Genomic DNA, 324,177 nt, shown 5'->3' with positions numbered 1-324,177 from the left:
ACCGCCCCGGCAATCCGGCGCCCCAGCGCAGTCGTCCATCGAGAACACCTCGGACGCTATGCATTCCGGAAATTGGGAGACGCGCCAATCCGACGACAGATCGCCGCCGGTACAAGCAGCTTCCCCGAGATCACGTCCCAGCGACCGCCACGAGCCGGAGCCACAAAGCACACGGGCGCGGTAAGCGAGTCCCGGTCCCACGGGACTACCAAGGCCTTGGGGTGGCCTATCGCAGAGCCGTAGCGAGTTCGAGCTGGCTCGCCAGCCGCGATGATGGAGGGGGCATAGCCACGCGGGCCAGAGCCCAATGCCGGCGGGGTCCGATGCTCGCCGCCTTGGCCTGTCCGGCGGGTTGGGAAGGGAATGGCAGTCTGTCATGGAGCCCGGCTGTCGCGCCTTGCCTCTCGCAGCACGGACGCCGGGCCGTCTCTCTCGCGATCAAGGCAGGTTCCAGCGACACCGGCCTCGCCCCAATGGAACCCGCTTACGTCGTAGGACAGCGCCCGGACGCTCTGTCAGAGCGGGCGCCATGCGGCGCCGTTGGCGCAGCGCTCCATCAAACTTCGCAGAGGCGCAGATAGATCGAGATCTGTGGAGGTCGACTCACGTCACTTTACGTACACGCAGAAACCTCAGACGCAGAACGCCCCAGGCGACGCTTTCCATCAGGAGAAGCAGGCCCAAGGTCCCAAGGACGCTCTCAGCGCACCGGCTGGGTCTCGGTCTTGTCTTCAGGGATCGTCGTGCGGGTGATCAGGGGTAGCTGAAACAGCGTGAAGATGAAGGTCAGCGGCATGATGCCGAAAACCTTGAAGTTCACCCAGAGATCCGTCGCCGCCTTGGGATCGGCGAGATAGGCGTCGGCGCCCTTCCAGATGACGATGTTGAGTACCGCCAGTGCCAGGAAGAACAGGCCCCAGCGGAAGGTCAGCTTGCGCCAGCCCTCATCCGTCAGTTTGAAGACGGAATCGAAGACATAACCGAGCAGCGAGCGGCCGAAGGCGAGGCCGCCAAGCAGGACGAGGCCGAACAGCGTGTTGACGATGGTCGGCTTCAGCTTGATGAAGGTGTCGTCATGCAGCCACAGCGTCAGCCCGCCGAAGACCACGACGACGACGCCTGTGACCAGCGGCATGATCGGCAGTTTTCGCGTCATGGCGTAGGAGACGGCGAGCGCCGCCAGCGTCGCAACCATGAACAGTCCCGTCGCCCAATAGATGTCTGCCCGGGCATTGGCGAAGAAGAACACGCCGAGTGGTCCGAGTTCGAGCGCCAGCTTCAGGAGCGGATTGAGCTCCTTGCGGGCGGGATCGTTGGGGGCGCGTTCGATTTCGAGGGTCATGGTCGGCTTTCGGTGGTGGACGCCTTCAGATAGGGCGATATTCGCGGCTGATCTATGGCGCAGGTCACGCCGCGATACCCGCGATCGCCCGCGCGAATTCGTCAGCCGAGAATGGTTCGAGGTCGTCAACGCCCTCGCCGACGCCGATAAAGTGGATTGGCAGGCCGTATTTTGCCGCGATGGCGACGAGAATGCCGCCGCGCGCCGTGCCGTCCAGCTTGGTCATGACCAGGCCGGTGACGCCCGCGACGCGTCCAAAGATCTCGACTTGTTGAAGGGCGTTCTGGCCGGTCGTCGCGTCCAGCGTCAGGAGAACGCTGTGCGGGGCTGTCGGATCCTGCTTCTTGATCACGCGGATGATCTTTTCGAGTTCCGCCATCAGTTCGGTGCGGTTCTGCAGCCGGCCTGCGGTGTCGATCAGGAGAACGTCGGTACCGGCGGCCTGCGCATCCCGAAGCGCATCGAAGGCGAGGCCCGAGGCGTCGGCGCCGATGGCGCGGGCGACGATGGCCGAGCCGGTGCGCTGGGCCCAGATCTTCAGCTGCTCGACCGCCGCGGCGCGAAACGTGTCGCCGGCGGCGAGCATGACCGAGCGACCCTCGGCGCGCAGTTTTGCGGAGAGCTTTCCGATGGTCGTCGTCTTTCCGGTGCCGTTGACGCCGACGACGAGGATGACATGCGGCTTGCGGGCGGGATCGATCACCAGGGGCTTCGCCACCGGGAAAAGAACCTTTCGCACTTCGTCGGCAAGGACCGTGCGCACTTCGTCACCGTCGATCTCCTTGTCAAAGCGGCCCTTTTTCAGGGCCGCCGTGATCGCGGCGGCGGTGGTCAGGCCAAGATCGGCCTGAATCAGGACGTCCTCGAATTCGTCGAGGGTCTCGTTGTCCAGCTTGCGTTTGGTGAAGACGGAGACGATGCCGTCCGAGAGCGCGCTCGATGAACGCGACAGGCCCGCGCGCAGGCGCTGGAACCAGTTCTGCTTCGGCGCGGGTTCCGGGGCAGGGGCCGGTGCGGCCGGCGCGCTGAAAAAGCCGGTGACGCGCGGCGCAGGCGCCGGAGCCGGTTCTGCGACAGCGACAGGCTCGGGCGTCGCGACAGCAGGCGCGGCCGGCGGCTCGAAGGCTTGGGGCTCGCTGGGCTCCGGCTCGCGGGCGGTCTCGACCTCGATCGCCTCGAGGATCTCGGTGGGAGCCGGCTCGATCGCGGCAGCGGCGGCGATCGCTTCCGCATCCGGTTCTACGGCGCGGACGGGCGTGGGCGAGACGATCTCGGGCTCTGGCGCCAGTTCCGGCTCCGCCGGCTTGCCGCCGCCGAAAAAGCGGCGGAACAGGCCCTTCTTTTCTTCTGCCATGGTTCAGGCGGCCTCTGCGAGTGGGGTGGCAAGGAGGCCCGATGCCGTCCGTCCCGTGATATGGGCCGAAACAAGCGTTCCGGCAGCGATGTCCGGCATGGTGACCGGCGTAAAATGTTCCGTGCGGCCGACGCCGCCCTTTTCCATCAGCACGCGGCGCCGGGCGCCGATCTCGCGGTCGAGATGGGCGGCGAGCGTTGCCTGGCCCTTCTCGCGCAATCTGGCGGCGCGGGCTTTGATGGTCGGATGGTCGAGCTGCGGCATCCGGGCGGCCGGCGTGCCGGGGCGGGGCGAGAACGGGAAGACATGCAGATGCGTCAGCCCGCATTCGTCGACCAGGGCGAGCGAGTTTTCAAACATCGCCTCGGTCTCGGTCGGGAAGCCGGCGATGATATCCGCGCCGAAGACGACATCGGGGCGGAGCTTACGCACGGCCTCGCAAAAACGGATCGCGTCGGCGCGGCCATGCCGGCGCTTCATGCGCTTCAAGATCATGTCGTCGCCATGCTGCAGCGACAGATGGAAATGCGGCATCAGCCGTTCGTCCTCGCCGATCGCCCGCATCAAGGCGTCGTCGACCTCGATCGTGTCGATCGAGGAAAGGCGAAGGCGGGGAAGGTCGGGGACCAGCTTCAATATGGTGGCGACCAGCTTGCCGAGCGTCGGCTTGCCGGGCAGGTCGCTGCCATAGGCCGTCATGTCGACGCCCGTCAGCACGATCTCGGCATTGCCCATCTCGACCAGCTGGCGGATCTGCTCGACGACGGCGCCCATCGGCACCGAGCGCGAGGGACCGCGGCCATAGGGAATGATGCAGAAGGTGCAGCGATGATCGCAGCCATTCTGCACCTGCACGAAGGTGCGGGTATGGCCATCCATGCCGGCGACGAGATGGCCCGCCGTCTCGCGCACATCCATGATGTCGGCGACCCTGACCCGTTCATGCTCGGCGATGGCGAGCCCGAGCGGCCGGTAGGCGGCGGCGGTGAGCTTTTCCTCATTGCCGAGGACGAGATCGACTTCCGGCATGGCGGCGAAGGTGGCGGCTTCCGTCTGCGCGGCGCAGCCAGAGACGACGATCTTGAGGTCCGGCTGTTCGCGGCGGGTCCGGCGGATCGTCTGTCGTGCCTGGCGAACGGCTTCCGCCGTGACGGCGCAGGTGTTGATGATCACCGCGTCGGTCAGGCCCGCTTCCGCTGCCCTCGTCCGCATCACCTCGGTTTCGAGCGTGTTGAGCCGGCAGCCGAAGGTGATGGTCTCGATGGTCATGCGCGGCGGGCGACCGTATCCGCCGCGACCTCGATGCGGATTTCGTCGCCGAGCGTGATGACACCCTCATGCTCGAATTCGGCGGCGCCGGTCATGAGAATATGGTTGTCGGCGCGCCACTCGATGTTGAGCACGCCGCCCGGCAGGCGGACATCGATGACGCGGCCGGTCTTGCCGAGGCGGGCAGCCGAGACGGCCGTTGCGCAGGCGGCGGAGCCGCAGGCGAGCGTCAGACCGGCCCCGCGCTCCCACACGCGCAGCGTGATCGAATGGTCGGATGTCACTTCGGCGATTGAGATATTGGCGCGCTCGGGGAAGATCGGGTCGCGCTCGAGAATCGGGCCGATGCGCCCGAGATCGATCGCGGCGACGTCCTCGACCCAGTAGATCGCATGCGGATTGCCGATATTGGCGACCGCCGGGCACGACAGGATCGGCGCGCCGACCGGGCCGAAGCTCAGATCGATAGCTGTCGTGTCCTCGAACGGCTTGGCAAGCGGAATCTCGGCCCAGCCGAAGCGCGGCTCGCCCATGTCGACCGTGATGGTGTCGGCATCCTTCGCCACCACGTCGAGCAGGCCGGCCGAGGTTTCGAGCTTGAAGGTCTCGCGGCCGCTCTCGCGCATCAGCACGAGGGCGACGCAGCGCGTGCCGTTGCCGCAGGCGCCCGACAGCGAGCCGTCGGTATTGAAGATTGTCATGAAGGCGTCGGTGCCGGCCGTCTTCGGCGGCTCGATCACCATCAACTGGTCGAAGGCCGTGCGCGGGTCGGCCGCGATCGCGCGCGCCGAGGCGGCATCGAGGCGTGTTTCCGCACCGCGCATGTCGAGCACGGTGATCTGGTTGCCGATGCCATTCATCTTGGCGAAGGGGGCGTTCATGACGTTCCGATCAGCACGCTTCCGGACCCGGTCCGGAGCCTTGAGTTTGTCGGGCATATATGGCGGAAAGATCAGAGAAATTCCATACTGGAGCGGGGCGCTCCGCCGTTTTGGCGACGCGGGACGGCAACAATCGCCTTGTCGGCTCGCCACGATCGCCGCCTGAGCCGGCGAGGTGGAAAAAAGCGCGCGCAAAACAGGGGCGCAGCGGCGCAAACTGGCAAGGCGGGCGCGGAATTGGTCCGGCGCGGCTTGCAGCCTGTCATCGGGGCTGCTTCACTGCGCCTCCCGCTTCGAGGACCCTGCTTCGCCTCGTGAATGCGCGAACGGTTATGTGGCCCATCGGGATGGGTCGAGTTCGTGCTTCTCTTCTGTCGATGGACATCTGTATGTCGCTTGATATCGCTACCCGCGTCTACAATCACGGCTTCCGGATCGATCCCATCGTCCGCACGCTGCTCGATACGGACTTCTACAAGTTTCTGATGCTGCAGCTCATTCGCGAGAAATCGCGCGATGTCCGGGCGACGTTCGGGCTGATCAACCGGACCAAGACGGTGCGGCTGGCCGACGTCATCGACGAACAGGAACTGCGCGACCAGCTCGACCATGCGCGCACCCTGCGCTTTCAGAAGAACGAGCTGATCTGGCTCGCCGGCAATACCTTCTATGGCGTGAAGCAGATCTTCAAGCCGGAGTTCCTCGATTGGCTCGAGGGCTTCCAGCTGCCGGAATATGAGCTTCGCCGGACCGATGACGGCCAGTATGAATTGCGCTTCGACGGGCTCTGGAGCGAGACGACGCTTTGGGAAGTGCCGGCGCTGGCCATCGTCAGCGAGCTGCGCGCCCGCGCCGCCATGAAGGGCATGAGCCGCTTCGAGCTCGACGTGCTCTACGCCAAGGCTAAGGCCAAGCTCTGGGGCAAGATCGAGCGTCTCCGCATCCTGGCCCAGGAAGGCCCGCTGAAGGTATCCGACTTCGGCACACGCCGCCGCCATGGCTATCTCTGGCAGAAATGGTGCGTCGAGGCGCTGCAGGAGGGGCTTGGCGACAATTTTGTCGGCACGTCCAACGTCAAGATGGCGATGGCCGCCGGCCTGGAGGCGATCGGCACCAACGCGCACGAACTGCCGATGGTGTACGCCGCCCTGGCGGAAACCGACGAACAGCTTCGCAACGCGCCCTATGACGTGCTGCGCGACTGGCAGGAGATGTATGACGGCAATCTGCTGGTCATGCTGCCAGATACCTATGGCACGACGCAGTTCCTGCGCAACGCGCCGGACTGGATCTTGAACTGGAAGGGCCTCCGGCCGGACTCGAAGCCGCCGATCGAGGGCGCCGAGGAAGCCATCGCCTGGTGGCAACTGCATGGCTCCGACCCGCGTGAAAAGCTGATCGTGCTGTCGGACGGCATGGACATCGACACGATCGAGGAAGCGGCGCGCCATTTCCGCAACCGGGTCAATCTTTCGATCGGCTGGGGCACCAACGTCACCAATGATTTCCGTCACTGCGCCCCGGACGGCAAGGACGACCGGCTGCAGGCGATCTCACTGGTCTGCAAGGTGGTCTCGGCCAATGGTCGCCCGGCGGTCAAGCTTTCCGACAATGCCAACAAGGCGACCGGCCCGGCCGAGGAAATCGCCCGCTACCGTCGCGTCTTCGGCCACCAGGACCTGATGGCCCAGCCGTTGCTGGTTTGAGGAGCGGTAGGAAGACCCTCACCCCAACCCTCTCCCGCAAGCGGTAGAGGGGGCAGATCGCGCCCCAGCCTCGCCGTCGACACTGCCTCGGCGGTAATGCCCTCGCCCGCTTGCGGGAGAGGGTTGGGTGAGGGGCTTGCTTGAAATTGTGCGCCTCAGGCGACCGGCGTTCCCAACAAATGCGGGCTCTGGAAATCGAGTCGCTGCAGGCCGCGGCGGACCTCGGGATCACGCATGAACAGGTTCCAGATCAGGCCGCTGCGATAATTCTCGATCATCACGATCTGCGGTCCCTGGTCGATCGCGAGATGGGTTTTCGCCACCCAGTCGGCACTCTCGCTGAAGGCGTCGAAGAAGCCGTATTCGCCCCAGAGCCGGTCGCCCATGTCGTCATGGAAGTGGCGTAGCGCCCGCATGGCGATGTCGGGCGCATAGGGCAGGCTGGAGATCGCCGCCGTCGGCGCGATGACGCCCCGGTCATTGTCGGGCGCATGCGCGGAATAGCCGGTCGGGTTGTCGCTTGCCGACAGCCCCCAACAGTCTGGCCCATAACCCTTGAATCCGCCGGGGTTGGCGACGCAATAGGCGTAGTTGAGACGGGTATGGGCGAGGTTCTGCGCCCAGTAGTCGGCATAGCGATCGGTCAGCCCGCGCGGGTCGAGGCCGAGAAACGAATAATGCGCGAAGAAAAGCGGTCCGCCCCCATCCGGCCCGAGCGGCAGGTCGACGCCATATTGCGGCCGCCGGTTGAGGAAGGTCCGGCTCTGGGCGAAGCCATTGTGATAGGCGAGCGGCGGGATGGCGTATTGTTCCGCACCCGCGGCCAGCACGAACAGGATGAGGCACTCGTTCCAGCCGAGGATCTCGTGGTTCATCGCCCAGCCATGGTTCGGGCTCCAGTGCCAGTAGAGACCGTCGCGGCCGTCGCGGGTGAACCAGCTCCATTCGACTGCCCGCCGCATGCCTTCGATCCGGCCGCGCAGCCAGGGCTCCTTGCCGTCGGCACGGTCGAAATACACCTGCGCGGCGATCAGGCCCTGGATCCAGAACGCGGTCTCGACCAGATCGGCGCCGTCATCCTTGCGGGCGTAGCGCACCACCTTACCGGTCGTGCCGTTCATGAAATGCGGATAGGCGCCGTGGAAGCTGTCGGCCTGCTCGAGGAAGCCGATCATCTTGTGCAGCCGATCCACGGCCTCGGCGCGCGAAATCCAGCCGCGCTCGACGGCGATGACGATCGCCATCACGCCAAACCCGGAGCCGCCGAGGGTGATCACCTCGTCATTGCCCTGCGTGCGGTCACGGGCCAGGCCGCTGACCGGGTGGCCGAACTCCCAGAAATAGCGAAAGCTCTGGCGCTGGACGCGCTCCAGCAGCGCGTCGTCGTCCAGCCTCTCCCTGGCCGGGGCATGGGCTGCCGCGGATTTAATCGGCTTGCCGGGCGTTGCTCGGTTCGGGCTGTGCGGCTTGTTCATCCGGGGTCGCTCGGGTCGGGGGAAGGGTGGGTTCGGGCGTGGCGGTGACGGGGCGCTTCGCGCCGACGCCAACGGGGGCATCCACCAGGTTGATGGTGCGGGTGTAGAAATCGCTGGTCGTTGCCCGGCCGGATACGGTGACCACGGCCGATTTCGCGAGATCCTCGTTGATGATCGAGGTGAAGATGCCGCGCTGTTCGTCGTCGAGCCCGTCGACGGTCTGCTCGGTGAAGATCCATTGCGGCTTCAGCAGCAACAGGCGGGCGAAGGTCAGCCGTTCCTCGTCATCATAGGAAATCTCCTTGGCCCAGCGCGCCTTGCGGTCCAGCGATCCGGTAAGGCGGCTCAGTCCGACCCGCTGCATCGCCTTGATCAAATCCTCGTCCTTGAAGCCAGAAGCGGCGGAGGGATAGGTGAGGGCGGCGCGCAGCGATCCGTCGGGCACATAGGGCCGCTCCGGCATGAACATCACCTTGGCGCGCGGCGGCAGGCTGATCTTGCCCGAGCCCCAGGGCCAGAGCCCCGCCAGCGCCGAGAACAGCGCGCCATGGGCCGAGCCGGTGCGATCGATGATCAGCACCCGGTCGCCCGGTTCGATCGTGACGTCGGCCTCGTCGAGCGCCGCCCGCTCGCCGGTCCAGTCGACCGCAACCTTCTCGAGCTCCAGATTGCCGAGCGGTTCGTGGTCATAGACGATGCGCTCGCCACTGGAGCGCGGCTGTTCCAGGGTGACCAGAGCCTGGCGGAAGCTCATGACGCGGGCGAGCGTCGCGCGCCAATCGGCAATCAGGCTGAAATTATCGACGAACCAGCGCAGGCTGTTCTGCACCTGGTTGAAGGCGCCGACCACCATCATCAGCTCACCGAAGGAGAGCGTTCCGCCGAAATAGGCCGGCGCGGCGATGACGATCGGCGCGACCAGGCCGATCCAGCCATAGCCGGCGGTGACCCAGGTCAGGCGGGCGAGCGCATTGACGAAGCGGCGGGTGATGTCGATGACGCGGGCCAATTCGTCGTCGAGACGCTGTTTTTCGTCCGGCTCGCCGGCATTGAGCACGATGCCGTTGGCATTTTCGTTGACCTGCACCATGGCGAAGCGCAGGTCCGCCTCGCGGGCATAGCGCTCGACGCCGATGCCGATCAGGGGACGGCCGATGCGCCAGCTCACCCATGAGCCGGTGGCGGCGAAGATCAGCGCGCACCAGACCATGTAGCCGGGAATCGTGAAGCTGTATCCGCCGAGATGGAGCACGACGCCGCTCGACAGCACCCAGAGCACGCCGACGAAGCTGAACAGCAGCAGCGTCGACTGGAAAAGCCCGATGCCGAGCCCGGCCGAGAGTTCGGCCAGATGCTTGGCGTCCTCATGCACGCGCTGGTCCGGATTGACGCCGATCTCGCCGGCATCCCCGAGCATGACCAGGCGGCGCGAGGTCAGCCATTCGGCAATCAGGTCGCGCGTCAGCCATTGCCGCGACTGCAGCGTGATCATCTGCGCGAGCCAGGTCTGCGCGACGTTCAGCACCAGCAGCACGCCGGCGATGCCGAAGAACACCATCAGGTAATAGAGGAAGGACGAGAAATTGCGCGTCTCGATCGCGTTGTAGAACGGGCTGTTCCAGGCGTTGAGCACCACCTGCATGCCGGCGGTGGCGATGATGACCGTGACGATGCCCACGGTCAGCAGCACGAAATCGCGCCGTCCGGACGAGTTCCAGAGCGCGGAAACGAAAGCCTTGAATTGCAGGACCAGTTCCGCGATCTCGTCCGTCACGCCATCGCTGGCACTAGGACTGGTGTCATGGGGTCTTTCCGTCATTGCCTCGACTATCCGGCTTCGGCGCAGGCGAGCATACCGCCCGTCAGGACGAAATCGCGCATCATTCTGCCCGGTGTCGCGGCGAATGCCGCTTTCCCGGTCAAACTGTTGCAGAAGGACATCAAATCAACCCGGTGCGACGGGACGCCCCGCCGCACGGCATCTCGCGCCCGCTCCGGCGAGGCGCTAGGATTTCGTCACAACGGAATCCGGATGATGCAGGCCCGGATCGACAAGACGGTTCGGGAGGACCCATGAGCCCCTTCATTCTGGCGATCGACCAGGGCACCACCTCGACGCGCGCCATCGTCTTCGATGGCAGCTATCATGTGCGCGGCGTCGGCCAGCAGGAATTTCCGCAGCATTTTCCGCGCTCCGGCTGGGTCGAGCATGATCCGGAGGATATCTGGCGCACCGTGCTCGAGACGATGCGCTTCGCGCTGGCCCATGCCAGCGTGTCGCTTTCGGATATCGCCGCCATCGGCATTACCAACCAGCGCGAGACGACGATCCTCTGGGATCGCGAGACGGGCAGGCCGATCCACAACGCCATCGTCTGGCAGGATCGGCGCACGGCCGATCGCTGCAACGCCCTGAAGGCCGAGGGGGCCGAGCCCGGCCTGACCGAAAAGACCGGCCTGCTGCTCGATCCGTATTTCTCCGGCACCAAGATCGCCTGGATTCTCGACCAGGTGCCTGGCGCCCGTGCGCGGGCCGAGCGGGGCGAGCTGGCCTTTGGCACCGTCGACAGCTTCCTGCTCTGGCGGCTGACGGGCGGCCGCGTGCATGCGACCGACGCCACCAATGCCTCGCGCACGATGCTGTTCAACATCCGCACCGGCGAATGGGACGACGACTTGCTGGCCCTGCTGCGGGTGCCCAGGGCGATCCTGCCGGAGGTGAAGGATTCGGCGGCCGATTTCGGCGTCACCGACCCCTCCATCGTCGGCGCGGCGATCCGGATCGCCGGCATCGCCGGCGACCAGCATGCGGCGACGCTGGGCCAGGCCTGCTTCCAGCCCGGGATGATGAAATCGACCTATGGCACCGGATGCTTCGCGCTGCTCAATACCGGTTCGGATCTGGTGTTGTCGAAGAACCGGCTGCTGACGACCATCGCCTACCGGCTCGACGGCAAGACGACCTATGCGCTGGAGGGCTCGATCTTCGTGGCTGGGGCGGCGATCCAGTGGCTGCGGGACGGATTGGGCCTGCTCGACCGGTCCGACCAGGCGGGGCCGATGGCCGCGCAGGCGGACCCGCACCAGAACGTCTATCTGGTGCCGGCCTTCACCGGCCTCGGCGCACCCTGGTGGGATGCGGAGGCGCGGGGGGCTCTGTTCGGGCTGACGCGCGGCACGGGACCGAACGAGTTCGTCCGCGCGGCGCTCGAATCGGTCTGCTACCAGACCCGGGACCTGCTCGACGCGATGCGGCGCGACTGGGCGCGCGCCGGCGAGACTGTCCTGCGCGTCGATGGCGGCATGGTCGCGAGCGACTGGACGATGCAGCGGCTCGCCGACATCCTCGACGCGCCGGTCGACCGGCCGGTGGTGCTCGAGACGACGGCGCTGGGGGCGGCCTGGCTTGCCGGCCGGCAGGTCGGCGTCTGGCCCGCCGAGGAGGGCTTTGCCGCGAGCTGGCGGCTCAACCAGACATTCCTGCCCGATATGTCCGCCGAGCTCCGCGAGGCCCGGCTGGCGGGCTGGCGCGACGCGGTCTCGCGCACGCGCACAAGCGCGTGACGCGGCGCCGAACGGGTGATGACCATCACAGTCCCGTAAGGAAAAGGGCGTAAAATGGCCTCTTCCGTCAGGAGGTTGCCATGCCCCGTACGATCGGAATTGTCATCGCCATCCCGCTCATCATTGCCGCCGGCATGCTCGGCGCCCGGGCCGGAACATCGCCGCCGGCCAATCCGTCGGCGGGCGAATGCCGACGGGTCGACCGCTGCGTTCCGAGCCGCGAAGAGCTGGACGGGAAGGCTGTGCAGGATCGCAAGCTCAAGACCCGGCACGACACGGTGAAAAACTCGATCAACAATGTTCGCTGACCGGTAAACCGGTCGAGGGCTAGTCGATCTTGCCGAGATAGTCGGCCTTGCCGACCGCGATGCCCTTGTGGCGCAGGATGTCGTAGGCGGTCGTGACGTGGAAGAAGAAATTCGGCAGCGCGTGGCGAAGCAGGAAGGCCTTGCCGTCGAGCTGCACGGCGCCGTTCCGCATCGAGATCGTCCTGGACTCGCTGCCGTCGAGCGCCTCCGGCGGGATCGCCTTCAGGAATTCCACCGTGCGCTGGATCCGGGCCTTCAGCTCGGCGAAGCTCGTCTCCGTATCGGCGAAACTTGGATTGTCGAGGCCCGAAAGCCGCGCGCCTGCGCCCTTGGCCGTGTCGCTGGCGCGCTGGATCTGGCCGGCGAGCGGCAGCATGTCAGCGGCGAGCCGTGCGTCGACCAGGCTTTGCGGGTCGATGCCGTCGGCGGCGCTCTGCGCTACGGCCTTGTCGAGAATGGCCTCGAGATTTCCGAACGCCCGGATGAAGACCGGAATGGAGGCCTCATAGATCGATAGCGCCATGATGGTTCTCGGAGGTTGCGCGGGCTCGTTCCGGCACGCGGGTTGCGGAACCGGAAAATGGGCGCGCGTCGCCATCCGTTTCAAGAGGCAGGCGGAAAGATCGTGGGGGAGGCGTCGGCGGCGCGGCTCGTTCGAGCGGCCCGCGAAAAATATGCATAAAAAAGCGCCCGTCGGGGAGGAGGTCGACGGGCGCTTTAGTTGATGGTGCCGCACAAGGGAGGAGGTTTGTGGGCACCTAATCGCAGGGAACAAGGGAGGAGGTTTGTTCCCAGACGAACCGTGAAATTCTCAGTATCCGGCAGCCTGCTTGGCAAGTGCCTTGATGTCGTGGCGGCTGATGCCCAGATCAGCGAGCTCGCGATTGTCGAGGCGCGACAATTCGCTGCGGGTCTCGCGATACTTGAGCCAGGTCTTGTAAGAGTTCATGAGGTTCATAGCCATCATCCGATCCCTTTCCCTACCAACCGCTACTTCCCAGATCCGCGCCGGATTTCTCTGTCGCCGTTCTGATGATTGGAATTTAGTCCGGGTCTCGAAGGATGAGCACTGCGAAAAAAGTCATGCCAGCATTGCGCTGGATGCAGAGCAACATGACGGGGAACATCCTTGTTGCAGTGCAGCAATCGGCCTCCCGCTGGCGTAAACGGCAGGAATGCTGGCGTCGGGCGAGAACTCAGCGCGACAGGATTGCCAGGACCGCAACAATCGCGCAGGCCGCCCACAGGCCGGTGAGGCCGATCATGCCATAGACGACAGCGCCGAGAATCGCGCCCAGGCATAGCGAAGCCCACAGCAGCAGGCTTGCGACCCAGCCCCATTTGTCGCCTCCCTCCAGGGCGGCGGCGATGCGGTGGCCTACCTTGACCAGGGCGCCGGTCACATAGGTCAGGCCGATGCCCGGGCTGCCATTGCGCTGGAACACCGCGTTCTCAACGCCCATGGCCAGCGCCATCGCGATATTGCCCATGATGGCCAGCGATAGATTGTCCGAGACGGCGGCGAGCGCCAGCAAGCCGGCCTCGGTCCACAGGATCGCGGCGCGTCGGTCGCGCCGGCCGTCCTTGCCGACCCAAGCGCCCAGCGCCGCACCGGCGACGAACAGCACGATGATGCTGGCGACCTGGCCGGCCTTGTCCCAGTCGCCCATGGCGATGTCGACGCCGAGACGGGTGGTGTTGCCGCTCATGAAGGACACGAACACGCCGCCCAGATGGCGAAAGCCCATGGCGTCGACATAGCCGGCGATGCCGGCAAGGACATAGGCGAGCGCCTTCTGCCTGTGGGAATAGTCCATCATCTGCGTAGGCCGTCGTGGAATAGCGGGTTGGGGGTGCAAGCCAAGGAAGACGCAGAGGAATAGCGCGTCGCAGTTAAGAATTGTTAACCGTGTCTGCCTAAATTGCGGGTGATATTTGTTCGTTGTGCCGCGTTCGCCGGCTGGAGAGTTTGCCTTGTTCGTCGCCTGGATTCGCGTGGCGCTTGTTCCCTCCCTGCTGGCGCTCGGCAGCGCCTCCCTTCATGCCCAGGAATGGCGCGAGCCCTATCCGGAAGAGGCCCAACCGGAACGGTATTATTCCGAGCCGGCCTACCCGGAACCGGCCTATCGCGATCCGGCCTACCGGGAGCCCGGCTACGCACCCGATGAAGCGCCGCGTTACGTGGAGCCGGCCGCGCCTGTCTCGGCGCCCGCACCCGCCGCTTCCGCGCCGATCCGCCGGGCCACGGCGCCGCTCTCGGCCGATTTCATCGCGCAGGCCAATGAAGCCCCGATGGCCGGCATTCCGGCCAAGAGCGACAAGCCCGATCCGCAGGTGCTGAAGCTCCAGGTCCTGCTCGACCGCGTCCATGTCTCGCCCGGCGTTATCGACGGCCGCCAGGGTGGCAATCTCAACAAGGCGATCTCGGCGCTGCAGAGCATGCACAACATGCCGCCGAACGGCCGCCTCGGTCCCGAGATCTGGGACCTGCTGCAGGTGGCGGCCGACCGGCCGGTGCTGATGGATTACACGATCAGCGACAAGGACGTCGCCGGTCCCTTCGTGCCCGTCATGCCGAAGGACTATGCCGAGATGGCGGCCCTGCCGAAGCTCGCCTATCGCGATCCGGTCGAACTGTTGGGCGAGAAGTTCCACATGGACGAGAACTTCCTGCGCAATCTCAATCCGGATGCCGATTTCACCGTGGCCGGCACGATCATCACGGTGGTCGACGTCGGGCCGAATGCAAAGGCCAAGGTGGCGCATCTGGTGGCGGATGCGAGCACCCGGCAATTGCTCGGCTATAACGAGAACTGGGATGTCGTCGTCGCTTATCCGGCCACGATCGGCAGCGCCGACCTGCCGTCCCCGTCCGGCATCCATGCCGTCAAGGCGGTCGCGGAGAATCCGGAATACTGGTACCGCCCGAAGGTCAATTTCCAGCAGGGCAACAATGACAAGCCGCTGAAGCTCGCCTCCGGCCCCAACAATCCGGTCGGTACCGTGTGGATCGGCCTCGACAAGCCGACCTATGGCATCCACGGCTCGCCCGAGCCCAGCAAGATCGACAAGACCAACAGCCATGGCTGCCTGCGCCTGACCAATTGGGACGCGCAGGAACTGGTGAAGCTGGTCAAGCCCGGCGTCGATGTCGAATTCGTCGACCAGACGCCGACGGCGTCGGTCGCCCCCGCCCCCGCCCCCGCGCCTGTCCCGGTTGCTGTCGAGGCGGGTGGCGAGCAGGCGATGCCGCCGCCGCTGCAATAGGCGGCCGGGCGCGATCCGCGGGCCACACATCCACGCAAAATAGCGTCACGGCGCGGCACAGGCTTGCCGCGCCGTGCCTCGTCTTGGTAGCTATGCCGATCATTTCGACGAGGACACAGTATGAACCGCTTCGCACTTCCGCTGGCTCTGGCCGCCGTTTCGGTCGTCGCGGCCTTCTCCGCCGGCGAGAGCTTCGCCAAGTCCAAGACCGCCGCGCCGGCTCCGGTGCGCGATGCCTCCTGCAAGCAGTCTCGCTGGGAGATCAAGGGCGCGGGCGCCAAGACGATCGCCGAGGGCGGCCAAGACCGCGTTTGGCGCGTTTCCGTCGCCGGCGTTCCGGCCAAGGCTAACGTCGTGCTGGAATATACCCGCTCCAACGGCACCAAGGGCGAGGTCGGAATGCCGTCCGGTTATGCCACGCTGGTCGAGGGTTCCTCGGTGCGCATGGTGCTGTCGAGCCCGGGCATGAGCAGCGGCGTCGCCGTTGCCGGCACGATCAACGCACAGTGCAAGTAAGCCGGCATCATCCGCCACAGGCTTGAATGCTGTTGGCCGGCGCCCTGAAAAGGCGCCGGCTTTTCTTTGTCCCTATTTTTGGGAACGGCCCCGCTAGCCCTCGAGGAAATGCCCGACGGCATTGAGCGGCCGCACGCCGTCGCAGATGATCTTGATCATGGCGAGCATGGGCACGGCGAGGACGGCGCCCGGCACGCCCCACATCCAGAACCAGAAGATCAGCGAGATGATCACCAGGACGGGGTTGAGCGTGAATCGCCGGGCCAGCAGCATCGGCGTGATCGCCTCGCCCTCGACGAGGTGGATCAGCAGATAAAGGCCGGCCGGCAGCAGGGCTTGCACGAGCGGGTCGATGGTGAGCAGGCCCGCGAAAAGAAAGATGCCGACGCCGGCAAAGGGCCCCATGATCGGCACATAGTTGAGCAGGAAGGCGACCGTGCCCCACAAAATGGGGTCCCCGAGGCCGCAGGCCCACATCGCAAGCCCCGTCGCGACGCCGACCGCCGCGTTCATCAGGGTGATGGTCACGAGATAGGCCGAGACATTTTCCTCGATCTGCTGCGACAGGTCGACGACCCGCCGCTTGTCGCTGAAGCTCGGCACGATCTCCACCATCCGGCGCAGGAAGGTGTCGCCCGAGACCAGTAGGAAAAACAGGATCAGGATCGTCTCGAAGAAGCCGCTGGCAAAATGCTGCGTCCCCTTCATCAGCGTTTCGGCGAGCGTCGGACCCGGCGCGCCGCCCACGCCCGTCGCAACCCCATCAAACTGATGCAGGAATTTCTGCAGCGCGCCGATCGGCTGGCTCAGGAACTTGAGCCGTTCCTCCAGTCGATCCACGCCACCGGGCAGCTTTTCGCCCCAGGCCGTCGCCGGGCCGGACAAGGCCGCGCCCACGCCGACAATCGCGCCGAAGACGGTGAAGATCACGAGCAGGGCCGCAAGCGTTCTCGGCACACGCAGCCGTTCCAGAAGCCGCATCGCCGGCTGGAACAGAAGCTTGAGCACGATGGCCAGAACGATCGGCAGGATGATGTCGGAAGCGAAGTAGCAGACCGTCAGGACCGCCAGAACCAGAAGACACGCCTGGATCACCAGCTTCGGGTCCGCAGGCAGGGGCCCGTCTTCGCCCGCCAGCTGCGGCGGCTCGAGCGGAACGGTTTCCGTCGTCGGGATCTCGATTCTCAGGGGATCTGCCATCGGCGGAACTCGCTTTGCGAAATTTGGAGCCGTCGCTGGCATGAATCCAGCCGACATCACCGTGAAGGCCCGGTGTCAGCTCAAACCCGCTTCGCCTTTCGCCGTCCTCCCCGATCTCGTGCAATGCGCCCATCGGGCGCTGGTTGCATGGCGCCGCAAATATCGGCCCCCGTCCGGCAGAAACGGCTCTGTCAGTCCTGCGCCTTGCCGATCGAATCGGCCATCACGGCGCCGCGCTTGCCCAGCGGCTTAGGCCGGCCCACCGTCGAATCGCGCGCGGTCTGGTGCTCCATTTCGGCGTTTAACTCGGCGCCGAGCAGGATGACCGTCGCCGAAAGCCAGATCCACGTCATGAAGCCGATAATCGCGCCAAGGGCGCCATAGGCCCGGTCATAGCTGCCGAAGCTCGAGACGTACCAGGAGAAGCTGATCGAGGTCAGGATCCAAAGGCCCGCGGCAACCGTGCTGCCCCACGTGACCCAGCGCCATTTCGGCTGTTCGCGGCAAGGCCCGAAGCGATACAGTATCGCCAGCGCCGCCCAGACGAAGAAGCCGAGAATGGGCCAGCGCAGGATGTTGATCCAGACTTCGGAAGATCGCCCGATGTCGAGGAAGCGCAGCGCGATCGGCACGGCGATGATGAAGGCGATGGCGCCGATGCCGGCGGCGATCGCCAGCAGGGTGAAGATCAGCGATTCGACGTTGAGCGCGATGACGCTGCGCCGCTCGCGTTCGCCATAGGCGACGTTGAGACCGTCGATCGTCGCCTTGATGCCGGCATTCGCGCTCCAGATCGAGAACAGGAAGGAGAGGGCGAAGCTGAAGCTGAGGGCACCGCTGGAGGCGCGGATCGCGAGCGTGATCTGATCGGAGATCAGCTCGAAGGCGCCGGCTGGGAGCACGAAGGCGAGGCCAGAGAGATGGCTGTTAATGGTCGAATTATCCGCCACCAGGCCGTAGAGCGTCACCAGCGCGGAAAGGCCTGGAAAGATCGCCAGCAGGCAGAAAAAGGCCATGCTGCCGGCAACCGTCAGGACGCGATCCTCGAGCGAGCTTTCCCAGACGCGCCACAGGATGTCCTTCCATCCGCGCGCAGGAATATCCGCCGGTGCGTCCGCCAGTCGGCCACGGCCCGGTTCTGCCTCGTCGATGGCCTGCTCGATCGCCGGAGGGGGCGAGGCGCTGGTCAGCAACGGGGAAGGAGGGTTCGCGGTGGCCATCTGCTATGCCTGTGTCTTGTCGATCGTAACGACGGCGGCGAGGGCGAATCGCTTGCCGGAGGAAATTGCTTTCGCGGCTGCTTTGTCGATCATTCGCTGTCGAATGACCAGCCTTCCATCGAGATCGGGCCGCGCGGCTAGTTCCGCCCCCCAAAACTGGTGCCGAACTTCACATAGCCGCCGATCTTGATGCAGGCACCGGTGCCCGGCGAATAGGTGAATCCCTCGCCGAAGGCGTCGCATATTCTGGCGTAATGCGGGTCCGCGTCCGAAGGTTCCGCTTCCGGCTTTCGCGGCGGCAGAAGTCCTTCTGCCGGCGTGGGGGCGGAGGGCTTGCCGTCGAGCGAGGGCGGGGTGAGCGGCGGCCAGGCGTCGGCCAAGGCGTGCGAGGGAAGCTGCAACAGGCCGATCGCGAGGATCAGCCCGGCTCGGCGGCGCCAGATCTTGCGGTCAGGCAATGGCACGGCGGGGGTCTTCATGAATCGTGAAATCCGAGCCAGGGTTCCAGCGCCTCGAAGGTCATGTCCATCGGCCAGGTCGGGCTGAACGGCAAGGCGATATGCCCGTAGCGGATCGAAATCTGCTCTTCGGCCGCCTCCTCGCCCAACCGGGCGACGGCGGCGATGTAAAGGGCGGAGGCCAGGCTGGTCCGGTCGCTGCCATCGGTGCAGTGAATCAGGATCGGCTTTTGCGCGGTCTTGAAAAGGTCGATCAGCGCCGCGGCCTCGCCCTCCGTCAACTCCGCGCGCGAGGACATGCGGAAGTCCGCATGCGCCAGGCCGAGCCGGTTCGATTCGTCGATCTCCGCGCGATACCAGCTCGCCGATTCATTGGCGCCGCGCAGGTTGATCACCGTCTTGATGCCGAAGTTGCGGGCATAGCGCTCGAGCTGGGTCGGGGTCGGCTGGGCCGAGCGATAGAGTTCGCCGGCGATGACTGTGTGGAAATTGCCCGTCAGAAGGAGCGTCGCGATATAGATGCCGAGCACCACCGGCACGGCCAACACGGCGGCGCCGATCCACAGAATCCGCTTCTTGCTCATGTCTCGGCCGCTTCCTGCCTTGCCGCACAGCCCCCGCTGTATGGCGACAAATTAGCGGAAACGCCCGCATCGAGCCACAACGCTTGTGTCGCACCGTCAGGTCTGAACCTCCATGCCTCGCCGCCCGTCTCCCGAGGGAACCGGAGGGCGCTTTCCGACTTGGACCGCATGACCTCAAGAATCATCCTGCCCCTTCTCGCCGCCTGCCTGTTGGCCGCTTGCAGCCCTGCCGGCCCGGTCGGCAATGCCGCCGTGCCACAACCGGCCAAGAGCGTGGACGTCGAGCGCTATCTCGGCCGCTGGTTCGAGCTCGGCCGATATGAGAACGGCTTCGAGCGGGGCTGCGAAGCGGTGACTGCGGAATACAGCCTTCGGCCGGACGGCCTGGTAAAGGTGCTCAACACCTGCAACGCCGGTGGCGTCGACGGCAGGGAGCGGGTCGCAGTGGGCCGCGCCAAGATAGTGCCGGGAAGCGGCAACGCGAAGCTGCGGGTCTCGTTCTTCGGACCGTTCCTCGGCGACTACTGGATCTTGGATCACGCGCCGGATTATGCGTGGTCTATCGTCGGCGAACCCTCCGGCCGCTATCTCTGGATATTGACCCGTTCGCCGACACCGTCCGAGCCAGTTCGCAAGAAGCTGGAAAGCCGCGCCCGGTCGCTTGGCTATGACGTCACGATGCTGCGCTGGACTCACCACTGACTAGCGCGATCTAACCCTCGGCATCCGCCAGTTCGATCCATGCCGGTGCGTGGTCGCTCGTCTTGTCCCAGCCGCGAACGGGCTTATCCACGCCCGCGGCGCTGAGGCGATGGGCGACCGAAGGGGACAGCAGAAAGTGGTCCAGCCGCAGGCCCGCGTCCCGGCCCCAGGCGTTACGGAAATAGTCCCAGAAGGTGTAGAGCCGTTCATCGGGATGGAGCGTCCGCAACGCGTCGACCCAGCCTTCCTCCGTCAGGGCCTTGAAGGCCTCTCTCACCTCTGGGCGAAACAGCGCATCCCTGCGCCAGCGCTCCGGCTTGTACACGTCGAGATCAGTCGGAATGATGTTGTAATCGCCGGCGAGCACGACCGGGATATCGAGTTCGAGCAGTTCTTCCGCATAGGTCGTCAGGCGCTGGATCCAGCGCAGCTTGTAGTCGAACTTCGGCCCGGGGGCGGGATTGCCGTTTGGCAGATAGAGGCATCCGACCAGAATGCCCTCGATAGCCGCCTCGAGATATCGGGACTGGGCATCGTCGACATCGCCGGGAAGCCCGCGTCGCGTCACCAGGGGATCGCGGCCCTTGGCGAGGATCGCGACGCCGTTCCAGCTCTTCTGGCCCTGCCAGATCGCGCCATAGCCCGCCTTCTCGATCTCGCGCCGTGGAAACCGTTCGTCCGGCGCCTTCAGCTCCTGCAGGCAGGCGACGTCGGGCGACGCTTTTTCGAGCCAGCGAAGAAGCACCGGCAATCGTCCATTGACACCATTGATGTTGAAAGTCGCGATCTTCATCGAAGGGGCAGTCTCGCGCTGTTGGCGCCGCAGATCGCGGAGGTTTGCTAGGCAAGCTAATTGTCGAAGCGGCGTCGGAGCCATCCGCTCGAACACGTTGTTTGCGCGCGACCTCCCTAACGGCGGTCGGGAAAAGACGCCCCGCCTGTGTGGACGGCCAGTTCGTCAGCCACCGTCAGTCGTTGGCGGCTGTGTCGTCTTCGCTCGCCGGCTTGGTGTTGCGCTCTTCGCCGGGCAGGTCGCGCGCGGCATGCTCCCACTCTTCCGGGCCGTTGCCGACCTCGTCGCCACGGCTGCGGACATCGCGGCCCCCGACAAAGCCGTCCCGGTCGCGGTCCGGCGTATTTCCCGGCAGGGGACGCTGCAACAGGGAACCCGGTGTCGGTCCCTTGGGCTCGCCATAGACAGGAGGCTGGCCCTGGACGTGCGATTGAAGCTGCGCATGGCCCTCGGGCTCATTGCTGTCGGCAAGGTTCGGCTTTTCGGCGGTCATTTCGGCACTCCTCTTCCCCGTAACCAACGGCTGGATGCAGCAGATCGTTGCCTCCCACCCGCGAATGCGGTCCGGGCCTCGCAACCCTTTGGCGTCGGCTCCCGTTCTCGTCATGGCAATTGGATGCCATGGGAGGATGACGTGCCGTCGATCAAAGCTTTCTCACCCGCGAGCCTGGCGCTACTGGCAGCCCTGGCGGTGTCGGGTACCCCGCCTGCCTTTGCGGCGCCGCTCTCCAGCGCCACCCACATCCAGCTTACCGAGCGCCCGGAGGCGTGCCGGCTCGGCGAGTTCAGGCTGATGGATATCGGCTGCCAGAAGATGGAGCCGCAGCTGCCGATCCTGGAAGGCCAGCCCGATGCGCGGCGCCATCCCTATTATTTCCAGGGCGACGGCAAGGACCGGCTGCGCGGCCCGCTCTATGGCGAGGCCCGTCCCTAAGGCGCGACATGGGCCGGCTAGATCGGCGGCCCGCTTGTCAGCGCATTTCGACGTTGAACTGCTCGTCGAGCCAATCGAAGGCCCGGCGATTGAACAGCGACCGGTTCCGCATCTCGCAGTGACCGTCCGCGCCCTCGTTCGCCTGGAAGCGCATAAAAGTCTTGGGGCAGCGGAGCGCCGCGAAGAAGGTTTCCGCATCTGCTGCGGCTGGGTCGTTTTCCGCCTGGGTGATGAGCGTGGGGCAGCGGATCTGCTCGGCCCGGCCCGCCAGCGCGTAGAGCTCGGCGGAAGCGAGATAATCGCGCAGATTATCCACGCCGTGTACCCAATAGCCGCGCTGGATCACCTTCCAGTGCATGGACCGGTCGGCGCGTACCGCCTGCTCGGCGCGCTGCATCACGCTCTCGTCCAGTTTGCCGAGATCAGCGACGGCTTCCGGGGGAAGCTTGAACATGGCAGCGAAGGCGTGGCGGAAACCGTCCGCGATGCTCCACGTGCCGGGGTCGGCGATCAGCGCCGCGATGCGTCGCTCGACAGAAGCGGCGCGGGGCGCGAGGTGACCGCCCAGGCTGGTCCCGCTGAGGGCAATGCGCGAGGGATCGACCAGCGGATGCGCGAGGGCGAAATCCACCACCGCGCCGATCACGGCTTCCCAATCCGGCCGAAGCGGAATGCCGTGCTCATAGAGCATCTCGCCCTGGCCCGGCCCCTCGAACAGCAGGCTGTGATAACCGCGCCGGGACGCCGCGACGGCGGACAGGAAATACATGTCGATGGAGGTCGAGTCGTAGCCATTGTTGAGGATGATCAGTGGCCTCACCTCGGTTTCGTATCCTGCGGCCGGCATGAAATAGGCCGGCATCGCCTGCGATTCGAACGGGATCCGCTGCGGCCGGACCGGGTGGGGACCGAGCGCCAGTCCCCGGTTAAAGGCGGCGATCTGGCGGCGATAGGCATCGAGCAATCGCCGGTCGACCGGCGCGCCAAAGAGCGGGTGATACGAGGTCGCATAGAAGACGCTGGCGCGCAGATAGAGCTCACGTGCGCTGCTCTCATGGCCGCTTGCGAGGGTGGTCTCCGCCTCAGCTTCCAGCCGTTCCGCCGCGGCGATCCAGGCCGCGTGATAGGCATCGTCGTCGCCATTGCCGACTTCGGCGGCGACCGCCGCGATTTCCCCGAAATCCGCCCCGCCATACGGGATATAGGCCACCGGCCACGTCCCGAACTGGTCGTGCAACGGATCCGCAAACAAAGCCGCCATCCCGAACCTCCCCCTTAGGACGGATGGAGATTAAGCGGAGGCTTTCCGTTGCGGAAGAGGGGATGTGGGGCATGATGGCGGTATCACGGTAGTCGCCGAATATTCACCTCGATGAGGGGAGGAGCCGGTCCCGAAGATGAAGGAATGTCCGCTCCACGCAGAACCAGAGCACAGCGGCGACGGCCAAGCTTGCGATGAGATAGACGACAAAGCCGACGTTGCCCTGCAGATTGCCCTCTCCCACGATCAGCCGCATGACGTGGAAGACCGACTTGTGGGTGAGATAGAGGCTGTAGGACAGCGTTGCGACGAGAGCGACCCCCGGCACTGGCCAGCGGGCGATAACGTGTTCCAGATCGAGCATGGCGCAGAACAAAAGCGCGATGCCAACCGAGATCAGCGGGAAGCCCAATACGGCGCCGAGCTGTGCCTGAAACACCGGGAATATGCCCTGCCCGGCGAGGGGGCCGCGGTCCATGAAGCAAAGCAGCGCCGTGATCAGAAATATTAGGCCGAGCGGTATCGTGACCTTCGGCGGGAGATACTGCCTGCAGAGCTCGGGCTTGAAGAAGCGGGCCGCTGCGAGCACCGCCCCGAACAGCAGACCATCCAGGCGCGTATAGGTTGGGTAGTAGACGCCGCGAAGATAGGTGGCGAACGCAGCGCGGAACTCGCCTGCTTCCACGAGCGTGCCGACTTGCATATCCCAGATCGCGTAACGCAGCAGGATCCCGGCGAGGGTCAAGGTTCCCGCGAGTCCAAGGACCCATACTGTGCCGATGCGCTTGTACAACAGCAGCACCAGCAAAGGCAGGACGAGATAGAATTGCTCTTCGACGGCAAGCGTCCATGCCTGCGAAAACGCGTTGCCGTCCCTCGGATCGAACCCGAGATTGACCGTGAACGTCGCGAATTTCCAGACTGGCTGCATCGCCGGATTATCGCGAAGCACCGGAACGAGGATGTAGAGGCCGAGGACGACGAAGAAGGCCGGGAAAATGCGGAAAGCACGGCGCAGGTAGAAGGATTTGAAATCGACCGTGTCCGTCCGCGTCGCTTCCTTGAAGAGCTGCGTTGCGATCAGGTATCCGCTCAGCACGAAGAAAATATCGACGCCGAGCCAACCATATTCCCGAACGTTCACAAATATGCCCGGCGTGGCATTCAGAGGCAGATGGACGAGCATCACCAGCAGGATGGCCAGGGAGCGCAGAATATCGGGGCCGACCATCCGGCTGCGCGCTGCGGCGACGCTGCTTGGCGAGAATGAGGAAGCAATGCCTGCATGCGAATTGTTCGTGATGGCAAGCACAGTCATGCGCGCATTCCGGAATGTCTCATGGCAAAAAGTGGATGCCGATCAATCTACCGGTTTGCGGGGGTCAGGGAACGGTTCGAGATGGAAAGCGTCGGTTAACCTAAAAATTTCGTAAAATTTGAGCGACGTCCCTTAGGTGCCGCTGGCGCCTCACTTGACCAAGATCGTCCCCGATAAACCCGACGCCTTTTGCCCTCGCGTGGTGAAGGAGAAAAGCTTTCGCCAGCCCCAATCCGCTTGAGGCCGGGACGGTGGCAGGAAAATCGCTGGTCGATGCCGGTATCCCCATGGCCCCAAAAAGCCAAGGGCTGGCGCGTTTTACGGTTTGACCGCCACTTCGCGGCGACCGCGTCTGGGACCGCATATGCGCGGGCCTATTGCCCGGATTGGATCATCTGCCGAATTTTGACTGCCTTCTCGAAATGATCCAGCGCGTGGGTTTTGATCCACCATTCGGCAGCTTCCATGAGAAGCTCGGGGTCATCGTTCCTGTTCGTAAAGAACGCATAGAAGGACAGGCCAACCCCTTCGCCCTTCCGAGCGATCTTGTCTTCGCAGACGGAGATAGCCTTGGCTCTCAAGCTCGGTCGCATCGTGCTTCCCTTTGTCCGTGTCGGATTGTCTGCTTTCGCGCCAGGCGCGCGGTGGATCCAAGGCGCTGCCAGGTCCGGAGTCCCCGAGTGGAAGCTGACGCAACTGCTTGCTGCGACGAAGACCGCTCCAATATGAGGCAGGCTTCCACGGCAGGAGGAAGTAGGGATAGGGCGTCGATCCGACCAGTGCAGCGTAGGAACGGCAGCATGGCAGCAAACGGTGGCCGCAGGGGCGGATCCACACAGATCCAGTCCCGCTATCCTATGGTAGACACTGTGAATTTCAGGAGGATAGTGGTGCCGCTTACAGGATTCGAACCTGTGACCCCATCATTACGAATGATGTGCTCTACCAGCTGAGCTAAAGCGGCTTACCCGAGGGATTTGACCAGCGCCGCGAAGGGCTGCTGTAAAATCCACGGGGTTCATAGCTACATTCGATCCGGGTTTCAAGCCTTCCCGGCCGTTCTCCACTGCCTCACTGCAAACGAAGCCGATCCGCCGGTTCCGCGTCGGCGTCCTCAATGCCGGGATCGTCAGGAATCGGCGCCATCACAGTGGCTGCCGGGGCGACGGGACCACTACTCTTCACCGCAGAGGCGGAGGCGGGGGGAGTCTGGCGCACGGGCTCGGGCGCCGGAGCAGGACGCGGCGGCGTCGGAGCCGGCTCGGCCTTGACCGGCTCAGGCTTCGGCGCGGCGATCGTCACCGGCGCCTCGATCACGATTGGCTCCGGCGTTTCGTCCTCGATGGCGAGATCGATGGCCGGGCGCTGGTCGGCGGCCAGGGCCACGGTCGGCATGCGCCATTCGAAGGCGTCGAGCTTGCCGGAGATCGGCGAGACCGGCGCCCAGGCCGGGAAGACGTAGCCGTCGGCCGTCCATTGCGCATCGCGCGGCGCGCGCACGGCGCGGGAAAGCCACTCGCGGACATGACCGCGATGGCCGTCCGGGCCTTCCTCGATTTCCGCCATCAGCAGGCAGAAACGCTCGGTACGCTCCTGGTCGGGGATCGCCGCCAGTTCGCGGCGTGCGAGCGCCCAGTCGCGGGCGTCGATCGCGGCGCGCGCGACCGCCAGATGGCTTTCGATATGGCCGGGACGCAACGACGCAAGCTTTTCGGCCCGCTTCAGCCGGTCCTGCGCGGCGTCGCCGGGCCGGACATTGGAATAGGCTTCGGCCAGCTCGGGATGCGGCTCGAATTTCCAGCTCGTCTCGATGACGCGGACGGCGCGCTTGACGTCGCCCTGTCGTGCGAACAGACGGGCGGCGAGGGTCGCGGCGGGAACCAGGCCGGGAGCCAGCTTGACGGCCTCCTGGGCGGCGGCGCGCGCCTCCTCCGGATCGGAAGATTCGAGCTGCAGGCCGCGCGCGGTCAGGAGCACGGCGCGCAGGCGATGCGCCGCGCCGCGCTCGATCAGCTTGGCGTGCAGGTTGGAGCCTAGCGTCGACAGGGCCGCCGACCATTCGCCCTTGGCAGCCTGGTCCTCGAACAGGGCGTTACCCGCCCAGGCGAGGCTCGGCGACGCCTTGGCGGCTTCCTCGGCATAGTGGCGCGCCGCTTCCGGCTCGCCGCTGCGCTGCGCTTCGACATAAAGCCCGCGCAGGCCGAGCAGCCGCGTCTCCGGGTCGTTCAGCATGGTCTCGAAAGCGGCGCGGGCACCGGCGCCGTCGCCGGTCAGCTGCGCGGATTGCGCCGCCAGCAGAAGCGTCAGCGGCTCATCCTTCAGGATCTTCCGCGATTCCAGCGCGAAGCGCTTGGCGCGCTTCACGTCGCCGGCGCCGATCGCGATCATGCCGCGCGACAGCGCCCGGTAGCCGCGATCGCGCTTGCGGCCCGACAGCCAGCCGCCGAACAGTTTTGGCGCACGAAACACCGTGACGACGATCCAGATCAGGATCGCCAGCGCCACGAACAGGACGGCCAGGCTGACCGAAGCGACCATCAGGCTGGTCTTGTAGTCAAAGCCCTGCCAGGTGAGCACGATGTCGCCGGGTCGGTCGGCAAGCCACGCGAACCCCGCGGCAACCGCGAAGACGATGGCGACATAGACCAGGATGCGGATCATCGTCGCTCCGTCAGTTCGAAGACTTGGCGGCGCTGAGGCCGGCAAGAGCGGTATCGATGGTAATGCGCTGGCCGGCCTTCGCCGCCCAATCGGCAAGCGGCGCGCGGGCAATGGCGTCGAGACCGTCGCCTTCACGCAGCGCTTCGGCCAGATTGCCGTCCTTCACCGCAGCTTCCATGCGCGATACCACGGCGGTGGCTGAGGGGCCTGCCATCGGTCCCGATGGCTTGACGCTGACCAGCGAACCGGCCGAGGCCGTCAGACGATCGATCAGGCTGGCGCCGGGATCCACCTTGGCGGCGGCGATGCGGATCTGATCGGCGACAGCAGGGAAGGCGGCGATGAGGTCGGCCTTGGACGGCGCCCCGGTCGCGGCCAGCGGCTGCAGCGCGGCGATTTCCGTCTCTTCCGTGCCGAGGGCCGAGGCCGCGGCGAGTTCGTTGGCGAACGGGCCGGAGCCCGTCGCCGCCTGGCGCAGAGCGGTCACCGCGATGACGCGGGCGGCGGCTTCGGTCTTCGGGTCCGCCGGCGGATGGGCTTCCACGGCGTCGAGCCGCGTCGTCAGCGCGTCGAGGCGCGATTGCAGCGGCGTCAGGTCGACGGGCGGCGGCGCGGGGGCGGCCTCTGGCGCAACGGGGGCCGGGCGGGTTTCCAGCGCGGAAAGGCGGCTCTCGATCGGGCCGAGATCGACGCTCGGCGCCGTGGCTGTGGCCGCCGGCTGACTGGCGGTCGACTTCAGCTCGGCGATTTCCTTTTCCAGCCCGGCAAGCCGGGCCGGATCAATGCCGACTGCGGCTGGCCTGGATGCCGCTTCGCTAGTCGCTGCTTCGACGCGGTCGAGACGGGCGGAGACGGCCGCGAAACGCGCATCGAGGCTGGCGCTGCTGACTGGATCCGTGCCGGTCGAGGAGGAGAGCAGGGCGACGAGCAGGCCACCGATGACGCCGCCACCGAGGGCGGCGATTGCCGGGATCACGAAGCGTCCGGCGGCGGATTCGCGTGCCGCCGGGGCGGCGGGTTCGGGCGTGCCGACTTCGGGTTCATAGGCAGGCGGCGGCACGGGCGCGTCCGGCGCCGGCTCGACGACCGGGTCCGGCGTCGACACGGGATCGGTCTGCTCCGGCGAAGGCGGAGACGTCGCGCCGCTCGATTCGGCGGCGAGGTCGATCGTCACGGGAGGGCGCTTGCGCCGGGATCCGGATGGTTCGCCTGCCGGCTTGAAGGTGTCGTCGTCGCTCATCTCGCCTCGATCTCGTCGGTCGCCTACACCCAGTATAGGCCCATGCGTTAACGGACGCCTGAAGGGGATGTTCCCACGCTTTGGGGGATCAGCGCCAGCAGCGCGTCGTCGGTCGGTTCGGGGGCCGTGAAAATCCTGCCAAAGGTCACGGAAGACGCCACGTTCGGCGACAGCGTGTAGATCGACAGATGGTCGACCGGCGGCTGTGGATCAAGCGCGGCGACGTGGTGCGCGAAGGTTTTCGCCGTGCGCGGCGAATAGAGCAGCACGCCGTCGAGGCGGCCCTGGCGAAGATCCGCCACCACCGAATCGGGCAGGTTCGCCACCGGATCCATCCGGTAGACTTCGGCCAGCGCGATCGTGAAGCCCGCGGCGAGCAGCCGCTCCGGCCAGTGCCCGGCGCGATCCACCGCGGCGGGATAGAGCAGCGTTCCGGCCTTGGGATCGAGGCTGGCGATGGCGAGCGTGGCCAGGGCCTCGCCGTCGCCCTCGGCCGAGCGGACCTGCGTGTAGCCGGCCGCGCGGGCCGCCTCGGCCGTACGGTCGCCGACGGCAAGAACCGGGATGTCGAGCCAGTCGGCCGCGCCGGGCCAGCGCAGCATGCCGCGCAGGCCGTTGCCGCTGGTCAGAAGGATGGCAGAAGGGCGGAAGGTCGGGGCAGGGGGATCCAGGAAGGCCGTTTCGAGCAGCGGCGCCATCACCGGCTCGTGGCCCAGCGCCCGCAGCCGCTCGGCGGTGCGCGTCGCATCGGGCTCGGGCCGGGTGACGAGCAGCCGCATCGCTTAGCCCGTCATGAAGAAGGTCTTGCCGCCGCGGCCGATCAGTTCGTCCGCTGCCGCCGTGCCGATCCGTTCCGCGTCGGCGAGTGGCGCCGTCATGCGCGTTTCCTCGGATTGTCGGCCATCGGGCGAGAGGACGATGCCGCGAAACAGCAGGTCGTCGCCGGAAAGCGTCGCGAGGCCGCCGATCGGCGTGCGGCAGGAGCCGTCGAGTCGGGTCAGGAAAGCGCGTTCGGCGTGCAGCGCGATCTCGGTGGCGGGATCGTTGATGGCGGCGAGCAATTCGCGGACGCGGAGATCGCCCTCGCGGCCTTCGACCGCCACGGCGCCCTGGCCGACGGCGGGGAGGAAATCATCGAGCTCGATGATCGAGGTGGCGAGGTCGGCGCGGCCGAGCCGGCGCAGGCCGGCAAGCGCCAGCAGCGTGCCATGGGCGACACCGTTTTCGAGCTTGGAAAGACGGGTCTGCACATTGCCGCGGAATTCGACGACGACGAGATCGGGCCGCAGGCGCAGCGCCATGGCGCGGCGGCGCAGCGACGAGGTGCCCAGTACCGCTCCCTCCGGCAGGTCGCGGACCGAGGCTGCCACCGGCGACAGGAAGGCATCGCGCACGTCCTCGCGCGGCAGATAGGCGATCAGCGTCAGCCCTTCCGGCAGGAAGGTCGGCACGTCCTTGGACGAATGCACGGCGATGTCGATCGTGCCGGCGAACAGCGCTTCCTCGAGTTCCTTGGTGAAAAGGCCCTTGCCGCCGGCTTCCGAAAGCGAGCGATCCTGGATCCGGTCGCCCGAGGTCTTGATGACGACGATCTCCATCGAAGCTTCGTCGAGGCCGTGGGCGATGGCGAGCCTGGCCCGCGTCTCATGCGCCTGGGCAAGCGCCAGCGGGCTGCCGCGCGTACCGATGCGGAGGAGGGGCGTAGAAGCTTCGGATTGCACGGGGTCGGGTCCGGATGTTAGGGCCTGTCTCAACATGCCCCATGAGGGCAAAATTCGGCGCCAGTCTAGTCACGACGCGCCCATCTGCAAGCAAGCCGCCCGATACGCGGCGAAAGGCCCCGGTGTGAGTTTGTCCGTCCTGGTTCTGGGTATTGAGACGAGTTGCGATGAAACGGCGGCCTCCGTCGTTTCGCGCGACGCGAACGGGCATGGCGAAATCCTCTCCAACGTCATCCTCTCGCAGTTCGACGACCATGCCGCCTTTGGCGGCGTGGTGCCCGAGATCGCCGCGCGCGCCCATGTCGAGGCGCTGGACCACGTCGTGCAGGCGGCGATGGACGAGGCGGGCGTCGGTTTCGCCGATCTCGATGCGATCGCGGCCACCGCCGGTCCCGGCCTGATCGGCGGCGTGATCGTCGGCCTGACGACGGCCAAGGCGCTGGCGCTGGCGTCCGGCAAGCCGCTGGTGGCGGTCAATCATCTCGAAGGTCATGCGCTGACGGCGCGGCTGACCGATGGCATCGCCTTCCCCTATCTGCTGCTGCTGGTTTCGGGCGGCCATACGCAGATCCTGCTGGTGCGCGGCGTCGGCCAGTATGAGCGCTGGGGCACGACCATCGACGACGCGCTGGGCGAAGCCTTCGACAAGACGGCCAAGCTGCTCGGCCTGCCCTATCCGGGCGGACCGGCGGTCGAGCGGGCCGCCGCGCGCGGCAATCCCGATCGCTTCGCGCTGCCGCGGCCGATGTTCGGCCGGCCCGGCGCCGATTTCTCCTTCTCCGGCCTGAAGACCGCGCTGCGCATCGAGGCGGAGGCGATCGCGCCGCTGTCGGAGAGCGACGTCGACGACCTCTGCGCCGCCTTCCAGCGCACGGTGACGCTGGTGGTGCGCGATCGCATCGGCCATGCGCTCGATCGGTTCCGCTCCGAGTTCCCGGATCTTGCCGAGCCGACGCTGGTGGTGGCCGGTGGCGTCGCCGCCAACAAGGCGCTCCGGGCCGGGCTCGATGCCGAGCTTTCGGCCCGCGGGTTCCGCCTCGTGGCGCCGCCGCTGGTGCTCTGCACCGACAATGGCGCGATGATCGCCTGGGCCGGCGCGGAGAGGCTGGCGCTTGGCCTGCTCGACGATCTGGCGGCTCCTGCGCGTCCGCGCTGGCCGCTCGACCAACTGGCGGCACCGATGCTCGGCTCCGGCCACAAGGGAGCCAAGGCGTGAGCATCATCCGCAAGAGCAAGGTCGTCCTCTACGCGACCTGGCGCGGCAGGCTGCTGGTCTTCCGCGAGCCGGACTTTCCGGAATATGGCATCCAGGTTCCCGGCGGGACGATGGAACCCGGCGAAACGCCCGAACAGGCGGCGCGGCGGGAATTTCTGGAAGAGACCGGGCTGGTCGCGCCGGATGTGCTGACCCTGCTCGGCGAGCGCGACTATCATTATGCTCCGCCCGGCGGACCGGCGCGGCAGCATCGGCGCTGGTACTTCCACCTGCCGCTCGAAGGCGAGTTCGCCGAGAGCTGGGAACAGATGGAAATGCACCCGGATGCCGGCGGCCCGCCGATCCGCTTTGCGCTCTACTGGCTCGACCTGCCGCTGAACGATGCGCTGTTCGGCGAGCTCGATTCGTTCCTGGATCAGTTGCCCGCGCTGGAGATGGCCCCATGACGATCGACCATATCGCCGTCGTCGGCGCCGGAGCCTGGGGCACTGCGCTGGCGCTCGCCGCCCACCGCGCCGGCCGCACGGTAACCCTCTGGGGTCGCAACGTGGCCGACATGGCGGCGTCGCGCGAGAATGTCGCCCACCTGCCGGGCGTAAAGCTGCCGGCCTCGCTGCGGATCACCGACCAGATCGGCGATGTCCTGGCGGCCGATGCGATCCTGCTTGCGACGCCCGCGCAGACGGTGCGGGAGGTGGCGGCCCATCTGGAGGCGATCGCCGAGGACACGCCGGTCGTGCTTTGCGCCAAGGGCCTGGAACGCGGCACGGCCAAGCGGATGACCGAGGTGCTGGCCGAGGCATTGCCGCCCGCAGCGCCCGCCGTGCTGTCGGGGCCGAGCTTCGCCGTCGATGTCGCGCGCGGCCTGCCGACCGCCGTCACCATCGCCGCGATGGATCTGCGGCTCGCCATGGCGCTCTGCCATGCGCTCGGCTCCGCCAGCTTCCGCCCCTATGCCGAGACCGACATGCTGGGCGTTGAGATCGGCGGCGCGTTCAAGAACGTGCTGGCGATCGCCGCCGGCATCGTCGCCGGCCGCGAATTCGGCGCCAGCGCGAGTGCGGCCGTGATCGCGCGCGGCTTCGCCGAACTGCGCCGCCTGGGCGAGGCGCAGGGCGCGCTGCCGGAAACGCTGATGGGCCTGTCCGGCCTCGGCGATCTCGTGCTCACCTGTTCCTCGGTGCAATCGCGCAATTTCGCCTATGGCCATGCACTGGGCAGCGGCGCGACCCTGCCGCCGGCGCTTGCCGAGGGCGCCGCGACGGCGCCGGTGGCGCGCGATCTCGCCCGTCGGCTCGGCGTGCCGATGCCGATCACCGAGGCGGTCGCCGCCATCCTCGACGGCGCGCTCTCGATCGACGCGGCGGCGGAAGCGCTGATGCTGCGTCCCCTGAAGCGCGAGGCCGATTGATCCCTTGGGCCGTCGGCCCGGAGGTCTTTACCTGAGCGAGCGGGCCGCCTACCGTGCCGCCGCAATTCTTGGAGGTTTTCATGCATTTCGTTGCCATTCTGACCGATCGCGAGGACGGCCTGCCGGTTCGTCTCGAGAACCGCCCCGCTCACATCGAGTGGCTGAAGGAAACCGGCATGGCGATCGCCGGCCCGTTCCTCGACGACAAGGGCGACATGGTCGGCTCGCTGCTGATCCTCGAGGCCGAGGACGAGGCCGCCGCCCGCGCCGTCTTCGCAACCGACCCCTATGCCAAGGCCGGCCTGTTCAAGGAAACGGTCGTGCGTCCCTGGCGCTGGGCCGTCGGCAAGCCGGCCTGATCGGCCGACCCGACTTCCTTCTCGATCTCTACCGGAGCGTCCCATGGCCTATTGGCTCTTCAAGTCCGAACCCGACGTGTTTTCCTTCGATGATCTCGTGAAGAAGGGCGCGGCAGGCCAGGAATGGGACGGGGTCCGCAACTATCAGGCGCGCAACAACATGCGCGCCATGCAGCTTGGCGATCGCGGCTTCTTCTACCATTCCAATATCGGCAAGGAGATCGTCGGGATCGTCGAGGTGGCGAAGCTGGCCCATCCGGATTCGACCGATGACAGCGGCCGCTGGGAATGCGTCGACCTGCGCGCCATCCGTCCGATCCCCAAGCCTTATTCGCTGGAGACGGCCAAGGCCGAGCCACGGCTGGAGGGCATGGCGCTGGTCGGCAATTCGCGACTTTCGGTGCAGCCGGTGACGGAAGCCGAATGGAAGCTGATCTGCGAACTGGGCGGGCTCGACCCCGCCTCGATCTGAGCGGGCGATTGATCGACGATCCCGCGCGCTTCATCGTCGACCAGACCCGGCTGGCGCCGGTCGCCTTCGTTCCGGAAATCCAGCTTTATCAAGCAGATGAAGCCACCGCGCTTTGGCATCTGACCGAAGCGGCGCTGGACCGCGCCGACATGCCGCCTCCCTTCTGGGCCTTTGCCTGGGCCGGCGGACAGGGGCTGGCGCGCTATGTCCTGGATCATTCGGACGTGGTCAAAGGGAGGCGCGTGCTCGATTTTGCCTCCGGTTCCGGTCTGGTGGCTATCGCCGCCGCGAAGGCGGGTGCCGCTCATGTCGAGGCGATCGACATCGATACCTTCGCCGTTGCAGCAATTTCCCTGAACGCCGCAGCAAACGGCGCCGATATCAGCGTACGCCAGGCTGACATCATCGGCAGCGCGGGTGGGGATTTCGATGTGCTGCTGGCCGGCGACGTCTTCTATGACCCGGGCTTCGCGGCGCGGCTGCTGCCCTGGCTCGGGGCGCTCGCCATCCGCGGCGTCACGGTGATCGCCGGAGACCCGGATCGGACCTATCGTCCGCTCGCCCGCGTGCGCGATCTTGCCCGATACGACGTCCCGGTTCATCCCGCGCTCGAGGACGCCGCGGTGAAGCGGGTGCGGATACTGGGCTTCGACAACTGCGAAGGTTTCCAGACTGTCTTGCCGGGAGAGCCGGGATTCGCATAATGCCGCCGGCATTAAGGTGTGCTTCGCCGAAAGCGGAGCTGCCAGGGAGGAATCAAGATGCACGACAAGATCTATCCGGTCTCGGACGATTGGGCGAAGCGAGCACAGATCGACGAGCCGACCTATCGCGCCATGTATCAGCGCTCGGTCGAGGATCCGGATGGTTTCTGGGCCGAGCAGGCCAAGCGAATCGACTGGATCCAGCCATTCACCAAGGTGAAGAACACCTCGTTCGCGCCGGACAATGTCTCGATCAAGTGGTTCGAGGACGGTTCGCTCAACGTCTCGGCGAATTGCGTCGACCGGCACCTGGCGAAGCGCGCCGATCAGGTCGCGATCCTCTGGGAGGGGGACAATCCCTCGGAGAGCCGCTCGATCACCTATCGCGAGCTTTCCGACCAGGTCCAGGTCTTCGCCAATGTGCTGAAGGAGATGGGCGCCAAGAAGGGCGATCGCATCACCATCTACATGCCGATGATCCCGGAAACGGCCTTCGCCATGCTCGCCTGCACGCGCATCGGCGCCGTGCATTCGGTCGTGTTCGGCGGCTTCTCGCCCGATAGCCTCGCCGGCCGCATCCAGGATTGCGGCTCGAAGCTGGTGATCACGGCGGATGAGGGCCTGCGCGCCGGCAAGAAGATCCCGCTGAAGGCCAATGTCGACGCGGCGCTCGCCAAGCTCGGCGATGACGTGAAGACGCTTGTCGTGCAGCGCACCTTCGCCGACGTGGCCATGCAGAACGGCCGCGACGTGTTCTATGGCGATCTGGCCAAGACCGTGTCGCAGCATTGCGAACCAGAGGCGATGAACGCCGAGGACCCGCTGTTCATTCTCTATACGTCGGGCTCGACCGGCAAGCCGAAGGGTGTGCTGCACACCACCGGCGGCTATCTCGTCTATGCCTCGCTGACGCACAGCAAGGTGTTCGACTACCAGGATGGCGACATCTACTGGTGCACGGCCGATGTCGGCTGGGTCACCGGCCATTCCTACATCGTCTATGGCCCGCTTTCGAACGGCGCTACGACGCTGATGTTCGAGGGCGTGCCGAGTTATCCGACCAATTCCCGCTTCTGGGAAGTGATCGACAAGCACAAGGTCAACATCTTCTACACCGCGCCGACGGCGATCCGCGCGCTGATGCAGGCCGGCGACGAGCCGGTGAAGAAGACCTCGCGCGCCTCGCTGCGTCTGCTCGGTTCGGTCGGCGAGCCGATCAATCCGGAAGCGTGGGAGTGGTATCACCGCGTCGTCGGCGACGACCGCTGCCCGATCGTCGATACGTGGTGGCAGACCGAGACCGGCGGCATCCTGATCACCCCGCTGCCGGGTGCGATCGCCCAGAAGCCGGGCTCGGCGACGCTGCCCTTCTTCGGCGTGCAGCCGGCCATCGTCGATGGCGAGGGCAAGGTGCTCGAGGGCGTTGCCGAGGGCAACCTCATCATCACCGATTCCTGGCCCGGCCAGATGCGCACGGTCTATGGCGACCACGAGCGCTTCGTGCAGACCTATTTCTCGACCTACAAGAACGCCTACTTCACCGGTGACGGCTGCCGGCGCGATGCGGATGGCTATTACTGGATCACCGGCCGCGTCGACGACGTGCTGAACGTCTCCGGCCATCGCATGGGCACGGCCGAGGTCGAGAGCGCGCTGGTGGCGCATGAGCATGTCTCGGAAGCGGCCGTCGTCGGCTATCCGCACGACATCAAGGGCCAGGGCATCTATGCCTATGTCACGCTGATGGCGACGGTCGAGCCGTCCGATGCGCTGCGCAAGGAACTGGTTGCCTGGGTGCGGATGGAGATCGGTCCGATCGCCTCGCCTGACCTGATCCAGTTCGCGCCCGGCCTGCCGAAGACCCGTTCGGGCAAGATCATGCGCCGCATCCTGCGCAAGATCGCCGAGGGCGAGTTCGGCAATCTCGGCGACACCTCGACGCTGGCCGATCCGACCGTCGTCGACGACCTGGTCGCCAACCGCCAGAACAAGCGGTAGAAAATTGCAGAGGCCGGCTCAGTAGCCGGCCTCTCGCTGATGCCGGAAGGCAAGGATCAGCACACGGTCCGATGGAATGTCGTGGTGATAGAGCGCGACATAGCCGGCGCGGCCAAATGGAATTACCAACTCGCGCAGTTCCGGCGTGCCGGGAAAGGGCCTGCCTACCATCGGCGCGCCCGATAGGACCTGCAGATGGTCCCTTATCACTGATGCGGCGCGCTTAGCCGCATCAGGATCGCGCGCCAGAAGATGCTTACGGCAGCGCTCGATGCCGGCAAGCGCACCCGCTGTCAGGATTATTTGTGGCAAACCGGCGGAGGCGTTTCCGCATCCGTGCCCCAGCTATCGAGCCAAGCCTCAGTCTCTTCCAGAGTTACGTGCAGCCCGTCCTCGCGGAAAGCGGAGAGCGACGCCAACGCTTCTGTCCTGAAGGCCAGGCGTGCTTCCTCGCGATCGAGATATTCCACGATTGCGTCCTGCAGCATGACGTCCGGATTGAGATGACGTGATTCCGCCAGCGCCTTCAGGCGCGCCTCGGCATCCGGGTCCAGCTTGACTGACAATGGCATGGCATTCCAGATCCGCTGTGTGTGGAGGGAGGCTAGCACAGGAGAGTGCGCCCGTCCCGCCCTCAGAAATCGCTGGCGATGCCCTTGTTTTCCCAGTCGCCATAGCGGATCGGCTCCGGACCGGAGCGGCCGAGGATTTCGCGCGGGCGCTTCGTCGCCGCGTCGATTTCGGTCCGGCGGGCCTCCGCCTCGGCCAGCGCGCGGCGGGCGGCTTCGGTGAGCGGGCGCGGCGGGGTTGGGGTTTCGACTTCGTCGCTCATCAGGGCCTCGCACGTTGCATAAGGGGGCGGAAACGGCTTGCATTCCTGCGGATTCCAGCCAGGCCGCCGCTTGCAGGTCGACCTGCCTCCTCCCATCATATAGGTCGAAGCGGCGGGCCGCTGCAACGCAGCCGGCCCGCCAACCATCCTCGGAGTCATTCCCGGAGCCCTCGATGAACATCATGCGCACTGCCCTGCTGATCGCGGCCCTGACCGCCCTATTCATGGGCATCGGCTATCTGATCGGCGGATCCAGCGGCATGATGATCGCCTTCGTCATCGCCGCCGGCATGAACGTGTTCAGCTACTGGAACTCCGACAAGATGGTGCTGTCGATGTACGGCGCCCATGAGGTCGACGAACGCAGCGCGCCGGAGTATTACGGCATCGTCCGGCAGCTGGCGCAGCGCGCCAACCTGCCCATGCCGAAAGTCTATGTGATCGATTCTGCCCAGCCCAATGCCTTCGCCACCGGCCGCAATCCGCAGAATGCCGCCGTTGCCGCGTCGACCGGCCTGCTGCAGGCGCTTTCCCGCGACGAGATCGCCGGCGTGATGGCGCATGAACTGGCGCATGTGAAGAACCACGACACGCTGACCATGACCATCACGGCGACGCTGGCCGGCGCCATCTCGATGCTGGCCAACTTCGCCTTCCTGTTCAGCGGCAACCGCAACCGCGAGGGCGGCGGGATTGGCATGATTGGGACGATCGTCATGATGATCGTCGCGCCCATGGCCGCCATGCTGGTGCAGATGGCGGTCAGCCGGACGCGCGAATATGCGGCCGATCGGCTGGGAGCGGAGATCTGCGGTTCGCCGCGTTCGCTCGCGACAGCCCTTGCCAAGATCGCGCGCGGAGCGCACGAGATCCCCAACGAGACGGCCGAGGCCAATCCGGCTTCCGCGCATCTCTTCATCATCAATCCCCTATCCGGGCAGCGCATGGACAATCTCTTTTCTACTCATCCCGATACCGACAACCGGATCGCGGCGCTGATGGCGATGGAAGCCGAATCCGGCGGCCAGGCCGCGGGCTTCGGTCCGGGCGCGGGCGCTGGTCGTGGCGTCAACCTGCCGGGCGGCTTCCGCTCCAGCCGTCCCGCCTCGGGTCCGTCGCGCGGGCCGTGGGGCAATGGCTCCGGCGGTTCGCAGGGCCGGGGGCCGTGGGGTTGAGCAAGAAGACAACGCCGGCCGGTACCCGTCCGAACCGCAACGCGCCGCGAGCGCCCCGCCTCGCGCCGGGCGTCGCCGCCCGCCTTGCCGCGACCACCGCGCTGATGGCGGTGCTGGTCGATCATCGCCCGCTCGATAGCGCCATCGATGCCACGGACGGCCCGTTCGAAACGCTCGATCCGCGCGAGCGCGGCCTGGCGCGCGCCATTCTCGGCATTGCGCTGCGCCGTCGCGGCCAGATCGACGACGCGCTGGGCCGCTTCCTCGACAAGGCGCTGCCGCGCAAGTCCGGCCCGCTGCCGGCGATCCTGCATGTCGCCGCGGCGCAGATCCTGTTCATGGATGTGCCAGACCATGCCGCCGTCTCGATTGCCGTCGAGACCGCCGAGGCCGATCGCGACGCGCGCCATTTCAAGGGCTTGGTCAATGCGGTGCTGCGCCGCCTCACCGAGCAGCGGGACGCCATCCTCGCCTCGCAGGACGAGGTTCGCCTCAACGTGCCCGACTGGCTCTATGAGCGCTGGGTCAAGGACTATGGCGCCGAGACCACGCAGGCGATCGCTGCCGCCCATCTGCTGGAGCCGTCGCTCGACCTGTCGGTCAAGTCCGATCCCGAGGGCTGGGCCGAGAAACTCGGCGGCATCGTCCTGCCGACCGGCAGCGTACGCCTGATTGCGCACGGACCGATTGACGCACTGCCGGGCTTCGCCGAAGGCCAATGGTGGGTGCAGGACGCCGCCGCCGCGCTGCCGGCCAAGCTGCTCGGCAAGGTCGAGGGCCTCGACGTCGCCGATCTCTGCGCGGCCCCGGGCGGCAAGACGGCCCAGCTCGCCGCCGCCGGCGCCAAGGTGATGGCCGTCGACATCAATGAAGGCCGCTTGCAGCGGGTGCGCGAAAACCTGTCGCGGCTCAAGCTGCAGATCGGCACGATCGCCGCCGATGTCGAGACCTGGCAGCCTAACCGGCTGTTCGACGCCATCCTGCTCGACGCGCCGTGCTCGGCGACCGGCACGATCCGCCGCCACCCCGACGTCGCCGTGCTGAAGCGGCCGGGCGACATCAAGACGCTGGCCAATCTGCAGGCCTCCCTGCTGGCGCGCGCCACCTCGATGCTGGTCTCCGGCGGAACGCTGGTCTACTGCACCTGTTCGCTGGAGAAGGCCGAGGGCGAGGATCAGGTTGCGCTGGCCTTGGCCAGCCTACCGCTGGTTTTGGAGCCGATCCGGCCGGAAGAGGTGGGGGGTGTCGAGGCGATCTGTCGCGACGGCTTCCTGCGGACCCTGCCATCCGACCTGCCGAATGCCGAGCCGCGGCTTTCCGGGCTCGACGGCTTCTTCGCCGCCCGCTTCCGGCGCCTCTAGGCGCCGGGAAACGGTTTCAATTTGAGCGAATCCGCAATTAGATTGCTCGAATCGCTGGCCGACTGATTCGTTTCGGACCGTCGAAATTCGGGTCAGCACGACTTCAGCTGCAGATGAGGGAGCGAGAGAGTATGGCGTTCGGAGCAGGATCCGGTCGGGGTCGGCTCGTCCGCTTCGCACTCGCGTCCGCATGGCGACGAGCGCGTTACGCGTTCCACGCCAGCGCGCTCTATCGGTGGAAATATTCCGGCCAGGTGCCCGAGCGGCTGCTGATCGCGCCGACCGACCTGCGCACTGCCGACCCCACCATCGCCAATGATATCTATGCCGGCCGCTTCGTCTTCGCCGGCGAGGTGGTCGACGTTGCCGGCTTCTCGGTCTTCGAGATCGAGGCGCCGTCGCGCGCCTGGGCCGAGCGGCTGCACAGTTTCGGCTGGCTGCGCCATCTGCGCGCCTCCGACCTCGCCGTCTCGCGCTCCAATGCCCGCGCGCTGCTCGACGAATGGATCCGCTTCCACAAGAGCCATGATCCGATCGCGCGCGATCCCGACGTCATGGCGCGGCGGATCCTGTCCTGGCTGGCGCAGACGCCGCTGGTGCTTGAGGGCTGCGACCACGGCTTCTATCGCCGCTTCATGCGCTCTCTCACCAAGCAGGTCCGCCATCTGCGCCGGGTGGCGCGCGACGTGCGCCCCGGCCTGCCACGCCTGCGCGTGATGATGGCGCTGGCCGCCGCCGGCCTGTCGCTTTCCGACCAGCCGCGCCTAGTGCGCCAGGCGTCGCGCTGGCTCGACCAGGAACTGGCGCGGCAGATCCTGCCGGATGGCGGCCATGTCGGCCGCAATCCCGGCACGGTGCTCGAAATCCTCGTCGACCTGCTGCCGCTCCGCCAGGCCTTCACCGCCCGCGGCCAGCAGCCTTCGCCCGCCCTTCTCGGCGCCATCGACCGCATGATGCCGATGCTGCGCTTCTTCCGGCATGGCGACGGCTCCTTCGCCAAGTTCAACGGCATGGGCGAGACCCAGCTCGGCCTTCTCGCCACCGTCCTCGCCTATGACGACGCGCGCGGCGCGCCGGGCAAGAATGCGCCCTATGCCGGTTATCAGCGGCTCGATGCCGGCGACACGGTGATGCTGGTCGACACGGGGCCGGCGCCGCGCCCGGTGCTTTCGCTCGAGGCGCATGCCGGCTGCCTGTCCTTTGAGATGAGCTCCGGCCGCCAGCCGCTGATCGTCAATTGCGGCGTGCCGGGGCCGGGCGCCACGGCGCTGCGGCGGATGGCGCGCACCACGGCGGCGCATTCGACCGTGACGCTGAACGATTCCTCGTCCTGCCGCTTCCTCAACAGCGGTTATCTCGCCGCGAAGCTGGGCGAGGCGATCCTCTCCGGCCCGAACCGCGTCGAAGTCTCCCGCCAGGACAATCGCAGCGAGACGGTGCTGATCGCGGCGCATGACGGCTATGTCGCGCGCTTCGGCATCCGGCACGAGCGCAAGCTGGTGCTGTCCGCCTATGGCGACCGCATAGACGGCCTCGATTCGTTCACCACGCCCAGCGGCAACACCATCGCGCGCGGCGGCCGGGACGCCTTCGCGCTGCGCTTCCACCTGCATCCCGCCGTCGAGGCGACGCGCTTCAACAATGGCCGGGGCGTCTTCCTCGCCTTGCCGGATGGCTCGGCCTGGCAGTTCGAAACGCCGGATCTCGAAGTGCTGCTGGAGGAGAGCATTCGCCTCTCCGATATTCGCGGCAGTCGGCGCACCGACCAGATGGTCGTCTATGGCCGGGCGCTGCATCAGGCTTCGGTCGAATGGATCCTGCACCGCGTCGTCGAGCCCGGCGGACGGATGCGCAATCACGACGATCACGGAGACGATCTGCCGCTGGGTGCGTAAAGCGGCTGCATGGCGGGAAAAAACGTGGTATCGCGCGGGCCTTCAGCATTTGAACCCGCGAGGACTCCATGGCCGTACCGCCGTCAAAGGTCGCCCTTCCCGAACTCGTTCCGATGAAGCGCGCGCTCTTTTCGGTGTCGGACTCCACCGGCCTGCTCGACTTCGCCCGTGCGCTGCATGAGCGCGGCGTCGCCCTGGTCGCCACGGGTTCGACCTGCAAGGCGCTGATCGACGCCGGGCTGCCGGCCACCAATGTCGCCGATGTCATTGGTTTCCCCGAGATCCTCGGCGGCCGGGTCAAGACGCTGCATCCGAAGATCCATGGCGGCCTGCTCGGCATCCGCAACGATCCGCAGCACGCGGCCGAGATGGAAGAGCATGGCATCGAGGGCTTCGACCTCGTCGCCGTCAACCTCTACCCGTTCGAGAAGACCATCGCTTCGACCGAGGATTATGCCACCGCCGTCGAGAACATCGACATTGGCGGCCCGGCGATGACCCGCGCCGCCGCTAAGAACCACGGCTTCGTCTCGATCGTCGTCGACCCGGCCGACTATGCCTCGGTGCTGGAAGCGCTCGACGCGAATGGCGGCGCGACGCCGCTCGCCTTCCGCAAGCGCCTGGCCGCCAAGGCCTTTGCCCGCACGGCCGCCTATGACGCGGCGGTGTCGAACTGGTTCGCCCGCGTGCTTGAAGAGTCGGCGCCGGCCTGGCGCTCGTTCGGCGGGTCCTTGCGCGAAATCATGCGCTATGGCGAGAACCCGCACCAGCAGGCTGCCTTCTACACGACCGGCGAGGTTCGCCCCGGCGTCTCCACGGCGAAACAGCTGCAGGGCAAGCAGCTCTCCTACAACAACATCAACGACACGGACGCCGCCTTCGAACTGGTGGCCGAGTTCGACCCGGCCGAGACGGCGGCCGTCGCGATCATCAAGCACGCCAATCCCTGCGGTGTCGCGACCGGCGCGACCCTGGCCGAAGCCTATGACAAGGCGCTGCGCTGCGACCCGGTCTCGGCTTTTGGCGGCATCGTCGCGCTGAACCGGACGTTGGACGCGGATGCCGCGAAGAAGATCGTCGAGATCTTCACCGAGGTGATCATTGCCCCGGATGCCACTGACGAAGCCATCGCCATCGTCGCGGCCAAGAAGAACCTGCGCCTGCTGGTCACTGGCGGCCTGCCGGATGCGGCTGCCAAGGGCCTGACGGTCAAGACGGTGGCGGGCGGCCTGCTGGTGCAGGATCGTGACGCGGGACGCGTGCAGAAGGCGGATCTGAAGGTCGTCACCAAGCGGGTGCCGACCGAGGCCGAGCTCGACGACCTGCTCTTCGCCTTCCGCGTCGCCAAGCACGTCAAGTCGAACGCCATCGTCTATGTGAAGGATGGCGCCACGGTCGGCGTCGGCGCGGGGCAGATGAGCCGCGTGGACAGCTCGACCATCGCCGCCAAGAAGGCGGCCGATGCCGCCCGCACGGCCGGTCTGCCGGAGACGCTGGCCAAGGGGTCGGTCGTCGCCTCCGACGCGTTCTTCCCGTTCGCCGACGGCCTTCTGGCCGCGGCCGAAGCGGGCGCGACCGCGATCATCCAGCCCGGCGGTTCGATGCGCGACGACGAGGTGATCGCCGCCGCCGACGAGGCCGGCCTTGCCATGGTCTTCACCGGCATGCGCCACTTCCGCCACTGAGCGACTGGCCTTGTTTGCACGATGAAAACGCGGCCTTCGGGCCGCGTTTTTTGTTTTTCGATCGGGGACCGTGTCCGATCTCCAGATGGCATTTCTCAGACTCGACCATCATCCTGAGGTGCCCGGCAAAGCCGGGCCTCGAAGGAGGGTCCAGGGAATGCTCTTGATGGAGATTGCGGGCGCGTTTCGCCGAGCTGCGTCACCAAGACGGAGTGCCCGCTGGATCCTCCTTCGAGGCTCCGCTCACGCGAAGCACCTCAGGATGATGGTGGAGAATCCGAAAGCCGGATCAGGGGTCAGTCCATCCCCGCCCGAAGCGCCGCCGCGCCGGCGACCGGGCCGATCACGGCGCTCGCCATGGTCAGGGCCATGAGGACCAGCATCGGGTTCAGGACCGGCATGCCGGTGGTGGTGGCCGCCGTGATCGTGCTGACGCCGAAGATCAGCACGGGGATCGTGAAGGGCAGCACCAGGATCGCGACCAGCAAGCCGCCGCGGCGGAGCGCCGTGATCAGCGCCGCGCCGATCGTGCCGATGAAGATCAGCGCCGGCGTGCCGATCAGAAGCGTCAGCGTCACCAGCCCGATCGCCTGCGCGTCCATGCCGAGAATGAGACCGAACACCGGCGCGCCCAGGACGAGCGGCAGGCCGGTCGCCAGCCAGTGGCCGATCGCCTTGGCCAGCACGACCAGCTCCAGCGGCAGGCCGGAAAGCATGAACTGGTCGAGGCTGCCGTCGTCGCGGTCGTCCTGAAACAGCCGGTCGAGGCCAAGCAGGGTGGCGAGCAGCGCCGCGATCCAGAGCATGGCCGGCCCGATCCGGGCGAGCAGCCGCATGTCCGGCCCGACTCCGAAGGGCACCACGGCGACCACCGACAGGAAGAAGATCAGCCCGACAAAGGCGCCGCCGCCGGCGCCCAGCGACAGCCGCACCGTCCGTCCGATCAGTGCGAAAAAAAAGCCGGTCATGCGGCACCGAGCGCGAGCGTCGCGTGGCTTTCGACGGGCAGCGGACGATGTGTCGCGGCAAGAGCGAGTCCGCCTTCGGCCAGATGCTCCGCTAGCAAGCCACCGAAGATCGCCTCCGAGCGGCTGTCGAGCGCCGAGGTCGGCTCGTCGAGCAGCCAAATCGGGCGCTGCACGACCAGCAGGCGGGCGAGGCTGGCGCGCCGCTTCTGCCCGGCGGAGAGATAGCCAGCCGGCAGGTCGTCGAGGTGATCGAGCTCCACCTGTTCGAGCGCTTCGATCGCCGGCAGCCCGGCGCGGCCGGCAAACTTCGCCCACAGCGCCAGGTTGTCACGCACGCTGAGGCTCGGCTTCAAACCGTCCAGATGGCCGAAATAATGGACGCTTTCCGCGATCGGCGCGTCTTCCCTGGCGGGATCCTCGAAGCGGATCGTGCCCGCGGCCAGCGGCAGCAGGGAGGCCACGGCGCGCAACAGGGTCGACTTGCCGGATCCATTGGCGCCGGTGACCGCCAGCATCTCGCCGGCGCCGAGCGTGAACGAAACCTGCTCGAAAATGGTGCGGCCGCCGCGGCTTACGGCAATCGTATCGGCCGACAGGCGGGTTTGTCGACGATTCATGCGCCAATCCTGCCGGAAGGTGACGCTGGGTCTTCTTGCGTTTGAGCAGCTTTGAAAGATTCCAAGCGCGGCGACTTTCGTTGATCTGGCTTCTCCTTACGAAATTCATTATAAGGCCTGCAACCCGGCGCGCCGGTTGCGCCGCGGTCAAGACCTGCGTCACCACCCCAGGGATGGACCGCGTGCCGAGCCAAACTCCGCCGCCATCTTGGGTGCGCCTGACCGGGTCGGGCACGCTTCGTGCATCGACTTCGGCCATGCGTTTCCGCGACAGAAACGAGGACGATCCGTATCGTGAGCAACGAGCATCCCGACAGCTTTAAATCCCGCAAGACTCTTCAGGTCGGCGCGGAAAGCTATGTCTATTTCAGCCTGAAGGACGCGGAGCAGAACGGGCTTCCCGGCATCTCCACGCTGCCCTTTTCGCTGAAGGTTCTGCTCGAGAACCTGCTCCGCAACGAAGACGGCCGCACCGTCACCAAGAACGACATCCTCGCCGTCAAGGACTGGCTGGTGTCGCGCGGCAAGGACGAGCGCGAGATCGCCTATCGTCCGGCCCGTGTGCTGATGCAGGACTTTACCGGCGTTCCGGCCGTGGTCGACCTCGCCGCCATGCGCGACGCGATGGTCAATCTCGGCGGCGACCCGAAGCGCATCAACCCGCTGGTCCCGGTCGATCTGGTCATCGACCACTCGGTCATCGTCAACTTCTTCGGCAATGCCCAGGCGTTCGGCAAGAATGTCGAAGAGGAATACAAGCAGAACCAGGAGCGCTACCGCTTCCTGAAGTGGGGCCAGTCGGCCTTCGACAATTTCCGCGTCGTGCCCCCGGGCACCGGCATCTGCCACCAGGTCAATCTCGAATATCTGGCCCAGACCGTCTGGACCAAGACCGAGAACGGCCAGACCGTCGCCTATCCCGACACCTGCGTCGGCACCGACAGCCACACCACCATGGTGAACGGCCTCGGCGTGCTCGGCTGGGGCGTTGGCGGCATCGAGGCGGAAGCGGCCATGCTCGGCCAGCCGGTCTCCATGCTGATCCCGGAAGTCGTCGGCTTCAAGCTGACCGGCAAGCTGAACGAGGGCATCACCGCCACCGATCTCGTGCTGACCGTGACGCAGATGCTGCGCAAGAAGGGCGTCGTCGGCAAGTTCGTCGAGTTCTTCGGCCCCGGCCTGGATCACCTGTCCCTCGCCGACCGCGCCACCATCGGCAACATGGCGCCGGAATACGGCGCCACCTGCGGCTTCTTCCCGGTCGATGACGAGACGATCGCCTATCTCGACGAGACCGGCCGCAAGCCCGAGCGCATCGCGCTGGTCGAGGCCTATTCGAAGGCGCAGGGCATGTGGCGCGAGCCCGGCCTGGCCGATCCTGTCTTCACCGACGTGCTCGAACTCGACATCACCACCGTGCTGCCGTCGCTGGCCGGTCCGAAGCGCCCGCAGGACCGCGTGCTGCTCTCCGACGCCAAGACGGGCTTCCTGGCCTCGCTTGAAGGCGAGTTCAAGAAGCCGGGCGAAGCGGCCAAGCGCTTCGCCGTCGAGGGCACCGACTACACGGTCGGCCATGGCGACGTGACCATCGCCGCCATCACCTCCTGCACCAACACCTCGAATCCGAGCGTGCTGATCGCCGCCGGCCTGCTCGCCCGCAACGCGGTCGCCAAGGGCCTCCAGTCGAAGCCGTGGGTGAAGACCTCGCTCGCGCCGGGATCGCAGGTCGTGGAGGAATATCTCGCCTCCGCCGACCTTCAGAAGGACCTCGACGCGCTCGGCTTCAACCTGGTCGGTTTCGGCTGCACCACCTGCATCGGCAATTCGGGTCCGCTGCCGGAAAACATCTCGGCCGCCATCAACCAGGGCGACCTGGTCGCCGCCGCCGTGCTGTCGGGCAACCGCAACTTCGAAGGCCGCGTCAATCCGGACGTCAAGGCGAACTATCTCGCCTCGCCGCCGCTGGTCGTCGCCTACGCGCTGGCCGGTTCGCTGCAGATCGACCTGACAACCGAGCCGCTCGGCACGGGGTCGGACGGTCAGCCCGTCTATCTCAAGGACATCTGGCCCTCGAACCGCGAGATCGCCAAGTTCATCCGCGAGAACGTCACCAAGAAGATGTTCCAGACCAAGTATGCGGACGTCTTCAAGGGCGACGAGAACTGGCAGAAGATCTCGGTGCCGCAGGGCGAGACCTACGCCTGGGACAACCAGTCGACCTATGTGCAGAACCCGCCCTATTTCGTTGGCATGCAGCGCGAGCCCGAGCCGGTCACGGACATCCTCGGCGCCCGCGTCATGGGCCTGTTCCTCGATTCGATCACGACCGACCACATCTCGCCGGCCGGCTCGATCAAGGAAACCAGCCCGGCCGGATCCTACCTGCGCGACCATCAGGTCCGCCCAGCGGACTTCAACCAGTACGGCACGCGTCGCGGCAATCATGAAGTCATGATGCGCGGCACCTTCGCCAACATCCGCATCAAGAACCAGATGCTGGGCGGCAAGGAAGGCGGCTTCACCAAGCATTGGCCGGACGGCACCGAAATGCCGATCTACGATGCGGCGATGAAGTACAAGGCCGAGGGCGTTCCGCTGGTGGTGTTCGCCGGCAAGGAATATGGCACCGGCTCGTCGCGCGACTGGGCGGCCAAGGGCACCAAGCTGCTCGGCATCCGCGCCGTCATCGCCCAGTCCTTCGAGCGCATCCATCGCTCGAACCTGGTCGGCATGGGCATCGTGCCGCTGGTGTTCGAGGAAGGCACGTCGTGGCAGACGCTCGGCCTCAAGGGCGACGAGATCGTGACGATCAAGGGCATTGCCGGCGACCTGAAGCCGCGCCAGATGCTGGACGCGGAGATCACCTTCGCCGATGGCAGCCAGAAGGTCGTGCCGCTGCTTTGCCGAATCGATACGCTCGACGAACTCGACTACTTCGAGAATGGCGGCATCCTGCAATACGTGCTGCGGAACTTGGTCGCCTGAACCAATACCGTATCGCGCTTTTAGCGATTTCGTGATTCCCCGTGTGGCGGTTTTCTCAGCTGCCACACGGACTTGAGCCATGTGACCGAGGGATTTCAGACCGTTCCCTCACGAGCAGTCACCCTTAATTGAATGGCTTACGATCGATCCCCGAACTATTTTTGAATGGCACCCACCGCGGGTGGCAGATCTCGGCGATCAGGATAAGTTGCACGCATGTTCCATCCCAAAACCAGCTGGATCCTGGCGGCCTTGTGCCTGCTGGCGGTCCCGGCGCTTGCGGCTAAGGCCCAGGGGCCCACCAAGGTTTCGGCGGTGCTGGAACTGTTCACCAGCCAGGGATGCGCGTCATGCCCCCCGGCCGACGAGATGCTCGAGGACTTCGCCAAGCGCCAGGACATCGTCGCGCTGTCGCTGCCTGTCGATTACTGGGACTATCTCGGCTGGAAGGACACGCTTGCCAGCCACGAGTTCACCGACCGGCAGAAGGCCTATGCCAATGCCCGCGGCGACCGGCAGATCTATACCCCGCAGATGATCGTCAACGGCACTTCGCACGTGGTCGGCAGCGACCGGACGGCGATCGACGCGGCGCTCGAGACCAAGCCGCCGCTGGCCGTCCCCGTCAGCATGGACATGGTTGGCGACGCCATCCGGGTGAAGATCGGCGAGACCGCCGACAGCACCATCCCGCGCGAGCGCAAGGCTACAATCTGGCTGGCGCTTTACAAGCGGCAGGTCGCGGTGCCGATCCGCAAGGGCGAGAACCAGGACCGCACGCTGAGCTACTACAATGTCGTCACCCGCCTTCGACCGATCGCGATGTGGCGCGGCGAACCCGTCGATGTCGACCTGCCGATGAGCGAGTATCATCAGGCCAATGCCGATGGCTGCGCCATCCTGCTGCAGGCCGAAACCGCGAATGGCGAGCCGGGCGAAATCCTCGGCGCCGCATTTTCGGAAAAAGGCGCGGAGTGGTGAGGGGGCGGGCCCGCTAGGGCCCAGCGTTCGTCCATCTCCATGAAAAAAGCGCGGGACGTGCCCGCGCTTTTCTTTTGTCACGACATGCGTCGCCGTCAGGCGACCGTCTTTTCCATCAGTCCTGCCAGCGCCTTGGCGAAGGCGGCGGGCTCGTCCGGCGCTTCGCCGTCGAGGATGCGGGCCAGACCGAAGAGCAGCGGGGCCGCGGCGTCGACGCGCTCGGCCGCCGCTCCGCCCTCTGCCGCCTGGGCGGCGAGGCCGGCCACCAGCGGATGGGAGGGATTGAGCTCCAGGATCTGCGCCGAGCGGCCGCCGGCGCCGTCGCGGCTGGCCAGGATCTTCTCCAGCTGCCGGTCGGGCCCGAATTCGGGCGACACCAGGCAGGCGGGGCTCGTCGCCAGCCGATTCGATCCGCGCACCTCCACCACCTTGTCGCCCAGCGCCTGCTTGAGGCGGAGCGTCAGCGCGGCGAGCGCTGCCTCGGAGGCCGGCTTTTCGTCGCTCGTCTTGTCCTTGGCGGCTTCCGCTTCCAGCACCGGGATCAGGTCGAGAGTCGCCGCGCCTTGCGTCACCGACTGGAACGGCTTGCCGTCGAAGCCCAGCGCCGTGCGCACCCAGAAGGCATCGACTGCGTCGGCGAGGATCAGTACCTCGACGCCACGCTTGGCGAAGCCTTCGAGATGCGGCGAGGCCGCGATCGTCGCCGCGTCGTCGCCGAGCGCGTAGTAGATCGCCGTCTGGTTCGGGCGGAAGGCGGCGACGATGTCCGCCAGGCTGCGCCAGCTGTCGCCGCCCGTGGTCGTCTTGAAGCGGGCCAGCTTGAACAGCGCGTCGCGGCGGTCGGGGGCCTCGTAGAGCCCTTCCTTGAGCACGGCGCCAAAGGCTTCCCAGACCTTGACGAAGCGCTCGGGATCGTCAGTCGCGAGCTTGTCGAGATCGGCCAGGACGCGATTGGTGACGCCCTTGCCGATTGCCTCGATCACCGGGTTCTTCTGCAGCATCTCGCGCGACAGGTTGAGCGGCAGGTCTTCCGAATCGATGACGCCACGCACGAAGCGCAGCCAGGGCGGCAGGATCTCGGCCTCGTCGGTGATGAAGACGCGGCGGACATAGAGCTTCACCCGGCCCTGCCGCTCGGGCTCGAACAGGTCGAACGGCCGCGAGGACGGCACGAACAGCAGCACCGAATATTCCGTCCGCCCTTCGGCGCGGTAATGGATGGTGACGGCTGGCTCGTCGAAGCGGCCGCCGACATGGCCGTAGAATTCCTTGTATTCCTCTTCCGTCACGGCCGATTTCGGCTTGCGCCAGAGCGCGCTGCCGTCGGCCAGCGACTCCTCGGTGCCGTCGGCGAGCTTCAGCACGATCGGCACGGGCACATGGGCGGAGTAAGCCGTGACGATGCGCTCGATCGTGTCGGTCTCGGCGTAGCTGGCATTGTCGGGGTTGAGATGCAGCACGATGCGCGTGCCGCGCGCCGGCGCGTCGGCGAGATCCGCCGGCTCGATCTCATAGGCGCCCTTGCCGTCAGAGCTCCAGCGCCAGGCCTCGTCCGAGCCGGCCTTGCGTGAGACGACGGAAACCTTGTCGGCGACCATGAAGGCGGAATAGAAGCCGACGCCGAACTGGCCGATCAGCGCCGACCCCTTCGCGCCGTCACCGGCCTTTTCAAGGAAGGCGCGGGTGCCGGACTGGGCGATCGTGCCGAGATTGTCGATCAGCTCCTGCCGGTCCATGCCGATGCCATTGTCGGCGATGACCAGGCTCGGCGCTTCCTTGTCGGCCTCGATGACGATCTGGAAGGCATCGCCGCCCTCGATCAGCTTCGGATCGGACAGGGACAGCGTACGCAGCTTCTCGCAGGCGTCGGCGGCATTGGAGATGAGTTCGCGCAGGAAGACGTCGCGATTGGAATAGACCGAATGCACCATCATGTGCAGCAGGCGCGAGACCTCGGCCTCAAACGTGCGGGTCTCGGCGGCGGGCTTGTTTTCAGACACGCTTTTCTCTCCGGTATTGTCGGCGTCCCGGCGCGAGGTCGATGCCTGGGCGGCTGGCGCCATCGGGCGTCGTCGCTCACGCGGGCGGCGCTGATATCGCCGGTCGCCGGCCGAGTTTCAAGGCCGGAGGCCCCTGCCTGGCGTCCAGGCAAAGAAAAAGGCCGGCAGAGCCGACCTCAGGAACCTTTTGGGAGGGGAATGCAATTCGACGACTGACTAACTTCGAAGGTGGTCCGGCTCAACTGAGGACCCCGGGGGGCTGGGGGGCTGAGAAATTCCGAAGCCTTGGCCAAGCCGGACCGTTCGAAGCGATGGTGTGATATTGCCGGGCCAATGCGGCCGGTGCCGGGCCGAAAAAGGGCGGAATAAAGGAATTTTACACGCCTCCTTCACGGCTTCGTGAGGTTCGTCCGGGCCCGTAGGAAACGGCGAGTCGCGTCTTTCCTTGGTCCGGCGGACGAGCCGCGCCTTGCCAGCTTGGCCGAACGGAGCGATCATGACCGCTCGATGACAATGCGGCTCGCTGCAGGAGGCGCCATTGAGCGAAGGTGAAGACAAGGCGGGATCCGGTGGCAGCGCCACGCTGGTGTCGCTGATCCCACCGGAGACGGCGAAGTCCGTTCCCCTGATTGCTTTCAACCGACTCGAGCTGAACGAGATCCTGCGTGTCTATGGGCGCATGGTGGCGGCCGGCGAGTGGCGCGACTACGCGATCGATCATTTGCGCGACAAGGCGGTGTTCTCGATCTTCCGCCGTTCGTCCGAGATGCCGCTCTACAAGGTCGTCAAGGATCCGGAACTGCGCAACCGCCAGGGCGCATACGCCGTGATCGCCACCGGCGGCTACATCATGAAGCGCGGCCATGATCTGCGACAGGTTCTGGCGGTGCTGGACACTAAGCTCAAGGTCGTCCAGAGCTAGGGCAACCGCTTCGCGAAGGGTACGCCGCGCGAACGGGGCTAAGGCGTTTGTCTTTCGGGAAGCGCCGCCGCCTGTGGCTGCTGTCCATCAGTCGGCCGGAGGCTCGTCACTGCCGTCGCCGAGCGCACGCTGCATCAGCACGCTGTCCAGCCAGCGGCCATGCTTCCAGCCGACATTCTCGAAAATGCCGACCAGCCGGAATCCCTGCGCCGCATGCAGCCGGATCGAGGCCTGGTGGCTGGAATCGCCGATCACGCCGACCATCTGGCGGAATCCGGCCACGGTGGCCGCCGCGATCAGTTCCGTCAGCAGCCGCTTGCCGACGCCGAGCCCCTGCGCCTTGGGCTCCAGATAGATCGAGTCCTCGACCGTGAAGCGATAGCCCGGCCGCGGCCGATAGGGCCCCGCATAGGCGTAACCGAGGATTTCCCCGCCGCCTTCCGCCACCAGATAGGGGTGGTCGCCATCCACCAGGACCTCGTGCCGACGCCGCATCTCCGCTTCGTCCGGCGGGTCGAGTTCGAAGCTCGCCGTGCCGAACCGCACCCAGTGCGAGTAGATCCCGGTGATCGCTTTCAGATCGTTGACGCAGGCCGGGCGGATGTAGAGATCGTCGGGGAGGGGAGACATTGGCGAGGCACTCGAATGCTGCGAGCTCCAGCGCGGCCAGGACTTCGCCGCGCGCTCGCGAAAAAACACATAAAAAAGGGCGCAGCCTTGGCCGCGCCCTTAGATTGGGGTCTCGATCGCGCCTTAGCGGCGGTCGCCGAACAGGCGGAGCATCATCAGGAACAGGTTGATGAAGTCGAGATAGAGCGTCAGCGCGCCCATGATCGCCTTGCGGCCGGCAACCGTGCCATCGTCGCCGACATAGTACATTTCCTTGATCTTCTGCGTGTCATAGGCGGTGAGGCCCACGAAGATCAGCACGCCGAGGATCGAGATCGCGAAGCCAAGCGCCGACGATCCGATGAAAATGTTGACGATCGAAGCGATGATGATGCCGATCAGGCCCATGAACAGGAACGAGCCCATTCCGGTCAGATCGCGCTTCGTGGTGTAGCCGTACAGGCTCATCGCGCCGAAGGTGGCGGCGCTGATGAAGAACACCTGCGTGATCGACTGCGCCGTGTAGACGGCGAAGATCGAGGACAGCGAGACGCCCATCAGGGCCGAATAGCCCCAGAACACGGCCTGAGCCTTTGCCGTCGACATCTTGTGGATGCCGAAGGAGAGCCAGAACACGAGGCCCACGGGGGCCAGCATCAGCACCCACATGAGCGGGCCGGTGTAGATCGTCTTGCCGAGGCTAGTCAGCAGAAGGCCGTTCTGCATCTGCGCAACAGCCTGGGACGGGTCGCTGGTCACGGCAAGCTTGAAGATGCCGAGCGCGGCTGCGCCGGTGATCATCAGGCCGATCGCCATGTAGTTGTAGACCTGCAGCATATGGCTGCGCAGGCCCTGATCGATAACACCGGTTTCGGCACGCGCTGCGCCAAACGGTGAGACGCGATTGTCGAAATCTGCCATCGAAGTCCTCTCCGAAATAAAAAATCCGCGGCTGCGTCGCCGCGAAACCCCCGTTTCCGCCACCGAGCGTCCCAACCTCTTCGGTTCCGCCTGGCGGCAAGCCCTCGGGTTCCCATGCGATATGGGCACCCCGATCGATCCGTGCAAGAGATCCGGCACGGCCCAAGTGGAACAATCGTACGCGATGCGGACGGGTGCGACTACAGGTTTCTGAGTACCGGCGCCGCCTTCTGGCCGAGCAATCGCCACGTGCCGGCGAGGCCGAGGCCGATGGTGAGGGCCACGGCGATCAGGGCGGCGGCGAGCGCGGTCACAGGAAACACGGTGAAGGGCTGGCCCATCACCCCGGCGACGACGCCCCAGGCGGCGAGCGAGCCGGCCAGCACGGCAAAGACCGCCGTGGCCAGTCCCAGCAGGCCGTATTCCAGCCCGAAGGCCTTCAGCAATTGGCCGCGCGTCGCGCCGAGGGTCTTCAGGATCACCGCATCATAGAGCCGCTGCCGGTGACCGGCGGCAAGCGCCCCCGCCAGCACCAGCACCGACGCGGCCAGCGCGATCGACGAGGCGACGCGGATCGCCAGCATCAGCTGATCCAGGATCGAGGAGATGCGGTCGAGGGCCTCGCGGACCCGGATTGCCGTGACGGAGGGAAATTCCGTGCCGGCGTTGCGCATTAGCTTCGCCTCCGCCGCCGGATCGGCGACGCCGGGATGGGCAAGGGTCGCGAGCACGGAGTAGGGCGCGCCGGTGAAGGCCGAGGGCGAGAACACCAGGACGAAGTTGATCGCCAGGCTCTCCCATTCGACCTCGCGCAGATTGGCGATCGTCGCGGTGATCTCGCGTCCGAGCACGTTGACGGTGACAGTGTCGCCGGTCTTGAGGCCGAGGCCGCGCGCGACGCCGGCTTCCATCGAGACGAGCGGCGGGCCGGCATAATCGGCCGCCCACCATTCGCCTTCGGAGAGCCGCGAATTCTTCGGGATGGTGGCGGCAAAGGTCACGCCGCGATCGCCCTTCAGCACCCAGGCAACCTCGGGCGTCGGCGTCGCCTGGTCGGCCGGGGTCTTGTTCAGGGCGACGATGCGGCCGCGCAGCATCGGCACGCTCTCGACCGTCGCATCCGGGATCTCCTTCTTGAGAAAGTCCATGAAGGCCGGGGCCTCGGCATTCTGCACGTCGAGGAAGAAGAAGCTCGGCGCGCGGTCGGGCAGGGACTGCGTCAGCTGGCGATGCAGATTGCCGTCGATCAGCGCGATCGTCACCAGCACGGTGAGGCCGAGCCCGAGCGACAGCACGACCGAGCCGGTCAGCGCGCCGGGGCGGTGGATGTTGCCGACGGCGAGCCGCCATTCAGTCGAGGCCAACCGCGGCGCGCGGCGGGCGAGCGCCGTCACGGCCCAGGCGACGAGCCGCAGCAGCAGGAAGGAAGCCGCGACGCCGATGACGAAATAGAAGGCGATGCGGCGATCATAGGCGAGAAGGATGGCGAGCCCCGCCAGCACCGCCGCCGAGACGATGGCCGCGATCAGGAAGGCAAGGCGGGGCCGCATCTTGCCGAAGGCGGCGCCGTCGCGGAACAGCGCGGTCGGCGCGATGTCGCCCGCGCGGCCGAGCGGCACCAGCGCGAAGGTCAGCGCCGTCAAGAGGCCATAGAGCGCGGCATAGCCGAGCGCGGTCGGATAGAAGCCGGTTTCGGCGCCGACCGGCAGCACGTCGGCCAGGAATTGCAGCGCCACCACCGGGACCAGCGCGCCGATGGCGAGGCCGATGACCACGCCGAGCAGCGCGATCAGCAGAATCTGGATCAGATAGAGCCGGGTGACCAGGCCACCGGCCGCGCCGAGCGAGCGCAGCGTGGCGATCACCGGCCGCTTTAACTCCATGAAGGCGCCGACGGCATTGGCGACGCCGACGCCGCCGACGATCAGGGCGGCGAGGCCGACCAGCGTCAGATATTGCGCGAACTGGCTGATGTTGCGCTTGAGGCCGGGCGAGGCGTCGTCGCGGCTGCGCACCTGCCAGCCTGCCTTGGGCAGCGCCTTGTTCGCGGCTTTGACGAGGTCGACCACGGCGCTGTCGGGGGCGCCGTCCGGCATGCGCAGCCGGTAGGTCCATTGTACGAGGCTGCCCGGTTGGACGAGACCGGTGCTGTCGAGCGTGGGCTTGGAGATCAGCAGGCGCGGCCCGAAGCCGAGGCCGGTGGCGAGCTTGTCGGGTTCGTCGGCGATCTCGCCCGCGAGCGTCAGCCGGGCTGTGCCGACCTGCACGATATCGCCGATCTTGACGCCGAGGCGGGTGAACAACTCCGGATCCGCCAGCGCGCTGCCGGCATTCAGCGCCGCCGTCGCATCGACGGCCTCGCCGGCCTTGAGCGTGCCATAGAGCGGATAGGCGCTGTCGACGGCCTTGATCTCGATCAGCGTCTGGTCCGATCCGTCCGCCAGGCGCGCCATGCCGCGCAGCGAGCCGATCTCGGAAACCGTGCCGTGCTTTTCCAGGAAGCCGCGTTCTTCCGGCGACGCCTGCCGCTGCACCAGCGTGAAGGCGACGTCGCCGCCGAGGATCGCCTGGCCCTGGCGAGCCAGACCATCGGTCATGGCGCGCGATACCGAACCTACGGCCGCGATCGCCGCGACGCCGAGCGCGATGCAGGCCAGAAAGACGAGGAAACCGCTGAGGCCGCCGCGCAATTCGCGCAGCGCGAAACGAAGCGGCAGCGGCAAGGTGGAGGTCGTCATTCCGCCGCGCTCCGAACCGCGCCGGCATTGGCCTGGCGCGGATCGATGACGCCGGAATGGATGCGGATCATGCGGTCGCAGCGAGCTGCCAGTGCATTGTCATGCGTGACCAGCACCAGCGTGGTGCCGCGCTCGGCGCAGGTATTGAACAGGAGGTCCGCGATCTCGCGGCCGGTCGTCTCGTCGAGATTGCCGGTCGGCTCATCGGCGAACAGGATGGCCGGACGGGCGACCAAGGCGCGGGCGATCGCCACGCGCTGCTGCTCGCCGCCGGAAAGCGCGGACGGGTAGTGGTTCATGCGGTGGTCGAGCCCGACCAGCTTCAGTTCCTCGGCGGCGCGCTCGAAGGCGTCGCGGCGACCGGCCAGCTCCAGCGGCACGGCGACGTTTTCCAGCGCCGTCATGTTGGGGATCAGGTGGAAGGACTGGAAGATGATGCCGACATTCTGGCCGCGGAACCGCGCCAGCCCATCCTCGTTGAGGGCGGCGAGGTCGGTGCCGGCGACCCGCACGCTGCCCCGGTCGACGCGCTCCAGCCCGGCCATGGTCATCAGCAGCGTCGACTTGCCGGAACCGGAGGGGCCGACCAGCGCGGCGCTTTCGCCGGCCTCGATCGTCAGGGAGACGTTGCGGAGAATATGGACGCGCGCCGCTCCCGCTCCGAGCGCCAGTTCGACGGAAGAAAGCCGAATGACGGCATCGGAATGGTTCGGGACAGTATCAATCACGCGCGCAGACCCTATATCGTGCGACGGGCAGGCTCGTCGTACGGAGGAAGCCGAGAACGCCGGCGTCCTGCCGATCGCGGCGCGTTCGGCTCAATATGGTGGCAAAGTACCGATGAAAAAGACCCTGGCGCTGGCAATCTCGCTTCTCGCTCTCTTCATGAGCCCGGCCATGGCCGATCCGATCCGCCTCGTCGTGCTCGGCGACAGCCTTTCCGCCGGCTATGGGCTTGGCCCTGGCGAGGGCTTCACCGACCAGCTGCAGAAAGCGCTGACGGCGAAGGGACTTGATGTCGCAGTCGTCAATGCCGGCGTTTCCGGCGACACGGCCGGCGGCGGACTTGCCCGGCTCGACTGGTCGGTCGGCCCGGATGCAGAGGCGGTGATCGTCGAACTCGGCGCCAACGACATGCTGCGCGGCCTCGATCCGGCCGTGCCGCGGCAGGCGCTCGACACCATCCTGACCCGGCTCGGCGAGCGCAAGCTGCCGGTGCTGCTCGCCGGCATGCGCGCCGCGCCCAATCTGGGGCCGGACTACGCCCAGCGCTTCGACAGCCTCTATCCCGATCTGGCCGCCAAGCACGGCGCGATGCTATATCCGTTCTTCCTCGACGGGGTCGTCGCCGATCCCGGCCTGCTGCTGGAAGACGGGATGCATCCCAACGCCAGCGGCATCGCTGTCATCGTCGAGAAAATCCTTCCCGCCGTGGAGGATCTGGTCGCGCAAGCCAAGCGCTGACCGGTCTTCCGCACGCCCCGCCCTTCGCCTTCCTGCCCATCCGCATCCGGCCATCGCCCATCCGGCTTGCCGTGCCCAATCTCTCGGAGCTCTCGTCATGGAATATCGTTCGCTCGGACGCACCGATCTGCGCGTGTCCTCCATCTGCCTCGGCACCATGACCTGGGGCCAGCAGAACACCGAGGCCGAAGGCCACGAACAGATGGATTACGCCTTCGAGCAGGGCGTCAACTTCCTCGACACCGCCGAGCTCTACTCGATCCCGCCCAAGCCGGAGACGCAGGGCTCGACCGAGCGGATCATCGGCAACTGGATGAAGGCACGCGGCAATCGCGACAAGGTCATCCTGGCCTCCAAGGTGTGCGGCCGCAACGGCCTGACCTGGTTCCGAGACGGCGCCAAGCCGACGCTTTCGCGCGCGCATATCCGCGACGCGATCGAGAAGAGCCTGAAGCGCCTGCAGACCGACTATATCGATCTCTACCAGCTGCATTCGCCCGACCGGCACGTGACGCTGTGGGGCTCTAACCCAACCATCTACCGTCATCCCGAGCCGGCCCCCGACGAGGTGCCGATCGAGGAGACGCTCGGCGCGCTGCAGGAGCTGGTGCAGGAGGGCAAGGTGCGCCATGTCGGCCTGTCGAACGAGACCGCCTGGGGCACGACGCGTTTTGTCGCAGCCGCCGAAGCCGGCAAGGGCCCGCGCGTCGTCTCGATCCAGAACGCCTACAACCTGCTGAACCGCACCTTCGAGGTTAACCTCGCCGAGGTGGCTATGCGCGAGCAGGTCGGCCTGCTGGTCTATTCGCCGCTGGCGCAAGGCTATCTCACCGGCAAGTACCAAAAGGGCGCGCGCCCGGCCGGCGCCCGCACGACTCTGTTCAAGCGCGGCGATCGCTATGAAACGCCCGGCGCAGAAGAGGCGATCGACGCCTATCTCGCCATCGCGCGCGAGGCCGGCATGGATCCCGCGACGCTGGCCATCGCCTTCGCCACCACCCGCTGCTTCGTCACGTCGAACATCATCGGCGCTACGACAATGGAGCAACTCAAGGTGGATATCGCGGCGGCGGATGTCGCCATCAGCCCGGAACTGGAGGAGAAGATCGACGCGGTCCATCAGTGGCGCGGCAATCCCTGCCCTTGAGACAGGCGGCGGCTGCCCGGGGAAAGGGCTTTACAGCCGACCGGCAAACCGCGAACCTGATCTTCCGTCCCACCGATAGAGGAGGGCGATCATGCCGCGCCTGTTCACCGGTCTCGAGATCCCGGCCGACCTTGCCCAACGGCTTTCGCTCCTGCGCGGCGGCATTCCCGGCGCGCGCTGGATCGACGCGGAGAACTTCCACGTCACGCTTCGTTTCATCGGCGATATCGACGATCGAACCGCCGATGAAGTTGCCGACGCGCTGTCGCGGGTGCGGCGGCGCGAATTCGACCTGCAATTTTCCGCGCTCGATTCGTTCGGCACCGCCAAGCCGCATTCGGTCGTGGCGCGGATCGCGGCGTCTCGCGCGCTCAGCGAGTTGCAGGCCGAGCACGAGCGGATCCTGCAGCGGATCGGCCTGCCGCCCGAAGGGCGCAAATACACGCCGCATGTGACGCTGGCCCGACTGCGCAACACGCCGCATCGCGACGTCGCCGCCTATCTCGCCGTGCGTGGCGGCGGCCTTTTCGCGGCGGCGTTTCACGTGACACGTTTCGTGCTGTTCTCCTCCAAGGCGTCGACCGGCGGCGGACCCTATGTGATCGAGGAGAGCTATCCGCTGGCCGAGTTCGTGGAGGCGAGGCCATGATCCAGAAACTGGAAGCCGCCGAGCGCGCGGAGGCGCTGGCAAAACTTGAAGGCTGGAGTTCGGTCGAGGGCCGCGACGCCATCACCAAGGTCTTCAAATTCGGCGATTTCCAGGAGGCTTTCGCGTTCATGACGCGCTCGGCGCTCCTGGCCGAGCGGATGAACCACCATCCCGAATGGAGCAATGTCTACGGCACCGTCACGGTGACCCTGGCGACGCATGTCGTCGACGGCGTGACCGCGTTCGACATCCGGCTCGCCGAGGGCATGAACCGCTTCGCGGGGTAGGACCGCAAGACCCTCACCCCAACCCTCTCCCGCAAGCGGTAGAGGGGGCGCGTCGTGACTGGTCTGTCGGAAGAGCTGCTCCGTAGGAAAAGCCCTCGCCCGCTTGCGGGAGAGGGTGGGGTGAGGGCCTTACTTGGCCTTAGTACTCAGCCCCTCATTTCCACGGCAGATCGAGGCTTGCGGCGCCGCAGAGGTGACCCTGGATGCGGCTGACGCCCCAGGCGGCCAGCATCTCGGCCGTTTCCTCGTCCTGCACCCATTCGGCGACCGTCTCGATGCCCAGATCATGCGCCAACTCGACCAGGCGGCGGACGAAGATCTGGTCGTCGCGGCTCCGGGGCAGGGTGGCGATGAAGCTGCCGTCTATCTTGACGATGTCGACCTTGAGCGCGCGCAGATTGCGGAACGAGGTGAAGCCGGCGCCGAAATCGTCGATCGCCAGCCGGGCGCCGAGATCGTGGATCGTCGAGATGAAATAGGCGGTCTCGTCGAGGCTGCGGATCGCGCTGGTCTCGGTGATCTCGACGATCAGCCGCTTGCCGAGGTCGGGACGCTCGCCGAGCGTATCGGCAAAGCGCGACAGCCAGTCCGGCCCGGCTGCCGTCTCCGGCGAAACGTTCAGCGAGATATGCGCATCGGGATGGCGGACCAGCGTCTCCAGCACCCGGTCGAGCACGGCCAGATCGAACAGCCGCGACAGGCCGAGGCGCTCGGCAAGCGGCACCACATGGCCGGCCGAGACAATCGTGCCGTCCGGCTGGGCCAGCCGCAGCAGGGCCTCGTGGAACGCGACCTTGCGGGTTCGAATGTCGACGATCGGCTGGAAGGCCAGCCGCAGCCGCTGCTCCGACAGCGCGCCGATTAGTTGCTGCGACAGGGCGATGTTGGACTGGCGCTCCGCCTCGCGCTCGGCTGAGGGTGCGAAGGCGATGAAGCGGCCGCGGCCGGTGTCGCGGGCAAAGCCCAGGCTCTCCTGCACCCGCTCCATCGCCTCGTCGCGATTCTGCGCGTGGCGGGGAACCGAGACGCCGCCGACCGAGATCGTCACCGAAACGGCGCCGTCGGGCGTCGCGACCACGTCGTCGCGGATGGCGGAGAGGAAGCGCTCGGCCGCGAAGGGCATTTCGTGCTCGTCGCAGTTCATCAGGATGAGGCCGAGCTTATGGCCGGAGAAGCGGCCGATCGCGTCGCTGTCGCGCAGGCGACCCTTGATGCGCCGCGCCACGGCGGCCAGAACCCGGTCGCCGGCACGATAGCCATAGGCGTCGTTGATCAGGTGGAAATCATCAATCGCGATGACGAGGAAGGCCGCCGAGGTGCCATGGCGCTGCGAGCTGGCGATCGCCTCGTCCAGCAGGTCGAGCAGGTAGGAGCGGTTGTATAGCCCGGTGACGTCGTCATGGCGCGACAGGAAGGACAGGCGCTGCTCGCGCGCATGGCGTTCGTTGATGATGCGCAGCACGCCTTCGGCGCGCGCGGCGTTCTTGCGGTCGTCGGCATACCAGCGGCCGGTATCCTCGATCCACAGCGTCGGGCCGCTCGGTCCGGCCGGGCGCAGCGCGTATTCGAGCTGGTAGGGGACGCCGTCGCCCGTATCGATGCCGCTCAGCAGCGCCTCCTGGCGCGCGAACGGGCTGGGCTCCTCGACCAGTTCGGCAAAGGCCGTGCCGGTGCTCAGCGCATCGGCCGTGGCGAGGCCGAACAGGGCCGCGGCGTCGCCGCCCCATTCCATCCGGTCGTCGTCCAGCGTCCAGCGATAGACGACTTCGCCAACGGTCGAGAGGATGGCAGCCGTGCGACCCGGCCACTGTGTCGACACGTCGCCGTTCACCGCTTTACCCACTCCTGCCATTCCTTTGAACGAGACGCGATCCCTACGGAACAGATCCGATTCTCGCGGCATTTCCAGGCCCGCCGGAGCGGCCAAATGCCTTTCCGTTCCGTCGCGACAACAGCAGTAATTTACGCAAAAGAAAAGGGCCGGCGTGGTGCCGGCCCTTGAACTTTCAGTCAATGGCTAACGGGCCCAAGGGGCGTATCAAGCGCCCCGCAGGATTAGCCTTCGCTCTTCGGCGTCAGGATCTGACGGCCGCGATACATGCCGGTCTTGAGGTCAATGTGATGCGGGCGGCGGAGCTCGCCCGAATTCTTGTCCTCGGTGTAGACCGGCTGCGTCAGGGCGTCGTGCGAGCGGCGCATGTTGCGCTTCGACGGCGACGTCTTTCGCTTCGGAACTGCCATTTCATTCTTCCTTCGTCATATGCCGTCGAACCGGCGGCGCGCCGCCCGGCAAGGGCATAGCAGTACAATCTGAATGCGGCCTTATACAGAGATCGCCCAAGCTTGACCAGTCGGTGCCCGGCAAAAAGATTCAGCCGCAAAGTTCGCGAAAAGACTCGCTATTCTCAGGCCGACAGCACGTCGAGCTGCTTGAGAATGGCGGCGCCCATCTCCTTGGTGCCGACCTTGGTCGTGCCCTCGGTGTAGATGTCGCCCGTGCGCAGGCCCTGGCTCAGCACGCTGGAAATGGCGCGGTCGAGCAGGTCGGCTTCGGCGACCAGGCCGAAGGAATAGCGCAGCGCCATCGCGAAGGACGCGATCATGGCGATCGGGTTGGAGATGCCCTTGCCGGCGATGTCCGGCGCCGAGCCGTGCACGGGCTCGTACATCGACTTGCGGCGGCCGGTGGTCGCATCGGGCGCGCCGAGGGCGGCCGACGGCAGCATGCCGAGCGAGCCGGTCAGCATCGCCGCGACGTCGGACAGGATATCGCCAAACAGGTTGTCGCAGACGATGACGTCATACTGCTTCGGCCGGCGGACGAGCTGCATGGCGCAATTGTCGGCCAGCACATGCTCGAGCGCAACGTCGGCATATTCTTCCTTGCCGACCTTGGTGACGACCTGGTTCCAGAGCACGCCCGACTTCATGACGTTGCGCTTCTCGGCCGAGGCGACGCGGCTGGAGCGGGTCTTGGCGAGGTCGAAGGCGACGCGGGCGATGCGCTCGATCTCGGAGGTGGTGTAGAGCTGCGTATCGACGGCGCGCTTCTCGCCGTTCTCCAGCGTGACGATTTCCTTCGGCGAACCGAAATAGACGCCGCCGGTCAGTTCGCGCACGATCAGGATGTCGAGGCCCTCGACCAGCTCGCGCTTCAGCGACGAGGCATCGGCCAGTGCCGGGTAGCAGATCGCCGGACGCAGATTGGCGAACAGCTCCAGATCCTTGCGCAGGCGCAGCAGCGCCGCTTCCGGCCGCACGTCATAGGGGACGCTGTCCCACTTCGGGCCGCCGACCGCGCCGAAGATCACGGCGTCGGATTCCTGTGCCAGCTTCATCGTCGCTTCGGAGATCGCCTTGCCGTGCGCGTCATAGGCCGCGCCGCCCGCCAGGTCCTGCTCGCTCTCGAAGGACGCGACGCCGCGCTTGCCGAACCAGTCGATGACCGTCTTCACTTCGGCCATGATTTCGGTGCCGATACCGTCACCGGGAAGGAGAAGAAGCTTGTAGGTGGTCATGTCGCGGGTTCTCTTGTCGAGCGGGTCTGCGGGCGGGTGGATGCGCGGGCAGCGATAGCGGCGCGAAAGCCCCGATGCAAGCCGAACCGAGCATGCCGTGCGCGCGAGATCAGGCTTTCAGCGCCGTCACCTCGATCTCGACCTTCATCTCGGGCCGGATCAGGCCGGATACCGTCATCGTCGCGGCGGGGCGGATATTGCGGAAATGCGCGCCCACGACCAGGAAGACGGCATCGGCGAAGGCGGCGTCCGTCACATGATAATGCACGCGCACGACGTCGGTCATCGCGAAACCCGCCTGCTCCAGCGCGTCGGCGATGGTCGCCATGGCGTTTTCCGTCTGCTCGGCGACGCTGCTTGGCATGGTCATCGTGGCATAATCATAGCCCGTCGTTCCCGCGACGAAGCACCAGGGTCCCTGCACCACGGCGCGGGAGTAGCCGGCCGCCTTTTCAAACGGGGATCCGGTCGAGATGAGGCGGCGCTGCATGGGAGTCTCCTTTGGCTTCGGCCAGGATGCACGCTTGCGGTCTCCCGGATGGCGACCAGGCCGGCGAGCTGAGGCTTTCGTACGATTGTCAAAAAGGGGCATGATGGCAACCGGCCGGGGCGAGTCGCAAAAAAAGCGGCCCGGCTCACGCTGCGTCATGCAAAAGACCGTTTTGACCGCGTCGCACAATGGGGTTAGAACCAGTCCAAATTCACTACCCTAAATGCTTACGTTTACGTAAGCGGTTGAGGATGAACACGATGTCGAATGCCGAGGCGAAGAAGAGCCGACCGCTCTCTCCGCACCTTCAGGTCTATCGCTGGCCGATCACCATGACGGTGTCGATCCTGCAGCGCGTAACCGGGGGAGCGCTCTATTTCGGGACGCTGCTCCTCGCCTGGTGGGCGATCGCGGCGGCGGCGGGCCCGGGTCCCTTCTCCTGGGTCTCGTGGGTGTTCGGCTCCTGGATCGGACAGCTCGTGCTGTTCGGCTACAGCTGGGCCCTGATGCAGCACCTGCTCGGCGGCATCCGCCATTTCGTCTGGGATTTCGGCGCGGGCTTCTCGAAGTCGGCGCGCGACAATCTCGCCTGGGCCAATATTATCGGTTCCGCCGTGCTGACGATCCTGATCTGGGTCGTGGCGCTCGCCATCCGCTGAGGGGCAATTCCATGCGTACACCGCTCGGCCGCGTTCGCGGGCTCGGCTCGGCCAAGGAAGGCACGGGCCATTTCTGGCACCAGCGGCTCACCGGCGCCGCGCTTGCCGTCCTCGCCATCCTGTTCGTCATCCTGGTCATCGTGCTTGCCGGCAAGCCCTATCCGGAAGTCGTCGCGACCCTGGCCAACCCCTTCGTGGCGTTGTTGATGGTGCTGATGATCGGCACCGGCGTCTGGCACATGAAGCTCGGCATGCAGATCATCATCGAAGACTATCTGCATGGCGGCCTGAAGATCGTCGCGCTGGTCGCCAACATGTTCTTCGCGGTCGCCGTCGGTGTGGCGACCATCCTCGCCTTCCTCAAGATCAGCTTCGGAGGCTGAAGCCATGGCTGAAGCCAACGCCAGCGCGTCCATCAACGGCCGCGCCTACACCTTCATCGACCACACCTTCGACGTCGTTGTCGTCGGCGCTGGCGGCGCGGGCCTGCGCGCCACGTTGGGCGCCAGCGAGGCCGGTCTGAAGACCGCCTGCATTACCAAGGTGTTTCCAACCCGTTCCCACACCGTTGCTGCCCAGGGTGGCATTTCGGCCGCGCTCGGCAACATGGGCGAGGACGACTGGCGCTTCCACATGTACGACACCGTCAAGGGGTCGGACTGGCTGGGCGACCAGGACGCGATCGAATATCTCGTCCGCAACGCGCCGGCCGCCGTCTATGAGCTCGAGCATTTCGGCGTGCCGTTCTCGCGCACCGAAGAGGGCAAGATCTACCAGCGCCCATTCGGCGGCATGACGACGAATTTCGGCAAGGGCATCGCGCAGCGCACCTGCGCCGCCGCCGACCGCACCGGCCACGCCATCCTGCACACGCTCTATGGCCAGTCGCTGCGCCATTCGGCCGAGTTCTTCATCGAATACTTCGCCATCGACCTGATCATGGAAGAGGGTGAATGCCGCGGCGTCGTGGCGCTCTGCCTCGAGGACGGGACGCTGCATCGCTTCCGCTCGAGCAAGACGATCCTCGCCACGGGCGGCTATGGCCGCGCCTATTTCTCGGCCACCTCGGCCCATACCTGCACCGGCGATGGCGGCGGCATGGTGCTGCGCGCCGGCCTGCCTTTGCAGGACATGGAATTCGTGCAGTTCCACCCGACCGGCATCTATGGCGCGGGCTGCCTGATCACCGAGGGCGCGCGCGGCGAGGGTGGCTATCTCACCAATTCCGAGGGCGAGCGCTTCATGGAGCGCTATGCCCCCTCGGCCAAGGACCTGGCCTCGCGCGACGTCGTCTCGCGCGCCATGACCATGGAAATCCGCGAAGGCCGCGGCGTCGGCAAGGCGAAGGATCATATCCACCTTCACCTCGACCATCTCGATCCGGCGCTGCTGCATGAGCGGCTGCCCGGCATTTCCGAGAGCGCCAAGATCTTCGCCGGCGTCGACCTGACCAAGGAGCCGATCCCGGTCCTGCCGACGGTCCATTACAACATGGGCGGCATCCCGACGAACTATCACGGCGAAGTGCTGAACAAGGTCGGCGGCGACCCGGACACCATCGTTCCCGGCCTGATGGCCGTGGGCGAGGCCGCCTGCGTTTCCGTGCATGGCGCCAACCGTCTGGGCTCCAACTCGCTGACCGACCTGGTCGTGTTCGGCCGCGCGGCGGCGCTGCGCTGCATCGAGACGGTGCAGCCGAGCCAGCCGCAGAAGGAACTCGCCAAGAATGCCGGCGAGGATTCGATCGCCCGCCTCGATCGCCTGCGCTATGCCAATGGCTCGACCTCGACGGCCGAGATGCGGCTCAACATGCAGAAGGTCATGCAGTCGAACTGCGCCGTGTTCCGCACCGGCGAAGTGCTCGACGAGGGCCATGAGCTGATCCACCAGGTCTGGAAGGGTTCGGACGACATCAAGGTCACCGACCGCTCGCTGATCTGGAATTCCGACCTGGTCGAGACGCTCGAATTCGAGAACCTGATCGTTCAGGCCGTCGTCACCATGGACTCCGCGCAGAACCGCAAGGAATCGCGCGGCGCCCATGCCCGCGAGGACTATTCGAACCGCGACGACGTCAACTGGATGAAGCATTCGCTCGCCTTCATCGACGCCGACCAGAAGACGATCCGGCTCGACGACCGGCCGGTGCACACCTACACGATGTCGAACGACATCGCCTATATCGAGCCCAAGGCTCGCGTTTACTAAGGGCGGATGATGGCCGCCGCTCCGCTTCCCGCAGCCGGTTATTCGGGGCGTTCGCTCCCCGAGAAGCTCGGCTTCAAGGACGGCATGGCGGTGGCTTTCGTTGCCCTGCCGCCGGAGCTGGAAGCCCTGGCCGACAGCGCTGCGTTCGGCCAGGTCGTGCGGACGGAAGAGTGGTCCGCGCCGCTGGGGCCGGATCGATCGCTGGACGCCGTGCATGCGTTCGTGACGAGCCGCGCCGAGGTCGAGCGCGACCTGCCGCGGTTGCAGGATGCCATCCGGCGCGACGGCATGATCTGGGTGTCGTGGCCGAAGAAGGCCTCGAAGGTTGCCACCGACGTGACCGAGGATGTGGTGCGCGATGCAGCGCTCCGGCTCGATCTCGTCGACATCAAGGTCGCCGCGATCGACGCGACCTGGTCCGGTTTGAAACTCATGGTCCGCAAGGACCGTCGCTGAACGAATATTACGCCCGAGGACGCTCACTATGGTCCAGCTGACCCTCCCGAAGAACTCGAAGCTTACAGAAGGCAAGGTCTGGGACCGGCCGGCTGGGGCCAACAATGTCCGGGAGTTCCGCGTCTACCGCTGGAGCCCGGACGACGACAAGAACCCGCATGTCGACACCTATTTCATCGATCTCGATGATTGCGGTCCGATGGTTCTGGACGCGCTGATCAAGATCAAGAACGAGATCGATCCGACCCTGGCCTTCCGCCGCTCCTGCCGCGAGGGCATTTGCGGTTCCTGTGCGATGAATATCGACGGTTCCAACACGCTCGCCTGCACCAAGGGCATCGACGACGTGAAGGGCCCGGTCGCGATCTACCCGCTGCCGCATATGGAAGTGGTCAAGGATCTGGTTCCGGATCTGACGAATTTCTACGCCCAGCATCGCTCCATCGAGCCCTGGCTGAAGACGGCAACGCCCGAGCCGCAGAAGGAATGGCTGCAGAGCCATGCCGACCGCGAGAAGCTTGACGGGCTCTACGAGTGCATCCTGTGCGCCTGCTGCTCGACCTCGTGCCCGAGCTATTGGTGGAATGGCGACCGCTATCTCGGTCCGGCGGTTCTGCTGCAGGCCTATCGCTGGCTGATCGACAGCCGCGACGAGGCAACCGGCGAGCGCCTGGACAATCTGGAAGATCCCTTCCGCCTGTATCGCTGCCACACCATCATGAACTGCGCCCAGACCTGTCCGAAGGGTCTGAACCCGGCCAAGGCTATCGCGGAAATCAAGAAGATGATGGTCGAGCGCCGCGTCTGATCTCGATCGACCCGACTTTTTAGAAAGCGGCGCGGAACCATTCCGCGCCGTTTTCGTTTGCGTGGACCGATCGGGTTTTCGGAAGGAGACGATCATGACCATCAAGCAGGATCTCGAACCTACCTGGACGATCGAGGCGATCGACCGTCTGCGCGAACTCGCGGTAGAGCATGTCCCCGCCGATATCATCGCCACGGCGATGCACCGCCCGGAAGCGGAAATTCGCCAGAAGGCGGCCGAGCTCGGCCTGTCGCTCGAAATCGAGCCGATGACGCCCTAGGAGATTTCCCGTCATCCGGGGCAGGGCCGCGGGCTTGACGCCGCCCCGCCGTTCGGTTCCCCTGCCAGGCATCGATCTGGCAGGGATACGGGGGAATCATGAGCGTTCTGGATCATATCGGCATCACGGTCAGCGACCTCGGCCGTTCGATCGATTTCTACGAGGCGGCCATGGCGCCGCTCGGCGTCAGCGAGCAGATGCGCGTGCCCGGAGAATTGACCGGATATGGCGACGTGGTGGGCTATGGCGCCGAGGGTAAGCCGGAGATCTGGCTGAGTGGCGGCGCGCGCACCCAGCCGCATGTCCATATCGCGCTCGTGGCGGGCAGCCGCTCTGCGGTTGATGCATTCTATGCTGCCGCGATGGGCGCAGGCGGAACCGACAACGGACCGCCCGGCATCCGTGAGCATTACCATCCCAACTACTACGCCGCCTTCGTGCTCGATCCCGACGGCCACAACATCGAGGCCGTCTGTCATCGACCGGAATAGCAGACGTGCCACACGGGTCGCTTTCTTGGTTAACCGTGTCTTAACGAGGCTTGTCGTTGCAGGCGGAATGCCGTATTGCGCCAAGCACGATAGGCTGCGGAACTTCGAGTGATCCCCCATCATTCCTCTCGTCCCGATCGACTGGTTCGTGCGTTTCGCGCGGCGGTCTCCCGGTTTGGCGAGGGGCGACCCGTTTTTCCGCCTGCCTCAAAGCGGCTCGATTGTGCCAGTAGGTTCTTGCGGCACCGAGGATTTCGATGATGGAGAAGCTCATGTCCCGACGTCTCGCGCCGATCGGCCTGGTCGCCATGATGGCGGCCGCCTTGAGCGGTTGCGGCTCGTTCGGGGCCATCGGCCTCGGCCCGATGGAGCGTTCGGCCAAGCCGGTCGAAAGCGACACGCTGCCGCCGGTTGCCTCCGCTCCGGTGACCCGCAACACGCTGCCGCCGCCGCCGATGGATCCGAACGCGCAGACGGCCGCGCCGATGACGGATCAGGGCGGGCTGCCCGGTGCGACGCCGCTCGAGTCGGCGCCGACGGCTCCGCCGCCGGTTTCGACCGCTTCGGGCGGCGAGATCGGCCGCACGGATCTTCTGGGCGGCTGGACGCTGCAGTCGGGCGGCGAAAGCTGCCAGCTGTTCATGACGCTGACGAGCTGGACCGGCGGCTACCGTGCTTCGACGCGCGGCTGCCAGTCGCCGACCTTGAAGTCGATCTCGGCCTGGAGCCTTTCGGGCTCGCAGGTGGTGCTGGCCGGCGCCAATGGCGTTTCGGTCGCCAGCCTGAACTCGACCGGCAAGACCCAGTTCAACGGTCAGACCACGGGCGGCGCGGCAGTTTCCTTCCATCGCTGAACAAACCGGTCCTCGTCTATGAGGGCCGGGTAGGGGAATTTGGGTGAGCCAGGGCCTGCCGGTCGTTTCGCGCGTCGCCGACGCCTATCGCGAGCTCGTCGCCAAGGGCGAGCTGGAGGAAGACCCGGCGCAGCGCGCCCTCGTCGCCAAGTTCGATGCCCTCAACACCCGGCTTGCGGAGCGCCGTCTCGCCCGTAAGTCGAGCGCGCTCGGCTGGCTGTTCGGCAAGCGCGAGGCGGCGACCCCGGTCGTGCGCGGCCTCTACATCCATGGCGATGTCGGCCGCGGCAAGACCATGCTGATGGACCTGTTCTTCGAGCGCGCCGCGCCGCAGCGCAAGCGTCGGGCTCATTTCAACGACTTCATGGCCGACGTCCACGCCCGCGTCTTCCGCATGCGCGAGGCGATCAAGGCCGGGACGGTTTCCGGCGAGGATCCGATCCTGCCGGTGGCCGAGGAGATCGCGGCCGAGACGCAGCTTCTGTGCTTCGACGAGTTCACCGTCACCGACATAGCCGACGCCATGATCCTGGGCCGGCTGTTCACCCAGCTCTTCGCGCGCGGTGTCGTGCTGGTAGCCACCTCCAATGTCGATCCCGACGATCTCTATCGCGGCGGCCTCAACCGGAATCACTTCCTGCCCTTCATCGCCCTGCTCAAGGAGCGGGTCGAGGTGGTGCGGCTCGCGGCCCGCACCGATTACCGGCAGGAAAAGATCGGCAAGGCCCCGGTCTATCTCACCCCGCTTGGCCCGGAAGCCGACTCGGCGCTGGATGCTGCGTGGCGCCAGTTGACGCAAACGTCACATGGAGAGCCCTCGACCCTCGCTGTGTTGGGTAGGGACGTTGTGGTGCCCCAGGCCATGGATGGCGTGGCCCGATTCGATTTTGCCGATCTTTGCGGCAAGCCGCTTGGCGCGAGCGACTTCCTCGCCGTCGCGCATGCGTTTCATACCGTGCTGATCGATCACATTCCCGTCATGGACGATTCCAGGCGAAACGAAGCCAAGCGCTTCATCACCTTGATCGACGCACTCTATGACGGACATGTCCGCATCATCGTCTCGGCAGCGGCCGAACCGGACCATCTCTACCTTGCCGAAACCGGCACCGAGGCGTTCGAATTTGCCCGCACGGCGTCCCGCCTGACGGAAATGCGGTCCGAGGAATACCTGCTTCAAGTGCACCGCGGCTTCATTGTCGAGACATGACGCTAACGTAAACTGCTGCGATATTTGGCGGATTGCCGCCACGTAAGGCGCTCGACTGACTTGCACCCGTCACGCAATGGGGTTAGACCACGCGCGTTCCGGCAGACGCACATCTGCCACATGACGCTTAGGTAAACCTCCATCGGGAGACCTGTACATGGCTCGAGCCAAGATTGCTTTGATCGGTTCCGGTCAGATCGGCGGCACGCTCGCCCTTCTCGCTGGCATCAAGGAACTGGGCGATATCGTCCTCTTCGACATCGCCGACGGCGTTCCCCAGGGCAAGGCGCTCGATATCGCCGAGGCTGCTCCGGTTGAAGGTTTTGATGCCAATCTGTCGGGCGCATCCTCCTACGCCGCCATCCAGGATGCCGACGTCGTCATCGTCACCGCCGGCGTCCCGCGCAAGCCGGGCATGAGCCGCGACGATCTTCTCGGCATCAACCTCCAGGTCATGGAGCAGGTCGGTGCCGGACTGAAGAAGTACGCGCCGAACGCCTTCGTCATCTGCATCACCAACCCGCTCGACGCGATGGTGTGGGCGCTGCAGAAGTTCTCCGGCCTTCCGGCGAACAAGGTCGTCGGCATGGCCGGCGTGCTCGACTCGGCCCGCTTCCGCTATTTCCTCGCCGAGGAATTCAAGGTCTCCGTCGAAGACGTGACGGCCTTCGTTCTCGGCGGCCACGGCGACACCATGGTGCCGCTGACCCGCTATTCGACGGTTGCCGGCATCCCGCTCACCGACCTGGTCAAGCTTGGCTGGATCGAGAAGGCGCGCCTGGAAGAAATCGTCCAGCGCACCCGTGACGGTGGCGCCGAGGTCGTGAACCTGCTGAAGACCGGCTCGGCCTTCTATGCTCCGGCCGCCTCGGCGATCGTCATGGCCGAGAGCTACCTCAAGGACAAGAAGCGCGTCCTGCCGGCGGCAGCCCTGCTGGATGGCCAGTATGGCATCAAGGGCCGCTATATCGGCGTGCCGATCGTCATCGGCGCCAACGGCGTCGAGCGCATCATCGAGATCGAACTGAACAAGGCCGAGCAGGCGATGCTCGACAAGTCGGTCGCCTCGGTCGAGGGCCTCGTCGAGGCCTGCGTCAAGATTGCCCCGGCTCTCGGCGCCTGATCGCCCGAGACCCGCACCAAGACAACGATCCCCAAAGGCGGAACGTCATCGATGAATATTCATGAGTATCAGGCGAAGGCGGTGCTGAAGGAATTCGGCGCCCCCGTATCGCGCGGCATTGCCATCTTCTCCGCAGCCGAGGCGGAAGCCGCGGCCAAGGAACTCGGCGGTCCGCTTTGGGTCGTCAAGTCGCAGATCCATGCCGGCGGTCGCGGCAAGGGCAAGTTCAAGGAAGCCGCAGCCGGTGAAAAGGGCGGCGTCCGCCTCGCCAAGTCGATCGAAGAAGTGAAGGCGTTCGCCGAGCAGATGCTCGGCAACACGCTGGTCACGATCCAGACCGGCCCGGACGGCAAGCAGGTCAACCGCCTCTACATCGAGGACGGCTCGGACATCGAGAAGGAATTCTACCTCTCGATCCTCGTCGACCGCGAGACCTCGCGCATCTCCTTCGTCGTCTCGACCGAAGGCGGCATGGACATCGAGGAAGTCGCCCATTCGACGCCCGAGAAGATCCAGTCCTTCTCCGTCGATCCCGCGACCGGCATCATGCCGCACCACGGCCTCACCGTCGCCAAGGCGCTCGGCCTCAGCGGCCCGCTCGCCAAGCAGGCGAACGACGTGGTGACCAAGCTCTATACGGCCTTCGTCGCCAAGGACATGGAGATGCTCGAGGTCAATCCTCTGATCGTCACCACCGATGGCAACCTCAAGGTCCTCGACGCCAAGGTGTCGTTCGACTCCAACTCGCTCTACCGGCAGCCGGCCATGCTGGCGCTGCGCGACGAGACCGAGGAAGACGCCAAGGAGATCGAGGCGTCCAAGTATGACCTCGCCTATATCGCGCTCGACGGCTCGATCGGCTGCATGGTCAATGGCGCCGGCCTCGCCATGGCGACGCTCGACATCATCCAGCTCTACGGCGAAAGCCCGGCGAACTTCCTGGATGTCGGCGGCGGCGCCTCGGAAGAGAAGGTGACGGCAGCCTTCAAGATCATCACCTCCGATCCGAAGGTGAAGGGCATTCTCGTCAACATCTTCGGCGGCATCATGAAGTGCGACGTCATCGCGCGCGGCGTCATCGCCGCGGTGAAGACGGTCGGCCTCAAGGTTCCGCTGGTCGTGCGCCTCGAAGGCACCAATGTCGAACTCGGCAAGCAGATCATCCGCGAAAGCGGCCTGAACGTGATCCCGGCCGATGACCTCGACGATGCCGCGCAGAAGATCGTCAAGGCCGTGAAGGAAGCCGTCTGATGTCCATCCTGATCGACAAGAATACCAAGCTCATCACCCAGGGCTTCACCGGCAAGAACGGCACCTTCCATTCCGAGCAGGCGCTCGCCTATGGCACGCAGGTCGTTGGCGGAACGTCGCCCGGCAAGGGTGGCCAGACCCATCTCGGCCTGCCGGTGTTCGACACCGTCGCCGAAGCGAAGCATGCGACCGGCGCCGACGCCTCGGTCATCTACGTGCCGCCGCCGGGCGCCGCCGACGCGATCTGCGAGGCGATCGACGCCGAGATCCCGCTAATCGTCTGCATCACCGAAGGCATCCCGGTGCTCGACATGGTGCGCGTCAAGCGCTCGCTGTCCGGCTCCAAGTCGCGCCTGATCGGCCCGAACTGCCCCGGCATCGTCACCGCCGACGCCTCGAAGATCGGCATCATGCCGGCCAACATCTTCAAGAAGGGCTCGGTCGGCATCGTTTCGCGCTCCGGCACGCTGACCTATGAAGCTGTCTACCAGACGACCCAGGAAGGCCTCGGCCAGACCACGGCCGTCGGTATTGGCGGCGATCCGGTCAAGGGCACCGAGTTCATCGACATTTTGGAAATGTTCCTGGCCGATGATGAGACCACGTCGATCGTCATGATCGGCGAAATCGGCGGTTCGGCCGAGGAAGACGCAGCGCAGTTCCTGGCCGACGAGGCCAAGCGCGGCCGCAAGAAGCCGATGGTCGGCTTCATCGCCGGCCGCACGGCGCCTCCGGGACGTCGCATGGGCCATGCCGGTGCGATCATCTCTGGCGGCAAGGGCGGCGCGGAAGACAAGATCGCGGCGATGGAAGCCGCGGGTATCCGGGTGTCGCCGTCGCCGGCGCGCCTTGGAAAGACCTTGGTTGAGGTCTTGAAGGGCTAAGCGACAAGACCGACATTCCGAGTGCCGGAATGTCGGTTTTTCAACAAGAGCGCGGCGCGTGGCCGCGCGATCAAGGAGAGAGGGGCTTGGCGCTCCTCAGCCAGCACATGTCACGCGAGCAAGCCAACGCGGCCTTTGCGACCTCTTCCTTCCTCTATGGTGGCAACGCCACCTATATCGAGGATCTTTACGCGCGCTATCAGAACGATCCCGCTTCGGTCGATCCGGAGTGGCAGTCGTTCTTCTCGGCGCTGAAGGATGATCCGAAGGCTGTCGTGGCCGAGGCGCGCGGCGCGCCTTGGAAGCGCGCCGACTGGCCGCTCCATACCAATGGCGAGCTGGTCTCGGCCATGGACGGCAACTGGGGCCAGATCGAGAAGACGGTCACCGACAAGCTGAAGGCGAAGGCGGCGCAGGCCGCTGCTCCAGCAGCGAACGGCCAGACGGCCGCGGCCGCTCCGCTATCCGAAGCGGCGATCCAGCAGGCGGCGCGCGATTCCGTCCGCGCCATCATGATGATCCGCGCCTATCGCATGCGCGGCCATCTGCATGCCGATCTCGATCCGCTGCACATCGCGACCGCCGGCGACCATGAGGAGCTCCATCCCTCCTCCTATGGCTTCACCGAGGCCGACTACAGCCGCAAGATCTTCATCGACAACGTTCTCGGGCTCGAATTCGCCACCATCCCCGAGATGCTGGAGATCCTGAAGCGCACCTATTGCTCGACGCTCGGCGTCGAGTTCATGCACATCTCCGATCCCGTCGAGAAGGCTTGGATCCAGGAGCGCATCGAGGGGCCGGACAAGGCCATCACCTTCACGCCGGAAGGCAAGAAGGCGATCCTGAACAAGCTGATCGAGGCCGAGGGTTTCGAGAAGTTCCTCGACGTCAAGTTCACTGGCACCAAGCGCTTCGGCCTCGATGGCGCCGAGGGCCTGATCCCGGCGCTCGAGCAGATCATCAAGCGCGGCGGCACGCTCGGCGTGCACGAGATCGTCGTGGGCATGGCCCATCGCGGCCGCTTGAACGTGCTGACGCAGGTGATGGCCAAGCCGCACCGCGCGCTGTTCCACGAGTTCAAGGGCGGCTCCTACGCGCCCGACGACGTCGAGGGCTCGGGCGACGTGAAGTACCACCTGGGTGCTTCCTCCGACCGCGAATTCGACGGCAACAAGGTCCACCTGTCGCTGACCGCCAACCCGTCGCACCTCGAGATCGTCGATCCCGTCGTGCTGGGCAAGGCGCGCGCCAAGCAGGACCTGCACAAGGATTACGTCCGCACCGGCACGTTGCCGCTGTTGCTCCATGGCGATGCGGCCTTTGCCGGCCAGGGCGTGGTGGCCGAGTGCTTCGGCCTGTCGGGCCTGAAGGGACACCGCACCGGCGGTTCGATCCACTTCATCGTCAACAACCAGATCGGCTTCACGACGAATCCGCGTTTCTCGCGCTCGTCGCCCTATCCGTCCGACGTCGCAAAGATGATCGAGGCGCCGATCTTCCACGTGAACGGCGACGATCCGGAAGCGGTCGTCTTCGCCGCCAAGATCGCGATCGAGTTCCGGCAGAAGTTCCACAAGCCTGTCGTCATCGACATGTTCTGCTATCGCCGCTTCGGTCACAACGAAGGCGACGAGCCGGGCTTCACCCAGCCGCTGATGTACAAGAACATCCGCAGCCATCCGGCCATCGTCGAGATCTATTCGTCGAAGCTGATCGCCGAGGGCCTGGTCACCTCCGAGGAAGTCGAGGCGGCCAAGGCTGCCTGGCGTTCGCGGCTCGAGGTCGAGTTCGAGGCGGGCCAGTCCTACAAGCCGAACAAGGCCGATTGGCTCGACGGCGCGTGGGCGGGCCTCAAGGCCGCTGCCGCCGATGACGAGCCGCGCCGCGGCAAGACCGGCGTCGAGATCGACACGCTGAAGGCGCTCGGCGCGAAGCTGACCGACGTGCCGGCGGACTTTCATGTCCACCGTACCGTCCAGCGCTTCCTTGATAACCGCAAGAAGGCGATCGAGACCGGCGTCGGCATCGACTGGGCGACCGCCGAAGCGCTTGCCTTCGCGACGCTCGCCAATGACGGCAATCCGATCCGCCTGTCGGGCCAGGACGTCGAGCGCGGCACCTTCTCGCAGCGCCATTCCGTGCTCTACGACCAGGAGACCGAGGAGCGCTTCATCCCGCTCAACAATCTCCGCGAGGGTCAGGCGCGCTACGAGGTCATCAACTCGATGCTCTCGGAAGAAGCGGTGCTCGGCTTCGAGTACGGTTATTCGCTGTCGGAGCCGAATGCGCTGACGCTGTGGGAAGCCCAGTTCGGCGACTTCGCCAACGGCGCCCAGGTGGTGTTCGACCAGTTCATCTCGTCGGGTGAGCGCAAGTGGCTGCGCATGTCGGGCCTCGTCTGCCTGCTGCCGCATGGCTATGAAGGCCAGGGTCCGGAGCATTCCTCCGCCCGTCTCGAGCGCTTCCTGCAGATGTGCGCGGAAGACAACATGCAGGTCGCCAACGTCACGACGCCGGCGAACTACTATCATATCCTGCGCCGGCAGCTGAAGCGCGACATCCGCAAACCGCTGATCCTGATGACGCCGAAGTCGCTGCTGCGCCACAAGCGGGCCGTGTCGACGCTCGACCAGCTGGGTCCGGACTCGTCGTTCCACCGCTTGCTGTGGGACGATGCGGAATTCCTCAAGGACGAGCCGATCCAGCTGGTTCCGGACGAGCGCATCCGTCGCGTCGTCCTTACCGCCGGTAAGGTCTATTACGACCTCTATGAGGAGCGCGAGAAGCGCGGCATCAACGACGTCTATCTTCTGCGCGTCGAGCAGCTCTATCCGTTCCCGCTCAAGGCTCTCGTCCAGGAGCTCGGCCGCTTCAAGAACGCCGAGATCGTCTGGTGCCAGGAAGAGCCGAAGAACCAGGGTTCGTGGGCGCATGTCGAGCCCTATCTGGAATGGGTGCTCGGCCAGGTCGGCGGCAAGTCGAGCCGCGCTCGCTATGTCGGCCGTGCGGCTTCCGCGGCGACGGCCACGGGCCTGATGTCGAAGCATCTGGCCCAGCTGAACGCCTTCCTGGAAGACGCGCTCGCCTGACAAGACCCTGACAAGACGGCGGCGCCTCGCTGCGCCGCCGAAAACTTCGTATCATCCTGAACGTCCACCAAGTTCGAACGGTAAGAGACCCAAGCCATGGCAACCGAAATCCGCGTCCCGACCCTCGGCGAGTCCGTGACTGAGGCGACGATTGGGCGGTGGTTCAAGAAAGTCGGCGAGGCCGTTGCGGTCGACGAGCCGGTGGTCGAACTCGAGACCGACAAGGTCACCATCGAGGTTCCCTCGCCCGTCGCCGGCGTGATCGAGGCCGTGGCCGCCAAGGATGGCGACACGGTCGGCGTCGGCGCGCTGCTCGGCATGATCGCCGCCGCCGGTGCCGGCGCGGCCCCCGCGCCTGCCAAGACGGAAGCGCCGAAGGCCGCTCCGGCCGCCCCCGCCGCTTCCGCTCCGGCCCCGGCCAAGACCGCCGCTGTCGGCTCGAATGGCCCGGCCGTGTCCAAGCTTGCCGCCGAAAGCGGCGTCGATACCTCGGCCGTGGCTGGGACCGGCAAGGATGGCCGCGTCACCAAGGGCGACCTGCTCGGCGCCATCGCTGGCGGCGCCACCGCTCCGGCGCCGGCTGCCCCGGTCGCCGTGCGCGCGCCGGTTCCGGCCGATGACGCCGCCCGCGAAGAGCGGGTCCGCATGACCAAGCTGCGCCAGACCATCGCGCGCCGCCTCAAGGATGCGCAGAACACCGCCGCCATGCTGACGACCTTCAACGAGGTCGACATGGGCGCGGTGATGGCGCTTCGCGGCCAGTACAAGGACCTCTTCGAGAAGAAGCATGGCGTGAAGCTCGGCTTCATGAGCTTCTTCACCAAGGCCGTGATCCAGGCGCTGAAGGAAATCCCGGCTGTGAACGCCGAGATCGATGGCACCGACCTGATCTACAAGAATTACTACAATATCGGCATCGCCGTCGGCACCGATAAGGGCCTCGTCGTTCCGGTCCTGCGTGACGCCGACCAGCTGTCGCTCGCCGGCATCGAGAAGACGATCGCCGGCCTCGGCAAGCGCGCCCGCGACGGCCAGCTCAAGATCGACGAGATGCAGGGCGGCACCTTCACGATCACCAATGGCGGCATCTACGGTTCGCTGATGTCGACGCCGATCCTGAACGCGCCGCAGTCGGGCATTCTCGGCATGCACAAGATCCAGGAGCGGCCGATGGTCGTCGGCGGCAAGATCGAGATCCGCCCGATGATGTATTTGGCGCTCTCCTACGATCACCGCATCGTCGACGGCAAGGAAGCCGTGACGTTCCTGGTGCGCGTCAAGGAGAACCTCGAGGATCCGCAGCGCATGGTTCTCGATCTCTGATCGAGCGGACGGAACCGATATGGCTTTCGTCCCCCAACCTCAGGCAGTCCCGGCGCGCTCCCGCGTTTCGGGCTGCCTTCTGGTGGCGGGGGCGGAGACCCATGAAGACCGCGCGCCCATTACGGGCGCGCCTTTCCATCAAGCCGGCCGGAGCAGCGGATAGGCGCCTCGCGCACCCCGTCCTGCGTCCGGCCATTTGTTTTTGCGCTGAAAGCGCCGCTGGCTAACGCCAAAATCGTCCGGGAGACCCCATGTCCTACGATCTCATCGTCATCGGTTCCGGTCCGGGTGGCTATGTCTGCGCCATCAAGGCAGCGCAGCTCGGCCTGAAGGTCGCCGTCGTCGAGAAGCGCGCGACCTATGGCGGTACCTGCCTCAACATTGGCTGCATTCCGTCCAAGGCCCTGCTGCACGCTTCCGAGATGTTCGACGAAGTCGGCCATCTCGATGCGCTCGGCATCAAGGTCGCCAAGCCCAAGCTCGACCTGCCCGTCATGCTCGCGCACAAGAGCGCGACGGTGAAGTCGAACGTCGATGGCGTCGCCTACCTGTTCAAGAAGAACAAGATCGACGGCCATATCGGGACCGGCTCGATCGCAGCACCCGGCAAGGTCGTCGTGACCAAGGAAGACGGCACCTCCGAGACGCTGGAGACCAAGGCGATCGTCATCGCCACCGGCTCCGACTCCGCCCCGCTTCCCGGCGTCGCAATCGATGAGCAGCGGGTGGTCACCTCGACCGGCGCGCTGGAGCTGGACAAGGTTCCGGGCAAGCTGCTGGTCGTTGGCGCCGGCGTCATCGGCCTTGAGCTCGGCTCGGTCTGGCGTCGCCTCGGCGCGGAAGTGACCGTTGTCGAATATCTTGATCGCGTGCTTCCCGGCATGGACGGCGAAGTCGCCAAGCAGTTCCAGCGCCTGCTGGAGAAGCAGGGCTTCGCCTTCAAGCTTGGCACCAAGGTCACCGCCGTCGACACCAGCGGCAAGACGCTGAAGGTTACCGTTGAGCCGGCCAAGGCTGGCGAGGCCGCCGCCGAGACGCTGGAAGCCGATGTCGTGCTGGTCGCGATCGGCCGCCGTCCGTTCACGGAAGGCCTGGGCCTCGAAGGCGCCGGCGTCGAGCTGGACGAGCGCAAGCGCGTCAAGGTCGATGGCCACTACCAGACCAACGTCCCCGGCATCTACGCGATCGGCGACGTCATCGCCGGCCCGATGCTGGCCCACAAGGCCGAGGACGAAGGCGTCGCGGTTGCCGAGATCCTGGCCGGCCAGGCGGGCCACGTGAATTACGGCGCGATCCCGAGCGTCGTCTATACGAGCCCGGAAGTCGCGACCGTCGGGGCCACCGAGGAAGAACTGAAGGCGGCTGGCATCGCCTACAAGGTCGGCAAGTTCCCGTTCTCGGCCAATGGCCGCGCTCGCGCGATGCTGGCGACCGACGGCTTCGTCAAGATCCTGGCGGATGCGTCGACCGATCGTCTGCTCGGCGCGCATATCGTCGGCAAGGGCGCCGGCGAGATGATCCATGAGGCCGTGGTGCTGATGGAGTTCGCGGGCTCGGCCGAGGATCTCGGCCGCTCGACGCACGCCCATCCGACGATGTCGGAATCGGTCAAGGAAGCGGCGCTGGCCGCCTGGTTCAAGCCGATCCACATGTAGGATTCTCTGCCTGTCGCCGGGCATCGTCCGGTGATCTGGTAGACGACAAAAAGCCGGCGCCCCTCCTCGGAAGGGCGCCGGCTTTTTCGTTTTGTCGCGATGACGGAATGGCCAAGCAAGACCCTCACCCCACCCTCTCCCGCAAGCGGGCGAGGGCTTTTCGGCCAGCGCTCTTCCATGGCTCGGTGCCTCGACAAACACACGCGGGCCCCCTCGCCCGCTTGCGGGAGAGGGTAGGGGTGAGAGGGGCTACCTCCGCCCCCCCAGCCGCCCTACGTTAGCGGTTTCTGCCGGGTCTCGACATCAATCGCCGCCGTGGCGAGGGCGCCGAGCAAGAGGATCACGGAGAACAGGCCGAGCGCGACGTTGAACGAGTAGGCGACGACGGCGCCGACGACCGTGGGGGCGAGAAGGCCTCCCAGACGCGCCATGGCGCCCGCCAGGCCCATTCCGCTGGCGCGCAGCGAGGTGGGGTAAAGCTCCGGCGTAAAGGCGTAGAGCGCGCCCCAGGTACCCAGCAGCGCAAAGCTCATCAGCATCATCGCGGCGCCGATGGCGGTCGGATCGGTGAGGATGGCGTAGAGGAAGCAGCCAACGGCGGAGAGCAGCAGGAAGGCGATCAGGGTCGGCTTGCGGCCCCAGCGCTCGACGCCATAGGCGGCCAGCGCATAGCCGGGGATCTGGGCCAATGCTAGCAGCACGAGGAAGCCATAGCCGCGCAGGAAGCCGTAATGCTCGCCGGCCGAGACCAGCTTGCCCGGCAGCCAGACGAAGATGCCGTAATAGGAAATCGACACCAGCAGCCACGCCGCAAGGATCAGGTAGGAGCGGCGGGCATAGGGGCCGGAGAACAGGGCGGAGAGCGGCAGGCGGGCCTCCTGCTTGTCTACCAGCTGGCCGCCCAGCACCGGCTTGCCATTGGTCGTGGCGATCTGGTCCAGCACGGCCTTGGCTTCTGCCGGCTTGCCGGTTCGCAGCAGGTAGAAGGGCGATTCCGGCACCCAGAAGCGCAGAGCGACGCCAATCAGCGCCGGCAGCGCGGTGATGATGAAGATGAAGCGCCAGCCATCGACCATGCCCTGGGCCGCCGCATACCAGGCGGCGAGCGCCACGATCACGGTGCCAACCGCCCAGAAGCCTTCGAGGCCCACAAGCCAGCGGCCGCGCCGGTTGGCCGGCAGGAATTCCGCCATCATCGCATAATCGACCGGCAGCGTGCCGCCGACGGCGAGGCCGGTGATGAAGCGGAACACCAGCAGCATGGTGAAATCGGACGCGAAGGCCGAGGCGAGGCCGAACAAGGCGTCGAGCAGCACGGTGACGATCAGCAGGTTGCGGCGGCCGATGCGGTCGGCGAGGCGGCCGAAGAGGGCCGCGCCGATCAGCATGCCGACGAAGAAGATCGTGCCGGTCTGCAGCGCTACGGGCAGGGTCAGGCCGAAGGACTTGGCAATTGACGGCGCGGTGAAGCCGATCGACAGCACCTGCATGGCGTCGGCCGTCCAGACGAGGCCGAAGATCAGGAACAGGCGGCGCTGGAACGCCCCGGTTCCGGCGGCGTTCAACGCCTCGTCAATGGTTACGGTTCGCATCGTCTTCTTCCCCTATCCCGGCACCGCGAATCGGCGCCTCCCAGACGTTGCGTGCATCCGACATGCGTTCGATGAGACCAAATCAACATTGGTTTCATCCTGAAAGAACTATGCTGCAATGCGGCGAGTTTTCGTTCGCGGGCCTTGATCCGGTCGCCTCGACCCCTTAACCAGACCGGCCCTTCACGGAGTTCTCGATCATGGTAGCCTGCGGCCTCGACTTTGGCACGTCCAACACGACGCTCGGGGTTTCCACCGCCGACGGCCCGGCCCTGGTCGCGCTCGAAGGATCGAGCGTCACCATTCCCAGCGCGATCTTCTACACGCCGAACGGCGCGCCGCCGGCCGTTGGGCGCGCCGCCATTCGCGCCTATGTCGACGGCACCAATGGCCGCCTGATGCGCAGCCTGAAATCCGTGCTCGGCAGTTCGCTGATCCATGAATCGACGGCCATCGGTCGCGGCCGCGTCTCGTTCCGCGACGTGATTTCGCAATATGTCGGCGTCGTGAAGAGGCGGGCCGAGGAAGTCTCCGGCGCGGCGATCGATGCGGTCGTGCATGGCCGGCCTGTGCACTTCGTCGACAGCGACCCCGATGGCGACCGCAAGGCCGAGGAAGCGCTGGAGGCGATCGCCAAGGAAGTCGGCTTCAAGCACATCTCCTTCCAGTACGAACCGATCGCCGCCGCGCTCGACTACGAGCGGCAGGTCAATCACGAGGAAGTGGCGCTGATCGCCGATATTGGCGGCGGCACCTCGGATTTTTCGATCGTGCGCCTCGGTCCGGAGCGCCGGCACAAGGCCGACCGGATGGACGACATCCTGGCCAATGACGGCATCCGCATCGGCGGCACGAATTTCGACCACTATTTCTCGATCGGCACGGCGATGCCGCTGCTGGGCTTCGGCACGGGCATGAAGCGGGCCGGCCTGCCGGTTCCCGGCGGTTACTATCACGACCTTGCCACCTGGTCCTCGATCAACCGCCTCTATGAGCGCGGCGTCATGCAGCAATTGCATGAGGTGCGCCGCGAGGCGCAGCACCCTGAATTGATCGAACGGCTGATCCATGTCGTCGAGGAACATGGCGGCCACCGCCTCGCTATCGACGTCGAGGCGGCCAAGATCGCGCTGTCCGACGAGCCGCAGGTGCAGGTGCTGCTCGACTGGATCGAGCGCGGCCTCGCCATGACGGTCGATCGGGCCGTGCTGGTCGACAAGACGCGCGGCCTCGCCGACAGGATCGCGGCGCGGATCCAGGATTGCCTGCGCGATGCCGGCCTCGGCGCCGACGCGATCGACGCCGTGTTCCTGACCGGTGGCTCGACGCGGCTGGCGCATGTGCACGCCGCGATCCTCGGCACCGTGCCCCAGGCGCGCGTCGTCGACGGCGACACCTTCGGTTCGGTCGGCACCGGCCTCACCATCGAGGCGGCAACCCGCTACGGCGTCGTCGCCGCCTGATTTTTTGTGTCCGCGCCGCACCGTCTCCGGCGTCATCCTCGCGAAGGCGAGGATCCATACAGCTGGAGACGTATCGAGCCAACCTCCCGGCAGCGCGGCTGCATGGGTCCCCGCCTTCGCGGGGATGACGGCGCGTGTTGGAGATTTCCGGCGAGGGGCGGTCGTCGACGGGCATTTTACCCCGCGCCTGAAGGCGCCAGCATCACCAGCTTGATGTCGGGATGGCGCGCCAGCAGGAAAGTGATCTGCTCGTAGCGCAGGAAGCCGTCCTGCGGATGGGTGAAGGTGCGCAGGCCGCCCTCGCGGTCGACCACCGCATGCGCCTCCCAGGCTTCCGCGAAGAACGGGCTCGCTCGCGTCAGCTCCTCGACGAGGGCTCGCATTTCCGGGGCTTCCAGATGCCGGCTGTAATCGGCGCGGAATTCCGCCGCGATGCGTCGTGCCCGGCTGTCCCAGTCCTCGATCAGACTGCGGGCTGCCGGGGAGGTGAACAGGTAGCGCAGCAGGTTCATTTCACATGAAACACCGGCGGCGGGCGGCTTGCCGTCGAGCCAGCCGACAAAGAGATGCGCCGCCGCGGCGTTCCAGGCGATCGCCGTCCAGGACCGGTCGAGCACATAGGCCGGCGTTGGCAGCGCCAGCAGGGTGTCGGCGAGGCCCGGCGGCAGGGCATCGGCGCTGTTGTCTTCGCCCGCCTGCGGGTCGCGCCGGCCGCCCAGATCGAACAGATAGGCGCGCTCGGCCGGCGTCAGCCGCATCACCCGCGCCAGGCGCCCCAGTGCCGTCGCCGAGACCGAGATCTCCCGGCCCTGTTCGATCCAGCTCAGCCATGTCGAGCTGACGCCGGAGAGCTGCCCCAGCTCCTCGCGGCGCAGCCCCGGCGTGCGTCGCCGCGTGCCCGGATCGAGGCCGAACATGGCTGGCTGCAGCCGCTCGCGCTGGGCGCGGATGAATTCGCCGAGCTCGCGGCGTCGGACGGTATCGGTTTCCGGGATCATGTCACCGCTTATACCAGGATAAAACAGGATCTGGTACGGGTTTCCGCCGGCTGGCAAATCCTGCGGCGACGGCCGATGATCACCACCGACAAGATCGACCGCGCGGAAAACCAGCCATGACCCAATCGACCCAAGACGCCGCCGCCCCGCGACAGAGCCATGACGGCCTGGTCGTGCAGCAGTTCGGCTCCCAGGCTTCGGCCTATGTCTCCAGCATCGTCCACGCCCAGGGCGCCGACCTCCAGCAGATGGTCGAGATCGCGGCCCGCACGCCGGACGCCCGCGCCATCGACCTCGGCTGCGGCGGCGGCCATGTGGCCTATGGCGTCGCGCCGGTCGTCGCCTCGGTGGTGGCCTATGACCTGTCGGCCGGCATGCTGGAGGCCGTCGCGGCCGAGACGGCCAAGCGCGGCTTCCGCAACCTGACTATCCGGCAGGGCGCGGCGGAAAAGCTGCCCTTCGCTGACGGCGAATTCGATGTGGTGCTGTCGCGCTATTCGGCCCATCACTGGCAGAATGTCCGCCAGGGCATTCGCGAGGCGCGTCGCGTTGTGAAAAGCGGCGGCACGGCGGTGATCTCGGACGTCATCGCGCCGGAAGTGCCGGTCAGCGACACCTTCCTGCAGACCTTCGAAATGCTGCGCGATCCCTCGCATGTGCGCAATTATTCTGTGGCCGAATGGACGGAGATCGCGGCGCGGGCGGGCTTTGCCGTCGTCGGTGTGACGCGCCGCCGCCTGCCGCTCAATTTCGACGCCTGGGTTGGGCGGATGCGGACGCCGCAGGTTCAGGTCGCGGCGATTCGCGCTTTGCAGGCGGCGATGTCGGAGCCGGTGCGCCAGCATTTCGCGATCGAGCCCGACGGCTCGTTCACGATCGACCAGGCGGTGTTCGAACTCGTCGCGGTGTAGCCGCCAGAAGACCCTCACCCCATCCCTCTCCCGCAGGCGGGCGAGGGGCGGTCGAGCTTGTTGAGACTCACAGTCGATTAAGTTCGCCCGCCAGAAAGCCCTCTCCCGTCTGCGGGAGAGGGTGGGGTGAGGGTCTTGCTTTCGTCTCGCGGCTCAGGCCGGCCTGTTGTTGCCGGCGCGCGGATGCGCCTTCTCGAACACGTCGAGGAGGCGCTCCGTGTCGATCGCGGTATAGACCTGCGTCGTCGACAGGCTGGCGTGGCCCAGCAGTTCCTGGATGGCGCGGAGATCGCCGCCATTGGCGAGCAGATGCGTCGCGAAGGAGTGCCGCAGCGCATGCGGCGTGGCGCTTTCGGCGAGGCCGAGCGCGCCGCGAAGCTTTGCCATGGCAAGCTGGATGATGCGCGCCTTGAGCGGCCCGCCCCGGACGCCGAGGAACAGCGGTCCATCGGGCTTCGACTGAGACGGCGCCAGGCGGAGATATTCCGCGACCGCTTCGGCCACGACCGGCAGCACCGGCACCAGACGGATCTTGCCGCCCTTGCCGGTGACCCGTAGCGTCGCGGCGGGATCGAGCGGTGCGTCGGCGCGACGAATGCCGAGCGCCTCCGAGATACGCAGCCCCGAGCCGTAGCAGAGCGCCAGCACGGCGGCATTGCGGGCCGCCACCCATGGCTCCTCGTCGAGCTGTTCGTCCATCTCGACGACGCGCAAGGCCGAGGCGGCGGCGAGAGGCCGGGGCAGGGTCTTGGGCTGGCGCGGTGCACGCATCGCGCGGAAGGCGGCGCCATTGGCATGTCCCTCGCGCTCCAGGAAGCCGATGAACGAGCGGATGCCGGCCAGGCCGCGCGCCAGGGTTCGCGCTCCGGCACCGGACGAGCGCCGCGTCGCCATGAAACCGCGCAGGTCGGCCGTGCGGATGGCGGCGAAATCGGCGAGCGTCGGCGGATTGCCGATATGGCTGGTCAGGAACGAGAGAAACTGGTCGAGATCGCGCGAATAGGCTTCGAGCGTTTTTGGCGACAGGCGCCGTTCGCCGCGCAGGTGCTCGCCCCACGCTTCGATCTGCTCGAGCGTGTCGCGGGCGGCGATGACGAGGGGCGGTGCGGACATGGCTCCATTACCTGCGAAGAGGGTTTATGCCGGGTTAAGAGGCGCATTGCGGCGAACACGGCGCCTCTCATAGGGAGACGCGCAATACAATCCTCAACATGCTGAGGAGGCCCGGAGGGCCGTCTCGAAGCACGCAGAGCGGTGTCGGTACCGAGATTTGCCCTCAGGTGGTGCGTCCTTCGAGACGGCTTGCTGCGCAAGCCTCCTCAGGATGTTGGAAGTCGGGAGTCGGACCACATTTGTCTGGAGGTCCTCTCTTTGGGGGGAGGGTTGGGCGAGGGCCCTTTTGGGGGGCACCTCCCGCCTCGCCTAAAGCAGCAGCGGCTCGGAGAAATGGGTCACGGTCGGAAACGGATCGTAGAAGTCGTGCAGCAGCGCCTTCCAGTGCTGGTAGCGATCGGAACTGCGGAAACCGGGATCGTGATCGGTCAGGCTTTCCCAGCGGACCAGCAGGAGGTAGGTGCCGGGCGCCTCGATCGACGGCCGCACCTCCAGGCCCAGGAAGCCGGGGCTGGCGGCGATTAGCGGCGCTGCCTTGCTCATGGCGTCCTCGAAGGCGCTGGCTTGGCCTGGCTTCACCGTAAGAAGGGCATGTTCGAGGATCATGGTGCTCGCCTGATTGAGGGAAGGCTATTATCTGGGGCATGAAGGCGGCAACGTCGACTGCTTCGTCGCTCCGGGGATTTCGGATTGGAATTGGGCCGCACCGTGTCCGTCCTGCTGCCACTGGCGGTGGATGGACCCTACACCTACAAAGTGCCGGCCGGTATGGAGCTGTCGCCGGGCGATATCGTGCGCGTGCCGCTTGGCCCGCGCGAGATGATCGGCGCGGTCTGGGACGATCCCGTCGACCCCTCGGTCGGCCACAACCGGCTGCGCGCGATCCTGCATCACTATGATTCGCCGCCGCTCGACGAGACGCTGCGCCGGTTTGTCGACTGGGTCGCGAACTACACGCTGAGCCAGCGCGGCATGGTGCTTCGGATGGTGCTGCGCGCGCCCGATGCGCTGGAGCCGGAGCGCGCGGTCGCCGCGCTGCGCCTGGCCGGCAGAGAGCCCGACCGGATGACGGCGGCGCGCCAGCGCGTCCTCGACGCGCTCGCCGGCGGCGAGCCGATGCCCAAGACCGCGGTTGCCGGCTTTGCCGCCGTTTCCTCGAGCGTCGTCAATGGCTTGGTCGAGCAGGGCGTGCTCGAAGCGGTGATGCTGCCGCCGCCGCCCCTGACCCTGCCGCCGGAACCCGATTTTGCCCGGCCGACCTTCGATCCCGGCCAGGACGACGCGGCGAAGCTGCTGCGCGCCAGCGTCGACGAGGGGGCGTTTTCGGTCACGCTGATCGACGGCATCACCGGCTCGGGCAAGACGGAGGTCTATTTCGAGGCGCTGGCCGAAACGCTGCGCCTGGGCAAGCAGGCGCTGGTGCTGCTGCCGGAAATTGCCCTGACCGTCGATTTCCTCGACCGCTTCGCCCGGCGATTCGGCCATCGGCCGGCCGAGTGGCATTCCGAAATGCCGCCCCGGATGCGCGAACGGGTCTGGCGCGGCGTGGCCACGGGCGCGGTGCAGGCCGTCGTCGGCGCACGCTCGGCGTTGTTCCTGCCGTTCCAGAAGCTCGGCCTCGTCGTAGTCGATGAGGAGCACGATACCGCCTACAAGCAGGAAGAGGGCGTCATCTACAACGCCCGCGACATGGCGGTGGTGCGTGGGCATATAGGCGGCTTCCCGGTCGTGCTCGCCTCGGCGACGCCCTCGATCGAAAGCCGGGTCAATGCCGATCAGGGCCGCTATCGGCGCCTCGTGCTCTCGGCCCGCTATGCGGCCGCGAAACTGCCGGAAATTAAGCCGATCGACCTCCGCATCGACCCGCCGGAGCGCGGCCATTTCCTGGCGCCGTCGCTGATCCAGGCGATCGAGGAGACGATCGCCAACAAGGGCCAGGCGCTGCTGTTCCTCAACCGGCGCGGCTATGCCCCGCTGACGCTCTGCCGCAGCTGCGGCCATCGCTTCCAGTGTCCCAACTGCTCGACCTGGCTGGTCGATCACCGCTTTCGCGGCCAGCTCGTCTGCCACCATTGTGGCCATCACGAGCGCCGGCCCGACCAGTGTCCGGTCTGCGACGCCGAGGACAGCCTCGTCGCCTGCGGACCGGGCGTCGAGCGGGTGGCGGAGGAGGTGGCCACGCGCTTCCCCGATGCGCGGCGAATCGTGCTGTCGAGCGACCTGCTCGGTGGGGTGAAAAAGATGCGCGAGGAGTTCGACGCGATCCGCCGGGGCGCCGCCGACATCATCATCGGCACGCAGCTCGTCGCCAAGGGCCACAATTTTCCGCTGCTGGCTCTGGTCGGCGTCGTCGACGCCGACCTCGGGCTTGCCCATGGCGACCCCAGGGCGGCGGAGCGGACGTTCCAGCTGCTGGCGCAGGTGACGGGCCGCGCCGGTCGCGCCGGCGGCGAGAGCCGCGCGCTGCTGCAGACCTATGCGCCGGAGCACCCGGTGATCGCCGCGATCGCATCGGGCGACCGCGAGGCGTTCTATGCCCGCGAAATCGAGGCGCGGCGAATCGCCGTGCTGCCGCCCTTCGGACGGCTGGCCGGGATCATCATTTCGGCGGCCGATCGCGCCACATCCTATGGCTATGCGATGGCGCTGCGCCGGAGCGCGCCGGAGAGCGGGCCTGTCATGGTGCTCGGGCCCTCCGAGGCGCCGCTGGCGGTGCTGCGGGGGCGCCACCGCTTCCGCCTTCTCGTGCAGGCGCCCCGATCCGTCGACCTGCAGGCCTTCCTGCGCCAGTGGCTGGCTGAGGCGCCACCCGTGCGCGGCAGCCTCCGGGTCCAGGTCGATATCGATCCGCAGAGCTTCCTTTGACCGGCGCGGAGGGCGCTTGCCGGCCTTTCTCGTCGATTCCGGGGACGGGCCTTGTTGCGAGTCGCCGGATGCTGTGCTAACGAACGCGCGGCTTCGGGGAATGCCGTTTTTGACGGCTTCCATCCGTCGAAAAAATCTTCAATACGTTCAAGGCGTTGCGTGCAGCATCCGGACCAACCCGGAAGTGGGGGCGCGTCACAGAGCGAGGATCAGGTGGCAGAAGACAAAACTCTCGTATCAGGGGTCGCCGGGCGTTACGCGACGGCACTGTTTGATCTGGCCCTCGAGAGCGGCGCGGTTGACGCCGTCGATGCCGATCTGTCCCGTTTCACGGCCCTGCTGAGCGAGAGCGACGATCTCGTCCGCCTCGTCCAGAGCCCGGTATTCGCCGCGGACGACCAGCTTCGCGCTGTCTCGGCCGTTCTGGCGCGTGCCGAAATCGGCGGCCTGGTCGGCAACTTCGTCAAGGTCGCGGCGAGCAATCGCCGCCTGTTCGCCGTTCCCGGCATGATCGCTGGCTTCCGCCAGCTTCTCGCCAAGCATCGCGGCGAGGTCACCGCCGAGGTGACCAGCGCCGAGCCGCTTTCCGATCCGCAGACCGCGGCGCTGAAGGAAGCGCTCAAGGCGCAGATCGGCAAGGACGTCACGCTTTCTTCGAATGTCGATCCGGCATTGATCGGCGGCCTGGTCGTCAAGGTCGGTAGCCGCATGATCGATACGTCGCTTCGCACCAAACTCAATTCACTCAAGATCGCTATGAAAGAGGTCGGCTGATGGACATCCGCGCCGCTGAAATCTCCGCAATCCTCAAGGAGCAGATCAAGAATTTCGGCTCCGAGGCTCAGGTTTCCGAAGTCGGACAGGTTCTGTCGGTCGGTGACGGTATTGCCCGCGTCTACGGTCTGGACAATGTCCAGGCCGGCGAGATGGTCGAGTTCCCCGGTGGAACCCGCGGCATGGCCCTGAACCTCGAGACCGACAATGTCGGTATCGTGATCTTCGGCTCCGACCGTGACATCGCCGAAGGCGACACGGTCAAGCGTACCAACGCCATCGTGGACGTGCCGGTCGGCAAGGGTCTGCTCGGCCGCGTCGTCGACGCGCTCGGCAATCCGATCGACGGCAAGGGCCCGATCGAGTTCACCGAGCGTCGCCGCGTCGACGTCAAGGCGCCGGGCATCATCCCGCGCAAGTCGGTGCACGAGCCGATGCAGACCGGCCTCAAGGCGATCGACGCCATGATCCCGATCGGCCGCGGCCAGCGCGAGCTGATCATCGGCGATCGCCAGACCGGCAAGACCGCCGTGGCGCTCGACGCCATCCTGAACCAGAAGTCGATCAACGACAGCGGCGACGAGAGCAAGAAGCTCTATTGCGTCTATGTCGCCATCGGCCAGAAGCGTTCGACCGTCGCGCAGTTCGTGAAGGTGCTCGAGGAGCGCGGCGCGCTCGAATATTCGATCATCATCGCGGCAACCGCTTCGGACCCGGCTCCGATGCAGTACCTGGCCCCGATGGCCGGTTGCGCCATGGGCGAATTCTTCCGCGACAACGGCATGCACGCCCTGATCGTTTATGACGATCTGTCGAAGCAGGCCGTGGCGTACCGCCAGATGTCGCTGCTGCTGCGCCGTCCGCCGGGCCGCGAAGCCTATCCGGGCGACGTCTTCTACCTGCATTCCCGCCTGCTCGAGCGCGCGGCCAAGCTGAACGACGACAATGGCAATGGCTCGCTGACGGCTCTGCCGATCATCGAGACGCAGGCCAACGACGTGTCGGCCTACATCCCGACCAACGTGATCTCGATCACCGACGGCCAGATCTTCCTCGAGACCGACCTGTTCTACCAGGGCATCCGCCCGGCCGTGAACGTCGGCCTCTCGGTGTCGCGCGTCGGCTCCGCCGCCCAGATCAAGGCGATGAAGCAGGTTGCCGGCCCGATCAAGGGCGAGCTGTCGCAGTATCGTGAAATGGCTGCCTTCGCGCAGTTCGGCTCCGATCTCGACGCGACGACGCAGAAGCTGCTCAATCGCGGCGCCCGCCTGACCGAGCTCCTGAAGCAGCAGCAGTTCTCGCCGCTGAAGGTCGAGGAGCAGGTTGCGGTGATCTATGCCGGCGTGAACGGCTATCTCGATCGCATCGAAGTCAACCAGGTCGGCGCGTTCGAGGCAGGCCTGCTGGCTTCGCTTCGCAGCGAGCACAAGGCGCTTCTCGATGGCATCCGCGACAAGCGCGAGCTGAATGACGACTTCCGTGCGCAGCTCAAGGCCGCGCTGGACAGCTTCGCCAAGTCTTTCGCCTGAATCCAGGTCTGAACCGGGTCGCCTTGTGCGACCCGGATCTCAGTCCGACCGACAGGGACGCTCATGCCGAGCCTCAAGGAACTAAAGAATCGCATCGCCTCGGTGAAGGCGACGCAGAAGATCACCAAGGCGATGCAGATGGTCGCCGCGGCGAAGCTGCGTCGTGCCCAGGCTGCCGCGGAAGCTGCGCGTCCGTATGCGGAGCGCATGAACGCCGTGCTCGCCAACGTGGCGGCTGGCGTCAACACCGACGACGGTCCGAAGCTCCTGGCCGGCACCGGTTCCGATCAGACGCATCTTCTCGTCGTCTGCACGGCCGAGCGCGGCCTCTGCGGTGCGTTCAACTCGTCGATCGCCCGTCTCGCCCGCGATCACGCGCTGCGCCTGCAGCGCGACGGCAAGACGGTGAAGATCCTCTGCGTTGGCAAGAAGGGCTACGACATCCTTCGCCGCCAGTTCCAGACGGAAATCATCGAGCTGATCGAGCTTCGCACGGTCAAGCAGATCGGCTTCGTCAACGCCGACGCGATCGGCCGCAAGCTGCTGCAGCTCTATGAAGACGGCCAGTTCGACGTCGCGACGCTGTTCTACGCCAAGTTCCGCTCGGTGATTCAGCAGATCCCGACGGCGCAGCAGGTGATTCCGGCGCAGCTCCCGGCCGGCGATGCCGGCGCGGTCGCGCCGAACTACGAATATGAGCCGAACGAAGCAGGGATCCTCGAGGATCTGCTGCCGCGCAACATTTCGGTCCAGATTCTGGGTGCTCTCCTCGAAAACGTGGCGTCCGAGATGGGCGCCAAGATGTCGGCGATGGATAGCGCCACGCGCAACGCAGGCGAGATGATCAAGAAGTACACGCTCCGCTACAACCGGACGCGCCAGGCGATGATCACCAAGGAACTGATCGAGATCATTTCGGGCGCCGAGGCGCTCTGACCGGATTTTTGGAAGGTTGAACACCATGGCGAACACCAATCAGCAGGCCGGCTCCGGCCGCGTCACCCAGGTTATCGGCGCCGTCGTCGACGTGCAGTTCGATGGCCATCTGCCCGCGATCCTGAACGCGCTCGAAACCGACAATAACGGCAACCGCCTCGTACTGGAGGTCGCCCAGCATCTCGGCGAATCCACCGTGCGCTGCATCGCCATGGACGTGTCGGAAGGCCTCGTCCGCGGCCAGCGGGTCAAGGACCTCGGCGGCCCGATCATGGTTCCCGTCGGCGTCGGTACGCTCGGCCGCATCATGAACGTCATCGGCGAGCCGATCGACGAAGCCGGTCCGGTTGAGGCCGAAGGCCTGCGTCCGATCCATGCGCCCGCCCCGTCCTATTCGGAGCAGGCCACCTCGGCCGAGATCCTGGTCACCGGCATCAAGGTCGTCGACCTGCTGGCACCGTATTCCAAGGGCGGCAAGGTCGGCCTGTTCGGCGGCGCCGGCGTCGGCAAGACCGTTCTGATCCAGGAACTGATCAACAACGTCGCGAAGGTGCACGGCGGTTACTCCGTGTTCGCCGGCGTGGGCGAGCGTACCCGCGAGGGCAACGACCTCTACCACGAGTTCATCGACGCCAAGGTGAATGCCGATCCGCACAATCCCGATCCGGCCGTCAAGTCGAAGTGCGCGCTCGTGTTCGGCCAGATGAACGAGCCGCCGGGCGCCCGCGCCCGCGTCGCGCTGACCGGCCTGACCGTCGCCGAGAACTTCCGCGACCAGGGCCAGGACGTGCTGTTCTTCGTCGACAACATCTTCCGCTTCACCCAGGCGGGTTCGGAAGTGTCGGCTCTGCTCGGCCGTATCCCGTCGGCCGTGGGCTACCAGCCCACGCTGGCGACCGACATGGGCCAGCTCCAGGAACGCATCACCACCACGCATAAGGGCTCGATCACGTCCGTGCAGGCCATCTACGTGCCGGCCGACGACTTGACCGACCCGGCGCCGGCCACCTCCTTCGCCCACCTTGACGCCACGACCGTTCTGTCGCGCGCCATCTCGGAAAAGGGCATCTACCCGGCCGTGGATCCGCTCGACTCGACCTCGCGCATGCTGACCCCGGCGATCGTCGGCGAAGAGCATTACGCGGTCGCCCGTCAGGTCCAGCAGATCCTGCAGCGCTACAAGTCGCTCCAGGACATCATCGCGATCCTGGGCATGGACGAGCTTTCCGAAGAGGACAAGCTCACCGTCGCCCGCGCCCGCAAGATCGAGCGCTTCCTGTCGCAGCCCTTCGACGTCGCCGAGGCCTTCACGGGTTCGCCGGGCGTCCAGGTCAAGATCGAAGACACGATCAAGGGCTTCAAGGGCCTCTGCGAAGGCGCCTACGATCATCTCCCCGAGGCCGCCTTCTACATGGTCGGCACGATCGAGGAAGCGATTGCCAAGGCCAAGAAGCTCGCGGCAGCAGCCTGATCGTCTGACGAGAGAAAGAGCCCAACATGGCAGAACCGTTCCCGTTCGAACTCGTCTCACCCGAGCGGCTCCTGCTTTCGGAGTCGGTCGTGTCGGTCGTGGTCCCGGGCACTGATGGCGAGTTCACGGTCCTTAAGGACCATGCTCCCTTCATGGCGACCATCAAGCCGGGCTGCGTTGTCGTCACCCAGGTTGGCGGCGGTGTTCAGAAGTTCTTCGTGCGCGGCGGCTTCGCCGACGTGAACGGGGCCGGCCTGACCATCCTCGCCGAGCAGGCGATTCCGCTGGAAAGCCTTGATCCCGAAGCGTTCGCGCTCGAGATCCGCAATGCCGAGGAAGACGTCGCGGATGCCCGCGACGACGCCCAACGCACGGTGGCGCAGACCAAGCTGCAGCAGCTTCAGGATATCCGCGAAGCCCTCGGACACTGATCTTTCGCGGCTCCTGCCGCGAAATCGAGATACAGAAAAGCCCGCCATGGACCTTCCGGTCGATGGCGGGCTTTTTGCTGTTCGGGGCTGCCCGAGCGAGGCGACGGCCTGGAGGCCGCCGCCGGAATCGAGGCCTTACCGGCCGGGGTTGGCGATCGCCGCGATCAGGCCGCTGGCAATGCCGATCATCAGGTACTGGCCGTCATTCTCGACCCACTGGTAGCCGCGCGGCGGGGCCTTGAGGTGATGGCGCTTGTAGTCGACCCGGTTGCCACGCGCCTGGGACGGCACGCGCTGACCCTTCGACCACCGCTTGCGGTAGTCGTGCTTCTTCATCTGCGGCTGGCGATGCTGCTGCTCGTAGCCGCCATGGCCGCGGCCCTGGTCCCGGTCGCCGCGGTATTGCTGGGCAAAGGCGGCGGGCGTGGCGAACATCGACAGGGCGATGGTGGCGAGAAGAATCTTCTTCATCTGGGTCATCCTCTTTGTTGGTGACCCGGTTGTAGCCGCACCAGCCTGAACCCAGAATGAACGTCCGCCTTATCATCTGTTAAGCATACAGATATCCGTTCGGCCCGCCGGTTTCAGGGCGCCAGATGCCGGAACGCCGAGACGACCTGCTCGTAGACCTTGCGCTTGAACGGCACGATCAGCGACGGCAGGTGCTCGAGCGGCTCCCAGCGCCAGGAGATGAACTCCGCCTCGGCGCTGCCGTCGCCGGGCTCCAGCACGTTGATCTCGCTCTCGTCGCCCTCGAAGCGGAAGGCAAACCACTTCTGTCGTTGGCCGCGATACTTGCCCTTAAGCGCGATGCCGACCAGCTCCGGCGGCAGGTCGTAGTCGAACCAGCCTTCGGCCTCGGCGAGCAGCGAAACCGTCCGGATGCTCGTTTCCTCGAACAGCTCGCGGCGCGCGGCGGGGAGGGGATCCTCACCCTTGTCGATGCCGCCCTGCGGCAGCTGCCAGACGGGATCGCCGGGCGTCAGCTCGGCATTGGGCGAGCGTTCGCCGATGAACACCAGACCATCCTTGTTGAAGACGACGGTGCCGACGCAGGGACGGTAGGGCAGCGAGGTGGGATCGACGGGTTTCTTGCCGGACATGATGGACCATTCGGGATTTGCCCCTCGAAGCGACGGGGCGGGGATTGCGTTGGCGCGACGATAGCATGGCTCGAAGGGGTCGCACCTGACAGGGGCGCCTGTGCACAGGCCCGCTCAACCCCTTCTTCCAAGCGTGCGAAGGCGGGGAGCGGGCGCCTGGGGCGCTGCCGCGTTTCGCCGGCACTATGGGCCGCCTGTACGGTGCCGGCAGTCCCAGGCGTCCGCACGGGGCCTGAAGCGGCCTTGGCGTAGGTATCGAGGCCGTGGCGCGCCGCGCAAAGAAAAACGGCGCCCCGAGGGGCGCCGTTCTGGATCAGTTCGGCACGGCGGCCGCAGCGTTGGGCGGGAAGGCCGCATTCGCCTGCTTGCCGTCGAGCAGGCCGATCGCCTGCTGCAGCTGCTTGTCGTCCTTCGCCTCCGGCGGGACATAGGCCTGCGAGCCCGTGCCCTCGTCGCCGCCGCCCTCATTGGTGAGGTGGCCCTTGAGCGATGCCTCGCCCTTGGTGTCGGTGATCTTGTCCTTGAGCTCCGGAGGCAGGTCCTGCACGACCTGGATATCCGGATCGATGCCCTTGGCCTGGATCGACTTGCCCGACGGCGTGTAATAGCGCGCCGTGGTCAGGCGGATCGCGCCGTTGGAGCCGAGCGGGATGATCGTCTGCACCGAGCCCTTGCCGAAGGACCGCGTGCCGAGGATGGTGGCGCGCTTCTGGTCCTGCAGGGCGCCAGCGACGATTTCCGAAGCCGAGGCCGAACCGCCGTTGATCAGCACGATCACCGGCTTGCCGTCCGTCAGGTCGCCCGGATGGGCGTCGTAGCGCATGTTCTGGTCGGCATGGCGGCCGCGCGTCGAGACGATCTCGCCCTTTTCGAGGAAGGCGTCGCTGACATATTCGGCCTGGTCGAGCAGACCGCCCGGATTGTTGCGCAGATCGAGGATGTAGCCCTTGATCTTGTCCTTGCCGATATCCGCCTTGAGCTTGTCGATCGCGGCCTTGAGGCCGTCGAAGGTCTGCTCGTTGAAGGAGGAGATACGCAGGTAGCCGATGTCGCCTTCAGCGCGAGACTTGACCGACTGGACGCGGATCACGTCGCGGACGATCTTCACGTCGAAGGGCTTCTCGGTGCCCTTGCGCTGGATGGTCACGGTGATCGGCGTGTTGACCGCGCCGCGCATCTTGTCGACAGCCTGGTTCAGATTCATGTTCTGGATGGCTTCGCCGTCCAGCGCCACGATCAGGTCGCCGGCCAGGATGCCGGCCTTAGCTGCGGGCGTGTCGTCGATCGGCGACACGACCTTGACCACGCCGTCCTCCATGGTCACTTCGATGCCAAGCCCGCCGAACTCGCCGCGGGTCTGGACCTGCATGTCCTTGAAGTCTTTGGGGTTCATGTAGCTCGAATGGGGATCGAGCGAGGTCAGCATGCCATTGACCGCCGCCTCGATAAGCGAGCTGTCATCCGGCTGCTCGACATAGTCCGAGCGGATCCGCTCGAACACGTCGCCAAACAGATTGAGCTGCCGGTATGTATCCGAGACGGCGGCATGCGCGACGCCCGGAATCAGGCTCGGAACCTGGGTGAGCGTCACAGCGGCCGTTGCGCCGATGATGGTGCCGGCCAGGAGGAGCGAAGCGTTGCGTATCATCCGCCAACCTTTTCGTCTTTGGATCGGGCCCACCATGGGGCCGGGTCGATCGAGTTACCGTCTTTTCGAAATTCGACATAGAGCACGGGCTGCGTTGCGCCAATGCCTACGGTGCTGCTGCTTGCCAGCAACCGCGATCCCATCAGCGCCACAGGTTCCCCTGCGAGAACGAACTGTCCCAATTCGACGTCGATCCGTTCCATACCTGCCAGCAGAATATGATATCCGCCGCCGGCGTTGATGATCAAGAGTTGTCCGTAGGATCTGAACGGTCCTGCATAGACCACCCAGCCGTCGGACGGCGAGGAAACCCGTGCCGAGGCGCGGGTAGCGAGCGACAGGCCCTGGCTGGTACCGCCCAGCCCGTCCGGGTCGCCAAAGGTCTTCAGCTGCACGCCATTGACCGGCTTGGGCAGCAGGCCCTTGGTCGAGGCAAAGGCGACGGCCGGCGCGATGCGGTCGGCGGCGCCGAGGTTTTCCGGCCGGCGCGAGGCTCGACCATCGTCCATGGCGGCCTGATTGGCCGCTTCCGACTGCTTCGCGGCCTCGGCGGCCGCGGCGGCGGCGGAAATCTGGCCTTCGAGATCGGCGATCAGGCCCTTGAGACTGGTCGCGCTCTTGGCGAGCTGTTCCGACTTCGCCTGCTCCTCGGCGAGCTGCTGCTCCGAGCGGGCGCGCGCCTTGCGCTTGTCATCGACCAGATATTCGATGCGGGTGCGCTCTTCGGCGAGCGCGCTGGCGTCGGCGCGCATCCGGTCACGTTCGCGTGACTGTTCCGATTTGAGCGCTACGAGGTGCTGCAGGTCGGTCGCCAGCGCCTCGGCCTCGACGCGCAGTTCCGGCACGACGGAGCCGAGCAGCATGGCGCTGCGGACCGAGGCGAGCGCGTCCTCGGGGCGGACGACGATCGCCGGCGGCGGCTTGCGGCCCATGCGCTGCAGCGCGCCCAGCACGTTGGCGAGCACGCCGCGGCGGGCGCTCAGCGAGGCGTGGACGGTCTTCTCCTCGTCGAGCAGGCCGCCCATGCGCTGTTCGGCCTCGTCGATCTGGCGCTCGAGGCCGCGGGCCCGTTCGCCGGTTTCGATCAGGGACTTGTTCAGCGTCATGCGGTCCTGGTCGAGCTGGTCCATTTCGGAGCGCAGCGCCGCCTGGCGCTCGGCGGTGACCTCGATATCGTGAGTAATGGCGTCGAGTTCGGCGCGGCGGGCGGCGCGCTGCTGCTCGGTTTCGCTGATCCCACCCTGCGGTGCCGGCTGGGCCTGGGCCGTGGGCTGGGGCGAATCGACGGCATGCGAAGGCAGGGCGGTGCCGGCGGCCAGCGCCGCGACAAGGGCAGCCCGACTGATGACGGGACCCATCTGTCGAGGCAGCGAAGAGACCCGAATGCGAACCAAGTGCAGGCGCCCGACGGCTAAAGCTGAGTTAACAGCGACGAGATTTGGCAGCGAAGTGTTAACACCTCGTCAACCTCCAACTACCCGAGCGTAACCGCGGATTGCGGCCGAAGCGCGACGGGCCCCAGGCGATATAGGGCGGCCTATTCGCGGTGATAGGGGTGGCCGGAAAGGATCGTCATCGAGCGGTAGACCTGCTCGGCCAGCAGCAGGCGGACGATCTGGTGCGGCCAGGTCATGGCGCCGAAGGCGAGCTTGAGGTCGGCGCGCTTGCGGATGGCGTCGCCATGGCCGTCGGGACCGCCAATGGCGAAGACGAGGTCGCGGATGCCCTGGTCGCGCCAGTCGCCGACGCGCTTGGCGAAGGCGGGGCTGGACGGCGTCTCGCCGCGCTCGTCGAGCGCGACCAGAATGGCGCCGTCGGGGAGGGCGGAAAGCAGCGTCGCCGCTTCCTGGGCCATGCGCTCGTCGGGCCGCTGGGCGCGGCTCTCGACAAATTCGCGGACGGAGAGGGTCAGGCCGAGACTGCGCCCGGCCTGCGAGGCCCTGTCGATATAGCGCTCGATGAGCGCGCGGTCGGGGCCGGCTTTCAGCCGACCCACGGCGGCGATCATTATGCGCATCGAACGGCCTTAGCTGCCGGGCTGTTCCCGGGCAGGGGTCGGCGCCGAAAGCGACTCGTCCGCCGACCACATCTTTTCGAGATTGTAGAAGGAACGGACTTCGGGCCGGAAGATGTGGACGATGACATCGCCCGCATCCAGCAGCACCCAATCGCAATGGGGTACGCCTTCGACGCGTGCGACGCGTCCGCCGGCCAAAGTCAGGTCGCGGCTGATATGCTCCGCGATCGAGCTGACATGTCGCTGCGACCGGCCCGTGGCAACGACCATGAAGTCGGCCAAGGCGGATTTGCCGGCGATATCGATGGAAACAATATCCTCAGCCTTCGAATCTTCGAGGGTGGTGAGGATCGCTTTGAGAGCTTCGTCCGCCGCAATCTGCCGGCTAACGGCCACTCGGTGAGGCGCGCGCTGGATGGCGTCCTCAGGCTGCATTGCCGTCGTCAGTGGTCAGTCCTTTCGCCATTGGCGCGCTGGGCCTTCGATCTGGCCAGGAGCGGATGCGCTCCACGCGATGGAAATCGTGCAAAAAAGCACATAGGCACGACGCTGTGGCGCTTTCAAGACGCGGCGGCACTCTTATTGCGTTTGGCGCGCAGTTCCGTCGAAGAAAGCGCGATTCGGGGCCCGTGCAGGTAGATCCAGGCCGGAGTCCGGCGTGTCGGCAGCCGGGCCGCGTCGATTTCGCGGAGCCGGCGTCGGCGCAGCGCGAACGCGGCCGGGGCGGCGGTGGCGGTGAAGGTGCTGCCCGGCCGGTCATAGACTGCGATCGGCATCAGCCGGGAAATCCGGCGCCAGTCGCGCCAGCGATGGAACTGACGCAGATTGTCGCCGCCCATCAGCCACACCAGCTCAACGCCCGGCAGGCGCCGCGACAGGATCGCCAGCGTGTCGGCGGTGAAGCGGGTCTTCAGCGTCGCCTCGATGGCGGTGACGTGGATCTTCGGGTGGCGCGCCATGGCGCGCGCCGCCGAGACACGGCGGCCGAGCTGTTCCGGGGCATGGTCCTTGAGCGGATTGCCCGGGGTCACCAGCCACCAGACGGCGTCGAGCTTCAGCCGGCGCAGCGCCATAAGGCTGACGGTCAGGTGGCCCTGGTGCGGCGGATCGAACGAGCCGCCGAACAGGCCGATGCGCTGGCCGGGCGCCGCGAAAGGCAGCTTCAGGGCCGAACGCAGCGCCGGGTCCACCATCACGGTCTGGATCTCGGCCTCGCCGAGGCTCACGGCCGCGTCTGCCCGGTGCCGTTGACGCGGTACTTGAACGAGGTCAGCTGCTCGAGCCCGACAGGTCCGCGCGCATGCATCCGGCCGGTGGCAATGCCGATCTCGCCGCCAAAGCCGAACTCGCCGCCATCGGCGAACTGGGTCGAGGCATTGTGCACGACGATGGCGGAATCGACCTCGGCCAGGAAACGGGCCGCGACCGCCTCGTCCTCGGTGATGATGCCGTCGGTGTGGTGCGAGCTGTAGGTCTCGACATGGTCGATCGCTTCGTCGACGCCGTCGACGACCTTCACCGAGATGATCGCGTCGAGATATTCGGTCGACCAGTCCTGCTCGGTCGCAGGCGTCGCGGCCGGGAAGCGCGCGCAGACTTCTGCGTCGCCCCGGATGGCGCAGCCGGCCGCGACCAGGGCGTCGAGGATCGGCACCAGATGGGTGTCCAGGATGGCGCGGTCGATCAGCATCGTCTCGGTCGCCCCGCAGACGCCGGTGCGACGCATCTTGCCGTTGACCAGCAGCGTCTTCGCCATGCCGAGATCGGCCTTGGCGTGGACATAGACATGCACGATCGCCTCGAGATGGGCGAAGACGGGCACGCGCGCCTCTTCCTGCACGCGCGCGACCAGGCTCTTGCCACCACGCGGCACGATCACGTCGATCGCGCCGTCGAGGCCGGACAGCATGGCGCCGACGGCGGCGCGGTCGCGGGTCGGCACGATCTGGATGGCGTCGGCGGGCAGGCCGGCCGCGACCAGTCCCTCGACGAGGGCCGCATGGATGGCGGCGGAGGAATGGAACGAGTCCGAGCCGCCGCGCAAAATCACGACATTGCCGGCCTTGAGGCAGAGCGCGCCGGCGTCAGCGGTCACATTGGGACGGCTCTCATAGATGACGCCGATGACGCCGAGCGGCGTGCGGACGCGCTCGAGATGCAGGCCGTTCGGCCGGTCCCAGGCGGAAATCACGGTGCCGACGGGATCGGGCAGGGTGGCGATCTCGTCGATCGCGGCCGCGATGCCTTCGATGCGAGAAGGGGTCAGCGTCAGCCGGTCAAGGAAGGATGCCGCGGCGCCTTCCGTCTTCATCCCGGCGACATCGCGGCCATTGGCTTCGAGGATGATGTCGGCGCGGGCGCGGATGGCGGCGGCCATGGCCTTCAGCGCCGCGTTCTTGGCCTCGGTCGAGGCCAGCGCCATGCGCCGGGCGGCGGCGCGGGCGCGGCGGCCGATATCGAGCATCACGGCTTCGACCGTCTCGGCCTGGTTGCCGTTCGTCGTCTCGCGGAGGAGGGAGGTGGTCATGATGATCTTCCTATTCGCCGCGAAGCGCCATGTCGTCGCGATGGACCATGGCAGCCCGGCCGGCAAAGCCGAGAATCGTTTCGATTTCCTTGGTATTGCGGCCGGCGATGCGTTCGGCGTCGGCCGCGTCATAGGCGACCAGGCCGCGCGCGATCTCCTCGCCATTCGGCCCCTGCACGATGATCGCGTCGCCGCGCTGGAACCGGCCCTCGATGCGCCGGACGCCGGCCGGCAGCAGGCTCTTGCCCGAGCGCAGCGCCTTGACCGCGCCATCGTCGATCACCAGCACGCCCCGCGTCTCCAGATGGCCCGAGATCCACTTCTTTCGCGCGGTTACGGGGTTCAGTTCCGGCAGGAACCAGGTCGCCTTGGCGCCGTCCGAAACCCGCTTCAGCGGGTTCTGCGGCTTGCCGAGCGCGATCAGCATGGCGGCGCCGGCCACGGTGGCGATCTTGGCCGCCTCGACCTTGGTCTTCATGCCGCCGCGCGAAAATTCCGAGCCGGCGCCGCCGGCCATCGCCTCGATCTCGGCGGTGATGCGCTCGACCACGGGAATGAAAGTGGCGTTGGGATCGGATTGGGGCGGGGCGGTATAGAGCCCGTCAATATCGGAGAGCAGCACCAGCAGGTCCGCGCCCATCATCGAGGCGACGCGGGCGGCGAGGCGGTCATTGTCGCCATAGCGGATCTCGCTGGTGGCGACCGTGTCGTTCTCGTTGATGACGGGAATGGCGCCGAGCCTCAGCAGCGTGCCGATGGTCGAGCGGGCGTTCAGATAGCGCCGCCGTTCCTCGGTATCGCCCAGCGTCAGCAGGATCTGCCCGGCGGTGCGGCCATGGCGGCCGAGCATTTCGGAATAGGCCCGCGCCAGCGCGATCTGCCCGACGGCGGCGGCGGCCTGGCTTTCCTCCAGCTTCAGCGCGCCCTTGGGCAGGCCGAGAACGCCGCGCCCGAGCGCGATGGCGCCCGACGAGACGAGCAGGATCTCGCGGCCGCCGGCGGCGAGCTGCGCCACGTCGTCGACGAGGGCGGCCAGCCAGTCCTCGCGCAAACGGCCGGTGGCACGATCGACCAGCAGCGCCGAACCGATCTTGATGACGATGCGGCGGAAATTCTCCGGCTTGAGCTTCACCGCGATGTCGGCGGTCTGTTCCACGATCAGGCTCATGGTGTCTGTGCTCTTCGATCCGATGGGGCGATGCCCTGTTGCAAGGCTCAGGAGGAAGGCCGGCGGGCAGAGGTCCGCCGGCATGGTCTCATGAGCTTCACGGTCGCCAGGGTTCGCCCTTGGCGCTCGGATGCATGTTCGGGTCTTCCAGCTTGCCTTCGTCGATGATGCGGCCGATGGCGCGCAGCGCCCCTTCCATGCCGACACGGGTGGCGGCGGAGAGAACCAGCGGCGTATGTCCGCAGGCCTTGGCCAACTGTTTCTTGCGCTTCTCGAGCTCTTCCTCGGGAATGGCGTCGGCCTTGGACAGCGCCACCACTTCGAGCTTCTCAGCCAGCACGTCGCCATAGGCGTCGAGCTCGGCGCGGACGATGCGATAGGCTTCGGCCGGATCTTCCTGCGTGCCGTCGACGAGATGCAGCAGCACGCGGCAGCGCTCGACATGGCCGAGGAAACGGACGCCGAGGCCGACACCCTCATGCGCGCCTTCGATCAGGCCGGGAATATCGGCCATGACGAATTCGCGGCCGTCGCTGCGCACGACGCCGAGATTGGGATGCAGCGTGGTGAAGGGATAATCGGCGATCTTCGGCTTGGCCGCGGTGACGGCGGCCAGGAAGGTCGACTTGCCGGCATTGGGCAGGCCGACAAGGCCGGCATCGGCGATCAGTTTCAGCCGCAGCCAGATCCAGCGCTCCAGACCCTCGAGGCCGGGATTGGCGCGACGGGGCGCCTGGTTGGTCGAGGTCTTGAAATGGGCATTGCCGAAGCCGCCATTGCCGCCCCGGGCCAACTGCACGCGCTGGCCGACATGGGTCATGTCGGCGATCAGCGTTTCGCCATCCTCGTCATAGATCTGCGTGCCCACGGGCAGCTTCAGGGTGACGTCGTCGCCCTTGCCGCCGGCAAGGTTGCGGCCCATGCCATGCACGCCGACCTTGGCCTTGAAATGCTGCTGGTAGCGATAGTCGATCAGCGTGTTGAGACCATCGACGCACTCGGCCCAGACGTCGCCGCCCCGGCCGCCGTCGCCGCCATCCGGGCCGCCGAACTCGATGAACTTTTCCCGACGAAACGACACGCAGCCTGCGCCGCCGTCGCCGGAGCGGATGTAGACCTTGGCTTCGTCGAGAAATTTCATTTTTTCAACTCGTAGTGACGCGCGCGCGTCAGGGCTGTGTCGATATGCGCAAGATCGCGGCCAAGCGCAAGGTTATGCTGGATCGAGCGACCGACGATCTCGAAACCGAGCCGCTTCTGGATGGCGAGCGAGCGCTCATTGCCCTCGAACACGCCGGACTGGATCGTCGTGACGTCGGGATCGACAAAGGTGTCGTCGACCAGGGCCGCCACGGCCTCACTCATATAGCGCTTGCCCCAATGGGCCTGCGCCAGCCAATAGCCAAGCACCGGTTCCGGACCGGCGTCGCGCAGCGAGATCAATCCGATCATGCCATCGCGATCGATCGCGTAGACCTGCTCGGCGCTGACCGGGCGCTGCGACCGTTCCCAGGCGAGGAAGCGTTCGGCCTCGTCGTGGGTATAGGGATAGGGAACCCGCGCCAGCCATCGCGTGACCTCGAAATCGTCGAGGCCGGCGACAATGGCCGCGGCATCGCCGGGCCGCAGCGGGCGCAGCAGCAGGTTGGCGGTCTGGATCGTCTTCTCGGGCAGCATCGCTCGTATCGTCATCATCGCTCGCCCTCCTCCTGCAAGGGGCGGGGCCACAGGAAGGTCGCGGCACCGTCGCCATGGGTCGGGCGACCCCAGGCCTTCAGGCTCTGCCAGACCCGGCGTTCGAGCACGAAATGCTCGACCGGAACGGAACCGCGCGCTGACAGCGAGCGCACCATGCCGGTATCGCGGAACTGGAAGCCGCACTTTTCCGCCACGCGGCGGGCGGGGCCGTTCGTCACCCGCACCGCGCACCAGAGCCGCTCGACCCCGCCTGCGCCAAAGGCATGGTCGATCGTCGCGTGCGCGATCTCGGTGCCGAAACCCTGGCCCCAGAACCGCTCCGCCACCCAGAAGGACAGGTCATGACCGTCGGGACGCGTCGCGCTCGGCCGGTGGAAGCTGGCCCCGAGCAGGCTGCCATCGCCCTGCGACACCGCAATATGCGCGTGGCCGAAGGCCGAATTGCGGCCCTGCTGGATCCAGGCCTCCGCATCGGCGCGGCGATAGGGATGCGGCACGCTGACGAGGTTCATCGCCACGCGCGGGTTGTCGATCGCTGCGGCGAGAACCGCCGCATCTTCCGTCCTGGGCCGACGCAGCGCGAGCCGCGCGGTCAGGACGGTCCGTTCTTCGTCGTCGAGCGTGTCTTCCGAATCCTGGTCCCGCATTGGTGCCTCCCGGTCGGGCCAAAAGAAAAGGGGAGATGGTGTCCCATCTCCCCTGTCTTCTGACCGTCACGGTCGGCCGGGTCGATGCGACGCCGGCGTTCCCGAATGAAAGCCGGTTATTCTGCAGCCTCCAGCGCCGCCGGAGCGACGACGGATACGTAGGTGCGGCCATTGGCTTTACGACGGAAGGATACGAATCCCTCCTCGGTAGCGAAGATCGTGTGATCCTTGCCGAGGCCAACTCCGGTGCCCGGATGCCACTGCGTCCCGCGCTGGCGCAGGATGATGTTGCCCGAGATGACGGCTTCGCCGCCGAACTTCTTGACGCCGAGGCGTCGACCCGCGGAATCGCGACCGTTGCGCGAGGAACCGCCTGCCTTTTTGTGTGCCATGATCGAACTCCCGATCCGTTGTTAGGGGCGCGCTAGAAAGCGCGGCTCAGCGATCTTCGCCAGACTTCAGCTCTGCCTGGTCGATCTTGGCGCGCGGCGGCTTGCCGGCGAGAAGCTCAGAGGCCTGCTGGACCCACTCTTCGCGAACAACCCGGCCACGCAGGGCGAGCTCTTCATCATACTTGGCGATGTCGGCATCGGTCCAGGCAGCAATCTGCTCCCAGCTGGTGATGCCGGCGGCGCGCAGCTTCTTCTCGATGGTCGGGCCGATGCCCGAGATCAGCGAGAGGTTGGAGCTGTCGAGCCCGCCGCTGACGAGAGCGGCCGGAGCCGTGTCGGTCGCGGGTGCTGCAGCCTTGGCAACCTTGGCCTTGGGGGCCTTCTTGCCGGACGCCTTGGCGCCATTGGTCAGGATCTCGGTGATCCGGACAATGGTCAGGTGCTGGCGATGGCCGCGGCTGCGCTTCGAATTCTGACGGCGGCGCTTCTTGAAGACCAGGATCTTGCGCGTGCGCATCTGGTCGATGATCTCGGCCGAGACCGAGGCGCCTTCGACGAAGGGGGCACCGATGGTGACGCCGGCTTCGCCGCCGACGAGGAGAATCTCGCCGAAGGTAACCATATCGCCGGGCGCTCCTTCGAGCAGCTCGACTTCCAGTTCGTCATTGGCGGCAACCGAGTACTGCTTGCCACCCGTTTTGATGACTGCGAACATTGTTCTATCCAGTTGTTCAGCGTGACCTCGAAGGGTCCGCTTCTTCAGTCAGGGTTCATTGAAATGGAAATGGCGCAGCCGAAAGCCACGCCGCCATTCCGGGCGCACTTATAGGGACGAGCCCCCATCTGTCAAGCGAAACCGCCCGCCCCGGACTCCCAAAAGCCAGCCCCGCCAAGGCCTCGCGCCCCTGCGACGGCTACGGGGTTTGGGGGCGGGGGCGGGGTGAAGGCGTGCCAGGCCAATTGATACCTCGCGGTGTTGCGACGCGGGCTGCTGCAAGTTCAGTCGTCCATGCTGGTGGGCTTGGCAACAAGCGTTCGACTCCCTCCGCGACCGACGGCCGCCCCGCCGGACGCGTGTGCCCTCGTCGATGGGGGCGTGGACATGGGGCAGCTGCGCGGCTGTCGTGGTGCGTGAAAGCCGGCGACTTTGCGGGATTGGGGCTGGGTCACTCTGCACGCGTAATGGGCCGGGCAGATTTGCGGAGTCAGGGGCTGTCTTCAGCTCTCTCGCGTCCGATCCCCGGCTGGCCGCGTCTGCCGCCACAGCTTGGCTGCTTACAACGCGATATAACAGGATCGTTTGCCCTCCCGTTTGCAGGCGCCTCACCCGCCATCCGCCTGCCACCTGCTTCGAGATATTAAAGCCCAAGCTTAAGCTAGTGCGCCCGGCCGACTGTCCCTCGCTTCCTGCGACCAGCCTCTGCTACGCGCGCATGCTGCGTCTGCCGCCTTTCCCCGGCCTTTGCCGTCTGGCTAAGCCCCGGCGCCGAGTTTGATCCGGCCGCGATTGCCTCTCTCCGGCCGCGATTGCCGGCGTCGGTGTCGAAGCGGGGCGGGGGCCGGGTGCCGAGAGGGCAATGATCCACAAGGCGTTGGAAAGGTAGCGAAGGGGCTTGTCATCGTCCGAAGACCCATGTATCAGGCCAATCGCGCTGACAGCGCCACCGCGGAGAGGTGGCAGAGTGGTCGATTGCACCGCACTCGAAATGCGGCATACTCGCAAGGGTATCGGGAGTTCGAATCTCCCCCTCTCCGCCATTAGCTTTTTGCTCCCCCAAGAGCCTTTGTCGTCAATTACTTAGCTCCTATCTCTTCGGGAGTGCTCCCCCATACTGCTCCCCCAATTTTCCAGTTTGGCCAGCATGAGAGCTGAGATGGAATCTATCGGTGCCACGGCATTGATCGATGTTCGACGCGTTTAGGGGTGGAGAGCCGCATTTGCAGTGTTGGTTAGCCCACCTCACGCCCTGCGCTACAGAAGGATATCGGCAAATAAGTCGGCAATATCGATGTCTGAGTCATTGTGTTCCGGATCGTCGGTGTCATCAGTCTCGTCGGGCTCATCCTCGTTTCGAAACTCACCATAGTCGTCTCCGTAGTGCTCCAGCGCATTCTCCGGCGAATCCTGATCGTCGTCTGGACCACCATCGGGCCCCTCATCATGTTCGCCAAATACCTTCGGAGGGGCCGACCAATCAATTATGCTTCTACGTTGTTCGTGAAGCAGCCGCATGGCGGGGCCGTCTCCATCGGCAAGCCAACTATCGAGCCCTTTCCCCAAGTGAACTAGCTCCAAGGTCAGCGGCCAATCGGAGCCGGACAAGGGCTCGCCCTCAACAGCCTCTACAAGTTTCCCGCGCCACTGCCGGTCAACGAGCATGCCATTAGCCCCCATATGGGCTAGAAAAGCTTTTGTTAGGCTCCCGCAGCTTTCAACAAGCGGTTCTGAGATGCCTTTGACTACGCGGACGCCAAGCTCCTTGAGCAGCCAGAGCGCCCAAACTGCTTCGGAGTCATATCCAGAGGAGCCCCGCGATTTGGCCACTGATTGAGCGATATCGATCCAGAGAGCGGTATCTATGGGGTTCCCTATTCGTCTTCGCCAAGCAACAACCCTTGCGACATAGTCAAAAGAGTGCGGGAATTGTAGAGAGCATTGTGCAAGGAAATGCTCCAACGTAACCCAATCACGGGACCAGCCTTTGTACTCATCAATCTTCCGAACAGTTCGTCGGATGACGCCATCGTCGTTCTTCTCGGTCGCAATGCTGACGGCGCTGCTAAGTAGAGGCAGAATTCCACCGGGCCCGGCGAAGTTGCCGACTAGGTAGCGCTCTAGCTCCCGCTCGAACTCAACCGGCCAGTCGTCTCCAAATACGTATTTGGAAGAGACTATCTTCGTCTTGGACTCGTTGATGTCCAGCTCGTGATCGCGCAGCGCGGTGCGAAGATTTGAAAGATGGCGCTCGCATTCCTCTTGCGTATCGCCCCCAATCCAATAGTCGTCTACGTGTCGAAGGAATGTCGGTGGTTTGCTGCCGCTTCGCACTATAAATTGATCATCGACCGATGACATCAATATTTCGGAAATTATCTTTGAAGTGTCCGGACCTACCGCTATGCCAACTGTTTGTCTAGATTGAGATTGTCGTAATATGAAGTCAAGTTTATTGCCCCAAACACTCTGTGAGTTCTGCCTTGTATCAGCCTTTGCCTCCGCTTTTCCGTTGATTGCCCACGGAATACTGTGAGTATAAACGGAGGGAAAAAACCGCGAAACATCGGTTATCAGGCAGAGGTTAAATCTAGAGAACTTTCTTAGTCGATGCGAGGGCAGCTCTGCGTGGCTCGTTATTCTAACGTGGCGAGGGCCGTGGCGATAAAAGGCTGGCCTGGACAATGATCCCGTGGATCGACTTAGCAAGTTCTCCAGCTCGCCCCAATGTTTCTGAAAGAATAAGGCCTGATCCCTAACAAAGGCCGGGTGAGGTATGCGAAATAGGCGACGCTGTCCACCACGCTTGCTTGCATTGTAGACTGCCTGACCTCCGACCGAATCCCGTAAAACGCCATAGCTCGATCCCAGCGACGCAAAGCCATCCCAAATATCTCGTGAGGTGAAAACGGGTGGAAGGTTTTCCGGGAACAGACCCTTGGAAACAAATATACTTGGATCTGGCTGCATCTATTCCCCCCCTCGGCCGCCTCAGCACGGCCTCTCGCTATGCTTGCACAATCCAATTGTATTTGGCACTGGAAGGCGGCATTTAGGCCTCCTCCATCATCCGCTTCGCCAGCCGTGCGAGAGTGCTGCGAGACGCTCCCGTGGCCGCCACGATGCTATTCCAGCTTTGTCCGCCCTTGAGCATCTGCATGATGGCGGCGTTGCGTCCCTCGTCCTCAGGGCGGCCCTTATAGCGGCCTTCCTCTTTCGCCTTGGTGATGCCCTGCGCCTGCCGTCTGCGTCGGTCCTCGTAGTCTTTCCGGGCAATGGCAGCGAGCATATCGAGAAGCATCCCGTTGAGCGCGTCCAGCATGCGGGACGTGAAGTCGTCCTCCTTGGCCGTCGCCATGTCGTGGGAGGTCGGGAGGTCGAGAGCGACGATGCGGACCCGGCGTTGCCTGATCTCGTCCTTGAGGCGCTCCCAGTCGGCCGTGTTGAGGCGGCTCAAGCGGTCTACCTGCTCGATTAGGAGGATGTCTCCCGGCTGGCAGTCCGAGAGGAGGCGGAATAGCTCGGGGCGGGCCAGGGAGGCTCCGCTCTCATTCTCCAGGTAGGTGGCCGCGATCCTCAGCCCCCTCTCCTTGGCGAAGGCCTCCAGGTCCGCCTTTGCGCGGCTGGCATCTTGTTCCTTGGTGGAGGCGCGGAGATAGGCGCGGACGAACATGGCGAGACCCCATCAGTTCGATTTGGATGGTCTCATTATTGATGGTTCGCTTTGGGTTGTCAAAGAGTATTTATCGAACCAGCTCCACAAAGGTTCGCTAAAGGTATACCCATATGGACGGACCTCAGGCTGAGGCGGGCGGCGATGATAGAGGCAGGGCATGGGCGAGGGCGAGGCCGCTCGATGGGACCACGGAGGGGCCGGTGGCCGCGAGCTTGATGGGAGCCCCCACGGCCGAGACCCTGGGCCAAATCGGAGGGGGCCGTACGGGGGGAAGCTGACCCGCTGTCACGTATGTTGGACGTGTCGCGCGGCCGATACTTTTTCGCAATCCGGGAGCGGCGTTTCCAGTCCGTTCCGGGAGGTGGCCAAACGTTCCTGTTTGTTCGCGAATTGTTGCCACCGCACGTTGCGACCCTTGATGGCGGACACCAAACCTGCGCATAAGTAACCATGCGTAAGCTAGGGAGTGATTCTTCGAGTTTCCCCAACGGAGAAGCATTTGGCGACCCCAATCAAGCTGACTTTCGCAGAGCGCCCGGAGCATCTGGTCGCAGACTTTCTCGACCATCTACACAAGACCGGCTCGCCGCATACTTGGCGGCACATTTCCGGAGAGCCTCCACCAAGGGATGGGGTAGTAGTCCTCCACCCCTACTTTACAATTGCTGGCTTGGGTAGGGAGCGGGCACCCTGCCCACTATGCAGTCCGAACAGCCCGAAGTACCTCAGGGGCCACCTACTGTGGTCTACTTCCGCCGGGACTCTCCATGCGGTTGGTCACTGCTGTGGGCATCAGTACTTTAGCGGCGATCAATTCGGAGCAGCCCTCCGCGAGTCCGAACACATCCGGCAACGCCGGGAGTTGGAAGACAGCCTTCACCAAAGGTGGTCATCGGTGGCGGACCTTGTGCGGAGGGGCGAAGCATCCCGGCTTCAGTGTCGGAGCTACGATGCAGTCGTCAGGCGTATCCGTAGCGGCCTAACGGCCCGGGTTTGTCGAACGATCATGGCCATGATCTCTACGGGCGGCGGCTTCTTGCAGGTAGCCCAGGGGGTGGATGCGCTATCGGCGGGCGGTATCGGCGGCATTGTGACGCCGTTCGGCTCGGTCCCCTTGAGTGGCGGGCGCGTGCTGAAGGTTGGCCGCTCGGGCTCCCTGGAAGGCCGCGTAACCTCGGCACTCGTGCCGCTCGCCCAGCTTGAATGGCGAAATGAAGCGGAGGCAATTGGTTGGCTCTGCGATGCCGAGCTGGCCGACCTCGTTCGCCTCAATCGCTGGGTAGACGCCGCATGTGATGAGCTGGGGGCGGCCGAGGAGGCCCTCAACAGCCTTCGTGCTTTCCTGGAGGCCGAGAACCTCACGCTGCTGTCGAGTTGGTCTAAAGAGGTGCACGGCGAGGGTGCGCTGAGACTATTCCGCCACGGGGACGAGACCCTCACAATCTGGCGAGGAGCGGAGCGGGTCCAGAGTTTTCATCTGCCCCCGAACATTTGGGAGCCCTTCCCGGAGTAGCCGGCTTCGCGCAGTGAGCTACGTCCGGCCCAACGCGAGCACCAGAGCGAGGAACAGTCCGAAGAACGTGATGCCGATCATCAGGCCGACCCGCATGGTGGAGATGTGCAGGGCCACCCTGAGGTCATCCTTTGTCACGAGTTCCGGCATGGTGACTCCCGGCTGCCTAGCGCGTCACGTCGAGCAGATAGACGATGACGACGAAGGCCGCCATCATCAGCGCGAACCGGATGGTCAGCTTCTTGGCCTGCAAGTCTATCGCTTGGTGCAGGTCCGCGAGGGTGGCCTTCATGTCGTCCTTTGGGGTTGGGGCAGGCATAGCGTTGCTCCTCGGTGTCGGGCCTGACGTTGGCCCTTCGCTCATTGATCGCATCATCTTCCCTCGGCCCACAAGTTCCCTCGAAGTCTTCCCTCAGGCCCTACCTGACGCTTGGACATTGGGCGATGCGTCCTTGGCGGTGGAGACCTCTGGATGGGCGGGGGGGGTGCTTAGGGCGGGGCATGGGGTGGACGCGAAGAGGTTGCGGTAGGTTGGCCGGATGCGGATCGGATGGGGAGACTTGCGGGCGAGTGCGTAAGGGGACTGGGTGAGGTGGGGATTCATCCCTCCACCCTCTCCGGGCCATGAGCGGGGCTGGAAGCTTGTCCGGGAGGAGGTCAGTCACCTTGAGCATAAATGTCGGGTCTCCTCTCCCAGCCCTCATGTTGCCCTTGGGGCTTTCCTCATGGCGAGGTCGAAGATGAGAAGGAGAGACCGATCCTACTCTAGGCTCCTTTCTCCTACAGGGGAGACTTGAAGGGGCACTAGTGGCAAGTTAAGCCGCGAGGGCCGCTCTCGGCCGCCATATCGGCTTTTGCTTCACGGGCGACACCCACGCTTAGCAGCCGCGCGGAACCCGATAGTATAGCTTACTGGGCAATCTCCGGCCTGCTTCCTCACGCTGAGCCCGCCGATCATCCGCGCGTGGTAGCCACGCAAATTGGTTCACCAACAGCGGCATCGCATGAGTCAGCTTCCGATGGGACATAAGTGCCGCCGGTCGGTAGCTGACGCCAACACGGTCAATCCTGTCGTGGCGCCCCTGCTTAGGAGCGGATGAGCGACCTCGGGTGCCGCAAAAGTTTTTGTGCCACAGGCGAGCTTTTCTTGCGGCGAAGTGAGCGCCTTAGTGCCTCGCATGGCGCCAGTTATGAAGCTGCTTATATGACTTCGCTGTCGACAATGCTGCGGTAGACAGGTAGCCGTACTCGCTGGGAGGGGCAGTATGTCAAAGATCGTTGAAGACCTTCATCAATTTCAGCTTTATGTCCGATCGTTGCAAGGCGACGAAAAGGGCGAAGCCCAAGTTTTCTGCGACCGGCTTTTCAAGGCTTTCGGCCACGCCGGCTACAAGGAGGCCGGCGCGACTCTTGAGTTCCGCGTAAAGAAGAGGGGCCGGGGTACCTCGTTCGCCGACCTGATGTGGAAACCACGCGCTCTTATCGAGATGAAGAAGCGCGGTGAGAAGCTCAACCTTCACTACCGGCAGGCGTTCGAGTACTGGCTCAATGCGGTACCAAATCGACCCAGGTACGCAGTCCTGTGTAACTTTGACGAATTCTGGATCTACGACTTCGACCGACAGCTCGATGAGCCCGTCGACAAGGTCAGTGTCCACGACATCGATCATCGGTACACCGCGCTTAATTTCCTGCTGCCGCAGGAGAAGCCGCCGATCTTCAATAACGATCGCGAGAAAGTATCTCGCCAAGCTGCTAATCAGACCGCCGACTTATTCCAGAGCCTGATCAAGCGCCCCGGTAAGCCAATCGACCGCGAGGTTGCTCAGCGGTTCGTGCTGCAGCTCGTGGTTACTATGTTTGCCGAGGACATCGACCTCATCCCCTCCGGCACTGTGACGCAGATCGTTCGAGACTGCCAGGAGAAGGGCTGGTCGTCCTATGACCTGTTCAAGCAACTCTTCGCCCAAATGGACTCGAAGAAGCCGGCTTCTGCCGGGCGCTTTGTGGGTGTCCCCTATTTTAACGGTGGCCTTTTTGCCACGGTCGAACCTGTCGAGCTGACCAAGTATGAACTTGAGCTGCTTGGGGGCGATGGAACGCCGGATAACACTGGCATCGCCGGGAAGAACTGGTCACAGGTGAACCCTGCGATCTTTGGTACAATTTTCCAGTCGAGCATGGATTCGGAAGAACGCCATCAGCACGGGCGCCACTTCACTTCCGAGGCTGACATTCAGCGCATCGTCGGACCCACCATAGTCAAACCATGGGAAGAGAGGATCGACACAGCAAAGACTTTAAAGCATCTGGTCAACCTTCGTCGCGAACTCTCTGAGTTTAAGGTTCTGGATCCCTCATGCGGCAGCGGCAATTTTCTGTATGTCGCCTACCGAGAAATGGCCCGATTGGATGCTCGCATCATGATCCGGCTATCAGAGATCAGCCAAAAGGAGTTCCTTGAGCGTGCCAAGCGCCTCTGCGCGATTAGCCCAAGACAGTTCTATGGTATCGACAACGATCACTTCGGTGTTGAGCTCACAAAGGTCGTTCTACTTTTAGCAAAGAAGCTGTCATTTGACGAGGCAGTTGAGACCCTCAATGCGGAGACCAATGGGTTCAAAGGAAACCTCGAACTCGCCTTCTCAGAAGACGAGGTGCTGCCGCTCGACAATCTTGACACCAACATCATCGAAGGAGACGCTCTCTTCGTCGATTGGCCTGACACCCACGCAATCATCGGGAATCCACCTTATCAGAGCAAGAATAAGCTCCAGGAAGAGCTGGGACCAAAATACCTCAACAAGGTCAGAGAGCGTCATCCTGAGGTTGACGGACGTGCCGACTACTGCGTGTACTGGATACGGCTCGCTCACGATCATCTAGGCGAAGGCCAGCGTGCCGGCTTGGTAGGCACCAATACAATCAAGCAGAACTACTCCCGCGAGAGTGGGCTTGATCACGTTTTGGCGACCGGTGGCACCATCACGGAAGCCGTGTCCAGCATGATTTGGCCAGGGGCGGCAAACCTCAGTGTCTCTATCGTAAACTGGGTGAAAGGTGATGCCCCCGGGAAGAGGCGCCTCTACATCCAAGAGGGCAACAAGCTTGACGCTGGATGGCGCCACGAGGACTTGGACCGTATCCCCTCATCGTTGTCGTTCCGCATAGATGTGACCAAGGCCAAGACGATCCAGGCAAATGCGAAAAAGGGGACCAACTTTCAGGGGCAGACGCATGGCCATAAGGGCTTTCTTCTGAAGCCAGCCGAGGCAAGGCTGCTCTTCAATAAGGACCCGAAGTATCAGGAGGTGGTGAAGCCGTTCATCGTCGGTGATGACATGTTGGGCAAGAAGGACGCGAAACCCACACGCTACGTGATCGACTTTAGCGGTAAGGATTTGCTTGAGGCTCAGGGTTATCCCGATGTCTTCCATCGCATCCAGGCCACCGTCCTACCCCAACGCCAGAAGGCGGCGGCCAACGAATTGAAGAAGAACCAGGAGGCCCTTGCAACGAACCCGAAAGCAAAGGTCAATTGGCACCATCGAAACTTCCTCAATTACTGGTGGCGAATGTCCTATGTGCGCGAGGACATGGTCGCAGCCGTCAGCCCGTTGAAGCGCTACATCGGTTGCTCCCGAACTACTCTGCGACCTGTCTTTGAGTTCATCTCGTCAGAGATTAGCCCAAACGACGCGATCCAGGTCTTCCCGTTCGATGACGACTATTCGTTCGGCATCATGCAATCGACCCCGCACTGGAGCTGGTTCATTAACCGGTGCTCTACGCTTACGGAGCGTTTCCGCTACACGTCGAACACTGTGTGGGACAGCTTCCCTTGGCCTCAGGCCCCGACACTGGTGTCTGTCAAAGAGGTTGCGGAGGCTGGTCGCAACCTTCGTAAGGTTCGTCGCGAGCTGATGACAAAGCACAACCTATCTTTCCGCGAGCTATACCGTGGTCTCGAGCTGCCCGGTGAACATCCGCTGAAGATAGCGACTGAAAACTTGGACGTGGCCGTGCGCAAGGCATACGGAATGAGGAAGACCGCTGACGATCTCACGTTCCTCTTCGACCTAAATCAGGTGATTGCAGCGAAAGAAGCCGCCAGTGAGCCGATCTTGGGCCCGGGTCTGCCTTCATACATTAATGACCGCGATCATTTCGTCTCGAACGACGCAATTCTACCGTGAGATAATTGCAGGTGTGTCAGCACTTGCGCCACGACTTCCCAAAGCTGCCACTCCGCTCTCACCCCATATCGGTCATTTCGAAGTCCTCCAGCAGGCACTCCCCCTAAGACCGACGCTGGGCGCCCCCGCCGCTGTGGTGGAGCCCCCCGGATAGTACGTGATGAAATGCATCGCGGGAGATATGGGGCGGACGGTAGGGGTGGCGGGAGGTTAGTGGGACCGGGGGACTGGAACAGTGCATAGGGTGACCGGGGTGAGGTGGAGACTATCCTCCACCTCCTCTAGACCGTGAGGCGAGGCCAAAGGTCTTCCGGGAGGAGGTCAGTCACATTGAGCACTGAAGGAATGTCTCCGCTCGCCGCCTTACGTTGCCCTCTGGTCTCTCCTCCCAGCCTTGAGGGCGATGATGAGAAGGAGAGACCGATCCTACTCTAGGCTCCTTTCTCCTAGAGGGGAGACTTGAAGGGGCACTAGTGGCAAGTTAAGCCGCGAGGGCCGCTCTCGGCCGCCATATCGGCTTCTCCACAACACGCAGTGCAACGCCAAGACATTGAGCCGATACCGCCCGCATCACCTCTTGAGCAACCGCGCTGTCGGACTTCCTGACGTTGAGGCCGTCGAAGATTGGCAGCGCTGGGATTCCCCGGTCGGCTAGCTCCAGAAGCACCGCCGTCATAATGCTCGCCTCCAGGTGCATTAGCTCAATGCCTACGTCTCGCCCGAACATGTGGGCGATGGCGGGATGTCGGAGCGTCAGAGCTTCCACAAGCCGCCGTGCGGTCCAGCCCTCAGGCAAGGCCGCCTTAAGCTCTGGAGAAAGCCGCCGCATGTCACCCTTGCGGGATAGCATCGAGATCATCGCCAGCTTGGCCCCGTCCCGGTGTTCGCCCAGGCCGGGGATGTCGTAGGGGTCTCCATCCGGCAGTGCGCCCGTGGCGACGACGTAGGCGAGGCTAGGGAAAGCGGCCGAGAAATCGAGGTCCGCGATCCCTTCCCCGCCAACGGTGATGAGATACCGCTTGTCCTTCCTCAGTGTTTGCCAGAAGCCGCCGACAATCCGGCCGCTGAGCTTAAATTCATACGGGTCACTGGCCGACCGCAGGAGGAAGACCCGGCGCAGTGCCAACGGCCCTATCGGCTCCCCAGCGTAGGCTATCTCGGCCCCATTGAGGGTGGAGTTGATGCGCTCCATCTCGGCGCGAAGCCGTTCCGTTTCCTCGGTGTCGTCGTAGTGAACAAGCGTCTTGCCGATGGTCTGGTTGCGGTACTGCCGGCGACGCAGAGTCTCCCCGTTCTCATCCTCCCGTGCCCGTAGCCAGATGGTCTCCCCGCCTGCATCCCTGCCAATGTCCGCGAGTCGCACCCCATGTCGTTGCATCAAGGCGATGAACTCGGGCGTAGGCTCCACGGTTGTCGTGGCTTGCTTGAATACAAACGGGTGACGGACCAGCATCCCCGCGTCCGCAAGGGCCGCTACGGACCCGGCGAGTATGCCTTGAGGGTAGTCCTCGCGGTCGTAGCGTGTGGGCTTCGTCTTGGCCGTAGCGATTGCCAGGAGGCCGCCTTCCTCGCGGGATGGGCTCAAGGCCAGCTGAACGAGGTTGGCCGCGATGTTCCCCATGACGAAGCGGCGACGCTGGGCCGCGTCACGGCGGAGAGACCTCGTGCGTTTCCTAGCGTCGGGCGTGGTGACAAGCATGAGGTGGTCCACGAGCGCGACTAGCGGGGCTCCCTTCGTGGTGAGCCACGGGTCCAGGAAGATCGATGCGGGGGCGCCTTCATTGTTTACTCTCGGGCCCTTTCTATCCCTAGATTGTTCACTAAATGTCTCGTCAAAGTCCTCCATAGCTAGCCTCTCGCCGTGACCGTCCAGGAGCCTCCGCGAAGGGCGGCTGTGAAGGCCTGCATCCGTCTCAGTTCATCCACTGTGTCATCCCTTGGCGGCGCTGGCTTGGGGCGAGGCCGCTTGATGGACGGCCGTGCCCGCTCCCTGATGTGGTCGATGGTGTCGCCGCCGATCCCGAGCGAGGCCCGCTCTGCGAGCATCCTTCCAAGGTGCCTGAGATAGAGCCCCTCGCTTCGGGGATACCGTGAGGGTGCATCGGGGTAGTGCGTCCCGGCTGCTCCCCGGAGTCGCTTCGCCTGCTTACTGATCTGGACGGCTTCCCAGTCAGGGGCACCCCAAGGCCCTAGCTCGGCGTGGGCCGCCTGGATGGTGAGGACGATGAGTAGTAGGGTTTGCGCGGCCTTTCCGGCCTCATGGAGCCGCGCGAGTGTGTTCCTGGCCTTCGCCTCGGGTGTCATGCCGCGCTGGTGGTAGGCGTCTTTAGACTTGCCTTGCGAGGCCATGAGGCCTTCCAGCGAACGGACGGCCATCTGGACGGCCCTATCTTCCCGATGCTCCATGAACCACTCCCGCGCGGCTTTCCGAAAGGGCACTAGTTCTGCCTTGGAGTACGATTTGCGGTGTTCGTGGCCGTGGGTCCGTAGGTGTTCCTTGTGGCGTTTGCAGTAGGTCTCCGACAGGCCCTGCGAGGAGGAGCGTTGCGTCGGGCGCCGACATCCCGGGACCACGCAATGTTCTCGCGGGAAGCTCGGAGGACCATGGGCTCGGCGCTTAATGTCGGCCTTCTGGGTCAGCCTTCTGTTCCGTGATGTCATACGGTGCCGCCCTGCAAGAACGCGATGCCCCTCGGATAGGTGTCGGGCGTTGGGCTGTGCCTGGCCTTATGCTTGAGGGTCGCCGGCCGCGCGACGAGAAGGTCGGTCTCCTTGGCCTTGAAGAGGGACCACCTATCGGCCTTCTTCTTCGGGAGTGGCGTGAAGCTCCAGCGCCCTGCCTGATGGGCGGCCTGAAGCTCCTGCATGAGAGACCATAGGGCCAGATTGCGCTCGGCCAGCTTTCGGCCTGAAAGCCTGTTGGCGACATAGCCATTCGGCCCCCAGGAGAGCCCGAAATCCGCCATCGCTTCGACCTCAAGGAGGGAGGTAGCGGGTACAACGTTCAGCACGCGCCAGAGTGCATGGGAAATGATGGGAATGGGCTCGGGAGCATATCCAGCGCCCCAAAGCTGGCGGACGAACTGGCCGCCTACTACAAGGTTCACGCCATAGCTACAGGCTGGAATGCTGAAACCGCCCTTCAGCGGGGCGGGTTCGTGCCAGTGGGCAATGGTCGCGATAACCGGCTCCCCATTTTCTACATCTAGGGGGAAATCGTTGAAGTCGTTCATGGTGGTCTCCCATGGAAAAGGGCGGCTCGAAGGCCGCCCCAAGGGTTGATCTATGCGTGCTGTGTTGGTCGCTGCCGTCTATTGCGGCCGTAGCGCTGCCAGGAGGTCTTGCGCTCCCAGCTAGCCTCGGGCCCGGGCCTTGCGATTCTCGATGAGCGCCCCACGGGCCGCCCTCTGCCTGGCGTGCCTAGGTCTTGATGGCGAAGTGAGGCTTGTCCTTGAAGCGCTTCCAGTCGGCACCGATGTCGAGCTTGATGCCGAGTTCCTTGGCGGCCACCTTCATGGCCCTCACGATTTCAGCCTGCGAGGCTGCGTCGAAGTTGACCGCCCCGTCCGCGTCGATGGGCCAGAGGTCCACGGCGTTGCCGTCGAGGTGGTCGCTGTCATGGGTCTTGCTCCAGCCCCACTCCACGGCCTTCTTCTGGAGGGCCGCATCGCGCTTGCCGGACCCGATGACGAACTTGATGCCGCTGACCTTCTGGGCCCGCTTGATCACGTCCTGGAGGGACGGCTGGAGGGTCTTGAGGTTGACCTCGTGGTTGCCCACGGGGTCGCTGTTCCACTCCTGGAACTTGGCCACCTGTCCCGCTCGGCCCTCGCTGTCCACGTCGGGTATCTTGGCGTAGGCGGGAGGAGCGTTCGGAGAGCCTAGGGAGGCGGTGAGCTTGGCGGAGCTATGGCCCGGAGGACCACCCTGGAGCGCCCTGAGGACCTGCTTCGGGGTGACGGAGACCCGCTGGCCCTTGTAGGTGCCCCGTCCGGACGCCCTCGGGAGAGAGGCCCACTCGGCGGAGAGGCCATTGAGGAACTGGGCGTCGCTCATCTGGCCGGCCTGCCACTTAGACAGACCCCGCCGCTCCAGAAGGTGCATCGCCATACGGTCCTGCATCTTCTCGTCAAACACCTCGTTGCCCGTGAGGCCCATCTCTTTGCGGATGCTCCTCATGGTGGTGCGGACGATCTGGTAGCGGCCGAGCGCCGAGCTGTTCCACTTGTTGTTCTTGTGGCGCAGCATCTTGGACTGGAGGGCGTCCACCTGGTCGAGCGTCATGCCGACGAGGTTCACGTCTCCGCCCGTGTAGGCGCCGTAGCCTAGCGTCTCGTTGTAGCCGTTCCTGCGGTCGGTCCCCTCGGTGTGCCCGATGAGGCCGAGGATGCCGTCCATGGGGACACCGGCTCGCCGGAGGGACTCCACCTTGGGCGGATCGCTGAAGAGGTTGGTTAGCTTCTCGCGTGTCTCGGGGGAGACCTGGGAGGTGTCCGGCTGGATGGAGTTGGTGATGGTCGGGTCCACACCATCCTCACCGCCCATGATGGTCCGCATCTCCTCGTGGAAGAGCCTATTGGCCTCCTCCACGGAGACCCCATGCTTCTGCGAGAAGGCATCGACGGCTGACCTGACGGCGGGGCTCAGGGTCTCCAGCGCTGGGGGCGGCGTAGAGGTCTCATCACCCGTGGTAGTCGGGACGCCGAAGGCGCTAGTCCCGGGCTGCTGGGTACCCTGTGATTGACCACCGCCAAAGACGCTCTGCTTGGGACCGTCCGGCCCAGCCGCGAGGTTGTTCAGCATGGTGTTTCCCACCTGGAGGATGCCGTCCCACCAGTTTCCCTGGTCTTCGGCCACATAAGTGGGAAGGTCGTTGGCCGCTTCTTCGGCGGCTCGGGCCTCGGCCTGCCGTTCCGCCTCTTCGGCCGCCTCCCGTTCCTGTTGGGCCCGAGCGGCATCCGCCTCCGATTCGTAAATGTTGACGTGCTCCCCGGTATCGTCGGGCCGAAGGCGAGACCGAATGATGTTGGCCGCGTCCAGCGCCGCCTTCTCCTTCACCATCATGGGGGCCCCGGGATTGCGCCTCTCCCAGTCGAGGAGGAGTTGCCGGTAGTCGAAGAGGGCTTCCAGGGCTTCGCTGGAGAGCGGCATGTCCCCGCTGATGATGGCCTCTGTGTTGCTGATCGCGGTGGCGTTCGTCAGGAACTTAACGGTGTCCTTCGCGGTCGGTACCGTGAAGATGCCTCCGTCCTCGGTCGCTTTCTTGACGGCCTCCATCCGGTCCAGGGCCTTGAGGTAGGTCGTATGGCCCCGAATGATGCCCTTCTCACGGGCCTTGTTGATGTAGTCGAGGCCGGCGCCCGCATCGATGTCCGCCCAGACGCCCATGAGGGACTGGTCGTCTTCCTGCGTGGTACCTTCCTTATAGGCCTTCTTGGCGTCCTCGATGGTCTTCCGGATGTCACCGTCCCTGCGGCTGAGGTTCTTGATGAGTTCCTCGGGGACATCCTTCCCGGTGTAGATGAGGGAGAAGGCCTCCGCCTTCCACGCCTCCTGCTGCATCTTCTCCTGGCGTTCCCGCTCCTGGGCGACATCCGCCCCAGCCGCTCCCTGGGCCGCGAGGATGCGGTCCTGGGATTTGGTCATGGCGTCACGGACCTTGGGGTCCAGGTTGAGCGGGTGATCCCGCCCGGGCAGCTTGCGGTCGAGGAGCTTCAGGACTTCCATGTCGGAGGTCCGCTCGGCCTGGAGGAGGATGGAGTCCACCAGAAGCTGATCCACCGGGGCTTCCTGTTCGCCACGCTTGAGGGCCTCCTCGCGGATGACCATGGCCTGGTTCCAGAAGGCGTCCCAGTCGGTCGTCCCCGTGGCCCTGCCGTCGTCTACCGTCTCGGTGAGGGCATGGTTAATGGTGGCGCCTGTAGTGGCCTGGGCCTGAGCCCTGATGCGAGCCTCGCGCTCCTTCCCGAAAGTCCCGAGCCCGCCCATGGTGATGCGTTCAAGGTGTGGAGCGAGGCCGGTCAGGACATCCGCATCCTGCTCATCACCCACATTGTCGGACATCCACTGGCTGGCCCACGCGGAGAAGGCTGTCTCATCAGCGTCGTGCCGGCCCTCCCAGGTCTCGTAGTCCAGGGCGAACTTGTCGCCCAGGCGGAGACCCGCAAGGTTGCCCTGGGCCTTCTTGTAGGCGGACATGTAGATGGGCGAGGAGGATGCCGGGACGAGACCCTGGCGCACCGCTTCAGCCCAGCCCACCTGGTTGTTGCGGTTGAAGTCCACAATGGCCCGCGCGGCATCGGCCTCTTCCGTCTCGGCCTTCTTCTTGTTCATGTAGGACCCGAGGCCCGCATCAAACGCGGCGAGACCCTCAGCCAGGTCATTAAGGGAGGAGCGCCCCGGCTCTGCCGGCCGGACGTAGGTGTTGACCGGCGCGGCGATACCCTGGATGGCGGAAGGTCCGGAGACCTCCCGCACTTGTGGACGTGCCATCAGGTGCGACCTCCCTCAAGGGTGGCTCGGATTGATGGTGTCGGTGCTGGTCGCGTTGATGCGTCCATAGGTTCTCCATGGTGTGGATGATGGGTGGATGGCCGGCACCAGCGCGACGTGGCACCGTGCCGACGACAGTGTGCAATTGTGGAGAGTGGATGCAGTTCTCCGCCTCCCCGCATTCCCACGCGTCCTCCCGGGGCTCCTCCAGGGCTATTCCGCACTAGGTCACATCAGCTTCCCTGATTATGTGCCGTCGCTGTCCGCGTGGTTCCCCACTGTGCCCTTAGGGTATGTTGGGCGGTCCACCTTAGGGGATTGGTGGTAGGATATTCCTAGGGTGTCTTGGCCCTCCCTATGCACTCCTCGCCAAGCACCCAAGTGGAGTTAGGTCGCCGGTATATACTCAATAGTTACTCGATAGAGGAATTATAGATGCGTCCGCCATAGGTATTAAGTCGGGAGAGAAAATTGCTTACAGTCGCGATATGACGCCGAAGAACATTTGCGTCAATGCTATTTTTAGTGGCTGTGGCGGAACTGCTAGACGCGCCGGATTCAAAATCTCTGGCACAGTAAAGCAACTCAGGGGCATAGGTTTTGCTGTCGCGCCACAGTGGCGGAACCGGTGGCACAAAAAAATTTGGCCCCAAGCGTGAGCCGGGGCCTATTGGTGGGCAGCGGGTTGAAGGACCGAGCCGTTACTCCGCCTTCCTCAGGATCAAATCGAGCTGCCGTATTAGTCCGCGCCCTCGCGGCGTCAGGTGGAAGGTTTTCTTGCGCCGGTTCGGCCGGTACTCTCGGGTCTCGACCAAGCCGAGGCCCGGTTTCTCCTCCCGGTAGGACGCTCCGAGATATCGAAGGTGGACGCTAACGGTGGTGGGAGGAGTGCCGATCTTCACCGCCAAATCCTCCAGTGTCATGGGCTCGCGGGGATCGACTTGGTGGCCTTCCCATATGGCGACGCCAAGGAGCGTGTTGACGACGGCCGCCGGAATGTCGCGATGCTCCGCGAGGAGACGTCTATTGGCCTCGAAGAGCGCCCGGATGTGTCTGGTACTCATTTTACTTCGGTCCCTATGGAGCGCCGGAAGGAGCAGTCCAGTGTCGGACGCTCTCCCTCGGGATCGTGCTTGATGGGTGTGTCGTGGTGGAGTGCAAGTAGGCCCAGGCCTCACCCTCGGGGTGTGCCCTTTCCGACCTCGTAGTCCACTCGCCAAGCTTCCACCCACGGGGTCAGGTCGGCCCCCAAGGACCAGTCCATCAGGAACGCTCGAACCTCGAACTCCTCGATGTGTTCGATAGCGAAGGCGATGGCTTGCTTTGGCGACTTCAAGAGGTCCAGAATTTCGGTGTTTGCGGTGGTGGCGGAGACGGGCGGGAAGCGGTTGGAAGTGGTCGTGGTCATGGGAAATCTCCTCTCAGTTGTCTTGATTGCTAGCGCTTGGGGTTCTCGATGGGGCTATCCGTTTGGTGCCGGGGCGAGCGGGCGGTTGGAAGCTTGACGGCTTCCACCAAGGCACGCTTGGCGGCGTCGCCCGACTGTCCGGGGTAGTGCCGCATGGTCAGCCGCAGAATGTCCTTAGCCCCCTCATCATCGTGGCCGACAACATCCGCTATGGTCCAAGGGGTGAAGCCGGGATTGCCGCCTTCCAGCGCCTCTACCGCCTTGCGGATGAACCAGCGGCGGAACGAGTGGAAGTCCACATTGCTCTTGGCTTTACCGTTCGGCCGTTCGTCCACGCCGATCTTGCGGCGATACCGGGTGAAGGCTTTCGCCGCCGGGTCGGATCGGCTGTCGCGGGAGGCCGGTATGTCGGGCAGGCCGTCAATGAGGTGGGCGCTTTCTGACTTCCCCTCGCTGCGGCGAGCGACAAGGCCGGCCAGATCGGGATGGATCGGTATCGTGCGGGTAGCATTGGCCGTCTTGCCGTAATGGACCTGGAAGTTGCCGTCAGCGCAATCGGCCAAGCGGAGCTGGCAGATTTCTTCCAGGCGCATGCCGCTAAGGGCTGCGATGTGCATCAGGTCGGAAAGATAGAGGCTCGGCGGTGGGTGCATTAGGTCGGCCACTGGACCGTGTACAAGGCGGGCCGTCTCGTCATCCGTATAGGCCCGCTTGCCTCGGTCTGGCTCTGCATCGCGGTTCGGCCTCGGAGCGGCGGGGAGTTCCTGTCCCACCCAGGGACTGTCCTCAACATGACCCCGCAGTTTCAGCCACTTCCAGTACTCGCGAAGGAAGCCTAGGTAAGCAGTGGCCTTCTTTCGGTCGCGGCCGACGACAAGTGCTTGCTCGATAAACCGGCCCGCCGTCTTGCGGGTGACGCCTTCGAGGGTAACTGGCAGATGCTCGGTTCGCAGCCAGTCCCCGAGCCAGCGTAGGACGCGCTCAAAGTCGCCACGGGTCTTCAGTCGGTAGTCGGCCTTGAAGGTGAGGAAGGCGCTCGCATGGTGGTCCAGGGGCGTCGCTTGGCCACTCGCTAGGCCGTAAAATGCGGCTGCGGCCTCATGGCCTTCGGTCGCGGCGATCCGCTGGGCACGATCATGAAGCCAGTATTGCGTTCCCTCGTCGTCGGCATGCAGGCGCAGGTGCAAAGCCTCGGCCTCACGGGGATTGCTCGAAGCTGCGGCTCGGCGAGCCTGAGCTATTGCGCTTTTCATCCGAGTGACCACCGGCCATTTCAGCTCATTGGCATGCCTGAGGTCGGCAGTTCCAAGGGGCTGCTTGAAGCGTGTCCTGCCGAGGATGGACTGAAGATTTCGGGGAATGAAAACCACCACCCGCCATTGCTGCCCATGCCACTCTAGATACTGCTGCGAACTGGCCATGCCGGTGTCGTGCTCCCCCAAATTGCTCCCCCATAGAGCCGGGCAAAGTGGAGGAACGTCAAGGGGTACAAGGCGTCAGACAGGTTGTCGGAGAGCGTCTCCCCCTCTCCGCCATTAGCTTCATGATACCATTGTATTTTCAGACGTGGTCCGATGGGTCGAGCGGCTTTTGATGTTGGTCTGGTCATCGGGTGCAAGCGAGGGCCACGACCGAGGCACTCCGGCGTCAATCGTCCAGTTCTGTCGAAGGCTTCACCAGATGGATCCGGACGCGTTGGGTCGGACACCCAGCGCTGCTGGCGTCGTTGGTGCTGACGCAGTCCCGAGTCTGATCAACCGCTGGCAACGCGGATCGCAGCTAATTGGCTTTCGATAGACGACGACGGCCGCGCCGGAGCGTGATTCCTGGCGTCGTCTATGGATCCGTCCGTGACTTCGCAGCCCTGTTTTGTGTCGCCTCGAAGGCATCCAGGACATCATCCAGGGTCGCGCGGACATGCTTGCCGCTGATCTCCCGCGCGCGGGAGGGATCGCGGTCGCGGAAGGCGTCGAGTAACGCGTGATGCTCGGCCCGGACACGATCCGCATAAGCCTGGGTTCGCCCTCGCTTGTAGAGAAGGCTTTCGCTCAGGCCGTAATAGCGAGGGATGATGATTTCGGCCGCTTCGAGATTTCCGCCATGCATGTTGATGAAGCGGTGGAAGGCATAGTTGGCGGCGTCGATCCGAGGCCAGTCCAGCGCGTCCAGGGCCACATCATGCGCCGCCTGCAGCGCTTCGAGCTTGCGGAGCGATGACAGCGATGCCTCTTCGGCAAACTGGTAGGCGAGAAATGCCTCGAGCGCTTCGCCAATCTCATGCGAGTGGATCAACCGCTGTCGATCCAGCGCCCGCACGCGGACGCCACGGTTCGGGAATATCTCGACCAGGCCCTCTCCCTCGAGCTGCTGCAGCGCTTCGCGCACAGGCTGGACGCTGACGCCGTATTTTTCGGCGAGCGCGTTCAGTCGCAGCCAGCCGCCCAGCGGTATTTCGCCCGCGATGATCTCATTGCGCAGCAAGTTGGCCACGCGAACATAGTTGGTCTCGCCCACCGGCTTGGTCACGGCCCCAGATCCTGCTGTCAGAAGGATGCTACCCAATGACGGTTATCGTCGATCCCGTCAAATCATATATGATCTTGACAGAAGATATACGATTTGAAAGTCTGCCGGGGCATAAGGCGGCAGGAGGCCGACCGCGTGCCCGTCGGGGAGGAGCTCCGGTGGAACCAGACATTGGGGAAGAGACGCATGTTGAAAGCCCTTATCCGCGGCGCCGCCCTCGGGGCGGCGCTGGCCGCGTCGACACTGGTCGCCCAGGCGCAGACCGAGCTCGACTTTGCATCTTGGCAACTGGAAGAGCCGGGCAATTCCGATTGGTGGAAGGCAGCCATCAAGGCCTTCGAGGCCGAGAATCCCGATATCAAGATCAAGCAGAACTACATTCCGTTCGCGGACTATCTGACCCAACTGACCATCCGCTTTGCGTCCAATCGCCCGCCGGCGGTGATCCAGATTTCCGAGCAGAATTATGGCGCCTATGCCTCGCAGGGCTGGCTCGCGCCGCTCGATGCGCGGATCCAGGGCACCGATATCGCGACCGATTGGGCCAGCGCACAGGCCGACCTGAAATGGGATGGCGAGACGCGCGGCGTCCTGATCTCGAACAGCGCGCTGATGCTCTTCTACAACGAGGACTTGTTGCAGAAGGCCGGTGTCGCGGCTCCCAAAAGCTGGGATGAATTCAAAGCCGCTGTGGCCAAGCTGACGGACAAGCAAGCGGGCACATTCGGCCTGTCGGCTGTGACGACCGAACACCCGACGGCCGTCGAAGACCTGCACCGCTACGCGATGTGGGCAGGAACCAGCCTCATCAAGGACGGCAAATATAACCTGACGGCGCCCGAAGTCGTCGCGGCGCTCGACGCCTATCGGCAGACGGTCGGCCAGAATGCGCCGCTTGGCAACAATTCGGCGGTGGCGCGGCAGCTCTTCGTCGATGGTCGCACGGCGTTCCTGATTGATGGGCCGTGGGTTTGGTCCTGGCTTGAAAAGGCGACGCCGGAGATGCGTCCCAAGCTGAAGATGGTCCGCACTCCTTTCGACCCGCAGGAAGCACCGGGCGGTATCACCATCCATATCGCCGAAGGACTGGATGAAGGCACCGCGGATGCTGCCTGGAAGTTCGTTCAGTTCGTCACCAAACCGGAATGGCAGCGCGCCTATCTGAAGCAGACGGGTCAGCCCGCCGGCCGCAAGTCTCCCGTGCTCACCAGCGATGACATCGCAGCCGCTCCGCAGCTCGAGATCATCAGCGCCGCGGCCATGGCCAGTGAGCCCCTGTTCCCGACGGATCAGCGGATCCGCGGCAATTTCGCGGAATACTCGGCCATTCTGATGACGGCGGCGCTGAAGCTGCTTTCGACCCAGGAACCGACGGACGCGGTGCTGAAGGCGGCACAGGATCAGCTCCAGGCGGCGATTCCGCTCGACTAGCGAGCCCGATGGCGGACGGCTTGCCCGTCCGCCTCCTTCCACCGACAGGGTCGATACAATGGCAATGACGAGCATATCGGCAGCCGGAACGCGGCGTGCCGGCTGGCTGGATCTGAGCTTCGAGCGGCGACGTACATTGCTGTCGCTGGCGTTGCTGATGCCGGCCGTCGCGACAGTCCTGGTGCTGATCGTCTATCCGCTCTACCAGGTCTTCGAGATCTCGCTGCGCGAGGGCAAGGTGATGAACTTTGCCCGGATCAGCGCATTGCCGCTCGGCTTCGGCAATTACAGCCGCGTGCTGTCGGATCCGCAGTTCTGGCGCAGCACGTCGACTTCGGCGATCTATGTGGCGGGAAGCGTTGGCGCCGCCTTGTTGATCGGCTTGGCGACCGCGTTGCTTCTCAATCGACGCCTGCCAGGCACGCGTATCTTCCGGACCCTGATCCTGATCCCTTGGGCGGTGCCCGGTGTCGTCGTGTCGATTATGTTCCTCTGGATCATGGATGGCTCGTTCGGCGTCTTCAACGCCATGCTTCGCGACATCGGCCTGCTATCCGGCGACCATGCCTGGTTCGCCGATTCCCGCACGGCGCTTCTCGCGGTCATCGTGCCGACGATCTGGAAGACCTATCCGCTCATCACGCTGACGATCCTGGCGGCGCTGCAATCCATTCCGACGGAAATCTACGACGCGGCCGAAGTGGATGGCGCCAAGGCGGTGCAGAAATTCGTCCATGTGACCTGGCCGGGCATTCAAAGCGCCACGGCGCTGGTGGTGATGGTCAGTTGCCTCGGCGTGTTTCGCGACGTCGACATCATCTTCGCGACGACGGGCGGCGGGCCGGCGCACGCGACCGAGACGCTGGCGCTCTACGTATACAAGGAAGCCTTCCAGTATTTCCGGATGGGCGCGGCCACCGCTGTCGGCACGATGATGATCGCCTTCGCCCTTCTTCTCTCGATCCTGCTCGGCGCCCTGGCTCGCCGGTCGAAATATTGAGGCCCGCGATGAAGATTGGAACCGTGCTTTCCTGGATCGCGCTGCTGGGCTTTGCGCTCGTCACGCTGTTCCCATTCTACTGGATGGTGATGACCGCCATCATGCCGACGGATGCGATTCTGTCGCGCTCGCCGTCGCTGCTGCCGGATTTTTCCCGCATCCGTTTTGACGCCTTTGTCGGGATTTTCGCGCGCAGCGCGTTTCCGACCTGGATGATGAACAGCCTGATCGTCGGCGTGCTGACGACATTCTTCAGCGTCGTGGTCTCGACGCTCGCCGGCTATTCGCTGTCGCGCTATTCCGGGGTCGTGCAGCAGTCGCTCGGCGCCATGCTCCTGATCAGCAAGCTGATCCCCGCCAGCCTGATCCTGATCCCGCTTTTCATCATCTACAATCTCCTGGGGATCTTCGACACCTATCTCGGTCTGGTCCTCGCCAACATGACGATCAGCGTGCCGCTCGCCAGCTGGCTGATGAAAGGCTTCTTCGACCGGATCCCGCGCGAACTGGAACAGGCGGCGATGATTGACGGCGCCAGCCAGATGCAGGCGCTCCGACTGATCGTCCTGCCGCTGGCGAAGCCCGGCGTCGCGGCGGCGACCGTGTACGTCATGCTGAACAGCTGGTCGGAGTTCATCTTCGCGCGAACGCTGATCTCCTCGCCTGAGAGGCAGGTTCTGACTGTCGGCATGCAGTCTTTCGTCGGCGAACAGATGGTCGACTGGCAGTTGCTGATGGCCGCCGGCACCGTGTCCATCCTGCCCGCCATCATCCTCTTCGCCTTTCTCGAGCCCTTCCTGGTCAACGGCATGACCAAGGGCGCCCTGGCCGGCACCTGAACCTTCGCTCTGGAGTGAATATATTGAAACTGGATCGTGAATCCTTTCGCGGCATCTATGTCATCGTCGTCACGCCCTTCACCCCGGCGCTCGACATCGACGAGGATGCGCTGCGCTCGACCGTGAAGTTCTGCATTGACGCCGGCGTGCACGGTGTTGTCACCACCGCGAACGCCAGCGAAGTCGGCTATCTCTCCGAGACCGAGCGCCGGCTCGTGGCCGAGATCGTCGTGGACGAGGCGGCCGGCAAGACGGTGTCCGTTGTTGGCGTTTCGTCGGCGCACTACCGGATTTCCGCCGATCTCGCGCGCCATGCCCGCGATATCGGCGCGGGCGGCGTGATGGCGATGCCGCCGACCTTCCATGCCCCCACGCTGGACGAGATCCGCGAATTTTATCGCCAGGTCGCGGGTGCGACGGATCTGCCCTTCATCCTGCAGAATGCGATCGGTCCCGGCGCTACCGTGATGTCGCCGCGCCTGATGGCCGACATCATCGACGAGCTGCCGACGGTCCGCTTCATCAAGGAGGAGACCGCCTATCCGGCACAGATGACGGGTGACGTCATCGCCCTGGCCGGCGACAAGCTGCTCGGCGTCATGGGCGGCCGTGCCGGCAAGACGCTGATGGAAGAGATCCCGCATGGCATGTGCGGCACCATGCCGGCCTGCGAGATCGCGGATGTCCATGTCGCGCTCTGGAACGCGATCGAAGCGAAGGACAAGGCGCTGTCGCGCCACATCTTCCGCCATCTCCTGCCGTTGCTCGATTTCGAAGCGTCCTACGGCATCCCGCTCTGCAAGGAGGTGCTGCGCATGCGCGGCGTCATTCCGAGCGCCGCCTGGCGCCAGACCGGTTACCGCGCGCTCGATCGTCATGCGCTCAACGAAGCCAGCATCATCCTGGATGGGCTCAGCGACTTCCTGTTGCCGGCCTATCGCCACGAGGCTGCCGACCGTCGTTCCGCCTGATCTCCCACATCCGTTCACGAAGCAAAGGTAAGGACATGTCCCTGCAACAGACCGCCAAGGAAATCGGCCGAGTCGAAGACGCGGTGAACCGCTTCTCGAGCCCGTCCGAGCTGCGGATCACCGATATGCGGCTCGCTGTCGTCGCTTCCAACTACGACTATCCGATCCTGAGGATCGACACCAACCAGGGCGTCTACGGCCTTGGCGAGGTGCGGGATGCCGGTCACGCCGAGAACGCGCTCCAGTTCAAGAGCATGTTGATCGGGCAGAACCCCTGCAATGTCGACATGATCTTCAATGCCATGAAGCGCTACGGCAATTGGGGCCGCGAGGGCGGGGGCGTCTCCGGTATCGAGATTGCGCTTCTGGATCTCGTCGGCAAGGTCTATGGCGTACCGTGCTACCAGCTCCTTGGCGGCAAGTATCGCGATCGCGTTCGCCTCTATGGCGATACGCCGACGCCCGACAATCCGACGCCCGAGGATTTCGTCGAGGCCGTGCTGGGCCGTCGTGCCAAGGGCCTCAACTTCATCAAGTTCGACCTGCGGCCGAGCCTGTTCGAGGGCGCGGGCGGCGTACTGGTCGGCCATGACGCGAAATATGACTATGCCTATGAGCCGGGACAGTGGTTCAAGGCGCCGGGCGGCAATCGGGGCGCCAAGCTGACCCAGCGCAGCATCGACGTCGCCGTCGAGGTGGTCTCGGCGGTTCGGGCCGCGGTCGGCTCGGACACGCAGCTCTGCGTCGACCACTTTGGCGAAGGCTACCTGACCGCCGACGAAGTGATCCGGCTTGGCCGGGCGCTCGAGCCGTTCGATCTCGCCTGGATGGAGGATCCGGTCCCGTTCTTCGACACGCCCGGCCACAAGAAGGTTGCCGACGCGTTGCTGACGCCGATCGCGGCGGGCGAGAACCTTTATCTGCGCGAAGGATTCCGCGAGGCGATCCGCACCCGCGCCTATGACATCCTGCACCCCGACCTGCTTTCCTCCGGTGGCATGCTGGAGACGAAGCGGATCGCGGATGACGGCGAGCAGGAAGGCCTGCCGACGGCCTTGCATTGCGCCGGTTCGCCGATCGGCTTCATGGCCAACATCCACTGCGCCGCAGCCATTTCAAGCTTCGTCGCCTGCGAGCATCACGGTCTCGATCTGCCGTTCTGGCACGGCCTCGTGACCGGCATCGATCCCGACTATATGTCCGACGGCTATGTGAAGGTGCCGGAGAAGCCGGGCCTGGGCATCGACATCAATCTCGAGGCGATCCGCGAGAACCTGCGCACCGAGGACACGCTGTTCCTGCCGACGGACGCCTGGAACACGCCGAAGCTCGGCTTCTGGCGCCCCGACGACCGCTGGCCGGAATAGTCTCTGGTCCGAGGCGCACCACTTAGCTCCTATCCCCGGGAACGTGTCTTTCAGGCGTTCCCGGGAGTGCCGACTTCAGGGCTAGGCCGAACGAGCACTGCTTTGGCGTTAAGCGTGCGAATGACGTCTCCACCGAGCTGCTGCTTGTTCTTCATATCGCCCTTCGAATTGGACAGATCCATGCCGATCTTCGTTGCGATCGGCTTCAGCAGCGCTTTGATCGCCTCTGGCATAGCTCGCCATGACAATAGATCTGGATCATGCCCCAGGATGAGCCGCCGTCGCGTCAAAGCAGACGCCAGCGGGCGAGGTCGCTCGATAGGCTCTGCATGGCTGACCTATTGCGCGATGTACGCATAGGTGTGCCCCCGTTATTAAAAATGGTGAGCATATCGCGCAAATATTTCAAACTCTGTGAGCCCGTTTCGCCCGGTGTAGGCACGGAATTCGGGCTGCTAAGGACCGCGCGAGTTGAATCCGCCGTCGAGGCTGTTGACAGCAGGTTCTGACTGAATCAGTATGAGAACGTTCTCAGAGAACGTTCTCACTGACGATATGGACCTTGGGAGGGGCGCATGGTCAGAGACGGGCAAGCTGCGCTCGCGGTCCGCGCTGTTTCCAAATCCTATGGCGCCACCGTCGCGCTCGAAGGCGTCGACCTCGTTTTGCAGCCGGGCGAAGTGCATGCGCTGCTTGGCGAAAACGGCGCCGGCAAATCCACGCTCGTGAAGATCCTGAGCGGCGTCGTGCGCCCCGATGACGGTGCGATGACGCTGGCCGGCAGCGCCTTCCAGCCGCGCACCATTCTCGATTCCAGGAGCCACGGCGTCGCCACGGCGTTTCAGGAACTGAGCCTGCTGCCGAACCTGACGGTGGCCGAAAACCTGATGATGCCGCGCATGCCGCGGGGCAGGACCGGCCTCGCTTCCGCCTCGGCGGCCCGCCTAGCAGCATCCGAGATCCTCCGGCGCTACGATCTCGCGCGCATCGACGCGGATGAGACGGTCTCCGCGCTTTCGCTCGCCGATCGTCAGCGGCTCGAGATTGTCCGCGCCATGGAACACGCGACCAAGGTTCTGGTGCTAGATGAGCCGACGGCCGCCCTTTCCGAGGTCGAATGGCTGTTTGGGCTGGTTCGGCAAATCACCGCCCGCGGCGTGGCCGTCCTCTACATTTCGCACCGCCTTGCCGAGGTGCGCGCCCTTTGCAGCCGCGCGACCGTCCTGCGCAATGGCCGAAGCATCGCGACGGTGGATCTCGCCGGTGCTTCCGACGCCGACATTTTCGAGATGATGGTCGGCCGCGCCGTTCGCAACGACAAGACGCCGCGTCCCTTGCGCGATACCGCCGCGCCGGCGTCCGTTGCCGTCGCCGGGCTTGCGGGTGGGCAATTGAAGGATGTCAGCTTCACGCTTCGACAGGGCGAAGTGCTGGCGGTCGCGGCGCTGGAAGGGCAGGGGCAGCGCGACCTGTTCCGCATCCTCGCCGGTCTTGCCAGGCCTGCGGCCGGAAGCATCCACATTGATGGCAAGCCGACGGTGCTGCGAAATCCGCAGGGCGCGCTGAAGGCCGGCCGCGGCATCGCCTATGTTCCGGAAGAGCGAAAGACCGAGGGTATCCTGTCCAGTCTCACGGCGGCCGGAAACATCACCCTGCCGGTGGCCGGCCGTATATCGCGTGGCGGCCTCGTCTGGAGCGGGCTCGAGGCCAAGGCGGCCACTTCGGTCGCCGAGAGCGTCGATCTCGCGGCCCGCTACCTGTCGTTTCCGATCGCCGATCTTTCCGGCGGCAACCAGCAGAAGGCGCTGCTGGCGAGGACCCTGCTGACCGGCGCGCAGACGCTGCTGCTGTTTGATCCGACCCGCGGCGTCGACGTCGGCACGAAGCAGTCGATCTACGCCGCCATCCGCCGCTTCGCCGATGCCGGCGGTTCGGTGCTGTTCTATTCCTCCGAACTGCCCGAGGTCACCGATCTCGCCGATCGCTGCATGGTCCTCTATGGCGGCCGGATTTTAGCGGAGTTCCACGGCGAGGAGCTTGAGGAGCAGCGCCTGGTCGGGGCGCTGGTGGGTCATGCCACCGTGCCGAAGGGTGCGCCGCGCATGGCGGGTTTGGAGACGGGTTCATGAGTGCCAGCGCGGTGCAGCCGCTCGAGCGGAATGGCGGCGGACGCAAGTCTAGCTGGGTCAGGGCGCTCACCAGCGGGGCGGCCATCGTCACGCTGCTCTATGTCGTCCTCTACGCCCTTTACGCCATGTGGGAGCCGCGGGCGCTTTCGTCCTACACCTTCACCAATCTGATCAACAATGCCGCGCCGCTGGCGATCGCCGCCGCCGGCGAGACGCTGGTGGTTCTGAGCCGCGGCTTCGACCTCTCGGTCGCCGGTGTAGTGTCCCTGACCAATGTGTTCATGGCCGTCTGGCCGATGGAGGGACCCGGCGGGGCTTTGATCAGCCTGCTTGGCTGCTGCGCCATCGGCGCGGTCGTGGGGACGGTCAATGGCTGGCTGGTCGCGGTGCTGCGCCTGCAGACCATCGCGGCGACGCTCGGAACGATGATCGTCTGCCAGGGGCTGGCCCTGGTGATCCTCGACGCGCCCGGCGGCATGGTTGCCGACTGGGTTTCCTACGAACTGACGGGAACGCTGTTCGGTGTCGTGCCGATCGCCGGGCTGATCATCGCTGCGGTCGCGCTGCTCTGGCTCGTCTTCCTGCGCACCAATACCGGCATCGGCATCTATGCCGTCGGCGCGGACGAGCAGGCGGCCATGCTGTCCGGCGTGTCGGTGACGCGCGTTCGCTTCGCCGCCTTCGTCGGCGCGGGCATGCTCTATGGCGTCGCCGGCTTTATGCTGAGCGCGCAGACCGCGACCGGCAATCCGAACGCCGGCGCGCCCTTCCTGATGCTGGTCTTCGCGGCCGTGGCTCTGGGCGGCACCTCGCTCTCCGGCGGCCGCGGCGGGCTGATCGGCTCGATCGTCGGCGCCGGATGCCTGATGCTGTTGCAGAAGGTGCTGTTCTCCGGCGGCGTCTCGTCCTTCTACACCGGCATCTTCCAGGGCTTCGTCCTGATCCTCGCCATCCTGTTCGGCCGCTTCATGCCGCGCCTGTTCAACGCCGGAGCGAAGAAATGAGCGTATCGGAACCCAAGGGTGCCGCCTTCCAGGCTTCGGCGGATTTGCGTCGCGGCGGCGGCATGTCCAGAGAGACCACCAACGCCATCATCGTGTTCGGACTGAGCATCCTGCTCATCCTCGGCTCGCGCTTCGTCAGCCCCGCGCTCGGTTCCTGGAGCCAGGTGCTGACCGTGCTGATGCTTGCCTCGTTCCTGATCGTGCTCTCGTTCGGACAGGGGCTCGTGATCCTGGTCGGCGGCCTCGATCTCTCCATTCCCGCCGTGATTACGCTCGGCGGCGTGCTCGCCACCGGCTGGGCGGGCGGAGGCGGGGAGTGGTACGTGCTGCCGGCGATCCTGGCGATCTGCGGCCTCGTCGGCGCCTTCAACGGCTTCGGCGTCACCGTGCTCAAGATCCCGCCCTTCATCATGACGATGGCGACCTCGATCATCCTGGCTTCCGCCGCGCTCGGCTATACCAGCGGCACGCCGCGGGGCGCCTCGCCGGCCGCGATGACCGCGCTGATGAAGACGACCTGGATCGGCATTCCGGTCGTGGTCTATTTCGTCGTCCTGTTCGTGCTGGCCGGCTGGCTGCTGCAGAGCCGGACCGTATTTGGCCGCAAGCTCTACGCCATCGGCGCCAACGATCAGGCGGCGCGGGTGGCCGGCGTCGCCATCGGTCCCGTGACGACCCAGGCCTATGTCGTCAGCGCCATCTGCGCCGGTTTCGTCGGCATGATGCTGGTCGGCTATGCCAATGGCGCGACGCTCCGAATGGGCGACAATTATCTGCTCCCCAGCATCGCGGCCGTGGTGATCGGCGGCTCTTCGATCCTCGGCGGGCGCGGCAGTTTCATCGGCACGGTCGGCGGCGCTGTTCTGCTGACGACGCTGGGCACGGTGATCGCGGCGATCGGCCTGGAGCAAGGCTGGCGAACCGTGATCGAGGGCGGGATCATCGTCGCCGCCCTGTTCTTCATGCGCGAGGAGTTCTTCGCAAGGCTGCGACGGCCGAAGCGAAACTGACGGGAGGAGTCCGCTCCGGCCGATGCGAGAGGCTTGCCTGTTTGTGAGAACGTTCTCACCGCATCGTCGGGCGTTCCAGGGAAGGAAGAGGAGAGGAAACATGATGAATTGGAAGCGTATCAGCAGGGCCACCATGCTCTGCACGACGGCAGCGGTGGCGCTGGCCGGTCTCGTCGGCTCGGCCCATGCCGAAGACAAGAAATTCAAGATCTATCTGAGCCTCAGCTATAGCGGCAATGCGTGGCAGTCCGAGGCGGCGAACATCGTCAAGGCGCTGGCCGCCACGCCGCCCTATGACAAGCAGGTCGAACTGATCGAGGTCATCTCGGGCACCGATCCGCAGGCCCAGATCTCCGCCTATGAGAGCATGATCGAGGCCGGCGCCGATGGCATCGTCACCTTCCCGATCTCCTCGACGGCGCTCAATCGCGTCATCAAGCGCGGTTGCGAGCAGGGCGTGAAGTTCTTCACCTATGACGCAACGGTCACGGAACCCTGCGCCTACAATGTCAGCTACATCACGGCAGGGTTCGGCGAGAATTCCGCCCAGGCTCTGGTCAACGAGCTCGGCGGCAAGGGCAAGATCTTCCTGAGCCGCGGCGTGCCGGGCAACTCGGTCGACAAGCGTCACACTGACGGCGCGATGCACATCTTCAAGCAGTATCCGGGCATCGAGATCGCGGCCGAATATTATTCCTACTGGGACGACCGCACGACCCAGCAGGAGACGGCCAAGGCGCTCGCGGCCCATCCCGATGTCGATGGTATCTGGGCCCAGGCCGGCGAGTATGGCGCGATCCAGGCGCTGCAGGATGCCGGCACCAAGCTCGTGCCGATGACCGGCGAGAATTCGAACGGCCTGCGCCTGGCGCTCGCCAATCCGGACATGCAGGCCAAGGGCCTGAAGGGCGTCTCGGCCGGTTCGCCGCCGGCGCAGTCGGGCTATGCCTTCAAGCTGCTGATGGAAATCCTCACCGGCAAGCGCACGCTCGAGGCGACCAACATCGAGTACCCGCTGCCGTGGGTGCCGGCCGCTTCGGTCAAGCTCTGCGAAGGCGAGACGTTCGAGAACGGCTGCAACGCCTTCCCGGATGGCAAGGTGCCGTCTTCCTTCGTGACGGAAGTGTTCAACCCGGAACTGCTGCCCGAATTGTCCCTGCTCTCGGCGCTCGAAGGCAAGCCGACCCCGGGTGCCACGATCCAGCCGCTGCCGGCCGAGATCGTCAAGGCGCCGAACGAGCCCGGCATCAACTGCCAGAACTGCGAGCCGCCGGCGGATCTCTACAAGCTGACCAAGATCCAGCCGACCGTGAGCCCCTGAAGCAAACCGGTGGACGGCTTCGGCCGTCCACCATCCCTTTGACGAGACGAGGAACGAGAATGGCCAAGTATCTGAAGCGCGGTCAGGATCAGAGCACGGTCGCGGACAATGACGCGAAGGTCCGCGCGACGGTGGAAGGCATCCTGGCCGATATCGGCAAGCGCGGCGACGCGGCTGTCCGCGAGCTTTCGGAGCGCTTCGACTCCTGGTCGCCGGAGACCTTCCGGTTGAGCGACGCCGATATCGAGGCGGCGCTGTCCAAGGTCTCGAAGCAGGATCTCGACGACATTCGCTTCGCCCAGGCGCAAGTCCGAAACTTTGCCGAGAAGCAGCGCGCCTGCATTCTCGATCTGGAGGTCGAGACGCTTCCCGGCGTCGTGCTCGGCCACAAGAACATTCCGGTCAATGCCGTCGGCTGCTACGTGCCGGGCGGCCAATATCCGATGGTCGCCTCTGCGCATATGAGCGTGGTGACGGCCAAGGTGGCGGGCGTGAAGCGCATCGTCGCCTGCGCGCCGCCGTTCAAGGGTGGGCCGCATCCGGCGATCGTCGCGGCAATGCACCTCGCCGGCGCCGACGAAATCTATGTGCTCGGCGGCGTCCAGGCCGTGGGCGCCATGGCGCTCGGCACCGAGACGATCGCCCCGGTCGACATGATCGTCGGCCCTGGCAACGCCTTCGTCGCCGAAGCCAAGCGCCAGCTCTATGGCCGCATCGGCATCGATCTGTTCGCCGGCCCCACGGAAACGCTGGTGATCGCCGACGACAGCGTCGATGGCGAGATCTGTGCCACCGACCTGCTCGGCCAGGCCGAGCACGGCAAGAATTCGCCGGCGGTTCTCCTGACCAATTCGGAGAAACTCGCCCGCGATACGATGGCCGAGATCGAGCGCCAGCTGCAGACGCTGCCGACGGCGGCGCTGGCCGGCCAGTCCTGGGCCGACTATGGCGAGGTCATCGTCTGCGACAGCTACGAGGAGATGGTGGCGGAAGCCGATCGGATCGCCTCGGAGCATGTCCAGGTCATGACCCGCGATCCCGACTACTTCCTGGCCAACATGACCAATTTCGGCGCGCTGTTCCTGGGCTCGCGCACCAATGTCGCCTTTGGCGACAAGGTGATCGGAACCAATCACACCCTGCCGACCAAGAAAGCCGCTCGTTATACCGGCGGGCTTTGGGTGGGCAAGTTCCTCAAGACCTGTACCTATCAGAAGGTCCTGACGGACGAGGCCAGCGCGCTGGTCGGTGAAGTTTGTTCGCGCCTCTGCATGCTGGAAGGATTCCACGGTCACGCCGAACAGGCGAACATCCGCGTCCGTCGATTCGGGGGGCGTAACGCCGCCTGATCACCATGGACCGCGGAGGATTGATCATGGCCGACAAGGCGAGTGGACGGGAGCGCAAACCGCGCATCACCGTCAAGGATCTGGCGCGCGACCTCAACATGTCCGTGTCGACCGTCTCGCGGGCCTTTCATCCGCACGCGGTCATCGCGCAGCAGACGCGCGACGCCGTGCTGAAGCGGGCGCAGGAGATCGGCTACCGGCCGAACCCCTTCGCCCGCAGCCTGATCACCAAGAAGACGCGCATCGTCGGACTGGTGGTTTCGGACATCACCAATCCCTTCTATCCGGAGGTCGTCACCCGGATGACCGAGGACCTGCGCGCCTATGGCATGAACGTCATGCTGGTGGCGGCGCAGGCCCCGAAGGAGATCGATGACGCGGTCCGCCTGCTGCTCACCTATCAGCCGGATCTCGCCATCATCCTCGCCTCGCGCCTCTCGCCGGAGGTTCGCGACGAATGCGAGGCACAGGGTACGCCGGTCGTGTTCTTCAACCGCCTGTCGGAGGACGATCACTGCTTCGGCGTCAGCTGCGACAACCGCGTCGGCGGCGCCATGGTCGCCGACTTTCTGATTGATCGCGGCCATGAACGTCTAGCCTATATCGCGGCAAGGCCGGACGCCTCGACCAATGTCGAACGTCGCGCCGGATTCGTTCAGCGCGCCATCGAGCGCGGCCTGGAAGAACCGGTCTGCGTCGAAGCCGGGCTCTTCTCCTATGAAGCGGGCTATGGCGCGGCGGCCGCTTATGGAGCGCTGCCCGTCCGGCCGGACGGTGTCTTCTGCGCCAACGACATTCTCGCCATCGGCTTCATGGACGGCGTGCGCCGCGAACTGGGCCTCGCCATCCCAGAGGACCTTTCGGTCGTGGGCTTTGACGATGTCGCCATGGCCGCCTGGCCGTCGCACGGGCTGACGACGGTGCGCCAGCCCGTCGAGGCCATGCTGAAGAGCACGGTCGATATTGCCCGCAAGGTTTCCGCCCATGCCGCGACCGAGCCGTTCGTCCAGCGCATCGCGCCGACGGTGCTGGTCGAGCGCCAGTCCACGAGGGATCGCCATGCAGACTGACAAGGCCGGCCGGGCGCTGTTCGAACGCGCCGTGACGCTGCACCGGGAGGATTGCTCCGCCCTGGCCGAGCCCGCGCGTTTCACGGCCAGCGCCATCGCGGCGCCGTCCGACGAGGCGCTGGCCGATCAGGTCGTCGCCTACCGCATCGAGGCGGGCAAGGCGTATGAGGCATTTCGCCGGCTTATCGGCCAACTGGCCGGGCTGCTGATCCTGGTTCAGGCCAGCGGCCGGCGTGAAGTGCTGGACCTGCCGGATCTGCCGATCGCCGACGAACGCTGGCAGAAGGCCGGCGAAACGCTGGCGGCGCTGGATGCGCCGGGCGGCCTTGCCGCCCACAAGGCAAAGCTAGACGCGACCTTCGCGCATATCGGCGCCGGTCTCCGGCATTTCCGCCGCTTCGGCGAGATCGGCGGCGGCGAGACGGCGCTCGCCATCGCCTCGAATGAGATCAACGCGGCCTACCAAGCCCTGAGGAGCGCCTCCGACATGGAGGCGGGGCTTAGCATGGTCGATTTCAGCCAGGCCTGCTGTTCATGCATGGTCCAACCAACACTGCGCTAGGGAGGAAGATTTCATGGGCGATTATTCGATCTGGGTGCTCGAATACAGCTATGTCACCAACTATCACAAAAGCGGCGTTCTCTATGGCGCCCACAATCAGGGCTATGTGAAGCTTCCCTATTGCTATGCCCTGATCAAGGGCAATGGCCATACCGCCATGATCGACGTCGGCTATAACGACAAGGACTATGGCAAGGTGCTGGGAGACCGCTTCGGCGTCGAGAACTGGCGCTCGCCGCGCACCGTGCTCGGTGGCGTCGGCGTGACTCCGGAGGACGTGGATACCGTCTTCGTGACGCACGCCCATTTCGACCATTTCGGCAATGTCGAGGACTTCCCGAACGCCACCTTCTACATCCAGGAGCGCGAGATCGCGAAATGGGCCTGGGCGATGGCGCTGCCCGACCGGATGCGCTGGATGATGACCGCCGTCGATCCCGGCGACATCGTGCGCGGCCTCGATCTCGCCCGCCAGCGCCGCCTCGTCACCGTCGATGGCGCCCGGGCCAACGTGCTGCCGGGCGTCGACCTGCACGCCGCCTTCGACAGCCACACCTTCGGCTCGCAGTGGATCACCGTCCGCAATGACGGCGAGGAGAATTCGTCCGACACCTGGGTGCTCGCCGGCGACCTCGTCTATGTCTTCGACAACATCGAGGGACCGGGCGGCGCCGTCGACGTCAGCGATCCGATCTACGTGCCCGTCGGTCTCGCCACCGGCAGCCAGACCAATCTGGTCTTGGCGACAGAGGAGATGATGAAGCAGGTCGGTTACGAATCCCGCCGCGTTATCCCGATCCACGAGGAGCGCCTGCGTGATCGCTTCCCGTCGCGGATCACCGAAGACGGCCTGCGCATCACCGAGATCTGCCTCGCCGATGGCGAAACGTCGAAGGTAAGCTGATGCAGCCGATCCGCAACGTCGCCATTGTCGGCGCCGGCCTCGTCGGCTCGGGCTGGGCGATCGTCTTCGCCCGGTCCGGCGCGACGGTGCGCGTCTATGATGCCGAGGCGTCGATCCGCGCCTCGGTGCTGGACCGCATCCGCGACAGCCTCGCCGACATGCGCGAGGTCGGGCTGGTCGACGATGTCGACGCCATCGCCGGCCGCATCACCGTGGCCGACACTCTGGGGGACGCGGTATCGGACGCCGACTACATCCAGGAATCCGTGTTCGAGCGCGTCGACGTCAAGACGGCGATTTCGCTGGCGATTGACGCCGCGATGCGCCCGGACGCGATAGTCGGCAGTTCGTCCTCCGGCATCCCAGCCTCGGCCTTCACCGAAGGCTGCGTCCATCGCAGCCGCTTCCTCGTCAGCCATCCGGTCAATCCACCGCATCTGGTGCCGGTGGTCGAACTGGTGCCGGCGCCCTGGACCGATCCGGCGATCGTACCGTTCCTGCGCACCGAAATGGCGCGTTTCGGCCAGGTGCCGGTGGTCGTCAATCGCGAGATCGCCGGCTTCATCCTGAACCGGCTGCAGGGCGCCCTCCTGAACGAGGCCTGGGCGCTGTTCGAGGAAGGCTATGCCAGCGCCGCCGACATCGACGCCACCGTCGCGCATGGCCTCGGCCTGCGCTGGTCGTTCATGGGGCCGTTCGAGACGATCGATCTGAACGCACCGGGCGGCGTCGCCGATTATGCCCAGCGTCTTGGGCCTCTCTACCATTCGGTGGCGCAGGACCGCACGGAGCCGAAACCTTGGTCGGAGGGGCTGGTCGGCAAGGTTGCCGCCGAACGGCGCGAGGCATTGCCGGGCGAAAGTCTCGCAGATCGCCGCGCCTGGCGGGATGGCAGGCTGATGCGCCTGGTGGCACACAAGCAGGCGCAGAAGGATTGACATGAGCAGTCGGCCATCGATCGGCGCGCAGGCGCTTCAGGGCAAGGTCGCTCTCGTCACCGGCGGCGCGGGCGGCATCGGCGCGGCGATCGTCCAGGCGCTGGCCGCTTCCGGCGCGACCGTCCTTGTCGGCTACAACACGTCTGCCACGTCGGCCGAGGCGCTGGTGGCCTCGCTGCCGGGTGTGGGGCATCGCGCCATGCCGGCGCCGGTGACGGACACCCAGGCTATCGACCAACTGGCCGAGGATGTCGGGAGGCTCTTCGGCCGGCTCGACATCCTGGTGAACTGCGCCGGCACCACCCGCTTCGTCGCGCATGGCGATCTTGACGGGCTGGACGACGAACTGATCGACCGGGTGCTGGCGGTCAATGTTCGCGGCCCGATCGCGATGGTCCGCGCGTTCCGCCCATTGCTGGCGCAATCCGGCGACGGGCTGGTGGTGAACATCTCGTCCATCGCGGCCGTCACGGCGATGGGCAGCAACATCGCCTATTGCGCCTCCAAGGCGGCGGTCGACAACCTGACGAAGTCGCTGGCGCGCGCGCTGGCACCCCAAATCCGGGTCGTTTCGGTCTCGCCCGGGCTCGTCGACACCGAGTTCGTCAAGGGGTTAGACCCGGAATGGCGCGACCGGCAGGCGGCGCAAACGCCGCTTGCCCGTCTCTCCGCCCCGGAAGAGGTGGCGAACGCCGTGCTGGCGGTCGCAAGCCTCCTGACCTTCACGACGGGTTCGGTGATCCCGGTCGATGGCGGAAGGCCGCTAAGCTGACGATGAGCCCACAACCGCCTCGCGCCATCCATTGGCTCCGGCGAGCACGGCAGCGAGGCTTTCGACCGTGTCGCGCGTCGGCTTGTATTCGAGACCTACCAGGCCTTTGTAGCCATTCGCCTCCAGCCAGGCGACACGCGCTTGCCAGTCGAGATCGCCGGTGCCGGGTTCGTGGCGGCCCGGGGCGTCGGCGAGATGGGCATGCGCGACGCGGTCGACGCGGCCGGCCAGAACCTCGCTGATGTCCTCACCCATGACCGCCGAATGGTAGATGTCGTAGAGGATCTTGATCTCGGGTCTTCCGACCTCGTCGATGATATCGAGGCCTTCCTTGGTCGAAGGCAGGAAATAGCCGACATGGTCGACAAGCGTGTTCAGCGGCTCGACGGCGAGTACGATGCCGGTTCCGGCCAGGATATCGGCAGCCTTGGTGAGCGCATCGACAAGCGCCTGGCGTTGTTCGGCGCGGCTGCGGCCGGGAAGGTCCGCACCCGCCTGAACGATCAGCACCTTGGCGCCCAGGCGCTTGGCGACGCCGATCGAGCCGGGCAGGCCGGCGAGGAATACCTCATGCTGGGCCGGATCGGTCAGCGGCACCATCGGCTCCGCGCAGAAACCGGCGACCGGCAGGCCGGTTTCCTTCAAGGCCGCTTCGATGGCGTCGATGTCCTTGTTGCCGAAGAGCCAGAACTCCACGGCGGACAGGCCGGCCTCTTTGGCGAGGCGGATCCGGTCGGCGAAATCGGGCGCTTCGGCGGCGAAGAGCCATTCAAGACAGGCGGAATATTGCATGACGAAGTCTGGTCCTTCGGGATCAGGAACGATAATCGATGAGAACTTGCATGACCTCGGGCGAGCCCTGGTCCAGCAACTGGTAGCCGCGCGCGGCGTCCTGCAGGGGGACCCGATGCGTGACGAAGCCTTTCAGATCCTTCGAGTATACATCGAGGAATTCGCGTGCGATCTGCGCCCGGCGCGGCACCGACCAGAGCGGGCCGAGGAACGGATTGACCGACCCGACCTGCGACGAGACGATGCGCGGCCGGTTGTGGTGGAACTCGCCGGAAAGGCTCAGGCTCTCGAACGTGCCGCCATACCAGGACATGGCGACGACGAGGCCGTTGAAGCCGACCGTACGGATCGCCTCGTTGAGGGCAGGGGCGGCGCCCGATACTTCGATGACCGCGTCGGCGCCGCGGCCTTCGGTCAGCTCGCGCACCCGTTGCGCCACCTTGTCCTCGCCTGGCCGCAACACATGATCGGCACCGCCCTTTAGAGCGAGATCGCGCCGCAAATCGATGCCGTCGACGCCGATGATCGTGCGGGCGCCGCCTCGCTTCAGAAGGCGGGTAACGATCTGGCCGATGACGCCGAGGCCGGAGACGACGACGTCGGCGCCCAGCGGCAGATTGGCGTCGAGCACGCCGTTATAGGCCGTGTTGAGGTTGGAAAAGAAGACGCCGAGTTCCGCGTCGTCGAGATCACCGAGCGGGATCACCGCCTTGGCGCTCAGCACGGCGTGACGACCATGCGGGGCATAGGCATAGACGAGGTCGCCGAGCTTGACGCCCGTGGCCGCCGAACCCAGTTCGACGATCCTGCCGACCATGGCGTAGCCGTAGCGCGCCGGCCAGTTCCAGTCGGCACCGCCGTCGAGGAACAGCCGCGTCGCCGGGTCCATGTGCTGGCGCCACTGCGGCGCCAGTCCGCGAAAGACGTTCAGTTCCGTCCCGGCGCTGATGCCGGACACAAGTGCCTCGATGACGACATCCTCTGGACCGGCCGCCCGCAGCGGCTCGTCCTCGATCGTCAAGCTGCGGGGGCCGTTGAAATAGAGCGAACGCGTCATGGCGCCCATGGCATTACCCTTTCACGCCGCCGGCCAGAAGGCCGCCGACCAGTTGCTTGCGGAAGATCAGGAAGAGCAGGATGGCCGGCAGGGCGATGATGGTGCCGCCGGCCATGACCTGGCCCCAGGAGAAGGAATAGGGATCGAACAGCCCCTGCAGGGCGAGCGGCAGCGTCTTGACGTCGGCCTTCGAGATCAGCGCCAGCGCCATCAGATATTCGCCCCAGGAGAGGACGAAGGCGAAGGTGCCGACCGCGATGATGGCGGGCCGGATCAGCGGGATGACGATGCGCGTCAGCGCGCCGACCCGCGAGCAGCCGTCGATCATCGCCGCTTCCTCCAGTTCCTTCGGGATGGCGTCGATGTAGCCCTTGAGCATCCAGACCGCGATCGGCATGCCGAGCGCCAGATGGGTGAAGATCAGCGCCGTCAGCGTGTTGGTTAGCCCGAGCTGGCGCACGATGACGACCAGCGGCACCAGCACGGCGAGGCTCGGCAGCATCTGCGTGCCGAGGATCAGCAAGCCGAAGAAAGTGCGGCCGTGGAAGCGGAAACGGCTGAGCGCATAGGCCGCCGGCAGCGCCAGCGCCGTGGTGATGATCGCGACGACGATGCCGACGATCAGGCTGTTCTTGAGCGCGATCAGGAATGGCTTTTTGGCGAGGATCGCCTCGTAATGGACGAAGGTGAGCCGCTGCGGCCAAAGCCCGCCGCCGGTGATATCGGTCTCCGGCCGGACGGAGGCAACGAACACCCACAGGATGGGAACCAGCAGCAGGAACAGGACGACGAGCGTGACCGCATCGAGGCCGGCTTCGCGGAGCGGTGAAGTGCGGCGCATCAGTCGATCCTCCGGGCGCGAAGCGCGAACATCGAGGCGATGAACAGCAGGACGAGCATGACGATGCTGATCGCGGCGGCGTAGGCGGGCCGCAGATCGAGGAAGACCGCCTTGTACATGGCGATGCCGACGAGCGTGGTCGCATCCTGGGGGCCGCCCTTGGTCATGATCCAAGGCAGGTCGAACGAGTAGAAGGCGAGGATGCCGAGCACGAGGCCAACGGTGACAACGGTGTTCTGGATCGACGGCACGGTGACGTGCCAGAAGCGCGACCAGGCGCCGGCCCCGTCCACTTCAGCCGCCTCGTAGAGTTCGTCCGGGATGGACTTCAGCGCGGCCAGAAGTGCGATCACCAGGAAGGGCGTGCCCTTCCAGCCGGAGATGAAGATGATCGTCGCGAAGGCGAGGACGGGATCGTTGAGAACGGAGCTGTCGCCGGCGATGCCGATCAGGTGCAGGAAGGAGTGGATCGGGCCGACATCGCTGTCGAGCAGGAAGCGCCAGCCGAAGCCGAGCACGATGAAAGGCGTCACCCAGGGGAGCAGGATCAGCGCCGAGGCGGTGCGGGCGATGCCGGTTTCGCGGTTCAGGAGAAGCGCGATCGGCATGGCGAGCAGAAGTTCGACGAAGACGGTGCCGAGCGTCCAGATCCAGGTCCGTCCGAAGGATGCCCAGAGCTGGGTGTCCTGTAGCAACGCACGGTAGTTGACCAGACCGCCCCATTTGGGAAGAGGCTGCCGCAGCATGTACCAGTCCTGCAGCGACAGCCAGAAAGCGTAGCAGAGCGGAACGATGGCAATGGCAAAGGCCACGAAGACGGCCGGACCGATCATGCCATAGGGCAGCCAGCGATCCGGCAGGAGGGAGCGGCCAGGAGGGCGAGACGCCGCCCTGGCCACGGTCACGGATTCCTGGCGTGCTGCCATGGCCATGCTCTGTTCGAAGCCCTAGCGAGCCAAGACTTCGTTGATGGTGGTGCAGAGCTGCGCCGTCGCCTGGTCGGTCGTCTGCTGGCCGAGAGCAACGGCCTGCACCGCCTTCTGGATCGTGTCGACCTCAAGCTGTCCCATCTGCGGGATCGCCTCGCTCGGATACTGATAGGCGCGGGCGTCCTGCAACTGCTCGACGAACAGCGGATAGGGGAATGCCGTCCACGGCTCGCCCTTCGCCAGCGAGACGCTGCCGGGAATGAACCCGCCTTCGGTCGCGAGCGTCTTCAGTGCGTCGCCATGAGTCGCGTAGAGGATCCACTTGGCAGCGGCTTCCTTGTTCTCGGACGCATCCCAGAGCACCAGCGGCCAGCCACCGAGGAAGCCGGAGCGGTTCTCCGGGCCTGCCGGCACCTTGGCGATCGCGACCTGGCCGAGGAAGGCGGCCTTGTCGTTCTGCAAGTCCTTGTAGAGGCCGGCATCCGAGAGGATCATGGCGAACTTGCCATCGCGGAAGCCCTTGCGGAACGTGTCGCCGCTCATGCTTGGCGCGTCGGGATGGGTCGCCTTGTTCTTGTAGACGCTGACATAGGTATCGAGCGCCGACTTGAACTCCGGCGTGTCGAAGCCGCACTTGCCGTCTTCGCCGATCATGCGCGCGCCATAGCCCAGATAAGCGCTCATGAAGTTCTGCACGGTGAAATAGTCGAGGCTCATGGAGAGAGCCGCGCCATAGGTGCCGTCCTTGGTCAGCTTGGTCGCGTCGGCCGCGAAATCCGCCCAAGTCTGCGGCGGCTTCTCCGGGTCGAGGCCGGCATCCTTGAACAGGTCCTTGCGGTAGTAGAGCGCGCGCGTCTCGACATTGACCGGAGACGCCCACCACTTGCCGGCGAGGTTGTAGTAGCCCTTGTCGCCAGGCCAGACGTCGGCGGCGACGTTGGTGCCATGCTCCTTGTCATAGGCGGCAAAATATTCGTCGAGCGGGGCGAGGGCGCCGGCCGACTGGAACTGGGCGACGACGTTGTTGCCGAGCATGGAGACATCCGGCAGGCCGCCGGCCGAGAGCGCGCTGACGAGGCGCTGCTGCTGCTCGGACCAGGGCACGATCTCCATGTTGATCTTGATGTCGGGGTTGGCCTTCTCGAACGAGGCGATGGCGCCGTTCCAGGCGGCGATATCGGCGTCGCGGGTCGAGAACTGCCAGAAGTTGACGGTCGTTTCCGCCAAGGCGGGGGCCGTGAAGAAGCCGGCTGCGATGGTGGTCGCGGCCAATAGTGCGGTGATGCGCATGGTAACCCTCCCGAGTCATGGCTCTGCCGCGGGTGATGCGGCGGCCGGCGTTTCCTCAAAAGACTCTCTTTTAGCGATCCCGTCTTGCGCGGGATTGCCGGCACGCGTTTGACGCTCTGCCGCATGTGTTATCGATGACACATTGCCCAATCGATAGCATTGGCGAGACCGTTGTCAATCGCCGTTCGGTCAGAACTTTAGGTGCGGTGCGATACCGGCCGACCGGCGCACCACCAGCCGGGTGGGCAAAACCGTTGACATGACGACGCTCCGGCCCTCGATCGCGTCGAGTGCAGCGCGAAAGCCGAGCCGGCCGAGATCTTCCATCGGCTGGGCCACGGTGGTCAGTTGGGGCGCCAGGTTTGCCGCCAGCGTGTCATCGAAGCCGATGATCGAGATGTCCTCGGGCACGCGGAGGCCCTCTTCATAGATCCCCTGCAGCGCGCCGGCCGCAAGGATATCGCAGGTGGCGAAGATCGCCGTCGGGCGTTCGGGCAGCGCCAGCAGCGCCTTGATGTGGCGATAGCCTTCGATGCCGGAACCGCCATCCTCGATATGGTAGTAGCGTCCCAGCCGGATCAGGCTTTCGTCGATGGGGATCCCGGCCTGCCGCAGGCCCTCGCGATAGCCGGCAAGGCGCTCGTCCTCGACGCTGGTGAAATGCCGGTCGCCGCGGTTGATAAGTTCGGGGTGGCCGCCGATGAAGGCGATGCGTCGGTGGCCGAACTGGACCAGATGGGCGATCGCTTCCAGCGCGCCGGAGAGATTGTCGACCCGGATGGAAGGCGCTTCGATCGTTGCCGCGCGCTCTAGCTGGATGACAGGGATCGCGGCCTCCGTCAGCAACTGGACATTGTGGCGATCGATCGCGTTGGTGAACAGCACCGCGTCGACCCGACGCTCTATGAAACGCTCGACACCGAGGCGTTCGCGTTCGGCGCTGCCATTGTGGTTGAACAGGAAGGTCTTGTAGCCCTCGGCCAGCGCCTCTTCTTCCGCCCAATGCGCGACATTGACGAAGAAGGGGTTGGCGGTGATCGCGGTCAGCATGTGCCCGACCGTGAAGCTGCGCTGCTGGCGAAGCCCGCGAGCCACCGCGTTGGGCCGGTATCCGGTCGCCTTGATGGCTGCCTCGACCCGGCTGCGGGCGACCTCCGAGACATAGCCCTTGGCCTTCAGCACCCGGGCCACGGTCGCCGTCGATACACCGGCGCGTTGAGCGACTTCCAGCAGCGTCGAGGGCTTCATTGCCACACTCCATCCCCCGAATGGCTGTAGCGATTGAACAGCCCTGAGGCAAGGCGGGGCTGGCTTGCAACCGTGCCGCTTGGATTTTGGGTGGGTAGCGGTTACGGAAGAACGGGTCGGGGGCGCTTCTTCTCCCGCACTGAATCCACAAGGGTCGCCTCCCAGGGGACGGCGCCGGGGTGGCGATGGAGCCAACTTGATTTCGATCGCGGAGCGGATCCATTCCAAATACCCGCATATGACGGGGGCCCTGCAGAAATTCGCCGATTTCGTGCTCGCGGAACCGGTGAAGGTCGCGCGGATCAGCATCCATGAGGCGGTGAAGGATCTCGACGTTTCCGTCGCCTCGGCCAATCGGTTCGCGCGGGCGATCGGCTATTCCGGCTATGCCGAATTCCGCACCGAGCTGATCCGGAGCTTCGAGCCGGCCTTTGATCCGGTCAAGCGGCTGCAGGTTCAGGTATCGCGCAGCTCGACCAGCCTCGACGTGTTCAAGGCCTCGATGAACGAGGATATCGCGAATGTGCAGAACACGATGGACGCGCTCAGCGACGAGCGCGCCAACCAGGCGGTCGACGCGGTGCTGGCGGCCCGGAACATCATCGTCTTCGGCCTCGACAATGGTGCCAGCTGCGCGGCGATCCTGAGCAACGAGCTGCAGCGCCTGCGCCGCAACGTGACCTCGATCGCCAATTATGGCGGCGCCATCGGCGTCGCGCGACAGTTCACCGAGCTCGACCGAAACGATCTCGCGATCGCCATCGCCTTTCCAAACTACATCAAGGACGTGATCCAGCTCGCAAGCCTCGCCCGCGCCCGCGGCACCAAGGTGCTTGCCATCACGGACAGCCATCATTCGCCGCTGGCGCCGCTCGCCGACATCAACCTGTTCTGCCGCGCCGAGCGCCAGTTCGGCTCGATGTCGAACGCCAGCGCGATCACGCTGATCGAGGCGCTGGTCGCCGCCGTTGCCCACCGCACCAAGCGGGCCGTCGAGCTTGCCGAGCAGTATACGGCGCTCGAACTGCCCTGGCTCGAACGCCCCGGTCCGTAGGTCCGCCGGCGGATCCCGCGAGCCGCAAGCCTCTTCCTCTGCCATCGAACGAATGCCGCATGCCGTGGCCGGCCTCTGGCCGTGCGTGCGCGGCTGCCTACGCCGTACGGTCCGGTCGCCTTCGTGTGGCGTCGGCGCGTGCCACTGTGCGGGCGGACTGACGCGGGAATGATCAGTCCATCCTCATCTTGCTAGGCAACACAGCGCGGCACCTTGTTTTCGCTGGTGTTTTCGACCGGCGGCATGGCTACCATTTCAGCACTCGGCCTGATTGTACAAATTATAACGTCGTGACAGTCTTCATGTAACGCGATGTTCATAGCCGGATCGGAAATGGCCGTTCCCCGGCGACGGATCTCCCGCTCTCGAGCCTGGAATACGCCTTCGTCACACCCAGAGTATCTTTCGGAGCCCATCGATATGGATAGACGGACCTTCATCAAGGTTAGCGCCGCCGCCCTCGCGGCTCCGGCCCTGGTTACCTCCCGCGCCCTGGCCGACACGCCGAAGCTTGGAAAGATGGCCTACCAGCTTGGCTGGGTGAAAAACTTCCAGTTCGCCGGCGAGTACATCGCCGATGCGAACAAGTATTTCGAGCAGGAGGGGATCGCGGTCGATCTGCTGGCGGGCGGTCCGAGCGTCTCGGCGGAGCCGATCGTCATCTCCGGCAAGGCGCTGATCGGGCAGAACAGCACCGACAACACGGCCAATGCGGTCGCCAAGGGCGCGCCGCTCAAGATCATCGGCACCAATTACCAGAAGTCGCCGTCCTCGATCATCTCGCTGACCAAAACCGGGCTCAAGGCGCCCAAGGATCTGGTGGGCAAGACGGTCGGTATCCAGGCCAACAATCAGGTCGTCTGGAACGCCTTCCTGAAGATCAACGGCATCGATCCCGCCAGCGTCAACACCGTTCCCGCCCAGCATGATTTCACGCCGCTGGTCTCCGGGGAACTCGATGCCTTCTTCGGCTTTTCCAACGACGATGTCGTCCAGCTGCGCCAGAAGGGCCAGGACGTCAGCTACCTGCTGATGGCGGACTACGGCTACCCGATGTTCAACTGCAACTACCTCGTCACCGAGGCGACGCTGAAGGACAAGGAGAAGCGCGCCCAGGTCGTGGCCTTCATGCGCGGCGCGATCCGCGGCTGGCAGGAAGCGGTCAAGAATCCGGCGCTGTCGGCCCAGCTGACCGTCGATGTCTATGGCAAGGGCAACGGCCTCGACAAGGCGGCGCAGGAGAAATCCGCCGCCGCGACCAACGAGCTGATGGTCACCGCCGACACGCAGAAGCACGGCCTGTTCTGGATGACCGACAAGTCGGTCGACGAGACCATCGCCACGCTGGCAACGGCCGGCATCGTCGCCAAGAAGGACCTCTTCACCAACGAGATCCTCGAAGAGGCCTTCCAGGGCAAGACCACGCTCTGAGACGGTTTCGCCGGGCGGCTCACGCGCCTGCCGGGCCGCCCGGCGACCCAGGCCATCGCAGCAGCGGAGCCGCCTTCTGCATTCCCGACGTCCCAGGCTTCCATGTCCGGGACCGACGGCTTTCGTTCGACAGGAAATCCAGCATGACCCAGAATTACCAGAGCGCGGATGTCTGGTCCCGCACCAAGACGATCAACGGCTATCCGGTCGATGAAGTCCGGTCCGTCTTCCAGAAGTCGGTCCGTCGCGGCTGGCTCGAGGAAGCGATCCTGGCCGCGTTCGAACTGCATCAAAGCGGCCTCGAGACGGAAGAGCTGCTCTGGCGGCGGATCGAGATCATCGCCACGGAAGAAGTCGGCTTTGGCCTGGTGACGGCGCCCGCGATCATCGAGGCGCTCAACGCCCAGCGGCAGCGCTATTCCGATCGCACCGAGCGCTGGATCTATGCCGTTCAGGCGGTTCGGATCATCGTCACCAACAAGAAGGACCGCACCGCGCCGCAACTGGCGCAGTGGGCGATCGAAGTGACGTCGCGCGGCGAGCGCCAGTTCGAGATCCAGGATTTCATGGTCGATTATCACACCCGCCGCGGTGTCGAGCTCGGCCGTGGCCCCGAGCACTGGACGAGCGCCGGCGGCGGCGATCTCGAAAACATGCTCGAGGGGGTCGATACCAAATATCTCGACTATTTGAACGCGCTCCGCGCCAAGACGCCGGCCTGATTCTGGCATGGCGCGGCCTGCATCCTGCGCCGCGCCACCCGCAGGCCGAAACGGGATCCATCCGATGGAGCAGTCCAACGTGACGTTCGAGATGAAGCCGAGGGCGAACCCGTCGACGCGTCCAAACGGGGATGCCAGCGGCATCGTGCTCTATGGGCTCTCCAAGAGCTTTTCGCTGCAGGGGCGCATGGTGACGGCCCTGCATGACGCGGATCTGCGCACTCCGGCCGGGTCCTTCGTGTCCCTGCTCGGGCCGTCGGGCTGCGGCAAGTCGACGATCCTGCGGATCCTGGCGGATCTCGAAGTGCCCACCAATGGCAGCGCGCTGATTCATGGCAAGTCGCCCGGTGTATCGCGCGCCAACCACGAGATCGGCATCGCGTTCCAGGATGCCTCGCTGCTCGCCTGGCGTTCGGTCGAGGACAATATCCGCCTGCCGCTGGAGATCAGCGGCATGACGGGGCAGGACGCAGCGGTCCGCGACCTGATCGCGCTGGTCGGCCTCCAGGGCTTCGAGAAGGCGCGGCCGGCGCAGCTTTCCGGCGGCATGCGCCAGCGCGTCGCCATTGCCCGCGCGCTGGTCAACCAGCCGAAGGCGCTGCTGCTGGACGAGCCGTTTGGCGCGCTCGACGACATGATGCGCCAGCGGCTCAATCTCGGCCTGCAGCGGATCTGGATGGAGCGCCGCACGACCACCGTGCTGGTGACGCATTCGATTTCGGAGGCCGTTTTCCTGTCCGATACGGTGGCGGTCATGACCGCGCGCCCCGGACGCATCGTCGAGACGCTGGCGATCGACCTGCCGCGCCCGCGCACGCCGGAGATGATGCGCACGCCAGAATTCCACCGGCTTTGCGACGTTTTCAGCGAGTTGCTGTTCGGCGCTAAGGCCGACGACATGGAACCGGCCCTATGACCGCGGCGACTCTGGTTCAGCCCCTCGACCGGCTGCGCGCGTTGAACTGGGCCGGAATTCTGTATGCGACCGCAGGCCTTGCGGCCCTCGTGCTGCTCTGGCAGCTGGCGGTGCTCTTTATCTCCTCGGGCAATGGCACGATTCCGTCTCCGCTCCAGATCGCGCGGCAGATGCATTCCGACGGCTTCGCCTTCTATGCGGATGCGGCCTCCTACACGGTTTCGGCGGCGTTTCGCGGCTGGCTGTGGGGCAACAGTCTCGCGATCCTGCTGGCTCTCGTCGCCGTCGCCATTCCGTTTCTGGAACGGCCGATCCTGCAGCTCGGCATCGTCTCCTATTGCCTGCCGATCGTCGCGATCGGGCCGCTGATGATGATCCTGTTTTCCGGCGATACGCCCAAGGTGGTGCTGGCGGCGCTATCGGTGTTCTTCACCACGCTGATCGGCACGGTGACGGGCCTTCGCCATGTCGACCGCACCATGCTGGACCTGGTGCACGGCTTTGGCGGCGGCACCTGGCACAAGCTGTTCAAGGTCCGGCTAATCTCGGCCCTGCCGCACCTTTTCGCCGCGCTGCGCATTGCGGCCCCGGCGGCCATCCTCGGCGCGATCGTCGGCGAATATATGGGCGGCACGGAAACCGGGCTCGGTCTGATGCTGGTCAATTCGCAGCAGGCAATGGAGATTCCCCGGACCTGGGCGATCGCGGTTGTCGCCAGCGTGCTCGCGGCAATCGCCTATGCGGCGACCAGCCTGGTCGCCCGCCTGATGACGCCCTGGGCGCGGGAAGTCTCCACCGACATTGGCGGCCTGCATGCGAAGGCCGGCGGCCAGGGCGGCTGGGCGATGGCGATCGCCTCGGCGGTCGGTTCGCTCGGCCTCGTGCTTTTCGTCTGGTGGGCGATATTGCGCGGCTTTTCCGTGCCGCCCTTCTTCGGCAAGGGCCCGCTGGAGGTCTGGAACTATCTCGTCGACCCGCTGATGGGCGCGCAGAACCGCGCGCAGTTGATGCGGGAGGCGGTCGTCACGATCCGCGACAGCGCGGCCGGGCTTGTCGTCGGCACCGTGGCCGCCGTCCTGGTCGCGGTCGCTTTCAATCTCTGGGGCGGGGTCGAGCGCGCCTTCATGGGCGTGGCGATCGCGCTGCGCTCGATACCGCTCGTCGCGATGGCGCCGCTGGTGACCTTGGTGTTCGGCCGCAACATGCTGGCCGTCGTCATGATCGGCGCGATCGTCACCTTTTTTCCGACTCTGGTGAACATGACGCTGGCGCTGGCGCAGACGCCGGCCCGCTCGCGCGACCTGATGAAGGTCTTTGGCGCCTCGCGCTTCAAGACGCTGATGACGGTGCAGATTCCAAGCGCGTTGCCCGCGCTGTTCACCTCGCTGCGCACCGCTGCGCCGCTCGCCATCACGGGCGCCTTGCTGGCGGCCTGGCTCGCGACGGGCAAGGGGCTCGGCTATGGGATCGTCACCACGGCCGCCGTCTCGGATTACGAGGGGCTCTGGGCGCGCGTCGCGCTGACGACCGCCTTTTCCATTCTTCTCTATGCGTTGATCGGGCTGGTCGAACGCATCGTCCTCAAAGCCTACGCCAACTAGCCCGGCCCCCTTCGCCCCCGGCAAAGACCGTCGCCGCCAATCGCGGCGCGATGGCGCTCGCCTTGCTCGTGGCCGACGCCCTCCCGCTTCCACCCCCGGCCAGCCGTCCTTCGCGCCTGACCTTCCTCCCCCGATCGTTCCCCGGAGCCTGCCATGAAGACCACCCCCGTCACGCCCGAAGACCTCGTTGCCTCCATCATCGCGTTGCCGCCCATCGCCCGGAATTCGGATGGCGGCATTAACCTCGGTGAAAGCCGCAAGATCGTCGATTGGCTCGCCTCCGCCGGGGTCCGCTCGTTCATGTATGGCGGCATCGCCAACCTGTTCCATGCGAGGCTCAGCGAATATGGCGCGGTGCTCGACCTGATCGAGGCCGTGGCGCCGTCCGAAGACGCATGGATGGTGCCGGCGATCGGCGGCGACTATGGCAAGGCGATCGACCAGGTCGCTATGCTGCGCGAGCGCGATTTCCCGACCGCGATCCTGCTGCCGTTCTGGCTGGTGCAGCCGCAGGGCGTGGCGACCGGCATCCGCAAGCTGGCCGACGCGTACGGCAAGCCGCTGATGGTGTTCTTCAAGGCGCTCGATTATCTGACGCCGCAGGACGTCGCGGCGCTGCTGAAGGATGGTGCGCTTTGCGGGGTCGAGTATGGCATCGTCCCGGATGAAACCGGCCAGTCGCCGCATCTGACCGCGCTGCTCGACCTGGTCGGCTCGGCCGACCGCCTGATCGACGGCGCGGGCGAACTGACCATCGTCGAAAGCTCGAAATACGGCATCCAGGGCTACACCTCCGGCACGGGCCTGTTGGCGCCGCACATCTCCCAGGCTTTGCTGGAAGCCGTCAAACGGGGAGACCGCGCCGCGATCGACAGCCTCAGCCAGGTCTTCGTGGATTTCGACGCCGCGCGCGGCGCCTATTCGGCGATCCCCGTCGTGCATGACGCGATCCGCCTGGCGGGCATCGCCGATACCGGTCCGATCGGCCCGTTCTTCGAGACCGCCTCGGATCCGGCGATCGTCGCTGACATCACGCGCATCGCAAGGGAACTCATGCAGGCCAATGCGGACTTCAGGCTGAAGCAAGACGCATAGCGTCTCATCGCATCGGGGCGGGAGAGATCTTCCAGTCAGGTTGAAAAAAGGTCCGGGGGCTCGCGCCCCCGGGTCCGGTTCGATGAAGTCGCCGGGATCAGCCCTTGTTCGGCTCGATCTTCGCGGCGATGAACTTGAAGTTCGACCACCACCACCACGGGCCCTCATAGTAGTTCTCGGCGCTCGGGTAGTTCTTCCAGTAGGTCTCGTTCACCGGGACGAACTTCGAGGTGCCGAACATCTCGATCGAGGGCAGGCCCTTGACCAGATCCTTCAGCATCTCGGTGCCGAGCGGCACGATCTGCGGATCGTCGGCCGGGATCGAGCGCAGCGTGTCGATCTTGGCGCTGAGCGCATCGTCGACATAGCGGCCCTGGTTGGAAGAGGCCGCCGTGCCGTTCGGGCGGACATAATCCTTGTGCCAGCCTTCGAGACGGACGAACGGATCCGGCACGATGCCGCACGAGGCGCCCCAATAGGAGCCGACTTCATAATTGCCGGTGTTCTCGGCCGTGAAGAACGGGCCGTCCTGCATCTGCTGCACCTTGGCGTCGATGCCGAAGGCGACCCACTCATTGGCGGCGGCGAAGGCAAGGCGCTGCGATTGCACCTCGAAATCGGCCGGAGCCAGGATGTTGATCGTCCAGGGCTTGCCGTCCGGCATCAGCCACTTGTCGCCTTCCTTCTTGAAGCCTTGGGCTTCCAGCATCTTGGTCGCCTGTTCGGGATCGAACTTCCACCAGCCGACGCCGAGCAGGTCGCGGAGCTGGTCCGGATCGGTCGGGATCGCCTCGACGCTTTCCGAGCGCAGCTGCTCGCCAAGCCGGACGGCATAGTCGGCGTCGAAGGGCTTGTAGCCGTCGGCGAGCGCGAACTCCTTCAGCCAGGGCACCATCGGCTTGTGATAGGTGTCCATCAGCACCTTGGTCGGCGGCAGGGCCAGCGGCGAGGCGCGCAGCATGCCGGAGAAGGTGGCGATCGAGGCCTGCTGCAGGTTCATGGCAAGCGCCAGCGCCCAGCGGGTCTCCGCCTTGTCATAGGGCGGCTTCGACGTGTTGAAGTGGATGCCGCGCTCGCACGGATCGTCGAGGTTGGCATAGGGGAAGCCCTTGAACCACGCCTTCACCTTCGGATTCTGCTTCTGCAGGATATCGAGGCTTTCCGGCGAAATGTCCGTCAGGATGTCCATCTGGTTCTGCGCCATGGCGAGGACGCGCTTTTCCTCGGTGCCATAGGAGCGGAACAGGACATATTGCGCCTTCGGCTCGCCGACGATCTGGCCGACATCCGAGTTCTTCCAGTCCTCGCGCTTCTCCCACAGGAACCACGAGCCGTTCGGGTCGGAGCTCTTGTACTTGTAGGCGCTGATCGTGACCGGCGGGAAATTGGTGAAGGTGGCCGGGTCTTCCTTTTCCCAGATGTGCTTGGGTACGACGTGGAACGGGTTGCCATAGATCAGCGAGCCGAGAACCAGCGACAGGCGAGGCGTCGGCTTGGTCGTCTCGATCTCGATCGTGTTGTCGTCGACCTTCGTGAACTTCTTGATCGCGGCGTTGAAGGCCGCGCTGTAGGCGATCGCCGGGGTCTTGGCGATCATGTCGGCGGTGAAGACGACGTCATCGGCCGAGAACGGCTTTCCGTCGCTCCACGTCAGGCCCTCGCGCAGCTTGACGCGGAATTTGGTGTAATCCTTGTTCAGCGCCTCCGGCATCGCGGCGGCGAGATCGGGGATCTGCTTGCCCGAGGCGGTGTCGATATCCCACATCAGGGCCGAGGCCATCTGATGCATGCCCTGGTTGATCGTGACGCCCTGCTGGTAGGGGTTCATCGTTCCCGGGTTGGCGACGCGGGCGTTCAGCATGTCGACGATCAGCGTCTGGTCGCGCGGCGTGCCGACGTCGGTCATGTCCTGGGCAAAGGCGGGCGCCACGGTCAGCATGGTGCTGGCCATGAACAGGGCGGCGCCGAGGACGGCGATGCCCCGGCGGCGTGGAGTCCTGGAAGTCTCGGTCATGCGTTCCTCCTCGATGGTATGGTGCAGTCCGGCAGTCGGACGGCGGGTTCGACAGTGAGGCTCTCTGTTTCTGGCGGTCGGCCCCTTGGCAGCTGTCGGATCCGGCGTCGGTAGGTTGGTTCTCCTCAGGCCCGCGCGCGGCGCGGTTCGGCGTCGCGTTCGCGTGCATCGGCCTTGATCTGCTCGATCTCGGCCCAGCGCTCGCCAAGACGCGGAATGGCGCCCATCAGCTCGCGGGTATAGGCCTCGCGCGGATTGGCCAGGATGTCCTGCGGCACGCCGGCATCGACAATCCGACCCGTGTTCATGATCACGACGTGATCCGACAGATAATAAGCCGTCGAAAGATCGTGCGTGATGTAGACGAAGGAGACGCCTTTCTCCTCCTTGATCGTCTTGAACAGGTTGACGATGTTCATCCGAAGCGACGCATCGACCATCGAAACCGGCTCGTCGGCGACGATCAGGCGCGGGTTGGGGATCAGCGCCCGCGCGATCGAGATGCGCTGCAACTCGCCGCCGGAAAACTGGCGGATATATTTGCCGCGCACCCGGTCGAAGGAGAGCCCCACCGAGCGCAAGGCATCCTCCACGACATCGGCGCCGTCCGTGGTCTTCTCCGCCACCTTCAGGTTCCTGGCCGTGTTGATCAGGTAGCTGTCGAGCGGCAGGTAGGCGCTGAAGGCTTCGAACGGGTTCTGGAAGATCGGCTGCACAAGGCGCCGGAACTCGAAATCGTCGATCCGATCCTTGTGCTTGCCGGTGAGAGGCCGGCCGCCAAGACGGATCTCGCCGCTGGTCGGCTCGACCAGACGCAGGATCATGCGGGCCAGCGTCGTCTTGCCGGAACCGGATTCGCCGACGATGGAAAAGACCTGGGGCTGCGACGAAAGGGTTAGCGAGACGCCATCGACGGCGGCCAGCTGCTTGCCGCTGAACAGGCCGCCGGCGCGGTAGACCTTGCGCAGCGCGTCGATCTCGAGGACCGGCTTGTCGTGCGGGACGGGCGTGGGGGTCATGCGCGTTCCCTTCAGCGGAAATGACAGGCGGAGGCGTGGTTCGGCGCCTTATCGACCAGAGGCGGCGAGCTTTGGCGGCAGATCGCCTGCGCCTCGGGACAACGCGCCGCGAAACGGCATCCGTCCGGCGGCGAGGCCAGGCTGGGCGGCCGGCCCTCAAGGCCAACGCGCTCGCCCTTCTGGCCGACGCGTGGCAGCGCGCCGATCAGGGCCTCGGTGTAGGGATGGCGCGGATTCTCGAACACCTCCGACGTCGGCCCGACCTCGACGATCTTTCCGGCATAGGCGATCGCGATGCGGTCGGTGATCTGGTAGTGGACGCCGAGATCGTGCGAGACGAGCACAAGCGTGTTCTTCAGCCGTCGCTGGATCTCGACCAGCATCAGCAGGATGCGCTTCTGCACGACGACGTCGAGCGCGGTGGTCGGCTCGTCCGCGAGGATCAGGCGCGGCCGGACGAAGGCGGCGATCGCCACCAGCACGCGCTGGCGCATGCCGCCGGAAAGCTGGTGCGGATAGCTGTCGAGCACCGTTTCCGGCAGGCCGAAGCCGGCGAGAAACTCGACGATGCGCTGGCGCAGCTCGGCCTTGCTGCCCTTCTTCTCGCGTTTCGGCAGCGCGTCGACGATCTGGTTCTCGACCTTCATGATCGGGTTCAGCACGCTCATCGAGCCCTGCGGCACGTAGGACATCACGTCCCACCAGAGGTCCTGGAACTTGGCGGCCTCGCTGGTGGTGACGCGGCCGCTCTCCGGATCGGTGAAGCTGCCCTTGACCGTGCCGCCGGCCATCTTCAGGCCGCCGGAAAAGTCACCATAGAGCGTGCGCATCAGCGTGGACTTGCCGCAGCCGGATTCCCCTGCGATGCCGAGGATCTCGTTGTCCTGCACCGTCAGGGTCACGTCATCGACGGCGGCGACGAAGGCCTCGGGCGTGCCGTAGCCGGCGCGGACGTTCTTGAGCTCGATCATCAGCCGATCCTCCGGGCCGCGGAACGGATCGCCAGACCCGAAGAGATCAGGAACAGCGAGATGAACATCAGCACGATGGCGAGCACCGGGGCGCCGACCCAGAGATAGCGTTGCGCCAGCAGCGCCTGATATTTGAGCGCCCAGTAGATCATCGTGCCGATCGTCGCCTGCTGCGCGCTCGACAGACCGATGACGGCGAGACTCGTCTCGGTGGCGATGCCGACCAGCACCGTGTTGATGAAATTGGCCGCCGACCAGCCGGCAATATAGGGGAAGATGTGCCGGCCGAGGATCTTCAGCCGGGACTCGCCGGAGAACCAGGCGACGTTGATGAACTCCCGCTCGCGCATGGTCAGCGCCACGGCGCGCACCTGACGGCCGGGATAGGGCCAGTTGAACAATACCAGAGCGACGCCGACGATCGGCAGCGACAGCTGGCCGCCGAACAGGGCGGCGAGCAGGATCAGGATCGGCAGGCTAGGGATGCAGAGCAGCGCATCCATGAAGAAGGATAGCACCCGGTCGAGCCAGCCTCCGGAATAGCCCGCGGCGAGGCCGGCGAAAACGCCGATCAGCGTCGAGAAGAACGCGACCGTGAGGCCGAGGATCAGCGAATTCTGCAGCGCCCAGGTCAGCAGCCAGAAGATGTCCTGGCCGAGATTGGTGGTGCCCAGCAGATGATGCAGGCTCGGACCCTGGTTGCGGGGCGACTTGTACCAGGTCAGCGGATTGACCGGCGCGAACCAGGGCAGGATCAGGCCGAGGATGACGAAGATCAGAAGTAGCGACAGGCCGAGGCCGAGCCGGAAGGAGCCGATCTTGGGGAGCTTGAAGGAGCGCATGATCACCTCGCCCGGATGCGCGGATCGAGGAGCGGGTAGATCAGGTCGATGATCATGGTGGCGGTCGCGACCGCGATGATCGACAGGCTGATCGTGCCCATCAGAAGATTATAGTCGCCCTGGATCACGGCCATGTAGATCAGGTGGCCGAGGCCCGGATATTCGAACAGGATTTCCGTGACGATCGAACCGTTGAACATCAGGCCGATCTGCAGGGCGAGGAAGGTTATCTGCGGCAGGATCGCGTTGGGCAGAACGTAGCGCGTCAGGATACGCCCGTCGCCAAGTCCCTTCAGGCGGGCGTAGCGGACGAATTCTTCCTCGGCGAGCTGCGTCGTCTGCGCCTTGGAACTGATCACCCACCAGCCGAACACCACCAGCACGATCGAAAGCGCCGGCAGGATGGAGTTCCAGATCACGCTCTTGATGAAGGCGAAGCTCCAGGGTGCGCCATGCACCGAGGCCGTCAGCGGAAAGATCGGCCAGACATAGGAGAACAGGATCGAGAGAACGAGGGCCAGGATGTAATAGGGGATCGGATAGACGACGATCGCGAGCCCTTCCATGATCCGCGACGAGGCGCGATTGGGGCGCCATCCTGCCCAGAGCCCGACGAAATTGCCGAGAACCCAGGCGATCAGCGTTGAGGTCAACAGCAGCCCGAAGGTCCAGGGCAGCGCCTGCGCGATCAATTGGCTGACCGGCGTCGGGTACATCGCCAGCGACGGTCCGAAATCGCCGGTGAGCACGATGCGCTTGACGAAGTTCCAATACTGCGTGAGCAGCGATCCCTGCAGCCCGAAGGCGTCGGTCAGCGAAGCGCGGAGCGCATCGGACTGGGCGGCGTCCATATAGGCGCCCTGCGAACTGACCTTGGCCAGCATCGCCTCGACGGGATCGTTGGGTGCAAAGCGGGGAACGAAGAAGACCACGGTCAAGCCGAAGGCGATCACCAGTATGTAGGAGATCAGTCGGGTTGCGATCTGGCCGAGAAGTCTCATGGGCGGTAGTCCCGTCCTGTTGCATCGGGCTCAGGAGGTCGCTCGGGCGACTTCGCCCGGACGGCCTGGTCTTTCCGGAGTGTGGCGCCCCGGAAAGACTTGCTGGATGCGGCCGTTTCGGGCCGGGGAGGGCGGCAAAGAGACTTCGCCGCCATTCAGAAAGACCTGCCTCCGCGCCTCAGATGATCTCGAGGTAGTCCGCGTCCGGCAGGGGCGGGAAGGGCGCCGCGGGAATCGTCTGGTACCAGAACGCGACGGAGGCGATGTCATCCTGCAGCGGCAGATAGCGCCGGTTCTTCTTTTCGGTGCGCCAGCCGATCGCCTGGATCGTCACCTTGAGGTCCGTATCGAAGCGGATCGGATCCATGATGTGCCAGCGATACATGCCGAAACGGGTCTGCGACTGGTAGGTCCCGTCGGGCCTGAGCACCTGCGGCAGGCCGGCATAGGCGGTCGAATACTCGCGATAGGCGCTGGTCATGTTGGGATCAATGACGCCGCCGTCGAAATTATAGGCGCCGCAGAAGTAATCCTCGGTTCCCGTGCCGCAGATGGTCGGGAATTCCTTGTCCCCGTCCATGAAGAACTTGATCTCGCCTTCGCCCCACCAGCCGGCATTGTTGACGCCCCAGGCCATGTAGGTACCGACATAGTGGCCCTGACCCTTGACGCCATCGAGGATCGTGTAGTCCTCGCCAAACGGCAGCGGGTTAGTGCGGCGGAACTGGGCGTGGAAATAGGCGGCGTCCGCGGGGACGTCGGTCAGCGTGTAGTTGATCTGGTAGTAGAGGATCACCGGCTCGACGGGATCGCGGTTTTCCAGGGTAATCCTGGCCCGCTTGCGGAACGGCATCTCCCAGTAACAATTGAAGGCGCGGCCCGGATTGACGCAGACGGCGAGGGAGGAAACCTGCGCGAAGCGATTCCAGCCGCAGGCAAAGAAGTCGCCCAGCGGGGATTCGACCGAGGGCGTCTCCTGGTCGTCCCAATGAATACGCAGAATCAGGTTGCGCCAGCGGACATTCGAGACGACGCACCAGATCTGCTGGATCGCGCCGGGGCCCTCAACGTCGCCCATGACAAAGGTTTCGCCGGGCTGGATCTCGACCGAAGGCGAGACTTTCCAGCCGAGTCCGTCGCCATTCTTGCCGAGGCCGCGGGCGCAGCTGGCGCCCGTGCCCTCCAGCGCCATGCCGCCCTTGCCCTTCTCGCCGGTGAAATTCTCCGGGCTGATCGAGCGGGTTTTGGCCTTGGACAGCCGCGAAAGGTTCCCGAGATTCATCCCAAGACCGGAAAAGTCCTCTGACATTTTTCCTCCATGTCAGTGCGCGCGAGATAGGGCCGCCGAGACCATCAGATCTTCGGAGGTGACAAGCAATGGAACGTCTAGACAGATTTAGGGCGTTAGCTGACAAGGCCGTCCCGGCGCAGGACATGAATGTCCGGCGATCAAAGAGGCTGACAGCACTCTATGCTTGCTGCTTTGGTAGTGGCGTTACCTTGGCGTTTGGTTTCCAACCGGGAAGTCTGTTCTTATTATTTTGATCATATTGATCAATCGCTGTTGTTCAGCGGGTCTTATTATTGTGAGATGCTAGGATCCTAGTTTGGGGGTGTCAATGGCCATCGCAATGTCGAAGCGAAAAACTGCCGGAGCGGCCGAGCGGCTGCGGCGAGACGATCCGTTTCCCGCGGACGCGGCGATCGACCGCTCGCGCCCGATCGGCGAGCAGGTCTATGGGCTATTGCGGCGGGCGATCGCGCATTGGCGTCTGTTGCCCGGGGACCCCATTCCCGAGGCGCTGGTGACGGGGCGCTTCGATATTTCCCGGTCGCCGCTGCGCGAGGCATTTCGCCAGCTTGCCTCCGACGGGCTCGTGGTGATCCGCCCGCAGGCCGGCACCTATGTCTCGCCGGTGGACCGGCTGCGCTGGGAGGAGGGGCGGCTCATTCGCCGCGCGCTCGAGATCGAGGGCATCCGCCATGCTGCGCAGCATGTCACCCAGGCTAATCTGGACGAATTCGAGTTGTTGCTGCGCCAGCAGCGCCGGGCTGCCGAAGGGGAGCATTTCGCGGAACTGATCGATCTCGACGACCGATTTCATGCCGCAATCTGCAATCTGAGCGGCTTTCCCCGGCTCTGGCGGATGATCGACGGCGCCAAGGCGCAGATCGACCGCACGCGCTTCATGGCCCTGCCGGCGATGGGGCGAGCCGATGCAACGCTCGACGAGCATCAAGGGATCGTCGAGGCGCTCGCTGTCCGGGATCCCGAGTTGTCGGTCCAGCTTCTGGTCCGCCATCTCGACCGCTCCGACGAGGCGATGGCCCAGCTTTTCGCGGGGGAAGACTTCTTCTCGGGCCTGTCGCCCCGCGCTTGATGCCGAGCCGCCTTCACGCGCACCGCCCGCGGCGGCCCTAGAGGCCCTTCTCCTGGCGCCACCGGGCGTAGTCGGCCTGGGCCTTTTCGCTGGTGGGGGGGTAGAGGCCGATGATCGGCGCGCCGGCCTCGACCTGTTCGAGCACGAACACCTCGAACTGCTCCATGCCGGTGCACTCGTTGGCGATCTCATCGGCAAGGTGGGCGGGAATGACCATGACGCCGTCGCCATCGCCGACCAGCACGTCGCCGGGGAAGACCGCCGCGTCGCCGCAGGCGATCGGCACGTTGATGTCGAGCGCCTCGTGCAGCGTCAGGTTGGTCGGCGCGCTGGGGCGCTGGTGGTAGGCGGGCATGTCGAGCTGGGCGATGCCCTCGGCATCGCGAAATCCGCCATCGGTGACGACGCCGGCGCAGCCGCGCTTGGCCAGCCGCGTGATCAGGATCGAACCCGCCGACGCGGCGCGCGGATCCTTGCGGCTGTCCATCACCAGCACGTGGCCGGGCGGACAGGTTTCCATCGCCACGCGCTGTGGGTGATCTGGATTGCGGAAGACTTCCATCGGGTTGCGGTCTTCGCGCGCCGGGATGTAGCGCAGCGTGAAGGCCTGGCCGACCATGTTGCGGCCCTTCCAGCGGACGGGGCTGACGCCCTGGATGAACTGGTTGCGCAGGCCGCGCTTGTACAAGGCGCTGGCGACGGATGCGGTCGAGATCTTCGACAGCTTCGCCCGCGTCTCGTCGGAAAGGATGTAGGTGCTCATGTCGCTCACGATCTCTTCAAGGCGCTAGTAGATGACCGGCTCGTCGACGGGGCGGCCATACTCGGTGCGTAGGAAGTCGAAGTCGCAACCCTTGTCGGCCTGCTCGATATGCTTGGAGAACATCAGGCCATAGCCGCGTCCGTAGCGGGGCGGCGGCGCGACCCAGGCCGCGCGTCGCGTCGCGAGCTCCTCCTCGCTGACCAGCATGTCGAGCCGGCGCGCCGGAATGTCGAGCTCGACCATATCCCCGGTCTTCAACAGCGCAAGCGGGCCGCCGACATAGGATTCCGGCGCGACATGCAGGACGCAGGCGCCGAAGGACGTGCCCGACATGCGCGCATCCGAGAGGCGCACCATGTCGCGCAGGCCCAGCTTCAGCAGCGCCTTGGGCATCGGAATCATGCCCCATTCCGGCATGCCGGGCCCGCCCTGCGGCCCCGCATTGCGTAGCACCAGCACGGTGTCGGGCGTCATCGGATAATCCGGATCGTCAATGATCTTCTTCAGTTCCGGATAGCTGTCGGCCACCAGCGCCGGACCGACATGCCTGTGGAATTTCGGGTCGCAGGCGGCCGGCTTGATGACGGCCCCGTCCGGGCAGAGATTGCCCTTGAGCACGGCCAGCGAGCCCTCGTGATAGACCGGGTTGGAGAGCGGCCGGATCACGTCCTCATTGTAGATCTTCACGTCCTCCAGCCCCTCGACCAGCGGCCGGCCGGTCACGGTGATGGCCGAGGCATCGAGCTTGTCGCCCAATTGCTTCATCAGCGCGCGCAGGCCGCCGGCATAGAAGAAATCCTCCATCAGATATTGCGTGCCGGAGGGACGGATATTGGCGAGGACGGGCGTTGTGCGGCCGATCCGGTCGAGGTCGTCCAGCTCAAGCTGAATGCCGGCTCGCCGCGCCATGGCGATCAGATGGATGATGGCGTTGGTCGAGCAGCCGGTCGCCATGGCCACCGTGACGGCGTTTTCCACGGCGGCGGGGGTGATGATCTTTTCCGGCGTCAGGTCTTCCCACACCATCTCGACGGCGCGCCGGCCGCATTGGGTGGACATGCGCTGGTGATTGGCGTCGGCGGCGGGGATCGACGACGAACCCGGCAGCGACAGGCCCATCGCCTCGGCGATCGCGGTCATCGTGCTGGCGGTGCCCATGGTCATGCAGTGGCCGTAGGAGCGCGCGATGCCGGCCTCCATGCCCATCCATTCTTCCTTGGTGATGGTGCCGGCGCGCCGCTCGTCCCAATATTTGAACATGTCTGTGCCGGAACCGAGATACTTGCCGGCATAATTGCCGCGCAGCATGGGCCCGGCCGGCAGGAAGACGAAGGGCAGGCCGACCGAGATCGCGCCCATGACCAGGGCCGGCGTGGTCTTGTCGCAGCCGCCCATCAGCACCGCGCCGTCGATCGGATGCGAGCGCAGCAGCTCCTCCGTCTCCATCGCCAGCATGTTGCGATAGAGCATGGTGGTCGGCTTGACCCAGCTTTCCGAGAGCGACATGGCCGGCAGTTCGACCGGAAAGCCGCCCGCCTGAAGGATGCCGCGCTTCACCCATTCCACGCGGTCCTTGAAATGGGCGTGGCAGGGCTGCGCGTCCGACCAGGTGTTGATGATGGCGATGACCGGCTTTCCTTCCCAGTCGGCCGGGTCGTAGCCCATCTGCAGCGTGCGCGAACGGTGCCCCGATGACCGTTGGTCGTCCGGCGCGAACCAGCGCGAGGAACGGAGCTGGTCATAGGTCTTGCGGGTCATCGTCTGTGCCTCGTGGTGGAAAAGGGCATCGTGCGGAGGGGCATCGCCTGGATCGTCATCGTGCCGGCCATCGCCTCGCCGGGCGCAAGCCTCTTCATGGCGTTGGCGGTGCCGAGTTCGGGGCGGTTGATCACGTCGGGCGCGTGGCTCACCGGTTCCGCGCACAGGACAGCGCGGTCATCCGGGACGAAGACATGGAGATGGCGGAAGGCGCCCTCGGCTTCCAGCTCCAGGGCGAGGTCGTCCTCGGGCCGCTCCAGCCGCGCCTGGCGGGGCTCCCAGCCGTCCAAGAATCCGTCGAACCAGGGCAGCGTCCCGAGGGGGGCGGGGGAGGCGGGCTCAAAAGCCGGCACGGTCCGCGGCGGCAGGATCGGCAGGCCGCGTGCATCCCGCCCCAGCACACCGTGCGAGGCAAAGGCCAGCGTGGTGCGCGGCGATTTCGGAAACCAGGGGTGAAAGCCGATGCCGAATGGCATGGCGCGCGCGCCGTCATTGCGCACGGTGAGCGATAGACGAAGCCCCGCTTCGGAAAGAGTAATCTCCTGCCGCGCGTGATAGCGATACGGGTTGTCGGCGCGCTCGAAATCCTGTTCGAGCGTCAGCGTGGCGCTGTCCTGCGCCGTGACGCCCCAGGGGTTTTCACGCCCGAAGCCGTGGATCGCCATCGCTTCGGCCGGATGATTGACCGGCACCGCATAGTCGTGTCCTTCGAAGCGGAAGCGGCCATCCGCGATGCGGTTGGCAAACGGGACCATCGCGAAACATCCGGCCTTGAAGGGCGCCAGCGTTTCCGTCATCGGCTCCAGCACGGCGACCTTGCGGCCGTCGGGGAAGCGCCAGTTGGCCGACAGAATGGCGCCGCCCTGTGCGGGATCCACGGTCATGTCGTAGCTGTCGGCTGCCAGCGCGACGGTCATGGCTCGGCGTCGCCCTTCGTGTAGTCCTGGGCGGTGAAGCTGCCGCCCTGAAACCGCCGTGTCACGGCATCGCCCTCCTCGGGAAGGGGCGCGAAGCGCTCGGCGTCGTCCTGCGGCACATAGCCGATGCGCGCGGCGTCATCCTCGCCCCACCACGATTGCCGGTTGGCCGAGACGCCCCACACGATGGCGTGGCCCGGGCTCTCTGCCTCCAGCGCCGCGATCACAAGGCGCTCCAGATCGTCATGCGACAGCCAGGTCGACAGGTGGCGGGCCTCGGTCGGCTGCGGAATGCAGGTGCCGATACGCATGTGGACGCTCTCCAGCCCGTGCTTGTCGAACATCATGCGGGCGAGCAGTTCGCCATAGGCCTTAGAGAGACCGTAGTAGCCGTCCGGACGCATCGGGTCGCGGACGGACAGCTTCTCGCCCCGCTCGTAAAAGCCGATGGCGTGGTTGGAGCTGGCAAAGACGATGCGCTGGCGATCCTGCCGCGCGGCTTCGAACAGATGGATCAGGCCGAGTATGTTGGCGTCGAGGACGGGGCGGAACGGCTTTTCGACGCTGATGCCGCCCAGATGGACAATCTGGTGCGTGCCCTGCATCAGCTCCCGGACCGCAGCTTCGTCCCGCAGATCCGCCGGCACGAACGTCGAGCCTTCCGGAAGCGGATCGGGAAAGGCCGTGATATCCGACAGGCGCAAGGCGTAGCCCTTGCGCGCCAGGCGCGGGGCCAGCATACGGCCCAGCGTGCCGGAAGCGCCGGTGAGCAGGATCGTGCGTGTCATGTCATGGCTCCGTTCATCGAGGCGCGATTGCCGACCGGGCCCGTCACGATGTCCTCGTGGTCCGGCGGATCACCTCGGGATGATCGAGCACGAAATCGGACAATTCCAGCCCGAGGCCGGCGCCCTCGAAGGGATAGATTTCGCCGTTCTTGATGCGCGGCATCACCGTGACGAGATCGCGATACCACGAGGTGTAATAGGCGCGCACGGATTCTTGGTAGATCGCATTCGGCAGGTTCAGCGACAGGTGGATCGAGGCGGCGAAAACCACGGGGCCGGTGCAGTCATGCGGCGCAACCGGCCGCTGGAACGTCTCGGCCATGGTGCCGATCTTCTTCGCCTCGGACAGGCCGCCGCACCATGACACGTCGAGCATCACATAGTCCGTGGCGTCCGCCTTGAGCACATCGAGGAACTGCGATCGCGTTGCCAGCGTCTCGCTGGCGCAGACCGGAATGCCGGACTGGCGGGCATAGATCGCCAGGGATTGCGGGTTGACCATCTTGATCGGATCTTCGGCCCAGAACGGGTTGAACTCGCGCAGGCCCCGCGCGATCGCGAGCGCCGATGTCAGATCCCACATTGAATGCAGCTCGACCATGACTTCCATCTTGTCGCCGACTGCGTCGCGGATCTGGCGGAAGGGGAGGAGCGCCTTGTCGAGATCGGTGGCGTGGATGAAATTACCGCCATTGGCGACCGCGAACGGGTCGAACGGCCAGATCTTCATCGCGGTGATGCCTTCGGACAGCAGGCTCTCCGCCAGCGCGCCGGCATCCCTGTGGAAGGCCAACTGGTCCTCGTAGGGCCCTTCCTTCGCGTCGTCGCAATCGCCGATGTAACGCCGCGCGCCGCTCTTGTTGTAGGTGTAGCCGGCGCAAGTGTTGTAGGTGCGGATCGACGGCCGCGACAACCCGCCGAGCAGCTGGTGGATCGGCTGGTTCACCGCCTTGCCGAAGATATCCCACAGGGCCACGTCGATCGCCGATGCCGCGCGGATCTCGACGCCCGACGAACGGAAGCCGACATAGGGCGAAAGCAGCAGGCTGGAGATGCGGTCGATCTCCAGCGGGTTCTGGCCGATCAGCAGCGGCGCGATATCGCTGTGGATGTAGGCCGCCACCGCATTGGCACCGCGAAACGTCTCGCCCAGCCCGACAATGCCTTCATCGGTATGCACCTGCACCCAGAGGATGTTGTTGAGGTGCGGCAGCTGGATGGTTTCAATCGCTTGGATCTTCATGGAATTTTCCGGGGCATTGCGGGAGGGGCGGCCTGCGCCGCCCCCGGGACGTCAGTGGGGCGAGGCTTCCGACCGGCCGCGCGCGACGATCTGCGTCGGGTTCACGAAGCGAAGCGCGATCAGCAGCCAGACCAGCGAGGTCACCATGTAGATCACCGCCATCGCGTCGATCGACTGCACCGAGCGGACGCCCGCGGCGAAGACCGAGTAATAGAGCGCGACCACGAGGGTCTGGCTGGTCGGGCCCGCGGTTAGGAAGGTCAGCTCGAACATCGCGACGGTGCGGACCAGCACCAGCAGCATCGAGGCCAGCATGCCGGGAAGCAGCATGGGCAGCAGCACGTGACGGAAGAGCTGGAACGTGCCGGCGCCGAACACGCGCGCCGCCGCCTCTACCTTGGGATCGATCTGCTCGATGAACGGGATCATGACCAGGATGACGAAGGGCACGGTCGGCACGAGATTGGCCAGCACCACGCCCCAGAACGTGCCGCCGACGCCGGCCATGTAGAGCACGGTCGCGAGCGGAATGCCGAAGGTGATCGGCGGCACCAGCAGCGGCAGCAGGAAGATCAGCAGGACGAGCTTCTTGCCCGGAAAATCACGCCGCGCCATCGCATAGGCGGCCGTCACGCCGAGCAGGCCCGACAGGATCACCACCGTGAAGACGATCTGGAAGGTGACCAGCAGCACGTGATCGAGCTGGAACTCGGCCCAGGCCGCCGCATACCAGCGGATCGTGAAGGCATCCGGCAACCAGCTGCGCAGCCAGCGGGTGCCGAAGGACGAGACCACCACGGCCGCGATGACGGCGATGACGTTGAGGACGAACAGACCCGTGACGACCCAGACAACCGTGATCCAGAGCTTGGAAAGAAGAGAGGTATCGCGAACCATGGGTCAGCCTTTCCCGCCGGCGGTCGAGCCGCGGTAGAACATTGAGCGCACGCCAAGCAGGCCGGCCACGACGAGGAGCTGGACGGCGGCCATGATCATGGCGATCGCCGAAGCCTTGGAGGGGTTGTATTCCTCGAACGCGGCCTGCGCGGCGGCGATGGAAATGACCCGCGTCGGTCCGGACGGCGCGCCGAGCAGCACGGCCGACGGGAAGACCGAGAAGGCCTGCACGAAGGTGAGGCAGGCCGAGACCACGAGGCCCGGAATCAGCAGCGGCAACAGGACATAGCGGAAGCGCTGCCAGCTATTGGCGCCATGGGTGGCGGCGGCGCGCTCCAGCGCCGGGTCGACGCCGGAGATGTAGGAGAGCGTCAGCAGGAAGGTGAACGGGAAGACCGTGATCACCAGCGAGACGAAGACGCCCCAGTAATTGTTCGTCAGACGCAGCGGGCTGTCGATCAGACCGATGGTCATCAGCGTGCGGTTGAACCAGCCCTGCGCGCCCAGATAGTTCAGCAGGCCCTCGGCGACGAGCACCGTGCCGAGCGTGATCGGCAGCACGAGAATGGTGGTGAGCAGCCGCTGGCGCTGGAGCAGGCGCACGCGCATCGCGATCGGCACCGCCAGGATGCCGCTGAGGAGCGTCACCGGAACGGCGAGCCGCAGCGTCGCGCCGATCGTGTTGTAGAGATAGGGATCCGAGAAGAACTCGCGATAGTTGGCGAGGGCGTCGCCCTCGAGAGGATTGAACGACAGCACCAGTCCGTACAGGAACGGGTAGACGAAGATGCCGAGCACGAAGAGGAGGGCCGGCAGGATCATCAGCGTGACGCCGTCTATCCCCCGGTTGGCTAGCCGACGGCGCAGGCCCGGCCGGTCCGGCTCCGCGGTCACGCGCGGCGATGTCTGGATTGCCTCAACGCTCATGCTGCCCTCGCTGTCGCAAAGACCAGGGCGCGCAGGGCGTCGATCTCCAGGCTGATGCGGCTGCCGATATCGACCTTGCGCGGTCCGTGGAAGACGAGTTCCATGTCGGTGGCGGTGCGGGCGGTGCCGACATATTCGCGGCCGCGATATTCGATGGTCTCGACCGTCGCCTGAATGGCGTTTCCGCCGGAAGTGCCCTCGATCACGTCGTCGCCGCGGGCGGCGAGCACAGCGTCGTCGCCGGGCTTCAGGGCGTCCATGGCGCGGCCGGTGAGTTCGCGTCCCTCGGTCGAGATCGTGGCAACCCCGTTCGCGACGCCGACGACCTTGCCGACGACCTTGTTGCGGAAGCCCATGAACTCGGCCACGTCCAGATAGAGCGGGCTCTCGTAGAGCTCATGCGGCGTGCCGACCTGACGAATCGACCCGTCGCGCAGCACCACGATGCGATCGGCCAGCGACAGCGCCTCGTCCTGGTCGTGCGTGACGTAGATCGTGGTCGCGCCGAGCTGGTTGTGGATGCGGCGGATCTCGGCGCGCATTTCCAGGCGGAGCTTGGCGTCGAGATTGGACAGCGGCTCGTCCATCAGCACCAGAGGCGGCTCGATGACGATGGCGCGGGCGATGGCCACGCGCTGCTGCTGGCCGCCGGAGAGCTGGCCGGGAAGCTTGTCGGCTTGGCCCTGAAGGCGCACCAGGGCAAGGGCTGCCTGGGAGCGGGTTTCGATTTCGGCGCGCGGAAGGCCGCGCATCTTCAGGCCGAAGCCGACATTCTGCAGCACGGTCATATGGGGAAACAGCGCATAGTTCTGGAACACCATGCCGAAGCCGCGATCTTCCGGCTTGAGCTGGTCGATGCGCCGGTCGTCGATATAGATGCCGCCGCCGGTGGTGCCGAGCAGGCCGGCGATGCAGTTGAGCGCGGTCGACTTGCCGCAACCCGACGGGCCGAGCAGCGCGACGAACTCGCCCTTGCCGATCACGAGTTCGATCTGGTTCAGCGCATGGAAGCTCCCGAAAGCCCGGCTTACGCGGTCGAGACGCAGTTCATTGAAGGACATTGAGGCGAGCGACATGCCGTTATTCCGTCCGAAACAGGGATCCAGGGTGTTGCTGCCGCGGACCCGAAGGGCGCGCGGCAGCGACAATGCGGAGCGGTCGATCAACCGGCGGCGACATCCTCGTCCCAGCGACGGAAGGCCACCACCAGGGCATCGGGCTCGAGCGGCAGCTCGATCGGGTTGTTGGCGATCCAGTCCGCATATTCCGGACGGCCGAACTCGGCGATGATGTCCTGGCTGGCCTGCGGCGCCATGCTCAGCGGGACGTCCTTGACCGCCGGGCCCGGATAGAAATAGCCGGCGTCATAGGAATAGGCCTGCTGTTCCGGCTGAAGCGCGAACTTGATGAACTCCAGCAGGACCGCGACCTTCTCGGCCGGAACGCCCTTGGGGATCGCGAAATAATGCGCGTCGCAGACCCAGTGGAAGCCATCCAGCTTGCCGACGGCGGCTTCCTTCGGCACGACGCCGAGGGCGCGCGGGTTGATGTCCCAGCCGGTGGTTGTGACGGTCATGTCACGCGTGCCCTCGCCGAATTCCTTCATCAGCGCGCCGGTGCCGGCCGGGTAATATTCGATCTGCTTGTGCAGTTCCTTGAGGTAGGCCCAGGTCTTGTCCCAGCCCTTGGCCGGGTCCTTGGGATTGGAATCGCCCAGCAGATAGGGCAGGCCCATCAGGAAGGTGCGGCCGGGGCCGGAATTGGCGGGGCGCGCATAGATGAACTTGTTCGGGTTCTGCCGCGCCCAGTCCAGCAGTTCCTGCGCCGTCTTCGGCACGTTCGGCACGCGGTCGGGCATGTATTCGAGCAACGGGCCCGAGGGGTAGTAGGAGACGACGACGCCCTTGCCTTGTCCCTGCTGCTGCATGCGCCAGGCAGGGTCGAGATAGATGTCCTGCAGCTTGGGCAGGCCGTTCTCGGGCAGGGCGATGATGTCGGTCCAGATGTCGTCGGCAAGGCCGGCAGACAGGGCATCCGGGCCGATGATGACCATGTCGATATCGACGCGATTGGCGCGCTGCTGGGCGCGGATCTTGCCCGGCAGTTCCGGCGAGGGGGCCTTGTTGAAGGTGAAGCGCGACACGAGATTGCTGTTCTTCGACGCGAAATTGTCAAAGATCGGCTGTGTCAGGGCCAGATTGCCGGCAGCGTCGATGACGTTGAGGGCGACCGGCGCGCCTTGCGCAAACGCGCCCCGGGGCATGATGAGCCCGGCGCCGGCCGCGAGGCCCGCTCCGGCCATGAAGCGGCGACGTGAAACCTTGTTGAACATGACGTACTCCTCCCAGTGGTTGTCATGAACGCCGCGCGCCTCCTCCCAGATGACGCGCGGCGCTGGCGATCAGGCGAGCGCGGACTCCTTCCAGCTTTCCAGAATCCGGCCGAGCGCCTGGCGATCGGTTGTCTCGAGTTCCGGCAAGCCAGGCAGGCGCACCGCCCCGACCTCGGCACCGCGAAGGCGCAGAGCCTCCTTCACGACGGTGACGTTGGCACCGTTGTTGTATTTCGTGCGCATGTTCTCGAACGGCGCGATGCGATCGACATAGTCGCGCGCCGCCGCATAGTCGCCCGCCTCCAGCGCCCGCCAGACCGCGAGCGAAAGCGCCGGCGCGATGTTGACGAGGCCCGAGGTGAAGCCCTTGCCGCCCAGCGCGTAGAAGGGCAGCGCCCAGCTTTCCGCGAGACCGCAGATCCAGGTGGCATCGGAGCCCTGGGTGGCGCGCACGCATTCGGCGAAGCGCATGGTGTTGGTCGACGCAAACTTGACGCCCGCGACGGCCGGATGGCTGCCAAGGCGCACCATCTGGTCCAGCGGGATCAGGTCGGAGCGGACATAGGCGACGAGGGGCAGATCGACCGCTTCGGCAATGGCGATGAAGTAGTCGACCTGCGAATGCGGAGCGGCGAAGGGATCGAGCGGATGGTGGATCATGACGCCGTCGGCGCCGGCTGCCTTGGCAGCCTTCGCCACCGTGATCGCCTCGCGGACCGAGCGACCGGCCGCGGCGGTGACCGCCGAACGGCCGTCGACGGCTGCGACCGCAATGTCCTGCAGGCGGATGACCTCGTCCGTGGTCAGGCTGAAGAACTCGCCGGTATTGCCGCCCGTCACGATGTTATGGACGCCGGCCGCCGCGATGTCGGACACGATGCGGCCCGTCAGCTTCGGCTCGATTTCGCCACGGTCATCATAAGCGGTGACATGCACGCCGGATATGCCGTGCAGGACGCGGCGGTACGCCTCGAACTTCATTGTATTCCTCCCTGTAAGCCGATCAGAAGACCAGCTCGATATGCGTCTTCCCCGCGTCCATGATGTGCTGGCGCATCAGCCGCTCGGCCTCATCCTCGTTGCGGGCGACGATCGCCTCCATGATTGCTTCATGTTCATGGAACGATGCCCGACGAACATCCTCGCTCGACAGCACGGTGATGCGGGCGGCGTGGTCGTATGTGCGCTGCGCGTTCTGAAGCCGGCGGAGGTAATCGCAGCCGGACGCCTCGTGGATCGTGTCGTGGAACTGCTCGTTCAGCGCGATGAGCTGTTCGACGCTGCCCGTTTCCAGCACGGCGCGCATCTTGTCGACGACCGCGCGCAACCGGGCAAAGGCTGCGTCCGGGGCATGTTTGGCGGCCTGGCGCGCGATGATGCTTTCCAGTGCGGCGCGGGCGAGCGTCATTTCCTCGGCCTGCCGGGGCGAGAAGGTGACGTAGCTGCCGCGACGCGGTTCGGTCCGCACGAGACCTTCGGCCTCAAGCTGGCGCAGCGCTTCCTTCAGCGGGCTGGTGCTGGTCCCCAGATCGGCCGCGAGCTGGCGCTCGTTCAGCTTCGCGCCCGTCTTCAGGCGGCCGGAAATAATGGCCTGGCGGAGCTCGTCATGGATGTGCTCGCGCAAGCTGCGCATGCGGATCGGTTCAAGCACCCGCTCGCTGCGCTGTTCCCTGTCGTCCGCGACGTGACCATCCATTCCATCATCTCCCGAAGCCGGCGAGACTTTTGTAAATTCAAAAATCTGATACGTCAAACTCTGATGTATCAGATTTCACGATGGCTTAAATCGCTGACCGGACGGGGCGGGTGGGGAAGCTGGTGACCGGAGCGGGCTCTAGAAATGACTTGGCCGTCGTCCGGTGGGACGACGGCCATGCCGATCCGAAATTCGGGTTCGATTATTCCGGCCAGACGGATTGCAGCTTCTCGCCGGCCAGGATGCGGTCACGCGCAGCGGCCTCGTTGCGGCCCAGCGCGTCCGCTGCATCGGCGACGTCCCGCACGCGTTCCTTGGGGATGACCACGACGCCGTCAATGTCGCCGAAGATCACGTCGCCCGGACGCACGGTGGCACGGCCGATCTGGAGCGGGACCTGGGAGTGCCTGGGCTCCTTCTTGCCGGTGACGCCGACGGGGCTGGGCGCGCTGCCGAACAGCGGATAGCCGAGCGCCCGGACCTGGGCGAGGTCGCGGACCGTGCCGTAAACGACCGTGGCGGCGGCGCCGCGGGTCTTGGCACCCGAGCTCATCAATTCTCCCGAGCAGGAGCCGGGGGCGCAGGAGGCGTCGCAAACCAGGATGCCGCCTTCGGGCGTGTTGTCGATCGCGTTGTGATAGACGTCCTGCGGTTCGCCCTTGCGGTCGGAAACCTCGAACAGGACCGTCACGGCCGGGCCGCAGACGACCTGGCCGGGCTCCAAGGCACCCAGGAGCGAGATGCCGTCGAGATGCCCCCAGAGGCCCAGGCTCTCCATGCTGTCATGGACATCGCCGGAATACCACTTCTTGAGGCGCTCGATGGCGGCCCAGTCGGTGTCGGTATAGTCGAACTTAGTCATCGCTCTTGTCCTTGGCTGCTTTGGCTTTTTCGATCGCGACGCGGAGATAGGCGGCGCTATTGTCGATCTGGTCGCGCATCAGCGCCTTGGCGCCTTCGCCGTCGCGGCTTTCGATGCGGGCATAGATGTCGGCATGCTCGGCCCAGGCGGCCTCGAGCGATTTCGTCGGCACGCGGCTGGTGATCCGGATCACCTCGGTGATCAGGCCGTACAGATTGTCGTAGAAGACCGTCAGAATCTGGTTGCCGGCCGAATGGACCAGGGCCAGGTGGAAAGCAGCGTCCGCATCGACGAAGCCGGAGAAGTCGGCGGTGTCGCGCGCCGTGCGCATCGCCTCGAGGGCTGCGCCGACATCGGCGTTCATGGCGCCGCCGCCCAAGGTCAGCAGGTCCACGACTTCGGTCTCGATCATCCGGCGCACGGCCATCAGCTGCACGAGATATTCGGCGTCGGTGGAGAAGAGTTGGCGCACGGTGACCGTCAGCGTGCCGAGAAACTGCGTGACGTCATCGCGCACCACCGTGGTGCGTCCGCCATGGCGCCGCTTCACCAGCCCCTTTGTCTCCAGGATCTGCATCGCTTCGCGCACCGATCGAGTCGAGACGGCGTAGTCGCGCGCGATGTCGGCCTCCGAAGGAAGCGGTTCGCCGATGCCCAGCGCGCCTGAGAGGATCTTGGCTTCGAAATCGCCGGCGACGGAGAGGTGCAGCTTGTCTCGGCTGCGGGGAGCGACGGGCTTCATGGCGTGGAACTCCAGCCCACCGTCAGGCGAACGGGTCGAGTTCCTGCTGCGGCTTCAGGCCTCTTCATCGGTTGTCCCCTCTCGAATACGCCACCATAACGCTGCTTGACATCTACTTATGTCACAAGTCATATGTCAAGTGTTGGATCCATCGGGCGATGCATCGCCGGCCTTTCGGGCCGCTTTTGCACACCTGGCCGGTAGAGGAGTGCCGGTTCGGCAACGGAGACAGGCGTCGAGAGCGGAAAATCCGCCGGCGCGTTCAAGGGAGGAAATGCAATGATTGGGAACTTCATCCGCGGCGCGGTGGCCGCCGTGGCGCTGTCCGCTGCGCTCGCCGGAACGGCGATGGCGCAGACCACCGCCGACATTAGCGCCAAGGGGCGGATCGCCATCGGCGTGCTGACCGGCATCCCGCCCTATGACACGATCGATGCGAGCGGCAAGACCGACGGCTTCATCGTGGACCTGGCCCGCCAGGTCGCCGCGGCTCTCGAAGTCGAAGTCGAGATCGTGCCGGTCAACAACGCCTCGCGCGCCGCCGCCCTCGAATCCGGCCGCGTCGACATGCTGATCGCCCAGATGACGGCGACGCCCGCCCGCGCCAAGACCTTCCTGATGACCAACCCGTACGGCGCCTATGAAATGCGCTTCGTGGCGGGCAAGGATACCAAGATCACCTCGCTCGAGGATCTCGCCGGCAAGCGCATTTCGGTGCCGAAGGGCTCCACCCAGGACATCGCCGTCTCCGGCTATGGCATCAAGGGCCTGGAAGTCGTGCGCTTCGACGATGATGCGCTGGCCATGCAGGCGCTGATCTCGGGTCAGGTGGACGCAACCGCCGCCGTGGCCGCTGTGGCCAATGACGTCATCAAGAAGCAGAATCTGAGCAATCTCGAAGTGAAGTCGGATCTGCCGATCTTCACACTCTATTGGTCGATGGCCGTCCGCAAGGACGCGACCGAGCTGCACCAGTGGCTGAACAACTTCATCTACTACCAGGAAGTGACCGGCAATCTGGGCGCCCTGCACGAGAAGTGGATCGGCATCCCTATCCCCGGCGGCAAGCTTCCCACGTTCTGATCGCATCCCCACCCCGAAGGGGAAGGCTGGGCCGGCGACCGGATCGCCGGCCCAGCCAGGATCTGCCAGGGATCTCGGAGACTTCAATTGGCCTACGAAATGACCTTCGGGCCGGTGATGAGCCGGCTTCCCGAACTGCTGGATGGCGCCTTGGATACGCTGGTCCTGTCCGGCCAATCCATCGCGATCGGCCTCGCCATCGGCTTGAGCGTGGCGCTCGTCCGGGTGAACGGACCGCGCTGGGCCAATATCGCCGGCTCGATCTATGTCGAGGCGTTCCGCAACACGCCCCTGCTCGTGCAGCTCTTCCTGCTGTTCTTCGCGTTGCCCTTCGCCGGGCTGCGTCTCAGCGCCAATACGGCCGCCGTCATCGCGATTTCGCTCAATCTCGGCGCCTATTCGACGGAGATATTCCGGGCCGGGCTGCTGGCCATTCCCAAGACCCAGATCGAGGCCGGCCTGGCGCTCGGCATGTCGCGCTTCCAGGTGATGCGCTACGTCGTGATCGTGCCGGCCCTGCGCATCATCTATCCCGCGCTGACGGGCCAGCTCACCTTGACCCTGCTGGGCACCTCGCTCGTCTCGGCGATTTCGGCGACCGACCTGACCCTGGCCGGTTCGATGATCGAATCCCAGACCTTCCGGAGTCTTGAGACCTTCATCCTCGTGGCGATCCTCTACATCGCCATGACCTTTGCCTTCCGCCTGCTCTACTGGGCGATCGGGCTCTGGCTCTTCCGCCGCCGCGTCCATACCGGCGATGCCGCCGCCGGCATGATGCTCGTTCCTGGAAAGGCCGACCTATGATCCAGTCCTTTGGTTGGCAGAGCGTCCAGTTCCTCATGATGGGCCTGCTCTGGACGGTCGGCCTGTCGATCATGACCTTCATTTCCGGCGGCGTGCTGGGACTGATCTTCGCCGTGGGGCGCTCGCTGGGGCCGCGCTGGCTCCGGTTCATCATCGCCAGCTATATCCAGCTGGTGCAGGCGACCCCGCTGCTGATCCTGCTGTTCCTCTGCTTCTACGGGCTGAGCTTTCTCGGCCTCTACTTCCCGCCCTTCGCTGCGGCGGTGATCTCGCTCACCATCTATGCCACCGCGTTCCTCGCCGATATCTGGCGCGGCTGCATCGAATCCATCCCGCGGACGCAGTGGGAGGCGGCGGACGCCCTGGCCCTGAGCGGGCCGCAGAAGCTGCGCTACGTCATCCTGCCTCAGGCCCTGCGCATAGCGCTGGGACCGACGGTCGGGTTCATGGTGCAGATCGTCAAGAATACGTCCGTCACCGCGCTGATCGGCTTCGTCGAACTGACGAGGGCGGGGCAGTTGCTCAACAACGTGACCTTCCAGCCCTTCCACGTCTTCATGACCGTCGCTGCGATGTACTTCGTCGTGTGCTTCCCGCTGTCGTGGTGGAGCGAAAAGCTCAAGGAGAGAAAAAGTGCCGGCGCTGCGCATTGAAAACCTGAAGAAATCCTATGGCGCCATGCCGGTCCTCAAGGGCATCGATCTCAGCGTCGAACAGGGCGATGTGGTCGCCGTCATCGGGCGGTCGGGCTCCGGCAAAAGCACCATGCTGCGCTGCATCAACGGGCTTGAGCCTTTCGAGTCCGGCTCGATCGAGGTCGCGGGACACAAGGTGTCCGATGCGAAGCCGGCCTTGCGCGAACTGCGCAAGGAGGTCGGCATGGTGTTCCAGAGCTACAATTTGTTTCCGCATCTGAGTGTCGCCGACAACATCACCCTGGCGCCGCGCGTGGTCCGCAAGCTGCCGGCCAGCGCGATGGCGGGCCTGGTCGAGGACGTGCTCAGCCGGGTCGGCCTTTCCGACAAGGCACATGCCTATCCGGACCAGCTATCCGGCGGGCAGCAGCAGCGTGTCGCCATCGCCCGTTCGCTGGCCATGAAGCCCAAGGTCATGCTGTTCGACGAGGTCACCTCGGCGCTCGACCCCGAGCTGACCGGCGAGGTGCTCAAGACCATCGCCGAGCTCGCGAAGGCCGGCATGACCATGGTTCTCGTCACGCACGAGATGGGCTTCGCCCGCCGCGTCGCCACTCACACCGTGTTCATGAACGAAGGCCGGGTCTGGGAGCAGGGCCCTTCCGAACAGATCTTCACCAATCCGCAGACGCCCGAGCTCAAGAGCTTCATTGCGCCTGATTTGAAATAACCAACGCCGCCAGAGGAGCATCAATTGGCCGTACCTGAGAACCACACCCTCCTAGAGAAGATGAAGCGCGGCGAATCCGTCTTCGGCTCGACGTTCTATTCCGGTTCGACGACCCCGATCGAGATTGCTGGGAACTGGGGCCTCGACTTCGCCTTCATCGATGCCGAGCACACCCCGACCAATGTCGACCGCGACATGGAAAAGCTGGTGATGGCGTCGCTGCTGGCGGGCATCGCGCCGCTGGTCCGCGTTCGCGGCGTCAACCAGTGGGACATCCGCAAGTCGCTCGAAATGGGCGCGACGGGCGTGATCGTGCCCTATGTGAAGACGGCCGAAGAGGCTCGCGCCTGTGTCAGCGCCGCCAAGTTCATGCCGATCGGTCGCCGCGGCGGCGACGCCGGTTGCCGCGCGGCCAGCTATGCGGGCCCGGGCTTCCAGTGGTCCAAATATATGGAGCACGAGAACGCCACCAAGCTCGTCATCCCGATGGCCGAGAGCTTCGAGTTCTTCGACAACATCGACGAGATCCTGGAGGTCGAAGGCATCGACGTCGTCAATTTTGGCCCCGCCGATTACTCGATCTCGCGCCAGATCCCGATCGATTACTCGATGAAGAACGCCGAGGTCGACGAGAAGCTTTCCGAGCTGATCGAGAAGGCGCATGCGCGCGGCATCAAGGTGATGGCGCCCTGCATTCCCCCCGTCGCCGAGAGCGTCACGGCCCTGCAGAAGAAGGGCGTCGACATGATCATCATGGGGAATGACGTGATGTTCCTCAACCAGGGCTACCAGCGCGCGCGCGAAGCCATCGACAGCGCCGCCAAGGGCGCCTGAACCCGATTTTTGGAGTGGAATGAATGACGGATCTCTTCAGCGTCGAGGGCCGCGTCGCGGTCGTCACCGGCGGTCTCGGCCAGCTTGGCACGCAGTTTTCCAAGTCCCTGGCGGAAGCCGGCGCCAAGGTGGCGATCTTCTCGCGCCGGCCCTTCAGCCGCCAGCAGATCGAGGAAAAATTCCCCGGCGTCAGCGACAATATCAACGTCTATGAAGCCAGCGTGACCAGCAAGGAAGAGCTGGAGGCAGCGACCGAAGAGCTGATCGCCGACTGGGGCGTCCCGCATATCCTAGTCAACAATGCCGGGATCGATTCCAAGCCCAACGGCTCAGCCGAGCAGAACGCGCCTTTCGAGAACTATCCCCAGAAGTACTGGGACGAGATCATCGACACCAACTTGACCGGCGTCATGCTGACCAGCCAGGTCGTCGGCAGCCGCATGGCCGAGGCCGGCCGTGGCTCGATCATCAATGTCGGCTCGATCTATGGCCTGGTCTCGCCCAATCAGGCGCTCTATGCCTATCGCGAAAAGCGCGACGGCGTGCCGTTCATCAAGGCCATCTCCTACGCGGCCTCCAAGTCCGGCCTCGTCAACATGACGCGCTATCTCGGCACCTACTGGGCGCAGAAGAAGGTTCGCGTGAACCTGATCTCGTTCGGCGGCGTCAAAACGGCGAACTTCGACAAGGAGTTCATCGAGGCGTTCCTCGAGCGCGTGCCTATGAACCGCCAGGCCGAGATCGATGAGTATAATGGCGTCATCCGCTTCCTGGCGTCGGACGCCTCGTCCTACATGACGGGTTCGAACGTCACCGTGGATGGCGGCTTCACCGCCTGGTGAGCCAAGGCGTGCCCGGCAGCCTCTGCCGGGCACCGATCCTTCCGTGCGTGAGGCCTCCGGCTCATCGGGAGGAGGGCCCGGCAGCCGGGCGTGTGCATCACGCCGTTTGTCCAGGCGTCCAGAGTATTTCACCAAGCTGACGGGGCGGTTCAAGAACCTCAATTATGCCTCTCCCGAATCGCCGCATGCCGAGCGGTTTCTTCAGGAAATCGAGGCGCTCGAGGCCGCGGCGCCTATGTTCCGGGCGGCGTGACTAGGTGGGTCTCATTGCCTGAAGCGCGGTCGCAAGCTTCCGGACGGCGAGCTCGATCTCGTAGGGCGTGTAGGCGGCGAAGCCCATGAGGAAGCCGGCCTCGCCGCGGCCATCGGCATGCAGCGCCGACAGACCGAGCAGATCGATGCCGGCCCGCGCTGCCGCCTCGATCGCGGCGCGCTCCGGGAGCCCGCCGGTCAACCGGCAGGACATCTGCAGCCCGCCGGCGGGAACGCGCGGTTCGACGAAATCCGCCAGATGGCGGCGCACGAGGCTTTCCAGCAGGTCGAGGCGGTCGGCATAGACGCCGCGCATGCTGCGGACATGCGCGCCGAAATGCCCGCCCTCCATGAACCGCGCCAAAGTCCATTGCGCCATCGGCGCCGTATGGCCGTCCTGCAGGGTGCGCGCGACGGTCATCGGCCCGACGAGCTGGGGCGGCAGGACGAGATAGCCGATCCGCAGGCCCGGAAAGAGCGACTTGGTGAAGGTGCCGATATAGAGCGTCCGGTCATGCGGATCGAGGCCCTGCACGCAGGCGGTCGGCTTGCCGGCATAGTGGAACTCGCTGTCGTAATCATCCTCGATGATCCAGGCCTGGTGCCGGGCCGCCCATTCGATCAGGGCGAGGCGGCGTTCCAGCGCCAGGGTCGCCCCGGTCGGAAACTGGTGGGAGGGCGTGAGGAACACCGCCTTGGCGCGGCGCGGTTCGGCCAGGATCGGCTCGACCACAAGGCCTTGGCCGTCGACGGGGATATGCAGGCACTCCAGCCCCGCCGCGTCGAAGGCGCGACGCGCGCCGTAATAGACGGGATCCTCGATGAAGATCCCGTCGCCGGGATCAAGCAGCATGTTGGCGCAGAGCGACAGCGCCTGCTGTGAACTAGTCAGCACCAGCACCCGGTCCGCCGTGGCGCGCGCGCCTCGCTCCAGGTTCACATAGTCGGCGATGGCGCGGCGGAGCGGCGCGATGCCTTGCGGGTCGCCATGCAGCAGGGTTTGCGCGCCGACTTCCTTCCGGACCTGCCGCTCCAGGCGCTCCCAGAGCGCAAGCGGAAAAGTGCGCGTCTCCGGCACGCCCGGCGCGAAGGGCCGCGGCGTGAGCCGCTCGCGAACGCCGCCACCGCCGAACATGGCGGCGCCGCGCCGGCTGAGCTTCGGCGGCTGGTTGCGACGCTGTGGATCCCTGGGCGATTGGCGGCGGCCGGGCGTGAACGCGGTCATCTCGGCGACGAAGCTGCCGCTGCCCACGCGCCGGTCGATGAAGCCTTCCGCGTGAAGCTGGCCATAGGCGGCTTCGATCGTGTCGCGCGACACGCCGAGCGACGTGGCAAGCGCGCGGGAGGCGGGCAGAGGCTTGCCCGGTCCCAGCGCACCGTCGACGATCAGTTGCCGGATCGCCCGCTGGATCCGTGCATGCAGCGGCATGGCCGCATGGGCGGGCAGCGCCATCCATGCCTTCACCGATTCCAGTTGCGAATGCTTGAACAAATGGTCTGGTCCCATCGATAGAATTGGCGGGAGAGAACAGGCCATTCACCGGTTAGTTGTCAAGCCGACCCGCGGCCCGCGGGGCCCGTCCTTCCGGAGTTTCTCGACGACCATGCCATCCCAGCCAACTCCCCTTCGTCCCCACGATCTGGCGCATCCCATGATTGCCGGCCTGATCTCCGTCCTGGTCAATTATGGCGGCACCTTCATCCTCGTCTTCCAGGCCGCGAAGGTCGCGGGCCTCAGTCCGGGGCTGACGGCGTCCTGGGTCTGGTCGGTTTCCATCGGCGTCGGACTGACGGGACTGTTCCTGAGCTGGCGCTACCGCGAGCCGATCATCACGGCCTGGTCCACCCCGGCGGCGGCGTTTCTCGTCAGCGCGCTGGCGACGACGCCCTATGCGGAGGCGGTCGGCGCCTACATGATCTCGGCGGCGGCCTTCGTCGCGCTTGGCATGTCCGGCTATTTCGAGAAGGTGATCCGGCTGATCCCGCCCGGCATCGCCTCGGGCCTGCTGGCCGGCATCCTGCTGCCCTTCGGCATCGGTGCCTTTGGCGGGGCGAGCGTCGATCCGCTGCTAGTCGGCCTGCTGATCGTTGCCTATGTCGTGTTGAAGCGCTTCGCCGCCCGCTACGCGGTGGTCGGCATTCTGGTGATCGGGCTGGCCTTCCTGCTGGTGCAGGACCGGGTCGATCTCTCAGGCTTGACGCTGGAATTCGCGTCGCCTGTTTTCACCCTGCCGCAGTTCTCGCTGAACGCCCTGCTTTCGGTGGCGCTGCCGCTGTTCGTGATCACGCTGACCGGTCAATACATGCCCGGCATGCTGGTGCTGCGGAACGACGGCTTCAAGACGAGCGCCAATCCGATCGTCGCGGTCACCGGCCTCGGCTCGCTCCTCATGGCCCCGTTCGGCTCGCATGCCTTCAACATCGCGGCCATCACGGCGGCGATCGCCACCGGCAAGGACGCGCATGAGGATCCGTCGAAACGCTGGATCGCCGGCATCGCCGCAGGGTGCTTCTACGTTCTGGTCGGCGTGTTCGGCGTGACGCTGGCCGCCGTCTTCATGGCCTTCCCCGCGACCTTCATCACCACGCTCGCCGGTCTGGCGCTGCTCGGCACCATTGGTGGCAGCCTTGCGGGAGCGATGGCGGATCCGGGCTCGCGCGAGGCGGCGCTGATTACCTTTCTCGCCTCCGCCGCCAACATCCGGCTGCTTGGCATTGGCGGGGCGTTCTGGGGCCTGCTGATCGGCCTCGTCGCTACCCTCATCCTGAACGGAAGCTGGCCGCGCCCCGCTCGTACCGGGCCGGTCGGGAACGAGGGAGCCGCACCAAACGCCGCACGACGCGCCTGACTTTCCCATCGACTTCCGCGGCCTCGTGCCGGGGAGGGGCAGGCCGCTTGGGACATGTGGATGGCGTCGGTCGCAGGGGCGCGGGAACCGGATGCGTGCCCGGACGTTCGACAACCAGATCCCCGGCGCCGATGTTCGCCGAAGGCCAAGGATGCGCGAGCCGCTCTCCAGCGGTCTCGCGTGATCCCCCTCCCGCCCGGGGTGGATCTCCTTCCGCCTCCGCCCTCTATCGAAAGGAAGTGTTCGCATGACCCGACTTGCCACCGCCCTGGCCCTGGTGCTGACAGCCGGCGTCGCCCTCCCTTCCTATGCGCAGACCTCGCTCGACACCCGGCCGCCCCATGGCGCCGACCAGAAGCCCCAGTCGTCGGACCAGACCCGCGCTCCTCTGCCGGAAAAGCGGACCGAGCCCGCTGTCAGCGTGATCGCGGAGGACCTGCCGCAGCTCTGGTCGCTCGAAGTCCTGCCGGATGGCGGGATGCTCGTCACCGCCAAGGAAGGACGGATGTTCATCGTCGGCGCCGACGGTTCGGTGGGCGCGGATATCGCCGGTGTGCCGGAGGTGGATGCCGCGGGGCAGGGCGGGCTGCTCGACGTCGCCCTGGCGCCCGATTTCGACACCAGCCAGGAGATTTTCGTCTCCTTCTCCGAGCCGCGCGACGGTGGCAACGGCACCTCGGTGGCGCGCGCCAAGCTGGTGCAGGATGACAAGGGCGCTCGCCTCGAGGGTCTGACCGTCATCTTCCGCCAGACGCCTGCTTTCCGCGGTAACAACCATTTCGGCTCCCGCCTGGTGTTCGGTCCCAAGGGCGAGTTGTTTGTCACGGTGGGCGAACGCTCGAACGCCGCCGTCCGCGTGCAGGCGCAGGATATCGCCAGCGGCCTTGGAAAAGTCTTCCGCATCGACCGCAACGGCGCCGCGCTCCCCGACAATCCCTTCGTCCGCACGGAGGGCGCGCTGCCGGAGATCTGGAGCCTCGGCCACCGCAACATGCAGTCCGCCACGCTGGACGGTCAGGGGCGCCTCTGGACGGTCGAGCACGGGCCGCGCGGCGGCGACGAGCTGAACCGCCCGGAGGCCGGCAAGAATTACGGCTGGCCGGAAGTCACCTATGGCATCGATTATAGCGGCGCGCCGATCGGCGCGGGCAAGACAGCCGAGATCGGCACGGAACAGCCTGTCTATTACTGGGATCCCGTCATCGCCCCCTCTGGCATGGCCTATTACCACGGCGAGACCTTCCCGCATTGGCAGGGCACCTTCCTGGTCGGCGGGCTGGTCGCCCAGGCGGTCGTCGTCCTGCATATGGACAATGACCGCGTCGTCGCGGAGGAGCATGTGCCGGTGGGCGCCCGCGTTCGCGACGTGAAGGCCGCGCCGGACGGCTCCGTCCTCGTCGTCACCGAGACGCGGGGCGGCAGTTCTCGCATCCTCCGCCTCACCCAGCCCTCCTAGGCGAGCGAGGCGGAAATCGCCGCGGTGGCGCCAGGGGCGGGAAGCCGGAAAATCGCGCTTGCTGGCCAACCTTATCTTGCGACATCCTGACCGTATCGGAATTCGGTCACCCCGCGCGGAACCAATCCCGGGCGAGACTGTTCCATTGTCACTCGGAGACGAGGCTGACGAGCCCAGTCGCTGGGCAAGCGGCTACCTTGAGGAACTTGATCATGATGATTTCGCCCAGAATTCGCGCCGCCGCGGTTGCCGTCATCGCGGCCGGGGCCGTCAGCCTCTCCAGCGCCGCGCACGCCGACAGCGGCACGATCCGCTTCTCCGTCTACAAGGCGGCCTTCTTCGTCGGCGGCTCGGGCGGCGACGGTACGCTGACCTTCCATGGTCGCCGCTACCCGATCTCGATCGCCGGCATTTCGGGCGGCATCGCCTTTGGCGCGTCCAAGACCAATTTCCGCGGCACGGTCCGCAACATTCGCCGCGCCAGCGACGTGACCGGTGTCTACGGCGCAGCCGGCGGCGGCGGCGCGATCGGCCGCGGCGCGCAGGTCATCGTCATGACCAATGAAAAGGGCGCCCGGCTCGAGCTTTCGGGCAAGCAGGTCGGCCTGCAGGTCAACGCCGACCTGAGCGGCCTGGCCATCACCGTCAAGTAACGTTCAAGCATCGTCCCGTCGTCCCGGTCGTTCAGACAATGGCCGTGATGACGGGACGATGTATGCGAGGGCCGAACGGCTCCGTAGGCCGCCACGATCCTCACACGGTCGCGAGGGTCACCTCCGCCCCGGCGGTGGTCATCGCCGCGAGCTGGTGGTCGGAGGCGGTCGCGTCGGTGATCAGGCGCCAGTGTGCGGGCAGCGGCGCCCAGGCCGATTGTTCCGCGCGGCCGAGTTTCGTTGCGTCGGCGAGGATGATGGTTTCCCTCGCCTGCTCCATCATCCGGCTCTTGAGCGCCACCTGGTCGAGATGTGCTTCGCACAAGCCCCGGCCGGCGACGATGCCATCCGCGCTCAGAAACGCCTTGTCGGCGGTAAGCCGCCGCAGCGCCTCCATCGCCAGCGGGCCGACCGTGCCCATGCTGCTGGCGCGCAGCGTGCCGCCCAGCACGATCATTTCGATGTCGGGCTCGCCGACCAGCAAGGGCGGCAGGGCCAGGTTGTTGGTGATGATGCGCAGCCGTCGGCCGGCCAGCAGCGGACCAAGCGCGAGGACGGTGGATCCGGCGTCGAGGAGGAGGGTGTCGCCATCCTCGATAAATGCCAGTGCCGCCTGCGCGATGGCCCGCTTTTCCGCGCCGCGCTCGTCCAGTCTTTCGCCGAGCGTCGTTTCCCGGCCCCGGCCGAGCAGGATGGCGCCGCCATAGGTTCGGCGGACGGCATTGTCCGCGGCAAGGCGCTGCAGATCGCGCCGCACGGTCGATTCCGACACGGCGAAACGGCGCGCCAGATCCTCGACATCGACTTCGCCAAGCTGCAAGGCTTCGAGAAGGCGCGAGCGGCGTTCGGTGCTGCGCATGGGCGTGCTGTTCCCCCGGATGGTCGACTAGACGGCGACGGGGCGCGGCGCGAGTCCCACGGCCTGGCGCAACGCTTCGATCAGGCTGCGCTCGTCGGCGACGCCGGTGCCGGCGATGTCGAACGCCGTGCCGTGATCGACGGAAGTGCGGATGACGGGAAGTCCGACCGTGATGTTCACGCCGGATTCCAGCCCCAGCACCTTGATCGGGCCATGGCCCTGGTCGTGATACATGGCGACCACCATGTCGTAATCGCCGCGGCCGGCCAGGAAGAACAGGGTGTCGGCTGGCAGCGGGCCGCGGACGTCCCATCCCTTCGCCTGGCAGGCCTCGACCGCGGGCGTGATCTTCTCGGCCTCCTCGCCGCGGCCGAACAGCCCGTTTTCCCCTGCATGCGGATTGATGGCGCAGACGCCGATCTTCGGGTTGGCGATGCCGGCTTTCGTCAGCACCGCATGGCCTCGCGCAATGACCCGCCCGACAAGACCCGGCTCGATCTTCGCGATCGCGTCGATCAGCCCGATATGGGTCGTGACGTGGATCACGCGCAGCTTGGGCGAGACCAGCATCATCGACACTTCCGGCGTGCCGGTCAGTTCCGCGAGCAGCTCGGTATGACCGGGATATTTGTGCCCGGCCGCATGGAGCGCCTCCTTGCTGAGCGGCGCGGTGCAGATCGCCTGGGCGATGCCGGCGCTGGCGATCTCAACCGCCTTTTCGATGAAGCGGAAGGCGGCCTCGCCGGCAACCGGAGACACCTTGCCGAAGGGGAGATCCGCCGGCACCAGCTTGAGGTCGATGCATTGCACGGCCGGCGCGGCAAAATCCGCCTGCGCCGGATCGTCGAGCGAGGCGACCTCGAGGTCGATCCCGGCCAGCCGGCCCGCGAGCCGCAGGCGCTCGGCATCGCCGATCACCAGCGCGTTGCACAGCTGGCGGGTCGAATCCTGCGCGAGCGCCTTCATGATGATCTCTGGCCCGACGCCGGAGGGATCCCCCATGGTGATGGCGATGGTGGGCAGTGAACTCTGGGTCGGCGTCATGCTGGATTTCCTTGGGTGCGGATATCGCGAAGGCGTTGGGCGATGCGGCCGAGGCTGTCGTCGTCGCCAAAGGCGCCGGCTTTCGTGACCACGGGACAGGAGAGCGCGCCGAGGGCCTGGCCGAGGGCGACGCCGGGCTCGATCTCGTCGATCAGGCGGATGCCCAGGGCGCCGAAGCGGGAAAGCAAGGCTGCCGCCGTTTCGCCGCCGGTCGCTGCGAAGGCTCCCATGCGGGTGGCGGCAGGCGCGAGCGCGTCGGCCAACCCCTCGGCGAGGCTCGGCCCCAGCGCCATTTCGGGCCGGTCATTCATCTGGATTTCGACCAGGACATCCTGGCCGGTGTCGAGCCGGGCCGCGACCGCCTTGCCGATGGCGGCGCGTTCGGACGCATCGTGCAGTAGGGTTTCGGGCGAGACCGGCACATGCGCGACATGCCCGCTGGCGACGAGCTTGGCAGCACCCCGGCGCGACGCCAGCGCCAGCGAGCCGACCACCATGAGGAAGCCTTGCTCCGAGGCTTCGAAGCGGGGTGTGGAGACAAGGGTCGACGGCGTGAGCGCCGCCACGGCTGACGCGAGACCGGCGCTGCCGATCAGGAAGGCGCCCGGCGACATCGGCAGGCTTGCCGCCGCGATCCGGCGCAGGTCGTCCTCGGTTTCCGCATCGCAGATCGCCACGACATCACCCCGGCTGGCGAGGAGCGAGAAGGCGGCGCGCAGATCGCTCTCGCTCGCGCGGATGGTCGAAAGCGGCACGACCTCTGTGGCCAGGCCGGCCGAGGCAAGGACGTCAGCGAGATCGGCATTGGCGTAGCTGTGCTCGCGCTGCCAGACTTCGGCCTGTTCGAGCGGCTGACCGTTGACGAGGATGCGGCCGTGGCGCGTCGTGCGGCCAGTGGCCGGGAAGGCGGGGGCCAGCAGGCCGAAGACCCTGCCGAACCGCCGCTTCATATGGGCCATGGTGGCGGCGATCTCGGCGGCCGGCTGGCCTCGCAGGGTCGAATCGATCTTCTTGAAGAGGTCGCGCCCGGGCTCGGAGTGGGTCGCGAGCGCATGGTGCTGCCGCTCCGCCGCCGCCCCGGCAGTCAGCCCCCGGCTGTCGGTATTGTGCGAGATGATGGCCGTTCGCGGCGCGCCGGCCGCGGCCGGGCTCCAACTGACCACGCTGTCCAATCCCCGCCTGGCAAACGGAATGGCGCTGTCGGCCGCCCCGGTCAGATCATCGGCGAGGATCAGCCAGCGTGTCATCGGATGAATGCGCCCAAGAAGTCAGGGATCGTGGAGTGGCTCGACAAATGCCAGATCGGGTCCGCTGCGCGTTATGCGCAGAATTCGGATCGATCAAGGGCGCAGCAAACTACTAGAGTTCACTCTATGCGCGTTATGCGCAAAGCGAAAGAGCTCAGGTGGCCGAATTGCGCAGTCGGGCGCTGGAATGCGCGCGACGGTTCGTTGCCGGGGCGTTGCCCTCGCGTGTCGAGGGGGGCTGCTCGGTGGAGCGCGTCAGACGGAGGCGTCGGGCTGCCTTGGGAAGGAGCGCGGCGGACATGCGCCGGCGCGGCCTGGGCGAGGGCCAGTTGGGCGGAATTGATGCGTGGGGGGAGATGCCAGCCTCCCTTGGCCGCCGGGCGGAAGGCTGGCATCGCTGGAGAGAAGTCTATTCCAGATTGGTGTGCCGGGCCCGCATGGCTTCCGGCGTCGTCTGCAGGCGCTCGCGTAGCTTCAGGATCATGACCTCGAACAGCACGAACAGCGCGCCCTCATAAAGCGAGCCCATCGGCAGGATCGAGCTGCGGGCTTCGCCCTGGTCGTCGGCCATGGTCTGGGCCGGCAGGTGCAGGACGAGGTCGGCCATGGCCGGCGCCTTGCCGCCTGGCTGTGCGGTGATCACGGCCACGGTCGCACCGGCGCTGCGCGCCACGCCGATCAGCGCCAGGGCGGTCGAGATCTCTCCGGGCCCGACCGTGAGCAGGAAAAGGTCGTCGGGACCGACCGGCGGAGTCGTCATGTCGCCCTCGACCGCGACCGGCACGCCCATATGGTAGAGGCGCATGGCAAAGCCCATGATCTGCAGGCGCTCGCGGCCGCCGCCGAACACGACCGTGCTCTTCGCCTTGGCGATGGCCTCGATGAGTTCATCGACCTTCCCGTCATCCAATCGACTGAATACGGTGCCAAGTTCTTCGAGCGCCGCATGGTAGGGGCTATGGTCGACACGGGTCACGACGGTGGTTCCTGCTATGGAGTTTCGAATCCTTGCCAGTGAAGCACGGAGGTCGGGCGGACTGCAAAGGCCGTTAGCCCGATGTCTCACGATCTCCCCGCATCGAGCCGGGTGGCCGCGTTGCGGCTTGACCGGCTGTGAGGCAGCGCGCAAGTAGGGCCACCCTTGACCGGAAATCTGCGGAGAAGAACGATGTCCGATAAGACCGAAGCCGAACTCGACCCGGAGTTCGAGGATTTCGAAGGCGACCATTTCCAGGTGACGATCACCGTCGACGTGATCGCCAGCAACCGGACCGAGGCGGCCATGCTCGCCTATTGGTCGCTGAACGACGAACTGCCCGACACCTTCGAGGTGAAGGACGAGGCCGGCGTCTCCGAAGAGATCACGCTGACCGACGAACAGAAGGAAGAGGCGCTCTCCGACGAGCTCTCGCTGGACGTTCTCTAGCCAATATCAGGACCGTCCCCGGCGGCGCCAGCGCTGCCGGGGACGGGATTCCGGATCAGGCCGGCACCAGGCGCGACACCCAGGCCGATACCTCGTCGCCGCTGCTCAGGTCGGGCTGGATCAGACCGTCGATCATGAAGGTCGGCGAGACGTGGATGCCGTTCTGGCGGGCATATTTGCAGTGCCACTTGATCTCGCGGTCCAGCGTGCGGAGGGCGAACGCCTCCTGCAGCGCGACCCCGCTATAGGCTTCCAGCCGTTCGATGATCTGCTTCGGCGTGACGTCCATGTTGGGCCCGCCGGCATGATGCGTGAATTCGAATTCCTCGCGATGCGCGGCGACGGCGGCCATGACCTTCTTCGCCGTTTCCTTGCCGCCCGGTAGCGTAGACGCCGCCAGGATGCAGCGGATGACCACGCCGGAATAGAGATGCCAGGGCTGCGACTGCAGGCGGATGGCAATGGTGATCCGGTCTTCGCCGGCTTCGGCAAGAAGCCGGTCGAGCTTGTTGAAGGCCCTAACCGAATAGGGGCAGGTGGGTTCGAGAAAGACCTCGAACCGGCGCGGGCCGGTTCCCCACACCAAGGGATCGGCGTGCCAGGCAGTCTCCGTCATGGGTTTTCCTTCATGCGATGGCGATGGGATCGGCGCGGGTGCCCGCTCAAATGGCGAGCGTAGAGCGCCTTTCGGCTGGAACGCTCTCGCCGCCTGAGGCTTGTCCACATGTTTTGGGCGTGGTTTGGCCCGGACACGTCATGGGCTCGTTCGCGGGGGCGGCAAAGCAATGAAAACTGGTCGGATGGTCCCGCCAGCGCTACCACTTGTCCGTGGGTGAGCGTAAACACATAAATCACGCTCGATCCGACGCCCTCCGGCCGCTCGCAAGCAACTTTCAATGCTATACGGTCATCCCAGTTCAGCGTGCCAACGCTATCGCAAGAGGCCTTTTGTGTGTCCATGGCGCCAGCACTGATGCCCAAGATCCTCATCGTCGACGATAGCTCGACCAATCAGCGCATCTATTCGAAGCTGGCGCGTCAGCTGGAGACCGAGCTGGATATCCGCACATTCGGGAACCCGCGAAAGGCTCTCGAATGGCTGGCGGAGAATACCGCCGATCTGATCATCACCGATTACAAGATGCCGACCATGTCGGGCGCCGAGCTGACCGCCGCCGTCCGCGCCGATGTGCGCAACTGGGATGTGCCGATCATCGTCATCACCGCCTATAGCGACCAGCAGTTCCGGGTCGAGGCGCTGGAGGCGGGGGCGACGGATTTTCTCCTCAGCCCGGTCGACCATGTCGAATTCCTCGCCCGGGCCAAGAATCTCCTCAAGCTCCGGGCCCAGCAGCTCCTGATCTCGAAGCGGGCCGATTTGCTGGAGATCAGCCTGCACGCCAAGGAGCGGCTGCTGCGCGAAAGCCGCGAGGCGCTGGCCCAGGTTATCGATACCGTGCCGGCGATGATCAACGCCACGGACCGCGACGGCCGCTGCGTCTTCGTCAACGCGCATCAGGCGGCTTTTTTCGGCAAGGCGCCGGGCGAACTGGTGGGCAAGCCGATCGAGGCGCTTTTGGGCGAGGAGCGGGCTCATATCAGCCGCCGACTCGACCAGCTCGTGCTGAAGACGGGGCGCGCCATCTCCCCGCGCCAGGAGGAAGTGCTGGCGCCCGACGGCGAGCCGCGCATCTACCTGACCAGCAAGGCGCCGCTATATGACAGTTCCGGCGAGATCGCGAGTGTGCTCTCGACATCGATCGACATCACCGAACAGCGCCATGCCGAGCGGCGACTGTTGCACATCGCCAATCACGATTCGCTGACCGGATTGCCCAACCGGCTGATGCTGCGCGACCGATTGCGGCGCGAGCTCGCGCGCGGCCGGCGCGGCGACCAGAACTTCGCCCTGCATTTCATCGACCTGGACCGCTTCAAGGCGGTCAATGACGCGCATGGCCATCACCGTGGCGACGAGCTGCTGCAGAGGGTCGCGGAGGCGCTTTGCGCGCTGGTGGATGAGGGGCACACGGTCGCCCGCCTCGGCGGCGACGAATTCGCCATCCTGCAGCCCGACATTGACGGGCCGGAGGACGCCGGCCGGCTGGCCCAGTCGATCCTCGACCTGCTCAACAGCAAGGAGGACAGCCCGCTCGCACTCAATATCGGCGCCAGCATCGGCGTCACCCTCGCGCCGCTGGACGGGACCGATCCGGACGAACTGCTGAAAAATTCGGATCAGGCCATGTATCTGGCCAAGTCGCTGGGCGGCGACACCTGGCGGTTCTTCGCGGCTGACATGCGGCCGCGCGCCAGCCAGACGGCCCATCTCGAGACGGAACTGCGCGGTGCGCTGTCGCGCCGGGAATTCGTCCTGTTTTACCAGCCGCAGATCGACCTCCGCAGCGGCAAGGTCGTCGGCGCCGAAGCGCTGCTGCGCTGGCAGCATCCCGAGCGCGGGCTGCTGGCGCCCGGCTCCTTCCTCGGTCTTGCCGAGGAAACCGGCCTCATCCTACCGATCAATGAGTGGGTGCTGAACGAGGCCTGCCGCCAGGGGGCGGTCTGGGAAGCGGACGGGCTCGGCGATCTGCGCATCGCTGTCAACATGTCGCCGATCCAGTTCCGCCGCCAGGGCGTGGAAACCCTGGTCAAGGATGCGCTGCGCTCAAGCGGCATGCGACCGACCCTGCTGGAGCTGGAGCTGACGGAAGGCATCCTGCTCGGCCATGACGAGCATATCGTCAAGCAGATGCATGTGCTGCGGTCGCTCGGCGTCACGCTCTCCGTCGATGATTTCGGCACGGGCTATTCGTCGCTGAGCTATCTGCGCAGCTTTCCGCTGCACCGGCTGAAGATCGACCGGTCCTTCGTCCAGGATCTGGGCAGCGATCCGAGCGCGCTCGCCATCGTGCGGACCATCATCGATCTCGGGCATATCCTGCATCTGCAGGTGCTCGCCGAAGGCGTGGAGACCGAACCTCAGTTGCAGCTTTTGCGGCTCGAGGGATGCGACGAAGTACAGGGATACCATTTCAGCGGACCGATTCCGGCCGATGCTTTCGTCGCCTGGGTGATGCAGCATGGCCAGGCGGGCTCCGAACCCTCGCACGGGGCGACGGAGAATGAGCATGCGCGCGCCGGATAGACTCGTTCAGGCGCTCACCGCACCCCTTCGCTGGATGGCTGCGCGGCTGCGGGACCGGCCCGACAGCGAACATGAGATGAGCTACAACCGGCTCGTCTTCGCTACCATCATCGTCATCGTCCTGCTGGTGAATCGCAGCAGCGACGACATCGGCTATGCGCTCGATGTCATGGCGCTCTACATCCCGCTCGCCTTGGGCGTGCTGTGCCACATCCTGCTTTATCCCGGCGTGTCGCGCGCGCGGCGCTTCTTCGCGCTGGTGATGGATTGCGGCTTCCTCTCCTGGCAGCTGCATCTGGGCGGAGAAGTCGCGGCGCTGTTCTTTCCGATCTATCTCTGGGTCATCTTCGGCAATGGCTTCCGCTTCGGCCTGTCCGCGCTCGCGACCGCCATCCCTGTTGCGACCCTTTGTTTCGGCGTCGTGGTTCTAACCACCCCGTTCTGGGCGCAGCGCTGGCATCTTTCGGCCGGCCTGCTGGCCGGGCTGGTCATCCTGCCGGCCTATGCCGGCACGCTGATCCGCAAGCTGTCGCAGGCGACCCAGGCGGCCGAGGAGGCGAGCCAGGCGAAAAGCCTGTTCCTGGCCAGCGTCAGCCATGAACTGCGCACCCCGCTCACCGCCATTGTCGGCATGACGGGGCTGCTGCGGGCCAGCCCGCTCGTCGCCGAGCAGCGCGACATGGTCGAGACCGTCGATGTCGCGAGCCGCTCGCTGCAGTCGCTGATCAACAGCCTGCTCGACCTGTCGCGCATCGAGGCCGGCCGCATGCCGGTATCGAATGGCGAGATCGACCTGATCGCGCTGCTGGTCGATGCGCGCCGGCTTGTCGAGGCCCAGGTGCGCGAACGCGACCTGACCTTCGACATCTACGTCACGCCGCGTACGCCGCTGCGGCTGTTCGGCAGCCGCCAGCATTTGCACGAGATCCTGGTCAATCTGGTCGGCAACGCCGTGAAGTTCACCCGCGAGGGCGGCGTGACGATCGCGGTCGACGGCCAGCCTGAGGAAGATGGCCGTTTCCGGCTGATCATGGAGGTCACCGATACCGGCATCGGCATCGCGCCGAAGGACCAGGATCGGATCTTCGAGGATTTCACCCAGGCCAATGCCAGCATCATGAACCGGTTCGGCGGCACAGGCCTCGGCCTGGCGATCGCACGGCGGCTGGTGGAATTGCTGGGCGGGTCGATCTCGGTCGAAAGCGCCCTGGGCGAGGGGAGCACCTTCCGCTTCGACATCGTCGTGGCGACGCCGGTGGACGAGGGGCTCTCGGCGGAGGAGCCGTGGCGCGAGCGCGGCGTGGTGCTGGTCTGCCGCGACGCGACGCCCCTCAGCGACCTGATCGGCACACTTTCCGCGCTTGGCGTGACCCCGATCCTCGCCGATCCGCGCCAAGGTCCGGCAAGGATGTTTCCGCCCGAAGCGTCCAACGCCATCCGGCTGCTGTTCGAGCCGGACAGCAAGAATCTGCCCTTGCCCTATACCGGCGCGATGGGGTCCTCGAAGGGCGTGCTGATCCAGCCCTGGGTGCCGCCGGGACTGCCGCCGCTGGCGACCCGGCAGCGTTGCTCGAGCCTGCTGTCGGAGCGTCCGACGCCGACGGAACTGCGCCGCGCGCTGACGGTCGCCAGCCGGCTGAACGCGCCGGCGCCGGCGGAAGTCGTCGCCGCGACGCCGCGCCCGATCCGGCCGAGCCGTCCGCGCCGCATTCTTCTGGCGGACGACAACCGCATCAACCAGCGCGTCTTCTCGCGCATCCTCGAGGCGGCCGGTCACTCCGTCCTGCTGGCCGAGACCGGCGACCAGGCGCTCGACCTGCTGGAGGAAAAAGCGGATCAGATCGACATCGTGCTGATGGACTTCAACATGCCCGACACGGACGGGCTGGAAGCGACCAAGCTCTACCGGGTCATGGCGACCGGCGACCGGCGGTTGCCCATTGTCGGCCTGACCGCCGATGCGACCGCGATGAACGACAGCCGCTGGCGCGATGCCGGCATGGATGACTGCCTGATCAAGCCGGTCGAGCCCTCGGCGCTGCTGGCCGCCATTGACCGGATCACGAGTGACGAGCCGGACAAGTCCGCGCGTTCCGAACCCCGGCTTACCCTGGTTCGCAACGCCGTCCTGCCCAGCCTCGACGATCGGGCTGTCGAGCGCCTGCAGCGGCTCGGCAATGCGGAATTCGTGGTCGAGTTGATGGAGGATTATCTGGCGGATGCCGAGATCATGCTGGAAAGGCTGATCAAGAGCGCCAGCCGGGGCGATCTCGAAGCGTTCCGCAGCGACGATCATGCGCTGCAGAGCAGTTCGGCCAATATGGGAGCGTTGGCGCTCGGCGCCATCTGTGCGCCCTGGCGCAACCTGCGCGGCGACGAATTGCGGGCGGGCGCGGCGGAGTTCACCCGGCAGGCCAAGGCCGAACTCAGGCGCACGCAAAAGGCCATGCGCGCCTATTCGGCGCGCGAGGCGGGTCTGGGATAGCCGATGGGCGGCTGGCGATGCGCCCGCGGGCGCATCGCCAATCGGGCCTTATTCGGCAGCCACGAGAACGGGCATGTCTGGCTGCAGGCTTGCGAGACGGCGGTTCTGGGCCGAGCAGAGCCGATCCATCTTGCGCAGGTCGGCCTCGGTCAGGTTCAGCGCCGCTTCCGCCCAGATGTCGACCACGTCGATCAGCTCGGAGAGCGTGACGGGATTGACGCGCCGACGGGCCCGGTACAGGGCGTGATGGGCGTTGTGCTTGCGGTTGTGGCGCGCGATGTAGTCGAGCACCGCGGCCTGGCCCTGGCCGTCCTCGGCGAGCACATCCACCACGCCCATCTCATACAGTTCCTCGGCGGTGTGGATGCGGCCCGACAGGATCAGCGCTTCCGCCTTGTCCCGCGACATGCGCCGCGACAGGAAGCTGTAGGCGCCCATGCCGGGGAACATGTTGAACAGGATTTCCGGCAGGCCCATCTTGGCGCTGCGTTCGGCCACGATCAGGTCGAAGGAAAGGGCATGCTCGAAACCGCCGCCCAGCGCGTCGCCCTGGACCAGAGCCATCGTCACCACCGGGGCGTCGAACGCCACGGCGTTGCGGTGGATGGCTTCGACGGCGACATGGCCATAATGGCGCATCGCCTTCAGGTCGCGGCTGCGGATGCGCTGGGCGAAATGGCCGAGATCGCCGCCCAGATTGTAGATGCCCGGCACACCCGAGGCCATGACGAACCAGCCGAAGGGGGCCGCTTCCGGGCCGGCGAGGTTGGAGAAGGTCTGGGTGATCGCCTTCTGCATACGGCTGATGTCGCCCATCAGCTCATGCGTGTAGGAAGGCTTGCCCACCGGCTCCATGTAGCACCAGCAGGTTGCGTTCACCGTGTCGATATCGAGATGAAGGTTGTCATAGCCGATATCGTGGATCGCCCGGGCGGCTTCCGCCGCCGTCTGGATTGCCGAGCCGGCGTTCGGGTTGGCGAAGGCGATGGGTTCGTGGGTCATGCGAAGGGAAGTCATCGTCAGTCTCCTTTTGCGTAAATGTTTGGGCCGTCGCGGGGGAGGATGCCGCAAGACCGCCACCAATACATTACGCTCAAGAAGGCCGATGAGAGCAGATCCTAGCGTGCGTTCGTTGCTGAAGTTTACGTCAGGTCGTGCTGCATCCCTGAACGGCAGGGGTATGAAGCTTTCCGCGCGCTGACGGAAGAGCGTCCGATCTAGTCGGCGAGACGCATCGCGGCACGGCCGCTGGTGAGGTCGGCGACCAGCTGCCGCACGGCCTCGACATCGTCCTGCTGGATGGCGACAACGAGTTCGCCGCCCGTATCGGTGAAGCTCTGCGACGTCACGCGGGTGGTGGGCCATGCCGCCAGCCGGGCCTGCAGCAGCGCCAGGTCGCCGAAGCCGCACAGGATCGTCGCTTCCTGCGTCACGACCAGCGGCTGCTTCTCCGCCGCGCGCAGGCACGCCGCCGCCGTCCCGCCATAGGCGCGGATCAATCCGCCCCCGCCGAGCAGGATGCCGCCGAACCAGCGCGTCACCACGACGGCGACGCCGTCGAGAGACTGCCCCTCGATCGCCTGCAGGATCGGCTTGCCGGCCGTGCTGCTCGGTTCGCCATCGTCGCTGAAGCGGTACTGCTGCCCGATCTTCCAGGCCCAGCAATTATGGTTCGCCGCCGGGTCGGAATTCGCCGCGATGAACGCCTTCGCGTCCGCCTCGTCGGATACGGGGCCCGCCACCGCGAGCAAGCGGCTCTTCTTGATTTCCTGCCGGAAGGTTTCGGATTTCAGAAGGGTGAACATCGCTGCCGCTCGTGCCTCGCCGATGCTTCCATGCAAAGCCCGGCGCCGAAGATCAAGGGCGCCGGGTCCGTTTTGCCGCGATGGTTCCCTGCTGTGGCCCGTCTCACGCGCGCGGCAGGACGAAGGCGGCCTGCAGGCCGCTCCGGTCCTGCCGGTTGCTCAGCACCAGTTCGACGCCGAGCCGGCGCGCGGCGATGGCGACGATGGTGAGGCCGAGGCCGGTTCCCGACGTGCTCTTGTGGCGGCCGCGATAGAAGCGCTGGGTCACCAGGGCCAGTTCCTCCTCGGGAATGCCCGGGCCCTGGTCGACGGCCATCACGCCCCGCCCGTCCGGTGTCGCGCACCAGCGGACGAGGCCGCCCTCCGGCATGTGGTGGATGGCGTTCTCATGCACGTTGCGCAGGGCCAGCATCCAGGTGTCGCGCGCGCCGGGCAAGGCCAGCCTCGCCAGCGCCGGATCGATCTCGACCTGGACATTGGCGGCGAGCGGTGGCGCGGTCGAGACGATTTCCGCCAGCAGGTCGCTGGCCTTGTGGGCACCCTCACGCGGGGGAGCGGCCTCGGCTTCCAGCCGGGTCAGCACCAGCAGCTGGCGGACGAGCCGGGTCGTCCGGTCGACGGAGACGAGGATCTGCGACAGGGCGCGATCCCGCACCGCCGGATCGGCGGCGGCCCGCGCCACCTGGGCCTGCGTCTTGAGCCCGGCGAGCGGCGTGCGCAGTTCATGCGCTGCGAAGGCCGTGATCTCGCGCTCATGCCGGCGGGCCGCTTCGACCTTGTCGAACAGCGCGTTGAGCGCGTGGGCGAGCGGCTGCACCTCGGCGGGCAGCCGGCTCGCGTCGAGAGGCCGCATGTCCTCGGCATCCCGACCCTGCAGTTCCGTCGCCATGCTGCGAAGCGGCCGCAGGCCGCGCCCGAGGCTCGCCCAGGTCAGAAGCCCGAACAGCGGTAGCACCAGCAGCGCCGGCGCCAGCAGGCCGACGATCAAATCGTTGACCAGCTTGTGGCGCAGGCCGATGCGGTCGCCGACCATGACGCGCACGCGCTTGACCGGGTCCTGGATCGTGTAGACCCGCCAGGGTTCGCCATCGACGATCCGGTCCGAATAGCCATCGACGTTCTCGGCGAGCCGGGCGGCGGGCGCGCCGCTCGATCGGGCGACCAGTTGGCCGTCCAGCGACCAGATCTGGCAGGAGAGCTGGCGCTCATAGCCGGGTACTTCCGCCGGCAGCGCGGCATTCAGGGCATCGGCCGAGGCCGGCATGGTGTGGGCGTCGACGAGCGAATGCACCATCTTCGCCGCTTCCTGGAGCCGGGTGTCGAGCACATGCTCGAGTTCCGAGCGGCTGCCGATATAGATCCAGGCGCCGGCGCTCAGCCAGATCAGGCCGGTCGCCGCCACCAGGATGAAGAACAGCCGGCGCCGCAGCGAGGTCATGGCGTCGACCCCATGCGATAGCCGAGCCCGCGCACGGTCTCGATCGCGGTGCGGCCGATCTTGTTGCGCAGATTGTGGATGTGGACCTCGACCGCGTTGCTGTCGACTTCCTCCTGCCAGCCATAGAGCCGTTCCTCGATCTCGCCCCGCGAGCGGATCGTGCCCGGCCGCTCCATCAGCGCCGCCAGCACCGAGAATTCGCGCCGGGACAGGGAAATCGGCTCGCCGGCGACCGTGACGGAGAGCGTCGAGGGATCGAGCGAGATCGAGCCGGTTTGCATCAAAGGCGCGGCGCGTCCGGCATGCCGCCGTGCCGCTGCACGAACCCGCGCGGCCAATTCGTCGAGATCGAAGGGCTTGCCGATATAGTCGTCGGCGCCGCTGTCTAGACCCCGGATGCGGTCGGGGGTCTCGTCCTGCGCCGTGAGCAGGAGCACAGGCGTATCATCGCCCGCCCGGCGCATGTCCCGCAGCACGTCGAGGCCGGAACCGTCCGGCAGCATGAGGTCGAGCACGACGGCGTCGAACTGCGCGGTGGCGAGCGCCGCGCGCGCATCGGCGCAGCTCGCCACGCAATCGACCGTGACGAGGCCGAGCGCCAGGCCGACCTTCAGGCCGTCCGACAGGACTGGATCGTCTTCGACGACGAGAACGCGCATGCGGGGATCCTCTGCTTTCGCTCTCTATTCTCCGCGAGACTTAAGGCTGGCTTAAGGTGCTCATCCGATGGTGCGCCTCCATCCCGCACGGAGTCGCAATGTCGGGCAAGTTCTTCCTCTATCGCATGATCCTGGCGCTTGGCGTTTTCGTCACGCTGCTGGGCACCGTTGCGAGGGCGCAGACGCCCTTGCCGGCGGATGCCGCGTTTCGTCTTGCCGCGCATCGCGATGCCGGCGGGCCGCTGCGGCTCGAATGGCAGATCGAGGCCGGGTACTATCTCTATCGCGACAGGATCTCGATCGCCGGTGGCGACAAGCCGATCGCCATCACCGCGCCGCCCGGCGAAACCAAGGATGACCCGAATTTCGGCCCGAGCGAGATCTATCGCGATCGCGTCTCCATCCCCCTTGAGGCTGCCTCCCTGCCGAGCGGGCAAGTGCGGGTCACCTATCAGGGCTGCGCCGAGGACAGCATCTGCTATCCGCCGGTCACCAAGGCGGTCGATCTCGCGACACTGGCGCTGACGGATGTCGAGACGGGGCTTGGCTTTGGTACGCAAACCGCGTCGGCCGCTGCCGTCGCGCCTGCCGCTCCGCCCGAGACTGGCCTAGAAACGCCGCCGGCAAGCTCGCTGATGGCCGGCAGCCTGGCGCTGACGCTGGTGAGCTTCCTCGGATTTGGCCTGCTCCTGTCGCTGACGCCATGCGTCTTCCCGATGATCCCGATCCTGTCCGGCATGCTGGCGCGGGCCGGCGAACAGCTATCCGCCCGGCGCGGCTTCGTGCTTTCGAGCGCCTATGTCGGCGCCATGGCGTTGGCCTATGCCGTCCTCGGCCTCGCCGCCGCCTGGTCCGGTCAGAACCTGCAGGTGGTGCTGCAAGCCCCTTGGGCGCTCGGCCTGATGGCGGCGGTGTTCGTTGCGCTCGCTCTGTCGATGTTCGGTCTGTTCGAGCTGCAGGTGCCGGCGCGCTGGGCCGGATGGATCGCCGGGCGTACCGGGGCGCGGGCCGGATCGGTCGCGGGCGCCGCCGGTCTCGGCTTCGGCTCTGCCCTGATCGTCGGGCCCTGTGTGACGCCGCCGCTGGCGGCTGCCCTTCTCTATGTGGCGCAGACGGGCGACGGCCTGCGCGGCGCGGCCGCGCTGTTCGCGCTCGGCCTTGGCATGGGATTGCCGCTGATCGTCTTCGGCACCTTCGGCAGCCGGGTGCTTCCGAAATCCGGCCCCTGGCTGGTGCGGGTCAAGCAGGCCTTCGGAATCTTCTTTCTCGGGCTCGCCGCCGCCCTGCTGCTGCGGGCGCTGCCGGAAGAATTTGCGCTGCCGGTCTGGGGCGCCGGGGCGCTGGGCGCCGCCGTGTTCCTCGGTGCCTTTGACGGCCTGACGGCTGCGACAGGCTGGATCCGTCGGCTGGAGAAGTCCGCCGGGCTGGCGCTTGCCATCTATGGCGCGACGATGATCGTCGGCTTTGCCGGCGGCGGCACGGATCCGCTGCGCCCGCTCGCTTTCCTCGCCGGGGCGGGGCCTGTTGTGGCCGTTGTGCCACAGGCGCTGACCGTTCGCTCGGAAGCGGCGCTGGATCAGGCCTTGTCGGCGGCTAGGGCCGAGGGGCGCCCCATTCTCGTCTCGTTTACCGCAGACTGGTGCACCGTCTGCAAATCGAACGACCGCGTTCTGGCGGAGCCCGGTCTTGCAGCCCCGCTTTCCGGCGTCACTTTCATCAAGGCCGATGTGACCCGGAACAGCGAAGACAGCCGCCAGCTCATGCAGCGCTTCGGCGTCGTCGGGCCGCCGACGATGTTCCTGCTCAGCGCCACCGGCTCGGAACTGGCCGGATCCCGCATGATCGGGGCGATCGCCGCCAACGACTTTGCCCAGCGGCTTGAGCGCGCCGTCTCTCCCGGCAGCCAAGCGCCCAAGGACAGCAGTTTTCCAGAATGGAGCCCTTCATGAACCGCCGCTTTTTCCTCGGAACCGCCGCGAGCCTTCTTGCCTCCTCGGCGCTCGTTCTTGACGGCATGCCGGCCATCGCCAAGGGCGTCGATGTCAACGCGGTCTTGAACGATCCCGAGGCGCCGACCGGCGGTAACCCCAAGGGCGACGTCACCATCGTAGCCTTCTTCGATTACAACTGCCCCTACTGCAAGACGTCGGCGGCCGACCTGGCGCGCGTCGTCAAGGAGGATGGCAAGATCCGCCTGGTCTACAAGGACTGGCCGATCCTGACCGAATCCTCCGTTCAGGGCGCGCAGTTCGCGCTGGCGGCCAACTACCAGGGCAAGTACGAGACGGCGCATCACGCGCTGATGGGCATTTCAGGCCGGGGCGTCACCGGCGACACGATGCTGGAGGCGATTCAGGCTTCCGGCGTCGACATGAAGCGGCTGCAGGCGGATTTGACCGCGCATGGATCGAAGATCTCGGCGCTGATGCAGCGCAACCTCGCCCAGGCCGACGGTCTCGGCATGAGCGGCACGCCGACCTATCTGATCGGCCCCTTCCGGGCCTCGACGCTCGACTATGACGGCTTCAAGGAAGCGGTCGCCGAAGCGCGCCGGCGGCAGGCTGCCAACTGATCCCGCCCCTCCCATCCCCTCTTCTTCGTGACCACTACGGAACCCCCCAAGCATGTCCTTAAGCCTTCCCCCCCTCTTACGGCGGATGACGTTCGCCGTCCTGCTGCCGCTGGCGCTCGCCGCCTGCGCCTCGACCGGACGCGATTTCTCCGCCCCGCTGACGCCCGCGGTCGATCCGCAGGTGGCGCGCCATTACGCGGCGATCGAGACGGAGAAATTCCCGGTTCCGGCCGTCCCGCTCGACAAGTTGAAGCAGCGCAACATCCGCACGCAGGTCGACTATTCGACCGACCAGCCGCCGGGCACCATCATCGTCGACCCGCATGACCGCTATCTCTACCTGGTCCAGGAAGGCGGCAAGGCGATGCGCTATGGCGTCGGCGTCGGCAAGGCAGGGCTGGAGTTCTCCGGCACCGCCAATGTCCAGTACAAGCGCCAGTGGCCCCGCTGGACCCCGACGCAGGACATGATCGCCCGTTCGCCGGAGATCAACCAGCAATGGGCAGGCGGCATGGAAGGCGGGCCGGAAAATCCGCTCGGCGCCCGCGCGCTCTATCTGTTCCAGGGCGGGAAGGACACGCTCTATCGCATCCACGGCACCAACCAACCCTGGTCGATCGGCGAGGCCGTCTCTTCGGGCTGCATCCGGATGATGAACCAGGACGTGATCGACCTCTATGGCCGGGTTCCCGACGGCTCGAAGGTCGTGGTGCTCTAAGGCGAAGGGGCTCTTCCGATGGGGGAGCCCCGCGTCCGCTTCGTTCGTGCGCGCTAGCCTTCCGGCGGATCCAGCATGTCGCCGAGCAGGCTCAGCGTGTTGCGCAGCGAGGTGTCGAGATGCACCCGCATCGCCTCCATGGCCTGCTGTGCATCGCGCGCGGCGAGCGCCGTCAGGATTGCCTGGTGCTGGGCAATCGTCGTCTCGCCCAAGCCCGGCTTCGGCAGCGCCAGATAGCGTCCGCGGTCCATCTGCGCCTTCGAGATATCGACGGCGCGCCACAGCATCGAGAGATTGTTGATCTCCGCGATATAGCGGTGGAACTGGTCATCGAGCCGGATGGCGTCGGTGTAGCGCTTGCGCCCGATCGCGGTCTGGTGCTGGCCGACAATGTCTTCCAGCTCCTCGAGATGGAACGGACTGATCTTCGCCGCCGCCCTCCGCACGCTCTCGACCTCGAGCGCGTTGCGGATCACATAGGCTTCCTCGATCGCGTCGCGCGAGAGCGCGGCAACGAAGGTGCCGGTCTGGGCATAGACGTTGATCAGGCCCTCGTCGCTCAGCCGCTTCACCGCTTCGCGCACCGGCGTGCGCGATACGCCCAGCTGTTCGGCGATCTCGACCTCGTTGACGGACTGGCCGGGCCGCAATTGCCCGATGATGATCAGCGTGCGCACGACCTGATAGATCTGGTCGCGCAGCGGCGATTTGCGGTCCAGGTTGACCAGCTGCAATTGCAGTAATGCCGCTTCGGCCACCCGCTTGGATCCTCTCCCTAATTCGCCGATGGCAGCCAATCCGAACCTGGTGCCACCCGCCGGGCCGGACGGCAGCTCTTCCGCGCCCCCACGACCCGTGCCGCTTTACTGTTATATTACTGGCCCGCCCCACCGCAAGCGCAGCTGCTTCGAAGCGCGGTGAGCCGAAGGATCCGCGCCGATGCGTGGGAGCGGTCAGAAGCCGATCGTTATCAACGATATGACAGAAAAAACCGGACAACAAAACTCAGGAATTCAATCTTGCCCAAGGTGTCCAACCATGCGTTGAAGCCCGCTTGACACGTTACACTAATATAACAGAGAGTGCCGTTGCGTTCCGGCCAATAGAGGTAGCGGTCGGGGCGCGCAGGGGAGGAGACCCTCGCGGCGTGGCGCAATCTGAACGGAGTCCGATAGGACCGCCGGCGGAGAGATGCGCCTGCATGGCGACCGCGTTCCTCCCCCGCATGCAGGTGGACCATCGCCGCCGAGAGGGCGGGTCCGATAGGGAGGAAGAGCACATGGCGGATCCGAACAACTATCCGAAGCTGCACAACGCCGCGTGGCCGGGCGTCGTCGGCAAGGGCGGCGAGGGCGGCGAGCCCGTCATTCCGCTGGACACGCTGCTGGAGCTGACCGCCAAGGCGGAAGTCGATGGACAGAAGTTCGACGGCATCGATCTCTGGCTGGCCGATCCGCACCTGTCGATCGACAGCGACAAGGATCAGGTCAAGCGCATGGTCGACCACATTGCGGGCTATGGCCTGAAGGTTGGTTCGTTCGTGGCGCCGATCTGGGCGGGCGCCGGCGGCGGTTCGGCGATGGGCTCGGCCGAGGAGCGCAAGCGCTTCGTCTCGCAGGTCCGCAAGGCGGCCGCGATCGGCGAGCAGATGCGCGAGCTGGGCATCCGTCCGACCGGCGGCATACGGATCGATTCCTCGACCGGCGTCGGCGATTGGGACAAGGATCCCGTCGGCAACACCAAGATCATCGCCGAGACGTTCCGCGAAGCCGGCAAGGCGGCGCAGGATCATGGCGAATTCCTCGTCGCCGAGGGTGAGATCTGCTGGGGCGGCATGCAGTCCTGGCGCGAGAATGTCCGCCTGCTCGAAGCGGTTAACATGCCGGGCGTCGTCGGTTACCAGGCCGACATGGCGCATTCGATGCTGTTCACTCTGGGCTACAACGCCGAGCAGGATCGCTTGCTTCCCGAGGGCTATGACTGGCAGGACCGCTCCGTCCTCGACGCGGCCTACAGACAAGTCGCCGACGCGCTGCGCCCCTGGACCTATGATTTCCACGTCGCCCAGAATGACGGCACCGTGTTCGGCTCCGGCGACCACGAGAAAACCGGCCGCCACGTCCAGGTCACCGACCCGAACGGCAAGCTCGATGTCACCAAGCATGCCGGCTACTGGCTGCGCGACGACCAGGGAAACCTGACCAAGAAGATGCGCCACATCGCCTGGGACGGCTGCATGTTCCCCAATTCCGTAATGACGGCGCAGCAGACCTGGAACGACGTTCTGGGCGCGATGATCAAGGTGCGCGACGCCCATGGCTGGCGCGAATAACGGCTTCAGGAACCCTCACAAATGACCAAGAAAAAGCTGAACATCGGTCTGGTCGGCGCCGGCTTCATGGGCCGCACCCACTCCAACGCCTTCCGCCAGGTCGGTCAGTTCTTCAACAGCGAATACGAGCCCGTGCTGAAGGCGATCGCCACGCGCAACGCCAAGGGCGCGGCCGATTTCGCCGGGAACTGGGGCTATGAGAGCTCCGAGAGCGACTGGCGCAGGCTGGTCGAGCGCGACGATATCGACCTGATCGATATCGCCAGCCCCAATGATACCCATGCCGAGATCGCCATCGCGGCGGCGCAGGCCGGCAAGATGGTGATGTGCGAGAAGCCGCTCGGCCGCAACGCTGCCGAGGCTGAAAAGATGGTCGAGGCCGTCGAGGCGGCCGGCGTCGCCAACATGGTCTGGTACAATTATCGCCGCGTGCCGGCGGTGACGCTCGCCAAGCAGATGATCGACGAGGGCCGGCTCGGCCGGATCTTCCATTACCGCGCCAAATTCCTGCAGGACTGGACGATCTCGGCCGACGTGCCGCAGGGCGGCATGGGCACCTGGCGGCTGGATGCCAGCGTCGCCGGCAGCGGCGTTACCGGCGACCTGCTCGCGCATTGCATCGATACCGCGATCTGGCTGAACGGCGGCATCGACAGCGTGACGGCGGCGACGGAGACCTTCGTCAAGCAGCGCTCGCATGCGGTCAGCGGGAAGGTCGAAGAGGTCAAGATCGACGACGCCAGCGCTTTCCTCGCCCGTTTCCATAACGGCTCGCTCGCGACCTTCGAGGCGACCCGCTACGCCCGCGGCCACAAGGCGCTCTACACGCTCGAGATCAATGGCGAGAAGGGTTCGATTGCCTGGGACCTGCACGACCTGCACCGGCTGTCCTACTTCGATTACAGCGACGAGGGGCATCTGCGCGGCTGGCGTTCGATCCACATCACCGATGGCGACCATCCCTATATGAGCCAGTGGTGGGTGCCGGGCCTGCAGATCGGTTACGAGCACAGCTTCATCCATCAGGCCGCCGATTTCCTTGCCGGCCTCGCCTCCGGCACGCCGGCGGCGCCGACCTTCCGCGAGGCGCTCCGCACCGACTACGTCACCGACGCCGTGCTGGCCTCGGCGAAGTCGGGCCGCTGGGAAGCGGTCCAGGGCTGAGCGGCACCACGGCCATGACCCCCGTTTCACCGCTCGCGATCCAGGTACAGGGCGTGACCAAGAGCTTTCTGGGTCAGCGCGCGCTGGATGACGTCGATTTCGAGGTTGCGCGCGGCGAGGTGCATGGCCTGGTCGGCAAGAACGGCGCCGGTAAGTCGACCTTCATGAAGATCCTGTCGGGCGCGCAGCCGCCCGACAGCGGCGAGATCATCGTCGGCGGCACCGCCTTCAAGGCGCTCAATCCGGCCGAGGGGCGCGCGGCCGGCATCGCCATCGTCTACCAGAACCCGGAACTGCATCTCGATCTCTCGGTCGCCGCCAACATTTTCCTCGGCGCCGAGCCGCGCAAAGCGTTCGGCATCCTCGATGACAAGGCGATGGCGACCCGGGCGACCGAGCTGCTGGCCCGGCTCGGGCTCGATCTGCCCGTCAACCAGCGGCTCGGCGATCTCGATATTGCCGATCGGCAGCAGGTGGCGATCGCCAAGGCGGTGCGCGAAAAGGCGCATGTGCTGCTGCTCGACGAGCCGACGGCGGCGCTCAACAAGGCGCAGGCCGAGTTCCTGTTCCGGTTGATCCGCGACCTCGCCAGACAGGGCATGGCGGTCGTCTATGTGTCGCACCACCTCGACGAAGTGCTGGCGATCTCGGACCGCATCACCGTGCTGCGCAACGGCCGCAAGGTGGCGCTGGTCGAGGGCCGGAGCGCCGACAAGGACGGGCTGATCTCTATGATCGTCGGGCGGACGCTGGACGCGGTCGAGACGCATCGAAGCGAACGGCCCAAGACGGAACCGTTCCTGGTGATGGACGGGGTTTCCAGCGCGGGCGGTCTCGACAATGTCTCGCTCGAGGTTGCCAAGGGCGAAATCGTCGGCCTGACCGGGCTGATCGGCGGTGGCGCCAATGCGCTCGCCGCCGTGATCGGCGGGCTCGACCATCGCCATGTCGCGGGCAGCATGTCGCTCGGCGGCCAACCCTATGCGCCCCGCGCCGTGCGCGAGGCGATCGCCCGCGGCGTGCTGTTCATCCCGGAGGACATGCGCGGGCGTGGGCTGGTGATGAGCCTGTCGATCGCCAAGAACATCTCGCTCGCGGCGCTCCGGCGGCTGTCGAAGCTGGGCTGGCTGAAGCTCGGCCAGGAGGCCGGCGTCGCGACCGACATGTCGGAACGGCTTGACCTTAATCCGCGCGCGCCGAGCCGCGAGGTCCGCTTCCTGAGCGGCGGCAACCAGCGCAAGGCGCTGCTCGGCCGCGCCATCTTCGCCGATGGCCAGCTCTTCGTGCTCGAGGAGCCGACCCAGGGCGTCGATGTCGAGTCGCAGCGGCAGATCCACGACCATCTGCGCAGTCTCGCCAACAAGGGCGCCACCATCGTCTTCGTGTCGACGGACCTCGAAGAGCTGATCGCGCTCGCCGATCGAATTCTCGTCCTTCGGAATGGCCGCATCGAGCAGGCCCTGTCGCCGGATCGGCTCGATCCCGAGCGCCTGCTCTCCGCCATCCAGACCCAAAGCACCCGGAGCGTGAACTGATGTCTTCTCCCGCCGCAACGGCTGCCAAGCCGGTCCCCCGAAAGCTCGGCGCGCTCCGTGGACAGGATCTCGGCCGCTACACATTGTTGATCGTGCTCCTGCTCATCGTGGTGGTGACCGCGATCGGCAATCCGCGCTTTCTGTCCGTGAACAACCTGCTGAACATCCTGTTCCAGGTGTCGGCGCTCGGCATCGTCGCCTCGGGCCAGACCATCCTGCTGATCGCCGGCGGGCTGGATCTTTCGGTCGGCGCGGCGCTTTCGGTGGCCGGCCTCGCCACGGCGCTCACCATCATGCACACCGGCTCGGTCGCGCTCGGTATCCTCGCCGGCGTGGTGGCCGGCACGGTGATCGGCGCCATCAACGGCATGCTGGTCGCCACCAACCGCGCGACGCCCTTCATCATCACGCTCGGCACGATGACTTTCCTGCAGGGCGTCGCCATCCTGATGTCGGGCGGCAGCCCGATCAACGACACCGGCGCGCTGTTCGACGTGTTCGGCCTCGGCGATTTCCTGCGCGTGCCATGGCCGGTCTACGCCATGTTCCTCGCCATCCTCGTCATGTTCCTGATCCTGCGCTTCACGACGCTCGGCCGCTATGCCTTCGCGATCGGCGGCAACGAGGAAGCGGCGCGGCTTTCCGGCATTCCCGTGCGGCGCATCAAGATCGCGCTCTATGCGCTGAGCGGCCTCTTCGTCGGCGTCGCCGGCGTCATCCTCACCGGCGTCCTCGATTCCGGCCTGCCCAGCATGGGCACGGGCTACGAGCTTCGCGCCATCGCGGCCGTGGTCATCGGCGGCACCCCGCTGATCGGCGGGCGGGGAACGGTGCTCGGCACGCTGGGCGGCGTCCTGCTGCTCGGGCTGGTGAGCAACAGCATGAACCTTCTCGGCGTCGGCGCGAATTTCCAGAGCGCCGTGCTGGGATTGATCATAACGGCGGCGGTCCTGCTGCAGAAGAAAGCCTAACCGGCACGCCGCTTCAGGGACATTGCAACGGAGGAGACGAGCAATGAATATCACGAGGAGAGCCCTCGCCGTGCTGGCGCTGGGAACCGCCATCCTGGCGCCGAGCCTGTCGCAGGCAGCGGAGAAGACCATCGCCTTCATGCGCGGCGGTCCGGATCCCTATTATCAGTATGGCATGAACGCGGCGCAGGCCGCCGCCGACAAACTCGGCGTCAAGCTGATCACCTATTCCGCCAATAACGACCCGACCCAGGAACTCGCCAACGTCCAGGACGCGATCACTAAGGGTGTCGACGGCATCCTGATCTACGCTGTGTCGCTTTCCTCGGAAAAGGCCGCCATCGCCCAGGCCAAGAAGGCCGGCGTGCCGATCTTCTTCCAGTACGGCTATGACCCGTCGATCCTGGCGGATTCGGCTGGCATCATGCAGATCGATCTCTACCGGTTCGGCGAACCGGTCGGCGAGGCGATCGGCAAGCTGCTGCCGGAGGGCGAATACGCCACCATCACCGGCAAGCTCGGCCGCGGCGACGCGGAAGCCTTCGTGCAGTCGTTCAAGAACGGCATCGCCAAGTCCGGCTCCAAGGCGGTCAGCGTTGCCGACCTCGCGGCCGACTGGGATCGTCAGAAGGCCATGGACGCCGCTTCGCAGATCCTGGCGGCGCATCCCAACGTCAAGGCGATCTATGCCGCCAATGACGACATGGCCGTCGGCGTCGCGATCGCCATCGAGCGTGCCGGCAAGACCGGCCAGATCCTGATCGGCGGCAATAATGGCGCGCCCTATGGCGTCGAACTGATCGAGAAGGGCCAGATGACCCTGACCGGCAGCAACCCGCCCTCGATCGCCTCGGTCCATGCGCTGCGCCTGCTGCTCGGCGTCATCGACGGTTCGGTCAAGCCGGGCCAGTTCTACTACGCGCCGAGCCAGGTGATCACCAAGGACAATCTGGCCGATGCCGCTCCCTGGGATGCAAAGCCTGAAATGGTGACCAAGTGGCTGGAAGAGCCGCTGCCGCAGGGTGCAGCTCCGCCGGTCCCGCCCACCAACTGATGCGTTGCGGCCGGTGGACCCTCGGGTCCGCCGGCTCCCTTCCGGCCGACCTGCCGGATGCGAACCAGGACATTCTCGATGAAGATCGGCTTCAATCTCCTGCTCTGGACGGCGCATGTCGAACCGCGACATTGGCCGATCCTCGAGGATTTGAAACGCTGCGGCTATGACGGCGTCGAGATCCCGATCTTCGAAGGCTCGCCCGAGCACTATGCCGAACTTGGCCGGGAACTCGACCGGCTGGGTCTCGAGCGCACGGTGATTTCGCTGTTCCCCGGCGTCGAGATGAACCCGCTCGGCGCCGACGCCGCGCAGCAGCAGGGTGCCCGCCGGCATATGGCCTGGATCCTCGATTGCTCGGCAGCATTGGGCGCCAGGGTCGTCGGCGGCCCGCTGCATTCGACGCTCGGCCATTTCTCCGGCGACGCGCCGACCTCGGATGAACGGGAGCGCGCCATCGCCTTCCACCGCGATGCCGGCGATATGGCGCGCGCCAAGGGCATCACGCTGGTGCTGGAGGCGGTCAACCGCTTCGAATGCTATTTCGTCAACACCATGCACGACCTGAACGATTATCTCGCCGCCGTCGCTCACCCGAACGTTGCTGGTATGTACGACACCTTCCACGCCAATATCGAGGAGAAGGACCCGATCGCCGCCGTGGCTGCAATCGCGCCGCATCTGGCGCATGTGCATGTCTCGGAGAATGATCGCGGCACGCCGGGCAAGGGTCACATCGATTTCGCCAGCACCTTCAAGGCGTTGAAGCAGGCCGATTATGACGGCTGGATCACCATCGAGGCGTTCGGACGGTCGATGCCGCTGCTGGCGGCGGCGACCCGGATCTGGCGCCCGGCCGCCACCGAAGTCTACAGCGACGGCTTCACGCTCATCCGCGATGGCTGGCGTTCAGCCTGAGGCCCGCGCAACGGCGGCTGCCCGTGTGGCCGCGATAGGAACGAACCCATGAACGAGGCAGCCCCCCTTCCGGCCCAGCCGCGCACGCTTCTCCTCCATGGCGAGGACAACATCGCGGTGGCGCTCGGCAATCTCGATGTCGGCATGACGACGGCGCAGGGCGTCACCATCCTCCGGCGCGTGCCGCGCGGGCACAAATTCGCGATCCGGCCGATCGCCGCGGGCGAGCCGATCCGCAAATTCGGCCAGATCATCGGCTTCGCCAAGACAGACATCGCCGCCGGCGACTGGGTGCATGAGCACAATTGCGGCATCGGCGAAGAGCATGGCGCCTTCGCGCGCGACTACGCCTTCAGCGAGGGGGTGGTGCCGACGCAATTTGTGCCGAAGGAATTCCAGGCGACCTTTCAAGGGTTCAGGCGCGCCAACGGCAAGGTCGGGACGCGCAATTATGTCGGCATCCTCACCTCAGTGAACTGCTCGACAACGGTTGCCGGTTTCATCGCGACCGAGATCGAACGATCAGGCATCCTGAGCGATTATCCGAATATCGATGGGATCGTCGTACTTAAGCAGGCCAATGGCTGCGTGATCGACTATCGCGGCGTGATCTTCGACACGCTGAAGCGCACGACCTGGGGCTATGCCACCAACCCGAACATGGGCGGCGTCGTCATGGTCGGCCTCGGCTGCGAGGGCTTCCAGATTCCGCGCTTCAAGGATGCCTATAACATCCAGGAGAGCGAGACTTTCCGCACCATGACCATCCAGGAAGTCGGCGGCACCAAGAAGACGGTCGATGCCGGCGTGGAAGCGGTCAAGGCGATGCTGCCGATCGTCAATGCGGTGAAGCGCGAGACGGTGCCGGCGAGCGAACTGATGCTGGCGCTACAATGCGGCGGGTCCGACGGCTATTCCGGCATCACCGCCAATCCGGCGCTGGGCGTCGCCGCCGATATCCTCGTGCGCCATGGCGGCACCGCCATTCTCTCCGAGACGCCGGAGATCTACGGCGCCGAACATCTGCTCACCCGGCGCGCCGTGTCGCGCGAGGTCGGCCAGAAGCTGGTCGACATCATCCATTGGTGGGAGGATTACGCCGAGCGTAACCTCATGGAGATGAACAACAATCCCTCGCCCGGCAACAAGCAGGGCGGCCTCACGACCATTCTCGAGAAGTCGCTCGGCGCCGCCGCCAAGGGCGGCACCTCGCCGCTCACGGCTGTCTATGGCTATGCCGAGCCGGTGACCGAGAAGGGCTTTGTCTTCATGGATACGCCGGGCTACGACCCGGTTTCGGCGACGGGCCAGGTGGCGGGCGGCGCCAACATCCTCTGCTTCACCACCGGGCGCGGCTCGGCCTATGGCTGCAAGCCGACCCCGTCGATCAAGATCGCCACCAATTCCGAGATCTACGCCAAGATGATCGACGACATGGACATCAATGGCGGCGACGTGCTCGACGGCAAGTCGCTCGAGACCAAGGGGCAGGAGATCTTCGACCGGATCCTCCAGGTCGCCTCCGGCGACAAGAGCAAGTCGGAACTGCTCGGCTATGGCGACAATGAATTCGTGCCGTGGCAGATCGGGGCGACCTTCTAGGGGGCGTTGACCCGTCTCCCGCTGTTAGCCTTCCGTTAACCCTGCGCCATCGCACAACGACCTTTTTCCGAACCCGAGGGGAGGGGCTCGGTCCGGTCCGCTCCGGCCTTCATCGGCGGGAGCGGACCGGACTGGTGCAAGCCCGGCTCCCCCCCCCCCCATTCCTCCAACCAAAGGACACGACATGCTCAAGGGACTTTCGCCGATCCTCTCGCCGGATCTGCTCTGGACGTTGCGCGCCATGGGCCATGGCGACGAGATCACCATCGTCGACGCCAACTACCCGGCCACCAGCGCCGGACCGGAGCTGATCCGGATCGATGCCGCCACGGCGCCGCAGGTGCTCGAAGCCATCCTGTCGCTGCTGCCGCTCGACCAGTATGACGATGTCGCCGCAATCTCCATGCAGGTGGTGGGCGATCCCGACCGGCGCGAGCCGATCGTCGATGAGTTCGAGGCGATCGTCCAGCGCCACGAGCCGGAACATAAGGTCCACTCGCTGGAGCGCTTCGCCTTCTATGAGCGGGCCAATGCCGGCTATGCCATCGTCCAGACCGGCGAGACCCGGCAATATGGCAATCTCATCCTGAAGAAGGGCATCGTCCGGCCGGCTTGAAAATGCCGGCTTGCCGTCGCTGCGCCGCGTGCGAGGGGGGTAGGCGCTAACCTTTGCGTGCGAATGCAGAATTCGCAGCAATATTTCGAAACACCAGCAATGTTTTGACGCCCAAAAACGGTTGCGCGGCTGGCGGACGAGGTGAAAAGAGAGGCTCTATAGGATCACTCGACAAGAGTGGTCGTGGCGATCTTCGGAGCATCTCGCATGAAACCCAGGGCCCTCGCATTGGCGAGCCTGTTCGGCGCTCTCTTCCTGGCGGCCTGTTCCGGCCCGTCTTCCGGGACCGGGCCGGGTCCAGGCGGGCCGCCGACGGGGCCCGTCGAGGTCGGCGTCGTCACGCTCAAGCCGCAGAACGTGCCGATCACGATCGAGCTGCCCGGCCGCGTCAGCGCCACCAAGGTGTCGGAGATCCGGCCGCAGGTCGATGGGCTGATCCAGAAGCGGGTGTTCACCGAGGGCGGCCAGGTCAAGGCCGGCGATCTGCTCTACCAGATCGATCCGCGCCCCTATCAGGCCGCCTATGACGCGGCCGCCGCGTCGCTGGAAAAGGCGCAGGCCGCCGTGCCGAGCGCGCAGGCCAAGGTCGACCGCTACAACCAGCTGGTCGGCGTGAATACGGTGACGGCGCAGAGCCTCGACGATGCCAAGGCGACGCTGGCCCAGGCCAAGGCCGATGTCGCGGCCGCCGAGGCGGCGCTCGCTTCCGCCCAGATCAACCTCGACTACACCAAGGTGCTGGCGCCGATTTCCGGCCTGATCAGCACCTCGACCGTGACCGAGGGCGCGCTGGTGACCGCCAATCAGGCGACGGCGCTCGCCACCATCCGCGAGATCGACCCGATCAATGTCGACCTGACCGATTCCAGCACCAATCTGCTGCGCATCCGCAGCCTGATGGACAGCGGACGGCTGAAGCGCGGCGATGGCCCGCCCAGGGTGCAGCTCAAGCTCAACGACACGCTCGTCTACGACAAGACCGGCGAACTGCGATCCGCCGAAGCGACCGTCAACGAGACCACCGGCACCTTCTCGATGCGCGCCAGCTTCGAAAACCCGACGCGCATGCTGCTGCCGGGCATGTATGTCCGTGCCATTGTCGATCTCGGCAATGACGAGGGCGCCTTCCTGGTGCCGCAGCGCGCCGTCAACCGCAACGCCAAGGGCGACGCGACGGCGATGTTCGTGTCGAAGGACGGCAAGGTCGAGACCCGGGTGCTGAAGACCATGCAATCGGTCGGCTCGGACTGGCTGGTCGAATCGGGCATTTCGGATGGCGACCGGCTGATCGTCGACGGGCTGCAGAAGATCGGCGACGGCCAAGCCGTGACCCCGATCGAGGTCGCGCTCGACGCGGCCGGCGTGGCGCATCCCGTGGATGCCAAGACGCCCGGATCCACCGGGACGCCTGCATCGACCGGCACGCCGGCTCCGGCCGCCGCTCCCGCCCCCGCGGCAGGAGGCTGATCGCATGGCCGATTTCTTCATCGACCGCCCGATCTTCGCCTGGGTGCTGGCGATCGCCGTCATGCTCGCGGGCCTGCTCGGCATCTACACTCTGCCGATCGCGCAATATCCCGAGATCGCGCCGACCACGGTGCGCATCTCCGCCACCTATCCCGGCGCCAGCGCCGAGACGATCGAGAACTCGGTGACCAAGATCATCGAGCAGGGCATGACCGGGCTTGAGAATCTCGACTACATGTCGGCCTCCAGCACCGCCTCCGGGCAGGCATCGGTCCAGCTCACCTTCTCCAGCGGCGTCGATCCCGACATCGCCCAGGTGCAGGTGCAGAACAAGCTGCAACTGGTGCAGTCGCAATTGCCCGATGCCGTGGTGGCGCAGGGCATAACGGTGACGAAGTCGACCTCGAGCATCCTGATGGTCGGCGGCCTGGTCTCGACCGATGGCAGCCAGTCGTCCGAGGATCTCGGCGACTATTTCTCCAGCCGGTTCGAGGATTCGATCAAGCGCGTCAGCGGCGTCGGCGACGTCAACGTCTTCGGCTCCGGCTATGCGATGCGGATCTGGCTCGATCCGATCAAGCTGTCCAAGTACCAGATGATTCCGAGCGACGTGGTCGCCGCGATCGCCGCGCAGAACAAGCAGGTTTCCGCCGGCCAACTCGGCGCGCTGCCCAGCATTGATGGCCAGCAGCTCAACGTCACTATCACGGCGCAGAGCCAGTTGCAGACGCCCGAGCAGTTCCGCGACATCATCCTGAAGACGACGACCGATGGCTCGATCGTCCATCTGAGCGATGTCGCGCGGGTCGAGATCGGCTCGGAAAGCTACACCACCAGTTCGCGCTTCGACGGCAAGAACGCCGCCGGCTTCGGCATCAACCTCGCCACCGGCGCCAATGCGATCGATACGGCCGCCGGCGTCGCCGAGGTGATCGCCAAGCTTTCGGCCGGCCTGCCGCCGAACATCGAGGTGGTGACGGCCTATGACACCACGCCCTTCGTCAAGCTTTCGATCGAGAAGGTGGTCGAGACGCTGATCGAGGCGGTGGTGCTCGTCTTCATCGTCATGTTCGTGTTCCTGCAGAGCTTCAGCGCCACGCTGATCCCGACGATCGCCGTGCCGGTGGTGCTGCTCGGCACCTTCGCCGTGCTGTCCTTCGCGGGTTATTCGATCAACACCTTGACCATGTTCGCCATGGTGCTGGCGATCGGCCTGCTCGTCGACGACGCCATCGTCGTGGTCGAGAATGTCGAGCGCGTGATGGCGGAAGAGGGCCTTTCGCCGCGCGAGGCGACCAAGAAATCCATGCACGAGATCACCGGCGCGCTGATCGGCATCGCGCTGGTGCTTTCGGCCGTGTTCGTGCCGATGGCCTTCTTCAGTGGCTCGGTCGGCGTGATCTATCGCCAGTTCGCGGTGACGATCGTCGCGGCGATGGTGCTCTCGGTCTTCGTCGCCCTGGTGCTGACGCCGGCGCTCTGCGCCACCATGCTGAAGCCCTCCAGCGGCCATGGCGAGCGCAAGGGCCTGTTCGGCTGGTTCAACCGGACCTTCGACCGGAATGCCGACCGCTACCAGCGTGGCGTCGGCGGGATCATCCGCCGGCCGATCCGCTTCTTCATCATCTACCTGCTGATGTGCGCCGGCGTCGCCTTCCTGTTCAACAGGTTGCCGACCTCCTTCCTGCCGGAAGAGGACCAGGGCGTGCTGATGACGTCGATCCAGCTTCCGGTCGGGGCCACCCGCGCCCGGACGCTGGAAGTTGTGAAGCAGGTCGAGGACCATTTCCTGACGCAGGAGAAGGATTCCGTCGACAGCGTGTTCTCCGCCCTCGGCTTCGGCTTCAACGGCAATGGCCAGAACGCGGCCATGGCCTTCATCAAGCTGAAGGATTTCGACCAGCGTACCCGTGCCGACCAGTCCGCCTCGGCGATTGCCGGACGGGCGATGGCGGCCTTTTCGAAAATCCGCGACGCGCAGGTTTTCGCCCTGTCGCCGCCGGCCTTGCCCAATCTCGGCAATTCCAACGGCTTCGAGATGTATCTGCAGGATTCGGCCGGGGCCGGTCCGGAGAAACTGGCCGCAGCGCGCGACCAGCTTCTGGCGATGGCGCGCGAGAATCCGCTGGTCAGCGGCGTCCGCCAGGGCGGCCAGGAGGACCAGGCCGAATTCCGCATCAACATCGACCAGGCCAAGGCCCGGGCGCTCGGCATCGATCTCGGCGATATCAACGACACGATCTCGGTCGGCTTCGCCGGCAGCTATGTCAACGACTTCATCGATCGCGGCAAGGTCAAGCCGGTCTATCTCCAGGCCGACGCGCCCTTCCGCATGCAGCCGGACAATCTGGACGACTGGTTCGTGCGCAATGCCAGCGGCGAGATGGTCCCGTTTTCCAGCTTCGTCTCGACGGACTGGACCTATGGCTCGCCCAAGCTCGATCGCTATAACGGCATCTCGGCGGTGAGCATCCAGGGTTCGGCCGGGGCGGGTGTCAGCTCGGGCACGGCCATGGACGAGATGCTGGCCATGGTCGCCAAGCTGCCGGATGGCTTCACCGCCTCGTGGACGGGGCTTTCCTACCAGGAGCAGCTTTCCGGCAACCAGGCGCCGGCGCTCTATGCGATCTCGATCCTCGTCGTCTTCCTCTGCCTGGCGGCGCTGTATGAGAGCTGGTCGATCCCGTTCTCGGTCATGCTTTCCGTTCCGATCGGCGTGCTCGGCGCGCTGATCGCCGCCAAACTGTTCGGCCAGTCGAACGACGTCTACTTCAAGGTCGGCCTGCTGACGACGATCGGCCTCGCGGCGAAAAACGCGATCCTGATCGTCGAATTCGCCAAGGACCAGCAGGCGGCTGGCAAGGGGCTGGTCGAAGCGACGCTCGACGCCGCGCGGATGCGGCTTCGGCCGATCCTGATGACGTCGCTGGCCTTCATCTTCGGCATCCTGCCGCTGGCGATCGCCACTGGCGCCGGCTCGGGCGCGCAGAACGCGGTCGGCACCGGCGTGATGGGCGGCATGATCGCGGCAACAGCGATCGGTATCTTCTTCGTGCCGCTGTTCTATGTCGGCGTGCGCCGCCTCGGCTCCTGGCGGATGTCGCGCAAGACCTCCGCGCCGGCCGAAAAGCCGGTCTAGAACCGGGGCGGACAAGCCTGCGAAGCAACAGAGCGGCGCGGAACCCAACCGGTTCCGCGCCGCTCTGGCATTCAGGGCTCGACCGGCTCCCAGGCCGGGCCGGGATTGAAGCTCTGGATTTTTGGACCGACCGCGGCGGTCGAGGCGCCGAGATTGCGCTGGTAGACCTTGCCGCGCTGGTCACACAGGAAGGTCATGATGCCGGTCTCGCCCCAAATCTCCGGATAGGCGACGAGCGCGAAGCCGGCCAGCATCCGGTCCTTGACGAGATAATCATAGGCGCCGCCCGGCGCCGCCGGACCCTGGCGCGTCAGCACCCGATAGCGATAGCCGTGATAAGCGCGAGGCGTGTCGGAATCCTTGCCCGTTCGCACCGAGGCGGCGGCGATCTGGTCGCCGAGCGGGCTGCGATCGGTCGGCGATTCCGGTTCCCAGTAGAGCCCGTCATGCCGGCCGGGCGTGCTGATCAGCCGGCGCGCGAACTGATGCACCGGCTCGTCGTCATGCAGGGTGCGGAAATACTCGTTCTGGGCCGCGACATAATCCTCGCAGGCGCCGATCGCCACGAGTTCGTTCCGGCCGATCGCCATGTCGGCGATCCTCTGCCGGCCCGCCTCCAGATCGAAGGCCCAGCCCCCGCCGGAGGGTTTGAGCGGAATGGGAAACGGCCAGGCATCGGCGCCGAAGGTCAGCACCTTGGCGCCGTCCTCGCCATCCGTGACGGCGCTGCCCTTGCTGGCGAGATCGAGGAAATCGGAAAGCCGCTGCTTGTCGACTTCCTCGTCGCCGGAGGCGATCAGCTCCCGCGCGCCGGGGCCGAAAATCTTGTCCAGCATGCCCTTTTCCGGCGCCTTCGCCGCGTCGACGAGCGCTGTCGACGCCGCCTCGGGCGTGGGGAAGACCTGTTGGGCGCCGGCCGGCTGGGCGAGGAGGGTGGCTCCGGCGACCAGCATGGCGATGGCGGACAGGGCTATTTTCAGCATGACCGTTCTCCTCAGCGCCGACCGCGTCCGCCACCACCACCGCCACGATGCATCTGCCGACCGCCACCGCCGCCGCCGCGCTGCATCTGCGGTCGTCCGCCCCCGCCGCGATACATCTGCGGTGGCCGGCCGCCGCCGCGGTTGACCTGCGGGCGGGGCGAGGAGGGTCGGGCGACCGACTGCCGGCTGGAGGCTCCACGGTTCGAGACCGCCTTGGATCCTTTGCCGCCCATTTTCGCGCTGCTGAAGGCGGTGTCCTTGGCCGGCTTCTTGGCCGCCGCCTTGCCGCCGGAAGCCGGTCGCTGCGCCTTGTTGGCGCCAGCGGGCCGATCAGGCCGGTTGCCGGCATTGGGCCGGTTGCCCGCGTCAGGCCGGTTGCCCATGTCGGGACGGTTGCCGGCGGAGGGGCGGTTGCCTGCCTCCGGCCGGTTGCCGGCGTTCGGGCGATCCGCGCCGGGCCGGTTGCCAGCGCCGGGGCGATTGCCGGCATTGGGGCCGCCCGGCCGGTTGCCCAGGCCCGGCTTGGTGCCCTGGCCGGGTCGATAACGGTCGCCGTCCGGCCGCCAGGGCCGCGTGCCGCCGCCTATATCGATGTCGTTGCCGATGTTGATGTTGTTTCCGCCGCCCGGCCGGTAGCCGGGATAGCCCGGCCAGCGCGGCGGGTAGACCCAGCCGCGGCCCCAGTCCCAGACGTTGTCGATGGCGATGCCGACCGCGACGCCGACCCCAAAGCCGATCAGCCCGGCCGCGACCGTGTCGCCGCTTTCGTAATAGACCGTCTGCGGATCATAGGTCGGCACATAGATGACGCCAGGCGTCGCCGGCTCGATGGTGACGTAATTGGTGCCGCCCTGGTCCTGCACGACGACCTTCTGCTGCTCGGTGGTCTTGAGCGACCCGGCCTTCTGCGCTTCGCGGCGCAGGTCCTGGATCATCGCGGCGACGTCGTCGGGCTGGTTGACGAAGGCATCGCCCAGGTCGGTCGTCATGTCGAGGTCGTCGTTGAGCCGCTCGATGATGTCGGGGAAGCGCACCAGGGCCTTGACGGTCGGGTCCCAGTTTTGCGTATCGACGCCGGAGAAATCGTTCTTGGCGACAGCGGCCTTGTTCTTGGCCAGCCAGCGCGCCGCCTGGACAATGTCAACGGGATAGGCGCAGGCCGGCAGCAATTGCGCCAGCAGCGCATCGGGATAGAGCGCGAAGGGCGCGAGCAGCTTGCGCAGCTCGTCCTGGGTGAAGACGTCGTCCGGCGCAGCCTGGGTCGGGGCGGAGGCGGCCGCTTCGGCCGGCGATGCCGCCGGAGGCTGCATCCGCGGGGCCGGGGCGTCCTGCGCCCGTGCCGCGATAGAACTGGTGATGAGCGCGGCCGTCGCGAGCAAGACAACGCCGATGGCCGGCCGGCGTGTACCTTGGGATGAAGCTGTCATTTCGCCACCTGACGATCCTGGACAAGCCCATCGACCTTATATGACGCTAGGGAATGTGCAATTCCTAACGTCATGGCCGTGATCTGTATTGGATCAATTCTTGCGGACCGAACGACGCAGAACGTATTTCCCGCAAGCGCCGCCACGGCCGCCGCTTCATGGCGAAGCGCCACAACCGAGCCGCGCCGTGCTGCGGGCGGGCTCGTAATAATTTCTTCAGCAACGCGCGTGATATCTAGCTAACCATAGTGCGTGGGGAGGTTGCGACTGGCCCCGGCGTATCGCGTTCCGGAGAATGCCAGCCTTGTTGCGAATTCTGACTGCCGCTTCCCTGTTGCTGCCGCTTGCCGCTCTCACCGCGCAGGCGGCCGAGCGTCGTCCCTATGGCGATGTCGACCTGGTGATCGAACTGGGCGCCGGCGGCAAGCTGGTGCCGAGCTTCCTGGGCTCGAAGGACCTGTTGTTCTCGCCCTATCCGATCGTCTCCATGTCCTATTTCCGGCTGCCCGGCGTGTTCGAGCTGGGCGGCGGACCGAAGACGGCGCTGAATTTCGGCCCGTCATTCCGCATCATCGGCGAGCGCAACCCGAACGACGAGCCGGGCCTTGCCGGCACGCGCGGGCTCGACGCGACCTATGAGCTGGGCGTCAAGGCCGGCTACGAGTTCAACTTCGACGAGGTCTATGGCGCGGAAGTGCTGGGCGAAGTGCGCGGCGCGTTCGGCGAGGCCAGCGGCGTGGTCGGCAGCTTCGGCGCCGATGCAATCGTCCGTCCGACCAAGCAGGTCGAGCTGAAGCTCGGCCCGCGCGCCAATTTCGGCTCCAGCGGCTTCACGAGCACCTATTTCAATGTCTCGGCCGAGGAAAGCCTCGCCAGCGGGGGCAACCTCGCGGCCTATGATGCCGGCGGCGGCATCTATTCGGTCGGCCTCAAGGCGTCGGCGCGCTACGAGTTCAAGCCGGACTGGTTCCTGAATGCCGATGCCGGCTACGACCGCTTCGTCGGCGACGCCAAGAATTCGCCGATCGTGGCGACGGCCGGTAGCGAGAACCAGTTCACCGTTGGCCTCGGTATCTCCAAGCGCTTCTCGGTCGATCTTTTTCGCGACTGAACGCTGCCTCTCCCTGCCGAATTCGTCTGCCTCCGCTTGACGTTGGCGCGGCCGGCTGCTCGACTCTCCGCCAAGCTGCGGGCCGGTCCGACGCGCCAATGGGACCGGTCGCGGCGCATCGCGAAAACGCGCCGGCGCAGGCTGATTCAGTCGAGGGAGAGAGACGATGACACTTCGGAGGGGCGCCCTTGTCGGGTGCGGGTTCTTTGCGCGCAATCATCTGAACGCCTGGGCAGAACTGGCGGATCGCGCGAAGATCGTCGCGGTCTGCGATGTCGACGGCGAGAAGGCGGCGTCTGCCGCGGCCGATTTCGGCATCCCGGCCTTCTACACCGATTTCGAGACGATGCTTTCGACCGAGAAGCCGGATTTCGTCGACATCGTCACCACGGCGCCGTCGCATCGCGCGCTGGTCGAGGCCTGCGCCCGGCATGGCGTGGCGGCGGTGGTGCAGAAGCCGCTGGCGCCGGACTGGGAAGATTGCCGCGCGCTGGTCTCGGCCATGGACAAGGCCGGCCGGCCGCTGATGGTGCATGAGAACTTCCGCTTCCAGGCGCCGCTGCTGCGCGCCGCCGAAATCGCCCGCTCCGGCGTGCTGGGCGAGCCGACCTGGGGTCGCTTCGCCTTCCGCACCGGCTATGACATCTACAAGGGCCAGCCCTATCTCGCAGAGGTCGAGCGCTTCGTGCTGCTCGATATCGGCGTGCATGTGCTGGATGTCGCCCGGGTGTTCATGGGCGAGGCGACGAGCGTCTATTGCCTCGACCAGGCGATCAAGCAGGGCATCAAGGGCGAGGACCAGGCGACGGTGATGATGCGCCATGCCAATGGCGCGGTCAGCGTTTCCGAATGCAGCTATGCCAGCCGCCAGTCGCCCGACCTATTCCCGCAGACGCTGATCCACTTCGAAGGCACCAAGGGCTCGATCCGGGTCGAGGCGGATTGCCGGCTGGTCGTTACCTCGCCCGAGGGCAACTTCACGGAAATCGCGGCGCCAAAGCCGCTTTCGTGGGGTGGCGAGCCCTGGCTGCTGATCCAGGACAGCGTGGTCTCGACCCAGCGCCACTGGCTCGACAGCCTCGACGCCGGAAGCGAGCCCGCGACCTCGGGCCACGACAACCTCAACACCTTCGCCCTGGTCGAAGCCGCGTACAAGTCGATCGAGACGGGCGGGCCGGTCACGCCCGAAGCCTTCTGAACCGTGCCGGCTTAACATTTTTGGATCGTTCGGGCGTCGCTTGTTCTATGGAACCTGGCGACGCCCGGAATTCCGTTTCTTGGCAGGGCTGGCCGCTCCCGCGATGATGTTGGCATCGATTGAAGCGGAGCGTTTCGGCATGGCCAACCCCAGGAACAGCGCGGCATCCATCCCGCCAAGCGGCTGCGGCACCTGCCGCAATTGCAGCTCGCTGTTCTGGGGCATCGGCGCCGCGACGGGCCTGCGCTGCGTCGGGGATGCCGGTAAGGCGCGCTGAGGCTGCGTCTCCCACCGCCGCCGTCATCCTCGCGCAAGCGAGGATCCATGCGGCGGGGTTTTCGGGCGGCGACGCCTTCGTCTTTCGCAATTCCCTGGGGTTCGGCTGAATGGATCCTCGCTTTCGCGAGGATGACGCCGAGTGGGTGGCTGCGATTCGTCGCCCCGGCGAAGGCCGGGGCCCATGAACACCGCCCAGGCAAGATGTGGCGGCGTCCCCCGGCAAGGTCCGGTTGGGGCGCTGAGGCTGCGTCTCCCACCTCCGCCGTCATCCTCGCGGAAGCGAGGATCCATGCAGCGGGGTTTTCGGGCTTTCATATCGCCGGGTGGCTATGGTGACAGCTCGCCGAGCCCCCTCCCCGAAAATGCGAAGGGCATTTTCGACCCTCCCTCAAGGGGAGGGTTCGAGCGGGACCTGGTCCGGGAGAGCGGCACACTTCCCTTGAACCCTCCCCTTGAGGGAGGGTCAAAACCGGCGGCGCCGGTTTTGGGGAGGGGCGCTTGGCCTGTCCGGCTACGGCCCCCTAGGATCAGCTCACCAGCAGCGCGTCGTCGTCGAGGGTTTCGCCGCCGCGGGCCTTGCGGAACATCTCGATCAGGTCCTCAATCGTCAGATTGCGGCGGTTGTCGCCGACCACGTCGAGGATCACCTTGCCGCCATGCAGCATGACGGTGCGGGTGCCGTAATCGAGCGCCTGGCGCATCGAATGGGTGACCATCAGCGTCGTCAGCTTGTGCTTCTCAACCAGCGACTGGGTCAGCTCCATGACGAACTCGGCCATGCCGGGATCGAGCGCCGCCGTGTGCTCGTCGAGCAGCAGCACCTCGCTGCCGGCCAAGGTCGCCATGACCAGCGACAGCGCCTGGCGCTGGCCGCCGGAGAGAAGATCCATCCGGTCGTCCATGCGGTTTTCGAGGCCGAGCTTCAGTTCGGCGACGCGGGCGCGGAATTCCTCGCGTCGGTTGCTGCCGATGGCGAGGCCGAAACCGCGCCGGCTGCCGCGGGCGGCGGCGAGCGCCAGGTTTTCCTGGATCGTCAGCGCGCCGCAGCTGCCGGTCAGCGGGTCCTGGAAGACGCGGGCGACATATTTCGCGCGCTGCGCCGTGGCGATGCGCGTGACGTCGCGGCCGCCGATGACGACGCGGCCCGAGGTCGGGATGACGTCGCCGGCCAGCACGCCGAGCATGGTCGACTTGCCGGCGCCGTTCGAGCCGATGACGGTGACGAAGGAGCCGGTCTCGATCGCGAGGTCGAGGCCGGAGAGCGCCTGCTTCTCGAGCGGGGTGCCGCGTCCGAAGATGACGGAAAGGTTGGAAAGCTCGATCATGCCGTGGCCCTCCCGCGGCGCAGTCGGGGCAGGATCAGCGCGCAGGCGACGAGGACGGCGGTGACGAGATTCAGATCCGACGCCTTGAGGCCGAGAATGTCGCTGGAGAGCGCCAGCTGGATGGCGATGCGGTAGAGCACCGAGCCGATGACGCAGCCGACCAGCGCCCAGATGATCAGGCGCGAATGGAACAAAGTCTCGCCGATGATCACGGCGGCGAGGCCGACGACGATGGTGCCGACGCCCGAGGTCACGTCGGCGAAGCCGTTGGTCTGGGCGAACAGCGAGCCGCCCAGCGCGACGAGCGCGTTGGAAAGCGCCATGCCGAGATAGATGTGCAGGCTGGTGTTGACGCCCTGGGCCCGCGCCATGCGCGGATTGGCGCCGGTCGCCCGCATGGCGAGGCCGAGATCGCTGGCGAGGAAGCGCCAGACCAGGAAGACGGCGATGATGACGAGCACGCCGATGAAGAGCGGCCGGACGTAGAACTCGGACAGGCCATGGCCGAAGAACGGCGTCAGCATCGTGTCCTGGTTGATCAGCGCGACGTTCGGCTTGCCCATGACGCGCAGATTGACCGAGAACAGCGCGATCATCGTCAGGATCGAGGCGAGCAGGTTCAGGATGCGGAACTTGACGTTCAGCGTCGCGGTGACGAGGCCGGCGGCGGCGCCCGCCACCATGGCGATCGCCGTGGCGAGCCAGGGGTTCCAGCCGGCGATGATCAGCACGGCGGCGACCGCGGCGCCGAGCGGGAACGAGCCGTCGACGGTCAGATCCGGGAAGTCGAGGATGCGGAAGGCGAGATAGACGCCGAGCGCCACGAAGGAGAAGACGAGGCCGAGTTCAACCGCGCCGAGGAAGGCAATTTGGCTCACGAAAGCGGCCTCTTCGATAGAGCAAGAATCATCTGGGTCGAACCCGACTTTTCACCTCTCCCTGAGGGGAGACCTTGCTTGGCATCAATATCGTCGCACCGGCGAAGGCCGGGGCCCATGAACACCGGCCAAGGAAGCCGTGGCCCCGCCTGCCGGCCGGATGGCGGTGTGTGTGGATCCCGGCCTTCGCCGGGATGACGACGGTGTTGCGCGAGGTTCTCCTACGGAGAGGTGAGAGTAGCATTTCCAGAGCGGCTTAAGCCCGCTCTACTCGTGACCGGCAAAAGGAAGGCCCGGCGCTGGGCCGGGCCGTCCTTGATTACTTGATGACCTTGGTGGCGCGGTCGACGACCGATTTCGGCAGCGTCAGGCCGATCTTCTCGGCCGCGGCCGGGTTGATCACCAGATCGGTGCCGGCGGCGACCTTGATGTCGATGTCGCCCGGCTTTTCGCCGTTCAGGATGCGCACGACGATGGCGCCAGTCTGCTTGCCGACGTCATAGTAGTTGAAGCCGAGCGCCGCGACGGCGCCGCGCGAGACGGAATCCGTGTCGGCGGTGAAGAGCGGCAGCTTGCTTTCGATCGCGACGGTGACAGCCGATTCCAGCGCCGAGACGATGGTGTTGTCGGTCGGCACGTAGATGGCGTCGACGCGGCCGGCCAGCGCGCGGGCGGCGTTCTGCACTTCCGACGAGCGGGTCGCGGCCGACTCGACGACGGCGATGCCCTGCTCGGCGCCATACTTCTTCAGCAGCTCGACCAGCGTGACAGAATTGGTCTCGCCCGGGTTGAACAGCACGCCGATGGTCTTCACCGACGGCAGGATTTCCTTGATCAGCGCGACGTGATCGGCGACCGGCGACAGGTCGGAAAGGCCGGTGACGTTGCCGCCGGGCTTCTCCAGCTGCTTGACGAGCTGGGCGCCGACCGGGTCGGTCACGGCCGAGAAGACGATCGGGATGTCGCGCGTGGCGGAGACGACGGCCTGGGCCGACGGGGTCGAGATCGGGACGATGATGTCCGGGCCGTTGCCGATGAACTGGCGGGCGATCTGCGCGGCGGTGCCGGGATTGCCCTGCGCGGATTCGTAATTGAACGTCAGGTTCTCGCCGACCTTGAAGCCGGCTTCGCCGAGCGCGTCCTTGACGCCGTCGCGGACGGCGTCCAGCGCCGGATGCTCGACAATGGCGGTGACATCGACGGTGACGTCGCGCGCGAGGGCAGGCTGGACGAAGGCGAGGGTCGCGATCGCGGCGGCAGTCAGGAACTTCATCAGAGGGCCCCCCTTAGTGGCTTCTTGGAATTTGTTTGTTCGGTCAAACGGTGAAACCAGCCCCCGGCGGAGAAGTCAACATCCCAGCCGATCCGCAGTGGCGGATCGGCCTTTGCGTCCGGGTCTAGCGCAGCGCCTTCTGGCCGCCGGCGGCGGTGATCACGCCGACGATGATCAGCCCGGTCAGGAGCAGGCGCACGCCGGCGCTGACGCCGAAGGTGTTGAGCATGGTGCGCAGCAGCACCAGGAACAGCGAGGCGCCCCAGATCCCCGGCACGTTCGCCTTGCCGCCGGCCACCGAGGTGCCGCCGATGACGACCACGGCGATCGCCAGCAGCGTGTAGCCGTTGCCGAGATTGGCGTCGGCCGAGGTCGTGATGCCGACCAGCGCCACACGTCCCCGCTGCAGTAGTCAGCGCATGCTTTCGATCAAATCCTCGGCATCCGCGTCGGCATGCCGGTTGGCCAGCTGGAAGGCGGCTTCCGCGTCGCCATTGCAGATCGCGTTCACCAGCGGCTCGTGCAGTTCGATGATGTCGAGCGGGTTCTGGTAGAACTTGTCGGTCAGCCGCAGGAACATCCGCGTCTGGCCCTCCAGCCGGCTGTAGACGTCCATCAGCCGGCGATGGCCGGAGATCTCGATCACCGTGCGGTGGAAATCGAAGTCGAGTTCGGTCAGCCGCGCCCGGTTGCCGGTCTGCGCCGCTATGCGCATCGCCTGCAGCAGGGCTTCGAGCGCCTTGCGGCCCTTGTCGTCGATCCGCTTGGCGGCGAGACGGGCGCCCAGCGATTCCAGCGCCTCGCGCAGCAGCGAGATCTCGTAGATGTCGGAAGTCTCGACCGTGATGACGAAATTGCCCCGGCGGGGGCGGTATTCGACCAGGCCCTCGGCCTGCAGGAATTTCAGCGCGGCGCGGATGGTGCCCTGGCTGACATTGAAGCGGGTTGCAAGTTCCAGTTCGATCAGGCGGGCGCCAGGGGCCAGTTCGCCGTCGAGGATGGCCGTGCGCAGCGCCGCGCCGATCTCAGCTTCGAGGCTCGCATGCGTATCGCCGGATACGGTTTTCTTGGTCTGGCGGCCCATCATCGGATCGCTCCTGTACGGGACTGGGAAGGGATGTCGCAAAGGGGATATCCGTCGATCGGCCGTTCCGTCACGAGCCACGCCGCAGGAATCGAGCCCCGTCGCGTCTCGCCCGATCCGTGCCTTGCCCTCATGCGCTCCAGCCAGTTCCCCGGGGATTTCCATGCCTGTCCGGCATTGAAAACTAACAATAAACGATATTTCCACCACGACTAGGCCGGGCGTTCCCCCGTCCCGCATCTTAAGCGCGATGTGCCCTCCTATTTGGCCCATTCGTGCAATCGGCAACATCCTGTCTTCCGACATGCCATTTTATCAATAATCGATATTGACACGGCTCCAAACTCGCAGGATCTTGCGCGCCGTCCAGAACGCCCCCGCGGGCGAGCCAACCAAGCCGCATGAGACGCCGCCCCTTACGCGGCACACGCCCCAGCAGGAGAGCCAGGTGTCGTCGATCTTTTCCCGGGACTATGCGAGCGAGCTGCCGACCGCGGTGCGGGGCGAGGGCGTCTATCTCTATGACGCCGACGGCAAGGCCTATCTCGACGGCATGGGCAGCGCCGGCGTGGTCGGCATCGGCCATGGCCGCACCGAGATCTACCAGGCGCTGGCCGCGGCCGGCGACAAGGTTCCCTTTGCCTATTCGGCCCAGTTCACCACGCCCTGGCAGGAGGAATTCGGCAAATCGATCCTCTCCGTCGCGCCGAAGGGGATCGAATCCGTCTATTTCGTCTCCGGCGGTTCCGAGGCCAACGAGACCGCGCTGAAGCTTGCCCGGCAATATCATCTGGAGCGCGGCGACACGCAGCGCCAGAAGATCATCTCGCGCTGGCAGAGCTATCACGGCGTGACCATCGCGACGCTGTCGCTGTCGGGCCGGACCAGCTGGCGCGCGCCCTATACGCCCTACATGTTGCCGGTCATCCACATCGCGCCGCCCTACGAATATCGCTGCGCCTACTGCAAGGATAAGGGCGGCTGCACGCTGGATTGCGCCGACGAGCTGGAGCGCGCAATCAACCTCGAGGGTCCGGAGACCGTCTCCGCCTTCTTCGCCGAGACGATCGTCGGCACCACCGCCTCCGGCCTCGTGCCGCGCCCGGATTACTACAAGCGCATCCGCGAGATCTGCGACCGCTACGGTATCCTGTTCGTCGCCGACGAAGTGCTGGCCGGGTATGGCCGCACCGGCCGGCCCTTCGCGATCCAGGATTGGGACGTCGTGCCGGACATGATCACCTGCGGCAAGGCGATCGGCAGCGGCTACGCGCCGCTCGGCGCCGTGCTGATCAACGACAAGATCACCAATTTCTTCCGCGAGAGCCGCAAGCGTTTCGTGCACGGCTTCACCTATAGCGGCCACCCGACTTCCTGCTTCATCGGCCAGCAGGTGTTCAACATCATGTCGAAGGAGGGTCTGTTCACCCGCGCCGCCGAGATCGGCAAGCATCTGCACGCCCGCCTGAACGCCCTGCAACAGCGCCATGCCTGCATCGGCGAGGTGCGCGGCCGCGGCCTCTATGGCGGCGTCGAGTTCGTCGCCGACCGGGCGACGCGCGCGCCGTTCCCGGCCGAGATGAATTTTACCTCGCGGCTGGTTTCCGGCATGAAGGAGCGTGGCGTCATCATTGGCGGCGGCGTCCCGGGGGCCAATTTCGGACAGGGCGGCGACCATATCCAGATCACGCCGCCCTTCATCGTCAGCGAGGCGGAAATCGACATCCTGGTCGACGCGCTCGACGATACGATCGGCGCGATCGCCTGAGAGGTCGCTCGCGTCGGGTTGGTTTCGGGCGCTGGCTCGGGGCCGGGGATGAAGGCACGGCGCGTCGGCCGCCCGGATATTGGGCAGGCGGCTGGCGCGGAGAGAGACTTGCGGACTATCAATAATCGAGTATCGTTTTCTTGAATTGACGACGGCCGGCGACGCTGGATCGAAGAGCAGGGCGGGTAAGCACGCGAACGCGGCCTGCCGGGACAAGAAGAACCACTGAGGGGAATGCAGCATGTTGAAGACACTTCTGGCGGCCGTCTGTGTCGCCGCCATCACCACCGCCTCGGCCCAGGCCGGCGTCACCATCCGCATCGGCGGCGCAGGCTCCGACGACAGCCCGGACACGAAGGCCATGCAGGTCTTCAAGGAGAAGATCGAGGCCGATCTCGGCAGCGACGTCTCGATCGAGCTGTTCCCGGGTTCGCATCTGGGCACCGTCGACGAGATGGTCGAGCAGGTGAAGGGCGGCGTGCTCGAATGCATGTATGAGAGCGTCGGCGACCTCGGCTCGTTCCATCCGGCGGCGAATGCCGAAGGCGTCGCCTATCTCTACCGCGACGAGGACCATTTCTTCCGTATCTGGCGCGGCCCGGTCGGCCAGGAGATCATCGAGTCGATCGCCAAGGACGCCGGCTTCCGCGTCATCGGCCCGGCCTTCCACGGTTTCCGCCAGTTCCTGGTGACCAAGCCCGCCGACAGCCTCGATGATCTGCAGGGCCGCAAGATCCGCGCCCCCGGCATTCCCGCCTATATCGAATCGATCCGTGCGCTCGGCGCCAATCCCGCCACCGTCCCGTTCGAGGAAGTCTACACCGCCATCCAGCAGGGCGTCGTCGACGGCGTCGAGCAGCCGCTGGTCGCGATCAAGGACAAGCGCTTCTACGAAGTCGCCAAGCATCTGGTCATGACCAATCACATGGCCGAGACGATGGGCTTCATGTGCGGCGAGGAATGGTACCAAGCGCAGGACGAGCGCTTGCGCACCGCCTTCACCAAGGCCGCTGACGCGAGCGCCGACTGGTATCGCGACTACACCGACAAGTCGCAGGCCGACGTCTTGGCCTCGCTCGTCGCCGAGGGCGTGATCGTGCACAAGCCGGACCTCGCGCCCTTTATGGCCAAGGCCGCGACCGCATCCTACGATCCGGCGTTGCAGCCGATCATCGCCAAGATCCGCGCCGTCCAGTAACACACGGCTCGCAACGCAGGATTGGGCCCGTCGCGTCCGCGCGGCGGGCCGTCTCCCTTGGGGGTATCGATGACAAGCATCCTCGTCCGGGTCGGCGATACGCTGCGCTGGCTGCTCACTTTCCTGGTCGGGGCGATGCTGCTCGCGATCGTCCTTCTGGTCTGCGTCCAGGTCTTCTCGCGCTATTTCATCGGCGCGGCGACGCCCGGCATGGCGGAGATCTCACGCCTTCTGTTCATCTGGCTCACCTTCCTCGGCTCGGCCCTGCTGATCAGCCGGCGCGAGCTGATCGTCATCGATTTCCTGCATGACCGGCTGAACGCCGACCTGTTCAAGCGGCTCGGCATCGTCATCGATCTCGCCACCGCCGTCTTCCTCGTCATGCTGATCGTCTATGCGCGGCACCTGATGATCGTCGTCGGCCAGAAGATCGCGCCCGCCACCGGGCTGCCTTTCGCTTGGTTTTACGGCTCGATCGTCGCCTTTGCCGGTCTCGGCCTGTTCTTCATCCTCGAGCGCATTCTCACGCCGCGCATCTCGGCCGAGCGGGAGGCGACCTTCCGGGCGGCCCAGGCCGCCGCCCATGCCACGGCCAGCCAGACGCGCGCCGCCGCGACCGAAAGCTCCGCATCATGATCATGCTCGGCGTCCTCTCCGTCACCTTCCTGGCGCTGGCCCTGCTCGCCGTGCCGATCGCGATCGCGCTCGGCGTCTCGGCCCTGATCATCGTCGCCATCTGGGGCATGCCGGGCTTCATCCTGGCGCAGAAGATGGTCAACGGCATCGACTCCTTCCCGCTGCTGGCGGTGCCGTTCTTCATCCTCGCCGCCTCGGTGATGAACTCGGGCGGCATCACCACCCGCGTCGTCGACCTGTTCTCCTCGGCGCTCGGGCGCATTCGCGGTTCTTCCGGCGTGGTCAATGTCGGCACCAACGTCTTCCTGGCCGGCATCTCCGGCTCGGCGGTGGCGGATGCCTCTGCTTCCGGAGCGCTGATCATCCCGGAAATGCGCAAGGAAGGGTATTCTGGGGGCTTCGCCGCGGCGCTCACCGCTGGCGCGGCCGTGATCGGCCCGATCATCCCGCCCAGCATTCCGCTCGTCATCTACGGCGTCATCGCCCAGGTCTCGATCACCAAGCTGTTCGTCGGCGCCTATATTCCCGGCCTGATGATCGCTTCGGCACTGATCGCCTATGTCATCTTTTACGCCAAGCGGCACAATCTGCCGGCGCGCGGTCGTCGCCCCTGGGGTGTGATCGGCAAGCAGTTCAAGGGCAGCGCCTGGGCGCTGTCGATGCCGCTGCTGCTGATCGTCGGCGCCAAGGGCGGGCTGTTCACCGTCACCGAACTCGGCGCGGTGCTGGTGCTCTACGCGATCTTCGTTGGCTGGGTGATCCACCGCGAATTCAAATGGCGCCTGTTCCCCGGCATGCTGACCGAGGCCGGGCTGCAGACCGCCAACATCATGCTGGTCGTCGCCGTCTCGTCCTTCATCGCCTATCTGGTCGTCGTGCACGGCATCCCGCGCGACATCCAGGCGCTGCTGCATGGCGCGGATCTCTCGGCCTGGGAATTCCTGCTGATCGTCAACGTCATCTTCCTGGTCGCGGGCATGTTCCTCGATTCGACGCCGGCGACGATCATCCTGGTGCCGATCTTCCTGCCCGCCGCCACCAGCTTCGGCATCGACCCGACCCATTTCGGCCTGGTGATCGTGCTCAACCTGATGGTCGGCCTGATCCATCCGCCGCTCGGCCTCAATTTGCTGATCACCCAGTCGATCGCCAAGGTGCCGATGCGCGACGTGGTCTGGGCGAGCCTGCCGATCGTCGGCATCGTGCTCGTGGTGCTGCTGGTCATCACCTTCGTGCCGCAGACCGTGCTCTGGCTGCCACATGTGATGGGCATGAAGTAGCCGCGCGTTCGACTGGCGTGGACGAACGAAAAAGGGCCGCTCTCCGGGCAAGGAGAGCGGCCCTTTTCATTGGGAAGAGAGCGGCCGCTAGCCGCGCTTGATGACGATGGCGCCCACCACCACCGAGATCGCCGTCGCGAAATACAGCGACAGCGACTGCTCGACGAAGCGCATCCAGAACAGGTGGATGGCAACAAACAGCACGACCGCGATGAAGATGCGATCGAACAGGTTGGTCGTGATCGGCAGGAAGCCGTGCTTGGCCGGGACCTTGGCTGGGGTATCGAGGCTCATCGCATTCATCCCTTCACGGCGCCGAAGGTCAGGCCGGCGACGATGTGCTTCTGCACCAGCGCCAGGAAGGCGATCGCCGGGATCAGCGTCAGCATGGCGGTGGCCGCCATCTGGCCCCAGTTGGTGCCGGTGACGGTGACGAATTCGGCCAGGCCCGTGGTAATGGTGCGGGCATGCACGCTCGTCAGCGTCGCGGCGAACAGATATTCGTTCCAGGCGAACACCCAGGTCAGGATGCCGGTGACGGCAAGGCCGGGCTTGGCCAAAGGCAGGATGACGTACCAAATCACCTGCCAGGTCTTGGCGCCGTCGACATAGGCAGCCTCGTCCAACTCATGCGGGATCGAGTCGATCACGCCGCGCAGCGTCCAGATCGCGAAGGGCAGGTTGAACACGCAATAGAGCAGGATCAGCCCGGTGCGCGTGTCGAACAGCTTCCAGTCGCCGACGACGAAGACCTGCGTGTAGAGCAGGAACAGCGGCAGCAGGAAGGCCGCCGGCGGCGCCATGCGGTTGGTGATCGTCCAGAAGAAGATGTTCTCCTTGCCCGTCAGCTTGTAGCGCGTCAGCGCATAGGTGGCGAACAGGGCCAGCGTCGTCACCAGCGCCGCATTCGTCGTGGCGACCACGATCGAATTGAACATGTATTTCTGGAAGGTCGGGTCGGTCAGCGTCTTGATGTAGTTCTCGGAGAAGAACGTCGTGATGATGAAGTTCGGCTTGCCGAACAGCTCGACGCGGCTCTTCGCCGAGACGATGAACATCCAGTAGATCGGGAACAGCGTCACCAGGCTGGAGACGGTCCAGAACAGGATCGACAGAAGCGGGCGTGGACGGGTCATTCTGGCCTCTTCAGATCGCGGCGGGCGACGAGACCGGCATAGAGCAGCCAGCACATCACGATGGTGAGGTAGAGCGTGATCAGCGACATGGCCGAGCCATAGCCGTAATCCGTCTTCGGGAAGACGACGCGCCAGATATAGAGGCCGATATAGCGGGTGGCCGAGCCGGGGCCGCCGCCGGTCAGCATCCAGACCTCGTCGACGGTGCGCATGGCGTCCATCAGGCGGATGAAGACGGCCGACAGGATCGCCGGCTTCAGCATCGGCAGCGTCACGTACCAGAAGGTCTGGACGCGGTTGGCGCCGTCGATCTGCGCCTGCTCGAACGGTTCCTTCGGCATCGACGAGAGCGCGGCCAGCAGCGTCAGCGTGACCAGCGGCGTCCAGTGCCAGATGTCCATGACCACGGTGGTCATGAAGGCCTGGCCGACATAGCGGCTGATCAGGAATTCATAGCCGAACCACTTGTCGAGATAATAGGGGATCGGGCCGAGGCCGGGCACCGTCATCAACCGCCAGGTGGCGCCGACGGCGACGGGGGCGATCATCAGCGGCAGGGTGTGCACCGTGCGGAACAGTCCCTTGAGCGGGAAGTTCTTCATGAACAGCTGCGCCAGCAGATAGCCCAGGATGACCTGGCTGGTGACGGCGAAGATGCCGAATTTCAGCGTGTTCCACAGCGCCATCAGGAAGCCCGTGTCGAAGACGAGGGCGCGGTAGTTCTGCACGCCGCTGAAGCGCATCGTCGGGTCGGCGGCGAAGCTGTTCCAGTCGAAGAAGCTGATCACCATCACATAGATGAAGGGCCAGACACCGAAGACGAACAGGATCAGGATGGTCGGGGCGAGAAACAGCCAGCCGACGGATTGAGAGCGCATGAAGCTGTCTCCAGTTGCCACGGGACGGCGCCCGGCGTCGACCCGGGCGCTTCGCCTCCGGCGGAGCGAGGGGATCGCGGGCCGGAAAAAACGGGCGGGATCCCCTTGGGAACCCCGCCCGCCGTCGTCGGGAGGCTTACTTGCGGTAGCCGAGCTTGGTCAGTTCGGCTTCCGCCGTCGTGGCCATCTGGTCGAGGGCGTCGGACGGCGTCAGTTCGCCGGTGATCGCCTGGTAGAAGATCGGGGCGACCGCTTCGCGAACCTGGTTGTGGAACGGATAGGGCGGTGCGCCGGCGAATAGCTTGCCCTGGTCGCGCATCAGCGTGTAGTAGCCGTCCGTCTTGGCGTCCTGCGCCTGGACCTTCGGGTCGTCATAGGTCGACTGAAGCGTGATGCGGGAGCCGGCCACGGCCCAATCGGCCTGGACCGAAGGCTGGGCGATGTACTGCAGGAACAGAGCCGCCGCGGCCTTGTTCTTCGACGAGTGCGGGATGCCGAAGGCGCCGCCATCATAGTAGCCGATATAGCCGGTGCCGGCTTCGGCCGCTTCCATCACGCCGGCTTCGACCGGCGGCAATGCGACGCCGACCTTGCCCACGACCTTCGACTTGGATTCGTCGGTGGCGATCCAGGCAGCGTTCTCGCCATAGACGAGACCCTGCGCGGCGCGGCCGGCGCCGAAGGTGGCGGCGACCTCATCCCAGGTCGATGCGGTGGATTCCGGCGGGGCGTTCTTCAGCAGGCCGACCCAGAATTCCAGCGCCTTCTTGGCCTCGGGGCTGTTCATCTTGCCGCCATGCTCGACGGTGGCGGCGTAGTTGTTCGAGGCATCGATGCCCCAGTTGTAGACGCCGAAGGTCGGGGCGACGCTCTCGACATATTCATACCAGGACGCCGGGTGGCCGGTATTGGCCTGGACCGTCGAACCCCAGAGCTCGATGCCCTTGTCCTTGCCCCACTGGGTGAAGAAGTCGGCGATCTCGACATATTCGGCGTGGTTCTTGGCCGGCGCCAGGTCGCGATTGTACTTCGCCTTGAAGGCTTCCTTGACCGCCGGATCCTCGAACAGGTCCTTGCGATAGAGGTAGACCTTGATGAAGGCTTCCATCGGCACGCCGAACAGGTCGCCGTCCTTGCCCTTGAAGTAGTTGGCGAAGGTGGTGAAGTTGGCCGGATCGTAATCGGGCGCCTTCAGCTTCGGATTGTCGGCGATGAACTTGGTGATGTCGACCAGGAAGTCGCGGGCCAGATAGCCGTAGACGGCGTCCTGCTCGATATAGACGAAGTCATAGATGCCGGTATTGGCCTCCATGTCCTTGATCGCCTTGTCATACATCTGGTCCCAGGACGTCGCCTCGAACTCGACATTGATGCCGGTCGCCTTGGTAAAGGCAGGGGCCAGCACGTTCTTGACGTAGTTGGAAGGCGGCGTGCTCTCGGAGACGCCGCGGATGGTCGCGCCGGTCAGTTCCTTGCCGGCATCGGACCAGAAGTCCGCCTTTGCCGGCGCTACGCCGGCCATCAGGCCCGCCGCGATCGCGCCGAGCATCATACGCTTCAAACCAGACATTCCTCGTCCTCCCTCGGATTGTCGACGGCGATCCGGCCGCTTCCCTTGAAGCAGGCGTGAACATTCGCGCCCATTCGCACGAGCCGGACCTCAAACGCCCCATCTCCTCGATGGCGCGCGCCGCATGCTTAGCCTTCCGAAGCTGGCGGGGCTCTCCTCCGAGCCTCGGACTTGCCGACGGCTGGTCTTGCCAATCCGCCGCGTGCTTCAGGGCAAACTCTAGAAGAGGGCGAACAGGCTCACCACGCGCGTTTGCAGTCGCATCTGTACATTTTTGTCGGAGGGCCGGGCGGCGCCGCGCCGCCCCCCGAACCCCCTCAAACGGTTGCGCCGACCCGGTGATCGAAGCGCGTGATCGTGCCGATACGGCGGGAATCGCGCCGGTAGGTCGAGGGCGACTGACCGCAGATCTTGACGAACTGGCGATTGAAATTGGCGACATTGTTGAAGCCGACCTCGAAGCAGATGTCGGTGATCGGCTTCTCGGTCTGGCTCAGCAGATTGCAGGCGGCGTGGACGCGTGAGCAGTTCACGTAGCGGGCGAAGGTGTGGCCGGTCTGCTTCTTGAAGAAGCGCGAGAAGGCGCTCGATTCCATGCCGCACAGCGCGGCGACCTTGGACAGGCGGATCTCGCTGGCGAAATTCTTCAGGATGTGGCTGATCGCGATCTCGAGCTTTTCCGACGAGCGCGTCTGGGCGACGAAGCTGGGCGCGGCGCGCGAGAGGACCTTTCGCTCGCGCGGCGTCTGCGCCAGCACGGTCATCAGTTCCAGGAACAGCACCAGCCGCTGCGGCCCGTGCGTGCCGCCGATCTCGCGCAGCAGGCGGCGGCCGGCTTCCGCCGTCTCGCCGCTGAATTCGACGCCGCGCGCCGCGTCGGCGAACAGGGTCGCGACATCGCCGAATTCGGGGCAGAGGTCGGAAACCTTCTCCGCGAAGGCGGGGCTGAACTGGATCAACATGTCGCGATCGGGAATGCGCTCGCCTGGCTGGCTGGCGCTGACCCAGTTATGCGGAAGGTCGGGGCCGGTCAGAACCAGGCAGCCCGCCTGAAAGTCGCCGACATGGTCGCCGATCATCATCTTGCCCGAGCTGGACTGGATCAGGTGCAGCTCATATTCGGGATGGTGGTGCCACTTGGCCAGATGATGCGGATAGTCGTGCACGTTCCATCGGAACGATTCCGACGGCGCGCAGACGATGACCTCGAAATCGGGCGCAAACCGGCGCTCGAACCCCATGGCGGCCCCTCCTTCTAGGGGGACCTGCGACGACGTTGTTGCCACGCCTGAGCCGGTAGGTCCCTGTTCCTCAAGGAGCATGGTACCGGATTGGACGGATTCTTCGACTCAAAAGAATCGGCGCGCGAAAGCCGCCATCGCGGGCTGCGCGACGGCGGCCGTTTTGCGAGGCCGGGTCAGACCAGCGCGTCGGGACCGGCGCCGCAGACCAGCGCGCCAACCGTGTGGCCGGCGGGGAAGGTCAGCACCTTGGCGCGCAGCGCGGCGATGGCGGCGGCGCCTGAAAGGTCGGCGGCGATCCCCATCTCGAACCACAGCCAGCGGCTCGCCTCGAGCATGTCTTCGTCGGAGACGAGCACGATCTCGTCGACATGGTCGCGCACGAGCTCGAACACGCCCTGGTCCGTCTCGGCGCAGGACATGGTGGCGACGCGGCTGGTGATCGTCGGGAGGCGGACGACGCGGCCGGCGTCGAGCGAGGCCTTCAGCGTCGGCGAACCCACGGGCTCGATGCCGATGATACGCACCGACGGCTTCAGCGCCTTTATCGCCACGCCCATGCCGGAGATCAGGCCGCCGCCGCCGATCGCCACCAGCACGGTGTCGACGTCGGGGAGTTCGTCCAGCAGTTCCAGCGCCGTGGTGCCCTGGCCGGCGATGACGGCCGGGTCGGCGAAGGGATGGAAATAGGCGGCGCCGTTCTCCTTGGCGAAGGCCAGCGCGTGCAGGTTGGTCTCGTTCCAGATGTCGCCGATGATCTCGACCGTCGCGCCCCAGCGCTTCAGCTTGTCGACCTTGGCCGGCGTGATGCTCTTGGGCACGAAGATGGTGGCCGGCACGCCGGCGAGCTTCGCGGCGCGCGCCGTGGCGAGGCCGTGATTGCCGCCGGAGGCCGTAACGACGCCGCCCGCCAGTTCTTCCTTCGGCGTCGTCAGCAGCTTGTTGGTGGCGCCGCGCGCCTTGAACGAGCCGGTCGGCTGCAGGCATTCGAGCTTCAGCGACAGGTTCGCCTCGGTGACGGGCTCCGCCAGCGCATCGGCGCGGATGTTCGGCGTGCGGCGGATATGCGGCGCGATCCGCGCGGCCGCGGCCTGGATATCGGCGAGATGGATCATTTCAGCGAACCCCCATAGGGCGAGGCGACGACAAGGCAGCAATTGCCGGGGCGGACCCGGCCGGGCTGGCGGCGACCATACTGGATGCCGTCGGCGGCGTAAGCGAGCTCGGCCGGCTTGCGGTCGGGATGCGACAGGAAGTGGATGCGGCCGGCCGGCTGGCCGCGCGACACCATCGTGCCGTTTCTGTGGAAGGGCTCGAACACGCCGTCATCGTCGGCCAGCACGAAGGCGTCGGATCCCGGCAGTTCGAACAGCCGCTGCTCGTGGCGCGGCGCCGCCGCCATTTCCGGCGGCAGCACGCCCAGATGCGACAGCACGTTGCGCACGCCGCGGCGGCAGATGTCGAGCGCGTCGAGCGAGACGGTGCCGCCGCCGGCCATCTCGGTCCCGACCACGGTCAGCCCGGCGCGGGCCGCCGAAGCGGTCGCCGTGCGGTGGTCGCCGCGATTGTCGATGACGACGATCAGCGGCGCGTCGAAGGCGGTGACGGCGGCGACATTCTTGGCGTGCTGGACGGGATCGGCGACCGGCTCGATCACCGAGCTCGGCATCAAATCGAGCGAGGAGCCGCCGGAATGCAGGTCGAGGAAGGCGTCGCCCATCGGGAACAGGGCGTCGTTGACGAAGGCCGAGATCTGCTGCGTCGCGGTGCCGTTGGCGTCGCCCGGAAAAGTCCGGTTCATGTTGAGATCGTCGATCGGCGAGGTGCGGCGCGCGGCAAGCACGGCCGGCAGGTTGATCGCGGGCACGAAGATGAGCCGGCCGGCAACCTTGCCGGGGTCGAGGTCGCGGATCAGTTCGCCGAGCGCGATCGGCCCTTCATACTCGTCGCCATGATTGCCGCCTTCGAGAATGACGGTCGGGCCGACGCCGTTCTTGATGACGGCGAGCGGTACGCGGATCACGCCCCAGGCGTCGTCATGAACGGAAAGCGGCAGGTTGAAATAGCCGCTCTGCTTGCCGTCCTTGTCGAAGTCGACGGTGCATTGTGCCAGTTGTTTAGCGTTCAGGCCCATTTTCTGCTCTGTGCGGGGACGACCAAGGGGTGAGATCGAGAGGGAAACCGATCGGGTCGGCGGATGGTGTGACCCTATTTTCTATCACTGATGATATCAAGAGTTGATATTTGATACAATGCGGGGGCATGCTGACGCAAATGCCATCTTGCGCGCCGGCGCCAGCCCGGCGATGACCTGAACCAAAGGAGAAACGCTATGACCACTGCGAAGCGGCCATCCGGCGGGAAGGGTGCGGGCGAAATCGGGACCGAACGGCAGGCGGCCGCGCTGGCGGACGAGCCCGTCGCCAAGTCCGCCAAACTCAAGGCGGCTAAACCCAAGGCCGACAAGCCCAAGGCGGCAAAGGCGGCGGCCGCCGGCAAGGTGGCGAGGCCCGCTTACAGCGCGCCGGCGCTGGAAAAGGGCCTCGACGTACTCGAACTGCTCGCCAGCCTTTCCGAGGGCGTGACGCCGAGCCAGATCGCGCAGCAGCTCGGCCGTTCGCTGCAGGAGGTCTACCGGGTCGTCGTCGCGCTGGAGCGGCGCGGCTACATCCAGCGCCCGCCGGGCGAGGAAAGCCTGGTGCTTTCGACCAAGCTGCACGACCTGTCCTACCGCTATCCGCCGATGCGCCGGCTGATCGACGTGGCGCGGCCGGTGATCAACCGCGCCTCGATCGAGGCCTACCAGGCCTTCCACCTGGCCGTGCTCGACGGCCTGTCGATCCGCGTCGTCGCGCAGGTCGACAGCCCGGCGCCGCTCGGCTTCCGCCTGCGCGTCGGCACGCAGAACCCGGCTATCCGCACCGCATCCGGCCGCCTGCTGATCGCCTACCAGGCGCCGTCCATGCAGGAATGGCTGTTCGAGGCGATCGGCCAGACCGCGCCGAAAAGCGAGATCGACTGGCTCAGGAAGCGGGTCGAGGTGGTGCGTTCGGTCGGCTACGAGATGATCGTCGGCGAGGCGCTGAAGGGGATCACCGACATCAGTTTCCCGATCCTCGATGCCGAGGGCCATGCGCCGGCGGTGATCACCATGCCGTTCCTCGCCTCGGCGACCGAGAAGGTGCCGATGGACGATGCGACGCGGATCCTGTACGAGGCGGCCGCCAGCATCACCACCCTGTTCGGCGGCCATCTGGCCGAGCCGCGCTTCCCGCTCGCCAATACCGGCGGCCCGGTCGGCGGCTAGGCGCTCAGCCGTCACGGTCGGGCCGGACGGCAAGGCGGAACACTTCGTCGAGCCAGAGCGGTTCGCCATCGGTGGTCTCGTAGCTTTCGAACAGATGCGACAGCGTCGCGGTCCAGCGCTTCTGGATCGCGCTCGCCTGCATGATCGCTTCCGCCGCACGGTAGCCCTCGCGGCCGCGCAGGCGTGAGACGACGATCTCCTCGTGCCGCCAGATCTGGTAATCCTCGAAGCCGGCCGCCTCGATCTCGGCCAGCAGTTCCGGCCAGACGGCGGCGTGCCAGCGGTCATATTCGGGGCCCGCGCCGGGTTTCAGGCGATAGAGGAACAGGACCGGCTCGCCCGGCTTCGGATCGCGCTTCATCGGACGGCTCCCGCGATGGCGCCGGACAGGATCTGGCGCTGGAACAGCATGTAGACGACGATGACCGGGGCCAGCGCCACGATCAGCCCGGCGCTGATCAGGGGGATCGAGACGTCGTATTGGCCGGAAAGCAGCGCCACGCCGACCATCAGCGTCTTCTTGTCGGAGCCGCCCATGATCACCAGCGGCAGCAGCAGATCGTTCCACATCCAGACGAAGTTGAGGATCGACAAAGCGGCGATCGCCGGCGTCGAGATCGGCAGCAGGATGGAGAACAGGATGCGGATGTCGCCGGCGCCGTCGAGCCGCGCCGCCTCGATCAACTCGTCGGGGATGGCGCGGAAATAGGCCGACAGCAGATAGGTGCCGAGCGGCAGGCCGAAGGCGGCATAGGCGAGGATCAGTCCCTGATAGGTGCCGCCGAAGCCCAAATCGAGGATGGTCTCGTAGAGCGGATAGATGATCACCTGGCTCGGGATCACCAGCATGGCGATGACGAACAGGAAGATGTAGTTGCCACCGCGCATCTTCAGCTTGGTGACGGCATAGGCGATGAACAGCGCAGCGACGGTGGAGAGGATCAGCCCGCCCGCCGTGGTGATGATGCTGTTCAGCAGCAGCCGCCAGACCTGCATGCGCTCGAAGGTCTCGATGTAGTTTTCGAAGGTGATGTCGGTGAGGAAGCCAAGCGGATCGGCCGAATAGGCGGCGCGGGTCTTCAGCGAATTGATTACCGTGAAAACAAGCGGATAGAGCGTCACCACGGCGAGCACGACGAGCACCGCCGTGACCAGCCAGCGCGTCAGCACGATGCGCATCGAGCATACCGTCATCTTGTCGGAGGCGGCCGTCGGGGTCATTTCTTCTGCGCTCCTTCGACATACATGCGGCGGACCACGAAGGCCGAGACGATGGCAACGAAGACGAACAGCGCCATGCCGATGGCCGCGCCGAGGCCGCGATCGAGGAACTGGAACGTCGTGGTGAAAACGAGGAATTCCGGCAGCACGGTCGCCGTTCCCGGCCCGCCCTTGGTAAGCGCGTAGATCAGCGGGAACATCCAGATCAGGATGCCCGAGGTGCACAGCACCGCCCAGTAGCCGATCACCGATTTCAGGAGCGGCATGATGATGTGGAAGAGCAGCCGCCAGAAGCCGGCGCCGTCGAGCTTGGCGGCTTCGACGACCTCTTCCGATACGGTCGAGAGCCCGGAGAGATAGGTGAGCACGCCGAGGCCGAAGAAACTCCAGAGCGCGACCGCGGTCAGCGCCAGCAGTGCGCTGGTCGGGCCGTTCAGCCATTCGATGGCGAGCGGCGCCAGGCCGATGGCGCGCAGCACCGCATTGAGCGGGCCGTCCGGCGCCAGGATTTGGCGGAACATGATGCCGACGACGATCGGCGCGATCATATAGGGCAGGAAAAACGCGGCGCGGAAGAACTTCCAGCCCGGCGTCTTCTGGAACAGCAGGAAGGCCAGCACCAGCGGGAGCACGATCCAGACGGGCAGGGTCGCGAAGGCGATCAGCGCGTTGCGGAAGGAGTCATGCACCGACGGGTCGGCCAGCATGGTGCGGTAATTGGCGAGGCCGGCAAAGGTCGGGTCCTCGAAGCCGCGCGTCTCCAGGAAGCTCAGCCAGATGCCGCGCAGCAACGGCACCAGCTTGAACAGGATCGCCAGCGCCAGGCCGGGCAGCACGAACAGAAGCGCGATCAGCGTCTCCTTGCGGATGAACACCCGCCGCGAGCCCGCCGCTCCTGCGCGGCGCGGGTCGCGCTTCGCCATCCGGTTCGGCGCGGTCGCCAGATTGGCCGTTTCAGCCATCGAAATTCCTGCCTGTTGCTGGGGGAGACGGGGAGGACGGCCGGGGCCGTCCTCCCTTGTTGCGTGCGCCAAGCGTTACTGGCGCTTGCTGGGGCTCTGCTCGAGCGCCTTCTGCATGCGGCCGGTCCAATCCTCGACCGACAGACGGCCGAGCGCGACCTCCTGCCAGCCGCGGGCGAGCGCGTCGGCTTCCTGGCCGGAAAGCAGCACGCCGGCATGCAGCGTCGGCGTCTTGATGATCTCGAGGATCTGGGAGAGCGCCTGCGACTTCGGCATGACCGACGGATCGACGTTCTTGTTGAGCGAGATGCCGCCGGCGATCTTGGTCAGCAGTTCGGCATTCTCCTTGCCGGCGATGAACTTCACGAACTTGAAGGCGGCGTCCTTCTTGTCGCTCCAGGAGGTGACGCCGAAGACCGAGCTCTCGATGCCGGAGAAGCTGTTGGCCAGCGGCGCGTCGGCGACAATGGTCGGCCAGCGCATGGCGCCGAGGTTCTCGTCGCCCAGCACCTTGCCGAAGGCGGCCCAGTTCACGGCGTCGGAGATGATCGTGCCGGCGAAGGCGGCATTGCCGCTCTGGAAGATGTCGGCGCCGTCCGGCAGCATGGTGATCGAGGGGGCGCTGGAATTGGTCCAGCCCTTCTCGGTGATCGAGGCGAGTCCCTTGAGGACGTTGACCATCTTCGGGTCGGTCCAGGGCATCTTGCCGGTGAGCATGGCGCGCATGTCGTCTTCGGTCAGGTAGTTGCGCGCGATTTCCGGGAAGTCCCAATAGGCCGGGAAGATGCCGGAAAGGCCGATGGCGAGACAGGTCTTGCCGACCGCCTTCACCTTGTCGCACGCCGCCCCCATCTCGTCCCAGGTCCTGGGCGGGTTGGCCGGATCGAGGCCGGCTTCGGCGAGCACCTTCTTGTTGTAGTACATGACGTTGCCCTGGTAGCCGAAGGGCAGGCCGTAGCAGGCTTTGGTCGTGTCGAAGTTCAGGCAGCCGCCGCTATAGGTGATCAGGTCCTTGCCGGCTTCCAGCACTTCGGGCGGCAGCTCGGCATAGGCGCGGCGGCGGTCGAACAGTTCGAGGCCGGCATTGTTTTCCATCACGTCCGGGCCGCTCTTGGTCGTGATGTAGGGGCCCTGGACTTCCGGATAGCGGTCGAACGGCACCGTCTCGAGCTCGACCTTGATATCCGGGTTCTGCTTCTCGAATTCGGCGACCAGCGCCTTCCAGTAATCCGCGCCGCCCGGCTCCCAGTTCAGGACGCGGATCGTCGTGGTGTCGGCGGCCAGCGCCGCCGAGCCGGCCAAGGCCGTCATCGAGGCGAAGGCGAGGCCGGCGAGCATGGCGCGGGCCGATCGGCGGCGCCCTCCGGCCGCGAGAGAGGTCGATGTCATGGTGTGTCCCTTCCGTCAGGTTTGGTCGCGCTGCTGTTCTGGAATCCGGACCGGACCCGGCGGAGAGCAATCCGCCGCCTGGGTCTGGCCTTCCTTCGGGTCGCCGAGCGGCACGCTTCCAGCGCCGCCATCGCTTGCGCGAGGCAGTCGAAAGAAGGCGCGATTGAAGCGGTCAGCATCCCTGTCACCCCGCCATGGCCGCCTCCCTTGAAACGGGATTTTGCGCGGCCATGCGGCAACGCTAGCACAGCGGTTTTTCTATTGAAATAGTAATTTCTTATAAGAAAGCGCGTTGTCGATTGGGTGGGGAGCGGGCAGGCAAAAGTGATCCGTCGAGCCAGACGCGACGGGTCAAGGCGCTGATAAGATTAAGGATTATTCTGGCGCAAGCCGCCGCGCTCAGCCGTCATCCCGGCGAAGGCCGGGATCCAGAAACACCGGCAGCTGTCCAGCGGGCGGAGGCAGGGCCTGCGAGGATGGTGGCTATGGGCCCCGGCCTTCGCCGGGGCGACGAGGCCGGTGCGCGCAATGCGGTCTTGAGCGCTGGGCAGGCCTCACCCGTCGGCCTTTGGCCGTCGATCCCTTTCCCCGGAAGAGGTGAAAGCCAGATGCCGCGCCGTGGGTCGTCCCCTACACCGTCTGCGGAACGATGCCGCCGAGGCGGCTGGAGGCGAGGCAGGCGTCGACCAGGGCCATGGTTCGGATCGAATCGTGCACGTCAGTGTCGAGCACGCTGTCCTCACCGGCGGCGAAGCGCTGCAGGTTCGACATCACCGCGCCGAACGCATCCGGCACGCGCTCGCCGACCAGCGGAATCGTCGTCCACTCGCCGCCTTCGACGATCACTTCGAGCTTCTCCGGCACCGGCTTCAGATAGTCGTGCAGATAGCCGAGATCGAGATGGGCGCAGCCCTTGGTGCCCTCGACGCGGATGGTCGCGTCGATGTGCTTGGGGCCGTAATTATAAGTATGGTTGAGCGACAGGCAGCAGCGCGCCTTCGGGCCATAATCGAGGATGATGCTGGAACGCGCATCCTTGAGGTCGGGATAGCGCGGATGCGGTACCGCCTTGGCATAGACGCTGTCGGGCTCGCCGAGGATCGAGCGGATCCAGTCGAGATAGTGGATCGAATGCAGCGGGATCTCGACGGCGTCGAGATGCGGGATGAAGGACCACATCTCCCACGGCATGTAGACGGCGAGCCGGACTTCCAGCTCGACGATGTCGCCGAGCAGGCCGCGCCGGACCGCGTCGCGGATCGCCAGCATGGAAGGCGTGTAGCGGAGCTGGAAATTCGTGGCGGCGGTGATTTTTCGCGCGTCGATGGCGGAGAGGATCTGCCGCGCCGCGGCGAGATTGGCGCCGAGCGGCTTCTGGATCAGAGCCACGCTGCCGACCGGCAGTTGCTCGACGGCGCCGAGGATCGCCACCGGCGGCAAAGCGAGGTCGAACACCGTGTCCTCGCTGCGCGCGGCGATCGCCGCCGCCATGCTTTCGTAGACGACGGGGATGTCGAACTGGTCCGCGACCGCGCGCGCCTTGGCCGGGTCGAGATCGAAGATGCCGGCGACGGGCAGGCCGATCTTGCGATAGGCGGGCATGTGGGCGCTGCTGACGATGTCGCCGGCGCCGATCAGGGTGATCGGCCGCGGCCGGCTCGGCATCGGCCAGGTCTGTTCGAGATTCAAGCCAGCCGTCATGCCACCCTCCGAAGCGCCGCCAGAGCGGATCCGGCAGCCTGAAACTGTCTATTTGTATCACTGACGATAGTCGACGTTGATATTTGATAGGAGATGGGCAATCCTGTCAACAACGCGGGCAGTGGCCGCGCGGCAGTCCAGAGGAGGATGACAGGATGGTCGGTACGGGTGAGGTTCGGATCGCGGGGCGGGTCGGGCTGGAGGGTGGCGAACGGCACGTGCATGCGGCACGGCGGCTCCGCGCGGCGTTTCCGATGCTCGAATTCGTGCCCGCCGCCGCGGCATCCTCCAGCCTGCCGGTCATCCGCCTGGTCGAGGACCGGTCGCTGGCCGAGGGCGCCTTCACGCTCACCGTGCGGCCGAAGGACGGCTCGAATGCCGAGATCACCATCGCCGGCGGTCCCTTCTCCGGCGTCATCTATGGCGCGGAAGAGCTGATTTCTCGCGCCCGGATCGAGGGTGGCGCCGTGCAGGTGCCGACCGGCGAGCGCCGCGTCGCGCCGGGCCTTGCCTATCGCACCTTCTGGACCTGGGACCATTCGACCAACTGGGAATTGTCCCAGGTCGGCCACCAGGAAATCGGCGTCTTCAACCCCTATGGCAAGCCGCCTGCCGGCTTCCTCGGCGACTATACGCGTCTCGTCGACTTCGCGAGCCGCAACCGGATCCCCTCGGTCGTCATCTATGGCTTCCTGCGCAATTCGCATGGCGGCATCGAGGCGGCGCAGGAGCTCTGCCGCTACGCGACCGAGCGCGGCGTTCGCATCGTGCCGGGGATCGCCATCGGCTCCTATGGCGGCGTCTACTGGGAGGGCGACCACCCCTACAACCTCGCGACCTGGCTGAAGAAGAATCCGCAGCATGCCGCGACGATGGAGAAGGGCGTCGGCTTCCAGATCGCCGATCTCGACTTCCCGCTCAATTTCCCGCGCTCCGACTACACCATGAGCGCCTGCCCGAGCGCGCCGGAGACGATGGACTGGATGGAGGAGGCGGTCTCCTGGCTCGCCGACACCTTCGAGATCGGCGGCGTCAACATCGAGAGCGGCGACTATGGCGTCTGCGGCTGCGCGCGCTGCGTCGCCCGCCGCAACAACGAGGCCGAGGCCGCCCGCCGCGTCGACGACCATGGCGATTCATGGTCGCATACCGACATGGCCGAAAACTTCCCGCGCCTCTACCGTGCGGCGAAGGCGAAGAAGCCGGACGCCTGGATCTACAGCGAACTGCAGTGGGACAATCTGTTCGATCCCGTCGCGCATGACGCGCAGCGCAGCATGCCGAAGGGCGCGATCTACCAGCACACCACCAACCGCACCTTCTGGGGCCGGTTGCAGAAGGAACTCACGCGGGCCGATGTTGAACGCCTGCCGACGCAGCCCAACGTGCTGCGCTGTCAGTTTGCCTGCCAGTGGAACGGCGATCGCCGCACCGAGCGCTATGCCTTCAACGGCCGCACCTTCGCCGACATGAACAAGTTCTGCACCGATGTCGGCATGGAGGGCTTGACCGTCTGGGGCGAGCCGTCGCCCTACCACGCGACGGTCGAACTCTCCTATCTCGCCTTCGCCCGCTTCGGCTACGAGCCGACGCTGAGCTGGGAGCGCTTCATCGCCGAGGACGCGGCGCCGCTTTTGGGCGGCGTAGCGGCGGCCGAGCGCTTCGTTGCGGTGGCCGAGGAGCTCGACGCCCATATCGAGCTGCCGGTCGAGCGGCTCAAGGCGCTGAAGGGCGAGGCCCGCGAGGCGTCGCGCCATAGCGACGACGAAGTCTCGCGCCGCTGGCTGAGCCTGGAAGACCAGATCGCCCGCCGCGTCTTCATGGGCCGCTAGCGCCAACCTCGGCCTGAACTCCGACTTCTCACCTCTCCCTGAGGGAGAGGTCGGCTCGAAGAGCCGGGTGAGGGTTTAGGAAACCATCCGGTGAAGCCGTAAACCCTCACCCGCCGGCCTTAGGCCGTCGACCTCTCCCTCAGGGAGAGGTGACGGCTGACGCCGGTGTTTCAGGGCAGGGGCATCCTGCTCCCGCTCCAGCACAGGATTACCCGCCATGAGCCAAAATCGCTCTGGAGGCGGGGAAAGTCTGCGTCCTAGACTGATGGAAAAGGGCCGGAGACCGCGAGGTTCTCCCGCCCGACCATCGGGAGGACGGCCGCTTGGCGGAACCAGCACATTTCGTCATTGTCGGCGGCGGCACGGCCGGCTGGCTCACCGCCTTCATCATCGAGGACAGCGCGCGGCGGCAGAAGCTGGATATCCGTGTCTCGCTGGTCGAATCCTCGAAAATCCCCACCGTCGGCGTCGGCGAGGGCAGCACGGCGGCGATGCGCGTGCTGTTCCAGCATTTCGGCATCGACGAATTCGAATTCTTCCGCGAGACCGGCGCCACCTTCAAGCTCGGCATCCGCCATACGGACTGGCGCCGCAAGGGCTTCACCTATTACGGCCCGATCGACGACCCGCATCAGGTCATCGCCGCGCCACCGGGCGCGCCGTCTGATTATCTCAACATTTATTGCGTCGCCGCCGGCCGCAAGGTGCAGGACATGCACCTGTTCGGGCCGCTGCTGGAGCAGAAGAAAGCGCCCTATGCCAGGAAGGCGGACGGTTCGCTGGTGGCGCTCGGTCCGTTCCATCACGCCTTCCATTTCGACCAGGCGCGGGTGGGCAAGTTCCTGAAATCGAAGTCGCGGGGCGTCGCGATCGTCGACGCGGTGATCCAGGGCGTCGAGCGCCACAGGGAGAGCGGCGACATCACCGCCCTGCAGCTCGATAGCGGCGAGCGCCTCGCCGGTGATTTCTTCATCGACGCCAGCGGCTTCCGCAAGCGGCTGATCGTCCAGGAACTGAACGCGCCCTGGATCTCCTACCAGAAGGAACTGCCCGTCAACCGGGCGCTGCCGTTCTGGCTCGACATCAAGCCCGGCGAGGAGATCAACAACTACACCCATGCCTGGGCGCAGGAAGCGGGCTGGATCTGGCAGATCCCGACCCAGGGCCGCTATGGCTGCGGCTATGTCTATTCCGACGAGTTCAAGACGCCGGAGGAGGCGAAGCGCGAGGTCGAAGCGACGCTTGGCCGCGAGATCGAGGTGCGCGACGACATCCGCTTCCAGATCGGCCGGCTGGAAAATGCCTGGATCGGCAATTGCCTCGCCGTCGGCCTGTCGTCGAGCTTCCTGGAACCGCTGGAATCGACCTCGATCCACGGCACGATCGTGCAGATGATGCTGTTCACCCAGCGCTACATGAAGCGGCCGGAGGCGATGACCGACGCCGACCGCGCCGATTACAACCGCCGCGTCGGCCGGCAGGTCGACGACTTCCGCACCTTTGTCAACACGCATTACGTCACCGAGCGCGATGACACGCCGTTCTGGCGCAATGTGAAGGCGGAGCGGCTGCATCCGGAGACGAAGGAGCGCCTTGCGCACTGGAAGCGCGAAATGCCCCGGCGCGAGCATTTTGGCGATTTCCTCGACGGCCTACCGCATGTCGAGACCCAGCTGCATTATCCCGTCCTCGACGGGCTTGGCCTGCTCGACCCGGCCGTGGCGCGGGCCGAGATGGCCAAATCGCCGGCCCTGCGCGCCTTCGCCCGCGAGACCGTGGACAGCCTGGTGAAGGAATACCGGCAGGCGGCCTCAAAAGCGCTCGGCCATGCCGAATTTCTAGAGCATGTGAACCAGCATGGCCGCTGAGCCCAGGGCTGTGCGTAAGCGGGACGTCGCATGACGGCGGTGCCGGCCTTCGTTCTCGCCGTGCTGGCGCTGCTCGCCGTGCCGGGGCCGACCAACACGCTGCTGGCGACCTCCGGCGCCGCGATCGGCATGCGCCGCTCGCTCCGCCTGGTGCCGGCCGAACTCGCCGGTTACGGACTGGCGATCGGCATCCTGATGGGGATCGTCGGGCCGCTGGCTGCGCAGCACCCGATCGTGCCGATCCTGTCGAAAATCGTCGCCAGCCTGTATCTCGCCGGGTCGGCGGTGGCGCTCTGGCGTCAGGCGGCGCGCGAGGCGCTGCCGGGCGGGGCGCCGATCTCGGTCCGGCGGGTGTTCGTCACCACGCTGCTTAATCCCAAGGCGCTGATCTTCGCCTTCGTGATTTTTCCACGCGACCTTGCCAGCCTGCCGGGCTTTGCGGGGTTGTTCTCGGTGCTCGTCGTCGGCGTCGCCTGCAGCTGGATCACGCTCGGCAGTTCGCTGTCGCGTTCGGCCGGCGGCTTCGCCACCCCGGCGCGCGTCTCGCGCCTCGCCGCCGTGGCGCTGGTGGTCTTTGCCTCGGTCATGGCCAGCTCTGCCATCGCCGCCGCGCTCTCCTAAACGAAAAGGCCCCGGCGGAGAAACGCCGGGGCCCCTGCGCGTCGCATGCCGGGGGAGGGGCAGGCTACGCCACGCTCTGATTTGGCTGTCCTCTCCTCTACCTCTCGCCTCAAGGGAGAGGTCGAAGCGAAGCTCCGGGTGAGGGTCTAGGGCACCATCCGGAGAGGCCGAAAGCCCTTACCCGCCGGCCTTTGGCCGTCGACCTCCCCCTCAGGGGGAGGTGAAGAAGGAAGATCCAGCTTCGGATCAGGCGACCCGCTGCTTGGCGGCGCCGCGGGCCCATTCCGGCAGCCACTCGCCATGGGCGGCCAGCAGGTCGTCGACGAGATGCCAGATCTGGTCGAGATCCAGTTCGGCGGCAGTGTGCGGGTCCATCATCGCGGCGTGGTAGATGTGCTCGCGGTTCTCGGTGAGCAGCGCCTTTACCGTCAGTTCCTGCACGTTGATGTTGGTGCGCATCAGCGCGGTCAGCTGCGGCGGCAGTTCGCCGATATAGGTCGGCTGGATGCCCGAGGCGTCGACCAGGCAGGGCACTTCCGCCGCGCAATCGGCCGGCAGCGAGGTGATGCAGCCATTGTTGCGAACATTGCCGTAGATGACGGAGGGTTCGCCGGTCCAGACCGAGTTGATGATCTCGGAGGCGTATTCCTTGCTCTGCGAAACCTCGATTTTGTCGGCCGAGCGGTAGGCCTCGGCCTGGGTCTTCCAGCGGGCGATCTGCTCGATACAGCGCTTGGGGTATTCGTCGAGCGGAATGCCGAACTTCTCGATCAGGTCCTCGCGGCCTTCCTTGATGAAATAGGGCGTGTATTCGGCGAAGTGCTCGGAGCTTTCTGTGACGAAATAGCCGAGGCGCGTCAGCATCTCGTAGCGCACCTTGTTGGGGCAGCGCGGATTCCAGCCGGGCTTTGGTGCACGGCCTTCGCGATAGGCGCGGACCAGGTCCGGGTAGAGGTCGCGATAGGAGCCGTCCTTCTGGCGATGCTCGAACTTCAGGTAGAACGCCATGTGGTTGATGCCGGCGGCGCGGTAGCGGATTTCCTCGTAGGGAATGTCGAGGTCGAGCGCCAGCTCCATCGCCGTGCCCTGCACGGAGTGGCAGAGGCCAACCTGGCGGATGGTCGGATATTTCGCCGTGATCGCCCAGGTGTTGATCGCCATTGGGTTGACGTATTGCAGCAGGATGGCGTTCGGGCAGACGACGAGCATGTCGTCGCAGATCTTCCAGAGATGCGGCACGGTGCGCAAGCCGCGCATAATTCCGCCGACGCCGAGCGTGTCGGCAATGGTCTGGCGCAGGCCGTAGCGCTTCGGCACGTCGAAATCGGTGATCGTGCAGGGATCGTAACCGCCGATCTGGAAGGCGACGACGACGAAATCGGCTCCCTGGAGCGCCTTCTTCTGGTCGGTATAGGTCTCGACCCTGGCCTTCGCGTTGAGGGTCGAGGCGATCTTGCGGACGACGACGGCGCTTTCTTCGAGGCGCTGCGTGTTGATGTCCATCAGCGCGATGGTGGCGCCCGACAGCGCGGGGCGCTGCAGCACGTCGCCGACGATGTTCTTCATGAACACGGTCGAGCCGGCGCCGATGAAGGTGATCCTGGGATTGGCAGTCATGGGGAGAAGCTCCGGGGTAGGCTGATTCGTTAGGCGGCTATTTCGAACGCGGCGCGGACGAGGCGGGCGGTGTATTCGCTTTGCGGCCGGGTCAGCACCTCGCTGACCGGCCCCTGTTCGACGATCTTGCCGTGCTGCATGACGATGACGCGGTGGCAGAGCGCGCGCACCACCTTCAGATCATGCGAGATGAACAGGTAGGAGAGGCCGCGCTCGTCCTGCAGCTTGCGCAGGAGATCGATGATCTGCGCCTGCACGGACAGGTCGAGCGCCGAGGTCGGCTCGTCGAGCAGGATGAATTCGGGCTCCAGCGCGATGGCGCGGGCGATGGCGATGCGCTGGCGCTGGCCGCCGGAGAACTCGTGCGGAAAGCGCGACAGGATGGTGTCGGGCATGCCGGAATCGCGCAGCGCCTGGCGCACGCGGTCGAGCCGGTCCTGGCGACTTGAGCCGATGTCGTTGACAACAAGCCCTTCCTCGATGATCTGGCCGATCGACATGCGCGGGTTGAGCGACGAGAACGGGTCCTGGAAGACGATCTGCATGCGCGAGCGCAGCGGCCGCATCGCCTTGCGGTCCTTGTCGTGGATGGTCTCGCCGTCAAAGACGATTTCGCCGGTCGAATGCTGGATTAGCCGGATCAGCGCCTGGCCGAACGTGGTCTTGCCTGAACCGGATTCGCCAACGATACCAAGGGTTTCGTGGCGTCGCAATTCGAGGCTGAGATTGTCGCAGGCGAGCAGCTGGAAGAAGTCCGGCTTGAAGATGCCGCCCCGCTTCAGCGTGTAGGCGACGCGCACATTGCGGCCTTCGAGGATCACCGGCGTGCCCTCGGGCAGCGGGTTGGCGGATCCCTTCGGCTCGGAGGCGAGCAGGTGGCGCGTATAGGCGTGGCGCGGGCTCTGGAACAGCGTCTCGGTGACGTTGTGCTCCTTCACCTCGCCATGCTGCATCACATAGACATAGTCGGAGAACTGCCGGACGATGGTGAGATCGTGGGTGATCAGGATCACCGCCATGCCGTAGCGCTTCTGCAATTCGCGGATCAGGTTGAGGATCTGCGCCTGCACGGTGACGTCGAGTGCGGTGGTCGGTTCGTCGGCGATCAGGATGTCCGGGCGGTTGGCGAGCGCCATGGCGATCATGACGCGCTGGCGCTGGCCGCCGGAAAGCTGATGCGGATATTGCTTGATGCGCGCTTCCGGGTCCGGGATCTGCACTTCCTTGAGCAGTTCGAGCACGCGTGCCTTGGCGTCGGTGCGGGTCATCTTGCGGTTGTGGATGTGCAGCACCTCGGCGATCTGCTGGCCGATGGTGTAGACCGGGTTCAGGGAGCTCATCGGCTCCTGGAAGATCATCGCGAAGCGGTTGCCGCGCAGCTTGCGCTTGGCGACCGGGTTGAAGGCCAGCACGTTCTTGCCCTCGAACTCGATGCGCGCCTCCTTGGCGACGCTGGCCCGCTTCGACAGCAGCCCCATGATCGTGCGCGCCGTCACCGATTTGCCGGATCCGGATTCGCCGACGATGGCGATCGTCTCGCCCTTGTGCAGCTGGAACGACACGTCGCGCACCGCCTCGACCGAGCCGCCTTCGACCTTGAAGGTGACGGCGACGTTGCGGGCATCGAGGATCAGCTCGCGGCCATGCGCGTTCAGGTCGTAGCGTTCGGCCGGGGCGAATTCGTTGGGGGTCAAGGCCATGAGGCTCCGCCTAGTAGGGGTCGATCGCGTCGCGCAGGCCATCGCCCAGCGCGTTGAACGCGAAGACGGTGATCAGCACGAAGACGACGGGGGAGAGGATCCACGGATAGGAGCCGATCACCGAAAAGGCGCCGGTATCCTGCAGCATCAGGCCCCAGGAGATCAGCGGCGGCTTCACGGCGAAGCCGAGGAATCCTAGGAAGGATTCCAGCAGCACGATCGTCGGGATCGCCAGCGTCACGCCGACGATGACGTGGCTCATGACGTTGGGCAGGATGTGGCGGAAAATGATCCGCCCGTCCCCGGCGCCGATCGCCATGGCCGCGCGGACATATTCGATGCGGGCCAGCGCCAGGGTCTTGCCGCGCACCTCCCGAGAGAGCTGCGCCCAGCCGAGCGCCGCCATCACGCCGATGACGAAGGCGATGAAGACGTTGGAAGGCGCGGTGATCGGGATCAGCGAGGTCAGGGCCAGGTAGAGCGGCAATTGCGGGAAGGCCAGCACCAGCTCGACGAAGCGCTGTACCCAGGCGTCGATCCGCCCGCCCATATAGCCCGAGGTGATGCCGATCGTGGTGCCGACCGTGGTCGTGATGAACACGACGATCAGCGCGATGGTGAGCGAGATCCGGGATCCCACAATGCCGCGGGAAAGAATGTCGCGACCGAACTTGTCGGTGCCGAGCAGGTGGATCGGCGCCCCGTCGCGCGAGCCGAACAGATGGATGTTGGACGGGATCAGCCACAGGATCTTGTAGTCGAAGCCGCGCACGAACAGGCTGAGCACATGCGGGTTTTCGAGGTCCGGCCCGTTCATCGGCTGGAACGTCACCGGATCGAGCTCGTCCGTCTCGACGATCGGATAGATGTACGGAATGAGGCTGAACGAGCCGTCCGGCTTGAAGAAGCTGATGTGATCGGGCGGCGCGAAGCCGATGCCGTTGGCGCGCGGATCGACGGGGGCGACGAAATCCGCGAACAGCGCCATCAGCAGCAGCCCGACGACCATCACCAGACCGATCATGCCCATGACGGAGCGGCGGAAGCGGCGCCACACCAGGGCGAAATAGCCCTCATTGCCATGTGCGAAACGGGCGCTCGGCACGGCGGGCGAAGCGGCGGGCGGCACGGTGGCCGTGGTCTCGGTCACGTCGGTCATTCCTTGCCTCCGCCCAGGCGCACGCGCGGGTCGAGCAGCGCCAGCAGCATGTCGGCGATGATGTTGCCGATGATCAGGGTTGTCGCCAGAACCAGCATGAAGGTGGCGGTGACATAGACGTCGCCGACCGCCATCGAGCTGACGATGGCCGGGCCGACGGTGGCGAGCGAGAAGACGATCGCCACCTCGATCTCGCCGGTCAGCATGTAGGGCAGCACGACGCCCTGATACATGACGAGCGGGTGCAGCGCGTTGGGCACGGCGTGGCGCAGGATCACCTGCGATTCCGGCAGGCCTTTCGCGCGGGCCGTCTCGACATACTGGGCGTTGAGCGTGTCGAGCAGATTGCCGCGCATGACGCGCATGTTGTAGGCGAGGCCGCCGAAGGTCGCGATCGCGACGACCGGCCAGACATGCTTCACCAGATCGACGAACTTGGCCCAGGACCAGGGCGCGCCGCCATATTGCGGCGAGAAGAAGCTGCCGATCTCCTGCACGTTCAGTTTGAAGGCGAGCAGGTAGACGATGATGATCGCGATCAGGAAGCGAGGCACGGTCATGCCGAGGAACGACACGAAGGAGAGCACCGAGTCGATCCAGCTATACTGGCGGGTCGCGGCGATGATGCCGAAGGTGATGCCGATGATCGACGCCAGGATGTGGCAGGTCAGCGCCAGCAGCAGGGTGCGCGGCAGCCGTTCGGCTACGACCGTCGAGACGGGCTTGTTGTAGAAGAAGCTGTCGCCGAAATCGAAGCGGGTGAGGATCCCCCAGAGCCATTTGAAATACTGGAGGACGACGGGATCGTTGAGGCCATGCGCCTGGCGATAGGCCTCGGCCTGCGCCTCGGCGACGACGGCGGAGGCGCCGCCCTGGTTCATCAACTGGGCGCGGATGAAATCACCATAGTCGCCGGGCGGCGCCTGGATGATTGCGAAGGTCACGACGCTGAGAACGAACAGCACCGGGATCGCCGATAGAATCCGCATGGTCAGGAAGCGCAACATTGGGGCAACAGCTCCCTGTTCTGGGCTAGAGGGGAACAAGGGGGCGGCAGCCCGCCCCCTTGTCCGGATCGATGGATCGGCTCGGGCTTAACCTTTGGCCGGTCCGCCCTTGTCGCCGGGCGCGCCGGGCAGCGTTTCCGGGAACAGTTCGTACTTGCCCTGCTTGTCGGTCGGGACGAACACGCGCTCGCGGATGATGCTGTCCTCGGCCCAGTTGAACAGGTTGATCGGCACGCCCTTCGGGATGTTGGCGAAGCGCTTGTTGATGATCAGCGCACCCGGATACTGCGTCAGGCCGATGCCGTAGACATTCTCCGTGTAGAGCTTCTGGAACTGCTTCATCAGCGCCAGCTTCTCGTTCGCGTCCGGCGTCGTGATGAACTTGTTCACGACGTCGACGATCTCCTTCTCGAAGGGCAGCAGGTCGAGCTGGCCGTCCTTGCCGGCACGGTGGAACCAGCTGGTCTTCGGCCCGAGCGGCGCCAGGTTGACGGTCTTCTGCACGACCGAGGTCAGGTCTTCCTGGTTGCGGAAGATCATCCAGTCGAACTGGCCGCCCTGCTGCAGCGCGTCGCGCTGCTTGCCCTCGACCTGGTTGAGCAGGACGCGGATGCCGAGCGGCTCCATCATCGCCACGACGCCGTCGGCGAGACTCTTGTCGGTCTGGTAGTCGGCATTGACGAGGAGGGTGACCTCGACGTTCTTGCCGCCCGCCGTTCCGGCCGGGAAGTTGACGATGCCGTCGCCATCGGTGTCCTTCAGGCCCGCCAGCGCCAGTTCAGCCTTGGCGCCTTCGAGATCGAAGGGATAGTAGGCGGTCGAATCCTTGTCGTAGTAGGTCGTGCCGGAATAGATGCCGCCGGGATAAATGGTCGTGAACGGACCCTTGACCAGCGACTCGCCGAGGCGCTTGCGGTCGACCGCCGAGGTGATCGCCTTGCGGAAATGCTCGTTGCGGTTCAGCTCGCGCACGGCCTGGGCGCGCTCGTCCGGCTCGCCCCAGCCATTGGCCGAGAGGTTCGTATAGAGCGAATAGCCGATGATGCGTGGGCCGAATTCCAGGCGGGCCGGCGCGTCGGCGCTTGCCGAGCGCTTGAGCGCCTCGACGAAGCTTTCCGGCTGCTCGAGATTGGCGAAATCGCCCGATCCGGCCACGGCCTGGACGTCGCGATCGGCCCAGGTCGAGAGCTTGTAGTGCAGCTCGTTCAGGTAGGGCAGCTGGTTGCCCGCCTCGTCGACCTTCCAGTAATAGGGATTGCGCCGCATGACGATGATGTCGTCGGGGCGATACTCGACAGGAGCCCACGCACCCATCACTGGAATGTTCATGTATTCCGGCGGGAAGGCGTTCTTGTACTGCTCGTAGGTGTTCTTCGAGTATTTGGGATGCTGCGGCTTCAGGATATGCGCCGGGCCGGGGCAGAAGGTGCCATAGGCCATCTGGTAGAGATACTGCTTCGGGAAGGCTTCCTTGAAGGTCCAGATCAGCGTGTAGTCGCCATCGGCCTTCAGCGTCGTGCCTTCGCCGAACGAGCCGGGCGCGGCGCCGTTCAGCGGCGTGACGTTCGGATCGTTGACGTTGTCGTCCCAGTAGAACATCGCGTCGGCGGTGGTGAACGGCTGTCCGTCCGACCACTTCGCGCCTTCGATGAGGTGCATGGTCAGGGTGTGGCCGTCTTCCGACCATTCCCAGCTCTTGGCGAGGTTCGGCAGCGGCTGCAGCTCATCCGCCTTGATCTGGAACAGCGGACCCGAGCGGGTCAGGCATTCGGAGAGGCCGATATCGATGCCGCCCCAGCCCTGCGACTGGCCGCCAATGTAGTTCCAGCCTTCCGGGCGGCCGCCGATGACATGGCGCATCGTGTCGCCATAGACGCCGAGGCCATCGACCATGTTGCCGGTCTTGTAGACCATCGGCTCCTTGGGGAGGCGGTCCTTGACGGCGGGCAGCTTGCCGGTCGAGACGAAGTTCTTCGTGACCCAATCGGGCTCGTGATATTCGGGCAGCGCCTTGAATTCGAGCATGTCGGCCGCGCCGACATAGTCGATCTTGCCCTGGGCGTCGAATTTCGGCGGATCGGGCGGCGTGATCGGCGGCTTCACCTGGGCCTGCGCGGCCAGGACCGAAACGCCCAGAAGCAGGCCGGCTCCACCAAGAGCCAATGCGTATCTGTTCATAGTTCCTCCCCTTTGAACGGCACCGGCGCGACGCGCCGGCACCCGTTTCTTCTGCCTTCCATGGCGGCCTCCCGCGAAGCGCCGTCCCAAGGGCGCGACATGGGTTGCCGATCCGGCGCGATGGCTCCTCCCGCCGCGCCGGATCCAGCTTTCGGCCCGGCGGCTACTCTGCCGCCTCGGCCTTTTCCTTGGCCCGCTCGGCGCGGACTGTCTCGATGCCCCGGACCTCGCGCCGCGCCGCGCCCTGCCAGTCGCGCGTGGCGACGGTCTTGTTGGCCAGGCGCGCCTTGGCGTCGTCGATGGCGTGGGCGTATTGCGGCAGCCAGCGCGCCTGGGCGACCAGCATCTCGTCGACCATCTGCCAGACCTCGTCCGGCGAGCAGATCGCACCGACCAGCGGGTCATGCAGCACGGCGAGCTTCAAGAGCTCGACATCGCCGGTGACGGCGGCGTGGACGGCCATGCGCTGGACATTGATCGACGACAGGCAGGTGGCGGCGCAGGCTTCCGGCAGCTTGATGCCGGCCGTCATGTTGAGGCCGAAACGGTCGACGAAGCCCGTCGATTCGATGATCGCATCCTCGGGCAGGTTGGTGATGATGCCGCGGTTCTTGACGTTGAAGTGGCCGCGATAGACGCGCCCGGTCTCCAGCGCCTCGAGGATGTGGCTGGCGTGCTCGTTCGAGCGCTTCTTCGGGTCGAGCGGCTTGCCGGCGTCCTCCAGGAACTTCGGGAAGTCGGTCTCGAACCAGTTGCGGGTCTCGGTCGAGTGGCGGAGATAGCCGCCGGTCTCGCCATGGATCCAGTTCGACATGTCGATCCAGCGATGGATCTCGTCCGGCCGCTTGCGGTACCAGGGCAGGTATTCCGACAGATGGCCGTTGCTCTCGGTCGAATAGAAGCCGAAGCGCTTCAGGACGTCGATGCGGACCTTCTCCTGCTGCGAGAAGACGGGATGCGCCTCGAAGGCGGCGACCAGCTCGTCTTTGCCGATCTTGCGGCCGCGGAAGCGGATGTCGACATACCAGGTCTGGTGGTTGATGCCGGAGCAGATGAATTCCAGCTCGCTCTCGTCGGTCGCGCCCAGCACTTCGGCGATCTGTTCGCCGCCATGCTGCACGCCGTGGCAGAGGCCGATCGTGTCGACCTTGCCGTATTCGATCGCCGCCCAGGTGTTCATCGCCATCGGGTTGGCATAGTTCAGGAAGCGCGCGCCCGGCTCGGCGACCTCGCGGATATCCTTGCAGAAGTCGAGGATAACCGGGATGTTGCGCTGGCCGTACAGAATGCCGCCGGCGCAGATCGTGTCGCCGACGCACTGGTCGACGCCATATTGGAGCGGGATGCGGATATCGTCGGCATAGGCCTCGAGCCCGCCGACGCGCACGCAGCTGATGACGTAGCGCGCGCCGGTCAGCGCCTCGCGCCGGTTGGCGGTCGCCGTGATCTTGGTCGGCAGCTTGTTCTCCGCGACCATGCGGTCGAGGATCTGCCGGACCATGGTCAGATTGTGCTCGCTGATGTCGGTCAGCGCGAATTCGACCTCGCGCAGTTCCGGCACGCAGAGGATGTCGGAGACCAGCTTCTTGGTGAAGCCGACGCTGCCGGCGCCGATGATGGCGATCTTGAAACTGGACATGGCGTTTCTGGGGTTCCTCGGAGGCGGCCGGCGCGCCCTGGGCGCGGTTCCTGGCAAGAGAGCTCGAATGGGGCGGTCAGAAAGGTACGGAATTGCCTCGATTTCGGCGGGGTTTCGGCAGCCTCGGGTGGTATTGGCTCATGCTGCTGCTCTTTTTTATCGCCCGGCCGCTTGGCTCGAGGCTAGTATGCGCAAGGTTCATGCGTGAACCAGAGAGAATTTGTGCTTTCGTGGGTGATTTTATGCTCGGAGAATTGGCCCAGCGTGCCCCGGTCATGAAGACCGTATCGCTGCCCCGCGGCCGCCACCGGCTGCACACCATGCCGACCAGCACCGGCTACGAAATCCGCACCGATTCGAGCTATAGCTGGGATGGTCGCAAGCGGGGCCAGACGCCGTTCACCGTGCTCCAGCACACCGTCGCCGGCTCCGGCAAGCTGCGCTACGACCGGCGTCATTACCGGATCGGACCGGGCGAGACGATGCTGGTCGTCGTGCCGCACAATCACTGCTATTCGGTCGAGCCGGGAACCCCCTGGGAGTTCTTCTGGATCTCGATGAACGGGCAGGAGGCGCTGCGCATCCACCGCCAGATCCTGGAGGCGACGGGGCCGGTCTTGCGGCTGCGGCCCGACACGATCGACCATCTCGCCGATTGCAGCCTGCGGCTGATCGATGGGGGCGGCGAAACGCCCGGCGCCGCCTCGGCCGTCGCCTATGAGGCGGCGACCGCGCTCTATGACGACGTGTTCGGCTCGCATGGCGCGTCGCTGGCCGACAATGGCGTGATCCAGCGGGTGGTCGAGCACATCCTCGCCAATCTCGACAAGCCGCTCTCCGTGCCGGAACTGGCGGAATTCTCCGGCTTCAGCCGGGCGCATTTCTCGCGCATGTTCGCGGCGAGCGAGGGCATGCCGCCGGCCGAATTCGTGCTGCAGGAGCGGATGCGACGCGCCGCCCGTCTGCTCGCCGGCCAGCAGGTGCTGTCGGTCAAGGAAGTGGCGGTGCTGTCGGGCTTCGACGATTCGAACTATTTCGCCAAGGTGTTCCGCCGCTTCTTCGGCACCAGTCCGACCGAGTTCCGCACCACCGGCATGTATGCGAGCGCCAGCTAAAGCGGCAGTTGGGAGGAATTTCCACAGCCGGGAATTGGCGGGTCGGCTTCGGAATGCGGCCGGGCCGCCGATTCGCAATCCTGTCAACAATAACTAGATATTGACGATGGAGGCGCATGGGCGTCTACATCTGCGTGTCGAGGTTCTCCTGAGTCGCAAGACCCAGGGCTAAGAGGGAATGCCGGAACGCCCGAAAGGGTGGAGCCGGAGCTGCCCCCGCAACTGTGAACGGCGAGTGTCTGCCCGGAGAGACCACTGGGACCGCGAGGTCCCGGGAAGGTGGGCAGAGCGACGACCCGTGAGCCAGGAAACCTGCCCCGACAGACTGAAAGAATCCTCGGGCGGGGTGTCCCGGTGGAGCGCTGGTTTCGTGCGGCCTTTTTGGGGGCCGTTCGTCCTGTTCGCTTCGCTCGGCCTTTGCTCCCAACCAATTTTGGGCTGAAGCCGATGACACAGACGATTGATCAAGACCGTAGCGCGCCGGTCGCCTCCTATCCTTCGCTTTCGCCGGCCCCCGTACCGTCCAAGCCTTCCGCCGCCGCCACGCCGGCCTTTCACGTCATCCGCCGCAACGGCTCGCTGTCGGATTTCGATGCGTCCAAGATCGCCGTCGCGCTGACCAAGGCGTTTCTCGCCGTCGAGGGCAACAGCGCCGCCGCCTCGCGCCGCGTGCATGAGATCGTCGACGACCTGACCGGCCAGATCGTCAGCGCGCTGACGCGCCGCGTCGGCTCCGATCGCGCGCTCCATATCGAGGACGTGCAGGACCAGGTCGAGCTGGCGCTGATGCGCGGCGAGCACCACAAGGTCGCCCGCGCCTATGTTCTGTATCGCGAGGAGCGCGCCCGCGCCCGCCGCACCGCCGAGGCGGTCGCCCCGGTCGGCGCGCCGCTGCTGCAGGTGCGCGGCGCCGATGGCGTGCTGCGTCCGCTGGATGAGCGCCGCCTGCAACTCGTCGTCGACGAGGCCTGCGCCGGGCTTGCCGATGTCGATGCCGGCGCGATCCTCTCGGAAACCCGCCGCAATCTTTATGACGGCATTTCGCTGGCCGAATTGGCGCTGGCCCCGGTGATGGCCGCCCGCACGCTGGTCGAGAGCGAGCCCAACTACGCCTTTGTCAGCGCCCGCCTGCTGCTCGATATGCTGCGCGCCGAGGCGGTTTCCTTCGTGCAGGGCATTCCGGTCCAGCCGACGCAGAGCGAGATGGCCGGCCGCTATGCCGACTATTTCCCGGCCTTCATCCGGGTCGGCATCGAGCATGAACTGGTCGATGGCGAGCTTGGCCGCTACGATCTGGTCCGCCTCGCCGCTGCGCTAAAACCCGAGCGGGACCTGAACTTCCAGTTCCTTGGCCTGCAGACCCTCTACGACCGCTATTTCCTGCAGACCGGCGGCACCCGCATCGAGCTGCCGCAGGCCTTCTTCATGCGCGTCGCCATGGGGCTGGCGATCCGCGAGATCGACCGCGAGGCGCGGGCAATCGAGTTCTACAATCTGCTGTCGTCCTTCGACTTCATGGCCTCGACGCCGACCCTGTTCAATTCGGGCACGCTGCGGCCGCAGCTTTCGTCCTGCTTCCTCACCACCGTGCCGGACGATCTCGAGGGCATCTTCAAGTCGGTGAAGGACAATGCGCTGCTGGCGAAGTATTCCGGCGGGCTGGGCAATGACTGGTCGCGCGTGCGCGGCCTCGGAGCACACATCAAGGGCACCAATGGCGAGAGCCAGGGCGTGGTGCCGTTCCTGAAGGTGGCGAACGACACGGCGATCGCCGTCAACCAGGGCGGCAAGCGCAAGGGCGCCGTCTGCGCCTATCTCGAGACCTGGCATGTCGACATCGAGGAATTCCTCGATCTCCGCAAGAACACCGGCGACGACCGCCGCCGCACGCATGACATGAACACCGCCAACTGGGTGCCGGACCTGTTCATGCAGCGCGTCGCCGAGGATGGTCCGTGGACCCTGTTCTCGCCCGACGAGACGCCGGACCTGCACGATCTCTACGGCCCCGCCTTCCAGCGCGCCTATGAGAGCTATGAGGCGAAGGCGAAGCGCGGTGAGATGCGCGTCCACAAGGAGGTCAAGGCGACCGACCTTTGGCGCCGCATGCTGACCATGCTGTTCGAGACCGGACATCCCTGGATCACCTTCAAGGATCCCTGCAACATCCGCTCGCCGCAGCGCCATGCCGGCGTCGTGCATTCGTCCAATCTCTGCACCGAGATCACGCTCAACACGTCGAATGACGAGGTCGCGGTCTGCAATCTCGGCTCGATCAACCTCGCTCATCATATCGTTGGCGACGGCCTCGATCTCGACCGGTTGGCGCGCACCGTCCAGACGGCGATGCGCATGCTCGACAATGTCATCGACATCAATTTCTACACCATCCCCGAGGCGCGCCGCTCCAATTTGCGTCACCGCCCGGTCGGCCTCGGCCTGATGGGCTTCCAGGACGCGCTGCAGGCGCTGCGCATTCCCTATGCCTCGGAAGCCGCCGTCCGCTTCGCCGATGAGAGCATGGAGGCGATCTCCTTCCATGCGATCTCGGCCTCGACCGACCTCGCCGCCGAGCGCGGCCGCTATCCGAGCTTCGACGGCTCGCTCTGGTCGCAGGGCATTTTGCCGATCGACTCGGTGGAGCTGCTGGCCGAAGCGCGCGGCGGGCTGGAGCTCGATCGTTCGACCGTGCTCGACTGGGAAGGCCTGCGCGAGCGGGTCAAGACGGTCGGCATGCGCAATTCAAACACCATGGCGATCGCGCCGACGGCAACGATCTCCAACATTTGCGGCGTGGCGCAGTCGATCGAGCCGGCCTACCAGAACCTGTTCGTCAAATCGAACATGTCGGGCGACTTCACCGTGGTGAACGCGGCGCTCGTGCATGATCTCAAGGCGCGCGGCCTCTGGGACGAGGTGATGGTGTCGGATCTCAAATATTTCGACGGCAGTATCGGCCCGATCGACCGCATCCCGGACGATCTGAAGGCGCTCTACGCGACCGCTTTCGAGATCGACTCGGCCTGGCTGATCGAGGCGGCGGCGCGGCGGCAGAAGTGGATCGACCAGGCGCAGTCGCTCAACCTCTACATCGCCAATCCCTCGGGCAAGAAGCTCGACGCGCTCTATCGCCTCGCCTGGCAGCGCGGCCTGAAGACGACCTATTACCTGCGCTCGCGCTCGGCGACGCATGTCGAGAAGTCGACGCTGAAGGGTACGGACGGCAAGCTCAATTCGGTCTCGGCCGTGCTCGCCACCGCCCCGGTCGCCGCTGCGCCGATCGTGGTGCCGGCTGCGAAGCTGGCACCGGCTCCGATCGCGATCCCGATCGGCGAAGCCTGGGGCCAGGCGTGTTCCATCGACGACCCCGACTGCGAAGCCTGCCAGTAGGGGGGCTTGGACTTGCGATGCCGAGCTGCAGGGATCGGGATGCAAGCAAGACCCTCACCCAACCCTCTCCCGCAAGCGGGCGAGGGCTCTTCAGCCGGGGCGACGGGCAGGCGAGCCTCCGGCCCGCCCCCTCTACCGCTCGCGGGAGAGGGCTGGGGTGAGGGGCTTTCCAGCCCTTCCGGAGATGCCTCAACCCCTCACCCGCCGGCTTCGCCGTCGACCTCTCCCTCAGGGAGAGGTGAAACAAGACCTCTCGGCCGCGCTTCATGCTGCGCCATCAAAATTCCAAGGAGTTGACCATGCTCGATTGGTCCGAACCCAAATCCGCTCCCGCCCCGGGCGCGCCTTTCGCGGCAGCGGGGCAGGGTGAACCGATCGCCGATGCCACCGGCCTCGGCGCCATCGACCGCGCCGGCGGCCGGGTCTCCGTCGACGACAAGGCGATGATCAATTGCCGCGCCGACGTGAACCAGCTGCTGCCGCTGAAATATCGCTGGGCCTGGGAAAAATACCTCGCCGGCTGCAATAATCACTGGATGCCGACCGAGGTCTCGATGCAGGCCGACATCGCGCTCTGGAAGTCGAAGGACGGGCTGACCGAGGACGAGCGCCGCGCCATCAAGCGCAATCTCGGCTTCTTCGCCGCCTCAGAATCCCTCGTTGCCAACAACATCGTGCTGGCGATCTATCGCCACCTGACCAATCCGGAATGCCGGCAGTACCTGCTGCGCCAGGCTTTTGAAGAGGCGGTGCACACGCACACCTTCCAGTACATCGTCGAAAGCCTCGGCCTCGACGAGGGCGAACTGTTCAACATGTACCGGGAAGTGCCGTCGATCACCGACAAGGCGGCCTGGGCGCTGAAGCACACCCAGCATCTCGACGATCCCGACTTCAAGACCGGCACGCCCGAGACCGACCAGGCCTTCCTGCGCGATCTCGTCGCCTTCTATGTCATCTTCGAGGGCATGTGGTTCTACACCGGCTTCGCGCAGATCCTGTCGCTCGGCCGCCGCAACAAGATGGTCGGCATCGCCGAGCAGTACCAGTACATCCTGCGCGACGAGAGCATCCACCTGAACTTCGGCATCGACGTCATCAACCAGATCAAGGCGGAAAATCCGCATCTCTGGACGGCTTCGTTCCAGGACGAGCTGCGTTCGATGATCCGCGAGGCGGCGGAGCTGGAGGCGTCCTATGGCCGCGATACCATGCCGCGCGGCTTCCTCGGCCTGAATGCGGCGCTGTGCGAGAGCTACATGCACTTCATCGCCAACCGCCGCTGCGCCCAGCTCGGCCTCGCGCCGGTGTTCCCGGAGACCGAGAATCCGTTCCCCTGGATGTCGGAAGCGATGGATCTCAAGAAGGAGAAGAACTTCTTCGAGACCCGCGTCATCGAATACCAGAACGGCGGCGCGCTTGCCTGGGATTGAGACTGGCCGGATGCTTGAACCTCCCCTTGAGGGAGGGTCAAGACCGCCCTAGGCGGTCTTGGGGAGGGGGCACTCCTGCGCCTCCGCCGTTTCTCGGCTGCGAGACACCTCCCTCATCATGCTGAGGAGGCCCGAAGGGCCGTCTCGAAGCACGCAGGTAGGCTGCGCAATCGATCTGCATCCTCGACCGTGCGTCCTTCGAGGCCCGAGCTGCGCTCGGGCACCTCAGGATGATGGCAATCGAGCGCGGCAGTCAGCGCAGCTCCACCGCCGCGTCATAGGTCTTCTGCGCCGTCAGAACGGCGTCCATGTTGCGCTCGGCCCAATGGGCCAGCGTTGCGACCGTCTCGGTCAGCGTCCGGCCGAGCGGCGTCAGCGCATATTCGACCGTCACCGGCACGGTGGCGAAGACGGTGCGCGAGACTAGCCCGTCTCGCTCCAGCTTCTTGAGCGTCTGCGACAGCACCTTCTGCGAGATGCCCTTGATGTCGCGCCGGATGTGGTTGAAGCGCACCGGCTCGCCCTGCAGCCGGTCGAGGATCAGCAGCGCCCATTTGTCGGCGATCCGGTCCAGCACCAGCCGCGTGGGGCAGCGGTCTTCATAGACGTCATAGGCGCGCTGCAGAATCGACGTTTCCATTGCGTTCTCCTGCCCCGGTATCCCCGAGGAAACCATGTGAGCCAAAAGTGCTCTCTTTTGCCCCGTCTCGATCGGCAGTATGTAGCAAATCGAAACAAGGTTTCCAAATGAAACTAGGATGGAAGAGATGACGAACAAGATCCTCGTGCTTGGCGCCACCGGCAATGTCGGCACGCCGCTGGTCAAGGCGCTGTTGGCCAAGGGCGAGGCGGTCAAGGCCGCGTCGCGTTCCGGCAAGCCGGTCGAGGACGCCGAGGGCGTTGCCTTCGATTATGCCGATCCCGCCAGCGTCACAGCGGCTTTCGAGGGCGTCGACCGCCTCTATCTGATGCTGCCGGCCGGCTATGTCGCGGCGAAGGAAATGTTGCTGCCAGTCGTCGAGGCCGCAGTCGCGCGCAACGTCAAGATCGTGTTCCAGAGCGTCTTCGGCGTCGAGGCCGACGATTCCATTCCCTATCGCCAGGTTGAGATCGCCATCGAGAAATCCGGCGTGCCCTATGTGATCCTGCGGCCGAACTGGTTCGCCGACAATTTCCATACCTACTGGAAGGCCGGCCTCGACCATGGCGTGATCGCGGTGCCGGCCGCGGATGGCAAGTCGAGCTTCATCGACGTGCGCGACATCGCGGCCAGTGCGGCGGCGGCCCTGACCACCGATCGCTTCGACGGCCGCGCCTTCAACCTGACCGGCCCCGAGGCGCTGGGTTATGCCGATGCAGCCGAGATCCTGTCCGACGTGGTCGGCAAGCCGGTCGTCTACACGCCGGTCGAGGATGACGCCTTCATCGCCTTGCTGACCGGCGCCGGCGTGCCGGCTGATTATGCCGGCCTGCTCACCTCGATCTTCTATCCGGTGCGCCAGGGCTGGACGGCTGCCCCGACGGGCGATGTCGAGACGCTGACCGGCAGGGCGCCGCGTTCAGTCGCGACCTACGCGGCCGACAACGCCGCCGCCCTGACGGCCTGACCGATCGAAAGCGGGCCGGCAGCCTGGCTGCCGGCCATCAGCTCTCCGCCGCCGCGGCGGCGCGGAGATCGCGTTCGGCAAGATCGAGGATGGCGTTGACGGCCTGGCGGGCTCCCGGCTCGTCGCGAAGGCGCAGCGCCTCGACCAGCCAGTGATGCACGCGAAGCGCCTCCTCGTGGTTGGCGACCGAGCGATTGGACGCGCCGAGCGCACGCTGCATCGCGGCGTGGATCAGGCCCGAAAACTGCGCGAAGACGCGGTTGTGGCTCGCCTTCAGCAGCACGGTGTGGAATGCCACATCTGCTTCCGTGAAGGCCTCGTCGTCGACCGCGCCGGCCATGCGCTGCCAGGCGTGGTCGAGATCGGCGATCTCCTGCGTGGTGGCGCGGGTCGCGGCCAGGGCCGCGGCCGCCGGCTCGATGGCGCGCCGCGCCTCCAGGATCGACATCAGCAGCGCCGGATCCAGAAATCCCGTCCCCATCCAGTCGACGATGTCGGGATCGAGGAGGTTCCAGTCCTCCTTGTCGCGCACCGTGGTGCCGACGCGCGGACGGCCGCGCACCAGCCCCTTCGATTCCAGCACCTTCAACGCCTCGCGGATCACTGTCCGGCTGACGCCGAATTCGGCGCAGAGGTCGTTTTCGCGCGGCAGATTGCTGTGGGGCGGAAAGCGGCCGGAGGCGATGGCGCGCGCCAGCGTCGCGATGATCTCCTTCTGCACGCGCGGCTTGGCGCGGCGGACAAGCGTGTCGGCACCCGTCTCGGCGGTGGTCTCGGCTGGGCTCGTCATCGGACTCGGTTCGGGTGTCGTCATTCTGGGATCGGCTCCCTGCCAATCCCACGCGGCTGTCACGGGATCAAGGGCGGATCCCGCGCTTATATAATCATACAACAGAAGTTGACGGGTATGATGATTCGAAATATGGATTCTCACCCCCGCTCGGAGAGGCGGAGGAACGAATTCTCGTGGGAGAGAGAACAATGCGCCTTTGGAAGAGTGCCATCATGGCTGGTGCAGCCGTGATGATCGCCCTGTCGTCGGCCTACGCCGCCGACGTCAAGATCGGCTTCATCGTCAAGCAGCCGGAAGAGCCCTGGTTCCAGGACGAATGGAAGTTCGCCGAGGTCGCGGCCAAGGAGAAGGGCTTCACCCTCGTCAAGATCGGCGCCGAGGACGGCGAGAAGCTGCAGTCGGCGATCGACAATCTGGGCGCCCAGGGCGCGCAGGGCTTTATCGTCTGCACCCCGGACGTCAAGCTCGGCCCGGGCATCGTCGCCAAGGCCGAGGCAAATGGCCTGAAGGTCATGACCGTCGACGACCGTCTGGTCGATGCCGATGGCAAGCCGCTCGAAGCCGTGCCGCATATGGGCATCTCGGCCACCAAGATCGGTGAGGCCGTTGGCGAGGCGATCGCGGCCGAGATCAAGAAGCGCGGCTGGGACCCGAAGACGGTGGGCGCGATCCGCGTCTCCTATGACCAGCTGCCGACCGCCGTCGACCGCGTCGATGGCGCGATCGCTGCCCTGAAGGCTGCCGGCTTCCCGGCCGAGAACATCTTCGATGCGCCGCAGGCCAAGACCGATACGGAAGCGGCGCTGAACGCCGCCACCGTCGTGCTCAACAAGCATGCCGACATCAAGAACTGGGTCGCCTTCGGCCTCAACGACGAAGCCGTGCTCGGCGCCGTCCGCGCGACCGAAAGCGTCGGCATCCCGGCCGCCAATGTCATCGGCGTCGGCATCGGCGGCGCCGAATCCGCGATCAACGAGTTCAAGAAGGCCGACGCCACCGGCTTCGTCGGCACCGTCATCATCTCGCCGAAGCGTCACGGCTACGAGACGGCGCTGAACATGTATGACTGGATCGCCAACGACAAGGCGCCGCCGGCATTGACGCTCACCGCCGGCCAACTCGCTCTTCGCGACAATTACGAAGCCGTCCGCAAGGATCTCGGCATCGAGTAGTCACGCGGCCTCGGATATCCCGGCGGCGGATCCGTTCCGCCGCCGGTTCTCGTTTGCGGGGAGGGTCGGGACATGACGCACTTTCTAGAATTCTCCAATATCACCAAGGGATACCCGGGCGTTCAGGCGCTTTCGGACATCTCCTTCGGCATCGGCAAGGGCCGGGTTCACGGCCTGATGGGCGAGAACGGCGCCGGCAAGTCGACCCTGATCAAGATCCTCTCCGGCGATACGCGCGCCGATACCGGCGAAATCCGGATCGAGGGCGCCGCCCAGAATTTCCATTCGACCCGCGACGCCTTCGCGGCCCGCGTGACCGTCGTGCACCAGGAATTGCAGCTCGTGCCCGGCCTGACGGTTGCCGAGAACCTGCGCCTCGGCCATTTCCCGGCCAGGGCCGGCATCATCAGCTTCCGCGAGCTGGTCGAGGATGTCGGCAGCAAGCTCCGGGATATCGGCATCGACGTCGACCCGCGCACCAAGGTCGCGGCACTCTCGATCGGCGAGCGGCAGATGATCGAGATCGCCAAGGCGGTGATGCAGGATGCCCGTGTAATCGCGCTGGACGAGCCGACCTCGTCGCTCTCCTCGCGCGAAAGCGAGATCCTGTTCAAGCTGATCGACCGGCTGCGCGAGCAGGGCAAGGTCATCCTCTACATCTCGCACCGGCTCGACGAGATCTTCCGCCTCTGCGACGGCTGCACCGTGCTGCGCGATGGCCGGCTTGCCGCCCATCACGCGACGATGGAAGGCGTGACGCGCGACCAGATCGTGTCCGAGATGGTCGGCCGCGAGATCAGCGACATCTGGGGCTGGCGCGGACGCGCCATCGGCGAGGTCCGCCTCAAGGTCGCCGGGCTTTCCGGCACCCGCCTGCCGAAGCCGGTCAGCTTCGAGGCGCGCTCCGGCGAAATCCTCGGCTTTTTCGGCCTGGTCGGCGCCGGCCGCAGCGAGTTGATGCGCCTCGTCTATGGCGCCGATTCCCGCGGTGCCGGCAGCGTCTCGATCGACGGCAGGCCGGTCGCAGCCAGTGACCCCCGGCAGTCGATCCGCGCCGGCCTGGTGCTCTGCCCGGAGGATCGCAAGTTCGACGGCATCGTTCAGGGCCGCTCGGTTTCCGACAACATCTCGATCTCGGCGCGGCGGCACTTCTCGCCCTTCGGCATCCTCGACCTTGGCAAGGAAGCGGCGCTGGCGGATGGCTTCATCAAGAGCCTGCGCATCCGCACCCCGTCGCGCAAGCAGGACATCGTCAACCTGTCCGGCGGCAACCAGCAGAAGGTGATCCTCGCCCGCTGGCTGGCGGAGGAGAACGTCAAGGTGCTGATCGTCGACGAACCGACGCGCGGCATCGACGTCGGTGCCAAGGCGGAGATCTACGACCTGCTCTATTCGCTGGCCGAAAAGGGTCTCGCCATCGTCGTCGTGTCGAGCGAGTTGCCGGAGGTGATGGGCATTTCCGATCGCGTCGCCGTCATGTGCGGCGGCAGCATCGCCGCCACCTTCGATCGTCCCGAATTCAACGAACGCGCCATTCTCGCGGCCGCGCTGCCGGACCGCTCTGCCGCCGAACCCATCCAGAAGGTTTCCTGATGACCGGTTCCCTGAAACGCATCCTGCTCGGCGAGCAGGGCCTCGTCGTGATCTTCGCCATCGCCTTCGCGGTGGTGTCGCTGACGGTCCCGAACTTCCTGACCGAGCGCAACATGCTCGGCCTGCTGCAGTCGGTCGTCACCATCGGTATCGTCGCCTGCACGATGATGTTCTGCCTGGCCTCGCGCGACTTCGACCTTTCGGTCGGCTCGATCGTCGCCTTTTCCGGCATGGTCGCCGTCATGGCCTCGAACGCCACCGGCTCGATCCCGCTCGGCCTGCTGATCGCCGTTGGCTTCGGCACCTTTGTCGGCTTCGTCAACGGCGTCGTCATCGCCAAGCTGAAGATCAATGCGCTGATCACGACGCTCGCCACCATGCAGATCGTGCGTGGCCTGGCGCTGATCTCCTCGGATGGCCGCGCCGTCGGCATCAACGACGCGTCGTTCTACCAGCTCGCTTTGTCGAAGTTCCTGGGCGTGCCGACGCCGATCTGGGTGATGGTCGCGCTGTTCGTCATCTTCGGCTTCGTGCTGAACCGCACCGTCTTCGGCCGCAACACGCTGGCGATCGGCGGCAATCCCGAGGCCTCGCGGCTGGCCGGCGTCAATGTCGACTGGATGCGGATCTGGATCTTCACGCTGCAGGGTCTGGTCTGCGCCATTGCCGGCATCCTGCTCGCCTCGCGCATCACCTCGGGCCAGCCCAATGCGGCGACCGGGCTGGAGCTTTCGGTCATCTCGGCCTGCGTGCTCGGCGGCGTGTCGCTCGCCGGCGGCCGCGCGGCGATCACCGGCGTCATCGTCGGCGTGCTCATCCTGGGCATTGCCGAGAACGTCATGAACCTGCTCAACATCCAGGCCTTCTATCAGTATGTCGTGCGCGGCCTGATCCTGTTGCTCGCGGTTCTTCTCGACAATCTGCGCTCCCGTTCCCTCGGCCGGCGCTAGGACCTCATCCATGAAGATCACTAGGATTGAGACGCATGTCGTCAATGCGGAGATGCGGAACTGGGTGTTCGTCCGCGTCCTGACCGACCAGCCGGGCCTCTATGGCTGGGGCGAGGCGACGCTGGAATGGAAGGCGCGCGCCATTGTCGGCGCCATCGCCGACCTCGAGCCGATCCTGCTCGGGCTCGACCCGCGCGATATCGAGCACGCCGTCCGCGCGATGAAGAAGCATGGCTTCTGGCAGCCGCTCGGCGTCATCGGCATGACGGCGCTGTCCGGCATCGAGATGGCCCTTTGGGACATTCTCGGTAAGTCGCTCGGCGTGCCCGTCTGGCGCCTGTTCGGCGGCAAGGTGCGCGACCGCGTGCCGATCTACACCCATCTCGGCCTCGGCCAGATGGATGCCGTCTATCATTCGATGGACGCCTCCTCGCTGGTTGAGCGCGGCCTCGCCGTGAAGGAGCAGGGCTACAAGGCGATGAAGGTCGTGAACGTGCCCTATACCCACTACACGGCGACCCCTTCGGCGATCGACGATTTCGTTCGGAGTATGGGCGCGCTGCGCGAGGCGGTCGGGCCGGAGATCGAACTGATGGTCGATTTCCACGGCCGCTGCGCCTCGGCCGGCGCAGCGCTTTCCTATCTGCGGGCGCTGGAACCGTTCGGCGTCATGTTCGCCGAGGAGCCGATCCCGCCCGGCGACGTCGCCTCGATGAAGGTGATCGCCGATGCCTCGCCGGTGCCGATTGCGCATGGCGAGCGTCTGACGAGCGCGGCCGAATTCGCGCCCTATATCGAGGCGCGGACCATGACCGTCGCCCAGCCGGACCTTTGCCATTGCGGCGGCTTCAGCGAGGCGCGGCGGATCGCGGCGCTGGCCGAGGTGGCCGGCATCGGCCTCGCCCCGCACAATCCGCTCGGGCCGATCGCCGGCGTCGCGGCGCTGCATTTCGATATCGCCACGCCCAATTTCATCATCCAGGAAGAGATGACCGGCGCGGTGCCGTGGTATTTCGAGGTAGTGCAGGGACCGATCGAGCGCGTCGACGGCGCGTGGCAGATCCCGCATGCGCCGGGTCTCGGCGTCGAGGTCGACCTGGCGGTCGCCGCGAAGCATCCCTGGAAGCAGGAGCCGTTTCCGACACGCGAGGCCGTTCTGCCCGACGGCACCATCGTCGACTGGTAGGACCCAAAATGACCGCACGCCTGGAAAACAAGATCGCCATCGTCACCGGGGCGGCGCGCGGCATCGGCGCGGCCATCGCCCGCCAGTTCGCCGCCGAGGGGGCCTCGCTGGGGCTGGTCGACATCGACGCGCCGGCGCTCGCCGCCTTCGCGGCCGAGATGACAGAAGCCGGCGCCACCGTGGTGACGGCGGAGGCGAATATCGGCGTGCGCGCCTCGGTCGAGGCCGCCGTCGAGACCGTGCTGGCGCGCTATGGCAGGGTCGACGTGCTGGTCAACAATGCCGGCATCAATGTCTTCGCCGATCCGATGGAACTGACCGACGAAGCGTGGCAGCGCTGCATGGCGGTCAATCTTGAGGGCGCGTGGCACATGATCCGCGCCGTGCTGCCCGGCATGCTGGAGGCGGGGCAGGGCTCGATCGTCAACATCGCCTCGACCCACGCCTTCGCGATCATCCCCGGCACCTTCCCCTATCCGGTGGCGAAGCATGGCCTGCTCGGCCTGACCCGTTCTCTCGCCGTCGACTATGCGCCGCAGGGCATCCGCATCAACGCGATCGCGCCGGGCTATATCGAGACGGACAAGGTCAAGGACTGGTTGGCCGAATTCCCCGATCCGGCCGCGGCCCGCAGCCGGATCGAAGGGCTGATCCCCGTCCGTCGTATCGGCACGCCGCAGCAGGTGGCGTTCGCCGCCGTCTATCTCGCGAGCGACGAATCCGCGTTCAGCACCGGCTCGGTGCTGACGATGGATGGCGGCCGGTCGGTTGTCTATCACGACTGAATCAAACGGCCGGCGATGCGCTGCATGGCCGGCCGTTGGTCGAAATTGAGGGCGGAGCGGCCGTTACAGCTTCAGCAGCGGGTCCGGGTTCGCGTCCTTGAACGGCACTTCGTCGATACCCCAGTTGCGGTGCACGACATGGATATGGGCGTCGCGGCCGCCATTTTGGGTCAGGATCTCGAGGATCTTCGCATCGTCCTTGGTGTCCGGTGCATGCACCCAGAGCAGCAGGCCGCCATTGGCGAGCTGCTGCTGAATGGCGTCGGCATGCTTGCGGCCGAAGATGCGCGACAGCATGAAGCCGACCGATCCGGTCGCGGCGGCGCCGCCGATCGTGACCGCCAGCGTCGGGATCAGTGCCAGGCCGACCGTGCCGGCGACGAGCGCCGCACCGAGGCCGGTGACGAGGGCCGGGCCGCCGGTCAGGGCGGCAAGGCCCTCGACGCGGGAATCCGGGGTCACGTAAGCCGCACGGGCGGCGTCGTCCTTGTCTTCGAGCGCGGTGGTGGGATTGGATGCGGAGAGCTTCTCGGACGGCGCGAGGACGCTGAGGTCCTTCTGGCGGAGGCCAAATTGCATCAAGGCATCGACGGCCGCGTTCAGGGCCTTCTCGCTGTCGAAGACAGCGACGGCCTCACGCTCCTGGTAGCCGATTTCGCCGTCGGTGGTGTCGTTGCCAGGCTGGGTCATCTTGCTTTCCTCCATTCGCGCCGGCGTTCCGTGACGCCATCAGCCGGTTGCATTGCTGCATCCTACACCAGCATCTTATAGGCACGGATCATCGCGGCGCTGCAGCAGAAGCCCCGGCGCGGCGTTCTGTCCACAGTGGACTGAGGCCAAACGGCCCCGCCCGACGTCAGGATTGCTGGCCGGCTTCGGCGAGTGCCGCCTCGCGACGGCTTTCCAGCGGCGTCAGGCCGTAGTAGCGGTGCTTTTCCTCATACATGCGCGCGTCGGCGCGCTTGACCACATCCTCCAGCGACTCGCCGGGAGCACTGGTCGCCGCGCCGAGCGACAGGCTCAGCGCGCTGCCGGAATAATACTGGTTGTTGAGGTCGACGAGGCGGCGGATGTCCTCGATCGTCTTCTCCGCCCCGGCTTCGTCCGTGCCCGGCAGCAGGATGGCGAATTCGTCGCCGCCGATACGGGCTGAATGCGCCGGCGTCGTCACCAGCTTGCCCAGCACTTCGCCGGCGCGGCGCAGCAATTCGTCGCCTGCCGCGTGGCCCCACTGGTCGTTAGCGGCCTTCAGCCCGTTCAGGTCGGCGACGATGATCGAGATCGGCGTCGGGCCGTTGCGGCGCAGCCGGTTCAGCTCGTCGACGAAGAAGGAGCGGTTGTAGAGCTTGGTCAGGACATCATGCTTGCCGAGGAATTCCAGATAGGCCTCGGCCGCCTTGCGGGCTGTGATGTCGGTCAGCGCGACCTGGACCAGCGACCAGTCATGCTCGTGGCCGGGCAGGACGGAGAATTGCAGGTGCAGATGCAGTTCGCGACCGTCCAGCGCGTAATTCACCACCTCGCGCTGCTGGAGCAGCTTGCCGTCCCAGAGATCGACCAGCTGTTCGCGGAACGGGCGGTTCATGCCGTCGCGGAAGACGTCGCCGAGATGCATCAGCAGGGTGGGGAGGTCGGCGGCGCCGAACAGCTCCAGCGTATGGCGGTTGACGTCGATGACGCGGATCTCGCTCATGCAGCGGGTGACGAATTCCGGATGCACATCGGTGAAGACGCGGAAATCGATGATGCCCTTCAGCCGGATCTCGTCGATCAGCCGCTTGACGCTGGAGAAATCCTCGACCCAGAGCGAGACCGGCGAATGGTGGAACAGGCCGCGCGCATATTCCTCGCTCGTGGCCAGGCCGCGGCGTGCGGTCTCGCGCTCGGTCACATCCTCGATGGCGACCAGCACGCGCTCCCAACTCGTCTCGAAGCCGGGCACGAGCGTGCCCTTGAGCTGGATGTCGAGGCGCCTGCCGCCCAGCGTGTAGTTGACGGTGTGGCTGGTGAATTCGGTCTGGCCATTCCAGAGCTGCACGAGTTCGTCGATATGGGCGTGCAGCATGTCGTCGCGAAACACGCGGTCGAGATTGTCGACGAGATGACCGAGGCTGTCGGCCTCAAACAGCGACAGCGTCTTCCGGTTGACCCGGAGGACGCGCAGGCGGCTGGAGCAGGTCTTCACGCGGGAAAGGTCGTCGCGCAGATAAGCGCTAAGATCGGTGACGCCGGCCTCCCGCCACTCGACGAACAGTGCCTTGAGTCCGCTGTAGTCTTCTTCCCACAGCGAAACCGGCGCGATGTCGAACATCTTGCCGTCCGTGCTCGGCTCACACTGCATTGGATCAACCCGGTTCGTTATGACGGGTCAATCCAACGCAACCCTCTGGTTGACCCAGCCCAGAGTAGCAAGCAGGGTCACCGTACGGCATATTTGGTTGCCATAGCCTAAATGTTTCGTCCGCCCGCCGTGCGACCCGGTGTCGCCCGCGGTCCGCCTAGCGCCCGGCTCGCGACAAGGTCACCGATCCGATGCCGGCCGCGAGATTGAGACCCTTCTGTCCCGAGATGGAGAGCGGCTGCAGCGAGACGGAGTTGTTGCCGCCGCCGACCAGCACATTGGCGCCGAGACCGACCCCTGCGGTCGCCTCGGCGGTTGCGCCGGCATAGGTGCCGGTCAGGTCGCCATGTCGCCTGGACGGCTCCATCACGGCCCAGACGATCTGGCCGCCGGTCGTCATGCCGACATCGAGGCCAATCTTGTTGATCTTGCCGGTGTAGCGTTCGGCGCCTTGCTTGGAGTTGAAGGTGCAATCGAGCTTCTTGCTCGATCCGACGATGAAACCCATGCCCTGCGCCACCTTGCACACCAGCGTGCCGGTCCGGGTCGCGGCGGAAGCAGCACCCGGCATGGCGGCGGATATGGCGATCAGCGTTGAAGCTGCAATGACAATCTTGAGGGAAGCGGACATGTCGAACCTCGTGCTAGGTGACAGGTCACGGAAAACGAGAGGCCGGGATGATTGTTCCCGTCTCTCGAACCGGTTGCGGGTCGCGGCCCATCACGTCAGGGTGAGGGCACGGCGACCGCCAAGATTGCATCGAGCGTAGCGAGAAAGACGAGATCGAATGACCAAGCTGAAAATCACCGCAGGCCCGTTCACCTTCTACGGCAAGCTCGAGGAAGAACTGGCGCCGAAGACCTGCGCCGTGTTCAAGACGCTGCTGCCCTATCGCGAGAAGATCATCCATGTTCGCTGGAGCGGCGAGGGCTGCTGGATCCCGCTGGGCGATCTCGATCTCGGCCTCGGCTTCGAGAACAACACCAGCCACCCGGCTCCCGGCGAGTTCATCCTCTATCCCGGCGGCATCAGCGAGACGGAAATCCTGCTCGCCTATGGCGGCGTCGACTTCTCCTCCAAGGTCGGCCAGCTCTCGGGCAACCACTTCCTGACGATCACGGAAGGCCGCGAGAACCTGGTAGCGCTCGGCAAGCTGACGCTCTGGAAGGGCGCGCAGGACATCGTGTTCGAACTGGCCGACTAGGCCGGCCGCGCGCCGTCTCGTCCCAACGACGGACATTCGCCCCGGTGCCTTGCGCGCCGGGGCTTTTTTGTGCGCGGGCGGCCTTGCATCCACAGCACATGCACAAGGTTTCCAGCGCAAAACCACAGCCTCGGCGGGGACTTTTCCACAAGGCCCTCACAGATTTTCCCAAACGTTATCCCCGCCTTCTGCACAGGCTTTTCCGCGCTCTTTGCACCGGCTTTGCACAGCTTGCGAACACGCTTTTGCACCGGTTGCCCGCCACTTGTGCACGGGCCTGGATGCCGCTCCCGGACCGTTTCCGCCTAATCTAGAAATCCATTTGACTTAATAAATGGCTCGCCTAACGTAGAGGCATAAGGATGGGAGCGACGATGGCGCTGCGCGGTACGAACCAGGAGTTTGGGCGACCCTATAACCGGCGGATCGTGCTCGAGACGATCCGGCTGGAAGCGCCCATTGCTCGTGGCGAGATCGCCCGCAAGGTCGGCCTCACCGTCCAGACGGTTTCCACCATCATCCGCGAGCTGGAGCTGCAGGGCTTCGTCATGGGCTCGCGCGAGGCGCCGAAGGGCAGGGGGCTGCCGCGCACCAATCTGACGCTCAATCCGGAAGGCGGCTTTGCCATCGGCCTGCATGTGACGCCGATCGGCGTTTCCGCCGCGCTGGTCAACCTCGCCGGCAAGATCGTCGGCACCCGCCACCATCCGATGTCCCGCGTCTCGCCGGAAGCGACCTTTCCCGTCTTCGAGGCGCTGATCGCCGAAATGAGCGCACTCCGTCCCGATGGCCGCATGCTGGGTATCGGCGTGGCGATGCCAGGTCCGAGCGACGTCGATTCCATGAGCTTCGTCGGGCCGACCACGCTGGAGGGCTGGAAGGGCATTGCGGTAGGCGAGCGTCTCGCCGAAGCCAATGTCCTGCCGGTTTTCGCCGGTGCGGAACTGGGCGCGGTGGCGCTGGGCGAGCGGCTCTATGGCGCCGGCCGCGACTTCCGCGCGTTCTATTACATCTATTTCGGCGTCGGCCTCGGCGGCGCCGCCACCGTGCAGGACGGCACGGTGCTGCGTGGCGTCTATGGCAATGCCGGCGAGATCGGCCATCTTCCTTTGGTGCCGGGCGGCGACCCGTGCCCCTGCGGCAATCGCGGCTGCCTGGAGCGCTATGTCTCGCGCGACGCGCTCGACCGTCGCCTCAAGGCGGTGGATCCGACCGCCACCATTGAGACCGCGCTCACGGAGCATCCCGACGTGGTCGACGCCTGGATCGCGGAGGCCGCGCCGGTCTTGCGATCGGCCATCGCCACGATCGAGAACCTGTTCGATCCCGAGACGATCGTCATTGGCGGCCTCGCCTCCGACGCGCTGCTCGAGCGGCTGATCGAGGGAACCGAGCCGCTGATGCATTCCGTGGCCGAGCGCCGCGGCCGCACAACGCCGCGTCTCACGCTTTCCAGCAATGGGCGGGACGCGGTCCTGCGCGGCGCGGCGGCGCTGGCGATTTCCGGCGCACTGTCCCCCCGATTTGGCCTCCTCTTCGCCGGCGAAGAGGAGCGGACCGACCGCGATCCGATCATGACCGGCCCGGCAAAGAAAGAGGTAGCTGCATGACCACCGAAGCACCGCTCCTGCGGCTCGAAAACATCTCCAAGAGCTTCGGCGCCATCCAGGCGCTGCGCGACATCAGCTTTGAAATCGGTCGTGGCGAGGTCGTCGCGCTGCTCGGAGACAATGGCGCCGGCAAGTCGACGCTGGTGAAGATCATCTCCGGCGGTCTGGAGCCGAGCACCGGCAAGGTGATCTACGACGGCGCCGAGCGGCACTTCACCTCGCCCGCCGACGGCAAGGCGGCCGGCATCGAGACCGTCTACCAGGACCTGTCGCTCTGCACCAATGTCGACGTCGTGGCCAATTTCTTCATGGGCCGCGAGATCGTGAAGAAGTATTTCGGCATTCCGGTGCTGCAGGAAAAGGCGATGGAAGAGGTCGTCGCCCAGGCGATGGCCTCGGCCGGTACCAAGATCCCGTCGCTGCGCACCAATGTCGAGCATCTCTCCGGCGGCCAGCGCCAGGCGATCGAGCTCAACCGCTTCGTCCATTGGGGCGGCAAGCTGGTTCTGCTCGACGAGCCGTTCGCGGCGCTCGGCGTCGAGCAGACGCGGCGCGGCCTCGAACTGATCCGCCGCATCGCCGACCAGGGCATCGGTGTCGTCTTCATCACGCACATCATGAGCCAGGCCTTCCAGGTTGCCGACCGCATGGTCGTCATCCGCCAGGGCATGGTCGCAGGCGATGTCCGCACGACGGAAACGTCGCCGGACCAGATCGTGCATCTCATTACCGGCGAGGCATTGGGCGGCCGCGCGCGGACTGCAGACCAGACCAACGGTCAAGCCCAGCACGCGGGATAGGGCTGGCTAACAGCTCATCCGGACTTCCAGACTGAACAAGAGCGAAGGGAACAGCAATATGAAGCGATTGATGGGTGTTCTGGCGGGAGCCGTCGTGCTCGGCGCCGCAACCTTCCTGACCCCGGCCGCCTGGGCCGCCGACAAGGGCAAGATCTATTACCTCGTGCCGACCCTGCTGGACGAATTCCAGACCGGCTCGGTGACGGCGATCACCAAGTTCATGAAGGATGTCGGCTACGAGACGGTCGCGCTCAACGCCGACAACAAGACCGACGTGCAGCAGGGCCAGATGAATGACGTCATCGCGCTCAAGCCGTCGGCAATCGTGCTCGCCGCCGTCGATTTCAACGCCCTGAAGCCGCAGATCGAGGCCGCGCGCGCGGCCGGCATTCCGGTGATGGAATTCGACCGCCAGATCACCTCGACGAAAAGCGACCTGACTTCGGTCGCCGGCACGGTCGAGATCGGCCATGTCGCGGCCGGCGAGGCCGAGCGCCTGCTCAAGGAAAAGAACGGCGCGGTCAAGGGCAAGATCCTCCAGGTCCTCGGCGACCCCGGCGATCCCTACACGCTCGACATCCAGAAGGGCTTTGAAGAGAAGATGAAGGCGTTCCCGGACGTCACCATCATCTCGAAGCCGGCCATGCAGTGGGAAGCCTCGGCCGCCGGCTCGATCGTGTCGGACCAGCTTCTCGCCAATCCGGACATCGACCTGATCTTCGTTCATGCCGCGCATCTCTCGGTCGCCGCCGTCGCGTCGCTCGAAGCCGCCGGCAAGAAGCCCGGCGACGTCCTCCTGATCTCGTCGAACGGCGCGCCCGTCGGTCTCGACCTGATCCGCAAGGGCTGGCAGCAGGTTGAGGTCGAACAGCCGCTGTTCGCCCAGGCCGCAGCGCTCGCCATGTTCGCCGACAAGGTCGTCAACAAGCAGCCGATCAAGGCTGGCACCTATGACGTGCTCGGCCTGCAGGGTGTCGTGACCGAGGAAAGCTGGGGCCCGAACATCAAGATCCCGGGTGCCGCCATCACCAAGGCCAATGTCGACGATCCGAAGTTCTGGGGCAACATGAAGACCCCGGAAGCCCCGGTTAAGTCGGTCGAGTAAGCGCCGCAGGCGTTGATACGTCGTCCCGGCCAAGGGTCGGGACGACAGCCGCCGCCGTCCCCTTTCCGGCTCGTCCGGGAATGGCCAGGCCAGGCTGTCCCTGCCGGTCCCGCACCCATCCGCCTCCCCGGATGCCGCGACCGCGCGCCTTGATCCCGCTATCGCGCAACACCCGGAGCCGCTCCATGCTCTCGTCCAACCGCAGGGCCGCGATCGAGTTCGTCCTCGATCACCTCGTCTGGTTCATCCTCATCGCCGTGCTGGCGCTGTTCTCGCTGGCCATCCCGAACTATTTCCAGATCGGAATCTTCGCCAACATCGTCGAGCAGTCGACCTTCGTCGGCACGCTGGCGATCGGCCTGTCGCTGCTGATCATCGCCGGCTACATGGACCTTTCCATCGAATCCGTCATGGCGCTGGCCGCGATGGTGGTGGGCATCCTGTTCGCCAAGTCCGGCGTCGGCTTCGGCTTCACCTTTACGCCCGCCTGGCTGGTGGTGCCGATCTCGCTGGTGATCGCGCTGGGCGTAGGTGCGCTGGTCGGCGCCAGCAACGCCTTCTTCGTCGTCCGGCTAAAGATGAATTCCTTCATCGTCACGCTGGCGGCCTTCATCTGGGGCCGCGGCCTGGTCGTGGCGCTTTCGGGCGGCCGCTCGGCGCAGGAGCTGCCGTCCGAGCTGCGTTTTCTGGCGATCGAGCGCTTCCTGCAGATCCCGTTGATGGGCTGGGTCGCGATCCTCGCCACGCTGGTCTTCGCCTTCATCCTGAACCGTACGCCGTTCGGCCGCCATCTGCTGATGATCGGCGGCAACCCGACTGCGGCCTATCGCGCCGGCATCAAGGTCGACAAGCTGACCGCGATGACCTTCGTGCTGGCCGGTTCGATCGCCGGCCTGGCCGGCTGGCTGCTCGCCATCCGCACCTCGGGCGCGACCGCCAATCTCGGCGTCGGCATGCTGTTCCAGACCTTCGCGGCGGTCGTCATCGGCGGCGTCAGCCTGAAGGGCGGCGTCGGCAGCCTGCCGGGCGTGTACGCCGGCGTGCTCCTGCTCGCCTCGATCCAGACGGCCATCAACCTGATGGGCATGCCGGCGCATTTCACGCAGCTCATCCAGGGCGGCATGGTGCTGGTGGCGGTCCTTCTCGATACCTTCAAGCTCAACATCAGAAAGAGGCTCGCCTGATGAGCAATTCCCCCCAACGGCTCATTGGTCGCTCCGCGCTCGTCGTCGGCGGCGCGCGCGGCATCGGCGGCGCGATCGCCGGGCGCTTTGCCGCCGAGGGCGCGCGCATCGTGGTTGCCGACACCGAAGTCGAGGCCGGGACCGCCTTCGCCGCATCGCTTGGCGGGCCGGACAGGGCGCGCTTCGTCGAGACCGACATCTCGCAGAAGGCCGATGCCGAGCGGGCGGTCGCCGAAGCCGTCACGCATTTCGGCGGCATCGACATCGTTGTCCAGAATGCCGGCATCTATCCCTGGACGCTGATCGAGAATATCGAACCGGACGAATGGGACGCGGTGATGGGCGTCAACCTGCGCGGCACCTATCTGGTCGCCCGCGCCGCCCTGCCGGCGATGAAGGCCAAGGGCTATGGCCGGATGATCTTCACCTCATCGATCACCGGTCCGCGCGTCACCAGCCCCGGCCATGGCCACTACTCGGCCTCGAAGGCCGGCATCAACGGCTTCATCAAGGCGGCGGCGCTGGAGTTCGCCGGTTACGGCATCACGGTCAACGGCATCGAGCCGGGCAACATATTGACCGAGGGCATGAAGGCCGGCCGCAGCGCCGCCTTCATCAAGGGGATGGAGGATTCGATCCCGCTCGGCCGCCTCGGCACGCCGGACGACATCGCCAATGCGGCGCTGTTCCTGGCTTCCGATGAATCGTCCTACATCACCGGCACCACCATCGTCGTCGATGGCGGCCAGACCCTGCCGGAGAGCAAGGATTTTAGACTCGCGCCGACATAGGGGAGCGGGGCCGACTCCGTTATCTGCCCCTTCGCTTCTCTCTGAAGAGTACATCGCGAAGCACCGTTCAAACGCCGAGATGCTGGATTTTCGGCCGTCATCCCGGCGCAAGCCGGGATCCATACTCGCAGGCTTTTCGGAGAGTGGTTGCCACGGCATCCTTGGCCGGCGGTCATGGGCCCCGGCCTTCGCCGGGGCGACGCTGCCATGCTTGCCTGTGGGCATGGCCAGCCCTTGGGAATTCCGCGAAGATCTTTCCCGACAAAGGAGCACCGTGCCCTCCGCCTTGCGGAAGAGGGCACGGTGCGGTCTTGCTAGAGTGCCGAAAGCAGCGCCGTCGTCAGTTCGATCTCGTCGGCGTTCACGCCATGCGCGGAGCCGCGATAAATGCGCGTCGTCACGCTGGCGCCGGCCTTTTCGAACCGCGCCGCCGTCTCCTGCACCCGCGACAGCGGGATGTGGCCGTCGAGTTCGGCGCAGCCGAGCAGCACCGGCGTCCCGGCCAGATCATCGGCGCCGTCCCAGAGCTCGCCCGACGTGCCGATCAGCCCGCCGCTGAGGCCGACTGCGCCGCCATAGCGGCCCGGCTTGCGCGCCACCGCCTCCAGCGCCAGGCAGGCGCCCTGCGAGAAGCCGAGCAGCACGATCCGCTCGCGGGCGATGCCGGCGGCGGCGATGTCATCGACCAGGGCGTGCACGGCGCCAAGCGCCGAATCGAGCCAGGGCTGGTTGAGCGCCTTCGGCTCGATGAAGCGCTGCGGATACCAGACCGATCCGGCCGCCTGCGGCGCGAAATAGGCGATGTCGTCCTGGCCGAGATGCTCGGAGAGCCCGATGATGTCGTCGGCGCTGGCGCCCCTGCCATGGATGGTAATGACCGCGCCGCGCGCGGCCTCGATCGGTGCGCCGGCCGTCAGGATGCGCTGGCCCGAATGCGGGCCGGAGCCCCTGGTCCTGTCGATGGTCATGGTCGTCCCGTCCCCTTTCCCGTTTGGCCGGATCGCGGTCTGCCCGCGATCCGGCCTTCCTTTTGTTCCGAAGCGCCTAGAGCGGCTTCAGATTGTCTTCGATCGACTGGCGGCGTCCTTCCAGGAAGGGCGGCAGCGACAGGTGCTCGCCGAGCGTCTCCAAAGGTTCATCGGCGGTGAAGCCGGGAACGTCGGTGGCGATCTCGAACAGGACGCCGTTCGGCTCACGGAAATAGAGCGAGCGGAAGTAGTAGCGCTCGACCTCGCCACTGGAGCCGATGCGGAAATCGCGCACCCGCTCGGCCCAGAGCCGCAAACTGTCGGTGTCGGGCGTGCGGAAGGCCACATGGTGGACGCCGCCGGCGCCTTCACGGGCCGTCGGCGCATCGGGCTCGACCAGAACGTGCAGTTCGGTCTCCGGTCCGCCTTCGGCCATCTGGTACACATGCACCTGGTTGGTCGAGACGGCGCTCTGCGGATAGTCGCGCACCTTCTTCATGTGCATGACGCGGGTCAGCACCTGCTCGGTCGGGGCGAGATCCCGCACGCTGATCGAGATCGGGCCGAGGCCCAGGATCTGATGCTCGGCCGGAACCGGGCTGCGTTCCCAGGGATGTCCCTGCGTCTTGGAGCCATTGTCAACCAGCGACAGGCGCTGCCCTTCCGGATCCTCGAAGATCAGGCCCTGGCGACCGCCGAGATCGGTGACGTCGCCGGCCTTGACGCCCTGGGCGCGCAGATGATCGCGCCACCAGCCGAGGCTGTCGCCATCGACGCGGAAGCCGGTGCGGACGATCGAATGCGTGCCACGGCGGGCGGGGCCAACCGGCCAGTCGAAGAAGGTGATGTCGGAACCAGGCGTCGCGGCGCCGTCACCATAGAAGAGGTGGTAGGCGCTGGTATCGTCCTGGTTGACAGTCTTCTTGACCAGGCGCAGGCCGAGCACCTTCGTGTAAAAGGCAAGATTGCCCGGCGCATCCGCTGTAATCGCGGTGAGATGATGGAAGCCGCTGAGCTTCAGATCCATGATGAGGTCTCCCAAAGAGTTCGTTGGCAGGAAAATGGCCTTTCTGGCTCGAAACTCAACCGGCATGTCAGAATAAGGTTGTCTCCGTAGAATGGACAATCGCCATCCGATGCACGGGTACGGAGGGGGTGTTTCCGAAGGGTAAGCATCCGCCTGACGCAAAGAGACGTGCGGTCCCGGAAGTTGCCACAAAGAAGTTCTGGACGGCGCTCCCGCCAGGACGCATTTTGCGTGCAAGAAGCATCGCGTCTCGGTAAGAGGGCATCATATCTGAGATGCGGAGCGCGCGGGCTTCGATCGAAGGCAGGCCAGTCGAGACGGATGAAGGACGGGGAGAAGCGCGCCATCGGCGCGACCGTCGTCAGCCGGAAAACAAAGATACCATTGGGAGGATACGACATGATGAAGCTCATCCGGCAGCTTCTGGCGACGACGATCGCCGTGGGCGCCATGGCAACCGCCGCGCATGCGGCAGGCCCCGAAATCGTCGCGGGACCGAGCGCCGACGCCAAGTGCTTCAAGCCTTGGACGCCCGAGACCAAGTTCTTCAAATTCCCGAAGAAGGACGGCCCGTATCGCATCGCGCTGGCCAACGGCTTCATCGGCAACACCTGGCGCATCCAGATGATCCAGACCGCCAAGGCCTATGCCGAGCAGCCGGACGTCAAGGCCAAGCTCAAGGAATTCAAGGTCGTCTCGACCGGTGACGACGTCGCCGCGCAGATCGCCGCCGTCGATAACTTCATCAATTCCGGCTATGACGCGATCGTCGTCAACGCGCAGAACCCGACTTCCTTCAAACCGGTGATCAAGCGCGCCAAGGCGGCCGGCGTCGTGCTCGTCGCCTTCGACAACACGCTCGACACCGACGAGGCGATCAACGTCAACGTCAACCAGAAGGGCCTCGGTGAACTCTGGGGCCAGTGGCTGGTCGACCACCTGCCGAATGGCGGCAAGGTGCTCGAAGTGCGTGGCGTGACCGGCACATCGGTCGACCGCGACCGTCATGAAGGCGTGCAGGAAGTGCTCGGCAAGTCGGGCAAGAAGTTCGAGACGGTCGAAGTCATCGGCCGCTGGGACGATGGCACCGCGCAGAAGGTGACCGCCGACGCCGTTGCCGTGCACAAGAAGTTCGATGGCGTCACCGTCCAGGGTGGCTCGACCGGTACGGTTCGTGCGCTGATGGATGCGGGCCATGCCTTCGTGCCGGTCGGCGGCGAGACGGAGAACGGCTTCCGCAAGCTCTGCTCCGAGCATTCGGCCGATGGCCTGAAGTGCACCTCGGCCGGCAGCGGCCCGGCGCAGGTCGCCGTTGCCATCAAGACCGCCATCGCCGCGCTCGAAGGCGATGTCGTGCCGCAGTCGATCGCCCTGCCGCTCGCCATCGACCACGACCCGGACTTCAAGGACGGCGTGAACTTCTACTCCAAGGAATCCGACAACTTCTTCGTCGGCAACGCCTTCCCGGATTGCGGCATCAACTTCACCGCCCAGGAAATCATGGGTCAGACCCAAGAGAACAAGTAAGATCTCCCGAGAGATCGACCGGCGGGCCCTCGGGCCCGCCGGCTTCTTCTGTCCTCCAGTTCCGCGGGTCCATCCTTGTCCGACCGGAAGCCCTATCTCGAGCTCAAGCGGATCTCGAAGCGCTATGGCGGCGTCGCCGCGCTGACCGAGGTCGATTTTTCCGTCTATCCCGGCGAGATCCAGGCGGTGCTGGGCGAGAACGGCGCGGGCAAGTCGACGCTGATCAAGATCGCCTCCGGCGTCACCGATCCGACCGAGGGCGAAGTCTTCATTGAGGGACGGCCGGTCCGGTTCAAATCGCCGACCGAGGCGATGCGCGCCGGCGTGGTCTGCGTGTTCCAGGAATTGTCGCTGCTGCCGGAAATGACGGTCGCCGACAACCTCTCAATCGTCGATCCGCCGAAATGGCTCGGGCTGATCGACGCCAAGGGCCAGCGCGAGCGCGCCAGGGCGCTCTTGAAGCGCGTCGGCTGCGAAGACGTGCATCCGCTCGAGCTGGTGCGCGACCTGCCGCTGTCGCGCCGCCAGATGGTGGAAATCGCCAAGGCGCTCGGCCGCGATCCGCGCATCCTGATCCTCGACGAGGCCACCTCGGCATTGACCGCCGACGATGTCGAGCGGGTCTATGGCATCATTCGCGAGCTGAAGAAGTCCGGCGTCGGCATTCTCTACGTGTCGCACCGCATGCGCGAGATCGAGGCGCTGGCCGATACCGCGACCGTCTTCCGCAATGGCCGCAAGATCGAGACCTTCACCAAGGGCGCGCGCTCCGTCGACGCCATCATCGAGATGATGATCGGCCGCGAGGTGACGCACCAATATCCGCCGAAGCCGGAGCCCTCGACCGACAAACCGGTGGCGCTGGCCGCCGCCAATCTCGCCTGGGGTCGCGAGATCCAGGATGTCTCGTTCAATCTTCGCAAGGGCGAGATCGTCGGCCTGGGCGGTCTCGACGGCCAGGGCCAGCGCGAATTGCTGCTCGCTCTCTTTGGCGTGCTGAAGGGCGTTTCGGGCACCGTGGCCGTCGACGGCAAACCGATCTCGCTCGATGGCCCGCGCCAGGCGATGCATGCGCCGCTGCCGATGGCGCTGATCCCCGAGGATCGCAAGACCGAAGGCCTGATGCTGCCGATGAGCGTGCGGGACAACATGACCCTCGCCGCCCTGCCGCAGCTGCTCGGCCGTTTCGGCATCGATGCCGACAAGGAGAACGCCGCCGTCAAGGTGATGGTCGACCGGCTCCGGGTGAAGACGCCCGACCTCGAGGCGCCCGTCTCGGCGCTCTCCGGCGGCAACCAGCAGAAGGTCGTGCTGGCGAAGTGGCTGATGACTGCGCCGGGCATCATCCTGCTCAACGATCCCACGCGCGGCATCGATGTCGGCACCAAGCAGGAAATCTACCGCCTGATGCGGGAGCTTGCGAACCAGGGGGCAGCGATCCTGTTCTATTCGACCGATTATGCCGAGCTGATCGGCTGCTGCGACCGCGTGCTCGTCGTCTATGACGGCCGCATCCGGCGCGAACTGGCCGGCGAGGCGCTCAACGAGCGCAACCTGCTGCAGAGCGCCCTCAATATCGACTCGTCGGAGCAGGCAGCATGAGCAACTGGCGCTACTGGTTCGCCCACAATGCCGGGGTGCTGACGGCGGTCGTCCTGTTCGCGGCGATGTTCACGCTCTACATCTCCAATCACAGCGCCGGCCTGACGCCGGCCGTCGCCACCACGGCGGCCAACAAGGCGGTGCTGCTGGCGCTGGTTGCCATGGCGCAGACGCTGCCGGTGCTGACGCGCGGCCTCGACCTCTCGGTCGGCATGGTGTTCGTGATGGCGAACTGCATCGCCTCGGTTATCGTCGTCGGTACGGTCGGCGAGGGCCTGCTCGGCATCGTCGCCGTGCTGCTGATCGGCGCGCTGGCCGGCTTCATCAATGGCGCCATCGTCGTCTGGGGCCGGCTGCAGCCGATCATCACGACGCTCGCGACCGGCGCCGTCTATTACGGCATCTCGCTGTTCGTCCGTCCCGGTCCGGGCGGCGATGTGCAGTCCGATATCGCGGATCTCCTGACCGGCCAGGTCTTCGGCGTGGTTCCGGCGGCGCTGGTCGTGCTTGCCGTCGTCGTGCTGGTGATCTGGATCCCCTATCGCCGCTCCGTTCTCGGCCGCGCTGCCTACGCCGTCGGCTCGAACGAGCAGGCCGCCTACATGTCGGGCGTGCCGGTGCAGAAGGCGAAGCTGCTGGCCTATACGCTGGCCGGGGTCCTGGCGTCGATCGCCGGGCTGATGCTGACCTTCAACACCTATTCGGGCGAAGCCTCGGCGCCGATCGCCGGCACCTATACGCTGAACTCGATCGCCGCCGTCGTCATCGGCGGAACCTCGCTGTTCGGCGGCTGGGGCTCGGCCATCGGCTCGATCTTCGGCGCCTTCGTGCTGCGCACGATCGAGGACCTGCTGTTCGTCTTCGACCTGCCGCCGCTCTGGCAGCCGCTGTTCCAGGGCGTCGTGCTGCTCTTTGCCGTCAGCCTCGGCGCTTTCCGTATCCTGCGCGTCCGCAACCGACTGGAGCTGTTCTCGTGACCGGCGTCGACACGGGGGCCGTGAGAGGTCCGACCTTGGCCGCGCGGCTTGGCATCGATCGTTCGGTGACGATCGCTTTCGGCTGCATCCTGCTGATCCTTTGCGGCGGCGCGCTCTATTCGCGCGAATTCCTGTCGCCGGAATATCTGCTGCAGCAATTGCAGGTCGGTGCCTTCCTGGGCATCGTCGCCTCCGGCGCGATGATGGTGATCCTGCTCGGCCATATCGACCTGTCGATCCCCTGGGTGGTGACGCTCGGTGCGATGATGGCGACCGCCATGGTCGGCTGGGGCGGCCCAGCCGGCGTCTGGCTCTGCATTCCGTTCGGCGTGTTCTGCGGCGCCGTCGTGGGCGTGCTGAATGGCCTTGGCGTCGCCTATCTCCGCCTGCCGTCGATGATCTTCACGCTCGGCATGAATGCCGTGGTGCAGGGGCTGATGGTGCTGCACACGGGCGGCTTCGCGCCGCTCGACCAGGCGACGGAGGCGATGCATTTCATCGCCGTGCAGCGCAGCCTTTTCGGCATCCCGAATGCGCTGTTCGTCTGGGCGCTGGTCGGCGCCTTCGTCATCTATCTGCTGAAGCGCACCGCGTTCGGCCGCGCCGTCTATGCCGTGGGCAACCGCGAATCCGCCGCCTATCTCTCCGGCGTCAACACCAACCGCGTGCTGATCGGCTGCTTCGCCTTCTCCGGCGCGATGGCGGCCTTCGCCGGCGTGCTGCTCGCCGGCTATTCCAACAAGGCCTACCAGAACATGGGCGACGCCTACCTGCTGCCGGCGATCGCCGCGGTGGTGCTGGGCGGCACCAACATCCTGGGCGGCAAGGGCAATTATCTTGGCACCATCGCCGGCGTCATCCTGATCACCCTGCTGCAGTCGATCCTGTCGGTGATGCAGATGCCCGAGGCCGGGCGGCAGGTGATCTATGGTTGCGTCATCATCGCGATGCTGCTGATCTATGGACGAGGTGCCAAGGCCCGGAGCTGATCCACGGGCCAGCCGGCGCTGCCCGAAAGAAGCCGCGTTCCGGGCGTCGAATCCGAAATGCCGCCCGTGAGGCGGCATGAAAAGGAGCGCCTTGATGGTTTCGACGAAGTTCCTCTGGGGCGCGGCCAGCGCCGCCTATCAGGTTGAAGGCGCATGGCAGGCCGACGGCAAGGGCCTGTCGAACTGGGATCTCTACACCAACGTCTACCGTGCCACCGAGACCGTGACCGGCAAGCACGAGACCGGCAACGTCGCGATCAACGCCTATGACAGGGCGCAATATCTCCAGGACATCGCGCTGATGCGCGAACTCGGCATCAATTGCTACCGCTTCTCGCTCTCCTGGGCGCGGATCCTTCCCGATGGCGTCGGGCGGGTGAACGAGGCGGGCATCGCGCATTACCAGCAATTCGTCGTCGACCTGCTGGAAGCCGGCATCGAGCCGATCGTGACCCTCTATCACTGGGACCTGCCCCGGGCGCTGGACGATCGCGGCGGCTGGCAAAATCGGGAATCGGTCGGCTGGTTCCGCAATTATGCCAGCGTGGTCCGCGAGGCACTCGGCGCCAAGGTGTCGAAGTTCATCACCTTCAACGAGCCCTTCATCGATCTCTTCCTGATCGAGCCGATGATCGAGAACATCAAGTCCGGCGTCGGCAGCCCCTTCGCCATCACGGATGCGCAATATGGCCACCAGGCAATGGCGCTGCATCACTGGCTGGTCGCCAGCGCCGAGACGATCGGCGATTTTCGCGCCGCCGGCTATCGCGGCGAGATCGGCGTGGCGCTGCCGCTGATGCCGACCATCCCGGAAAATCCCGGCAAGTCCGAGGACATCAAGGCCGCGGCATTGGCCGACGCCGTCATCAATCGCTGGTGCCTGGACGCCCTGTTCAAGGGCCGCTACCCGATCGAGGTGATGACGCTGTTCCGCCAGCTCAACCCCGAATTTGCGCCATTCGAGGCCGATTTCGCCATTCTCGCCGCCAACAAGCCGGATTTCCTTGGCGTCAATTTCTATGCGCCCGCCTTCGTGCGCCAGGAGGATTCCGCGCCGCTCGGCTATGACTGGATGAATACCAATCCGGACCCGGAGCCCGCCGCCTTCAACGGCCCTGTGCGGCCGGACCACCTGCGCCGGCTGCTCGAGCGCATCCGCGACGAATATGACAATCCCGCGATCTACATCACCGAGAACGGCGCCGGCTTCGGCCCGTCGGACGAGGTAATGGACGGCGACACGGTGCACGACCCGCGCCGCGCCAACTATATCCGCCGCCATATCGAGGCCGCGCTGAAGGCGAAGGAGAACGGCGTCGACCTGCGCGGCTATATGGTCTGGAGCCTGTTCGACAATTTCGAGTGGCTGCACGGCTATGGCCGCCGCTTCGGCCTCGTGCATGTCGATTTCGACACCCAGAAGCGGACGCCGAAACGCAGTTTTGATACCTATCGCGACATCGTCGCGAATGGCGGCGTGACGGTACCAGGGTAGGCGAAGACCCTCACCCCAGCCCTCTCCCGCTTGCGGGAGAGGGAGCCCATCGGTGCTGATGGAAGTTCCGCGGTGATGACAAATGCCGGCCGAAACCCTCGCCCGCTCGCGGGAGAGGGCAGGGTGAGGGGCTTCCCTTGAAACCTAAGGCGTCGGCTCCGGATAGACAAAACGCTCCGCCCGGTCGCGCTCATAGACCGGCTCGCCGGCGATGTAGGTGGCGCGGATGGCGCGGTCGTCGCCCAGCGTCACCAGCACGAACAACGTCTCGGCGAGGTCGCGGGCGTGCGACAGGCGGAATTCCAGCAGCGGCGTCGCCTTCAAGTCGAGCACGACGAAATCCGCCTCGTAGCCGGGAGCGAGCGAGCCTATCCGGTCGTCCAGCCGCAGCGCTTCCGCGCCGCCGCGCGTCGCGAGATAGAAGCCCTGCTCGGCCGTCAGCGCATGACCGCCGAGCTTCGCCACCTTGTAGGCCTCGCCCAGCGTCTGCAGCTGCGAGAAACTGGTGCCGGCGCCGATATCCGTGCCCAAGCCCACCCGGACCGGGCGCTCGACTTTCTTGGCGTCGAACATCCGGAACAGCCCGCTGCCGAGGAACAGGTTGGAGGTCGGGCAATGCGCCAGCGCCGAGCCGGTGCGGTGGCAGCAGGCGAAGTCTTCTTCCTCCATATGCACGGCGTGGCCGAAGATGGCGCGCGGGCCCGTCAGGCCGGCATGGTCATAGACGTCGAGATAGCTGGAGCGCTCGGGGAAGAGTTGCCGGACCCATTCGATCTCGCCCTGGTTTTCGCAGAGATGCGTCTGGACATAGGTGCCGGGATGCTCGCGCCAGAGGCGGCCGGCGGCTTCGAGCTGCGCCTCGGTCGAGGACGGCGCGAAGCGCGGCGTGATGCAGTAGAGCTGGCGGCCCCGGCCGTGCCATTTCTCGATCAGGGCTTTCGATTGCGCGTAGCCGCTCTCGGCCGTATCGAGCAGGGCTTCCGGCGCGTTGCGATCCATCATCACCTTGCCGGCGATCATGCGCGTGTTGAATCGCACCGATTCCTCGAACAGCGCGTCGACGGATTGTGGGTGGACGGTGCAATAGACCGAGGCGGTCGTCGTGCCCGCCCGCAGCAGCTCGCGCAGGAAGCGCCTCGCGACGTCGCGCGCGTGGGCGGCGTCGGCAAAATCCTGCTCGGCGACGAAGGTATATTTGTCGAGCCATTCGAGCAGCCCGGCCCCGAAGGCGCCGATCATCTGCATCTGCGGATAGTGCACATGCGCGTCGATGAAGCCGGGGCAGATCAGAGCGTCCGGGTAATGTGTGAGGGCGACATCCCCGGGGAGGGCGGCGAGCCCCGATTCGGCATCGTCGATGCGCAGGAACTTGCCATCCTCGATGAGGATCAGCGCATCCGGCCAGTATTGCAGCGCCTCGCCCGGGGCGAGATGGAACGGGTCGCCGCGAAACGTCATGGCGGGGGCGCGGATTGCCCGCTGCGTCATGGGAAGATCCTTTCGGGACGATCGATCGAGAAGCCTCGGCGCGGTCCTGGCGGCGCGCCGGCGAACCCGGTCACGATCCGATACCCGGGCTGGAAATGCCAGAGGCATCGAGCGGCGAGCCTCCGGCATGATGAAGACAATCCTGCCGGCGAGGCTTGCGGCGCGGGGCCGTTCGCATCCGTCGCAGGGCCCTTTGTGGACACAGGTCCCCACAGCCGATAAAAGGCGCTGTCAACAACAGGACGGAGCAGAGGTCCGCGCGCGCCTATCTGGCGCCGGATCGCGTGCACATGACCCAGCCCGAAGCGAAAGTGCTTCCCAAGTCCCCACTGCCTTCCGAAGACGGAAAGCTGAATTTGCGGCGTTGGGGCGATTTCTACCGCGCGATCATCAACAATGACGAGGGAACGGTCGGTGTTGTCGTGCGCATTCTGCGCGCCAACTTCCGCGATCACCGGAAGGGGTACATGATCTCCTTCCTGTTCCTCTTCATCGTCGCGGCCATGACCTCGCTTTCCGCCTGGATCATGCGCGACGTCGTCAACCAGATCTTCGTCGCGCAGAGCGTCGAGATGCTGTGGATCCTGTCGTTCGGCGTCATGGCGATCTTCATCGTCAAGGGCTTCGCGACCTATGGCCAGGTGGTGGTGCAGAGCCGGATCGGCAATCGCATCGTCGCCGAGAACCAGAAGCGCTTCTACGATCGCTGCCTGCGTTTCGGCCTCGATTTCTACAATGATCGCGCGTCCAGCGAACTGATCATGTCGATCTCGGGCGGTTCGAACGCCATTCGCTCGATCCTCGACACCATCGTCCTCAGCCTCGGCCGCGATCTGGTGACGCTGCTCGGCCTGATCTTCGTGATGGTCTACCAGGCGCCGCTGATGTCGATCATCGCGCTGCTGGTGGCGCCCATTGCGATCATCAGCGTCTCTAAGCTGGTGAAGCGCATCCGCGCCATCGCCAAGCAGGAGTTCGCCTCCAGCACGCAGATCATCTCGATCATCCAGGAAACCGTCCAGGGCGCCAAGATCGTCAAGGCATTCGGCCTCAGCGACCACATGCGCACGCGCATGGTGACCGCCGTTTCTTCCGTCGAGCAGCGCGCCAACAAGGTTTCGCAGCTGCAGGCGCGCACAAGCCCGCTGATGGAATCGCTGGGCGGCATCTCGATCGGCCTGGTCATCCTCTATGCCGGCTGGGCGACCATCTCGGCCGGCAAGACGCCGGGCGAGTTCATGTCCTTCATCACGGCCCTGCTGCTGGCCTACGAGCCGGCCAAGCGCCTGGCGCGCCTCAATGTCGGCATCGCGGAAAGCCTGGCGCCGGTTCGCGCGCTGTTCAACATCCTCGACCATCCGCCGAGCGTGACGGAGACCGACGACCAACCGCCGCTGCAGCTCACCCGCGGCAAGATCGAACTGATCGATGTCGGCTTCGGTTACCGGCCGGTCGATAAGGTGCTGTCGGGCATCAATCTTTCGGTCGATCACGGCCAGCGCCTGGCGCTGGTCGGCCCGTCCGGCGGCGGCAAGTCGACGATCCTCTCGCTGGTGCAGCGCTTCTACGACGTGCAGGAAGGCTCCGTCCGGGTCGACGACCAGGATATCCGCACCGTCTCGGTCGGCTCGCTGCGGCACCACATCGCCTTCGTCAGCCAGGACGTGTTCCTTTTCTCCGGCACGGTGCGCGACAACATCCGCATCGGCCGCCTCGATGCGACCGACGAGGAGGTCGAGGCCGCGGCGGTGGACGCGTTCGCCGATGGCTTCATCCGCAATCTGCCCAAGGGCTATGACAGCCATGTCGGCGAGAACGGCGTCCAGCTTTCCGGTGGCCAGCGCCAGCGCCTGGCGATTGCCCGCGCCATCCTGAAGAACGCGCCGATCCTGCTGCTGGACGAGGCCACCTCGGCGCTGGATTCCGAATCCGAGCGCATGATCCAGATCGCTTTGGACAAGCTGGTCGAGGGCCGCACCACGATCGTCATCGCCCACCGCCTGGCGACGATCCTGAGCGCGGACAAGATCGCCGTGATCGAGCGCGGGCATGTCGTGGAAGTCGGCACGCATCCCGAGCTTGTCCGCATGGGCGGCGTCTACGAGAAGCTCTATCGCTACCAGTTCGACGAGGGCAGGGCCGAGATGGCGATCGCCTGACCGGGTCGGTCGAAGGCCAATCGTGTCGGGGGAATTCGGCTGCCGACCTCTCCTGAGGAGACGTTCGCGCGGCCTTGGGAAAAGGCCGGCGCTCTGTCGCGCTCGGTGGTCATCCCGGCGAAGGCCGGGATCCATACACGCGAGCCTCGCAGAGAGAATCTGGCCAAGCTGGCTTGGCCGGTGTTCATGGGCCCCGGCCTTCGCCGGGGCGACGAACGGTTCCATGCGGCGGAGTCGGCATGGTCTCTTCCAGGGAAGAAATCCCGGACAGCCCGCTCCATCCGAAGCCCGACCCTCCCCGATGGGAGGGTCGGTTATGCATGCCTCAGAGCAGGCCGCGGCCGGCGAGGTTGCGCATCAGCGCCGCCGTGCCGAAGGTCCAGGGCTCGGCATCGGGGCAGAGGACGACGCGGTTCGACAGGCTGCCCAGCTTCGGCGCGCTGATCGTGACGATGTCGCCGACCTTGTGCGTGAAGCCCTGGCCCGGGCCGTCGCGGTCCTGAACCGGCGCGAACATCGTGCCGAGATAGAGCACGAAGCCATCCGGATACTGGTGGTTCCGGCCAATGGTCTGCTTGACCAGGTCTTCCGGGTCACGGCTGATCTTCGACATGGCGCTGCCGCCATCCATGCGGAAACCGTCGGTCTCGCCGTCGACCGTCAGACGGACTTCCGTCGCCCGCACGTCGTCGAGCGAGAAGCCGCCATCGAACAGGCGGATCATCGGGCCGATCGAGGCGCTGGCATTGTTGTCCTTGGCCTTCGATAGCAGCAGGGCCGAGCGGCCCTCGACATCGCGCAGGTTGACGTCGTTGCCGAGCGTCGCGCCGACGATCTTGCCGGTCGAGGAGACGACCAGCACGACTTCCGGCTCGGGATTGTTCCAGGTCGAAATCGGATGAATGCCGATCTCGGCCAGGTGGCCGACGGCCGACATGGGCTGCGCCTTGGAGAAGATCTCCGCGTCCGGGCCGATGCCGACTTCGAGATATTGCGACCACATGCCCTTCTCGATCAGCAGCTTCTTGAGCGCTGCCGCCTGCTCGGAACCGGGGCGCAGCGCCGCCAGGTCGTCGCCGATGGTCGAGAGGATTTCGGAACGGATCGCGGTGGCGCGCTCGGGCAGGCCGCGCGCCTGCTCTTCGATCACGCGCTCCAGCATCGAGACGACGAAGGTGACGCCGGCGGCCTTGACGGCCTGCAGGTCGATCGGCGCGATCAGATAGGGCTTGGACGGGTCGCGATTGGCGAGCGGCGTGTTGGCGAGGATCTCCTCGAAGCTGCCGACGAATTCGCCATCGGCGGTCGCGGCGACGCGGGCCGGATCCTGATCTTCGCAAAGGTCACGCATGGTGACGACCGACGCGGTGATGTCGATCAACTGGCCATCGCGCAGCGCCACGACCGACGGGCCGTCGACATCGGGGCGGAAGACGCGGCCAACCAGCGTGGCGGCCTCGGCATCCTCGGGCAGCGCGAAAGGGGCAGCAGTGTCGAGCGGCATAGACAATCTCCAGGACGTTCAGCGATGAAGCCGATCTTGAGGAATGAAAGAGCGGGCCACCGTTATACCGCGCGAGGATGGTTAGGCCATATGGCTGGTCGGTTTTAGAGCGCTAGCTGCCCCGGATTTGCGCATGCGCGGGCCGGGCTTCTGTGCAATTTTCCCGGCCGACCCCGCCCTGGAAGGACTTTTGACCATGGAAATCGACATCCCGGAGGTGAAGGCCGAGCTGGAAGCCGCCTTCGCCCGCTACGAAACCGCGCTGGTGACCAACGATGTCGAGGTGCTGGACGGGCTGTTCCACGCCGCACCGACGACGATCCGCTATGGCGGCGGCGAGAATCTGTATGGCTATGCCGAGATCCAGGCGTTTCGGGCCGGCCGTTCGCCGGCAGGTCTCGCCCGTGCCCTCGAGCGCACGGTGGTGACGACCTATGGCCGCGATTTCGGCACGGCTTCGACGCTGTTCCGGCGCGACAACGCGCCCGGCAAAATCGGTCGCCAGATGCAGACCTGGATCCGCACCCCGGCCGGCTGGCGCGTGGTCGCCGCCCATGTCAGCGTCATCGCCGATCCGGAGGCGGTGTCCTAAAGACAGCCGACATAGTCGCGGGCGGCGCGGGCGCGGGTCTCGATGTTGCGGGCGCGGCTGTTCAGATAGCGCGTCGGCTTGGCCGGATTGCGTGTGATCGGGTTGGGCAGCGCCGCGGTCAGCAGCGCCGCCTGGCGCGGCGTCAGCTTGGAGGCCGGCTTGTTGAAATAGAACTGCGATGCCGCCTCGGCGCCGAACAGGCCCGGACCCCATTCCGCGATGTTCAGGTAGATCTCCATCACCCGCCGCTTCGACAGGATGAAATCCGCGTAGTAGGCGAGCGGAATCTCCAGCCCCTTGCGGATGTAGGAGCGCGACGACCACAGGAACAGGTTCTTCACCGTCTGCATCGCGATCGTGCTGGCGCCCCGCGACGGCCCTCCTTCGCGGTCGAGCACCGCGTTGAGCGCGCCCCAGTCGACGCCCCAATGCGAGCAGAACTGGCCGTCCTCGGACATGATCACCGAGTTGACCAGGTTGGGCGAGATCTCGTCGAACGGCACCCAGTCCCGTTTCATCCCCTGTCCCGTGAGGCCCGACCACAGCATCAGCGTCGAGACCGGCGGCACGACGGAATAGATCGGCGTCAGGATCAGGGGCAGGGCAACGAGAAGGGCAAACACTTTGGCGATACCTGTGACGAGGCCCTTGCGGCCTGCAAACGGTCGGGAGAGGGCGGCCGGCAGTTGGAATGTCATGCGGGATCCAGTGCGGCTCGATCGCGGACGGGCTCGATGGCGAACTGGCGCAGGAAGCCGGCGAGCAGGCGGAAATCGGCCTCGCGGCTTGATCCGTTGCGCCAGACGAGGCCGAGCGAGCGCCGCGCCGCCTTGCCGTCGAGTTCGGAAAGCTTGATGTCGGTTCCCGACAGGATGCCCGCCTCGACGGCGATCCGCGGCAGGAAGGTGATGCCGAGCTGGTTATCCACCATATGGACGAGGGTGGTCAGGCTGGAGGCCCGGATCTCCTCGTTCTGCCGGTCGGCGAGGCCGGGCGCCACGGCGCGGATGTGATCGCGCAGGCAGTGGCCGTCCTCCAGCAGCAGCAGCGTCTCCTCCGCCAGTTCCTCGCGCTGCACGCTCTTGCGGCCGGCGAGCCGGTGGCCGGCATCGACGGCGAGCAGCAGGCTGTCCTCGGCGATGATTTCGGTCGCCAGCCCCTCGGTCTGGACCGGAAAGGCGATCAGGCAGATGTCGAGCCGGCCGCCCCGCAAATCATCCAGCAGTGTCCGTGTCAGGTCCTCGCGCAGATGGAGGCGCAGATCGGGATAGGCGCGGCGCAGCTCGGGAAGGGCGCGCGGCAGGAAATAGGGCGCGATCGACGGAATGACGCCCAGGCGGATGCGGCCGGAAAGCGGCGCCTGGCTCGAGCGCGCCGCGTCGACCATCTCGCGCGCATCGACCAGCAGCGCCTTCATGCGCCGCACGGCCTCCTCGCCCGCCGCCGTCAGCGCCATCGTCCGGTTGGAGCGGTCGATCAGCGACACGCCGACCGTCTCCTCCAGCTGGCGGATGGCGTCGGACAGCGTGGATTGCGTAACATGGCAGGCGTTCGCCGCCCGGCTGAACGAACCGATCTCGGCGAGGGCGACGAAATACTGCATCTGGCGGAGCGTCGGCAAAAGCATGGCGCCTGCTATAGCCGCAGGTTGTGGAAGCGGCAATCGGGATTTCCGATGCCAAACTCCGGTTATTACGATTTGACCGAACCGCTCCCGCGTGAGATCCATTCGCACATGCAGCAGCGACTCTCCGGGGTTAGCTGCACTGCGGAAATTCACAACACGATCCCCATCGTGACAGGAGAGAAAAATGCTCGGCATTGGCGATAAGCTGCCCGAATTTTCCGTGACCGGCGTGAAGCCCGGCTTCAACAGCCACGAAGAAAATGGCGAGAGCGCCTTCGAGACGCTGACCGAGAAAAGCTTCCCCGGCAAGTGGAAGGTGATCTTCTTCTACCCGAAGGACTTCACCTTCGTCTGCCCGACCGAGATCGCCGAATTCGCCCGCCTGTCGGGTGATTTCGAGGATCGCGACGCCGTCGTGCTCGGCGGCTCCACCGACAACGAGTTCGTCAAGCTTGCCTGGCGCCGCGACCACAAGGATCTGGACAAGCTGCCGATCTGGAACTTCGCCGACACCAACGGCTCGCTGGTCGACGGCCTCGGCGTGCGTTCGCCGGACGGCGTCGCCTATCGCGTCACCTACATCGTCGATCCCGATGGCGTGATCCAGCATTCCTACGCGACCAACCTCAATGTCGGCCGCAATCCGAAGGACACGCTGCGCGTTCTCGACGCGCTGCAGACCGACGAGCTCTGCGCCTGCAACCGCGACGTCGGCGGCGCCACGCTGGCAGCCTGAGCCTGGCTTCCGGACGCCCCGGTCTCGCCTTAGCGCGGGCCCGGGGCGCCCGGACCCGTTCCGTTTCCCAAGGCGCTTCGCCGGCCGCCGGCCTCCGAGGCGCTCTCTCCCTTAGGGGTTTCCATGTCGATCGATCAGCTGAAGTCCCGCATTCCGGATTTCGCCAAGGATGTCCGTCTCAACCTGTCGACGCTCGCCTCGGACGAGACGCTGACGCCGCAGCAGAAATACGGCCTGATGGTCGCCTGCGGCATCGCCAGCCGCAATCCGGTGGTGAAGGCGGCGCTCGAGGCGGAAGCTGCGCCGCATCTGGCGCCGGCCGTGCTGGCGGCGGCCAAGTCGGCAGCCTCGATCATGGCGATGAACAACGTCTATTACCGCTTCAGCCATCTGGTCTCGAACCCCGAATACCGCACCATGCCGGCCAAGCTGCGCATGAACGTCATCGGCAACCCCGGCGTCGACAAGGTCGATTTCGAGCTCTGGTCGCTGGCCGTCTCGGCGATCAATGGCTGCGGCATGTGCATGGACAGCCACGAGGCCGTGCTGAAGAAGGCGAACGTGCCGTCCGACATCATCCAGGCCGCGGTCCGCTTCGCCGCGATCATCCAGTCGGTCGCCGTCTCCCTCGAAGCCGCCGAAGCGGCCTGATCGCGGGATACTCCCGACGGCCTGCCCCTTGCGATGGTGGGCAGGCCCGTCGTCCCGGATCGCTGCTGAACGCCAAGCTTGACGCAGGCCTCCCGATCGCGGCAAGGCTTCCGGGACCCCGGCGTATCGATGAGGCAATCTTGGTTCGGCTTGACGATGATTTTGCAGCCCGCCTTTCCGGCGCGGCGACGGCGGTCGAGCGCGCGCTCGATCGCGTGCTCGGCTCCAATCCGCGCGAGGGCGAGATCGCCCGGCCGGTCCGGCTGGTCGAGGCGATGCGCCATGCCACGCTCGGCGGCGGAAAGCGGCTGCGCGCCTTCCTGGCCATCGAGACGGCAAGGATGTTCGACGCCGACACCGAGGGCGCGCTGCGCGTCGGCGCGGCGCTCGAATGCCTGCACGCCTACAGCCTGGTGCATGATGACCTTCCGGCCATGGACGACGACGACCTGAGGCGCGGCCGGCCGACGGTGCATCGCGCCTTCGACGAGGCGACCGCGATCCTGGCCGGCGATGCGTTGCAGACGCTGGCCTTCGACATCCTGGCCGATCCGGCCACCGACGCGGACCCGCTTGTCCGGTCCGACCTGGTGCTGGGGCTCGCCCGCGCGTCGGGCCTTGGCGGCATGGCCGGCGGGCAGATGCTCGACCTTCAGGCCGAGACCGAGACGCCCGACGAGGTGGCGATCCGCCGGTTGCAGGCGATGAAGACCGGCGCCCTGATCCGCTTTTCCTGCGAGGCCGGCGCCCTTCTCGGGCGCGCCTCGGCGGAGGACCGGGCGCGGATCCGCCGTTTCGGCGAAATCATCGGCCTCGCCTTCCAGCTCGCCGACGACATCCTCGACGAGACGGCGACGACCGAGGCGCTGGGCAAGGCGACCGGCAAGGATTCGTCACGCGGCAAGGGTACGCTGGTTGGCCTCTATGGCGTCACGCCGGTGCGCGCCATGCTGGACGATCTCGTCCTCGAGGCGGAAGGCGTGCTGGCGCCGTTCGGGGACCGCGCCGAGACGCTGGCCGCCGCCGCCCAATTCGTCGCCATCCGCGAAGTCTGACGGGCGACGGGCCTTAGGCCTTGGTGTTCCGTATCAGCCGCGCCAGCGTCTTGCCGTTCGCATCGAGCAGGGTCAGCTTCGAACCCTCGATGCGATAGCCGCGGGTGTTGGAGAGCGCGTCGAGGAATTTCCGCTCCTGGTCCATCTGGGCCGGGACGCAGGCCATCTGCGTCGCGCCGAGCGGCCCGACCTTGATCTTGCCGTCCTCGACCGTGACCGTGCCGAAATAGCGGTTGCAGCCGCCCGAGCCGGAGATCTTGCCGCCGCCCTCGATGGTCAGCGTCGACTGCACGATGTCGAGCACGCCGCGCCCGCCAATATCCTCGGCCAGCCATTCGGTGCCCTGGAGCGGGGCGGCCGGCCCCGGATTGGCGGGAGCCTTGGTCTGGGTGGGCTTGCTCGCGTCGGTCGGCGGGGGCGCATCGGCATCCGAGACCGGCTGAACCGTGATCGTCACCGGCCCCTTGGTATCGAGCGGCGCGACGGGCACGGCTTCCTTGTTGATGAACAGCAGATCGTCGCCGCGATCGATCCGCGCCTGCAGCTGATAGCGGTGGCCGGGCTTGATCCGGGTCGGCGCATAATGCAGGCGGAATTCGATCGGCACCTGGCGCCCGCGCGGCCGGATGCGCTGCTTGGCGATCACCTTGGCCGGGGCATCGGCATGGCTGACATCGACCAGGGTGACGGTGATGGCCGCCTTGGGATCCAGCGCGATGCGCTCGCGATAGGTGACGGAGCCATCGAGCGGCCGCGCGAGCGCCAGGCTCGGCGCGGTCAGGATGGCGAGGACAAACAACAGGCGCATCGGCAGAAGCTTGATCACGATCGATCCTCGACGACGGGGCGAACGCAACAGATCTAGTCTCTACGGAAGCCGCCGTAAACGGGGGAAAAAGGAGTGTGGCTAACGATAGTCCCCCTCCCCAAAACGGGCGTCGCCCGTTTTGACCCTCCCTCAAGGGGAGGGTTCAGCGGAGCTTGCTGAAATAGTGGAATCCCGCAAGATTGACGAAAGATCTTGGGAGCTGGAGATGAGCCGGCGCATCGCAGATCCTCGTCAACTCGGCTTTGCCCGCACCATGCGCCGGAACATGACGGAAGCGGAGTTCCGGCTGTGGCTGCGATTGCGGGCTCGCGCCGTCGAGGGACTGAAGTTCCGGCGCCAGGTCCCGATCGGTCCGTTCATCGTCGACTTCTTCTGTGCCGAACGTCGCCTGGTCGTTGAGATTGATGGCAGCCAGCATTTTGCCGAGGCGGCGATCGCTGCCGACGCAAGGCGGACCGCATGGCTCGAAGCGCGGGGCTTCCGTGTCCTGCGCCTCACCAATCCCGATGTGATGAACAATGTCGAAGCGGTCTACAGGGCCATCGCAGACGCAGCAGAACAACCTCCCTCTGAACCCTCCCCTTGAGGGAGGGTCGAAAACGCCTCGGCGTTTTCGGGGAGGGGGCGTTCGCTTCTACTCCGCTGCTTCCGGCGCCTCTGCCTTCGCGCCAATCCCAAACCGCTTCTCGATATACTCATCCACAAGCTTGCGGAAATCCTCGGCGATGGCGGGCCCGCGGAGAGTGATTGCCTTTTTGCCGTCGATGAAGACGGGCGCGGCTGGCGTTTCGCCGGTGCCGGGGAGCGAGATGCCGATGTCGGCGTGCTTCGATTCACCCGGACCGTTGACGATGCAGCCCATCACGGCGACCTTCAGCGCCTCGACGCCGGGATAGCGCTCGCGCCAGACCGGCATCGACGTGCGGATGTCTTCCTGGATGCGGCTCGCCAGTTCCTGGAACACGGTCGAGGTGGTGCGGCCGCAGCCGGGGCAGGCGGCGACGATCGGGAGGAAGGCACGGAACCCCATGGTCTGCAGCAGTTCCTGCGCCACCTGCACCTCGCGGGTGCGGTCGCCGTTCGGCTCCGGCGTCAGCGAGACGCGGATGGTGTCGCCGATGCCTTCCTGCAGCAAAATTCCCATGGCGGCCGAGGAGGCGACGATGCCCTTGGTGCCCATGCCGGCCTCGGTGAGGCCCAGATGCAGGCAATGGTCGGAGCGGCGGGCGAGATCGCGATAGACGGCGATCAGGTCCTGCACGTTCGACACCTTGGCCGAGAGGATGATCTTTTCGCGCGGCAGGCCGATCTGCTCAGCCAGATTGGCGGACAGGATGGCCGACTGGCAGATCGCCTCGCGCATCACGGCGGCGGCCGAGATCGGCGTGGCGGAAGCAGCGTTCTCGTCCATCAGGCGGGTGAGCAGGTCCTGGTCGAGCGAGCCCCAGTTGACGCCGATGCGCACCGGCTTGTCGTATTTTATCGCGAGTTCGATCAGCGTCGCGAACTGGCGGTCGCGCTTTTCGCCGAAGCCGACATTGCCGGGATTGATGCGGTATTTGTCGAGCGCCTCGGCGCAGGCGGGGTGATCGGTCAGGAGCTTGTGGCCGATATAGTGGAAGTCGCCGATCAGCGGCACGTCGATGCGGCGCGCGAGCAGCTTTTCCTTGATGAACGGCACGGCGGCCGCCGCTTCGTCGCGGTCGACCGTGATGCGCACCAGTTCCGATCCGGCGCGGGCCAGGGCCGCGATCTGCGCCACGGTGCCGTCGATGTCGGCCGTGTCCGTATTGGTCATCGACTGCACGACCACGGGGGCGTTGCCGCCGACCAGGACCTTGCCGACGCGGACAGAGGTGGCGCGGCGCCGCGGCAGCGGGCCGGCGGTGAATTCGGGGGAGCAAGAGATTTCGTTCATGCGAGATCACGCGTTGTCGCTCCCTCTCCCGCCATGCGGGAGAGGGCTGGGGTGAGGGCGCGCCGAAGGCGCGAATTTGGAGCTTCGTTTGAAGGCAAGGCCCTCACCCGACCCTCTCCCGCAAGCGGGCGAGGGCTTTTCGGGCTCAGGTGCAGGAGCGTATCGCCAGGCATCATGCCGCCTCGCGGCAGCGGGCGCAGAGGCCGCGGATTTCGATGATCGGGGCGCGCGGCGCAAAGCCGGCCGCCTGCGTCACGGCGGCGAGCGCCTCGGTCAGGGCGGCGGACGAGGCCTCGCCGGCGGCGCCGCAGGTTTCGCAGAGCAGGAAGACGGTCGCCGCGCCATGGCCGGGCTTGTCGTGGCCCTCGGGGCCGCGCGAGCAGGCGATATAGGCGTTGCGGCTCTCGATCCGGTGCGCGAAGCCGTGCTCGACCAGGAATTCGAGCGCCCGATAGACGGAGACCGGCGCCGGGCGCGGGCCCTCGGCGGCGAGCCGGTCGATCACGTCATAGGCGCTGGCGGGGACATGGCTTTCGGCGAGAGCGGCCAGCACCTTGCGGCGCTGCTCGGTGAAGCGCAGGCCCTCGGCGGCGGAAATCGCCTCGGCATGGGCGATGGCGTCGCGGGCGCAATGGTCGTGGTCGTGGTCGCTGTGTTCGAGCACGATCTGGTCCGTTCCGGTCGCCGTGGCGTGCTTGGCTCCGCTCATGGTCATCCAATCCTCATGCGCGCGGGCAAGGATCCGCTGCGCCGCGTTCTATCACGGATCGCCCGCAAGGCCGAGCGGGGCGCGACACCGACGTCAACTTCCCTTGCTGCTGCGCCGCAATATATGGTCGTCTGGCTCGGTTCTCACCCCTTATCATTCATTCCGGAGCGAATTCATGTCGAAGGACGGTCATCTGAAGGACAAGGTCGCGCTGGTGACGGGGTCGACCTCCGGCATCGGTCTCGGCATGGCGAGGGCCATGGCCGGCGCCGGCGCGCATGTCGTGCTGAACGGCTTCGGTGATCCGGTGGCGACGGAAAAGCTGCGCGCCGAGCTGGCGGCCGAATTCGGCGTCGAGGTGCGCTATTCCGGCGCCGACATGACGCGCGAGGACGAGATCGCCACCATGATCGGCGATGTCGAGAAGGAATTCGGCGCCATCGACGTGCTGGTCAACAATGCCGGCGTGCAGCATGTGGCGCCGATCGACGAATTCCCGGTCGACAAGTGGAACCTGATCATCGCGCTCAACCTGACCGCGGCCTTCCACGCCATCCGCCTGGCGCTGCCGGCGATGAAGAAGAAGGGCTGGGGGCGCATCATCTCGACAGCCTCGGCGCATGCGCTCGTCGCCTCGCCCTACAAGGTTGCCTATGTCGCGGCGAAGCATGGCATTGCCGGCGTCACCAAAACGGTCGCGCTTGAAGTGGCGGACAAGGGCATCACCGTCAACGCCATCTGCCCCGGCTATGTCTGGACCCCGCTGGTCGAAAAGCAGATCCCGGCCACCGCCGCGGCGCGCGGCATGACGGAAGAGCAGGTGAAGAAGGATGTCATCCTCGCCGCCCAGCCGACCAAGGAATTCGTCACGGTCGAGGAGGTGGCGGCGCTGGCGCTGTTCCTCACCACCCATGGCGCGCGCAGCATCACCGGGTCGCTGCAGTCGATCGACGGCGGCTGGACCGCGGCATGAGCGCCGCGGCCCCGGGGCGCAAGATCATCAATCTCGGCCTGCAGGGCGGCGGGGCGCACGGGGCCTTCACCTGGGGCGTGCTGGACAAGCTGCTGGAGGATGGCCGCCTCGGCTTCGAGGCGATTTCGGGCACCAGTGCCGGCGCGCTGAACGCCGTGGCGCTCGCCGACGGCATGGCGCGCGATGGCGCAGCGGGTGCGCGCCTGCGGCTCCAGGAATTCTGGATGCGGGTCAGCGCCGCCGGCCGCCCCGGCGCCTCGGCGCGGGATTTCATCGGCGCCTGGATGGGCTCGTGGCGCGTGCCGGCGATGCAGCCCTTCCACATGATCGAGGCGATGACGAATTTCTCCTCGCCCTATGGCTTCAACCCGATGAACATCAACCCGCTGCGCGAGATCGTCATCGAGATGGTCGATTTCGAGCGGGTCCGCGCCTGCGCCGCGCCAAGGCTGTTCATCTCGGCGACGGCGGTGAAGACCGGCAAGATCAAGGTGTTTTCCGATGGCGGCATCACGGCCGATGCGGTGATGGCCTCGGCCTGCCTGCCCTATCTGTTCCAGACCGTCGAGGTCGATGGCGAGCCTTACTGGGACGGCGGCTTCATGGGTAATCCGGCGCTGTTCCCGTTCTTCACCGAAACCCGGACGTCCGACATCCTGCTGGTGCAGATCAATCCTATCGAGCGAAACACCGTGCCGACCTCGACCAAGGAAATCCTGGAGCGGATGAGCGAGATCACCTTCAACGCCTCGCTGCTGCGCGAACTGCGCAGCATCGATTTCGTCAACCGGATGCTGGCCGAGGGCAGGCTCGATCCCGGCCACTACCGCCACAACCGCGTCCATCGAATCGACGCCGGCAAGGCGCTGGAAAAGTTCTCGGCCTCGACCAAGTTCGATACGTCGCGCGCCTTCTTCGAGGAATTGCAGGCCGCCGGCCGGATGGCGGCGGAGGATTGGCTCCAGGCCCATTTTGCCGATATAGGCGTGCGCGACACCGTGGATTTAAGGACGCAGTTCCAGTGACCGACGTGACGATCTCAAGCCTTGCCGCGCGCTCCGAGTTCATCGGCACCGTCGCCGACCGGATGTGGCATGCCTGGTGGCGCGAGGCGGGCGAGCCGCTGGCGACGCTGCTCGGCCATCTGCGCCAGTTCAAGACCGACGCCGTGCCGCTCGGGGTCGTCGCGCATCGCGGCGACGAATTCGTCGGCTCCGCCATCCTGATCGACAGCGATGTCGAGGAGCGGCCGCAATATACGCCCTGGCTGGCCGCGCTCTGGGTCGAGCCGGAAGAGCGCCGAAAGGGCATGGGCGAGACGCTGTCGCGCCGCATCGTCGACGAGGCCCGCGCGCTCGGCTTCGATCGCATCTACCTCTGCGCCGTGCCGGAAAAGAGCGGCTATTACGCCGCGCGCGGCTGGACCGAGGTCGAGCGGGATGTTGGCCCGCACAAGCTGGTGATCTTCATCCGGCATCTCGACGCCGAGCCCGCCTGACCGGAGGGCCGGGCCTTTTGCGATCCGGCGCCGCATGGTGTTAGATCGCCCACAACCAAATCAAACAGCAGAAACGATCAGGGCGGAATAGATGGCCAAGCAGAAAATCGCGATCATCGGGCTCGGCAAGATCACGCAGGACCAGCACCTGCCGGTGATCGACAAGGGCAATGATTTCGAGGTCGCGGCGGTGGTCAGCCAGCGCGGCCTCAGCCATAACGGCGTGCCGAGCTTCAAGACGGCGGCGGATCTCTATGCGGCGATGCCGGAAATCGGCATCGTCTCGGTCAACACGCCGCCGGACGTCCGCCACGCCATTGCGCGCGAGGCGCTCGAGGCCGGCAAGCATGTGCTGCTCGAGAAGCCGCCGGCGGCGACTCTGGCCGAATTCGAGGATCTGAAGGCCTTTGCCGCGGCGAAGGGCAAGGTCCTGTTCGCCACCTGGCACTCGCAGTTCAACCCGGCCGTCGACGAGGCCAAGGCGCTGCTCGCCAAGCATGGCGTCGGTTCGGTGAAGATCGAATGGCGCGAGGACGTCAAGAAGTGGCATCCCGGCCAGGAATGGATCTGGGAGCCGGGCGGCTTCGGCGTGTTCGATCCCGGCATCAATGCGCTGTCGATCTTCGTCAAGATCCTGCCCTTCGCGCCCTTCGTAAAGGCCGCGACGCTGACCTATCCGGAAAACCGACAGACGCCGATCGCCGCCAAGCTCACCTTCGGCAGCGCCGAGGCGGCGCAGCCGACGCTCACCGCCGATTTCGACTGGCGCGAGCAGGGCGACGAGAAGTGGCATATGACGATCGAAGCCGCCGCCGGCCACAAGCTGCGCCTCTACAAGGGCGGCGCGGCGCTGGAGGTCGACGGCAAGCTCGCCGTCGAGGCGCCGAGCGAGGAATATGAGCGGATCTACGCCCATTTCGCCCAGCTTCTCGCGTCCGGCCAGAGCGATGTCGACGGGTCGCCGCTGCGCCTCGTCGCGGATGCCATGCTGGTCGGGCGTCGCGACGTGACGGAGGCCTTCGTCTGGTAGGCGAGGGCGTCCCGCGACGCCGGCCGGAACGGAACGCTGTTGCATTGCGTTGCTTATCTTTGAGAAGCCACTGGCAATCACGAGGCGGGCAGGTACGGCGATGGCAAAATTGCGGGTCCTGACGTTTGGCGCGGGCGGCCTTCTGGCCGCCCTCTTCGTTGGCGCGATGCCGATCGAGGCACGCGCCGTCACCCCCGACCAGTTGTTCCAGAAGGTCTTTCCCAAGGTCAACCAGACCTCGGAGCGGAAACCCGCCAAGCGGAAACCGCATCGCGCCCCGCGAGCCGTCGAGCCTGCCAAGGCGGCGGCGCCGCCGGTCGTGGAAACTCCGGCGGGGAGTGCGGCTGTTAGCACGCCGTTACCCACCCCGCGCCCTGCCGTTAAGGCCGAGGCGGTCGAGGCGCCGGCCTCGCAGGCTCCGGTCGTCGCCGCCACGCCCTTGCCCCGCACGAAGCCCGCGGAGGACCGCAAGGCAGCCGGACTGGTCGCCATTCCGGCCCCGGCCGAGGCGACGGTCGGCACGGTGAAGACGGTACCCATTCCCGCCGACCCGGCTCTTGCCGCCGGCGCCATCGCCGCCGCTTCCGCGCTTGCCGGCGCGGTGCCGGCCGATCCGCCGAGCGAGGGCGAACTCGCCTTTGCGCCGCCCGTTCTGCCGACGCTGCTGAAGCCGACGCCGACCGATGGGCGCAATGTCGATGGCAGCCTGAAGAAGGGCGACCGCCTGCCGCCGCCGGAGAAGGAAGCTGCGCTCGCCCCCGCCGACCCCGCGCCGGCGGGCAAGACCGAAGACGATAAGTCCGCCGTCGCCGCGGCGACGCCGCCCTCGCTGCCCATGCCGCGCCGCAAGCCGGATGTCGTGCTGGCCGCGCTGGTTCCGAACATCATCCCCGCCGTGCCGGAGGCGCTTGCCGCTTGCAAGGCGTCCATGAGCGGGCTGAAGATTTCGGCCTCGGCTCTGCCGGCGATCCATGCCGGGAGCTGCGGCGGGCCGGATCCGTTCGAGGTCACGGCGCTCGAAGGCGGCAAGGTCGAGCTGGAGCCGGGCGCCAAGATCAATTGCGCGGTGGCGACGACGCTGGCGCGCTGGGTCGAGCAGGACATCCAGCCCTCGGCGCAGGCGACGTTGGGCGGCCGGGTGACGGCGTTGCGGGTGGCGGACTCCTATTCCTGCCGCGGCCGTAACCGCGTGGTCAACGCCATGCTCTCCGAGCACGCCTTCCTGAACGCGATCGACATCGCGGCCTTCCAAGTGAACGGCCGCTGGGTGACGGTATCAAAGGCGAAGGATCGCACCGAGAAGGAAGACACGTTCCTGAAGGCGGCGCGCGTGTCGGCGTGCGACAAGTTTAATACGGTGTTGGGTCCCGGCTCGGACGGCTACCACGAGGACCACTACCACGTGGACCTGCGCCAGCGCGGCAAGGGCGGCGGCCGGAAATACTGCCGCTGAGGTTGGGACGCGCTCGGCCCTTGTATCGGTTTCCAAAGCAATTCGGAGTTCGCTGGACCCTCCGTCGAGGTTTCGCTGGCGCGAAGCACCTCAGGATGATGGTGGAGGGTGGGAAGCAGGGCGGGGAGCGTTTGGGCGGTAGCCGCGCTGCGTAGTTGGCGTTGTGATGCTGATGCCTTCACCAATCGCGTTGCGCTTGTACCAGACCACCTGCAAACTTCCATCAAACCCAAAGCCATCATCCTGAGGTGCCCGGCGAAGCCGGGCCTCGAAGGAGGGCTCCAGGAGGCTCGATGGGCGCGTCCGTCTATATGCTTCGCTGCGCGGATGGCTCCTATTACGTCGGCTCGACGGCGGCCGAGGACAAGCAAAGGCGCTTGCTGGAGCATCAGTCGGGCGCCTATCGCGGCTGCACGTTTTCCCGCCGGCCTGTGGAACTGGTCTGGGCCGAGGATTTCGAGCGGATCACCGACGCCCACGCGGCCGAGAGGCAGTTGAAGGGCTGGTCGCGAGCCAAGAAGGAAGCGTTGGTCCGTGGCGAATGGGCGCTCGTCCAGATCCTGTCCAAGCGGTCCGGCGCCCGTTGATGTTCAACGGCTGGTTTGGACTTCGCTGGACCCTCCTTCGAGGCCCGGCTTCGCCGGGCACCTCAGGATGATGGTCGTGCGATTGGATAGACCTGCAGTACTGGAGCAACCGAGGTTGCAACGGCATGCTGTTCCCAGTCGAAACAAACTCAGCCCTCATCCTGAGGTGCTTCGTGTCAGCGAAGCCTCGAAGGAGGGCTTCGCGGAACTCCGTCACGTAGTTCAGCTGCTCCAGCGAGGAAGCCGGGGACGCGATCCCAAGGAACCGCGTCCCGATAAGACCTACCCGAACACCACCAGAAGGTCCTTGGCGTCGATCTGGCTGCCGGCGTGGACCAGGACCTCGGCGATCGTGCCGTCGCGGTCGGCGTGGATGGCGGTTTCCATCTTCATCGCCTCGATCGACAGCAGCACGTCGCCGGCCTTGACCGTCTGGCCGGCCTTGACCGCGAGCGTCGAGACAACGCCCGGCATCGGCGCCGGCACATGGTTCGGATTGCCGTCCTCGGCCTTGCGCTTGGCAACAACCGAGCCGGCATTGGCGCGGTCCGGCACCTTGATGACGCGCGGCTGACCGTTCAGCTCGAAGAAGACGCGGATCAGGCCTTCCTCGTCGGCGTCGCCGATGGCCTGCATCCGGATCACCATGGTCTTGCCCTTTTCGAGCTCGACCAAAATCTCCTCGCCGACGGGCAGGCCGTAGAAATAGACCGGGGTCGGCAGAACGCTGGTCGGACCCCAGTTCTGCAGGCCCTTGGCGAAGTCGGTGAAGACTTTCGGATACATCAGGTAGGAGGCGAGCGCGAAATCGTCGATCTCGCCATTGCCGACTTTTTCCTGCACCGTCTTGCGCTCGGCCTCGAGGTCGGCGGCGGCGATCAGAGAGCCGGGGCGCGCCGTCGACGGGGTCTCGCCCTTCAGCGCCTTCTTCTGGATCGCTTCCGGCCAACCGCCCGGCGGCTGGCCGAGATCGCCGCGCATCATCTGCACCACCGAATCCGGGAAGGCGATGTCCTTGGCCGGGTTCTCGACGTCGGCGACGGAAAGGTTCTGCGACACCATCATCAGCGCCATGTCGCCGACGACCTTGGAGGACGGCGTCACCTTGACGATGTCGCCGAACATCTGGTTGACGTCGGCATAGGCCTGCGCGACCTCGTGCCAGCGCGTGTCGAGGCCGAGCGAGCGGGCCTGTTCCTTCAGATTGGTGAACTGACCGCCCGGCATCTCGTGCAGGTAGACTTCCGAGGCGCCGGCCTTCAGATCGCTCTCGAAGGCGGCGTACTGGCCGCGCACCGCTTCCCAGTAGAACGAGATCTTGCGGATTGCGTCGGGGTCGAGGCCCGTGTCGCGATCGGAGCCCTTCAGCGCCTCGACGATCGAGCCGAGGCAGGGCTGCGAGGTCAGGCCGGACAGCGCGTCCATCGCCGCGTCGACCGCGTCGACGCCGGCTTCCACCGCTGCCAGCACGGTCGCGGCGGAGATGCCGGACGTGTCATGCGTGTGCAGGTGGATCGGCAGCTCGGTCTCGGAGCGCAGCGTCGCGATCAGCTTCTTGGCGGCGGCCGGCTTCAACAGGCCCGCCATATCCTTGAGGCCGATGACATGCGCGCCGGCCTTTTCCAGATCCTTGGCCAGGCCGACATAGTATTTCAGGTCATACTTGGCGCGGTCGGGATCGAGGATGTCGCCGGTGTAGCAGATCGCCGCCTCGAGGACCTTGCCCTCTTCGCGCACCGCGTCCATCGAGACGCGCATGTTCTCGACCCAGTTCAGGCAGTCGAACACGCGGAACAGGTCGACGCCGCCCTTGGCCGCCTGCTTGACGAAGAACTTGACGACATTGTCGGCATAGTTGGTGTAGCCGACGCCGTTGGCGCCGCGCAGCAGCATCTGCAGCAGGATGTTCGGCGCGCGCTCGCGCACCATGGCGAGCCGTTCCCAGGGATCCTCGGTCAGGAAGCGCATCGAGACGTCGAAGGTGGCGCCGCCCCAGCATTCGAGGCTGAGAAGCCCCGGCAGGCCGCGTGCATAGGCGTCGGCGATCCCGACGATGTCATGCGTGCGCATGCGGGTCGCGAGCAGCGACTGGTGCGCGTCGCGCATGGTCGTGTCGGTGATCAGGACGCGGCTTTCGGCGCGCATCCACTGGGCGAGCGCCTCGGGGCCGTGCGCGTCGAGATATTGCTTGGTGCCGGGCGCCGGGTCGGCCGCGAAATGCGGGATGACCTTGGCGAGCGCGTCGGCCTTCGGCTTGACGCGGCCGCGCGTCTCGGGATGGCCGTTGACGGTGACGTCGGCGATGTAGTTGAGCAGCTTGGTGCCGCGATCGCGCCGGCGCACGGCCGAGAACAACTCCGGCGTCGTGTCGATGAAGCGCGTCGTGTAGGAATTGTCGCGGAACTGCGGGTGGTTGATGATGTTGGCGACGAAGGTCAGGTTCGTCGCGACGCCACGGATGCGGAACTCGCGCAGCGCGCGGTCCATGCGTGCGATCGCCTCCTGCGGCGTCGGCGCCCAGGCGGTGATTTTCTCCAGCAGCGGGTCGTAGAAGCGGGTGATCACCGCGCCGGAATAGGCCGTGCCGCCATCGAGGCGGATGCCGAAGCCGGACGCCTCGCGATAGGCGGTGATGCGGCCGTAATCGGGGATGAAGTTCTGCTCGGGATCTTCCGTCGTGATGCGGCACTGCAGGGCATGGCCGTTCAGACGGATGGCGTCCTGCTTCGGCACGCCGGATTCGGGCGTGCCGATGGCCGCGCCCTCGGCGATGTGGATCTGCGCCTTGACGATGTCGATGCCGGTCACCTGCTCGGTGACGGTGTGCTCGACCTGGATGCGCGGGTTTACTTCGATGAAGTAGAACTTGCCGGTATCGGCATCCATCAGGAATTCGACGGTGCCGGCGCCGTAATAGTTCGAAGCCTTGGCGATCTTGACGCCGTAGTCGGTGATTTCCTTGCGCTCGGTCTCGGCGAGGTAGGGCGCGGGGGCGCGCTCGACCACCTTCTGGTGGCGGCGCTGCACTGAGCAGTCGCGCTCATAGAGGTGGACGATGTTGCCGTGCTGGTCACCGAGGATCTGCACCTCGACATGGCGGGCGCGCTCGACCAGCTTTTCGAGATAGATCTCGTCCTTGCCGAAGGCGGCCTTGGCCTCGCGCTTGGCGGTGATCGCGTCCTTGAGCAGGGTCTCCTCGTCGCGGATGACGCGCATGCCGCGTCCGCCGCCGCCCCAGGACGCCTTGAGCATCAGCGGATAGCCGATACGGGCCGCCTCGGCCTTGATGATTTCCGGATCGTCCGGCAGCGGATCGGTCGCCGGCATGACGGGCACGCCGGCCGAGATCGCCAGATTGCGCGCGGCGACCTTGTTGCCGAGCATGCGCATGGTGTCGGGCGAGGGGCCGATGAAGATGATGCCCGCCTCGGCGCAGGCCTCGGCGAATTCGGGGCTCTCCGAGAGCAGGCCATAGCCCGGATGGATGGCGTCGACCTTCGCCTCGCGGGCGATGCGGATGATGTCGGCGATGTTCAGATAGGCTTCGATGGGGCCGAGACCCTTGCCGACCTGATAGGCCTCGTCCGCCTTGAAGCGGTGCAGCGCGAGCTTGTCTTCCTCGGCGAAGATCGCGACGGTCGTGATGCCCAGCTCATTCGCCGCGCGAAAAACGCGGATGGCGATTTCGGACCGGTTGGCGACCAGGATTTTCTTGATGGTCACGTATTCCCCCAACATTGCCGTGCTTCGTCGCTGCGCGAACGAGCCTCTCCCGGGAATGATTACAAGGTTTGTGCGATTGCGAAAAGATCGGAATTCTACGCTGCAATGCGGCGGTAACACGTTAGTTTCATACGACGAATAACAAAGCCGTCTACGCGACTTGGCGCGGCGCGGTATGCAACCCAGGCGCGCCCCGCTTCACCTTCGCCGGCGCGCCAAAGCGGGCGGTGAAAACCGCCTATTATTATGAAAGCCGAAGCATTGTCGGGTCCTCGCCCGCCGGGGGAGAGGACCCTGCAGAGCCCGTTCAGGCGGGCAGCGCGCTCAACCGTCCGAGCAGGGCGGGCGTCGCCATCACCATGGCGCGTTCCTGCGGCGTCAGGAAGGAGACGGCCTCCTCGATGGTATCGGCCTCATCGATCTTGGCGATCGACTGCGCCTCGACCGGATCGATCTTGCCGCGCGGGCGGGGCGGCACGGCGTCGGTCAGGGCGAGGTGGACGGCACGCAGGTTTTCGTCGCGGGCGATGGCGAGGAGATCCGGCGCTTTGTCGACCGCTACCTCGTAGTTGGGGCGGGCGGCGGCAGCGGCGATCGCCACGGCCGGCGGATCGACTTCCTCCGGCGTGCGCAGCAGGCCCATCCGGCGGACGAAGCGGCCGACCTTGTTGGACCCGGTCATGCCGGAGACCGGCACCACCAGCAGCAGGCCGAGGATCGCGGGCGATAGCCAGGCGACCAGCACCAGCGAATCGAGCCAGGCGGCGCAGAGCAGCGCCAGGCCGAGCAGGAAATGCCAGCGATGGCGGATGATCAGCGAGCGGATCGGCACGCCGCCATCGTCGCGGCGCTGCGGCTTCCAGCCGGAATCGCGGCCGAGCAGGATCGATACGATGGCGCCGGTATGCACCAGCATCATCACCGGGGCGATCAGCGCCGAGATGATGATCTCGAACAGGAAGCTCGCAATGGTGCGGAAGCCGCCGACCTTGCGCCGGTCGGTGCGGTTGCGCAGGAACGAGACCAGGCCGAGGAATTTCGGGCCGAACAGGATCACCAGCGTCAGGCCGAACAGCCGCAGCGCGCGCTCGGCGTCGATCACCGGCCAAGTCGGGAAGAGCTGGAAGTCCTCGGTGAAATATTCCGGCCGGATGAAGTGCGCCTGCAGCGACAGCGCCAGACCGGCGAGGATCAGGAGCAGCCAGAGCGGCGAGGCGAGATAGGAGCCGATGCCGGTCATCAGATGGATGCGGCTGACCCAATGCAGGCCGCGTGCGGGCAGCACCAGAACATGCTGGAGATTGCCCTGGCACCAGCGGCGGTCGCGCACGGCGAGGTCGATGATCGAGGGCGGGCTCTCCTCATAGGAGCCGGCGAGATCCTCGGCGATCCGCACCGTCCAGCCGGCACGGCGCAGCAGCGCCGCCTCGACGAAATCGTGGCTGAGGATATGGCCGCCGAAGGGCGGCTTGCCGGGAAGGTCGGGCAGGCCTGCCGCGTCCATGAAGGCGCGGGTGCGGATGATGGCGTTGTGGCCCCAGTAATTGCCCTCGGAGCCGGTCCAGAAGGCGAGGCCGGCGCCGACAACCGGGCCGTAGACGCGGCCGGCGAACTGCTGCAGCCGGGCGACGATGGTGGTGCCGTTGACGAGGGCGGGGATGGTCTGGATCAGGCCCGCATCGGGGTCCTCCTCCATCCGGCGCGCCAGCTCGACGATCGTCTCGGGGGCGATCAGGCTGTCGGCGTCGAGCACCAGCATGTGGTCGTAGGCGGCGCCCCAGCGGGTGCAGAAATCAGCGACATTGCCGGATTTGCGCGCCACATTCTTGCGGCGGCGGCGGTAATAGACCCGGCCCCGGTCGCCGAGGCGGTCGCGCAGCGTCAGCAGCGCCGCTTCTTCCTCCAGCGCCACGTCGGGATCCGTGGTGTCGGACAGGATGAACCAGTCGAAGGCCGGGCCCTGCTGCAACTCGTCGAGGCCGACGGCCATCGCCTCGACCGCGGCGAAGACGCGCGACGGGTCCTCGTTATAGGTCGGCATCAGCATGGCGGTCTTGCCGCCGAGCGGGCCGGGGGGCGTGCGCTTCTGGCGGTAGCGCCGGGCCATGACCACGCCATAGCCGGCGATCGAGCTGACGAAGGCGAGCGCGATCCAGCCGAAATTCAGCGCGAACAGCACCAGCACGGCGATCTCGATCGGCGTCAGGCCGCCGACGATCAGCACCTGCTCCATTTCGTAGACGGCGATGGCGGCCAGCAGGAACGCGCTGCCCAGGATGCCGATGCGGCGAACCCAGGACGAGCGCGAGCGGCGCGGATCGACGAATTTACGACGGTCGCGCCGACGGAAGCGCCAGAGCGACTGGATCGGCATGTCGGACGGGGTTTCCGCCGGCATGCCGGGCGCGCGGTGCGGCGCCGGGGCGTCATCGGGAGCAAGGGCAGCCGGCGGGGATCGATCCGCCGGTTGAGCCGCTTCCGCGGCCGGGAAAGCGATTACGCCGTCCATCGATAGACCCAGGTCTCCGCTGGCCGCTCATCCGGGAACTGCAGCACGACGCGCAATTCGACCAGCGTCGCGTCTTCCGGATCAAGCTCAAAGTTGACGCGCCAACCCTCGCCCAGCTTCGGGTTCGGCATGACCACCACGTTGCTGATCTTACCCTTTGACGTGGAGACAGTCGCCTTCGGTTCCTGGGGGGGATGACCCTCCTGGGCCTGGGGCGGGAAAAAGTCGATCACAAAGCGGCGATTGGGGCTGTCGCCATCGAGCGTGGCGCGGCCGATGCGGGTGCCCGCCACGACCATGCCGCCCGGCACGTAGTTCGGGTCGCCGCCCCAGGACAGGCGATAGGCGAAGGCGTATTCGGTGCCGGCCGCGATCACGTCCTTCGGCTGCCAGTAGGCGACGATGTTGTCGTGCACTTCCGAATTGGTCGGAATCTCGACCAGCGTCACGGCGCCCTGGCCCCAGTCGCCGACCGGCTCGACCCAGAGGCTCGGCCGCGCTTCGTAGGAAGCCTCGAGATCCTCGTAATTGTCGAACACGCGGTTGCGCTGCATCAGTCCGAAGCCGCGCGGGCCGGCGTCGACGAAGGCGCTGATCTGCAGCGTCGTCGGATTGGAGATCGGCCGCCACAGGCGCTCGCCGCGGCCATTGACCATCAGCAGGCCGTCGGAATCGTGCACCTCGGGGCGGAAGTCGTCGATGCCGATGCGGTCATTGGCGCCGAAGAAGAACATGCTGGTGCCCGGCGCCAGGCCGACCTTGGTCAGGTCGGTGCGCGGGAACAGCGTGGCTTCCACGTCCATGGTCGTCGGATAGCCGGGGCGGACGGTGAAGCGATAGGCGCCCGACGCGCTCGGGCTGTCGAGCAGCGCGTGCAGGACGATGGTGTCGCCGTCCTTGATCGGGGTCTCGACCCAGAAGGCGCGGAAGATCGGGAATTCCTCGCCCTCGGGCTCGGCCGTCTTGATGGCGAGGCCGCGCGCGGAGATGCCGTAGAGCTGGCCGCGTCCGACCGAGCGGAAATAGCTGGCGCCCTGGAAGACGAGGATCTCGTCGAAATAGTCGGGGTTGTTGATCGGGCCGTGCACGCGGATGCCGGCGAAGCCCATGTCGGTATCGGGGATGCCCTTCGGCACCAGCGGTCCGAAGTCGAACATGTTGGTCGAGTAGGGCAGGTGCTTGGCCTGGCCTTCCTTGACGATGGCGACCTCGATCGGCTCCTTGAAGTAGAAGCCCGGATGGAACAGCTGCAGCTTGAACGGCAGGCCGTCATCCGCCCAGACCGACGCGCCCGCCTTGAAGCGGATGTCGCGATACTGGTCATAGGTGAGGTTCTGCAGCACTTCCGGCAGCCGCGACGAGGGCGCTGCGAACGGAACACGGGAGAGGCGGCGCGCAATCTCCGCCACGGTCGACCGGGTGAAAGGTCCGTCCGTCGCGAGCGAGGCGGCGACATTGTTGGCCTGGGCCATGGCCTCAACCGGGTACAGGTTGCCAATGGCCGCGACGGCGACGAAGGCACCGGCGGATGCCAGAAGGCGGCGCCGCGAAATCTGGTACGGAGTCTCAGTCATTTTCTGTCTATTTTCTCGGGAAACCGGTTTTGTTGCCCGAACTTAGGGTCGAACTGTGGTGAAAATTTCACGGTCCATCTGCCGTAGCCGATTTGGCTGCGGCGGTCGATGGGCCGGGGCGCTCGCCGGCGCGGCGCGATGATCCCGACCATGCCGGGAGAAGAGGCGGAAATCGGCCGGTACCGGCCCATCCGCGCCCCAAAGCTCACGTTCGACAAGCCCGCGATCTCCGCGCCATGATTCCGGTCAATTTCAAATCAGCTTAACTGTGTTTTGTGGATTGCGGAATGTCGCAGAACCCCCTCCGTGATCTTATTTGTTGCAGTGCCCGCGTTCCTCCCGCCCTGCGGCGTGAACGCGCCTGTCCCGCCGCTTCCGCGTCCCGCTTGCGCGGCTACTTGTGCGCGCCGTGCCGCGTCGGCATTCTCTGCGCGCGGAGCGGCTGAAATACGCTATGACGCCACGAAACGTCCTGTTGAGGAAACATTCATGATCACGGTTTTCGGCTCCATCAATATCGATCTCGTCAGTCGGACCGCGCGTCTGCCGCGCCCGGGCGAGACGGTGCCCGGATCCGAATACAAGCTGATCCCCGGCGGCAAGGGCGCCAACCAGGCGCTCGCGGCGCGGCGCGCCGGCGCCACCGTCCGGATGATCGGCGCGGTCGGCGATGACGACATGGCCGCCACCGCGCTTGCCGAGTTGGAAGCCGGCGGCGTCGACCTCTCCGGCGTCCAGCGCCGCGGCAAGACGACCGGCATGGCGGTGATCACCGTCGACGACCATGCCGAAAACACCATCGTGCTGTCGCCGGGCGCTAACGCCAAGCTCAAGGCGACCGACCTCCAGCCGGGCTCGATCGGCGCCGGCGACACGCTGCTGCTGCAGATGGAAACGCCCTTCGCGGAGACGCTGGCCGCCGCCCGTGCGGCCAAGGCTGCCGGCGCGCGCGTCGTGCTCTCGATCGCGCCGTTCCTGCCGATCGAGCGCGAAGCCTTCGCCGACATCGACATGATCCTGGTCAACGAGACCGAGGCCGCCGACCTCGCGCGTCACCTCGGCCTGCTGCCGGGTTCGACCGGCGCCGAGACCGTGACAAGTCTCGCCAACGAACTGAAGCGCACCGTGATCGCGACGCTCGGCCCCGATGGCGCGGTCGCCGCCACCGGCGAGGACACGATCAGCGTTCCGGCGCTTCAGGTGGTTCCGGTCGACACGACCGGCGCCGGCGACACGTTCTGCGGCGTGCTGGCGGCCCTGCTGGACGAGGGCGCCGACCTCGCAACCGCGATGCGCCACGCGGCCGTCGCGGGCTCGCTCGCCTGTACCAAGCCCGGAGCGCAACCGAGCTTCCCGCTCCGCGAAGCGATCGAATTGTCGCTGGGCGGCGACCCGGCTTTTCCGTGACAGCCGGCCGTCTCTATTGTATGACGATCGACAAGCCCGATCACTGGTGAATGTCATCTTCACCTGAAAAACGACTGGGGTCCCGCCCTGCGCGCCAAGGCTGCGCGATCGCGGGCGGAGCCTCAGCCCTTGCCTCTTGTTTTAGAGAACCCCGATGAGCGTCACCACCGCTGCCAATCCCCGCACCCTGCGCCTGAACGCGACCGACAATGTCCGCGTCGCCATCGACACGATCCTGCCGGGATCGATCGTCGAGGGTGTGACCGCCAGCCAGCGCGTGCCCAAGGGCCACAAGATTGCCGTCACCGGCATCGCCGAGGGTTCGCCGGTGCTGAAGTTCGGCCAGATCATCGGCTTCGCCAAGACGGCGATCGCGCCGGGCGAATGGGTGCATGAGCATAATTGCGGCATGTCCGAATTCGACCGCGACTACCAGTTCGCGGAAGGCGCGCATGATGACGGCCTGCTGCCACTCGCCGAGCGCCGCCATTTCGACGGCTACCATCGCCCGAACGGCAAGGTCGGCACGCGCAACTATATCGGCATCCTGACCAGCGTGAACTGCTCGGCGACTGTGGCGCGCTACATCGCCGATGCCTTCAACCGCTCGGATATCCTCAAGGATTATCCCAATGTCGACGGCGTCGTCGCCTTCGTGCACGGCCAGGGCTGCGGCATGGGCGGTTCGGGCGAGGGCTACGAGACGCTGGAGCGGACGCAGTGGGGCTATGCCGCGCATCCGAACCTCGCCGGCGTTCTCGTCGTCGGCCTCGGCTGCGAAGTGTTCCAGATCCCGCGCCTGATGAAGCAGTACAATCTCGTCGAGCATGACGGCTTCCGCACGATGACCATCCAGGAGACCGGCGGCACCCGCAAGACGATCGAAGCCGGCATCGCCGTGATCAAGGACATGCTGCCCGCCGCCAACGCCTACAAGCGCCAGGCGACGCCGGTTTCCGAGATCATGGTCGGCCTGCAGTGCGGCGGCTCGGACGGCTATTCCGGCATCACCGCCAACCCGGCGCTCGGCTATGCCTCCGACATTCTGGTCCGGCATGGCGGCACCACCATCCTGTCGGAAACGCCGGAGATCTACGGCGCCGAGCACCTGCTGACCCGCCGCGCGGCCAACCGCGAGGTCGGCGAGAAGCTGGTCGGCCTGATCAAGTGGTGGGAAGATTATACCGAGCGCAACCAGGGCGAGATGAACAACAATCCCTCGCCCGGCAACAAGCTTGGCGGCCTGACGACAATCCTGGAGAAGTCGCTCGGCGCGGCGGCCAAGGGCGGCACCTCCACGCTGCGCGGCGTCTACAAATATGCCGAGCCGGTCGACACGCATGGCTTCGTCTACATGGACAGCCCCGGCTATGACCCGGCCGCCGTCACCGGCCAGATCGCATCGGGCGCCAACATGATCGTCTTCACGACGGGCCGTGGCTCGGCCGCCGGCTACAAGCCGACGCCGTCGATCAAGCTCGCGACCAATTCCGACGTTTACACCCGCATGATCGACGACATGGACATCAATTGCGGCGACGTCCTCGACGGCGTTTCGATCGAGGCCAAGGGCCAGGAAATCTTCGACGAGATCGTCGCGGTTGCTTCCGGCAAGCACTCGAAGTCGGAAGACCTCGGCTATGGCGACGCGGAATTCGTGCCGTGGCAGATCGGCGCCGTGATGTAAGGCCCGGCCTTACAGCCTGTATTTTTTGAAAGGCCCCCGTTCCGGTTGGACCGGGGGCCTTTTTTTATTGTCTGGAGGCACCTCCCCACACTTCGGAGGGTGGGGAAGCAGCGGAGCCCTAGCCGCCCGTCATCACGTCAAAAATCAGCTTCATGTTCAGCACGATGATCGTCGCCGCGATGATGCCGGCGATGGCGGTGAGCCAGCGCGGGGCCGTGAACTCGCCCATCTTGCGCCGCTCGGCGGTGAACTTCACCAGCGGGATCACGGCGAAGGGCAGCTGCAGGCTGAGGATGACCTGCGACAGGATGAGCAACTGGCCGGCGCCCTTGTCGCCATAATAGATCGTGACGGCCGCCGCCGGCACGATGGCGATGCCGCGGGTGATCAGCCGGCGCAGCCAGGGCGCGAGGCGGATGTTGAGGAAGCCTTCCATGACGATCTGGCCGGCCATGGTCGCCGTCACGGTCGAGTTCAGGCCGCAGCAGAGCAGCGCTATGGCGAACAGGGTGGGCGCCAGCGCCGAACCGAGCAGGGGATGCAGCAGCGCATAGGCCTTGTCGAGCTCCACCACCTCGGTCGAGCCCTTGGCGTGGAAGGCGGACGCCGCCAGGATCAGGATCGAGGCGTTGATCGCGAGCGCGAACAGCAGCGCCAGCGTCGAATCCAGGGTCGCAAAGCGGATCGCCTCGCGCTTGCCCTGGCTGTCGGTGTGGTAGGCGCGGGTCTGCACGATGCCGGAATGCAGATACAGATTATGCGGCATCACCGTCGCGCCGATGATGCCGAGCGCCAAATAGAGCATGTTGGGGTTGGTGACGATCTGGGTGGTCGGCGCGAAGCCGCGCACCAGGTCGCCCCAGACCGGGTCGGCCATGACGATCTGCACCAGGAACGACACCGCGATCACGCCGAGCAGGGTGATGACCAGCGCCTCGACCCAGCGGAAGCCCTTGGTCTGCAGGTAGAGAACCAGGAAGACGTCGAGCGCCGTGATCAGCACGCCGATTTCGAGCGGGATGCCGAACAGCAGGTTGAGACCGATCGCCGTGCCGATCACCTCGGCAAGGTCCGTGGCGCAGATCGCGATCTCGGCGAACAGCCACAGCATGGCGGCGACGGGCGCGGGATAGGCGTCGCGGCAGGCCTGCGCCAGATCGCGGCCGGTGGCGATGGCGAGCCGGGCGGCCAGCGCCTGCAGGATCATGGCCATCAGGCTGGACAGCAGCACGACGAATAGCAGCGTGTAGCCGAAGCGCGAGCCGCCGGCGATCGAGGTGGCCCAGTTGCCGGGATCCATGTAGCCGACGGCCACCAGATAGCCCGGTCCCAGGAAGGCGGCCGCCTTGCGCCAGTTTGGCGCGCCCGGATCCACCGCGATCGAGCTGTGGACTTCAGAGAGCGACGGCGCCCCGCGCTCGCGACGCCATCCGGCTCCCGATGCCTTCTCTTCCTCGATCGTTCGCATGATGGCTTTCAAGAATGCAATTGAGAACTATTCGCAATAAATGGCGGCGATGCGGACAAAGTCAATCGGAACCTTGCGGCAGGAGGGCGCCCACGCGCGGCGCCGCGAAGGCGCGACATTCGCGCCACAGATCCGCGCGGGGCGCGAATTGCGAGCTGCGACTGGCGGTGGCGATGGACAGGCCCTAGTTTGATAGCCTGATGATCGCCGCTCCATCTGATCAAGAGGTATTCGATGCAGACCCGCAAGCTCGGCACTACCGATCTCGACGTCTCCGTGATTGGTCTCGGCACCAATAATTTCGGCGGACGCATCGACCTCGAAGGATCGCGCCGGGTGATCGACGCGGCGATCGATCACGGCATCAATTTCTTCGACACAGCCGACATCTACGCCGACACCAATTCGGAAAGCATCCTCGGCGAGGTGCTGGGCGCACGGCGCGACAAGATCGTGCTGGCGACAAAGTTCGGCAAGCCGATCCAGGGCTCGCCCGAGGGCAAGCGGGCCTCGCGCCCCTATATCCTGAAGGCGGTCGAGGACAGCCTGACGCGGTTGAAGACCGATCGCATCGACCTCTACCAGCAGCACGAGCCCGATCCCGAAACGCCGATCGAGGAGACGCTGGCCACGCTCGAGGAACTGGTGACCGCGGGCAAGATCCGGCATTACGGCGCCTCCAACTTCTCGCCGAAGCAATTGCGCGAGGCGCAGGAGGCGGCCCGCAAGGCCGGCTATCGCGGCTTCGTTTCCAGCCAGGACGAATACAGCCTGGTTGAGCGCACGATCGAGACCGAGATGCTGCCGGTGGTCCGCGACGAGCAGCTGGCGCTGATCCCGTTCTTTCCGCTCGCCAGCGGGCTGCTGACGGGAAAGTACCGCAATGGCGAGCCACCGGCGGGCAGCCGCTTCAGCGCCTGGAAGGCGCTCGGCGAACGCTATCTGACGCAGCGCAATCTGGTTCTGGTGGAAAAGTTCGACGCCTTCGCCGTCGCGTCCGGCCACACCGTTCTGGAACTCGCCTTCGCCTGGCTGCTGGCGCAGGAATCGGTGCCCTCGGTGATCGCGGGCGCGACGACGCCGGAACAGATCGCCGCCAATGCGAAGGCCTCGGAGTGGAACCTGTCCGCCGCCGATCTCGCCGCCTTCCACGCGCTGGTGGGCTGACCCCAAGCGTCCGGCTGGGATTGCGTCAGAAGAGATCGGCGGGCTCCCCGCCGATCGGGTGGAATGGGACATGGACCGGATCGACCGCTATCTGCCGAAATATGATTTCAACGAGCGCCATGCCTGCGAGGTGAAGGCGTCGCCCGATGTGGTGATCGCGATCGCGGCGGCGTATCGGCCGGAATCCGATCCGTTCTTTCGCCGCATGATCGCGTTGCGGGAGGTCCCCATGCGCGGATTGCGCCGGCTTCTGCGGCGGGAGGGCCCGGCGCCTGCTTCGTTCGGGATGCAGAATTTCCTGCTGCTCG

291 protein-coding genes, 2 tRNA genes, 1 pseudogene and 1 riboswitch (1 of these 295 running past the window's edge) are annotated in these 324,177 nt (G+C 65.6%); of the genes and pseudogenes, 146 read left to right on the top strand and 148 right to left on the bottom strand.

The window, feature by feature from the left end; genetic code table 11:
• Positions 1 to 700: 700 nt before the first annotated feature.
• From ABIE08_RS22415 to dapF, 4 genes are all read right to left on the bottom strand, one after another.
• Positions 701 to 1,342, bottom strand: coding sequence for a septation protein A (locus tag ABIE08_RS22415; protein ID WP_354554206.1), 642 nt, complete (start codon positions 1,340 to 1,342; stop codon positions 701 to 703).
• Positions 1,343 to 1,406: 64 nt separating this feature from the next.
• Positions 1,407 to 2,696, bottom strand: a complete 1,290-nt coding sequence (ftsY, locus tag ABIE08_RS22410) for a signal recognition particle-docking protein FtsY (protein WP_354554204.1) — start codon at positions 2,694 to 2,696, stop codon at positions 1,407 to 1,409.
• Between the two features lie 3 nt (positions 2,697 to 2,699).
• Positions 2,700 to 3,965, bottom strand: coding sequence for a tRNA (N(6)-L-threonylcarbamoyladenosine(37)-C(2))-methylthiotransferase MtaB (mtaB, locus tag ABIE08_RS22405; protein WP_354554202.1), 1,266 nt, complete (start codon positions 3,963 to 3,965; stop codon positions 2,700 to 2,702).
• Positions 3,962 to 4,846 (bottom strand): diaminopimelate epimerase, encoded by an 885-nt coding sequence (gene dapF, locus ABIE08_RS22400; protein WP_354554201.1) that lies wholly within the window; start codon positions 4,844 to 4,846, stop codon positions 3,962 to 3,964. The genes mtaB and dapF overlap by 4 nt, the downstream gene beginning before the upstream one ends.
• Positions 4,847 to 5,235: 389 nt before the next feature.
• Between dapF and ABIE08_RS22395 the strand changes: the two genes are divergently transcribed.
• Complete coding sequence (locus ABIE08_RS22395; RefSeq protein WP_354554199.1) at positions 5,236 to 6,552, top strand: nicotinate phosphoribosyltransferase; 1,317 nt, start codon at positions 5,236 to 5,238, stop codon at positions 6,550 to 6,552.
• A 155-nt stretch (positions 6,553 to 6,707) separates the two neighbouring features.
• On the opposite strand, the gene ABIE08_RS22390 is transcribed toward ABIE08_RS22395, so the two are convergent.
• Both ABIE08_RS22390 and ABIE08_RS22385 read right to left on the bottom strand, forming a co-directional pair.
• A complete protein-coding gene (locus ABIE08_RS22390) occupies positions 6,708 to 8,027 on the bottom strand; it encodes a glucoamylase family protein (RefSeq protein WP_354554197.1) in 1,320 nt (439 codons plus the stop codon).
• Entirely contained in the window at positions 7,978 to 9,846 is a 1,869-nt protein-coding gene (locus ABIE08_RS22385) for an ABC transporter ATP-binding protein/permease (RefSeq protein WP_354554195.1), read from the bottom strand. The genes ABIE08_RS22390 and ABIE08_RS22385 overlap by 50 nt, the downstream gene beginning before the upstream one ends.
• On the opposite strand from ABIE08_RS22385, the gene ABIE08_RS22380 reads away from it, so the two are divergent.
• From ABIE08_RS22380 to ABIE08_RS22370, 3 genes are all read left to right on the top strand, one after another.
• Positions 9,829 to 10,104, top strand: coding sequence for a hypothetical protein (locus ABIE08_RS22380; protein WP_354554194.1), 276 nt, complete (start codon positions 9,829 to 9,831; stop codon positions 10,102 to 10,104). The two genes, ABIE08_RS22385 and ABIE08_RS22380, sit on opposite strands and share 18 nt — an antisense overlap.
• Positions 10,101 to 11,591 carry a glycerol kinase GlpK gene (glpK, locus tag ABIE08_RS22375; RefSeq protein ID WP_354554192.1) on the top strand — a complete coding sequence of 497 codons (1,491 nt, stop codon included), beginning with the start codon at positions 10,101 to 10,103 and terminating at the stop codon, positions 11,589 to 11,591. The genes ABIE08_RS22380 and glpK overlap by 4 nt, the downstream gene beginning before the upstream one ends.
• An 80-nt stretch (positions 11,592 to 11,671) precedes the next feature.
• Entirely contained in the window at positions 11,672 to 11,899 is a 228-nt protein-coding gene (locus ABIE08_RS22370) for a hypothetical protein (protein ID WP_354554191.1), read from the top strand.
• Between the two features lie 19 nt (positions 11,900 to 11,918).
• On the opposite strand, the gene ABIE08_RS22365 is transcribed toward ABIE08_RS22370, so the two are convergent.
• The 3 genes from ABIE08_RS22365 to ABIE08_RS22355 all read right to left on the bottom strand — a co-directional run bounded on the left by ABIE08_RS22365 (position 11,919) and on the right by ABIE08_RS22355 (position 13,719).
• Entirely contained in the window at positions 11,919 to 12,422 is a 504-nt protein-coding gene (locus ABIE08_RS22365; protein ID WP_354554189.1) for a DUF1993 domain-containing protein, read from the bottom strand.
• A gap of 288 nt (positions 12,423 to 12,710) precedes the next feature.
• Positions 12,711 to 12,863, bottom strand: a complete 153-nt coding sequence (locus ABIE08_RS22360) for a DUF1127 domain-containing protein (protein WP_436409594.1) — start codon at positions 12,861 to 12,863, stop codon at positions 12,711 to 12,713.
• A gap of 232 nt (positions 12,864 to 13,095) precedes the next feature.
• Positions 13,096 to 13,719 carry a YoaK family protein gene (locus ABIE08_RS22355; protein ID WP_354554187.1) on the bottom strand — a complete coding sequence of 208 codons (624 nt, stop codon included), beginning with the start codon at positions 13,717 to 13,719 and terminating at the stop codon, positions 13,096 to 13,098.
• A gap of 154 nt (positions 13,720 to 13,873) precedes the next feature.
• On the opposite strand from ABIE08_RS22355, the gene ABIE08_RS22350 reads away from it, so the two are divergent.
• Positions 13,874 to 15,166 carry a L,D-transpeptidase gene (locus tag ABIE08_RS22350; RefSeq protein ID WP_354554186.1) on the top strand — a complete coding sequence of 431 codons (1,293 nt, stop codon included), beginning with the start codon at positions 13,874 to 13,876 and terminating at the stop codon, positions 15,164 to 15,166.
• Positions 15,167 to 15,286: 120 nt separating this feature from the next.
• Positions 15,287 to 15,682 (top strand): hypothetical protein, encoded by a 396-nt coding sequence (locus ABIE08_RS22345; RefSeq protein WP_354554184.1) that lies wholly within the window; start codon positions 15,287 to 15,289, stop codon positions 15,680 to 15,682.
• A gap of 93 nt (positions 15,683 to 15,775) precedes the next feature.
• On the opposite strand, the gene ABIE08_RS22340 is transcribed toward ABIE08_RS22345, so the two are convergent.
• The 4 genes from ABIE08_RS22340 to ABIE08_RS22325 form a co-directional block, all read right to left on the bottom strand.
• Positions 15,776 to 16,882: an AI-2E family transporter gene (locus tag ABIE08_RS22340; protein WP_354554182.1), complete on the bottom strand. Its 1,107-nt coding sequence runs from the start codon at positions 16,880 to 16,882 to the stop codon at positions 15,776 to 15,778.
• A gap of 191 nt (positions 16,883 to 17,073) precedes the next feature.
• Positions 17,074 to 18,102 carry a YihY/virulence factor BrkB family protein gene (locus tag ABIE08_RS22335; RefSeq protein WP_354554181.1) on the bottom strand — a complete coding sequence of 343 codons (1,029 nt, stop codon included), beginning with the start codon at positions 18,100 to 18,102 and terminating at the stop codon, positions 17,074 to 17,076.
• Positions 18,103 to 18,239: 137 nt separating this feature from the next.
• Positions 18,240 to 18,581, bottom strand: a complete 342-nt coding sequence (locus tag ABIE08_RS23620; RefSeq protein ID WP_436409593.1) for a porin — start codon at positions 18,579 to 18,581, stop codon at positions 18,240 to 18,242.
• Positions 18,578 to 19,144 carry a dual specificity protein phosphatase family protein gene (locus tag ABIE08_RS22325; RefSeq protein WP_354554179.1) on the bottom strand — a complete coding sequence of 189 codons (567 nt, stop codon included), beginning with the start codon at positions 19,142 to 19,144 and terminating at the stop codon, positions 18,578 to 18,580. Before ABIE08_RS22325 ends, ABIE08_RS23620 begins: the two co-directional genes overlap by 4 nt.
• 168 nt (positions 19,145 to 19,312) lie before the next feature.
• Here ABIE08_RS22325 and ABIE08_RS22320 point away from each other — a divergent pair, with 168 nt between their 5' ends.
• Positions 19,313 to 19,846, top strand: coding sequence for a lipocalin family protein (locus tag ABIE08_RS22320; RefSeq protein ID WP_354554233.1), 534 nt, complete (start codon positions 19,313 to 19,315; stop codon positions 19,844 to 19,846).
• 10 nt (positions 19,847 to 19,856) lie between these two features.
• Here ABIE08_RS22320 and xth read toward each other — a convergent pair whose 3' ends face one another.
• Together xth and ABIE08_RS22310 are read right to left on the bottom strand one after the other, a co-directional pair.
• Positions 19,857 to 20,639, bottom strand: coding sequence for an exodeoxyribonuclease III (gene xth, locus ABIE08_RS22315; RefSeq protein WP_354554177.1), 783 nt, complete (start codon positions 20,637 to 20,639; stop codon positions 19,857 to 19,859).
• Between the two features lie 175 nt (positions 20,640 to 20,814).
• On the bottom strand, positions 20,815 to 21,132 hold the full coding sequence (locus ABIE08_RS22310) for a hypothetical protein (RefSeq protein WP_354554176.1): 318 nt from the start codon (positions 21,130 to 21,132) through the stop codon (positions 20,815 to 20,817).
• Between the two features lie 141 nt (positions 21,133 to 21,273).
• Here ABIE08_RS22310 and ABIE08_RS22305 point away from each other — a divergent pair, with 141 nt between their 5' ends.
• Positions 21,274 to 21,573, top strand: a complete 300-nt coding sequence (locus tag ABIE08_RS22305) for a hypothetical protein (protein ID WP_354554174.1) — start codon at positions 21,274 to 21,276, stop codon at positions 21,571 to 21,573.
• A gap of 37 nt (positions 21,574 to 21,610) precedes the next feature.
• Here ABIE08_RS22305 and ABIE08_RS22300 read toward each other — a convergent pair whose 3' ends face one another.
• From ABIE08_RS22300 to hemC, 8 genes are all read right to left on the bottom strand, one after another.
• Positions 21,611 to 22,834 (bottom strand): alpha/beta hydrolase family protein, encoded by a 1,224-nt coding sequence (locus tag ABIE08_RS22300; protein ID WP_354554173.1) that lies wholly within the window; start codon positions 22,832 to 22,834, stop codon positions 21,611 to 21,613.
• Between the two features lie 103 nt (positions 22,835 to 22,937).
• Positions 22,938 to 24,152: an acyltransferase family protein gene (locus tag ABIE08_RS22295; protein ID WP_354554171.1), complete on the bottom strand. Its 1,215-nt coding sequence runs from the start codon at positions 24,150 to 24,152 to the stop codon at positions 22,938 to 22,940.
• Between the two features lie 374 nt (positions 24,153 to 24,526).
• The gene (locus ABIE08_RS22290) at positions 24,527 to 24,745 is read right to left on the bottom strand and encodes a DUF6500 family protein (protein ID WP_354554169.1); all 219 of its coding nucleotides are present in this window, start codon (positions 24,743 to 24,745) and stop codon (positions 24,527 to 24,529) included.
• Between the two features lie 295 nt (positions 24,746 to 25,040).
• A tRNA-Thr gene (locus ABIE08_RS22285) sits at positions 25,041 to 25,116 on the bottom strand.
• A gap of 107 nt (positions 25,117 to 25,223) precedes the next feature.
• Positions 25,224 to 26,813 (bottom strand): heme biosynthesis protein HemY, encoded by a 1,590-nt coding sequence (locus tag ABIE08_RS22280; RefSeq protein WP_354554168.1) that lies wholly within the window; start codon positions 26,811 to 26,813, stop codon positions 25,224 to 25,226.
• Positions 26,814 to 26,823: 10 nt separating this feature from the next.
• Complete coding sequence (locus ABIE08_RS22275) at positions 26,824 to 28,053, bottom strand: COG4223 family protein (RefSeq protein ID WP_354554166.1); 1,230 nt, start codon at positions 28,051 to 28,053, stop codon at positions 26,824 to 26,826.
• A gap of 47 nt (positions 28,054 to 28,100) precedes the next feature.
• Complete coding sequence (locus ABIE08_RS22270; protein WP_354554165.1) at positions 28,101 to 28,832, bottom strand: uroporphyrinogen-III synthase; 732 nt, start codon at positions 28,830 to 28,832, stop codon at positions 28,101 to 28,103.
• 3 nt (positions 28,833 to 28,835) lie between these two features.
• The gene (gene hemC / locus ABIE08_RS22265) at positions 28,836 to 29,774 is read right to left on the bottom strand and encodes a hydroxymethylbilane synthase (protein WP_354554163.1); all 939 of its coding nucleotides are present in this window, start codon (positions 29,772 to 29,774) and stop codon (positions 28,836 to 28,838) included.
• A gap of 124 nt (positions 29,775 to 29,898) precedes the next feature.
• On the opposite strand from hemC, the gene tsaD reads away from it, so the two are divergent.
• From tsaD to acs, 7 genes are all read left to right on the top strand, one after another.
• On the top strand, positions 29,899 to 30,990 hold the full coding sequence (tsaD, locus tag ABIE08_RS22260; RefSeq protein ID WP_354554161.1) for a tRNA (adenosine(37)-N6)-threonylcarbamoyltransferase complex transferase subunit TsaD: 1,092 nt from the start codon (positions 29,899 to 29,901) through the stop codon (positions 30,988 to 30,990).
• Positions 30,987 to 31,436: an NUDIX hydrolase gene (locus tag ABIE08_RS22255; RefSeq protein ID WP_354554160.1), complete on the top strand. Its 450-nt coding sequence runs from the start codon at positions 30,987 to 30,989 to the stop codon at positions 31,434 to 31,436. The genes tsaD and ABIE08_RS22255 overlap by 4 nt, the downstream gene beginning before the upstream one ends.
• Positions 31,433 to 32,401, top strand: coding sequence for an NAD(P)H-dependent glycerol-3-phosphate dehydrogenase (locus ABIE08_RS22250; protein ID WP_354554158.1), 969 nt, complete (start codon positions 31,433 to 31,435; stop codon positions 32,399 to 32,401). The genes ABIE08_RS22255 and ABIE08_RS22250 overlap by 4 nt, the downstream gene beginning before the upstream one ends.
• Before the next feature lie 80 nt (positions 32,402 to 32,481).
• Positions 32,482 to 32,760: a YciI family protein gene (locus ABIE08_RS22245; protein WP_266331694.1), complete on the top strand. Its 279-nt coding sequence runs from the start codon at positions 32,482 to 32,484 to the stop codon at positions 32,758 to 32,760.
• 43 nt (positions 32,761 to 32,803) lie between these two features.
• Positions 32,804 to 33,232: an EVE domain-containing protein gene (locus ABIE08_RS22240; RefSeq protein WP_266331693.1), complete on the top strand. Its 429-nt coding sequence runs from the start codon at positions 32,804 to 32,806 to the stop codon at positions 33,230 to 33,232.
• Positions 33,233 to 33,240: 8 nt separating this feature from the next.
• Entirely contained in the window at positions 33,241 to 33,936 is a 696-nt protein-coding gene (locus ABIE08_RS22235) for a class I SAM-dependent methyltransferase (protein WP_354554156.1), read from the top strand.
• A 57-nt stretch (positions 33,937 to 33,993) separates the two neighbouring features.
• On the top strand, positions 33,994 to 35,934 hold the full coding sequence (gene acs, locus ABIE08_RS22230) for an acetate--CoA ligase (RefSeq protein ID WP_354554154.1): 1,941 nt from the start codon (positions 33,994 to 33,996) through the stop codon (positions 35,932 to 35,934).
• An 18-nt stretch (positions 35,935 to 35,952) separates the two neighbouring features.
• Here the strand turns inward: acs and ABIE08_RS22225 are convergent, their stop codons facing one another.
• From ABIE08_RS22225 to ABIE08_RS22215, 3 genes are all read right to left on the bottom strand, one after another.
• Positions 35,953 to 36,246 carry a type II toxin-antitoxin system RelE/ParE family toxin gene (locus ABIE08_RS22225; protein WP_354554152.1) on the bottom strand — a complete coding sequence of 98 codons (294 nt, stop codon included), beginning with the start codon at positions 36,244 to 36,246 and terminating at the stop codon, positions 35,953 to 35,955.
• Positions 36,234 to 36,506 carry a CopG family ribbon-helix-helix protein gene (locus tag ABIE08_RS22220; protein ID WP_354554151.1) on the bottom strand — a complete coding sequence of 91 codons (273 nt, stop codon included), beginning with the start codon at positions 36,504 to 36,506 and terminating at the stop codon, positions 36,234 to 36,236. Before ABIE08_RS22220 ends, ABIE08_RS22225 begins: the two co-directional genes overlap by 13 nt.
• 62 nt (positions 36,507 to 36,568) lie before the next feature.
• A complete protein-coding gene (locus ABIE08_RS22215; RefSeq protein WP_354554149.1) occupies positions 36,569 to 36,766 on the bottom strand; it encodes a DUF1674 domain-containing protein in 198 nt (65 codons plus the stop codon).
• A gap of 173 nt (positions 36,767 to 36,939) precedes the next feature.
• Between ABIE08_RS22215 and htpX the strand changes: the two genes are divergently transcribed.
• From htpX to purH, 4 genes are all read left to right on the top strand, one after another.
• On the top strand, positions 36,940 to 37,941 hold the full coding sequence (gene htpX, locus ABIE08_RS22210; protein ID WP_354554147.1) for a zinc metalloprotease HtpX: 1,002 nt from the start codon (positions 36,940 to 36,942) through the stop codon (positions 37,939 to 37,941).
• On the top strand, positions 37,938 to 39,302 hold the full coding sequence (locus ABIE08_RS22205) for an RsmB/NOP family class I SAM-dependent RNA methyltransferase (RefSeq protein ID WP_354554146.1): 1,365 nt from the start codon (positions 37,938 to 37,940) through the stop codon (positions 39,300 to 39,302). The genes htpX and ABIE08_RS22205 overlap by 4 nt, the downstream gene beginning before the upstream one ends.
• 254 nt (positions 39,303 to 39,556) lie before the next feature.
• Complete coding sequence (locus ABIE08_RS22200; protein WP_354554144.1) at positions 39,557 to 41,197, top strand: heparinase II/III family protein; 1,641 nt, start codon at positions 39,557 to 39,559, stop codon at positions 41,195 to 41,197.
• Positions 41,198 to 41,265: 68 nt separating this feature from the next.
• Positions 41,266 to 42,882, top strand: a complete 1,617-nt coding sequence (gene purH / locus ABIE08_RS22195) for a bifunctional phosphoribosylaminoimidazolecarboxamide formyltransferase/IMP cyclohydrolase (RefSeq protein ID WP_354554142.1) — start codon at positions 41,266 to 41,268, stop codon at positions 42,880 to 42,882.
• Between the two features lie 296 nt (positions 42,883 to 43,178).
• On the opposite strand, the gene ccmB is transcribed toward purH, so the two are convergent.
• Together ccmB and ccmA are read right to left on the bottom strand one after the other, a co-directional pair.
• Positions 43,179 to 43,850 carry a heme exporter protein CcmB gene (gene ccmB, locus ABIE08_RS22190; RefSeq protein ID WP_354554141.1) on the bottom strand — a complete coding sequence of 224 codons (672 nt, stop codon included), beginning with the start codon at positions 43,848 to 43,850 and terminating at the stop codon, positions 43,179 to 43,181.
• A complete protein-coding gene (gene ccmA, locus ABIE08_RS22185; protein WP_354554139.1) occupies positions 43,847 to 44,467 on the bottom strand; it encodes a heme ABC exporter ATP-binding protein CcmA in 621 nt (206 codons plus the stop codon). Before ccmA ends, ccmB begins: the two co-directional genes overlap by 4 nt.
• A gap of 294 nt (positions 44,468 to 44,761) precedes the next feature.
• Here ccmA and acnA point away from each other — a divergent pair, with 294 nt between their 5' ends.
• Both acnA and ABIE08_RS22175 read left to right on the top strand, forming a co-directional pair.
• On the top strand, positions 44,762 to 47,452 hold the full coding sequence (gene acnA, locus ABIE08_RS22180) for an aconitate hydratase AcnA (protein ID WP_354554137.1): 2,691 nt from the start codon (positions 44,762 to 44,764) through the stop codon (positions 47,450 to 47,452).
• A 216-nt stretch (positions 47,453 to 47,668) separates the two neighbouring features.
• Complete coding sequence (locus tag ABIE08_RS22175) at positions 47,669 to 48,433, top strand: DUF1223 domain-containing protein (RefSeq protein ID WP_354554135.1); 765 nt, start codon at positions 47,669 to 47,671, stop codon at positions 48,431 to 48,433.
• A gap of 95 nt (positions 48,434 to 48,528) precedes the next feature.
• Here the strand turns inward: ABIE08_RS22175 and htpG are convergent, their stop codons facing one another.
• Positions 48,529 to 50,433, bottom strand: a complete 1,905-nt coding sequence (htpG, locus tag ABIE08_RS22170; RefSeq protein WP_354554133.1) for a molecular chaperone HtpG — start codon at positions 50,431 to 50,433, stop codon at positions 48,529 to 48,531.
• Between the two features lie 538 nt (positions 50,434 to 50,971).
• Here htpG and ABIE08_RS22165 point away from each other — a divergent pair.
• The gene (locus tag ABIE08_RS22165; RefSeq protein WP_354554131.1) at positions 50,972 to 51,355 is read left to right on the top strand and encodes a DUF2794 domain-containing protein; all 384 of its coding nucleotides are present in this window, start codon (positions 50,972 to 50,974) and stop codon (positions 51,353 to 51,355) included.
• Between the two features lie 87 nt (positions 51,356 to 51,442).
• Here the strand turns inward: ABIE08_RS22165 and ABIE08_RS22160 are convergent, their stop codons facing one another.
• The 4 genes from ABIE08_RS22160 to ABIE08_RS22145 form a co-directional block, all read right to left on the bottom strand.
• Positions 51,443 to 51,985 carry a GNAT family N-acetyltransferase gene (locus ABIE08_RS22160; protein WP_354554130.1) on the bottom strand — a complete coding sequence of 181 codons (543 nt, stop codon included), beginning with the start codon at positions 51,983 to 51,985 and terminating at the stop codon, positions 51,443 to 51,445.
• 123 nt (positions 51,986 to 52,108) lie between these two features.
• Positions 52,109 to 52,885, bottom strand: a complete 777-nt coding sequence (locus ABIE08_RS22155; protein WP_354554128.1) for a Bax inhibitor-1/YccA family protein — start codon at positions 52,883 to 52,885, stop codon at positions 52,109 to 52,111.
• Between the two features lie 200 nt (positions 52,886 to 53,085).
• On the bottom strand, positions 53,086 to 55,623 hold the full coding sequence (locus ABIE08_RS22150; protein ID WP_354554126.1) for an ABC transporter permease: 2,538 nt from the start codon (positions 55,621 to 55,623) through the stop codon (positions 53,086 to 53,088).
• Complete coding sequence (locus tag ABIE08_RS22145) at positions 55,620 to 56,351, bottom strand: ABC transporter ATP-binding protein (protein ID WP_354554124.1); 732 nt, start codon at positions 56,349 to 56,351, stop codon at positions 55,620 to 55,622. The genes ABIE08_RS22150 and ABIE08_RS22145 overlap by 4 nt, the downstream gene beginning before the upstream one ends.
• Positions 56,352 to 56,463: 112 nt before the next feature.
• On the opposite strand from ABIE08_RS22145, the gene ABIE08_RS22140 reads away from it, so the two are divergent.
• The 4 genes from ABIE08_RS22140 to ABIE08_RS22125 all read left to right on the top strand — a co-directional run bounded on the left by ABIE08_RS22140 (position 56,464) and on the right by ABIE08_RS22125 (position 59,170).
• Positions 56,464 to 57,087, top strand: a complete 624-nt coding sequence (locus ABIE08_RS22140; protein ID WP_354554123.1) for an arylesterase — start codon at positions 56,464 to 56,466, stop codon at positions 57,085 to 57,087.
• Positions 57,088 to 57,184: 97 nt separating this feature from the next.
• Complete coding sequence (locus ABIE08_RS22135) at positions 57,185 to 58,234, top strand: aldo/keto reductase (RefSeq protein WP_354554121.1); 1,050 nt, start codon at positions 57,185 to 57,187, stop codon at positions 58,232 to 58,234.
• Positions 58,235 to 58,325: 91 nt separating this feature from the next.
• A complete protein-coding gene (gene thpR, locus ABIE08_RS22130; protein WP_266331673.1) occupies positions 58,326 to 58,883 on the top strand; it encodes an RNA 2',3'-cyclic phosphodiesterase in 558 nt (185 codons plus the stop codon).
• On the top strand, positions 58,880 to 59,170 hold the full coding sequence (locus ABIE08_RS22125) for a 4a-hydroxytetrahydrobiopterin dehydratase (RefSeq protein ID WP_354554119.1): 291 nt from the start codon (positions 58,880 to 58,882) through the stop codon (positions 59,168 to 59,170). The genes thpR and ABIE08_RS22125 overlap by 4 nt, the downstream gene beginning before the upstream one ends.
• 154 nt (positions 59,171 to 59,324) lie before the next feature.
• Here ABIE08_RS22125 and ABIE08_RS22120 read toward each other — a convergent pair whose 3' ends face one another.
• From ABIE08_RS22120 to ABIE08_RS22105, 4 genes are all read right to left on the bottom strand, one after another.
• The gene (locus ABIE08_RS22120) at positions 59,325 to 61,013 is read right to left on the bottom strand and encodes a putative bifunctional diguanylate cyclase/phosphodiesterase (RefSeq protein ID WP_354554118.1); all 1,689 of its coding nucleotides are present in this window, start codon (positions 61,011 to 61,013) and stop codon (positions 59,325 to 59,327) included.
• Positions 61,014 to 61,225: 212 nt separating this feature from the next.
• Positions 61,226 to 61,411, bottom strand: coding sequence for a 50S ribosomal protein L32 (gene rpmF, locus ABIE08_RS22115; protein ID WP_354554116.1), 186 nt, complete (start codon positions 61,409 to 61,411; stop codon positions 61,226 to 61,228).
• A gap of 164 nt (positions 61,412 to 61,575) precedes the next feature.
• The gene (gene leuB / locus ABIE08_RS22110; protein WP_266331668.1) at positions 61,576 to 62,688 is read right to left on the bottom strand and encodes a 3-isopropylmalate dehydrogenase; all 1,113 of its coding nucleotides are present in this window, start codon (positions 62,686 to 62,688) and stop codon (positions 61,576 to 61,578) included.
• A gap of 109 nt (positions 62,689 to 62,797) precedes the next feature.
• On the bottom strand, positions 62,798 to 63,178 hold the full coding sequence (locus tag ABIE08_RS22105; RefSeq protein WP_354554114.1) for a RidA family protein: 381 nt from the start codon (positions 63,176 to 63,178) through the stop codon (positions 62,798 to 62,800).
• 260 nt (positions 63,179 to 63,438) lie between these two features.
• Here ABIE08_RS22105 and sdhC point away from each other — a divergent pair, with 260 nt between their 5' ends.
• From sdhC to lpdA, 15 genes are all read left to right on the top strand, one after another.
• Positions 63,439 to 63,837 carry a succinate dehydrogenase, cytochrome b556 subunit gene (gene sdhC / locus ABIE08_RS22100; RefSeq protein ID WP_354554112.1) on the top strand — a complete coding sequence of 133 codons (399 nt, stop codon included), beginning with the start codon at positions 63,439 to 63,441 and terminating at the stop codon, positions 63,835 to 63,837.
• Between the two features lie 11 nt (positions 63,838 to 63,848).
• Positions 63,849 to 64,220: a succinate dehydrogenase, hydrophobic membrane anchor protein gene (sdhD, locus tag ABIE08_RS22095; RefSeq protein WP_354554110.1), complete on the top strand. Its 372-nt coding sequence runs from the start codon at positions 63,849 to 63,851 to the stop codon at positions 64,218 to 64,220.
• 4 nt (positions 64,221 to 64,224) lie between these two features.
• Entirely contained in the window at positions 64,225 to 66,045 is a 1,821-nt protein-coding gene (sdhA, locus tag ABIE08_RS22090) for a succinate dehydrogenase flavoprotein subunit (protein WP_354554108.1), read from the top strand.
• A 6-nt stretch (positions 66,046 to 66,051) separates the two neighbouring features.
• A complete protein-coding gene (locus tag ABIE08_RS22085) occupies positions 66,052 to 66,501 on the top strand; it encodes a DUF3052 domain-containing protein (RefSeq protein WP_354554107.1) in 450 nt (149 codons plus the stop codon).
• Positions 66,502 to 66,529: 28 nt separating this feature from the next.
• Positions 66,530 to 67,309, top strand: coding sequence for a succinate dehydrogenase iron-sulfur subunit (locus tag ABIE08_RS22080; protein ID WP_354554105.1), 780 nt, complete (start codon positions 66,530 to 66,532; stop codon positions 67,307 to 67,309).
• 94 nt (positions 67,310 to 67,403) lie between these two features.
• Positions 67,404 to 67,589 (top strand): hypothetical protein, encoded by a 186-nt coding sequence (locus ABIE08_RS22075; protein WP_266331660.1) that lies wholly within the window; start codon positions 67,404 to 67,406, stop codon positions 67,587 to 67,589.
• Between the two features lie 98 nt (positions 67,590 to 67,687).
• Complete coding sequence (locus ABIE08_RS22070) at positions 67,688 to 68,080, top strand: VOC family protein (protein ID WP_354554103.1); 393 nt, start codon at positions 67,688 to 67,690, stop codon at positions 68,078 to 68,080.
• Positions 68,081 to 68,352: 272 nt separating this feature from the next.
• Positions 68,353 to 68,934, top strand: a complete 582-nt coding sequence (locus tag ABIE08_RS22065; RefSeq protein WP_354554101.1) for an AprI/Inh family metalloprotease inhibitor — start codon at positions 68,353 to 68,355, stop codon at positions 68,932 to 68,934.
• A gap of 43 nt (positions 68,935 to 68,977) precedes the next feature.
• On the top strand, positions 68,978 to 70,144 hold the full coding sequence (gene zapE, locus ABIE08_RS22060; RefSeq protein ID WP_354554099.1) for a cell division protein ZapE: 1,167 nt from the start codon (positions 68,978 to 68,980) through the stop codon (positions 70,142 to 70,144).
• Between the two features lie 157 nt (positions 70,145 to 70,301).
• The gene (gene mdh / locus ABIE08_RS22055; protein ID WP_354554097.1) at positions 70,302 to 71,267 is read left to right on the top strand and encodes a malate dehydrogenase; all 966 of its coding nucleotides are present in this window, start codon (positions 70,302 to 70,304) and stop codon (positions 71,265 to 71,267) included.
• A gap of 51 nt (positions 71,268 to 71,318) precedes the next feature.
• Entirely contained in the window at positions 71,319 to 72,518 is a 1,200-nt protein-coding gene (gene sucC / locus ABIE08_RS22050) for an ADP-forming succinate--CoA ligase subunit beta (protein WP_354554096.1), read from the top strand.
• The gene (gene sucD / locus ABIE08_RS22045; protein ID WP_354554094.1) at positions 72,518 to 73,402 is read left to right on the top strand and encodes a succinate--CoA ligase subunit alpha; all 885 of its coding nucleotides are present in this window, start codon (positions 72,518 to 72,520) and stop codon (positions 73,400 to 73,402) included. Before sucC ends, sucD begins: the two co-directional genes overlap by 1 nt.
• A 107-nt stretch (positions 73,403 to 73,509) precedes the next feature.
• Entirely contained in the window at positions 73,510 to 76,494 is a 2,985-nt protein-coding gene (locus ABIE08_RS22040; protein WP_354554231.1) for a 2-oxoglutarate dehydrogenase E1 component, read from the top strand.
• A gap of 96 nt (positions 76,495 to 76,590) precedes the next feature.
• Entirely contained in the window at positions 76,591 to 77,817 is a 1,227-nt protein-coding gene (gene odhB / locus ABIE08_RS22035; protein WP_354554092.1) for a 2-oxoglutarate dehydrogenase complex dihydrolipoyllysine-residue succinyltransferase, read from the top strand.
• A gap of 251 nt (positions 77,818 to 78,068) precedes the next feature.
• Positions 78,069 to 79,472 (top strand): dihydrolipoyl dehydrogenase, encoded by a 1,404-nt coding sequence (lpdA, locus tag ABIE08_RS22030; RefSeq protein WP_354554090.1) that lies wholly within the window; start codon positions 78,069 to 78,071, stop codon positions 79,470 to 79,472.
• 272 nt (positions 79,473 to 79,744) lie between these two features.
• Here lpdA and ABIE08_RS22025 read toward each other — a convergent pair whose 3' ends face one another.
• Complete coding sequence (locus ABIE08_RS22025) at positions 79,745 to 81,064, bottom strand: MFS transporter (RefSeq protein WP_354554088.1); 1,320 nt, start codon at positions 81,062 to 81,064, stop codon at positions 79,745 to 79,747.
• A gap of 200 nt (positions 81,065 to 81,264) precedes the next feature.
• Here ABIE08_RS22025 and ABIE08_RS22020 point away from each other — a divergent pair, with 200 nt between their 5' ends.
• Positions 81,265 to 82,527, top strand: coding sequence for an Hsp70 family protein (locus tag ABIE08_RS22020; protein WP_354554086.1), 1,263 nt, complete (start codon positions 81,265 to 81,267; stop codon positions 82,525 to 82,527).
• 176 nt (positions 82,528 to 82,703) lie between these two features.
• Here ABIE08_RS22020 and ABIE08_RS22015 read toward each other — a convergent pair whose 3' ends face one another.
• Entirely contained in the window at positions 82,704 to 83,525 is an 822-nt protein-coding gene (locus ABIE08_RS22015; protein WP_354554085.1) for a helix-turn-helix transcriptional regulator, read from the bottom strand.
• A gap of 116 nt (positions 83,526 to 83,641) precedes the next feature.
• Here ABIE08_RS22015 and ABIE08_RS22010 point away from each other — a divergent pair, with 116 nt between their 5' ends.
• A complete protein-coding gene (locus tag ABIE08_RS22010; RefSeq protein WP_354554083.1) occupies positions 83,642 to 84,436 on the top strand; it encodes a class I SAM-dependent methyltransferase in 795 nt (264 codons plus the stop codon).
• Between the two features lie 153 nt (positions 84,437 to 84,589).
• Here the strand turns inward: ABIE08_RS22010 and ABIE08_RS22005 are convergent, their stop codons facing one another.
• Together ABIE08_RS22005 and ABIE08_RS22000 are read right to left on the bottom strand one after the other, a co-directional pair.
• A complete protein-coding gene (locus ABIE08_RS22005; protein WP_354554081.1) occupies positions 84,590 to 85,549 on the bottom strand; it encodes a tyrosine recombinase XerC in 960 nt (319 codons plus the stop codon).
• A gap of 309 nt (positions 85,550 to 85,858) precedes the next feature.
• A complete protein-coding gene (locus tag ABIE08_RS22000; RefSeq protein ID WP_354554079.1) occupies positions 85,859 to 86,155 on the bottom strand; it encodes an antibiotic biosynthesis monooxygenase family protein in 297 nt (98 codons plus the stop codon).
• 90 nt (positions 86,156 to 86,245) lie between these two features.
• Between ABIE08_RS22000 and ABIE08_RS21995 the strand changes: the two genes are divergently transcribed.
• The 6 genes from ABIE08_RS21995 (at position 86,246) to ABIE08_RS21970 (ending at position 93,555) form a co-directional block, all read left to right on the top strand.
• Positions 86,246 to 88,414: a primosomal protein N' gene (locus ABIE08_RS21995; RefSeq protein ID WP_354554229.1), complete on the top strand. Its 2,169-nt coding sequence runs from the start codon at positions 86,246 to 86,248 to the stop codon at positions 88,412 to 88,414.
• Positions 88,415 to 88,627: 213 nt separating this feature from the next.
• Positions 88,628 to 89,188 carry a F0F1 ATP synthase subunit delta gene (locus ABIE08_RS21990; RefSeq protein ID WP_354554227.1) on the top strand — a complete coding sequence of 187 codons (561 nt, stop codon included), beginning with the start codon at positions 88,628 to 88,630 and terminating at the stop codon, positions 89,186 to 89,188.
• On the top strand, positions 89,188 to 90,717 hold the full coding sequence (gene atpA / locus ABIE08_RS21985) for a F0F1 ATP synthase subunit alpha (protein WP_354554077.1): 1,530 nt from the start codon (positions 89,188 to 89,190) through the stop codon (positions 90,715 to 90,717). The genes ABIE08_RS21990 and atpA overlap by 1 nt, the downstream gene beginning before the upstream one ends.
• A 63-nt stretch (positions 90,718 to 90,780) precedes the next feature.
• Positions 90,781 to 91,653 carry a F0F1 ATP synthase subunit gamma gene (locus tag ABIE08_RS21980; RefSeq protein ID WP_354554075.1) on the top strand — a complete coding sequence of 291 codons (873 nt, stop codon included), beginning with the start codon at positions 90,781 to 90,783 and terminating at the stop codon, positions 91,651 to 91,653.
• Positions 91,654 to 91,678: 25 nt separating this feature from the next.
• Positions 91,679 to 93,124 carry a F0F1 ATP synthase subunit beta gene (atpD, locus tag ABIE08_RS21975; RefSeq protein WP_266331641.1) on the top strand — a complete coding sequence of 482 codons (1,446 nt, stop codon included), beginning with the start codon at positions 91,679 to 91,681 and terminating at the stop codon, positions 93,122 to 93,124.
• A gap of 26 nt (positions 93,125 to 93,150) precedes the next feature.
• Positions 93,151 to 93,555, top strand: a complete 405-nt coding sequence (locus tag ABIE08_RS21970; protein WP_266331640.1) for a F0F1 ATP synthase subunit epsilon — start codon at positions 93,151 to 93,153, stop codon at positions 93,553 to 93,555.
• A gap of 135 nt (positions 93,556 to 93,690) precedes the next feature.
• On the opposite strand, the gene ABIE08_RS21965 is transcribed toward ABIE08_RS21970, so the two are convergent.
• From ABIE08_RS21965 to ABIE08_RS21900, 14 genes are all read right to left on the bottom strand, one after another.
• Entirely contained in the window at positions 93,691 to 94,026 is a 336-nt protein-coding gene (locus tag ABIE08_RS21965) for an RcnB family protein (protein WP_354554073.1), read from the bottom strand.
• Between the two features lie 113 nt (positions 94,027 to 94,139).
• Entirely contained in the window at positions 94,140 to 94,661 is a 522-nt protein-coding gene (locus ABIE08_RS21960) for an RNA pyrophosphohydrolase (protein WP_354554226.1), read from the bottom strand.
• A gap of 310 nt (positions 94,662 to 94,971) precedes the next feature.
• Positions 94,972 to 96,306, bottom strand: a complete 1,335-nt coding sequence (locus ABIE08_RS21955) for a S41 family peptidase (RefSeq protein WP_266331638.1) — start codon at positions 96,304 to 96,306, stop codon at positions 94,972 to 94,974.
• Positions 96,303 to 97,664, bottom strand: coding sequence for a murein hydrolase activator EnvC family protein (locus tag ABIE08_RS21950; protein WP_354554071.1), 1,362 nt, complete (start codon positions 97,662 to 97,664; stop codon positions 96,303 to 96,305). Before ABIE08_RS21950 ends, ABIE08_RS21955 begins: the two co-directional genes overlap by 4 nt.
• Positions 97,665 to 97,843: 179 nt before the next feature.
• Positions 97,844 to 98,323, bottom strand: coding sequence for a 23S rRNA (pseudouridine(1915)-N(3))-methyltransferase RlmH (rlmH, locus tag ABIE08_RS21945; protein ID WP_354554069.1), 480 nt, complete (start codon positions 98,321 to 98,323; stop codon positions 97,844 to 97,846).
• Positions 98,324 to 98,332: 9 nt separating this feature from the next.
• Positions 98,333 to 98,758: a ribosome silencing factor gene (gene rsfS / locus ABIE08_RS21940; RefSeq protein WP_266331634.1), complete on the bottom strand. Its 426-nt coding sequence runs from the start codon at positions 98,756 to 98,758 to the stop codon at positions 98,333 to 98,335.
• A gap of 125 nt (positions 98,759 to 98,883) precedes the next feature.
• A complete protein-coding gene (locus ABIE08_RS21935; protein WP_436409598.1) occupies positions 98,884 to 99,516 on the bottom strand; it encodes a nicotinate-nucleotide adenylyltransferase in 633 nt (210 codons plus the stop codon).
• Between the two features lie 29 nt (positions 99,517 to 99,545).
• Entirely contained in the window at positions 99,546 to 100,850 is a 1,305-nt protein-coding gene (locus ABIE08_RS21930) for a glutamate-5-semialdehyde dehydrogenase (RefSeq protein ID WP_354554065.1), read from the bottom strand.
• 10 nt (positions 100,851 to 100,860) lie between these two features.
• Positions 100,861 to 102,018, bottom strand: coding sequence for a glutamate 5-kinase (proB, locus tag ABIE08_RS21925; protein WP_354554063.1), 1,158 nt, complete (start codon positions 102,016 to 102,018; stop codon positions 100,861 to 100,863).
• 97 nt (positions 102,019 to 102,115) lie between these two features.
• A complete protein-coding gene (obgE, locus tag ABIE08_RS21920) occupies positions 102,116 to 103,159 on the bottom strand; it encodes a GTPase ObgE (RefSeq protein WP_354554061.1) in 1,044 nt (347 codons plus the stop codon).
• The gene (locus ABIE08_RS21915) at positions 103,156 to 103,713 is read right to left on the bottom strand and encodes a GNAT family N-acetyltransferase (protein ID WP_354554060.1); all 558 of its coding nucleotides are present in this window, start codon (positions 103,711 to 103,713) and stop codon (positions 103,156 to 103,158) included. Before ABIE08_RS21915 ends, obgE begins: the two co-directional genes overlap by 4 nt.
• Positions 103,710 to 104,363: a GNAT family N-acetyltransferase gene (locus ABIE08_RS21910; RefSeq protein WP_354554058.1), complete on the bottom strand. Its 654-nt coding sequence runs from the start codon at positions 104,361 to 104,363 to the stop codon at positions 103,710 to 103,712. Before ABIE08_RS21910 ends, ABIE08_RS21915 begins: the two co-directional genes overlap by 4 nt.
• A 116-nt stretch (positions 104,364 to 104,479) precedes the next feature.
• Positions 104,480 to 104,755: a 50S ribosomal protein L27 gene (rpmA, locus tag ABIE08_RS21905; RefSeq protein WP_266331625.1), complete on the bottom strand. Its 276-nt coding sequence runs from the start codon at positions 104,753 to 104,755 to the stop codon at positions 104,480 to 104,482.
• 46 nt (positions 104,756 to 104,801) lie between these two features.
• Entirely contained in the window at positions 104,802 to 105,470 is a 669-nt protein-coding gene (locus ABIE08_RS21900; protein WP_354554056.1) for a 50S ribosomal protein L21, read from the bottom strand.
• Between the two features lie 953 nt (positions 105,471 to 106,423).
• Here ABIE08_RS21900 and ABIE08_RS21895 point away from each other — a divergent pair.
• A tRNA-Ser gene (locus tag ABIE08_RS21895) sits at positions 106,424 to 106,513 on the top strand.
• A 214-nt stretch (positions 106,514 to 106,727) separates the two neighbouring features.
• Here the strand turns inward: ABIE08_RS21895 and ABIE08_RS21890 are convergent.
• Both ABIE08_RS21890 and ABIE08_RS21885 read right to left on the bottom strand, forming a co-directional pair.
• Complete coding sequence (locus ABIE08_RS21890) at positions 106,728 to 108,440, bottom strand: RNA-directed DNA polymerase (RefSeq protein ID WP_354554054.1); 1,713 nt, start codon at positions 108,438 to 108,440, stop codon at positions 106,728 to 106,730.
• Positions 108,441 to 108,522: 82 nt separating this feature from the next.
• Positions 108,523 to 109,143 (bottom strand): recombinase family protein, encoded by a 621-nt coding sequence (locus ABIE08_RS21885; RefSeq protein WP_354554052.1) that lies wholly within the window; start codon positions 109,141 to 109,143, stop codon positions 108,523 to 108,525.
• A gap of 1,009 nt (positions 109,144 to 110,152) precedes the next feature.
• On the opposite strand from ABIE08_RS21885, the gene ABIE08_RS21880 reads away from it, so the two are divergent.
• Entirely contained in the window at positions 110,153 to 110,659 is a 507-nt protein-coding gene (locus ABIE08_RS21880) for a hypothetical protein (protein ID WP_354554050.1), read from the top strand.
• 18 nt (positions 110,660 to 110,677) lie between these two features.
• Here ABIE08_RS21880 and ABIE08_RS21875 read toward each other — a convergent pair whose 3' ends face one another.
• A complete protein-coding gene (locus ABIE08_RS21875; protein ID WP_354554048.1) occupies positions 110,678 to 110,809 on the bottom strand; it encodes a hypothetical protein in 132 nt (43 codons plus the stop codon).
• Between the two features lie 16 nt (positions 110,810 to 110,825).
• Positions 110,826 to 110,978 (bottom strand): hypothetical protein, encoded by a 153-nt coding sequence (locus ABIE08_RS21870; protein ID WP_354554046.1) that lies wholly within the window; start codon positions 110,976 to 110,978, stop codon positions 110,826 to 110,828.
• Positions 110,979 to 111,924: 946 nt separating this feature from the next.
• On the opposite strand from ABIE08_RS21870, the gene ABIE08_RS21865 reads away from it, so the two are divergent.
• Positions 111,925 to 114,855 (top strand): DNA methyltransferase, encoded by a 2,931-nt coding sequence (locus ABIE08_RS21865; protein ID WP_354554044.1) that lies wholly within the window; start codon positions 111,925 to 111,927, stop codon positions 114,853 to 114,855.
• 481 nt (positions 114,856 to 115,336) lie between these two features.
• On the opposite strand, the gene ABIE08_RS21860 is transcribed toward ABIE08_RS21865, so the two are convergent.
• The 8 genes from ABIE08_RS21860 to ABIE08_RS21825 all read right to left on the bottom strand — a co-directional run bounded on the left by ABIE08_RS21860 (position 115,337) and on the right by ABIE08_RS21825 (position 125,281).
• Positions 115,337 to 116,554, bottom strand: a complete 1,218-nt coding sequence (locus ABIE08_RS21860) for a hypothetical protein (protein ID WP_354554043.1) — start codon at positions 116,552 to 116,554, stop codon at positions 115,337 to 115,339.
• Between the two features lie 149 nt (positions 116,555 to 116,703).
• A complete protein-coding gene (locus ABIE08_RS21855; protein WP_354554041.1) occupies positions 116,704 to 117,261 on the bottom strand; it encodes a hypothetical protein in 558 nt (185 codons plus the stop codon).
• 251 nt (positions 117,262 to 117,512) lie between these two features.
• Positions 117,513 to 118,088 carry a hypothetical protein gene (locus ABIE08_RS21850; RefSeq protein ID WP_354554039.1) on the bottom strand — a complete coding sequence of 192 codons (576 nt, stop codon included), beginning with the start codon at positions 118,086 to 118,088 and terminating at the stop codon, positions 117,513 to 117,515.
• 187 nt (positions 118,089 to 118,275) lie between these two features.
• Positions 118,276 to 121,347: a M15 family metallopeptidase gene (locus tag ABIE08_RS21845; protein ID WP_354554037.1), complete on the bottom strand. Its 3,072-nt coding sequence runs from the start codon at positions 121,345 to 121,347 to the stop codon at positions 118,276 to 118,278.
• A 701-nt stretch (positions 121,348 to 122,048) separates the two neighbouring features.
• Entirely contained in the window at positions 122,049 to 122,411 is a 363-nt protein-coding gene (locus ABIE08_RS21840) for a hypothetical protein (protein WP_354554035.1), read from the bottom strand.
• A 110-nt stretch (positions 122,412 to 122,521) separates the two neighbouring features.
• Positions 122,522 to 122,755 (bottom strand): hypothetical protein, encoded by a 234-nt coding sequence (locus ABIE08_RS21835; protein ID WP_354554033.1) that lies wholly within the window; start codon positions 122,753 to 122,755, stop codon positions 122,522 to 122,524.
• Positions 122,756 to 122,784: 29 nt separating this feature from the next.
• The gene (locus ABIE08_RS21830; RefSeq protein WP_354554031.1) at positions 122,785 to 124,176 is read right to left on the bottom strand and encodes a DUF6538 domain-containing protein; all 1,392 of its coding nucleotides are present in this window, start codon (positions 124,174 to 124,176) and stop codon (positions 122,785 to 122,787) included.
• Between the two features lie 415 nt (positions 124,177 to 124,591).
• Positions 124,592 to 125,281 carry a GntR family transcriptional regulator gene (locus ABIE08_RS21825; RefSeq protein WP_354554030.1) on the bottom strand — a complete coding sequence of 230 codons (690 nt, stop codon included), beginning with the start codon at positions 125,279 to 125,281 and terminating at the stop codon, positions 124,592 to 124,594.
• A gap of 186 nt (positions 125,282 to 125,467) precedes the next feature.
• On the opposite strand from ABIE08_RS21825, the gene ABIE08_RS21820 reads away from it, so the two are divergent.
• From ABIE08_RS21820 to ABIE08_RS21800, 5 genes are all read left to right on the top strand, one after another.
• On the top strand, positions 125,468 to 126,712 hold the full coding sequence (locus ABIE08_RS21820) for an ABC transporter substrate-binding protein (RefSeq protein WP_354554028.1): 1,245 nt from the start codon (positions 125,468 to 125,470) through the stop codon (positions 126,710 to 126,712).
• Positions 126,713 to 126,776: 64 nt separating this feature from the next.
• Positions 126,777 to 127,712: a carbohydrate ABC transporter permease gene (locus tag ABIE08_RS21815; RefSeq protein WP_354554026.1), complete on the top strand. Its 936-nt coding sequence runs from the start codon at positions 126,777 to 126,779 to the stop codon at positions 127,710 to 127,712.
• An 8-nt stretch (positions 127,713 to 127,720) separates the two neighbouring features.
• Positions 127,721 to 128,551, top strand: a complete 831-nt coding sequence (locus ABIE08_RS21810) for a carbohydrate ABC transporter permease (protein WP_354554025.1) — start codon at positions 127,721 to 127,723, stop codon at positions 128,549 to 128,551.
• A gap of 23 nt (positions 128,552 to 128,574) precedes the next feature.
• Positions 128,575 to 129,522, top strand: a complete 948-nt coding sequence (locus ABIE08_RS21805) for a dihydrodipicolinate synthase family protein (RefSeq protein WP_354554023.1) — start codon at positions 128,575 to 128,577, stop codon at positions 129,520 to 129,522.
• A gap of 35 nt (positions 129,523 to 129,557) precedes the next feature.
• A complete protein-coding gene (locus tag ABIE08_RS21800; protein ID WP_354554021.1) occupies positions 129,558 to 130,889 on the top strand; it encodes a mandelate racemase/muconate lactonizing enzyme family protein in 1,332 nt (443 codons plus the stop codon).
• A 50-nt stretch (positions 130,890 to 130,939) separates the two neighbouring features.
• Here ABIE08_RS21800 and ABIE08_RS21795 read toward each other — a convergent pair whose 3' ends face one another.
• Positions 130,940 to 131,122, bottom strand: coding sequence for a hypothetical protein (locus ABIE08_RS21795; protein ID WP_354554019.1), 183 nt, complete (start codon positions 131,120 to 131,122; stop codon positions 130,940 to 130,942).
• 342 nt (positions 131,123 to 131,464) lie between these two features.
• Here ABIE08_RS21795 and ABIE08_RS21790 point away from each other — a divergent pair, with 342 nt between their 5' ends.
• The 10 genes from ABIE08_RS21790 (at position 131,465) to ABIE08_RS21745 (ending at position 141,948) form a co-directional block, all read left to right on the top strand.
• Positions 131,465 to 133,018 (top strand): sugar ABC transporter ATP-binding protein, encoded by a 1,554-nt coding sequence (locus ABIE08_RS21790; RefSeq protein WP_354554017.1) that lies wholly within the window; start codon positions 131,465 to 131,467, stop codon positions 133,016 to 133,018.
• Positions 133,015 to 134,022 carry an ABC transporter permease gene (locus ABIE08_RS21785; RefSeq protein ID WP_354554015.1) on the top strand — a complete coding sequence of 336 codons (1,008 nt, stop codon included), beginning with the start codon at positions 133,015 to 133,017 and terminating at the stop codon, positions 134,020 to 134,022. The genes ABIE08_RS21790 and ABIE08_RS21785 overlap by 4 nt, the downstream gene beginning before the upstream one ends.
• On the top strand, positions 134,019 to 135,032 hold the full coding sequence (locus tag ABIE08_RS21780; RefSeq protein WP_354554013.1) for an ABC transporter permease: 1,014 nt from the start codon (positions 134,019 to 134,021) through the stop codon (positions 135,030 to 135,032). Before ABIE08_RS21785 ends, ABIE08_RS21780 begins: the two co-directional genes overlap by 4 nt.
• 100 nt (positions 135,033 to 135,132) lie before the next feature.
• Positions 135,133 to 136,353 carry a sugar ABC transporter substrate-binding protein gene (locus ABIE08_RS21775; protein ID WP_354554011.1) on the top strand — a complete coding sequence of 407 codons (1,221 nt, stop codon included), beginning with the start codon at positions 135,133 to 135,135 and terminating at the stop codon, positions 136,351 to 136,353.
• 59 nt (positions 136,354 to 136,412) lie between these two features.
• On the top strand, positions 136,413 to 137,702 hold the full coding sequence (gene hisD, locus ABIE08_RS21770; protein ID WP_354554009.1) for a histidinol dehydrogenase: 1,290 nt from the start codon (positions 136,413 to 136,415) through the stop codon (positions 137,700 to 137,702).
• A gap of 26 nt (positions 137,703 to 137,728) precedes the next feature.
• Positions 137,729 to 138,772, top strand: coding sequence for a LacI family DNA-binding transcriptional regulator (locus ABIE08_RS21765; protein WP_354554007.1), 1,044 nt, complete (start codon positions 137,729 to 137,731; stop codon positions 138,770 to 138,772).
• Positions 138,762 to 139,334, top strand: coding sequence for a hypothetical protein (locus ABIE08_RS21760; RefSeq protein ID WP_354554006.1), 573 nt, complete (start codon positions 138,762 to 138,764; stop codon positions 139,332 to 139,334). The genes ABIE08_RS21765 and ABIE08_RS21760 overlap by 11 nt, the downstream gene beginning before the upstream one ends.
• Positions 139,335 to 139,347: 13 nt before the next feature.
• Positions 139,348 to 140,238 carry an N-acyl homoserine lactonase family protein gene (locus ABIE08_RS21755; RefSeq protein WP_354554004.1) on the top strand — a complete coding sequence of 297 codons (891 nt, stop codon included), beginning with the start codon at positions 139,348 to 139,350 and terminating at the stop codon, positions 140,236 to 140,238.
• Positions 140,238 to 141,176 carry a 3-hydroxyacyl-CoA dehydrogenase gene (locus tag ABIE08_RS21750; protein ID WP_354554003.1) on the top strand — a complete coding sequence of 313 codons (939 nt, stop codon included), beginning with the start codon at positions 140,238 to 140,240 and terminating at the stop codon, positions 141,174 to 141,176. Before ABIE08_RS21755 ends, ABIE08_RS21750 begins: the two co-directional genes overlap by 1 nt.
• 1 nt (position 141,177) lies before the next feature.
• On the top strand, positions 141,178 to 141,948 hold the full coding sequence (locus ABIE08_RS21745) for an SDR family NAD(P)-dependent oxidoreductase (protein WP_354554001.1): 771 nt from the start codon (positions 141,178 to 141,180) through the stop codon (positions 141,946 to 141,948).
• Here the strand turns inward: ABIE08_RS21745 and ABIE08_RS21740 are convergent.
• The 6 genes from ABIE08_RS21740 to ABIE08_RS21715 all read right to left on the bottom strand — a co-directional run bounded on the left by ABIE08_RS21740 (position 141,940) and on the right by ABIE08_RS21715 (position 148,105).
• Positions 141,940 to 142,740 (bottom strand): hydroxypyruvate isomerase family protein, encoded by an 801-nt coding sequence (locus tag ABIE08_RS21740; protein ID WP_354553999.1) that lies wholly within the window; start codon positions 142,738 to 142,740, stop codon positions 141,940 to 141,942. The two genes, ABIE08_RS21745 and ABIE08_RS21740, sit on opposite strands and share 9 nt — an antisense overlap.
• Before the next feature lie 22 nt (positions 142,741 to 142,762).
• Complete coding sequence (locus ABIE08_RS21735; protein ID WP_354553998.1) at positions 142,763 to 143,806, bottom strand: zinc-dependent alcohol dehydrogenase; 1,044 nt, start codon at positions 143,804 to 143,806, stop codon at positions 142,763 to 142,765.
• Positions 143,807 to 143,810: 4 nt separating this feature from the next.
• The gene (locus ABIE08_RS21730; RefSeq protein ID WP_354553997.1) at positions 143,811 to 144,638 is read right to left on the bottom strand and encodes a carbohydrate ABC transporter permease; all 828 of its coding nucleotides are present in this window, start codon (positions 144,636 to 144,638) and stop codon (positions 143,811 to 143,813) included.
• Positions 144,638 to 145,564, bottom strand: a complete 927-nt coding sequence (locus ABIE08_RS21725; RefSeq protein ID WP_354553995.1) for a carbohydrate ABC transporter permease — start codon at positions 145,562 to 145,564, stop codon at positions 144,638 to 144,640. Before ABIE08_RS21725 ends, ABIE08_RS21730 begins: the two co-directional genes overlap by 1 nt.
• 21 nt (positions 145,565 to 145,585) lie before the next feature.
• On the bottom strand, positions 145,586 to 146,857 hold the full coding sequence (locus ABIE08_RS21720) for an ABC transporter substrate-binding protein (RefSeq protein ID WP_354553994.1): 1,272 nt from the start codon (positions 146,855 to 146,857) through the stop codon (positions 145,586 to 145,588).
• Positions 146,858 to 147,046: 189 nt separating this feature from the next.
• The gene (locus ABIE08_RS21715) at positions 147,047 to 148,105 is read right to left on the bottom strand and encodes a LacI family DNA-binding transcriptional regulator (protein WP_354553993.1); all 1,059 of its coding nucleotides are present in this window, start codon (positions 148,103 to 148,105) and stop codon (positions 147,047 to 147,049) included.
• A 196-nt stretch (positions 148,106 to 148,301) separates the two neighbouring features.
• On the opposite strand from ABIE08_RS21715, the gene ABIE08_RS21710 reads away from it, so the two are divergent.
• The 6 genes from ABIE08_RS21710 to ABIE08_RS21685 all read left to right on the top strand — a co-directional run bounded on the left by ABIE08_RS21710 (position 148,302) and on the right by ABIE08_RS21685 (position 154,924).
• Positions 148,302 to 149,159, top strand: a complete 858-nt coding sequence (locus ABIE08_RS21710) for a MurR/RpiR family transcriptional regulator (protein WP_354553991.1) — start codon at positions 148,302 to 148,304, stop codon at positions 149,157 to 149,159.
• 420 nt (positions 149,160 to 149,579) lie between these two features.
• Positions 149,580 to 150,590, top strand: a complete 1,011-nt coding sequence (locus tag ABIE08_RS21705; protein ID WP_354553990.1) for an ABC transporter substrate-binding protein — start codon at positions 149,580 to 149,582, stop codon at positions 150,588 to 150,590.
• Between the two features lie 143 nt (positions 150,591 to 150,733).
• The gene (locus ABIE08_RS21700) at positions 150,734 to 151,312 is read left to right on the top strand and encodes a hypothetical protein (RefSeq protein ID WP_354553988.1); all 579 of its coding nucleotides are present in this window, start codon (positions 150,734 to 150,736) and stop codon (positions 151,310 to 151,312) included.
• Between the two features lie 64 nt (positions 151,313 to 151,376).
• A complete protein-coding gene (locus ABIE08_RS21695) occupies positions 151,377 to 152,228 on the top strand; it encodes an ABC transporter ATP-binding protein (RefSeq protein ID WP_354553987.1) in 852 nt (283 codons plus the stop codon).
• Positions 152,225 to 153,829: an ABC transporter permease gene (locus tag ABIE08_RS21690; protein ID WP_354553986.1), complete on the top strand. Its 1,605-nt coding sequence runs from the start codon at positions 152,225 to 152,227 to the stop codon at positions 153,827 to 153,829. Before ABIE08_RS21695 ends, ABIE08_RS21690 begins: the two co-directional genes overlap by 4 nt.
• 153 nt (positions 153,830 to 153,982) lie before the next feature.
• Positions 153,983 to 154,924: a dihydrodipicolinate synthase family protein gene (locus tag ABIE08_RS21685; protein WP_354553984.1), complete on the top strand. Its 942-nt coding sequence runs from the start codon at positions 153,983 to 153,985 to the stop codon at positions 154,922 to 154,924.
• Positions 154,925 to 155,021: 97 nt separating this feature from the next.
• Here ABIE08_RS21685 and ABIE08_RS21680 read toward each other — a convergent pair whose 3' ends face one another.
• The 6 genes from ABIE08_RS21680 to ABIE08_RS21655 form a co-directional block, all read right to left on the bottom strand.
• Positions 155,022 to 156,938 carry an ABC transporter substrate-binding protein gene (locus ABIE08_RS21680; protein WP_354553983.1) on the bottom strand — a complete coding sequence of 639 codons (1,917 nt, stop codon included), beginning with the start codon at positions 156,936 to 156,938 and terminating at the stop codon, positions 155,022 to 155,024.
• A 125-nt stretch (positions 156,939 to 157,063) separates the two neighbouring features.
• On the bottom strand, positions 157,064 to 157,957 hold the full coding sequence (locus ABIE08_RS21675) for an ABC transporter ATP-binding protein (protein WP_354553982.1): 894 nt from the start codon (positions 157,955 to 157,957) through the stop codon (positions 157,064 to 157,066).
• Positions 157,958 to 157,968: 11 nt separating this feature from the next.
• Positions 157,969 to 158,928, bottom strand: coding sequence for an ABC transporter ATP-binding protein (locus ABIE08_RS21670; RefSeq protein ID WP_354553980.1), 960 nt, complete (start codon positions 158,926 to 158,928; stop codon positions 157,969 to 157,971).
• Entirely contained in the window at positions 158,928 to 159,770 is an 843-nt protein-coding gene (locus tag ABIE08_RS21665; protein ID WP_354553979.1) for an ABC transporter permease, read from the bottom strand. Before ABIE08_RS21665 ends, ABIE08_RS21670 begins: the two co-directional genes overlap by 1 nt.
• Before the next feature lie 2 nt (positions 159,771 to 159,772).
• The gene (locus ABIE08_RS21660) at positions 159,773 to 160,771 is read right to left on the bottom strand and encodes an ABC transporter permease (protein WP_354553977.1); all 999 of its coding nucleotides are present in this window, start codon (positions 160,769 to 160,771) and stop codon (positions 159,773 to 159,775) included.
• Positions 160,772 to 160,949: 178 nt separating this feature from the next.
• The gene (locus tag ABIE08_RS21655; RefSeq protein ID WP_354553976.1) at positions 160,950 to 162,053 is read right to left on the bottom strand and encodes a glycoside hydrolase family 172 protein; all 1,104 of its coding nucleotides are present in this window, start codon (positions 162,051 to 162,053) and stop codon (positions 160,950 to 160,952) included.
• Between the two features lie 337 nt (positions 162,054 to 162,390).
• Here ABIE08_RS21655 and ABIE08_RS21650 point away from each other — a divergent pair, with 337 nt between their 5' ends.
• Complete coding sequence (locus ABIE08_RS21650) at positions 162,391 to 163,152, top strand: GntR family transcriptional regulator (protein WP_354553974.1); 762 nt, start codon at positions 162,391 to 162,393, stop codon at positions 163,150 to 163,152.
• 37 nt (positions 163,153 to 163,189) lie between these two features.
• On the opposite strand, the gene ABIE08_RS21645 is transcribed toward ABIE08_RS21650, so the two are convergent.
• From ABIE08_RS21645 to ABIE08_RS21585, 13 genes are all read right to left on the bottom strand, one after another.
• Positions 163,190 to 163,915: a ribonuclease activity regulator RraA gene (locus ABIE08_RS21645; RefSeq protein WP_354553973.1), complete on the bottom strand. Its 726-nt coding sequence runs from the start codon at positions 163,913 to 163,915 to the stop codon at positions 163,190 to 163,192.
• A gap of 24 nt (positions 163,916 to 163,939) precedes the next feature.
• Complete coding sequence (gene araD / locus ABIE08_RS21640; protein ID WP_354553971.1) at positions 163,940 to 165,673, bottom strand: L-arabinonate dehydratase; 1,734 nt, start codon at positions 165,671 to 165,673, stop codon at positions 163,940 to 163,942.
• Entirely contained in the window at positions 165,670 to 166,590 is a 921-nt protein-coding gene (locus ABIE08_RS21635) for an aldose 1-epimerase (protein ID WP_354553970.1), read from the bottom strand. The genes araD and ABIE08_RS21635 overlap by 4 nt, the downstream gene beginning before the upstream one ends.
• Positions 166,587 to 167,378 carry an NAD-dependent epimerase/dehydratase family protein gene (locus tag ABIE08_RS21630; protein WP_354553969.1) on the bottom strand — a complete coding sequence of 264 codons (792 nt, stop codon included), beginning with the start codon at positions 167,376 to 167,378 and terminating at the stop codon, positions 166,587 to 166,589. The genes ABIE08_RS21635 and ABIE08_RS21630 overlap by 4 nt, the downstream gene beginning before the upstream one ends.
• Positions 167,379 to 167,421: 43 nt before the next feature.
• A complete protein-coding gene (locus tag ABIE08_RS21625) occupies positions 167,422 to 168,621 on the bottom strand; it encodes a mandelate racemase/muconate lactonizing enzyme family protein (RefSeq protein WP_354553967.1) in 1,200 nt (399 codons plus the stop codon).
• A 51-nt stretch (positions 168,622 to 168,672) separates the two neighbouring features.
• Positions 168,673 to 169,518: an ABC transporter permease gene (locus tag ABIE08_RS21620; protein ID WP_354553966.1), complete on the bottom strand. Its 846-nt coding sequence runs from the start codon at positions 169,516 to 169,518 to the stop codon at positions 168,673 to 168,675.
• 3 nt (positions 169,519 to 169,521) lie between these two features.
• Positions 169,522 to 170,340, bottom strand: coding sequence for an ABC transporter permease (locus ABIE08_RS21615; RefSeq protein WP_354554224.1), 819 nt, complete (start codon positions 170,338 to 170,340; stop codon positions 169,522 to 169,524).
• A gap of 101 nt (positions 170,341 to 170,441) precedes the next feature.
• Positions 170,442 to 171,521, bottom strand: a complete 1,080-nt coding sequence (locus ABIE08_RS21610; protein ID WP_354553965.1) for an ABC transporter ATP-binding protein — start codon at positions 171,519 to 171,521, stop codon at positions 170,442 to 170,444.
• An 86-nt stretch (positions 171,522 to 171,607) separates the two neighbouring features.
• Positions 171,608 to 172,777 carry an extracellular solute-binding protein gene (locus ABIE08_RS21605; protein ID WP_354553963.1) on the bottom strand — a complete coding sequence of 390 codons (1,170 nt, stop codon included), beginning with the start codon at positions 172,775 to 172,777 and terminating at the stop codon, positions 171,608 to 171,610.
• A 69-nt stretch (positions 172,778 to 172,846) separates the two neighbouring features.
• On the bottom strand, positions 172,847 to 173,758 hold the full coding sequence (locus tag ABIE08_RS21600; protein ID WP_354553962.1) for a dihydrodipicolinate synthase family protein: 912 nt from the start codon (positions 173,756 to 173,758) through the stop codon (positions 172,847 to 172,849).
• Between the two features lie 22 nt (positions 173,759 to 173,780).
• A complete protein-coding gene (locus ABIE08_RS21595; protein WP_354553961.1) occupies positions 173,781 to 174,530 on the bottom strand; it encodes a GntR family transcriptional regulator in 750 nt (249 codons plus the stop codon).
• A 145-nt stretch (positions 174,531 to 174,675) separates the two neighbouring features.
• A complete protein-coding gene (locus ABIE08_RS21590; RefSeq protein ID WP_354553959.1) occupies positions 174,676 to 175,335 on the bottom strand; it encodes an RraA family protein in 660 nt (219 codons plus the stop codon).
• Positions 175,328 to 176,077, bottom strand: a complete 750-nt coding sequence (locus ABIE08_RS21585; RefSeq protein ID WP_354553958.1) for a FadR/GntR family transcriptional regulator — start codon at positions 176,075 to 176,077, stop codon at positions 175,328 to 175,330. Before ABIE08_RS21585 ends, ABIE08_RS21590 begins: the two co-directional genes overlap by 8 nt.
• 279 nt (positions 176,078 to 176,356) lie before the next feature.
• Between ABIE08_RS21585 and ABIE08_RS21580 the strand changes: the two genes are divergently transcribed.
• From ABIE08_RS21580 to ABIE08_RS21555, 6 genes are all read left to right on the top strand, one after another.
• Positions 176,357 to 177,160, top strand: coding sequence for a transporter substrate-binding domain-containing protein (locus ABIE08_RS21580; protein ID WP_354553957.1), 804 nt, complete (start codon positions 176,357 to 176,359; stop codon positions 177,158 to 177,160).
• Between the two features lie 87 nt (positions 177,161 to 177,247).
• Positions 177,248 to 177,967 (top strand): amino acid ABC transporter permease, encoded by a 720-nt coding sequence (locus tag ABIE08_RS21575; protein ID WP_354553955.1) that lies wholly within the window; start codon positions 177,248 to 177,250, stop codon positions 177,965 to 177,967.
• Positions 177,964 to 178,620 carry an amino acid ABC transporter permease gene (locus ABIE08_RS21570; protein ID WP_354553954.1) on the top strand — a complete coding sequence of 219 codons (657 nt, stop codon included), beginning with the start codon at positions 177,964 to 177,966 and terminating at the stop codon, positions 178,618 to 178,620. The genes ABIE08_RS21575 and ABIE08_RS21570 overlap by 4 nt, the downstream gene beginning before the upstream one ends.
• On the top strand, positions 178,601 to 179,332 hold the full coding sequence (locus ABIE08_RS21565; protein WP_354553952.1) for an amino acid ABC transporter ATP-binding protein: 732 nt from the start codon (positions 178,601 to 178,603) through the stop codon (positions 179,330 to 179,332). The genes ABIE08_RS21570 and ABIE08_RS21565 overlap by 20 nt, the downstream gene beginning before the upstream one ends.
• A 24-nt stretch (positions 179,333 to 179,356) precedes the next feature.
• Entirely contained in the window at positions 179,357 to 180,166 is an 810-nt protein-coding gene (locus ABIE08_RS21560; protein WP_354553951.1) for an HpcH/HpaI aldolase family protein, read from the top strand.
• A gap of 23 nt (positions 180,167 to 180,189) precedes the next feature.
• Positions 180,190 to 181,008, top strand: coding sequence for an SDR family oxidoreductase (locus ABIE08_RS21555; RefSeq protein WP_354553949.1), 819 nt, complete (start codon positions 180,190 to 180,192; stop codon positions 181,006 to 181,008).
• Positions 181,009 to 181,261: 253 nt separating this feature from the next.
• On the opposite strand, the gene ABIE08_RS21550 is transcribed toward ABIE08_RS21555, so the two are convergent.
• Complete coding sequence (locus ABIE08_RS21550) at positions 181,262 to 182,713, bottom strand: PLP-dependent aminotransferase family protein (protein ID WP_354553948.1); 1,452 nt, start codon at positions 182,711 to 182,713, stop codon at positions 181,262 to 181,264.
• Positions 182,714 to 182,864: 151 nt separating this feature from the next.
• Here ABIE08_RS21550 and ABIE08_RS21545 point away from each other — a divergent pair, with 151 nt between their 5' ends.
• The 3 genes from ABIE08_RS21545 to ABIE08_RS21535 all read left to right on the top strand — a co-directional run bounded on the left by ABIE08_RS21545 (position 182,865) and on the right by ABIE08_RS21535 (position 186,218).
• Complete coding sequence (locus ABIE08_RS21545) at positions 182,865 to 184,109, top strand: benzoate/H(+) symporter BenE family transporter (RefSeq protein WP_354553946.1); 1,245 nt, start codon at positions 182,865 to 182,867, stop codon at positions 184,107 to 184,109.
• A 247-nt stretch (positions 184,110 to 184,356) separates the two neighbouring features.
• Entirely contained in the window at positions 184,357 to 185,565 is a 1,209-nt protein-coding gene (locus tag ABIE08_RS21540; RefSeq protein WP_354553945.1) for a PQQ-dependent sugar dehydrogenase, read from the top strand.
• A 212-nt stretch (positions 185,566 to 185,777) separates the two neighbouring features.
• Complete coding sequence (locus tag ABIE08_RS21535; RefSeq protein WP_354553944.1) at positions 185,778 to 186,218, top strand: hypothetical protein; 441 nt, start codon at positions 185,778 to 185,780, stop codon at positions 186,216 to 186,218.
• Positions 186,219 to 186,318: 100 nt separating this feature from the next.
• Here ABIE08_RS21535 and ABIE08_RS21530 read toward each other — a convergent pair whose 3' ends face one another.
• The 4 genes from ABIE08_RS21530 to ABIE08_RS21515 form a co-directional block, all read right to left on the bottom strand.
• Positions 186,319 to 187,077, bottom strand: coding sequence for a DeoR/GlpR family DNA-binding transcription regulator (locus ABIE08_RS21530; RefSeq protein ID WP_354553942.1), 759 nt, complete (start codon positions 187,075 to 187,077; stop codon positions 186,319 to 186,321).
• Between the two features lie 27 nt (positions 187,078 to 187,104).
• The gene (gene pdxA, locus ABIE08_RS21525) at positions 187,105 to 188,121 is read right to left on the bottom strand and encodes a 4-hydroxythreonine-4-phosphate dehydrogenase PdxA (RefSeq protein WP_354553941.1); all 1,017 of its coding nucleotides are present in this window, start codon (positions 188,119 to 188,121) and stop codon (positions 187,105 to 187,107) included.
• Entirely contained in the window at positions 188,118 to 189,368 is a 1,251-nt protein-coding gene (locus tag ABIE08_RS21520) for a four-carbon acid sugar kinase family protein (RefSeq protein WP_354553940.1), read from the bottom strand. Before ABIE08_RS21520 ends, pdxA begins: the two co-directional genes overlap by 4 nt.
• Before the next feature lie 409 nt (positions 189,369 to 189,777).
• Positions 189,778 to 190,344 carry an SIS domain-containing protein gene (locus ABIE08_RS21515; protein ID WP_354553938.1) on the bottom strand — a complete coding sequence of 189 codons (567 nt, stop codon included), beginning with the start codon at positions 190,342 to 190,344 and terminating at the stop codon, positions 189,778 to 189,780.
• Positions 190,345 to 190,536: 192 nt separating this feature from the next.
• Here ABIE08_RS21515 and ABIE08_RS21510 point away from each other — a divergent pair, with 192 nt between their 5' ends.
• Entirely contained in the window at positions 190,537 to 190,794 is a 258-nt protein-coding gene (locus ABIE08_RS21510) for a hypothetical protein (RefSeq protein ID WP_266331552.1), read from the top strand.
• Between the two features lie 55 nt (positions 190,795 to 190,849).
• On the opposite strand, the gene ABIE08_RS21505 is transcribed toward ABIE08_RS21510, so the two are convergent.
• Positions 190,850 to 191,410 carry a DsbA family protein gene (locus tag ABIE08_RS21505; RefSeq protein ID WP_354553937.1) on the bottom strand — a complete coding sequence of 187 codons (561 nt, stop codon included), beginning with the start codon at positions 191,408 to 191,410 and terminating at the stop codon, positions 190,850 to 190,852.
• Positions 191,411 to 191,767: 357 nt separating this feature from the next.
• Here ABIE08_RS21505 and ABIE08_RS21500 point away from each other — a divergent pair, with 357 nt between their 5' ends.
• Together ABIE08_RS21500 and ABIE08_RS21495 are read left to right on the top strand one after the other, a co-directional pair.
• Positions 191,768 to 193,939 carry a GGDEF/EAL domain-containing response regulator gene (locus ABIE08_RS21500; RefSeq protein ID WP_354553935.1) on the top strand — a complete coding sequence of 724 codons (2,172 nt, stop codon included), beginning with the start codon at positions 191,768 to 191,770 and terminating at the stop codon, positions 193,937 to 193,939.
• Positions 193,923 to 196,424: a sensor histidine kinase gene (locus tag ABIE08_RS21495; protein WP_354553934.1), complete on the top strand. Its 2,502-nt coding sequence runs from the start codon at positions 193,923 to 193,925 to the stop codon at positions 196,422 to 196,424. Before ABIE08_RS21500 ends, ABIE08_RS21495 begins: the two co-directional genes overlap by 17 nt.
• Before the next feature lie 48 nt (positions 196,425 to 196,472).
• On the opposite strand, the gene ABIE08_RS21490 is transcribed toward ABIE08_RS21495, so the two are convergent.
• From ABIE08_RS21490 to ABIE08_RS21475, 4 genes are all read right to left on the bottom strand, one after another.
• Complete coding sequence (locus ABIE08_RS21490) at positions 196,473 to 197,441, bottom strand: crotonase/enoyl-CoA hydratase family protein (RefSeq protein WP_354553933.1); 969 nt, start codon at positions 197,439 to 197,441, stop codon at positions 196,473 to 196,475.
• Positions 197,442 to 197,641: 200 nt separating this feature from the next.
• Positions 197,642 to 198,229 (bottom strand): IMPACT family protein, encoded by a 588-nt coding sequence (locus tag ABIE08_RS21485; RefSeq protein ID WP_354553931.1) that lies wholly within the window; start codon positions 198,227 to 198,229, stop codon positions 197,642 to 197,644.
• A 103-nt stretch (positions 198,230 to 198,332) separates the two neighbouring features.
• Entirely contained in the window at positions 198,333 to 199,667 is a 1,335-nt protein-coding gene (locus ABIE08_RS21480) for a sensor histidine kinase N-terminal domain-containing protein (RefSeq protein WP_354553930.1), read from the bottom strand.
• Positions 199,664 to 200,326 carry a response regulator transcription factor gene (locus ABIE08_RS21475; RefSeq protein ID WP_354553929.1) on the bottom strand — a complete coding sequence of 221 codons (663 nt, stop codon included), beginning with the start codon at positions 200,324 to 200,326 and terminating at the stop codon, positions 199,664 to 199,666. Before ABIE08_RS21475 ends, ABIE08_RS21480 begins: the two co-directional genes overlap by 4 nt.
• Before the next feature lie 98 nt (positions 200,327 to 200,424).
• On the opposite strand from ABIE08_RS21475, the gene dsbD reads away from it, so the two are divergent.
• From dsbD to ABIE08_RS21460, 3 genes are read left to right on the top strand one after another with little or no spacing between them, the layout of a single operon-like run.
• A complete protein-coding gene (gene dsbD, locus ABIE08_RS21470; RefSeq protein ID WP_354553927.1) occupies positions 200,425 to 202,275 on the top strand; it encodes a protein-disulfide reductase DsbD in 1,851 nt (616 codons plus the stop codon).
• On the top strand, positions 202,272 to 202,898 hold the full coding sequence (locus ABIE08_RS21465; protein ID WP_354553926.1) for a DsbA family protein: 627 nt from the start codon (positions 202,272 to 202,274) through the stop codon (positions 202,896 to 202,898). The genes dsbD and ABIE08_RS21465 overlap by 4 nt, the downstream gene beginning before the upstream one ends.
• A gap of 52 nt (positions 202,899 to 202,950) precedes the next feature.
• The gene (locus ABIE08_RS21460) at positions 202,951 to 203,616 is read left to right on the top strand and encodes a L,D-transpeptidase (protein ID WP_354553925.1); all 666 of its coding nucleotides are present in this window, start codon (positions 202,951 to 202,953) and stop codon (positions 203,614 to 203,616) included.
• 53 nt (positions 203,617 to 203,669) lie between these two features.
• On the opposite strand, the gene ABIE08_RS21455 is transcribed toward ABIE08_RS21460, so the two are convergent.
• On the bottom strand, positions 203,670 to 204,356 hold the full coding sequence (locus ABIE08_RS21455; RefSeq protein ID WP_436409597.1) for a GntR family transcriptional regulator: 687 nt from the start codon (positions 204,354 to 204,356) through the stop codon (positions 203,670 to 203,672).
• A 539-nt stretch (positions 204,357 to 204,895) separates the two neighbouring features.
• Here ABIE08_RS21455 and ABIE08_RS21450 point away from each other — a divergent pair.
• The 10 genes from ABIE08_RS21450 to ABIE08_RS21405 all read left to right on the top strand — a co-directional run bounded on the left by ABIE08_RS21450 (position 204,896) and on the right by ABIE08_RS21405 (position 218,414).
• Positions 204,896 to 205,948, top strand: coding sequence for a TIM barrel protein (locus ABIE08_RS21450; protein WP_354553922.1), 1,053 nt, complete (start codon positions 204,896 to 204,898; stop codon positions 205,946 to 205,948).
• A gap of 21 nt (positions 205,949 to 205,969) precedes the next feature.
• Positions 205,970 to 207,112, top strand: coding sequence for a Gfo/Idh/MocA family protein (locus tag ABIE08_RS21445; protein WP_354553921.1), 1,143 nt, complete (start codon positions 205,970 to 205,972; stop codon positions 207,110 to 207,112).
• A gap of 14 nt (positions 207,113 to 207,126) precedes the next feature.
• Positions 207,127 to 208,647 carry a sugar ABC transporter ATP-binding protein gene (locus tag ABIE08_RS21440; RefSeq protein WP_354553919.1) on the top strand — a complete coding sequence of 507 codons (1,521 nt, stop codon included), beginning with the start codon at positions 207,127 to 207,129 and terminating at the stop codon, positions 208,645 to 208,647.
• Positions 208,647 to 209,618 carry an ABC transporter permease gene (locus tag ABIE08_RS21435; protein WP_354553918.1) on the top strand — a complete coding sequence of 324 codons (972 nt, stop codon included), beginning with the start codon at positions 208,647 to 208,649 and terminating at the stop codon, positions 209,616 to 209,618. Before ABIE08_RS21440 ends, ABIE08_RS21435 begins: the two co-directional genes overlap by 1 nt.
• A 43-nt stretch (positions 209,619 to 209,661) precedes the next feature.
• Complete coding sequence (locus ABIE08_RS21430) at positions 209,662 to 210,672, top strand: sugar ABC transporter substrate-binding protein (protein ID WP_354553917.1); 1,011 nt, start codon at positions 209,662 to 209,664, stop codon at positions 210,670 to 210,672.
• Between the two features lie 78 nt (positions 210,673 to 210,750).
• The gene (locus ABIE08_RS21425) at positions 210,751 to 211,590 is read left to right on the top strand and encodes a sugar phosphate isomerase/epimerase family protein (protein ID WP_354553915.1); all 840 of its coding nucleotides are present in this window, start codon (positions 210,751 to 210,753) and stop codon (positions 211,588 to 211,590) included.
• Between the two features lie 48 nt (positions 211,591 to 211,638).
• A complete protein-coding gene (locus ABIE08_RS21420; RefSeq protein ID WP_354553914.1) occupies positions 211,639 to 213,192 on the top strand; it encodes a UxaA family hydrolase in 1,554 nt (517 codons plus the stop codon).
• A gap of 184 nt (positions 213,193 to 213,376) precedes the next feature.
• Positions 213,377 to 213,808, top strand: a complete 432-nt coding sequence (locus tag ABIE08_RS21415) for an RbsD/FucU family protein (RefSeq protein WP_354553913.1) — start codon at positions 213,377 to 213,379, stop codon at positions 213,806 to 213,808.
• A gap of 207 nt (positions 213,809 to 214,015) precedes the next feature.
• Positions 214,016 to 215,275 carry an efflux RND transporter periplasmic adaptor subunit gene (locus ABIE08_RS21410; protein WP_354553911.1) on the top strand — a complete coding sequence of 420 codons (1,260 nt, stop codon included), beginning with the start codon at positions 214,016 to 214,018 and terminating at the stop codon, positions 215,273 to 215,275.
• Positions 215,276 to 215,279: 4 nt separating this feature from the next.
• Positions 215,280 to 218,414: an efflux RND transporter permease subunit gene (locus ABIE08_RS21405; protein WP_354553910.1), complete on the top strand. Its 3,135-nt coding sequence runs from the start codon at positions 215,280 to 215,282 to the stop codon at positions 218,412 to 218,414.
• Positions 218,415 to 218,485: 71 nt separating this feature from the next.
• Here ABIE08_RS21405 and ABIE08_RS21400 read toward each other — a convergent pair whose 3' ends face one another.
• Positions 218,486 to 219,397, bottom strand: coding sequence for a DUF2950 domain-containing protein (locus ABIE08_RS21400; RefSeq protein WP_354553909.1), 912 nt, complete (start codon positions 219,395 to 219,397; stop codon positions 218,486 to 218,488).
• Positions 219,398 to 219,408: 11 nt separating this feature from the next.
• A complete protein-coding gene (locus tag ABIE08_RS21395) occupies positions 219,409 to 220,824 on the bottom strand; it encodes a DUF3300 domain-containing protein (protein WP_354553907.1) in 1,416 nt (471 codons plus the stop codon).
• 304 nt (positions 220,825 to 221,128) lie between these two features.
• Between ABIE08_RS21395 and ABIE08_RS21390 the strand changes: the two genes are divergently transcribed.
• The 3 genes from ABIE08_RS21390 (at position 221,129) to ABIE08_RS21380 (ending at position 223,410) form a co-directional block, all read left to right on the top strand.
• Entirely contained in the window at positions 221,129 to 221,935 is an 807-nt protein-coding gene (locus tag ABIE08_RS21390; RefSeq protein WP_354553906.1) for a MipA/OmpV family protein, read from the top strand.
• A gap of 166 nt (positions 221,936 to 222,101) precedes the next feature.
• Positions 222,102 to 223,133, top strand: coding sequence for a Gfo/Idh/MocA family protein (locus ABIE08_RS21385; protein WP_354553905.1), 1,032 nt, complete (start codon positions 222,102 to 222,104; stop codon positions 223,131 to 223,133).
• A gap of 139 nt (positions 223,134 to 223,272) precedes the next feature.
• On the top strand, positions 223,273 to 223,410 hold the full coding sequence (locus ABIE08_RS21380; protein WP_354553903.1) for a hypothetical protein: 138 nt from the start codon (positions 223,273 to 223,275) through the stop codon (positions 223,408 to 223,410).
• A 529-nt stretch (positions 223,411 to 223,939) separates the two neighbouring features.
• Here the strand turns inward: ABIE08_RS21380 and ABIE08_RS21375 are convergent.
• From ABIE08_RS21375 to ABIE08_RS21355, 5 genes and pseudogenes are all read right to left on the bottom strand, one after another.
• The gene (locus ABIE08_RS21375; RefSeq protein WP_354553902.1) at positions 223,940 to 224,737 is read right to left on the bottom strand and encodes an ABC transporter ATP-binding protein; all 798 of its coding nucleotides are present in this window, start codon (positions 224,735 to 224,737) and stop codon (positions 223,940 to 223,942) included.
• The gene (locus tag ABIE08_RS21370; RefSeq protein WP_354553901.1) at positions 224,734 to 225,615 is read right to left on the bottom strand and encodes an ABC transporter permease; all 882 of its coding nucleotides are present in this window, start codon (positions 225,613 to 225,615) and stop codon (positions 224,734 to 224,736) included. Before ABIE08_RS21370 ends, ABIE08_RS21375 begins: the two co-directional genes overlap by 4 nt.
• Before the next feature lie 319 nt (positions 225,616 to 225,934).
• Entirely contained in the window at positions 225,935 to 226,888 is a 954-nt protein-coding gene (locus ABIE08_RS21365) for an ABC transporter substrate-binding protein (RefSeq protein ID WP_354553899.1), read from the bottom strand.
• Positions 226,889 to 227,012: 124 nt separating this feature from the next.
• Positions 227,013 to 227,240, bottom strand: a pseudogene (locus ABIE08_RS21360) (ABC transporter permease); the annotation flags it as partial.
• Positions 227,241 to 227,300: 60 nt separating this feature from the next.
• Positions 227,301 to 227,975: a GntR family transcriptional regulator gene (locus ABIE08_RS21355; RefSeq protein ID WP_354553898.1), complete on the bottom strand. Its 675-nt coding sequence runs from the start codon at positions 227,973 to 227,975 to the stop codon at positions 227,301 to 227,303.
• A 445-nt stretch (positions 227,976 to 228,420) separates the two neighbouring features.
• Here ABIE08_RS21355 and ABIE08_RS21350 point away from each other — a divergent pair, with 445 nt between their 5' ends.
• The 4 genes from ABIE08_RS21350 (at position 228,421) to ABIE08_RS21335 (ending at position 232,854) form a co-directional block, all read left to right on the top strand.
• Positions 228,421 to 229,740 (top strand): aminotransferase family protein, encoded by a 1,320-nt coding sequence (locus ABIE08_RS21350; protein WP_354553897.1) that lies wholly within the window; start codon positions 228,421 to 228,423, stop codon positions 229,738 to 229,740.
• A gap of 241 nt (positions 229,741 to 229,981) precedes the next feature.
• Entirely contained in the window at positions 229,982 to 230,938 is a 957-nt protein-coding gene (locus ABIE08_RS21345; protein ID WP_354553895.1) for a TRAP transporter substrate-binding protein, read from the top strand.
• A 69-nt stretch (positions 230,939 to 231,007) separates the two neighbouring features.
• Positions 231,008 to 231,574 carry a TRAP transporter small permease gene (locus ABIE08_RS21340; RefSeq protein ID WP_354553894.1) on the top strand — a complete coding sequence of 189 codons (567 nt, stop codon included), beginning with the start codon at positions 231,008 to 231,010 and terminating at the stop codon, positions 231,572 to 231,574.
• Positions 231,571 to 232,854, top strand: a complete 1,284-nt coding sequence (locus tag ABIE08_RS21335) for a TRAP transporter large permease (protein ID WP_354553893.1) — start codon at positions 231,571 to 231,573, stop codon at positions 232,852 to 232,854. The genes ABIE08_RS21340 and ABIE08_RS21335 overlap by 4 nt, the downstream gene beginning before the upstream one ends.
• 87 nt (positions 232,855 to 232,941) lie before the next feature.
• On the opposite strand, the gene ABIE08_RS21330 is transcribed toward ABIE08_RS21335, so the two are convergent.
• The 7 genes from ABIE08_RS21330 to ABIE08_RS21300 all read right to left on the bottom strand — a co-directional run bounded on the left by ABIE08_RS21330 (position 232,942) and on the right by ABIE08_RS21300 (position 239,813).
• A complete protein-coding gene (locus ABIE08_RS21330; RefSeq protein ID WP_354553891.1) occupies positions 232,942 to 233,148 on the bottom strand; it encodes a DUF2160 family membrane protein in 207 nt (68 codons plus the stop codon).
• Positions 233,149 to 233,153: 5 nt separating this feature from the next.
• Entirely contained in the window at positions 233,154 to 233,990 is an 837-nt protein-coding gene (locus ABIE08_RS21325) for a carbohydrate ABC transporter permease (protein WP_354553890.1), read from the bottom strand.
• On the bottom strand, positions 233,987 to 234,868 hold the full coding sequence (locus ABIE08_RS21320) for a carbohydrate ABC transporter permease (RefSeq protein WP_354553888.1): 882 nt from the start codon (positions 234,866 to 234,868) through the stop codon (positions 233,987 to 233,989). The genes ABIE08_RS21325 and ABIE08_RS21320 overlap by 4 nt, the downstream gene beginning before the upstream one ends.
• 136 nt (positions 234,869 to 235,004) lie before the next feature.
• The gene (locus ABIE08_RS21315; protein ID WP_396306317.1) at positions 235,005 to 236,390 is read right to left on the bottom strand and encodes an extracellular solute-binding protein; all 1,386 of its coding nucleotides are present in this window, start codon (positions 236,388 to 236,390) and stop codon (positions 235,005 to 235,007) included.
• A gap of 365 nt (positions 236,391 to 236,755) precedes the next feature.
• Complete coding sequence (locus ABIE08_RS21310) at positions 236,756 to 237,679, bottom strand: AraC family transcriptional regulator (RefSeq protein WP_354553886.1); 924 nt, start codon at positions 237,677 to 237,679, stop codon at positions 236,756 to 236,758.
• Between the two features lie 176 nt (positions 237,680 to 237,855).
• Positions 237,856 to 238,794 (bottom strand): threonine ammonia-lyase, encoded by a 939-nt coding sequence (locus tag ABIE08_RS21305; protein ID WP_354553884.1) that lies wholly within the window; start codon positions 238,792 to 238,794, stop codon positions 237,856 to 237,858.
• On the bottom strand, positions 238,791 to 239,813 hold the full coding sequence (locus tag ABIE08_RS21300) for a succinylglutamate desuccinylase/aspartoacylase family protein (protein ID WP_266331504.1): 1,023 nt from the start codon (positions 239,811 to 239,813) through the stop codon (positions 238,791 to 238,793). The genes ABIE08_RS21305 and ABIE08_RS21300 overlap by 4 nt, the downstream gene beginning before the upstream one ends.
• Positions 239,814 to 240,011: 198 nt before the next feature.
• On the opposite strand from ABIE08_RS21300, the gene ABIE08_RS21295 reads away from it, so the two are divergent.
• Positions 240,012 to 240,986, top strand: coding sequence for an IclR family transcriptional regulator (locus ABIE08_RS21295; RefSeq protein ID WP_354553883.1), 975 nt, complete (start codon positions 240,012 to 240,014; stop codon positions 240,984 to 240,986).
• A 4-nt stretch (positions 240,987 to 240,990) separates the two neighbouring features.
• On the opposite strand, the gene ABIE08_RS21290 is transcribed toward ABIE08_RS21295, so the two are convergent.
• The 5 genes from ABIE08_RS21290 to ABIE08_RS21270 all read right to left on the bottom strand — a co-directional run bounded on the left by ABIE08_RS21290 (position 240,991) and on the right by ABIE08_RS21270 (position 246,259).
• Entirely contained in the window at positions 240,991 to 241,347 is a 357-nt protein-coding gene (locus tag ABIE08_RS21290; RefSeq protein WP_354553882.1) for an L-rhamnose mutarotase, read from the bottom strand.
• Positions 241,344 to 242,207, bottom strand: a complete 864-nt coding sequence (locus ABIE08_RS21285; RefSeq protein ID WP_354553880.1) for a carbohydrate ABC transporter permease — start codon at positions 242,205 to 242,207, stop codon at positions 241,344 to 241,346. Before ABIE08_RS21285 ends, ABIE08_RS21290 begins: the two co-directional genes overlap by 4 nt.
• The gene (locus ABIE08_RS21280) at positions 242,204 to 243,169 is read right to left on the bottom strand and encodes a carbohydrate ABC transporter permease (protein WP_354553879.1); all 966 of its coding nucleotides are present in this window, start codon (positions 243,167 to 243,169) and stop codon (positions 242,204 to 242,206) included. The genes ABIE08_RS21285 and ABIE08_RS21280 overlap by 4 nt, the downstream gene beginning before the upstream one ends.
• A 75-nt stretch (positions 243,170 to 243,244) precedes the next feature.
• On the bottom strand, positions 243,245 to 244,558 hold the full coding sequence (locus ABIE08_RS21275; RefSeq protein WP_354553878.1) for an ABC transporter substrate-binding protein: 1,314 nt from the start codon (positions 244,556 to 244,558) through the stop codon (positions 243,245 to 243,247).
• Positions 244,559 to 245,188: 630 nt separating this feature from the next.
• Positions 245,189 to 246,259, bottom strand: coding sequence for a Gfo/Idh/MocA family protein (locus ABIE08_RS21270; protein WP_354553876.1), 1,071 nt, complete (start codon positions 246,257 to 246,259; stop codon positions 245,189 to 245,191).
• A 155-nt stretch (positions 246,260 to 246,414) separates the two neighbouring features.
• Between ABIE08_RS21270 and ABIE08_RS21265 the strand changes: the two genes are divergently transcribed.
• The 3 genes from ABIE08_RS21265 (at position 246,415) to ABIE08_RS21255 (ending at position 250,580) form a co-directional block, all read left to right on the top strand.
• A complete protein-coding gene (locus tag ABIE08_RS21265) occupies positions 246,415 to 248,091 on the top strand; it encodes a hypothetical protein (RefSeq protein WP_354553875.1) in 1,677 nt (558 codons plus the stop codon).
• A gap of 323 nt (positions 248,092 to 248,414) precedes the next feature.
• Positions 248,415 to 249,959, top strand: coding sequence for a tryptophan halogenase family protein (locus tag ABIE08_RS21260; protein WP_354553874.1), 1,545 nt, complete (start codon positions 248,415 to 248,417; stop codon positions 249,957 to 249,959).
• Positions 249,960 to 249,989: 30 nt separating this feature from the next.
• A complete protein-coding gene (locus ABIE08_RS21255) occupies positions 249,990 to 250,580 on the top strand; it encodes a LysE family translocator (RefSeq protein WP_354553872.1) in 591 nt (196 codons plus the stop codon).
• A gap of 246 nt (positions 250,581 to 250,826) precedes the next feature.
• On the opposite strand, the gene ABIE08_RS21250 is transcribed toward ABIE08_RS21255, so the two are convergent.
• The 6 genes from ABIE08_RS21250 to ABIE08_RS21225 all read right to left on the bottom strand — a co-directional run bounded on the left by ABIE08_RS21250 (position 250,827) and on the right by ABIE08_RS21225 (position 259,880).
• Complete coding sequence (locus ABIE08_RS21250) at positions 250,827 to 252,197, bottom strand: alpha-glucosidase/alpha-galactosidase (RefSeq protein WP_354553871.1); 1,371 nt, start codon at positions 252,195 to 252,197, stop codon at positions 250,827 to 250,829.
• A gap of 29 nt (positions 252,198 to 252,226) precedes the next feature.
• On the bottom strand, positions 252,227 to 253,897 hold the full coding sequence (locus ABIE08_RS21245) for an ABC transporter ATP-binding protein (protein ID WP_354553870.1): 1,671 nt from the start codon (positions 253,895 to 253,897) through the stop codon (positions 252,227 to 252,229).
• Between the two features lie 10 nt (positions 253,898 to 253,907).
• Entirely contained in the window at positions 253,908 to 255,056 is a 1,149-nt protein-coding gene (locus tag ABIE08_RS21240; RefSeq protein ID WP_354553868.1) for an ABC transporter permease, read from the bottom strand.
• The gene (locus ABIE08_RS21235; protein WP_354553867.1) at positions 255,053 to 256,063 is read right to left on the bottom strand and encodes an ABC transporter permease; all 1,011 of its coding nucleotides are present in this window, start codon (positions 256,061 to 256,063) and stop codon (positions 255,053 to 255,055) included. Before ABIE08_RS21235 ends, ABIE08_RS21240 begins: the two co-directional genes overlap by 4 nt.
• Before the next feature lie 87 nt (positions 256,064 to 256,150).
• A complete protein-coding gene (locus ABIE08_RS21230; RefSeq protein WP_354553866.1) occupies positions 256,151 to 258,241 on the bottom strand; it encodes an ABC transporter substrate-binding protein in 2,091 nt (696 codons plus the stop codon).
• Between the two features lie 163 nt (positions 258,242 to 258,404).
• A complete protein-coding gene (locus ABIE08_RS21225) occupies positions 258,405 to 259,880 on the bottom strand; it encodes an alpha-glucosidase/alpha-galactosidase (protein ID WP_354553864.1) in 1,476 nt (491 codons plus the stop codon).
• A gap of 242 nt (positions 259,881 to 260,122) precedes the next feature.
• Here ABIE08_RS21225 and ABIE08_RS21220 point away from each other — a divergent pair, with 242 nt between their 5' ends.
• From ABIE08_RS21220 to ABIE08_RS21210, 3 genes are all read left to right on the top strand, one after another.
• Positions 260,123 to 260,995: an AraC family transcriptional regulator gene (locus ABIE08_RS21220; protein WP_396306085.1), complete on the top strand. Its 873-nt coding sequence runs from the start codon at positions 260,123 to 260,125 to the stop codon at positions 260,993 to 260,995.
• Between the two features lie 123 nt (positions 260,996 to 261,118).
• Positions 261,119 to 261,329, top strand: a riboswitch (cobalamin riboswitch).
• 113 nt (positions 261,330 to 261,442) lie between these two features.
• Positions 261,443 to 264,385: a ribonucleoside-diphosphate reductase subunit alpha gene (locus tag ABIE08_RS21215; RefSeq protein ID WP_354553862.1), complete on the top strand. Its 2,943-nt coding sequence runs from the start codon at positions 261,443 to 261,445 to the stop codon at positions 264,383 to 264,385.
• Positions 264,386 to 264,684: 299 nt separating this feature from the next.
• Complete coding sequence (locus ABIE08_RS21210; RefSeq protein WP_354553860.1) at positions 264,685 to 265,818, top strand: ribonucleotide-diphosphate reductase subunit beta; 1,134 nt, start codon at positions 264,685 to 264,687, stop codon at positions 265,816 to 265,818.
• Positions 265,819 to 266,071: 253 nt separating this feature from the next.
• Here ABIE08_RS21210 and ABIE08_RS21205 read toward each other — a convergent pair whose 3' ends face one another.
• The gene (locus ABIE08_RS21205; RefSeq protein WP_354553859.1) at positions 266,072 to 266,458 is read right to left on the bottom strand and encodes a winged helix-turn-helix transcriptional regulator; all 387 of its coding nucleotides are present in this window, start codon (positions 266,456 to 266,458) and stop codon (positions 266,072 to 266,074) included.
• Between the two features lie 127 nt (positions 266,459 to 266,585).
• Here ABIE08_RS21205 and ABIE08_RS21200 point away from each other — a divergent pair, with 127 nt between their 5' ends.
• Positions 266,586 to 267,425 (top strand): SDR family oxidoreductase, encoded by an 840-nt coding sequence (locus ABIE08_RS21200; protein WP_354553858.1) that lies wholly within the window; start codon positions 266,586 to 266,588, stop codon positions 267,423 to 267,425.
• A 37-nt stretch (positions 267,426 to 267,462) separates the two neighbouring features.
• Here ABIE08_RS21200 and ABIE08_RS21195 read toward each other — a convergent pair whose 3' ends face one another.
• Positions 267,463 to 268,215: a FadR/GntR family transcriptional regulator gene (locus ABIE08_RS21195; RefSeq protein ID WP_354553856.1), complete on the bottom strand. Its 753-nt coding sequence runs from the start codon at positions 268,213 to 268,215 to the stop codon at positions 267,463 to 267,465.
• A gap of 191 nt (positions 268,216 to 268,406) precedes the next feature.
• Here ABIE08_RS21195 and ABIE08_RS21190 point away from each other — a divergent pair, with 191 nt between their 5' ends.
• From ABIE08_RS21190 to ABIE08_RS21170, 5 genes are all read left to right on the top strand, one after another.
• Positions 268,407 to 269,390 carry an arabinose ABC transporter substrate-binding protein gene (locus ABIE08_RS21190; RefSeq protein WP_354553855.1) on the top strand — a complete coding sequence of 328 codons (984 nt, stop codon included), beginning with the start codon at positions 268,407 to 268,409 and terminating at the stop codon, positions 269,388 to 269,390.
• A 72-nt stretch (positions 269,391 to 269,462) separates the two neighbouring features.
• Positions 269,463 to 270,983, top strand: a complete 1,521-nt coding sequence (gene araG, locus ABIE08_RS21185; RefSeq protein ID WP_354553854.1) for an L-arabinose ABC transporter ATP-binding protein AraG — start codon at positions 269,463 to 269,465, stop codon at positions 270,981 to 270,983.
• Complete coding sequence (gene araH, locus ABIE08_RS21180) at positions 270,983 to 271,933, top strand: L-arabinose ABC transporter permease AraH (RefSeq protein WP_354553852.1); 951 nt, start codon at positions 270,983 to 270,985, stop codon at positions 271,931 to 271,933. Before araG ends, araH begins: the two co-directional genes overlap by 1 nt.
• 10 nt (positions 271,934 to 271,943) lie before the next feature.
• Complete coding sequence (locus ABIE08_RS21175; protein ID WP_354553851.1) at positions 271,944 to 273,119, top strand: enolase C-terminal domain-like protein; 1,176 nt, start codon at positions 271,944 to 271,946, stop codon at positions 273,117 to 273,119.
• An 8-nt stretch (positions 273,120 to 273,127) separates the two neighbouring features.
• Complete coding sequence (locus tag ABIE08_RS21170) at positions 273,128 to 273,904, top strand: SDR family oxidoreductase (RefSeq protein ID WP_354553850.1); 777 nt, start codon at positions 273,128 to 273,130, stop codon at positions 273,902 to 273,904.
• 63 nt (positions 273,905 to 273,967) lie between these two features.
• Here ABIE08_RS21170 and ABIE08_RS21165 read toward each other — a convergent pair whose 3' ends face one another.
• The 3 genes from ABIE08_RS21165 to ABIE08_RS21155 all read right to left on the bottom strand — a co-directional run bounded on the left by ABIE08_RS21165 (position 273,968) and on the right by ABIE08_RS21155 (position 276,876).
• On the bottom strand, positions 273,968 to 274,594 hold the full coding sequence (locus tag ABIE08_RS21165) for a hypothetical protein (protein ID WP_354553848.1): 627 nt from the start codon (positions 274,592 to 274,594) through the stop codon (positions 273,968 to 273,970).
• 166 nt (positions 274,595 to 274,760) lie between these two features.
• Positions 274,761 to 276,245 (bottom strand): diguanylate cyclase domain-containing protein, encoded by a 1,485-nt coding sequence (locus ABIE08_RS21160; RefSeq protein ID WP_436409592.1) that lies wholly within the window; start codon positions 276,243 to 276,245, stop codon positions 274,761 to 274,763.
• 157 nt (positions 276,246 to 276,402) lie between these two features.
• Positions 276,403 to 276,876 carry a DUF992 domain-containing protein gene (locus tag ABIE08_RS21155; RefSeq protein WP_354553846.1) on the bottom strand — a complete coding sequence of 158 codons (474 nt, stop codon included), beginning with the start codon at positions 276,874 to 276,876 and terminating at the stop codon, positions 276,403 to 276,405.
• Between the two features lie 157 nt (positions 276,877 to 277,033).
• Here ABIE08_RS21155 and ABIE08_RS21150 point away from each other — a divergent pair, with 157 nt between their 5' ends.
• The 6 genes from ABIE08_RS21150 (at position 277,034) to ABIE08_RS21125 (ending at position 282,940) form a co-directional block, all read left to right on the top strand.
• Entirely contained in the window at positions 277,034 to 277,450 is a 417-nt protein-coding gene (locus ABIE08_RS21150; protein WP_266331473.1) for a DUF3830 family protein, read from the top strand.
• Between the two features lie 374 nt (positions 277,451 to 277,824).
• Positions 277,825 to 279,060 (top strand): ROK family transcriptional regulator, encoded by a 1,236-nt coding sequence (locus ABIE08_RS21145; protein ID WP_354554222.1) that lies wholly within the window; start codon positions 277,825 to 277,827, stop codon positions 279,058 to 279,060.
• Positions 279,057 to 279,860, top strand: a complete 804-nt coding sequence (locus ABIE08_RS21140; RefSeq protein WP_354553844.1) for an ATP-binding cassette domain-containing protein — start codon at positions 279,057 to 279,059, stop codon at positions 279,858 to 279,860. Before ABIE08_RS21145 ends, ABIE08_RS21140 begins: the two co-directional genes overlap by 4 nt.
• A gap of 58 nt (positions 279,861 to 279,918) precedes the next feature.
• Positions 279,919 to 280,965: a sugar ABC transporter substrate-binding protein gene (locus ABIE08_RS21135; protein ID WP_354553843.1), complete on the top strand. Its 1,047-nt coding sequence runs from the start codon at positions 279,919 to 279,921 to the stop codon at positions 280,963 to 280,965.
• 185 nt (positions 280,966 to 281,150) lie between these two features.
• Positions 281,151 to 282,149: an ABC transporter permease gene (locus ABIE08_RS21130; RefSeq protein WP_354553842.1), complete on the top strand. Its 999-nt coding sequence runs from the start codon at positions 281,151 to 281,153 to the stop codon at positions 282,147 to 282,149.
• Positions 282,149 to 282,940 carry an SDR family NAD(P)-dependent oxidoreductase gene (locus ABIE08_RS21125; protein ID WP_354553840.1) on the top strand — a complete coding sequence of 264 codons (792 nt, stop codon included), beginning with the start codon at positions 282,149 to 282,151 and terminating at the stop codon, positions 282,938 to 282,940. The genes ABIE08_RS21130 and ABIE08_RS21125 overlap by 1 nt, the downstream gene beginning before the upstream one ends.
• A gap of 314 nt (positions 282,941 to 283,254) precedes the next feature.
• On the opposite strand, the gene ABIE08_RS21120 is transcribed toward ABIE08_RS21125, so the two are convergent.
• Together ABIE08_RS21120 and ABIE08_RS21115 are read right to left on the bottom strand one after the other, a co-directional pair.
• Positions 283,255 to 283,908: an alpha/beta hydrolase gene (locus ABIE08_RS21120; protein ID WP_354553839.1), complete on the bottom strand. Its 654-nt coding sequence runs from the start codon at positions 283,906 to 283,908 to the stop codon at positions 283,255 to 283,257.
• Between the two features lie 76 nt (positions 283,909 to 283,984).
• On the bottom strand, positions 283,985 to 284,935 hold the full coding sequence (locus tag ABIE08_RS21115; RefSeq protein ID WP_354553838.1) for a ring-cleaving dioxygenase: 951 nt from the start codon (positions 284,933 to 284,935) through the stop codon (positions 283,985 to 283,987).
• A 450-nt stretch (positions 284,936 to 285,385) separates the two neighbouring features.
• Here ABIE08_RS21115 and ABIE08_RS21110 point away from each other — a divergent pair, with 450 nt between their 5' ends.
• From ABIE08_RS21110 to ABIE08_RS21090, 5 genes are all read left to right on the top strand, one after another.
• The gene (locus tag ABIE08_RS21110) at positions 285,386 to 286,462 is read left to right on the top strand and encodes a sugar ABC transporter substrate-binding protein (protein ID WP_354554221.1); all 1,077 of its coding nucleotides are present in this window, start codon (positions 285,386 to 285,388) and stop codon (positions 286,460 to 286,462) included.
• A gap of 75 nt (positions 286,463 to 286,537) precedes the next feature.
• Complete coding sequence (locus ABIE08_RS21105) at positions 286,538 to 288,064, top strand: sugar ABC transporter ATP-binding protein (protein WP_354553837.1); 1,527 nt, start codon at positions 286,538 to 286,540, stop codon at positions 288,062 to 288,064.
• Positions 288,061 to 289,041: an ABC transporter permease gene (locus ABIE08_RS21100; protein ID WP_354553835.1), complete on the top strand. Its 981-nt coding sequence runs from the start codon at positions 288,061 to 288,063 to the stop codon at positions 289,039 to 289,041. Before ABIE08_RS21105 ends, ABIE08_RS21100 begins: the two co-directional genes overlap by 4 nt.
• A complete protein-coding gene (locus tag ABIE08_RS21095; RefSeq protein ID WP_354553834.1) occupies positions 289,038 to 290,030 on the top strand; it encodes an ABC transporter permease in 993 nt (330 codons plus the stop codon). The genes ABIE08_RS21100 and ABIE08_RS21095 overlap by 4 nt, the downstream gene beginning before the upstream one ends.
• 94 nt (positions 290,031 to 290,124) lie before the next feature.
• Positions 290,125 to 291,525, top strand: a complete 1,401-nt coding sequence (locus ABIE08_RS21090) for a glycoside hydrolase family 1 protein (protein WP_354553832.1) — start codon at positions 290,125 to 290,127, stop codon at positions 291,523 to 291,525.
• A 144-nt stretch (positions 291,526 to 291,669) separates the two neighbouring features.
• On the opposite strand, the gene guaD is transcribed toward ABIE08_RS21090, so the two are convergent.
• A complete protein-coding gene (gene guaD / locus ABIE08_RS21085) occupies positions 291,670 to 293,013 on the bottom strand; it encodes a guanine deaminase (protein ID WP_354553830.1) in 1,344 nt (447 codons plus the stop codon).
• Between the two features lie 290 nt (positions 293,014 to 293,303).
• On the opposite strand from guaD, the gene ABIE08_RS21080 reads away from it, so the two are divergent.
• Positions 293,304 to 295,172 (top strand): ABC transporter ATP-binding protein, encoded by a 1,869-nt coding sequence (locus tag ABIE08_RS21080; protein WP_354553829.1) that lies wholly within the window; start codon positions 293,304 to 293,306, stop codon positions 295,170 to 295,172.
• Between the two features lie 325 nt (positions 295,173 to 295,497).
• On the opposite strand, the gene ABIE08_RS21075 is transcribed toward ABIE08_RS21080, so the two are convergent.
• A complete protein-coding gene (locus ABIE08_RS21075; RefSeq protein ID WP_354553827.1) occupies positions 295,498 to 296,676 on the bottom strand; it encodes a fumarylacetoacetate hydrolase family protein in 1,179 nt (392 codons plus the stop codon).
• Between the two features lie 196 nt (positions 296,677 to 296,872).
• Here ABIE08_RS21075 and hpxZ point away from each other — a divergent pair, with 196 nt between their 5' ends.
• The gene (gene hpxZ, locus ABIE08_RS21070) at positions 296,873 to 297,268 is read left to right on the top strand and encodes an oxalurate catabolism protein HpxZ (RefSeq protein WP_354553825.1); all 396 of its coding nucleotides are present in this window, start codon (positions 296,873 to 296,875) and stop codon (positions 297,266 to 297,268) included.
• Here the strand turns inward: hpxZ and mtgA are convergent.
• Both mtgA and ABIE08_RS21060 read right to left on the bottom strand, forming a co-directional pair.
• Positions 297,265 to 297,966: a monofunctional biosynthetic peptidoglycan transglycosylase gene (gene mtgA, locus ABIE08_RS21065; protein ID WP_354553824.1), complete on the bottom strand. Its 702-nt coding sequence runs from the start codon at positions 297,964 to 297,966 to the stop codon at positions 297,265 to 297,267. The two genes, hpxZ and mtgA, sit on opposite strands and share 4 nt — an antisense overlap.
• On the bottom strand, positions 297,963 to 298,895 hold the full coding sequence (locus tag ABIE08_RS21060; RefSeq protein WP_354553822.1) for a hydrogen peroxide-inducible genes activator: 933 nt from the start codon (positions 298,893 to 298,895) through the stop codon (positions 297,963 to 297,965). Before ABIE08_RS21060 ends, mtgA begins: the two co-directional genes overlap by 4 nt.
• A 184-nt stretch (positions 298,896 to 299,079) precedes the next feature.
• Here ABIE08_RS21060 and ABIE08_RS21055 point away from each other — a divergent pair, with 184 nt between their 5' ends.
• From ABIE08_RS21055 to ABIE08_RS21045, 3 genes are all read left to right on the top strand, one after another.
• Entirely contained in the window at positions 299,080 to 299,631 is a 552-nt protein-coding gene (locus ABIE08_RS21055; protein ID WP_266331455.1) for a peroxiredoxin, read from the top strand.
• A gap of 123 nt (positions 299,632 to 299,754) precedes the next feature.
• Positions 299,755 to 300,282 carry a carboxymuconolactone decarboxylase family protein gene (locus tag ABIE08_RS21050; protein WP_354553820.1) on the top strand — a complete coding sequence of 176 codons (528 nt, stop codon included), beginning with the start codon at positions 299,755 to 299,757 and terminating at the stop codon, positions 300,280 to 300,282.
• 140 nt (positions 300,283 to 300,422) lie between these two features.
• A complete protein-coding gene (locus ABIE08_RS21045; protein ID WP_354553818.1) occupies positions 300,423 to 301,337 on the top strand; it encodes a polyprenyl synthetase family protein in 915 nt (304 codons plus the stop codon).
• Positions 301,338 to 301,350: 13 nt separating this feature from the next.
• Here ABIE08_RS21045 and ABIE08_RS21040 read toward each other — a convergent pair whose 3' ends face one another.
• Entirely contained in the window at positions 301,351 to 302,163 is an 813-nt protein-coding gene (locus tag ABIE08_RS21040; protein WP_354553816.1) for a YbaY family lipoprotein, read from the bottom strand.
• 208 nt (positions 302,164 to 302,371) lie between these two features.
• Between ABIE08_RS21040 and ABIE08_RS21035 the strand changes: the two genes are divergently transcribed.
• Complete coding sequence (locus ABIE08_RS21035) at positions 302,372 to 302,752, top strand: endonuclease domain-containing protein (RefSeq protein ID WP_354553814.1); 381 nt, start codon at positions 302,372 to 302,374, stop codon at positions 302,750 to 302,752.
• Positions 302,753 to 302,800: 48 nt separating this feature from the next.
• On the opposite strand, the gene ispG is transcribed toward ABIE08_RS21035, so the two are convergent.
• Both ispG and ABIE08_RS21025 read right to left on the bottom strand, forming a co-directional pair.
• Positions 302,801 to 304,084 (bottom strand): flavodoxin-dependent (E)-4-hydroxy-3-methylbut-2-enyl-diphosphate synthase, encoded by a 1,284-nt coding sequence (ispG, locus tag ABIE08_RS21030; protein WP_354553812.1) that lies wholly within the window; start codon positions 304,082 to 304,084, stop codon positions 302,801 to 302,803.
• A 172-nt stretch (positions 304,085 to 304,256) separates the two neighbouring features.
• Positions 304,257 to 304,793 (bottom strand): transcriptional repressor, encoded by a 537-nt coding sequence (locus tag ABIE08_RS21025; protein ID WP_354553810.1) that lies wholly within the window; start codon positions 304,791 to 304,793, stop codon positions 304,257 to 304,259.
• A gap of 175 nt (positions 304,794 to 304,968) precedes the next feature.
• On the opposite strand from ABIE08_RS21025, the gene ABIE08_RS21020 reads away from it, so the two are divergent.
• The 6 genes from ABIE08_RS21020 (at position 304,969) to ABIE08_RS20995 (ending at position 310,334) form a co-directional block, all read left to right on the top strand.
• Complete coding sequence (locus ABIE08_RS21020) at positions 304,969 to 305,766, top strand: 3-hydroxybutyrate dehydrogenase (RefSeq protein WP_354553809.1); 798 nt, start codon at positions 304,969 to 304,971, stop codon at positions 305,764 to 305,766.
• Positions 305,763 to 306,791 carry a patatin-like phospholipase family protein gene (locus ABIE08_RS21015; RefSeq protein WP_354553807.1) on the top strand — a complete coding sequence of 343 codons (1,029 nt, stop codon included), beginning with the start codon at positions 305,763 to 305,765 and terminating at the stop codon, positions 306,789 to 306,791. Before ABIE08_RS21020 ends, ABIE08_RS21015 begins: the two co-directional genes overlap by 4 nt.
• Complete coding sequence (locus ABIE08_RS21010; RefSeq protein WP_354553806.1) at positions 306,788 to 307,264, top strand: GNAT family N-acetyltransferase; 477 nt, start codon at positions 306,788 to 306,790, stop codon at positions 307,262 to 307,264. The genes ABIE08_RS21015 and ABIE08_RS21010 overlap by 4 nt, the downstream gene beginning before the upstream one ends.
• A 91-nt stretch (positions 307,265 to 307,355) precedes the next feature.
• Positions 307,356 to 308,294 (top strand): Gfo/Idh/MocA family protein, encoded by a 939-nt coding sequence (locus ABIE08_RS21005; RefSeq protein WP_354553804.1) that lies wholly within the window; start codon positions 307,356 to 307,358, stop codon positions 308,292 to 308,294.
• 100 nt (positions 308,295 to 308,394) lie between these two features.
• Positions 308,395 to 309,747: an extensin family protein gene (locus tag ABIE08_RS21000; RefSeq protein WP_354553802.1), complete on the top strand. Its 1,353-nt coding sequence runs from the start codon at positions 308,395 to 308,397 to the stop codon at positions 309,745 to 309,747.
• 293 nt (positions 309,748 to 310,040) lie between these two features.
• On the top strand, positions 310,041 to 310,334 hold the full coding sequence (locus ABIE08_RS20995) for a GIY-YIG nuclease family protein (protein WP_354553801.1): 294 nt from the start codon (positions 310,041 to 310,043) through the stop codon (positions 310,332 to 310,334).
• A gap of 282 nt (positions 310,335 to 310,616) precedes the next feature.
• Here ABIE08_RS20995 and pyc read toward each other — a convergent pair whose 3' ends face one another.
• The 4 genes from pyc to ABIE08_RS20975 form a co-directional block, all read right to left on the bottom strand.
• Positions 310,617 to 314,057 (bottom strand): pyruvate carboxylase, encoded by a 3,441-nt coding sequence (gene pyc, locus ABIE08_RS20990; protein WP_354553799.1) that lies wholly within the window; start codon positions 314,055 to 314,057, stop codon positions 310,617 to 310,619.
• A 307-nt stretch (positions 314,058 to 314,364) separates the two neighbouring features.
• Entirely contained in the window at positions 314,365 to 316,566 is a 2,202-nt protein-coding gene (gene mdoH, locus ABIE08_RS20985; protein ID WP_354553798.1) for a glucans biosynthesis glucosyltransferase MdoH, read from the bottom strand.
• The gene (locus tag ABIE08_RS20980; RefSeq protein ID WP_354553797.1) at positions 316,554 to 318,140 is read right to left on the bottom strand and encodes a glucan biosynthesis protein; all 1,587 of its coding nucleotides are present in this window, start codon (positions 318,138 to 318,140) and stop codon (positions 316,554 to 316,556) included. Before ABIE08_RS20980 ends, mdoH begins: the two co-directional genes overlap by 13 nt.
• Positions 318,137 to 318,358 (bottom strand): hypothetical protein, encoded by a 222-nt coding sequence (locus ABIE08_RS20975; RefSeq protein ID WP_354553796.1) that lies wholly within the window; start codon positions 318,356 to 318,358, stop codon positions 318,137 to 318,139. Before ABIE08_RS20975 ends, ABIE08_RS20980 begins: the two co-directional genes overlap by 4 nt.
• Positions 318,359 to 318,629: 271 nt before the next feature.
• Here ABIE08_RS20975 and ABIE08_RS20970 point away from each other — a divergent pair, with 271 nt between their 5' ends.
• Positions 318,630 to 319,547, top strand: coding sequence for a ribokinase (locus ABIE08_RS20970; protein WP_354553795.1), 918 nt, complete (start codon positions 318,630 to 318,632; stop codon positions 319,545 to 319,547).
• A 154-nt stretch (positions 319,548 to 319,701) separates the two neighbouring features.
• The gene (locus tag ABIE08_RS20965; protein ID WP_354553794.1) at positions 319,702 to 321,234 is read left to right on the top strand and encodes a UxaA family hydrolase; all 1,533 of its coding nucleotides are present in this window, start codon (positions 319,702 to 319,704) and stop codon (positions 321,232 to 321,234) included.
• A 118-nt stretch (positions 321,235 to 321,352) separates the two neighbouring features.
• Here ABIE08_RS20965 and ABIE08_RS20960 read toward each other — a convergent pair whose 3' ends face one another.
• A complete protein-coding gene (locus ABIE08_RS20960; protein WP_354553793.1) occupies positions 321,353 to 322,702 on the bottom strand; it encodes an Nramp family divalent metal transporter in 1,350 nt (449 codons plus the stop codon).
• A gap of 234 nt (positions 322,703 to 322,936) precedes the next feature.
• Between ABIE08_RS20960 and ABIE08_RS20955 the strand changes: the two genes are divergently transcribed.
• Both ABIE08_RS20955 and ABIE08_RS20950 read left to right on the top strand, forming a co-directional pair.
• A complete protein-coding gene (locus ABIE08_RS20955) occupies positions 322,937 to 323,869 on the top strand; it encodes an aldo/keto reductase (protein WP_354553792.1) in 933 nt (310 codons plus the stop codon).
• Between the two features lie 70 nt (positions 323,870 to 323,939).
• A protein-coding gene (locus ABIE08_RS20950) for a hypothetical protein (protein ID WP_354553791.1) crosses the window boundary here: on the top strand, positions 323,940 to 324,177 show its start. It continues 326 nt past the right edge of the window; 238 of the gene's 564 nt are visible here — the first part of the coding sequence; it begins with the start codon at positions 323,940 to 323,942; its stop codon lies off the right edge, out of view.

Origin of the sequence: Kaistia defluvii, from assembly GCF_040548815.1 — a bacterium.
Lineage (GTDB): Bacteria > Pseudomonadota > Alphaproteobacteria > Rhizobiales > Kaistiaceae > Kaistia > Kaistia defluvii_A.
Note: the sequence above shows the minus strand (reverse complement) of the source record. Positions and strands in the feature narration are given on the sequence as shown.

Excerpts from the sequence above, each read along its gene's own strand:
- ABIE08_RS21510 (WP_266331552.1), top strand. The coding sequence starts at position 190,537 with ATGTCCGATAAGACCGAAGCCGAACTCGACCCGGAGTTCGAGGATTTC.
- ABIE08_RS21685 (WP_354553984.1), top strand. The coding sequence starts at position 153,983 with ATGAAGACCACCCCCGTCACGCCCGAAGACCTCGTTGCCTCCATCATC.
- mdh (WP_354554097.1), top strand. The coding sequence starts at position 70,302 with ATGGCTCGAGCCAAGATTGCTTTGATCGGTTCCGGTCAGATCGGCGGC.
- ABIE08_RS20965 (WP_354553794.1), top strand. The coding sequence starts at position 319,702 with ATGAGCGTCACCACCGCTGCCAATCCCCGCACCCTGCGCCTGAACGCG.
- ABIE08_RS22215 (WP_354554149.1), bottom strand. The coding sequence starts at position 36,766 with ATGAGCGACGAAGTCGAAACCCCAACCCCGCCGCGCCCGCTCACCGAA.
- ABIE08_RS22175 (WP_354554135.1), top strand. The coding sequence starts at position 47,669 with ATGTTCCATCCCAAAACCAGCTGGATCCTGGCGGCCTTGTGCCTGCTG.
- ABIE08_RS21775 (WP_354554011.1), top strand. The coding sequence starts at position 135,133 with ATGATGAATTGGAAGCGTATCAGCAGGGCCACCATGCTCTGCACGACG.
- ABIE08_RS21535 (WP_354553944.1), top strand. The coding sequence starts at position 185,778 with ATGATGATTTCGCCCAGAATTCGCGCCGCCGCGGTTGCCGTCATCGCG.
- ABIE08_RS21760 (WP_354554006.1), top strand. The coding sequence starts at position 138,762 with ATGCAGACTGACAAGGCCGGCCGGGCGCTGTTCGAACGCGCCGTGACG.
- ABIE08_RS21625 (WP_354553967.1), bottom strand. The coding sequence starts at position 168,621 with ATGAAGATCCAAGCGATTGAAACCATCCAGCTGCCGCACCTCAACAAC.
- ABIE08_RS21830 (WP_354554031.1), bottom strand. The coding sequence starts at position 124,176 with ATGGCCAGTTCGCAGCAGTATCTAGAGTGGCATGGGCAGCAATGGCGG.
- ABIE08_RS21165 (WP_354553848.1), bottom strand. The coding sequence starts at position 274,594 with ATGACCCAGCCTGGCAACGACACCACCGACGGCGAAATCGGCTACCAG.
- ABIE08_RS22220 (WP_354554151.1), bottom strand. The coding sequence starts at position 36,506 with ATGCCATTGTCAGTCAAGCTGGACCCGGATGCCGAGGCGCGCCTGAAG.
- pdxA (WP_354553941.1), bottom strand. The coding sequence starts at position 188,121 with ATGACGCCGACCCAGAGTTCACTGCCCACCATCGCCATCACCATGGGG.
- ABIE08_RS21280 (WP_354553879.1), bottom strand. The coding sequence starts at position 243,169 with ATGGCTGAAACGGCCAATCTGGCGACCGCGCCGAACCGGATGGCGAAG.
- ABIE08_RS21060 (WP_354553822.1), bottom strand. The coding sequence starts at position 298,895 with ATGCTTTTGCCGACGCTCCGCCAGATGCAGTATTTCGTCGCCCTCGCC.
- ABIE08_RS22065 (WP_354554101.1), top strand. The coding sequence starts at position 68,353 with ATGTCCCGACGTCTCGCGCCGATCGGCCTGGTCGCCATGATGGCGGCC.
- ABIE08_RS21755 (WP_354554004.1), top strand. The coding sequence starts at position 139,348 with ATGGGCGATTATTCGATCTGGGTGCTCGAATACAGCTATGTCACCAAC.
- ABIE08_RS21530 (WP_354553942.1), bottom strand. The coding sequence starts at position 187,077 with ATGCGCAGCACCGAACGCCGCTCGCGCCTTCTCGAAGCCTTGCAGCTT.
- ABIE08_RS21590 (WP_354553959.1), bottom strand. The coding sequence starts at position 175,335 with ATGACTAAGTTCGACTATACCGACACCGACTGGGCCGCCATCGAGCGC.
- ABIE08_RS22245 (WP_266331694.1), top strand. The coding sequence starts at position 32,482 with ATGCATTTCGTTGCCATTCTGACCGATCGCGAGGACGGCCTGCCGGTT.
- ABIE08_RS22355 (WP_354554187.1), bottom strand. The coding sequence starts at position 13,719 with ATGATGGACTATTCCCACAGGCAGAAGGCGCTCGCCTATGTCCTTGCC.
- hpxZ (WP_354553825.1), top strand. The coding sequence starts at position 296,873 with ATGGAAATCGACATCCCGGAGGTGAAGGCCGAGCTGGAAGCCGCCTTC.
- ABIE08_RS21440 (WP_354553919.1), top strand. The coding sequence starts at position 207,127 with ATGACCCCCGTTTCACCGCTCGCGATCCAGGTACAGGGCGTGACCAAG.
- ABIE08_RS21125 (WP_354553840.1), top strand. The coding sequence starts at position 282,149 with ATGAGCAATTCCCCCCAACGGCTCATTGGTCGCTCCGCGCTCGTCGTC.
- ABIE08_RS22250 (WP_354554158.1), top strand. The coding sequence starts at position 31,433 with ATGACGATCGACCATATCGCCGTCGTCGGCGCCGGAGCCTGGGGCACT.
- ABIE08_RS21345 (WP_354553895.1), top strand. The coding sequence starts at position 229,982 with ATGTTGAAGACACTTCTGGCGGCCGTCTGTGTCGCCGCCATCACCACC.
- ABIE08_RS22135 (WP_354554121.1), top strand. The coding sequence starts at position 57,185 with ATGGAATATCGTTCGCTCGGACGCACCGATCTGCGCGTGTCCTCCATC.
- ABIE08_RS21540 (WP_354553945.1), top strand. The coding sequence starts at position 184,357 with ATGACCCGACTTGCCACCGCCCTGGCCCTGGTGCTGACAGCCGGCGTC.
- ABIE08_RS21415 (WP_354553913.1), top strand. The coding sequence starts at position 213,377 with ATGCTCAAGGGACTTTCGCCGATCCTCTCGCCGGATCTGCTCTGGACG.
- ABIE08_RS21405 (WP_354553910.1), top strand. The coding sequence starts at position 215,280 with ATGGCCGATTTCTTCATCGACCGCCCGATCTTCGCCTGGGTGCTGGCG.
- ABIE08_RS21230 (WP_354553866.1), bottom strand. The coding sequence starts at position 258,241 with ATGAACAGATACGCATTGGCTCTTGGTGGAGCCGGCCTGCTTCTGGGC.
- ABIE08_RS21100 (WP_354553835.1), top strand. The coding sequence starts at position 288,061 with ATGAGCAACTGGCGCTACTGGTTCGCCCACAATGCCGGGGTGCTGACG.
- ABIE08_RS22270 (WP_354554165.1), bottom strand. The coding sequence starts at position 28,832 with ATGCGGCTGCTCGTCACCCGGCCCGAGCCCGATGCGACGCGCACCGCC.
- ABIE08_RS21375 (WP_354553902.1), bottom strand. The coding sequence starts at position 224,737 with ATGATCGAGCTTTCCAACCTTTCCGTCATCTTCGGACGCGGCACCCCG.
- ABIE08_RS21725 (WP_354553995.1), bottom strand. The coding sequence starts at position 145,564 with ATGGCAGCACGCCAGGAATCCGTGACCGTGGCCAGGGCGGCGTCTCGC.
- odhB (WP_354554092.1), top strand. The coding sequence starts at position 76,591 with ATGGCAACCGAAATCCGCGTCCCGACCCTCGGCGAGTCCGTGACTGAG.
- ABIE08_RS21930 (WP_354554065.1), bottom strand. The coding sequence starts at position 100,850 with ATGACCACCTCCCTCCTCCGCGAGACGACGAACGGCAACCAGGCCGAG.
- ABIE08_RS21335 (WP_354553893.1), top strand. The coding sequence starts at position 231,571 with ATGATCATGCTCGGCGTCCTCTCCGTCACCTTCCTGGCGCTGGCCCTG.
- ABIE08_RS21425 (WP_354553915.1), top strand. The coding sequence starts at position 210,751 with ATGAAGATCGGCTTCAATCTCCTGCTCTGGACGGCGCATGTCGAACCG.
- ABIE08_RS22080 (WP_354554105.1), top strand. The coding sequence starts at position 66,530 with ATGGTCCAGCTGACCCTCCCGAAGAACTCGAAGCTTACAGAAGGCAAG.
- ABIE08_RS21410 (WP_354553911.1), top strand. The coding sequence starts at position 214,016 with ATGAAACCCAGGGCCCTCGCATTGGCGAGCCTGTTCGGCGCTCTCTTC.
- rsfS (WP_266331634.1), bottom strand. The coding sequence starts at position 98,758 with ATGCAGCCTGAGGACGCCATCCAGCGCGCGCCTCACCGAGTGGCCGTT.
- araH (WP_354553852.1), top strand. The coding sequence starts at position 270,983 with ATGACCGGTTCCCTGAAACGCATCCTGCTCGGCGAGCAGGGCCTCGTC.
- ABIE08_RS21795 (WP_354554019.1), bottom strand. The coding sequence starts at position 131,122 with ATGCCAGAGGCGATCAAAGCGCTGCTGAAGCCGATCGCAACGAAGATC.
- ABIE08_RS21810 (WP_354554025.1), top strand. The coding sequence starts at position 127,721 with ATGAAGATTGGAACCGTGCTTTCCTGGATCGCGCTGCTGGGCTTTGCG.
- ABIE08_RS21615 (WP_354554224.1), bottom strand. The coding sequence starts at position 170,340 with ATGATCCTGCCGGCCCTCCTCTTCGTGCTCGGCATCTTCGTCTACCCG.
- sdhA (WP_354554108.1), top strand. The coding sequence starts at position 64,225 with ATGGCTGAAGCCAACGCCAGCGCGTCCATCAACGGCCGCGCCTACACC.
- rpmA (WP_266331625.1), bottom strand. The coding sequence starts at position 104,755 with ATGGCACACAAAAAGGCAGGCGGTTCCTCGCGCAACGGTCGCGATTCC.
- ABIE08_RS21955 (WP_266331638.1), bottom strand. The coding sequence starts at position 96,306 with ATGATACGCAACGCTTCGCTCCTCCTGGCCGGCACCATCATCGGCGCA.
- ABIE08_RS22380 (WP_354554194.1), top strand. The coding sequence starts at position 9,829 with ATGGGGTCTTTCCGTCATTGCCTCGACTATCCGGCTTCGGCGCAGGCG.
- mdoH (WP_354553798.1), bottom strand. The coding sequence starts at position 316,566 with ATGGACGGCGTAATCGCTTTCCCGGCCGCGGAAGCGGCTCAACCGGCG.
- ABIE08_RS22340 (WP_354554182.1), bottom strand. The coding sequence starts at position 16,882 with ATGGCAGATCCCCTGAGAATCGAGATCCCGACGACGGAAACCGTTCCG.
- ABIE08_RS22335 (WP_354554181.1), bottom strand. The coding sequence starts at position 18,102 with ATGGCCACCGCGAACCCTCCTTCCCCGTTGCTGACCAGCGCCTCGCCC.
- acs (WP_354554154.1), top strand. The coding sequence starts at position 33,994 with ATGCACGACAAGATCTATCCGGTCTCGGACGATTGGGCGAAGCGAGCA.
- ABIE08_RS21705 (WP_354553990.1), top strand. The coding sequence starts at position 149,580 with ATGGATAGACGGACCTTCATCAAGGTTAGCGCCGCCGCCCTCGCGGCT.
- ABIE08_RS21005 (WP_354553804.1), top strand. The coding sequence starts at position 307,356 with ATGGCCAAGCAGAAAATCGCGATCATCGGGCTCGGCAAGATCACGCAG.
- ABIE08_RS21765 (WP_354554007.1), top strand. The coding sequence starts at position 137,729 with ATGGCCGACAAGGCGAGTGGACGGGAGCGCAAACCGCGCATCACCGTC.
- ABIE08_RS21820 (WP_354554028.1), top strand. The coding sequence starts at position 125,468 with ATGTTGAAAGCCCTTATCCGCGGCGCCGCCCTCGGGGCGGCGCTGGCC.
- ABIE08_RS21305 (WP_354553884.1), bottom strand. The coding sequence starts at position 238,794 with ATGATCCATCTCGCCGATATCCAGGCCGCGGCCGCGCGGATCGCGCCG.
- ABIE08_RS21140 (WP_354553844.1), top strand. The coding sequence starts at position 279,057 with ATGACCACCGAAGCACCGCTCCTGCGGCTCGAAAACATCTCCAAGAGC.
- ABIE08_RS21550 (WP_354553948.1), bottom strand. The coding sequence starts at position 182,713 with ATGGCGCTGCCCGCCCATGCGGCCATGCCGCTGCATGCACGGATCCAG.
- ABIE08_RS21235 (WP_354553867.1), bottom strand. The coding sequence starts at position 256,063 with ATGTTGCGCTTCCTGACCATGCGGATTCTATCGGCGATCCCGGTGCTG.
- ABIE08_RS21265 (WP_354553875.1), top strand. The coding sequence starts at position 246,415 with ATGGTCGGTACGGGTGAGGTTCGGATCGCGGGGCGGGTCGGGCTGGAG.
- sdhC (WP_354554112.1), top strand. The coding sequence starts at position 63,439 with ATGTCGAATGCCGAGGCGAAGAAGAGCCGACCGCTCTCTCCGCACCTT.
- ABIE08_RS21720 (WP_354553994.1), bottom strand. The coding sequence starts at position 146,857 with ATGCGCATCACCGCACTATTGGCCGCGACCACCATCGCAGCCGGCTTC.
- ABIE08_RS21155 (WP_354553846.1), bottom strand. The coding sequence starts at position 276,876 with ATGTCCGCTTCCCTCAAGATTGTCATTGCAGCTTCAACGCTGATCGCC.
- ABIE08_RS20960 (WP_354553793.1), bottom strand. The coding sequence starts at position 322,702 with ATGCGAACGATCGAGGAAGAGAAGGCATCGGGAGCCGGATGGCGTCGC.
- ABIE08_RS21120 (WP_354553839.1), bottom strand. The coding sequence starts at position 283,908 with ATGACCATCGACAGGACCAGGGGCTCCGGCCCGCATTCGGGCCAGCGC.
- ABIE08_RS21285 (WP_354553880.1), bottom strand. The coding sequence starts at position 242,207 with ATGACCCCGACGGCCGCCTCCGACAAGATGACGGTATGCTCGATGCGC.
- ABIE08_RS21555 (WP_354553949.1), top strand. The coding sequence starts at position 180,190 with ATGACGGATCTCTTCAGCGTCGAGGGCCGCGTCGCGGTCGTCACCGGC.
- htpX (WP_354554147.1), top strand. The coding sequence starts at position 36,940 with ATGAACATCATGCGCACTGCCCTGCTGATCGCGGCCCTGACCGCCCTA.
- ABIE08_RS22140 (WP_354554123.1), top strand. The coding sequence starts at position 56,464 with ATGAAAAAGACCCTGGCGCTGGCAATCTCGCTTCTCGCTCTCTTCATG.
- ABIE08_RS21715 (WP_354553993.1), bottom strand. The coding sequence starts at position 148,105 with ATGAAGCCCTCGACGCTGCTGGAAGTCGCTCAACGCGCCGGTGTATCG.
- ABIE08_RS21835 (WP_354554033.1), bottom strand. The coding sequence starts at position 122,755 with ATGACCACGACCACTTCCAACCGCTTCCCGCCCGTCTCCGCCACCACC.
- ABIE08_RS21275 (WP_354553878.1), bottom strand. The coding sequence starts at position 244,558 with ATGACATCGACCTCTCTCGCGGCCGGAGGGCGCCGCCGATCGGCCCGC.
- lpdA (WP_354554090.1), top strand. The coding sequence starts at position 78,069 with ATGTCCTACGATCTCATCGTCATCGGTTCCGGTCCGGGTGGCTATGTC.
- ABIE08_RS21880 (WP_354554050.1), top strand. The coding sequence starts at position 110,153 with ATGGCCATGATCTCTACGGGCGGCGGCTTCTTGCAGGTAGCCCAGGGG.
- ABIE08_RS21680 (WP_354553983.1), bottom strand. The coding sequence starts at position 156,938 with ATGACCGAGACTTCCAGGACTCCACGCCGCCGGGGCATCGCCGTCCTC.
- ccmB (WP_354554141.1), bottom strand. The coding sequence starts at position 43,850 with ATGACCGGCTTTTTTTTCGCACTGATCGGACGGACGGTGCGGCTGTCG.
- ABIE08_RS22275 (WP_354554166.1), bottom strand. The coding sequence starts at position 28,053 with ATGAGCGACGACGACACCTTCAAGCCGGCAGGCGAACCATCCGGATCC.
- ABIE08_RS22240 (WP_266331693.1), top strand. The coding sequence starts at position 32,804 with ATGGCCTATTGGCTCTTCAAGTCCGAACCCGACGTGTTTTCCTTCGAT.
- ABIE08_RS22020 (WP_354554086.1), top strand. The coding sequence starts at position 81,265 with ATGGTAGCCTGCGGCCTCGACTTTGGCACGTCCAACACGACGCTCGGG.
- ABIE08_RS22390 (WP_354554197.1), bottom strand. The coding sequence starts at position 8,027 with ATGAACAAGCCGCACAGCCCGAACCGAGCAACGCCCGGCAAGCCGATT.
- ABIE08_RS22280 (WP_354554168.1), bottom strand. The coding sequence starts at position 26,813 with ATGATCCGCATCCTGGTCTATGTCGCCATCGTCTTCGCGGTTGCCGCG.
- glpK (WP_354554192.1), top strand. The coding sequence starts at position 10,101 with ATGAGCCCCTTCATTCTGGCGATCGACCAGGGCACCACCTCGACGCGC.
- ABIE08_RS21970 (WP_266331640.1), top strand. The coding sequence starts at position 93,151 with ATGGCAGAACCGTTCCCGTTCGAACTCGTCTCACCCGAGCGGCTCCTG.
- ABIE08_RS21190 (WP_354553855.1), top strand. The coding sequence starts at position 268,407 with ATGCGCCTTTGGAAGAGTGCCATCATGGCTGGTGCAGCCGTGATGATC.
- ABIE08_RS23620 (WP_436409593.1), bottom strand. The coding sequence starts at position 18,581 with ATGAAGACCCCCGCCGTGCCATTGCCTGACCGCAAGATCTGGCGCCGC.
- ABIE08_RS21605 (WP_354553963.1), bottom strand. The coding sequence starts at position 172,777 with ATGTTCAACAAGGTTTCACGTCGCCGCTTCATGGCCGGAGCGGGCCTC.
- ABIE08_RS21035 (WP_354553814.1), top strand. The coding sequence starts at position 302,372 with ATGAGCCGGCGCATCGCAGATCCTCGTCAACTCGGCTTTGCCCGCACC.
- rlmH (WP_354554069.1), bottom strand. The coding sequence starts at position 98,323 with ATGCGCATAATGATCGCCGCCGTGGGTCGGCTGAAAGCCGGCCCCGAC.
- ABIE08_RS21130 (WP_354553842.1), top strand. The coding sequence starts at position 281,151 with ATGCTCTCGTCCAACCGCAGGGCCGCGATCGAGTTCGTCCTCGATCAC.
- ABIE08_RS21870 (WP_354554046.1), bottom strand. The coding sequence starts at position 110,978 with ATGCCTGCCCCAACCCCAAAGGACGACATGAAGGCCACCCTCGCGGAC.
- ABIE08_RS21435 (WP_354553918.1), top strand. The coding sequence starts at position 208,647 with ATGTCTTCTCCCGCCGCAACGGCTGCCAAGCCGGTCCCCCGAAAGCTC.
- ABIE08_RS21055 (WP_266331455.1), top strand. The coding sequence starts at position 299,080 with ATGCTCGGCATTGGCGATAAGCTGCCCGAATTTTCCGTGACCGGCGTG.
- ABIE08_RS21220 (WP_396306085.1), top strand. The coding sequence starts at position 260,123 with ATGCTCGGAGAATTGGCCCAGCGTGCCCCGGTCATGAAGACCGTATCG.
- ABIE08_RS21570 (WP_354553954.1), top strand. The coding sequence starts at position 177,964 with ATGATCCAGTCCTTTGGTTGGCAGAGCGTCCAGTTCCTCATGATGGGC.
- ABIE08_RS22360 (WP_436409594.1), bottom strand. The coding sequence starts at position 12,863 with ATGGCTATGAACCTCATGAACTCTTACAAGACCTGGCTCAAGTATCGC.
- ABIE08_RS21840 (WP_354554035.1), bottom strand. The coding sequence starts at position 122,411 with ATGAGTACCAGACACATCCGGGCGCTCTTCGAGGCCAATAGACGTCTC.
- ABIE08_RS22075 (WP_266331660.1), top strand. The coding sequence starts at position 67,404 with ATGACCATCAAGCAGGATCTCGAACCTACCTGGACGATCGAGGCGATC.
- ABIE08_RS21270 (WP_354553876.1), bottom strand. The coding sequence starts at position 246,259 with ATGACGGCTGGCTTGAATCTCGAACAGACCTGGCCGATGCCGAGCCGG.
- ABIE08_RS21135 (WP_354553843.1), top strand. The coding sequence starts at position 279,919 with ATGAAGCGATTGATGGGTGTTCTGGCGGGAGCCGTCGTGCTCGGCGCC.
- ABIE08_RS21215 (WP_354553862.1), top strand. The coding sequence starts at position 261,443 with ATGACACAGACGATTGATCAAGACCGTAGCGCGCCGGTCGCCTCCTAT.
- ABIE08_RS21620 (WP_354553966.1), bottom strand. The coding sequence starts at position 169,518 with ATGGTTCGCGATACCTCTCTTCTTTCCAAGCTCTGGATCACGGTTGTC.
- xth (WP_354554177.1), bottom strand. The coding sequence starts at position 20,639 with ATGAAGATCGCGACTTTCAACATCAATGGTGTCAATGGACGATTGCCG.
- ABIE08_RS21015 (WP_354553807.1), top strand. The coding sequence starts at position 305,763 with ATGAGCGCCGCGGCCCCGGGGCGCAAGATCATCAATCTCGGCCTGCAG.
- ABIE08_RS21950 (WP_354554071.1), bottom strand. The coding sequence starts at position 97,664 with ATGGGTCCCGTCATCAGTCGGGCTGCCCTTGTCGCGGCGCTGGCCGCC.
- mtaB (WP_354554202.1), bottom strand. The coding sequence starts at position 3,965 with ATGACCATCGAGACCATCACCTTCGGCTGCCGGCTCAACACGCTCGAA.
- ABIE08_RS22015 (WP_354554085.1), bottom strand. The coding sequence starts at position 83,525 with ATGATCCCGGAAACCGATACCGTCCGACGCCGCGAGCTCGGCGAATTC.
- ABIE08_RS21400 (WP_354553909.1), bottom strand. The coding sequence starts at position 219,397 with ATGCTGAAAATAGCCCTGTCCGCCATCGCCATGCTGGTCGCCGGAGCC.
- ABIE08_RS21630 (WP_354553969.1), bottom strand. The coding sequence starts at position 167,378 with ATGACACGCACGATCCTGCTCACCGGCGCTTCCGGCACGCTGGGCCGT.
- ABIE08_RS21075 (WP_354553827.1), bottom strand. The coding sequence starts at position 296,676 with ATGCCGCTCGACACTGCTGCCCCTTTCGCGCTGCCCGAGGATGCCGAG.
- ABIE08_RS21730 (WP_354553997.1), bottom strand. The coding sequence starts at position 144,638 with ATGCGCCGCACTTCACCGCTCCGCGAAGCCGGCCTCGATGCGGTCACG.
- ABIE08_RS21145 (WP_354554222.1), top strand. The coding sequence starts at position 277,825 with ATGGCGCTGCGCGGTACGAACCAGGAGTTTGGGCGACCCTATAACCGG.
- ABIE08_RS21395 (WP_354553907.1), bottom strand. The coding sequence starts at position 220,824 with ATGACAGCTTCATCCCAAGGTACACGCCGGCCGGCCATCGGCGTTGTC.
- ftsY (WP_354554204.1), bottom strand. The coding sequence starts at position 2,696 with ATGGCAGAAGAAAAGAAGGGCCTGTTCCGCCGCTTTTTCGGCGGCGGC.
- ABIE08_RS21845 (WP_354554037.1), bottom strand. The coding sequence starts at position 121,347 with ATGGCACGTCCACAAGTGCGGGAGGTCTCCGGACCTTCCGCCATCCAG.
- ABIE08_RS22085 (WP_354554107.1), top strand. The coding sequence starts at position 66,052 with ATGATGGCCGCCGCTCCGCTTCCCGCAGCCGGTTATTCGGGGCGTTCG.
- ABIE08_RS21325 (WP_354553890.1), bottom strand. The coding sequence starts at position 233,990 with ATGACCCGTCCACGCCCGCTTCTGTCGATCCTGTTCTGGACCGTCTCC.
- ABIE08_RS21660 (WP_354553977.1), bottom strand. The coding sequence starts at position 160,771 with ATGAGACTTCTCGGCCAGATCGCAACCCGACTGATCTCCTACATACTG.
- ABIE08_RS22365 (WP_354554189.1), bottom strand. The coding sequence starts at position 12,422 with ATGGCGCTATCGATCTATGAGGCCTCCATTCCGGTCTTCATCCGGGCG.
- hisD (WP_354554009.1), top strand. The coding sequence starts at position 136,413 with ATGGCCAAGTATCTGAAGCGCGGTCAGGATCAGAGCACGGTCGCGGAC.
- ABIE08_RS22345 (WP_354554184.1), top strand. The coding sequence starts at position 15,287 with ATGAACCGCTTCGCACTTCCGCTGGCTCTGGCCGCCGTTTCGGTCGTC.
- dapF (WP_354554201.1), bottom strand. The coding sequence starts at position 4,846 with ATGAACGCCCCCTTCGCCAAGATGAATGGCATCGGCAACCAGATCACC.
- ABIE08_RS21330 (WP_354553891.1), bottom strand. The coding sequence starts at position 233,148 with ATGAGCCTCGATACCCCAGCCAAGGTCCCGGCCAAGCACGGCTTCCTG.
- ABIE08_RS21240 (WP_354553868.1), bottom strand. The coding sequence starts at position 255,056 with ATGACCGACGTGACCGAGACCACGGCCACCGTGCCGCCCGCCGCTTCG.
- araD (WP_354553971.1), bottom strand. The coding sequence starts at position 165,673 with ATGACCCGCAAGACCTATGACCAGCTCCGTTCCTCGCGCTGGTTCGCG.
- ABIE08_RS21695 (WP_354553987.1), top strand. The coding sequence starts at position 151,377 with ATGGAGCAGTCCAACGTGACGTTCGAGATGAAGCCGAGGGCGAACCCG.
- ABIE08_RS21675 (WP_354553982.1), bottom strand. The coding sequence starts at position 157,957 with ATGACCCCCACGCCCGTCCCGCACGACAAGCCGGTCCTCGAGATCGAC.
- ABIE08_RS20955 (WP_354553792.1), top strand. The coding sequence starts at position 322,937 with ATGCAGACCCGCAAGCTCGGCACTACCGATCTCGACGTCTCCGTGATT.
- sucC (WP_354554096.1), top strand. The coding sequence starts at position 71,319 with ATGAATATTCATGAGTATCAGGCGAAGGCGGTGCTGAAGGAATTCGGC.
- ABIE08_RS21290 (WP_354553882.1), bottom strand. The coding sequence starts at position 241,347 with ATGAAGCGCGATCCGAAGCCGGGCGAGCCGGTCCTGTTCCTCTATCGC.
- ABIE08_RS21610 (WP_354553965.1), bottom strand. The coding sequence starts at position 171,521 with ATGTCGCTCGCCTCAATGTCCTTCAATGAACTGCGTCTCGACCGCGTA.
- ABIE08_RS21310 (WP_354553886.1), bottom strand. The coding sequence starts at position 237,679 with ATGGGGTTCGAGCGCCGGTTTGCGCCCGATTTCGAGGTCATCGTCTGC.
- ABIE08_RS21780 (WP_354554013.1), top strand. The coding sequence starts at position 134,019 with ATGAGCGTATCGGAACCCAAGGGTGCCGCCTTCCAGGCTTCGGCGGAT.
- araG (WP_354553854.1), top strand. The coding sequence starts at position 269,463 with ATGACGCACTTTCTAGAATTCTCCAATATCACCAAGGGATACCCGGGC.
- ABIE08_RS22000 (WP_354554079.1), bottom strand. The coding sequence starts at position 86,155 with ATGATCCTCGAACATGCCCTTCTTACGGTGAAGCCAGGCCAAGCCAGC.
- ABIE08_RS21745 (WP_354554001.1), top strand. The coding sequence starts at position 141,178 with ATGAGCAGTCGGCCATCGATCGGCGCGCAGGCGCTTCAGGGCAAGGTC.
- sdhD (WP_354554110.1), top strand. The coding sequence starts at position 63,849 with ATGCGTACACCGCTCGGCCGCGTTCGCGGGCTCGGCTCGGCCAAGGAA.
- ABIE08_RS21320 (WP_354553888.1), bottom strand. The coding sequence starts at position 234,868 with ATGCGCTCTCAATCCGTCGGCTGGCTGTTTCTCGCCCCGACCATCCTG.
- ABIE08_RS21300 (WP_266331504.1), bottom strand. The coding sequence starts at position 239,813 with ATGGGCCTGAACGCTAAACAACTGGCACAATGCACCGTCGACTTCGAC.
- atpA (WP_354554077.1), top strand. The coding sequence starts at position 89,188 with ATGGACATCCGCGCCGCTGAAATCTCCGCAATCCTCAAGGAGCAGATC.
- ABIE08_RS21875 (WP_354554048.1), bottom strand. The coding sequence starts at position 110,809 with ATGCCGGAACTCGTGACAAAGGATGACCTCAGGGTGGCCCTGCACATC.
- ABIE08_RS21865 (WP_354554044.1), top strand. The coding sequence starts at position 111,925 with ATGTCAAAGATCGTTGAAGACCTTCATCAATTTCAGCTTTATGTCCGA.
- ABIE08_RS21690 (WP_354553986.1), top strand. The coding sequence starts at position 152,225 with ATGACCGCGGCGACTCTGGTTCAGCCCCTCGACCGGCTGCGCGCGTTG.
- ABIE08_RS21910 (WP_354554058.1), bottom strand. The coding sequence starts at position 104,363 with ATGCGGGACCAGGATTCGGAAGACACGCTCGACGACGAAGAACGGACC.
- ABIE08_RS21650 (WP_354553974.1), top strand. The coding sequence starts at position 162,391 with ATGGCCATCGCAATGTCGAAGCGAAAAACTGCCGGAGCGGCCGAGCGG.
- ABIE08_RS21790 (WP_354554017.1), top strand. The coding sequence starts at position 131,465 with ATGGTCAGAGACGGGCAAGCTGCGCTCGCGGTCCGCGCTGTTTCCAAA.
- ABIE08_RS20980 (WP_354553797.1), bottom strand. The coding sequence starts at position 318,140 with ATGACTGAGACTCCGTACCAGATTTCGCGGCGCCGCCTTCTGGCATCC.
- ABIE08_RS21915 (WP_354554060.1), bottom strand. The coding sequence starts at position 103,713 with ATGATGACGATACGAGCGATGCTGCCCGAGAAGACGATCCAGACCGCC.
- ABIE08_RS21465 (WP_354553926.1), top strand. The coding sequence starts at position 202,272 with ATGAACCGCCGCTTTTTCCTCGGAACCGCCGCGAGCCTTCTTGCCTCC.
- ABIE08_RS22105 (WP_354554114.1), bottom strand. The coding sequence starts at position 63,178 with ATGCAGCGCCGCCTCATCTCGACCGGATCCCCGTTTGAAAAGGCGGCC.
- ABIE08_RS21250 (WP_354553871.1), bottom strand. The coding sequence starts at position 252,197 with ATGACTGCCAATCCCAGGATCACCTTCATCGGCGCCGGCTCGACCGTG.
- ABIE08_RS22160 (WP_354554130.1), bottom strand. The coding sequence starts at position 51,985 with ATGTCTCCCCTCCCCGACGATCTCTACATCCGCCCGGCCTGCGTCAAC.
- ABIE08_RS22010 (WP_354554083.1), top strand. The coding sequence starts at position 83,642 with ATGACCCAATCGACCCAAGACGCCGCCGCCCCGCGACAGAGCCATGAC.
- ispG (WP_354553812.1), bottom strand. The coding sequence starts at position 304,084 with ATGAACGAAATCTCTTGCTCCCCCGAATTCACCGCCGGCCCGCTGCCG.
- ABIE08_RS21160 (WP_436409592.1), bottom strand. The coding sequence starts at position 276,245 with ATGCAGTGTGAGCCGAGCACGGACGGCAAGATGTTCGACATCGCGCCG.
- ABIE08_RS22300 (WP_354554173.1), bottom strand. The coding sequence starts at position 22,834 with ATGGCGGCTTTGTTTGCGGATCCGTTGCACGACCAGTTCGGGACGTGG.
- purH (WP_354554142.1), top strand. The coding sequence starts at position 41,266 with ATGGCCGTACCGCCGTCAAAGGTCGCCCTTCCCGAACTCGTTCCGATG.
- ABIE08_RS21740 (WP_354553999.1), bottom strand. The coding sequence starts at position 142,740 with ATGCAATATTCCGCCTGTCTTGAATGGCTCTTCGCCGCCGAAGCGCCC.
- rpmF (WP_354554116.1), bottom strand. The coding sequence starts at position 61,411 with ATGGCAGTTCCGAAGCGAAAGACGTCGCCGTCGAAGCGCAACATGCGC.
- ABIE08_RS21175 (WP_354553851.1), top strand. The coding sequence starts at position 271,944 with ATGAAGATCACTAGGATTGAGACGCATGTCGTCAATGCGGAGATGCGG.
- ABIE08_RS21505 (WP_354553937.1), bottom strand. The coding sequence starts at position 191,410 with ATGACGGAGACTGCCTGGCACGCCGATCCCTTGGTGTGGGGAACCGGC.
- ABIE08_RS21965 (WP_354554073.1), bottom strand. The coding sequence starts at position 94,026 with ATGAAGAAGATTCTTCTCGCCACCATCGCCCTGTCGATGTTCGCCACG.
- ABIE08_RS21855 (WP_354554041.1), bottom strand. The coding sequence starts at position 117,261 with ATGGAGCATCGGGAAGATAGGGCCGTCCAGATGGCCGTCCGTTCGCTG.
- ABIE08_RS21490 (WP_354553933.1), bottom strand. The coding sequence starts at position 197,441 with ATGACTTCCCTTCGCATGACCCACGAACCCATCGCCTTCGCCAACCCG.
- ABIE08_RS21700 (WP_354553988.1), top strand. The coding sequence starts at position 150,734 with ATGACCCAGAATTACCAGAGCGCGGATGTCTGGTCCCGCACCAAGACG.
- ABIE08_RS22155 (WP_354554128.1), bottom strand. The coding sequence starts at position 52,885 with ATGGCAGATTTCGACAATCGCGTCTCACCGTTTGGCGCAGCGCGTGCC.
- mtgA (WP_354553824.1), bottom strand. The coding sequence starts at position 297,966 with ATGACATTCCAACTGCCGGCCGCCCTCTCCCGACCGTTTGCAGGCCGC.
- ABIE08_RS22290 (WP_354554169.1), bottom strand. The coding sequence starts at position 24,745 with ATGCGACCGAGCTTGAGAGCCAAGGCTATCTCCGTCTGCGAAGACAAG.
- ABIE08_RS21935 (WP_436409598.1), bottom strand. The coding sequence starts at position 99,516 with ATGGTGGACCCGGCGCTGCGTTCGGCCCTGAAGCTGCCTTTCGCGGCG.
- ABIE08_RS21445 (WP_354553921.1), top strand. The coding sequence starts at position 205,970 with ATGACCAAGAAAAAGCTGAACATCGGTCTGGTCGGCGCCGGCTTCATG.
- ABIE08_RS21900 (WP_354554056.1), bottom strand. The coding sequence starts at position 105,470 with ATGTTCGCAGTCATCAAAACGGGTGGCAAGCAGTACTCGGTTGCCGCC.
- ABIE08_RS21750 (WP_354554003.1), top strand. The coding sequence starts at position 140,238 with ATGCAGCCGATCCGCAACGTCGCCATTGTCGGCGCCGGCCTCGTCGGC.
- ABIE08_RS21885 (WP_354554052.1), bottom strand. The coding sequence starts at position 109,143 with ATGTTCGTCCGCGCCTATCTCCGCGCCTCCACCAAGGAACAAGATGCC.
- ABIE08_RS21785 (WP_354554015.1), top strand. The coding sequence starts at position 133,015 with ATGAGTGCCAGCGCGGTGCAGCCGCTCGAGCGGAATGGCGGCGGACGC.
- ABIE08_RS21050 (WP_354553820.1), top strand. The coding sequence starts at position 299,755 with ATGTCGATCGATCAGCTGAAGTCCCGCATTCCGGATTTCGCCAAGGAT.
- ABIE08_RS21200 (WP_354553858.1), top strand. The coding sequence starts at position 266,586 with ATGACGAACAAGATCCTCGTGCTTGGCGCCACCGGCAATGTCGGCACG.
- sucD (WP_354554094.1), top strand. The coding sequence starts at position 72,518 with ATGTCCATCCTGATCGACAAGAATACCAAGCTCATCACCCAGGGCTTC.
- ABIE08_RS21025 (WP_354553810.1), bottom strand. The coding sequence starts at position 304,793 with ATGAGCGGAGCCAAGCACGCCACGGCGACCGGAACGGACCAGATCGTG.
- ABIE08_RS22025 (WP_354554088.1), bottom strand. The coding sequence starts at position 81,064 with ATGCGAACCGTAACCATTGACGAGGCGTTGAACGCCGCCGGAACCGGG.
- dsbD (WP_354553927.1), top strand. The coding sequence starts at position 200,425 with ATGTCGGGCAAGTTCTTCCTCTATCGCATGATCCTGGCGCTTGGCGTT.
- ABIE08_RS21815 (WP_354554026.1), top strand. The coding sequence starts at position 126,777 with ATGACGAGCATATCGGCAGCCGGAACGCGGCGTGCCGGCTGGCTGGAT.
- ABIE08_RS21430 (WP_354553917.1), top strand. The coding sequence starts at position 209,662 with ATGAATATCACGAGGAGAGCCCTCGCCGTGCTGGCGCTGGGAACCGCC.
- ABIE08_RS21735 (WP_354553998.1), bottom strand. The coding sequence starts at position 143,806 with ATGGGCGCCATGACGCGTTCGCTCTATTTCAACGGCCCCCGCAGCTTG.
- ABIE08_RS22320 (WP_354554233.1), top strand. The coding sequence starts at position 19,313 with ATGACCTCAAGAATCATCCTGCCCCTTCTCGCCGCCTGCCTGTTGGCC.
- ABIE08_RS21295 (WP_354553883.1), top strand. The coding sequence starts at position 240,012 with ATGACCACTGCGAAGCGGCCATCCGGCGGGAAGGGTGCGGGCGAAATC.
- ABIE08_RS22370 (WP_354554191.1), top strand. The coding sequence starts at position 11,672 with ATGCCCCGTACGATCGGAATTGTCATCGCCATCCCGCTCATCATTGCC.
- ABIE08_RS21225 (WP_354553864.1), bottom strand. The coding sequence starts at position 259,880 with ATGTCCAGTTTCAAGATCGCCATCATCGGCGCCGGCAGCGTCGGCTTC.
- ABIE08_RS21195 (WP_354553856.1), bottom strand. The coding sequence starts at position 268,215 with ATGACGAGCCCAGCCGAGACCACCGCCGAGACGGGTGCCGACACGCTT.
- ABIE08_RS21340 (WP_354553894.1), top strand. The coding sequence starts at position 231,008 with ATGACAAGCATCCTCGTCCGGGTCGGCGATACGCTGCGCTGGCTGCTC.
- ABIE08_RS21380 (WP_354553903.1), top strand. The coding sequence starts at position 223,273 with ATGGCCAACCCCAGGAACAGCGCGGCATCCATCCCGCCAAGCGGCTGC.
- ABIE08_RS21800 (WP_354554021.1), top strand. The coding sequence starts at position 129,558 with ATGTCCCTGCAACAGACCGCCAAGGAAATCGGCCGAGTCGAAGACGCG.
- ABIE08_RS21150 (WP_266331473.1), top strand. The coding sequence starts at position 277,034 with ATGACCAAGCTGAAAATCACCGCAGGCCCGTTCACCTTCTACGGCAAG.
- ABIE08_RS21255 (WP_354553872.1), top strand. The coding sequence starts at position 249,990 with ATGACGGCGGTGCCGGCCTTCGTTCTCGCCGTGCTGGCGCTGCTCGCC.
- ABIE08_RS21545 (WP_354553946.1), top strand. The coding sequence starts at position 182,865 with ATGCCATCCCAGCCAACTCCCCTTCGTCCCCACGATCTGGCGCATCCC.
- ABIE08_RS21520 (WP_354553940.1), bottom strand. The coding sequence starts at position 189,368 with ATGACACGCTGGCTGATCCTCGCCGATGATCTGACCGGGGCGGCCGAC.
- ABIE08_RS22295 (WP_354554171.1), bottom strand. The coding sequence starts at position 24,152 with ATGACTGTGCTTGCCATCACGAACAATTCGCATGCAGGCATTGCTTCC.
- ABIE08_RS22310 (WP_354554176.1), bottom strand. The coding sequence starts at position 21,132 with ATGACCGCCGAAAAGCCGAACCTTGCCGACAGCAATGAGCCCGAGGGC.
- ABIE08_RS21500 (WP_354553935.1), top strand. The coding sequence starts at position 191,768 with ATGCCCAAGATCCTCATCGTCGACGATAGCTCGACCAATCAGCGCATC.
- ABIE08_RS20970 (WP_354553795.1), top strand. The coding sequence starts at position 318,630 with ATGATCACGGTTTTCGGCTCCATCAATATCGATCTCGTCAGTCGGACC.
- ABIE08_RS21475 (WP_354553929.1), bottom strand. The coding sequence starts at position 200,326 with ATGCGCGTTCTCGTCGTCGAAGACGATCCAGTCCTGTCGGACGGCCTG.
- ABIE08_RS21485 (WP_354553931.1), bottom strand. The coding sequence starts at position 198,229 with ATGTTCACCCTTCTGAAATCCGAAACCTTCCGGCAGGAAATCAAGAAG.
- thpR (WP_266331673.1), top strand. The coding sequence starts at position 58,326 with ATGCCGCGCCTGTTCACCGGTCTCGAGATCCCGGCCGACCTTGCCCAA.
- leuB (WP_266331668.1), bottom strand. The coding sequence starts at position 62,688 with ATGACCACCTACAAGCTTCTTCTCCTTCCCGGTGACGGTATCGGCACC.
- ABIE08_RS21020 (WP_354553809.1), top strand. The coding sequence starts at position 304,969 with ATGTCGAAGGACGGTCATCTGAAGGACAAGGTCGCGCTGGTGACGGGG.
- ABIE08_RS21850 (WP_354554039.1), bottom strand. The coding sequence starts at position 118,088 with ATGAACGACTTCAACGATTTCCCCCTAGATGTAGAAAATGGGGAGCCG.
- ABIE08_RS21000 (WP_354553802.1), top strand. The coding sequence starts at position 308,395 with ATGGCAAAATTGCGGGTCCTGACGTTTGGCGCGGGCGGCCTTCTGGCC.
- atpD (WP_266331641.1), top strand. The coding sequence starts at position 91,679 with ATGGCGAACACCAATCAGCAGGCCGGCTCCGGCCGCGTCACCCAGGTT.
- ABIE08_RS22125 (WP_354554119.1), top strand. The coding sequence starts at position 58,880 with ATGATCCAGAAACTGGAAGCCGCCGAGCGCGCGGAGGCGCTGGCAAAA.
- proB (WP_354554063.1), bottom strand. The coding sequence starts at position 102,018 with ATGAGCCTGATCGTGGAACAGACCGCCGACATCGCGGTGAAGCTCAAG.
- ABIE08_RS21890 (WP_354554054.1), bottom strand. The coding sequence starts at position 108,440 with ATGCAGCCAGATCCAAGTATATTTGTTTCCAAGGGTCTGTTCCCGGAA.
- ABIE08_RS21205 (WP_354553859.1), bottom strand. The coding sequence starts at position 266,458 with ATGGAAACGTCGATTCTGCAGCGCGCCTATGACGTCTATGAAGACCGC.
- ABIE08_RS22070 (WP_354554103.1), top strand. The coding sequence starts at position 67,688 with ATGAGCGTTCTGGATCATATCGGCATCACGGTCAGCGACCTCGGCCGT.
- ABIE08_RS21315 (WP_396306317.1), bottom strand. The coding sequence starts at position 236,390 with ATGGCCGGCGTAGCGCCGGCAAAGGCGGACTTCTGGTCCGATGCCGGC.
- ABIE08_RS21665 (WP_354553979.1), bottom strand. The coding sequence starts at position 159,770 with ATGCGCTCCTTCAAGCTCCCCAAGATCGGCTCCTTCCGGCTCGGCCTC.
- ABIE08_RS21860 (WP_354554043.1), bottom strand. The coding sequence starts at position 116,554 with ATGCTTGTCACCACGCCCGACGCTAGGAAACGCACGAGGTCTCTCCGC.
- ABIE08_RS21420 (WP_354553914.1), top strand. The coding sequence starts at position 211,639 with ATGAACGAGGCAGCCCCCCTTCCGGCCCAGCCGCGCACGCTTCTCCTC.
- ABIE08_RS22150 (WP_354554126.1), bottom strand. The coding sequence starts at position 55,623 with ATGACGACCTCCACCTTGCCGCTGCCGCTTCGTTTCGCGCTGCGCGAA.
- ABIE08_RS21385 (WP_354553905.1), top strand. The coding sequence starts at position 222,102 with ATGACACTTCGGAGGGGCGCCCTTGTCGGGTGCGGGTTCTTTGCGCGC.
- ABIE08_RS21355 (WP_354553898.1), bottom strand. The coding sequence starts at position 227,975 with ATGATGGGCCGCCAGACCAAGAAAACCGTATCCGGCGATACGCATGCG.
- ABIE08_RS22415 (WP_354554206.1), bottom strand. The coding sequence starts at position 1,342 with ATGACCCTCGAAATCGAACGCGCCCCCAACGATCCCGCCCGCAAGGAG.
- ABIE08_RS21635 (WP_354553970.1), bottom strand. The coding sequence starts at position 166,590 with ATGACCGTCGCGCTGGCAGCCGACAGCTACGACATGACCGTGGATCCC.
- ccmA (WP_354554139.1), bottom strand. The coding sequence starts at position 44,467 with ATGAATCGTCGACAAACCCGCCTGTCGGCCGATACGATTGCCGTAAGC.
- ABIE08_RS21480 (WP_354553930.1), bottom strand. The coding sequence starts at position 199,667 with ATGACCTCGCTGCGGCGCCGGCTGTTCTTCATCCTGGTGGCGGCGACC.
- ABIE08_RS21110 (WP_354554221.1), top strand. The coding sequence starts at position 285,386 with ATGGCAACCGCCGCGCATGCGGCAGGCCCCGAAATCGTCGCGGGACCG.
- ABIE08_RS21245 (WP_354553870.1), bottom strand. The coding sequence starts at position 253,897 with ATGGCCTTGACCCCCAACGAATTCGCCCCGGCCGAACGCTACGACCTG.
- ABIE08_RS21460 (WP_354553925.1), top strand. The coding sequence starts at position 202,951 with ATGTCCTTAAGCCTTCCCCCCCTCTTACGGCGGATGACGTTCGCCGTC.
- obgE (WP_354554061.1), bottom strand. The coding sequence starts at position 103,159 with ATGAAATTTCTCGACGAAGCCAAGGTCTACATCCGCTCCGGCGACGGC.
- ABIE08_RS21115 (WP_354553838.1), bottom strand. The coding sequence starts at position 284,935 with ATGGATCTGAAGCTCAGCGGCTTCCATCATCTCACCGCGATTACAGCG.
- ABIE08_RS21655 (WP_354553976.1), bottom strand. The coding sequence starts at position 162,053 with ATGAATCTCGGGAACCTTTCGCGGCTGTCCAAGGCCAAAACCCGCTCG.
- ABIE08_RS21980 (WP_354554075.1), top strand. The coding sequence starts at position 90,781 with ATGCCGAGCCTCAAGGAACTAAAGAATCGCATCGCCTCGGTGAAGGCG.
- ABIE08_RS21365 (WP_354553899.1), bottom strand. The coding sequence starts at position 226,888 with ATGAAGTTCCTGACTGCCGCCGCGATCGCGACCCTCGCCTTCGTCCAG.
- ABIE08_RS21600 (WP_354553962.1), bottom strand. The coding sequence starts at position 173,758 with ATGAAGTTCGAGGCGTACCGCCGCGTCCTGCACGGCATATCCGGCGTG.
- ABIE08_RS21585 (WP_354553958.1), bottom strand. The coding sequence starts at position 176,077 with ATGAAGCCCGTCGCTCCCCGCAGCCGAGACAAGCTGCACCTCTCCGTC.
- ABIE08_RS20995 (WP_354553801.1), top strand. The coding sequence starts at position 310,041 with ATGGGCGCGTCCGTCTATATGCTTCGCTGCGCGGATGGCTCCTATTAC.
- ABIE08_RS22005 (WP_354554081.1), bottom strand. The coding sequence starts at position 85,549 with ATGTCCGCACCGCCCCTCGTCATCGCCGCCCGCGACACGCTCGAGCAG.
- ABIE08_RS21210 (WP_354553860.1), top strand. The coding sequence starts at position 264,685 with ATGCTCGATTGGTCCGAACCCAAATCCGCTCCCGCCCCGGGCGCGCCT.
- ABIE08_RS22040 (WP_354554231.1), top strand. The coding sequence starts at position 73,510 with ATGTCACGCGAGCAAGCCAACGCGGCCTTTGCGACCTCTTCCTTCCTC.
- ABIE08_RS21080 (WP_354553829.1), top strand. The coding sequence starts at position 293,304 with ATGACCCAGCCCGAAGCGAAAGTGCTTCCCAAGTCCCCACTGCCTTCC.
- ABIE08_RS21580 (WP_354553957.1), top strand. The coding sequence starts at position 176,357 with ATGATTGGGAACTTCATCCGCGGCGCGGTGGCCGCCGTGGCGCTGTCC.
- ABIE08_RS22385 (WP_354554195.1), bottom strand. The coding sequence starts at position 9,846 with ATGACGGAAAGACCCCATGACACCAGTCCTAGTGCCAGCGATGGCGTG.
- ABIE08_RS22325 (WP_354554179.1), bottom strand. The coding sequence starts at position 19,144 with ATGAGCAAGAAGCGGATTCTGTGGATCGGCGCCGCCGTGTTGGCCGTG.
- ABIE08_RS21670 (WP_354553980.1), bottom strand. The coding sequence starts at position 158,928 with ATGATCGAGCTCAAGAACGTCCGCGCCGGCTACGGCACGCCCGAGGCC.
- ABIE08_RS21450 (WP_354553922.1), top strand. The coding sequence starts at position 204,896 with ATGGCGGATCCGAACAACTATCCGAAGCTGCACAACGCCGCGTGGCCG.
- ABIE08_RS21090 (WP_354553832.1), top strand. The coding sequence starts at position 290,125 with ATGGTTTCGACGAAGTTCCTCTGGGGCGCGGCCAGCGCCGCCTATCAG.
- ABIE08_RS22395 (WP_354554199.1), top strand. The coding sequence starts at position 5,236 with ATGTCGCTTGATATCGCTACCCGCGTCTACAATCACGGCTTCCGGATC.
- guaD (WP_354553830.1), bottom strand. The coding sequence starts at position 293,013 with ATGACGCAGCGGGCAATCCGCGCCCCCGCCATGACGTTTCGCGGCGAC.
- ABIE08_RS21495 (WP_354553934.1), top strand. The coding sequence starts at position 193,923 with ATGCGCGCGCCGGATAGACTCGTTCAGGCGCTCACCGCACCCCTTCGC.
- ABIE08_RS21170 (WP_354553850.1), top strand. The coding sequence starts at position 273,128 with ATGACCGCACGCCTGGAAAACAAGATCGCCATCGTCACCGGGGCGGCG.
- ABIE08_RS21645 (WP_354553973.1), bottom strand. The coding sequence starts at position 163,915 with ATGAGCACCTACATCCTTTCCGACGAGACGCGGGCGAAGCTGTCGAAG.